Origin of the sequence: Paraclostridium bifermentans (assembly GCF_019916025.1) — a bacterium.
GTDB lineage: Bacteria > Bacillota > Clostridia > Peptostreptococcales > Peptostreptococcaceae > Paraclostridium > Paraclostridium bifermentans.
On sequence record NZ_CP079737.1, the window covers coordinates 1095755 to 1557127 of the forward strand.

A 461373-nucleotide genomic window follows, 5' to 3' on the forward strand; every position below is an offset into this window, starting at 1 on the left:
ATCATATCCCATATTTCTGTACCATTCAGTATAAACTCTATTTAAAGTAAATGAAACTATAGCTACTACATTTGCATAGATTGTTTCAGTTGGCCAAGTAGCGTATATTTCAGAACTTGCAACATTCTTAATATAATCTCTAAATGGAATCCAATAATTAGGTGCATTTTTATCACTTGGCATTCCATCGTGAACTATTATATATTCTGGAACTACGACATTAGATAAAACATATGGAACCTTTTTTAAATCATCTTCAAATATTTTAGGCTGATAATTTCCATACAATACGTTATCACCAATTTTATAAATTTTTTTACTGGAATTAGTGAAAGTAGAAATCTTAGATAGTGAAATGTTTTGAATCGCTTCTACAAGAGGAAGAATTTGAACTCCTTGTATTACAACGCTTTGATAACCATCTTTAGATATTGTTAATATATACGTACTATAAGCTCTAGGTGAATTAGGAACTTGAGAATAAATAAAATTTGGAGCATCTAATGAAACTTTTTTTACAATCCCAGACGAATTGGTAATGAGATTTTTATAAATGTATTTACTTTTGCTACTTCCTTCTTTAGGCATTGCACATATATTTATAGAAACTCCTTCAATTGGGAAGTTTGTAATTTCATCAGTTACTTTAATTGTCAACAATCCTTTATACAAAAAAATCCCCCCTAAATAATCTATTAATTTATATGTATGAATAAAATATTTAAAGTGTACCATTTGCAGTATCAAGTTAATTTTATGATGAAAATAGAATAAATTAAAAAATGTAAAAATTTTGAAAAACAGAAGGTAAAAAGGCACTCTATGTAGAATTATTATATTTGAAGTACATTTAAGTAAAGGCAGGGAGAACTTTATTAATGAAAAAAAAACGGGGAATGAAAAAATATATTTTTATATTCATATTTATTTTTATAATCTTTTTCCAAATGTTTAATTATAGGGTGGAAGCATATGAAGCATATGAAAAAGAATCAAGTGGATTTAATGTTTTGGTATTAAACTCATATAATCAAGGACATCACTGGGAAGCGGCTATAATGGATGGGCTCAAATCTTATTCTAAAAAAAATCCTGACGAAGGTATAAATTTTAAAATTGAATATCTAGATTTTAGAAATAATTATAATGATGAATATATAGAGTCATTAAAGCACATGTTAAATGAAAAGTACCCAAAGGGAAGTATAGATGCTATATATACTGTAAATGATGAGTCTTTTGAAGTGTTTAATAAAGAGGTACTAAATCCAAGTAGTAGTTTTTATAAAATTCCATTAGTATTTAGTGGAGTAGACGGAAAACTAGATGGAAGCAAAGAAGAAAAAAAATACATGGCAGGTATATATCATGGTGATGATAGCTTAAGTTTAATGAACTTGGTATATTCACTTAATCAAAAAACTGAAAATATAAATTTGATAGTTGAAAAGTCTAAGTATGGAGAGTCTGTAAAAAGCGAAATTAATAAACTGATAGACACTTATTTAAACAATCAAATAGATATAAATTATATACAAAGTAATTATACTGAAGATATAATATCTAAAATAAAAAAGTTAGATGATAAACCAGATACTATAAACATTATAGCTGGTGAATTTCAGTGCAAAAAATCAAGTGGATATGTAGAACCTAAGGATCTAATAAATGATATTAAAAAGTATAGTAGTGCACCTATATATTCAAATGACCAGACTTATTTACATGCAGGTATTCTTGGAGGACATGTAGATATAGGTCAAGAACAGGCAAAAATTATTTGTGATATGATAGTTAAAATAAAAAACGGAACTCCTATTGAAAAAATTGAGAATGAGATAGAGCCAAGTGCAAAAGCCTATGTAGATTATAAAAGTATATATGAATATGATATAGATCCTTTTGATGTAGGGACGAGCGTAAACTTAATAAATAAAGGGCAATATGAACTATTAGCTCCAAAGTGGATGAAACATTTATTACTTACTTTGCTTGTATTCTTTTTAATATCTATTGTATTTGTTGTTAAAGCATCTTCAAGATATAGAAAAGAAATTAAAAAACAACAAGAAGATGAAGAAAAGGCAAAGGAACGTGAAAAGTTAAAATCTGATTTCATAGTAAATTTAAGTCATGAATTAAGAACACCTATAAATATAATATTGGGCACGACTAAGCTTTTAGAATACAATATATCTAAGGGAAAAGCTAAAGAAGATGATATAATAGATAAGTTAGAAAATATAAATCAAAACTCATACAGATTATTAAAGATATCAAATAATATAATAGATATGACAAAAGCTGAATGTGGAATGCTAAGTTTAAACTTAGAAAACTGTAATATAGTTAGTGTAATAGAGGATGTTTTTGAATCAAGTATTGAGTTTGCTAAAATAAAAAATATAGGTATGATATTTGATACGAAATATGAAGAAATAAATACTGTTGTAGATGTTTATCAAATACAAAGAGTAGTATTGAATCTTTTATCAAATGCTATAAAATTTACAAATGAAAATGGAGTTGTAGATTTATCAATATTCAAGGATAAAGATGACATTATCATAGAAGTAAAAGATAATGGAGTAGGTATACCGGACAATAAATTAAAGTATATATTCCAAAGATTCTATCAAGTAGATAATTTATATACTAGAAAAAATGAAGGTAGTGGAATAGGACTTTGCATATCAAAAGAAATAGTAGAAATTCATGGAGGTAAGATAGAGATAGAAAGCAGATTAGGAGAAGGCTCGTTATTTAGAATGATTCTTCCTATAAAGATAGATGAAAGTTTACCAGAATATGATCCTTCAAATCATATAGATACAAATAAAATTGTGAATTTGGAGTTATCAGATATTTAAGTAACATAAAAAAAGAAGCTATTAAAATAGCTTCTTTTTTTATGTTATTCATTTATTTTCATTATAAACTTAACTTTACCATCCATATCTTTATTAAGCCCTGAGAAGTTATTATAGTCTTTAGAAAGTTTAACTATTTCATCTTTTACATCTACTAAACCTTGTATATCCGATAATTTAGTATTTCCCTCTTTGTATATTTTATCTAATCCTTCTTTCTTTAATTTATTAACTCCTTTATATAATTCATTAGATCCTTTTGCTAAGTCATTTGTTCCTTTTAAAAGTTTACTTGAATTATCATTTAAAGTTTTAGTACCACTAATTAAGCTTTTGCTACCTTGAGATAGTTGGTTAGTACCTTTGCTTAATTCACTAGTTCCTGCAGCTAACTTCTTACTACCATCTTCAAGTTTATTAGTAGCGGCTGATAATTGTTTTGAGCTACTACTTAAAGTTGAACCAGCATCTACTAAAGCCTTAAAATTAGAGTTAAAACTATTTGAACCAGATTTTAAGTTTTCTAGTCCAGCACTTAAGTTATTAGCCCCACTTACAGCATTGCCCATTCCATCTTTTAAACTATTTAGGCCACCCCTTTGACCTTCAGAAACTTGATTTAAAGAACCTGCTAATCCTCTTAATTGATTAGCAACTTCAGGATTAGATTCATCTAAAGCTCCTGCTATATTATTTAAACCTCCAGCAACTTGATCTATATTATTTGTAGAGGCTATTAAACTATCTACACCAGAAGATCCATTAGAAAGTCCTGAACTAAGTGCATTAGCACCGTCACTAGCACTATTAATTCCGTTGTTAATAGCTGAGTAAGCGTCATAAAGTTTATTAGTATTTCCTACAAAGGATTCAACTCCATTAGAAAATTTACCTTGAGAATCATTTAGCTGACTAAGACCACTACTTACACTTTTTGCACCATTATCTAAAGATGGAGCAGATTGATTTAATTTATCTATACCACTACTTAAATCCTTAGAGCCTTTATCTAAAGATTTTACACCCTGATCAAACTTAGCGAAATTAGTGTTTAGTTCATTATTTCCGTCCAATAATTTTTTAGATCCATCTAATAAATCATCTCCGCCTTTTCTTAAATCATTTAAAGATTTAGATAAATCATCTAAAGTAGAGTTTTTATCAATTCCTTTAAGCTCTGGAATTTTTGGAGTTGCCATAACCATTATATTAGGCATTTTAAATTTATTAGCATTTCCTTCAATAACTAGTGTGTCTTCTAATTCTAAATAATCTTCTATATCTTTACTTAAGTCTAAGCTTTCTTTTAAACCAGGGAAAGATGCAAATGTTACACTAGATTTTTTACCATCATCTAGAAGTTCTCCACTATTTATTTTTATGTTTTTAAAATTATCTCTTTCAAATAAAACTTCAGTAGCTGTTAAAAATGGTACATACATATCTCTATTTTTACCATTTACTTTACGGATTTTCTTTTCGTTGTTTTTAAGGTTTATAGTTATTTTAAATTTGCCTGATTTTCCATTGATATCTTTAGCACTAACTTTTTTACCGTTTAATTCGTATTGAATATCTACGTCAATAGGTAGTTTCTTTGAACTTTCGCCTTGGTAGTATAAGTCTTCTTTGTTTACATTCCACTCAACTGAGTCATTGTTTATTACAGGTTTTTCATCACCTTTTACATTTTTTATATTTTTAAGATTACTAGAATCTGTAAATTTCCCAAGTTTTTCATCGCTGTTAATCCATGTAGAAACAATAGTTTTTTCAACACTACCATTATTATTTAATATGGCATATACAGTTTCTTCTTTTTTTACATCTGCAAAGCAAATCCCAGTATTTAAAAATATCATAAGTGTAGTTAAAGTAGCTATTGAAGCCTTTGGTAAATTAATTCTTTTCATCCTTATATTTCCCCCTTATTTAAATTTTTAGGTTGTGGAGTCACAAACCCTTTACTAGTTTTTATTATAAATTTGTGGCAAACTAATAAAATTGCAGGAAGCATAAAAATGATTATAAACATACTTATGATAGCTCCTCTTGCCATAAGTGAACATAATGCACTTATCATTTCTAGTTTAGAAATAAGTCCAACACCTATTGTAGCGGAGAAGAATGATAAAGCACTTGTTACAATTGATCTTGCACTGCTTTGTATTGAAGCTGTCATAGCTTCAAACTTATTATCATTTACAGCTAATTCTTCTTTAAACCTAGAAGTTAGAAGTATTGCATAGTCAACGGTTGCACCAAGTTGGATAGTACCTATTACTATTGATGCGATAAAAGGTTCTACAGTACCTGTATAGTAAGGTATTCCAAGGTTTATAAATATAGCTGACTCAATGGCTAAAACTAATAAAATAGGTAGAGAAAGTGATTTAAATACTATTGATATAATTACAAATATAGCTATTATAGATACTAAACTTACTTTCTTAAAATCTGTGTCAGCAATTTTTATAAGGTCATCAGTTAAAGGTGCTTCTCCTCCAACTAGACCATCTCTATCGTATTTATGAACTATGTTATTTAGTTTATCTATTTGAACTCCAGCCTCATCTGTTGCAGCTCGATATTCTGAATTTACTATGAGTTGTTCGTATCCGCCAGACTTAACTGAACTTATTAAATCATTTGGAAGTATATCTTCAACTATTGCAGGGCCTATTACTTTTTCAAGTGCAACAACTGAATTTATTCCATCTAAATTCTCAATTTCTTTAATCATTTGGTCAACTTTATAAGAATCAAGTGAATCTTTAACCAAAATGATATTGGTACTATTCATTTTGTAGTCATCTTTTAATTTGTTTGTAGAAACTATAGACGGTAAATCATCAGGTAAAGATTCGTCTAGGTTGTAATAAACTTTTGCATTTGATGAACCGATTACAGATGGTATAAACATCAATAAAAATAAAACTACTAATAATTTGTAATGTTTAACAACTATTTTTGATGATTTTTTAAATGTAGGTAAAATTGGTTTGTGTTTGTATTTGTGAATTTGTTTATCAAAGACTAGTATAAGAGCAGGAAGTATAGTAACTGTACATATAACTCCCAGTAAAACTCCTTTTGCCATAACTAAGCCCATATCCATTCCAAGAGCTAAGTCCATTGCACAAAGAGCTAAAAATCCTGCAATTGTAGTTAATGAACTACCGAATACTGCTGTTGTTGTATTTGAAATAGCTACTGCCATTGCATCTATGTGGCTATCGTATTTATCTCTTTCTTCATCATACCTGTGAAGTAAGAATATGGAGTAATCCATGGTAACTCCAAGTTGCAATACAGCACTTAGTGCTTTAGTTAAATAAGAAATTTCACCAAATATTATATTACTACCAAAATTATAGATTATCGCAAATCCTATACTAAGTAAAAATATAAATGGAGTAACATATGAATCCATTGTAAAACTTAAAACTATTAATGTAAGTATTACAGCAACTACTACATATAATGGAGTTTCTTTATCTGAAATGTCTTTAGTGTCTTTTATGATACTTGCCATACCACTTAGAAATGCTTGTTTTCCTGTAACTGTTCTGATTTCCTCTACAGCATTTAATGTTTTAAGAGCTGCAGAACCTTCTTCTAATTTAATAACCATAAGAGTTGAATTTTCAGTATACAATAAATCTGTAACATCTTTTGGTAGAAGTTCTCTAGGTACTGATAAATCTACAACATCATCAACCCACAAAACATCTTTTACACCTTCAACTTTAGTTAATTTTTCTTTGAGTTTAGATACATCTTTATCTTCCATGTTTTCAACTATTAACATAGCTAAAGAACCGCAATCAAACTCATCTTTAAGTATTTTTTCGGCCTGAGTTGTCGATAAATTATCTGGTAAATAACTTAAGATATCATAGTTTATGTCTGTGTTTAAAAAGCCAATTGCCGATGGAACTAATAATAGTATAGCTATTACTAAAATCAACTTACTTCTTTTAGCTATTTGCTTTGACAATCCCCTCATCTAAAGTTTACCCCCCTCTAAAATATTTAGGCATGCCCAAATTTGTTTACAAAATAGATTGTATGAGTAGTACAACCTATATGTCAAGTATATTTATGTTTTTTATTATTTCACTAATTTCTATATTATTAGTTGCTTCTTTAGTGTGTGAAATAATTTGAATTACTTTTTCTTGGCTGATATTTAATAGCAAAAGCCTAGTTTTTATTGTACTTTCAATAATTTCATCTAGTGTTAAGTTAATATCATTTTTATAAAATCTACGCAAAAGTTCATCTTCCCCAGCTGAACCAATTACAATGCTTAGACTTATATCATTTTCTTTAAAATCAAAATTTAACTCTCTTAAATTAGCTTTTAATATTTCACCTAGAGTTTTAAGATATTCTTTTCTTACTGAGTCTATTTCAGATGCTTCTATGTAAACTCTAAATAAAGATTGGTTAGTTGCTATAGTCTTTATGTATATATATTGGGTTATAGCATAACTAAGCAGAGGATCTATAGACTCACTACTTGATCTCTTTGTGTGAAAATAAATTTTTTCGATTAAGTTTTTGTAAAGATATAAAACAATATCTTCTTTTTTCTTAAAATAGTAGTATAAATGACCTCTACCTAAATTACAGACTTGTGCTATTTGCCTTATTGTTGTTTTTGTATACCCCTGTTGAATAAAAAGCTTAGATGCCTCAGTTATTATTGTGTTTCTAATGTCATCCTTGTGTTCGAACTCCACATTGATCACCCCTTTAATTTTGTTTATAGTATCATTTTAACAACATTTTTTTAATTTGTAATCTATTTTAAAAAAATTAGCACTCTAGTATTGACAGTGCTAACAAAGATGATAAAATAATAAATGTAGGGGGATTTACTTTATCCCAATTTTATTTAATAAAGATAAATTTAAGGAGGAGATAAATATGGAAAATAAAAAAGGAAACATATCAATACATACAGAAAACATATTTCCTATAATAAAAAAGTGGTTATATTCTGATAAGGATATATTTGTAAGAGAACTTATAAGTAATGGTTGTGATGCAATAAATAAATACAAAAAATTAGTATCGCTAGGGGAAATAGAAAATAAACAAGATCAAGATTATAAAATTAATGTAACAATAGACAAAGATAATTCAACTCTTATATTTGAAGACAATGGAATCGGGATGACTGAAGAAGAGGTTGAAAAATATATAAATCAAGTTGCATTTTCAGGAGCTGAAGACTTTGTAAATAAATATAAAGATAAAATGAGCGAAGAAAATGATATTATTGGACACTTTGGATTAGGTTTTTATTCAGCATTTATGGTATCTAGCAAAGTTCAAATAGATACTTTATCGTATAAAGAAGGTGCTCAAGCTGTAAAATGGGTAAGTGAAGGTCAAACAGAATATGAACTTTCAGCAAGTGAAGATAGAAAATCAAGAGGTACTACTATAACTTTATTTTTAGCTGATGATAGCAAAGAGTTTTTAGAAGAATATACAGTAAGAAGCATAATAGACAAATATTGTTCATTCTTACCTGTAAATATTTATTTAGATGTTAAAGATAGCTCTAAAGAAAAAGATGAAAATAGTGAAAATGAAATAAAAGCATTAAATGATACTTATCCTTTATGGTTAAAATCTCCAAAAGATTGCACAGATGATGAATATAAAGAGTTTTACAGAAAAGTATTCAATACATTTGATGAACCGTTATTCTGGATACATCTAAACGTAGACTATCCATTTAATTTAAAAGGAATATTGTATTTCCCTAAATTAAAAAATGAATTTGAACTTATAGAAGGTAAAGTTAAATTATATAATAACCAAGTTTTCGTTGCAGATAACATAAAAGAAGTTATACCAGAGTTCTTATTGTTACTAAAAGGTGTAATAGATTGCCCAGATTTACCATTAAATGTATCAAGAAGTTTCTTACAAAATGATAAGGATGTAAGTAAAATATCTAAGCATATAATTAAAAAAGTTGCAGATAAATTAAAATCACTTTATAAAAATGAAAGAGAAAACTTTGAAAGATTCTGGGATGATATACAAGTATTTATTAAGTTTGGATGCTTAAAAGACGAAGGATTCTATGATAAGATAAAAGACATCTTATTATTTAAAGATATAAATTCAAATTATATTACACTTAATGATTACTTAGAAAAATGTAAGGAAAAACATGAAAATAAAGTATTCTACGTAAGTGATGAGGAACAACAATCACAATATATTAAGTTATTTAAAGATTATGATTTAGATGCAGTTATACTAGATTCTAGTATAGATAATCACTTTATATCTTTTATAGAATTTAAAAATCAAGGAGTTACATTTAATAGAATAGATGCAGATTTATCAGATGTTTTAAAAGACAAAAATGAAGAAGAAAATAAAGAAAATAAAACAGAAATAGAAAACTTATTTAAAGAATATGTTAAAGATAAAGTAAAAGGTTATTCGGTAGAAAGCTTAAAAAGTGAAGACACTACAGCTATAATACTAGTTTCAGAACAATCTAGAAGAATGGCTGAAATGAAATCTCAATTTGCAGGAATGGATCTTGGAATGAGCTTTGAAGAAGAAAAAACTTTAGTTATAAATGACAATAGTCCTATAATTAAAAAGTTAGTATCTTTAAAAGATGATGAAAGTAAAAAAGATCAAATCGAGTTAATATGTAATCAAATTGTAGATGTTGCATTACTTGCAAATAAAGAATTAGACGCTAAAGAATTAGATGAGTTTATAAGCAGAAATAATAAACTTATGAATATGTTAATAGGGTTATAGAATAAGGGAGTACTGATATGATTTGCTACACAAGCGGGAAAGATGCTTGAAATGTAGCTAAAACATATCAGTACTCCTTATTTAGTTTAGTGAAATTGAATTTAAAGTGAGTAATATCATATTTTGCCACACAAGCTAGAAAAAAGCTTGAAATGTGGCTAAAATATGATATTACTCACTTTTGTATTACAATTTTTTATTTATGAAATAAGATTCAATAAGCAGTAGTGCTATTGAAGCTATTGATGAAATTATAAAGTTTATAAAGCTAGTAGAACATATTAATACTCCAACTACCATAAAGGTAAATCCATTTATATACCCATTTATTTTAAATTTAGTATAAAAAGTAGGTAAGCCATCATATTTTTCAAGTGCAGATAATAAAAGGCCATAACCTATGAAACATATACCTATAACCAATCTCAGACCTACTAATTTGGTAAACATATTTAACACATCCTCATTATAGATAGTTTTAATGGTAGTTGATTTATTATATGCATGAAGATAAATAAATTGAATATTAAAAGTGAAAATTGGTGTGAAAATTTGGAAGATTCCGAAAATAGATTGATATATACATACAAAAATGGTATATTTGAATTGGAAAACGCAATGTTTATAAAATGACAAAAAAAGTATGGGGGACATGATTATGAAAAAATTATTATCTATATGTTTTATGCTTGTATTATCAATTATGACATTAATGGGATTTTTAAATCAAAAAAGAAAGAAAAAAATAGTTTAAGTGCAATAGTTATAAATAGGATTTGTACATTGGAGTATCTAGATGTATAAATGAAATTATTATAAAAGGGTTCGTTATTATATATTGAAATACAAGCTGAAAAGCTTTATAGTATTTTATATATAATAACGAACCCTTATTAATTGTAATTTATTAGATGGATTTTATATATTTTTATTATTTTTTTCTTCCTTTTTTATTTTGTTTTCAACGACTTTACCTACTACAAACTTTACTATAGCATATAGAACAATAGCGATAATAGCAGAAGTTATGCCTTGCTTTGGATTAGTCCATAATAATAGTACTCCTACAGATAAGCATATAAAACCATTTATAGATCCATTTATCTGGTCTTTAGAATAAAAGAAAGGAAGTCCTTTGTACTTCTCTATTCCGGAAACTATAAGTCCGTAAGCTATAAATAATAATCCTAGAATAGCTCTTATTCCAATTTCAGTACCAATCATTAAAAAACCCCCTAGAAATCATATTTACTATAATCGTAGTCACTTTATAATATAAAAGTCAAGCAACAAAATTTTATACTAATTTTTAATGATTGTTTGGTAATATAAATTTAAGGGTAATATTAATATAGTTTAAACGCGGGACATTTGAGGAGAGAAAATATTTTGAGAAACAATATGAAAAAAATATTTATATGTGTATTAGTTATAGCATTTATATCTTTGGGAGTTATAGCTATAGATGGTATATATGATAATATATACACCATTCGATTAATAAACACTGAAAATGAAAAAATGGTAGGGGATTTATCTGAACAAGATATAAATGTATATGAAGGTAAAATAAAAAATGAATTAAAAAATGAGCTTAATCAGAAGCTCCTAAAAAATAAAAAAAATATTAAAAAGAGTTATTATGCTTTGGGGAAAATAGAGTCATTGAAAAGAAATTATAAACAATCAAATTACTACCTAATAAAATCTATTGGATATATGGAAAATAAAAATAGTGAGGTAGATTTTAAAATATATAGAAATTTATCGTTTAATGCTATTCGTACAAATGATATTAATCAATTTAAAAAATACTTTAAAGAAGCTAAAAAAATTGCAATTAAATCAAATTTAAATGATGAACTATCAAATTTTTACTATTCACTATCAAGGATGAATTTAAGATATAAAGGAAACGTATGCGATAGTATTGATTTAATGAAAAAAGCTATAAAATTAGAAAGTACAGATAAAACAAAAATGGCAGAATATAATTTTTTGGCATCTTTATATAGGTCTAACGGGCAATTTAGCTTATCTTTAACTTATGTTATGCAGGGGTGGAAAATTGCATATGAGAATAAAGACTATGAAAATATGTGTAAAGCAATTATAAATTTAGGTGAAAATTATTATGTTCAAGAAAATTATAAAAAAGCCGCATATGTATACGAGTCTATTCTTAAGGATGATAAGTTTAAAATGAATGATAAAAACTTGTCAGTAATAGGGTATTTAATGGAATCTTATTTTAAGCTAAATGAAAATGAAAAAGCAGAAAAGTTAAAAGTTAAGTATGAAGAGATTACAAATAAATTAGAACCTACCGAAAAAAATAAAGAATTAATATGGCTTTACATGGTCTATTCAAATGTTAAATTAGATCAAGGTAATCTAAAAGTATCTAAAGAATACTTAGATAAAGCTAAGAAATTGTATAATGAAAATTCTTTAAATGCGTATCCTAATTCAGACTTATATTTAAAAAAGTTAGAGATTGGAAATGATTATAAAGATGATTCAAATATCACATATTCACAAACTCTAGAAAGTTATAATGAGTTGTTAAATGAAATTAAAAAAAGAGGTATAAAATCAGATATATATATAACTGTATTAAAAGATATAATTAATTTGACGGAAGAAAATAATGATTACAAGAACATTATAAAGTATAATGAAATTTTAGATGAATACGAAAATAAATCTGAAAATGCAGAATCTACAGATACAATATTTTTTGATTTACAAGCTAAAATATATAAAGAAAGCCAAAAATCTCAAAATCTTAAATTATTATTTTCTATAATTTTATTAGCATTAATTTCTATACTTGCACTTATAGTAGCTATAAAAAATAGCAAGATAAATAGGCTAAATAAAGATTTAGAAGAAATATCTATAAAAGATCCTTTAACCGATGTATATAATAAGAGACATTTTTACAATGTATTAGAAAGACTTTCAAACGATAAAAAAGAAATTACTTTTATAATGATAGATATAGATTATTTCAAAGCTTTTAATGATAATTATGGACACTTAAAAGGTGATGAAGTATTAAAAAAAGTAGCTAAAATACTTGAAAGTACATTTAGTGAAGATTATGTATTTAGGTATGGAGGCGAAGAGTTTGCTATTGTTTCAGAAGGGAATCTAAAGGAAAATTTACTATCAATAAGTATTTTAAGAGACAAGTTGTATAAAGCAAATATAAAACATGATTTTTCCGAAGCAAGTGATAGAGTTACTCTTAGTATTGGAATTAAATGTGGGAAAATAGCATCTAAAGAAGATGTAGAACAAATTATAACAGATGCGGATGAAAGATTATATAAATCCAAAACAAATGGAAGAAATAGATATACTTGCTTTTAAAATATCTTATTTCCGAGGAAATTTCGATATTGAAATTGTTGTAAATTGAAAAATATTAAATTTAAATTGGGATTTCTAAGTACTATTATAAATAAATGAAAAAGTATAAGTTAAAATAGGTCAGGCAACTTTTGTTGCCTGAATTTTTTTCACTTGATAAATCGCAATTACAAAGAATATGGATAACTTATAAAATTTAGTTATATAAAACTGGGTGTTCTTTGAGTGGAAAAAAGCTTTTTAAGCAACGGACGAAGTCGTTGGCGACATGAAGTGGTTCGCAGACGTAGTCGCTCAAGCAGAGCGAATTTTTTATGAAAAATTTAACAATAAAATTCTAATATGTTTGAAAATTGTAAACAAAAAGAAAATTTATAATTAATTTATAATTTAAGGGATTGTACAAACTTGTCGAATATGATAATATTTAGTCATCAAGATAACTACGAGGGGTTTTGTATAGAGGGCATTAAGGTATGACATCAGACATTATAATTTAATTAAAAATGAAAACGTTAACCTTAAATTGAGGTACCAGGAAAACAATAACATGCGTAATTATCTTAAGTTATCATCAATGTATTTTGAAATTATATTATACTTAAGAAAGGACGAGTGAAATTATGAGTACAACAGCAGTGAAGAAAAAAAATAAATTTCCAATGGGATTTTATATTTGTGCAACTACATTTGCATTTGAGAGAGCAGCTTACTATGCTTCAAAATATCTAATCTATATTTTCTTAATTACAGCAGTAGTTAAGGGTGGTTTAGGTATAGAAAAAGGTCAAGCAGCTATGATGCAAGCAAACCTTGTAGCATTTACTTATCTTTCACCTATAATAGGTGGATATATATCTGATAGATGGATAGGTGCTAGATATACGATACCTTTAGGTATGTTTATTATGGGGGCAGGTTATTATGTAGGATCAATAGCCACATCATCATCTATGGTAGGTTTAATGGTTATTTTAGTAGCAATTGGGACAGCGTTTTTCAAAGGAAATGTTTCAGCTGTAAATGGACAATTGTTTAAGAATCAAGAAGAGCTAGACTCAGCTTTCTCTGTTCAATATTCATTTGTTAATATAGGTTCTTTTGTAGGAACTACAGCAGTTGGAGTTTTATATGCTCAAACATTTGCTAAAAATGGAGTTTTAGGATTCTCTCAATGTTTCTTCCTTGCAGCAATCTTATGTGCTATAGGTGGATTATGGTTTATATTTGGATGGAGATTCTTAGGAGATGCAGGAAAGAGACCTTTCAAAGAAGGTGTTGTTGCTGAAAAAACTGAGGCTAAGGATAATACACCTTTAACTCGTACAGATAAAAAGAGAATATGGGCTATAGTTTTAGTTTCTGCTTTCTCTGTACTATTCTGGTTATTCTGGTATTTAACTTACCTTGCAGTTTATGATTATGGTGCAGCATTCGTTGATATGAATGTTGGAGGATTTGATGTACCTTTAGCTTGGTTTGACTCATTAAATGCATTAACTTGTATAGTGTTAGGTCCAATATTTGCAGCTTTATGGTTAAAGCTTTCAAAGAGACCTCAAGGGGATATAAGTTTATTTAAGAAAACTGGTTTAGGATTTATATTCTTAGGATTATCATTCTTTATGCTAGTTGGAGCAGAGTTTGCAAGAGGAATAGGTGCTCCTGACACAGCTAAGGCTAGTATACTTTGGATAGTTGCATTTGGAGTTTTACTAAGTATGGGAGAGATGTTCTTCTCACCACTTGGAAACTCATTTGTAAGTAAGTATGCTCCTAAGAGAGTATTAGCAGTTTTAATGGGAGTTTGGACTTTCGCAACTTTCGTTGCTGGAAAGAGTTACGGATATTTATATGACTTTACTTTAAAATTCGATATGATAACTGTATACACTGTTATACCTGTTATATTATTCGTTGCAGCTGCATTACTATTTATCTTTGATAAGAAGTTAAATAGTCTTGTTGAAGATGAAGAATCTAATGGAAAAGAAAAGTCTATAGCATAGATAAGGAGAAGGAGCAATATATGTTTTGCTACACAAGCTTGGAGAAAAGCTTGAAATGTAGCTGCAACATATAATTGCTCCTTCTTTGCGTGTGGGGCATAGAGGTATATTACATTTTGCCACACAAGCTAGAAAGATGATTGAAATGTGATTGTATAAGGCTGGTATTTGAAATAAAATAGATATAGATTAGTAAATATACAGGTATTGGAGTTATGCATATGGGAGATTATATAAATTTTATTGAAAATGCGTGGAAGAAATTTATTAATACAGGGGAAGTTGATTTAAGCATTAGAAAAGATATAAGAGATTCTTGGATAAGATGTAAGTCTTATGGAGTTGATTACAATAATGGTTGTGGAAGTGTAAAGCATGATAATATTAAATATTTAATAGAAAAAAATAGTGAGCTTATTTCTGTATCAAAACCTATTATGGAAGGTATATATAGTATGGTTTCAGGTTCAGGATTTGCAATTATGTTAGCTGATAAGGATGGATATATTATCGAAGTTATTGGGGATAAGGATATAATGGATAGGGCTAACGAGCTGAACTTTTTAAAGGGAGAGCTATGGACTGAGAGTATAGTTGGGACAAATGCAATAGGAACAGCTATATATCTTAATAAACCTATACAAACAATAGGAGCAGAGCATTATGGTAAAAATCAACATTCTTGGACTTGTTCTGCATCTCCAATTTATGATGAAGACAATAACTTAATAGGGTGTATAAATATGTCTGGAAATTATTATGATGCACATTCACATACGCTAGGAATTGTAACAGCTGCAGCTAAGTCAATTCAAAATCAATTAGCTTTAACTCTTTCATATAAATTACTAAACATTACTTTTGACTCTATATCACAAGGTATGATTGTTGTTAATCAAGATTTAAGTATAAAGAAAATAAATGGAAGAGCTTTAAAAATATTAAATATATCATTAGATAATTTAATAAAGGTAAATGTTGAAAATATATTAAAAGATATAGATTTTTATGAGATTTTAAATGAAGATAAAAGAGTAACTAATGTAGAATGCGATTTTTATATTAATTCTAATAGAATAAAGTGTGTAGTAAATATAACTACATTAAATACACATGGCAACAACACTGGTTTTGTAATAACTTTTAATGAAGCAAAAAAAGTTCATAAATTAGTAAACAAAGTAGTAGGATATAAAGCTCAATATAAGTTTGAAGATATAATAACTGAAAATGAAAAAATGAAAGCTATGATTTCTTTTGCAAAGAAGATATCAAAGACAGATTGCAACATATTGATAGAAGGGGAAAGTGGAACAGGAAAAGAATTAGTTGCTCAATCAATACATAATTTTAGTGAAAGAAAAAATGGACCTTTTGTTGCTATAAACTGTGCATCTATACCTAGAGAATTAGTTGAAAGTGAACTATTTGGATACGAAAAAGGAGCATTTACTGGAGCATCAAAGGAAGGTCATCCAGGAAAGTTTGAATTAGCTGATGGAGGGACTATATTTTTAGATGAAATAGGGGAATTACCACTAGATACACAAAGTAAATTACTTAGAGTTTTAGATAATGGAAAAGTTATTAGAGTTGGTGGGACATATGAAAAGCAACTTGATGTAAGAATTATTGGAGCAACAAATAGGATACTAAAAAATGAAATAGCTATAAAGAACTTTAGAGAAGATTTATATTATAGGTTAAGTGTAATGAATATAAACACTATTCCTTTAAGAGAAAGAATAGATGATATAGATGTGCTAGTTAATTACTTTGTAGAAAAATTAAATCATAAGAACAAAAGTAATAATGTAGAGGTTAGTTATTCATATATACAGGAATTAAAAAAATATAATTGGCCAGGAAATATAAGAGAGCTTAGAAATATAATAGAAAGAGATTATTATCTAAGTGAAAAAAACTTAATAAGCATAAGTAGATTAGATAATATAAATATGTTTAAGGATGAAGAAAACAAAGAAAAAGAAATCATACCTTTAGATTGTTTAGAGAAAAAAGCCATACAAGAAGCTATGAAAAAGTGCAATGGAAACATGGTTATGGTATCTAAATTATTAAATATAGGAAGATCCACATTATATAGAAAAATTAATAAATATAATATAATGTATCAAAATGAAACAGAAAATATATAGTGTATCAAAATGGGATAGCAAATGTATTGAAATGATACACTTGCTATTTTTATTTTAAATAAATTTATAAGCTATGAAGTATATACAAATATAAAAAAATAACATAATGCTTTGAAAATACTAGGTTTCAAAAGGGTTATAATAAATAAAATACATAACTCATATTTTGGCATAGGTGTTGCTATATAAAATGTGAATAAATTAACATTTTATATAATGAAACTTAGGGAGGATTTGGGAATGAAAGCAGCACTATGGTATGGAAAAAGAGATGTTAGGGTAGAGGATATTGAAGAGCCAAAAGCTACAAAAAATAATGTGAAAATTAAAGTTAAATGGTGTGGAATATGTGGGTCAGACTTACATGAATACTTAGGGGGACCTATATTTATTCCAGTAGGGCAACCTCATCCTGTAAGTAAAGGAGTTGCACCTGTAGTTTTAGGACATGAGTTTTCAGGGGAAGTTATAGAAATAGGTGAAGATGTAAGTAAATTTAAAGTTGGAGATAGAGTTATAGTTGAGCCTATTGTAGCATGTGGTAAATGTGAAGCTTGTTTAGAAGGTAAGTATAATTTATGTTCATCTTTAGGGTTCCATGGACTTTGTGGAAGTGGAGGGGGACTTGCTGAGTATACAGTTTTTCCAGAAGAATTTATTCATAAAATACCAGATGGAATGGATTATGAACAAGCAGCATTAGTTGAACCTATGGCTGTTGCACTACATTCAATTAGAATATCTAATTTTAAAATAGGGGATAGTGCATTAGTATTAGGATCCGGGCCAATAGGATTAGCAACAATAGAATGTTTAAAAGCAGCAGGAGCTAAGTTAGTAGTTGTTCTTCAAAGAAAGTCTATTAGACAAGAGTATGCTAAAAGAGCAGGAGCGGATTTTGTTTTAGATCCTAATGAAGTTGATATAGCAGAAGAAGTGAAAAAGCTTACTGATGGATTGGGTGTAGATGCTGTATTTGAAACTACTGGAGCACAAATAGGGTTTGATATAGGCATTAAGAGTTTAAAGTTTGAAGGTACTATGGTTATAACTAGTATTTGGGAAAATCCTATAAACTTTAATCCTAATGATTTGGTGTTTACTGAAAAGAAAATTGTAGGAACGCTAGCTTATAGACATGAGTTTCCTGCAACTATGGCTCAAATGAATGATGGAAGAATTAAAGCTGAAGGTTATATAACTAAGAAGATTCATTTAGATGATATTGTTGAAGAAGGGTTTGGTACGTTAACTGGACCTGAAAAGAAAAAACATGTTAAGATTTTAGTTACTCCGGATAAAGAGTTGCTATAAAGTTGAGGGGAGAAGGAGTCTTATATGCTTTACCACACAAGCTGAAAAGATGCTTGAAATGTGGCAGTAGCATATAAGACTCCTTCTTTATGAGTAAGAGCAAGGAAGCTTTGCCACACAAGCTGAAAAGATGCTTGAAATGTGGCTACAGTATATAAGGCTCCTTCTTATTGTATAAGAGCAAGGAAGTTTTGGCACACAAGCTGGGAAAATGATTGAAATGTGGCTGCAACATATAAGGCTCCTTGTGTATGAGTAAGAGCAAAAAAGTTTTGGCACACAAGCTGAAAAGATGCTTGAAATGGAGCTGCAACATACAAGGCTCCTTCTTTATGAGTAAGGGCAAGGAAGCTTTGGCACACAAGCAGAAAAAAGCTTGAAACGTGCCTGCAACATATAAGGCTCCTTCTTTACGTAAGAGCAAGGAAACTGAAAAGAAATTATGTTTTGCTATATAAGAGTGAAAAGCTTTAAATATGGCTAAAATATGCTATTTATCTCTATTGCTTTGTTTAATGGAATTTGACAAGAGACTAATTTAAGTGTTACTATTATATTACGACAAGAAACAACTTTATATTAAAAATAAGTTGTATGTTGAAAAGATGGGAGGGGTAGTATGCTCAAATTTGAGAATATAGTAAAAAAGTTTAATGGTAATTATGTTTTATCAGACGTTTCTTTCGAAATAGAAAAAGGGAATCTTGTTGCTATCATTGGAGAAAGTGGATGTGGAAAAACAACATTACTAAAAATGATTAATAGATTAATAAAACCAAGTAGCGGAAAAATTTATATAGATGAAAAAGATATTTCAAAGATAGACCCTATTAAACTTAGAAGAAATATAGGATATGTTATTCAGCAAACGGGATTGTTTCCTCATATGACTGTCAGAGAAAATATTGAAATCATATCTAAAATTGAAAAAGTAGATAATGCAAAGATTGAAGAGAGCACGTATAGATTAATGAACATGGTAGGACTTGATGCTGAAAAATACCTAGATAGATATCCTTCTGAACTAAGTGGAGGACAGCAACAAAGGGTAGGTGTAGCAAGAGCATTTGCGACAGATCCAGAGATAATATTAATGGATGAGCCTTTCTCAGCATTAGATCCAATTACAAGAGTAGATTTACAAGATGAGCTTGTAGAATTACAGTCAAAATTCAAAAAAACTATTATATTTGTTACGCATGACATGGATGAAGCAATAAGAATTGCAGATATGATATGCATAATGAAAGACGGAAAAGTAGTACAGTATGACACGCCTGAAAATATTTTAAAAAATCCAATAAATAATTTTGTATCAAACTTCATAGGTAAAAATCGTATATGGTCATCTCCTGAATTTATAAAAATTTCAGATATCATGATTGAAAATCCAATTATGTGTGGTTCAGAACTACCAATCTTAAAGTGTATTGAGAAAATGAGAAGAAATAAAGTCGATAGTCTTATAGTTAATGATGCTACAACTAAAGAGTTTATAGGAGTTGTAAAAGCTAAATTTATAAGAAATATAGAAAATAAGTCTCAAAGAATTGGAGATATTGTAAAGAATGAAACTCCAACACTTACACCAAATGATACTATTTTAGATGCATTAAATATCACAAACAAACATAAAATTTCAGCTATTCCAGTTATCAATGAAAATAAAATTGTTGAGGGATTAGTTACAAAAAGTAGTTTAGTTACTACATTGAGTCAGCAGTATTTAGAAGTAGAGGAGGAATAGAATGAATTTATTAAACTACTTTATTCAAAATAAAGAACAAATAATAACATTATTAATTGAACATATAAACTTAACTGTAATATCTGTATGTATTGCTATTTTAATTGCAATGCCATTGGGGATTTTAATAAGTTATAAAAAGAAATTGAGTAAGCCAATTTTAAGTGTAGCAAATGTAGTTCAGGCAATTCCTAGTATGGCATTACTTGGATTTTTAATTCCTTTTTTAGGAATAGGTAAAATACCGGCAATAGTAACGGTTATAATGTACTCTTTATTGCCTATAATTAAAAACACATATACAGGGTTAGAAAGTATAAATCCAAATACTTTAGAAGCAGCCAAAGGAATTGGATTAACAAAATTTCAAATACTAGTGAAAGTTCAAATTCCGCTAGCATTACCTGTTATTATGGCAGGGGTTAGGATATCAGCTGTAACGGCGGTAGGACTTATGACGATGGCTGCATTTATTGGAGCTGGAGGATTAGGATACCTTGTATTTTCAGGAATAAGAACTGTTAATAATAGTCAAATATTAGCAGGTGCAATTCCAGCATGTTTACTTGCTTTAGCTGTAGATTTTATTGTTGCAACTATCGAGAAATTAGTTACACCTAAAAATATGCAAAAAAATACAAATAATAAAAGTAAAAAGCACACAAAAACTATTATAGGAATAAGTGCTGCTGTTGTAATAATAGCTTTAATTGCGTCATCACTAACAGGTGGTGTAAAAAAAGATAAGTCTATAACAATTGGTGGAAAAGACTTTACAGAACAATCAATTTTAACAAACTTAGCAGCATATATGATAGAAGAAAATACTGACATATCAGTTAAAAAGAAAACTGATCTTGGAGGTACACAAGTTATCTTTTCAGCTTTAAACACAGGTGAGATTGATATGTATTTAGAGTATATGGGAACTGCATATTCTGATTTACTTAAATATCCTCCTGAAAATGACATGGATAAGGTGTATAACACTGTTAAAAGTGAATTGAAAGAAAAAAATGATTTACAAGTATTAAGTCCAATGAAATTTAATAATACTTATACACTAGCTGTAACTAAAGAAACAGCAAAAAAATATAACTTAGAAACAATAAGTGATTTTGCTAAGGTTTCAAAGGACTTTAAGTCAGGAACTACATTTGAATTTTTAAATAGAGCTGATGGGCTTTTAGGATTAAAAAAGGCGTACAACTTTGATTTAAAAGATGAAGTTGCATTAGATAGTTCGCCTAGGTATGTTGCTTTAAAAAATGGAGATGTAGATGTAATAGATGCGTTTACTACAGATGGTTTAATCAAAAAATTTGATTTGAAACTACTTAAGGATGATAAGCAATTTTTCCCTCCATATTATGTAACTCCTATAGTTAAAAGTGACGTTTTAGAGAAGTATCCTGAAATTGAACCTGTTTTAAATGATTTAGGAGCGGTTTTAACAGAGGAAATTATGATGGAACTTAATTATAAGGTAGATGAGCTACATATGGACCCAGATACTGTAGCAAAAGAGTTTTTAATAGAGCAAAAGTTAATTAAAGAGTAGAGTTAAGTTAAGAGGGAGTAATATTGTATTTTGCTACACAAGCTGAAAAGATGCTTCAAATGTAGCTAAAATACACTATTACTCCCTCTTTGTTTAGTTTGAAATAGGAGCAAAAACAATAATTATCAGAAAATTCACTAGGACGAGATATATTCCATATACATATTAGCAATAAGATTAAAGGAGGTTCGTTATGAGTAAAAATTTACAAAGGGCAAGTATTACTCCTGATAATTTAAATGATTCGGGTTTTATAGACTCGCTTAAGCTTACCAAAGATGAAAGAAAAATTGGAACCGTTAAGTTTCTTATATTTTCAGTTATTGCTATAATGATATTTTTTATACCTATAGAACAAAATGGAAAACACAATATATTATTTGGAATTATTTATAATGCTATAGTTGATTTTTTAGGAGTACCAGGATTTTGGTATGTAGCAATTTTAATTACAGGAAATGCCATCTGTAGCGTATATGGAAAGTATATAGCTAGGCCTGGCAATAAATTATATGAATATTATAAAAGTGATTCAAAAATACATCCTATTTTATATTTGATGGCAGCTATATTTATGCTTATGTACTGTTTGAAAATTACAATACCTAATATGAATTTACCACAAATAATAGTAGGAAATGATATAGGTGGAGTTGTTATTCCAGACATTGTAATAGGAGTTGCTTGGATTATACCTGTAGGAGCTTTCTTTGTTCCATTTTTACTTAACTACGGAAGTATAGATTTCTTTGGAGTATTGCTAGAGCCTTTGATGAGACCTTTATTTAAAGTTCCTGGAAAGAGTGCAGTTGATGCAACAGCTTCATTTGTAGGTTCAACATCCATGTCTATAATAATAACTAGTAGGTTGTTTAAAAATACAACTTATACAAAAAAAGAAGCAACTATAATAGCTACATCTTTTAGTGCTGTTAGTGTGGGATATGCTTTCGTCGTAATGAAAACAGCATCTATTGAACAATATTTTTTACCTGTGTATTTTACTTCATTTTTATTAGCTTTTATTGTAGCGTTTTTCGTGGTTAGGATACCGCCTATTAATAAAATGGAAAGTGTTTATATAAATGGAAGAAAACAAAGTATTGAAGATATAAAAAATGAGCCCAAGTATGGTAAAGGCATGATTAAAAAAGGTGTTGATAGAGCTACTAAAAGAGCTTATTATTCAGAGAGTTTGTTTAAGAGTATTAAGGATAGCTTGGTAGATGGATTTAAGGTTTTACCTAAGGTTGTTTCGTTACTTTGTGCTATAGGAATTTTAAGTATGATTATAGCTAAACATACACCTGTTTTTGAATGGCTTGGATATTTATTTTTACCTATTTTGAAAATTTGTCAAGTTCCTGATGCTAATGCTATTTCAGCTTGTATGCCTGTAGGTATAACAGAAATGTTTATTCCTACGTTAATAATTGCAGATCAAGCTAATGTTATAAGTGAAGCAGCTAGAGCTTTTGTTGTTATGGTTTCTACTGTTCAGGTTATATTTTTTGCTGAGTCTATTGTTGTTATGAAGTCTACTGGAATACCAGTTAATTTAAAGCAGTTGATTATATTGTTTATAGAAAGAACTATTATTGCTATACCATTTGCTGCGGTTTTTGTTAAGATACTTTTTTAATATATTATTAAGATATAAACTTTAAATAAATAATAAATGAGAGTATACATGTATACTCTCATTTATTATTTATTTATAATTTAAGATATGCAAACTTAAAAAGAGGGAGGATGTCAAAATGATAAAGAAAAAATTTCATTATGAGAAAAAATTAAATACAAAAAATGATAGAAAATTACTATTAACATTGAAAGATAAAAAAAGTCCTAACTATATTGGAAAAGGCGTGAATGTTATATATGTATATAGCTTAATAGAAACTCATATACCTTATCCTAATAAAATTGGTAAAGTCTTATATATAGGAGAAGCTTGTAAGAAGGCTAACCCAACCGGGTTAAGATTTAGCCAACATATACTCGGAAAATCAAATGAAGGGAGGTCTAGAAATGTAAATTATACTGTACATAAGTATTATTGGAATGGAGCTAAAATAGCAATTGATATATTTGATATTGGAGATGTAAGTAAAGAACATAGAAAAGATATTGAGAGAAACTTAATAAATTCACATATTAAAATATACGGGGCTCCACCTATTGCACAGGGAACCAGTGGAGTCCTAGTTGAAGAAATTAGAAATATAGATGAAAGCGAAGCTAATGAATATTTATTTTAGATAATTATAAAAACTTACTAGTATAAAGTTTAAAATTTTTACTAGTAAGTTTTGCTTAGAATTAAATTATTCTCAAAGCCACCTCTAGCATCTTTTTTCTCATTCCTTCTATCTAAAATATCCTCTTCACTATAGCCATACTTAGATCCAATAGCAAATAAAACCTCCATAACGTCAGCTATCTCATCAAGATTTTTATCCTCTAAAAGTTCGTTAACTTCCTCGTTAAGTTTCTTATAAAGATACTCTAGGGCAACCTCGTCACTAACAACTTCAATTTCACACTTATTCCCACTAGATTCAATAATTTCAGGTATTCTATCTCTAACTAATTTATTGTAAACTTTCATAATTACCTCCAAATTTAAAATTACAATTTAAATTATAGAAGTTCATATAACCTTTGTCAAAACATGATAAAATATAAAAGTAAAAATATATAATAATATATATTTATGAAAGGGGAGTATATGAACTTAAATTGTATAACAGGAAATAATGACCATTTATATAAACATATAAAACAAAGCTTTTATAAAGCTAAAAGTATAGATATTATAGTATCTTTTCTTATGGAAAGTGGAGTTAAGCTATTAAGAAAAGACTTAGAAGAAATATCAAATAAAAATATACCAATAAGAATTTTAACAGGAAATTATTTAAATATAACTCAACCATCTGCACTATACCTTATAAAAGATATACTAGGTGATAATGTAGATTTAAGATTTTATAATGATACAAAAAGGAGCTTCCACCCAAAAGCTTATATATTTGAATATGAAGATGGAGGAGAAATATTTATAGGGTCTTCAAATTTATCAAAATCAGCATTAACTGAAGGTATAGAATGGAATTATCGTATAGATAAACATAAAAATATAGATGATTATAAATATTTTAAAGATATGTTTGAAGATTTATTTTACAATGAATCAATTATAGTAAATGACCAAGAGTTAGAGACTTACTCAAAAACATGGAAAAGACCTAAGATATATTCTAATATAGGTGTAGATGAGTTTAAAAAAGATGTAAAAGAAGAAAATAATGTAGTGAGTATATTTGAGCCAAGAGGGGCGCAGATAGAAGCTTTATATGAGCTTAGAAAAACTAGAGAAGCTGGAAATGATAAGGGGTTAGTAGTAGCAGCTACAGGCATAGGAAAGACATATTTAGCGGCTTTTGATAGTAGAGAGTTTAATAGAGTATTATTTATCGCACATAGAGAAGAAATATTAAAGCAAGCTTATGAAACATTCAAAACTATAAGAATAGATAAGCGAATAGATAAAAATATAGTGGTAGTTGATAACAATATAGAAAGTTATGATTATCTACAAAACAAAAAAGAAACACCGTTAAAGGTATCTGAAAATATAGAGATTGAAGATTATAAAAGATGTGAAGAAGAGTTTAATATGGGCTTTTTTATGAATTCTCAAAGAGATACTAATAAAGATATTATTTTCGCATCTGTACAAAGTTTAGGTAAAGAAACGTATTTAAATGAAGATTATTTTGAAAGGGGCTATTTTGATTATATAGTTGTGGATGAGTTTCATCATGCAGTATCAAATAACTATCAAAATATAATTAATTATTTTGAACCTAAGTTTATGTTAGGGCTTACGGCGACTCCAGAGAGGTTAGATAATAAAGATGTTTTTAGTGTATGCGACTACAACACAGTTTATGAAGCTACTTTAAAAACTGCAATTGATAAAGGTTGGCTAGTTCCTTTTAGATATTATGGAATATATGATGAAAGTGTAAATTATGATGAAGTAGAGTATAAGAATGGAAAATACAGCATAAAGGAATTACAAGAAGCTTTGAGCATAAATAAAAGAGCTGATTTAATATTTAATCATTATAAAAAATATAAATCATCTAGGGCGTTAGGGTTCTGTACAAGTAAATCTCATGCAGAGTTTATGGCTAAATATTTCAATGAACAAGGGATACCTTCATGTGCAGTATATAGTGGAAGGGAAGGAGAATATAACGAGGATAGAAATATAGCTTTAAATAAGCTAAGAGATGAAGAATTAAAAGTTATATTTTCAGTTGATATGTTTAATGAAGGGTTAGATGTTAAAAGTATAGACATGGTTATGTTTTTAAGACCTACAGAGTCACCAACTATATTTTTACAACAATTAGGAAGAGGACTTAGAAAAGATAAAAATAAAAAGTATTTAAATGTATTAGATTTTATAGGTAACTATAAAAAGTCTAATTTAGTACCATATCTTCTAATCGGTGAAAATAAAGCAAATGCATCATCAAATAGAAATATGCCTTCGGAGGAAGATTTCCCTGAAGATTGTTTTATAGATTTTGATTTTAGGCTTGTGGATATTTTTGAAAGAATGAGAAAAGAAAATCAAAAGGTAAAAGACAAGATAACTGAAGAGTATTTTAGAATTAAGTCATATGTAGGACATAGACCATCTAGGTTAGATATATTTACTTATGCTGAAGATGAGATATACATAAATATAAAAGGGAAGAATGATATATTTAAAGACTACTTAGGGTATTTACAAGAGATAGGTGAAATAACTGATGCTGAACAAGTTTTAAAAGACTCATTTGCAGGCGAGTTTTTAAATATGGTAGCAACTACAGGGATGCAAAAGTTTTATAAAATACCTATATTATCAGCTTTCTATAATAATGGAAATGTTAAAGCTAAAGTTAGTGATAGTGATTTAAATGAATCTTTTATTAGTTTTTATAAATCAGGAACTAATAAATATTTTATTATGAAAGATAAAGATATAAAAGATGAAAAAGCTATATACACTGATAAGTTTATAAATAATGCAAAGAAAAATCCTATAGATGCCTTTTTAAAAACTAGTAGTGAATATTTTTATATGGAAGAAGATATGTTTTGTTTAGATAATCGTATGTTAGAGTTTTTAGATAATGATATCTTTATTAAGGAGTTTAAAGACTGTATAGATTATAGATTGAAAAAGTTTTACAAAGATAAATTTGAGAAGTAAAAATTATATAGAGTTTGAGCTTTGATGAAAGTAGAAAGGAGCAAAGTATGAGTTGTATATTTTGTGATATGAAAGATTATGTTTTAGAAAATGATTTGGCTTATGCTATATTTGACAAGTTTCCAGTAAATAAAGGTCATATGTTATTCATTCCTAAAAGACATGTGAAAGACTTCTTTGATATAACTAACAAGGAAAGAGAATCTATTTTTAAACTTATATATGAAGGAAAGAAGTTATTAGATGAAAAGTATTCACCAGATGGATATAATGTAGGAGTTAACTGTGGAGAAGTTTCAGGACAGACTGTAATGCATGTTCATGTACACCTAATTCCAAGATATTTTGGAGATACTGATTGTCCAAAAGGTGGAGTAAGAGGGGTTATACCTACTAAAATGAAGTATTAATAAAAGTAGCGAAGGATAAATATATAAGTTTTATCGACCTTAAAAGCATCTTTATAGCTTTGGGAGAAAAACTTATATTTTATCCGAGGCATTAAACTGATTATGTATAATACCCCTATATCGTAAAACGCGACATAGGGGTTATAATTTTAAAATTTTAGTTATTAACTATATAAACTTGAAAATTAAAAACTTCAATTTCATTAAAATCCAACATTAACTCATAATTACCATTTTTATCAACACCATTTAATAAAATAGAATTGTTTTTAGGAATTTGAGTTTTGTTATATATATATTCTCCAGTAGAATTATCCTTTAACATTATTGTGATAGGGTATTCTGTTTGGGTATTTATTTTTAAATATTGACCTTTTTTAAAATCAATATTAAATGTCTTTTTAGATCCTGAATCAAAACCACCTTGAGCTTCTTCTTGAAGAAATGATATACTATTTGCCCCTTTCTTAGACTGATCTTTTAAGTTAGCATTAACTTCTAAAATTTGAATCTCTTTGTTTATAGAAGTAGTTTTAGTTTCAGACTCTGATGAGTTTGACTTTGCATTAGAACATCCTACACTAAGTAAAAGTAATGCTCCAATTAAACTTAGTACTTTAATTAATTTCATGAAAACTCCCCTTTAATAAATTTTATACAATGTCTTTTTATATTAACAACCAAGAAAATATATGTCAACAAAGATATAAATTGAAAAATTAAAAATTAATTATGCAGTTTTCATATGAGTATTTAACTAATATTAAGAATTATATTAGTTAAATATTAGAAAATTACACAATGTCGAAAAATGGAATAAAATGTATTTTGAAAGTTCTTTTAAAATTTATTCAAATGATGTTAAAATGGTTGAGGACAAAAAATATGGAGGTTTTGCATAAATATGAAAAAAAGGTTTATAGTATTAGCATCAGCACTTATGATTATAGCTCAACCATTTGTAGCAGATGCGCATTCAGGAAGAACTGATTCATCTGGAGGACATAGGGATAATAAAAATAAGTCTGGGTTAGGATCATATCACTATCATTGTGGAGGATACCCAGCACATTTACACACAAATGGATGTCCTTATACAGGAGGATCAAGTGAAAGTTCTTCACCATCTCAAGGAGGAAGTAGCTCAAACTCTCAAAGTAATAGCAGTTCTAAAGTTCAAGTACCAAGTGGACCATCAAGACAAAGTATAATTGAAAAAGGCTCAAATGAAGGTTATAGTGATGGATATAATATGAGAGATAGTAGGGAGTACTCATATTCAGGTAGTTACGAATCAGATTATCAAGAGGCATATAGAGAAGCTTTTTATAAGGGTAAAGAAAAGTTAGAAAAAGAGGAAAGTGAAGCAAGAGAAAAGGGTTATAATGATGGTAAATCAAATAATTACGATAACATATATGTGCAAGAAACAGTTTTAAAATCATATAAAGAAAACTTTGATAAGGGAAACAAAGAATATAAAGATGAAAAGATAGCTGAGTATAAAGCACTTGGAAAAAATGATTGTGAGAATAATATAAAATATAGAAACTTTGAATCAGGGTTGGATTCTGAGTTTATAGATGCATATAAAGAGTCATATGAAGATACATATACAAATATAAAAAATGAAGAACATAAAGCTATTGGTTATAAAAACGGAATTATAAATAAGTATAATAATAAAATAGATTCAAAATATAAAGCTAGTTATGATGAAGGATTTAATTCAGGGGCAGACGAGAGGTCTAAGGTTCTAGAGGATAGTTTTAACCAAGGTTATGAAGGTGAAGCATTAAAGTTTGATGAGAAATTTAATCCAATAAAATCAGAGATAGAAAAGCAGTACAATGAAGGGGAAAAAGAAAGCAAAAAAGATTTAGCTATGGGACTTGGAGGAACAGCTGTTGTAGGGGTTGCTGGAGTTGTAGCATTTAACAAGATTAAAAAGAAGAAAAGCAGTTAATAAACATTTGAAATTATAAATTTAAAGTATGTGTATGCTAAAGTTAGAAAATGATAAATATGTAAGTTTTATAGACATTAAAAGCATATTTACAGATTTGGGAGAAAAACTTATATTTTATCCGAAGCACTAAACTGCTTATACATAATAACCTCTATGTAGGAAAACACGACATAGGGGTTAATTTTATTAGAAAATCCAATTACTATAAAAAATAATTATTTTTTCGACAAGAAAAGGCAATTTTTTTATAAATAATATGATATATTATTTGAGCACTAATATGCAATTATTAATATTTATATGTAAAAGGAGACATAAATGAAAGACAGAATTAAAGAGTTTTTAAGAAACAACAAAGCATTAGTTATAGTTGGAGTGGTGTGCTTTATATTAGGGATAGGAGTAGCACCAAAAGGTATAAGTGAAGATGAATACAACAAAGTAAAGTCTAACTATGAAACAACTAAAAGTGAATTAGATAATTCTAAAAAAACTATAACTGAGTTACAGGGCAAAGTTAAAGAAGCAGAGCCATTTTTCAAGATGGATAATGCTGAAAAAGAAGCTATGAAAATTGAATCTGAAAAAAAAGAAGCGGAACTTAAAGCAGAGCAAGAAAGATTAGCAAAGGAAAAGAAACAAGCTGAGTTAGATGCTAGAAGTGTAACATTGGGGAATGGTACATATTTAGTAGGGAAAGATATACCAGAAGGTGTATACGATTTAACTGCAGTTAAAGGTGGAGGAAATGTTCAATCTTCAGATTTTAAGGTAAACTTAATCATGGGAGTTAACGGAAGTTCAGACTTCTATCAAAGGGAGCAACAAAATGTATCATTAAGAGATGGAGCAACTATAGATTTAAAAAATGTAACTGTTAAATTTGTTCCAGATGATGAATATGTTATAAAAAAATAGTTAAAAGCAATACAAAAATTATAAATGGGGATTTATAAGCGGAAATTAATAATATAAATTAAAAAAAGGTGTATACCAAAATTAGAAAAGGATAAATATATAAGCTTTGTAAGAAAAACTTATATATTTATCCGAAACTTTGGTATACACCATTTTTACGTCTAAATAAATAATATTAAATAAACTATTGGAATTGCAACTATAAGTCCTAATACATTATAAAATGTAAAACATTTTAAATAAGTAGAGCTATCATCTTTAAACTCATTAGTATAAATCTTATACGAAATAACACTAGCTAAAGAGGCTATAAGAGTACCCATACCTCCAATATTCACACCAAGTAATAGTTCTTTAAAGTTATTTGTAAATCCAGATAAAAGCATAGTAGCTGGAACATTACTTATAACCTGACTAGATAGTATTGAAGTTATAAAAGTAGACTGAGGACTATTTAAAAGACTCATCATAAAACTTCTAATATAATCCATTGTAGAAATATTCCCTATAAATATGAAAAATCCTATAAATGTAAGAAGTAATGAATAATCAATTTGTTTTAGTAATCTTTTATTTAAGATAAGTACAGTTAATAAAGTTATAATAAATGCTAGTCTATAGTCTACTATGTGAAAAACAGATAAAAGTATAATAGCAAATAATATAGAAAATAAAATTACATATCCTTTATTTTCTATTTCTACATCTTCTAAGTACAAGTCTAACTTGATTTTTTTACTTTTTAATATGATAACACTTAAAAACAGTACAGATAAAATTACCAAAGGAGCGGTTATCTTAAAAAAGTCACTAGGATCTAAATTATAAAAAGAGTATATAAATAGATTTTGAGGATTACCCATAGGAGTAAAACTACTTCCTAAATTTGCAGCAAGTGTTTGTAAAATAACTATTTTTAACACATTAATATCTGACTTTTTAGCAACTACGATACTAAGAGGAACAAAGGTAATAAGTGCGACATCATTTGTGACTACCATTGACGCTAAAAAAGTTATAAACACAAGTGCAAATGATATTGACGTATAAGTACTACATTTTCTTAGTAACGATATAGCGATGCTATCTAAAACTTTGAGTTCCTTAAAAGCTACAACAACTACCATAAGATTAAATAGTAGTATTAAAACTTTAAAATCAATATATGATAATTTTGGACTAGATATAAAAGAAGTTATAATTGCTAAAGAAACTGAAAGTATTAGTACTATTTCTTTTTTTATAAAGTTTTTTAAATTATTCTTATTAGAGTTATGATTATCAATTATTGGAATTGATAGTTCTTGGTTGTTATTATTAAGCATTTAAAATCTCCCTATATGTTTTTTCTACCTTAAAAGATTTTACAATAGAAGCTTATTTTTATCTATAAGTAAAATTAAAAAACATCATAAAAAATTATAATTTAGGACATCATATACTTAATGAAAGATATGTCTAAAAAATGACAATAGTCTGAAAATTGACATTATGAAAATTAAATCTAAAAAGCAAGTAAAATAGCCATTAATAGAAAGATTTAATTTGATACATTAAAAAAACATGTCTGTTTATTGACTTTTTGACAAGTTTAGAATAAATTACACAAAATTTTAAGAATAAATAGATTCCAATGCAAATATATATAAAATACCAAAGATTTGAAAGATTTAAACGATTTAAAATTTTATTGTTAATAAAAGAACAAGTGGCACAATACTTGCTTTTTTAAAAGGTATTAGGCTTTTACAGGGGGTGAAAGTTAAAATGAGCCGACTCACGAATGTGATGATTAAGGGGAAAAAACAAGTATATATTAGGGGGTTCAACTATGATTAACGTAATAAGAGTTTTACTAGGCGTATTTACAGCTTTCTTTGGATTTTCATATTTTAAGGATATAGCAAAAGCAAAATCAGAAAACAACTTCGAAGATGTATCAGCAGGTAAAGCAGTAGCAACAGGTTTTGTAACAGACTTTTTTGATACACTGGGAATAGGATCTTTTGCACCAACGGTTGCAATGTTTAATGCTTTAAAGATGAATATATCAGACAGATTAATACCTGGTACATTAAATGTATGTCATACTATACCAGTTGTTTTAGAAGCATTTATATTTACAACTGTTATAAAGGTAGATCCAGTAACTTTAATATGCTTAATAGGAGCAGCTGTAGTAGGTTCATACCTTGGAGCTGGAGTTATAGCTAAGATGGATGAACGTAAGATACAAATTATAATGGGTATTGCATTAGCAATAACTGCACTTTTAATGTTATTAGCTCAATTAGAATTAATGCCTGGAGGCGGAACTGCTACAGGATTAAGTGGAGCAAAACTAGTTATAGGAATAATAGGTAATTTTATATTAGGAGCATTAATGACTGCAGGTGTTGGATTATATTCTCCATGTATGGCTATGGTTTACTTCTTAGGAATGTCACCAGATGTTGCTTTCCCTATAATGATGGGATCTTGCGCAATGTTAATGCCAGTTGCAAGTACTAAGTTTATAAAAGAAGGAGCTTACGCTAAGAAAACTTCATTCTTTATAACAATAGGTGGAGTTGTAGGTGTATTTATAGCTGCATTTATAGTTAAGAGTATGCCAATTGATATACTAAAATGGGTAGTTATAGTAGTTATAACTTACACTTCTATATCAATGTTAAGAAAAGCATTTAAATCTGAAAGAGCAGAGTAATTTAATATAATAAAAAAGAAAGTGATTATTATCACTTTCTTTTTTATTGTATTAAAATTTATAACTAGAAAAGCTTAAAATCTATTGATATTATCATTATGAATACAAGTAAACTATATAATAAATAATATAGATAAATATTAAAGGTGAAGGGGAAAAATAATGAAATATTATATGAAATCTAAATTGTTTAAAATTAAAGAAGATTTCTGGATACAAAATGAAGAAAATGAAGAAGTGTTCTTTGTAGATAATAAATTATTTGCAGTTGGTCTTCAATTTGATTTTATTAAAGATGAAAAAACATTATACTCTGTTAAGGAGACTGTAATATCACTTCTAGCTAAATACCAAGTTAAAGAAGGTAATGAGGTTGTAGCTGAGGTAAATAAAAAACCTTCGTTTATGAGAGATAGTATAAAGATAGAAAGTAAATATGGGGATTTAAATGTAACAGGAGATATAATTGATCACAATTATGAAATATATAAAGGAAGTGAGCAAATAGCTAAAATTCATAAAGAAGTTTTTACTTTTACAGATAGCTATAATGTAGAAACTGATTTTGAAGATGAAGCATTTATTTTAACTTTGGCAGTTATAGTAGATGATATAATTGATAAACAAAGAAGTAAATAATTTAAAATTGAATATTTTTTCGCATCAATATGTATATTTAGGAGACAATAAGTTTGAAAAAATAATATTTATATGTATAGGTGATATAGTATGAAAGAAAAAAAAGAGTTATTGTTAGCAGTTTTTATACTTGTAGGATTATTTTGCGTAAAAACATTCGTTGAAGAACTAGAAAAAAAGAGTTTAAGTAATGATACTCAAAATATTATTCAAACTTATAGTGATACTAAAGAAGATCCTTTAAATAGACTAAAAAAAGGAAATGAAATATATATAGATGCGAACTACAATAAAAATCAAATTGATAAAGCTACAAGAAAAAAACTTAATGAAGGCGGACAAAAACCTTATGCTGTTATTTTAACTTGTTCTGATTCAAGAGTGGTTCCTGAAAATATATTTTACACAGGGATAGGAGAACTATTTGTGATTAGAGTTGCTGGAAATGTGGTTGATGACACTGTATTAGGAAGCATTGAATACGGTATAAGTAAGTTAGATGTACCTTTAATTGTAGTTATGGGGCATGATGACTGTGGAGCTGTAAAAGGAGCATCTGAAAAATATATAAATGGAAAGCTAGAAACTATAGTTGAAGAAATTAAACCAAGTTATGAAAAAGCAAAATTACAAGGTGGCTCAAAAGAAGAAATTTATAATAATGCAGTTAAGTTTAACACTGAGAACTCTATTAATTTAATTAAAGAAAATGAAATTATTAAAAAATATATTGATGAGAAAAGAGTTAAAGTAACTGGAGCTAATTATGATATGGAAACAGGGTTAGTTAAATGGTTGGACTAATTTTATAATTCGAAAAATTTAAACTTAAAGGGAGTAATACGAAATTACTCCCTTTGTGTTTTAAAAACATAAAAGTAGTGGTATATTACTTTATAGAAAAATTTTGAGAAATATCAAAGGAGATTTTATTATGGAGAAGAAAAAAATCTTATCTACTACCATAATGTTTGTAGTTATAGTAGCAGCAATCGTAGGTTTTAAAAGTGTTTTTGGAGATGAAAACACACTGGTTGGAGTAGCAGGAATTACAGCTGCTTTATCATTACTAGGAACAGATTATACTATAAACCCACTAAGAAACACAGTGTATTTTGTAGGGTTGGAGGTTGTATTAGGTGTAGGAGCTTTTCTAGCTACAAATAATTCAATTTTAGCATTAATTATAACTTTTATATTAATATTTACTGTTTTATATAACTTTACATATAATACTAAAAAACCTACTTATGTAGCTTTTACATTAGGTTATCTATTTATGTTATATAGCCCTGTTGACATAAAAGAGTTGCCAACTAGAATAGTAGCTCTTGTATTTTGTGGATTAGCAATAATGGCAATTCAGATGATAGCTAATAAAAATAAGCTTAAAACACAATCTAAAAAAACAATAAATAGTTCTATAGAGTACATAAGTGAGGAAATAAACTGCATATTAGAAAATAAAAATTTAGATTTTGTAAATGAGTTAAACAAAAAAACATACATAGGAATAAGAGATTTAATATCTGATATGTATAAAAGAATAGATAAAGATATAAACTTACCTATTGAAATTATGCAAAGTTTATTTATAAGTAGATTTTTAGAAAGCATTAACTTAACAATAGGTAAAATTAAGGATGATAGAAATGATAATGAAGGTTATTTTAAAACATTAAATGAAGTAAAAAACTTATTAGTAGAAATTGATAATTTTACAAATGAAAATTTAAGCATAGACGAATTAATAAATAAACTAAGTCAATATGCTGGAGATACAGATAAAATAGAACCGAATTATTATTTAATATATGAACTTAAAGATGCAGCAGATTTATTAAGTTATGATTTAAAAGACTCTAGGGATAAAAAAATAGATAAAATTAAGGAAAATTATTTTGTAACAGATTTACTAGATAGAGTAAATGATTTAAAAAATAACATGAGTAAGGATTCTCTTAAGTTTACATTTGCATTAAGAGGAGCTATTGTTACAAGTATTGGTGTTTTTATAGTTAGTATTTTCGATCTTGAATATGGAAAATGGTTAGTGTTTAGTTTATCGTCTATAGTTCAACCTTATCTTGAAGCTAGTAAGATAAAAGGTAAGGATAGACTTGTAGGTACTGTGATAGGATTGGTAATTTTTGAAATTTTATTTTACTTAATAAAAGATAATTCAGCTAGAGTATTAATTATACTTGCAGTTGGGTATATAAGCAATTTCCAAACTAAATACAGAGACCAAATGATATGTACAACAATATCTGCATTAGGTGCAGCAGCTATGACTACTAGTTTGGAGATGATATCTATAAATAGACTAGTATTTGTTGTTATAGGTACTATAATTGCATTATACGCAAATAAAGTTATACTACCTTACAAAATGAGTGATATAACTAAAAAAGACATTGAAAAATCGATAATGATAAATGAAAAAGTGCTTTCAAAATTATATGAACTAGGCAGATTAGAATTAAAAATAGATGAAGATGTAAAAGAGATGCTATTTGTTAACAACTTAATAAATAAAAAAATAGATATAAACAACTTAACACTTTTATCAAATAGTATTGATGACTTCTTATACAATCAACGAATGTTTATGAACGACATTAGATTTTTAGTAAATAACTTTAGAAGATTTAGTAAAAATAATACAGGTGTAATGGATCTAGTTTATGATGTAGATAAGCTAATGCATAGAGAAAATTCTAAAGAGGATATAATTAAGTGCTTTAATAAAAGAGCGGATAAGTTTAGTCAATTAGTTTTAGTTGATGTTTTAGAATTAAAAGAAAATATAATAAATTCTAAGAAACTATCTAAACAAATTTCAAATGAATTATAATTTAAATTTGATCATGAAATGCATTTCATTACATAAAAAATGCATTTCATGAATATAAAATAACGTTTTACTCGTTAATCGACAAATTAAAACATAAAGCAATATATAATGATGTTAAGAAAAGAAATTCTTAACATCATTTTTTTTAGGGAAGGAGCGATTGATGTGATAAGTTTTTTAGGATCAATAGCGTTACTTATAATTGGGTATTATACTTATGGTAAATTTGTAGAAAGAACGTTTGGCATTGATGATAGCATCAAAACGCCAGCAACTACACTTGAAGATGGTGTAGATTACATTCCAATGAAATGGAAAAAAATATTCCTTATACAATTCTTAAACATAGCAGGACTTGGACCTATATTTGGAGCAATACAAGGTGCTTTATTTGGACCAGCAGCATTTTTATGGATAGTGTTTGGAACAATATTTGCAGGAGGAGTTCATGACTTCTTATCTGGATATTTATCAATGAAAAACAGAGGGGATTCAGCTTCTGAACTAGTTGGAAAATATTTAGGAAATTCAACTAAAAACTTAATGAGAGTATTTACAGTTATTCTTTTAATATTAGTTGGTACTGTGTTTATGACAGGGCCAGCAGCACTTTTAACAACTTTAACATCAATAGATGCTAAGATATGGGTTGTTGTAATAGTAATATACTATATAGCTGCCACTGTTTTACCAGTAGATGCAGTTATAGGAAAGATATATCCACTATTTGGAGCAGCACTTTTAATAATGGCTGTTGGAGTTGCAGGAGGGTTAATATTTAAGGGGTATGATATACCAAATATAGCACTTCACAATTTACATCCACAAGGACAACCATTATTCCCATTCTTATTTATAACAATAGCATGTGGAGCAATATCTGGGTTCCATGCAACACAATCTCCTATGATGGCAAGATGTGTTGAAAAAGAAAGTGAATCTAGAAGAGTATTTTATGGTTCAATGGTTGCTGAAGGTATAATAGCTTTAATATGGGCAGCAGCAGCTATGACATTCTTTGGAGGAGTTCCTCAATTAGATGTTATATTATCTCAAGGTGGACCAGCTACAGTTGTAAATGTTATATCAAAGACTTTAATGGGACCAGTAGGAGGACTTCTTGCAGTATTAGGAGTTGTAGTTTGTCCTATAACTAGTGGAGATACAGCATTTAGAAGTGCAAGACTTACAATAGCAGATGCAATGAAGATAGATCAAAGTAGTATAAAAAATAGATTTATGATATCTATACCACTATTTGTAATAGGTATAGCACTTACTTTCATAGATTTCAACATAATATGGAGATACTTCTCTTGGGCTAACCAAACATTAGCTATGATAATGTTATGGACAGGATCAGCATACTTAGCAAAACATAATAAAAATCACTTTATAAGTACTATACCTGCTATATTCATGACAGCTGTAACATTTGCATATATAATGCAAGCACCAGAAGGATTTAGATTACACGCTGGAGTATCTAATGCAATAGGTATTGGAATGGCTATAATATTCACTATATTATTTGCTAGAAAAGCTAAAAAATTAAGAAATGAAAATAAAGAATTAGCATAGGCATTAAGTTAGTATTTCATATATATAAAATAAAGGTAGAATCTTTAAAAGGTTCTACCTTTATTTATCATAAAATACTTGAAAGTTCAAGTATTTTATGATAAATTGAAAATAGGTGAAAGTTCAAGTATTTTAAAGGAGGAATTAAATGAGTTATTTAATTCTTAGAGAAATAGGTAAAATTGCAAGATGTCTACAAACAATAAGTGATGTAGAGTTTAGAGAAATAGGACTAGAAAAAGGACAGTACTTGTTTTTAGTAAGAATATGTGAAAATCCAGGTATTAATCAAGAAGCTTTATCTAATTTATTAAATATGGATAGGACAACAACTGCAAAAGCTATTAAAAAATTAGTTGAAAAAGATTACGTTATTAAAAGACATAATGAAAAAGATAAAAGGGCTTATGAGCTATATCCATTAGAAAAAGCTAGTCAAATACATTTAATTTTAAAAAGTGAAGAGGAATTATCTACAGAGAATTCATTAAATGGGTTTAGTGAAGAAGAAGTAAATATCCTATTTACTTTATTAGAAAGAATGAGAAAGAATATAGAAAAAGATTGGGAGTATGTAAAAAAAGGAAATAAAAGAGACTATACAAACAAATAGAGGAGGCAGTTATATGGAATGGAAATTAAAAAAATATGAGGAATTAACTGTAGACGAATTATATGAGATATTAAGTGCTAGAGTAGAGGTATTTGTGGTAGAGCAAAAGTGTCCATATCAAGATATAGATTTTAAAGATAAAAATTCATATCATTTATTTGCTAAAGAAAATGGAAAGATTGCAGCTTATGTAAGAATTTTAGAAAAAGGAATTTCGTTTGAAGAAGCTTCTATAGGTAGAGTATTAACAAGTAAAGATTATAGAGGTAAGGGTCTAGCAAAAGAAATTATGTTAAAAGCTATAGAGTATATAGAAAATGAGTTAAATGAAACTGAAATAAAAATATCAGCTCAAGCATATTTAATAGAGTTTTATAAAAGCTTAGGATTTAAAGAGGTATCGGATATATATTTAGAAGATGATATACCTCATCTTGATATGCTATATAGAAAGTAAATTATTTAAGGATATATATAAATTTAAAATCTTTTCTAGATTAAGAAATAAAATTTATATATATCCTTATTATTTTGTTATTTAATATTTTGTTCTAAGTCATTATGATTTAAAGGAGTACCCCTTTTAATATCTTTATTTACTTTTTTGCCTATCACATCATAGTAGTATTTAGGGTGCATGCCGTAACCAGGTCTTATAGATCTTAAGTTATCTTCTTTTAGAATTTCACCTTTTTTTATATCTTTAACTACAAATAAAGATCTAGAAAATTTAATATGTTTTTTTAAGTCATCTTCATTATTATATGAAATTTTACCTATGCATTTTTCAACTTTTCTTATAGATTCAACCATTTGTTTAAATTGATTTTTATCTAGAGAAAATGAAGAATCAGGACCCCCTATACTTCTATCTATTATAAAGTGTTTTTCTATTATTTTAGCACCAAGAGCAACAGCGGTTATAGGAACTTCTATATCAACACTATGGTCAGATAAACCAACTATTGTATTAAAAGTGTTTCTCATATTAGGGATGGTATCCAAATTAGAATCTTCTAACTTTGCTGGATAAGATGATGTACATTTTAATAAAGCAATATCTATGTTATCTATTTTTTTACATGCGCTTAAAGCTTCATATATATCATTTTTAGTAGCTACTCCAGTAGACAATATAATAGGCTTATTTTTAGAAGCAATGTATTCTATAAGTGGAATATCTCTAATTTCGAAAGACGCTATCTTATATGCTGGAACGTTTAAGGATTCTAAAAAGTCTACTGATGATTTATCAAATGGAGTTGAAAATAATGTGATACCTATTTTATTTGCATAATCAAATAGTTCTTCTTGCCATTCCCAAGGAGTATATGCGCTTTGATACAATTTATATAATGTAGTCCCATCCCATATGCTACCTTGATTTAATTTAAAGTAATCATTGTCACAATTAATAGTTAAGGTATCAGGAGTATAAGTTTGAATTTTAACGGCATTGGCTCCACATTCTTTTAAAGTTTTGATGCTTTGTTTTGCTATATTTATATCACCACCATGATTTGCTGATAGTTCGCCTATTATGTAGCAAGGTGAATCATTAGATATTTTAAAATTATCTATAATCATAAATACACATCCTTAAGATTTATTATTCGAATTCATAATTTGTTACAATTAGCATTGCATCTTTTAGTTTTATAAATAAATTGGAGTTATTAAAGACAACTGTTCCTATATCTAAACTTTCATACTGAGGTGAAATATTATAATCTAATCTAGCTCTCCAAATAATTATTTTCTTGTTGTTATGATATAAAAATGCTCCGGGATATGGTTTTGAAATTGCTTTTATGAAATTCATGATGTCTTTTGAAGGTTTTGAAAAGTCAATTTTACCGTCATCTTTACTTCTTTTATTTACATAAAATCCTTTTGATAAATCAGGTTTTATTAAATTTAAGTTGTTACTTTCTAAAGCTCTTATAGCGTTTAATACTATTTTCGGGTAAATATTTTTGACTTTATTTAATAAATCAGATATATAGTAATCTTCATCTATTTTTATTTTCTCTTGTAAGATTATATCTCCTGTATCTATACCTTCATCTATGAAGTGAACAGTAACTCCACTGTACTCTTCACCGTTAATCATAGCCCAGTTTAAAGGGGCACGACCTCTATACTTTGGTAGTAAAGATGCATGTGTATTTATACAGCCTATAGTTGGCAAATTTATAATGTCTTTTTTTAGTATTTGATCAAAATTTACACAAACTATTAAATCTAAGTTTAACGATTTTATTTTATTTAAAAAATTTTGGTCGTTGATGTTTTTTTCTTCGTAAAGATTTAAATTAAACTTATTTGCGACTTCATCAACTCCACGATACCAATCATTATCATTTTTAGATACAACTACACCAACTACATTTACATTATTATTAATTAAATGCTCTAGTGTTTTTGCGCCTAATTCATGGCCACCCATAAACAATATGTTCATAAAAAACTCCTTATTTAAATAATTTTTTTATTTCATTTACTACATTTTTAACTCCAGTTTTACATACTACACCCTTACAGTTATCGCTTATACTTTTCCTAAATTCATAGTTGTTGGTTAGTTTAGCAAAGATTTCATTAAATTTGTCCTCAGTAAGTTCATAAAACCAACCTCCATAAATACAAGTATTAATGTTTGATAACTCCTTACATATAAGTTCTTGATTGTCAGCTTGTATGATTAAGATTGAAGGAATTGAAAGCGATAAAAGCTCATAAGCAGTACTACCAGATGCTGATATAGCTATATCATTTTTAAGCATTATAGACTTCATATTATCTGGATTAAATATTAAGTTTATATTAGATTTGCAACTTGCCAAAGCTTTAAGTTTATTTAGATTATTAAATTTTTCATTTATAATTACATTGAAGTTTATATAGTTAAACTCATATAGATATTTTAAAATTGTATAAGTATAGTTATTTACATCAGTTCCGCCCATAGTAATTAAAACATTTGTACAAGTTTTATTTATTGATATATAGTCATTTTCTTGAAATTCTTTTCTAAATAAACAGTAGTTACATCCCAGCAAATACCTTGTTTCATCATTGAATTTATAGTTTAATTTGTGAGCATATATATTGTAGTTAATAACTATATCACTTATATAATCATATAAGTTAGTATCATCTATTGATACTAAATATTTAACTGTATTTTTCATTTCTTTAAAATAAAAATTATTGAGATTATAAGAGTCTGTTATTAATAAATCTATATTTAAATCTTTAATTATTTTTTTAGTTTCTTTTATTTCTAAATTTAAATTTTTAGATGTTAAAGACTTATATTCAAATCTATGTTTGTTTAAAAAATCTATTATATAAGTATCATCATCAATTAAGAAAAAAACTTTAAAGTTATTAAAAATTAGTTCTTGAGCTAATGATATACATCTTGCAACATGGCCTAATCCTTGATTTTTATTTCCACCAGCTCGAATAGCTACATAGTTCAAATAAATCACCTCTATAAATTAATATATTGAGAACTATTTTTTCATATGATTAATAGTATAAATGTTAAAAGAAATTTTATTTATTTGAACACTAAAAATTTTCACAGGCATATTGTAAAACATAGTTAAATTTGCTTTAAGGAGGAGTTTATGTTAGCAAATAAAAGTATTTTAGTTACTGGGGGAACAGGATCGTTTGGACAAAAATTTATAGAAAGAGTTTTAGTTAATTATGATATAAAGAAAATAATTATATATTCAAGAGATGAGTATAAACAAGATATATTTAAAAAGTATTTGTTTAATAAATATCCCCAAAAAATTTCAAAAGTAAGATTTTTCATAGGGGATGTTAGAGATAAAGATAGGATAAAAAGGGCTACAAAAGATATTGATTATATAGTTCATGCTGCAGCGATGAAACAAGTTCCATCATGTGAATACAATCCTTTTGAAGCAATAAAAACTAATATATATGGGGCTCAAAATATAATAGATGCAGCTATTGATAATGATGTATGTAAAGTTATTGCACTATCAACAGACAAAGCTGTCAATCCAATAAATTTATATGGAGGAACTAAATTAGTTTCAGATAAACTTTTTATATCTGCAAATGCATATTCAGGTCAATGTAGAACAAGATTTTCGGTTGTAAGATATGGGAATGTGGCAGGAAGTAGGGGGTCAATAATACCATTTTTTAAAAAAATAATAGAAAAACATGAAAAAGAAATTCCTATTACTGATGAAAGAATGACAAGATTTTTTATATCTTTAGATGAAGGTGTAGATTTAGTTTTAAAAGCCTTAAAAGAAAGTAAGGGTGGAGAAACATATATATCTAAAATACCTTCATTTAAAATTACAGATATTGCTAGAGCTATGCTTAATGATTGTGATTTTAAATTTATAGGTATTAGAGAAGGAGAAAAACTTCATGAAGTAATGATAACTAAGGATGATTCGAGAAATACATATGAATATGATAAACACTATATAATATATCCAAATTTTGAGTGGTGGAATTTTGAAAAACACTTTACACCAGGAGGTAAGTTAATCGAAGATGGATTTGAATATAATTCAGGAAATAATATCGATTGGTTAAATATAGATCAATTAAGAGATCGATTAAATGATTTAAATCTATATACAAAAGATGAATTTGAAAAATTTAACCATAAGGAGGAGTAATAATGAGTGCAATTAACGGGGGTAAACCTACTAGAAAAGATTATCTTCAATATGGAAGACAATATATAGATGATGAAGATATTATGAGCGTTATACAAGCTTTAAAAAGCGATTTTTTAACAACAGGGCCATTAGTTGAAGAATTTGAAAGAAAGTTTGCAGATTATGTAGGTGCAAAATATGCAGTAGCTGTATCAAATGGAACAGCAGCACTTCATATTGCTTGTTTAGCTGCAGGATTACAAAAAGGTGATGAAGGAATAACGACTCCAATTACATTTGCTGCATCATCAAATTGTATGCTTTACTGTGGGGCAAAGCCAGTTTTTTGTGATATAAATTTAGATGATTACAATATAGATGAAAATAAACTAAATTCATATATAAATGAGAATACAAAAGTTATATTACCTGTAGATTTCACAGGACAGTGTTGTAATATAGGAAAAATAATGAGAATTGCTAAAGAAAACAACTTAATTGTAATTCAAGATGCATCACATTCTTTAGGAACCAAATATCTAGATAAACAAATTGGTTCAATTGCAGATATGACAACATTTAGTTTACATCCTGTAAAGACTATAACATCAGGTGAAGGAGGAGTAGTAACTACTAACTCATTAGCTTTATATGAAAAGTTAAAGTTATATAAAACACATGGAATAACAAAAAGCAAAGGGAATTTGAGAAATAAGGAACATCCAGAGTGGTATTATGAACAAATTTATTTAGGATATAACTATAGAATTACAGATTTACAAAGTGCATTGGGAATTAGCCAATTAAGTAAAATTGAAAAATTTATAGAAAAAAGAAAAAAACTAGTAAACCTATATAATAAATTATTAAAAGATATGGATGGAATTATACTTCAAAAAGAAGAGGATTATAGTGACACAAGTAGGCATTTATACATTATAAGATTAGATTTAAACAAGTTTAAAGCAACTAGAGATGATATATACAATGCATTAATAGCTGAAAATATAGGTGTAAATATACATTATATACCTGTTTATAAACATCCCTATTATAAAGAAATAGGATATGAAGATGTAATATGCGAAAATGCTGAGACACTTTATAATTCTAGCATAACACTACCATTACATGTAAATATGGATGAAAGTGATATAAATGATGTAGTAAACGCATTAAAGGATGTATTGGACTATTATAAGAGGTGAAAAAATGAATATTGTTGCTATAGTTCAAGCTAGACTTGGATCAAGTAGATTGCCTGGGAAAGTTATGAAAAAAATATGTAAAAAAACAGTACTAGAGCATGTTTATGAAAGACTTAAATTAAGTAAGTATTTAAATGATATAGTAATAGCAACTACTGATAAAGATGAAGATAAAAAAATAATAGGTTTATGCGAAGAATTAGGGATTAATTATTTTATAGGTAGTGAGGATGATGTTTTAAGTAGGTACTATAATTGTGCTAAAAAATATAATGTAGATACAGTTGTTAGAATTACTTCAGATTGTCCTCTTATAGATAGTAAAGTTTTAGATGAAATGTTAAGTTTTTATATCAATAATAAATATGATTTGGTAACAAATGCAGGAGCTGAAATTTACAGAACTTATCCAAGAGGATTAGATATAGAGATATTTTCTTTTAATTTACTTAAGACAGCATATCTAAATGCAAATCAAAATTATGAAAAAGAGCATGTAACTCCATATATATATGAAAATGGATTTAACATACATTACTATAAAAACAATAAAGATTACTCTAAATATAGATTAACACTGGACACAAAAGAAGATTTTGAATTAATAAATAAAATTTATTGTGAGCTTTATAATGATAATCATAATTTTTTCTTGGAGGACATAATAAAAGTTTTAGAAAATAATCCTAAATTAGAACTAATCAATAAATATATTAAACAAAAAAATATAAAACAATAAAACTAAGAGATGGTGATGTTGTGAGCAAAGCATATAAAACTATAAATGTACAAATGGATGGGGAAAAATTAGCAAAGTGTAAGAATGCAAATATGAGCTTTAAATTTAAGGAAAGTGACAGGTTTTTAGTTAAAGGACATGTAGAAACATCTGAGGGAAGATGCCTTAAAAATGCAGGAGTGGAGGTAATTAGAACAAATCTTAGAAATCAAGAAAAAGATATACTAGGGGTTGTATTTACTGATGAAAATGGAAATTATAGTGTTTCATTACAAGTCTATAAATGCTATGGATATGTATTTAAGGTATACTCTCCTGTGAATTAAGCTAGGGAGTGACAATATGAAAAGAAAGTTTATAAAAAATTTAATTAAGGGATATGTAAAGTACAGTGATTGGGAGATTGTAGGTAATGCTGTAGTCATTATATATATAAGATATCAAAATGAATACAATAAATGGATAAAGGAAGAAGTTGGGTATACAGTAACAAATGAATTTGGAGAATTTTGTTTTGCTCTAAATCAGTATAACTATAAAAATTTAGAGTATATAATAGAAGTTTTTGAACCGTTAAATTAAAAGCATATTTGTATTAAAGTAGCAAATTAAAACTGCTAGTCATATATATATTAAAGAGATTCAGGTCTCTTTATAAAAGGTAAACTAAAAATATATCAGAGGAGTGCAACTATATATGGCGCAAACAACGACTTATAGACCAGGTACAAAGAAAATGACAGCAGCATCAACAGAAACAAATAATGGAAAGTCAGCTCAAATATCAACACTTACTTTAGCTAAATGGAATAGATTTATAGCATTTAATAAATTAGTAAATCCTAGTGGAACTCCATTAGTTGATGCAGGTGTAAGAATTTATCAATTAGCTTCAACAGGTGTAAGTTTATTATCTAGTAACTTAATAGCTACAGTGTTTACAGATGCACAAGGTGAATATGGTATATCTCTAGATACATTAACATCTCCAGCCGTTTATGCATTTGAAGCATTCACAGCAGGAAACTAATAAATAAAAATAAGCTAAGGCTTTTAGCCTTAGCTTTAAATTAAAATCTAGGAGGATTATATAATGGGTGAAAAAATAATAATAGATGGAAAAGAATATAACAAATTAGAGATAGTTAAAATAAAAGTTGATGATGAAGAAAAAGAAAAAAATCAAATAACAGCAGAGGATACGAATGGCAAAGAAAGTATACAAATAAAAATAGTAGTTGATGACAAAAAATAAATGGATAGTTTAAGTTCCTCTAAAGTTGTTATAGATAATAATTGCATAGTTAGCAATGAAATCATAAATTTAAATATATTCTTGAAAAAGAATAATTATAATCTTATAGAAGGAACTGTATATAGCCCAGATAAACATATTATTGAAAATGCTTGTATAGAAATAATTGAAATAGATAAACGAACACTTGAAGAAATTTTATTAGGGTATTGTTTTACTAACGAATATGGGAGATATGGATATACATTAAACATAAAAGAAAATTGTTATTATGTATTTAATGTGTATAGTCCTCTATAAGACTAATTAAAAGCGGGGGTAATTTTGAAGAGTGAACAATTAGAGTTAAAAGAAAATTTAAAAGATATAAGATTTGATGAAATCATCATAATGTTTGGATTTAATAAAGGCGAATATTTAGAATGCTTAAAAGAAAGCATTTGTGAAAAAAATAAGGTTTATATAATAGAACCAAACGATAATGAATATGAACAATATAAAGGTAAAATAAATGATAAAAGTATTAGTTTAATATCTATTAATGATGAAAACTTAGATTTTATATTAAGTGAAATAATAAATAGTAAAACTTTCTTGAATTTTAATGTTCAAATATATGAGAACTATGATGTTTTGTATGAGGAAGAATGGATTAAATTAAAAACATTGATAGATAGCTTATATAATAAATGTAGTGTTTACTTATCTACAATGGAAACATTTAAAAAAATAACTTTAGAAAATATATTATCAAATTTAAATGAAATAAATTATTCATATAAATTTGATTCATATATTAATGTAAATAAAAATGTTCCATGTATCATAGTTTCAGCAGGGCCTTCTTTAGATGAAAATTTAGAAGTGATGGTGGAAAATAAAGATAAATTAGATAAGTTTTTTATAATAGCTGGAAATAGAACATTAAAACCATTATTAGAAAATGGAATAAAACCAGATGTTGTTATATCAGTAGATCCACAGGATATAACATATGATATGTTAAAAGATGATTTTTACGCAAATGTACCTTTGATATACTGTGAAAAAAGTAATTGTAAATTAGTAAGAGATTATGAAGGCAAAACAATAGTAGTATCGCAAGGAGCATTAAATAGTATAGAAAATTTAAAAGATATGATTGTATGTATGAGTGGAGGATCTGTAGCACACACTTGTACGGATATTGCATTTTTATTAGGTTGTAATCCTATAGTTTTTGTAGGTCAAGATTTCGCATATACAAATGAAAAAAACCATGCATTAGTTGCAAGAAATAAAATAGATAGTGAATTTAATAAAGAAGAATGTATAATTATAAAAGATATAAATGGAAAGGACATATATAGTTGCGACATCCTAAATTTATATAAAGAAAATTTAGAGAACATGTTAAAATTGTATACTCAATTAAATAAAGACATAGAATTTAAAAATGCATCCTATGGAGCTAATATAGATTACGCTAAACATGAGGAATTAAGTAACATATTAAATTATAATTATAAAGAGAAGAAAGTAAATATAGATGATATTGGAGAAAATATAAGTATAAATACTGAAGAGATAATAATTTCTATAAATAAATATTTAAATGAAACAAAAAACAATATTAAAAAGTCAAAAGAAATATGCGAAAATATATTAAGACAGCCTAATCAAGATAATATAATGCAATTTGGATTAGTTTTAAAATGTATAGATGATTTTATGAAAAATGAAAATAACATATATATAGAAGGCTATATATCAAGCTTTTTAGTATATATAAAAGAGAAACTGTTTAGCATGAAATCTAGTGAATATGATAAATTGTCAAAAGACATAATATATCAATGCAAGATTTTTAGAGAATATATGAATGATTTAGATGAACTTTTAAGTGAAATATTAGAAGTTGTAGAAAAATTTTAAATAAATTAAAGATCAGTATAAGTTTGTTGTAATAAAAAATTTATACTGATTTTTGTATTTATATAAGGAAAGTAAGGACAGTGTAACAATAATTACGAAAATGATATATTTTTTAACACACCATTACAAAGCAAATTTTATATGATATATAGGAAGAAAAAACTTAAAGGGAGTGAATATCATAAAAAAATTTGTAGCTTTTATTGTGTGTGTACTCATGGTAGTTGGAAATACTGCCTATGTAGCTGCTAACAGCTATAAATCCAATGAAAAAAACACTAAGTATGTTATAGCTCAAAATACAATTAATAAGATGAAAGTAAATGCCAGTTCATTAAATATAAGAAGTGGACCAGGTACAAATTATAAGAAAATAGGAAGCTTAAAAAGAGAAGCTGTTATTGATACTATAGATAAAAGTGGAATATGGTACAAGATAAAATATAAAAATAGTTATGGGTGGTGTAGTGGAGATTTTTTAGTACAAGTAAATAATACAAATGATAATAATGGAACATTAAATAATAATAATCAAAATTTATCAAAGGGAGATTTTATAATAATAAAAACATCAAATAATACTATGGCGTATTATAAAGATGGTATTTTGGTTAAAGAATTTAATGTAGCTACGGGAAAAAAATCAACTCCTACACCAAAGGGAAAATTTAAAATAGTAAATAAAATTGTAAATAGACCTTATTATAAAGACAATATAAAAGGTGGAGATCCTAGAAATCCTTTAGGAAATAGATGGTTAGGACTTCAAGTAGGAAGCACTTATGGAACTACTTATGCTATACACGGAAATAATAGTGAAAGTAGTATCGGCAAGAGTGTATCAGCTGGATGTGTTAGAATGCATAATAGTGATATAAAATGGTTGTTTGATCAAGTTCCAAAGCAAACTACAGTTATAATAAGTGATTCAAGTCAAAGTTATAAACAAATCGGAACATCTTATAATATTAATTTACAAAAATAGACTAGAGTTAAACTCTAGTCTATTTTTGATAATTTTTGAGGTTGTTTTTTATTAGCCATATATCTATTAACGTATATGATGATTACTCCCATTATAGGAACTGATAACATCATTCCGATAAATCCTGTATAATTACCAGCAAGTGTAACTGCTAGTATTGTAAGAACAGGTGGAACTCCAACTTGTTTTCCTACAAAATGAGGCTCTAATATAGCACTTTCTAATTGTTGAACAACTACCATTACAACTAAAACCCAAAGTGCTTTGTTAAATGAGAAGAATAGGTTTATAAATACAGCAACTACAGTACCTATAATTGGGCCAAAGAATGGAATCATATTTGTGATACCAATTATTATTCCGACAAATACGGGATAATGAGATTTTAATAAAACTAAGATTATAGTACAAAATGTTCCGTATATCAAAGAGTCTATAAATTTAGCAATTATATAAGAACCTATATTTTTATCAAGTATTTTACCAAATTCTTTTGCTTTTAAATAGAATTTACCAAATAAACATTCGCATAAGTCATTAACTATTTGAATTGTTTTTTCTTTAGAAATTAAGAAGTAAATAGAAATTACAATTCCTAAGAATATATTTACTGTGTACGTTACTACTAAGCCTATAAGTTCTAGTAATGTTTGACTAAGAACTCCTGCAATTGATGTCATAGTAGGGATTATAGAATTTGTAATAAACTCTTTTATTTGTAGTGTAGACTCAGGATTATTAGTGCTTATTTTAAATGTTGAAAGTATAGAGTTTATTAAATCCTCGATTTCATTTATATTATGAGGCATAAATGAATATAGATCAGTTATATTTTTTTGTATAATTGGAACAACATATAACCATACGAATACTAAACAAGCTAGTAGTACTCCGTATATTATAGCTACACTAATACCTCTATTTAGCTTAAACTTATTTTGTAAAAAAGTCATAGGCTTATTAAGTATATAAGCGATTAAGAAACCTATTATAAAAGGAGTTAACACACCTGAGATTATTGTAATATTAGTTTTTGTAAATGTTATAATGTGATCAAAATTTTTGTAAAGTATAACTCCTATAAAAAATACTACAATAGGAATTATATACCGTACCGAATTTGAAATTTCGTCAAGTAATTTTTTCATATGTCCCCCTAAAAATAAATTTTGAAAATTAATATTCTATGTAGTATAACATTTTTTTTATTAACTTTAAACCACAAAAATATAACAAAAGTTTAAATGTATTTTTATTTATTTGAAAGCTATAGGTCAGTTATAGTAAAATTAAGAAGTAATATAAACAATTATGATAAGGGTTGATGATATTGAATAGTACTTTAAATAAAAGGCAAAGTAAAATTATTAATATATTAAAAAATAGTAAACAACCTATAAGTAGTAAGGCATTAGCGGAAGATATAGGTTGTTCTACAAAGACAATTCAAGTAGAAGTGAAAAATATAAACTCTATAATGGATAGTGTGAAAATAGAATCTGCAAGAGGCGTAGGATATAACTTAGTTGGAGATATAGGTAGTTTAAAGGATATAAAAGATGAATCTATAAAAGATGATTTTGATAGAGTTAGTTATATACTTAAAAAAATAATCCTACTATACAATGGAGATACATTAAAAATAGAAAACTTAGCGGATGAAATGTATGTTAGTCTATCAACTATAAAAAATGACTTAAAAGAAGTTAAGAAAATTCTTAAAATGTATAATCTAAAAGTAATATCAAAGCATAAATTAGGTATTGGAATTGATGGAGATAAAAATAACCTAATTAGATGTGTAATAGAAAGCAGCTTAAAGTATGAAGATATAAATATTGAAGATTTTTTTAGTGAATTTGTAAGCTTAAATATGATATCAATCCGAAATGAAATTTTAAATAAGCTTGAAAATGAAAATATTATTTTTACTGATTATGAGTTTAATAATATGTTTAATTACATACTTTTGTATTTGTCTTTAGAAAATAAGATTAATTATAAAGATTATATAGATAAATATATAATTAATTATAAAGAAAAGGTACAAAATAAAAATACTGAAAGTACAAAAAATAAGGTGTTATATTCTATAGATAAGTTTATTAAAAACTTAAAGCTTGCAACATCTATTGATTTAAGTGATGATGATCTTTTTAAAGATTATCTATGCAAACATATAATTAACTTTTGTATAAAAAATGATTTGAATATAAACAATCAAAGCATTATATCTAATGATATTAAAATTAAGTATCCATTTGCATTTGAACTAGCTAATATAGCTAAAACTACATTAGAAGAAGATCTAAATATAGATATAAATGAAAATGAAGTAGCAAACATTGCTATTCATATAGGAGGAGCACTTCAAAGAAGTTCAAGTAATGAAAATCATAAAGTTTTGAAAACTATAATAGTGTGTGCATCAGGTATAGGAACATCAATGCTTATAAAGGCTAAATTAGAATCAAAGTTTGAAAAACGACTTGAAGTTTTAAAAGTTATTCCATCATATTTAATAGATTATGTAGGTGTGATGGATGTAGATTTTATAATAGCTACAGTTCCTGTGGAAGTTAAAAATATTCCAGTGATTAAAATATCACCTTTTTTAGATGATAAAGAGGTAAAAATAATTGAAAAATTCCTAGATACGGGAAACATATATTATAATGTTAATTTATCAGATATATTTAGCGAAGACTTATTTTTTATAGATTTAGACTTTGAGAATAAGTATGATGTAATAAGTTATATATCGGATAAACTATTAGAAAACAATTATATAGATGAAGAAATGAAAAATTCTTATATAGAAAGAGAAAAAATTGCTACTACGGAAATCGGAAATATGGTAGCAATACCTCACGGAGCACATGGTAAAGTTTTTAAAAATGCTATAGCTATAGGTATTTTAAAAAGAAGTATACCTTGGGATATTGGACAAGTAAGACTTGTTGTGATGCTATCTCTTCAAAAGGAAAGTATATTAAACTATGAAGATTTATTTTCTAATATATATAAAAGAATAGATTCTATTGCCAAGGTAATAAGTATATGTGAATCTAAGAAGTATGAAAAATTTATATCTATGTTTAAATAAAAGTAAATATATCTATTTCGACAAATTTCTCTTTTGATTAAGAGAAATTTTTTGTCTTTTAGGAAAATGTATTCAAGGTTATTATAAGTATATAAGATAACACTAGCGAGGTGATAATATGATTTACACAGTAACACTTAATCCATCTATAGATTATGTAGTAAAACTAGATGATTTAAAAACTGGAGAAGTAAATAGAACAAATGAAGAATATGTATACCCAGGTGGTAAAGGAATAAATGTATCTTTAATATTAAATGAGCTTGGATATAATAACAAAGCATTAGGATTTGTAAGCGGATTTACAGGAGCATATATAAAAGATACTTTAAGACACAAAGGTTTAGAAGAAGACTTTATAAACTTAGAAAATGGATTTACAAGAATAAATGTAAAAGTAAAAAGTAGTAATGAAACTGAAATAAATGGGCAAGGTCCAATAATTAACGATATGGCTTTAAATGAATTATATACAAAGCTAGATAAGCTTGAGGAAAACGATGTATTGGTTTTAGCAGGAAGTATACCAAATACATTAGATTCTTCTCTTTATGAAAATATAATGAAGAGATTAGAAAATAAAAATATAAAAATTGTAGTAGATGCAACTAAAGATTTATTGATGAATGTCTTAAAACATAAACCATTTTTAATAAAACCAAATAACCATGAACTAGAAGAATTATTTAATGTTAAGTTAGAAAATATTAATGACATAATAGTTTATGCAAATAAGTTAAAAGAAATGGGTGCTAAAAATGTATTAGTATCTATGGGAAAAGATGGTGCACTTTTAATTAGTGAAAATGGAGAGATTTTTATAAGTAATGTTGCAAATGGAGAAGTAAAAAATTCTGTAGGAGCAGGAGATTCTATGGTAGCAGGGTTTATTGCGGGATATTTAGAATCAGACTCTTACGAAAAAGCACTACAATTAGGAGCAGCTAGTGGAGGTGCAACAGCATTTTCAAATGATTTAGCAAATAGAGATTATATATACAAATTAGTAGATGAAATAAAAGTTGAAAGGAGATAAATTTTATGAGAATAGTCGATTTAATAGACAAAAGATCTATAAGTCTTGCTTTAAAAGCAAAGGATAAAAAAGATGCAATAGATAAATTGGTAGATTTAGTAAATAACAGTGGAAATTTAAATGATAGATTAGAGTATAAGGATGCTATAATAGCTCGTGAAAATCAAAGTACAACAGGTATTGGAGAGGGAATAGCTATACCACATGCTAAAACTAAAGCAGTTAAGAATGCATGTTTAGCAGCAGCAGTTTGTAAAAATGGTATAGACTACGAATCTTTCGACGGAAGTTTGTCTCATTTATTCTTTATGATAGCAGCTCCAGAAGGTGCAAATAATACTCACTTAGAGGTATTATCTAGATTATCTACTATACTTATGGATGAAGAATTTAGATCAAAGTTAATAAATGCACAAAATGAAGATGAGTTTTTAAATTTAATAGATTATAAAGAAAAAGAAAAATTCCCAGAAGAAGAAAAAGAAGAAGTTTTAGAACAAAGAGAAGTTAAAAATTCAAAATATCCTCAAGTTTTAGCAGTTACAGCATGTCCAACAGGTATAGCTCATACTTTTATGGCAGCTGAAAGCTTAAATAAGCAAGCTGAAAAGATGGGAGTTAGTATAAAAGTAGAAACTAACGGGTCATCAGGGGCTAAGAATATTTTAACTAAAGAAGAAATTGAAAATGCAAATGCTATAATAGTTGCAGCTGATAAAAAAGTAGATATGGCAAGGTTTAATGGTAAAAAAGTTATAATAACTAAAGTTGCTAATGGAATTCATAAAGCAGAGGAATTAATAACTAAAGCTGTAAATGGAGATGCTCCTATATATAATCATGGAGGAAATGTTGAATCATCAGAAGAAAAAGAGGATGAAACTGCATTTAGAAAAGTGTATAAGCACTTAATGAATGGAGTATCTAATATGTTACCGTTTGTTGTAAGTGGTGGTATATTAATCGCACTAGCATTTTTATTAGATAACTATTCTATAGATCCAGCAAACTTTGGATCAAATACACCAATTGCTGCATTCTTTAAATCTATAGGAGACGTTGCCTTTGGATTTATGTTACCTGTACTTGCAGGTTATATAGCATATAGTATAGCTGATAGACCAGCTTTAGTTGTAGGTTTTGTTGGTGGAGCACTTGCAAATGCAGGTGGCTCAGGATTCTTAGGAGCGTTACTTGCAGGATTTTTAGCAGGATATTTAGTTCTGGGGCTTAAAAAAGTATTTAGTGTACTACCAGATTCATTAGATGGTATAAAACCTGTATTACTATATCCACTATTTGGAACACTTTTAATGGGGGTTATAATGACTTTTGTAATAATACCTCCAGTTGCAGCATTAAATGCTGGTATAACTAATTTATTAAATGGACTTGGAACAAGTTCAAAGTTAGTTCTTGGATTAGTACTAGGTGGAATGATGGCTATAGACATGGGTGGACCTATAAATAAGGCAGCTTATGTATTTGGGGTAGCATCACTTCAATCAGGTCAATATGAGATAATGGCAGCAGTTATGGCAGGAGGAATGGTACCACCATTATCAATAGCTCTTGCTACAACTTTCTTTAAAAATAGATTTACAAAAGAGCAACAAGAATCAGGAAAAGTTAACTATGTAATGGGATTATCATTTATAACAGAAGGTGCTATACCATTTGCAGCAGCAGATCCTTTAAAAGTTATACCAGCTTGTGTTTTAGGTTCAGCTACAGCCGGAGCTCTTAGTATGATGTTTAATGCAACACTTAGAGCACCTCATGGAGGAATATTCGTAGTTCCAGTTGTGGGTCATCCTATAGCTTACTTAGGAGCTATAGTGGCTGGGTCTTTAGTAGGCATGTTTGCACTAGCGGCATTAAAAAAACCTATAGAAAATTAGTATAAATTAGAATAATAATTAATAAAAATATAAGAATAGACTATGGAGAGCATTTTATCCATAGTCTATTTTGCGTTTGCCTTAAAAAAATAACTTTATATAAAATTATATTAAAAAGACTAAGTGTAACAAATTACGACAGCATGGTTTTTGTATAATATTATAAATGAATTAATACATGGAGGAAAAAATATGAAACAAAAAAGATCTATAGGAATAATTATAATTAGTTTATTATGTGTATTTATGTTAACAGGATGTACAAATAGTAATCAAAGTGTAGATAACAAAGTGAATATAAATAACAATGCAGAAAAATCACCTATAGAGGTTGATGATATAGAGTTTGTTGGGTTAGAAATATCACAGCCAGATTCAATCGGGCAGAGGTATATAAAAACAAAGATAAAAAATAATTCAAACTTAACAATAACTAGCATAAGAGTTGAACTTAAAATAGGAGATAAAGAAACTACTTATATATCATCAAATAAAACACTTAATCCAGGACAGACAAGTGATGATATAAAATGTTTTGGTCCCAAAAGTGGTGATATAAGTGATATAGAAGCTAAAAGTATAAATATCAAAGTAAATGAAGATGGTAAAATGGTATTTGTAGACTATGATACAAAATTAGGTGAGTACAATGTTTTAGAAGCTAATATAGGAAAGGAAGAAGAGTAATTACTACTTCTTCCTAATATAATAAATAACCATTAAAAATGCTCCGGTCATTGCATATATCATATCTTGCATAGTGTCTTTTAAGCCACCAGCTTGAGTTGTCATATTAAAAAACTTATCAAGTAAATATTCTACTATTTCGCAAAGTCCAGACACTCCCAATGAAAAGAAAAAAATGACTATGAAAAATAATATTTTATCTATTAAAGTTGGGGTGTTATAGTATTTTAAAATATTCCAACCTATTTTTAAACTTATAAAGCCTGACCAAAAATGAAGAAAGCTATCATAAGGTTTAAATATATCATACATTCCATAGCATGAACCTATTAAAAATGAAAAAAGTACAAATAGATTTCCTACTACATACAATGTTGTATCTATTACGTAAAAGTTTTTCATGTAAGCTTTTGTGAGTATAAATAGTATGATTAAACATAAAAAACTAATAGAACTTTTTCCATACTCTTTAGTAAATAAAAAATAACCTATAGAAAAAATGTATATAGTATAAAGTAAATATCTAAATATTTTCAAACTATTTTTATTCATAAGTATACCTTCCTATATAAAAATATTTATAACTAGTATGTGTACGTTATACAAATTTATTACTATGTAAAATTTATGAAATGTTAAAAGAATGTTAAAAAGCAAAAACATGTTACAGATCTGTTGCAAAAGTTCAAAAAAAGTATATAATAATTTATATAAATAATTTAGTACTCCTTGAAGGGGAGTAGCTTTCGTTAAAAAACGATAATCAATCGCCAATTTCGGATTTAAAGATCCCGGTTGATTAGCAAGATAAACCTTGTTAGCGAGACCTTCAAGTAAACTTTATTTTAATTAAAATAGAGTTTGCTTGGAGGTCTTTATTATTTAAATAAATTAGGTGGAGGCAAATTATGTTTTATAAAAAAAGTATCGATGAAATATTAAGTCAATTAAACTCTAGTTTAAATGGTTTAAGTTCAGACAAAGCACATGACATACTATTAGAGCATGGATACAATGAGTTAAAAGAAAAAGAAAAAACTCCTACATGGAAGTTATTTTTAGAAACTTTTAAGGATCCACTAGTTATCATATTATTAATAGCGGCATTGGTTCAAGCGTTCTTAGGAGAAGCTGTAGAGTGCGGAATAATATTTGCAGTTTTAATCTTAAACTCTATATTATCTGTAGTTCAAACGAAAAAAGCAGAAGGATCTTTAGCAAGTCTTAAAAAGTTATCAGTTCCAAATGCAAAAATCATAAGAGATGGCATAAAGGTTACAGTTCCATCAAGAAATGTAGTACCGGGGGATATAATAATTTTAGAAGCTGGGGATTATGTTCCAGCAGATGGTAGAATTTTAGAATCTCAAAACTTAAAAGTTGTAGAAGGAATGCTTACAGGAGAAGCAGAACCTGTTTTAAAACATGAAGAAGTAATAAGTGAAGATGTAGCATTAGGAGATCAAAAGAATATGGTCTTTAGTGGATCTATGGTAGTTTACGGGAGAGGGACATATTTAGTAACTCAAACTGCTATGGATACTGAAATGGGTAAAATTGCAGATTTACTAGAAAATGCAGAAAATAAACAAACACCACTTCAGATAAAACTAGATGAGTTTAGTAAAAAATTAGGTGTAGGTATAGTAATATTAGCAGCTTTAATATTTGGAATAGAAGTATTTAGAGGTGGAGCAGTAGTAGATTCATTTATGTTTGCAATAGCTATAGCGGTTGCAGCTATACCAGAGGCGTTATCTTCTATTGTGACTATAGTGTTAGCAGTTGGAACTAATAACATGGCAAAGAAACAAGCTATAGTTAGAAAATTGCCAGCAGTTGAAACATTAGGATCAACAAGTGTTATATGTACAGATAAAACAGGAACATTAACTCAAAATAAGATGACAGTTGTAGATGACTTTACTTACAACCCAGAAAAAGCACTAGTAAATGATGAGTGTTTTGAAACAGCAGCAACAAAAGAATTAACTAAACAAAAGAGTTTCCTTATATTAAGCTCAGCACTTTGTAATGATTCAGACAAAACTAATGAAGGTGCTGAAATAGGGGATCCTACAGAAATAGCACTTATGAATTACACTAACAAAAGTGGATTTGATTATAAAGAAATAAGAGAAATAAATACTAGATTAAGCGAATTACCATTTGATAGTGATAGAAAACTTATGACTACTGTTAATAAGGTTGATGGAGAAGTAGTTATGTTTACAAAAGGGGCTCCGGATGTAATCTTTAATAGATGTAAGTATGCATTAGTAGGAGACGAAGTTGTAAAGGCTAGTGATGAGATAATTGATGAATATAAGAAAATGAACGAAGAGTTTTCTAATAAAGCATTAAGAGTTTTAGCATTTGCAACAAAGAGAGTAGAAAATGAAAGTTTTGTACCAACAATTGAAGATGAAAACAACTTAACTTTAATCGGACTTACTGCAATGATAGATCCTCCTAGAGAAGAAGTTTATGAAGCAGTGGAAAATGCTAGAAAATCTGGTATAAAAACTGTCATGATAACAGGAGATCATAAAACAACTGCAAAAGCAATAGCTGTAGATATCGGAATATTTGAAGATGGAGATATGGCTCTGACAGGTAGTGAATTAGATGCATTAACTGACGAAGAGTTAGATAGAGATTTAGATCATATATCAGTATATGCAAGAGTTTCACCAGAAAATAAAATAAGAATAGTAAAAGCATGGCAAAGAAAAGGAAAAGTTTGTGCAATGACAGGAGATGGAGTAAATGATGCTCCAGCTTTAAAACAAGCAGATATAGGTATAGGAATGGGCAGTGGAACAGAAGTTGCAAAAGATGCATCGGATATGGTTTTAGTAGACGATAACTTTGCAACAATAGTAAATGCTGTAGAAGTTGGTAGAACAGTTTATACAAATATTAAAAAATCTATAATGTATTTATTCTCAGGAAACTTAGCTGGAATAATAGCTATATTATTTGCAGTATTTGCAAACTTACCAAATCCATTTACTACAATACAATTATTATTTATAAACTTAGTTACAGATTCATTACCAGCAATAGCTCTAGGTCTTGAAAAGCCAGAAAAAGGAGTTATGAAGGATGCTCCTAGAGATCCAAATGAAAGTATCTTATCAAAAGGTTCTTTAGGATTTGTTGCAACTAGAGGGATTATAATAGGTGCTGTCACAATAGCTGCACAATTTATAGGAATGAAACATTCAGCTGAATTAGGAGTATCAATGGCATTTGCAACTCTTACATTATCAAGAATAATGCAGACATTTGCATCAAGATCAAATACAGAAACAATATTTGAACTTGGAATTAAAAGTAATAAATATGTATTAGGTGCAGTTGGAGTTTGTTTAATAATGTTCTCTTTAACATTACTACCATTTATGAGAGAAATATTTACAATGCCAAGTAGTTTTAACTTCACAACTTTAATGACTTGTTTTGGTCTTTCAGTACTTGCAACTTTAGCAATGGAAGTTAGTAAAGTTATAAAAAGAAAATAAATTCATATACTTTATAAATAAAACATTTGGAGGTATATATATGTATGAGTTTATAGTAATGACAATAACGACTCTTATATTAACTTCTCCAACCATTTTTATAAAGTATATAATAAACCATATGATGAGTATAATTAAATTTTATATTTGTTTAGAACAAATAATAAAATTACAATTAGAAGTTTAATAAAAAGAGTATCGAAAATTTCGATACTCTTTTTTCAAACAACGTATTGCAAAAATAAATTAAACGTATATAATGTTTATATAAATATATATTAAAAAGAGATTATAGACCCCTAAGTGAATTTTAAAGACCATAAAATTTTGCTTGGGGTTTTTTTGTATTTTAGCAAATTTAGCTAATAATTTTATTTAAATTAATGTAGGTGGAGGAAGTATATGTTTTATAAAAAAAGTGTAGAGGAGACTTTAAGCCAGGTAAATTCTAGCTTAAAAGGATTGAGCTCATCGAAAGCAAATGAATTGCTAAAAAAGTATGGGCCGAATGAATTAAAAGAAAAATCCAAGGTTCCTATTTGGATGTTATTTCTAGAAACATTTAAAGATCCATTGGTTATTATTTTATTAATAGCGGCGCTTGTGCAAATATTTTTAGGCGAAGGTATGGAATCTTTAATTATATTTGCAGTGCTTATCTTAAATTCAATACTATCTGTAGTACAAACTAAAAAAGCAGAAAGTTCACTTCAAAGTTTAAAGAAACTATCAGTTCCAAATGCAAAAGTCATAAGAGATAATAAAAAAGTTACAGTTAATTCAAAAGATATAGTGCCAGGAGACATAATAATCTTAGAAGCTGGAGATTATGTTCCTGCTGATGGAAGAATTATAGAATCTCAAACTCTTAAGGTTGTAGAAGGAATGCTTACAGGAGAAGCAGAACCAGTTTTAAAACACAACAAACCAATATTAAAGGATGTAGCATTAGGAGATCAAAAAAATATGGTTTTTAGTGGCTCTATGGTCGTTTATGGAAGAGGGGAGTATGTAGTAACACAAACTTCTATGAATACTGAAATGGGAAAAATAGCAGATCTACTTGAAAATGCAGAGAGTAAGCAAACCCCACTTCAAATAAAATTAGACGAGTTTAGTAAAAAACTTGGTGTAGGTATAGTAATTTTAGCAGCTTTTATATTTTTAATAGATATCTTAAGAGGAGCTAAACTAATTGATTCATTCATGTTTGCAGTTGCTATAGCAGTTGCTGCAATACCTGAAGCATTATCATCTATAGTAACGATTGTTCTTGCAGTTGGGACAAACGTTATGGCTAAAAAACAATCCATAGTCAGAAAACTACCAGCAGTTGAAACACTAGGATCAACAAGTGTAATATGTACAGATAAAACAGGAACTTTAACTCAAAACAAGATGACAGTTGTAGATACATATGTATATAATCCAGAAAGATCATTAGCATATAATATTAGCTTAGAGGTTGCAGCAGCAAAAGCATTATCAAAACAAGATGAGCTTATAATAATGTGCTCAAGTTTATGTAATGATTCAGATATAACTAGTGAAGGTGTTGAAATAGGTGATCCAACAGAAATTGCTCTTATAAATTATGCAAATAAAAAAGGTTTTGATTATAAGCAAATAAGAAATGAAAATATTAGGATAAGTGAATTGCCATTTGATAGTGAAAGAAAGAGAATGTCTACTGTACATAAGTTAGATGAAGATGTAGTTATGTTTACAAAAGGAGCTCCAGATGTAATATTTAGTAGGTGTAAATATGCATTAGTAGGAGATGAAGTAGTTAAAGTAAATGATAAAATTTTACATAGATACAAACGTATGAATGAAGAATTTTCGAATAAAGCATTAAGAGTTTTAGCTTTTGCTAGCAAAAGTGTTAAAGATGAAGGTTTTATTCCGACACCAAATGATGAAGAAAATCTAACTTTAATAGGACTTACAGCAATGATAGATCCACCAAGAAAAGAAGTTTATCCAGCTGTTAAAAATGCTAAAAAATCTGGTATAAAAACTGTTATGATAACAGGGGATCATAAGACAACAGCAAAAGCTATTGCTAAAGATATAGGGCTGTTTACGAATGGAGATATGGCATTAACAGGGCATGAATTAGATGCATTAACTGATGAAGAGTTAGATAAGGATTTAGAAAAAATATCAGTATTTGCAAGGGTTTCACCAGAAAATAAAATAAGAATAGTAAAAGCATGGCAAAGAAAAGGAAAAGTTTGTGCAATGACAGGCGATGGAGTAAATGATGCTCCAGCTTTAAAGCAAGCAGATATAGGGATAGGAATGGGAAGTGGGACAGAAGTAGCAAAAGATGCATCAGATATGATTTTAGTAGATGACAACTTTGCAACTATAGTAAATGCAATAGAAGTAGGTAGAACTGTTTATACAAATATTAAAAAATCTATAGCTTATTTATTCTCAGGAAATTTAGGAGGAATAATAGCTATATTATTTGCTGTAATTGCAGGATTACCAAATCCCTTTACTACAATCCAGCTACTATTTATAAATCTTGTAACAGACTCATTGCCAGCAATAGCACTAGGACTTGAAGAGCCTGAAAAAGGTGTTATGGATAATCCGCCAAGAGATAAAGATGAAAAGATACTAACTAAAGATACAATTGGATTTGTCTTAACTAGAGGATATATAATTGGAGCAGTTACAATAATGGCTCAATTAATAGGTCTTAGATATTCTCATGAATTAGGTGTTGCAATGGCATTTTCAACACTTACACTTTCTAGAATAATGCAAACATTTGCTTCTAGATCTAATACTCAATCAATACTTGAATTAGGATTTACTAGTAATAAATATGTGTTAGGTGCAGTTTGTATTTGTTTGACAATGTTTATGTCAACACAGCTTCCTTTTATGAGAGAAATATTTAATATTCCTTATAGTTTTAACTTTAACATATTATTAATTTGTTTTGGACTTGCAGTTTTATCCACAGTTTCTATGGAGATAAGTGAGTTTTTAAAAAGAAAATAAAAAATATTTATAATAATGATAAGGCTGAATATGGAAGTTAAAATGTCTATATTCAGCCGTTTTATTTTTTTATATTAAAATAAATAGTGTGTATTATTTATAGAAATAAAAATATAAATTGATATAATTATAGTTGAGAGTAGATTTTGAAAAAGGGGGTATATGATATGAGAGATCAAATTATAAAAAGCGTTGAAAATATTAAAGATGAAATAGTTAATTCAATTATTGAAAGTGTACAAATACCAAGTGTAATTGGTGAGGAAAGCAAGCAGTATCCATTTGGAAAAGATATAGATGATGTACTAAATCATATGTTAGATTTATGTGATAAATTAGGATTTAAAACTTATAAAGATAAAGAAGGATTTTATGGATATGCGGAAATAGGAGAAGGGGAAGAACTAGTAGGAGTTTTGGGGCATTTAGATGTAGTTCCAGCAGGAGATTTAAGCGCATGGAATGTAGAGCCTTTTAAGGGAACTATAATAGATGGAAAGCTTTATGGAAGAGGCACTCAAGATGACAAAGGACCTACTATTGCGGCTATATACGCAACTAAGGCAATAGTAGATGCAGGCTTTAAATTAAATAAAAGAATTAGATTTATTTTTGGAACAGATGAAGAAACTTTATGGAGAGACATGGCTAAGTATAATGAAAACAAAGAAGAGATACCTAGTTTTGGATTTACACCAGATAGTGCATTCCCTTGTATAAATGCTGAAAAAGGGTTATTACAATGTATTTTATCTTCAAATAAAGGATCAAAAGTTAATCTAAAAGCAGGAGATGCATTTAACGCAGTTCCAAGTAAAGCTACATATAATAGTATAAATTTAGTTGAATTAGAAAGTGAATTAAAAAAATTAGGGTTTGAATATAAAAAAGAAGAAAATGCTATAACAGTTATAGGAAAAAGTGTTCATTCTCAAAAATGCAATGAAGGTATAAATTCTATATCTAGGTTGTGTATAGGACTTAAAAATATCGGAATAAACACTCCAGCTATAGATTTTATATCTGAAGTAATAAAAGAAGATGCACATGCAAATTATATATTGCCAAATTGCGAAGATGTATCAGGTAAGTTAACTCTTAATTTAGGGAAAATTGATTTAAATGAAGATGGTGAAAAAATTTATTTAGATGTTAGAATACCGGTTACAGTTGAAAAAGATGAATTTGTAAGTGCACTAAGAGAAAAAGCAAATAAGTATGGATTAGATTATATTGAATATGATTGGCTTAAATCAATATATATACCTAGTGACCATTTTTTAATAAAAACTTTGAGAAAAGTATACGAACAAGAAACAAATTGCGATTCAACACCTATGGCATCTGGAGGAGCTACTTATGCAAGAGCTATAGATAACTGTGTTGCATTTGGAGCAATATTCCCTTGGGGCAAAAAGACAGAACACCAACCAAATGAGTATGTTGAAATAAAAGATATAATAAAAGCTACTGAAATTTATGCGCTTACATTATATGAACTAACTAGATAATTTGATGTATAATAAATAAGGGACCTTTCTATAAGTGAAAGGTTCCTTGTTTGTAATAAAAATAAAAAATAATTAATAATAGTTAAAAGGAAGGGGATGATTAGATGTTAAAAAATGGAGCAGTTGTGTTTTTTTCAGGAACTGGAAACTCTAAATATATAGCTAAGATTTTCAAAGAAGAATTTCAAAAACTAAATATAAACTTGGATGTTATAAATATAGAAAAAGAAAGTGGATTAAAAAAAGAATATGATTTTTATGTATTTGGAGGTCCTATACATGCAGAGATGTTACCAAGAATACTTACTGATTGGATAAATAAAAATATACCCAATGAGCCTAAAAAGTGTATAGTATATCACACACTAGCAGGAGATAAACATAGTGAAGGTAGAGTTTATTTAGCAAAACTATTAAATAAAAAAGGGCTAGATGTAGTGATAAATACATCTATACAAATGCCTAATAATTATTATCATAAGTTTTTCAAAAGAGATACAGACGAGGAAATTAAAAAAGTTTTAGATTTAGCACCAAACAAGGTAAAAGCTATTGTTACAGATTTTTTAAATGATAAAAGAAGTAATGTAAATTATAAAAAAATAACTGCTGGAACGAAATTAGTTTATGATAGTTTTTTGGTTTACGCTAAAAAATATGCAAAGAGAAATTTTTCTGTAGATACTAGTAAATGCATAAATTGTAAGATATGTGAAAAAGAGTGTCCTACTAATAATATAGTTATGAATGAAAAAAATATAGAATTTTATAATAAGTGTATAGGATGTGAAAAATGTATACATAGATGCCCGACAAATGCTATTTTATTTAAAAATGAGCCTTTTATACCATATAAAATTGAAGATTATATATAAAAAGGAAAATGAAAGGAAAATTGCAAAATATTACAGAAATGGAACAAAAACGACAAAAATGTGGAAATATATTGTAAAAATGTGTACTATAAATATCTAAAGGGTATAAAACCCTTATAAAAGATATTAGGTGGTGCAAAAATGAACAAGAAGATAAAAATAGTTATTTGTATGATGATTATTTTAATAATAGGATTAGGTGCTAAGTTTGTATATGGAGAAGCTGAAGATCCAATGCATAAAAATTTTAAGGATCATGTAGTTTTTTATCCTCAGCATCAAGATGATGAAACTCTATGGGGATCAAGTGCAATTATAGAAGCTATAAGAGAGTGTGGAGCAGATAATGTATATGTTGTATTAGTTTCAGATGGTTCAGGTGTAAATGTATTTAATCAACTTGAACAATTTAAGGGTATAAGTAGAAAAGAAAAAGAAATTTTAAGAAACAATGAATTTAAGGCGGCGTTAAACAGCTTAGGAGTTAAAAATAGCAATATAAGGATTTTAGCAGATGAAACAGAAAAAACAGGAACACATTATGATTTAATGGAAAAAACTATATTAGATTTTGAAAATAAATTTGGTAGTGTTACTCAAGTTTCACAGCATTATCAGTATGATAATCATCCAATGCATAGAAAAAATGGAGTCATTTTAAAAAGACTTAGTGATGAAGGAAAAGTAAAAGATGCTAGATATTTTGTAAAACCAGCATATGTAAAAGATATACCAGAAGATCAAAGGGATATATATACAGCAAATAATGAAGAGGATAAAGCAAAAGTAAAAGGTGCTTTAGATGCATACAAAACAAAAAATGAAAAAGAACAACTTTATGGAATTGGATATATGTCAACTCATAAATACTTTGATCATTTATACAATGATCCTCAATATACATCAGTATTAAGTAGATACTAATAAAAAACTATCTAAAATTATTTAATTTTAGATAGTTTTTTTTATTAGTTTAATGTGGCAATTAAATAAGAAATGAATATTTATAAATAAGAGTGAAAAAATAAGTACACTTAGTAGTAAATCATAAATTTTTTAACAACGACACTAGGTGGTGGATAATATGAAAAAAACAAATATTAGAATAGGTGTTCTAATATTAATTATTTTTATAATTGGGATTGGAGTTAAGTTTCAAGGGTTTAAAAGTGAAAAACTTGAACATAAGAAACTTGGTAGTCATGTAGTTTTTTATCCTCAACATCAAGATGATGAAGTACTTTGGGGAGGTAGTGCAATACTTAAAGCTATAAATACTTGTGGAGCAGATAATGTATATATTGTATTAGTTTCAGATGGATCAGGCGTTAATGCATTTGATCAAATGCCAGAATTTAAAGGTATAAATAGAAGAGAAAAATGTTGTTTAAGAAATAATGAATTTAAATGTGCTTTAAAAAGTTTAGGAGTAAAAAGTAGTAATATAATAATTCTAGCTGATAAAACAAAAGAAGAGAAACCACATTTTGACCTTATGGAAAATACGATATTAGATTTTGAAAATAAATTTGGCAGTGTTACTCATATATCTCAACACTATAAATATGACAATCATCCAATGCACAGAAAAAACGGAGAAGTTTTAAAGAAACTTAGTGATGAAGGAAAAGTAAAAGATGCTAGATACTTCCTTAAACCTTCGTATGTTAAATATATTCCCCAAAGCCAAAGAGACGTGTACTTATCAGACACTATAGAAGATAAAGCTAAAATAAAAGGTGCCCTTAATTCATATAGAATAAGAAATGAAAAAGAACAGCTTTATGGAATCGGATATGTATCAGCTCACACGTACTTTGATCATTTATATAATGATCCTCAATATAAATCGGTGCTAAGCCTTTACTAGAAAAGATGAATATAATTAAATTTTAAAAATTTAATTATATTCATCTTTTAATTTATGCAAATTTGCAAAAGAAACAACTTTGTGATAAGATTAAGTTGTTTCAAGAAAAAACTTGTTTAGAAATTCGAGTTGTTACTTTTGACATAAAAAATATATCGGAGGTTGAGTATGAAAAAAAATAATATTGTATTTAATATATCTTTATTACTGACCAGTGTAGTTGTAATATTAGGTCTTGTATCACCTACAATGTTTAAAAATGTATCTAATAAAGGATTTAATATAGTAGTAAATAATTTTAACTGGGTATATCTAATCGTTATGTTAGCATTAGTTATATTTGCAGGTTTTTTAATTTTTAGTAAATATGGAAATATAAGATTAGGAAAAGATACGGATAGACCAGAATTTAGTAATTTATCTTGGTTTTCTATGTTATTTGGAGCAGGAATGGGAATAGGATTAGTATTTTTTGGAGCAGTAGAACCTATGAAGCATTTTGTAAATCCAATAGGTGCAGAATCAGGAAGCTTAGCTGCTAAAAACTTTGCAATGCAACAATCATTTATACACTGGGGAGTAACTCCGTGGGCTGCTTATGCAATAATGGGATTATCATTAGCATATTTTCAATTTAGAAAAGATGCACCAGGGTTAATAAGTAGTGTGTTTTTACCTATCTTAGGAGAAGAAGGTGTAAAGGGGCCTATAGGAAAAACTATAGATATTTTAGCTGTATTTACAACAGTAACAGGTATAGCGACATCTTTAGGTATGGGAACAATGCAAATCGCAGGTGGACTTGAATATATGTTTGGAATAAAAAATACTATATATTTACAAATAGTTATAATAGCAATAGCAACAGTTTTATATATTAAAAGTTCTACTAGTGGATTAGATAAAGGTATAAAATTATTATCAAATATAAACTTAGCTTTAGCGGCTTTATTATTATTTGGAGCAGCTATTATTGGACCTACTACACACATGATTTCAAACTTCTCAAATGGAATGGGATTATATGTAGAACAATTTATATCTCAAAGTTTATATATGGATCCTACAGGTGAATGGATTGCTCAGTGGAGAGTATTTTATTGGGCGATGTGGATAGCTTGGATACCTTTTGTAGGAATATTTATAGCAAGAATATCTAAAGGAAGAACTATAAGAGAATTTATAATTGGAGTAACTTTGGTACCAGCATTAGCATGTATAGTTTGGTTTTCTGTATTTGGGACATTGGGTACTAATTTAGGATTAGACTTTGCAAAAGATGCAACTATGGTAACTGAAACGGCACTTTTTAAAGTGTTTTCAAATTATCAATTTGGGAATATACTATCATTAGTAGCTATGGTACTATTATGTACATTCTTTATATCATCAGCAGATTCAGCTACTTATGTACTTGGAATGTTTACATCTAATGGAGATTTAAATCCAAGTAATAAAAAGAAAATTACTTGGGGGATAATACAAGCATTACTAGCTTTAGCATTATTAATGTCTGGAGGGCTAGAAACATTACAAACTGTGTCTATAGTTTCTGCATTTCCATTTGCTATAATAATGATAGTGAGTATAGTATCGATAACAAAAGCATTAAAAACAGAATTTAAAGTAGAAAATGAAGTGAAAAAAGAATTTGTAAGCAAAAAGGAATATAATAAGCCTGTAGTTAAAATAAAAAAAGAAGCTTATTAAATATAAAAAGGAGTATCTTAAAATGATCATATAATCAGCTTAAGATACTCCTTTTTTTTATTATTTTTCATAAAGAAACATAGGTACAGATGTGTTAACATGAGTATCTCCAATAACCATAAGTATATCATTTTCTAAAAACTCAATATAAGGGCCAGGAGATATTATAAGTTCTTCACCTCTTTTAATTGCAACAATAGTTCCACCAGTATTTTGCCAAAAGTTAGTTTGGCCTGGTGTTTGACCTATTAATTTACAATTAGATTTTATTAGAAACTCAAAAGGAACAAGCGGATTTATTGTAGATAGTCTACTAGAGTAGTCTACTATTTTATTCATAGTTTCTAAAATTTGAGATTCTAATTGACTTCTTGAGCTAAGAAGTTCTGACAATTGTGATTTATATGAAGAAACATTTGTTATATTTTGATATTTTTTCAAAAAAGATTCAGCTTTACTGCGAGATAGGACAATAATTCCTTTACCTTTTATACTTTCAACAACTTTTAAATCTTCAAGTATTTTCACTGCTCTTCTAATTGTTTCAGGAGATACATTGTATTTTCCAGCAAGTGCAGACCTTCCATGAAGAGTAGTTCCTTCAGCTATATAACCATTACATATATTATTTGCTATATCTATAGCAATTTTTTGATATATAGGCATAGTATACGATTTTTCCATGATTCCTCCAAAATTATATAAATATATTCTAACACTTAAATATTGTATACCTCATGTAAATGGATGTCTATAGCCATTTTATATATATAAAATAATAATTTTCAATTGTTGGCATTTGACAATAATAAAAATAGCTGTTAAAATTTAATTAGCAAATGCCAAAAATAAAAAGGAGTAAAATTTATGAAATTATCAGTTGCATGTGAAGGTAAATTAGTGAGTACACATTTTGGTCATTGTGAAGGATTTTATAATTGTGAAGTACAAGATGGAAAAATAGTAGAAGAAAAGTTTGTTAAAAATCCAGGGCATAAACCAGGGTATTTACCTGCATTTTTAAAAGAACTAAATGTAAATACTATAATATCTGGTGGGATGGGTGAAACAGCGCAACAATTATTTAAACAAAATAATATAGAAGTAGTAGTTGGAGCTCAAGGGAATTTTATAGATGCTATAGAAAAATATATAAATGGAAGTTTAAAATCAACAGGGTTTGTATGTACAGAGCATGAACACGAAGGATACTGCAATAAATAGAATAAAAGGGATTAATTATGGATTATAATTTAGAATATTTAAAAAGGTTAATAAGCAAAAGTGCACATAAAGTAACACCCCAAAAGATATTAATATTAGAAGTTATGATGAGTAGTAGACATCACTTAAGTGCAAGAGGTATATATGACAAGTTAAAAGAAAAAAATATAGGATTTGCTACTATTTATAGATCCTTGAATTTATTTATAGAATTAAACATAATAAAAAAGATAGATATAGACAATATAACTTATTATGAAATGAAGATTTTTAGCAAAAATCCATTTCATATACACTTTAAGTGTTCTAAATGTGATAGTATAATTGATATAAACAATAAAGATATAAATATTGATTATATTGGTATAATAAGAAAAGTTGAATTTGAAGAAAATTTCCAAATAGATGATTCTGATATTATGTTTACAGGTATATGTGATAAATGCAAGGAGGATACTAAATGGCAAGACCAACAAAATTTAGACGGGTAGAATTTTTCCCCGAAGATACATATTTTACACCATTAGATAAGAAAGGGTGCAAAGTAGATGAAATGACTTTAAAGTTAGAAGAACTAGAGGCTATGAGACTTAAAGATATAGAAGATTTAAATCAAGAAGAGTGTGCTAAAAAAATGCAAGTATCTAGACAAACTTTTCAAAATATAATAGATAGTGCTAGAAAAAAAGTTGCTATAGCATTAACTGATGGAAAAGCTATAAAAATTGATGGTGGCAACTATAGAGCAAGCTTTTGTAAGTTTAAGTGCTTTAATTGCGGAGAATTATATGAAATAAATTATGAACAAGATAAACATAAGTGTCCATCTTGTGGATCTGATGAGGTTATATGTAGCAAAAAAGCTGGAATTTGTAAAAAGTGGTGTGATAAGAATAAATAAAACTATCTCAATATATATATTGAGATAGTTTTATTTATATAAATCTAGTCGGCGGTGATTAAGAACAGGAAGTTCATTTCTGACTTTATCGACATAATCAAAATCTATATCACAAATAAAGAAGCCTTCTTTTTCATCTAATTTATTTACAATATCACCCCAAGGAGAAACAACTATAGAGTTTCCAAATGAAATATATGAATCATCATAATTTCTAGCAGGAGCGCATCCTATTGTATAAACTTGGTTATCAACAGATCTAGATTTAAATAATAATTCCCAATGACAAGGGCCTGTTTTCATATTAAAAGCAGCTGGTGTTATAATTGCTTTAGCACCTTCATTGACCATTGTTCTAAATATTTCAGGAAATCTTAAATCATAACAAATGCAAAGTCCAAATTTACCAAACTCAGTATCAAAAACAGTTACATTATTACCTGGAGTTATAGTTTTAGATTCATGAACAAATTTATCGCCTAGTTGCATATCAAATAAATGAATTTTTCTATGCTTAGCTATTCTTACACCATCTCTATTGAATACATAAGATGTATTGTAAATATTATTTTCCTTATCTAACTCCGGCATAGATCCAGCAACTAAATATATATTATTTTCTTTTGCTAAATTAGATAAATATGTAAAAGTATCTCCATTTTCATATTCTGAATATAAAGGAAACTTATGTGTTTCATAAGGGCAACAAAACATTTCAGGAAGTATAACCATATCAACAACATCTTTTGAAATTTCATTTAATATCGATTCTAGATTTTTAAGATTTGTAGATTTATTTTCATGTACACTCATTTGTACGATGGCTATTTTACATTTATTCATATTTGCTTAACCAGCCTTTCATATATTCTATATTATTATCTTAATATAATTTTATATGATATGCCATCTTAATGATATAATATTAATTATATTTAAGTGAGGAAGGAGAATAAAACTATTGAATGATTTTTTAGTTAATATAAATTCAGATATAAAAAGGTGTGAAGAAACACTAAGCGATAATAATTACTTAGAAATTGTTATAGCTATAGAAGAACTTACAGATAAATATAAAGACAGTATTGATGATATAGAACTATCAAATGGTAGGGTATGGAACTTTACAAGAAAAGATCTTGAAGTTTTAATGAGAAATCTTGAACATAAAAGAGATGAAATATTAAATAAATATGTAGATAAGTATATAAATGTAGATAAGTTAATAAGTAGTGTACAGGAAAATATAGAAAGCAATAGCAGTTTAAATAATGAAGAAAAATTTGAGGCAGTCAAAGTAATATATGAAATTAAAAAAATACATGGTGAAAATTTAAACAAATATTTGACTTGGGAAAAATTGAAAAAACATATAAAGTGGAGTTTGACGCAAGATGAAACTATAGGAATGAGCATAGTTAATTTAATTAATGTAATAATAAATAATAAAAAGGACAGCTAACTGTCCTTTTTATTTTATCTACATAGATAGGTGTTTACATCTACTGATTGTATTAATCCTAAATTTGGAGGATTACCTATTGCAAATATAGTATATATTCTGTTAGCTTTAAGGTTTACTTTACTTGAAAGTGCAATATCTCCATTTTCAGATAAAGCTACCTTTATGTCATACATACCAGCAGGTACTTTAATATAGTCAGTGCTCTCTTTAAAATCAAGATTCTCAAATAGAGTAGTGTTATTAGCAAGAATATTAACACTAGGTGCATCAGGAGATAGATGAACAACCCTAAGAGTGGCCTCCTTAGTTGAAGGTACTTCATTTATATCATCTTCTATTAATAGTAGTTCTATATTTTCTAAATTTCCAACGGCTGCTATAGTAAAAATTCTATCATCAGGAACATCTACCATTTTATTTATAACAACAGTAGATGAATCATTTGTAGGTGTTATTTGTATTGTATGCATTCCTTCTTCTAAATAAGAGTAATCAGAAAAATTAGTAAAAGACAAGTCCTCAACTACTAATTGACCATCTATATAAACATCAACTTCTGGTGCATTAGGAGATGCATGAAGAACTCTTACGATAGAACTTCCTTCTTGAGTTTTAAAACAATCCATTTATATAATTCCCCCTTTATAAAATTTACCTCACTTATATAGAGTATGAAAAAGTTTATATATTTGTTCTTACCATAAAAAATAATATAAAAATTAAAAATAGTAGTTAGTATCATTATTATATGGGTATAATAAAAATATAAGAAATTAATATAAAACGTATTAGGAGGATTTAAAATGTCAGAAAAAGTATGCTTATGCAAAGGAATAACAAAAGAAACTATAGTAGATGCAATAAAAAATGGTGCTAATAGTGTTGAAGCAGTAAAGGATGCAACTGGAGCTACAACTGGATTTTGCCATGGTGGAAGATGTAAGGCTACTATTGAAAAATTAATAGAAGAAAATAAATAAAAAATAAAAAATGAAATTAAGATATCGTTTATTCCAAAATGTTTATGGGTAGACGGTATTTTTTTACTAAATTACAATAAAAAAATATGATAGAAGTTAATTTTTTTGGGTATAAATTCTAGTAACTGTTTAATTGTCGAAATATGCAATTAAGTTAAAGTTAATTTAATATTTTACTTTATGAATCAAACAAACACTAAAGGAGATTTAATATGAAACACTTATTTACAGAAAAGGTAGTTCCAATAGAACTAGACAACCCATCTATACAAATTGACTTTGATAAATGTATAAAATGTGGATTATGCAAAAGAGTATGTGAAAATGAAATTGGAGTTAATGGATATTTTGATTTAGAAAAGACTGGTGACATAGCTATATGTATAAACTGTGGTCAGTGCGTGCAAGCTTGTCCTAAAAAAGCCATAACTCAAGTTATTGATGTAGATAGAGTTAAAGAAGCTATAAATGATCCTGAAAAAATTGTTATATTCAGTACAGCTCCAGCTGTTAGAGTTGCACTTGGAGAAGAATTTAATTTAGAAGAAGGTGCTTATGTAGAAGATAAAATGGTTGATGCCTTAAGAAAATTAGGTGGAGACTATGTATTTGACGTAACATTTGGTGCAGATATGACCATAATGGAAGAGGCTAATGAGTTAGTAAGCCGTATAAAAAATGGAAAAGGTAAAACACCACAATTTACAAGTTGCTGTCCATCATGGGTTAAATTTGCGGAAACTTTTTATCCAGAATTAATACCTAATTTATCAACAACAAAGAGTCCAATAGGGATACAAGGTGCTGTTATAAAAACTTACTTTGCACAAAAAGCTAATATAGACCCAGAAAAAATAGTAAATGTTACTATAACTCCTTGTACTGCTAAAAAATATGAAATTGATAGACCAGAGATGAATGCTTCAGCTAAGTACAATAAGTCTGAAAATATGCGAGATAATGATATAATATTAACAACTAAGGAACTTGCACAATGGTTAAGAGATGAAGAAATAGATTTTAATGCTTTAGAAGGATCTAAATTTGATAATATATTAGGTCTTGGTAGTGGAGCTGGTATAATCTTTGGTAATAGTGGAGGAGTTATGGAAGCTGCGGTCAGAACTGTATACAATATACTTACTCATGAGAATCCACACAAAGAATTATTACACTTTAATCCAGTTAGAGGGCTTGAAGATGTAAAAGAAGCAACACTTACTATAGGAGATACTACTTTAAGATTAGCTGCTGTTCAAGGTACTGCAAATGTTAGAACTTTAATAGAAAAATTAAAATCAGGTGAAGTTGAATATGACTTTATAGAAGTTATGACTTGTAAAGGCGGATGTATCGGTGGAGCTGGTCAACCTAAAATGAAAGCTAGAATATCAAATGAAATGAGATTAAAACGTATAGAGGGATTATACGACAAAGATAAGCATATAGCTGTAAAATGTAGTTATGAAAATCCAGATGTAATAAATGTATATAAGGAATTCTTTAAGCAACCTTTATCACATTTATCACATGAACTTTTACACACTACTTTTGAATCTAAACATGATATGCTAGGATTAAAAGACGATAACAATGTAAGTGATATAGGATAAGAGAGTCGTTGTAATATTACTTGTCTAAGTGTACATAAGTAATATTACAACTTTGTCTTATAAAATAGAAGAACAATAAAGTGAAAATTGTGGTATTATTTGGTTATAAGCAAAAATATAAACATATAATACCACAATATTACTAAATATCTTTAAACTATAAATAGTCTTAATATTAGAGGAATTAATGTTTAAATATAGTATTTAAGATAAAATACTCATTTTAAATATTATGTTTGGATATTGATTTTATAATAATTAAAATTGAGGTGAATTTATGGATGTTAAAGCGATTATAGAAAAACTATATAAAACTAATGATGCAACAAAAGAAGAATTATTGTACTTATTAGATAATATAGATGATGAATCAAAGAAACTGTTAATGAAAAGAGCTCATGAAACTAGGATGAAACATTATGGAAATAAAGTTTACATGAGAGGTCTTATAGAGCTAACAAGCTTCTGTCAAAAAGATTGTCTATACTGTGGATTAAGAAGACACAACAAAGAAGCACAAAGATATAGATTAAACTTAGATGAAGTACTTGAATGTGTGCGAAAAGGTGATAAATTAGGCTATAAAACTTTTGTATTACAAGGTGGAGAAGATGCATATTTTACAGATGAAAAAATTATAGAAATTATTAAGGCTATAAAAAGTGAATTCCCACATAATGCAATAACTTTATCATTAGGAGAAAGAAGCTATGAATCGTATAAAAAACTATATGATGCAGGTGCTGATAGATACCTATTAAGACATGAAAGTGCTAGTAAAGATCTATATGAAAGCATACATCCAGGAGAACCTTTTGAAAAACGTAGAAATTGTTTGAAGAATTTAAAGGAAATAGGGTATCAATCTGGGGCAGGATTTATGGTTGGAATTCCAAATCACACTAATTCAGATTTAGTTAATGATTTGAGATTTGTAAAAGAATTTGAACCAGCAATGTGTGGAATAGGACCTTTCATACCACATAAAGATACACCTCTTAAAGATTATGAACATGGAAGTTTAGAAACAACAGTTATATGCTTAAGTATAGTAAGATTATTACTACCAAATGTACTATTACCAGCAACTACTGCACTTTCTAGCATTGATAAACATGGTAGAGAAGAAGGATTAAAGGCTGGTGGAAATGTAATAATGCCAAATTTATCGCCTATGTCTGTAAGAGAAAAATACTCTTTATATGATAATAAAGCATATATATTAGATGAAGATGCAGAATATCGCGTTATGATAGAAAAAAAGATAAATGAAGCTGGATTTGAGATAGAAGTGAGTAGAGGAGATAATCCTGAATTTATTAAATAATAAAGGAGATTGTATTATGTTTATAAATCATGAAGAAATATATAATATATTAGAAGAAACTAAAAATCCATCAAATGAAGAAATTAAAGAAGTTTTAAGTAGAGCAAAAAAAAGAGAAGGATTATCATATAAAGATATAGCTATTTTATTACAAGCAGAAGATGAAAAAGATTTATCAGAAATATATTCTTTAGCAGGTGAGATAAAAAGAGATATATATGGGAAAAGAATAGTTGTATTTGCACCTCTTTATGTAAGTGATTACTGTGTAAATAACTGTGTTTACTGTGGATATAGAAGAGACAATGAGTTCTGTAGAAGAAGATTAACTATGGATGAAGTTGCAGAAGAAGTTAAAATTTTAGAACAAATGGGACATAAAAGATTAGCACTTGAATTAGGTGAAGATCCAGTAAATGCTCCTATTGATTATGTTTTGGAATGTCTAGATACTATATATAAAACTCAAAATGCAAATGGGGAAATAAGAAGAGTTAATGTAAATATAGCAGCTACAACTGTAGAAAATTATAAAGCATTACATGAAAAAGGGATAGGAACATATATATTATTCCAAGAAACATATCATAAGCCGACTTATGATAATATGCACCCGAAATCATTAAAGGGGGATTATAACTATCATTTAACTTCATTTGATAGAGCTATGGAAGCTGGAATTGATGATGTAGGAGCAGGGGTACTATTTGGACTAGCAGACCCAAGATTTGAAGTCTTAGCACTTATGATGCATAATGCTCACTTAGAAGAAAAATTTGGGGTTGGATTCCACACAATATCAGTCCCAAGACTTCAAGAAGCAACAGGGGTTACTCTTGAAAACTATCCAAACTTATTAGATGATAATATGTTTAAAAAGATTGTTGCAATACTTAGAATAGCAGTACCATTTACAGGCCTTATATTATCAACTAGAGAAACTGCAGCTATGAGAAAAGAGTTATTACGTTATGGAGTTAGTCAAATTTCAGCAGGATCATCAACTGGAGTTGGAGGATATAAGGATAGAGAAGAAGGAAAAGAGAGTAAACAATTTAAAACAAACGATGAGAGAAGTCCAATAGAAATATTAAAAGAACTTTTAAGTGATGGATACATACCAAGCTACTGTACTGCTTGTTATAGAAAGGGAAGAACTGGAGATAGATTTATGCAACTTGCTAAATCAGGAAGCATTAAATATGTCTGTGAGCCTAATGCATTAATGACATTGCTTGAATTTACATTAGATTATGGAGACAAAGAGTTATATGATAAAGCGCAAGCAATTATAAGCACGGAAGTAGAAAATATTGAAAGAGAAGATATAAAAGAAAGAACTAAAGAGAGTATGGAAAAAATGAAAAAAGGAGAAAGAGATTTCTACTTATAGGAGGTATATATGAACATTACTCCAAATGCAAATAGAAAACATATAGGAATATATGGAAACACTAATAGTGGAAAATCTTCACTTATGAATAAAATTTTAGGGCAAGAGGTATCATTAGTATCTAGCGTAGAAGGAACAACTACTGATCCAGTTCAAAAAGCTATGGAACTAATACCATTTGGACCTATACTTTTGATAGATACAGCAGGACTTGAAGATAAAAGTGAACTTGGATCAGTTAGAATTAAAAAAAGCTATGAATATTTAAAAAGATTAGATTTTGCTATATATGTAGTAGATGGAAAGCATATAGATTTTGACACTTATAAAGTTTGGAAAAAAGAAGCTAATAAATATAATGTAAAACATATAGTTGCTGTAAATAAAATAGATTTATTAACTGAAGAAGAAATAAGCAGTATTAAAAAATTGTTCAATGATGTTATTTTTACTTCTGTAAAAGATAATAAAGGAATAGAAACTTTAAAAGAAGAACTTATAAAAAACTTAGAACAAGAAGAAGAGGATAAACCTATAGTTGGAGACTTACTTCCATATGGATCTAAAGTTGTTTTAGTAGTACCTATAGATTCTGAAGCTCCAAAGGGAAGGATAATTCTTCCTCAAGTTCAAGTTATAAGGGATTGTTTAGATCATGGTATAAAAACTTATGTAGTAAGAGATACAGAACTAAATGAGGCTATTAATGAATTACATGATATAGATCTTGTTATAACAGATTCTCAAGCTTTTAAAGAAGTTGAATCCATAATTCCTAAAGAAATGAACTTAACTAGCTTTTCGATATTATTTGCAAGACAAAAAGGTGAGTTGAGTGAGTTTTTAGAAGGAACAAAAAAACTAAACACTTTAAAGCCAAACGATAAAGTTCTTATATGTGAAAGCTGTACACATAATGTATCTCATGAAGATATAGGAAGAGTAAAAATACCTAGAATGCTTAAAAAAATAGCTGGCGGAGATATTAATATAGAATATAAAGTTGGATATGATTTTGATGAAAGTATAGAAGAGTATGACCTAATAATTCATTGTGGAGCATGTATGGTAAATAGGAAGAGTGTAATAAATAAAATAAATACTTGTAAAGAAAAAAATATACCTATAACTAATTATGGTATGGTTATAGCTTATTTTACCGGGATATTAGATAGATCTGTAAGTATATTTAAATAAAAAAATGGTGAGCTTATATAAAATAATGCTCACCATTTTTTATTTAAATATATTAATCTTGTATATACTGTCTAATTACACCATAAGAAGTTATTTTATTAAAATCTGGATATGTGGATATAAATCTTACAAAAATAGGTGTATTTTTAAGTATAGGTCTATTATTTAAAAATTCAATATCTCCATTAACAATTGAACTTATTGTTAGAGGCATTTTAGCTAAAAACTGGTCATATCTTTCTTTAGAAGTTGAAAAATCATAATCACCAATAAAGGCAAATAAGTTCAGTTGATATACATCCTGAACGAACCAAAACCATTGACCATAGATTATATCAGTACTTACTGTACTAAGGTCAAGATCTTCAAATTCAGGTCCTATAATTACATCAATTACTTTAGAATTATCGTTGTGTTCTACTGTGTATCTTCTAAAGCGAACTGGTTCAGTACTTGTATAAGGTTCTCTGATTATAACATTAACATTTGCATAATTAAAATCAACCATTAAAATCACATCCTCAAATATTTATGTAATTTATTATATTTAGAAAGATAAAAAATGTGATAAAAGTATGCATATGATAGGAAAAGATAAAAATTAATATATATTAAAAAATTAACACTTATACATTAATACTTAATAATAATATACATACATATATAAGGTTAAGTAATATATTATTAGTAAATAAAAATTTTTAGCATATGGTTAGGAGGGATTAATATAGAATATGAAGTTATAGTTAAATATAACTCAGATGTAAAGCGACTAGAAAATGAATTAAATGTATTTATAGAAATTTTAAGCCCAATATACGCTATAATAACGTCAACTAGCCAAGCAGATTTAGATAGATTAATTGATTATCCTGAAATTGAATATATAGAAAAACCATTTATACTAGAAGCTCAAGATATACAAAGTTTTTCAAGTACAGGCATAACTTCATTTAAAAATAATAATAATTTAAATGGAGATGGTACTATTTTAGGCATTATAGACTCGGGTATAGACCATACTCTTCCGATATTTAAATTTGAAGATGGAAGATCAAAAATATTATATTATTGGGATCAGTCAATCGATGGGAATCCGCCTAATGGATTTAACCATGGAACTGTATATACATCTGAAAACATAAATGAAGCTCCAGTACAAACTACGAGCGTGCATGGGACTCATGTTGCAGGAATTGCAGCAAGTATTGCGAATAAAGCAAGTATAATTGCGGTTAGAGTTGGAAGGCGACAAGTAGATACATTTTCAAAAAGTACTGAATTTATGAGAGCTATAAAATTTATATTAGATAAATCTTTAGAATTGAAAATGCCTGTTGCTATTAATATTAGCTATGGAAGTAATGAAGGATCTCATAAGGGATTATCATTATTTGAAAGGTATATTGATGATATGAGTTTGTTTTGGAAAAATAATATAGTTGTAGCTGCAGGTAATAATGCATCAAAAGGAAGTCATAAAAGAATTCAATTAAAAAATGGAGAATCACAAGAAGTTGAGTTTGTTGTAGGTGAAAATGAAAAAATTTTAAATTTAAATATTTGGCCAAATTATGTAGATGAATTTTCAGTTTTATTAAGAAATCCATCAAATAGAAACTCACAGGAACTTTCTCAACAAAATCCAAACATAAATAATAGATTAGGAACAACTACTATAAATGGAGTATTCTATGAAATACCACCTTATTCATTATTAAGAAGAGTTACAATACAAATGAGTTCTGCTCTTCAAATTACTCCTGGAATATGGACTCTAGTTTTTAGACCAAAAGATATAGTAGAAGGAAACATAGATATATATTTACCTACATCTGAAGGGTTATCAAAGGATACTAGGTTTTTAGAACCCAGTGAAATTTTAACAGTAACTGTACCAGGTACAGCAAGCCAAGTTATAACAGTGGGAAGTTTCAATTCTAGAACTGATGTAAGATCATCATTTTCTGGAGAAGGAGATTTTGCAAATGGAGTATATAAACCGGATGTACTTGCTCCAGGGGAGGATATACTTTCATACCTTCCAGGAGGAAGCATAGGAGCTTTAACAGGAACTAGTATGGCTACACCTCATGTAACAGGAGTATGCTGTCTTTTGATGCAATGGGGGATAGTAGAAGGTAATGACCCATTTTTATATTCTCAAAAAACTAAATCAATGATAAATAGGAGCGCAAAAAGGAGTGATAATAGAGTGTACCCAAATTCTTCTTACGGGTATGGACTTTTGAATTTAAATAATTTAGATCTACAATATTTATCTAGAAGTTTAGATAAAAATGGAAACTATAGATTAGAAGATAACATATCAGAAGCTATATTAGTTACACATTCACCTGAATTTACTAGAGAAATAGCTAATTTTCCATATCCATATAGCTTAATTAATTTAAGTGAGGTATACACATTAATGTTCTTTGAAAGTTTAAAGAGAGAATATATAGAAGCTATATTAAGGTTAGAATCTGTATATATAATAGAAAATGTTGTACCTATAACACCATTAGGTCAGATAACTAGAGGAACTGAAAATGGAGTAACGGCTAAAGAAGATATAGGTGTTAACTTTTTTAAAACAAACCCAAATCTAACATTACTTGGAGCAGGAACTTTAATAGGAATAATAGATACTGGGATAGATTATCTACATAAAGATTTTATTTACCCAGATGGTACGAGTAAAATAAGATATTTATGGGATCAAAGTAAAGATGGAAAACCTCCAAAGGGATTTTTCATAGGAACTGAGTATACTAGAGAAGATATTAATAAGGCTATAAATGAAAATGACAGTAGCTTATCTGAAGATGAAGTAGGACACGGAACTATGATTAGTGGAATATGTGCAGGTCTTGGAAGTATAAAGAAAGAATATGAAGGTATTGCACCAGAAGCAGAGCTTGTGGTTGTTAAATTAGCGAAAGTGAATGGATTTTATACAAGTGCTATGTTAGAAACTGCAATTTCATATGTATATGAGATTGCAAAAAACACGCAAACTCCAACTATAATAAATGTATCTATGGGAAGTAATTTACTAGCTGGTTACGCAAGCAATATAAAACCTAAAAAAACATATTTTTCTAATGGAATATCGATAGTAGCAGCGGGAAATGAAGGAAATACACAAACTCATATTTCTGGTCATATTAATAGATCAGGAGAGATAGTAGATGTAGAAATAGAGATAGTAGAAGATGAAAAAAATTTAATCATGGAAATTTGGATGAGTAGACCAGACAGGATAAATCTAATAGTTATATCTCCAAGTGGAGAGGAAAGTAAAATTGTTGATTTATCAAATTATGACGAGGTTAAAGGTATATTTGATTTAGAAAATACTCAATATCTTATAAGATATTCATATCCAACTAGCTATTCAGGGCAAGAACATACTACGGTAACATTAAAAAATGCTAAAAAAGGGATTTGGAAGTTAAGGTTAGAAGGAGCTTATATATCTAGTGGGCTATATAATATATATTTACCGAATAGGGTTTTTTTAAATCCTGGAACTAAATTTAAAGAATCAAATCCAGCATATACTATAAATTATTTAGCTGTCAGAGATGATGTAATAACTATTGGAACGTATGATTCCACTAATAAAAGTATATGGCCAGCATCATCAAGAGGACCTAATATTACAGATACAATGAAGCCTGATGTAGTTGCTCCTGGAGTAAATATAATAGCTCCATACCCTAAAAATACATATGCTACTGTTACTGGAAGTTCGGCTGCTGGAGCGCATGCTTCTGGAGTGGTATCACTATTTTACCAGTATACTATAGCTGAAGATTTTTACAGAAATAAAGGTTTTATGCAAAAAGTTAGAACTTATATGCAAGGTGGTGCAACTAGGCTTAAAAGTGTTGAATATCCAAATACTACGTCTGGATATGGTATTTTGGATTTTAGAGGTATGTTTGAGCAATTAAAGTAGGAGGGATTCTGTGATTGATGAAAAGTCTTTTTTTATACTTTATACTGGCGATATAAAAAAATCATTTGAAGAAAATAATATAGATAAATATGTAATTTTAAATGATGAATTAGCAACTATATATGTTCCATTGGATTTTCAGGCAGAAATTCTTGATACTATTAGAAATATAGAATGGTGGCAAAAATCACAACCAATGGCATCGCTAATAGAATTAAATAATAATTTAAGTAATGGAGAATCGGTACTTTCAGCAGTTGGAGGTGATTATGTAGAAAGTAATCCATATTTAAATGTTTCAGGAGAAAATATTTTGGTTGCAGTAATAGATTCTGGAGTAGACTACTTACACAAAGATCTAATAGACGATAATAATAGTAGTAAAATATTATACTTATGGGATCAAGAAAATAATAGCAAAAAACCTCCAGAAGGAATGATATTTGGGAGTGAATTCAATAGAGAAGAAATAAATAAAGCTATACAAAATCAAGATAACAGTTTGAGTAAGGATAATACGGGAACAGGTACTATGGCTTGTGGTATCATAGCTGGTCAAGGTAATATAAACAGAGAGTATAGAGGAATTGCAAGAGGTGTAGATTTAATAGTTGTAAAATTAAGAGAATATAAAGATATATACTATAAAGGAAAAACAAGTTATGAAATGTCTGATTTTGTAGCGGCATTAACTTATGCTTTTAATATATCAATTAAAGAAAATAAGCCTTTAATAGTAAATTTTACAGTAGGAACAATATCATCTATAAATATAGAAGCTGCTATAATTGAAAGTTATGGAATACTAGAGAAATCCGGCATTGTTTTGGTTAGTGGAGCTGGGAATGAAGGAAATACAGATATACACTTTGCCGGAACATTAAAAGATGTAGATTCATATAGAGACGTATCAATACAAAATGGGAATAATACTAATTTAGATATAGTAATAAGAGGCAAGGGACCAGATAAGTTTTTTTTACAATTAATATCGCCATCAGGTGATATTAGCCAAATAATAAGGTATGCACCAGATGATAGAATTTATAGAGGTAGATTTTATATAGAAAAAACATCTTATATTGTTTTAAATAAATTTCCTTGGTTAGAATCAGGAGATCAAAGAATTGAAATTAACTTAATGGATATAAAGCCTGGGATTTGGACCTTAAGGTTAAGCCCTGAATTTATTATTCATGGAGATTTTGATGTATATTTACCTAATAAAGCATTAATAGATAAAACCACTAGATTTACAGATTCAAAGTCTAATGCAACTATAACTAAGTTAGGGCTTGCAAGCTCAGTTATAACTATTGGAACGTATAATGATAAAACTAATAGTTTGTGGATTGGATCATCAAAGGGAAATTTAAGTGGAAGTAGAGTTAGACCGGATATAATAGCACCAGGTGTTGATATAATATCAACATTTAACTACAATGAATATAATACAGCTACTGGAACTGGAGTAAGTAGTTCAATTGTATGTGGATCATTAGCACTTATAATGCAATATTTAGAAGAAGAGAGCAGAGTACCTAAACTATCTCTTTTTACAGAGCCTTTAAGAACTTATTTAATGATAGGCGCAACTAGACAAGAAATATACACATACCCAAATATTTCACAGGGTTATGGAATTTTTAATCTCAGAGATACTTTTAGACAAATTGCTAGGAATTTATAAAGAAAGGTGTATACGAGTAAACGTTCACCTTTCTTATTTTTATTGTAATAAAAAAATTTAGATAAACGTAAAAAAATGTGGAAAATGTTATCCTAGATGTGTTATAATCTGACAGGTCATAATAAATTTTTATAAAAAGGGAGAAAGAAGATGTTAAATGCAATTTTAGGATTACTAGCAGTTATAACAGCTGGGTTTTCAACAGTCTATGTAAAAGACTTTAAACAACATAGGGATAAAAGTAAAAATAAAATATTCAAGACAGGTATATTTATAGGATTTATAACTGACTTTTTAGATGCTATAGGGGTAGGATCTTTTGCAACAACTACAGGAATATTAAAGTTAAATAAACATATTAACATTCCAGATAAACTATTACCAGGGACTTTGAATGTTGCACATGCACTGCCTATGATAGTTCAAGCGTTTATGTCATTAAACTCAATAAGTGTGGATTTAATAACTTTAGTGAGTATGATTATAGCAGCGGTAGCAGGATCTTGGATTGGAGCTGGAATTATATCTAAATTACCAGAAAAAAAGGTACAATTAACTATGGGAGTAGCGTTAGTTGGAACTGCTATACTGATAATACTAGGACAAGTTGGATTAATGCCAGCTGGAGGAGATGCGATGAGTCTTAGTGGATCAAAATTAGTTATAGGTATAGTAGGAAACTTTATTTTAGGAGCTCTTATGACAGCAGGTATAGGATTATATGCACCATGTATGGCAATGGTTGCATTACTTGGTATGAACCCTAAGGCTGCATTTCCTATAATGATGGGAGCATGTGCATTTGTAGGACCAATAGCTAGCACAAAGTTTGTAAAAGAACAAGCGTATGAGAGAGAAATATCTATGGGTATAACTATAGGTGGAGTAGTTGGATCTATATTAGCATTGCTATTTGTTACAAACATGCCTGTATATTGGTTAAAATGGTTAGTAGTAGCTGTTGTAAGTTACACTGCTGTAACTATGTTTAAAGCAGGGCTTAGTAAAGATGAAACTTTAGAACTTGAACAAGTAAGTTAATATAAATTTAAATTTTAAAAGCATAAAACTTAAGGAACTTAAGTTTTATGCTTTTTTTAATTTAAAAAATTAAAATAGTGGGTATAAGTTATATATATTAATAATATGAGCAGAATAATTAACAACAAACTTTAAGCAAGAAAGAGGAAAAGCTATGAAAAGAGAAGACAAAGAACGTGTACCATTTGAAGGTAATTTATATGAAAATTTATTTATACCTAAAAAAACTCCATATGAAGATTTATTCACAGGTGGAGTAATCGAGGAATTATCAGATGATACTCCATATTCATTTGTACATCCAAATAGTGATGAAGTAAAAGAATTATTACAAAAAAACAGGGGCGAAAAATAGATTAGAAATTTATAAAATAGACAAAATTAAAAACAGGGAATAGATAATTTATTTAAAGAGGCAGACTGTTGTGTAATAGTCTGTCTTTTATTGTCGAAATGATAGACCACACTGTAAAAACATGTTATAGTGTGTATTGATAAAATTTAGGGGAGAGAAATATGTTAGGAATTAGTAAAAGTAAAAAATTTGAGGCTAGCAATAAATTAGCAACAATATTAACAATAGGGATATCAGCTTTTTTAGTTGTATTTTATATATTAAGTTTAATATACATATTCAAATATAATTTAATTTTAATGATAAAACCAGAAGATTTTATAAGAATTTTTAATATAGTCTTAGCTTTTTTAGCCACAGTAAGTTGTATACTATGTTACAATAGTACAAAAAAAGAAGAATTATTTATAGTTTCTCTAATGTATATGATATTTGTAATAGATATAACGTTAGGGGTGTTTGACAATTTAACTTTAAAAAATACTATTATAAGTATGAAGGGGTATATAGCTATATCTACTTCATTAATGAGAATATCTATAATTTTAATAGCAACATTACCTTTAAAAAAGGTAAGAACATTTATTATAGAAAATAAGATTTATTCTATATTAATAGTTGTTTTAAGTGCAACTATATTTGGATATTTAGAAAGTAAAAGTATTATATTTCCAATAAGGAAAGAAACAGATTTTTTTATTTTTTACAATATTATGCTAATTTTTGTTTATAGTATAACTAGTACTATTTTATTCAAAAAGAGTATAAAAGAAAGAGATTACACATACTCCGTTATTGGAGCTAGTATAATGATGTTTTTAGTTAAGGCATTTTATGCTATAGTGGGAGCAAGAATACCTATAATAGAAATTAAATTCATATCAATATCAATAACATATATGTCATTTATAATACTTATAGTAGGCTTGTTTTTAGAAACAACTATAAGTATAAAGAAAAAGAAAGAATTAGAGGAAGAGAAAAAAATATTTTATAATCTTGTAGAAGAAAATAAAGCAAGTTGCATATACATAAGTGATATGTGTGGCAAAGTGATTTATTCTAATAAAAAAACAAAAGACTATTTCTTTGGAAATGATGATTATAAAAACGCTGCACTAACCGAAAGAATTGAACTTGCTATGGCTACTATAGATAAAGATGTTATGAAAACTATAGAAGATAGTGTTAAACAAAATGGATGTTGGAATGGAAAAATTGAAATAAATGATGGTAAAAATATTATTGATTGTGGGATTCAAAAAATTATAGATTCAAGTTTAAAAGGTATTGATGAACATGGAGAAACTGCTAAATTAGTAGTTACATTTAATGATATAACAGAAGAACATAGAATGGAAAAATACATATCAGAATATGAAAAAATCAAAGATCATGAGAAGTTAAAAAATGAATTTTTTGCTAATATAAGTCATGAATTAAGAACTCCTTTAAATATATTTTATTCAACCACTCAATTGTTAGATGCAAAATCATACAATGAAGACGTTGATTTTAGACAAGTGTATTCTACATATAGACAAAGTTTAAAAACTAATTGCCAAAGAATGTTAAGACTTATAAACAATATGGTTGATATAACCAAAATTGACGTTGGATATACAAAGCCAAATATGAAAAACTGTGATATAGTAAGGTTGATTGAAGAGATAACTATGTCAGTTGTAATATATGCAAAACAAAAGGGTATAAATATAATATTTGATACAGATGAAGAAGAAAATATTATAAAATGTGATCCAGAAATGATAGAAAGAGCAATTTTGAATTTAGTATCTAATGCTATAAAATTTACAAAGCCAGATGGCAATATATTTGTAAATATACATATAAATAAGGAATGGGTTCAAATAATTGTAAAAGATGATGGTGTTGGGATACCTATACATATGCAAGATTTAATATTTGAAAGATTCGTACAAGCAGACAAATCATTGACTAGAATGAATGAAGGAAGCGGAATTGGGTTAAGTATTGTAAAAGCTATGGTTGAGTTAAACGAAGGCGAAATATACTTAGAGAGTGATGGAGAAAACGGAGCAGAATTTGAGATTTTATTACCTAATAAAAAGTTATTAGGCGATATTATTGAAGATGAGACCAAAGATTATAAAGTAGACGTTCAAAAGATTGAATTAGAACTTTCTGATATATATGAGTTATACTAAAAATTTGGCAAATATTGTTAAAATAAGGGGATTAGTATATAATATAAAATATAAATTCTATTAATAGCTTTGAAAGGAAAGTATATGGGGAAAATTAGTTTATTTAATAAATTTAATATATTTGTATTACTTAATATATTACTATTTGCATATTCAACATTAGATATATATTCAAATAGTAATAATATAACATTTAATGATTTTAATATAGATCAAGGCATAAGCCAAACAACCATAGAATCTATTTTTCAGGATAGTAAAGGATATGTATGGCTAGGTACAAATGATGGATTAAATAAATTTAATGGATATGATTTTAAAGTTTATAATTATGAAGAAGATGAAAATAGTATTAGCAATAACTTTATAACTGATATAAAGGAAGATAAAGATGAAAATATATGGATAGCGACTATAGATGGAGTAAATAAATTAGATCAAAAAAGCGGCAAGTTTACAAATTATTTAAAGGAAAATAATTTGATTTCAAGTGAGAATGCAACGGATATACTAATTACAAAAGATAATAAAATATTAGTTACAACAGATGATGGACTAAATATATACAATTCTAAAAAAGACAGATTTGATAGGATTTTATCTAAAAAAAATGATTTAGCAAGTCAGTTTATATATTGTATTGATGAAGATAAAGAAGGCAATTTATGGCTGGGAACAAAATTAGGTGTTAGCAAAGTATCTAAAGATTTTAAGCATATTAAGAATTTTACTATAGACAAGTCAGATATGAGTAAAAATGAGATTTACAATGTTTTTTGCGATGATGAAGATGGATATATATGGGTTGGAAGTGCTAACTCGGGATTATATAAGATAAATACTAAAACAAACCAAATAACTAGTTATAAATGTGATCCTTTTGACGAAAATTCAATTCCCTGCTACTCAATTGGAGCAATAAAAAAAGATAGCAAAGGTAATTTGTGGATTGGGACGTCTAAGGGTCTTGCCCTTTATAATAAGGAAAAAAATAACTTTGATATATACACGCATAAAATATATGATAAGAATAGTTTAGTTAATAATGATGTTAAAAGTTTAATGGAAGATAGCAATGGGCTTATATGGGTTGGAACATATTCGGGATTAAGTGTATTTGATGCCGAAAGTAAAATTAAGCATTATAAGGCTGGTCAAGATAAAGATTATTTATTAAGTGAAAATATAGTCCATGGCATATATGAAGATAATGATGGAGATTTATGGGTGGGTACAAATTCAAAGGGAGTAAATATAATAGATAGAAAAAAGAACAAATCTGTATATTTAAATACCAAAACAGAAAAAAGATTTATAAATGATTCGGTAAATGATATAACTGGAAAAGGAAATCAAATATATATAGCTACTGACGGAGGTCTTATAGAAGTAAATAAATCTAACAATGAGATAAGTCATTATGGAGTAGCAGATGGATTAGTTAATGATAGAGTAAAAGATATTTTACTAGATAGTAAAGGCTATTTATGGATGGGTACTGCAGATGGAGTTAGTATATTAGATACTAAGACAAAAAAGTTTATAGATATAAATAAGTACATAAATAAAGGGCAAGAGAGAAATAAGTATGTAAGATATGTATTTGAAGATAGTGAAGGTAATTACTATTTAGGATTTTTAAGAGATGAAGGATTGTGTAAAATAGATCCTAAAAATAAAACTATAAAGTTTTATAAAAACAACAAGCAAGATAAATATAGTTTAAGTAATAACTATGTAAGATATATAAATGAAGATAGTCATGGCAATATTTGGGTAGGGACTAGTTATGGGTTAAACAAACTTGATAAAGAAACTGAAAGATTTGAAAGATATACTACTAAAGATGGTATAGCCAATAATACTATTTATGGTGTTTTAGTAGATGATGAAAATGATATATGGATAAGCACTAATAAAGGATTATCAAAAATTAACAGCTTGAATAATAAAGTACAAAATTTTAGTGTTACAGACGGGCTTCAAGGAAATGAATTTAATGGGAATGCAGCTTACAAAAGTAAAAGTGGAGAACTTTTCTTTGGAGGTGTAAATGGATTGAATTCATTTTATCCAGAAAAAATTATAAAATCAGATAAAAAGCCTAAAATATTATTTGATACGTTTATTGTAAACAATAAGGAATATAACAATATAAATGAAATGAAATTTAGCGAGAGTACAGACACTATAACTATTAAGTTTTTTACTCCAGATTACTCAAATTATAAAAATACAACATATGAATATAACTTAGATGGAAGTAGTGGAAATGCAGTTAGAACAAAAGATAATTATGTAACTTATAATGATTTACCTCCAGGTAAATATAGATTTAGAGTTAAAGCTATTGATACAAGTGGAAATGTAAGTGATGAAAATTATGTAACATTTACTATAAAACCTCCAATATGGTTAAGTTGGTATGCAGTAATTATATATATATTAATAGGACTTGGACTTATAGCTAATCACAAGCGCAAGATGAAAAAATTAGATAAATTAGTTCAAAAGAAAACTTTAAGATTAAGAGAAGAAATGGAGAAAAATAATGTTTTATTAAAAAGAAACATAAAACTAGAACAAAATAAGAATAGCTATTTTGTTAACTTATCTCATGAGCTTAGAACGCCTCTTAATGTAATAAGCAGTACTAATCAATTGATTTTAGGATTACTGAAAAAAGATGGACATATAAAAGAAGAAAATTTAAGTCATCATATAGATGTGTCTCAAAGAAACTGTAAAAGACTTTTAAATTTAATCAATAATATAGTAGATAGTGCTAAGTTGCAAAATGATATGTACATAGTAACATTAGAAGAAACAGATATAGTCTACCTAGTTGAAGAAACAGCATTGACTTTAAAAGATTATGTAAGAACTAAGGGGATTGAGCTAATTATTGACCCTGAAATAGAAGAAAAACTTATAAGATGTGATAAATATGAAATTGAAAGATGTGTTGTTAACTTAGTAGGAAATGCAGCTAAGTTTACACCAGAAGGTGGAAGTATAACTATAACTATAAAAGATTTAGAAGAAAAAGTTATGATAAGTGTTTTAGATACAGGTGTAGGAATAGAGGAAAAATATCATAAGCTTATATTTGATAGATTTAACCAAGTTGTAGAGGAAAATAATAAGGTAAAGCGTGGAAGTGGATTAGGACTTACTATAACTAGTCAAATAGTTAAGTTACATAAAGGCGAAATATATGTTGAAAGTAAAATTGGTAAAGGTAGTAATTTTGTTATAATACTTCCTGTAAATCCTAATGAATACAATTATAAAAGTAAAAATATATAAATTCTTAAAATGGTGAATACAAAAAAGTATTCACCATTTTTGTTAAAAAAAGTAAAAAATATTTACAAGTTAATGAAATTATGATATATTATTTACATAAGTTAATGAAATACGGAGAGGTGTCCGAGTGGTTTAAGGAGCTGGTCTTGAAAACCAGTGACTCCGAAAGGGGCCGTGGGTTCGAATCCCACCCTCTCCGCCAGTTTTAAAAGTACCTGATATTGAAGGTGCTTTTTTTGTATTTATAAAACTATATATTTGAATATTCTTTATTATAAAACATAAAATAATTAAAATTAAGAATGTAAGAGAGGTATATAGATATGAGAAAAAAAGAGAATAATGACACTAAGAAAAATATAAAAGAAGTAACAATGTACGAAAGTATGAATTTTAATGATATAGATAGTTTAAGTGGAGATATGGACAATACTCTTACAAATTTATTTTTATCTTTAAATTCGGATAACATTAAAAAGAAAACTAAAAAACATAAATAAAAATATATAAGACCTGTAAATTCAGGTCTTATATATTTTAAAATCGAAGGTAGGTGAAAGTATGAAAGTAAGTACAATTAAGAGTATTATTTTAAATAATACAGAAAAAAATAGACATAATTCTGGAGTTGCAATTTATAAAAATAACTTAGTGAGTGAGAGCTATATAAAAAAAGAAAATGATAATATAAATTTTTATGCTGCAGTTGGGAATGAAATGTTTAATGAAAAAAATAATTCTTTAATAACTATAAGTGAAAAAACTAATAGAATAGTTTCAACTAGCTGTGATTGTAATGATTGGCTAAATAAAAGCATGGAAAGTAATACATTTGTCTGTAAGCATATAGTTGCGGCTATTTATAAGTGTATAGATGATCTTACAAATAAGAAGAATAATATAAAAAGCACTCAAAATAAACTTAATAATAATGAAGTATCGTATGCTAGGGCTAAAGTAGCATATAAGTTTGATTTAGATGAAGATAATAATTTGAGATTTTCTTTTAATATAGGAAACCTAAATAGAAAAAGATATAATGAGATATTTAGTGCATACAAAGAAAATAAACGCCTATATAGATTGAAAGAGTCTATATACTTGGATTTACATAATAAAGATATACAGGAATTATTAGAACTTATTGATACGTTAGGAATTCCAGTTGAAGCAGATGATTTTAAAGTTGAAAATAGCAAACTTTTGTATATGGACAATTATATAAAAGAAAATAATCTTAATTTTATATCGGGAAAAGAATACATAGATAAAATAATGTTTGGATTTAATAAAAAAAGAAATTGCGAGATTCCGCAAAATATTGAAAATATATTAAGAGAATATCAATTAGAAGGGGTTAACTGGTTCAATAGTATCAGTAACTATAACTTTGGAGGGATTTTAGCGGATGAAATGGGTCTTGGAAAGACACTACAAACAATTACATTTATTAATAGTCAAAAAAATTCGAAAAGTATAGTAGTAACGCCTACATCACTTATACATAACTGGAAAAATGAAATTGATAAGTTTGCTCCAAATTTGAAGGTAGGAATAGCATATGGAGATAAAAAATCAAGAGAATTAATAATTGAAAATTATAGAGATTATGATGTCGTTCTAACTACTTATTCTACAATTAGAAATGACTTTGAGAAGTATAAAGACAAAAAATTTGATTATATGTTCATAGATGAAGCTCAAAATATAAAAAATCCAGATGCTATAGTAACTAAATCCATAAAGAGCATTAGTGCTAATGCTAAGTTTGCCTTAACAGGGACTCCGTTAGAAAATAACTTATTAGAACTTTGGTCTATATTTGATTTTATAATGCCTGGGTATTTATATGATAAAAAGGAGTTTCAAAATAAATTTGTAGATGGAGATATTAAGAAATTAAAAAAATTAATAAAACCTTTTATATTAAGAAGAACAAAAAAAGAAGTTATAAAGGAATTACCAGACAAAATAGAAAAGAAATTTATTGTAGAATTAAATAAAGAACAAAAGAAAATATATAATATTTACAATAAAAATGTAATAGAAAAATTAGAAAATACTAAATATGAAAATGATAAAATAACAATATTTTCATATTTAACTAAACTAAGACAACTATGTCTTCATCCTAAGACCTTGCTAAAAGACTATACGGGTAAAAGTTCTAAAATTGATATTTGTATAGAAATTTTAAATGAAGCTATTTCAAATGGTAGAAAGGTGTTATTATTTTCTCAGTTTACAAGTGTTTTAAGATTGATAGAAGAAGAACTTAAAAATAAAAATATAAAATCTATGTATCTAGATGGAAAAACTAATGCTAAAGATCGTATAAATTTAGTTAATGAATTTAATGAAAGTGAAAATATTAATATTTTTTTAATATCTTTAAAAGCTGGAGGAACAGGATTAAATTTAACTAGTGCTGATATGGTTATACATTTTGACCCATGGTGGAATTTAGCTGTAGAAAATCAAGCAAGTGATAGAGCTCATAGGATAGGTCAAAAGAATGTAGTTGAAGTGATAAAATTAATATCAAAAGATACAATAGAGGAAAAGATTGTTTTATTACAAGAAAATAAAAAGGATATGATCGATAATATTATTGACGATAGCTTGTCTAATTCTGCGAGTTTAAAAGGATTAAGCAAAAAAGACTTAATAGAATTATTCAAATAAAAGCGATGTAACAAAAAGTCGAAAAACTACATATTATTGTATAAGTAGATAAAACTACTTACACAATAATATGGGAGATGTTAAAAAAATGGCAAAAAAGAAGGTAGAAGATAATATAAAAAAAGTAACAAAACCGGTAACAGATGTAGGTAAAGAAGTTTTAAATGGAGCTGGAAATATAGGGAAAGAAACTATAAACACAGGATTGAATGTAGGAAAAGATGTTATAAATGGAGTTGGAAACATAGCTAAAGAAACTATAAATACAGGAGTAAATGTAGGTAAAAAAGTTAAAGATAATATTAAAGGAAAATAGACACACTAAAGGGAGTTTTATACTCCCTTTTATTGTGTAAATATTGGAATTAGCAAGAAATTACAAAAAACGACATATATTATGGGGTATAATTGTAAAGGCATTAGGTTATGAAAGGAGCAAAATTTAAATGGGGAAAAAATTAGAATTATTAAAAGAGTCGTTTGAGTTATTGGTTTTATCTGAGCAAATATTAAAAGAGGAGTTTGATTACAAAACAAATATTAAAAACTACTCTATGAATGAAGATGAAGAAATTATAATAGAAGAAGATTTTATAGGGAATCAAATTCAGTATGATATATGTGATAGCTATACTGCATTAATAAAAAAAGTTAAAATTTATGATTGTGAAGAAATACAAGATATTTTTAAAAAATTAAAAAAAATAAGTTTAAAGGCTGAGAGTCTTTATTAAATAACAAAAATAACTAAGGCTATAATGAATGTTATAAAGTCTTAGTTATTTTTGTTATTTAAAATAATGAATAGAGAAGTTATAGTTAAATATGATATAATAATTAGACATGAATAGAAATAATATGATAAAAAATTTATATAAAAATAAAAAATATTGAGGGTATTTGGTATGAGTAAAGTAACTATAAAAGAAGTTGCAAAAGAGGCAGGAGTTGCAACTTCTACCGTGTCTAGAGTTTTGTCTAATAATCCTAAAATCAGTGAAGAAACTAAAGCTAAAGTCAATGAAGCAATAGAAAGGTTAAATTATAAACCTAATGCAATTGCAAGGAGTCTTGCAAATAATAAAACAAAAATATTGGGGGTAGTTTTACCAAGTGAAGCAGATGACTTACTTACAAATCCATTTTTTATAAATGCCATGAAGGGGATGAGTATTTATGCACAAAATAAAAACTATTATATTACATATGTGTTTGCAAAAGATGGTAAAAATGAGTTTGAAAGTATAAAAGAAATTACTAATACGAACTTAATTGAAGGAATTATACTTCTAAGAGTAAATGAAAATGATGAAAGCATTAAGTTTTTAAATACTATAGAATTTCCTTTTGTAGCAATTGGAAGGCCCGAAAAAACAGAAGATGTATTGTGGGTGGATAACGATAATTTTCAAGCTATGTATAATGCAGTAAATAGGCTTATTCAAAAAGGTCATAAAAAAATAGGATTTATAGGAGCTATAAAAACTTTAAATATGTCGAAAGATAGATTAAAAGGATATAAAATGGCTTTGGAAGTGAATGGATTAAATTATGATGAAGAGTTAGTTATACATAAACAACTTTTTAAAGAAAATACAGGATATGCTGGAGCTGAAGAATTGCTAAGTAAACACGAGGTTACAGCTATTGTAACTACAGATGATTTATTAGCATTCGGAGTGTCTCAGTTATTAAATGAAAAAAGATTAGAAAAAATATCATTAGTTGGATTTAACAATATCCAACTTTCAAAATATCAGACACCACCATTAGCATCTGTAGACATAAATGCAGATGAGCTAGGATACTATGCTGCAAAACTGCTTATTGAAAAATTAGAAAATGAAGACATAGTAAATACGCACTACATAGTAAATACAGAGTTTATAGAAAGAGAATCTTTTAAATAAATTATATATAGAATGTTTAAGGTTGTCTTAAACTATTCTATATATAATAACTTTGTGCAAATGGTTGCATTATTGGAATTAACGATTTGTATTAAATTTAGAAAAAAATTAAAAAATCCTTGAAAATATTTTCACAGGATGTTATAATTTGCTTATAATAAAGGTGGGAAATAAAAAAGTTGTATATTTTTTTACCATTCAATGCAATCGATTGCATTGAATGGAGATAATAGTTAAATTAAAAAGGAGATGAGTTTAAAATGAGTAGTAAAACAAAATTAATTTCATTTGACTTTTGGCAAAAGCTAGGTAAAGCTTTATTAGTGGTTATAGCGGTTATGCCAGCAGCAGGGCTTATGGTTTCTATAGGAAAACTTATAGGTATGTCATCTGATGCTCACTTAATAATGACAACGGCAAAAGTTGTGGAAGATATAGGTTGGGGAATAATTGGAAACCTACATATACTATTTGCTGTTGCAATAGGAGGATCTTGGGCAAAAGAAAGAGCAGGAGGAGCTTTTGCTGCTGTAATTGCATTTATATTAATAAATCGTATCACGGGAGTTGTACTTGGTGTAAATGCAGATATGCTTTTAGATCCACAAGCAACAGTAACTTCTTTAACAGGATCTACACTTTTAGTTAAAGATTATTTCACATCTATATTAGGGGCACCAGCACTTAACATGGGAGTGTTTGTTGGTATAATATCAGGGTTTATGGGAGCTGTACTTTATAATAAATTCTATAATTTTGATAAACTTCCTAAGGCTTTAGCATTTTTTAATGGAAAACGTTTCGTTCCGTTTGTTGTTATATTAGGTTCTGTAATAGCTGCAATTATATTATCTATAATTTGGCCATTTGCACAGGGAGCTTTAAATGCTTTTGGTATGTGGATTGCATCATCTAAAGATACTGCTCCAGTTTTAGCGCCATTTGTATATGGAACACTTGAAAGATTATTACTACCATTTGGACTTCATCATATGATAACTGTGCCTATGAACTATACAGAACTTGGAGGTATATATCATATTGCAACAGGAGCCGCTGCAGGAACTACAGTTGCAGGGCAAGATCCACTATGGCTTGCATGGATAACTGATTTAATTAACTTTAAATCTGCAGGAGACATGGCATCGTATAAAGAGTTATTAACAAGTATAACACCAGCTCGTTTTAAAGCAGGGCAGGTTATATTATCAACTGCATCACTTGCAGGTATATCTTTAGCAATGTACAAAAACGTTGATAAAGATAAAGCTAAAAATTACAAACCTATATTTATATCTGCTATGCTAGCATGTTTCTTAACTGGGGTTACAGAACCAATAGAATTTATGTTTATGTTTATATCACCAGTTTTATATATAGTTTATGCAATTCTTACAGGGCTTGCATTTGCACTTGCAGATATAATTCACTTAAGAGTTCATGCATTTGGATTTATAGAATTTTTAACTCGTACTCCAATGCTTGTTAAAGCAGGACTTACAATGGATTTAGTTAATTTCTTTATATCATGTGCTGTATTTTTCTTATTAAACTTTGGAATATTTAATTTCTTAATCAAGAAGTTTAATATTGCAACACCAGGACGTAAAGGAAACTATATAGAAGAAAGTAATGAAGAAGAGAGTAAAAAAACAGATACTAATAACATAGCTCAAGATGTATTATCAAGTAAGATAATAAACTTACTTGGAGGTGCTGATAATATAGAAGATGTAGATGCATGTATGACTAGATTAAGAGTAACTGTAAAAGATGTGAGTTTGGTTGGAAGTGAAAAAGATTGGAAGGCGCTTGGTGCACTAGGACTTATTGTCAAAGATAGAGGAGTTCAAGCAATATACGGACCAAAGGCTGACGTTTTAAAATCTAATATATTAGACATGTTAGGAGTGTAGAACGGTGAATCTTTTAACATTGAATTGCCACTCTTGGCAAGAAGATAATCAAATTGAAAAAATATCTTATATAGCTAAGGTCATAGATGAAAAAGATTATGATGTTATAGCTCTTCAAGAAGTAAGTCAATTAATATGTTCAGATATAGCTTATGATAATGTTAAAGTAAATAACTTTGCATTATTACTTCAAGATGAATTAAAAAAACTTGGAAATGAGAATTATACATTTTATTGGGATGTTGCTCATATAGGTTATGATATATATGAAGAGGGGCTTTGTCTTATGACAAAGCTTCCTGTAGTTAAAAAGGAAAGTTTTAATATATCTAAAAGTGAGGATATTAACTTTTGGAAAACTAGAAAAATAGTTAAGTTAAATGTAGTTTATAACAATTATGAAGTTAGTTTATATTCGTGTCATTTAGGGTGGTGGGGTGATTATGAAGAACCATTCAAAGAACAGTTTGATAAACTTTTTACTAAAATTAAAAATGATAAGTTTGCATTTATAATGGGGGATTTTAATAACAACGCTAATGTAGAAAATGAAGGATATGATTATATTTGTGAAAAATTATTTGATACATATAAACTATCAAAAAACAAAGACTCAGGAATAACTGTAAAAGGAAAAATTGCAGGGTGGGATAAAAATAAAGAAAATTTAAGAATAGACTTAATTCTTACAAATAAAGAAATTAAAGTAGAAAGTTCTAATGTTATTTTTAATGGAATAAATAAAAATGTGGTATCAGACCATTATGGGGTAGAGGTAGTTGTAAATATATAGTTTATAAGGTGGTTTGAAGTCAATAAATTTGCTTCCTTCACACAAAGTACAAAAAACGTACTTTAAGTGTTTCGTCAGCGAATATATTAACTTCAAACCATTATATTAGTAATGAGTGAAGAAGAAAATGGAAAGTTATGGAGGTTGATATATATGAAGAAAACTTGGTGGAAAGAAGCTGTAGCTTATCAAGTTTATCCTAGAAGTTTTAAAGATTCTAATGGAGATGGAATTGGAGATTTAAGAGGTATTATACAAAAGTTAGATTATATAAAAGATTTAGGAATAGATGTAGTATGGGTTTCGCCTTTTTATAAGTCTCCTAATGATGACAATGGGTATGATATTAGTGATTATAGAGATATTATGGATGAATTTGGGAATATGGAAGATTTTGATGAACTATTAAATGAAGTTCATAAAAGAGGAATGAAGTTAATTATAGATCTAGTGATAAATCATACTAGCGATGAACATCCTTGGTTTATGGAATCTAGATCTTCTAAAGATAGCAAAAAGCGAGATTGGTATATATGGAAAGATGGAAAGGATAGTAAAGAACCAAATAACTGGGAAAGTATATTTGGAGGGTCTGCATGGGTTAAAGATGATTTAACAAATCAATATTATTTACACCTTTTTACTAAAAAGCAGCCAGATTTAAATTGGGAAAATAAAGATATGAGATTAGCTATATATGACATGATGAATTGGTGGTTGGAAAAAGGTATAGATGGATTTAGAGTAGATGCAATTAGTCATATAAACAAAGAAAAAGGACTTTTAGATATGCCAAATCCTGATAATTTAAAATATGTTTCATGTTTTGAAAAACATATGAATGTAGAGGGAATACACAATTATTTAAAAGAGATAAAAGCAAATACTTACGGAAATTACGATGTGATGACAGTTGGAGAAGCTAATGGAGTAACTCCTGAAGATGCACATCTTTGGGTATCAGAAAAAGACGGTAAGTTTGATATGGTATTTCAGTTTGAGCATTTAGATTTATGGAATAGTAATATGGATAAGAAGCTTGACTTAGTAGAGTTTAAGAACGTATTGAGCAAATGGCAAACTAATTTACATGGATTAGGATGGAATGCTTTATTCATAGAAAATCATGATATACCTAGGATTGTATCAATGTTAGGAAATGATAAAGAGCATTGGTATGAAAGTGCTACATGTCTAGGACTTATGTATTTTATGCAAGAAGGAACTCCATTTATATATCAAGGGCAAGAAATAGGTATGACAAATGTAGAGTTTAAGGATATTGAAGATTATAATGATGTTAAAACTAAAAATAACTATTATATAGGATTAGATTCAGGTGATAGCCATGAAGAACTTATGAAACGAGCATGGAGATTATCTAGAGATAATGCAAGGACTCCTATGCAGTGGAGTAGCAGCGATTTTGGAGGATTTAGTAAGTCAATACCTTGGATAGGAATAAACCCAAATTATAAAAATATAAATGTTGAGAATCAAATGACAGATAAAAATTCTATATTAAACTTTTATAAAAGTATGATTAGAATAAGAAAAGAACATGAAGCTTTAATATATGGGCAATATAAATTAATATTAGAAAATGATACAAAAATATATGCATATGAAAGAGTTTTAGGTGATAGTAAATTTTTAATAATTACCAATATGTCTAACGAAAATGTTTTATATAATTATAGTGAAATTAAATTAAATTATAAAAACTTAATTTTATCAAATATAGAAGTAAAAGAGCATGATATAATAAGTTCGGTGAATTTAAAACCTTGGGAATGTAGACTATATAAAATATAATAAGGGGTATTTATATGACTGAAAAAGAAAAAATGTTAAAAGGTGATGCATATAGTGCATCTGATCCAGAGCTAGTAAAAGATAGGCAACAGGCTAGGATCTTAACAAGATTATATAATCAAACTATAGAGACTGATGATTATACAAAATCTGAAATTTTGAAAAAATTACTTGGATCTACAGGTGAAAATGTATATATAGAACCAAGTTTTAAATGTGATTATGGTTATAATATACATTTAGGCGAAAATTTTTATGCTAATTTTGATTGTATAATGCTAGATGTGTGTGAAATTAAAATTGGTAAAAATGCCATGTTAGCTCCAAATGTTCAAATATATACGGCATATCATCCAATAGATCCTAAATTAAGAATTTCTGGAATCGAATATGGATCTCCAGTAACAATAGGAGATAATGTGTGGATAGGTGGCGGTTCCATAATAAATCCTGGAGTAAATATAGGTGATAATGTTGTTATAGGATCTGGTAGTGTTGTTACAAAAGATATACCATCTAATTGTGTAGCGGTAGGTAATCCATGCAAGGTAATTAAACATATTTAAATAAAAAATTCGCTTCGCTTGAGCGACTACGTCTGCGAACCACTTTATGTCGCTCAAATTCCATGTCGTCAACGGCCACTCGGCAAGCTCGTGTCCCGTTACTCAAACGACTCTGTCCGTTGCTCAAAATTTCATTAAGCGTAAAAAATGGCTATCTTATGAGATGGCCATTTAATTTTTTAAAACTGAATTAGAAACAGAAATTATAAGGTTAGATGTTATACAGGCTAATTCATAAGGTGTTTCAATCATCCCATCTTCAAGCCACTTAGATATAATTCCAATATGAATAGATGTTGCTGTTTCAATTAAATATTTTATAGGAATACAAAATGCATCTGGAGTTTTTATTATAGATATTTTTTTTATCAATTCTTCAATTAAGCTTTTAAATTTCAATTGAAAATTTAAGTCTCCATTTCCGCCTAGTATAACTTTTACAAAATCAGAGTTTTTACCTATGCACTCATAAACACAGTTTAAAAAAGGAATTATAGTATGTGCATCCTGTATAGGTAAAGATTGTAGATTAAAAGTTTTAAGTGCATTATCTAACACTTCTCTTATTTCGTTTAATATATCATTTTGGATTTGCTCTAATAAATCATATTTATCCATGTAATGGAGGTAAAAAGTAGCTCTATTAATATTAGCTCTGTCAGTAATATCTTTTATAGTAATTTTATCAAATGGTTTTTCTTTCATTAAAACTGTTAGAGATTCTTTAATTACACTTCTAGTTTTTAAAATTCTTCTATCCATAATACAACTCCTTATCTAAATATAATCAACAAAATCATGAAATGTGTTTAATAATAAACATATCAGGACTTTTTAATTATTGTTATATATTATGACTTAATTATAATTATAATATAAGGATTAATCAACACTGTGTTGATTAAAAGGAGGTTAACATGAGTATTGTTAAAGTAAAAAATATTACTAAGGAAATTTCTAAAATTAAAATTCTTGATAATATAAGTTTAGAAATTGAAGAGGGAGAAATATTAGGATTAATAGGACCATCTGGGTCTGGAAAGAGTACATTTATAAAATCTATTATAGGTATGGAAAAAATTAGTCATGGAGAAGTTTTAATTTTAGGGAAGAAAATACCAAATAGAAATATACTACAAGATATTGGATATATGGCCCAATCAGATGCATTATATGAGGATTTAACTGGTAAAGAAAACTTAGAATTTTTTGCTAAAATATTTTCAATAAATAAGTATGAGGTAATCAAAAGAATTGAATATGTATCAGATTTAGTTAATATGCAAAGTGATCTAAATAAAAAGGTCAAATACTATTCAGGAGGAATGAAAAGAAGGTTATCACTAGCTATATCGTTAATACAAGATCCAAAGGTATTAATACTAGATGAACCTACTGTAGGAATTGATCCTAAGCTTAGACTTAGTATTTGGAATGAGCTAAATAAATTAAAATTAAAGGGTAAATCGATAATAATTACAACTCACGTAATGGATGAAGCTCAAAGATGTGATAAGTTAGCATTAATAAGAAAGGGAAAAATTATAGCAAAGGGAACGCCTAATAAATTAAAAGATGAATTTAAAGTAGAAACTATTGAAGATATATTTTTAAAAATAGGAGGTGAAATTTAATGAGGATAAAAGCTATTATAATAAGAATAATAAAACAAACAATTCATGATAAAAGGACGCTAGCACTTATGATGGTTGCGCCCATGATTGTTATGACTTTAGTTTATTTCTTATTTAACTCTAATGAAGAAAATTTATTAAATGTAGGTGTTTACAAAACATCATCAGAGTTTAATGAATCACTTAAAGATGCAGATCTTAATATAAAAGAATACAACAATAAAAGTGATATTAAAGATAAAATAACAAATCAAAATCTAGATGCGTTTATAGTTGAAAATAATAATGTATTAGAAATAACATATGAAAATAGCTCACCAATAAATACAAAAGAAATTGAAGCAAAAGTACAATCAACAATTTTAAAAGATGAATTTTTAAAGATTTCTTCAAAAATTGATAAAAATATTGGTCAAAATAATAAAATGTCAATAAAATCAAGTTATTTATACTTAGATAAAGACTTAACTTATTTTGATACTTTAAGCCCTATTCTTATTGGATTTTTTGTATTTTTCTTTGTATTTCTAGTTTCAGGAATATCATTATTAAAAGAAAGAACAACAGGTACATTAGATAGACTTTTATCTACTCCTATAAAAAGAAGTGAAATTGTATTAGGATACTTAGTTGGATATGGTATATTTGCTGTGGTGCAGACTTTATTAATAGTGTTATTTTCTATTTATATATTAGATATAACGATAGAAGGTAGTATATTGTTGGTAGTTATAGTAAATATACTAATTTCGCTTGTAGCATTATCACTAGGACTCCTTTTATCTACATTTGCTAATTCAGAGTCTCAAATTATGCAGTTTATACCTATAATAATAGTTCCTCAGATATTTTTTACAGGTCTAATACCTATAGAAAGTATGAGTATATGGTTACAAAATATAGCAAAAGTAATGCCATTATACTATGGTGCGAGCGCTTTGAGTGGAATATTTATAAAAGGTTTTGATTTTTACAATATAGCTAATTATTGTATTATTTTAATAATATTTATAATAGTTTTATATGCTTTTAACATACTTGGATTAAAGAGATATAGAAAAATATAGTAATAAAGTATAACTTTCCACATATAAAAACTAATAAAGAAGTTTTTATATGTGGAGGGGTTATGGAAGATTTATTACATAAAATAGATGAAATGAAATTGAACTTAAAATCTAAAGATATTAAATCTATAAAAAAAAGTAAATTAAAGACTATATCCACAAAAGAAATAAATAAAGAAAACAAACAAATTATTACTACTTATAATTATTATGTAAAACTTATTAAAAAGTTAAAAAAATATTTAAAAACAGAAGAAGATATAATATTTGAAGTTAACAATGATAAATTAAATCGAATAGTCTGTTTGATAATAAAATTAAGCAAAAATGATATGGAGATTTTTATGCCTATAGATATAAGATTATTTATAGGTGATTCTAAAGATACGTATATGGATTGTAGTTATTATAATTTAGAAGAAGGCGGAGTTCTTTATATAAAAGAATTTACATCTGGGAAACCAAATCATGGATATGGAAAGATAATATTAGAAAATTTAGATTATATAATAAATAAGATAAATACAAAATTAGACCTATATAATCATTATTTTGAAGACTACAAATTTAATTATATAAAAAAGATAGAAGGTATAGCGATACCTTCTAAAAGTATAATAACACAAGAATCTTTAAATAAACTTTATAGGAAGTATGGATTTGAAGTTGATGAAAAAAATAATATGAGCATGATAAAGATTATTGAAAGTCAAGAAATTGCATACAATCAGAATATGAATTAAGTTTTTGGTTAAATTAAATTATGAAATATACTTATCATCGAGGAGGATTTTACTATGAAAAATAATAAAAATAGACATAAAGATAGACCAAAAACAAATGCAGAAAAAAGAAAAGTTTTATTTGAACATGGGTCTGAAATTGGAATAGTAGATGGTAAAAAAATAGGGGCTAGAAACTCAGGGTCAAGTAAAACTAAAGATGAAAAATTATATGATAAATAGAAAAAAGGAACGTATTAAAAAAGTACAATGCAAATGCATTGTACTTTTTTAATTTAGAGAACTTATAAAATAGGAAAGTTAATATGTTATATTAACATATTTTTTAAAAGTATCATAATATATAAAGGATAGAATAGAAGGGGGAATAGTATGAATATTGATAGCTACTATAGAGATAAAGAAAAAAATAATAAAAAGGTAAAAATAAAATCAGTATATGCAGACGAATTTGTAGTTGTTGGAAGAGACGGTTATTTATATGCAACAGGTGAAAAGGGAAATAAAAAAGGTATATTTATTATTAATATAAATGACAATGGAAAGGCAAAAATAAAGTTAGAAGATGGACCTTATATAAGATTGGATAATAAAAATTTTCTGATTGCAGATACAGATAAAGAAGGAGCAACTAAATTTGATGTGTATAAAACTGATAGTAAAGAGTATGTTTTAAAAGCACCAAATGGATATTATGTAAGGGTTAGAGAAGATGATTATAAATTAGCGGCTAAGGCAGAAGGTACAGGGGAAAAAACAAAATTTAAATTTAAAGAAGTTGACTAGCTCTTTTTAAGGAGGAATTTTGATGAAGTATGCAAATTATAAATTTGGAAATATAGTTGATATAAGTGATATCAAGGGTCAACCATATAAGTTTATAACAATAGCTACAAATCCAAAAGATATATATACATTCACTAAGCTTATTTATAGTGATCAGACATTAATTGTTGATTGTGAATATAATGAAATAAGCATAGATGATTTAGAGATAGGTGATAAAATCGTAGCTTTTCATTCTAATGTAATGACTATGAGTATACCACCACAAACTCAAGTTTATATAATAGAAGTGAAATAATAAATAAAAGCTGTATAACATAAAAGTTATACAGCTTTTATTTATTAAAATGCTTGGTAAAGAAGTTTTATAGCCACAGCTACAGCCATAAATAAAAAAATTGGTTTTATTAGTTGAGATCCTTTATTTATAGCTACTTTAGCGCCTATATATCCACCTAATACCATAGAAATAGCATAAAAAATTGCTACTTTGTAAAGTATTTGACCACTAAACATAAATAATATAAGTGCTGTGAAATTACTTGTGAAATTTAAAATTTTAGTATTTGCAGATGCATGTAAAAAATCAAAACCATAAATTTTTATAAAAGCAAATGTTAGAAAGGTACCTGTGCCAGGTCCAAAAAAACCATCATAAAAACCTAAAGCAAAAGCCATAATAATTCCTTTTTTTATGTTTTCTTTACTAAGGTTTTCGAATTTATCTTCCTTACCTAAATCCTTCTTTAAATATGTATATAGTGCAACTATTAGTATCATAAGAAAAACTAAAATATTTAAAATATTTTCACTTATAGATAAAACACATTTAACACCTAGGAGACATCCTAAAATTGTAAATGGAATTAATTTTTTTAATAACTCGATATTAGATTTACCTGACTTTGAATACTTATATGCACTAGAAAAACAACCAAAAGCGCCTGCAAACTTATTAGTGCCAAGAGCTAAATGAGGGGGAAGACCTGCCATTAATAAAACGGGCATACTTATTAACCCACCACCACCGGCTATTGAATCAACGAAAGCAGCTAAAAAACCACCAAGACAAAGAAATAAAATTGTAAGCATAATTCCTCCAACAGTAAAATTTATTTACAATTATTATAATATAAAAGAAATACAAATGTAATTAGCATGATTAATATTAAATCACAATCATATTAATCAAATAGAGCTCATATATTTTACTAAGGTATAATATATGGTAAAGGGGAGTGATTATGATGGCTAGAGATATAGTTATAGATTTCTTAACAAAACTATCTATAGATATAGAAAATAAAGCAGATGTAGATGTAAGCTATAGCCAGCAAAGAGATTACTTTTCTAGTGGTAAAATATTAGGGCAACCCATATATTATGTATTTAAATATTTTAGGAAAGAAGAACAATTAGGATTATACATAGAGTCAAGAGATGCAGAAGGGGCCCAATTTTTAAAAGATATTTACTATGAAAAAAATGAATTCATATCAAGAAAAGTAGGATATGAACTTGGTATAAGTGAAAGAAAGCAAAATAAAGACTGGGTTAGAATGGGATTTGAAATAGATGTTGACAATTTCAATGAACTTATGGAGTATAGAAAATTATATCTTCATACATTTTTAAAGTTTAAATCAGCAATAGAAAAAATAGTAGAAAAATATGTAGATGCAATATTCAATTTTGCAGGAAATTTTGGATATACAAAAACGGAACTATTAAGGGAAGTTTTTATGGAAGAAGAAGTTTTAGATGATATAATTTTCAATTTAGATTTTAAAAAAAATATAATATTGCAAGGACCTTCAGGTGTTGGAAAAACATTTATAGCAAAGCGAATTTGTTATTTTCATCAAGGTAACAGAGATAATTCAAATATAGAAATGGTTCAGTTTCATGAAAATTATACCTATGAAGAATTTGTAAGAGGATATAAAAAGGGAAAAAGTGGAGAAGATTACATAAAAAATGGAGTATTTTATGATTTTATAAAAAGAGCTCAGTCTTATCCAGAGCATAAGCATTATTTTATAATAGATGAAATAAACCGAGTTGATGTTAATAAAGTATTTGGAGAAATAAATTCTATAATTGAAAATAATAAAAGAGGAAAGGAGAACTCTATAAAACTTATTTATAGCGAGAGCGATGAGAGTTTTTATATTCCAGACAATGTTTATATAATAGGGACACTAAATACTTCTGATAAAAATTTAAAAGATATAGACTACCCACTTAGAAGAAGGTTTGGGTTTATAGATATAGAACCTGTCTTTGAAAATATAGACTTTAGAAACTATCTTGGAGAATGCTTAGGGGTAGAGATGGCAGACCAAGTAGTTTGCAGTATGAGTAAATTGAATAAAATAATAGAGGAAGATGATAACCTAGGTAAGAATTATAAAATTGGTCAAAGTTATTTTATGATATCTAGTAAAATTGATGAATATATAGTGGACAGTTGGTATAGGCAAGTAATAAAAAGAGATATAGAACCTTTAATAAGAAGCTGTATGATAGATAAAGAAAAAAGCTATATAAATGATATAATTAAAAAATTAGTTGATGGTTAAAAAATCCCTTATATGATAAATATCAGGGATTTTTTATTTTATATAGTAAGTTATAATATATTACAGGAATATAAAAAAAGGAGAGTTTGTTATGAGTGGAAGTGAAAGAAGAGAAAAAATCATAGAAATTTTGAAAAATTCATCAAAACCAGTGAGTGGATCTTATTTATCTAAAACTTTAGATGTCAGTAGACAACTTATAGTTTCTGATGTTGCATTAATAAGAGCTACAGGTATAAATATTGTATCAACTCCCAAGGGATATATATTAAATGAAGAAGTATGTGAAAGTAGTTTGATAAAGACAATAGCATGTAAACACTCTAAAGAATTTATTGAAGATGAATTGAATATAATTGTAGATGAAGGAGCAACTGTTTTAAATGTTATAGTAGAGCATAGTGTATATGGGCAGTTGACGGGAAATCTGCATGTATCATCTAGACGAGATATACGAGAATTTATGAAAAAATTAGGCGAAGATACAACTAATCCGTTATCACAATTAACTGATGGAGTTCATCTTCATACTATCAAATGTGAAAATGAGGAAGTTCTAGATAGTGTAATAAAAGCATTAAAAGAAAAAGATTATTTGTTATAGAGTTGACAAAAAAATGATATGACTATACACTTATAATGACAGGTGTAAAGACACCTATAATTACATATGTATAGGGGGATTTTTTATGAATAGCAAAATCAACACAAAGGCTGTAGTTATGTCAGCTCTATTATGTGCTTTAGGAATTATAATACCTATGTTTTCTCCAATTAAGCTAATTTTAGAACCAGCATCATTTACATTAGCTAGTCATGTTGCTATATTTATAGCTATGTTTATTTCACCAAGCACTGCAGTATTTGTTACATTGGGCACAACAATAGGTTTTTTATTAGGAGGATTTCCAATAGTCGTAGTAGCTAGGGCATTTAGTCATTTAGTGTTTGTGAGCTTTGGATCTATGTATCTAAAGAAAAACAAAAACGTTATATCTAGCATAAAATCATCAATGGGGTTTTCATTAATTATGGGGATTTTACATGCAATAGGTGAAGTATTGGTAGTTATTCCATTTTATTTTGGGTCAAGCTTATCTCAGGGATATTACGAACAAGGTTTTTTAACATCTGTTTTATTATTAGTAGGGGTAGGAACTATAATTCATAGTATGTTAGACTTTGGGCTATCAGTTTATATATGGAATGTGATGCCTAAAGAATTAAAAAATATAGATGCAGTTAAAGCATAAAAAAATAACAAGATTGGATTTTTTATCTAATCTTGTTATTTTTTTATATAAAAATTTAATATATATGTTAAAAATATGTATAAAATAAGATATAATATAAAATATAATAGGAAATTTAAAGTAAATGTAGAAAAATATATATAATTTCACAGAAAATTCATATTGAATAGATAATATATATATAAAGCAAATTAGAAATGCATATATAATATGTTCTAATGGTTACAAAAAAAATACAAATTTAGAAAATTTGTTTTGATTTAGTTTTACAAAAAGAAGGGAGATTAAGTATGTTTGATAGAAAAATCGCAACAGCTATATCAGTAACATCTTTAGGTATAGTACTATCAGGAACTGCTGTATTTGCTGATGCTAAGACAGGAACAGTAACAGCGAGTGCATTAAATATAAGAAGTGGACCATCTACAAGTAACGAAGTAGTAGGTTATGCAAATAAAGGAGATAAATTACAAATATTAGAAACATCAAATGGATGGTACAAAGTTAAGCTTTCAACTGGAAAAACAGGTTGGGGAAGCGGAAAATATATAAATGTATCTGGAGATTCAAGTTCAGAAACTCCATCAACTGGAAAAACAGGAACAATAACAGCGGATGCATTAAATGTAAGAAGTGGACCATCTACAAGTTACGGTAAAGTGACTATGGTTTATAAAGGTCAAAGTGTAACTATATTAGAAAGTTCAAATGGGTGGCACAAGATAAAGACTCAAAATGGACAAATAGGATGGGCAAGTAGTGATTATATAAGCACATCTGGAAGCTCTGAGAATGGATCTAACAATGGAGGATCAACAGAAACTCCAGCTACAGGAAAAGGAACAATAACAGCAAGTGCATTAAATATAAGAAGTGGACCATCTACAAGTAATTCAGTAGTGGGGTATACTTATAAGGGCGATACTGTAGATATATTGAGTAGCTCAAATGGATGGTATAAAATTAAAACTCAAAATGGACAAATAGGATGGGTAAGCGGAAGTTATGTAAACACATCTGGAGGTTCAGATAACGGATCTAACAATGGAGGAGGATCAACAGAGACTCCATCAACAGGTAAAGGAACAGTAACAGCAAGTGCATTAAATATAAGAAGTGGACCATCTACAAGTAACTCAATAGTAGGAAAAGCATACAAAGGAAATACTTTAGATATATTAAGCAGTTCAAATGGATGGTACAAAGTAAAATTATCAAATGGACAAGTAGGATGGGGAAGCAGTGATTACATAAGTAAAGGCGGAGAAAGTTCAGGTGGTTCTGAAGGTTCAGGTGGTGGATCATCTGAAACTAATAAGGCTCAAGCGATAATAAATACAGCTAAAGCTCAACTTGGAAAGCCTTATGTATGGGGAGCTGAAGGACCTAATAGTTTTGACTGTTCTGGATTAGTATATTATGTATATGGACAACATGGAATAAAAATGCCAAGAACATCAAGAGAGCAAGCTAATGTAGGAACTACTGTAAGCCAATCTCAATTACAACCTGGGGATTTAATTTTCTCAAGTACTGATGGTAGTGGAGGAGTTAACCACGTAGGTATATATATAGGAAATGGACAAATGATACATGCTCCAAATTCAAATGATGTTGTAAAAACTACTAATATAAATTCATCATATTGGCAAAACACATATGTTAAAGCAAAGAGAGTTTTATAGATATTAGGTTATAGGGAGATATTTTCAAGGAAAATATCTCCCTATCGTAATTTTAAAGTGAATTTTGCGCAGAATTTTTTTATTATTTAAGGTAATACTATAGTGTAAAACTTAAATATATTTTATAATTAATTTAGATAAATTTGGAGGTGGAGAAGTGAAGAAAAAAGCAACATCTTTAGTTTTAGTGCTTATAATGCTAATTTGTATTACACCGATAAATGCATTTGCAAATAGCAATCATAAAACTATTGTTATAAATATGAATAGAAGCAATTTTGTAGATTTTCTAGAAATTCCGACGTTAAAAAAACAATTAGAAAATCGAGGATACATAGCATTGATGAATGTAAGAGGTGACCAAGGTACGGGGGATAATAGGTCATATGCAAGTATCGGAGCTGGGGGAAGAGTAAATACATATAGCACAGACTTTAGAGGTTTTAAAGATGCAGACAAAGACAATAAAACTACATATGAAAGTGCTACAGGTAAAAAGGCAAAAGGTGTTAATGATACAGATATTAATTTATCTATAAATGATAATTTAGATAAAGGAAAATATGGATCTACATTAGGTGAATTAGGTCAAACTTTAAATAACAAGGATTTAAGTGTTTCAGTACTAGGAAATGCTGATATAGGAACAAAGCCAGAAGAACTAAATAGAAATATTGCTGCTATGGCAATGGATAACTATGGAAGAATAGATAGTGGTAATGTAGACAGTATAAATAAAATAGATGATAGCATGCCATTTGGGTTAAGTACAGATTACAATAAGCTAAAAAATGAAACAAAGAACCAATATGATAAAAGCGATATAGTATTTGTAGAATTAGGAGATACGTATAGACTAGATTTATATAAACCATATTTAAATGAAAATACATATAAATCTATGGAAAAGAAGATTCATAAAAATATAGATGAATACTTAAAAGAAGTATTTAGCCTTGTAGATGAAAATGATACTGTATATGTAATGAGTGCATTTCCTAAGGATATAGATTATAAAAATAAAAGAAGATTATCGCCTGTCGTAAAGTTTGATGGAACTGGAAAAGGTCTATTAACATCAGCAACAACTAGAAGAGATGGTGTAATAGGAAATGTAGACATAGGTGCAGGGATACTTGCAGACTATAAGTTAACATCAAATAATATGGTAGGAAGAGAACTAGAGAATATAAAAAATGAAGATAATATAAACTTTATCGAAAAAGAATATAGTAAAATTGTGAATATTTCAGATGTGAGAAGTGGTATAATTCAATTTTTTATAAACTCTACATCTATAGTATTAGGATTAAGTATAATTTTACTAATATTTAGAAAAAAATTAGAAAATAAATATAATAAAAGCATTAAAAAAGCATTTAATATTTTAAAAGAGTTAAGTAAATTTGGTCTAATAATGCCAGTAGCATTTTTATTAGCACCTATGTTTAATTTTAACACTAAGATAGGTATTTACTTATCGATATTTGCACTTACTCTAGCTATATACTTTATTTCGAGATTGATATTTAAATCAGATAATAAGCAAATTGGATTTTATGTAACTTTATCAATTTTCGTTATAATAGTAGATGCACTATTAGGTTCATACTTAATGAAAAATAGTATAATGTCATATGATGCAATAGTAGGTGCTAGATACTATGGAATAGGAAATGAATATCAAGGTATAATTATAGGATCTTCAATAGCTGCAATGTCTATTTTAATTATAAACAAAAAGTTACCTAAAATAATTGTTCCAATATTATCACTAATAATTTTATTTATTAGTGCATCTCCAACTATGGGAGCAAATGTTGGGTCTGCTATTTCAGAAAGTGTAGCATTAATATTATTCACAATGCTTGTGTTTAATGTGAAAATAGATTTTAAGAAAGCTATTTTAATTTTATTTGGAGCTGGATTGGTTGTATTAGGATTTGCCGCTATAGATATGTTAAGTGGATCGGAATCTCATTTATCATTATTTATTAATCAAATTTTAGTAAATGGACCAACTGCAATTTTAGAAACATTTGGAAGAAAAATTTCTATGAACATACAACTTATGCAAAATAGTTCATGGGTATATATAATATACGTAGGTATTATAGGCTTAATAGCAACTAGCATTTTTTACAAAAAAGAGTTTAAAGCAATGATGAAAAATGAAAGTTATGGGAAAAAGGCTATAGTGTCAATTGGAGCAGGAGCTATAGTAACATTTTTAGTAAATGATTCAGGTGTAGTTTCAGCAGCAACAACTATGTTATATATAATTATACCGTTTTTAATAATTTTAATTAATAAAGTTATATTTAAAGAAAGATAAAAAATTCGCTTCGCTCATGTCGCCAACGACTTCGTCCGTTGCTCAAAATGTCATTTTTTACTTTCACCAAAATATGGGCGTTACTATATTTCATATATTATTCACAAATATTAGTTAACTATAGTTCCCTTAAGCGTAAAAAATAGCGTACTGTGTACGCTATTTTTTTGTGCTTAAAAATTTTTATAGAAATATTTACATAAAGTTAACATATTATAAAAAATTATTTAGAGAATAATATAGTTTAAAGGCAAAATATACTTTATAATTAAATTATATATTTTGGAGGTGAAAAGAGTGAATTGTAAAATAAAGAAATTATTTTCAATGATTATTATATTAGTATGTATTATTCCAACGAATATATTTGCTGATAGTAAACATAAAACTATTGTTATAGATTTGAATAGAAGTAATTTATCTGACTTTTTAGAAATACCTACTCTAAAAAAAGAATTAGAAAATCGTGGGTATATTGCTGTAATGAATATAAGAGGGGATCAAGGAACCGGTGACAATAGAGCTTATGCAAGTATTGGAGCTGGAGGTAGAGTCAATACATATGATACCGATTTTTCAGGATTTAAAAATGTGGATAAAGACAATAGTGTAATTTATGAAAGTGCCACAGGTAAAAAGTCAAAAGGTGTAAATGATGTTGATATCAATTTATCTATAAATGACAATTTAGAAAAAGGTAAATATGGATCTACACTAGGAGCATTAGGGCAAGCCCTAAGTGATAATAAACTAAGCGTATCTGTGCTAGGAAATGCTGATATAGGAACAAAACCAGAGGAATTAAATAGAAATATTGCTGCAATGGCAATGGATAACTATGGTAGAGTAGATAGTGGGAATGTCGACAATATAAATAAAAAAGATGATAAGATGCCTTTTGGGATAAGTACAGATTATGAAAAGCTAAAAAAGGAAACAAAGAAGTATTACAATGAAAGTGATACATTGTTTGTAGAATTAGGGGATACATATAGATTAGATTTATATAAAAAGTATTTGAATGAAAAAACTTATCAAGATATGGAAGGGCAAATACATAAAAATATAGATTCATATCTAAAAGAAGTTTTTAATCTTATTGGAGAAAATGATAAAGTATACATAATAAGTGCATTTCCAAAAGATATAGACTATAAAAATCAAAGAAGGTTATCACCTGTTGTTAAATTCGATGGAAGTGATAAAGGATTATTAACATCGGCAACAACTAGAAGAGATGGTATAATAGGAAATTCAGATATTGGAGCAAGTATACTTTCAGACTACAATTTGACATCAGAAAAAATGGTAGGTAGAAAATTAGATAATATAAAAAATGATAAAAATATAGATTTTATAACGAATGAATACTCAAAAATTGTAAATATGGCTAGTGTTAGAAGTGGGATAATTCAATTTTTTGTAAACTTTGTATCTATAATACTTCTTTTGAGTATTATATTATTAACTTTTAGAAAAAAAGTAAAAAATAAACTTTCAATAAAAGCAGATAGAGTATTTTATCTATTTAAAGATTTAAATAAGTTTGGAATAATAATGCCTGCAGCATTTTTATTAGGTCCTATTTTAAACTTAAATTCGAGGGTAGGTATATACACATCTATAGCTTTAATGGGAATAATCATTTATGGTATAGGAAAATTAGTATTTAAAACAGATTTTAAGCAAATAGGATTTTATGCAACATTAACTATTGTAGTTATTTTAGTTGATGCTGCATTTGGAACATATTTAATGCAAAATAGCGTAATGTCATATAATCCAATAGTAGGTGCTAGATACTATGGTATCGGAAATGAATACGAAGGTATTGTAATAGGATCTTCAATAGTAGCTATGACTGTTTTAATAATGGATAAAAAATTAAAAAAAATATTTGTTCCGATTATATCTGTTGTTATAGTGTTTATAAGCTCTACTCCAGCAATGGGAGCAAATGTGGGGTCTGCTATATCTGCAACACTAGCATTAATATTATTTACATTGCTTGTATTTGATATAAAGCTAGATATTAGAAAAATTATATTTGTGTTTATAGCAGTTGGGCTTGTAGTCTTTGGATTTGCAGCAATAGATATGCTTAGTGGATCAGAGTCGCATTTAGCACTGTTTATTAATCAAATATTAGTTGGTGGTCCAGCAGCTATAATAGAGACTTTTGGAAGAAAAATTTCTATGAACATGCAACTTATGCAAACTAGTTCATGGGTATATATAATATATATTGGAATTGCAGGATTAATAATAAGTAAAATTTCTTGTAAAAAAGAATTTAAAGCTATTATGAGTGAAGGTAGTTATATTAAAAAAGCCTTAATATCAATTGGAGCAGGTGCCGTAATAACATTTCTGGTAAATGACTCAGGTGTAGTTTCAGCAGCAACAACCATGTTATATATAATTATACCGTTTTTAATACTTTTAATTAATAAAGTGGTTTTAAAAGAAAAATAAAAAAATAGCGTATTTTATACGCTATTTTTTTTTATCAAGTAACAACTTAGACTAATAAATCATAAATTATAATAAATGAAAAGCACTAGGTAGAAAATGGGGGAGTTTTTATGAAAAAGCAGAAATTAGGAACAGTTATGTACTCAAATGAAAATAGTGCTAAAGTTAAAATTGAACCTAGCAAAAAACGCTTAAACCTTATAAATTACCAAGGAAATAAAGATAATATAATAACTGCAAATAATTATATAGGTGCTAAGCCAGGTCAGTGTGTTTGCATAGAATTTAATAACATAAGATCTTTTAAGTTAATTTATATATTGTATATACAGCCAATAATATTTGCTTTGTTAGGATTATTAATTGGATTTTATATGGCGATAGTAATAAAACAACCTAGCTTATTATATGAAGTAACATTTTCTTGTATTGTATGTACTATAGCTATAATATATAAAGATTATTACAAAGAAAAAAATAAAGACGAAATAAATATAAAACCTGATATAATAAAAATTTTATAAATGATATTAAGAAAGAGATATTTCATAAATAGTTTGGAAAAGCTATATGGAGGTCTCTTTTTTAAATTTATTAGCATTTATTAACATGACGTAGTATAATTTAATATAGAACAAGTAAGGAGATGATTTAATGAATTTAAATAGAAATGATGAGTGTTGGTGCAAAAGTGGCAAAAAATATAAAAAGTGTCACATGGAATTTGATATGAAGTTAGAAGATTTAAAAAGAGCAGGAAATGAAGTTCCAACACATGATATTATAAAAAATAAAGAGCAAATAGAAAAAATAAAAGAAAGTGCAAGAATAAATAATGAAGTATTAGACTTAGTAGGTGAAAAAATTAAAATAGGTATGACTACTGAGGATATAAATAAAATAGTACATGAATATACAGTATCTCAAGGGGCGATTCCAGCTCCACTAGATTATGGAGGTTTTCCAAAAAGTGTTTGTACATCTATAAACTCTGAAATTTGCCATGGAATACCTAGTGAAGATGTTGTATTAAAAGATGGAGATATAATAAACGTAGATGTATCAACTATATACAATGGATACTTTTCAGATGCATCAAGAATGTTTATGATTGGAAATGTAAGTGAAAAAGCTAAAAAACTAGTTGAAGTTACAAAAGAATGCTTAGAAAAGGGAATTGAGGCAGTAAAACCTTGGGGACACATTGGAGATATAGGTTTTGCCATTCAACAGCATGCTGAAAAAAATGGATATTCAGTTGTTAGAGATTTTGGAGGTCATGGTATTGGATTAAGCTTCCATGAAGATCCATTTGTGTTCCACTATGGCTCAAAAGGAGAAGGAATGGTATTAGTTCCTGGAATGATATTTACTATAGAGCCTATGATAAATGAAGGCGGATATGATTTATACATAGATGCTGATAATGAGTGGACTGCATATACGGATGATGGTTCTTTATCTGCTCAGTGGGAACATATGATTTTAGTAACAGAAGATGGAGTAGAGATAATAGCGAAGTAAAGGAAACGTAAGTAATAATTAACTAATAAAACTAATAAATCATGCATATTTATAGTATTATAAAGTTACTTTCAAAGAGGTGATTTATGACAAGAGATCAAAGTAAAGTAACCGCCAATAATACTAGTAATAATATTCAACAAAAGTCTGATTGTACTAATAAGAAAAAAGGTTTAGGATTATCTAGATATACATATGCAGATTATGTTATTTTATCGTCTACATTAGCTTATGCTATAGGAGAAGAATTAAATGATGAAGATTTAACTCTTTTTATCGTATTTTTAGGTCAAATATCAGCTGACTTATCATTAATACGAACTAAAAGAGGGTTATTACCTGTAAACCTAGCTGATAATCAAGAACAAGATATAATTGCGGCAGAGGAAACTGAGCAAACGATAGAAGATGTAACTTCTGCTGAATTAACTAGAAGTAAAAAAAGAAAAGTTAAAAAAAGAAAAATAAAAAAGAAAAAGACTTTATAATTGTATTATGTTAAGTCTTTTTCTTTTTTATTTTAATATCTTAGTTTTAGAATAATGGGATATTATAACATATAGTTGTTCAAAAAAGAGAATTTTTTATGAATTTAATAACAATTTCAAAAAAATCAGTGAATTATATTCAATAAATATATATAATTAAATAAGGGAACTTAAAAAAATTAACAGGAGTGATATTTTGCGGTCAGAGTTAAAAAAATTGGCAACTATTATGATAGGAGCTACAATATTAGCATTTGGAAGTTACAACTTTAATTACCAAAATAGTGTGACAGAAGGTGGAGTTTTAGGATTATTACTATTAATCAAAAATGTTTTTGATATATCTCCATCTTTAACTAGTTTAGTTATTGATTTATCTTTATTTGCATTAGGAACAAAGTTTTTTGGTAAGAAATTTTTACTATACTCAATACTTTCAACATTTACATTTTCAACTATGTACAATACATTTGAGAGAATTGGATTTTTAGTACCAAACCTTGAACACAATATGCTATTAGCAAGTATATTGGCAGGAATAGGAGTGGGAATAGGCGTAGGACTTGTTGTAAGAGGTGGTGGAGCCTCGGGTGGAGATGATGTAATAGCACTTATAGGCAATAAATTTACACCACTGAAAGTTAATCATATATATTTGATAAGTGATGGTATAGTTTTATTTTTGTCATTAGTTTATTTAGATTTTAAACAGATAGTATTTTCGTTAATAGCAGTTACTATAAGTGGCAAAATAATAAGTATTATATACAATGATGAAGATAGCGATAAAGAAGATGAACAAGAAGAAACTATATTAGTTTAGAAAAAATAAGCACTTATTAATAAGTGCTTATTTTTTGCTATTTAGGGTATATTTAAGTGTGGGCATAATATTAAATGCAAAATATGACAATTCAAAAGAACGGGGGAAAAATATTGAAGAAATTTAAATTAATAACTGTAAGTTTAATAATAATGTTAGGTACGATATTTATTGTGGGGTGTAGTTCAAAATCAAAAATTGAAAGTGCAATGGATGAGTATAATAAATCTTGGCAAAATCAAGATTTTGAAAAAATGTATACTATGATTTCAGAAAAATCTCAAAAAAATATAAGTAAAGAAGATTTTGTACAAACATATACAGATATATATACTCGTATAAAAGCTAAAAATATTAAAATTTCTAAATCAGATCAAGAATTAGAAGAAGGGAAAGATGCTTACTTAAATGTTAGTATGGATACGCTTGGTGGGAAGATAGACTCATCAAAGATTAAAATAGATATGATTAAGGAAGGTAAAGGATACAAAGTTAATTGGGACTATGGATTAATACTTCCGGATTTAAAAAAAGAGGACAAAGTAGGAATAGATACTGATTCTTACAAAGGAAAAAGAGGAAGTATATATGATAGAAATGGCAATTTAATTGCAGGAGAGGGACAATTAAAACAAGTACAATTAGATTTAAAGAAATTTAAAGATGGAAGTGAAAGTAACAAAATTAGTGATATGGCTAATATATTGGATATAAGTCCTGCTTATATAGAAAATAAAATAAATTCAAATACAAATCCAGATCATGCTGTAGATATAGTAAGTTTATTAGAATCAGATAATGAGAAAATAGAAAAGTTAGTTCAAATACCTGGAGTTCAAATAACAACAACTAAAAATGCTAGAGTGTACAATGGAGGAGAAGCTATAGGTAGTTTAATAGGGTACACAGGAAATATTACTCAAGAACAATTAAAAGGCAATAAGAATAAGGGATATAACGAAAATAGCAAAATAGGTATAGGTGGAATAGAAGAAGTATATGAAGATACATTAAGAGCAGAAGATGGGGGTTGCGTATACATATTAACTCCTGATGGTCAAAAGGAAGTCTTAGCTGAAAGGAAAGGAAAAAATGGAGAAGATGTAAAACTATCTATAGATCTTGATTTACAAAAAAAAGTATATGATGAAATGAAAGATGAAAAAGGAGCGAGTGTAGCTACAAATCCAAAAACTGGTGAAGTTCTAGCAATGGTAAGTTCGCCTTCATTTGATCCAAATAGCTATATGACATACATAACAAAGAGTGAAAAGGCAAAATGGGAAGCTAATAATAATGCTCAATTACAGAGAAGATTTAAAACTGCATATTCACCTGGATCAACAATGAAGTTAGTAACTGCTACTATAGGTCTTGAAGATAAAAAAATAGACCCAGATGAAGCTGTTGATATTAAAGGTAAGACTTGGGAAGAATACGATGTTACTAGAGTTACAGATCCAGGAAAGCCTGTAAATTTAAAAGATGCAACAATTTATTCTGATAATATATACTTTGCAAAAGCTGCACTTAATATAGGTGGAAAAGATTTTGTTAATGGAGCTAAAAATTTTGGAATTGGAGAAGATATCAAATTTGGATACCCTATAGAGAAATCACAAATATCTAATAGTGGAAAACTAGATAACAAATCATTATTGGCTGCAACTGGATATGGACAAGGAGAAGTTTTAACAACTCCTTTAAATATGACTATGATATATTCAAGTTTAGGAAATGATGGTAAGATAATGATGCCAAAGCTAGATATAACAAAATCATCAGAGCCTAAGGTATATAAACAAGCTATAAAAACAGAATATGTAGATAGACTTAAAGACTGTTTTTCAGCTGTAATAAATGACCCTAAAGGAACTGGACATTCAGCTAAAATTGAGGGAATAAATATAGCTGGTAAAACAGGTACAGCTGAATTAAAAAAAGATAAAGATGATACAAACGCAAATGAAAATGGATGGTTTGCAGGTGTAGATACAGACGAAGGAAAACTTTCTATATCTATGATTATAGAAAATGTTAAAGGAAGAGGTGGGAGTGAAATACCTACTGTAAAAGTTAAAAATATTATGGAGTATTATCTAAAAAAATAAAATTAAAATAAAATAATCTATTTCTAGTGTAACTAGTGTATATAAAAACATATATATAAATATACACTACTTTCATAGGGGGAATAGATTTGAGAAGAAGATATGAAAGAATGCAAATTATATGCAAAGATTTATCAGAAGAAGCTTTTAAATCTTATGCTGGTAAAAAAGACTATAAACGAGCTATTCACTGTTATACAGTATTAGCTACGAGCATGGGTGTACCAGCAGATATTGCTAGTTTTGCAAAGAATATGTTAGCTAGATTGAATAAAAAAATGGAAGAAAATATTTAAAAAAAGATTGCTTGATAAAAATCAAGCAATCTTTTTTAGTTGGTTTTTTTAGTAAAAGTGTTGACCTAAATAAAATAAAGTGTTATATATATAAGTGAGAAAAGTTAAAAAGGTTACACTAAATAAACAAATAAAACATACTATAAATTAATATAAAAAAACTGGGAGGACTTTATTATGAAGGCAAGAGTTGCAATAAATGGATTTGGAAGAATTGGAAGAATGGTTTTAAGAATAGTTGAGGAAAACGGTTTGGATGGGTTTGAAATAGTAGCTATAAATGCAAGAAGTGATGCCAAAACTTTAGCACATTTATTTACTTATGACTCTTCTTACGGAATATTTAGAGGTAAAGTAGAAACAGATGAAAAAGAAAATATAATTATAAATGGAAGAAAAATAAAAGTATTAAAAGAAAACGATCCTGAAAACTTACCATGGAAAGAATTAGGAGTAGATATAGTTATAGAGTCAACTGGAAAATTTACTAAAAAAGAGGATGCACAAAAACATATAAATGCAGGAGCTAAAAAAGTAATAATTACTGCTCCAGGAAAAAATGAAGACAAGACTATAGTAATAGGTGTAAATGAAAATGAGTATGACAATAGCATACATCATATAATATCTAATGCTTCTTGTACTACAAACTGTATAGCTCCAGTAGTGAAAGTTTTAGATGCAGAGTTTGGAATAAACAAAGGGCTAATGACTACTATTCATGCTTATACTAATGACCAACAAATATTAGATAAAACACATAAAGATCTTAGAAGAGCAAGAAGTGCAGGTGTTTCTATGATACCAACAACAACAGGAGCAGCTAAAGCTGTGGCAAAAGTATTACCAGATTTAGAAGGTAAATTAAATGGATTTGCAGTAAGGGTTCCAAGTCCTAGTGTTTCTATGGTAGATTTAGTTTGTGAATTTAGTAGAGACGTAACAGTTGAAGAAGTAAATAGAGCTTTAGAAAATGCTGCTAAGAAGGAATTAAGTGGAGTATTAGGATATTCAGACTTACCACTGGTATCTGTAGATTATAAACAAACTTCAGAATCATCAATAGTAGATGGACTATCAACTATGGTTAATGATGGAAATCTAGTTAAAGTAGTAGCATGGTATGATAATGAGTGGGGATACTCATGCAGAACTGTAGATCTAGTAGCATATGTTGCAAAAGAGCTTTTAGTAGCTAGTAAAGTTAGTGCTTAGTTAAAATGAGCTTACAGAAGTTTTCTGTAAGCTTTTTTAAATGTTTAAACAAAGTAAATTGTTACCCTTCAGAGTTTTACTTAATCTAAATTTAGGAATAAATGAAATTTATATCCTAAATAATAGCATAAAATATTTTTAAATAGTTTTAAAAATGTACATTATAGTATATAATTTTAATAAGAAATATCATATTAGAGGGCTACTTAATGAGGTAGTCCTTTAATTTAATAAGGAAGTGGATTAATGAATTTTTGGAGGGAGAAAAAAAATAAATTTTATTTTTGTAGTGTAGTTATTATAGCTATACTCATAGGCCAGTATTTTCTTTTCAAATATGGAATAGTAAGTCCACTAGTAAAAGGTGTAGAACTGCGGATAACTAAAGGTGAATATATTCAGAATATAGATGAATATGTAATAAAATTAGGCGATTCTATAAAAGTAAATAGTGGAGAATATATTGTTATACCACCATATGCATCAAAGCCTAATATTGGCTATAAAGCATCTGATTCCGATATTATATCGATAAAAGGTGATACAATAACTGGTATAAAAGAAGGATACTCGGCAATTATGATTATGAAAGATAGTAGAGCTATAAGAAAAGCTACTATAAGGGTAGTAAACCCAAAAGTAGAAAATCTAGATGTATCTATAAATCAGTTAAAATATGTAGGGGATACTTCTCCTATAGATGTAAATGTAGATGTTGACTTTAAATTTAATGATAAAGAGCAGTATACATATGAAATCTCTGATAAAAAAGTTTTGAAAATTGAAAATAACAAAGTTAAAGCTATTGGAGTTGGAAGCTCTACATTGAAAATAAAAGCTGGAAATAAAACTAAAGAGTACAAATTCAACATACAAGCTAAAGTTTCTAATTTATACAGTAACAATAATATAAATGTGCATATAAATGAAGAAAAGAGCTTAGGAGTGAAGGTAGAAACATATCCTAAAAATTTAGAACACCCTAAGGTTAATTATGAAATTGTTGGATTTAAGTTCCCAATAGCAACTGCAATTGAGGTTTCTAGCGATGGAATTGTAACTGGGCTTAGAGAAGGTAGCGAGAAGGTAAAAGTTACTTGTGGTGGAAAAAGCAAAATCATAACCGTAAATGTATTAAAAGAGAATACTGAATCTAAAAAAATTAAAAATTTAGAAGCTAGTTCTATAATAAATGGAGACAATTTAGAAATAAATCTTTCATGGGATTATTTAGATGATGTTCCAGAGTACGAGATATATCTAAAAAATAACTCTAAAGGAGAAAAAGATTTCAGCTTATTTAAATCAATAAAAGTAGAAAAATATGAATTAGATAAAGATAAAAAGGTAAAAACTTCTATTAGTATTGACTTAAAAGGTATAGAAAAACCAGATATAGACTTATATGTTGTAGGCAAATCTGATGGAGTATATACTCAGAGAAGTGATACAATAAATATTAAAAAAGAACATCCAATTGTAGAAAATATTCAAGACTACAAAGTTGAAAATCTAGAAGGAGCTATTTCTGATGATGGAAATATAAATCTTTCATGGAATAAGTTGGATAAATTTGATTGTACATATAGTGTATATGTACGAAATAATTTAACTTCACCAAATGGAGGGTTTGAGTTATATCAACATGGAGTAAGTGAAAATAAGATAACTATTCCAGCTAATTTACTAGAAGATATAAATATGGATGTATATATTGTAGCAAATTCATCTCAAGGATCTAGTAAAAGCAGTGATATATTAAATTTAGAAAAAAAGAAAATTGAGGATGAAGTTGAGAAACCAGTTTTACAAATAAAAAATCCTGAGAGTACATTTTAAAATGTATTCTCAGGATTTTTATTATCTTATTTTTTCTAAGTATCCACTTGGATGGAAGTAGTAGATACTAGATGTATTTTTATCTACAAAATATCCTAAATCAGTATCTACATTAGGTAAAAATACATATCCAGAAAGACCTTTATCCTTTAAAACAGGGAATGTATTTTCATCACCTTGATAAGCATAAACTAAATTTGGATTCATATTTAATAGTAAATTTAAAGCATCATCTTTGCTTAAAGTTTTTGCTACGTTAGTGTTTTCGTTTTTGTTAACTTCATCAGATTTATTATTTTCAACATCTTTATTAGAATCATCAGGTTTAACAACATCTTGATCTTTGTTAATATTATCATTTTTATTAACATCTTGTTTTTTGTTAGCTTCAGTAGTACTAGAAGCATTATTTTTTACAACATCATCTTTTTTATTAGTTTCATTAGATTTAGAAACTTCTTTCTTACTTGAATCTACTGCATTAGAAACTTCTTTTTTAGATTCTAAATCAGAGTTTTTGTTGTTAGTAGAAGTACTAACTTCTTTAGCTGTGATATCTTTATTAGAATCACTATTATCTATATCAGATACAGTATTAGTTTCTAATGTTTTATTATTTATATTTTCTTCGGCGACTGGCTTTTCAACCTTTGTGACTTCGTTACTAGGTTTTGAATCATTATTTGCAAATGAAGATTTTAAAATTGGATTAGTAACAAATAATACACTACAGAAAACAAATAAAACAATAACTAATTTTTTCATATCATTACCTCTTTTCAAATATATATGTTATCTTCTATACATAAATATTACCATAAATCAATTGTATTATAACAGTTACATACTTGTTACTTGAGGTTACTAAATTGTAATTAAAAAAATGTTTAAAAAGTATAATTATTTACTATAATGTAGAATTATATTTATGGTTTATAAAGTTAACTAAATAGATCTTTAAAACTCCCATTAAAGGTGCAGAAAGAATCATACCTGGGATACCAAAAAACCCACCGCCTACTGTAACAGCTAAAATTGTGAAAAATGGACTAAGACCTAGTTGTCCACCTACTATTTTAGGTTCTATAAATGCAATTTCAACTTGTTGAACAAGAATTAAGTATACTAATGAAAATAATGCAACACTAGGATTATAAAATAAATTGATTAAAACAACAGGGGTCATACCTATTACAGGACCAAAATATGGAATCATGTTCATAAAACCTATTAAAGTTCCAAATAATAGAGCGTATGGAGATCCTATAAGATAAAGTCCAACTCCAGATATAACTCCAACTATAAATGAATCTAAAATTTTACCAGCGAAGTACTTTCCTATATTTTCGTTTAAGCTGTTTCCTACTTCTAAAATAAACGATGTTCTTTTTTCGCCTATTAGCACATGCATCGTTTTTTTTGAAAATGAAATAAAGCTCTCTTTTTCTAAAATTATATAGAAACAAATTATAAAAGCTAATATAAACTGAACTATAAACTTAGAAATAGAAAAAGTTGTTGTAAATATATCACCTAAATATCCAATAAGTAGGTTGCTTATTTGAGGCATAGCTGAAAATATTTTATCCACAACTTCTTTTAAAGTTTTAGGGTCAATATTTTTTAATTGGTCTCCAATTTCTATAAAGAAAGATTGTGTTTGTTTTGCATATATCGGAAATTGGCTAATAATATCAGCTAAACTATTTACGATGATAGGAGCTGTAAAAAATACAAATGAAATTATAATAAATATTAAAATTCCATAGGTTATAAGTAAAGAATAAATTCTTTTTAGTTTTAATTTACGCTCTAAAAAATTTACAATAGGTGAAAATATGTAAGCTAAAATGAAAGCTATAATAAAAGGTGTCAGTAAAGACAATAAGAGCTTTACTACATCGAAAAAGTACTTATAGTTGTCTATAAACTTGATAAATACATATGTTATTATAAGTGTTAAAACTAAATTAACGTTGATTTTACTACCTTTCAATGTGAATCATCCTTTCAATAAATTTTAAAATGAAAAATAAAGTAATATATCTATTATACAATAAAAGTAATATGAATATATATAGTAATGGAAATAAATTCTAAAATATAGAATTGAGGTCATCTTTTTAGGTAGGAGGTGTTTTTTATAAATTACGAAGTAATTGTTAAGTATAACGGAGATATATCTGAGATAGAAAAAGATTTAGGAGTATCAGTTGAAAAATTAGGATATAACTATGCAATTATAATTGCTGATAGTGCTGAAAAAATTGATTCACTTTTAAATTATCCACAAATAGAATATTTAGAGAAACCATTTATATTAACAACACAAGATGTTCAAAGTTTTTCAAGAACTGGAATTACAAGATTTAAAAATACCAACAGATTAACAGGAAAAGGAACTATTATAGGAATTATTGATTCGGGAATAGATTACAACATAAATTTATTTAAGGATTCAAACGGGAATTCAAAAATACTTTATTACTGGGACCAATCAATTCAAGGGAAACCACCAGAAGGATTTCAATATGGAACTTTATATACCAATGAAGATATAAATAAAGCAATTAAAAGAGAAGTGAATATACCAATATCTCCAACAAGCACACATGGTACACATGTAGCAGGAATAGCGTGTCAAATAGCTGAAGAAGCTAATTTAATTGTTGTAAGAGTAGGTAGTGTAGTAACTGACGTTTTTTCTAAAAGTACTGAATTTATGAGAGCTATTAAGTTTATTTTAGATAAAGCATTAGAACTAAAGATGCCAGTAGCTATAAACATAAGCTATGGTAGTAATGAAGGCTCTCATAGAGGATTATCATTATTTGAACAATATATTGATGACATGTCAGCATTTTGGAAAAATAATATAGTCGTAGCAGCAGGGAACAATGGAGATAAGGATGGTCATAAAAGTATAAAGTTGGATAAAGAGACAACGGAAGTTGAATTTGTAGTGGGAGAAAATGAAAAAATTTTAAATATAAATATATGGCCTGAATTTATTGATGATTTTAGTGTTTATGTAGTTAATCCGTCAAATATAAAGAGTCAGGAAATATCTTTAACCTCGGGAGAAATAAAGAATGTGTTAGGGGGTACGAGGGTAAAAGGATATTTTTATCCAATAGCACCATACTCTTTATCTAGAAGAATATCAGTACAACTTACTTCACCTACATTTATAAATCCAGGTATATGGAAGTTGGTTTTTACGCCTATAAATGTAGTTATGGGAGATGTAAGTATATATTTACCTACATCAGAAGGCATTAGTAAAGATACTCGTTTTTTAGAAGCTAGTAAAAATTTGACAGTGACTGTTCCAGGAACTGCTAATAAAGTCATAACAGTAGGAAGTTTTAATTCAACAACAGATACTGTATCTATTTTCTCAGGAGAAGGAGATATTGAGCAAAATGTGTATAAACCAGATTTACTAGCACCAGGAGAAAATATTTTATCTGTGCTTCCAGGAGGCAGTATTGGAGCATTAACTGGAACCAGTATGGCAACTCCTCATGTTACTGGGGTAGTATCACTATTAATGCAGTGGGGAATTGTCGACAAAAATGATTTATTTCTTTACTCACAAAAAATAAAGGCATTTTTATTAAAAGAAGCAAAAAGGAGTTCTACTTATACATATCCAAATAACTCTATGGGATTTGGATTTTTAGATTTAACAGATGTTAGACTAGATAACATATCTAATTTTAATAAAGAATATGATTCACTTTATAGAAAAAAGAAAAAAAAAAACTCAAAACCATGAATAGGCTAGAACTTCCCCTTGATTTAGCTTTTAGATATCATGTAATACATGGACCTAACTTTGAAGAAGAGCTTAAAGCAACTGGATTAGAGTACACTTACTATGAAATAAGTGACACAGAGGGTGTGTTGACATTACCTATAAGAGATCCGAATAGATATAATAAACTATTAAAAATACAGTCCTTAAAAATATTGGACTCAAGTATTGTCATGAATCAATTAGGTACAATAAGCAGAGATACTAGCAATGGCGTGGTTGCTAAAGAAGAGATAGGAGCTAACTTTTTGCAAAATAACTCAAATATACCTATAACTGGAAAAGGTGTATTAGTTGCAGTTATAGATTCAGGAATAGATTATTTACATGAAGATTTTATATACCCTGATAAAACATCAAAAATAGAATATATATGGGATCAGACTATAGATGGAAAGCCCCCAAAAGGATATAAGATAGGAACTGAGTATTCAAGGGAAGATATAAACAAGGCTATACAAGCTAACGATAAGAATTTAACTAAAGATGAAACTGGGCATGGAACTATGGTAAGTGGAATATGCTCAAGTCTTGGAAGTTTAAATAAGCAATATTCAGGAGTTGCACCGGATTCAGAGCTTATAATCGTAAAATTAAAAAAGATTGATAAAAACTATGATAGTACTTTTTTTGAAGCTGGAATTAGGTATGCATATCAGAAATCGATAGAGTTAAATAAACCAATAGTTATTAACTTATCTCTAGGAAGTAATAGCTTAATAGGAGCAACAGAAAATGTATTAGGTGAAGAACCTACATTTACAAGAGGGGTTTGCATAGTATCTGCAGCAGGAAATGAAGGAAATACTCAAACTCATTCAATGGGCAAAGTAAGCTTTGTTGGGCAGCAAAAAGATATAGAATTGGAGATTTTTGAAGATGAAAGTCTTTTAGAAATAAATATATGGATAAGTAAGCCAGATAAAATAAGTGCAGCTGTTATAGCTCCTAGCGGAGAACAAAGTAAATTTATAAAAGTATCTAGTTACAATGAAGTTTCAGGGTTATTTGATCTTGAAGCTACATGGTATGTAATAACGTATGTATATCCAACTGAATATTCAGGGCAAGAACAAATAACAGTACTTCTTAAAAATGCAACAAAGGGAATCTGGAAGATAAGATTAAAGGGAGAGTATATAACGAATGGAACTTATAATGCTTATTTGCCAAATCGAGCAATAATAAATCCTGGAACAAAGTTTCGAGATTCTACATCAGCATATACTATTAATTATCCATCTACATATGGCGATGTAATTTCAGCAGGTGCATACAACTTAGTTGAAAATAGTATATGGCCGCCATCATCAAGAGGACCTACAATAAATGGATTATTAAGACCTGATATAGTAGCACCAGGAGTTAATATAATTTCAACATACCCTGGAAATAGTTATGCAACTCTAACAGGAACCTCTGCATCAGGAGCTTATTTAGCAGGATCAGTTGCTTTGTACTTACAATATGCATTAGTAGATAATTACTATCCATTAAAAGGTTTTACTAATATGATAAGAACCTATATACATGCCGGAGCTAGAAGAAACTCAGAAATAATCTATCCAAATGATATTTATGGATATGGTTTTTTAGATATTAGAGGAGCTTTTGACCAACTCAAATAAAAAGGAGGAAATTTTATTTTGGAAAAATCCTACCTTATAATTTATAAAGGTGACATAGCATCTGATTTAAAAAAAGCTGGAATAGAAAAATATATGATTTTAAATAATAATCTTACAGTAATATATGTGCCAAAAAATTTTAGAGAAGAAAATTTAAATAGAATTCCAAGCATTACTTGGTGGCAAAACTCAGTGCCAATGAGTTCTTTAATTGAAATAACTAATAATTTACCTGAAGGTGTAAGTGTATCAGATGCAGCTGGCACAGATTATATATATAAAAATCCATATATACAATCAACAGGTAAAAATGTTTTAATTGCGATTATAGATTCAGGTATAGATTATTTACATCCAGATTTTATAGAAAACAATAAAACAAAAATAGTATCTATATGGGATCAAGAAAGCGATAAGAAAAAGCCACCAGAGGGATTAATTTTTGGAAGTGAATTTACAAGTGAAGATATAAATAAAGCTATAGAAGGAAAAGATAACACATTAAGTGAAGATAGGATAGGAACAGGAACTACAGCAGCAGGTATAGCATCAGGAAGAGGAAATTTAAACTCTCAGTATAAAGGGGTTGCTATAGATAGTGAATTAGTTGTTGTTAAGCTTAGAGAGTATAAAGATACCTATAAAAAAGGGAAAATAAATTATCAAAAATCAGATTTTCTAGCAGCTATAAGATATGTATTAGACGTGGCAAAGAAAGAAAATAAGAATATGATAATAAACTTAACAATAGGCTTGATTTCAAAATCTATTGTCGAGTCGACTATGTTATCTACGTTTAATGAGTTATCTCAACCTGGTATTGTAGTAGTAAGTGGAGCTGGAAATGAAGGAAATACAGATATCCATTACAGAGGCAAAATCAAAAGCAATGAAAAAGTAGATGATATAATTATCCAAGTTGGAAATCAAACCAATTTAGATATAACATTAGTCGTAAATTGACCTGATAAAATTGGGGCTATGCTAATATCCCCATCGGGTGAAATGAGTTATAAAATTATGTACTCTCCGGAGTATTATGTATATAAAGGGAAATTTAATCTAGAAAATACTGATTATGAGATGAGACTTGCCTATCCTTGGTTAGAGTCAGGAAATGAGGAGCTGACAATAAGTTTATTTGATATAAAACCTGGTATATGGACTCTTAGATTGATTCCAGAATTTATAATAGAAGGAAACTATGATGTCTATTTACCAAATAAAAATATTATTTCAAATGAAACTAGATTTTCAGATCCAGCATCAGAAGCTACGATAACTATGTATGCAGCGTCAGACAACGTAATAACTATAGGAACCTATAATGATAAAACAGATAGTATTTGGATTGGATCTTCGAAAGGGCCTGTAAAATTAAGTCTTATTAAACCAGATATAGTTGCTCCTGGAGTGGATATAATATCAACCTATATAAACAGTTCATACAATACCTCTATTGGTACTGGAGTCAGCGCTTCTATAGTAAGTGGAGTATTGGCAATTATATTTGAATATATAATTTCAGAGTATGAGTTTGCCAAAGAATTATTGTCAGTTGAGCCTTTAAAAACATATTTAATGTTGGGGGCTACTAAAAAAGATATATATACATATCCAAATATCACTCAAGGATATGGAATATTAAATTTAAAAAATACTATAGTGGAAATTGCAAATAACTTCGAATAAGATGAATTTTATATATCATAATGTAAAAACTAATTACAAAATGAAAAAGAGGTGATTATTATGACAAATGAAAAAAGTAAACCACTAAATGGAGAAGGAAACAAAAGATTAAAAGCTCATAGACCTGTAAAAAATGAATATACAGCAGCATGGGCAGGAACTAAAGAGTTAAAAGAGAATAGTAATGTATCTATACCATCATTAAATAATGTTGAAGAAGCTAAGGATTGGGTAGATAACGGAAGTAAATTATAATAAAAAAAACGCTACTTAATTTAAATTAAGTAGCGTTTTTTTTATTATAATTTATTCACTAGGTACTAGTATATATTCACCTGATTTTATATTATAATCACTAGAAATAATATCTATATTTTCTTTATAAACAACCTTTCTAAAATCATCAATATCTTCTATATTGGTATTGTAAGATTTTATTATATCATCTATAGTTTCACCTGAGTTGACCAAGTGCTTTACCAAGTGACGCCCATCCATAACCTTCTTATGGGCTTTGGTATAAGAAAGTTCAGTTAAATCATTAAAAGCAGGTACATTTTCAGATAAATAATTTACAGAAGTATCTAAACAAGTTATATAATTATAGATAGCTTCTTTGAAAACTTGAGACAAAGATGTGCAATCATCAACCACAGGGCCTATAAATAGCAATATAACTATAATTAATAATACATATTTCATATAAAACACCCTCCTACATAGGAGTATTATAAAATTTGTGAAAAATATACAAATTTTATGAAAAATAAAACATTGACTAGAAAAATATAAGTTGGTATAATCTTAGTAATAATTGAAATAATATAAAAATAAAGACAGTGAAGAGAAGAGTAGATATAAAATGTAGTTACAGCGATTTGAGGATGGTGAAAGCTCAATACGAAGTTTATATTGAAGAACATCTCGGAGTCTCTAACCGAAATTTAAGAAAGTAGGCTTAGACGGAAGGTCCCGTTATAGACCATAAGCAATGCTTAGCTAAGAGGCCATTTTTATGGCAATTAGGGTGGTACCGCGATAGTAATAGTCTTTCGTCCCTTTATTTGGGATGAAGGGCTTTTTTTAATATTTAAATTTAATTTTTAGGAGGACATAAAATGCAAAGAGATTTTATAGAAATTAAAGATCTTTACAGAAACAAAGAAGAACATATCGGTAAAAGTATAAAAGTAGCTGGATGGATAAGAACATCTAGAGCGTCTAAAAATTTCGGATTTATAGAATTAAATGACGGAAGTTTCTTCAAAAACATGCAAGTAGTAATATCAGATGAGAAGTTAGAAAACTTCAAAGAAATAACTAAGCTTCCAATAAGTTCATCAATACTAGTTGAGGGTGAGCTTGTAGCAACAGAAGGGGCAAAGCAACCTGTAGAAATACATGCAACTAATATTGAACTAGAAGGGGAATCAGATAGTTCATACCCATTACAAAAGAAAAGACATACTTTAGAATATTTAAGAACTATAGCTCACTTAAGACCTAGAAGTAATACTTTTTCAGCAGTGTTCAGAGTAAGAAGTTTAGCAGCTTATGCTATACACAAGTTCTTCCAAGATAGAAACTTCGTATATGCACATTCACCAATCATAACAGGAAGTGACTGTGAAGGTGCTGGAGAAATGTTTAGAATAACAACTATGGATTTAAACAGTATACCTAAAACTGAAGAAGGTGCAATAGATTACTCTAACGACTTCTTTGGAAAAGAAGCTAACCTAACAGTTAGTGGACAATTAAATGCTGAAATAATGGCACTTGCATTTAGAAATGTTTATACATTTGGACCAACATTTAGAGCAGAAAATTCATTCACACAAAGACATGCATCAGAGTTTTGGATGATAGAGCCTGAAATAGCATTTGCTGACTTAGAAGACAATATGGAACTTGCAGAAGATATGATAAAATATGTTATAAGCTATGTTATGGAACATGCTCCAGAAGAAATGGAATTCTTCAATAGTTTCATAGATAAAGGATTAATAGAAAGATTAAACAATGTAGTAAACTCTGAATTTACTAGAATAACATATACTAAAGCTGTAGAAATGTTACAAGAATCAGGTCATGAGTTTGAATATCCAGTTCAGTGGGGAGACGATCTTCAAACAGAGCATGAAAGATATTTAACAGAACAAGTATTTAAAGCTCCTGTATTTGTTACAGATTATCCAAAAGATATAAAAGCATTCTACATGAGAATGAATGAAGATGGAAAAACTGTTAGAGCTATGGACCTTTTAGTTCCTGGCGTAGGAGAAATAGTTGGAGGATCTCAAAGAGAAGAGAGACATGATGTATTATTAGATAGAATAAAAGAAATGAATTTAAATGAAGAAGATTACTGGTGGTATTTAGAATTAAGAAAATATGGAACAGCTACTCACTCAGGATTTGGATTAGGATTTGAGAGAATAATAATGTATATGACTGGTATGGCAAACATAAGAGACGTAATACCATTCCCTAGAACTCCAAAAAATGCAGAATTCTAATTTTATGTAATATAACAAAATTTTATTATATAAACAAAAGCCCTTAGATATTATCTAAGGGCTTTTAATATTTAAATTTAAATATATGATAATATAGTAGTTTAATGGAAAATATAAATTAAATATAAGCTAAATTTCAATATGTAGACATTAAAACTTTATTAGAATATAATAGTAATAAGGTTAAAAGATAAAGGTTAATCAGGAGGTAAAGATATGTCAGACGATAGAATAATTGATTTCAATGAACTAAAAAATAAAGTAAAAGATTCTGATGTAGATAAGTTTGAACAATATATATATACTCTTTATAACTCAGTAATGAGTGGTAGTATGAGTATGGTTGAGTTTTCTAAAAAAATAATGGAATATATGAATGAAAATAACATATCTCAAGAAAAATTTATAAATATCCAAAAGAAATTTATGGAGAGATATGGAATGGATTCTTCTGAAATTGATGAACAATTAAAGAACCTTGGTATAGATCCTAAAAATATAGACTTAAGCAATATGGAGAATGTCAATTTTGAAGAAATAAAAAAAAGTATAGGGTTTTATGAAAAATATAATTATAAGATAAAACCAAAAGCTTCTGTAGAAACATATATAAAAAATGATCACAATGATATAAGAATTATATTTGATCAAGAACAAGTTACTTTAATAAGTCAAGGAAAGATAAACCTTGTTGATGCAGAGCTTAATGAACTTTTACTATCATATAAAAATTCATTAGATAAGACTATAAACATAACTATGTGTGAAAACATAACAGAATATGATTATTAAAAAAGAGATAGGAATTATCCTATCTCTTTTTTTAATGTTCAGAAAGACCACTCTCACTGAACTTTTCATTAAATTTATGATAAATTTTGTTTATAGGTTTTTTAAGTGGTAATGCAATTATAAGAGAAATTGCTATATAGAATGTTAGAATAGCTAAATCTCTATATAATACAGGAGTATAAACCCCACCAACAGATTCTCTTAACATAGAAATTGAATAAGTAAATGGTAGATATGGATTTACCATTTGGAAAAACTTAGGTGTAACTTCTATTGGGAATGTACCACCTGAACCAGCTACTTGTATAACTAAAAGTATAATTCCCATAGCTTTACCCATATTACCGAATACAGAAAGTAGAGAATAAACAATAGCTGTAAATACTATACTTGTAAATACAGAACCTAACACTAGTAGAACTGGATCTACAGGTTTTACACCAAGTACATAAATGTCTCCTAGACTTACTATTAATGCTTGGACTATTGCAATTAATACAAATGTAAGACCTCTACCAAAATAAACCTCATAAGATTTATAATTTCCATGAACCTCAGCAGATAAAAGTGAAGATAATAAAAGTAATCCAACCCATAATGATAATACTGTATAGAATGGAGTCATAGCTGATCCATAATTTTCTATTGGGTATAACTTATTTTCTTTAACCGTAACAGGTTCTTTTAAGAAGTTCTTTTTAGATACTATATCATTTTTAAGTAATTTAACTAAATCATTAAGATTTTCTTCATCATTTACCTTTTTAACTGCATCAGTAAGTTCATTAACCATACTTTCAACTTTAGGTAATTTTTCTTTAGCGTAGTTAATTCCTTCAAGACCTTTATCTGATAACTTAAGTGTAGTATTTAGTATATCTTCAGCCTGAGGAAGCTTATTTTCAGCTTCTTGAAGTGTTTTTATAACATCATCACTAACAGAATATCCTTTTTCAAATATATCATTTATAGGGCCTGAAACTTTACCATCAAAATTATTATATAATGAAGATGTAATTGACTGTATATCAGATCCTATTTTTAAGACATTACCTAAAACATCATCAGCAGGTGTCTGTCCACTTTGAATTTGACTCTTTATTGAGCTTAACGAATTCATACCTTGAGTTAATTTTGAATCTAAATCCTTTAATCTGTTTATAGTATCACTTAAAGGATGGTTTTGAGTAAGGTTATTTAATTTAGTTAAAAATTCTAAAACAGAATTATTTATAGTTGCTAAATTATGTAACTTACTTGATAGATTATCTATTAACATTATAGCATCATCAGAACCATTCTTTATTGCATTATTAAGTGCATTTGCAGTATCCATAATAGAGTTAGATATATCATTCATTAAGCCTATATCATTCTTTATTATAGGAGCAACTTTATTTATACTATCTTGAGAACTCTTTAAAAACTTTTGAACGTCAGCTGACAATCCTTGAGCTTGGTTTATAGTATTTTTTATTAAAGGTAAATCTTTTTGAATATCTTTAACTAAATCGGTAGCTTTAACAACACCATTAGATGCAAGATTTATTGTTTCGTTTAAATCTCCAAATTTACCTTGTACTTCAACTAAAGAGTTTTCAACATCATTTAGTTTTGGAATTTGACCTTCAAGTTCTATTCCTAATTCATTAGATACCTCAAATAAAACTTGGCTTACTGTTTCAACTACAGTTTGATTTATTTGTAATTGTATCGTAGATGCTCCTTTATCCGTAATTTTTGGAGCAATAGCATTTATCTTCTCATTTACAGAGTAAATTAATTCACCTTTTTTAACATCAGATGATATAAGAGAAGTTAAATCTTTTGAGAAATTTGCAGGTATCTCAATAGATGCATAATACTTACCATCTTTAACACCTTTTAAACCATTGTCTTTATTAACGAATTTCCAACCTAAATCAGAGTTATCTTTTAGGTTTTTTACAAGTTCATCACCAATATTTATTTCTTTGTCCCTTACAGTAGTACCTTTATCGTTGTTTACAATAGCTACAGATATATTACTAGTACTACCATATGGATCCCAAGATGCCTTTATATTAAACCATGCATATAAAGAAGGTAAAATACAAAGTGCGACTACAACTATAAGCATAGCATAATTTGTAAATATGTCTTTTAAATCTTTTTTGAATATATTAAGGATGTTTCTCAATATAATATTCACCTCCAAAAGTAAGAATTCTAACAAATTTAAATTATAATGTTTTTAGTCCAAATAGTCAATATTAAAATTAAAATATATTAAAAATTATACTTATATAGTAATTATAACCAAAGTAATCAAGTATATGACAAATAAAAAAAATACTTTGCTTATGTCGACATAATATTGATTACAATTGAAATTAAAAAAGATGGTCTATTTGACCATCTAAGATTTTACTATTACTTTAATATTAACTTAGCTAATATCGTTATAATTGGTAAAGCTATTAAAGTTCTTGTCAAAAATATAATAAATAAATCTTTTAAATTTAATGGGATATCTGATTTTAATATAACTGCACCTGTTTCTGTTAAGTATAGAAGTTGAGTTATAGATAGAGCTCCTATTATAAATTTCGTTAATATATCAAAGTGAGTACCTGATACCATTATAGAAGGTAAAAACATATCAGCAAATCCAACTAATACAGCTGGAGCAGCTTCTACGGCATTAGGTATTTGAAGTAACTTAAGTAAAAATACTACAGGGAATGATATCCAAGTAAATATAGGTGTAAACTCAGCTACTATAAGTGCAATTGTTCCCCAGGCCATTACAAGAGGAAGTAAAGCTAAATACATATCTACAACAGTTTTAAATCCATTTTTAATTATTAGATTTAATGAAGGTGCATTTTCAGCTCTATATAAAGCTTTAGATAAAGCAAATGAAAATACATTCTCACCTTCTGGAATAAGTTCTTCTTTTAAATGGTCTACATTGTTATAAGTTTTATCTTTAATATGAGCTAAAGGGTATATACGAGGCATTATAATAGCACAGGCTAAAGAAGCAACACAAACACAACCATAAAAAGGAACAAACAAGCTCATTAATCCTAACTGATCAGCTATGACTGTTGAGAAAGGTAAAGATACCAATGAAAAACAAACAGATATTATGCAAGCTTCTTTTGCAGTATAAAACCCTTGCTTATACTGAGTATTTGTTATCATAATACCAAGAGTACCATCACCAAGCCAAGACGATATAGCATCTACAGCAGAACGACCAGGAACTTTAAATATATTGTACATAAATTTAGAAATTAAAGTTCCTACAAAATCCATAAGACCAAAGTCTACAACTAAAGGTAATAAAAATCCAGAAACTAAGAAAATTGCTAAAAGACTAGGTAAAATTCCTAAAATTGTTTGTCCAGTAACTTCAGACTTAACGAATTCAGGACCAAATCCTAAAACCGTCATAGATACAAATATAGCTCCTAATACTCTAAAAGATAACCAAAATAAAGGAACATCTAGTATACTTTTAAGAAAATCATTTTTAATATTTACAAATTTACTTAATATAGATAAAAGTGCTGATGAAACAATTACTATAAGTGCTATATAATCTAAATAATTAGAAAATGATATTTTTATTAATTCGGCTAAAAATCCAATTCCTATGTTTATTGAAGAAATTCCTTCAATTGGTACCATATTTCCATATGGAAGAGGGATTACAAATAATATTAATCCTAATAATGATGGGATTAAAAACTTAATAAAACTATTAGATGTAGGTTTGTTATAAAAGCTAATTTTATTCTCCATAAAATAATATCTCCTTTTGAATTTTATATTAAAACGTCTTTATAAATGCATTTATTTTTAAATTAAAAAAGTCCCTTGGCAAAAGCCAAGAGACGAAAATTTTCCGCGGTACCACTCTGGTTGATAGAGATAAAAAATTATCCTATCCACTTAATCTCTTAAGGCGAGAAAACCTATAGTCATACTTAATTTCAAACTACATTCTCCAAAGCTCTCTTCACAATAAACTTCATTACTAGGCTCACACCAACCCTAGTTCGCTGAAAATCCATTTAGAGTTACTCTCTTTTTCACAGAATTTTTAATATTTATTTTATAACTATCGTAATAAAAAAAATGAATGTTGTCAATAAAAAAAATGAATTATTTAAAAATTTCCAAAATAGCAATGAAATAATGATAGAATTTTAACAAGGATAAAAGCATAATATATATTAAAATCTTAATAAGAAATAAAAAATAGTTTGGGGGGATGTTCTTGTCTAATAATTATGAAAAAGCAATAGATTTATTAGAGAATGGTGAATCTAAAGAGGCTAAAAAATATTTTTTAAAAGCCTATGAAGAAGGATTTAAAAAGTCATTGTATTACTTGAGAAAAATTAGGAAAGAAGAGCATGAATGCAAAAAATTAGTAAAAAATTTAACATATGATAAAATAAAAAGTAAACTTGGATATGTAGTAGAAATACCAATTCATTTCACAAAGTTAGACACTATAGATGACAAATGTTTTGATACTATAACTATGGAAAAAGATGAGGATTTTGATTTTTATAATATAAAAACACATGGATTTTTAATAGAAATTCCAGATGGTTGTATTGATTTAGTTTCTGTTGATTCTGTTATAAAAAACATGTCAAATATAGATGAGATTAGAAATTATAAAAATGGAAAAATAATAGTAAGTAAGTCTATTCAAGGAACTATAAACTACACATTAATTACTTCTGGAAATAAGGGAATATATGAATTTAAAATAGATGTAGATGAATTTTTAGTTGATGAATATAGGGATGTAATAGATTCTATTTTTGATAGTTTCTATATACTTGAAGATTAAAATAAATTAAAAAATGACCTTTTAAAGGTCATTTTTTAATTTATATTTTTATTACTATCTATTTCTTCAGCTAAGTTATTTAAATATTCCCATCTTTCATATTTAAACTCAAGTTCTTTTTCTAATTTTGATTTTTCATCAAGCATTTCTTGTAATTTAGTAAAATCAGTTGAATATTTATCTAAATTACCATCAATAGATTGAATTTTATTTTCAAGAGAAGATATATCACCATCTATAGTATCAAATTCTCTTTGTTCATTAAATGTGAATTTTAATTTTTTATTATTTTTAGGTTTTTCTTTTTTTACTTCGTTTTTAGGTTTTTCTTCAACAATTTCAATTTCGTCAGGTTGACTTTCTTTAAATATTAGATAATCACTATAGTTACCAGTAAAAATGCCTATTTCACCATTTCCGCTATATGCAAATATTTTATTACATATTCTATCTAGGAAATATCTATCATGAGAAACACATATAACTACGCCTGGAAACTGATCTAAATAATCTTCAAGTCTATTTAATGTTTCTATATCTAAGTCATTTGTAGGCTCATCTAAAAGAAGCACATTAGGTGCGGACATTAAGGTTCTTAAAAGATGAAGTCTACGTCTTTCTCCACCTGAAAGTTTTTTAATAAGTGTATATTGCATAGTTCCGTCAAATAAAAATCTTTCACACAATTGAGATGCAGTTATTTTTTGACCATCAGACGTTTCTATGTAATCACTAACTTCTTTAACATAATCTATAGCACGCATTTCTAAATTCATATGAGCATCATCTTGAGAGAAACAACTGATTTTTACTGTTTCACCAATTTCTATATGACCAGAGTCTGGATTTAATTTACCATTTAATATGTTTATTAAAGTTGATTTACCTATACCGTTTTTACCTATTATTCCAATTCTATCAGTTCTAGCAATTGCATACTCTAAATCGGTGATTAATTTTTTTTCTCCAAATGATTTAGATATATTATGAATTTCTATAATTTTTTTACCAAGTCTACTTGATGCAGTAGTTATTTCAAGATTTTCATTTCCAGATAATACCTCAGTATTGACAAGGTCATCAAATCGTTGAAGTCTAGCTTTTTGTTTAGTTGTACGAGCACGAGCTCCTCGTCTAACCCAAGCAAGTTCAGTTCTTATTAAACTTTGTCTTTTTTGTTCCATGCTAGACTCTAGAGCTAATCTTTCCATTTTTTTCTCAAGAAATGCAGAATAATTTCCATCATAACTAAAAAGTCTACCCTTATCAAGTTCAACTATTCTATTTGTAACTCTATCTAAAAAATATCTATCATGAGTTATCATAAGTAATGATAAGTTTTTGTTATTTAAATATTCTTCTAGCCAATCTATAGTATCATTATCTAAATGGTTTGTAGGTTCATCTAAAATTAATAGCTCACAAGGTGTTATAAGTGCTGAAGCAAGTGATATTCTTTTTCTTTGACCTCCAGATAATTCAGCAATTTTTTGATTGAAATTAATGATACCAAGCTTTGTTAAAACTGATTTTGCTTCGCTCTCAAGATCCCAAAGATTAAGCGCATCAATTTTTTCTTGTAATTTTATTAAATTATTATTTAAATCTTCATTAAAGTTTTCGCTTAAACTGTCTAATATACTTTGATAATCACGAAGAATTTTCATTTCATTAGATGTTCCCTTAAAAACTTGCTCAAGAACTGTAGCATTTTCATCATAATATGGATTTTGAGGAAGGTATTCTATTCTAACTTTATTAGGTTTAGTTACGGTACCACTATCAGGTTCTTCTGCACCTGATATTATTTTAAGTAAAGTAGATTTACCAGTACCATTAACACCTATAAGGCCTATTTTTTCTCCATCATTTATTCCTAATGATATATTGTTAACTAGTACTTTTTCAGAGTAACTCTTTGTTATATTTTCTAATGTAATTAAGTTCATTTTATCACCCTTATAGTTATTTTAATTTACTAAACTATTATAACAGTTTTTGTATTATATAGGAATTTAAAAAAAGAAAGATACAGTTTTTACTTACTAGTACCTTTCTTTTTAATAACTTTTTTCTTTTTTCTTTTTACTATGTATGACCTGTCAAATGAATCTAGAGTTTGTGTTTCAGTGTTATTGTTACTTTCAAGTCTGGCTTTACAAGTTATTCTAATTTCTGAAGCTAGAGCAAGTTCTTCTCCAAGTGCAACCAAAAAAGATCCCAATATTCCTAAGTCCTCATCATCATCAATTTCTTGACCTATTATAGATGCGAATATCGCGACTAAAAACATATATTGGTTAGCAAATGAATTACAGTTATTATAGTAATTTGTTTGTTTGGACATATAACCTCCTTAAAAAATATATAATAACAGTATATGGATATATTATAAAAATGGAACAAAAAATTTAATATAAATATATTTTTATAATATAATTGCTTATAAGTAAACATAATATTAAAATAGATATAGAACTTGTTATATACATAATTGAAAAGTGGTGATGTAGATGAAAAAAATTAAGTTTATATACAATCCAAATTCTGGTGATAAAAAAATAGTGTACAAGCTAGATAATATAATATCTAAATTTCAAGATAATGGATATACAATTGTGCCATATAGAGTATCTAAAAACAATACCATGGAAAAAGGGTTAGAAGATATTAATGATAACTATGAGTATATTTTAGTTGCCGGAGGAGATGGAAGTATAGATAGACTTGTAAACTTCATGAAAAAAAATAATATAGATTTGCCAATTGCAATACTTCCTACTGGAACTGCAAATGATTTTGCAAATGTGCTTAAGATACCATTAGACATAAATTTAGCAATAGATAAGATAATTAATTCAAAACCTACTAATATAGATTTAGGAATTATTAATGAAGATTACTTTGTAAATATTGCAAGTTCGGGTATGTTTACAGATGTTTCACAAAGAGTAGATGAAAATCTAAAAAATTCTATAGGTAGAGTATCATATATAATAAAAGGAATAGAAGATGCACTTCATTTAAGAAAATTTAGTGTACATGTTAAGTCAAAAGAGTTAGAGTACGAAGGTGATATGTACTTGATTTTAGTTTTAAATGGAAGAACTGCAGGAAATATAAACTTAGCACATTATGCTATGTTAGATGATGGATACTTAGATGTAATAATTTTTAAGGCAATGCCAATACCTAAAACTATTCCACTTCTTTTAGATATTATAAAAGGAGCACCTATAGATAAATACAATGAAATTATATATTTTAAAACAGATGATTTGTATATAGATTGTGAAGAAAATATAGTGACAGATATAGATGGAGAAAGAGGTCCTGATTTCCCTCTTCATATAAAATGTGATAAAGAAGGTATTAAGATATTAGGAATTGAATAAGGTAAATTATAAAAATCCACATTGATAGAAATGTGGATTTTAGTTTATACTTGTATATATCAAATAAAAAGGAGTACAAAATGGAAAAGTTATATTACAAAGATCAATATATAAAAGAATTTACAGCAGAAATTGTTGATATAAAAGAAAAAGATTCTAATTTTCATATTCAATTAGATAAAACTGCATTTTTCCCTGGAGGAGGAGGTCAGTTTTGTGATACTGGGAAAATTGATAATCACGAAGTAATAGATGTATATGAAGAAGATGGATTAGTATTTCATGTAACAAAAACTAAGCCTATAAAAGTACATAAAGTAAAGTGTAGTATAGATTGGGAAAAAAGAGAAGATGGTATGAATCAACATTTTGGGCAACACGTCCTATCTGGATGCTTTTTCAAGTTATTTAATGCAAACACAGTAGGTTTTCACTTAGGACAAGATATTAGCACTGTAGATATACAAGGTTTTTTAACTGACGAACAAATTAAGGAAGCTGAAAACTTTGCAAATGAAATTATAAATAGAGATATATATGCAGAGTTTTTAACTCCTGATAAAAAAGAATTAAAAAAGATGGGATTAAGAAGAGACCTGCCTAAGACTAATGAACAAATAAGAGTTGTAAAAATAGGTGATTTAGATATAAATGCATGTTGTGGTGTACATCCAAGATCAACACTATCTCTTAGAATGATAAAAATAAAAAGATTTGAAAAATGTAGAAATGCTACTAGAATAGAGTATTTAGCAGGTAAAAGAGCAATTGAGTACAGCATGGACAGAGATAATTGCTTAAATGATATATGTAGATACCTAAAGTGTGGAGATAAAGACGCTATTAATGGAATTAAGAACTTACATAAAAACCTAGAAGATACATTACAATATAATAAAAAAATAGAAAGTGAAATAGCTAGATATCAAGTTAAAGAAATGATAGATTTAGGAGAAAAAATAGGAGATATATCTTTAATTAAAAAAACATATGAAAATGAAAATGTAAAATATGCATCTAAAATTGTTTCTAAGTTAGTTGAAAATGAAAACACAATAGCTTTAGTAGCAGTTAAAAATGAAGATAAAGTTAACTTTATATTTGCTACATCAAAAGGAATAGAAAAACTTGATATGAATGAGTTATTAAAGGATTCTATAAAGTTAGTAGATGGTAAAGGTGGGGGTAGTAAAGTTTTAGCCCAAGGAGCAGGAAAAAATAATGGAAATATAGATTCAATGTTTGATTATGTATCTATGAAAATATCAAATTTATTAAAATAACAGAGTAGGATTACCTACTCTGTTATTATATTCCTAAGTTTTTCTATATCAAGAAGCTTCACATAATCATTTGTATAATCAATTAGATTATCATTTTTCATATTTATGAATTCTCTAGATAGAGATGGTCTAGGCACTCCTAAAGTTTCTGCTAGTTTTGTCTTAGTTTTAGGCATTTTTATAAAATTACTATTTTGTAAGTTATACTCATCTAATAAGAAACTCACAATTTTTTGTCTGATGCTTACAAAAGAAATAGTTTTAACTGTTTTATTAAGTTCTACAATTTTATTTGTAATATCATTTAAAAATGATATTAATATGTTTTTGTGATTAGAACAAAAGTCTATAAAGTCATATTTATCAATAAACATTACTTCAGTTTTTGAATTAGATACAACTGTAGCTGGATATATATTTATATCTGAAAAAGTTATGACCTCACCAAATAAATTTCCTTTTGAAAAAGATGACATTAAAATAATTTTATCACCAGGTAAAAATCTTTTAATATCAACACCGCCGTCTAAAATCAAACCTATAGAATTACAAGGATGACCTTCAAGGGCTATTATATCTTCCTTATTATAGTTTTTTATTGTATATTTAGAATCTTTAAATAAATCGAGTATTTCTTTTTTAGTTAAGTTTTTAAACATGATTCCACCTTATAAAAAAATTATTATTAGCCCAATTTAATTAAATTTAAGAATTTAAGATAGGCTTTAATAAATTATAACATAGAGTAGTATTCAACTGCAAAATCTCGAAATTCTTTTGCATATTTACTAATATAATTATCCGGATGCCAAGAAATATTTATGTATCTTTTACAAACAGGGTCTATAACTCTAAGCAACTTTAGAGAATCATCTGCATGTATACCCCATGAGATTTCAGGGATAAAACTTATACCGAGACCAGCAATAATCAATTGTTTAACTATTGAAGGTACATCGCTTTCAAATACTATAGTAGGATTGAAACCTGCATACTTGCAAAGTGAATAAGAAATAGTTCTAAAAGGTTTATTAGATTGAAAACTTATAAAATTTTCATTTGCGATTTCTTCTAAAAATATAGCATTTTTAGTAGCAAGAGGATGGTTAGTAGGCATACCTATAAATAATTCTTCTTCTAATAAGGTTATAGAAAATGGATCATGGACCTCATCTAATGTAGAGGATATACAAAAATCAAAATTTTTATAATCTATTTCACCGTCAACATGCTGAAGAAGTTTAAAGGTAGTGTCGGGATGAGCTTTTTTGAAGTTTAAAATTAAATTAGGCAAGGTATTAGATCCAGCTAGAACTAAAAGCTTTATCTCTGGTTTTGATTGGTTGTTAGTATCGAGAAGTTCCTTAACTCCATTTTCTAAAATTGAAAGTGATTCATTAACCGTTTTTAAAAACATCTCTCCATTTGAATTTAAAATTATCTTTTTTCCATTTCTATCAAACAAATCGACGCCGATTTCCTTTTCTAATGAGTTAATAATTCTACTTAAAGCAGGTTGAACGATATGCAATTTTTTGGCGGCATTAGTCATATGTTGAGTTTTTGCAACTGTTTGAAAATATTTAAGATGAAGGAGTTCCATTTAATAAAATCACCATCCTAGATTATATAATAAATTTGATATAAACATATAACAAACTATGTATTATACATTTATTAAATACTTATATAGAATATTCTTAAAGGCAATATATTTACTAACTTAACAATATTTTATTCAAGCAAGCAAATCAAATCATATCTAATTAACTTTCAGGAATTTATAATAAAAATTTAATAGGAGGAATGCATATGAGTTTTAATTTTGCAGATGTATTTTTAAGCCAATTTATGCTTATGTTCATAGCAATTGTCACGGGACTTATATTTGGAAAACTTAGGTTTGGAAAATTTAAGTTTGGTATATCAGGAGCATTATTCACGGGACTTATAATTGGATGGGGGGCTTTTAAATACGCAGCAAATGTACCTGAAGGTTCTCAAGCGTTTAAGTCTGCACAAGAATTACTATCAGTAGGTGTAGTATCAAGTGATTTTTTTGAAATATTTCTAATATTATTTGTTTGTGCAGTAGGATTATTAGCAGCAAAAGATATGGGTATAGTATTGAAAAAATATGGCCTGAAATTTGTAGTACTTGGTATGATGATAACATGTACAAGTGCCGTAGCAACGTATGGAGCTACATTGTTTAGTGATGACTCAAATCCATATGAAGTATCTGGGGTGTACACTGGAGCACTTACAAGTTCACCAGGGTTAGCAGCGGCAATAGAAACAGCTAGGGGGCATGCAACTCAAAGAGTAGCAGAATTTAATGATATGAACCTAGTAGAAAAAGAACAATTCCTAAAAATGGCGGGAATAAAAGATATACCAAAAGATTTAAATGAATTTAAATTAACAGACGATATAAAGCAACAGTATATAGTAAATGCAGAAGCAAGTATTGGGGCAGGGCATGCGATAGGATATCCATTTGGAGTATTGATAGTTATATTAGCTGTAAATTTCTTCCCAACAATATTTAAAATAGATGTAGAAAAAGAGAAATTGCAATATAAAAAAGAATTAGAGGATGCAAAGAAATCGAGCAATTCATCCAAAGAAATAAAAGAAAGTAAGTTTGATATTTTAGGATTTGTAATAGCATGTACATTCGGATATATAATTGGAAACATAAATATATATCTACCATTTATAGGTTATTTTAGTTTAGGTTCAACGGGTGGGGTTCTGATAGGATCATTAATACTAGGCTATATAGGTAAAGTTGGAAGTATAAGTTTTAGAATGGACTCAAAGGTTCTAGGGGTTATAAGAGATGTTGCATTAGCATTTTTCTTAGCGATTGTAGGATTAAGATATGGATACAAGGCTGTTGATGCGTTAGTAGGAGCTGGAGCATATCTAGGAATTGTTTCTGTTGTAGTTGGAACAGTAGGTATGATGGTTGGATTTTTCTTAGGTAAATATGTACTAAAGATCAATTGGCCAATGTTATCTGGAGCTATATGTGGAGGTATGACATCTACACCTGGACTAGGAGCAGCTGTTGAGGCCTTAGGGGGTGATGAACCAGCTGCAGGATATGGAGCAACGTACCCATTTGCACTTTTAGGAATGGTTATTTTCACTATAATACTTCATAAATTACCGATGTAGTTATTGGATTTAAAATAAAATATGCTAGGAGGGGAAACTTATGGATAAAAGATTAAGATGTGATGAATTAAAAAGCAAAGTAATGAGTGCTAAAGAAGCCGCTAAATTATTTGAGGATAATATGGTTGTAGGAACTAGTGGATTTACACCTGCAGGATATCCCAAAGCAGTACCACTAGCTTTAGCTGATAGAGTAAAAAATGGAGAAAATATAGGTATTACACTTATAACTGGGGCATCTGTTGGACCAGAACTAGACGGAGCTTTAAGTGAACTTGGAATTATAAAAAGAAGGTATCCCTATCAAACAAATTCAAGTTGTAGAAACTCTATAAACAATTCATCTATAAATTATTCAGATATGCATTTAAGTCATACTCCACAATGGGTTAAGTATGGATTTTTTGGGAAGATGGATATAGCATTAGTAGAAGCAGTTGCTATAACAGAAGAAGGATATATAATTCCTTCTACATCAATAGGAAATTCAAATGTATTTGTAGAGTGTGCAGATAAAGTAATAATAGAAATAAATACATCTCAACCAATGGATTTAGAGGGAATTCATGATATTTATAACTTAGAAGCTCCTCCAAATAGAAAGCCAATTCCATTAGTCAAACCTGATGATAAAATAGGAACTCCATATATTATTTGTAATAAAGATAAAATAGCAGCAATAGTATATACAGATATAAAAGATAAAACAAGATCTGTTGCACCTATTGATTCAGTATCAGAAAAAATGGCTAAAAATCTCATAAGTTTTCTAGAAAAAGAAGTAGAAGCTAAGAGACTTCCAAAAAATTTATTACCTCTTCAGTCTGGAGTTGGAAGTGTAGCAAATGCAATTCTTGGAGGTCTGGTAGAATCAAAATTTGAAGACTTAGTAGTGTATTCAGAAGTAATACAAGATAGTGTTATAGATTTAATAGGATGTGGAAAAGTAAGATTTGCATCGGGGACATCATTAACTATATCTCCAGAAAGACTAGATAATTTTTATGAGAATTTTAGTAAATATAAAGATAAATTAATTCTTAGACCTCAAGAGATAAGTAATAGTCCTGAAGTTGCTAGAAGATTAGGCGTAATAGCTATAAATACTGCAATAGAAGTAGATATATATGGAAATGTTAATTCAACTAATATAATGGGTAGCAGAATGATGAATGGAATTGGAGGATCAGGTGATTTTTCAAGAAATGGTTATTTAACTATTTTTACAACAGAATCAATAGCTAAGGATGGAAAAATATCTAGTATAGTGCCTATGGTATCACATCATGATCATACAGAACATGATGTAATGGTAATTGTAACAGAACAAGGTGTAGCAGATTTAAGAGGACTATCTCCAAAGGAAAGAGCAGAAGAAATAATAAAAAATTGTGCACATCCTGACTATAAAGATGCTTTATATGATTATTTCAATAGAGCTTGCGAAGGTAAGTATAAACATACACCACATATTTTAGAAGAATCTTTATCGTGGCATAAAAAATTTCTAGATGATGGAAGTATGATTAAATAAAAATTAAAATTTTTTATTATAATAATGAAGAAAAATAAGTAATAGTTGCATTGTAAGTAGATAAATTCAATCAAAACATATGTGAATTGATTGAATTTATCTATATTTTCAAAATTAAAGTTTGACAGTATGAAAGATTAAATTTTGAAAATTTCAAATTTTAAAGTGTAATTCAGTGATGAAATAAAACTTGCATAAAAACGATTGCAATCTTAGGTGAAGGTATGTAATAATTTTAGTGAAGGGGTATTTATTAAAAATTTATATTAAAACTTAATATATATAATCTCTAAAAAATCATAATTGCTTAGAGATAAAGAATAGGGGGAGTTCATATGACGAAAAACAAGGAACAAATTCAAGAGAGCTTTAATAAATGGGAGGAAGGAAAAGTTAATAAGTCTATAGCTAGATTCCCAGAAAGAAAAGAAAAATTCGAGTTTGACACAGGGCAAGAAATGAAAAGGTTATATACACCATTAGATGCAGAATTTGATTATGAAAATGATCTAGGATATCCAGGCCAGTATCCATATACAAGGGGTGTTCAACCTACAATGTATAGAGGAAAATTCTGGACTATGAGAATGTATGCTGGGTTTGCAACAGCAGAAGAATCAAATCAAAGATATAAATATCTAATAGATCAAGGATCTATGGGGCTTTCAGTAGCATTTGACCTTCCGACTCAAATGGGTTATGACTCAGATGATGCAATATCAGAGGGAGAAGTTGGAAAAGTTGGAGTTTGTATAGATTCATTAGCAGATATGGAAATATTATTTGATGGTATACCTTTAGACAAGGTATCAACATCAATGACTATAAATGCACCAGCATCAGTACTTTTAGCAATGTACATAGCAGTTGCTGAAAAGCAAGGAGTTTCAGCTGACAAATTAAGAGGTACGATACAAAATGATATATTAAAAGAATATGTAGCAAGGGGAACATATATATTCCCAGTAAAACCATCCATGAGATTAATAACTGATATATTTGAATATTGTTCAAAAGAAGTACCTAAATGGAACACGATAAGTATATCAGGTTATCATATAAGAGAAGCAGGATCAAATGCAGTTCAAGAAGTAGCCTTTACATTAGCTGATGGTATAGCATATGTAAACTCAGCTATAGCAGCAGGTTTAAATGTAGATGACTTTGCACCTAGATTATCATTCTTCTTCAATGCACATAACAACTTATTAGAAGAGGTTGCAAAATTTAGAGCAGCAAGAAGAATATGGGCAAAAGTTATGAAAGAAAGATTTAAAGCGACTAATCCAAAATCATGGGCACTTAAGTTCCATACTCAAACAGCTGGTTGTACACTTACAGCACAACAACCTGAAAATAACATAGTCAGAGTGGCAATTCAAACATTAGCAGCAGTACTTGGAGGTACTCAATCATTACACACAAATTCAAAAGACGAAGCCCTAGCACTTCCAACAGAAGATTCAGTAAGAGTAGCACTTAGAACACAACAAATTGTAGCACACGAAAGTGGAGTAGCGGATAGTATAGATCCACTAGCAGGTTCTTATTATATAGAAAGTCTAACTAACCAAATAGAAGAAGAAGCATTAAGATTAATAGAAAAAATAGATGAATTAGGTGGAGCACCACAAGCTATAGAAAAAGGATTTATACAACAAGAAATAATGGATAGTGCATATAGATATCAAAAAGAAATTGAAAATAACGATAGAATTATAGTTGGAGTTAATAAATTCCAAATAGAAGAACAATCTCCAAAAGGATTATTAAAAGTTGATCCAATGGTTGGAGAAAGACAAAAAGAAAAGATACAAGAACTTAAAGAAAGAAGAAATGGTGAAAAAGTTAAACAAGCTCTAGAAGCACTTAGAAAAGCTTGTAATTCTGATGAAAATGTAATGCCATATATATTAGAAGCAGTTAGAGAATATGCTACATTAGGAGAAGTTTGTGGCGTTATGAGAGAAGAGTTTGGTGAATATAAACAAACGGTTATGATATAGGGGGTATATTGATATGAGACCAATAAGAGTATTAGTTGCAAAACCAGGATTAGATGGACATGATAGAGGAGCTAAAGTAATAGCAAGAGCATTAAGAGATGCTGGTATGGAGGTTATATATACAGGGCTTAGACAAACTCCAGAACAAATTGTAGCAGCAGCTATACAAGAAGACGTTGATGTTGTTGCAATGAGTATATTATCAGGAGCTCATAACCACTTACTACCGAAAGTTGTAGAATTGTTAAATGAAGAAGAAGCTGATGATATATTAGTAATAGGTGGAGGAGTAATTCCTGAAGATGATATTCCATACTTAAAAGAAAAAGGAATTGCAGAAATATTTACTCCAGGAACTCCAACTTCAATGACTATAGACTTTATTAGAGAGAATCTTAAAAGAGCATTAGCTTAAAAAGGAGATAAATATGAAAGATATAGTGAATAGGGTACTAGAAGGCAAAAAAAGAGATTGTGCTAGACTTATCACTATTGTAGAAAATGAGCAGCCTGGATATGAAGATGCTTTAAAAGACATATATAAACACACTGGAAGGGCCTATGTTATAGGGATAACAGGTCCTCCTGGTGCTGGAAAATCTACTTTAACTGATAAGTTAGTTAAACTTATAAGAAAAGAGGGTAAAAAAGTAGGAATTATAGCAATAGATCCAACAAGTCCCTTTACAAAAGGAGCTATACTTGGGGATAGAATCAGAATGAATGACTTAAATACAGATAAAGATGTATTTATAAGATCTATGGGAACAAGAGGAAGTTTAGGTGGACTATCTAATGCAACTCAAGCTGCTATAAAAGTTTTAGATGCTTATGGATGTGAGTATATATTTATAGAAACTGTAGGGGTTGGCCAATCAGAAATAGATATAGTTAAAACTGCAGATACAACTCTTATTGTCATGGTACCAGGTTTAGGTGATGATATACAGGCAATAAAAGCTGGAGTTATGGAAATTGCGGATGTATTTGCAGTAAATAAGGCAGATAAAGATGGAGCAAAGAGAACATCATTAGAGATAGAAATGATGTTAGACTTTAAGAAAGATTGGGAATTTAGACCACCTGTAAGTTTAGCTATTGCTGAAACTGGTGATGGAATAGATAAAGTTTATGAAAATATATTGAAACATAGGAAGTTTTTAGAAGAAAGCAATAAATTAAATGAAAAAAGATTAGAAAGAAATAGAATTGAAGTTAAGGAATTAGTCCAAAAGAAAGTATCTAGCTTAGTTAAAAATTTAGAGTATACAAAAGAGGTTGATGATTTATTATTAAAAACTATAAGTAAAGAAATTGACCCATACTCTATAAGTAATATGTTATTTGAAAAAGTTACAAAATAACAAGGGGGAGTAGTTATGGATATATTAAGAGTTGATCATGTAGGAATAGCGGTTAATAACTTAGAGGAAACTTTAAGGTTCTATGAAGATGTACTGGGATTAAAATGCCAAGGAACTGAAATTGTTGAAGATCAAAAGGTAAAAGTAGCTTTTTTACCAGTTGGAGATACAGAACTTGAACTATTAGAATCTACAACAGAAGATGGACCAATAGCTAAATTTATAGCAAAAAATGGTGGACGTGGAGGAATACAACACGTTGCAGTTAGAGTTGACAATATAGAAAAAGCTATAGAAGAAGTTAAGGCTAAGGGATATAAAATGATAGATGAAAAACCAAGATATGGAGCTGGTAATGCTAAAATAGCATTTTGCCACCCAAAAGGAACAGATGGAGTTTTATTAGAACTAAGTGAAAGAAATTAAATATAACAAAAATTTGGGGGTGATTTTGTGTCACAAGAAAAGTTAAATTTACTTTATGAAAAAAGACATAAAATAGAACAAGGTGGGGGACAAAAAAGAATAGATAAACAACATTCATCAGGCAAATTAACTGCAAGAGAAAGATTAAATCAATTATTTGATGAAAATACATTCGTTGAATTAGATGCATTTGTAAAACATAGATGTACAAATTTTGGAATGGAAAGCAAGGAAATACCAGGAGAAGGTGTAGTTACAGGATATGGTAAAGTGGAAGGCAGATTAGTTTGTGCATTTGCACAAGACTTTACTGTGCTTGGCGGGTCACTAGGGGAAATGCATGCGAAAAAAATTGGAAAAGTTATGGATACTGCTTTAAAGCTAGGAGCACCTGTTGTTGGACTTAATGATTCAGGAGGAGCTAGAATTCAAGAAGCTGTTGATGCACTTGCAGGATATGGAGAAATATTTTATAAAAACACAATTGCATCAGGTGTAGTTCCTCAAATTTCTGCAATAATGGGGCCTTGTGCAGGAGGAGCTGTTTATTCTCCAGCATTAACAGACTTTGTATATATGGTAGATAAAACTAGTCAAATGTTTATAACAGGACCTCAAGTTATAAAAACTGTTACTGGAGAAGAAGTAACAGCTGAAGAATTAGGGGGAGCATCAACTCATAACACAACTTCTGGAGTTGCTCACTTTATGGCTTCAAATGATGAAGATTGTATAGCTCAAATAAGAAAATTATTATCGTTTCTACCTTCCAATAACTCTGAAAAAGCACCTATAGTAGAATGTCAAGATGATCCAAATAGAAAAAATGATGCTTTAAATAGTATAATACCAGATGGTTCAAATAAACCGTATGATATGAAAGAAATTATATATGAAATAATAGACGATGGTGATTTTTATGAAGTTCAACCATTCTTTGCTCAAAATATAATAACAGGTTTTGCAAGAGTAAATGGTGAAAGTATCGGAATAATTGCAAATCAACCAAAGATTATGGCTGGATCACTTGATATAAATGCATCAGATAAATCATCAAGATTTATAAGAACTTGTGATGCTTTTAATATACCTATACTTAGTTTAGTTGATGTACCAGGATTTTTACCAGGAACATCTCAAGAATATGGAGGTATAATCCGTCATGGTGCAAAAATGCTTTACGCATATAGTGAGGCTACAGTTCCTAAAATTACATTAATAACTAGAAAAGCTTATGGTGGTTCGTACCTTGCAATGTGTTCTAAAGATTTAGGAGCTGATATGGTATTTGCTTGGCCAACAGCAGAAGTTGCAGTTATGGGACCTAGTGGAGCTGCCAATATAATATTTAAAAATGATATTAAAAATGCTAAAGATCAAAAAGAAATGAGAGAAATAAAGATAAAAGAATATACAGATGAATTTGCAACTCCATATAAGGCGGCTGAAAGAGGATATATAGATGATGTAATAGAACCTTCATTATCTAGAATAAGAATAGCAGATGCTATTGATACATTAGCATCTAAGCGTGAAGAGAGACCTCCTAAAAAACATGGAAATATACCTTTATAGGAAGGTGGTAAATTATGAATATTAGCCAATTATTAGAAGCTTTAAAAGATCCTTCAGCTTCAATTTCAATAGGGGAAAAACTTTTAGCAGGAGTTTGTGTAGCGATTCTTTCAATGGCAGTAGTTTTTATAGTTTTAGTTATAATATCTCTTATAATAAAAATACTGCAAGTAGATAGAACTGAAAAACAAAAAACCGTAGTTAACGTAGAACCAATTCAAGAAGCTTCGATTGAAAATAAAAGTAGTAATGAAAATATAGAAGAGTTAGTTTCAGTTATAACTGCATCAATTGCAGCAGCTACAGGAAATAGTACAAATAATATAATAGTTAGAAAAATACAAAGAACTAATAATAATAAATCAAGTTGGGAAAGAATGCCTAAAAATATTACAAAGTAAAACAGGGGGAGTTTACGATGATAAAAAAATATAATATAACTGTAAATGGAAATACATACGAAGTAGAGGTGGAAGAGCTAGGCAGTCAGGCATCTGTGCAAAGACCACAAGTAGCAACTCAACAAGTGCAGCCACAAGCAGCGCCAAAAGCGCAACCTAAGCAAACTCAAAATGCACCGTCTGCTGGAGGAGGAACTATATCAGCACCTATGCCAGGAACAATAAATGATGTACGTGTAAAAGTTGGAGATAGTGTTAAAAAAGGGCAAGTATTAATAATACTAGAAGCTATGAAAATGGAAAATGAAATAATGGCAAGTTCTGATGGTACAGTTAAGTCAGTTGATGTATCAAAAGGAGCGTCTGTAAGCGCAGGGGATGCTTTAATAACTATAGGTTAAATAATTACAAATTTTTAAAAGGGGGACTTACCCGTGGGAGAAGTTATTAATAATTTTATTCAATCAATGGGTATTGTTAATATGGATTGGCGACAAATTGTAATGATATTAATCGCCTGTGTATTATTATATTTAGCAATAGCAAAAGGATTTGAACCGTTATTATTAGTGCCTATAGCTTTTGGTATGTTACTTACAAATCTTCCATTAGCAGGTGCTATGAACACACCAATTTCATCTATAAATGATGTTTCACTTACACAAGAATCAATAAATGGATCAATTGCAACCAAGACTCCGGGAGGGTTACTTTACTATCTATACCAAGGATGTAAACTGGGTATATTCCCACCGTTAATATTCTTAGGAGTTGGAGCAATGACGGACTTTGGACCAATGATATCTAATCCAAAGAGTATATTATTAGGTGCTGCAGCACAGTTTGGAATATTTTTTACATTTATAGGTGCACTAGCTTTAGGCTTTACAGGATTAGAAGCATCTTCTATAGGAATTATAGGAGGAGCAGATGGACCGACTGCAATTTATTTAACAACAAAGCTAGCACCTCACTTATTAGCACCTATAGCTGTTGCAGCGTATTCGTATATGGCTTTAGTTCCAATAATACAGCCACCTATAATGAAAGCTTTAACAACTAAGGAAGAAAGAAATATAATAATGAAACAATCAAAGCCAGTATCTAAAAAAGTTAAAATTATATTCCCTATAGTAGTTACTATAGTAGTATCTTTATTATTACCATCAGCAGCTACATTAATAGGACTACTAATGTTTGGTAATTTACTTAAAGAGTGTACAGTTACTGATAGACTTTCAGATACGGCAACTAATGCTTTAATGAATATAATTACAATATTTTTAGGGTTATCTGTTGGAGCATCAGCAGAAGCTCAAGTTTTCTTAAGTGCACAAACTATAAAAATATTTGCACTTGGAATAATTGCATTTAGTATAGGAACAGGATCGGGAGTACTTTGTGCTAAGTTTATGAATAGATTTACAAAGGATAAAGTAAATCCACTTATAGGAGCAGCTGGAGTATCAGCAGTACCTATGGCAGCAAGAGTTGCGCATAAGGTAGCTCAAGAAGAAAATCCAGGAAACTTTATACTTATGTATGCTATGGGACCTAATGTTGCAGGTGTAATAGGATCTGCTGTGGCAGCCGGAATATTACTAAGTTTATTCGGAGGATAAAATAAAAAGGATGTCTTAAAATATTTTAAGACATCCTTTTTATAATTAAGAAAATTATGTTTACTAAAAATATGGATAATCTATGAAACTAAAAAATAATATAAAACTATATTAATTATTATACAAATAGGAACTCCTATAGTAAATTTATTATGTTTTGTTTTATGTCTAAATGTATACATTCCTAGATATGTACCTAGTGCTCCTCCAATTAAAGATAAAGTCATAAGGGTTGATTCAGGGACTCTCCATTCATGTTTAATTGCTCTTTGTTTATCTATGTACATAAGTAAAAATGATATACAGGATATAATTAAAAAATATATGTTGAAAATTTTCATTATAACCTCCTCATAAATTTATTTAAACATTTAAATCATATCATAAAAACAAAAAAATCAAAATAAAAACTAGATTATAAAATATAATCTAGTTTTTGTTTTTGTGAATTAAACAATAGGTTCTTTAACTTTGTTATTATAATTTTCATTTTCTATATCTGAATCTAAAAAAATTGAATTTAAAATCTCTGGGTTTTGACAATCTAAAATTAAATCAACTTTTTTTATCAATTCACATCCAACTGTATAAATATCATTGTTTCTTTCCGCTTTGTTTGAAGTTAATAAATAAAACATAATTATCCTCCTAATCACTTGTAATAGGAGGATTGACAATTGAATTAATAATTATTCAATAAATATAAAAATTGATAAAAACGTATAAAAGTACAAAACGTAAGTACGAAATTGCAAATACTTATTAAACTTAAATCAATACAATATTAATATAAAGAATAATAAGGAGGAGTACAATTGGAAGCTATATCTAAAAAAATATTGGGGATAGACATAGAAACATTAGAATCTTGTAAGGGATTAAACACTGCAAAAGAAATATCACAGCAAGCTAGAGTATGGAGAGAGGCTGCAAGTAATTTATATGATAATAAGGATGATATAAAAGAGTTTATTGAAGATGTTACTAGTAAAAAAAATTGCAGAATTATATTAACAGGTGCTGGAACATCTGCATTTGCAGGAGAAACTTGCGAACCTTATTTAACAAAATTATTAAACAAAAAAGTGGAAGCAATAGCTACAACAGACTTAGTTTCAAGTCCTAGTAATTACCTTATAAAAGATATACCAACTATTTTAGTTTCATTTGCAAGATCAGGTAATTCACCAGAGAGTGTACACGCAGTAAAATTAGCAAATGAAATTATAGATGATTTATACCAAATCATAATAACTTGTAATGAAAATGGTAAATTGGCATTAAATACGAAAGATGATGAAAAAAGTTTATTACTTCTTATGCCATCAGAGACAAATGATTTAGGCTTTGCAATGACAAGTAGTTTTACAACTATGGTTTTAAGTTGTTTAGGAGTATTTAATATTGAAGAAATTGAAATGTTTATAGAAGATACACAAAATCTTTCAAAATCTGTAGAAAAATTTATAGAAACAAATTTAGAATCAATAGATAAACTAGCAAAAGAAAAATTCGAAAGAATAATATATTTAGGTTCTGGAACAAGTAAAGGCATAGCTAGGGAGAGTGCACTGAAAGTTTTAGAGCTAACAGCTGGTAAAGTAAATGCAAGTTATGATACGCCTTTAGGTTTTAGACATGGGCCTAAATCCGTTATAAACGATGAAAGTATAACTGTAATTTATATATCAAATGAAAATTACACTAGGCTTTATGATTTAGATTTGGCTAAAGAAATGTTAGCGCATAGAAAAAAAGATAAAGTTGTATTAATAGGTTCAAACATAAATCAAAATTTAAAAGATAAAGCTGACTATGTATTTAATATAGAAAATATTGATTACAACATAGAAAATGAAGCCTTACTTCCATTACAACAAATAATATTTGGGCAGATATTATCATTTTTAAAATCTAAAGAGTTAGGGATTACACCAGATAATCCATGTCCAACAGGAGAGGTAAACAGAGTAGTACAAGGGGTTATACTACATGATTTAAATAAATAAAAATAGGGGGCAAGGAATATGAGTTTGTTATCGACTAAAGAAATTTTGATTAAAGCTCAAAAAGAGGGATACGCAGTTCCGGCTTTTAATATACACAATTTAGAGACAATACAAGTTGTTTTAGATGCAGCTAGAAAATTAAAATCACCAGTTATTTTAGCTGCAACACCGTCAACTGTAAAGTATGCAGATGAAAATTATCTCTTAGCTATAATTGAAAAAGCAAGTGAGCTAAACAATATACCATTAACATTTCATTTAGATCATCATGAAAATGTAGAAGATATAAAAAGAATAATAAAGCTTGGGTGTAAATCAGTTATGATAGATGCATCGAAGCACGAGTTTAGAAAGAATATAGAAATTGTAAAAGATGTAGTTGAGTTTGCTCATTTATATGGAGCTACCGTAGAAGCTGAATTAGGAAAGCTTGGTGGAATAGAAGATGATTTAAATGTAGATGAAAAGGATGCATTTTTAACAGATCCAAAAGAAGCGTGTGAATTTGTAAAAAAGACAGGCGTAGATTCATTAGCAATAGCAATTGGAACAGCTCATGGTCTTTATAAAAGTGAACCAAAATTAGATTTTGATAGATTAGAAAAAATTAAAAATATGGTTGAGGTACCATTAGTTCTTCATGGTGCGTCTGGAGTTCCTTATGAATCAGTTCAAAAATCAATTGAAAAAGGTATATGTAAAGTAAATATAGCGACAGAACTTAAAATACCTTTTTCAAATGCTATAAAACAATATTTTAATGAAAATCCTAATGCATCTGATCCAAGACAATACCTAGTGCCTGCAAAGAATGCTATGTATGATGTTGTAGTTGAAAAAATAAAGATGTGTAAGAGCGAAAACAAAGCGCATGATATCAGTTATAACATTTAATCCATCTATAGATAGATTATATAAATTAGATAAATTTGAAATTGGTTCTGTCCAAAGGGCTGATTTAGTTAACCCAACTGCAGGCGGAAAAGGGTTAAATGTAGCAAAAGTTCTAAAAAATCTGGGGGAAGATGTTAATTGTATAGGATTTTTAGGTGGATTTAATGGTGAATATATAAAATCTAAATTAAAAGATATAGGAATAGAAAATAAATTTACACATATACAAGAAGAGACTAGAATTTGTTTAAATATAATGGATTCAAACAATGTAAGTACAGAGGTGTTAGAAAAAGGTCCAAATATAAGTAAAGAAGAAATTCATAGATTTGAGAAAGACTTGGAAGAAGTTTTAAAAGATACACATGTTTTAGTTGCATCAGGCAGCTTAGCAAAGGGCTTGCCAACAGATTATTATTTTAAAATTGGAGAAATATGCAATCAAAGAAATATAAAGTTTATCTTAGATAGTAGTGGGGAAAGTCTTAGATTAGGGATGAACTCAAGTCCATATCTTATAAAACCTAATATTGATGAACTAGAAAGTTTAAGTGGATTAAAAATAAAAAGTATAGAAGATATTATAAGTGTAGCAGAAAGTATGCTTTCAATTGGAGTAAAAAATATATGTGTATCAATGGGAAAAGATGGAATGGTGTTTATAAATAAAGATTATATATATAAAGTTGAAATACCTAAAATAAAGGTTATAAACCCTGTTGGAAGTGGAGATTCTAGTATAGCTGGTTTTGCTTTAGGAATATCTAAAGGTTATGATTTAGAAAATACTTTGAAATTAGCAAATGCATGTGGAATGTCAAATGCAATGAACATATCTACAGGATCTATAAATTTAGATGATATTAATAAATTTATAGATGAAATTAAAGTAAATGAATATGTTAAAAAAACTTAATCTACCAATATAGGAGGGCGTATATGTATTATATAGGGGTAGACGGTGGAGGTACAAAAACTACATTTACCATGATAAATAATATGGGGGAAAAAATTACACAATATACAACGAAAACGACTCATTATGAGCAAGTAGGATTTGATGGATTAGAAGATGTATTGAACGAAGGATTAAGTAAAGTTATAGAAAAATCAAACGTAGATATTGAAAAAATAGATAGTGTTTTTCTTGGTATTCCTGGATATGGAGAAGTTAAAAGTGTTGTAAAAAAAATAAATTGTATATGTGAACGAGTATTTAATAAAATTGACTTTAGAATTGGAAATGATGTAGAAGCTGGGTTTGAAGGTTCTCTAGCAGGTAAACCTGGAATAAATATAGTTAGTGGAACGGGCTCGATTGCACTTGGAAAAGATTTATATGGAAATACAATAAGATGTGGTGGATGGGGAGATTATGTAGGCGATGAAGGATCTGCACATTGGATAGGAAAAAAAACTATCGAAGTATTTTCAAAAGAAGCTGATAAAAGACTAAATAGAGGTTTGATTTATGAAAAAGTTAGGGAATATTTAGAGATAGATGATGATTTTGAAATAATTGACTATGTTTTAAATAAAATAAATAAAGATAGAACTCAAATTGCACAGTTTTCTAAAATATGCTTTGAAAGTGCTAAATTAAATGATGAAAATGCATTAGAGATATTTAATTTAGCTGGATATGAGCTTAGTTTATTAGTAAAGATGATAATAAATGAATTGGAATTTGAAGACGAAATAACTATATCTTATTCAGGGGGAGTATTTAAAAGTGGAAACTTAATTATTAACCCTATAAAAAATAATTTAAGCGGATATAATGTAAAGCTTATAAAACCTATATTAGAACCAGATATGGGAGCGTGTTTACTAGCTTATAAAATAAAAAATAATCATGTAAGTAATGAAGTTTTAAATAATATGATTAATAAAACTGAATATAGTTTTTCATAAAATAAGGAAGGTAATTTTACCTTCCTTTATTTATATATAGATTTGGAATATTCAGTGGGGGAGATTCCAAAATGAGATTTAAATTTACGGGAAAAATAATGAATGGAAGAAAAACCTAATAACTCAGAAATTTGACTAAATGTATAACTAGAACTTTTTATAAGTTCTTTACTTTTCTTTAGTTTTATATCGTTTATATAATTGTTAACTGTTTTATTTGTATTTTTTTTAAATAGAGAATGTAAGGTTGTACTACTTATACAAAATTCATTACATAATGTACTTATGTTTATTTTTTTATTAATATTTTTATCAATATATTTTAAAATATTATTTAACTGATCGTCTTCATAAGATTGTTGCATATGTGTAGTTGGCTTGTGCTGGCCTTGTAAGTTTTTAAATCTTAAAGTATTTATAATAAGTTGCTTTAAGTAACAAAGTGATAGGTCATCAGAATATATATCTTGATTTGATAACTCATTAATAAGGTTTTGAATAATGTGATGTGAATCGCGGTTTAATGTAAATACTTTATTGCATAGAAACTCATAATCATTAAAATCCATATTAAAATTTATGGTTAGATATGAACACGTATTTTCTTCTATTGTATACTGGTTATGAAATTGAAGTGGTGCATAAAATATCAAATCACCTTGATTTAGAGTATAAGAGTTTTTATTTATATCTGTATTTAATACTCCCTTATCCACATAAGTAAGTTCCCAATAAGGATGTGATTCTCCATGGAAAATATAACTACAACCTTTTTCTTGATAAAATTTGGTATAAATTTCTTTTATATGTAATGAAGGCGATATAGAAGAGTATACGTAATCGTGTGTTAAAGGTATTGAATTAAATTTATATGAAGGTTTTGATATATGTATTAAAGATTCATCTGATATCGATATAAAGTTGAAATAAAGGCCTTTTTTTAACCTTATAGGTCTATTTACTATAAATGAGTTTAAGCTAGAAGAATCAAATGACACTAAAATCATAACAACGCCAGATAAAACTTTTATAAAAACCTCATCATTTGTTAAAACTTTTAAATCACTAATACTCTTATTTGTAAAATTATGAAGATAAGAGTTATCAATTTCATCAAAAGTATCTATTACTTCTCCAAAAAATTTAAACTTAGGAGATGTGATTTTATCAAACATAACAACCTCCAATTATAGGATATAATATATATTATATGAATGTTAAATACTAAATACTATAAATATAGGATTAAAATATTTTGTATATCTAAATTAGATATGAATGTAAATGAGTTAAAAAAGTAGAAAGCAATACTAATTTAAATATGGTAATATTAGGGTATAAATATATTAAGGAAAAAGGTGATAAAATGAGAGCTGAAATTATAACTGTAGGAACAGAAATTTTACTAGGTGATATTGTAAATACAAATTCTCAGTTTTTAGCAAAGGAATTGGCAAATATTGGGATAGATGTATATCATCAAGGTACAGTTGGAGATAATGAAACAAGACTTATGGAATCTTTAAATGAAGGTTTAAAAAGAAGTGACATAATAATTACCACTGGAGGTCTGGGGCCAACGAAAGATGATATGACTAAAGAAGTAGCTGCTAAGTGTTTTGGTCAAGAACTGGTTTTATATACGGATATTTGGAAAGATATTAAATCTTATTTTAACAAGTTAGGGTTAGAGTTAACTGAGAATAATAAAAAGCAAGCATATTTTCCAAAAGACTGCATTATATTAAATAATCCTAATGGAACGGCTCCAGGAGCAATATTAAAAAAAGATAATAAAATGATAATACTATTACCAGGACCGCCAAAAGAAATGATACCTATGTTTAATAATGAGTTAAAGAAGCACTTATTATGTTTAACTGATTATAAACTTGTATCAAAAACATTAAGATTCTTTGGAATAGGTGAATCTTCATTAGAAGACAAGTTAATAGATATGATAAATAATCAAAAAAATCCTACTATTGCACCTTATGCTAAAGAGGGTGAAGTAACTATTAGAATAACTGCAAAAGCTGAAAATACTGAAAAAGCAAATGAACTAATAAAAAATGTAGAAGATGAAATCAATAATAGGGTAGGAAATTACATATATGGTTATGATGATACTACTTTAGAGGAAGAAGTAGCAAAATTATTGGTTGAGAAGAATATGACTATAGCTGTAAGTGAATCATGTACAGGAGGAATGGTTTCATCAAAACTAATAAACTATCCTGGAATTTCTCAAAGTTTCTTAGAAGGATGTGTTACTTATTCCAATGAAGCTAAAATGAAAAGGCTAGGGGTTAAAAAAGATACTTTAGATAAATTTGGAGCAGTAAGTGAAGAAACAGCTATTGAGATGGCTATGGGAGTTGCTAAGTCTTTAGGTGCTAATATTGGGGTATCTACAACTGGAATAGCAGGTCCAGGAGGCGGAACTGATGAAAAACCGGTTGGGTTAGTTTATATAGGACTTTATATAAATGGAGAAATTAAAGTTAAAAAATGTAATCTAGCTGGAAGTAGAGAAAAAATAAGATCTAGAGCGACAAGCGAAGCACTAAACTTAGTTAGAACAGAACTTATAAAGTAAAAGGAGTAAGCTAATGATAAAATATATATTTTGTGATTTAGATGGAACATTATATCACAATGGAATATCTAAAGAAGATGCAAATGCTATAAATAATATAGAAAAACAAGGAGTTACATTTAATATAGCTACTGGAAGAATTTTTTCTCAAGCTGTAAAGATGACTCAAGATGATATTGATATGAATGGATATTATATATGTGAAAATGGATCATATATATATGATTGCAATAAAAATTTAGTTTTTAAAGGAACAATAGATGATAATATAGTAAAAAAAGTGATTGCTTTATATGAATCAGATAACGCAACATTATACTTTAAGTATAATGGAAAGGTAGTATTACTAGAAGAAAATGACTGCTTTAAGATTTACTCAGATGAATATTTAGTAGATAAAGAATTTGCAAATAAAAATACATACAATGACCTTGTAGGTAATATAGGTATAGTATCTAAAGATGTAGATGAACTATATAGATTAGAATCTTTTTTAATTGAAGAATTCAATGATGTTTTAGACATATATTTTTCATCAGAATATACTTTAAACTTAGTTCCTAAAGGTGTTTCAAAGCATGTAGCTATAAAAAATGTATGCAAAGTTTTAGGAGTTAGTTTAGATGAAATAGCAACAATAGGAGATTCTCCAAATGATATAAGTATGCTTAAAACTGCTAAATATAGTTTTGCAATGAAAAATTCAAGAAAAGAAGTTAAAGAAAGTGCAAATTATACAGCTAATTCTGTAGAAGATGCAATTAGAAAAATAAAAGAAATTAATGAAGATTTAAATTCATAGGAGGAAGTTATGAAGAAGGTATTAGTTTTATTAGCAAATGGATTTGAAGAAATAGAGGCCTTAAGTGTAGTTAATGTATTAAGAAGAGCTCAAGTAATTTGTCATATGGGAAGTCTTGGTACTGAATATGTAAAAGGTACTCATAAAATAGAAGTTAAATCAGATGTAAATATAAACGATATAAACATAAATGAGTATGATGGAGTTGTATTACCAGGAGGACTTCCAGGAGCATATAATCTAAGAGATAGTGAAAAAGTTAGAGAAATAGTACAAAAGTTTAATAATGATGGGAAAATTATAGCTGCTATATGTGCAGCTCCAGAAGCACTAGAAAGTTTTAATATATTGAATGGAAAAAAATGCACATCATATCCAGGATTTATAAAAGATAAGAGTAACCTAAACTATATAGAAAATCAAATAGTTGTAGAGGATGGAAATATAATAACTAGTAGAGGACCAGCAACAGCTATAGAATTTTCATTAGCAATACTGAAGAAACTTGGATATAAAAAAAAATATGAAGAAATAAAAGAAGGTATGTTAGTAAACTTTTATAACGAATTCAAATAAAAATTATTAATTAAAAATCATTAAATGATAAATATATAAGCTCAGCTTATATATTTATCATTTTTTTATATTTATAAATATTTTCGTATAAGTCTACTTGCTTTAGATTGAGATATGTTTAATGCTTTAGCTAATTTATATGAACTTGGATTGTTTTTATAGTATTTACAAATTAAAAGCTTCTCATAATTTTCCATTAAATTATCTAATGAATTATTTTCTTCATATTTTACAAAGTCTACGTGGTGAAGGACTGATTTTGGTAAGTGGTGTAATTCAATGTAGTCTGAGCTTGAAGTAACTAAAATATTTTGAATTATATTTTCAAGTTCTCTCATATTTCCAGGGTAATTGTAGTTCAAAAGTACGTTTATAACTTCTGTAGACATATTTTTATCTAGATTGAAAATGTTTGAGTATTTTTTGAAAAAGTGAAAAATAAGCTCTAATAAATCTTCTTTACGATCTCGAAGAGGTGGAATTTTTAGTTCTACCACGTTTATTCTATAATATAAATCCTCTCTAAATTTTTTTTGATTTATAGAATTTATTAAATCAACATTAGTTGCAGAAATAAATCGTATGTCTACTTTTTTAGTTTTTACTCCTCCAACTGAAGTAAATGTTTTATCTTGAATAAGTTGTAAAAACTTTGATTGAAGTTCTTTGGGTATATCTCCAATTTCATCAAGAAATAAAGTACCTTCATTTGCTAGCTCAACTAGTCCTATTTTCCCCTTTGAATTAGCCCCAGTAAATGCACCACCTTCGTAACCGAATAATTCAGATTCAAGAAGATTTGGAGAAATAGTTGAACAATTTATTGTTATAAATGGTTTTCCAGCTCTTTTACTATTTAAATGTATGTGTTTAGCAAGGGTAGTTTTACCACATCCTGATTCACCAAGTAATAAAACATTTACATTTGTTTTAGCAACATTTTTTGCTATTTCTAAAATTGATTTCATACTGGAGCCTTTTATAGTAGTATCATTATAAATTAATGACTGAGATTTATTAAATGAACTTATTGTATTTTCATATAATTTTATTTTTTCTTTTATACTATTTAATTCGCTTATATCCCTAGAATTTTCTACTATAAATTCTATATCACCATTTTCATCAAAAACAGGTGTAGCGGTTATTATAAGTGTTTTTCCAGTTATAGTTTTCTGTTCCATAGAAACTTTTTTCTTGTGTTTAACAACAGCAGGAATAGGTGTTTGATTAGAGTATCCAGCTTCATTTAAGAACATTGCTGTTTTTCCTATCATATCCTCTCTATCTATACCGTAGTTAGATTCAAATGCTTTATTACAATAAATCATATACCCATCTCTATCACATACAAAAATTTCATCATGAGAAGATTCTACTATTCTTTCAAAAAAATCTTTAGTGTATTGCATTAATATATCCCCCGAAATAATAAATTATAAACTATGTATTTAAAACTCCTTAATTATAGTATATATATAAGTCAAAATCAACTTATTATAAATGAATACTTAATGGATTTTAATAATATAAGTCTATTTTGACTTATATAAAAAGCAGAAATAAGTTTAATTTGACTTATATGCAATAAGAAAATGTTTCCAAAGCAAGTGATTTCAATTAGAAAAAGCTTGGAATGATTTGGCATAGAAATTGCTAAAATAAATAATCGTAATAGTAGTATAGATAGGAGGTTTTTTTATGGAACAGAGAAGTAAAGGGTATATATTTGTTGTAACAGCAGGAGTTTTATGGGCTACTATTGGATTATTTGCAAATTCATTATTAAACCTAGGGCTAACTCCAGAACAAGTTGCATTTTTAAGATTATTTTTAGGGTTTTTGATATTATTTATTTATAGTTGTGTAAAAATGCCAAATGCACTTAAGATAAACAGAAAAGGATTAATGTATTGTATTCTTGTAGGTATAATAAGCCAGGCTGGGTTTAATATATGCTATTTTAATGCTATAGATTCTATTGGAGTTTCGGCATCTGCAGTACTTTTATACACATCTCCATTGTTTTTAGCAATGCTATCAATGGCAATTTTTAAAGAAAGACTTAATAAGTCTAAAGTTATGTCACTATGTATTTGTTTTTGTGGATCAATACTAGCAGTAACAGGAGGCAGTTTAGATTTAGGTCAACTTAGTACACAAGGCATTTTACTAGGTATAATGTCAGCTATAACATATGCATGTATGTCAATAATAAGTAAAGGTGCATTAAAAGAATGTGAAGGGATAACTTTGTTGATATATGGATTTCTAATCGGGTCTATATTAATGATACCTTTAGCCAATCCTATACAAATTATTTCATATGCAAATAATATAGGGACTGTGTTTACTATATTAGGATTAGGGATAATACCTGCAGCCGGTGCATATATATTTTATTTAAATGGAATTTCAACAGGTATTGATTTATCAATAGCTGGAATATTAGCATCTGCAGAGCTTATAGTATCTGTAATAATAGGTTGGACATTGCTTGGAGAAAACTTTTCTATAGTGAAAGCTATAGGGGTTTTATTTATGGTTGTTTCTGCGATTATATCAATTAAAAAACCTAACGATAAATTTGAAGAAGATAATGATAATATTAGCTCAGGAAATAAAATAAAACTTCATACAGCAAATTAACTGTAATAAAAAATAAGCTATCTAATTAGATAGCTTATTTTTTATTACAGTATTTAATTCCTTGATACGAATTTCTTTCTCTCATAGTATCATCTATAGCATTTAGAACTTCCCACTTTTTAAGACTCCACATAGGACCTACTATTTCATCTCTTTTACCGTCTCCAGTAAGTCTATGAACTACCATTTCAGGAGGAATAATTTCTAATTGGTCACACACTAAGTTTATATAATCATCTTTCTCCATTAAGTTAAACATACCTTTTTTTAACATGTTTTCCATAGGTGTTTCTTTTAAAACATGAAGTAAGTGTATCTTTATTCCATGAACACCAAGATCAGCAACTGCTTTAGCTGTTTCCATCATCATATTATAGTCTTCTCCAGGTAATCCATTTATGATATGAACAACTGTTTTTATATTATGTTTTTTTAACTTTTCAACACCTTCTAAAAACGTATTATAATCATGACCTCTATTTATAATTTTAGATGTTTCATCATGAATCGTTTGAAGTCCTAGTTCAACCCATAAGTTTGTTTTTTTATTAAGCTCAGATAAATATTCTAAAACATCGTCTGGTAAACAATCTGGTCTAGTAGAAATTGAAAGTCCTATTACATCATCTAAATTTAATATAGTTTCATATTTTTCTTTTAATACACTTACTGGAGCATGAGTGTTAGTAAAAGCTTGGAAATATCCAATGTATTTTGCGTTATGCCATTTTTTATGCATCATTTCTTTTATATCTTCAAACTGCTTTATTAAATTATCGTTAGGATTTCCTGCAAAATCTCCAGAACCTTGTTTACTACAGTAAGTACATCCACCATAGGCAACAGTTCCATCTATATTTGGGCAAGAAAAACCTGCATTTATAGATACCTTAAAAACTTTTTCTCCAAAATTGCTTCTAAGGTAATAATTCCATGTATGATACCTTTTATTATCAAAGGCATATTTAAAATTTGTCAAATTAATCACCTTTTCTTTGTTTGTATTAAATTTACTTATACAATATTAACATAAAAAACAATCTTATACAAACTAAGGATTAATTTAACTATAAAAAATAGTACCTTAATTTAAGGTACTATTTTTTATAGTTTTTTTAACTTATTTCCAGTTGATAAAAGTTGGAACCCGATTAAAACGAAAATTAAAGATAAAAATGTAGCTATAAATCCTGATAAGAATAAAGGTGAAAGGATTAGTATTAATCCACATATTAATAAAAAACCATTAAAACCATTAAACTTTATATAAGGATTTTTTCTGCTATTAAAAAAAGCAATAATTTGCGTTACTAAAAGATATGCACCAAGTATAGATGAAAAGAATCCCTGTATTTGTTGAGGAAAAATAAAAAATAATAGCGCAACAACTATAAGAATAATTTCTCTGTTTTTATAAGGCTTTAGAGTTTCTTTAGACTCGTATCTTTTAAGTTCGTTTATAGTTTTTAGATTTAAGTATGCTAAAAACAAACAAACTGCTCCTAAGCCAAATGATAATACTTTAATGCCTAAATTTTTAAATAAAAGGGAAAGAGTTCCAATAAGTAAAAGTAAAATCCCCATTATTATAAAATTATTTGCATTTTCTTTTTGATTAAAATTATTAAAGTTAAAATTTATATTCATTTATATCACCTCTTTAAATCATTAAAAAAATTATAACAAAAAAAAAGTAACTATAAAATACTTTCTTTTAAATTTCTATTTAAAGTAATTTTAAAAATGCTTGTATCATAAGATTTTATTATGTAAAGGAGTGAGCCAATTGATAAAATTAGTATCTATAATATTTGCAATACTAGCAGGAGGATCCACAGCTCTAGAGGCTTTTATAAATGGAGAGTTAGGAAAAAGTACATCAGCAGTTACAGCAACTTTTATAAGTTTAGTAGTAGGTTCAGTATTTTTTTTAATAAACATGATTTTAACTGGGGAAATTAAAACTTTTTTAGCAACAGAGTCTATAAGTCCTAAATTACTACTTGGGGGTATATTTGGAGGATGTATAATTTATTTTACAGTTAAGGCAATGGATGGAATAGGGCTTTCAAGCACATTAACTATAATAGTAGTTTCACAAATTTTGATAGGTTTTTTTATAGATGTGGTTGTGCTTAAAGAGCAAACTATGTATTTATATAAATATGTAGGTGCAATTTTACTATTTATAGGAACATTTTTCATAGTTAGTTAAATCTATTTAATTATTATACATATTTGGTAAATTAAATTTATGTGATAAAATTAATGTAAATAAAATACATTAGGAGAGATATAATAATGAAAAATAAATTTGTTATGTCATTTAGCGGGGGAAAAGATAGCACACTGGCATTATATCGTATGATAAAAAAAGGTTATGAGCCAGTAGCTCTTTTGACAACTGTAAAAAAAGATGCTGATAAGTCATGGACACATGGAATAAATAAAAGGTTATTAAAACAAGTAAGTGAAAGCTTAGACATACCATTATTAGAAGTTGAATGCGATGTTTGTGAGTATGAAAAAGAGTTTGAAAATAGCTTAACAAAAGCAAAGGAACTTGGCGCAAGTATTTGTGTATTTGGAGATATAGATATAGAAGAACATAAAAATTGGGATGTGGAAAGATGTAAAAATTCAGGAATCGAAGCTAGTTTTCCATTATGGCAAGAAGATAGAGAATCATTAGTTTATGAATTTATAGAAAGTGGATTTACAACTATAATAAAAACTGTAAATTTAGATTATTTAAATGAAAGTTTGCTAGGGAAAAAACTTACAAAAAATGTTGTTCTTGAAATTAAAAATGCAGGAGCAGATGCTTGTGGTGAAAATGGAGAATATCATACGTTTGTAATAGATGGACCATTATTTAAAGAAAAAGTATCTTTTGAAAATAAAGGTATTGTAATTGAAAGAAATTATGGACATTTAAATATTGTATAGAAAAAGCTATCTTAAAAAAGATGGCTTTTTTGCGCTACAAATCAAAAAATACACATATTAATGTGCATAAATTAAAAATTGAAGAGGTAAATATAGCTATGGGAATTATGTAAAATAGTAACCATTATATTAACTTAAATTAAAGCAAATAATAATAAAAATAAATACTAAACTAATTTAAGAAGGTGACACTAAATGCAATCATCTAAAGGAATTAAGTTTTTTATTTTTTTAATAATAAATATGCTAATAGTATTATTGCCAAATGATGTTTATTCAATGCAAAAAAATCAAAAAATACCTCAAGAAGTTATAATAGGGGGAGAATTATTGCATATGGAATTAAGTACTGAAAAAGTAATGATATTTGGAATAGAAAAAAATTCCTGTATTAAAAATTATGATTTAATAGACTGTATAAGTGGAGATTCAGTAAAAAGAATGTTTAATCAAAATGAAAAAAATATATTATCTAAACAAGATATAATAACTACTCTTATCTCTATGAAAGAAGATGAAAAAATAAACTTAAGTTTAATAAGAAAAAATAAAAAAATAAATGTAAGTATTGATAAAAAACAACTTAAACCAGAGTATTTAGTAGATAAAATTCCATATACAGCAACATTAACTTATATAAATCCACAAAATTTAAATTTTGGAGCAGTAGGTCATGATATTGAATTTAAAGGAAATGAAAAATTAATTACAAATAAAGGTGAAATATATAAATCAAATTTATCGCGTATAAAAAAATCATCTAAAAAGTATGTAGGAAATATAAGTGGGGATAAAAGTGGAAATTTATTAGGAACAATTTCAAATATGGGAAGCTATTGTGTTAAAGGTAATGTGAATTCTCTACAAAATAACAATGAGAACAAAATATGCAAAATTGCAAATGAAAATGAAGTTAAATTAGGTCAAGCTTTTGTAGTTATGAAACACAATGAAAATGAAGCTAAGTATTATAAAATAAACGTTACAAAAATTAATAAAATAGATAAAGAAATAGAAAGTTTTGATTTTAAAGTAGAAGATGAAGAGTTAATAAAAAAATATGGAGGAATAACACAAGGAATGAGTGGATCTCCAATTATTCAAAATGATAAGTTAATAGGATCATTATCATATGTAATGACTAAGGATACCTTAAATGGAAATGGAGTTTATATAAAAACAATGATGAAAGAATAATCTTTCATCATTGTTCTTTTTTAAATTCAATCCAAATAGGTGCTGTAACTGATATTTTATTATTATTTTGATATACTTTTACATAATAATAAGAATCTTTTAACGTAGAAAGTTTCAACTCAAGTTTAGCTAAGTTAGAACTGAAATTTTTATATGCAACTATTTTCCCGTTGTTAGAAATTACTTCGATTCTTTTAATTTTGTCCTTAAGATCATTATCGATTACGCTTATATTAAAATATAAATTGGATGTGTTTTTTATAGTAGAACCCATTACTTGATCGTTTATACTATAATCTATTTTTATATTTTTGTCTTGAGTAGCATATACTCTCATGTTTCTTAAAGAATCATAAAATGAATTTTCGTTTAAACCTGTACATAAAACAACTGTTCTGAATTCATTTGCAATTCCCCAATCAGTTCGATGATTATCTTGATTAGATGCAGGAGCTAAATGCCAACCTAAATCTAAAGCTTTTTGATATTCATCAAAAGCTATTTTGTTTTTAGTTATATCACTTTTATATCCATTACAAACTTCAATTAAAGAAATTACGCTATCTGCATCTTTATTGTATTTTAAATTATTAAATCTTCCAAATGTATCGCAGGGATGATTAAACTGAGCAATTAAATCATCATATTTTGAAATTTCCTTGTAAAAGCTTTCTAAATTAGAGTAAAGAGAATCGTTTGTAGATATAAAGCCATTAGTATTAAACACATTTATGTGGCCTATAGGATCTTTTTTATTTTTAAAAGGATAAGTCATTTCAAAACCTTTAAGAGCTAAAAATTTATCATTAGACGTATAATCATTTGATACATTAATTAAACTTGTCCATTTAGAGCTTAAACTTCCATCATCTAAAGTAACTTCTGTATCTTTATCCAACATATTTGAATGATCTGTTATTGCAAAAAAATCTAGTTTAGCTTTAAATTTAGAAGTATAGTAAGCATCTTCAAAACTACCATGGCCATCACTATTTGATGTATGAGCATGGATTAAACCATAATAATGGTTATAATTTGGAGACCCTACATTAAAATACCATTCAGCTTTAGACTTATTTTTATTTACATCACTAACATAAACTTCTATTATTTGAGTGCCTCTTTTAAATTTATTTTTAGGTTTATAAGAAATTGAATTATTTTCGATTTTGCAATCCTTAGTAACATCTTTATAATTAACCAAAAACTTAATACTTTTTAAATCTATATTATTTTCATCTTGGAAATTAGCTCTTATAGTAGGTTTAGAAATAATGTATTGTTGTGCATTAACAGGAGAAACAATATCTATTTTAGGAGCTGTAGTATCTTTTAGATTTAAAGAATGTACATTTGAAGTTGAAAAAATAAATATAAAAAATAATATTAATATATATTTAAATTGTGTCATAATAATCAGTCCTTTAAATGTTATTTTAATTATATATTTATCAAATTCTATTTTTCAATTCATGTAAAATAATGCAAAAAATATATAATTTATAAATTGTTAAAGTATATAAAATATAAAAAATTAACACAATAATAATTAGTCGCTTTATTTATATCAATTTAATTACAAAGGAGGTTTTAAATTGGATATAGCTATAAATTTGATTGGCGGATTAGGGCTATTTTTATATGGGATGAATTTAATGGGGAATGGTCTACAAAAGTCAGCCGGTGAGAAGTTAAAGAAAATTATAGGATTACTCACAAGTAATATATTTATGGGTGTTTTGGTTGGTACAGTTGTAACTGGAATTATACAAAGTAGTAGTGCAACTACGGTTATGGTAGTTGGATTTGTAAATGCAGGTATAATGAGTTTGACACAAGCAATAGGAGTAATAATGGGAGCTAATATAGGAACTACTATAACAGCTCAATTAGTATCATTTAACCTAGAAGGTTTAGCTCCAATAGCCTTAGGTATTGGTATTGTTCTATTTCTATTTACTAAAAAGGCAAAGATAAAAAATATTGCAGAAATATTAATTGGATTTGGGATATTATTTACAGGTATGGAGTTTATGAAAGATGCAGTAGGACCTTTAGCTGAGTATCAAGGATTTAGAGATGCGCTTGTATACTTTGGACAGCACCAGTTTTTAGGTATTTTAGCTGGATTTGCTATTACTGGAATAGTTCAAAGTTCAAGTGCTTCTATGGGGATGTTAATAGCACTAGCTACTCAAGGCTTAATACCTATAACATCTGCACTTCCAATATTATATGGAGATAACATTGGGACTTGTGTGACATCTTTATTATCTAGTATAGGAGCTAATACAAATGCAAAAAGAGCAGCGGTAATGCATTTAACATTTAATATTATAGGAACATTATTATTTGTATTAATTTTAAATAAGCCTATAGTTGCATTAGTAACGAGTATAAATCCTGGGGATGCAGCAAGACAAATAGCAAATGCACATACTTTATTTAATTTAATAAATGTTATAATTTTAATTCCTTTTGCTAAGTTTATAGTAAATATAGCAATTAAATTAGTGCCAGATAAAGATGAAAAAGAAAGCAAAGAAACAAAATACTTAGATGAAAGAATGTTAGAAACACCGTCTATTGCACTTGGAAATGTTGTAAAAGAAATTGTAAGTATGGGAAATCAGGCGAAAGAAAGCTTACAAAACGCAATAAATTCATTTTTAGATCAAGATAATGAAAAAGCTCTTAAGTGTTTAGAACAAGAAAAAAATATAAATAAATTGCAAAAACACATTTTAAACTATTTACTAAAATTATCCAAATGTCCACTGGATGATAACGAAAGAGAATTAGTTGATCTAATGTTTAACACTGTTAATGATATAGAAAGAATTGGAGATCATGCTGAAAATATTGCTGAATTAGCTCAATCATCTATGGACTCTAGTATAAATTTATCTAGTCAAAGTCAAACTGAAACTAAAGAAATATATGATAAAGTTTTACTTAGTATAGAGTATGCTATTAAAGCATTGCAAGAAAATGATCAAGCTTTAGCTCAAAAAGTTTTGGAAATAGAAAATGAAGTAGATGCTATGGATAAAGCATTTAGATCAAATCATATGTCAAGATTAAATCAAAGTAAGTGCAGTGTTGATTCTGGTGTTTTATATTTAGATTTGCTTAGCAATTTAGAAAGAATTGCAGACCATTCTTTAAATATTGCACAAAGAGTAATGTAAAAACAAGTAAGCCTAAATGCTTACTTGTTTTTTATTTTAAGGATATTATATTAAGCGAATTTTTTATATTTTAAATTGTACAGACATTAAACCTAAGATATGTTTAATATAATTTATAAAAGACTAATTATATCTTAGGAGGAATCAGCATGATAATAGATGCAATAGAAGTAAAAGTGAAGAAAAATGATGTGAAAAAATTTGAGAGAGATAATATACCATTAATGAGTAAAGTGGTCCAATTAAACCCTAGGATAAAAAATACAACTCTTAAGTACATAGAGCATAAAGTTATAACTTATGATATAGTTATTAAAATAAAAGGTAAAAATATATTTAAACAAGATATAAATAGGAGCAAAATTACAATGTTAGTAAATACTCATACTGGGTTTTCAAAATCTATAACTAAAGCTCCAGATACATACAAAGTAAATATATCTAAAAATAATATAAAAAAATCTGAAATGGATGAAATTCATATGCTAGAAAATATAAAAAATGAAATGATCAAAGTAATAAAAAATAATGTTATAAATAGTAAGTGTCATATACATGATATAAAAGTTTTAGACATTAAAAGTATATATAAGCCTTATTGGGTAGGTATATATAATGGAAAATCAGTATTACTAGAAGCATAAAAAAGAAAGCAGATATTAAAATATCTGCTTTTATTTATTTTCTAAAATTTTTAAATCCGTATTATTAGATGATTTTTTATTTGTAAGATGGTCTAAGCTTTTTATTGTATAACCTTCTTGTTCCCAATGAGTTAAAACATCATCTAATATGTCTGCATTTGTTTTAGAATTAGGATGAAGAAGTAATACTGCTCCAGGATGAGTTCTAGAGAATATTTTTTCTTTAGCTTCTTCGTGACTAGGTTGTTTATCTTCATACCAGTCTACATAAGCAAAGCTCCAAAATATAGTGTCATAACCTAATTGCTGAGTATATTCAAGTGATTTTTCGCTGAATTTACCCATAGGAGGTCTAAAATATTTAGGCATTTCTTTTCCTGTGATTTCTTTATACCTATTTTCTACAGTTACAATTTCTTCTTTGAACTTATTAAAATCAGTTATACTAGCCATAGAAGGATGAGACTTTGAATGATTACAAACTAAATGTCCTTCTTCAGTCATTCTTTTTACCATTTCAGGATTTGATTTTAGGTAATGGTCTACTACGAAAAAAGCAGCAGGAGCATTATGTTTTTTTAAAGTGTTTAGTATTTTTTCTGTATTTCCACTTTCATACCCTGCATCAAAACTCAAATATAATACCTTTTCATTTGGATCTCCTACATAGTAAGCATTATATTTTTTGAAAAATGAAGCTTCTTTAATAGGTGTAGGCTGTTTTCCATCGTTTCGTGGATTAAAGTACCAACTATATTCTCTGGTTGTTGGATCTGTATTTAGTATTTGAGTTTTAATTTTATCAAATAAATCAAGCTTACCACTAATCAAAAAACCTGAAATTATAAAAAATGCAATTATAAAAAAGGAGTTTCTTTTTTTTGATTTTTTCATTTTATCACCTCTATAATTTAAACGTTAATTATATTTTTTACACATTATCCAAATATAATCTATGAAAAAATAGGATAAATAAATAAAAAATTAGGAAATAATATATTAATATATGGAATTCAAAGGAGATAAATATGAAAAAGATAATAATAATATTTACTTTAATTATAATTTTTATAAATATAAATATTAGTGTATTTTGTAATGATAGCTATATAAATAATAAGTTAAATAAATTTATTGAAAATGATATAGAATCGAAGTATATAATAGCTTATGTAGATCATAACCTTGTAAATATAGATGACATAAACATAAAGGAAAGTATTATAGAAAGGGTAGTAGATTATAATGAAACTAAATTAAATTTCTATCAATTAGAATTTGATAAAATGTATAAAAAAAACGTTAGAAATATGCAAACAAAACAAAATTTAAAATCAGAACTCAATATATTAAACGATATTAATACTTATAATAATATATGTATGCATAGATTTAACTTTATAGACAATAAGCCAGATATAGTTAAAAGTTTAAAAGATATATATTTAAGTGGATATAAAATTGTATTAAAAGACAATAAGTTTAAATTAAAAGTAAATCAAGAAATTTTAGAGTTAAAATATAAAAAATAGAAATTAAACCTAAACACTTAGATTAAGTGTTTAGGTTTAATTTGTAAGCTCATTTAAAAACATTTCAAACATAACTCCATCATTTCTGTCAGTGTCAAATTTAGATGTATATGAAATTACATTACTAATAAAATTATTAGCTTTAATAACACTATTTTTCAATGAATGGCCATTTAATATCATACCAACAAGAATAGACGTGAATATATCGCCTGTTCCGCTATACGAAACATTATTAAAGTGTGAAGATGTAAAATAAGCTTCATCTAAATTTTTATCAAATGATAAATTATAAATTTCATCTTCGATTTTTATGCCTGTAATAACAACCATACTGGGGCCTAAATTAGAAACTTCTTTTGCGATACGAACTAGATTGGATTTGTCTAAGTTGGTATTATTTAAATTTTCTCCAATTAGAATAAGCGCTTCTGTTAAGTTAGGTGTAGCTATATCCGATTTTTGTACTAGGCTTTTTATTTTACTACACATTTCATTATCAAATATAGGATATAAATCTCCGTCATCGCCCATTACAGGATCTACGATTACTAATGAGTCCTTATTATCATCTATAAATTTAGAGACTATATTAACTTGGTCCTTAGATCCTAAAAAACCACTATATATACAGTCAAAATATATATTAAGGTTATTCCAAACATTTTTATATTTATTCATCTCGTTTGTCAAATCCAAAAATGAATACTCTGAAAATCCTGTTTGACTTGACAGTATGGCTGTTGGAAATGGGCAACATTGAACTTTTAAAGCTGAAAGTATTGGAATAGCTACAGTTAAAGAACATCTTCCTATACCAGATAAATCATGAATAGCGGCCACTTTTTTTAACATAAAACAAACTCCTTTAAATAAAAATATAACTATATATTACTATTAATATTAATTAATTTATATAGATACATAAAATTAATTAATTGTACTAGTACAATTAATTATCTACTAATTACTACATGTAATAAATATTAGTAGATATGGTTAATATAAATCTAAAAGAAAAAAGGAGTACAATTTTATGAAGTATGTAATACTTTTGATTGGATTTATATTACTTATAAAGTCTGCCGATTACTTTGTTGTTGGAGCATCCTCAATTGCAAAGGCATTAAATATACCCACTATAATAATAGGTCTAACCATAGTAGCCTTTGGGACAAGTGCTCCAGAAGCAGCAGTAAGTATTTCTGCAGCTATGAAAGGACAAAATGATATAGCTATAGCAAACGTAGTAGGATCCAATATATTTAATATACTATGTGTTTTAGGTATATCAGCAATTATAGCTCCTGTAAAGGTTCAAAAGACGACTATAATAAAAGAATTTCCATTTGCATTGTTAGCGTCATTGGTTTTACTTATATTGTCTCACGATATAAAATTTCAAGGATACAATGAGAATGCACTTACAAGATCTGATGGTCTTATGTTGTTTGCATTGTTTTCTATATTTATGTATTACTTATTGGAAATGGCATTATCTTCAAAGGAAGAAATGGATGTCGAACAAGGCAGTTCTAGAGATCCTATAGCAAAAAGTATACTGTTAAGCATAGGTGGCATTATAGGGATTATAATAGGTGGGAATTTAGTTGTAGATAGTGCTACAAATATAGCTATAGATTTAGGAATGAGTGAAAACTTAGTTGGACTTACTATAGTTTCTATAGGAACATCATTACCTGAACTTGTAACTAGTGTCGTAGCTGCAAGAAAAGGTGAGAGCGATATTGCCATGGGAAATATCATAGGATCCAATATATTTAATATATTGTTTGTATTAGGCTCATCATCAATAATACATACTATACATGTACAACCTATCGTATTTGTAGATATGATTATTATGTTAATTGTTACCGCTATTACTTATGTATTTGCAATAAGTAAAAAACAAGTTAATAGATTTGAGGGTGTAATTTTAACGGCAACATATATAGCATATATGATATTTATAATTATAAGACAATAGCAGTTATAGTTAAAAACTATATTTCATATAAGAAGTATAGTTTTTAACTATTTTACATAAAAATACCAAATATGATAAAATTTGATATAAATCATTAAAATTGTTGGGGGAGAAATTATATGATATCGTTACCAGAGAAGTTCGAAGAGTTTAGTGAAGCTAGAAGAAATGGATTTATAAAAGCTAAAGAACTAAAAGAGAGCGGGAAAAAATTAGTTGGAGTATTTTGTGCATTTACTCCAGTTGAGATACCAATGGCTGCAAAGGCTGTAACAGTTGGAGTTTGTGGGGTAAGTGAAGAACCAATAGCTGAAGCTGAAAAAATATTACCAAGAAATCTTTGTCCACTTATAAAATCAAGTTTTGGACATGCAATAACAGACACTTGTCCTTATTTTTATTTTTCAGATTTGTTAATAGCAGAGACTACATGTGATGGTAAAAAGAAAATGTATGAAGAACTAGCAAAAATTAAAGACTTACATTTAATGCAATTACCAAATAGTAAGCTTGGAAAACATTCATTTGACCTTTGGAAAAATGAAATAGTTGTTTTAAAGGAAGAAATAGAAAATAAGTTTGAAGTTAAAATAACTGATGACGATATAAGAGATGCTATAAAAGATAAAAATGAAGAGAGAAGATTATTAAAAGAGTTTTATGAATTAGGTAAATTAGTACCACCACCAATGAATGGATTTGATATGCATCAAGTTTTATATAACTCAGGATTTAAATTTGATAGAGATGAATTAAAACAAAGTATAAGAGATCTAACTGCATCTTTAAAAGAAAAGTATGAAAAAGGCGAAAGACCTGTAAGTGAAGATAAACCAAGAATACTTATAACAGGATGTCCAATAGGTGGAGTTAGTGAAAAAATAGTTAAAACTATAGAAGAAAGTGGTGCTGTAGTTGTTGCATATGAACTTTGTGGAGGAATTAGATCTAATGATGAGTTAGTTGATGAAAGTAATCCAGATCCAATAGATGCAATTGCTAAAAAATATATAAATATAGCTTGTTCATGCATGGTAAATAATGATGCAAGAATAGAGTTAATAGATAGACTTATGGATGAATACAAGATAGATGGAGTTATAGATGTTGTTCTTCAGGCTTGTCATACATTCAATGTAGAAAGTTATAGAATTAAACAATTTGTAAACAACGCTAAAAATAAACCGTACATGGCTATAGAAACAGATTATTCTAAATCTGATACAGAACAATTAAGAACTAGATTTGAAGCTTTTATAGAAATGATAGACTAAGTAGGTGGATTTTATGTACAGTATAGGTATAGACTCTGGATCTGTAGCAACAAAAGGTGTATTATTTGATGGAGAAAAAATAGTAAACAAAATTGTTATACCAACAGGATGGAGTCCTAAGAACGCTTCATTAGAAGTTTATGAAAAACTTGCTAATGATATAGATAAAGATAAAATAAAAAAAGTTGTAGGAACAGGATACGGAAGAGTGAGTATGGATTTTGTAGACAAAAAAGTTACAGAGATCACATGCCACGCAAAAGGAATACATTTTTTAAACAACAATATAAGAACGATATTAGATATTGGGGGCCAAGATAGTAAAGTTATAAACTTAGATAATGATGGAAATGTATCTAATTTTATAATGAATGATAAATGCGCAGCAGGAACAGGTCGCTTTTTACAAGTTACATCTAACTTATTAGGAAGTGATGTAGAAAGCATTGATAAGTTAGCTAAAGGTGCAATTCCACAAGATATATCAAGTATGTGTACTGTTTTTGCTGAATCAGAAATTATTAGTTTATTAGCAAAAAATATATCTAAAGAATCAATAGCATCAGGAATATTACAATCTATAGCAAATAGATCAAAGTCTATGTTATCTAGAATTGATATATTAGATGAGATTGCATTTACTGGAGGGGTTGCTAAAAGTAATGTCTTAGTAAATATGATAGAAGAGAATTTAGGGAAGAAAATTTTTATAGCTAATGATACTCAAATAATAGGTGCATTAGGGGCTGCAATTATTGGATATAAAAAATAAAAAGGATGGCTATTAGCCATCCTTTTATTATGCAATAGAACCTTCAAGTTCATCTTGATTTTCCTCTGATAATTTTGTAATTCCAAATCCTGTAGCAGCTAACGTCAATGACATTAAAGGACATAGAAGGTTAAAAAATGCAAATGGTAAAAATACAAATGATCCAACTCCAAGTGTAGCACTCATATATGCTCCACATGTATTCCAAGGAATAAGAGGAGATGTTATAGTTGCACTGTCTTCTAGAGATCGAGAAAGATTTTCAGGACAAAGACCTTGTTTTTTAAATGCTTCTCTGTACATACTTCCAGGCATTACTATTGCTAGATATTGATCAGCAACTGCTAAATTAGTTCCTATACATGTAAAGATAGTTGCAGCCACTAAACCAAAAGTTCCTTTTGCAAATTTTAATATAGCAGAAGCTAGAGCTTCTAACATTCCAGTTTTTTCAAGTATTCCACCTGTAGTTAAAGCACATAACATAAGAGATACTGTACCTAACATACTATTAAGTCCACCGCGAGTTAATAGTTCGTCCACAAAGGCCATTCCACTATTTGATGTATATCCAACTTGAGCAACTTCTAAAACATCTTTAAATGAAGCACCTTGGAAAGCTATAGCTACAAAACCTCCAAGTAGTGTACCTACAATAAGACCTGGAATAGCAGGAACTTTAAATATAACCATTACTATAACCATTACAGGTATTAATAATAATAACGGAGATAATGTATTATAATTTGAAGCTAAAGCTTGTTGTATTTGTAAAATTTGGCTATTATCTATAACTTGTCCTGCGTATTTAAGTCCAATTACAGCATATAGTATAAGAGCAATAACATATGCCGGAATAGTTGAATAAAGCATATGCTTTATATGTGTAAATAAATTAGTACCAGCCATAGCAGGAGCTAAGTTTGTTGTATCTGAAAGTGGAGACATTTTATCACCAAAGTATGCACCTGAGATAATAGCACCAGCTATTATCTCCTTAGGAATACCTAAAGCACTTCCTATACCTAAAAGGGCTATACCTATAGTACCAGCTGTAGTCCAAGAAGAACCTGTAGATATAGAAACTATAGAACATATAATAGTTGTGGCAACTAAGAAAATTCCAGGAGAAAGTATATTCAATCCCCAATATATCATACTTGGAACAACTCCTGAAATTATCCATGTACCAATTAACATACCAACAATTAATAAAATTATAATAGCTTGCATAGTAGAATTTATAGTTGATAATATACCTTCTTCAAGTTCTTTCCATGTAAATCCTAATTTAAATATTGCAACAAATCCACAGAAAACTCCACCTAAAACTAAGGGAATATGAGCTGAAAGCCCTAGTTTAGTTAAAGATATAGATAGTGTGAAAATTAAAAATCCTAAACATAGAAGTGAATCGCCAAGCGAAGCCTGCCTTTTTTCTCTTTTTAACATAATGTAACCTCCAAATGGTGTATTGAGAATATAACGGGAATGGAGAATGATAATAAAAAAGGTCTAAGAATATTAAGAGATATTCCTAGACCTGAAATTATAATTTGAAAAATATAATAACTTTAATCTAAAGATAGCCCTCCACATAAAGTGACAGTGTTATATATCTTATACATAACCCCAATATATAAGTTTTAAGCTTAACTTATATATTTCGGCATCATTACCTTTCCTATTAAATCTTAGGTGCTTTCCCTCAATAATAGTACTATTTAATAATGCAACCTCTACCATTAGTTATATTCTGTTTAAATTTATGTATCTAATTATAACATATTAAATTAAATTGTAAATATAAATTTAAATTTTATGAAAATAAAAAACAGTCTATCTTATTAAGATAGACTGTTTTTTAAACTAAAAAGCTAGAACCATACGTTTCTTCTATTTCACGTCTTAATTCACTAGGATTATTAATTCCATCACTCATTGCTTTAGCGAGTATATTTGCTTTATCATAAGGTGCCATCCAAGAGAAAATACCTCCAAGACAATTGTCTATTACATATTGAGTTTTTATATAAATAGATAGCATATCATCATAAGACATAGCAAACTCATTATCTTTTACTAAATATGAAGCTTGAGCTTCTTTATCAAATTTAAATGTATATCCGTTTTTATTTATAAAATCTTTTCTAAGTTGATCAAAAGATTTAGTTGTAGTAGCTCCTAGTCGACCATAAAATGGAACTCCCATTAATATTTTTTCTGAAGGCATTCCAGCTTCAATTAAATTATTAACCATAATATCTACACTGTATCCAGGTAAAGCAAGTTCTGATTCATATAAATTTGCTTGATGTTTTTTGCCTTTCTCGCCAGTTTCACCAGCAGTAAAATCGTAACTCATCAAGTTGAAATAGTTAATTAGAGGAGCTATTTTGTTTATTTCTGCACTTTTATTTAGGTATTCTCTTGTTCCAGTACCTGCTACACTTAACCATTTATCGGATCCAATTACATCCCTAATAGCAGTAAGTAAAAGTGTGAAATTTTCTCTATCTGAAGGACTAGATTTAATTCCTGCACCACTAGTTCCAGGGTATTCCCAATCTATATCTATGCCATCTAAACCATATTGCTTTATAAGAGCATTTGCTTGACGAGCAAAATTATATCTAGAAGCTGGAGTAGCTGCAGCATCAGAAAATCCTTCTTGACCCCAACCACCAATGGCTGCAATCACTTGAAGGTCTGGATTATCTTTTCTAAGTGATAGCAATTGACGTAAGTAACGAGGCGTTGGAACAAATAAAGTGCCATCTGGTTTAATCTCAACAAATGCATATATTACAAAATCAAGCAAAAATGCATCAACACTTGTAGGATCTCCTAAAACGTATGTGCCTACTAATCTATTTAAATCAGGGCAGTTAGGATTAATTGGGATATTATTTGCTGGAGAATCTATTTGAGGACGACCTTTAACATTAGCTTTATAATCTAATTTTTTGTTATTAGAAGTTTTATCATCTATAAAACATAGATACCAGTCCATGCAACTTTTATTTTTATCACAACTCTTAATTCTTTCTTTTAATTCTTTATAAGTTTTAGGAGGAGGTAAAATTACAGGCATTCCAGGAAGCCAGTCAGCAGGTGTTAAAACATTATGTTCATCTGAAGTTTGAAGAGCATCTATTATTCTAACTATTTCAGGAATATTTCTTCCTGTAGTTAAAGGATAATAAAGTATTGTTCTTAAAATTTGATTTGGATCAATTATAAAAACAGATCTTACAGTAGATGTATCGCTCATTTGCTCTGAAATCATTCCATATAATCTAGAAATTTCCATTTTCCTATCATCTATTACAGGAAATGGAATCTCAATACCTGTATGCAAAAATATATTGTATAGCCAAGCTAAATGAGAGCTGTTGCTATCAACGCTAAGACCTATAAGTTCAGTATTTCTTTTTTTAAAATTAGAATAATATTTTGCAAAACATAAAAATTCTGTTGTACATACTGGTGTAAAATCACCAGGATGAGAAAATAATACAACCCATTTACCTTTATAATCAGACAGCTTGATAGGTCCTTGAGTTGTATTTGCGCTGAAATTAGGTGCTTTAGTACCTAAGTTAGGAAGACATGGCAAATAAATCACTCCTTTGTAAAGTTATTCTTAATATTTAATTTATTAATTATAACTGGTTAATGTTACTAATAAGAATTGCTATTTTAATACAAATTTGTTATATTTATTATATTAGAACTATGTATTATTTGTTGTAATTAGGGGGCATAAACATGAAAAGTAGCCGAAAAAATAAAAAAGTGGCAAGAATTACTAGAACATTTTCAGACATTTCGAGAATTTTTGTATTATCATCTGTAATATCTGTAAGCATTATTAGTGTTTTAATTTTGGTAAATGCTTTTAATGGGATATTCATAGGATTTAGATATTATATTATGTTAACTATGGCTATGGTTTTAACACTAACACCATGCTGGGTTTTATGTGATAGCAAGAGAATATTTGGTGCTAGAACTCAAAGACGAAAGCAAGTTGTTAAACCGGCTAAAAGATCTACTAGAAGTAGAGAGTCAATTAGAAAAAGAAAAATATCTTAAAAAGTACAGGGTACACTGTACTTTTTTTTATGTTCACTAATATAATAAATAGTAAGTTAAGGGGGGGGTTGGATGAAATACGATATATTTTCAAGCAGTACGGTTGGATATAAAAATAAGCTTAAAAATAAAGGGTCACAGGATTACTTAATTTATAAAAAATTGGAAGATGGAGTGATTTGTGCAATAGGTGATGGACATGGAATAAGAAGATGTAAATATAGTTATAAAGGTTCAGAATTTGCATGTAATGCATGTATTGATATATTAACGGATTTATACAAAAATATAAAAAAATTAGATGAAGATAATTTAGAAACAGTTATTAAAGAATTAAAAGAAAATAAAAGTATAGAAAAAAGTATTCAAAAAAAATGGAGAGAATATGTTATAGATCACTTTAAAACTAAAATTCTAAATGTTTATGATATAGATTATGTACTTTACGGAACTACCCTTATAGGCGTTTTAGTAACAAATAACATTAAACTGCACTTGCAAATAGGAGATGGAAACATCGTTGAATATGGCAATGAGTTTAATTTAGTGGAATATACAAAAGAAAGTAAGGTAAAAGGGGTTTTGAATTCTATGTATTTAGATGATGCTTACAAGTATATAGATTTAAAAATAGAAAAAGTTAATAAATCGGATGTTGATTCTATAGTGTTGTTTTCAGATGGATTTACAAATAGCTTTAGAACTTATAAAGATTTAGATGATAATTTGAAGAATACTATAAACCAGTATAGAAAAAATGTATTCACTAAATATAATTTAAAAAAAACATACAAAAAATATTTAGAAACTTTATCAACTAATAATAGTAAGGATGATATAAGTATAATTTTTATATTGCAAACAACATTGAAATAATATGTTGTTTTTTTGATATAAACTAGAAAATATAGTTAATACTAGATATATATGGTATAATTAATAGTAAAACATTTATATTGCTGTTAAAGGAAGGTAAGAGATTGATTATGAAAGGTTTTTTTGAAAAAATAGTAGAATTTATAGATAGAAACAATAAAATAATAATAAAATCTGCATTGACTGTTTTAGGCATAATTTTGATAGGAATATTTATAATGTTTACTGCTGATAATTTTAGCGTAGGTAGTGAAAGTAATAAACTTGTAGGGTACATAGAAAAAAGAAACTACTCAGAGGCAATATCGTACTATGATAAAATTAAAGAAGAGTTTTCTGACACTAAAATGAATAGACTTAGTAAAAGCTTATCTAAGAAAGTAAATAAAATACTTGTAACATATGGAGATAAATATATAAAAGGCGAGATAGGTAAGGATTACTTTATTTCGCTAATAAATATAATTAACGAATTAGATACAGTTTACATAGATACCGATAGTATAATTAATCAAGCCAAAAGAGTAAATGATTTATATTTACAAGAAAAAATAAGCTACAATACAGCAATGGGATATATACAAGCAGTATCAACATTAAAGATATCAAAAAATGAAATATATGTATATGCAAAAAAAATAGATGTCATAGAAGATTCAAGGAAGGTTTATAACGAAGGTGTAGAAAATCAAAACAAAAAAATGTACAAAGAGGCTATTGAAGATTTTGATAAAGTTATAACTGATGATAAAAGATACTATGAATTGGCTCAGGATAAAAAAGAAGAATGTATAAAAGAAATGTATGATTACTATGTAGAGATGGCAAAAACAGAAAATAAAAATGGAAATTATCAAAAAGCTTTAGAATACATAGATTATCTGAAGCAATATTACTTAGATGATGATGAGTTAGATTCATTGTCTTCCGAGTTTGAGAAGAATTTAGAAATGTATAATATGACTAATGAAGAGGTAATACAGTTAATATCTAAAAAAAGTGGAATAGACGTAGCAGATTTAAAAGCTAATATATTCCAACAAATGTTAAATGGTAGTAAATACTATTATGCTGAAACGTTTGTTGGTAAAGATAAAATAGATGAATTTTTAATTGACCCTAGAAATAAAAAGGTATACTCATATCTAGATGAACAAAAATCGTATAACAATAGATATGGAGATGGACACTGGAGAGCAGCATCAAATGGAACGGTAGAGTTTACTATAAGCAAAAGTACAGCTCAAAGTATCTTAGAAAAGAAATTAAGTGAAAAAAATGAAAAGTTTAAATATGTAACTATTGAAGATAAAGAAAAATCATTAAAATATGTAGATAAACCAGAAGTTGTTAATAAATTTATTGGAAAGAAATATGATATATATTATTATGCTGTAGTAAATAGAGGATTCTTTAAATCTAAAGAAGTTTATTTAATAAATCCATACTCAAAAGAAATTTATAAAGTGGATGAAAATAGTGTAAATAAAGTTTAATAAAAGCGTGAATTCACGCTTTTATTTTTTATATTTAGATTTTGTAAAAAAATGTATACTTTTGACTAATTTGATTTAATATGGTATTTTAATAGTATGATATTTTTGAGAGAGGGTGATTATTATTTTAAGGTTAAATATAGAAAATGATATAAAAAATCTACATAAAAAAATAATTGATATATCGTTAATAAGTGAAGATAACAATGATACTACTTTTTTTAACATAGATGATGAAGAAATACATGAAACTTTAAAAACGCTTAAAAAAACGTATGTAACAAGTAATAGTAAAGATGAAACTATACTAAACTTAAAACATAAAACTAAAAAACAAAAAAAAGATACTAGAGAATTAAAATTAGAATCTTATAAAAAGTATAATGAAGCATTAAATATGATTCAAAGAAAATTTATGACTAGTGCGATTGATATAATAGAAGAAGCATTAGAATTAAATCCTAAAGATGTAGACATTTTAAATTTAAAAGGTCTATTGAAACTTTTAAAATGTAACTTTGATGAAGCATTTGAAAGTTTTTATAAAAGTTCATGTTATGATAATAATGAATTAGCGAAGAAGTATGTAAATATATTAAGCTCAGAAGAATTTAATATATTTTTAAGTAGATATAATCATGCTGTAAGATTTGTAAATAATGAATTGTACCAAGAAAGTATACAAATACTTGAAAATATAAGAACGGAAGAACCTGAACTTATAGAGCCTTATTTACTTTTACACTTAATATATGAAAAATTAGGTGATAATGAAAAAGCTAATGAGTATATGGATAAGCTAAGAGAAGTTGATAAAGATAACTTATTATTTGAAAAAGATATTGTAAAAACTTCTAAAAAAGAAGAAGAAAAGAAAGAAGCTCCAAAAAAACAGAAAAGTCACATGACATTATATACATTAATAGCTGTATTAGTATTAGCAATTGGGGCCTTATACTTAAACAATAAGAAAAAGATGAATCATCTTAATGATCAAGTAGCTGCAAAAGAAGAAAAGTTAACAGAAACAAGTGAAAAGCTAGATAAAACAAAAGATGAGTTAAAAGAAGTTAAAACGGAAACTGATAAGACAAAAGAAGAACAAGCTAAATCTGAAGTCATAGTTGGAGATGAAGAAGAACTTTTCAATAAAGCTATGGACCTTAAAAAAGAAGGAAAAAATGAAGAGGCTATAAAATATTTAGAGTTAGTAGTTAAAAATGGTAAAACAAAGAAATATATATCAGAAGCTATATACCAATTAGCTCAATTAAATGAAAAAACTAAACATAATGAAGAAGCTATAAAATATTATAAAAAATATGTAAATACGTATAAGCCATCAGATAATTATTATGATGACAGTTACTATAATATGGGGATGCTTTACTATAAGCAAGGAGATTTAGAAAAGGCTCAACAAACATTCTATAGTTTAAGAGCTGAAGATCCAGATAGTATGTATAATAACTCACAAGTAGAATCAATATTAAAAGAAAGATAAGAGTGCTATGCACTCTTTTTTTTTGTTTAAATAAATTATATTTAGTGAAAATTTAGAAAACTGACAGTCTTATTTACATAGAAAACAATTTTGATATGAAAAGTCTAAAGAAAATAATTAAGGTATTTATGTAATAAGAGCATTAAATTTTATAAATTATTTATTTATATTTGAAAATTAGTATAGGAAATTAAAAAATATAATATTAATTATTAGAGAAGTGTTAATAATTAAAAAAAAGGAGGTAATATATGTCAACTAAAAAATTGTTTCTTCCTATACTAAGAGATGGAAAGTATGGCTTTATAGATAAAAATAATAACATAGTTATAAAACCAAAATTTAAATATGTATCAGAACGATTTAGAGATGGGTATTGCATTGTAACGTATATTAAACGCATTGGGAAGTCGGTTAGGTGGGTTTTTGGATATATGGATGAAAGTGGATATAATAATATATTTTTACATTTGGATAGTGCATCGGATTTTAGTGAAGGATTATCGAGAGTTAAGATTGATGGAAAATACGGTTTTTTTGATAAAGGTTTAAACCAAGTTATAGATATAAAATTTGAAGCTGCATCAAATTTTAGTGAGGAAATGGCATCAGTGAAAATAAATAAACGATGGGGTTACATAAATAAGAAAGGAGAAGTTATAATAGAACCTACATTTAGCTATGTAAATCAATTTAAAGAAGGTATATCTTTAGTTGAGACTAAGAATAAATACGGTTATATAGACAAAACTGGAGAGTTTATTATAAAGCCTAAATTTGATATAGCTAATGATTTTTCACAAGGATTGGCAGGGGTAAGGCTAAATGACAAATGGGGTTATGTCAATAAAGATGGAGAACAAATAATAGATTTTAAATTTGATAGAGCCAAATCGTTTAGTGAAGGGCTAGCTCCTATATGTATAAATGATAAATGGGGATATGTAAATACCTCTGGTGAAATCGTTATCGAACCTATATTTGACTATGCTTGTGAATTTAATGATGGTTTAGCGAGATTTAACATAGGCTCAAATGCACTTACTAGGGGTATGAGTATACCCAAAGGAGGTCTATGGGGATTTTTAAATAAAGAAGGAAAAATAAAAATACTTCCTACCTTAAAATCAGTTTCAGATTTTGAAAATGGATATGCACAGATAATTGATGGAGATAACAATAACTATATAGATAAAAATGGGGAAATTTTGATAAAATTAGGGTAAAACATACTAAAATTAGGTTTGAAAAAATAAACATATAGTAGTAATATATATATGGAAGTTAAAGGGGGTAGGAAATATCCCTTTAATTTTACAAAAAAAAGAGGAGAAAATAAATGAAATTACTAAGACAACTGGCTCTGATACTAGCGATATGGGCCGTAGGAGAATACATTAGTTCATTTTTATCAAATATAATTATTATACCTGGAAGTATAATAGGAATGGTTATATTATTTGTACTCTTAAAATCTAAAATTATAAAAGTCGAATCTATAGAAGAACTTGGAAATTTCTTTTTAGATAATATGGCTATCTTTTTCGTGCCTGCAGGGGTGTCTCTTATCAATTCACTAGATTTAATTGGTTCAAATATTATAGTTTTAGCTGCTACAATAATAATTAGTACTACTTTAGTTATGGTTATAACTGCTATCGTTGTTGAAAAAATGATAGAAATTAAGAGCAAGAAAGGACAAGGAAATGTATAACGTATTACAGACACCTATATTTGGAATTGTAGTATCTATAGTATTTTACAGTATAGGAGTGTATATTCAGAAGAAAACAAAATTAGCGGTATTCAACCCTTTGTTACTAGCTATTTTAGGAATAATATTATTTTTAAAGTTAAGTCATATTTCATATGAAAGCTATAAAATAGGAGGAGATACTATAAACTTTTTCTTATCACCTGTAACTATAGTATTAGCAATACCTCTATATAAACAATATGATTTATTAAAGAAACATTTACATGAAATTATAATAGGAATAACAACAGGTGTTTTAGTTTCATTTGCAAGTATTGTAATAATAAGTAGGTTAACAAATTCTAATAAATTAATAATGGATTCATTATTAGGTAAATCTATAACTACACCTATGGGAATTTCTTTAACTTCTACATTAGGAGGAATTGAATCTGTAACTATTGTTGCTATAATTTTAACTGGTATAGTAGGAGCTGTGATAGCTACACCTATATTTAAATTTATAAACACTAAGCATCCGGTGTCAAAAGGTATTGCATTAGGAACAGCATCACATGCTCTAGGAACTACTAAAGCTTTAGAATTAGGAGAAATTGAAGGGGCAATGAGCGGATTAGCTATAGGGATATCAGGAACAATAACGGTAATACTAATACCTATACTAATAAACTTTTTAAAATAATATTATACATTAACTGATTTTGAAGGGAGAATTATAATGAGTCAGGTTAACAACACATTAGAAGAAAATATCGCACTTAGATACCTAGTTATAATACTTGGAATAACTATTTCCTCGATAGGAATAAATGGATTTTTAAAACCAGCACACTTACTAGGTGGAGGGGTTGCTGGATTATCAGTTGCATTAAACTTTGTAACTCATATGAATATAGGGGTATTATCATTTTTAATTAACATACCTATATTTATATTAGGATTTATTTTCTTGGAAAAAGAATTTTGTATAACAAGTTTAATCAACATGATTTTATTTTCTTTTATATTAGGTATAACTCAAAATATAGGGCACTATATACCTGTAAATGATTTATTACTACAAACTGTATACGGAGGTATACTAGGTGGAGTAGGATTAGGAATCGTATTTAAAGCTAAGTCATCATTAGGTGGAACAGATATAATAGCAGCTATTTTGAAAGTGAAGAAAAATATTGCAATGAAAGATACTGGGCTTTTCATGAACTTTTTAATAGTTTGTATTGGAGCTAGCCTATTTGGATTAGAACTAGCTATGTACACTTTAATTGCAATGTTTCTAAATGTATATTCTATGAATATAGTAAAAGATATGATGAATAATCAAAAATCAGTTATGCTAATTTCTAGTAAAAGTGAAGATATTGCTAAATGTATAATGAAAGATCTTATAAGAGGGGTTACGTTAATAGAAGCTGAGGGTGCTTACACTCATGAGAAAAAACAAATAATATACTGTATAGTTTCTTCTAATGAGATTCCTAAGATTAAAGAGATAGCATTAGAACATGATAAAAAAGCATTTATATCAGTAAATGATGTAAATGAAGTTAAAGGTAGAGGATTTAAAGAAAAATATTTATAAATTATGTATAAAAAATAAAAATAAAGATAAAATAGATTATGTGATGTATAGAATCATCACTTAACAATATCTAGATTTGTTTAATTCGGGTTGACTATAAAATATATACATAATAGTTTCTAGAGTGTAAATTTTTATTTGTGCGTAAAAAATTTAGAGCGGATTACTAGAAAAAATTAAATTAAGATCGAAAAATAAAACAAAGAGCATGCGTTTTTGCGTGCTCTTTGTTTTATTTTGTTTATTTAAAAGACTAAAATTTAGTGAAACTATAGAAAAAAAGTAGAATTTTAATATATAATAATATTAAACATGAAAAAATGTAATTTGGAAGTGGTGGGGTAGTTATATGAATGCAGAAGTAAATAACAAAGACTTAATAGAAATATACAAAAAAACTGTACATAACATAGAAAAAGAAGTTAAGCGTATAAGTTTTTTTAATAAGTTTAGATTAAAAAAATCATCGCACTGCAAACAAGAGGTACTAGCATTAGAAAATGGGCAAGGCATACATGTACCTAATACAGATAATTCTGGTGAAAAAGCTTCCGGTAGAATACATACATTCTATAATGGAGATAAATATATAGGCAAATTAATAGATGGACAAATGACAGGAAAAGGAACATATATTTTTTTACAAGATGATGGAAGTGAACTTGAATATGTAGGCGATTTTGAAGATGATATGAAAAATGGAAATGGAGTATGTGAATTACCTAATAAATGCTTGTATATAGGTCAATGGAAAGATGATGTCATGGAAGGTATAGGAAAAATGATTTATTCGAGTGATGATGAATATTTAGGTAATTGGAAAAATGGTAAAAAAGAAGGTCATGGGATATATACATGGAAAGATAGTGGCATGTATATAGGTGAGTTTAAACATGGTAAAATGGAAGGAATAGGAACTTGTTATGATTATAATGGATTTATAATATATGAAGGCGAGTTTAAGAATAATTTACCTCATGGTCAAGGTGTTTACACATGGCCAGATAATAAAAGATATGTAGGTGAATTTAAACACGGTAAAAGACATGGATTTGGAACTTTTTATATAAATGATGAAATATCTTATCAAGGAAATTGGAAGTTTGATAAGCCTAGTATTTTTAATAAAAGTTTAGATGAACTTATATCAAGTATAAAGTAGACTAGCATATTTAGATGCTAGTCTATTTTTCCGTTTAAGTAAATTATAATCAATGAAATAGCTTGCATAGTTTACAAAGTAAAAATAAATTTTACGATTACTTTGTTTGCTAAACAAGAATATAAATATAAATAAATGTATATAATTAAAAAACGTTACAAATAGTTATTATAACGAGGAAGTGATTGTTTGAAAAAATTATTATATTTAATGATATTTATATTTACGATATGTGTATTTATAGATAAAACCAACATTGATTTTGATTTGAATTTTAAACAAAATGAAGAAGTTAGAGATACAAGTCAAAATGAAGATGTAAAAGCTGTTGTATCTTTAAATGATACAAACATAAAAAGATATATGAAAATTAAAATTGGAGATACAGAAGAAAGCGTAATAAGCAAAATTGGAAATCCTAATAGAAAAGATATAAGTGAGTATGGCTTTGATTGGTATGTATATAACAATGTTAAAAACAATTTTGCTATGGTAGGAATAAAAAATCAAAAAGTAGTAGCTCTTTTTAGCAATTCTATAGACTCATCTGATATAAATGGAATAAAACTCGGAGACAGTATTGATTTTACTAGAGAAAATCATAAATCAATAGAATATAAGAAAAAAGGAAATACTAAATTTATGATTGATTCTAGAGATCAATTTGATATTTTTATAGAAGATAATAAATATATTACTGTATTTTATGATTTATATAATGAAAGTAAAGTTACATCATATCAAGTTATAGACAAGTATACTGAAGAAAGTTCAAAAGATATTTACCCTAAATATAGTGAGGAATTAAAAATAAGTTTTGAAAAACAAACTATAGACCTTATAAATAGTGTTAGAGATAGAGAAAATTTAAATAGATTAAGTTTTGACTCTAAAGCTAGTGTTAGTGCTCTAAAACATAGCGAGGATATGAGAGACAAAAACTATTTTGATCATGAAAATAAAAAAGGACAAAGTCCTTTTGATAGAATGAAAAAAGAACACATAAGATACAGCTTAGCTGGTGAAAATATAGCTGCAGGGCAAATAAATGCTATTTATGCTCATGAAGCATTAATGAACTCTATAGGGCATAGAAAAAATATTTTAGGTGACTATAAAAATATAGGAGTAGGAGTTAGTTTTGGAGGACATTATAAATTATATTACACTCAAAACTTTTTTAGTGAATAATTGACATAATGAAAGGAAGTACAAAAATGAAAAATAAAAAATTTAGACTGTACTCAATAATTTTAATAGCTGCATTTTTTATGATATCTATTACTAAATTATCATTTTGTGAAAAAAATGAAGAAGTATTTATAAAAAACGGGCCTAGAGATAAAAAATATTTAGCTATAACTTTTGATGATGGACCTCACCCAAAAGAAACTGATGAAGTTTTAGATGTATTGAAAAAACACGATGTAAAAGCTACTTTTTTTATAGCTGGAAAACATGCAAATTGGTATAGTAAACCTCTTATTAGAGCTAGCAAAGAAGGTCATGAGATAGGAAATCATACTTTTAATCATCCTGATATTTCAAACTTATCAAATGATCAATTAGAAAAAGAGATTTTAAAATGCGAGGAAATAATAGTTAAAATGACTGGTAAAAAGCCAACTTTATTTAGACCTCCATATGGAAGTTTTAAAAAAGAAGAGTTAGCTAAAATAGCAGAAAAACACGGATATAAAGTTGTATTATGGGATCACGTAGATGCAAAGGATTGGAAAAATCCAGGAGCTAATAATATAGCAAACGAAATAATAAATAATGTTGAAAATGGAGATATAATTTTACTTCATGATTATGCTACAAATAACACTGTAGAAGCTCTAGATATATTTATACCTGAAATGCAAAAAAGAGGTTATAAATTTGTAACCGTGTCAGAACTTTATGAATAAAATAAATTTAATATAAAAAATTAAAAATAGATTCACTTTTTTAGAAATTTTAATATTATATAATAAGACTATTTCTAAAAAGGATGAAGTGTATGTATAACAAAGTATTTGAAAAAAAAGAATTCATTATATTTCAAGTTAAAGAAGGTTATATAGCTTATAACACTAAGAAAACATTTGAAGAAGGACATACACATTTAAAAAACTTTAACGCAGCTAAAAAGGCTATAGACTTAGTCATAAATAAAAAGATACCAAAAAGCACAAATGCATATTATCTAACTAGTTTAATCAGGTTAACTAATGATGATAAATACGTTGACAAGATAAATGAACTTATAGAAACTAGAAGTAAAAAAGGAAAGAAAGAAAAATATTATAACGTAGGTTATAGATGGAGTAAAAGGAGCTGTTAAGCTCCTTTTTTAATTTATCTAACTTTAGAAAAGTTTAAATTGATTTCTTTATTTTCATATATTATTAAAGATGATATGCCTTGTCTGTCATAAGATTTCATAGTCTTTAAGGCTTCTTTTTTAGACATAGGTGAAGATATTGATTTTGTATCAGATCTTATTATAATATATTTATTCATTGCAAAGCCTCCTGATAATGTATAAATTAGTAAGTATATCAATACTAGTTTTTGATTAAGCAAAATAAATATACTCAACATATTACCAATAATTTCACCAAAAACGACTATATTGACATGGATTTCTTAACAAAGATATAATTAACTTGTAAGAAAAATAAAAAAAATAAAAAATAAATAAATTTTATGAAGTTTGTTGAGATGGAGGGGGTATTTTATGATATTAATGATAGATAATTATGATTCTTTTGTTTATAATTTAGTTCAGTTTTTAGGTGAGCTAGGAGAAGAAATCATAGTAAAAAGAAATGATGAAATAACTATAAAGGATATAGAAAATCTAAATCCTGAAATTATTGTTTTATCACCAGGACCTTGCTCTCCTAAAGAGGCGGGTATATGTGTTGATTTAGTAAACCACTTTAAAGGAATTAAACCAATTTTAGGAATATGCTTAGGACATCAGATAATAGGACATGCATTTGGAGGAAATATAATCAAAGCTAATGAGCCTGTACATGGAAAGGTGCATCCTATAGAACATATCAATAAAGGTGTATTTAGAAATTTGAAAAATCCGTTGAATGTGACTAGGTATCATTCTCTAATAATAGATGAAAGTTCATTGCCAGATGAGTTAGAAGTTACAGCAAAAACAAAAGATGGAGAAATTATGGGAGTTAGATCTAAAAATTACCATATAGAAGGCGTCCAGTTCCATCCAGAAGCTATTTTATCTGAGCAAGGACATGATATATTAAGAAATTTTATAAATCAATTTAGAGGGAATGAGGAGGTCAAGTAGATGTTAAAAGAAATTTATACAGATCTAAATGCATTTGAAATATATACTTTATTTAAAGATGAAAAAGACAGTTTTATATTAGATAGTGGTATGGATGAAAAAAAATTGGGAAGATACTCATTTATAAGCTCAAGACCATTTGATTGTATAAAGCTAAAAAATTGTAAGGAAAATCCTTTGGATAAATTAAAAGAAAAATTAGATAGGTATAAGGTTGAAAATAATACTGAAATCCCGTTTACAGGAGGAGCAGTAGGATACTTATCTTATGATATAGGAAATTATATAGAAAAATTGCCAAGAACAGCTATAGATGATACTAATGTATATGATTTATATTTTGGATTTTATAATTTTGTAATAGTTGTAGATCATTTACTGAATAAGACTTTTATAGCAACTCCTGATATTGATGAACAAATAGAGTCTAATATAGTAAAAGAAATAGAAGTGAAAATTTTAAACGCTAGTAAAGAAGATTTAAAATTTGATGTAAATGAAAATACAGATAAAGTTAAATTAAGTTCTAACTTCAAAAAAACTGAGTACATAAATGCAATAGAAAAAGTTAGAGATTACATAAAACAAGGGGATATATACCAAGCAAATCTAACTCAGAGATTTTCAGGCAAAACTAATTTATCTAGCTATCAATTATACAAGCGATTACGTGATGTAAGTAAAGCTCCATTTGCTGCTTTTTTAAATTTTGAAAACTATCAAGTTTTATCAAATTCACCAGAAAGATTTATTAAATGCATAGATAACACTATAGAAGCAAGACCTATAAAAGGAACTAGACCTAGGGGGAAAACAGTAGAAGAAGACACTAGACTTCAAGAAGAATTAAGAAACAGTGAAAAAGATAAGGCTGAACTACTTATGATAGTAGATTTAGAAAGAAATGACTTAGGAAAAGTATCTAAAATAGGAACAGTTAAGGTACCTGAGTTATTTGTTATAGAACCTTATGCAAATGTTAGCCATTTAGTATCTACGGTAACTGGGAAGCTTAAAGATTCTTTAAGTAGTATAGATATTATAAAAGCAACATTCCCTGGAGGGTCAATAACTGGAGCGCCTAAAATAAGGGCTATGGAAATAATAGATGAATTAGAACCTACACAGAGAAATGTATATACTGGTTCAGTTGGCTATATAGGGTTTAATGGAGATATGGATTTTAATATTGCTATAAGAACTTTAATTAAAAAAGATGAAAATATATTTTTCCAAGTTGGTGGAGGAATAACATGGGACTCTAATCCAGAAGAAGAATACCAAGAAACATTAGATAAAGCTAAATCTATAATGAAAGCAGTTAGAGGATATTATGAAGAATAATGTATCATTTAATAGTCAATTAACTAAATTTGGAATTGGAGTATTTGAAACCATAAAAATTAAAGATGGGCATCCCATGTACTTAGGTTTACATTTAGATAGGATATTTAAATCTATAAATGATTTGGATTTAGATATAAATGAAAGTAGAAGTTTTATAGAAACAAAAATAATAGAATATATAAAATGTGAAAAAATAAACAACAAAGCTCTTAGATTGACTATGTTTGATGAAGGGTACAATTTGTCAATTAGAGATATTGTTTACAATCAAGAAATATACAACAGAGGATTTAAGCTATGCATCTCGTCTATAAAAAGAGGAGATAGTATAATATATAGACATAAAACTACCAATTACTTTGAAAGTATACATACTAAAAAGTTTGCAGCTGATAATGGATATGATGATGCTATTTTTACAGATTGTTATGGTAGGATTTTAGAGTGTTCTATGAGTAATATATTTTTTATAAAAGAAGGTAAAATATATACTCCACATGAAAGACTACCTATCTTAAATGGAACGATGAAAAGAAGGATTATGGAGTTATGTGTAGAATTAAAAATTAATATAGAACAATGTGATATAAAAATAACGGATATAGAAAAATTCGAGTTTTGCTTTTTAAGCAATAGCTTAATGGGAGTTATGAAAGTAAGTCAAATAAATAAAATAAAATTCGAATGTTTTAATAATATTTTTGAAAAATTATGGAGCAAAATTAATGATTAAAAACTTTATCAAAACCTATGAACAAAAAATAAAAAATATTAAAGACGATGAAAATACAATAGCTATATTTTTAGTAGGATCAAGTAAAGATATATACAATAAAAAAAATATCGAAAATATAACAGATATAGATCTTTTTATAGTTTCTGAACAAAACGAAGATCAAATTAGAAAACAAGAACAATTTAATGGCATAGAATTTGATATTAATAAATTTTCTAAAAGATATATTGAATTTATGATAGATAATAAAGAATACTTTTTTATAAATGAAATGAGAAATGCAAAAGTTATATATGATAAAAAAAATATATCTGATAAACTGATTTACTTATCTAAAGAAAAATATAATGAAGGTCCTAAAAAATTATCTAATGAAGAAATCCTTGTAATGGAAAACACTATACTAGAGAATATATCTAGGTTAGAGAAAAAAGATGATTTTGAAAATTATGAATATGAGTTTTTGACTAATATATATCTAAAAGATATAATAAAGGGACACTTTATTATGAGTGGCAAATGGATGCCTAAGGATAAAAAAATATTTAAATATTTAAGTGAAAATGAAAAAAAATTATTTGAATTGTCAAAAAACGTGTATAAAGACTATAACTATAATAATCTTAAAAAAGTATATGAATATGTATTTAAAAAGATTATATGTGAAAAATAATTACTAATTTTAAGGGGGGCAATTATATGCATAATGTAGATAAGAAAAAAATAGAAAATGCAGTAAGAGATATTTTAGAAGCGATAGGTGAAGATCCAAATAGAGAAGGATTACTAGATACTCCAAGTAGAGTTGCAAAAATGTATGAAGAGATATTTTCAGGAATACATAAAGACCCTAGAGATCATTTGAAAATACTTTTCCAATCTGAACAACATGAAGAATTAGTTTTAGTTAAAGATATACCTTTTTATTCTTGCTGTGAACATCATTTAGTGCCATTCTTTGGTAAAGCTCATGTTGCTTACCTACCTAAAGATGGAAGGCTAACAGGACTTTCTAAATTAGCTAGAGTAATTGAAGACTTAGCTAAAAGACCTCAACTTCAAGAAAGAATAACTAAAGATACAGCAGATATTATAATGGAAGAACTAAAACCGTATGGAGTTATAGTTGTAGTTGAAGCTGAACATATGTGTATGACTATGAGAGGTGTAAAAAAACCAGGATCTAAAACTATAACTTCAGCAGTAAGAGGTATATTTGAAAAGAACATAGCTGCAAGAGCAGAAGCTATGAGTTTAATTAACATGAGATAGGAGCGATTAGATGTTTGAATATGGCAAAAAAACTTATATAATGGGAATTTTAAATGTTACTCCAGATAGTTTTTCAGATGGAGGAAGTTATACAAGTATAGAAAAAGCTTTAAATCATGCGAAAGAAATGATAGATAGTGGAGCAGATATAATAGATTTAGGTGGAGAATCAACTAGACCCGGACACCAAATAGTAGATGCTGAAGAAGAATTGAGAAGAGTTTTACCGGTTGTTAAAGAATTAAAAAAACAGCTAAATGTTAAAGTTTCTGTAGATACATATAAAGCTATTGTAGCAGAAGAAACTTTAAAGTTAGGTGCTGATATGATAAATGATGTTTGGGGGCTTAGAAAAGATCCAAATATGGCAAGTGTTATAGCAAAATATGATGCGCATGTATGTATAATGCATAATCAAGATGGAACAGATTATGATAAAGATATAATGGAATCTATTAAGAAATTTTTAATAGAAAGTATAAAAATAGCTAAAAGTGCTGGAATAGATGATAGAAAAATTGTGCTAGACCCAGGTATAGGATTTGGAAAAACATTAGAACAAAACATAGAGGTTATGGCAAGGCTAGATGAATTAAAAGATCTAGGATATCCAATTCTTCTAGGTACATCAAGAAAGTCTATGATAGGGAAAATTTTAGATTTAGAACCTAAAGATAGAGTGGAAGGAACTATAGCAACTACCGTATTAGGAATTAAATCTGGAGTAGATATTGTTAGAGTACATGATGTATTAGAAAATATAAGAGCGATAAAAGTGGCAGATGCTATATGCAGAAGGTAGGTATAAAATGGATAAAATATTATTAAGCAATATGGGGTTTTATGGCTATCATGGAGTTTTTAAAGAAGAAAGTGAATTAGGACAAAAGTTTTTTATAGATATGGAGTTATATCTAGATACAAAAGAAGCAGGCTTAACCGATCAAATGGAAAAGTCTGTAAGCTATGGCGATGTATATGAGTTAGTAAAAAAAATAGTAGAGAACAAAAGATTTAACTTACTAGAGGCCTTAGCTGAGAGCATATCTAAAGAAGTTTTAGGTGAGTTTGGATTAATTCAAGAGGTTATGGTTCGAGTGAAAAAACCAGAAGCTCCTGTTCCGGGTATTTATGATTACTTTGGAGTTGAGATAAGGAGAAGTAGAGATGAGTAAGTCTTATTTAGGGTTAGGAACTAATATAGGAGATAGAATAAGGTATATAAATGAAGCTTTAAAAATTTTAAATTCTAATCCAAACATAAATATAACTAAAAAGTCAAAGCTTTATGAAACAAAAGCTTGGGGGTATAAAGAGCAAGCAGATTTTTTGAATATGTGTATTGAAATAGAGACAAGCTTAAATCCGTATGAACTTTTAAATGCTTGTCAGGGTGTAGAAAAAGATTTAAACAGAGAAAGAAAAATCAGATGGGGGCCAAGAACAATAGATGTTGATATATTATTTTTTAATGATATAATTTTACAAGAAGAAAATTTAGAAATTCCTCATCCAAGAATAAAGGAAAGAGCATTTGTATTGATACCACTTATAGATTTAAATGATAAACTAAAAATAGATAATATAAGTATAAATGAATACCTAAAATCTTTGACGACTGAGGAAAGAGAAGAAGTAAAGGAGTTTATAGGTAATGAAAAATCTATTTAGTAATGATTTAAATATAAATATAACTGAGAATTTAGAAATACCAAATGATAAAATTATAATGGCAGGGCCTTGTGCTATAGAAAGTTATGAACAACTTTTAGAAACTGCAAAATTTATAAAATCAAATGGAGCAAACATGTTAAGAGGTGGAGCTTTTAAACCAAGAACATCTCCAAAATCTTTCCAAGGTTTAAAAGAAGAAGGACTAGAAATTTTAAAAGCTGTAAAGAAAGAAACTAACTTACCAGTTATAACTGAGCTTATGGATGCTAGAGATTTAGATAAGTTATATGAAGTAGCAGATGTAATTCAGATAGGGTCTAGAAATATGCAAAACTTTACTCTTTTAAGTGAAGTAGGTAAACAAGATAAACCGGTAATGTTAAAAAGAGGAATAAGTTCCACAATAACAGAATGGATAGGGGCAGCTGAATATATTGCAATAGGTGGAAACAATAAAATCATAATGTGTGAAAGAGGAATAAGAACATATAATGATTATACTAGAAACACATTAGATATAGCAGCAGTACCTATAATAAAAAAAGAAACAAATCTTCCTGTTATAGTAGACCCTAGCCATGCAACTGGAGTTAGATATTTAGTTAAACCAATGTCTATAGCTTCACTAGCAGCAGGAGCAGATGGTATAATGGTTGAAGTTCATCCTAATCCGAGTGAAGCTTTATCGGATGGTCCTCAATCTCTTCATTTTGAAGAGTTTAAAGATTTAATGGAAAGTATAAAAAAATTATAAAAAATTAAGAGGCTTTAAGCCTCTTTTATTTTTTGTTTTTAAAAATAAATTTGTAAAAATTAAAAAAATAGTATTGAATTTATGTTAATTATACAAAATAGTAAAGTGATATTTTTAATTTGCTAAATTGAAAAATAAAATTAGATGAAAAAGAAGGAATTGAATAAAAAAAGTCGAATTATGTATAATGAATATTTGACAAATTTCTAATATGTTGTAAAATAGTAATGTTAAAAAAATTACACCAGAAGGTGATAATATGAATGATATAAAAGATATAATAGAAGAAATTAAATCCAGATCTGATATAGTAAAGGTAATATCAGACTACATTAAAGTACAGCAATCGGGAATAAACTACAAAGGATTATGCCCATTTCATGGGGAAAAAACACCTTCATTTTACATAAATACATCAAAGCAAATATATAAATGTTTTGGATGTGGAGAAGGTGGAGATGTAATAAACTTCGTTATGAAGATAGAAAATCTTGAATTTATGGATGCGGTCAAATTGTTAGCCAAAGATTGTGGAATAGAAATAAACACAAACATGGATGAGCAATCTAAAATTAGGATGGAAAAGGTTAAGAAGATTCAAGACATAAATACAGAAGCTGCCAGATATTATTTTTCAAATTTAATTAAAGAGAAAAATTATGGGTATGAATATTTAAGAAGAAGAGGTCTTGATGACAGAATCATAAAGAAGTTTGGTTTAGGATATGCGCCTAAGGCATGGACTAATCTTATGGAATACTTAATTAGTAAAGGCTATGATAAAGAAACACTTGTTGAATGCGGTCTCGTTACATATAAAAAAGATGGAAACAAATATTATGACAGGTTCATAAACAGAGTTATATTTCCAATATTTGACTATAGAGGAAATGTTATAGGATTTGGAGGAAGGGTTCTTGATGATTCACTTCCTAAATACTTAAACTCACCAGACACACTAGCATTTAACAAAAAGTATAATTTATATGGTCTTAACTTTGCTAGAAAAAATATAACTGATAGAACTGTAATTCTAGTAGAAGGATATATGGACTTGATTTCATTGTATCAATATGGAATAAGAAATGTGTGTGCTACACTTGGAACAGCCCTTACGATAGATCAAGGGAATTTATTAAAAAGATATGTAGATACAGTTGTAATTTCTTATGACTCAGACGATGCAGGGGTTAAGGCCACGCTAAGAGCTATAGATATATTAACTAGCGTAGGTATAAATGTTAAAGTTTTAAATTTAAAAGATGTAAAAGACCCAGATGAGTTTATAAGAAAATATGGTCTTGAAGGATACCAAAAATCCATAGCAGATGCTGTTCACTATATTAGATATAAAATAGTTAAATGCAAAGAAAATTATGATTTATCTAAAGATGAACAAAGATTAAAGTTTACTAAAGAGTCTACAAAGATAATAAAAGGTTTAAAAAGTCCAGTTGATATAGATTACTATATAAACTTTTTAAGCTCAGAAAGTAAAATAGGTGTAGAATCCTTAAAAAAAGAAGTCTATGGAAAGAGTTATAAGTCTAATTATAATCCAAAGCTTAAAAATGATAGACATGTTCAAATAGATAAAAATGCATATAAAAGACCGACTATAATAAATAATGGAAATGAAATTATAGAAAAAACATTAATTAGATTGCTTTTAGAAGAAAAAGAAATAAGAAGATTATTAATTTTAAAATTAGATGAAAATGATTTTACATTAAATGAAAATAAAGAAATTTTAAAATTCATAATTAAAAATGAAGAAATGGATAAAATAACTATTGACAAATTAAAAAGTTTAAACTTATCCGAAGATTATCTTTTGAATTTGTATAGTATGAAGATAGAAAATATTAATGTTAATGACAAAAAGAGTATAGAAGAGATAGTTAAACAAATAAAAAGAAATAAGCTTCAAAATGATATAGATAATTTATTGAAGAAGCAAAAAGAATTAGAAAATGGAAAGTCTAATGATAATTCAAATGCGAAAGAGGTAGATGTACAAGTTATGGAAATTGCTATAAAGATAGTTGAACTAAGAAAAACATTACAAAATATATAAAGGAAGGGAGGCTGAAGTATGGAAACTAAAACACCAAAAAAAGAATCTAAAAGAGTAACAGCAAAATCACTTATAGAAAAGGGTAAAAAGCAAGGAAGTCTTACACTTATGGAAATAATGGAAGCTTTCTCTGAAACAGAATTAGATAAAGATCAAGTTGAAAACTTATATGAGACCCTTGGAAACTTAGGAATTGAAGTAATTCAAAAGAAAGAAGAAAAAGCTGATGCAGATATAGAATTTACTTCAGAAGATATGGATGTATCAAACATGGATATAGATGATAGTATTGATGAGGATATATCTAAAGAAGAAAATACTATGGAAATTGAACAAATAGACTTAACTCTTCCAAAAGGAATAAGTATAGATGACCCAGTTAGAATGTATTTAAAAGAAATTGGGAAAATACCTCTACTTAAGCCTCATGAAGAATCTGAACTTGCAAGAAGAATGCATGAAGGTGATGAAATAGCTAAACAAAGATTAGTTGAAGCCAACTTAAGACTTGTTGTAAGTATAGCAAAGAGATATGTAGGAAGAGGAATGTTATTTTTAGATCTAATACAAGAAGGAAATTTAGGTCTTATAAAAGCTGTTGAAAAGTTTGACTATACAAAAGGGTTTAAATTTAGTACTTATGCTACATGGTGGATAAGACAAGCTATAACTCGTGCAATAGCAGACCAAGCTAGAACTATAAGAATACCTGTTCATATGGTTGAAACTATAAATAAATTAATAAGAGTTTCTAGACAATTACTACAGGAATTAGGTAGAGATCCAAAACCTGAAGAAATTGCAAAAGAAATGGATATGACAGAAGATAAAGTTAGAGAAATTATGAAAATTGCTCAAGATCCGGTATCTTTAGAAACTCCTATAGGTGAAGAAGAAGATAGTCATTTAGGAGACTTTATACCAGATGACGATGCTCCAGCTCCAGCAGAAGCTGCAGCATATTCTTTATTAAAAGAGCAAATAGAAGAAGTTTTAGGTTCGTTAAATGAAAGAGAGCAAAAAGTTTTAAAACTAAGATTTGGATTAGAAGATGGACGTGCTAGAACTCTTGAAGAAGTAGGTAAAGAGTTTGATGTAACAAGAGAAAGAATAAGACAAATAGAAGCTAAAGCTTTAAGAAAATTAAGACATCCAAGTAGATCTAAAAAGCTTAGAGATTACTTAGATTAATAAAAAAATTCGTCTATAATAGGCGAATTTTTATGTATATAAAAGATATATGAAAGGACGACGAAAATTGAAGTTAACAGATAGATTATTAAAAATAGCAAGTCTTGTAGACGAAGGGAAAAAAATCGCAGATATTGGGACGGATCATGGATATATACCAGTATTTCTTCTAAATAATAAAAAGATAGATTTTGCTATATTGGCAGATGTGAATAAAGGGCCTTTAGAAAATGCAAAAAAAGAAGTTAGACATAATAAATTAGATGATAAAGTTGATTTAAGACTAGGGTCAGGAATAGAAGTTTTAAATGATAATGAAGTAGATGAAATTATAATAGCAGGTATGGGTGGTATACTTATAGGGGAACTACTAGAAGTGAAAAAAAGTGTTGCTCAAAATGCTGAAAAGCTTATATTACAACCAATGCAAGCACAAGCTGAACTTAGAAAATATCTTTATAATAACGGATTTGAAGTTATAGATGAAGTTTTAGTAAAAGAAGACTTTAGAATATATGAAATAATAGTAGCTAAATATACTGGAAGAAAAACAGAAGTTACAGATGAAATATATTATGAAGTTTCAAAGAAACTTATAGAAAAAAAGGATGAACTTTTAGCTGAATTTTTAAATAAAAAAATATCTGCATATGAAAATATAATAAAAAAACTAGAAGGTAAAAGTGGAGAAGCTATAGAAAATAAGAGAAATGAGACTATTAAAGTTATAGAAAAGCTTAAGGAGATGCTGTAAATGAAACTTAAAAGTTTTATAAAAAAAATAGAACAAAAATATCCTCTTAATTTAGCGTATGATTGGGATAATGTAGGCCTTATAGTAGGAGATTATGAACAGGAAGTTAAAAGAGTAATGGTTTGTTTAGAAGCTAATGAAAAAGTTGTAGATGAAGCCATAGATAAAGATATAAATATGATAATAACTCATCATCCTTTTATTTTTTCTAAAATGCAAAAAGTTACCACTTCAGATTTAAAAGGGAAATTAATACATAAATTAATAAAAAATAATATATCAATATATTCTATGCATACTAATTTTGATATAGCTTTTGACGGATTGAATGATTATTTTGTAGAAATGTTAGAACTTGAAAATGTGAAAATTTTAGATAAAACTAGCAGTGAAAATCTATACAAACTAGCAGTTTATGTACCAAAGACACATATAGATGATGTAAGAATAGCTTTAGGAAATTCTGGAGCTGGACACTTAGGAAACTATAAAGATTGCTCATTCACTACTGAAGGCGAAGGTAGATTTAAGCCTTGTGATGGAGCGAATCCTTATATTGGAGAGACTAACGCATTAGAAAGCGTTCATGAAGTTAAAATAGAAACTATAGTTCCTCAAAAAATATTAGACAAAGTTATAAGTGAAATGATTAAATCACATCCATATGAAGAAGTTGCATATGACTTATATAAGCTAGAAAATAAAGGGGAAGCTGTAGGGCTTGGAAGGTACGGAAAACTTAAATCCAAAATGACATTTAAAGATTTAGGAATGATACTTAAAGAAAAACTAGATATAAAACACTTAAGAGTAGTAGGCGAATTAGATAGCGTTGTATCTAAAGTTGCAATAGTTACAGGCTCAGGTGCTGATATGGTAAAAAAAGCATATAAATCAGGTTGTGATGTTTTAATAACTGGAGATATTAAATATCATGATGCTCAAGATACTCTTGATATGGGAATGAAAGTGATTGACTGTGGGCATTTTGATACTGAAAAAGTATTTTCAGATATAATGTTTGATTATGTAAAAACTGAATTTGACATAGATGTTATAAAAAGTGATGTAAATTTAAATCCTTTTGATATAATATAACTATGATTAATAGCCTTAAGATAGTCTTAAGGCTATTTAAAATATGGAGGAAAAGTATGAATAATGAAAATAATGACTTAACTTTTTCAAATCATAAAAATTATTGTGAAACAGATGGACATGATTTATCTAATTTGGAAATTGATTCAATTAAACTAAATTATGAAAAAGTATGTAATGAATGTGGTAAAGTTTATAATAATTCAAGTTTATATTGTGAAGAATGTGGGAATGAATTAATATTAACAAGTGAAAGTGAAAAAAATTTAACTATATATAATTTATTAGATGGAGATTTGAATAAAAAAGAAAAGTTTAAAATGTGGATAAATGATCTAGAAATTAAAAGAAGGATTTTAGCTCCATTATTTTCTATTTGTGTACTATTTGTAATATCTATATGGATAAAACTTTTTATAAATTTTGCAGGGTTAGAAGTAAATAAATTTTTAAATATATCGAGTATTATTTTAGCGTTAAATTTAGTTCCATTAAAGATTGTTTCATCATCTGTTATAGGACTTGGCAATATAGGTGTAAGTATGAGTTTGATAAGTATTTTAATAATACCATTTATAACAGTTTTAGTTTCTAGTTTGTTTTTTATAAAAAAAGAATTTTTAAAAGACAAAGATATTATTAAAGAAGCTTTTATGTTAAGTTTTATTTATGGATTAATTCTAGGGGTTATTTCTATACTAGGAAAGCAATTTATCAATTTATCTATGGGGGAATATTACACTATGTCCATAGTTGTTAAATACAGCTTTTTAAGAAGTGTTTTAAATGGGATAATAATATCTTTTCTTCCTATATATATAGCTTTGTATGCAAAGACTAAAGATAAAAAAGTAGAATTTAATGTTTTTAATAGGGCTTTAAAGACTGTAGGATTTATATATTTATTAATACTACTATTAATAGTTTTAGGAATGTTTTTCAATAAAATATTTTTAAGTGGAAGCGGACTAAGTGGTATAATAACATATCCACAACTTGCTTTATATATACTACATTTTATTAACTTAATTCCGGTGGGATTAGGAAACTCTATTATATCTATATTTAATATTGGAGATATAAATCTATATTTAAACAATAGCATGATTTTATTGATATATGCAATTATGCTTTTAAACATAGTTATATTAGTTGTATCTGGTTATGATTTAAAGGGCAGAGTAAATGATAAAAAATATATAAAATATTTTAGTATAGTATATTCTATGATAATAGCTAGTTCTATTTTTTTAAGTAAGATAGATACTAGAGGGAGTTTATCTTTATTAGAATCTCAAAACTATGATATGTATTCATATATAGGATCAAGCGCTATTATAGGGCTGATTATATCGTTTGTGTATAGTTATATATTAATAAACATTGGATATAAGTTGAATAAGGAATAGGAGAAAGATATGAATAGTATAAAATCTAATATAAATAACAAGAAATTATCGTTAGAGAGAATAAAGGAAAAAAATAAATTAAATAAAGAGATAGAAAAAGCAAAAAAAGATAAAACTAAAATTTTTATTGATGCAGGTATCAAACTTTATGAAATGGTTAGAAAAGAAAATATAATTAATGAAGAACTTATTAATTTATTTGATAATATGGTTGAACTTGATAAAATTATATATGAATCTAATTTAAAACTTGAAAAAATTCAATTTAAAAATAGCACTAAGTGTGAGTGTGGAAATATTTTAAATGATGAAAGTAAGTTTTGTAGCCAATGCGGTAAAAAAATAAAAGAAGAAGTTGAATTTGAAACTTGTGAATTTTGTTCAAGTGAAATAAGTGAAGATGCAAATTTCTGTGCATGCTGTGGAAATAAAGTTAGTAAAAACATGTAATTAATAGAGTAGAGCGGAACCTCTATTATATAGTTAAGAAAAAGGAAGAAGGAAATTTACATATGTCAAAAACTAAAAAATCAGCAGTTATTTTGATGATTATAACGCTAATATCTAAGGTTACAGGATTTTTCAGAGATATAATATTAGCTAAAAATTTTGGCGCCAGTATTATAACAGATGCTTATATAACAGCTCTTAACATACCTGTTGTATTATTCACAGGAATAAGTTCATCATTAGGAACTACTTACATACCGATGTTTTTTAAAATAAAAGAAGAACAAGGGCAAGAAGGCGTAAATAAATTTACCAGCAATGTTTTGAATATAGTTGTGATTTTGGGATTAATAACTGTATTTTTAGGAAGTATATTTACTCCATATATAGTAAAATTATTTGCTATGGGATTTAAAGGAGAGGAACTAAGAATAACAGTAGAGTATTCAAAAATATTAATGCCATCTATCGTATTTATAGCAGCAAATGGATTAGTATCTTCTTATTTATTAGCCAATGGAAGGTTTTATATATCAGGAGTGTTATCAATACCTTTTAATATAATATGTATATTAGCTATAATTATTGGAGGTATGACAAATTCATATACAATGGTGTGGATAACTTTATTTGCGTATATAGCACAGCTTCTTTTTCAAATACCATTTTTAAAAAAATGTGGATATAAACATAGTTTAATAGTTGATGTTAAAGATGAAAATGTTAAAAGTATAATTTACTTGATTTTACCTGTTTTTTTAGGATCGTATGTAGACCAAATAAATAGTGTTATAAACAGAACATTAGCATCTTGCTTAGATACAGGTAGTATAACAGCATTAAATTATGCAAATAAGTTAAATATATTTGCTGTAGGAGTATTGGTTATATCTATATCCACAATAATGTATCCTGTACTTTCTAAATTTGCAAGTCAAAAAAATATGAGAGCTTTTAAAAGTAGTTTAGGAAGATGTATAGATATTGTGATGATAGTTATGATTCCTATTATGGTAGGCATGATTATATTTTCAAAACCTATAGTTCAGTTATTATTTGAAGGTGGATCATTTACTAGTAGAGATACTCAGCTTACATCTACAGCACTACTTTGTTATTCTTTGGGTATGGTTTCATTTGGGATAAGAGATATAGTTTCTAGAGGATTTTATTCTTTGCAAGATACAAAGACACCGGTAAAAAATGCTATGGTAGCAGTTGTTATTGATATAGTTTTTTCTATATTATTGGTGAGAGTTATGGGAATAGGCGGCCTAGCTTTATCTACTTCTATTGCAACCACAGTAGGGGCTTTACTTCTTATAATATCTTTAAGACGAAAAGTTGGCAAATTAGGAATTAAAAGTAGTCTAATCACAGGATTGAAATCTATTGTAGCCTCTATAATAATGGGTATTATATGTAAAGAACTATACACATTAATTATGTTTTTAGGTGGAAACTTTACACATGAAACTAAAAAATTAGTACTTGTAGCATTAATTATAACTAGTTCTGTAGGTGCTATAGTATATTTGATATTAAGTTTGCTGTTTAATATAAAAGAAGTTAGAGATATAGTAAGTCAAGTTAAAACGAAATATGTTCAAATATTAAAAAAGTAAGATGAAATCATCTTACTTTTTTAATGAATAGATGAAATTAATAGAGTTAAGTTGAATTTTTATAACATATTGAGTATATATTATGACACAATTGAATATTTCATTAATTAAAAAAGCAAAAATTTTAGTATTATATGTTTAAATAGTACTTATGGTATAATTAGTATGTAATAAAAAAGATAGGGGGGAATAAAATGAGTTTAGAAATATCAGAAAAAGTATGCAGAGAAAATATAAGATATTTAAATCTGCTTTCTAAACAATATCCTACGATTTCTCAAGCTTCAACAGAAATAATTAATTTAGAATCGATTTTGAATTTACCTAAAGGGACTGAACACTTTTTATCAGATATTCATGGAGAAAGTGAGCCTTTTGTACATGTGTTAAGAAATGGGTCGGGAGTAGTGAAGAGAAAAATAGAAGAGCTTTTTGGAGATTCTCTTATGGAGAGTGAAAAAAAGGCATTAGCTACACTAGTATATTATCCAGAACAAAAGTTGGAGATAGTATTAAAAGAAGAAAAAAACATAAATGATTGGTATAGAGTTACACTTCATAGAATAGTTGAACTATGTAGATACGCATCAACTAAATACACTAAAGACAAGGTAAGAAAATATCTTCCTAAAGATTTTGCATATATAATAGAAGAGCTTTTAAATACAGATTGCAATATAGATCATAAGAAAAAATATTATCAACAAATTATAAATACTATAATTGATATAGATAGATCTAAAGAATTTATAATAGCAATATCTAAGTTGATCCAAAGATTAGTGGTAGATAGATTACATATAATAGGTGATATATATGATAGAGGGCCTAGACCCGATGCTATAATTGATACTTTGATGGATTACCATAGTGTGGATATTCAATGGGGAAATCATGACATCTTATGGATGGGAGCTGCGGCAGGACAAAAAGTTTGTATAGCTAATGCTCTTAGAATTTCAGCTAGATATGCTAACTTAGACATAATTGAAGATATATATGGGATAAATATATTGCCTTTAGCTACATTTGCTTTAAATGTGTATAAAGATGATCCTTGTGAATGCTTTTTACCTAAAATATCAGAAGGTGAATACAATACAAGTGAAATATCATTAATAGCTAAGATGCACAAAGCTATATCTATTATACAATTTAAGTTAGAAAACGAGGTTGTAAAGAGAAGACCAGAATTTAAAATGGAACATAGATGTTTATTAGATAAAATTAACTATGAAAATGGAACTATAAATATAAAAGGAAAAAATTATAAAATAAAAGATAATAACTTTCCTACAGTAGATCCTAAAAATCCTTATAAATTAACTAAAGAAGAAGAAGTTGTTATCGAGAAGTTAAAGTCATCTTTTGTAAATAGTGAAAAACTTCAAAAACATACGTCTTTTTTATTTTCAAAAGGAAGTATATATTTAAAATGTAATTCTAATTTACTATTCCATGGATGTATTCCTTTAAATGAAGATGGTACATTTAAAACATTTACCATAGAAGGGAATGCATATAGAGGTAAAGATTTGATGGATAAGTTTGATTCATTAGCAAGAGAAGGATATTTTTATAGAGAAGGAAATAAGCAAAAAGAGTATGGTATGGATATAATGTGGTACTTGTGGACTGGGGAGGCTTCTCCGCTGTTTGGAAAGGATGATATGGCTACATTTGAAAGATACTTTATATCAGACAAAGAGACACATAGGGAAAATAAAAATTCATACTTTAAATTGAGAGATACTGAAAATATGTGCAATATGATATTTAAAGAGTTTGATCTTGATAGTGAAGATTCTCATATTATAAATGGACATGTTCCTGTTGAGTGTAAAAAAGGAGAGAGTCCTATTAAAGCAAATGGTAAATTAATAGCTATTGATGGTGGATTTTCAAGAGCTTATCAGCAAAAAACTGGTATAGCAGGATATACATTAATATATAACTCATATAGCTTACAACTTGTATCACATCAACATTTTACTAACACAGAACAAGTTATATTTGAAGAAAGTGATATATTATCAATTACATCTATTGTGGAAAGAAATAAAAAAAGAAAATACATAAGAGATACAGATGCAGGAAAAGAAATAGTTGAGCGTATAAATGATTTGAAATTATTACTTCTAGCATATAGAAAAGGGATAGTAAAAGAAACTTAAAAAGTGGATATCAATATGATATCCACTTTTTATTATGCTGTTTCTATATCGCTATCGTTGCTGTCGTCGTTGTCTTGCCAACATTCACAACCTACTAAACCATCTATTGATGAAGATTTAAATATAGGCTCTTTTATACCAGATTTTTTTTGATTAGTATAATCTTTAAGTGCTAAGAATGCAAATTTGCTAAGTTTAGCTATTGCAAATAGATTTATAATAGCCATTAATGCCATAAATAAATCTCCTAAGTTCCAAACTATATCCACTGCAGTTAAAGAACCGAATATAACCATACCTACAACAGCTATTCTATAAGTAGATAATAAAGTTTTACTACCACTTATAAATTCTATATTAGATTGACCATAGTAGTAATTACCAACTATTGAACTAAATGCGAATAAGAATATACAAACTGCTATAAAGTAATTTCCTATAGAACCTATTTGTGATGATAATGCGTATTGAGTTAATTGTATACCTGATAAATTAGATGTTGCATAATCACCACAAGTTAATATTATAAATGCAGTACAACTACATATAACTATAGTATCTGTGAAAACACCAAGTGCTTGTATTAAACCTTGGCTAACTGGGTGAGAAGTCGTTGCAGTAGCTGCTGCATTAGGAGCACTACCCATACCAGCTTCATTAGAGAATAGACCTCTTTTTATACCCATAAGCATAGTAGCTCCTAACCCACCACCTGCTATAGCCTGTAATCCAAATGCATTTTCCATTATAAGTGTAAATATCTCAGGTAGTTTTTGTATATTTAGTAAGATAACAACCATTGCTACTAAAATATATGCAACTGCAAATATAGGAACTATAACTTCTGAGATTTTTGCAACTCTATGAACTCCTCCAAATATTACAACAGTTGTTAAAACAGCAAGTAATATACCCATTATAGCTTTATCAATACCAAAAGCTGATTGGAAAGCTTGAGCAACTGTATTTGATTGTATTGCATTAAATACAAAACCGAAACTTACTGTTATAAGTACAGAGAAAACAATACTCATAAATTTGTTGTTAAGTCCTTTTTCTATATAATATGCAGGACCACCTCTAAACCCATCACCATCTTTAACTTTATATATTTGCGCAAGCGTAGACTCAACAAAACTAGAAGCACCACCTATTAAAGCTACAAGCCACATCCAAAATACTGCACCAGGACCTCCTAAAGTAATAGCTATAGCGATACCGGCTATATTACCAGTACCAACTCTTGAAGCTGTACTTATACAAAAGGCTTGAAAAGATGATATTTGCCCTTTTTTCTTGTTAGTGCTAGAGGCACCTAAAAGTTTAATCATTTCTTTAAAGTATCTAAATTGTACAAAGTTACTTTTTAAAGTAAAATACACTCCTAGAACTAATAGTAAAGCAATTAAAACATAAGACCATAAAAAGTCATTTAATGATAAAACTATATCATTTAAAATACTCAAATAAATCCCTCCTAATATAAAAATAATTTATTGAATTCTTGAAAAAGAAATTTTCTAAATTAAATTATGCATTTTTTAAAATTATATAATGAAATTTGAAATAAATCAATAAGAAAAATACTTGAAAAATAAAGAAAAACGTTATCTAAAGTAAAAAATAAATGAATGAGAGATAAATAAAATTGCAAAAATGTATTGGATTTAATTAAAATAAAGAAGGGGTTTTAGTATTTTGCTTAACAAAATAATGAATATATATCTATATAATTGCAAAAAATAAATTGAGAAAAAGTTATCCTAATATAAATAAAATAACTTGATTCTACAAAAAAATAATTATATAATAATATATGTAATTAAATTGAATTTAATTTTATTGTTTGTGAAAACGTAATTTAATGTTAAGGAGTGTAGAAAATGGGCTTATTTGATATATTTAAAAAATCAAAAAATGAAGAACAAGTTAAAGGAATAGTATCACCTACAAATGGAGAACTATTAGATATAACTAAAGTACCAGACGAGGTTTTTTCAACTAAGATGATGGGTGATGGATTTGCAATGAAGTCATCTGATGGAATAATAGTATCCCCTGTAGATGGTAAAGTAGGTGTAGTATTTGAAACTAAGCATGCTGTAATATTAGAATCTACAGAAGGTAAAGAAGTTCTTATACACTTAGGTATAGATACTGTTAATTTAAAAGGAGAAGGCTTCGAAGTATTTGTAAATGTAGGAGATGAAGTTAAAGCTGGAGATAAATTAGTTAAAATGGATTTACCATTTATAGAAGCTAATGCTAAGTCATCAATAAGTCCAGTTATATTTACAAACTTAGACTCTAATGAATCTATTAAAGTTGTAGAAGGACCTGTTAAAGTTGGAGAAGCTAACAGAGTTGAAATAGCTAAATAATATTGAAAATAAAGAACCTATGAAAAGGTTCTTTTTTTATTTGTTAATATATAAATTAACTATTATAAAACACAAAATATGTCACACAAAACCGAAAATTATCATAATATATATTATCTAAATACTAAAAATTTAGATAATATATATTATAGAGGTGTAATTTATGGACTTTTTAAGATCAAACTCTGATAATGGTAGTAGATATTACAAAAAAGGTAACTCAAATAGCAATTCAAATAGTAACTCATATAGCTCATATAGTAACTCAAATAGTAATTCAAACAGTAACTCATATAGCTCATATAGTAACTCATACAGCAATTCAAACAGTAACTCATATAGTTCATATAGTAACTCAAATAGTAATTCATACAGCAACTCATATAGTAAATCATATAGCTATTCAAGATAATTGAAATTTATAGATGATATGGACAAGCATTATAAAAAAAATGAAGTAATTAATGGATACACGATAATAAATTTAATAGGGCAAGGGCGATATGGGATTGTTTATTTGGGTGAAAATAAAGATTTTGAAAAATGTGTAATTAAACAACTCAAAAATGAAATGATTGAAAAAAGCAGGTCAAAACTTTTCTATGAGGAAGAAATATTGAGAAAAATAAATAATCCAGCATTTCCTAAGTTTATATGTAAATTTAAGGATGAAGATAGGGAAGGATATATATTAGAGTATATACAAGGGCCTGTATTTGAGGATATTTTGGTAAGAGATAGTTGTATTTTTACTAGGGAAGATATTTACAAAGTAGGAGGACAACTTTTAGATATAATTGAAATACTTCATGAAAACAAAATAGTTCATCGAGACATTAGATTACCAAATGTTATATTAAAACAAGATGGAAACCTTGCATTAATTGATTTTGGATTAGCTAGATATATGGATTCAAAAAGATATAAAAAAGAAATAGATTATTGGTTCTTAGGCGATTTTTTAATTCACTTGTATTACACAACTTATGAGCCAGTAGATTATATAGAGAGACCATGGTACGATGAACTAGACCTTACTAAAGATGAATCTATTTTTCTTAAAAAACTTATGTCAATTAAAGAACCATATAAAAGCATTGAAGAAATAAGGAGAGACTTAGAAAATTTAAAATTAAGAAACACTAATTAATTTAAGGTGGTTTATATGTCAATTAGTTCAATAGAGATAGTAAAAATACACAATAAAAGTTTTAGGGCTAACATTTATAATATTGAACCCTTTAGAATGATTGGATTAATAGATGTAGATATACAATATAATGGTGAAACAGAAAGAGTAACATTACCTTTTTATAGATCATCAGGAACAAATAATGGTAAAATGAAAGGTTTATGGTATCCTATAGTAGGTATAAAAACTCATACTGGTCCATTTACAGAATTTACAGATTTTATTAATTCGGCTTTAACAGCATCGACAAAAAGAGGAATTGGCAAAGAAGGTTGGCTAGCTAAGTCTCTATTTTTTCAAGATGACTATGTACCAAAATCAAGAATAAGAGGATTCTCTAATGGAAAGCATTATGAAGCTTTACTTGAAACTGGGAAAATATTAAGATATTTATATGAAAAGGGTTCATATTATGAAATGTATTATTTAACTCCACAGGTTTTAAATAGTACTGTAGCTTCAAATGAAATTTACCCTGGAAATCAGCATAGCCAAAGAAGAAATTTTGATAGATTTATAGCTGATATTGTTAAGGGTGCATAATATAAATTTTGGGCTCCACTTTATTATAAGTGGAGTTTTTTTATTTAATATAAATTTTAGGAATTTTTTTTATATATGGACAATATATTTTAATATAGATTTATATTATAACAAAGGGGGAAAATTTATGAAAAGCCAATTAATAAGAGATTTACATTCTGTAAATATTAGGAGACATCCAATAAATAGAAAAAAGTTGGAGTGCTTAAAAACTTCAGAAATAGTCAATATATGGTATGAATATTTTAAAAAAGAATAATAATAAATTGTATATACATATAAGTCGCTTTTGCGGCTTTTTTTATGTTTTTGAAATAAACTTACAAATGAAATGTCAACTTAATAATATAAAATGGTTGACTAAAAATAAATTAAGAATTACAATTTAAGTAAAATTGAGTATTTCAAGGAGATTTCAAAATGATACACAAAATTTGTAAAGATATAAAAAATGGATACGAAATAAGCAAAGAAGAAGCTATAGAACTTTTGAAATATGAAACTAAAGATTTGCTTAAGTATGCAAATGAAATTAGAAATTTCTATTTAAAAAATGAATTTGATATTTGCTCTATAGTTAATGGCAAAAGCGGAAAATGCAGTGAAGATTGCAAGTTTTGTTCACAATCATCTAATCATGAAACTAATATAGAAATATATCCTTTACTAAGTAAAGATAATTTTAAAAATGATGCAATATATCACAAGAAAAAAGGAGTTAAAAGATATTCAATTGTTACATCAGGTAAAAATTTAAGTGAAAAAGAAATTGATAAAATTTGTGAAGTATATAAGTGTATAGTTGATGAGGTTGGTATTGAAACATGTGCATCACATGGGCTATTAGATCAGAATGCTTTGAGTAAACTAAAAAAATCAGGAGTAAAAAGATACCATAATAACCTAGAGACTTCGAGACGATATTTTGAAAAAATTTGTACAACTCATACATATGATGAAAAAATAAACACTATAAAGGATGCACAAAGAGTGGGGATTGAAGTATGTAGTGGAGGGATTTTTGGACTTGGAGAAAGTGAACTAGATAGGATAGAGATGGCCTTTGAATTAAGAAATTTAAATATAAAATCAATTCCATTAAATGTTTTAAATTATATTGAAGGAACAAGTATAAATATAGAAAATCCTATAACAGAAGATGAGTTTTTAAAATCATTAGCTATTTTTAGATTTATAAACCCTAAAAGCTACATAAGGTTAGCAGGAGGAAGAAATTTATTAACAGACTTTGGACGTATTGCATTTGAAGGTGGTGCAAATGCAACTATAACAGGAGATTTACTAACTACATGTGGAAATACAATTTCAAATGATATCAAAATGATTAAATCTTTAGGATTTAAATTATAAGGGGGGATTTGATGAATAGTAAAGGTATATTTATTACAGGTACAGACACAGATGTTGGAAAAACTTATATAAGCGCCATGATAATGAAAAGCTTAGTAAAAAGTAATATAAATGCTACATATTTTAAAGCCGTTTTAAGTGGTGCAGATGAAATAGAAAATAAATTAATTCCTGGAGATGCAAAGTATGTATGTGATATTTCAGGTATTGATTCGAATTATGATGAAATGGTATCCTACACTTTTAAAACAGCAGTTTCACCACACTTAGCATCAGTTATTGAAGATAAAGAAATTAAACTAGAAAAAATAAAATATGATTTTGAGAATTTATCAAATAAGTATGAGTTTATATTAGCAGAAGGAAGTGGAGGTATAGTTTGCCCCATAAAAATTGATGATAATGAATGTATATTATTAGAAGATATAATAAATTTACTAGGCTTTGAGGTATTAGTTGTTGCAAGATCATCTGTAGGTACGATAAATCATACTGTATTAACAGTTAAATACCTTGAAGAAAAAAATATAAAGATAAGAGGGATTATATTAAATGAGTATGATAAAAACAATATAGTTCATGTTGATAATGCGAAAGTTATAGAAAAACTTACTAATATCAATATAGTCGCCTTTATTCCTAAGTATCAAAATGAAAGTGATGATATTAATATTGATTTAGATAAAATATTAGAATAATATTGGGGGATTGAAATGAATTTAGTAGAGAAAGATTTAAAATACATATGGCATCCATGTTCTCAGATGAAAGACTATGAAACTTTTAAGCCAATAGTTATAGAAAAGGGTGAAGGAATATATTTATATGATATAAATGGGAACGAATATATAGACGCTATAAGCTCTTGGTGGTGTAATTTATTTGGACACTCAAATAAAAGGATAAATAATGCTATAAATAATCAAATAAATAAATTAGAACATGTAATATTTGCGAATTTTACACATAAGCCAGCGATAGAACTTTGTGAAAGAATAATAAACTTAGCACCAAATGGTCTGAATAAAGTATTTTTTACAGATAATGGATCGGCATCAGTTGAATGTGCTTTAAAAATGAGTTTTCAATACCATGCTCAAGTTGGAAAAACAAAAAAACAAAAGTTTGTAGCTATAACAGATGCATATCATGGAGAAACTATAGGGGCTCTTTCTGTTGGAGATTTAGACTTATATAGCAAAGTGTACAAGCCTATTATGTTAGATACTAAAAGAGTAGATGGACCAGATTGTTACAGATGTAAATACAATAAAGAAAGAAAAACTTGTGATGCTGAATGCTTTGAAAGTATGGAAGACTATGTAAAAGAAAGCCATGAAGAAATTGCATCAATAATAGTAGAACCTATGTTACAAGGTGCAGCAGGTATGAAAATTTATTCACCTATATACTTAAAAAAACTAAGAAAGTTATGTGATAAGTATGATATACATTTAATCGCAGATGAAATAGCTGTTGGATTTGGGCGTACAGGAAAAATGTTTGCTTGTGAACATGCAAATATAACTCCTGATTTTATGTGTTTATCAAAAGGTTTAACAGCAGGATATGTTCCTATGGCGTTAGTTCTTACTAAAGATAGTATATACAATGCGTTTTATGATGATTACAATACATATAAAGCATTTATGCATAGCCACACATATTCAGGAAATCCTATAGGATGTAGTATAGCAAATGAAGTTTTAAATATATTCGAAGATGAAAATGTATTATATGAGAATGAAGAAAAAGCAAAATATTTTACAAATCTTTTAAATGAAAATTTTAAAGAACATAAAAATGTTGGGGAAATACGTTCTATAGGGCTTATAAATGCAATTGAATTAGTTGAAGATAAAAATCTTAAACTTGGATTTGATTCAGATATTAGAGTTGGATATAAGATATATCAAAAAGCACTTGAAAAAGGTGTGCTATTAAGACCTCTAGGAAATGTAATTTACTTTAACCCTCCATATGTTATAAGTAAAGATGATATGGAAAAAATGGTAAGAGTTTGTAAAGAGACTATGGATGAAGTTTTAGAAAGTTTAAAAGTTGAAGTTTTATAACATAATTAAAAAAGCTGCTTTTGCAGCTTTTTATTTATATTTTATAGGTTCATTGTAAGTTTCACCTTTAGTATCTATTTTTATAGATTTAATAACAAATAATGTACCCTTACTTCCTAAATCTTCTATTTTATAAACTAAATCCATTCCATTTATTACTTTACCAAAACCAGCATATTTTCCATTAAGATGAGGAGCAGATTTAGTAATTATAAAAAATTGGCTACCTCCACTGTTTTTAGATTGACTTCTAGCCATAGATAAAACACCCTCTGTATGTTTTAAATCATTCCTAAAATTATTTTTATTAAATTCTCCTTCTATTGAATAACCTGGTCCACCCATACCTGATCCCTCAGGGCATCCACCTTGAATAACAAAATTTTTTACGATCCTATGAAAAGTTAAATTATCATAAAAATTATTGTTTGCCAAAGAAATAAAATTATTTACTGTGTTTGGAGCAATATGAGGATAAAGCTCAGCTTCAATCACCCCTATATTTTCTACATCAATATAGGCTATAGGAAGTTCATCTGGAGCCTCTATCATTTCATTTTTAAATTCTTTTTTGAATCCACCGAAACATCTAAATATTTTTGAGAAAAAATTACTATCAGTACTCATTAAATCACCTTCCAAATTAGTTATAGTTTAGATTATATCATACAAGCTATAATTGGTTTGCAATAAATAACAATAAATGTATAAAGAACAAATGTTTGGCTATAATTGAAATATAAATCGATTGAAGTGATAGGAGGAAAATAAAATGAATAGTGTTATATTAGTTGGAAGATTAACTAAAGATCCAGAGGTTAAATATGTAGGAGAAAAGAGTATACTTGTCACAAATTTTACATTAGCTGTTGATAGAAAATCAAAAAAAGAAAGTAAGGGACAAAAAACAGATTTTATAAGAATTGAAGCTTGGAAAGAAGCTGCAGATATATGTGCAAATAAAATTAAAAAAGGAAATTTAGTATCTGTAAAAGGAGAACTTAGAATAGATGAATATTTAGATAAAGAAGAAAATAGAAGATACAGTACTAAAATTACTACTTATAATGTTACTTTATTAGAACATAGTAAAAAACAAGTAAATGGAATTGACATATTTGAAGGTGAAAAAGTTAATATGGATGAAGCTATGCTTCCATTTTAGATAAAAAAGTACTTAATTTGTTATTGAAATTACAAAAATTTCATATAACAAATTAAGTACTTTTTTGAGAGATAAATTATTTTGTTATACTAATTGACTATTAGATTAAGGATATTTAAGATCATAAAATTTTTTATTTGAAAAATTAAAAAATATTTAATCACACAAAGTATATAAGTTATATAATTATATTAAAAATAAACTAATTTAAATAAATAAAGGGAGATGGTATAATGAAAAGGTTAGATTTTATTTATGATAGAGTTAGTATAAGAAGTTATAAGGAAGAGGAAATTCCTAAAGAAGATATTATTGAAATAATTAAAGCAGGAACTTATGCACCTTCCGGAAAAAATCTTCAAAATTGGCACTTTGTAGTAGTAACAGATAAAGAAAAAGTAAAAGCAATTGCAAACATTGTTGAAAAAAAGGGACTTGATTTATCAGCAAAAATTTGTGATGAAGAAGCTAGAGATTCATTTAGAAAGATGTTACCATATTATACAGTATTTAAAAATGCACCTATATTAATACTAGTATATGGTAGTGATTATCCAAATAGTGAATATAATGTACTAAATTTAATCGGTGCAAATAAAGAAGAAAAGAAAAAAGCTTTATTTTCAGATCCTGGAATACAAAATATAGGCGCGGCTATGGAAAATATATTATTGGCAGCTAGTGCATTAGGTTATGGAACATGTTGGATGGCTGGACCGAATTTTGCTAGAGAAGAAATAAAAAGTTGTATTGGATTTAAAAAAGAAGGATTTGAATTGGTATGCATGACTCCATTAGGGGTACCAAGTGATAAAAAACATCCAAGACCAAGTAGAAAGCCTATAGAAGAAGTACTTTCTTTTATAGATTAAAATAAATATAGACAAAAGATTAGGAGCGATAAGTATGAGCAATAGTTTAGATATATCATATTCGTTTGGATATGTATACGATAAAAGCAAATTAATAGTAATGTACCCAGTTGGAGCAAATACCATACCTAAAGATGAGTATGAAATGGAAGTTGAGGTAGCGTTTTTAGAGGATGGTATAGAAAGAGCATTTGAAGAAGCTGATATAATTGAGGCAAATGAAACTATAAAACCACTTGAAACATTTTTAATGAAGCCAAATAAAATTATTCCTTTTGTAAGTAGTATAAAAGATAGTGAAACTAAAGATGAATTAAATAATTTATTAAATGATTTTGATAAGGAATATGAAATAAAGCTAAATTATATAAAAAAAGGTTATGAGATTTGTGATATATATGATGTATTTCAAAATGTGGTAAAGTATATACCAACAGAAAACATAGAAAATTTAAATATTTTAAAAATAAATGAAAAAAACTTTGATATAGAGAATTTCATAAAAACAACAAGGGAGTCTTTAGATGAAGCTATAGATAAAGAATATATACCATCTATAATGAGAAAAAGCTCACTTACAGATAGACTTTTTGTAAAAGAGGAAAAACAAACATTAAATAAAGAGAATCTTAATAAAGAAGATATATTAAATACATTAGCAAATAATAGTCTATATGTTATATTTGGAGTAGATTCAAGTTCGTATTCTCAAGGTATATTATGTGCAAATGGAGAAACTATAACAGAATTAGATTGTGATATGGGAGATTTGGAAATTTCTCAAATTAGAGACTTTGGATATATAATAGAAAAAACTAACGGTGAGCTTTGTTTTAAGATAGCAAACTTTAACGATGAGGCAGCTAATAATCAGAAAATAGCTCAAGTAGTTGATTACAGTGGTATATTTAAAGTGATGATGATAAACTTTGTAAATAAGTTTGTAAAATAAGGCCTATTATATAGGTCTTATTTTACGCAATTGACTGCTTGGATTTTAAAAAAGTCTAATTTAAAACAAAGTAAGTGATAATAAGGAAAAATTGGTAAACTTGCGATAATATAGTATATATGATAAAATTCAGATGTTAATTTAATCTTAATAAAGACAGGTGATAAAATGCTTAATGAAACAAAAGAATTATTAAAAAACTTCTATGGTTTAGACGATGAAATATTCAACCTATCAAATGAAGTTATGGAAGATATTAAAAGTAGATTTGAAGAAATAAAAGAAACAAGAGAATATAATCAATATAAAGTTTTAAAAGCTATGCAAGAGTCTAATTTAAGTGATAATCACTTTAACTGGACGACTGGATACGGATATAACGATATAGGTCGTGAAAAAATTGAAGAAATATATTCAAAAGTTTTCAATGCAGAAGATGCTATAGTAAGACCTATTATTGTTAATGGAACTCATGCATTAACACTTTGTGTACAAGGTATAGTAAGACCAGGAGATGAAATATTATCTGTAACTGGAAAACCATACGATACACTAGAGGGTGTAATTGGTATTAGAGAAGAAAAAGGATCTTTAAAGGAATTTGGAGTTACATATAATCAAGTAGACTTTTTAGAAAATGGAGAAGTTGACCTTGAAGGAATAAAAGAAAAAATTAATGATAAAACAAAACTTGTTATGATCCAAAGATCAAAAGGATATTCATGGAGAAAATCTTTAACTATAGAAGATATAAAAGAAGTTATAGAAACTGTAAAAAGTGTTAAACCAGAAGTTATAGTAATGGTAGATAATTGCTATGGTGAATTTATAGAGACTAAAGAGCCTACAGATGTAGGTGCAGATATAATGGCAGGATCACTTATAAAAAATCCAGGTGGAGGACTTGCTTTAACTGGAGGATATATAGTTGGTAAAAAAGAATTAGTAGAACTTATATCATATAGACTTACATCTCCTGGTATAGGAAAAGAGTGTGGACTTACATTTGGTACGAGTAGAACTGTTTTACAAGGGTTCTTTATGGCTCCATATGTAGTTTCACAAGCTTTAATGGGAGCTATATTCTGTTCTAGAATGTTTGAAAAATTAGGTTATGATGTCCTACCAAAGTATGATGATCTAAGAAGTGATATTATACAATGTGTAAGATTAAATAGTGCAGATGAGGTTATAGCTTTCTGTCAAGGTGTTCAAGCAGCAGCTCCAGTTGATTCATTTGTTAAACCAGAGCCGTGGGCAATGCCAGGATATGATAGTGAAGTTATAATGGCTGCAGGAGCATTTATTCAAGGTTCATCTATAGAATTAAGTGCAGATGCACCTATAAAGCCTCCATATAACGTTTATTTCCAAGGTGGATTAACATTTGATCACTCAAAAATGGGAACTTTAAAGGCATATCAATACATGAAAAAGAATAAATAAAAAAACCCTCAGAAATGAGGGTTTATTTTTTATAGTCTATTAATTTTCCTTCATATAAATCTTTATGTGTTATATTTAGGTTAAATTCTTTTGATAAAATACGTATAGCAGCTAATTCATTGTTAGTAACTATAGAAACTGTATCACCTGTATTGTTTCCTCTACCAGTTCTACCACTTCTATGTATATATTCATTGTTACTAACAGGGAAATCTAAGTTAAAGACATGTGTTACATCTTTAATATCAAGTCCTCTAGCTGATAAATCAGAAGAAACTAATACTTTAGCTTTTCCTGTTCTGAATTTGTATAAAGCATTTTTTCTATCTTCTTTACTCATGCTACCGTATATACATACAGAATTTCTGTTATGGAAGTTTAGCTTATCGTTTATTATCTCTATGCTTTCTTCGTCATTTACAAATACTATAGATTTTTTTGGGTTAAGAGCAGCTAAAGACTTTCTAAGATATTTGAATTTATCTCTTTTATCACAAGATAAATACATATGATTTATATTTTTATTAGCACTTACTTTAGGTTCAGTTTTTATTACTTTAGGTTCTTTCATTATTTCACTTAATATTTTTATGCACTTATCATTAGCACTAGCAGAAAATGCTAATAATTGTCTATCTCTAAGCGTGCATTTTATTATATCTTTAACTGTATTTACATTTTTTGATGAAAGAAGACTATCTACTTCATCTAAAACGATTGTTTTTACATTATGAACTTTTAATTTCTTTTGTTTTACTAAATCAAGAATTCTACCTGTAGTACCAACTACTATATGAGGTTTTGTACTTTTTATGTTTTTTATCTGTTTTTGGATATTAACTTCGCCTATTAGAGGTAGTGTAGTTACTTCTATAGTTGAGTTTGTAGCAAGTAATTTGACTTGATCTACTATTTGCATAACTAATTCATGAGTTGGAGCTAAAACTATAACTTGAGTTTCTCTTTTTGAAGTATCTATCTTTTCAAATAGAGGAAGTAAATAAGCTAATGTTTTTCCACTTCCAGTTTCTGATTGAATTATTAAATCTGTATGATTTTTTATATCATCATAAACTAGTGATTGAATTTTATTTAAATTGTTTATACCTTGCATTTGTAAGGCTTTAACTAGATTAGAATCTAAATTAATATCTTGAGGTTTATTCATTTTTTACTCCTTTTTTATATATTATGTTTAAATTAGATTTATAGTATAACACTAATTTAAACATAATTCAAAAGTATTAATTAAAGGTAAATAAATTTGAATTAGTATATATAGTTGTAATATAATATAAACTATGAAAATCAAAAAGGAGCATAATATGATGAGCAACAAAGTTGAGGAAATTTTATTGAGATTAATTTTATGGAGAGAGGTTTTATATATACCTGCTTATACTTTAATGTATGATTATGCGAATAAATTTTTTTGGATAGTAGTTATAATAGATAGAATTATAAACTTATCAATAATTGCAAAAAACATAGATATAGATGAATTGTTTGATAAACTCTTAACTTCATATAAAGATAAGAAGTCTGAAAGTTTAACTAAATTAGGTATATTTACTATAATAACAACACCTATACTGTACATATTAACGCTTATAAATAATCAAAAACTATTTTTCATATTAATTATTTTAGAAATTGCTGACTTTATAGTAATCAAAATTTTAGATGATAACTGTAAAATAATCAAAAAAAATAAATAATTAAATAAGAAAAGAAGCACAATAACATTAAATATTGAAATTATAGAGGTGAAATTGTGCGTAAAATAATAAATATATTTGCTTTAGCTATAACTATTGTGTATTTATTTACAGGAAGTGCAAAAGCACTTAATTATTATGATTTGTACTTTCAAAAAACAGATGATAAAATAATAAAAGGAAGTTATGAAGAGTTAAATACAAATTTAAATTATGAGACAATTTATAATGTTAACTTAAACAAAGACGAACAAGATGCTATAAATTATGAAATAAAAACTAATATATTTAAAGGGATAAACATAAACAATAAAGATATTGAAAGTAAATATAATGAAGGTTATGTAAAGGTAAGGCCTGTATATAGAGAAATAAAAGGCGATATTATAAAAGATTATAAAACTTGGAATGATAAAAAAGAAATAGTTATAAAAATGCCTATTGATATAGAGTTTATAAAATAGGAAAGGGTATCTGTAGAAGATACCCTTATTTTTATTTTTTATTAAAAATATCTATGAAAATATCAGAATATCCATGTGCTTTCAAACTTTCAATCATCTCTTCTGCATAAACTCTATTATTAAATGAACCACAAACTACTCTATAAAAGACATTAGAATCTTCTACTGGAGGATTAGTAGGTTTTGTATTTGGAGCAGGATTTTCAGTTTTAAATTCTACACCTACATATTTACATATTCCTTTAGCAACTGCAAGTGCAAATGTATCTTGATCTTCTCTTAGGAGCTTAGCATCAAGTTCATTATCTATGAAAGCAAGTTCAATCAGACAAGATCTCATACTACTTTTTCTTAAAACATAGAAGTTTGCAGTTTTAACACCTCTATTTTTAGTGTAAGCTTTTGTCTTTAGAATTTCCGCATGTATACAATTAGCTAAATCGTTAGTTTTATCAGTATAACTGTAAGTTTCAACACCGCTAGCTGAGTTATTAAATGAATTACAATGTATTGAAACATAGCAATCGGCACTCCACTTATTAGCAGCAGAAGTTCTTCCATCTAAAGAAAGTGTAGAATCATCAGTTCTACTTAGTTTTACCTCAAGATTTTGCTTTTTTAACAATGATTCAACTTTTTTAGCTACTGATAAATTTATATTTTTTTCAAGTAAATTGTTAATACCTACAGCACCACTATCAATACCACCATGGCCTGGATCTATAAAAATTTTTTTACTCATAATTACCTCCTTGAAAGCACATTTGTACATAATGTACTAAAATATATTATGAAACACAATTAATTTTGGTTCAAATAAATATGTATATTTTATTTATTGAGAAAAATTTTATTTTTAAAAAAAATCAGAATATATGTTTAAATAAAAATTTGTTGGGGTAAATAATAAATGCTAGCAAATTAATATTAAAAAATTTGGAGGACATTAAAAATGAAAGCATTTGTAGATAAAGATATATGTATAGGGTGTGGAGCATGTACAGGTATATGCCCAGAAGTATTTGATATGGATGATGATGGACTGGCAATAGCTATAAAAGACGAATTAAAAAGTGAATTAGAAGATAGTGCGGTAGAGGCTCAAGATGGATGTCCTGTAAGTGCTATAATAATAGAATAATAATTTTTGATAAAAAGGCTATCTTATAAAAGAGATAGCTTTTTTTAGTTGTAAAACAAGTGTTGATAATTGTACGAATATGGTTATAAAAATCGAAATATAGTATAATAGTGCCTATGCGAAAAAATGGAACAGATTGAATGGAGGACTGATATGAAAAAAAATAAATTGATAAAAAAATTTACTATATTTGTTCTAATAATGATATTTTTTGGTGTTAATCTAGATTTAGCATATGCATACAATGATATGAGCTTTAAAAATATAACCATTGAGGATGGACTGTCTCAATCTTCTGTAAACACTTTATATCAAGATAAAACTGGATACATGTGGATAGGAACTAATGATGGACTCAATAGATATAATGGATATGATTTTAAAGTATACTCATATAATGACAAATACAAAAACAGCATAAGCAATAACTTTATTATAGATGTTACAGAAGATGGAAGTGGAAATATATGGGTAGGAACAGCTAATGGATTAAGTAAAATAAATTTAAAAAATGGAAATATAAGTAATTATTTAGATGGAAATGATAATGGTAATTTATCACATTATAATATCCGAAATGTTTTAGTAACTAAAGATAATAGCATTATAGTTGCAACATCAAATGGATTAAATTTATATGATAAAGAAAATGATAAATTTGAAAGAGTGCTAAGTAATAAAAATCAGTTAACGAATCAAGTTATAAATTCATTAACTGAGGATGAAAAAGGGAATATATGGATAGGAACAGATAGTGGCATAGATAAATATGATAAAAATCTGAAAAATAGAGTTAAGTTTTATGAAAATAACGGTAAAAATTCTGTAAGCGAAAGTAGTATAAATAAACTTTATTATGAAAATGAAAATATATGGATAGGGACAAGTAATTCAGGATTAATTAAAATCAATCTAAAAAATGATGAAGTTACTAGATATAAAAATAATTCAGATAATAAAAATTCATTACCAGGAAATCGTGTAAATGACATTATGAAGGACAGTAGAGGTAATCTATGGATTTGCACGAACCAAGGCCTAGCTAAATACAATTATAAAGTTAATAATTTTACCACATATACAAATAAAATATATGATAAAACTAGTCTTATAGATAATGATGCAATTAGTATAATTGAAGATAAAAGCGGATTAATATGGGTAGGAACATATGCAGGGATAAGTATGTTTGATCCAGATAATGAAATCCAGCACTATAAAACTAATCCATCCGATGAAAATTCTATAAATAACAATTTGATACAAGGTATATATGAAGATAATGAAGATCTTTTATGGGTAGGAACAAACTCAAAGGGAATTAATATAATAGATAGAGAAAAAAGTATAGTTAGAAGAATAGATAAAGAACACAATGAGTTTACTTTAAGTGACTACTCTATAAATGATATAACTGGAAAAGAAAATTATATATATATAGCAACTGACAATGGTTTAAATGTATTAAATAAAAAAACAAAAAAAGTTGAAAAATATTTTAAAGAAGATAATATTGCAAACAATAATATTAAAGAATTATTTTTAGATAAACGTGGGTATTTATGGATAGGAACCATTGATGGGATCAGCGTATTGAATACGAATGATAATACCATTAAAGATTATACTTACGTACTGAAAAAAATTAATAAAAATGATACATATGTATCTTCCATATATGAAGATGAAAATGGGTACATTTATATAGGACTTTTTTTACAAGGAGGACTTATAAGATTAAATTTAGATACACATGAACATGAAGTTTATAAAGTAGATAATAGTAAAGGTGGCAATATAAGTAGTAATAGTATAAAAGATATAAAAGAAGATTTGCATGGTAATATATGGATAGGAACTAGATATGGGTTAAATAAATTCAATCCTAAAGATAAAACTTTTAAAGTTTACACAACTAAAGAGGGGTTACCCAATAATACTGTGTATGGAATTTTGTTTGATAAAAAAAATAATCCGTGGGTTAGCACTAACTTAGGAATAGCTAAATTAGATATAAAAAGTGACAAATTCCAGACATTAGGAGTTGCTGATGGATTGCAAAGTAATGAGTTTAACAGCAATGCATCTTATGAAAATAAAAAGGGAGAGTTTTTCTTTGGTGGAATAAATGGATTAAATGTCTTTTATCCTGAAGATATAAAAAAATCAAACTTTGTTGGGAATGTTGAATTTGATGAATTTAATATAAATGGGAAAAATTACAAAGATATAAGTGGGAAAAAATTTGCTAGTTATGAGAATAATATAAGTATAAGCTTTTTTTTAACTTCGTATAAAGATGTAAAAAAGACTCAATATTATTACAAACTAGAACATAAAAATAATCCATTAAACCTATATTCTAGAAAAAATAGTGAGTGGAATATAACTTATGATAACACTATTGTATTTAGCGATTTAGACCCTGGAAATTATAAATTAAAAGTAGTTGCTAGGAATGACAATGGAAATTTTAGTGAACAAAGTAGTATTAACTTTATAATAAGAAAACCTTGTTGGATAAGTAATATAGCTTTAGCTATATATGCGGTAATAATAATAATAGTAATTTATATGAGTATAAATAGAATGAAAAAATTAGATAGACTTGTAGAAAAAAGAACTTATCAACTAAAAAATGAAATGGAAAAAAATAATAATCTTTTGAATAAAGTTATTATATTAGAAAAAAATAAAAATAATTATTTTGTAAATTTATCTCATGAATTAAGAACTCCTTTAAATGTAATAAATAGTACAAGGCAACTTATAAGTGAGCTTAATAAAAAGCAACAAGGAATAAGTAAGGAAAAAATAAGTCATTACATGGATGTTATAGATAAAAATTCAAAACGACTTTTAAATCTTATTAACAATATAATAGATAGCACTAAATTACAAAATGGGCAGTATATAGTTCAATTACAAAACAATGATATAGTTTATATTGTTGAAGAAACAGTTTTAGGACTAAGAGATTTCATAGAAAATAAAGGTATTGAGTTTATAATAGACCCTGAAATTGAAGAGAAAATAATAGAATGTGATAAGTATGAAATTGAAAGATGTATAGTTAATTTAATTGGAAATGCAGTTAAATTTACACCAAGAGGTGGAAAGATAGAAATAAAAATAAAAGATTTAAACGATAAAGTAATGATAAGTGTAAAGGATAGTGGAATTGGCATTGAAAAAAAATTCCATGAATCGATATTTAATAGATTTAACCAAGTTGTGGATGCTAATTCAGAGGTCAAAGGAGGAAGTGGTTTAGGATTAACAATTACTAAACAAATTATAGATCTACATAGTGGGACTATATATGTTAAAAGTGAAGTTGGAAAGGGTAGCGAATTTGTTATAATTTTACCTGAAAAAGTTAAATAAAAAAGAACTCCCCAGAGTTCTTTTTTATTTAATCTAATCTAGCTTGACTATTATATTAGTAAGCTGAGAAACTAAATCTTGCATTTGGATTAAATCATCATTTGAAAGCGTTGACAATTTAGTGAAAAGAGACTCCTTTAGTCTTCTTTTATGTTCAGCTGATATGTCTAAAGCTTTTTGTGTTAACGCTATTCTGACAATTCTTCTGTCATTAGGATCTTCAGTTCTTTGAACTAGGTCGTCTCTTAAAAGTTTATCTATAATAGGCGTCATATTTGGCTTAGATATTTCTAAGTTAGAAGCTATATCTGATATAGATGAAGATCCGTTATTAAGTAAATAAAATATAACCTTAACATGTGATGGAGGAAGAGGTGAACATTTAACCATTTTATCTTGATTAAACACTTTATTATTCAGTTGAATTAACAAGCTAAATAATGCATCAGATGTTTTAGTTAAATCTTTTTTATCCATATAAAATCTCCTTTAACCTGTAATTATATTACTATTATAAACTAAAATAAAATTTTATACAATTTAAAAAAGTTATTGACTTATAATAATTATAAAAATATAATAATTATTAAAACATAACTATTAAAATCTAAAAGGGAGAAGTAGCAAAATGATTAAGTTAATTAAACATTTAAGAAACTCAGTCGGTTCTGTAGTACTTATAGTTGGACTGTTAACGATTCAAGCTATATGTGATTTATCATTACCTGATTACACATCTAATATAGTAAATATTGGTATCCAACAAAATGGTATTGAAAATGCAGTTCCAGAAGTTATAAGAGAGAGCGAACTAAATAATCTTACTATCTTTATGAGTGACAAAGACAAAAGTGAAGTAATGAAACATTATGACTTACTTGATAAGGGTGAGTTTAAAGATATTAAGATTAATGAAAAAGTATATAAGCTTAATACAAATGATAAAGAAGTAATAGATAAGTTAAACCCTATAATGTCAAAATCTATTATGATAGTATCTGGTATAGAAAAAAACAAGACTCAAATTGTAAAACAAATGACACCACCGGGAGTTCCTGTTAATCCTAATATGGATATAATGGCTACTTTTAAGTCTATGCCTAAAGATTCTTTAAAGCAAATAGAATCTAAGTTTGATGAAAAAGTTGATAAAATGCCAGAAAGTATGGTAACTCAAGGTGCTATAGGATATGTAAAAGGTGAATACAAAGCAATGGGAATAAATGTAGATAAACTTCAAACTAACTACATATTCAAAACTGGTGCGATAATGTTAGGAGTAGCCTTAATAAGTATGCTAGCTACAGTTGCAGTTGGATACTTAGGTGCTAGAGTTGCAGCAAAGCTTGGTAGAAACTTAAGAAAAGATGTATTCCATAAAGTAATTTCATTCTCTAATAAAGAAATGGATGAATTCTCGACTGCATCTTTAATAACTCGTAGTACAAATGATATACAACAAGTACAAATGCTAATGGTAATGTTACTTAGAATTGTATTTTATGCACCTATACTTGCTTTAGGTGGAGTTATAAAAGTATTAGGAACTGATACTTCTATGGCTTGGATAATAGGTGTTGCAGTTCTTGCAATAATATCTGTAGTATTAGTTTTATTTGCATTAGTTATGCCTAAGTTTAAATCTGTTCAAAAGCTTGTTGATAAGGTAAACTTAGTAACTCGTGAAATGCTTACAGGAATGTTAGTAATAAGAGCATTTGGTACTGAAAAGCATGAAGAAAAAAGATTTGATAATGCAAACACTGATTTAATGAAAACTAATTTATTTGTCAATAGAACTATGTCTATGATGATGCCAACTATGACTCTAATAATGAACTTAATTACTATATTAATAGTATGGAATGGTGCTCATCGTGTTGATTCAGGAAATATGCAAGTTGGAGATATGATGGCATTTATACAATATACTATGCAAATCATAATGGCATTCTTAATGATATCAATGGTATCTATGATATTACCACGTGCTATAGTTTCTATGGATCGTATAGATGAAGTTATAAGCAAAGATGTAAATATAAAAGATAAGAAAAATACTAAAGAATTTGATGAAAATAAAAAAGGTATAGTTGAATTTAAGAATGTAAGTTTCAGATATCCTAATGCAGAAGAAGATGTTTTAAGAAATATAACATTTACTGCAAAACCAGGGCAAACTACGGCGTTTATAGGAAGTACAGGATCAGGAAAATCAACTCTTATAAACTTAATACCTCGTTTCTATGATGTAACAGAAGGTGAAATATTAGTAGATGGTATAGATGTAAAAGATGCTAGTCAACATAATTTAAGAGATAGAATTGGATATGTACCTCAAAAAGGAGTTTTATTCTCAGGCGACATAGACTCTAACTTAAGATATGGTAACCAAAGTGCTACGGATGAAGAAGTTAGAAAAGCAGCGGAGATAGCACAAGCTTTAGAGTTTATAGAAACTAAACCTGATAAGTTTGAAAGTGAAATTTCACAAGGTGGTACAAATGTTTCAGGAGGTCAGAAACAAAGACTTTCAATAGCTAGAGCAATAGCTAAAAATCCAGAAATATATATTTTTGATGATAGTTTCTCTGCTCTAGACTTAAAAACAGATGCAGCACTTAGAAAATCACTAAAAGAAGAAACTGGAGATTCTACAGTACTTATAGTGGCTCAAAGAATAAGTACGATATTAAATGCTGACCAAATAATAGTACTTGACCAAGGTAGTATTGTAGGAATTGGAAAACATGAAGAACTTCTTAAAAATTGTGAAGTGTACAAAGAAATTGCCCAATCACAACTTTCAAAGGAGGAACTTGACAATGAGTAATAAAAAGCAATCTACTCCTAAAATGGGCGGACCTATGGGAGGAATGAGAGGAACAGAAAAAGCAAAAGATTTTAAAGGAACAATGAAAAATCTTTTTAATTATTTAAAGCCTTATAGAATATCTATATTTATAGTGGTTATATTTGCAATAGGAAGTTCAGCATTTTCTATAGTAGGACCTAAGGTATTAGGTAAAGCTACTACTGAGATATTTGAAGGACTTATTAGAAAAGTTAGCAATCAAGGCAATGCAGGCATAGATTTTACTTATATAAGTAAAGTGCTTTTGATTTTATTAGGACTATATGTAATAAGTGCGTTATTCTCATTTGTTCAATCATTTATAGTTTCTGGAATATCTCAAAAGGTTTCATATAAATTGAGAAAAGAAATTTCAGAAAAAATAAACCGTATGCCACTTAAGTATTTTGATAAAAGAACACATGGTGAAGTACTATCAAGAGTTACAAATGATATAGATACGTTAAGTCAAAACTTAAATCAAATTATGACTCAAATTATTACTGCTGTTACAACAGTAATAGGGGTTCTTATAATGATGTTATCTATAAGTTGGCAAATGACTATAGCTTCACTATTAATATTACCTATATCTATGATAATAATAGGTTTTATTGTTAAGAACTCACAAAGCCACTTTAAATCTCAACAAAAATATTTAGGGCATGTTAATGGTCAAGTTGAAGAAACTTATGGTGGACACAATATAGTTAAAGCATTCAATAGAGAAGATGCAGCTATAGCAGAGTTTAATGAGTTAAATGATAAGTTATATGAATCTGCATGGAAATCTCAATTCCTATCTGGAATGATGATGCCGATGATGACGTTTATAGGTAACTTAGGTTATGTTTTAGTATCTATATTAGGTGGATACTTTACTATAAAGAAAACTATTCAAGTTGGGGATATACTTTCATTTATACAATATGTAAGAAGTTTTAACCAACCAATAGCTCAAACTGCACAAGTTGCAAATATAATGCAATCTATGGCAGCAGCAGCAGAAAGAGCATTTGAATTTTTAGAAGAAGAAGAAGAAATCCAAGTAAGTGATCATCCAGTTAGCGTTGAAAATATCAAAGGGGATGTTTCTTTTGATCATGTTAACTTTGGATATTCTGAAGATAAAATAATAATAAATGACTTTACAACAAATATAAAAGCAGGACAAAAAGTAGCTATAGTTGGGCCTACTGGTGCTGGTAAAACTACAGTTGTAAAATTATTAATGCGTTTTTATGATGTAAATAAAGGTGCTATACTGATAGATGGTAAAAATATAAATGATTTTAACAGAGCCGACTTACGTAGCTTATTTGGAATGGTTTTACAAGACACATGGCTATTTAATGGTAGCATAATGGAAAACATAAGATACTCTAAGCTTAATGCTACTGATGAAGAGGTTATAGCGGCATCTAAAGCAGCTCATGTGCATCACTTTGTAAAAACTCTTCCAGCAGGATATAGCATGGAATTAAATGAAGAAGCTAGTAACGTATCTCAAGGTCAAAAGCAACTTTTAACTATAGCTCGTGCGATTTTAGCAGATCCTAAAATACTTATATTAGATGAAGCTACTAGTTCAGTTGATACTCGTACAGAAGTTTTAATACAAAAAGCTATGGAAAATCTTATGGAAGGTAGAACAAGCTTTATAATAGCTCATAGATTATCAACTATAAAAGATGCAGATTTAATACTAGTTATGAAAGATGGAGATATAATTGAACAAGGAAGCCATGAAGAATTATTAAAAGATGATGGATTCTATGCATCTTTATATAATAGTCAATTTGAAGACTGTGAATAAGTTTTCCAAGTTGATAATAAACATATTGTAAAGTAATTACAATTATGTTAAAATTAAGGTAACATTAGTAAATGTTAAATTTTTTTACAAGGTTTTAGGAGGATTCCAAAATGATGAATGGAACAGTTAAATGGTTTAATAATGAAAAAGGATTTGGATTTATATCTGTAGAAGGTGGAGATGACGTATTCGTACATTTCTCAGCTATACAAAGAGATGGATTCAAATCATTAGAAGAAGGTCAAGCAGTTAACTTTGAGATAGTTGAAGGAGCAAGAGGACCTCAAGCTGCTAACGTAACAATAGCAGAATAATTGAGTTTATAATATATAAAACACAATTAAGAAATTAAAACTAGAGAGTTTTCTCTAGTTTTTTTTATTGTTAATGAGGTTCATGTAACGGTTTTGTTACATATGCGTAATCAATTTGTTACAGGGGTATGATAAAATATGTAAAATAGGCAGGAAAAAGTAGGAATAATTTGTATTTATGACAGAAGGAGAAATTTTATGTGTGGACACGTTTTTTTATATAGTAAAAAAGGAAATGTTGATGAGGCTTTATTAAGCGAATTAACTGAAAAAATTAATCATAGAGGACCTGATGATACAGGATTATTTGTAAAAGATAATGTAGGGTTTGGATTTAAAAGACTTAGTATAATTGATTTATCTCATGGACATCAACCATTTAGTAAAAAAGAGAGTACGATAATATTTAACGGGGAAATCTATAACCATGAAGAGTTAAGAGATGAACTTATAGCTAAAGGTCATGAGTTTAAAACAGGATCAGATACAGAAGTATTACTTACTTCTTATTTAGAATATGGAAAATCAGCTGTTAAAGATTTTAGAGGAATGTTTGCATTTGTAATTTATGATGAGAACACAGATACTATATTTGGAGCTAGAGATCATTTTGGTATAAAGCCATTATACTACACTGAAAATGATGAATATATAGCATTTTCATCAGAATATAAAGCTTTAATGCCAATAGTAAATGACAAAAATGTAGATGATAAAAGCTTACAAAATTATTTATCATTCCAATATGTTCCAAGATATAATACTATGATGGAAGGAATCAAAAAAGTACCTAACGGAACTTGTTTTACAATTGAAAATAATCAAATAAGATTTGAAAAATATTTTGAACCTAGATTTACAAATGAAAAAGAAGTTACAAAAGAAGATATATACAATATATTAGACGATTCTGTAAAGCATCATATGATATCTAATGTTGAAGTTGGAACATTTTTATCAGGTGGAATAGACTCAACTATAATTGCTGCATTAGCATCAAAAATAAATCCTAAAATAAAATCTTTCTCTGTAGGATTTGAAGTAGACGGATACAATGAATTAAGTGTTGCAAAGAAAAGTGCAGATGCATTAGGAATTGAAAACATACAAATAAGAGTAACTCAAGAAGATTATATAAAAGCACTTCCTAAAGTAATCTATAGTTTAGATGATCCATTAGCAGATCCATCATGTGTTGGAATATACTTCTTATCAAAAGAGGCTAGAAAACATGTAACTGTAGTATTATCTGGAGAAGGAGCTGATGAGTTCTTTGCAGGTTACAATATATACAAAGAATATGAAGCTGTTAAGCCATTTTTAGGATTATCTAAAGGGTTAAAGCAAACTTTAAATAAAATATTTACAAAAATGCCAGAACTAAGAGGTAAAAACTACTTAGTTAGAGCAACTACACCTTTAGAAAAAAGATATATAGGAAATGCTAAAATATTTGAAAATAATGAAGTAAAGAGTATAATAAATAAGTATGATGATAATAACACATATAGTAAAGTAGTTAGAGATTTATATAGAGATTGCAAAAGAAAAAGTTATGACTATGTAACAACTATGCAAGATATAGATATAAATACATGGTTAGAAGGCGATATTTTACTAAAAGGTGATAAAATGTCAATGGCATCATCTATAGAACTTAGAGTACCATTTTTAGATAAAGAAGTATTTGAAGTTGCTAGACATTTAAGATTAGATCAAAAAATAAGCAATAAGAATACAAAAGTTTTACTAAGAGAAGCATTTAAAGATGTAGTACCTCAACATATGGTAGAAAAGAAAAAATTAGGATTCCCAACACCTATAAGAGTTTGGTTAAAAGATGATTTAGGTAAATATGTAAGAAGTATAATAACTGAATCAAAAACGGATGATCTTATAAATAAAGAGTATGCTATAGGTTTATTAGATGAACATATAAAAGGAAATAAAGATAACTCAAGAAAAGTTTGGACAATATTTGTATTCTGTTTATGGCACCAAATATTTATAGAAGGAAAAAATATAGATTCTTTATAAACGAAAGAAGGATGTAGATATGAAGAAGATATTAATAGTTGAAGATGAAGAAAATATATCGGATATACTATCTTATTCTCTAAGAAAAGAAGGTTATGAAACTAAAATAGCAGATACTGGAAAGTATGCTATTGAACTTGTATCAAGTTTCAGGCCAAACTTAATTATATTAGATTTAATGCTCCCAGATATGAATGGTCTTGATATCTGTAGGAATGTAACAACTAATTTCTCTATACCTATAATAATGTTGACTGCAAAGTCAGATACTATAGACAAAGTTTTAGGCTTAGAATTAGGCGCGGATGATTATATAACTAAGCCATTTAATATAAGAGAAGTAGTTGCAAGAGTTAAGTCTATATTTAGAAGAATAAGCTTATTAGAAGACAATATTAAATCAGATATAGAAGTTGTTAAATTAGCAAATGGCTTAGAAATAAACAAAAAAGAAATGAAAGTTAGATTAGATAATGAAATTATTCATTTAACAAGTAAAGAATACGAACTTCTTTTATATTTTGTGGAGAACATAAACACAGTACTAAACAGGGCTCAATTACTAGATAATATATGGGGTATAGACTTTGAGTGTGAAAGCAGAACTGTAGATACCCATATACAAAGACTTAGAAAAAAACTAGGTGATTACAATTGTATAGAAACTGTAATTGGAGCGGGGTATAAGTTATCTGGACAAAAAATATAAATATGAAAAACTCCATAACCAACAAAATAATGTTATTTTTCTTAGTTATAATATTTTTTGTTATATTTTCTATAGTTATTTATAGCAACTCAGTACTTAATAATGTAGTAGAGTATTTAATTGATAATGAAATTAAAGATACAACTAAAAGTATTAATTTATATTTACATCAGTATTTTAGATTTAATAAAATGGAATTTAATAAAATTTCATTTGCGTCAAAAAGTAGTGCAATTTCAAGGGATTTGACTTATAGATTAGATAAAACAGTTTATATTTATAATGATATGGGAGGACTACTATATCCAAGAACAGAAAAATATAAACAGCTAAAAAGAACAAAAGATATGGAAAATGCATTAAATGGAGAACTATCTTATACAATCGAGTATAAAGATGATAAAGCTTTGGTGTATGTATCATATCCTATTTTTAGAGAAGATAAACTCATAGGTATGATAAGATTTGCAAATGATTACACACCTTTATTTAATAAAACTAAATTATTTATAAATAAAACATTGATTTTTTCTGTTATGATTTTTGCGGTAAGTATGATTATTGCATATATTATATCAAAGCAAATAACATCTCCAATAAAAAACTTAGCAAATAAAACTAAAGAAGTTACAGATGGAAATTTTGATGTAAAAATAGACATAAGTTCTAGTGATGAGTTAGGAATGCTTGCATCTGATTTTAACAATATGATTGAGACAATAAATACTCAGATAAAAACTATAGAAAATGATAGAGATAATTTAAGGGAGTTATCAGAAAAACAAAAGAAATTTTTTGATAATGTAACTCATGAGCTTAAAACTCCTATGACAACTATAATTGGATATAGTGAGATTATAAAAGACAATCAATTTACAGATGAAGAGTTTTTTAATAAGGGAATAAATAGAATCATATCTGAGGCTAATAGATTAAATAGAATGATTGTACAATTACTTGATATATCTAAAAATAGTAATAAAAACTTTGATTATGAATTAAAAAAGATAGATTTATCTAAAATAATAGTAAGTATGTGCGAAGACATGACTCATAAGGCTAAAAAGTATAATATGAGTATAAAAGTAAATGTTGGAAAAAACATAAAAATAATTGCAAATGAAGATAAAATTAAAGAAATTATAATAAATTTACTTGATAATGCTATTAAATATGGAAAAGTTAATTCAGACATATTTGTAAACGCGCATATAGAAGGTAAATTTGCAAATATATCAGTCATAGATTCAGGAGAAGGTATTGAAGAAAAAGAACTTGAAAATATATTATCTCCTTTTTATAGAGTATCTAAAAGTGAAACTAGAGAATTAGGTAGTACTGGATTAGGACTTGCTATTGTCAAGTCGATAGTTGATAGTTATAATGGGAAAATCGACATTAAAAGCGAGGTTAATAAAGGAACTGAGGTTTCTATAAAACTTCCTACAATAAGTTAAGGAGAACTATATAATGCTAAAGAATATAAAGCAAGATATAAAGAATATAATACTTTTACTTTTTATTGTAGGGATACTTTCGCTTATTGTATATGTAAGTGTATATGAGAATAAAGAATATAGCAAAAATGTAAAATTAGATGGAAAAACTTATGATTACAATGAAAGTAACTATAAAAATAAAGATGAAAGTATAAAATTAGACTCTGTTATACCTATAGATGACTATATTCTAGATTTAGAATTCAATGAGGATAACTTGCTAGCTATCAGTAATTATACAGATAACAACAAATCTGGAATAAACATATATGAAATAAATCCTGATGATGAAAGTATTTTAAATGTAAAAACCTTAAATGATGGTGTTTTTACTATGTATAATTTGGAGAGTATGTCTCCATCAAAGGAAATACTAGCATATAATACAGCTGAACATGAAAAAAATGATAAATATAAAGACTTAAAGAGTGTGCTATATAATTTAAAAGACGACAGTTATATTACATTACCTTACTATTTTGATTTATTAGGCTGGGTACCAGATAGCAGTGGTTTTTATGGTTATAAAAATGGCGAATTATTTTCATATGACATAAATGAAGAAAAAATTGTTAAAACTTATGAACTTAAAAAAAGTGATTATGTAAATAAAATTTTATTTTCCCAAGATGGAACAAAACTTTATATGTTAAATGTAAATAAAAATAAAATTGATATATATGATTTGAAAAACAATTCAGTATCTAAAATTGATGATATAAAATTTATATCTGACTTTGATGTTATAGACGATACACATTTATTAATTGAAGGAACTAATGCAGATAAGAAAAATGTATATATATATGATACGGAGCATAAGTCTAAAAAAATAATAAATGGAGTACATTTAGATGAAATGTATTTAAGTAAAGATAAAAGCAAACTAGTAACTGTATATTATACTGGTAATAATGAAAGTACTATAGATGTATATGAACTAGGTATGTATAGTGAGAATGTAGATGTATATAAACTAGGAAGCATACCTATGATAAAAGGAATACCGTATATAGCAATAAGTGATAACAACAAGTTAGCATATTCTATAGAAGGTAATAAATTCGGTGAAAGCGAAATATATACATATAGTATATCGAGTAAAAAATGACAACTCATAAGAGTTGTCATTTTTGTTATATTTACATTACAATTAAGTAATAAATATTGATATAAAAAAATAATAGGAGTAAAATAGTATTAAATTAAAGGCAGACAACAAATAGAATTTGCTTATAGATTTAAGGAGAATAGAGTATGGAACATATAGAGACATTATTTACATTAGCTAGAGATAACTTTATTTTAGTTTTTATAATAGGGACATTTGCAAGTTTTTTAGAAAGTTTTATTCCTGCATTGCCACTAATGGGGATAGTAGTTGCAAATAGTGTTATGATGGGATGGGTATTTGGTCTTTTAGGATCTGTAGTGGGATCTTGTACAGGCACATATTTATTATTTTTATTGTCAAATAAATTTAGTCATATAAAAATATTTGAAAGAATAGAAAATAACAAAGTTGATCGAGCTATAAACTGGGTAAAACATCAGGGATTTGCCACATTATTTATTGCGTATTCTTGTCCATTTATACCTGGATGCTTGGTTACTATAGCTTGCGGGGTTTCAAATAAGAGTAGCGAAAGTTTTGTACCAGCTATGATAAGTGGTAGGATATTAATGTTTTTAATTGCAAGTTATATAGGTAATGATTTAGTAGGATTTATACATAGTCCTATGAGAATTATATTTGTAACAGCAGTAACTATTATATCATTCTTAGTTGGAAGAAAAATAAATACAAGAATTGAAGCTAAACATCATAATTAACATAAATTAAAAAATTCTCTAATAGTATATTATTAGAGAATTTTTACTTTTCTAAAATATTATTTAAAATATAGGGGGAATTTTATGTTAAAAACAAATAAAGATAAAGTTGTAAAATGGTCAGTTCAGGGGAAAATACATCATCCTCTAGCTTTAAGCTATAGAGTAACCCATGAAGGAAAACCTGTTATATTACCTTCGACAGGAGGAATTTCATACAATGTAAAGATAGGGGATTGTGTTTATGGTTTAGCAGGAGATCATGTTGAACCAGGAGTATCTATTAGAAATGAAGATGTAAGAGAAAGCAATGCACTTATGACGTTTGCATGTATAGGAAATGAGGCTAAGGTTGTAAGTGGAGAAGCTAAAGGTGCAAAAGGATATGTTACAGGGATGCATGGTGGAATAGAACATGTACTTGTACACTTTGATGAAGAAACTTTGGAAAACTTAGCTATAGATGATAAAATCATGGTAAAAGCATATGGTCAAGGTTTAAAATTAGAAGGATTTGATGATATACATATAATGAGTATAGATCCAAACTTATTTGAAAAGCTAGGAATAATAGAAAAAGATGGAAAAATACAAGTTCCAGTTGTTGCAAAAGTACCACCATACTTAATGGGATCAGGAATAGGCTCAAGTAGTGCTTATACTGGAGATTATGACATAATGACTGCTGACTTTGATGAAATAAAAAGACTTGGACTTGATAAATTGAAATTTGGAGATTTAGTTTTACTAGAAGACTGTGATAATACATATGGAAGGGGATATCTAAAAGGCGCAGTTAGCATAGGTGTAATTGTCCATAGTGATTGTGTAACTCTTGGTCATGGGCCTGGAGTTACTACTATAATGGTTAGTAAAACGCCTATAATTGAAGGAATTATAGACGAAAATGCAAATATATCTAAACATATATAAATAAAAAATTAACTATAAGCATTATTGTTTAATAACAATTTGAGCGGGTATAAAAGAGTATAAGAAATTATGCTCTTTTATTTTGCATAATATTTGAATTAAAGACAAAAATAAAATTGAAAGATAATTAGGAGGATATATATATGAAAGTTACATTTAGTGGAGCACCATTAACATTAGAAGGGAATCAAGTTAAAGTAGGAGATGTAGCACCTGATTTTACAGTAGTAGGGAATGATTTAAGTCCTATAAAGTTTAGTGAAACAAAGGGAAAAAGAATATTAGTAGCAGTTCCATCAATAGATACTGCAGTATGTGATATAGAGGTTAGAAAGTTTAATCAAGAAGCTGCAAAGTTAAATGATGTTAAAGTATTTACTATATCAATGGATTTACCATTTGCACAAGCTAGATGGTGCGGAAATGCAGGAATTGAAAATGTTGTTACTGCATCAGATTATAAAGATAGAGAATTCTCTAAAGCTTACGGTTTATATATAAAAGAATTAGGTCTTGTATCAAGAGCTGTTATAGTTGTAGATGAAGACAATAAAGTAGTATATACAGAGTACTTAGAAGAAATAACAAATGAACCTAACTATGAAAAAGCAATAGAAGCTGTTAAGTAATAATAAAAAGATGTCTCAAAAAAAAGTTTTTGAGACATCTTTTTTTAATATTAAGAAGGAAAAAGAGTGTACTTTATCAAAGTATATATAATCTTTGTTTTTAATTGAAATATTAGGGGGGATATATTTGGTGGAAGAATTTGATATAAATGGAGCTTTGATAAAATTTCCTGAAGAAAAAGTAAGATATAATTCTATTAGAAAAGAGTTTTTAAATCAAGCAACTGAGTATAAATGCAAACTGAAAAAAGAATTGTCTAAAAATTACACATCAAAAAATATAAATGAAGTTGGACTAAAACTATATGAAGAGTATATAGATAATTGCATAAAAAAAGGTGTAGAAATAGTTGTTAACTATGAAATTATAACTATTGACACTAACCTTTTCAAAAAGAACTATTGCCTAAAATATCTAACATACTCTAAAAAATCTAAAAACTTATCAAAAGATTATTTAATACAAAATAAAAATAAAAAAATAAGCTTGGCACAAAAATCAATGGAAGATAAAAAGTTAATAAATATATTATCAGATAATTTATTTGAAGATTGCTTTAAAGTCCATTATGCAGTAATTGATGCCCTTTTAGATAATGGGGTAGACATAGTATCTAGTTATATAGAAGAAGAGAATATAATAAAAGCAAATGCACTATTTAATAATTATAGAGATGGATTCATAGATAAAACTAATGAAAGTTATGTTATAAAACAAATAATTGCCCTAAATCCATATAGAAAAGATATATATGAGTTTTTTATAAAAGAAGATGGTGATTTTAATAGTGAAATAGAAAGATTAACTAAGTTTTTAGGCTATGATGTAAAAAAATATAAAGAATATTTAATGAACAAATATGTAGAAAATATAGAAGAAAATCATGGGTGCGATATTGAAATTGAAAAAGAAAAAATTGAAAAATATGCAAAATATATAGGATATGATAAGAAGGAAATTTATTGTGCTAGAGTAGAAGCGTTGTATATTTATAAAAACGCATAATAAAAAGAGGCCTTTGAAAGATAGTATGATAATACAAAATAATTCATATTATCTTTTTAAGGAGCCTCTTTTTTGTGTATAGTTAGTTAAATTGACTTAGTTAAGATAAATTTTATTTAAAGTGTAACTTTTTTAAAAAAGAATAATATACTAACTTAATAACTATATTTATATAAAGGGGGAATGGCATGAGGCGAGTAAGAGATAATAAATCTATATGTGATAATAATGGATTTTTAAATGAGTATGCTATTGGATGGAATGATATACCATTTAAAGATTGTTCTATAAATCAAAGCTTTCTAAAGAAAAAGAAATGGAATCAATATGTTTGGATAGGGAAAGATTTTATATTTAACTTTGTAATATCAGATTTAGGACATTGTTCAATTATACATGCAGACTTTTATAATTTAAAAAATGATATAAAAATAAGTAAAATATATAGACATCCTATAATTAAATATATTGTGATTGATGATAAAATAAACTCATATGCACATTACAAAGGGAAACGCAAATTTATAAATATATTAAGAAGCTCAGGTTACTTAAACCTGGATTTAAAAATAGATAATTTTGATATTACCTCAACTATATACTTAGATTATGAATCTTTAAATGTACTTATTCCATGGGATGTGGAACATTTTCATTACACATCAAAGCATATGAACTTAATAACTAAAGGTATATTAAGAATAGGAAATCAGCAGTATGATTTAAGTGATTCAAGATGTTTTATAGATTACGGTAGAGGGGTTTTAAAACGACAGTGTGATAGAGAATGGCTAACTAGCTATTTTACAAATGAAAATCATGAACATATATCTATAAACTTAGGAACAAAGTACACTGATTATACAGGTGTAAATGAAAATGCATTAAAGATTGATGACAAGATATATAAATTTGATAGCGATGTTGATTTCAATTACAACAACGATGGAAGTATAGATATAAAATCAACTAGAGATGATGAAATAAATTTAAAATTTAAGCCTATAATTAGTGATATAAAGCCTGATAATATAAAAGTATTTAAATATAAGTTAAAACAAATGGTAGGATACTTAAGTGGATATGTAATGTATAAAGATGAGAAAATTAACTTCAATAATGAAATAGGGTGGTGTGAAAATCATTTTGCTAAGTGGTGAAGATATTAAAGAATTCAATTATATAGCCGTCTAATAATATGTTAAAATATTATTTAGACGGCTTATATTACCTCATCCAACCAGGATTACCAGGTACGAATGGTCTTTTACCAAATTTTTTCGTATATTCTTGAAGAACTTCTTTTATAGCAGGTAAGTTATCTTTAAATGTATCTATATTTTTTATACTTTCTAATTGCTGAGAAAATGGGCAAACAGCAATGCATATGCCACAGTCAGTTCCTAGATATCTCCACTTTATATAACATGACTCAGCGTCTATTTTCCAATTATAGACCCCATCAATCTCTTTAGATGATTCATTAGACAAAGAAGTAGAAGGACAGTTATAAGAACATTTTTTGCACACACTACAAAAATCATCTAAACCAAAATCTATAGGTGAATCTTCATCTAAATCTAAATCTGTAGTTACAACTCCAAGTCTTACACAAGATCCATATTCTTTAGTAGTAAGAACTGTATTTCTTCCAATACAACCAAGACCTGCATCTTTAGCTATTAAAACTGGCATTAAAAGGTAGTTTGAATCCATATGATTTCTAGCATCATATCCTAAATTTCTTATATAGTAACTAAGAACCATACCTATAACTGATACATCTACATAAGCTTTGCTTGTTTCAATTACCTCAGCTAGCATAGGACCTCTATTTATCATATCTTTTTCCATTGGAACTGCAAAAACTATAGCATATTTATGATTAAGATTTACTTTTTCTCCATAAACTTCTTCGTGTCTGCCTCTATGAGTATAGAAATGATAATCTTTAAGTTTTGTAATTCCAACCAATTTAGCTCCATAATGTGAAGCAAAACCTTTAATACGCTTAGTTATAATTTTTTTATTAACTTCGATTTTTGTATCGCTAACTTGTCCTTCACAGAGATGTTTAATATCTGATAAAAATTCAAATGCAGAAGACGCCATAGGAGAATTAACTTCATTGTATGTCATAGTACCTTCTCCACAAAGCTCTGGTCTAGATCTAATACTATCATCTATAGCTTTTTTATCTGGATTTTTTTCATAATAATCATTATAAGCAGGTGAGTTCTTTTCATAGCTAGCCCTTGAAAATATAAGATCTCTTTCATCAACTCTATTCATAATATTCCCCCTATCCCTATAATAAAATTATATACTATCTTAATTAAAAAAGGGAAAAGATTATCTTTAAAAAGACAAGCTTTTCCCTTAAAAGGTATTCGCCTATAATAAATAGGAGTAGAATTATTATAGTAAGGTCGAATCCAATATATACTAATATTAGTATATATTAAAGTATATTAAATTATTACTATTTATGTTACTAAATTATTTTATATTTTTTATGCTTTCATTAGCAAAACTTGTATCAACAATTTTTTCATAAGGAGCTTTTTTATCAAGCTCATTAGCTTCTTCCATTACATTCATTAAAAGATTTAAACTATCTTCTTTTAATACAGGGTCAGAAGACCATGCATCTATAGATTTATATCTTTCAACTACAGATACTAAATCTTTTTTCTCGAAATCTGTAAAGAAAGGCTCTATAGCTGTAGCAACTTCTTCAGCAGTATGATTTTTAACCCATACTTGACCTTTATAAACTGCGTTTGTAAATCTTTGGATTACTTCTTTATTATCTTTTATATAATCTTTAGGTGCAGAATAAGCAGTGTAAGGAATAAGTCCAGACTCTTCACCAATAGAAGCTACTACATAGCCCTTGCCTTGCTTTTCTATTTCAGAAGCAGCAGGTTCGAATAATGCAACATAATCACCTTCACCACCGGCAAATGAACCTGATAAAACATTGAATTGAACATCTGTACGGACATTTACCTCATCATTTTTAGTATTTGTTCCTAAAGTTAGATTATTTTTCTTTAAAACATATTCTAACGTCATTTCAGGAACTCCACCTTTTCTACCACCTAAAACTTCTTTACCTTTTAGCTGATCAAAAGAGAAATTATCGTTTTTCTCACGAGATACTAAAAAACTACCGTCCTTTTGAGTTAATTGTGCAAAGTTTACTGCGTAGTTGTCATTGCCTTTATTATATACATAAATAGAAGCTTCAGGACCCATAAGGCCTATGTCAACCTCTCCTGAAAGTAAGGCTGCCATAGTTTTATCAGCACCTTGTGTATTTATAAGATCTATTTCTATACCTTCCTCATCAAAAAATCCTTGAGTGATTGCTGCATACTGAGGGGCATAAAATATAGAATGAGTTACTTCTCCTACTGTTAACTTAGTCATATCTTTATCAGTAGCATCTGAAGAAGCACCTTTTGTACAACCAGTAACACCCAATGCAAGGCTTGTTGCCACTGCCAATAAAGTTGAGATTTTTTTGAACATAAATAACCCCCTTTAAAAAATTTATACCATTTATTTTATTAAAAATTTATAATACATGTTACATATAGTTAATACTATATGGCATAAAAATTATCTTTTAGATCTATAAATTTTCTCAGCTATATTTAAAACTTGATACATTACTAAAGCGCATACTGCTAATACTATTACACCCATCATAACCAAATCTAATTTAAATACTTGACCTCCATAAACTATTAGATATCCAAGTCCGTATCTAGAAACTAAGAACTCTCCAACTATAACTCCAACCCATGCCATACCTATATTTATCTTTGTTAAGTTAATTAAGTTTCCTATATTTGAAGGGAATATTAACTTAGTTAAAATTTGAAACTTAGTAGCTCCGAAACTCTTAAGCATTTTTATTTTTTCTTCATCTACTGATATAAAATAGTTATAGGCTGAAAGGATAGTAACAACTACAGAAATTGTAATAGCTATAACTATAATACCTTTCATACCAGCACCAGCCCAAACTATTAAAATAGGAGCAAGAGCAGTTTTAGGAAGTGCATTTAAAACTACCAAAAACGGGTCTAGAATTTTTGATATACGTTCAGACCACCAAAGAAAAATAGCTATTAATATACCTAAAACGGTACCAATTACTAAACCGACAACTGTTTCATAACTAGATATAAAAACGTGTTTTAATAGCTCACCAGTTTGAAGATATTTAACAAATAAAGTATAGATATCACTTGGCTTACTGAATAAAAATACATCTATAATGTTTAATCGAGCTAGTATTTCCCACAATGCTAGAAATCCGATTAATAAAAGCCATTGGGAAAAAAATACTATTCTCTTTTCTTTTTTTATTGATTTTAAATACTCCATATGACCTGTGGAAAGATTATTTTGTTTCACTTGAATCGATCTCCTTCCATAAGATGTTAAAATAATCTTTAAAGTTTTCGGCACTACGTGATATAATAGGGGTTCTTTCTCCAGATATTTTTAAGTCTATAGTATAGATATTTTTAATCGTTGCAGGACGCTTTGAAAGGACTGCTATTTTATCTGACATGGATATAGCTTCAGATATATCATGGGTTACTAATATTGCGGATTTACCTTCATTTCTAATAATTTTGTAAACATCGTCACTAACCAATATTCTAGTTTGATAATCAAGAGCTGAAAATGGCTCGTCAAGCAAAAGAATATCGGGATTTACAGCAAGTGTACGAATTAAAGCAACTCTTTGTCTCATACCACCGGATAGTTCTTTTGGATACATATTTCTAAAGTCCCATAAACCATAGGTTTTTAATAATCTTTCAATTCTAGAAATAGCTTCAGGAGTTTTCTTTTTTTGAATTTCAAGGCCTATTAAAATATTATCCATTATAGTTCGCCACTCTAAAAGATGATCCTTTTGAAACATATAACCTATATTGCCAGTTATATTAACTTTACCGGATGTTGGTTTTAGAAGCTCTGTTAAAATATTTAAAATAGTAGATTTACCACTTCCAGAAGGGCCAAGTAGGGTTAGAATTTCTCCCTCATTTAAAGAAAAGTTAATATCATTTAAAACTTGGATTTCACCATCTTTATTATAAAAGTTTTTGGTAAGATTTTTTACATCTACTATTGATGTCATAAGATGTCACCTCCATAGATTTTGCTAGTATACTTTATAGTATTAAAATCTATTTGGTTTTGTACCATTTAAATAGATACAACAAGAGATATTTAAGATTAAATGCAACATATATGTAATAAAAATTTGAATATATTTGAATATTAATGAAATATTATAAAATTTATTATACAATTAGGATATTATAAAATTAAAATTTTATTGACTTATAGATATAGGAAGTTATTAAAAAATATAAAAAGTTTTGATTTATACACAAATGAAATAAATTAAGTTTACAGGGGGATTTTAAAAATGTTAAAAATTATTAATTTATCTACATATAGTTACGATATGGACAGGTATAATAACAACTGTGAGAATATAAATAAATTTTTAAAAAATCATAATATAGATGCAATAGAATTATTTGCACCATCAGGATATAGTGAAGAATTAATACCTGAAAATAGAATAAAAGGAATACATTTAAAACACTTCCCTATTTGGCTAGATTTTTGGAATGGAAATAAGAAAGGTATGTTAGAAGACTTTGATAGTGTAGAAGGTATAATAAACAATTATGGTGGAAGTGATAAAAAGGCAATAATAAATCAATATAAAGAAGAAATAAAATTAGCAGAAAGGCTAAATGCCGAATATGTAGTATTTCATGTATCTAATACAAAACTAAAACATTGTTACAACTACAACTTTACATATACAGATAAAGATGTAATAGATGCGTCTATTGAGTTAGTAAATGAAATATTTAAAGATTTAGATACAGGGGTAACAATACTTTTTGAAAACTTATGGTGGCCAGGGCTTAGAATGGTAGATAAAAAATTAGTAAAATATTTTATTGAAAGCATAGAATATGAAAATAAAGGATTTATGCTAGATACAGGCCATTTACTTAATACAAATTTAAACATAGATACAGAAGAAGAGGGAATCGATTATTTATTAGAGATTATAGATGAGTTAGGAGATTTAAAAAGTTACATAAAAGGAATTCATTTAAGTAAATCTATCTCTTCAAAATATGTTAAAAATCAAATTTCAAAATATGAAAATTTAGAAATTAATTATAGTGAAATGATTAAGGATATAATTTTTCATATATTAAAAATAGACGAGCATAAGCCATTTACAAATAAAAAAATAAAAAAACTAATAGATATAATAAATCCAAAATATTTAGTATATGAATTTATAACCACATCTTTGGATGAATTAAGTGATTTTATAAATATACAAGATAAAACTTTAGGATTATATTAAACTGTGATTATATGATGAAAAAATGGTTACAATAATTGAATTTATAACTTTGAAAAATAAATTGAAAATTCAGATATATTTAATGGTAAGTTTATAAATGTACTAAACAAGTAGAGTTTCAATATAAAAGCATTGAAATAAGTCTTAAAAAATGGTATCCTATCAAAAGAAAATCTAAAAAGAATGTCGTTATTATATATAAAATCAATTTAAAAATTGGGATTTAATATATATATTTAAGAGCTTATTTATTTAAGCTCTTTTTAAATGATAAAGAGAGGTAATAAATATGATAAAAATTGACAACTTGTCCTACTCATTTCCAAACAAAGATCTATACAATAATATTTCATTTACATTAGAAGAGGGTCAACACTGTGCTTTCATAGGAGCTAGTGGTAGTGGAAAAAGTACACTTATAGATATAATTATGGATCCAGAAAGATACGTGTATGATGGTACATTAGAAATAGATCCAAACTTCAAAATTGGATATGTAAGTCAGTTCTTACAAGAAAATAAAAGCAAAGAAACTACAGTTTTTGAATATATAGCAGAAGAATTTATAAAATTACAAGAAAAAATTTCATCTATATGTACTGAAATGGAAACATCTTCGGATATTGATACGCTTTTAGAAAAGTACCAAGAAGCTTTAGATGCATTTGATGCAATTGATGGTGATGATTATGAAAGTAATATTAATAGAAAACTAAATCTTGCAAACTTAGGTAATCATAAAGATAAAAAGTTATCTGAAATTAGTGGAGGAGAATTTAAACTTATCCAAATAATTAAGGAAATGCTTAATAATCCTGACTTGATGATTATGGATGAACCAGATGTATTTTTAGACTTTGAGAATCTTAATGCGCTAAAGAGTTTAATTAATTCTCACAAGAAAACAATACTAGTTATTACACACAATAGATATCTACTTAATCATTGTTTTAATAAAATTATACATCTTGAAAATGCACAACTTCAAGAATTTGATGGAAGATATATTGATTATAATTTCTCATTACTTCAAACTAAAATTGAATTACAAGAATTATCTATTGCTGATGATGAAGAAATTGAGAGAAATGAAGCTTTAATCCAAAAATTAAGAGAAAGAGCAACTTATAATGCTGAAGCTTCTAACGGAAGAGCTTTAAAAGCTAGAGTTAAAATACAAGAAAGATTAGAAGCTCGTAGAATTAAAGCTCCGTTTGTAGATATTAAACAACCAAATATTAAATTAGATACTGATAATGAAATAGAAGAAACTATTGCTTTAAAAGTTAATGATTATAGAATGGCTTTTGATAAAGTTCTTTTAGAAGATGTTAATTTTGAAATTAAATCTAATGATAAAGTAGCACTTGTTGGTACAAATGGGGTTGGTAAAACCACTATACTTAGAGAAATATTCAAAAATAATAATAAATCAATTGAAATAAATGATGATATTAAGATAGCTTATTTATCTCAGGCACAATCAGAAATTTTAGACGAGTCTAACACAATATTTAAAGAATTTTCTGAGCTAGGATTTGAAAATCGTAGAGATGTTAGAAGATATATTTCAAATTATGGTTTTGGGCAAGATGCTATTGAACAAAAGATAAAAGATTTATCTGGTGGAGAAAAAAATATTCTTCAATTAGCTAAGGTATCATATATTAAGGCAAATATGCTACTTTTAGACGAACCAACAAGCCATCTAGATACTTATTCTCAAATAGCACTTGAAAAAGCTATAAAAGATTATAATGGTGCAATTTTAATGGTTTCTCATGATTACCAATTTATAAATAATTGCATGGACTATGTTTTAATGATTGAAGATAAGAAAATTAGAAAAGTTAGTATGAAAAAGTTTAGAAAAATGATTTATGCTAACCATTTTGATAGAGACTACTTAGAAATTGAAGAAAAGAAAAAATTAGTTGAAACAAAAATATCAAAAGCTTTAAGCGATATGGATTTTGAACTTGCAAAAGTGTTATGTCAAGATTTAGAAGAACTAATTAAATTGCTTTAAGTATTATATCGTCTAAAGTGACAAGTTAATATATAAATGGAAAATAAATAGGATTAGAGTAGGCCATATGTGCTTTATAAACTCTAATCCTAATTTTTATAGAATATAAGGAGTTGGGGAGTATGTTTCATATAGAAATAGGAAATGTTGAAGGAAGCGGATATAAGGAATTTATAGATTTGGCAACAAGTTTATCTGATAAGTTTTTACTAGTTGAAAGAAATGATATGAACTCAAGTGGCAATCTAATAAATGTTCTAAAAAAATTAGAAAGTTCACTAATAGAGATGAAAGAACAATCTGAATGGCCAAGTGCTATGTTGACTGAGTCAACAGCTAAAGTTTATTATTATAAAATAGATGATAACTCTAAAAATGTATTAAAAGAAGAAGTTGATTCATTATTTTCTTGGGAGCAGCCTGAATTACCTGAAGATTTATGCTTTATAAATGGTGATGAAAGTTGGATAAGTACATCATCTCATGAAGGGTATTGTGATATAATCTCAGAAGATGAGGATATTATTGATTCTATTTTAAAAATAGAGGGAGTCAAATAAGTATAAATAATAATTAAAATAAGGGGTAGAAAATGAAAATTAAAAAGGGGATATATGAGCAAGTAATCTCTAATAAAATACATGAAGAACTTAAAATTAGGGAAGATGAAATAAATATATTTAAAGAAGAAATAGAAAAAGAAGAAGCTAAAGTAATTCTTTCTAAATATTTACAAGAAGTAACTAAAAAAAGCTTAAATCTAATTAAAAACAAAGATATAAATAAACAAATTGAGGTATGTAATCAAATAATAGATTATTTATCTGAGCAAGTAGAAGATAAAGAAATAAAAGAAAATAATATACATAAAGATGGAGAAATATTATTAAGTGTAGAAGAAAAAATAAATAAATCTAAAATAAAAAACAATAATATAAGGCCACTAACCCCTATATCACAAAGCTATTTATTTACAAATTCTAACAATGAACCAGATTTAATAAGTGAATTAAAAAGAGAAATATTAAGTAGTGATAATATAGATATATTAGTATCTTTTATAAGATGGAGTGGACTAAGGCTTATTAAAGATGAACTTATAGAACATACACAAACTAAAAAACTTAGAATAATAACTACTTCATATATGGGAGCAAGTGAATTTAAAGCCATAAAGTTTTTATCAGAACTTCCAAATACAGAAGTAAAAATATCTTATGATACACAAAGAACAAGGCTACATGCTAAAAGTTATATGTTTCATAGGAACACAGGATTTACGACAGCATACATTGGGTCATCGAATATATCAAAAGATGCAATGACAACAGGTCTTGAATGGAATATGAAAGTTAGCGAAAAAGATTCTAAAAACATAGTGGATAAATTTAAAGCTACATTTGAAAGTTATTTTAATGATGAAGAATTTAAAACTTTTACAGAAGAAGATGAAGAAAAATTAAAAATGGAACTAAAAAAAGCTAGAGTAAGTGATTTGAAAAATGAAAATAACGATATAGCTAATATTGATGTTAGGCCTTATCATTATCAGCAAGAAATACTAGATACTCTAAGTGTTGAAAGAGATGTACTAGGGCACAATAAAAATTTGGTTGTAGCAGCAACTGGAGTTGGAAAAACTGTTATATCTGCATTTGATTATAAAAATTTTAAAAGTCAAAATAAAGGTAAAGTAAATAGATTACTATTTATTGCACACAGGGAAGATATATTATCACAAAGTCTTAAAACTTTTAGAACAATACTAAGAGATAGAAATTTTGGGGGATTATATAGTGGTAATTTTACACCTAATAATATAGATCATGTATTTATGACTATACAAACATTTAATTCTAAGAAGTTTGATGAATGTTTAGATAAAGAGTTTTATGATTTTATAATAATCGATGAATTTCATCATGCAAGTGCACCTAGTTATCAAAAGATATTAGAACACTTTGAACCTAAGGTATTATTAGGTCTTACTGCAACACCTGAAAGAATGGATGGAAAAGATGTTTTAGAATATTTTGATGGTAGAATAAGTAGTGAAATGAGATTGGGTGAGGCTATAGATAAAAAGTTATTATCTACATTTCAATATTTTTGTGTAAGTGATGAACTTGACTTAAGCAAACTTAAATGGTCAAAAGGTGGATATGACAATAAAGAACTTACAGAATTACTTACAATAGATAAGTTAAATTCTAAGAAAAGAGCAGACTTAGTCATTAGAAGCTTACATGATTATATATCAGATATTGATGAAGTAGTCGGACTTGGATTTTGCGTAAGTATAGAACATGCAAATTTCATGGCTAATTATTTCAATGATAAAAAAATACCTTCAGTTGCTATAAGCTCAAAAACTACTAAAGATGAAAGAGATAAAGCAAAATCAGGCCTTATAAACGGAAAGTACAAATTTGCATTTGTAGTTGATTTATATAATGAAGGTGTAGATATCCCAGAAGTTAATACAATACTATTTTTAAGACCTACTGAAAGCTTAACAGTATTTTTACAACAGCTAGGAAGAGGTCTTAGACTTAGTGATAATAAAGAATGATTAACAGTACTTGACTATGTAGGACAAGCACATAAAAATTATAACTTTTATGAAAAGTTCTCATCAATAGCAAGAAAAAAAGGAAAAGCTTTAAAAGAAGAAATTGAAAGTGGCTTTATAACACTACCTAAGGGTTGTCATCTTCATATGGAGAAGCAAGCTAAGGAATATATATTAAGAAATATTAATTCATTTATAAATAATAAAACAACTATAACCAATAAAATTAAAACTTTTGAAATTGAAAGTGGTAAAAAGTTAAATTTAGAAAACTTTATAGAATTTTATAACATAACGTTAAAAGAAATTTACAAAACTAAAAATAGTTTTTATAGACTTTGTGTAAATGCAAAAGTTAAAGAAGATTTTTGTGATATAGATGAAAAATGTTTAAGTAGTGGAATACTTAGACTTACAAATACTGATTCTGTAAAACTTCTTAAATTTTGGATAGAAATATTGCAAAGCTATAAAAATGAAAATAAAATTGCAAATTTAACTGATAGTGAAGAAAAAATGTTACTTATGTTGCATTACACTTTGTATACTAAGAGTCCTAAAGAATTAGGGGTAAATAATATAATTGAGTTTTTAAAAAGGTTGTATTCGAATAGATTAATGTATGAAGAAATTTTAGAGGTACTTAAATACAACTTAAATCATATAAAGGTAAAAACATTAAGTGATGAACTCGAGTTTGAAAGTAATTTAGAAGTTCATTCAACTTATACTAAAGAGCAAATATTAGCAGCATTTGGGAAAAATACAATAGATAAACAATATCCTCTTAGAGAAGGTGTTTTATATATTGAAGAAATAAAAACAGATATATTTTTAATAACTTTAAATAAAGTCGAAAAACATTTTTCTCCATCTACTATGTATGAAGATTATGCTATAAATGATAAATTATTTAATTGGCAAAGTCAGAGTAGGACAAGTATAGATTCGCCTACGGGACAAAGGTATGTAAATCACATGAACACAAATAACAATATATTGCTATTTGTTAGAGAAAATAAAAGAGAAGATGGAATTACTTCTCCATATATTTATTTAGGGCCAGCAGATATAGTAAGTTATAGTGGTAGCAAACCTATAAATATTGTGTGGAAGCTTAAAAATACATTGCCTGCAAGCATTGCTGTAAAAGTAGAAAAAGCTTTGTAAAAAATATATTTTCAAAAACACAGAGAATTTATGAATAATATAAAATTAATCCCCCTATGTAAAAAAGCAGACATAGGGGGATTGATATTTATAAAGAAGTTTCTCTTAAAACTAAACCTTCGTTTCTTTCAAGAAGATGTCTAATAGACCATTCATTTTGGAATAACAATACTGGATTTCTATTTTTATCTTCAACTAGTATTGTATCCATTGTCATCGAAAGCTTATCTGAATTGAAAGTCTCGGGTTCAATCCAACGTATATAACGGTAAGATAGTGTATTCATCATCATCTCAACACCATACTCTTGCTTTAGACGATATTCTAAAACTTCAAACTGTAAAACCCCAACAACTCCTACTATAAGTTCTTCCATACCAAAGTTAGGTTGTTTGAATACTTGTATAGCACCTTCTTCTGCTAATTGTGTAATACCTTTTACAAATTGCTTTCTTTTAAGAGCATTCTTTGTAGAAACTCTTGCAAAATGTTCAGGAGCAAATTGTGGTATACCAGTGTACTCAAGCTTTGATTGTTTTTCACTTAAAGTATCACCAATATTAAATATACCTGGGTCGTGTATACCTATAATATCTCCTGGATAAGCTGTATCTATTATAACACGGTCTTGTGCCACAAACTGTTGTGGTTGAGAAAGTTTTATCTTCTTATTTCTTTGAACATGATTTACTGACATGCCTTTTTCAAATTTACCAGAGCAAATTCTAAGGAATGCGATTCTATCTCTATGAGCTTTATCCATATTAGCTTGGATTTTAAATATAAATCCTGAGAAATTATCAGAATTAGGATCTATATCACCTAAGTTACTGCTACGAGGCATAGGTGGTGGTGTTATCTCTAAAAATGATTCTAAAAATGGTTCAACACCAAAGTTAGTAAGGGCACTTCCGAAGAATACAGGAGATAATTCACCATTTAATATTTTATCTAAATCAAAATTATCACCAGCTATATCTAAAAGTTCTATATCTTCTAGTAATTTTCCATGAAGAGCATCACCTAATAAAGTATTGAATTTTTCATCAGTTACCTCTCCAGTTATAGAATTAGCAATAGATTGTCCGTGGTTACCATCATCAAATAATTCTATTTGATTTTTATGACGGTTAAATACACCTCTAAATTCTTTACCAGAACCAATTGGCCAGTTTACTGGGCAAGAACGAATTCCTAATACATTTTCAATATCTTCAAGTAGTTCAAATGGGTCTTTTCCTTGACGGTCCATTTTATTTATGAATGTGAAAATTGGAATTCCTCTCATTTTGCAAACGTGGAATAATTTCTTTGTTTGCTCCTCAACCCCTTTAGCAGAGTCAATAACCATTACTGCACAGTCTGCTGCCATAAGAGTTCTATAAGTATCCTCACTGAAATCTTGATGTCCTGGAGTATCAAGAATGTTTATGCAAAAGTTGTTATATTCAAATTGAAGAACACTTGACGCAACAGATATACCTCTTTGTTTTTCAATTTCCATCCAGTCAGACACTGCATGTTTTTGAGATCTTCTTGATTTAACAGATCCTGCTTCACGAATTGCTCCACCATATAATAGAAACTTTTCAGTTAACGTAGTTTTTCCTGCATCGGGATGGGAAATGATTGCGAAAGTTCTTCTTCTTTTAACTTCATCAATCAAGCTTAAATTTTGTTCTGTCATTTTTTATCATCCTTTATTTTAATTTTATGATTATTCAAATATAAAAAACTATAACCCTATTGATATTATAATTTTATTGCAAAACTGTCAATATAGAAACAGACTAAATTATAGCAATAAGGAGATTTATTTTAAGTTTTAAAATTAAATTAAAAGAATGATATTTTCTTTTGAATAAATAGAAAAAATATTAAGTTGTAAGTAAATTTTTAGTATAATAATACTTATTAAGTATTTTAAAGAAAGCTAAAAAAGAAAGAGGAAAAAGTAAATGAGATCTATAAATATACTAGAAGAAATTTCAGATGGAAAATTATATGATATTGAAGATATAGTAAAAGCAGATACATGTGGTTGTGATGGATGTAATGATTGCTGTTGTGATGTCGGAGAATTAGTAATTCTTACGCCTTTTGATCTATATGAAATGGTTACATATTTAGGAGTTGAATTTGATGAACTAGTAGGACAAAATATTGAATTACGTCAAAATAATAAAATTTTATTGCCATATTTAAAAATGAATGATGATAACAAAAACTGTAGCTTTTTAAATAAAGAAGGAAGATGCATTATTCACTCTAAACGCCCAAATATTTGTCGCTTATTTCCGCTTGGAAGAGTATATAAAGATGATGATTTTAAGTATTTCTTACAGATAGGAAACTGTCCAAAAGAAGATTTAAAGGATATAAAAATAAGTCAATGGGTAGGAATTGATAATTACGACGAGAATAAGAAATTTATATTAGAGTGGTATAAGTTTATTAAAGCACTAACTTTCCGCTTAAAATTTGTTAGAGATGAAAAAGAAATTGAGGAAATTAATAAAACCTTATTAGATAATTGCTATCGTGTTGAAATAGAAGAAGGTAAAGATTTTTATTCCACATTTATGAAAAATTTACCTGAGATAAAAAATAAACTAGGAATTATTTAGTTCAATTATATTAAGGCTGTAAATAGATTTATGAAAATATAAACTATTTACAGCCTTTTTTATAATAGAAATGTAACATATATGTAATATAAAAATGATAAATTTATGTTTATTAAAAGGCAATAAAAAGGAGATAGAATTTGAAATTACTAAACAAAATATTTAAACTAATAATTTTAACAATTATTATATGTTTGCTTATGTTTTCATATGCAAGATATATAGAGCCTTCTATGTTAAGGGTTAAAAATATAGACTTGAAAGCTAAAGATATAAAAGATTGTAAAGTTGTATTTTTTACGGATACACATTTTGGGAAACTATACTCTCAAAGTAATATAGATAAGATAGTTAAAAAGATAAATAATCAAAATCCAGATATTGTTATATTTGGAGGAGATCTTTTAGATAATTATGCAAGGGATTACTCTTTATTAGATTCTAATAGTCTTCAGAATAGTTTAAGTAAAATTGAAGCAAAATATGGTAAATATGCAGTGTTTGGGAATCCTGATTATGGAGGAGGAGCTTCTAGAGTATATGAAAAATTTATGAATGGAGGTGGATTTAAAGTTCTAAAAAACGAAAGTTCATATATAAATGATTTAAACTTAAACATAATCGGATATGATGATTATTTGCTTGGAAATACTAAAAAATCTGATTACAAAATTGAAAAAAATAAATTCAATTTAGTAGTCACTCATGAACCAGATGTTGTAGAATTAATGATATCTTCAAGCGAGAATTTTATTCTAAGTGGGCATTCACATGGAGGTCAAGTAACTATCCCATTTCTAACAGATAAAATACTTCCAGTAGGAGCACATAAATATGTTAAAGGACTATACTCAGAAAAGAATGTAGGAATAAATGATAGTACAAAAATGTATGTTAGTAGCGGGATTGGTATGACAAGCATTCCGTTAAGGTTTTTAAATCCTCCAGAAATTGTAGTATTTAATATTTCAGCAAATTAGAATTCAGTTGTATTACATGGTAGTAAAATTTTATAGTAACTAAAAAAATCATATAACATAAAATAATATAATTGAAAAATCTAATTGGAGGATAACTATGAACAATTCAACTGAAAAAGTTATGGTAGATTTTGCAAATGGGAATGTAACTGGGGATCATTCAAAAGATGATGTGATTTTAATAGGTATTTCACCTTATAAAGAGAGTTCTTATGTAGATGAAATAGAGATTGTTTTAAATCAAGAAAATGGAAACTCTATATCCATTAAATTTCCATATAGTGGATATGATATGCAACTTTTTTTAGGGGATTTTACTGGGAATAATAGATCAGACATAATGGTAAGAGGAGGATTTGGAGGATCTGGAGGTTTTGAAATAGGGGTTATTTATAAATATGAAAATGGAAAATTAGTAGAGATTTTCAATCAAAATACATTTTATGATAACAATAAGTGTCAAGCATCATATAAAGAAAATTATAAGCTAAATATTAACTGTGGAGAAAATAAATACTCATTAAATTTAGCTGCAAGACCTAAAGACTATTTAAATTTAATATATACTCCTGATGGTAAAGTTAAGCCTACATATGAACCATATGTAGATGCTCCAAGTGCTATATTACCTACAAAGCAGATATATAATAATTTTTATGAACTTATTATTTTGCAAAGGGTAGTAGGAGTGGCAAATTCAGATACTTTAGCATCAATACAAACGTTATTGAGTTTAGAAGACAGTAAAAATAATATAATATACAAAGGATTATTATTTTTACCTGGGGAAGAGACTGAAAACTAAAATATTAATAATAAAAAAGCCTGAAAATAGATTGGTATTTTCAGGCTTTTTTATGTTAGGTAAATTTTCATATTACAGATTAGATTTGAAATTTTCAAAACCTACCCGATCTATAAAATCTCTAAGTTTTTCTTTTGAATTAGCAGTTGACTGATAATAGTTAATAACATTTTTTAAAAGTTTATATGTGCTTTTTTCATCTAAGTCAGATGCTAGTACATATCCAGATTTAGGATTGGTTCCAGCACAACCTCCAACAGTTATAAACAGTTTACCATTTGAATCAGCTAAAATACCTATATCTTTAACATATGCACTTACACATGAGTTTTTACAGCTAGATATTGCTATTTTAGTTTTTGAAGGTAATTCTATACCGTAAAATTTATTTACTATTTTCATATAGATGCCTATTGTAGGGTATTTACACATTCTACAAAAATTAGAAGTACAAACTGTTATATTCGTTAGCAAGTTTTTGCCTTTAGGAACACAATCAAAATTTAAATCGTCTACAACTCTTTGTAAATTTACTTCATCGATATTTATTATTGAAATTTTTTGGTTAGTTCCAATTTTAAGTACACCATTATATTTTTTTGCAACTTCACCTATATGGATTATATTTTCAGGTGATATGAATGGAGTTTTAAAATTTGGGGTTATAGTAAATTTATCTTTGGGGCTTAAAGTTTTTTGTTTTTTTATAAATTTCTCCATATGTAAAAATCCTTTAATTTGTTTTAATAATTTTTTATATACTTTATATAATACATAAATAAATGTATTATATAAAGTATATAAAAGAAGCAATATATTTGTAAAGATGGAGGTAATTATAATGAGCGATTCATTTGAGATATTAATGTTAATAAAAGAGATATACTCAAGATCTATGAGCAAGATAGAGGCAGGATTATCTGAGAGTGGTTTAACTCATCAACAAATAATGGTATTAAAGTTAGTTGCGCACAATAAGGAAATAAATATAAGTCAAATTTGTAATGAAATGTATTTATCAAAAGGAACTGTATCTGGTATTGTTAATAGACTGGAGCAAGCCGATTATATAAAAAAGGTAAAATATGATAATGATAAAAGGAATACTTATATACAATTTTCTACTAAAGGACTAGAGTTTGCAAAATATTTTAGAAGAAAATCAGAAGAAACTTTTGGAAACTTATTTGATAATTTAAATGAAGATGAAAGAACTGAAATCATTAAGTCACTAAATTTATTAAAAAATAAATTAAAATAATTGTTTGACAAAATATAATACCGGGTATAAAATTACTATAACAAAATAGTTTGCATGCAAACTAATAAGGAGGAACAATTATGAGTTTTAAATTAATAGCGGCTATAACAGCTATAACATTAGCTTTAGTATTTTATACAATAGGTGTATTTAGTGAAAGAAAAGCTAAGGTTTTAAAGAAAAATCATGTAATAATTTTTTATTTAGGTTTAATTTGTGATACAACAGGTACTTTTTTAATGAGTCAAATTGCTAAAACAGGAGTTAGTGGAATTTCACCAACTGCAGAAATGATACATGGTATCACAGGGACTATAGCAATATTATTAATGCTATTCCATGCAGTTTGGGCTACTTGGGTACTTTATAAAAATGACAAAGAAAAACAAAGAGTGTTCCATAAATTTAGTATATTTGTTTGGTGTATATGGTTAATACCTTATGTAATAGGAGCAATAATAGGAATGTCACATTAATTTTTAGGAATTTTTATAGGCCCTCCTAAATATAATTATAAAAATAATTATATTTAGGAGGGTTTTATGGTTCATAGAAAAAGGTTATTAGCATTGTTAACTATATCAACGATAGGTGTGTCTAGTTTAGTTGGGTGTACATCAAATCAAGGCTCGACAGGTTCAAATAATTCAGGAAAGGAAGCTGATCCATACAATGTACTTGCAAATAAAAATGCAAGAATAGCTATAAATATGGCTATAGATAAACAGGGATTATGTGATGTTATATTAAATAATGGATCTGTTCCAGCTGATTACTTTGTTCCTAATGAGTTAGCTATAAATCAAGATGGAAAAGATTATAGGGATGTTGCTGGAAAAATGGGATACTCTTATAGTAGTGAAGAAGCTAAAAAGTATTGGGATAAGGCAAAAGAAGAAGTTGGATTTGGTACTGTAACTTTAGAGCTAGTAACTTTTGATAGTGATACAAGTAAGCGACAAGCAGAGTTTATGCAATCTGAGCTTCAAGAAAATTTACCTGGACTAACAATAAAAATTAAAACTCAACCATTTAAGCAAAAAATAGAATTAGAGCAAAAAGGTAAATTCCAATTAGCTTACGCAGGATGGGGAGCAGATTACCCAGACCCTCTAACATTTTTAGATACTATGATGAAGGGTGTAAGTTATGCATCTAACACAGGTTATAAAAGTGATGAATATAATAAATTAGTAAATGAAGCAAAAGCAATGCCAGAACAAAGTGAAAGTTGGAATAAATTTGCAGAAGCTGAAAAACTTATGCTAGAAGATGCATATATAGCTCCACTAATTCAATCAGGTATAGCTTATATGCAAAAGGAATATGTAAGTGATATGTTTAAATTCCCTACAGTTCCATGGTCATATAAGTGGGCAGATGTTGATAAAGAGAAAAAACAATTAAATTTAGTAAGTACTTCTGATATTCCAACTATAGACCCTAGTAAAGCTACAGATACTGTTTCATTTGAAGTAATGACTAATACTATGGAAGGATTAGTTAGAATAGACAAAGAAAATAAAGCTATACCAGGTATTGCAGAAAGTTGGGAAACATCTCAAGATGGATTAACATGGACATTTAAATTAAGAAAAGATGCTAAATGGTCAAATGGAGATGGAGTTACTGCAAAAGACTTTGAATATTCATGGAAGAGAACTTTAAATCCAGAAACAGCATCGCAATATGGATTTATAATGCATGATATAGCTGGAGCAAAAGAATATAATTTAGGTGAAAATAAAGATCCTGATTCTGTAGGAGTAAAAGCTATAGATGATTATACTTTAGAAGTTAAGTTAGTAAGACCTGTAACTTATTTTGATAAACTAATGGCATTTGGAGTTTATTTACCTCAAAATCAAAAATTTGTTGAATCTCAAGGAGACATATTTGGAACAACAGCTGAGTCAACTTTATATAATGGACCATTTACATTAAGTGAATGGAAAATAGAAGATCACTACTCAATGACAAAAAACCCTACTTATTGGGATAATTCCGCTGTCAAACTAGATGAGATAAATACAAAGATAGTTAAAGATGCGAATTCAGCACTTAATCTATATGAAACAGATGCAATAGATAGAGTAGCTGTTTCATCTGAAAATGTTGATAAATACAAAGACTCTAAGGAATTTAAAACTATGAAAGATTCATCAACTTATTTCTTACAAATTAATGCAGGTAATCCTCAAAAATAAATAAAAATAGGTCTCACATTAATTAATGTGAGACTTATTAAGTATTATCTTAATTTTAAAGTTAATTTATCTTTAGACACATCGCCTACTTCATATAATTTAAGTTTTTTTTCTATATCTTTTTCTATTTTTTTATCTGAACTTACAAATACATCTTTAAGTGCGGTTATTGCATAAATTAAAATACTTGTATCTAATGAATAACCCATCAATTCATATTCTGTAGATTGACTTTTTACTAAATCATATATTTCTTGGCAGTACACCCCTTTAATGATAATAGTTTCATATTTTTCTTTTAATCCAACTAATAAATCAGTTGAGTTTAAAGCTTCAAATGTTATATTCTGCATAAATTCACCCCTAAGATTTTATTTAATATATAGCTAGTACCAATTTGTAACTAGAAAATCAGCTATATTTTCAAATGGTAAGTTTTCAGTTTTTAATAAACCTTGAAGAACTAATCCATCAACTATAGAAACTAGTAAGAATGAAAGAGCTTCAGCATCTTTTGAACTTATTTTAACAATTTCTGATTTTAATGTGTTACGCCATTCTATATATTTTAATTTTATTTGTTCTTTTAAAGGATCATTCCCTGTAATAGCTTCACAAAGAATGTACATGTGTATTCTACCTCTATCTTCTATATCGGAGATTTTCTCCATTATTAAGTTTATCATTTGCTCTTTTGGATTATTTGGATCCATACCTTGAATACATTGGAGTATAGATTCGCTGATTGCATTTAAGTGAGTATTGGCAATTTCAGAGATTAATGCATCTTTTGATGAGTAGTGATAATATAAGGTACCTTTGCTTATATTTACGGCTTTTGCTATATCAGATAAACTAGTATTTTTAACTCCGTTTTTGGTTATCAATTCTGTTGCAGATAATAAAATATTTTCTTTCATATTAGTATTATTTGATTTCATAAAGTCAACCTTTCTACAATTAACTGCTATTTTAATAAAATAATTATAAGCTTATAAATTTTTATTGTCAACAAAGTAACATATAGCAAAAATACGTTTAAAATAAGGTTTTTTGAGCAACGAGCAAAGTCTTTGGAGATATGAAAAGTTAGAAGACGTAATCGCTCGAGCGAAGAATACTTTTTATGATTGACTTTAATATAAATCAAATGTACAATTAAATAAAAGATATATCGGCCGACCGGCCGACTGAAAAATAAGGAGATATATGAATGAAAAAAATCAAGATAATAACAGATAGTTCTTGTGATTTAAATAAAGAGTTAGTACAAAAATATAATATAGAAATAGTAAAGTTAAATGTTTCATTTGGGGAAGATACTTACGCTGATGGAGATATGGATAGTGATACATTTTACAATAGAATGGCAAGTTCAAAGGAACTTCCTAAAACATCGTGTCCATCACCTGAAAAGTTTGTAAATGTATATGATTGTGAAGAAGAAGAAATTTTAGTTTTAACTTTATCTTCAAAGCTATCAGCTACATATTCAACAGCGGTACTTGCAAAAAACATGTTTGAGGAAGACAACACGGATAAAAGAATAGAAGTGATTGATACTGCTAATGGATCAGTTGGTCAAGGGCTTTTAGTTATTAAAGCTGCTCAGTTAGCAGATGAAGGGAAAAATTTAGATGAGATAGTAGAAACTCTAGAAAATCTAAAAGAAAAAGTTACTTTCTATGGTTCTCTTGAAACTCTAGAAAATGCAATTAAAGGTGGTAGAGTAAATCCTTTAGCTGGAAAACTTATAAATGCATTGAATTTTAAAGTTATAATTCAGGTTATAGATGGTATTGTAAAACCTGTTGATAAAGCAAGAGGTGATAGTAATTCAATTAAAAAAGTTATAGAAAACATATATAAAAATATTAGTAGTGAAAAGAAATATAGTTTAGCGATAGGTCATTCTAATTGTAAAGAAAAAGCATTAAAGGTTAAAGAAATTATGTCAAAAGAGTATGATTTTAAAGATATAACGATAAGTTCGGTTGGATCTGTTATGGGAACATACACATCAAAAGGTGCAATATTAATAGGTATATTAGAAACTGTCTAATTAATTAGACAGTTTTTTGTTTTTTATATATTTTAAATGGTATAATTAAGGTTATTCTAAATGGAGGAGGTATTATATGAAAAGCATATTAAATGATGTTGTATATCTAAATATAGTAACTAGTGGATTAAATCCTAATACCTCTGAAATAATAGAAATTGCAGCTATTAAAGTTATAAATAATGAAGTTTTTAAGTTTAATACTTTGATTAAACCTTATGAGGAAGTTCCTGTAAGTGTATTTGGAACTTGTAAAAACCTTAAGCAAAATGATTTAGATAAGGCACCTACTATATATCAAAGAAGAAATAAATTTATAGATTTTATAAAAGACTATCCTATAATTTGTCATGATTTAAAATCAAAAAAGTGCTTCTTAGATAAATATATTTTTGAAAATAAAAGATTAAAAAATGAACTTTTAGATTCTATGCAGCTAGCTATTATTTTAGAGCCGTTTCATATAAATTATGAACTTAACTATCTTATAAATAAAGTTACAGATATTAATAAACAGGTAAATAATAGAGCATTAAACGATGTTTTACTAAATATACAATTAGTAAATGCTCTTTTGATTAGACTTTGGAAGAGTGAGGAGACTAGATTAGATAAACTTTATTTTAATTTAGAACAATATTTTAAAAGCTCCAATATAAAGTCTTGGGAATGGATTAAATATTTAAAAGAAATAGATGAAAAAAATGAATTTGAACAAAGCGTGTTGTTTGAAATAAATGAAAAAGATTCCCAAGGAAATAGACATAATGTAAATTTATCAAAATATAAAAACTCATATGAGGATTTGTTAAAATTAAATGAACTTTGGACAAACTCTAAAAATTTTAGTTATATATTTAGACCAAAGCAGCATGAATTTACCAAGTTTATAAAAGATGTGTTTAACAGCAAAGAGGATGCACCTAAAATAGGGTGTATAGAAGCTCCTACAGGAATCGGGAAAAGTGTTGGATATCTAATTCCAGCAATTATGGAGTCTTTTTATAATGGAAAGAAAATTGTTATATCTACAGATACAAAAAATTTACAGATGCAACTTATAAACAAAGATATACCTACAGTTTTAAAATCCTTAAACTTACAAAGCAAAATAAATTATGGATGTATGAAGGGTAAAAATAATTACCTATGTAATAGAAGATTGGAAGAATACAAAAAAAGCGTAGTATTTAAAAGTCAAAGTGAATTACTAGAGTTTTTATATATTCAAAGGCTAATTGAAAATGGAGAATATGGAGATATAGAGGAAATTCATAACAATGTTAAATCTATTTTCTCTGAAATAGAAGGGTTAATTTTAAGTTTGAGATGTGAATCAGATATATGTTACCCAGAAAAGTGTATTGAAAGATGTTTTTATAAAAATAGAATAAAAGAACTGAAAAAAGAACATATAACTGTGATTAACCATTCTTTACTTGCAAAATGGCCGTATAAAGAACAAAAGCAATTGGATTATTTAATAATAGATGAAGGTCATAATTTAATGGAAAAAAGTTATGATTTCTTTACCTCAGAATGTAATAGTATTTTATTAGATAAATTATTAGATGAATTATACCCTCATAGTGAGATAAATCATAAAAATGTAAGCACTATGGATAAATTTTATATTAGTGTTGCGGGAAAACTTCAACTAGATAGTAATATAAAAGCAAAATTGCAAGAAAAAATAACATTAGCTAAGCAAAGTGTAAATAACATACTAAACGGATGTGGAAAAACTTTAAAAAGTGGTTTATATGACCATTCTTGGGAAATAAATAGGCAACAAGCTCCACTTAGTAATGTATCTTTTAAAAATAAAGTTGATATAAGCGGATATATGCGAAGTGAATTTGAAAACATTGTTGTATATTTAAAAGAAATATTAAGATCTTTAAACTATATAATAGATCAATGTGAAAAAGAAGGAGAAGATGATAGTTATATATTTAATACAATAAGCGCAAAGACAATGGATATAGATTTCAATATATTAACCATTGAAAGCTTTATAGAAAAAAAGTTAGACAACTATTGTAGGATCATTGATATAAATAATGAATATAAGTACTTTAATATAAGAGTTATTCCTATTGATGTAGCTGAAATGTTTGAAAGTATGTTTTTAAGTACTGTAAATACAGTTGTTTTTTTATCAGCAACATTAAATATAAATAATAATATGAGTACGTTTAAAAGAACATTGGGATTAGATAAGCATAAGACTATAGAAAAAACAATTGAGTCTATATATGATTATAAAGGAAAAACTAAAATTCTAGCAATGGAAAAGTTTCCAAAATACAATGCTTTAAATGATGAATTTATAGATCACACTGTGAAGTTGATTGAAAATATATGTGTAAATAGTAATGGACATGTACTAGCTTTATTTACAAGTAAGAATAGATTAGAAAAAGTTTATAAAAAGCTTGTTCATAGATTAAATATTCATAATATAGAACTGTATAAGGATAAATCAGCAGTTAATAACTTAAGAGATTTGAGCAAAAAATGTGTTGTATTAGCTTCTAAGAGCTGTTTTGAAGGGGTTGATATACAAGGAGAAGGCTTAACTTGCGTAATTCTTGATAAACTCCCAAATAAAAGTTTGGATGATCCGTTGTACTCATCAATAAGAAGTTTCAAAAGGACTACATATGACGATGTTAACTATCCTCAATTAAGTATAAAAGCTAAACAAGCTTATGGAAGGCTTATAAGAAGTAAATATGATTATGGATACTTTATAATCTTAGATATAGGTCACAATAACACTACTATAAATAAGCTAAAAAGAGATTTGCATGATTGTGATATAAAAAGAGTTAATACTGATTATGTTATTGATAGCATAAGTAAAGACTTTAAACGTTGGAAGCTAGAAACATTTAGAGAAATTTTAAAAGACATTAAATGTGATATATATAGTCCTATGAAAATAATATATAAAAATAATAACGAAATGAATAGAATTGACTATATAAATGAAGAAGTATCAAAAAGAAATATAGCTTTATATATAAAGGATATAGACATAAAAAATAAAAAGTTAAAAATATCATATAAATAAGATGAAAATAATAAATGAGTCGGGTTTAACGTAAAGTAATTTAAGTTAAAAACAGCTCATTTATTATTTTGAATTAATATAAAAATTTAGATTGTAAATTTTTTATATCATCTTTAGTTAAATTAAATTCTTTAAATAAATAATTTTCTGTTGAGTCAAAATCAGTATCTATCCTTTTGAAAACTTCATTTATGTAGATTTCATTAACTCCAAATATATATTTTAATTTATCTTTTGGAACATTTTTTAATTCAGGTTGAACTGATAAAATTTCATTTATAGAATCTTTGGCAGATTGATTACTTTTAAGATAATCTTCAACTATAGAACTTCGATTAACTCCTAAAATCATTAGTATTATCGCAGATCCAACACCTGTCCTATCTTTTCCTGCTGTACAGTGCATAAGAATTGGAAGGTTTGAATCATTCTGCATAAGCTTTACTAGTTCTTTATATGCAGGGTTATTAACTGGTAAATTATAATAAGCCTCTTTTAACAGTTCAAATGCATTGTTTTTATCAAGCATGTTTTTCATCATTTCTTTTATTGAACCTAATTGGGCTATATTTGACTTAAATTGAGGCATAGCAGGAATTCTTATATAATTTATATTTTCTACTATGTCAGAAGGGCTGCTTAATATTTCACTTTCATCTCTAAAATCAAATATAGTTTTTATGTTTAAATCTTTTAACATTTGTAAGTCGTTTTTAGATAAATTAACCAAATTAGCAGATCTAAAAAAGAAACTAACTCTTGATTACTACAAAGAGATATTATCTAATCAACAATTTACAACTTCGTTAGTTTTAAGTTTAAAAACATCTATAATATCATCGTTAATAGCAACTATAATAGGTGTTTTACTAGCATATTTAATGACAAAAAGTAAATTTTCTAAGTTAAGATATTTTTTATTAAACTTGCCTATTATAGTTCCACATATAATAGTTGTAATGCTTGCATTTGCTATTTTTTCTAAAACAGGTATAATATCCAGAATATTATATAATCTAAATTTAATAAGTGATTCTAGAGAATTTGTAAGCCTAGTAAATGATAAAGCTGGGGTAGGGATAATGATTGTATATATATATAAAGGAATGCCCTTCATAGCAATTACAGTATATAATATATTAAGGAGCTTAGATGCTAAATTAGAAGATGTAGCACTAAATTTAGGAGCTAATAAATTTCAAATACTTAAACTGATAATAATGCCACAGATAATGCCTACAATACTTTCATCATTCATTGTAATATTTGCCTTTTCATTTGGATCATTTGAAGTTCCATATTTAATTGGGGCTACAAATCCAAAGGCGCTTCCTGTTAATGCATATATAAACTATATAAATACAGATTTGGCTCAAAGACCCTTATCAATGGCCATGAATAGTATATTAACGGGGATAAGTTTTATATTATTAATATTATACAATTTAATCTTTACTAAACTAAAGAAAAAAAATTATAGGTGATCGTATGAGGAAACAATTAAAAAATCTAATTATAAATACAATATTAATCTCGTTATTAATGCCTCTGATAATACTTTTTATTTGGTCGATATCTTCATCATGGGTATTTCCTAAAATTATACCAAATGAGTTTTCACTTAGAGCTTTTGAATACATCTTGAGTGATGAAAATATAAGGGTGTTAATAAACAGTATACTTATATCTATATCAGTTGTAACTTTGACTATGATTATATCCATACCAGCATCTAAGGCTATAGCACTTTATAACTTTAAGGGTAAAAAATTATTTGAGTTATTAGTTTTATCTCCTATAATAATACCTGTCATATCTGTAGCTATGGGGATACAATTAACTTTTATTAAGATGGGATTAGCAAATACTACACTAGGTGTTATTATAATAAATGTAATTCCATGTATACCATATGGTATTAAAATGATAACAGATGTGTACAAATTAATAGGTGATAAATATGAACTACAAGCGAGTATGCTAGGAGCTAAAAAATTAGATATTTTAAGATATGTTACTATCCCACTTATACTTCCCGGAGTTATAGGTGCATCTAGTATGTGTTTTATAATATCTTTTAGTCAGTATTTTTTAACATTATTAATAGGTGGAGGAAGTGTAATTACGTATCCTTTAATAATGTTTCCTTATATACAAAGCGGAGATAGAATGATATCTTCTATATACAGCATAGTGTTTATAGTGATAAGTTTAATTGTATTAGCTTTAATGGAAGCTAGTATACGCAAGTACTATATAAATGATAAGGAGACAAAAAATGTCATCAGTTAAAATTGTTAACTTAACAAAACAATTTAACAATGTAAATATACTAAAAAATATAAATTTAGAAATAAAACAAGGAGAGTTAATAACTCTTCTTGGAAAATCTGGTTGTGGGAAAAGCACGACACTTAAACTAATAGCTGGACTTATGAATCCAGAAAGTGGAGATATTTTATTTGATGGGAAGTCAGTTTTAAACTTAAAAACACAGGATAGAAATGCAGTAATAGTATTTCAAGACTATTCATTATTTCCACATATGAATGTATTTGAAAATATAGAGTTTGGACTAAAAGTCAATAAAATAGATAAAAATTTACGTAAAAATAAAATTTTAGAACTTATAAATTTAGTGAAATTAAATGGGTTAGAAAATAAATATCCTAACGAACTATCTGGAGGGCAACAACAAAGGGTTGCTATTGCAAGGTGTATTGCTATAAATCCTAAAATATTATTGCTCGATGAGCCATTTTCAAGCTTAGATATAAATCTGAGAGGAGAAATGAGAGAGTTTATATTAAAAATACAAAAAGACTTAGGAATAACTACTGTACTAGTTACTCATGACAAGGAAGAGGCATTAATGATGAGCGATAAGATAGCAGTTATGATAGATGGATGCATAGCTCAATTTGATACACCTAAAAATCTATATGAGAAACCGAACTCAAAAGAAGTTGCAAACTCTTTTGGAGAAAGGAATTACATCATTGGAGATATATACAATGGACAATTTAAATCTAGTGTATTAAATATAGATTTGAATATTAAAGAAAGTATAGATAATGTGGAACTAATGATTTCAAAAGAGGATGTAAATATATTTAATTTTGAGCATGAAAGAGGAATTGAAGGTACAATTGAAAGTAAGATATATGCGGGAGATACAACTTATTATAATGTGAAAATTCAAGATATATCATTAAAAGTGAGTTCCAATAATAGTTCATACGAAATGGGAGAACATGTAAAATTAGAAGTGAATCTTAAGAATGTAGTATACTTTAAATAGATAATATTTAAGTAATATTGCTAATGGAGGTGCTCTATGGGAGACAATAGAATAAAGGAATTAAAACCACTTGCTGAAACTAAGTTTTTAAGTATTTATGATGCAACATATACTAATAAATTAGGAAATGAAAATCACTGGATGATAGCATCTAGAAAAGGATATAAAAATTTATCAGAAAAGTATTTCAAAGGTAAAAAAGATGATGTAGATGCTGTTGTGATAGCCGCATTTCATAAAGAAATTAAAAAATTAGTAGTTGTTAAACAATTTAGAATACCATTAAATGACTATGTATATGAACTTCCGGCTGGTCTGGTAGAAAATAATGAATATATTGAGGTTGCAGTAAAAAGAGAGTTAAAAGAAGAGACAGGACTTAATCTTTTAGAAATAAATAAAACCTTAGGACATAATCAACTATACTTATCTCCTGGGATGACTGAAGAAAGCGCGAGTTTAATTTATTGCTTATGTGATGGTGAATTAAGTACTGAATATTTAGAAGAAGAAGAAGATATAGAGCCTATGTTAGTTAGCAGGGAAGAGGCTAAGAAGCTTTTACAGGAAAATGTAAAAATGGATATAAAAGCTTTTATGACATTACAAAGTTTTGTTTTATTTGGAGATGATTTTTTTAAATTTTAAATATAGTGACAAAGTCACAGAAAAAATTTAAAAAAAGTTATAAAATGAGTTTAATAACTTTAATAGGGTAAAGGAGTACTTTATGGGATTTTTATCAAACTTATTTAAAAATGATAAATACAAAAACATAACTGGAAATGAATTAATTGATTTATTTAAAAATAATAAAAAATGTATAGTAATAGATGTAAGAACTATTGAAGAATTTAAAAATGGACATATAGAAAAAGCTAAAAATATACCTGTAAGTGAATTAAGATCGAAAATTAATTCAATAATAAAATACAAAGATGATGATGTAGTTCTTTATTGTGCTTCTGGAGCTAGAAGTAAATCTGCAGCTAATTTTTTATACAAAGAAGGATTTGAAAATATATACAACTTAAAAGGTGGAATGGGTTCATATTTAAATGCAAAAAAGAAATAAAGAAGATGATTTAATAAAATCATCTTCTTTATTTTATATTACAAAAAACTATTAAATAAAAAATGTAAATAAAGTAGTAAATCTTACTATATTGACTAAGTTTGACTAATGGTATATAATACCACCTGTAGAGGGTTAATGAAAACGTACCCCAACAAATATAGTGAATATTTGGAGGCTAGCTATGGATATAAAAGGGACTAAAACTGAAAGAAATTTAGCTACAGCTTTCGCAGGAGAATCTGAAGCTAGAAATAAATACAGTTTTTATGCATCACAAGCAAAAAAAGAAGGCTATAATAAAATAGCAGATTTTTTTGAAGAAACTGCAAAAAATGAAATGGCACATGCAAAAATGTGGTTTAAATTACTTCATGAAGGAATTAAATCAACAGAAGATAACTTAAAAGATGCGGCAGCTGGAGAACATTATGAATGGGTAAGTATGTACGAAAAGTTTGCACAAGAAGCAGAAGAAGAAGGCTTCGACCAAATAGCATTCTTATTAAGATCAGTAGGTGCTATAGAAAAAGAACATGAAAAAAGATATAATGAACTACTTAAGGCTTTAGAAGATGATAAAATTTTCAAAAAAGATGAAGTTGTAGAGTGGAGATGCCAAAATTGTGGACATTTACATAAAGGTGCAGAAGCTCCAGAAGTTTGTCCTGTATGTCAACATCCAAAAGCGTTTTTTGAAATAAAAGCTGATAAGTTTTAATATTGTTAATTTTAAATTTTAGGTTTATATACATATTATGTAAGAAGAAAATATAGATATAAAAATATGGGTGTTTCTAATAGAAACACCCATATTTAAGTTTATTATTATAGTTTAGATGTTAATTCATCAATAACTTCAGATACATTTTTTAATCGATCAACCTTATAAGCGTTGCTACCGCAAAACAGTAGGCCGTTTTCAATATCTCCACGAACTGCATCTATAAGTGCTTTAGAAATACAGTAAGGGGTATTGCTTGGATTACAAGGGATTAGGCAATTATAACATTTTTTTATTTTTCTACCCTCAGAACTAACTGAGTTAATAAAACTATTTCCAATTGCACGCCCAGGCATTCCAACAGGACTTTTAACTATTTTTATATCGTCTTGACTAGCATTTACGTAAGTCATTTTATATTCATGAGCAGCATCACATTCATGAGTAGCCACAAACTTAGTGCCCACCTGAACTCCGCTTGCACCCATATCTATGTATTTTTTTACGTCATCACCCGTAAATATACCACCAGCAGCTACAACCGGAATATTTTTATTAAATTTATCTCCATAGTTTTTAGCTATGTCTAAGATTTTAATAAATTCACCATCATAATCTATGTTATCTATATTATCTAGATCATCATTATGATAACCTAAGTGTCCACCGGCTTTAGGACCTTCAACTACTATTAAGTCTGCAGTAGTATTTTCCTTTCTATCCCACATTTTTAAAATAACTCCTAATGCCTTAGATGTGGAAACTATAGGTGCTATTTTAACAGAACTACCCTTAACAAGTTTTGGTAAGGCAGTAGGAAGTCCTGCTCCAGAAATTATTAAATCTACGCCAGATTCTATACAAGTTTTAACATGATCTTCATAATAATTCATAGCGACCATAAGATTTACACCTATTATACCACCTTTAGAAATTTCCTTTGCTTTTAATATATGTTTTTTTAATGCTCTTAAATTAGCTTTAAGAGGATTTATTTCAAAATCATCTTCGTCATAACCTACCTGTGCACCAGATATAACTCCAATACCACCACAACTAGCTACTGCACCGGCAAGAGATGATCTAGAGACACCAACTCCCATTCCGCCTTGTACTACAGGCACTTTAGCAATTAAATCTCCTATTATTAATGGTTTCATTAATTTCCTCCAAAAAAATAATTTTACTAGATTATTATATTAAGTATTAGTACCTAGTAATAATTAAATTATACTATAAAATTAAAAATAATCAATCAGTATTTTAAAGTACAAATAAAAAAGCAAAATACTCTTTAAAAGAGCATTTTGCTTTTTAATCAGATTTTGTTGATGCAAACTCAGGGTTAAACTTTTTGTTAGATGAGAGTTCGCTTTCCTTGAAGTTAATAACGGATTTGTTTTTCCAATATCCTTTTTTATAATATATTCCGGTAACAATTAATCCTACACACCAACCAATAGGAATTCCCATCCATATTCCATTGACACCAAATATTGATGATAATAAATATGATGCAGGAATCCTGGCTATCCATAACGATATCATAGAACTTATCATTGCGAACATTGAGTCACCAGCGCCACGGATTGCACTAGTTAACATAAATGATGTTCCTATAAATATGAAAAATGGACCTATAGTAAGTAAATACCTAGAGCCTATAGAAACCACCTCAGGATCAGTATTAAACAATTTTATTAAATTTTCTTTGAATAATAAAAATACTATTAATACAAATATAGATATACATAAAGCCATAGTAATAGAAGATTTTACACCTTTTTTTACTCTGTCAACTTTTCCAGCTCCTATATTTTGGGCAACAAAAGTAGATACAGCACTGCCTAAATTCATAATAGGAAGTGATATGAAAGTTTCAACTTTAGATCCAGCTCCAAAGGCAGCCATGGCAGATGTGCCATAACCATTAACTAAAGATTGTAAGGTTATATTACCAATAGAGAATAGTGTTTGCTGAACTGCAGATGGCAAACCAAGTTTTAATCCAGTTTTAAATATTATAGAGTCGTACTTCAAATTTCTAATTCTAATTTTTAAGATTTCATGACGTTTATTAAGATATATTACACTAAATATAAATGCTACAGCTTGAGCGATTATAGTGGCAAGAGCTACACCATTTACACCCATATTAAAATAAATTATAAAGACAATATCTAGAATTATATTTAAAATAGTAGCTATTATCAAAAAATATAATGGATTAGTAGAATCACCAAGACCTCTTAATATAGCACATACGGAATTATATCCTGTTGAAAAAACTGTACCAGCAAAAATTATAACTAGATATCCCTTAGAAAGTTCAAAAATTTCACTTGGAGTGTTCATAATATGAAGTATATTTCCACTAAAAAAAACTCCTATTAAAGTTATAAAAAATGACGCTATAAAAATGAATACATATGTGGTATCTATTGCTGCTTTAACTTTAATCATATTTTTAGAACCATAATATTGAGATATAAGAATTGAGAAGCCTAAGGTTATGCCCATTAAAAAAGAAGTAAGTAAAAACATAATTGGATTTGCGCCAGATACTGCTGCCATAGCATTTTTACCAACAAACCGTCCAACAATAATGCTATCAGCTGTATTGTATAATTGTTGAAATAAACTTCCTATTAGCATTGGGAGGGCAAAGTTAAATATACATTTACTTTCATTTCCGACTGTTAAATCTTTTATAAATATCACCTCGATTTATTAAAAATAAGTTATTAATAATATAGTAACAAATATTTAGAATATTCTCTATATAAAGTTGGTTTTAAAATTAAATACTTGAATTAACATATAGTAGGTAGTATATAATAATTACAAAGATTTAAATTATTAGTCTATAAGATATTTGTTATTAATGACATAAAAGTTTTATATTTTGACTATTTAAAGAGGTGATGATATGGTTGAAATAACGTTATTAGGTTGTGGTGGAAGCATGCCAGTGCCAAATCGATTTCTTTCGTCCTTGCTTATAAATTATAGAGGAAGAAAAATTCTTATAGATTGTGGTGAAGGAACTCAGGTTTCTATGAAAATTGCAAACTGTGGATTTAAAACTATAGATTATATTTGTATAACCCACTTACATGGAGATCATATAATTGGACTTCCTGGCATACTATCTACAATTGGAAATTGTGGTAGAACAGAAATGCTAACAATAATTGGTCCTAAGGGAATAAAAGAAGTTATAGATGCTTTTAGATTAATAGTAAGAGAACTTCCTTATGATGTTAATATAATAGAAAATCCTAAAGAAGACATATTAGTAAGCAATAATTATATTAATAAAGACATTATTATATCAACATTAGAGGTAGATCATTCAACTTCGTGTATTGCATATAGTTTTTATATAAAACGTAAAGCTAAGTTTGACATTGAAAAAGCAATGAAAAATAATGTACCAAAAGTGCTTTGGAGTAAACTTCAAAATGGAAGAGAGATAAAATTAGACGGAAATATATATACCAAAGATATGGTTTTAGGGCAACCTAGAAAAGGAATTAAATTAAGTTTTGTTACAGATACAAGACCAATAAAAGCAATTGTGGATTTTGTAGATAATAGTGACTTATTAGTATGTGAAGGTATGTATGGAGATGACGGTGACTTAGAGCGAGCTATAAAAAACAAACATATGACCTTTAGAGAAAGTGCAACAATCGCAAAACAATCAAATGTAGAAGCTATGGCTTTAACACACTTTAGCCCAATAATAAAAGATCCTAATATGTATATTGAAAATGCAATGGAAGTGTTTGAAAACACAATAATAGGAACTGATAGATTAAAGTTGGATTTGCTTTTTAAGGAATGACAATTCTAGTATTGAAGTTTTAATAATTTTTACATGGGTATATAATAAAATATTAAAACATACATCATGGAGGACATTATGAATTTTACAGATATAGATAATGATAAGTTAAAAGAATTAGCCAAAGATAAAAATACATTGTTAATTGATATAAGAACGAAAGAAGAATTTGAGGAAAGTCATATAAAGAATGCTATCAACATACCTTTACATGACTTAATGTATAATATAGATGAAATTGAAGATTTTAAAGAAAAGAATATAATTGTTTACTGTAGGAGTGGACATAGAAGTATTACAGCATGTAATTTATTAGAATTAGAAGGATTTAATAATATTTATAATTTAAAATATGGGATTTTAAGTTATAAATAGTTAATTTAAAACGAGTGGAGAACAATAATCTGCTCGTTTTGGATTTTTTAGTGTAGATAAAAAATATTAAATATATATAAATTTTTTATAAAAATCATTGAAAACGATGTCATGAGATGGTAAAATTTATTTTAATAACAAATGAAAATTGGAAAATTATAATTTTTCAAATAAAGTTTAAGAAATATTTAACAAAAAATATTATGAATTTACATAAAATAATTTAGGTTTTAACAAAGAGATTTTAATCTCTTTATAAACATATATAAATATAACTTAGGGGGCTTTAATATGATAAAAGAAAGATTATCTATGCTTAGAAATTATATGAAACAAAATGGTATGGATGCATATATAATACCATCTTCAGATAATCATCAAAGTGAGTATGTTGGAGATTACTTCAAAAGTAGAGAATTTATATCTGGATTTACAGGTTCAGCAGGTACTGTAGTCGTAACTATGGATGAAGCAGGACTTTGGACAGATGGAAGATATTTTATACAAGCTGAAAATGAATTAAAAGGAAGCAGTATAAAATTATTTAAAATGGGAGAAGAAGGAGTTCCGACTACTGAAGAATACATATTTAATACTATAAAAGAAGGCGGAGTATTAGGCTTTGATGGTAGAGTTATATGTGCTAGAGAAGGACAAAATTTAGAAAAAAAATTATCTGAAAAAGATATTAAAATATCATATGAGTATGATTTAATAGATAAAATTTGGGAGAATAGACCAGCTTTATCTAATGAAAAAGCATTTTTATTAGATGTTAAATATGCAGGTGAATCATTTAGTTCAAAGTTAAATAGAGTTAGAGAAGTTATGAAAGAAAAAGGGGCAACAACTCATGTAATAACAACTCTTGACGATATAGCTTGGTTATTCAATATAAGAGGTGGGGATGTTAAATTCAACCCTGTGGTATTATCTTATACTTTAATAACTTTAGATAAAGTTTACTTATTTGTAGATGAGTCTAAGCTAAATGAAGAAATATTAAGTGAATTAAACAAAGAAAATGTAGTTATAAAACCATATAATGATATATATGAATTTATAAAAGCATTAAATAAAGATGAAACAATATTATTAGATTCAACAAAAATAAACTATGCTATATTAAATAATATACCTGATGACGTTAGAATAATAGATGAGTTTAATCCAACTATGTTCATGAAAGCTCAAAAGAATAAAGTTGAGTTAGAAAACATAAGAAACAGTCATATAAAAGATGGTGTAGCATTTACTAAGTTCATGTATTGGTTAAAAAATAATGTAGGAAAGACAGAGATATCTGAATTAAGCGCGTCACAAAAACTAGAAGATTTAAGACGTGCTCAAGATGGATTTATAGAGCCAAGCTTTGGTACAATAGCTGGATATAGAGAACATGCAGCTATGATGCACTACAGTGCAACTCCTGAAAGTGACTATAAATTAGAGCCAAGAGATTTATTTTTAATAGATTCAGGTGGTCAATATTTTGATGGAACAACAGATATAACAAGAACTATTGCATTAGGTGAAGTGAGTGATGAACTTAAAACACACTTTACAGCAGTTGCAAGAGGTATGATAAACTTATCAATGGCTAAGTTTTTACATGGAGTAAGAGGATACAATTTAGATATACTAGCAAGAAGACCAATGTGGAATATGGGAATAGATTATAAGTGTGGAACAGGTCATGGAATAGGTTTCTTATTAAATGTACATGAAGCTCCAAATGGATTTAGATGGAGAATAGTGCCAGATAGATTTGACAGTGCTGAACTTGAAGAAGGTATGGTAACAACTAATGAGCCTGGAATATATGTTGAAGGATCTCATGGAATAAGAATAGAAAATGAATTAGTTGTTCAAAAAGCAGAAAAAAATGAATATGGACAATTTATGGAATTTGAAGTTGTAACATTAGTACCAATTGATTTAGATGCAATAGTTGTAGATGATATGAATAGAGAAGAAAGAGAATATTTAAACTGGTATCATAAATTAGTTTATGATAAAGTATCTCCTTTCTTAACTAACGAAGAACAAGAGTGGTTAAAAGAATATACTAAAGAAATATAAATATGTGTTTTGTATAAAAAGGATATGGATAAAAGCCATATCCTTTTGTTTTTATGTTAATAAAAAAATATTAATATAGATAAAAAAATAACATTTAAAAATTTGTATTTTTTACAATTTTGAAAAAATTTAATTAATTCTTAAAATTTTAAAAATAAGAAAAAGAATGTAAATATATTGAAAACGATGTCATAAGATGATACTATGTAAGTGGGCGATAGATGATGCATAAAATTTTATATGTAGGATAAGGGGGATTCTTATGATAAGTGGTAGATTAGAGAGTTTAAGAAAATATATGGGGGAATATAAGATAGATGCATATATAATACCATCTTCAGACAATCATCAAAGTGAATACGTAGGTGATTATTTTAAATCAAGAGCTTACATATCTGGATTTACAGGTTCAGCAGGAACTTTAGTAGTAACTATGGATGAAGCAGGGCTTTGGACAGATGGAAGATATTTTATACAGGCTGAAAATCAATTAAAAAATACGGGGATTAAATTATTTAAAATGGGAGAAGAAGGTGTTCCTACTACTCAAGAATTTATATGTGATAAGTTATCTAAAGGATCTACATTAGGATTTGATGGTAGGTTAATATCTGCAAATGAGGTTAAGAGTTTAGAAGAAAAGTTAAAAGAAAAAAATGTAAGCATAAAATATGAGTATGATTTAGTTGATAAAGTATGGAACGATAGACCTTCTTTATCAAAGGAGAAAGCGTTTTTATTAAAGGTTAATTATGCAGGGGAGACATTTAGTTCGAAATTAGAAAGACTTAGAGAAACTATGAAAGAAAAAAACGTAACATCTCATATTATAACAACTCTTGATGATATAGCCTGGCTATTTAACATAAGAGGTAGAGATGTTAAGTATACTCCAGTTGTTCTTTCATACGCAATAATAACATTAGATGAAGTTTACTTATTCATAGATGAAAGCAAATTAAATGAAGAAATAATAAATGAATTAAAAACAGAAAATGTAATAATAAAAAAATACGATGATATATATGAATTTGTTAAAACTATGGATAAAACAGAAAAAGTGTTATTAGATGATGGAAAAGTTAGCTACTCAATATATAATAATTTACCAAACGAAGTTCAAAAAATAAAAGAGCCTAATCCTACAATGAACTTTAAAGCTGTAAAAAATAATACTGAATTAGAAAACGTTAGAAATAGTCACTTAAAAGATGGAGTAGCATTTACTAAATTTATGTATTGGCTAAAGAATAATATAGGAAAGATAGAAATATCTGAAATAAGTGCATCAGAAAAATTAGAAGAGTTAAGACGTGCCCAAGAAGGATTTATAGAGCCAAGTTTTGCAACTATAGCTGGATATAGAGAACATGCAGCTATGATGCACTATAGCGCTACACCTGAAAGTGATTATAAATTAGAAGCTAGTGATTTATTTTTAATAGATTCAGGTGGTCAATATTTTGATGGAACAACAGATATAACAAGAACTATTGCTTTAGGGGAAGTAAATAGTGAGCTAAAGACGCATTTTACTGCAGTTCTTAGGGGAATGATAAATTTATCTATGGCTAAGTTCTTATACGGAGCAAAAGGATATAACCTAGATATATTAGCAAGAAGACCAATGTGGAATGTAGGTTTAGATTACAAATGTGGAACAGGTCATGGTGTAGGTTTCTTAGGAACTATACATGAATCTCCAAATGGATTTAGATGGAAAATAGCTCCTAACAGATTAGAAACAGCTACGTTAGAAGAAGGTATGGTAACAACTAATGAGCCTGGAATATATATTGAAGGTTCTCATGGAATAAGAATCGAAAATGAACTTATAACTAAAAAAGCAGAAAAAAATGAATATGGTCAATTTATGGAATTTGAAGTGGTAACATTTGCACCTATAGATTTAGATGCAATAAATGTTGATGATTTAAATAAAGAAGAAAGAGATTATTTAAATAATTACCACAGATTAGTTTATGAAAAAATATCTCCATATTTAAGTGAAGAAGAAAATATATGGTTAAAAAAATATACTAGGGGAGTATAGAGTAAAAGTATAATAAGGTAGCTTTTTAAATGCAAAGCTACCTTAAATATAAAATTAAACATTTAAGGGGGACTTAAGATGGCAAATACAACATCTGCACCTGCAAAACATCCTAAGGGGTTATATGTTTGTGGGTTAACATTCACGTTTGAAAGATTCGCATACTATGGGTCTAAAACGTTATTATTACTATTCTTATCATATTCGATAGCTCAGGGTGGACTAGGAATAGACAATGCTGATGCAGCAGCTATAGCAGCAAACTTAGCAGCATTCACTTATTTAGCACCGATATTTGGGGGAATGATATGTGATAGATGGATAGGAGCTAGATATTGTGTAATTATAGGATCGATTATAATGGCGGCAGGATATGCATTAGGTTATTTTGCAACAAGTGTAATTTGGGTTCATGCAATGATAATTTTAATATCAATAGGAACTGGTTTCTTTAAAGGTAATTTAAATGCACTAGTTGGGGAGTTATATGATGATAATACTAGAAAAGATGCAGCCTTTTCTTTATTATATACATTTGTTAACTTAGGATCATTTATAGGATCATTAACTATAGGTATATTATACACTAAAACTTTTGCAGTTATAGAAAATGGACATGTTGTTGAATATGGATTTAGACAATGTTTCATGATAGCTGCAATAGCTACTTTACTTGGTGGATTATTATTTACATGTACTATGAAGTTTTTAGGGGAAGCTGGTAAATATCCTCAAAAAATGCTTGATAAACATGCTGGGGACACTAAAGGAGAAAAATCACCAGATAGACCTTTAACTAAGAAAGAAAAGGATAGAGTAAAAGTAATATTTATATTATCATTTTTCTCAATTTTCTTCTGGGTATTTTATAACCAAGCAGGTTCTTCATTAACTTTATATATGAAAGATTATGTAGATATGTATGTAGGAAGCTTTGAGATACCTGTAATGTGGATAGAAACTTCATTAAATGGATTTTTATGTGTAGTTTTAGGACCAATAATGGCAGCTATATGGACTATGTTATCTAAGAGAGAAAAAGGTGACTTAAGTATGGCTCAAAAAATAGCATTAGGATATGTATTTTTAGCAGTAGCATTTGGATTCGTAATAGCTGCTGAACTTTCAAGAGGAGTAGGATCAGCTGCTACTGTAAAAACTAGTGTTATTTGGTTAATGTTATTCGTTTTATTCCAAACTATAGGAGAAATGTGTTTCTCACCATTAGGTAACTCACTAGTAAGTAAAATAGCACCAGCTAAATATTTATCTTTACTTATGGGTGTTTGGGCATGTGCGACTTTCTTTGCAAACAAAGCAGCAGGATATGTTCAAATGATAATAGAAAAAATGGGTCTTATGCAAACATTCATTTCTATACCTGTAATTTTAGTAGTTGGTACATTCATATTACTTGCATTTAATAAAAAATTAACTGCAATGATAGGTACTGATGATGATGAAAAAATAACTGCTTAATAAATAAAGACTAGGATAATATCCTAGTCTTTAATAGTTTTTGTTTACTGATTTTAAATATTCGCTTGGAGAAAAACCATAAACTTTTTTAAATTTATTGGAAAAGTAGTGAATAGAATTAAATCCTAAAATTTCAGAAATCTCACTGATAGTATAATTAGTTTCTTTTATAAGTTCTTTGCTTTTTTTTAACTTTAAATTGTTTATATAAAGTTTAACCGTAGTGTCTAAATTAGATCTGAATAATAAATGCAATTTAGAACTGCTTATTGAAAACTTATCACATATAGTTTGAATATCCAAACAATCATATATGCTTTCATTTATAAATTTCAATATTGAATTTAAAAGTTCGTCGTCATAAAACTGTTGAATTTTAGTAGCTGGTTTTACAATAGAAGTTTCAAAATCAATGCTTAGAGTTTTCAAAACTAATTCTTTTAAATAACAAATAGAAAGCTCATCACAATATAAATGTGTAGAATTAAGTTCTTTCATAAGCTTAGTTATTATAGTGTATAAGTCCTTTGTAGATGTAAATACCTTATTTGAAAGAAGTGATGTATCATTAAAATCCATTTCAAAACTTACTGTTAAGTATGAACAAGATTTTTTATTATCAGTATATTGTGAGTGATATTCATTTGGAGCATAGAAAAATAAATCCCCTTGATTTAACTTAAATTCTTTTCCATTTACTTCAGTATATAAAACTCCTCTATCTACATATGTAAGTTCCCAAAAGTTATGTTTTTCACCTTTGAATAAATAATTAATTGGTTTTTCTTGATAAAATTTAGTATAAATTTTACTTATTAAAATTTTAGGCACTATTTCTTTATAAGTATAAGCCTGAACAATGTTTATTGAATTAAAAAAAAGACTATTTCCATATAAATCTACATTACAATTATCTGATATTGGTATAAAATTATAAAAAACTCCTTTATTTAGTTTTATTTTACTATTTAAAATAAACGATTCTATACTATTAAAATTAGAATCATTAGAAACAACAATTAGAACGACTCCACTTTGCAACTTTATATGAATGTCAAATTCTGCATAAAAAAGTTTAGTGATAGATTTTTCTAAAAGTGTAATAGATGTTTTTTTCTCACAAATTATAATATCATCAGGTAAAGATGATAAAGCCTCGCCATATTTTTTAAAAGATAAACAAGTAGTTTGTTTAAACAATTTAATATCCCCCTAAAACCATGAAATCTTTTTCCTAATAATATTTTACAAAAAATAACATGAAAAATCAAATTTAGTGATAGTTTAAAGTTTAATAGAATACATAAAAATGTAAAACATTTATACAAAAGTGCAAATACATATACGAAATAAAGTATTAGAATATACTTAATAAGTAAATAAAAAACTTCGAAATTAATGGGGGAATGATTAATGAAGAAAATTACAGTAGCGGTAGTAGGTGCGGGGGCAAGAGGGATGCATGCATATGCACCATACTTTAAACATCATGAAGAACTAGGTAAAGTTATTGCAGTTGCAGAACCACATGATATGAGAAGGGAGATATGTGTAAAAGAACATAATATAGAATCTGAAAATGTGTTTAAAACATGGGAAGATTTACTAGAAAAAGAAAGATTGGCTGATGCGATTATAATAGCTAATAATGATGAGTCACATTATGAACCAACTAAGATAGCTCTTGAAAAAGGATACCATGTATTGCTTGAAAAACCAATGTCAAATAAATTAGAAGATATAGTAAAATTAGGAGAGTTAGCTAAAAAGTATCCAAATCAAGTTTTTATGATTTGTCATGTACTTAGATACACTACATTTTTCTCAAAATTAAAAGAAATAGTAGATAGTAAAGAGCTAGGAGAGCTAGTTAGCATACAACACAATGAAAATATAGGATATTGGCATTTTGCACATTCATTTACTAGAGGAAACTGGAGAAATAGCGATGAAACAAGTCCTCTTATATTAGCTAAAAGCTGTCATGATATGGACATATTATTATGGTTAACAGGGAAGAAATGCAATAATATATCTGCATTTGGACATTTGACTCATATGAGAGATAAAAACTTTAAAGAAGGAATGGCCGATAGATGTTTAGACTGTGAAGTAGAAGAAAGATGTCCATATTCAGCCAAAAAATTATATTTGTCGGATAAACCTATATTTGCAAAAGTAGTACATCCAGTGCCTAGTAAAGAAAATTTAGAAGAAGCATTAAGAACGGGTCCATATGGAAGATGTGTATATAAATGTGATAATAATGTTGTAGATCATATGGTAACTATTCTTGAATTTGAAGATGATATAACAGCCACATTTAACTTATCTGCATTTACTGAAGAATGCAACAGAACTATTAAACTGATGTTTACTCATGGTGAAGTAGGAGGAAATCACGTTAAAAATATTATAGAAGTTAAAAAGTTTGAGAAATTTGGGGAAAATACTATAGAAACTATTATTCCAGAAGAGGTCGAAGGAGGCCATGGAGGCGGTGATTATGGAATAATGGAAGACTTTGTTAAGCTAGTTTCAGAAAACGGTGGAGAAGGAAGAACTAGTGCTAAAAAATCTGTTGAAAGTCATATCATGGCATTTGCAGCTGAGTATTCTAGATTAAACAAAGAAGTTGTTAATATTGAAAAGTTTTGGGATGAAGCAATAGAAAAGATAAAGGCTGAAGCATAATATATTATTACACAAAATTATAAAAAAAGTGTATAAATTTACAAATACAATAAGTTCACATATATATATCATATAATTAAAGGGAATTATCGAAATATTCAGGAAAAAAATATATTTAATTAGTTTAATTTGTGGGAAGGGGATTTGATATGTTTTTAAAAAGGGGAATTATAACAGGAGCAGTTTTATCTCTAGTACTAGGGCTAACGGGATGTAGTTCTACTGGAGGAAATAGTGCTGATGGGAAAGTTGAACTAAGATATGCTATATGGGATAAAACTCATATGGAAGCTGTAGAAACTTTGATAGATGGGTATGAAAAAGAAAATCCAAATGTAGACATTAAGGTAGAACAATATTCATTTGCAGACTATTGGACTAAAATGGAAACAGCAGCAGCTGGCGGGTCAGCTCCTGATATATATTGGATGAATGCTGTTAATTTTAATAAGTATGCTGACAATGGAATGTTAGTTAATATGAAAGACTATATAAAAGATAAAAATGTTGATATGAGCCAATACTTAGAAAGTTTAAGTAGTTTATACAGTTATAAAGGAGATCAGTATGGAATTCCTACATTCTGGGATAACAATATTTTAATGGTCAATACAAAACTTATGAAAGAATATGGGATACCGGAGCCTAAGGAAAATTGGACTTGGGATGAGATGATAGCTTGGTTAACAGATGCTAAATCTAAATTGCCAAAAGATATATACCCTTTTACTTCTTATGCTACAGAGGAAAGTCAAGCTGGTGTATTCAATGAGATTGCTTCAGCAGGAGGTAAGGTAATAAGTGATGATAAGACTAAAGCTATGCTAACAACACCTGAAACTAAAGAAGGTTTTAAAAGGTATTTTGACTTAGTAAAAAGTGACTTACATAGTCCACATGATATAACTGTAGAAGTTACAGCTGGAACATTATTTAAATCTGAAAAAGCTTTAGTTTTACAAATGGGGTCATACGGATTATTACCATACTCAGATAAAGAACAAGCACAAGTTGCAGGAAACTTTAAATTATATGAAATACCTACTATAAAAGAAGGAAATAAATCTAAAACTGTAATACATGGTCTAGGTAATGTAATATCTTCAAATTCTAAACACCCTGAAGAAGCTTTTGACTTTATCAACTACATGTCAAGTGAAGAGTCAATGAAAAAATATACTGAGTTAGCTTTAGTTCCTCAAGCTCATAAAAATGTTCAAGATTTATTCGGGCAAGTAATGAAAGAAAAAACAGGGGTAGATACTTCTGTTATATCTAAAGTAGCAGAAAATGCTATGCCACTTCCGACTAGTTTTGAGACTTCAAAATGGGATAAATCTATAATGGATAATATAAATAAGTTTATGCAAGGAAAAGTGAGTCTAGATGAAGCACTTGAAAATGCACAAAAAGAAATGCAAGCTATATTAGATAAGGAGAAAAAATAGGGATTTTTCAGAGGATGTCTAGGGTTTAGACATCCTCTTAGAATAGATAAAAGGGGGATTTAAATTGCAAGCAGAGGTATATAACGAAAAGCCCAGTAATTTAAATAAATTAAAAGATAAAAAAAAGAAAAACCTAAAGCGTAATTTAACTGGATATATGTTTATAATGCCACTTTTAATAGGGGTTTTAGTATTTAATTTTATACCATTTATACTGAATTTATTTTATAGCTTAACAGATTTAAGTGCATTTGGAGGATGGAACTTTGTAGGATCTGAAAACTTCTTAAGACTGTTTAAAGATCCGTTGTTTTACAAAGCTGTAGGGAACACTTTTTTATATGTATTAGTAACTGTACCTCCTATGGTAATTATATCTATTTGCATAGCAAATCTACTTAATAAAAATATAAAAGGAAAAGGAATTTATAGAACTATATATTTCTTACCTGTTGTGACTATGGCATCTGCATCAACATTAGTATTTCAATGGATGTTTAACTCAAGATTTGGACTTGTGAACCAATTTTTAGAAGCTATAGGATTAGAGGGAAAATTATGGTTTACAGATCCAAACTTAGCTAGAGTAGTAATAATAGTATTCATTATATGGAGCGGTTTAGGATACAAGATAATGATTTTCTTAGGTGGACTTCAATCAATACCTGAATCTTATTATGAAGCAGCATCTATAGATGGAGCTTCATCATTTAAACAGTTTACTCATATAACTATCCCACTTTTAACTCCAAGTATATTTTTTATTGTTATATGGTCTTTAATTGGATCTTTCCAATTATTTGATGTTGTGTTCATGCTTATAAAACAAGGAAGTCCAGCTTATGAATCCACAATAACTATGACAAGATATTTCTATGATTTAGGATTTACATTAGGTGATAAGGGGTATGCATCTGCTGTAGCTGTAATTTTATTCTTAATCATAATGGCAGTGACATTAATACAATTTAAGTTGCAAAAAAAATGGGTTCATTATTCAGATGAATAAGATTAGGGGGGAAAAGTATGGAAACGAAAAGAAGTGCTAAGATTTTAACTCACATAGGGCTTATACTTATGGCAGGATTTATTGCATTACCTTTTATATGGATGATTTTAACATCTATTAAAACATTGGCAGAAGCAGAAGCTATTCCGCCTAAAATATTCCCTGAATCTGTAAGAATTGAGAACTATACTCAAATATTTAAAGAATTTCCTTTTGCTCAGTATTATTTTAATACAATAATAGTAACAATAGCATCTGTAGTATTACAGTTAATTATAGTAACACCAGCAGCATACGCATTTGCAAGATTAGATTTTAAATTTAAAGAAGCTATATTTTTAATTCTTATGGCAGCTATGATGGTACCTGGTCAGATGTATTTGATTCCACAATATCAAATAATACAAGATATGGGACTTTTAAATACATTAACAGCAATAGTATTACCTGGAATATTTAGTATATATTATACGTTTTTATTACGACAACACTTTAAGTCTATACCTAGAGACATGGAGGAGGCTGCAATAATAGATGGAGCATCTCAATTTACAATATTTTTCAAATTAATGGTTCCAATTGTTAGACCAGCTTTAGGAACTGTGGCTATACTTGGAGGATTAGGAGCTTGGAATAGTTTCTTATGGCCACTAATTGTAAACTCAACTCCAGAAAAACTGACATTAGCAGCAGGGCTTAGAGTTTTTGTAGGACAATATGGTACACATTATCCTAGAATGATGGCAGGAGCAGTACTTTCTATAATTCCTATGGTTGTTGTATTTAGTTTATTCCAAAAGAAATTTATATCAAGTATAGCGGTTTCTGCAGGGAAAGAGTAATTTAAGGTTATTTTAAAGCTGTATATTCTTACATAAATTGTGACAAAAATAAGCAAAATTTTATATCAATTAAAAAAAGTAAAAACAGGCTAATTGTTTGGAATTAGGCTGTTTTTTATTATTCTGAAAATAAATGAAATACTAAACAATTCGAAAAAGTTGAAATATATAGATATATATAGTATAATTTATATAAATCAATATATTTTTATTTGTTTTAATTGTTAAAATTAAAACGAAAATAAAATTAAATTTTAATATTTTTTAAAATGGTATCCACAAAATACTAAGGAGGGAATACAATGGAGATTACGAATTTAGAAGAAAACGTTGTCGCCAAGGAGGTTTCTGGTGGAAAAAAGAAGGTAAAGGCAGTAAGTTTAGAAACTTTTGTATTTATCGGGGTCTTATTAGCAGGATTTGGGTTTGTAGGGAGTAAAATGGGTGCAGGGTTGATGTTTAAAACTATTATGAACACAGCTCACGATTTGTTATTAAACACTGTATTTTTAATAATGGCGCTAGCTGTGCTTGCAGGTGCATTAAGTGCACTACTTTCAGAATTTGGAGTAATATCACTTTTAAATAAAGTTTTTGCAATGTTTATGAAACCACTATATAATTTACCGGGAGCAAGTATAGCAGGAGCAGCAACAACTTATCTATCAGATAACCCAGCTATAATAGCATTTGCTAATGATAAGAGTTTTACGAAATATTTTAAGCAGTATCAAATACCTGCTTTATGCAACTTAGGGACATCTTTTGGTATGGGACTTATAGTTACAACTTTTATGATGACTCAAGGGTCTGAGTTTGTATCAGCAGCATTAATAGGAAATATAGGTGCAATAATAGGAAGTATAATAAGTGTTAGAATAATGCTTACATTTACTAAGAAATATTATAACTACGATCCAAAGAGTGAAGTTAAATCAGATGGAAAAGTAGAAGCAATGGAATATAGAGAAATAAGAAGTGGAAGTTTATTCCAAAGATTACTTGACTCTATGTTAGAAGGTGGAAAAAATGGTGTTGAGTTAGGGATGGCTATAATCCCAGGGGTATTAGTTGTATGTACTTTAGTTATGCTATTAACATTTGGACCGACAATAGATCCTAAAACAGGAGCTGAAGTTTATACAGGTGCTGCTTATGAAGGTATAGCACTACTACCAGCATTAGGTGATAAGTTAATGTTTATATTAGGACCTTTATTTGGATTTACAGATCCTCAGGCTATGGCATTCCCAATCACTTCATTAGGAGCTGTTGGAGCTGCGATGAGTTTAGTTCCAAAATTTATAAGTGACGGGGTTGTAACACCTAACGATATAGCCGTATTTACAGCTATGGGTATGTGCTGGAGTGGGTATTTAAGTACACATGTAGGTATGATGGATGCATTAAATGCAAGAGAGCTTACTAGCAAAGCAATAATTTCACATACTATAGGTGGACTCTGTGCAGGTATATCTGCTCACTTTATATACATGCTTTTAATTTAAATAACGAATATAAAAGAGTATCTTAAACATTTAAGATACTCTTTTTTTACGCACAAAAATAATATTATTAAAATATTCTAAATATATGTTTAAAGTAATTAATAAAAGGTATAAAAGGAATAAGAGTTAAATAATAAACAAACATATAGTGGAGGAATATATATGGAATTAAAATCGCTTGAATTAAAGAAAGATTTATACTGGGTAGGTTCATTAGATCCTGATTTAAGAGTATTTGACATAATAATGTATACACCATATGGAACAACTTATAATTCATATGTTTTAAAAGCTGGAAAGAAAACGATTTTATTTGAAACTGTAAAGGCTAAACATTTTGATAGTTATTTGGCTAGACTAGAAGATTTAAATGTAGATTTACAAAATATAGATTACATTGTAGTTAGTCATACAGAACCAGATCACGCAGGTAGCGTAGAGAAAATATTGAAACTTTCTCCTAAAGCTAAAATCATAGCATCTCAAAATGCTGTTAATTATTTAAAAGAAATTGTAAATGACGAATTTGAATATATAGTTGTAAATGATAATGATGAAATTAAAATAGAAAATAAAACTTTAAAATTTTACTCAGTTCCACTTCTGCATTGGCCAGATACTATATATACGTACATTAAAGAGGAAAATGTATTAGTAACTTGTGACTCATTTGGAAGTCACTATAGTTGCGAAGGTGTTGTTAACACTAAAATAGATAATGAAGAACACTATATGGAAGCTCTAAGATACTATTATGACTGTATAATGGGGCCTTTTAAACCATATATATTAAAAGCTATAGAAAAAATAAAAGACTTAAAGTTAGATATTATATGTCCAGGACATGGACCGGTATTAGTTGATAATCCAAGAAAAATAGTTGATATATATGAAAAATGGAGTAGAGATGAGATTATAGTTACTAATAAAGAGATAACTATATGTTATGTAAGTGCTTATGGATATACAGGTGAAATAGCTGAAAATATTAAAAAAGGAATTGAAGAACATAGCGATTATAATGTTAAAATGTATGATGTTATAAATCATAATATAGATGAAATAATAAATTCCATAACTTACTCACAAGGGGTTTTATTTGGAACTCCAACAATAAATGGGGATGCATTAAAACCTATTTGGGATATTCTTGTTAGTTTAAACCCTATCGTTCATGGAAATAAAGTTGCATCATGCTTTGGTTCATTTGGATGGAGTGGTGAAGGAATACCAAATGTTATGGATAGATTAAAACAACTTAGAATGAAAACTATAGATCCATTAGTTGTTAATTTTAAACCTAGTGAGGTAGATTTATATGAAGCTCAATTATTAGGTAAGAAATTTATTGAAAAAACTATAGATGCAAATACTAAAAAAGAAGGAACTAAAAAATGGAAATGTGTAATATGTAATGAAGTCTTTGATGGAGAAGAAGCACCAGATGTGTGCCCAGTATGTGGGGCAAAACATGATCAATTTATAGAAGTTATAGAAGAAAATATAAATTATCAAAACGATACAGAGGATAAATTTGTTATTGTAGGTAATGGGGCAGCAGGTTTTTATGCAGCAGACTCTATTAGAAAAAGAAATAAAACAGCTAAAATAGTTCTTTTAAGTAATGAAGAAGAGTTAAGTTATTATAGACCAGCTCTTTCAGATTTTATAAATGAAGAAATTAAAAAAGAGGATTTTTATATTGAAGGCAAGGATTGGTACGAAAAAAATAATATAGAAGTTTTACTAGGAGCAAATGTAGAAACTATAGATGAAGAAAATAAAAAAATTATTTTAGATAATAACTCAAGTATAAGTTATGATAAGTTAATACTTGCAAATGGTAGTTCTAACTTTGTACCACCGATAAATGGGCATAATTTAGATGGAGTTTATACTTTAAGAAATAAAAATGATTTAGATAAAATAAAGGTGAATTTAGAAAAAGCAAAAAACATTTTAGTGATAGGTGGAGGACTGTTAGGTCTTGAAGCTGCATATGAAATGAAGCTAGCACAAAAAGAAGTTACAGTAGTTGAAGCTATGCCAAATTTATTAACTAAACAACTAGATAAAGATGGAAGTGTAGTTCTAGAAAATATATTAAAAGAAAATGGATTAAACCTAATGTTAGGTAAATTCATTGATTCTCTAGAAGGCTATAAAAAAGTATCTAAAGCTATGTTTAAAGATGGAAGTTCTATTGATGTAGATATGGTGGTATTTTCTATAGGAGTTAGACCTAATGTTAAAATTGCTAATAACACTAATATAGAAGTTAATAAAGGAATAGTTGTAGATAAGTATATGCAAACTGCATCAAAAGAAATATATGCATGTGGAGATGTAGCTGAAATTGATTCGATGATATGGGCTATATGGCCAGCAGCTATAGATATGGGAAAAGTTGCAGGGGCAAATGCATGTGGAGATAAAATTGAATTTAAAGCAGAAAATTACCCAGTAGGATTAGACGTATTTGAAACAAAAGTGTTTAGTATAGGAAATATAAATAATATAGATAGCTTTATAACATTAAATAAAAAAGATGTTTATAAAAAATTATTTTTTAAAGATGATGTGTTAGTAGGAGCTATATGCATAAATGATTTAAGTAAAAATGTAAACATTATAAGATTAATAGAAGAAAAAGCTAATTTAAATAAAGTTTTAAGTGAAAACTTATTATAGTTAATTAAAAAGATTCATTTCCTAACAATCTATAATACTTATTTATAAAAGTATATAGTAAATGGAGATGAATCTTTTTTCTTTTTTATTACAAAAAAGTAAGAAATAATTCATACCATAAAAACTAAATGTATTGTATAATAGGTAGTGTCAAATTAAAGGGGATGGAGGTTTCCTATGAAAAAGAAAAAGACATTAAATAAAAATATATTACAATATGGCTTTTTGGTATTTATATTAGGAATGACAAGTTACTTAGTTTATAGAACTTTAGACATAGATATGCTTAACGAAGTTGTAGATATGGTAGATAAAAAGTTTATATTTTTTGGAATGTGTGCAGTGATTACACACATGTTATTAGAGGGCGTAGTTTTAAAAATAGTTATAGATAGTATTCATAAAGTTAAGACAAGATTTATCGGTTTTAAATTAGCAACTATGGGATTTTATTATAATTTAATAACACCATTTGCATCAGGAAGTCAGCCGATGCAAATATATGTATTAAACAAATGTAAAATGCCAGCCAGTAAGGCAACCGCTGTTATAATGAACAAATCTATAATATATCAAGTTGTAGTTACAGTATATTGTTCTGTTTTAGTGCTTTTTAATACGGCTATATTAAAGGAATTAAGGGGTGTAATGCCTTTGATATTAATAGGGATTGCAATAAATGCATTTACACTAGTAGTATCTATGATGGTTATATACAATCCTGAGTTAATTAAGAAAGTATCTAAACGGGTTATAAACTTTTTGGTTAAATTTAAATTATTTAAGTTTTTAGAAGGTAAAGTAGAGAAAGTAGAGAGCTTTGCAGATGAATATAGTAAGTCTGTTAATTTATTTATAAAAAATAAAAAAGCACTTATTTTGACACTTCTGGTAACGGTAGTTCAGCTAAGTGTATACTTCAGTATATCATTTTGGATATACAAAGCATTTAATTTAAGTGGGTATACATATATATACATGCTTACATTACAAGCATTTTTATATATGGCGATATCACCTATTCCAACTCCAGGCAACGCAGGCGCTAGTGAACTAGCATTCTTTGCAATATTTAAGAGTGTGTTTCCACAACCTCTTATGGGGTATGCAATTTTCTTATATGGAGGATTTGTATACTATGCAGTGTTAATAGGAAGTGGCATATTTACGATGATAACTCATCACAATATGGATAGAAAAAGTAAGAAAATTAAAAGAAAAAATAAAGAATATGCAGCTTAATATGATTACAAAAGGTATACCGTAGAAACGGCATACCTTTTATTTTACAGAAATTTCTCAAAAATATTACTTTTTACAAGTAACTTGACTTTTTGTGTCTAAATGTATACTATTTTAGTCAAAGGGGAAAATGTTTTTATCATAAAAATTATTCATAAGGGGAGGAATTATTTTGACAAAAGCAAAGAAAAAAATAGGACTGGTACCGAAATTAATAATAGCAATAATACTTGGTATCGTTATAGGTAGTTATGCTCCAAAGGGAGTAATCGAGATTTTAGTCACTATAAGTGGTTTATTTGCTTCATTTTTACAGTTTGTAATACCATTTATAATTTTAGGTTTTGTTACAGCTGGTATAGCTGACTTAACATCAGGAGCAGGAAAGTTATTAGGAATAACAACTGGTATAGCATATTGTTCTACAATAGTAGCTGGACTGCTTGCGTATACCGTTGCAATAACTATTTTCCCTTCTTTTATAAACGCTAGTGCAGCTGGGGCTATAAATGATCCAAATGCAGGTATGCTTTCACCAATATTTACTATACCACTAGAGCCAATGTTAGATGTAACAGCTGCGATAGTTTTCGCATTCATGATGGGACTTGGAATTTCAGCGCTTAGAGGTCGTGGAAGAGGAGAAGGATTATTCAACATTGCTATGGATTTCCAAGAAATAATAAAATCTACTTTAGCGAAAATAATAATACCGTTACTACCTCTTTATATAGCAGGAACTTTTGCTAATATAACTTTTGCAGGACAAGTATGGGATATACTAAAAATATTTGGTAAGGTATATTTAATCGTAATACCACTTCATATCATATACATATGCTTCCAATTTACGCTTGCTGGAACATATACTAAAAAGAATCCAATACAATTACTTAAAAATCAAATACCAGGATATCTAACAGCAGTTGGAACTCAGTCATCAGCAGCTACTATACCAGTAAACGTAGAGTGTGCTGAAAAAAATGGAGTATCTAAACAAATAAGAGAGTTTGTTGTACCTCTTTGTGCAACTATTCACTTAGCTGGAAGTATAATTTCTGTAACATCATTCACAGTAGCTGTTTTAATGATGAATCAAATGAATTATAGTTTAGCAGTAATATTACCATACTTACTTATGTTAGGAGTTGCCATGGTTGCAGCACCAGGAGCACCAGGTGGGGCTATAATGAGTGCACTTCCATTTTTACCTATGGTGGGAATACCATCAGATGGAGGTCTTGCAAGTTTAATGATAGCACTTTACATAACTCAAGATAGTTTTGGTACTGCGGCTAACGTATCAGGAGATAATGCAATAGCTGTAGTAATAGATGAGATAAATGAAAAATCAATTAAACGAGAAAAGAAAAAAGAATATAAAGAAGTTAATGCTTAATAAAAAAGAGTTATCTCGACTTAGAGATAACTCTTTTTATAATAAATTATTATATTAATCAAGTACATTATATATAATTGTATTTGCAATAGATAATAATATAGAAGCACCTATAGCACTAATAAATCCGTATAAGTGTACTCCAGGAACTATACTAAAAGCTAGTTTTAAAACAACCGCATTTATCACTAATGAGAATAAACCTAATGTTAAAAATGTTATAGGTAGTGAGAATAACTGAAGTAAAGGCTTAATTGTTAAGTTTAAAACACCAAAAATGACTGTTAGTATAAGTAAAGAGCTAAAAGATGTTATAGAAACACTGCTCATTAATAATGATACTATATATAAAGATATAGCATTAACTACTATAAATAAAGATACTTTTTTCATAGTAAAAAACTCCTTTTCAATAAAATTTACTAATTTATTAAAGCTTAATATATAATAATATATTCCCATAAAAAAATAAATTACACATTTTATGTAAAATTTAGACCTAAAATTATATTACCATGGTTTAGCCCATGGAGCTTCATAATATTCTTCTTTCCACAATAAATCTGTAGAAACTCTAAATATATCACTAGATAAAGCGGATTTATAAAAAATATTAATTACATTTATTTTATCACACAAATCACTGTTTATAAGAATTTTAAAATCATCACATTCAAAGATTTTATCATTTTCTGTAGGCTCATCCAGAGCTACGCTAAAAACAGGCCCATATCATGCGCTTACTTCTTTTATATACACTCTTAGATACTTAATATCTAAATTATAAGATTTAAAAATATTATTTAGTTCTTTTTTAGCTGGATTACTAATATTTATAATCATAAAAACACATCCTTTATATTTTAATATTTATTAATATACCCTAATTTAAACAAAAATAAATGACAATATTGTTAAGGAATAATTAAGGAATTATTGATATAATAAAAGCTAAGGGAATATTTGGAGATGATAAAAACTATACAGTAAATATTTTTCAGATACACTCATATTATAATAAAGCTATGTATTTAGCATTGTTGTACTTTATAATAGATGGAGTATATTCTCTTATAGAAAGTTTTATAAATTTATCAAAAATAACTGAGGAAGGAATTATCTTTATAGATGGAACTTATGTGAAATATAAAGAAATAAATGTTTAGAAGAATTATCCAAAAGGGTATATATATAATTAAATTTATTGTAATATAGTACAATAAACAGGTATAATATTATATGTATTACTAATATAATGTAAATGGAGTAAATAAATGTAACATAACGTTAAAATGTTATAAACTTAATTATAGATAGAAGGGAAATATGGATATGTTTTTTTTCGATTTTTTTAAAACCAACAAAAAGAAGGTACAAGAACAAATAAGTGAACTTAAAAGTGAAAGAGAGTGTTTAGAGAAAGAATTTAATAAACATCATAATAAATATGAAGAATTATGGAGGAAATATCATAGTAATGAAATGAACTACACTTCAGCTATGAAGGTAGATAATAAGTGTTATGAATTAAAAGCTAGGATTAAAGAACTTGATAAGAAGATAAAGGAATTAGAGGAAGAATTATAAAATTGAAAGCTTATAAATTTTGTTATTAAACAAAATTTATAAGCTTTTTTATTTAATAAAATAAAATTTAAATGCTAAGAGATCAAAATAAGAAAATTTTTTATATCACATCTTAAATTGAATATAAAAATAAAATAAAATTCAAAATTTATTGAAATAGATAAAATAAAAATGAATTTTTTATCATTAAAATATAAATAATTGTAGATTAAATGGGAAAGTAAGAAATTAAACTAAATTATCGAAAAATTTAAAAAAATGTAAAAATTGATTGACAATAAATCTCATTTTAAATATAATTTGAAATAACATTATAAAGTTAAGGAGTAAAGAAAGGAAGTAAAGCATGATAAAATTAATAGGTATTTTAGTTGTCATATTAGGATTTGTATTTAAAGTGGAAACTTTATTTACAGTATTAGTTGCGGGGATTGCGACTGGGTTAGTGGCAGGAATGGATATTATGGATATTCTAAACACGTTGGGGCAATCGTTTGTAGATAATAGAGCGGTATCATTATTTATAATGACTCTACCAGTAATAGGAATACTAGAAAGATACGGACTAAAGCAAAGGGCTGTCTATTTAATACAAAAACTTGGAAAGTTAACTACAGGCGGAGTATTTTCTATATACATGATAATAAGACAAATAGCTGGGGCGCTTTCAATAAGAATAAGTGGACATCCTCAATTTGTTAGACCATTAGTTGAACCTATGGCACAAGCAGCAGCAAAGAGTAAGTACAAAAATGTAGATGTAAAAGATGAAGAAGCTATAAAAGCTTTATCAGCAGCTAGTGAAAACTATGGAAACTTTTATGGTCAAAATTTATTCTCTGGAAGTTCAGGAGTATTATTGATAGCATCGACTTTAACTGGATTTGGATATGCAGTAAGTGAGCTAGATATAGCTAAGGCAAGTATAATAATGGCTGTAATAGCATTTTTAATTTCTGCAGTACAGAACTATTTATTTGATAAAAAATTAAATAGAAAATACAACAAATAGGGGAGGACTCATAAGTGCAAAACTTTATAAATATAGGACTAGAATCGTTTTATGTTTTAATGGGAATTTTAATGCTAGTCATTGGTGTTAAATCACTTAAAACAATTGATAATAATAAAAAATATGGAACATTTGCTTTTTGGGTATTACTTAGTTTACCGTTTATATTTGGAAAAGTACTACCAGCAACATTTATTGGAGGAATTTTAGTATTATTAAGTTTATTAACTCTTACTAAGCAAGTTGTGTTTGCGAAATACGAAGTTGCAACTGAAGAGTTTAGTCAAGCTAAATCAGAAAAAATAAAGAGTAAAATATTTTTACCTTCACTTATCTTAGCATTTGCAGCAGTTGCGGTAGCTATGTCACTTTCTTCATATGCTAGTTCATCACAATTTGCAATAGGAGCTGGAGCAATAGTAGCACTTATAAGTGCATTTATAATCACAAGAGCAAAACCTAAAGAAGCAGTTGAAGATGGAGCAAGATTACTTCAACAAATGGGTCCTACTAGTATGCTACCTCAATTACTTGTTGCACTTGGAGTTTTATTTACAAATGCAGGAGTTGGAGATGTAATATCTAATATGATATCAGGAGTGGTTCCAGCAGATAGTAGATTCTTTGGAGTAGTAGCTTATGTTTTAGGAATGGCAATTTTCACTATGATAATGGGTAATGCATTTGCAGCATTTTCAGTTATAACAGCCGGTATAGGGATACCTTTTGTATTATCTCAAGGTGCAGATCCAGCCATAGTTGGAGCTTTAGCATTAACAGCAGGTTATTGTGGAACTTTACTTACGCCTATGGCTGCAAACTTTAATATAGTACCAGCAGCATTACTAGAAGCTAAAGATCAATACAGTGTAATTAAATATCAGGCGCCAGTTGCTATTATATTATTAGCTATACACATATTTGTAATGTATACATTTGCATTTTAATTATTTAGTAAAATTTTAAAGGAGGAAAGTGGAATGAAAATATTAATAACAGGATTTGATCCATTTGGAGGAGAGCCTATAAATCCAGCTGAAGAAGCTGTTAAAAGAATAAAAGATGAAATAAATGGAGCTGAGGTTGTAAAACTGACTATACCTACAGTTAGAACAAAATCAGTTGAAGCTATAGAACAGGCAATAGATAAGCATAATCCAGATATAGTAATATCAGTTGGGCAAGCAGGAGGCAGATTTGATATAACTCCAGAAAGAGTAGCTATAAACCTAGATGATTTTAGAATAAAAGATAATGACGGTAATCAAGTTGTTGATGAAACTATACAAATTGATGGACAGCCGGCATACTTCTCCAATCTACCAATAAAAGGTATGGTAAAACATATGAATGAAAATGGGATACCAGCATCGGTTTCAAACACTGCAGGAACTTTTGTTTGCAATCATGTAATGTATGGGATACTATATTTGATAGATAAAAAATATCCGAATATAAAAGGTGGATTTATTCATATACCATATATGACAGGACAAGTTATAGATAAGAAAAACATGCCTTATATGAGTTTAGATGAAATTGTTACTGGACTTGAATTAGCAATAGAAGCATGTACTATATATAATGAAGATATAAAAGCAATAGGTGGAGAAATATGTTAGTAAAAAAGATATTTGTATATGGTAGTTTAAGAAGCGATATGTTTAATTACAATATATATTTAAATGGAAAAGTAAAAAGTTCTAAAAAAGGATATATAAAGGGGCATTTATCTCATTTAGATAATAAAGGCTATCCAGCAGTTATAAAAGGGAATGAAAAGATTTTAGGTGAATTAATGGAACTTAATGATTTTGAAGCAACGTTAAAAGAACTAGATGATATGGAGAATTATCAGTTAGATGGATTTAACAATGAATATAATAGGCGTGAAGTAGATGTTACTCTTCTGGATGGAAGTATAGAAAAGGCCTATTTTTATGAGTATAATAAAGATGCTGAAATTAATAAAGATGATGTATTAATTTCTATAAAATGTGGTGACTGGAAAGAATATATGTCAAATAAATAAAGAATAAAAGCTATCTTAATAAAATTTTGTAATTTATTAGGATAGCTTTTTTATATTAAAATAAAGGGAATTTTTCACGTGATTATTCACCTATATATAAATCAGTACATAAAATTATATAAGTTATATAATAAGGATGTGTGTACTATTGAATATAGATAAGAATTTTATAAAAATAAATATGCTTCCAGAACATAAGTATACGCTTAAAAACTCAAACTTAAGAAAAGAAGCATCCACTTCTTCTGATATTATTACTGTGATTTCTAAAGGTTCTAAGGTTGAACTTATTGAAGCCTATGATGAATGGAGTAAAGTAAGATATGAATCAAATATAGGATATATACACAATGATTTATTATCAATTACTAAATATACATGGGGTAACTTAAACCTTAGAAAAGAACCGAATACTCAATCAAATGTAATAACTACAATACCAAAAGAATCTAGAGTAGAAGTTATAGAAAATATAGGAGATTGGAGCAATATAATATATAATGACATAGAAGGTTATGTATTTAATTACTTTTTATCCGATGATGGAAATAAACATGATGTACTAGATTATAAATATTTTTATAGTGATATGAGCAAATTTGTAAATCAAAATAATATAAAAAGTCCTACAAATAATTTATTAGTAACTGATTTAAAAAATAAATATACTTATGTTTTTAAAAAGAACAATAATAATTGGGTTCAGATATATAAATGGAAATGTACCGTTGGAAAACCCAGTACTCCAACTATAACAGGAATTTTTTATATAGATGGAAGAAAACTATATTTTGGAACGGATGAGTATAGGGTTAAATATGCAACTCGTATAAAGGATGGATATTACTATCATTCGATACTTTATGATTCAACAGGAAGCTATATAATAGATGGAAGGTTAGGGCAAGCTTTAAGTCATGGTTGTATAAGACTAGATACAGAAAATGCTAAATGGATATATGACAACATATTGGATACTACTACAGTGGTAATACATTAAATATATAAGGGAGTTTGATAAATGTGAATGTTAAACTCCCTTATATATTTAACATATATTAGGAAACTATGTTATTATATACTAAAGCATTAATGAAAGGAAAAAGATATAATGGGAAAAACACTAGTACTAGCAGAAAAACCTTCTGTAGGAAGAGATTTAGCTAGAGTATTAAATTGTAAAAATGAAAAAAATGGATATATAGAAGGTAGTAATTATGTAGTAACATGGGCTCTTGGCCATTTAGTAACACTTGCTGAAACTGAAAGTTATTCAAATAAATATAAAAATTGGGACATAAATGATTTACCTATATTACCTAAAAATTTAAAGACCGTAGTTATAAAAAAGACATCTAAACAATTCAACACAGTAAAAGCTCAACTAAATAGAAATGATATTGAATCGATTGTAATAGCTACAGATGCGGGTAGAGAAGGAGAGCTTGTAGCAAGATGGATAATAGAAAAAGCACAAGTTAAAAAGCCTATAAAGCGTTTATGGATATCATCTAGTACAGATAAAGCTATAAAAGAAGGATTTTCAAAACTTAAGGATGGGAAAGAATACGAGAACTTATATCGCTCAGCAGTTGCTAGAGCAGAAGCTGATTGGTTAGTTGGAATAAATGCAACAAGAGCACTTACAACGAAGCATAATGCACAACTTTCTTGTGGTAGAGTTCAAACTCCTACTGTAAATATGGTTTACAAAAGAGAAGAGGAAATTCAAAAATTTAAACCAAAAGAATTCTATGGTATTAAATTACAAGCACCTATGTTTAGTTTAAACTGGGTTGATTCTAAAACTAATAGCCAAAATAGCTTTAATAAAGAAAAAGTAGAAAATATATTAACTAAGATAGAAAATAAAAATGCTGAGATATTAGAAGTTAATAAAACTTATAAAAAGAAATATTCACCAGGACTATATGATTTAACAGAATTACAAAGAGATGCAAATAAAATATTTAATTTCTCTGCAAAAGAGACTTTATCTATAATGCAAAAATTATATGAACACCATAAAGTTCTTACATATCCTAGAACAGATTCCAAATACATTAGTACTGATATAGTAGACACTTTAAAGGATAGAGTTAGAGCTGTGAGTGTAAGTGACTATGCAAAAGTTTGTACTAAAATATTAAAAGACAAAATAAAAACTAATAAATCATTTGTAGATAATTCTAAAGTAACAGATCACCATGCGATAATACCTACTGAGGAGAGAGTATTCTTAAGCGATTTAAGTGATAGAGAAAGAAAAATTTACGATTTAGTAGTAAAAAGATTTTTAAGTGTTTTAAGTGATCCTTTTGAATATGAACAAACAACTATAAAGGCTAACATAGAAGGGGAAACTTTTGTAGCTAAAGGTAAAAAAATTATTAAATTAGGATGGAAAGAAAACTATACTAATATAGATGAAGATGATGACAATGATCAAAATCTTCCAAACTTAAATAAAGATGATATTATAAAGGTAGCTAAATGTAGTTTAACTAGTGGCAAAACACAACCTCCAAAACCATTAAATGAGGCTAGTTTATTAGCTCAAATGGAAAAAGAAGGTCTTGGAACAGTTGCAACTCGTGCAGATATAATAGAAAAGATTTTCAATTCCTTCTTGGTTGAAAAAAGAGGAAAAGACATTTTTATAACATCTAAAGGAAAGCAATTGTTAGAGTTAGTTCCTAGCGAGTTAAAATCGGCAGAGCTTACATCTTCTTGGGAGCAGAAGCTTAATCAAATATCATGTGGTAATTTAAAGAAAGATGTATTTGTAAATGAAATGAAAGACTACACTAAAGATATTGTAAAAGATATAAAAAGTAGTGATGCTAAATTTAAACATGATAACTTAACTAAAAATAAGTGTCCTGAATGCGGAAAGTATATGCTTGAAGTTAATGGAAAAAGAGGAAAGATGCTAGTTTGCCAAGATAGAGATTGCAACACTAGAAAGATGGTTTCTACAACTACCAATGCGAGATGTCCTGTTTGCCATAAAAAACTTGAACTTAGAGGCGAAGGGGAAGGGAAGACTTTTGTTTGTAGCTGTGGACATCGTGAAAAACTAAGTACTTTTAATAAGAGAAAGAAAGAAGAAAATAACAAAGCATCTAAAAGAGATGTTAATAAGTATTTAAAGAGCCAAAACAAACAAGAAGAAAGTTTTAATAATCCTTTTGCAGAGGCATTAGCTAAACTTAAAAAATAGTTATTCTAATTAACACGAAGGGGGTTATATGTATGATGCTACATCATACATATAACCCCTTTTTATATAGACTTTGATTAAATTATAGCACTTACTAAAAATATGAACTATATTTAATTAAAAAAATAGGTGTAACAGTTTTATGAATTAATATATGAGTTAAGATTGTAGATAAAGATAGTTTACATAATTAAATTTAAGTAACTTATAAGATTTATTTTTAAGCTGTGAAAAAGTAATCCCAATAAGTATATATACTTAAAATAAATGCAACTAATGTGTAAGCAAGAGAGACAAAAAAAGGAGTGCTTTTAAAGAACTTAAGACCATAATTACGAGTTGTTTCTTTATCAATTGATATTGCGGTCCAATAGTCTAAAAACCTATTATAGATGTTATCCTCTGTTGAAAAAAATCCTATAATTGTTGTGAATAAAACTCCTATTATTAAAGACATGTCAAGAAAAGATACTTGTAAAGAATTGCTTATTAGGTGGTTCACTAAAACTATTATAAATAGAGTTAGAATACCGATGAAAAGTTTTTTCAAATATATACCTCCTTAATTTGTTTAATATAATTGTATAGATTTAAATAGATTTAATCAATAGAAAAAAGGGTAATCTAGTTACTATATATAATTATTAAAAATAAGTTGTTAATGTGATAACAAATTAAAAAGAAAAAGGTGGTGTAATGATGAAAGATATTAAGTTAGTAAAACTTATTGGAGATATAAATAAAAGCAATATAGATGAAATCAACAAATTAGGAATTGGAGTAGAGATTCAGAGTTTTCCTCAAAATATTTTAGATGAAGATTATAGTACAATAATAAATGATTGTAGTAAAAAATTAAAAAATTTTAGCAATGTAATATCATTACATGGATCCTCATTTGATTTAAACCCAGGTAGTACAGATAAAAAGGTTATTGAGTTAACAAAATATAGATACATGCAGTCAGTTGAAATTGCCAAGGAAATAGGTGCTAAATATGTGATTTTTCATAGCCAACTAAACCCTTTATTAAGTGTAGAGAAAATAAGAAAACTTAAGTTAGACAATCAAATAAAATTTTGGCAAGATTTTATGAACGAAATTAATGATATAGATGTGACTATTTTATTAGAAAATGAGTATGATGAAAGTCCTGAAGAGATTTTATATATTGTTGAATCAGTAAACTCTCCTAAACTTAGAATATGTTTAGATACAGGTCATATTTTAGCATACTCTAAAAAATCTTTAGAAGAATGGATAGTGTCGGTAAAAGATTTTATAACGTATATACATTTACATTTTAATGATGGCAAAAATGATTCTCACAGCAGACCAAGCTATGAACAGCTAATTTATTTCAAAAACATAATAGAAGAAGCTAAAATAAATCCTATATTATCACTAGAATATAGCTTTGAAAATATAGTAGAAGAAGTAAATAGAGTAAGGAATATTTTGAGTAAAAAATAAATAAAAAAGTGTAGTCAAAATAATATAAAAAGACTACACTTTTTTATTTGTTTTAGTAAATCTCCGCTGTCAGTATTCAAATTAGTATACAACATAGAAACCACTTAATAATATTGTTAATTTTATAAATTTGAAACTGTGAGATATGTTTGAATATGTAAAAAGATGGTATATATATTAATGTTGAAAATTTAATAATTATTTAGGAGGGATAGATATGAAAATTAACAAAGCAATTATTATAGCATTAGGATTAGTTGTTATATGTGGGGTTGGAGTAAGTTATTCGTTAGTAAAAGATGACAAAGCAGAATACCTAACAAAAGACCAAGCAAAAAATATTATTTTAGAAAAAGTACCAGATGGTAAGATATTAGAGTTTTCTTATGATAATGAAAATAATTCACCAAAGTATGAATCAGAAATAGTTAAAGATACTATGAAATACCAAGTTGATGTAGATGCTGAAACTGGTAAAATAATAAACTTTGAACAAGAGGTACTTAAAGATCAAAATAATGTAAAAACTTCAGATAAGCTAATAAGTGAAGATAAAGCTATGGATATAATGATTAACAAAGTTCCAAAAGCTACAGTTCAAAAATTTAACTTAGACAAAGATGGGAAAAATGATGAGTATGAAGGTGTACTTACAAAAGCAGATACAAAATATGAAATAACAGTAGATGCAAAAACTGGAGATATAAAAGAGTTTAGTCATGAACAAATAAAAGTAAAAGACACAAAAGCAGCTAAAGATAATCAATATGGAGATATAGAGATCAATGACTAAAATAAGAAAAGTGTAGTTATCTAACGATTAAGAATTAGATGGTTACACTTTTTTTATTTAAATATAAATAAAATGGTATAGGCGAAAACTATTAATCTAACAATAAATATAGAATTAAGCTATATTTATTGAAAGCAAATAACAAATTTAGTAAAATTAGAAAAACTAATTTAAAAATTGAATTCTGTATGTATAAAAATTTATAAACATTTATAGGTACTTATACATATAATTAAAAAAATAGGAGGGGTAATATATGTTATATAATAATGTTTTAGATCTTATAGGAAAAACTCCAATAGTTAAGCTAAACAATATTCAAAGTGAAAATAATATATTTTTAAAGCTAGAAAAATACAATATAGGTGGAAGTATAAAAGATAGAGCTGTTCTTGGGATGATTGAAGACCTTATGGAAAGCGGAGATATAAAAAAAGGAGATACTATAGTAGAGGCAACAAGTGGAAATACGGGAATTGCTTTATCTATGATTGGAAAGCTAAAGGGGCTTAAGATTATTATAGTTATGCCTAGCTCTATGAGTAAAGAGCGTAGAGATTTGATGAAAGCCTATGGAGCAGATATAATACTCACAGGTGAAGGTGGAATGCAAGCCTCTATGGATAAAGCAAGTGAATTAATAAGTTCAAATGGAAATTATAAATCTTTGAAGCAATTTGAAAATAAAAGTAATCCTAAGAAACACTACGCTACAACTGCAATAGAAATATATGAAGATATTAAAGATATAGATATATTTGTGTGTGGTATAGGAACAGGTGGAACAATAAGTGGAGTTGGAAAATATTTAAAAGAATTAAACAAAGACATAAAAGTTATTGGAGTTGAGCCAGAAAGTTCTCCTTTAATATCTAAAGGACATAGTGGACCTCATAAGATACAAGGAATAGGAGCAAATTTTATACCTAAAAATTTAGATATGAGTATTGTAGATGAAATAGTAACTGTAAAGGATGAAGACGCTATAAGCACTATCAAGTTACTGGGAGAAAAGGAAGGAATACTAGTAGGGATTTCATCTGGAGCAAATGTATATGCAAGTATGGAGATAGCTAAGAAGTTTAAAGGAAAAAACATTGTAACAATATCTCCTGATGGAATAGAGAAGTATCTATCTATGGATATAATTGGAGGATAGAATGCTAAAAAAAATAAATGCTGACATAGAGTATATAATTGAAAATGACCCAGCTGCAAGATCTAAGATAGAAGTTTTTTTACTTTATCCATCAGTTCATGCTTTGATTGGTCATAGAATTGCACATTGTTTTTATAAATACAAAATGTTTTTTATAGCAAGATTTATATCACAAGTAAATAGATTCATAACTGGAATAGAGATACATCCAGGTGCAACTATAGGAAGTGGAATTTTAATTGACCATGGTATGGGAGTTGTAATAGGAGAAACTGCAGAGGTTGGCAATAGAGTTACTATATATCATGGAACCACATTAGGAGGAACAGGAAAAGACAGCGGTAAAAGACATCCAACTGTAGGGGATAATGTAGTAATAGGAGCAGGAGCTAAAGTTTTAGGACCGATAACTATAGGTGAAAATTCTAAAGTAGGCGCAAATTCAGTCGTATTAAAGGATGTACCACCAAACAGTACAGTGGTTGGAATACCTGGGAGAATAATAAAAAAGGAATAACTAAATAGTTATTCCTTTTTTTATTTCAGTGTAAAGTTTAAAATAATGTACGTCGAATAGGGGGAAACTAAATTTTACTTATCAAACTTCACGTAATCTAATTCATTAGATATACTTATATTTAAAACATATGAAAGCGAAATTTCGTTTAAGAATTTAGCTTTCTCTTCATCACTTAAATTTATTAAATCGAGTTTTTGATGATATTCCATCACAAAAGCTTTTAAGTCTTTTATATGGTCGAACATATAATAATTAAGACCTTCATTTTCGATAGAGTAGTTTTCTTTTATTATTTTAAAGATAGTTCTACCACCAAATAAATCTGCTAAATATCTTGTATAAGCATGTGCAACTAGCAATTTAGGATTTGTTTGAGATATTTCATCTAATCTATCAACGAAAACCCTTGTTGAATCGCAAATTTCGATTGAATCAATCTTGTATCCTAATAAGAACTTAGAGTCATCAAGTAAAGCATTAGCTCTAAATACTTCAGGAGTTATAAATTCTTTTAAGACTTCATCGTCTTTATGCTTTTCAAGATTCTCCTCTATTGCTTTGTAAATAAAATAAAGATTATAGATATACTCTCCGTATGTTTCAACATTAGCATCTCCATCAATTAATCTTTTTATGAACCCTGTATTTTCAGCCATATCGTGTAATCTTTTTGTGCTACTTTGAATGACTTTTAAAAAGTTCATATCCATAAAATCATCTTCTTTCTTTTGTATTGTGATTACTAATAAAATAAATACCCTAGGAAATTAAAACTAAAACATCAATTTTAATAGTTATTACAATTTTGATATATTAGGACAATAAGGTTTAATGTATAATAAAATATACTATAATTACTAAGAGGAAACTTTTAATTAAGATAATTAAAGATAGGTGATAAAATGCAAGACTATAACAATATACAGATAAGAGAACTAGAAAATTGGAAAGAAAAAATGAAAAAGAAGCCATCAATAATAAATAAAGCATCTAAAGAAGCTCAAAATAAACTAAATTCAGTACTTCCTGAAAATTATCATAATATACTCACTACAGCTATAAAGAATATGACAAAAGTTGTTTTATTTGGTTCAAAATATACTACAAAAGCTCCAATTGAAAATATTTCATTACAAGAGCGAGACGAATTAGCTTATGAAAAGATTAGATTATACAAAAAAACTGCTATGTTAGAAGGAGCAGGTACTGGAGCTGGAGGAATTATTGTTGGGCTTGCTGACTTTCCTTTACTTTTAAGTATAAAAATAAAACTTCTATATGAGATTGCAAGTATTTATGGATTTGATACTAAAGATTATAAAGAAAGAATATATTTATTAAATATATTTCAATTAGCCTTTTCAAGTCAAAATCATGTTAATAGTATATTTAAAGATATGGAGCATTTTAATGAATCAAAAGATAGACTATCAGATGATATAAATGAATTTGAATGGAGAAAATTTCAGCAGGAATATAGAGATTATATAGATTTAGCTAAGTTACTTCAGCTAGTGCCTGGGATAGGAGCTTTTGTTGGTGCATACGTAAACAATAAATTAGTAGATAAGTTGGGAGAGTATGCAATATATTCTTATCATATGAGGTTGTTAGATACTAGCGGATATATAAAAGAAAATGAGAGTTTTTTATCTAAAAGTTATAAAAAAATCATATCAAGAGTCAAATAATTAAAAAATTTACAAAATAAGTGTATGTTAATATTATGATATCAACATACACTTACTTAAATTAAAAGCGTTTAGTCCTATAAAATCTATACAAAAAGTCTTTTTCTAACGTTTTACTAAGAGTTGCACTTTCTTGGAAATTAATAAACTTTATTTCTAAAGCAGATTTACTAGTAGGAATAACCTTATGTATCAACTTAAGGTTTACTATATAACCTTTATGAGATTTAAAAAAGTTTGGTGGAACTCTAGCATCTAAATCATCGAAATTCTCATAAAATTTTATAATATCATGATCTTTAGTATATAGGTTTACAGCTCTGGAGTTTTTCTCAAACATAACTATATCATCGAAATTAATCATATGTATCTGTTTTCTAATTTTATAAACAAATAAAGTGTCATCTATAAAATTATTTGTAGCTAGTTTATGCGAATTAATGTGATCAATAGCAATATTTACAGAATCTAAAATTTTGTTTTCAGTAAACGGTTTAACTATAAAATCAACTGGATGAACTTTAAAACTTTCCAAGCTATAATCAGAAAATCCAGTTACAAAAATTATATGAACATCTTTATCTATCGAAGATATTTCTTTGGCACAATCTATACCATTTTTATGAGGCATATCAATATCTATTATAAGTAAATCTATTTTCTCACATTTAATAAAATCTATTGCTTCTATACCATTTTTAACTTTTTTTACATAGTCAACATATCCAGATTTTTTCAGTATATTTTCAATATCATCTCGAACAGCTTTATCATCATCACATATCAAAACTTTTATCATAAATATTTTCTCCCTATAAACTTTTATTAACAATATTTAGGTATTAAAATCGTAAACTCAGTTATAAATTCGTCGCTACTTGCAAATATATGATACCCATATTTAGCTAAAATGTTTTTAACTAGATAAAGACCGTACCCCCTATGTTCACCGTCTTTAGTAGAAAAACCTTCATCAAATATACTTTCCGTATTATGTATTTTAGGTCCGTTGTTTTTTATAGATATAACATATTGAAATTCATCTTCATAAACAAATAACTTTATATATTTATTATTTTTATTAAGTGCAGATAGTGAATCAATAGCATTATCTATTATATTTAGTAAAACAGAACTCATTTCATTAGGTTCAATAACTAGATTATCTATGAAATCTTGTATATAAACATCAAAAGAAATATTTTTTAGAAGACACTCTTCATATTTTAAAGATGCAATTGCATCCAAATAAGAAACCTTTCCGTATCTTGAAGTTTTACTTCTAAAACTATTAGATATATTTGTTATATACTCCTTAGCATCGTTACTAAGTCCATTATTTAATAAAGAGTACACAACTTGAAGATGTTTTAGATAATCATGTTTTTGACTCCGAAGTTTACCTATAATGTTATCTTTATGCTCAATTTTAATATTTAGATTTTTAAGTTCTGTTTTATTACAATTATCATTATCTATTAATTTAATAATTTTATAGGCTATATAAAAACTAATATATATAATTAAAAAAGATAAAAATATTTTAAACAACCCACTAAATAATAAATTGCAATTAAGTTTAATTAGAATAAGAACTAAAAATTTTTTTATAAGAACTGATATTACGATAGATATAAATATTGTTATTAGACCTTTTTTTGAAAGTGACAGTTTTTTAAAAAACAAAAACTTATCAAGGTAAAAATTAAGTCCTATAAATAAAATTAAAATATATATAGGAAATACAATAATATTGTCCATAACTCACCCCTAAATGATTTTATATACAGATTATAACATTTATAAAAAAATATGTAAAAACTGGGAATTTACAAAGAAGCTATAAAAAAGTGAAAAATAAGTTATAAATTTATGTAAACAACCTTTAAAAACTTGAAAATTTGCAATTTGATACATTTTTTAAATGAATATATAATTAAGTTATCAAATAGGGAGGAATATATAAATATGGGGAATGATTTGAGTATAGTATTAAAATACATAAAAAGTTATAAAACAAGGTCATTAGCTATAATACTAAGTATAGTGCTTGGAACAGCTCTTATAGTAGGGGTAGGTACATTAGCTAGAAGTGCGCAACAAGCAGATGTAGATAGAATGAAGAGAGAATTAGGAACTCATCATGTAATATTTAAAGATATAAATAAAGATCAATTAGAGATTGTAAAACAAGGAAATGATATAAAAGAGATTGGTGTTACATCATATTATGCATCTACAGAACTTGGTGAGAAATTACCAATAAATATACAATATGCAAGTGAAAATTATTTAAATAATGACTCAGAGCTTAAAAAAGGAAGATTTCCAAAAGGAAATAATGAAGTTGTAGTTGAAGAATGGGTTTTAAATAGTATGGGGTTAGAACCTAATTTAAATCAAGAATTAACTTTTAAACTATATCAAAAAGAAAAGCCTGAAACATTTAAAGTTGTTGGAATACTAGAAGATAGATATAAAGAAAAACAAATTGGAGTATGTGAAATGTTTTTGGCACTAGATGAAAACAATATAAATAAGTTTAGTACTTATGTAGAGTTTTATGAAAATAGTGATATAAATAAAAATATAAACAATATATCAAAAAAGGCTAAATTAAATAAAGAAAAACAAGTAAATACAAATAAAATGCTTGTAGAATCTATACAAAAAAATGGGTCAGTAGATGAGGCAAGCAAAAATATGACAATTGTATTAAGTTTATTTGCAGGTCTTGTAATATACAGTATTTATTCAGTATCTGTATATCAAAGAATAAGAGAATATGGAGTATTAAGAGCGCTTGGATCTACTAGTATAAAAATATTTAAGCTAATGTTTAGTGAACTTTTAATATTAAGTGTAATAGCTATTCCTATTGGTATATTTATAGGTATGGGTGGAGCACAGATATTTAATAAGTTAGTAGGAAATATTCAATTTGAAGGTAAAATAAGCCAAACGCCATTTGTTGTACCTAGTTCTATAATTTTATTATCAATAGTATGCACCTTATTAGTAACATTATTAATAAGTGTATTAACTTATATTAAAATAAAAAAAATAGCACCTATAGAAGCTATAAGAAAGAAATTTGGATTAGAAGGAAAAGCAAAAAGTAATAATTCAATATTGTCAAAACTAAGCAAAAACATATCAGTTACTAAGGCAATATCTTTTAGAAATATATTTAGAGATAAAAAATCATTTATAATTATTATTTTATCTATGAGCTTAGGTGGAATTATGATTATAAAAACTAATTATGCATTTTCAAGAAGTAAACAAATGAATGCATCAATAAACAAGGAAACATTTATGAATGGTGATTTTATACTAAATGTTAGTGGTGCAATGGATGAACAAAATGGTTTGGTTGATAAACAAATAAATGAAATAAAAAATATAGATGGCATCAGAGAAGTTAAAACTGCTAAAATTTTAAACACTAGAATGCAAATAGATAAAGATAAAATTTTGGATAAACAATTTTTTGATTGTCTAAAAAAAGGTGGTTATTATGGTGAGGTTTTAAATGGTTTACTTATAGATGATAAAAGTACAGGAGATTATTTAATAAAGCAAAAGTTAAAGGGTTACAATGATGAAATGCTAAAATCATTAAATAAATACAAAACAAGTGGAGAGATAGATATAGATAAAATAAAAACAGAAAATTTAGCAGTAGTATATATACCACATACATATGAAGTATTTGAAGGATATAGAGATATTGGAAATCATACTTATGGGAAACCAATAGTTGATATAAAAGTAGGAGATACTGTAAAAGTTAAATACCCAAAAGGAAAAATAGATACTGATGAATATTGGAAGGGTAGAGGTAACTATGAATATGAAGAATATGAGTTTAAAGTAGGAGCCATAGTGGATTATCCTTTTGCTGATGACAATGTATATTCAGCTGATAGTGGAGTAGATGTAATTATAAGTGATTCAAACTTTAAGGAAATAACAAATATTAATAATTACGATTTAGTGTATACAAATATAGAAAATAGTGCAAATCATAATGTTATAAATAAACAATTAGGGAAGATAGGTAGCCAAGTACCAGGAACCACTACTACAGATTTAGTAAAAGAAAAGCAGGATAATGAAAAAATGACACAAAAAGAATTGATTTATGAGTATGGGAAAATAAGTATAATATTTATGATAAGTATATTTAATATAATAAATAATGTGAGTTACAACTTAACATCTAGAACTAGTGAATTTGGTATGCTGAGAGCTGTAGGCATAAGTGAAGATAAATTTAAGCTTATGATAGTTTTTGAAGGTTTATTATATGGGATATTTTCAAGTGTAGTAGTTATAGTTGGAGGAATTTTATTACAACTTAGAATGTATAAAACATATGGATTTGAAACATATGGAATAGAATTTGCTATAGCCTACAAAGATTACATATTAATAGCTGTAACAAACATACTAATAGGATTGTTTGCAACATATATACCAGCAAGAAAAATAAAAGAAAGCAATATAGTGGAATCTATAAATATAGTGGAATAGGGTGAATATTATGGTAATACTTGAAACAATAAATTTAGGTAAAATATACGGGAAAAAAGAAACAACTGTACATGCGTTAGATGATGCTAATTTAAAAATAAATAAAGGCGAATTCGTTGCAATAGTAGGACCTAGTGGAAGTGGGAAAAGTACATTTCTACATTTAGTAGGGGGCTTAGAACGACCAAGTAGTGGGACTATAAAAGTAGATGGTAAAGATATATGTTGTTTAAGCGATAAAGAGCTTGCAAAATATAGAAGACAAAAAGTTGGATTTGTATTTCAACAATATAATTTAATACCTGTACTTAATGTAGCTGAAAATATAGAGTTGCCAGTTAAGTTAGACAATAGAAAAGTTGATAAGGATTATATAAATGAACTGATGGAATTATTAGGTATTAGCGATAGAAAAAACCATCTCCCTAGCCAATTATCAGGAGGACAACAACAAAGGGTAGCAATAGCTCGTGCATTGTCAGCTAAGCCGAGTATAATACTTGCAGATGAACCTACAGGAAATTTAGACACAAAAACTACAGAAGAAGTTATAAATCTTCTTAAATCATCTATTAAAAAATATAATCAAACTCTAATAATGATAACACATAATGAAAATATAGCTAAAAAAGCAGATAGAATAATCTCTATTGTAGATGGAAAACTAAACGAAAGTTATTCCACAAACAGCTAAAAAAATAGTTAAAATAAAAATTTGTAAAATTTATAAAAAACTTAAGTAAAAAGCCTTGGGGTAGGTAAGAAATCTATTCCAGGGATTTTTTTATTTGAAAACTTACTAAAATAACATATAAAGGGTTTTTATATCATAAATCTAATTGTATATATACATTGAAAATTTATATTTCACAACGTATATACTTTGAAGCAATTCAAAAGGGAGTTGAAAAACGAAGTGTTAGAATCTATACAAGATAAAAATATTATTACAGATAGACTAATACTAAGGAAATTCAATATAAGTGATGCTAGAGATATGTTTGAAAACTGGGCATCTGACAGTGAAGTAACTAAGTTTTTACAATGGGAACCTCACATAAGTGAGGAATATACAAAATCAGTAATTGAGACATGGATTAGAGATTATAAAACTGAAATGTCATATCACTGGGCAGTTGAACTAAAAGAAACAAAAGAAGTTATTGGAGAAATATATATATTTAATATAAAGCAGAAAAGAAGGTGTTGTGAAATAGGAATATGTATAAGTAAGAGGTTTTGGAATAAAGGAATTTCTACAGAAGCATTAGTTTCAACTATAAATTTTATATTTAAAGAAACTGAGCTATGGAGAATCATTGCTATGCATGATGTTGAAAACATAGCATCTAAAAAGGTAATACTAAAAAGTAAAATGAAATACGAAGGAGAATTTAAATGTAAAACAAATTTAGCTGTCTATTCTATATCAAAGAAAAATAAAAAGAATTATTTGTAAGATTTAAAAAGGAATTATAGTATTATATTTATAAAGCCATTATAAAAGTTGATATTAGGAGGGCACATGAAAAAATATTATCTAGCATATGATGAAAGATATAAAAAAGCACATTCTGAGGGGATTTTATGGTTTTCTAATAATCCAACATCGGATTTGTTAAAATGGATAGAACATTATGATATCTCAAAGCAAGATAAAATATGCGAAGTTGGATGTGGAGAAGGAAGAGATGCTTTGTACCTAGGAATTAAAGGATATAAAGTAAAAGGAATTGATGCATCAGAATCTGCAATAAATAAGTGTAAAGAGTTAGATAATAAAAACTTAGAAAATGTTGAATTTGAAGTTGAAGAAATAATAAATTTAGATAATAGTGAAATTACAAAATATAAATGGATATATGCAGTAGGCGTTTTACACATGCTTGTAGATGATAACGATAGAAATTTATTTTTAAAATCAATTTATAATATGCTAGATAGGGGAGGCCATGTACTCTTAGTAAACATGGGAGATGGAGAAGTTGAGATGAAAACTGATACATCTAAAGCATTTGAAATACAAGAAAGAAATAATAATAGCAAAGGCAAAAAAGTTCTGGTTGCATCTACTTCATATAGATCTATAAATTGGAAAAATCATATAAAGGAATTAGAAGATGCTGGTTTTTTAATTGAAAAAACTATAAATACACAAAACGATGAGTATGGAAATTGCATGGTTGTATATTTAAAAAAATCTTAAAATAATAAAGATAAAAGAGGGAGTTTAAACTCCCTCTTTTTTTTAAAAGTACAAACAATATTTCAATTGTTAGTTAATAGCAAATTGATTTTTTAAGAATTTTAGTTAATAAATTTACATTTATTAAAGGATTTTAAGTATATATATCTAAAATATATCAAAGTAAGAGAATAAATAGAATAATAAAAAAATAAGATTATTTTAAGTGTAAAAATTTTAAAATAAATAAATTAGGGGGATATAAATGATAATTTGTAAAAATTTATTCATAAGAACATTGGAATTAGGAGATGAAGAATTTTTATACAAATGGTGGAATGATGGAGAAATTATGGAACATTCTACTCATGCATTTGGAATTTTAAATAGTAAGGAAGCTATAAAGCGCAAACTATTCAAAGAGTTTGAAAATGAAACAATGTTTCCAACAGATAAAAGATTTATAATTTGCAAAAAAGATGACTCAACGCCAATAGGTGAAATTAATTATTGTAATTGGGATAGTAGAAGCCAAAAAGCAGAGTTAGGAATAAAAATTTGCAATTTAGATGAACAAGGAAAAGGACATGGATTAGATGCTTTATATCATTTTATAGATTTTATGTTTAAGTTTTTAAATTTAAATAAAATAGAGTTAACAACGATGGCTGACAATAAAAGAGCACAACAATTGTATAAAAAACTTGGGTTTAAAAATATAGGAATAATTAGAGATGGATACTTCGATAGTAGGTTTGGTGAATTTTCAGATGTAGTTTATATGGACTTAATAAAAAAAGAATGGGAAATTTATAAATATGAATTCGAAAAGGAATTTTTAATGACATATAGATAAGTTATATTTTATACAAATATAACTTATGATTTAAAATTGAATTATATATTAAAGGAATATTTAGTATATACAACTTTAATATATAATTCAATGAATTTAAAAATTAATCAGTATAACCAGTGAGTTCTTTATGATTTCGTAGAGCTCCAATAGAAGAAATTATAGTTAAAATTAAATAAACAAATCCAAAGCTACTGTTACATGAAATATTCCATATAGTAGCTAGAAATAATATTAATCCTAAACAAAACCAAATATTTCATCTTAACTTCAAATCTCGGTTCATAAAAATACCACCTTTTAGTATATAGTTTTTAAAACAAGTCTATTCATATTTATAATTACCATAAACATCAAAAATAAACACGAGTACAACATGTACATGAGTTATTTTTATAAATAAAATTCGACTTTAAGTAGCATAATCCTTTAAACTTATAGTATATATGATAAAAAATAATTACTGGATGTATTTTGGAGGGCGAAATGAGCAATATCAATATAAAAAGAGTAGTTGAATATATAGAAATACCATATGAATTATTATACTTAGCAGATCCATCTAAAGAATCAATAAATGATTACATAAGTAGAGGTGATTTATATGTTGCATATATTGAAAATGAAGTTGTAGGTGCATATGTAATATTAAAGACTAGGTCATTAACTGCAGAGATTATGAATATATCGGTAAAGGAAGCGTACCAGCAAAAAGGTATTGGCAAAGTTTTAATAGAACATGCTATAAGTACAAGTAAAAATTTAAATATTAAAACATTAGAAGTTGGAACAGGAAACTCAAGTATATATCAATTAGCTTTCTATCAAAAATGTGGATTTAGAATAGTAGGAGTGGATAAAGATTTTTTCAAAAAACACTATAATGAAAAGATAGTAGAAAACGGAATAGAATGTATAGATATGATTAGGATGAGTATGGATTTATAATTATACGACAGATTATAAATCATTTAATTAAAATACTATACACTTTACTTGAAATGCGAATTGAAATATGATAATGTTACATAAAATAAATTATTTTGGAGGAGATTTTTTAATGGCTTTTTTTAATAAGTTAGCAGGATATGGATCAATAGATAGTTCAGCAGGAAATAAAATTAAAGATTATTTAATAGATGGAGAAGAGATAATACAGGCTTTTACATTTATAAGAGACTCTATAATATTAACAAATTATGGTATATACTTAGTAGATGTTCAAGGTGTTAGTGGAAAAAAAGTAGAAGTTAAATTTTTCCCTTCTAAAAACGTAAAAAGTATATCTTTTGAATCTGCATCTACATTTGATTTAGATGTTGATATAAAAATAGGAGTTGATGGAAATACGGTTATAAGTCAAAGTGGGATACCTCATAGTGCACCTATTTCATTTAAAGTCCCTAAAGCTCAAGCTGAAGAAGCTAGAGAAATTGTTAAACTTGTAAAGGTAAACTACTTAGTTAGATAAGTAAATATAAATTACAATAAAAGTACACTTAGTAATTTACTAAGTGTATTTTTATTGTAATTCTTTAAGTAAGTTATCACAGTACTTAACCCATAAAATTTCATGTTCAAAATTAGATATTATCCTGTCATTTAAATTTTCTATAGATTCGAGACCCATTTCTTTAGATTTATTATGAATAGTTAAATAAAGCTTTGTAGGTCCGGGAACCTCTTCTATTGGATGAATTTGTGAAGAGATAAATTCTTTACCGTTTTCAAAGGCAGCCATAGCCCTTGAGTGGCCATCTATAAGTGCGTATTCTCCATCAATTATCCCAACTAGTACTGGAGGAAATACAGGATTTTTATCTTCGTTGTATATTTTTCTTATTTTTTCTAATTTATCTTTATTTATATAAAAATTATTTGGCCTCAATTCCTTTATTGGAAGTTCTTTTAATATCATTTTAGCCCCCCTTTTTCAAAATTATCAACTAGATTTAATATATTAGATATACGAGTAAAATGTCCTTTAATTTAATGTTTTTTTATTAAAATAAAGAATAAAGGAGGTAAGGCGTATAAATCGTAGAATAGTTAAATAAAAGTAGAATTAAGACACTATATAGACTAAATAAGTAAAATAGTAAGAAATTTAAACAATTATAGTTTAGTTCTAGCATAAATAGGAGGCATGTGTATGTTAAAAAACATAGGGACTGAAATTGTAGAAACAAAAAGGTTGATATTAAGAAGATATACTATAAATGATACAGATGATATGTTTAATAATTGGACATCAGATGAAGAGGTTTCTAAATTTTTAGCATGGAAACCACATAAAAGCGTAGATGAAACAAAGTCGATACTTGAATCTTGGATTTCAGAATATGAAAATATGGATAGGTACCATTGGGGAATAGAAATAAAGTCTAATAATCAAGTTATAGGAGATATAGCAGTTTTTAACTTAAAAGAAAATCATTGTTCATGTGAAATTGGATATTGCTTATCAAGGCAATTTTGGAATAGGGGAATAATGACAGAGGCTTTGAATGGAGTTATTGATTTTCTATTTAAGAAGGTCGGGTTAAATAGAATTGTAGCAATGCATAATGTAGATAATATTCAGTCTGGGAAAGTAATGATAAAAAGCAATATGAAATATGAAGGAACACTAAGGGAAGCGAACAGGTTAAGGGACGAAGATGGATTTTATAATTTAGCTGTGTATTCTATTTTAAAATCTGAATGGGAAAATATATATGATTAAACAAAAGGAGTGTCAGAAATTATGAAGTTAAAAATAATTGGAAGTGGAGGATGCGTTGCACTTCCTAAGCCACTGTGCAAATGTAGGATTTGTAAAGAAGCTAGGCTAAAAGGACATCCTTATTCTAGATATGGATGTAGCTTATTTATAAAAGATTTGGGGATGTTAATAGACACTCCTGAAGATATAGCTCAAGCAATCAATTTTTCAGAGATTGATGAAATAAATTATGTTTTATATAGTCATGTTGATCCGGACCATACTCTTGGAATGAGGGTATTTGAACATATAAGATTAAACTGGTTAGAAATTTCTAAAGGAAAAGAATGTATTAATCCAGTAAATGTGTTAGCTATGGAGCATGTAATGGAAGATATAAATTCTATAAAATTTAAACTTGGGTCATATTTAGATTATTATGAAAATGTTAGAAAGTTAATAATAAGAAAAGTTATAGAAAGTTCTATAATAATAGATGGAATAAAAATAAGTTTTTTTAAGGCTAATCATGCAACTGTATTTGTATTTGAAAAAGATAATAAAAAAGTTATATACGCTCCTTGTGATGTAAAACCATTTCCAAATGATATTATATTTGAAGGCGCAGATTTACTTATAATAGGAAATACGGTTGTTGGAGACGAACTTAAAGATGGATTTATTCTAGAGGCAGATAATCCTCTTAGAAAAGAGCTATTTACATTAGATGAAATACAAAATTTAAAAAATAATTATAGCATAAAAAATGTTATTATAACGCACTTAGAAGAAGATTGGGGTAAGTCTTATGATGATTATATTAAACTAGAAAAACAATATAAAAATATAAAATTTGCATATGATGGAATGAAAATTGAAATTTAAATATATTATATGCACGTAACAAAAGAGTTATTTTTGTAAAAATATTATAAGCTTAATAAAAATTTATAAATTTATAAATATTAAAAAATATCTTGATAAATTTAATTTTAGTCCTTATTTTAACGATTTCAATCCAGTTTTATTTTAAATCATAAATTTAAGGCGTATAATAGTTTTAAAGATTCAAGCTTGTTAAATTACAAATTAAGGGGGATAAAATGATAGAAGTAAACAACTTGTGCAAAGCTTTTACTAGAGTTGTAAAAGACGACAATTCTAAAAAAAAGAAAAGTTTAACTAAATTTAAAACAAAAAAAGAAGAATTTTTAGCAGTAAATAATATTTCATTTAATGCAAAAGAAGGAGAAATCTTAGGAATATTAGGTCCGAATGGAGCAGGAAAAACAACTTTACTTAGAATGCTTGGAGGAATATTAACGCCTACATCTGGACACATAGAAGTTTGCGGATATGATTATTCAATAGATAAAAATGCAGCTAAAAAAGAAATTGGATATCTATCTGGAAATACAAAACTCTATAATAGACTTTCTCCAAGAGAATTATTAACAACTTTTGCAAACTTATATGAAATGCCAAAAGATGAAATTGAAAAATCTATAAATGAAGTTATAAATATAATGGATATGGAAAGTTTTATAGATAATAGAATTGAAAACTTATCAACAGGTCAAACTCAAAGAACATCAATAGCAAGATGTCTAGTTCACTCACCTAAAATATACATATTCGATGAGCCAACATTAGGGTTAGACGTAATTAGTAGCAAGTCTATAATAGATTTTATGAAAAATGAAAAGCAAAGAGGAAAAACTGTACTATACTCAACTCACTATATGGAAGAAGCTGAAACTTTGTGTGACAAAATAATTATGATACATCAAGGAGAAATTATTGCAATGGGAACCCCTGAAGAATTAAAGAAAAATACACAAACTAACAATTTAAGAGATGCATTTATAACTCTTGCGAGTGAAAGGGGGAATTTATTTGAGGAATAAAATAGTAAAACAAATATTTAAAAAAGAAATTTTAGATATATTAAGAGATAAAAAAACTATATTTATGATGATTATACTACCAATAATTTTATACCCAATACTTATGGTAGGTATGACTCAAGTTATGTCTATGTCTATGAATAGTATGGAGAAAGAAAATATAAATATAGCTTTTAATAAAAGTCCAAATAAAGCTTTAATTTCAGTAATAGATGAAACTAATAAAGAAAGAAAAAAAGATAATAGTGAAGTAGGGCAGATAGAGTTAAAAACTACTGATGATTATAAAAAAGATTTAAAAGATGGAAATATAGATGCTTATATAAACATAAATGATAAAAATGGATACCTAAATTTTAATGTCTATATAGACTCATCCGAAAATTCATCAAGTATTGCACAAGCAGAAGTAGAAAAAATATTAAATACATATAAGGAAGAATTAGTAGAAAATAAAATAAAAGAAAGTGGATTAGATACAAAGTCGACGCTTGAACCATTAAGTTATAAAACTTTAGATGTTGCAAAAAATGAAGAAGTAGCAGGTCATTTTATAGGTCAGATATTACCATTTGTATTAATTATGGGCCTTTTAATGGGAGCTATATATCCTGCGATAGATGTTATGGCAGGAGAAAAAGAAAGAGGTACTTTAGAAACTTTATTTACATTACCTATAACAAATTTAGAATTGGTTATGGGAAAATACTTAGCTGTATCACTTTGTGCAGTAGTTTCTGCAATTTTAAATATTTTATCTATATTTATAACAATGGCATTTTTACTTGCAACTCAAGGTATGGTAAGTGAAATGGGAATGGTAAGCATTGATTATTCACAAATGATACTTCCAGGAATAATTACACTTATATGTGTATGTTTATTTGCTATGGTAGTATCAGCTGTAAGTATGTGCGTATGTTCTTTAGCTAAAAGTTTTAAAGATGCTCAAAACTATATAACACCAGTTACACTATTTGTTATGATACCATCTTATATTTCTATGGTTCCTACGATTGAGCTAGATAGTTTTACAGCTACAATACCAGTAGTTAATATATCTTTACTTATTAAAAGCGTACTAACATTTAATAGTAATATAAGCCTAATAGCTTTAGTTTTATTATCAAATCTTGTATTTGTTATAATAGCTGTTTTATTATTATCGAAGATGTTTAACTCGGAAGAAATTTTATTTGGAAGTAGTAAAAACTTTGCGTTACTAGAGAAACGAAGTAATATAAAAAAAGGAACTATGCCTTCTGTTGCAGATGGAGTTACTTTATACGCAGTTGGAGTAGTATTATTAATCTATGTAGGAAGTTTAATTCAATTAAAATTTGGAACTGCTGGAATAGCGGCTACTCAAGTTATGATTATTGGTATGCCACTAATGTTTGCATGGTACATTAAATCTGATTTTAAAAACACATTTAATCTAAAGATACCTAAAATACAACATGTATTAGGAGGTATAATCCTTTGGGGCGGTGTATTTGTAGTTATTAACTTAATAAGTCAAATTTTACTTTATTTATTCCCTCAAAATATGCAGGTTGTAGAAGGATTAAACGATGCATTAAAAATAGATGACAGTGTATTGTTAAATTTAATAGTTATAGCAGTTATGCCAGCGATATGCGAAGAAATATTTTTTAGAGGTTTTGTATTTACTTCATTCACTCAAAGTAAAGAGAAGAAAGCTCAATTATGGGGTGTAATTTTTAGTGGTATATTATTTGGATTTATGCACATTGATTTTATAAGAGTTATTCCAACTAGTATTTTAGGAATAGCACTAGGGTATGCTGTTTATAAAAGCAAATCAATATTTATACCTATGACAATGCACTTTTTAAATAATTCAATTTCTGTATTTGCAATGCACGCAACAAAGTCTGATGGATTAATAGGAAAATTAAATGAAATTTTAACTATAGACTTTAGAAATTTTGAGGCGATTAAACTGATGATACTTATAATTATAAGTTCAATATTAGTATTTATAGGAATTAAACTGCTTAGTATAAATAAAAAAAATAAAATAGAATCAAACGATGAAAAAGAGTTAATTTAATTAACTCTTTTTTTGTTTAAGCCGATTTTCTTTACTTAAAAATAATTATAAATTGTATCATATTATTATTAAAAAAAATAATGATTATTATTAAAATTATAAATTTTACTTATAGTGAAAATAGGTATATACTATATTTGAAATTAGAAAAGCTAAAATTTGACAAAAAATGATATGAAGCTCTTTATGAAGGAGGAATCAGTATGAAAGATATTACTGTAATAGGAGCAGGTGTAGTAGGATGTGCCATAGCTAGAGAGTTATCTAGATATGACTTAAATATATTAGTAATAGATAAAAACGAAGATGTTGCTGAAGGAATATCAAAAGCAAATAGTGGAATCGTACATGGTGGATATAATGAAAAAAAAGGAACTCTAAAAGCAAAATTAAATTTAGAAGGAAATGAAATGATTGAAGATTTATCTAAAAAGCTTCAATTTCCTTTTAAAAGAAATGGAGCTTTAGTATTAGCTTTTAATGAAGAAGAATTAGAAAGAGTAAAAGAATTAAAGGCTAATGGAGATGAAATAGGCGTTAAGGGATTAGAAATTTTAAATAAAGACCAAGTTTTAAATTTAGAGAAGAATATAAATAAAAATGTAGTTGGGGCTTTATATGTAAAAAGCTCTGGAATCGTAAGTCCTTATGAAATGACATTGGCATTAGGTGAAAATGCAGTTGAAAATGGAGTTGAGTTCAAGTTAGGACATGCTGTAGTAGATATAAAAAAAGATTTAGATTCTTATAAAATAGAACTTGATAATAAACAAGTTGTTGAAAGTAAGATAGTTATAAATGCAGCAGGATTAGGTGCAGATTACTTAACTTATTTAGTTAGTAATGAAAAATATGAAATTGATCCGGTAAAAGGTGAATATTGCTTATTTGATAAGGTTGCAGGGACATTATGTGAAAAAACTTTATTCCAAGTACCTAGTAAATTAAGCAAAGGGGTTTTAGTTACTCCAACGGTAGATGGAAATTTATTAATAGGACCTAATGCAAAACATAGCGATACTATAGAAACTTCAAGAGAAGGTATAGATGAAATATTAGAAAAGAGTCAAAAGACTATAAAAGACATTCCTGTAGCAAGAGTTTTAAATACATTTAGTGGGTTAAGACCTAAGGTTTGTGGAGGAGATTTTATAATAGAAGAATCCAGAGATTGTAAAAATTTCATAAATGTAATAGGAATAGACTCACCAGGATTAACAGCAGCACCAGCTATAGCTAAGTATGTAGTAGATCTAGTTTCTAAAAATGTGCAATTAAAAGAAAAAGAAAACTTTAAAGAGACTAGAACTAAAATGGTTAGAATGAGTGAATTAAACATTGAAGAAAAAAATAAATTAATAGCTCAAAATCCTTCTTACGGAAAAATGGTATGTAAGTGTGAATTCGTAACAGAAGGTGAAATAATTGATGCAATAAGAAGACCACTAGGGGCTACTACATTAGATGGGATAAAGAGAAGAACTCGTGCAATGATGGGTGGATGTCAAGGCAGTGGATGTATGATTCCAATAAGTATGATATTAAGTAAAGAATTAGGAATAGATATAAGTAAAGTAAATAAAAACTGCAAATCTTCTACAGTTATTGGATATAAGGAGGTTTAATCATGAAAGTATATGACTTAATTATAGTTGGCGGTGGAGCAGCAGGCATATTATGTGCTATAGATGCTAACGAAAAAGGAATAGAAAATATATTATTAATTGAAAAAGATCCTATATTAGGTGGAGCTTTAAATTTAGGTGATTATAATATAAGTAAAGAAAAAACAATATTAGGAAAAGACTATAAAACAAATTTATTAGATAAACTAGATAAATGTAACATAGATATAAAATTAAATACTATGGTTTTAAAAATAGAGGAAGATAACGAAGTTCTTTGCACTAGTCCTGAAAATGGTATAGAAAAAATAAAGGGTACAAATATTATACTTGCGAATGGGGCTAAAGAAGGTTCAAGAAAAGCTGTAAATATGGTAGGTGATAGATGTTCAGGAATTCTTACCGTAGGAATGGCTAAAAAAATATTCAACATGCCCCATATGATTCCAGGTAAAGATATACTTATAGCAGGAGATGCTACGTTATATATGATAGAGAAGGAATTAAGAGATAAGAATATAAACGTAGTTGGAATTATAACTAGCAATGAAGATGTTAATACTTATGGATTAACTGACACTATATATAATAATTATTCAATAGAATCTATATATGGACAAGGAAGAATAAATAGAGTTAAGTTATCTAAAGGAGATCAAGAGGTATTTGTAGATTGTGATACCTTAATATTTGCAAATCCAATGCTTTCAGATGGGTTAGTAGCTATGAGAAGCGATATTAAGTTAAACCAGGTAACTACAGGTCCGCAAGTTGATAAAACATTTATGACATCAAGAAAAAACATATATGCATGCGGAAATGGGATTTTTATACACAATTATATAGAAGATATAGAAAATGAATGTAAAGAAGTAATTAACAATATTGTTTGTAAGTAAGTATTGATTTATAAAGTAAAAAAATAATTATAGCCTATAGAGTTGTTCTATAGGCTATAATTATTTTGAGGTGATATTATGAGACTTTCAACAGGACAAGTAAGTAAGTTATTCGGAATAAGCAAAGATACGTTAAGGTACTATGACAATTTTGGAATTTTAAAGCCAGATATAAACAAACAAAATAGTTATAGATGTTATTCTCAAAAACATTTAGATCAATTGAACCTAATTCTTTTAACCAAAGATTTAGATATATCTTTATCTGATATAAAGGAAACTATAGAGAGTGAAGAACTTTGTGAATATAGAGATTTAATTACAAAACAAGAGAGTATGATAGAAGAAAAGATTGAAGAATTAAAGAGAAAGCATGCGCAATTAAAAAATCTGAATGAAATAATAAAATCTATAGAAAATTATGAAAATGAGTATGATTTTAATAAAATAAGTATATATGATAGTAGATATAAATTTTATGGCGTTGAGATAAAAAAGATGTTAGAAAAGGGTAATAGTGAAAAGTATGTAGAGTACCTAGATGAGAATTGGGAATGTATGAATGAAGAATACTACTACACTTTATATAATGTTATTAATAATAAAAAAATAATAGAAAATGAAAGTGTGTTATTTCTAAAGCAAGAAGAAAAAAACAAGTATATAGCAAAGAAATATAAAGATAAAAACTTAGATTTATTAGAAAAAGTAGTAGTTGGAAACTTTGTATCTACTAATTTTTATGGTGATTTAGATGAATTAGAAAACTACTTGATATTGATGGATAGACATTTTAATAGTAATAATAAAGTAGAAACAGAAATATTTATAAAATATGATTTTTATATTCCTAAAAAAAATGATAATGATAAATACTTTGCTAAAATTATAATGAAGATTAATTAACTAAGCTAAAAACTAATTTTAATTTAGTTTTTTAATTTGTTATAAAAAAATAGATATGTTATTATAAATATCAAAGATATTTTTAAAGGAGAAACATAATGAAAGTAAGAGGATTTGAAAAAGTAAGTAAAGTAGAATTTGAGAAAGCAAATGCAGATATAGCATATGAAGAATTAACATTACCTAAGAGAGCAACAAAATTTGCTGCAGGGTATGATATAAAAAGTACATTAAATTTCACACTAGAACCAGGAGAAGAGATAGTAATCCCAACTGGTTTTAAAGCATATATGCAAGTTGGAGAAATGCTAGCGTTATTCCCAAGAAGTGGAATGGGGTTTAAATACCAAATACAATTAGCAAATACTGTAGGTATAGGCGATGGTGACTACTATAACTGTGAATCTAATGAAGGTCATTATTTTATAAAATTAGTTAATAGAGGAAAAAAATATTGGGAAGTTAAAGTAGGTGATGGTATAGGACAAGCTATATTCATGCCAATACTTTTAGCAGATGGAGACGATTTTGAAACTGGTGAAGTAAGAACTGGTGGATTTGGAAGTACAGGTAAATAATAAATATTCAAAAGACCCCTATGTCGTAAATTATGATATAGGGGTCCTTTATTGTCAATTTAATGTTACAAAATAAAATAGGAAAATATGGTATTATATATAAAGATATATACAAAAAGGAGTTGATTAACAATGTTAGACTTTACTTTTCACAATCCAACTAAAATAGTATTTGGAAAAGATAAAATAGAAGAATTAAATTCACTTATACCAGAGAATTCAAGAGTTTTAATCCTTTACGGAGGAGGAAGCATTAAAAAATTTGGAACTTTAGATAAGGTAAAAGACGCTTTAAAAGGGCGTGAGATATTTGAATTTTCAGGTATAGAACCCAACCCTAAATATGAAACACTAGTAAAAGCGGCAGAACTAGTTACAAAAGAAAATATAGATTTTTTATTAGCTGTCGGGGGAGGTTCAGTAATGGACGGAACTAAGTTTGTTAACTTAGCAGCAAACTATGAAGGTGAAGACAAAACAGATTTATTAAATTATGGATTTAATCCTGTACCAGTTTCTAAGGGGTTACCTATAGGAACAGTAGTTACACTTCCGGCAACTGGATCAGAAATGAATGGAGGAGCAGTTATTTCTTACAATGGGGGTAAATTCTCTGTTAGAAGCCCTTTATCATTTCCGACATTTTCAATCTTAGATCCAACACTTACATTTACTTTACCTAAAACACAAGTAGCAAATGGAGTAGTAGACACATATATACATGTATTAGAACAATATGCTACATATCCTGTTGATGCAAGATTCCAAGATAGAACAGCAGAAGGTATATTAAAAACATTAATAGAAATAGGAAGAGATACTATAGACAATCCAACAGACTATGATTTAAGATCAAATTTAGTTTGGTGTGCAACTATGGGACTTAATGGTCTTATAGCTGCAGGAGTTCCCCAAGATTGGACAACACATAAAATAGGACATGAATTAACTGCTATATATGGAATAGATCATGCTAAAACATTAGCAGCTGTACTTCCAGCACTTTGGGAAGTAAGAAGAAATGAGAAAGGTCCTAAACTAGTTCAATATGCTGAGCGTGTATGGGATATAAAAGAAGGTAGCGATGATGAAAAAATAGATCTAGCAATAAGAAAAACTCGTGAGTTCTTTGAAAGCTTAGATATGCCAACTCATTTATCGAATTATGGACTTAAAAAAGAAGATGTAAATACTGTTGTAAGTTCTCTTGAACGTCATGGAATGACTAATTTATCAGAACGAAGAGACTTAGGATTAGATATAAGTCGCAAAATAATAGAAAAAGCACTTTAATTATATTAATTTAAATTAAAATAAAAGCTATAGTTTTATAAATTATAAAACTATAGCTTTTTATGTATAAATGGAAAAATTTAGCATGATAGATTAGTTTACCAAAAAATTTAAAATACAAAAAATGAGTTATTTAAGTATAAAATGAGAATAATAAAACTACTAAAACTAAAAGGAGACTAATTATGCTAAAGACAAAAATTACAATTTTAATTTTAGTGGCTTTAATGGGAAGCACAATAGTGTCAAATGCAAATGAAGTTAACACACAAGACCTGATTTTAGGCGGATGTAAGTTAAAACAGTGTGAAGTAAAAAGTGATAAAAGAACAAAAAATTATGATGAAGAAAATATTATAGAGAGATTTTTCAGACCATCTAAACTTCCAGTTTTAAATGATAAAGACGAAAGTTCACTTTATAATATGTATGGTAGTAAAGATATAAATTTAAAGATACCAAACAACCTTTTAAAAACTCCAGAAGATACTATAATAAATTATTTTAGTGTTTTAAGAGAAGCTGCAAATCCAACTGAAGATAACCATACAGGATGTGGATCATTAGGAGATACAAGAGGGCCTTACCCTGTTGCATATAACTTTTTATCGAATTCATATAAGCAAGGTCATAGCTATGAAGAGTATTTAAAATCATTTGAAAATAAGCTTCATATAAATTTAATTAAACTTAATAAGTTGCCTAGTGATGAAAATAATAAAACAGATTTAAAATATTTTGTTGAATTAGAAATAATAGAAGGAACTAATGAAAAGAAAGGTGTTTTTGCTTACTATTATGGATATATTTATCTTAACAAAGAAAATGGAGTTTACAAGATAAAAGATATGCAGTATGCACCTGAAAATTATTTATGTGCACCATATCATGGTTGGAACTATGATGCTAAACTAGTAGTAGAGATTAAATATAGAGATTGGTGTTCTTTAGTATCAGGAGACGTAAAGGTAAAACAAGATGGTTATGAGAAAAAAGTATATTTTAAAGACAAAGATGGAAATCAGTATTATGTGCTTTTCTATCAACTAACTAATGGATATGATATAAAAATAGCTGACTACAAGAAAAATAAGAATGGTAAGTGGGAAGTTATATATATAAATCCTGAGAGCTGTTTAGAAAAGAAAAATTCTTAGAAGAAAAAATCCGAGTATAATAAATTAACTCGGATTTTTTCTTCTAAATAAATTAATTCAAAATGTATTTTACAACACAATATAAAATTTAACTATCAACATGTAAGTATAGTTATTATAATCAATATCAATTAAATAGAGTAAATAATAAGTTTAATATATATTTATAATATTATTAATTAATGCTAAAATAGAGTAAGGAGGGCATTATGAAGAAAATTTTAGATTATATAAACAACTTAAGTGAATGTAAATTCATAGCCTTATCTATACTAGTAGCATTAGTCTGTACGGTACCTTTTGATTTTTTCAAAATTTATTCTAACACATACATGGGGTTAGAATTTTCAGGAACTATGTCATTTGGATGGGACTTTTTAGTAGCTGTTATTATAGGACCAATAGTTGAGTCTATATTAATAGTTATAGTTAGTAAACTTATAGAGCAGGCAACAGACAATAAATTTATGATAACATTTATAACTGCAATATTACTTTCAGGAATTCAAAACTATAGTTTACCTTATGCAATTATAATTTTTATACCATCTTTTATTTTTGTTTCGGCATACACATTATATAAAAATAATAAAAAATTTAATTCATTTTCAATAATGGTAATTATAAATATGCTATATAGTGTTATACAAATTGGATTTACGATTTTAGCAAAAAAAATTATTTAAATAAAAAACTATGGTCTAAAATAGTCCATAGTTTTTTATTTGCTTGAATAAATGAAATTGATAATATTAATTAAAAATACGAATATATTAATAATAATAATTTACTTTGATTTTTATAAATTTTTAAAAGTATTATTAAGGTGTAAAAGATTAGTTACAGTGTGGTAACAAATATTAAAATTAGTTACCGAATTATGTATAATCATTAGTACTTAGAGCGAATTTAGGGAGGGGTGCAAGTGAAGTATACACGTTTAAAATTGAGAGCATTATTAGTTATAATATTGATTGGCGTATTCAGTATAATTGGGTGTAGTCAAGATAATAAAGAACAAAGTGAAATAACACTAGGAGAAAAAGTTGAAAAACTATTAAAATATAAAGGTTCTAATATAGGAGATAATAGTGCGGTTGGAAATATTTCTAACTATTTACTTGCAAGTGATAATCTACAAGGGTTTGAATTAAAAACTGGAGAAGAACCTTATGAAATTACATTAAAGTATAAAGGATTTGAAGAGTCTCAAATTATTATAAGCACAAATGAAACAATTACTCTTCCGTTTTCAGATGTAATGATAAAAAATTCAATGGTTTTATTTTCTCTTATAAAAAATGTAGATATTATAAATTTAGAATTAGATGATGGATCAACTATTACATATAAAAAATCTGAATTAGTTGATGCCTATGGAGATAAATACGGAAAAAAATTAGAAAAAATAATAGAAAATAAAACGAGTCTAGAAAGTTTTTTAACAGGAGAGGTATAAAATAAATAATATAATAGTTAAGAATCTAAGCATACAAAATTAAGATTTGCTTAGATTCTTTTTTACTAAATTGGAAAGTTTAATTATAGTTATTTTTTACATTGAACTAATATATGTTATATGAAATAATATATATTAAAGAAAATATAGAAGGAGAGTAAATTATGAAAAATAATAATTATAAAGAGCTGGGAGTTGTACTTCTTAACAAATAAGGAGTTACAAATAGATGGACTCCTTATTTGTTAAGTTTGCAGAATGTACAACTTAAAAATAAAGGAGATTATAAAATTGAAATATAAAAATGCAAAAAATATATTACCTCAAGATTTATTACAACAAATACAACAATACATTCAAGGTGATGTAATTTATATACCTATAGACAATAATGAAAAAATACCATGGGGACGAAAAAATGGAGCTAGAGAAGCTATATATACTAGAAATAAAAGCATATTTAAGTTATATGAACAAGGGTATTCAATTGATGAAATAGTAAACATATATAATTTATCTGAATCTAGTATAAGAAAAATAATATCAAAAATAAAAAAAGAAACTGATAAAGATAATGGCGATTTAAACCTAGGAGGTATTACAAATGAATAAGATGACTTTAGAAAAGTTACAGCTAAACGAGTTTAAAGAAATGGTAAAAGTTCATTGTGTTAGTTCTCTAGGCAAAGATCTCATAGATAAATTAAGTCCAAGCAAGAATTTAAGTGTCGTAAAAAGAAGATTAAATGAAAATAAGGAAGCTAAAAATGTACTTTTAAATAGTAATCATATACCTTTAGAAGGTTTATTTAATATATACTCAACTATTGAAAAAGTTGAAAAAGGTATGGTTTTAGATCCACTGGAACTTATAAAAGTGGAGGACTTTTTAAGAGGGTGCAAAAAAATCAAACAGTTTATGAACGAAAAAGAATTTTATGCACCTACATTAAGTTCATATTCACTCAATATAGCTGAGTGCGACTTTATAGAAAATGAGATAAACTATAGTATAAAAGGAAATAAAGTTGATTCTAATGCTTCTAAAGAATTGAAAAAAATAAGAAGAAATATTGAAGTATGTGAAGATAAGATAAAAGAAAGGTTAAATAAGTTTTTAACATCTAGTAGCAATAAAAAGTATATTCAAGAATTTATAATTTCAAAGAGAAATGATAGATATGTTATACCTATAAAATCTTCATATAAAAATGAAGTTGATGGTACAATTTTAGATTCATCATCAAAAGGGACTACTGTTTTTATAGAACCTAATAATGTATCTAAATTTAGTTTAGAACTAATTAGTTTAAAATCAGATGAAAGCATAGAAGAATATAAAATATTATCATATTTAACTGAGTTGATATTTGAAAAATTAAATGAAATTAAACTGAATGTTGAAATCATAGGAGAGTATGATATGGTTTTTGCAAAAGCTAAATACAGTTTAAATAATAAATGTATAACACCATTGGTAAATGATAAAGGGTATATAAAAATAATAAAAGGAAAACATCCTCTTTTAACAGGAAAGGTTATTCCTCTTGATTTTGAAATAGGGAAAGAATATAGAAGTTTAATAATAACAGGCCCAAATGCAGGAGGCAAAACATTATCACTAAAAACAGTAGGATTACTTACATTAATAGCTCAGTGTGGATTTGACATAAGTGCAGAAGGTGATACTGAAATTAGTGTATTTGAAAATATATTTGTTGATATAGGAGATAATCAAAGTATAGAAAATGCCCTTAGTACATTTTCATCACATATAAAAAACATCGCAGAAATTATGAACTCTAGTAATAAGTCTACATTGGTACTATTTGATGAAATAGGAAGCGGAACAGAACCTAATGAAGGAGCTTCTCTAGCGATAGCAATATTAGAAGAGTTTTATCATATGGGATGCATATTGATTGCATCTACTCATTATGGCGAGATTAAAAATTTTGCTGATATGCACCCAGAATTTGAAAATGCAGGAATGCTGTTTGATAAAGAAACGTTAGAACCTTTATACAAATTAGTCATAGGTAAATCTGAAGATAGTAATGCACTATTCATTTCAAAAAAAATGGGAATAAGAGATAAAGTTTTAAGTAGAGCTGAGTTATATATTAATGAAAAACAATATAATTTAGAATTAGTTAAGAGAAGCAAAATAGAACAAAAGGATGAAGTAGAAGAAACGTATATAATAAAAAATGATTATAGCATAGGTGATAAGGTCTTTCTATTAGAACGAGATGATTATGCAATTATTTATAAGGAAGCCGATAAGTTTAACAACGTAGAAGTTTTATACAAAGATGAATTTGTTAAAATGAATACAAAGAAAATAAGGCTATATTTAAAAGCATCACAGTTATATCCAGATGATTATGATATCAATAGCTTATTTATTTCATATGAAAACAGAAAATTAGAAAAAGATATTAAAAGAGGTTCTAAAAAAGCTTTAAAAAGCATTCAAAAAGAAATAAAAAACAATAAACTAAGATAAAAAATATCCATAGCTTAAAATTTGCTATGGATATTTTTGTTTTAATAATTTTCATAAAAATAAGTAAATTTGCATAAATGTAAATGTTAAAATAAATAAAAACAAACGAAATTATGCAAAATAACAGAAAATATTCGAAAAATATTGTATAATAGACTTAGTGCTTAAAAAATAAGAGGATTATTGTTGATATATATATGAAAATACAGACATAATGTTTTGAAAACATAAATGTGCATATGGGGTGGGTATATGGAAAATGTTTTTTTAAAAACGGATAGATTATTATTTAGAAAAATTTTAAAAGGAGATTATAAAGAGGTCGCAAGTATACTTCAAGACATTGAGGTAATGTATGCATGGGAAAAATCTTTTTCAGACGAAGAGGTTGAGAATTGGATAGATGAAAATACAAAAAGATATAAAAATGAGGGATATAGTTATTTTTTAGTAACTGAAAAAATGTCGGGAAAAATGATTGGTCTCGCTGGGCCTTTAATTGAAAACATAAATGGAGAAAAATTTATAGGTGTTGCATATATTCTAAAAAAGGAATTTTGGAATAAAGGATATGCAACAGAATCAGCAAAAGCGTGTATAAGATATGCTTTTAATGAATTAAATGCAAATGAAGTTATAGCGCAAATAAAAACTAATAATATAAGTTCTAGAAATGTAGCTAAAAGATTAAATATGAAGCAAGTAGATAAATATATAAAAATATATGATAAAAAGGAAATGGAGCATTTAATTTATTCTATAAAGCGTGAAGACTATTTTGAATTATTTGAAGGAAAATAAGTACTTTGCAATATTAACGATAATGTATACTCTTAAGAAATCTAAATCTATAGATTAAATTTGAATTACGACCTCTTTAAAGATATATAGCGAACATTTTTAAAATGTTAAGTTAAATAAAATTTTACTAAATTATTTTTGCAATTTAGATAAAAATAAGGACAGTGTGCTATAATTAACCTTAATATAACATATTTGTAAAATTAAAATAACTTTACTTTATCTAAAGATTTAGAACGATTCAACGTAAGTAATATTATATATAATTATAATATATTTTGAAAAATGAGGAGATAGAGTTAAATGATTGGTATAATTGGATCAACTAGTATCGAAATACAATCTATAAAGGATAATATGTTCATAGAAAGAAAAGAGAAGTATGCAGGGTTTGATTTTTATATATGCAAGTATAAAGAGTTAGATATTATAGTTACAAGTTGTAGCGTTGGAAAAGTAAACGCTTCAAGCTGTACTCAAATACTAATAGATAAATTTAATGTAGAAAAAATAATTAATACAGGAATCGCAGGGAGTTTAAATGAAAATGTAAAGCTTGGGGATATCGTTATTTCAGATGATATTACATATCATGATGTTAGACCGATTCAAATGAAAAACTGTTTTCCATTTAAGCAATATTTTAATTCAGATGAAAAACTTAAAAACATAGCACTTAAAGCATATGAAAATAGCGATTTAAATTGCCACAATTGTCATATTGGAAGAATGATAACAGGAGATACATTTATAGCGGATACAGACTTAAAATATAGATTGATAAACGAATATAGTGCATATTGTGTAGAGATGGAAGGCGCAGCAATAGCACATATATCTGATATAAACAATGTTCCATTTTTAATAGTAAGAAGTATTTCTGACAATGCAGATGATAATGCAGCAATTGCATATAAAGAATTTGAAATAATAGCTTCAAGTAACTCTGCAAAATTAGTTATAAATATGCTAGATCTTATGTAAAATAAAACAATTCAATTAAGCTGTATCAAATTTATTAATACTAAAATGTATATACCAAACTTCTATATGCATCTATTATATTAATATTTTGATACAGTATTTTTTATATTATTTTGATATGAATTTTAGAAAAGGAGAATGACATGACTGAAAAAGAAAAATTATTAAATGGAGATTATTATAATACTAGGGATAGTGAACTTATAATTATGTATAAAAAGGCAAGAGAATTAATCAACAAGTTTAATGCTGAAATGATAGAAAATTCAAATGAAATTCTTAAAGATTTACTTGGAAATATAGAAGAAGGGGTTTGGATAGAGAAGTCTTTTTTCTGTGACTATGGAAAACATATTTCAGTAGGTCAAAATACATTTATAAATTATAATTGTACATTTTTAGACTGTAATAAGATAACTATAGGAAAAAATGTATTAATAGGGCCAGGAACTGGAATTTATACAGCTACGCATCCTATAGATCACAAAGAAAGGTTAAATTTAAATAAAGAAGGAGAAGCACCATACAAAACTTATGCACTTCCTGTAAAGATAGGAGATAATGTTTGGATAGGCGGAAATGTAAGCATAATGCCTGGAGTGACTATAGGCGACAATAGTGTTATAGGAGCTGGAAGTGTTGTTACAAAGTCAGTACCTAACAATGTAGTTGTAGCTGGAAATCCATGTAGAATTATAAAAAATATAGAATAATAATTTAAATCTGAATATATATTGGAATTAAATTCTAAATATTAGTCTATATTTAAAGATATAAAGTTAAAAAAAGAGAGGTAATTAAATGGAAATATCAAAGGTTTATTATTGCAGTTTATATTCAGATTCGCAAAGTAGAAACTTACCAAACAATGTAAAAAAATTGTTTGAAAGGGCTGGGTTTAGAGAATTTATAAGCGAAGGTGAGCAAGTAGCTATTAAATTGCATTTTGGGGAAAAAGGAAATACTACATATATGAGTCCTATTGCTGTTAGGCAGGTAGTTGATAAAGTAAAAGAACATAAAGGAAAACCATTTTTAACAGATACTAATACTCTTTATTCGGGTAGTAGAACAAATTCAGTTGACCATATAACAACAGCTATTGAAAATGGGTTTGCTTATGCAGTTGTAAATGCTCCAATAATTATAGCTGATGGACTGTATAGTAGAAATTCAGTAGATGTAGAAATTAATCAAAAGCATTTTGATAAAGTTAAAATTGGTGGAGAAATATATAATTCTTCGTCAATGATTGTGATGAGTCATTTTAAGGGTCATGAGATGGCTGGATTTGGAGGTGCTCTTAAAAATTTAGCAATGGGATGTGCAAGCGCACCAGGGAAACAAATGCAACATTCAGATGCAAAACCGGGTGTAGATAATGAAAAATGTATTGGATGTAGTAAATGTGCTAAATCTTGTCCAGTAGGAGCTATAAATATAGAAGAAAAGAAAGCCAAAATAAATCATGAGATTTGCTATGGATGCGGAGAATGTCCAACGGTATGTCCAACTAGAGCTGTAACTATACAATGGGAAACTGACTCTGATATTTTTGTAGAAAAAATGGCTGAGTATGCATATGGAGCTATTAGTAATAAAAAAGATAAAGTAGGATTTATAACATTTGTTATGAATGTAACGCCACTTTGTGATTGCGTACCGTGGTCAGGAAGACCTATATCTCATGACATAGGAATACTTGCATCTAAAGACCCAGTTGCACTTGATAAAGCTTGCTATGATTTAGTATGTGCTGAGATGAAGCATGATGTATTTAAACATGCGCATCCAGGAGTTAATGGGATGAGAGTTATAGAATATGCTCATGAAATGGGAATGGGTAATAAAGAGTATGAATTGATTAAAATTTAGCATATTAAAGCTTTGAAAAATATATAAAAAAAGTGTAAAGTGTATTTAAGCCGTCTATAATAGTTTATAGGCGGCTTTTTAATATAAAAATTATTTCCAAACTCTTTTTGCTCCAAATAATTCTTGAATATACCCATATAAAGAAACTGGGGACATGATAAGTTGATAGCATAAAATAAATAGAATAAATCCGATTAAATTTTTTCGAACTTTTAAGTTTAAATTTTTAAAAACTACATTAGATTGGTAATAGTATAGTATCCCGAAACTTATAAAAGTAAGAGGTAATACTAATATCATCATAGGGCCGACTACAGCATAGTTGCCCCAAAATAGAGCTAAAATTAATCCGGGAATCCAGAAAAATGTATAACTAAAGTCCATATATGGAATTATTAGATCTATTCCAGTTAAAAATTTAGAAAACATTGATGGCTGTTTCCATGGTTTAACTTCCCTAAGGCCTTCAATCATACCTCTAGCCCATCTTGAACGTTGTTTTGTAAAGTGGGAGAACTTAGTTGGAACATCTGTGAAGGCTATAGCCATAGGCTCAAAATAGACTTTCTTATTTTTAGAAAGCATCTTCCATGTAAGAACTATATCCTCTCCTATAGCATCTGACCATCCCCCTAGTTCAGAAACAACTTCAGTTTTATATAATGAGAATGCTCCTTGTGCAACTAATGTTCCTTGATATAATCCTTGCATTCTTTTAATAGATGATATACTTAAGAAGTAATCCCATTCCTGGATTTTAGACAACCAATTGTCTCTACTATTTCGAACAAGCATTGAACCAGCAACAGCACAAACCTCGTCTGGTGAAGATTTTATTCTTCCAACAAGATTTCTTATAGCATTCTTATGAATTAATGTATCAGCATCTAATGTTATTACCAACTCTGTATTCACATGTTGCAATCCATAGTTAAGTGCGTTGAACTTTCCAGGATTAGGTTCAGATAATAACAATATATCCATATTTAGTTCTGACATAGCTCTTTTTACTTCTAAGCTAGTGTTATCATGTGAGTTATTATCAATTACTATTGTGTGTATATTTCCATTATAATTTTGATTTTTTACGTATTTTAAAGTATTAAATATACCAATCTCTTCATTAAAAGCTGAAATCAAAAGTGTAACATCATCATCTGGATTATAATTATTCAATTTAGGTTGTTTGTCCAATAATAAACTTATTATTAAAAATATATTCATGAAGCCAGGTACGAGAGCAATTCCACTTATTATAAATACAGCTAAAAAGTGATTAAGCATAATGGATAAATCATCGATCCAAGGCTGAGATAAACTAATTGCTATTAATGTCCATAGCACAGAAATTATTAAACTTATAAAAAATTTAGTTTTTACACTTATATAAACTTTAGAACTGTTATTAGTATTTTTATTTAAGATATTTGGATTATAGATAGGGGTATTTTTAAATTCTTTTTTTGTTTTATTAGCTATCTTTTCCACGTTAAACACCACCTTAATCTTTTATAGACTTAGACAATGGTACATAAAAAAAAGAAGTAATACTAGTGTAAAATTAAGGTAAATTAATCTGGGTTGTAGATAAAGCTTTAAATACAAGTAGATTGGAACTAACTAAGAAATAAAGGATAATTTGTTAAAAACTTGAATATATATATATTCATATAAAGGGAGGAGGGGCTCGATGATCCAAGCATATTATCCAAATGATATATATCATTTAGGGATAGTAATGATTAGTATTGGGATAACTATTAGATATTTATCGGGGGAGTATCCCAATGGATTTGGATATAAGTCTATCATTTCTCAAAAAAATAGTTATTACTGGAAAGAAGGTAATGAGTATTCAGGTAAGGTGTGTATAATATCAGGGATTTTATATACTATATGTTTTTTTATCATAGATGTATTTAGTATTAATATTGGTAATGAAATTTTAATATCAATAATGACATTTATTGTTTTGCTGTTTATTATAGTTTCACTTACTGAATATCATTTGTATAAAATATGTAAAAATTTAGGATAAACTTTTAAAAGGCATTTTGTTGAGATAAAATGCTTTTTTTATATGCTTATTGAAAAAACTCACTTTTATACTATGATACAATTTTATTATAAATTGCATCATAGATTATAATAAAATTGTATCAAATATTTAAGTAAGTAAAATAATAAATAAAAAATAAAGTGAGGTCAAAACAATGAGTAGAAAAATAATTTTAAATTTAGCTATAAGTATTGATGGATATATAGCATCTGAAGATGGCGGATTTGGCTGGATAGTTGGAGATGGAGATAAAAGTTTAGATACAGAGAAAAAATGGGATTTTAGTGAATTTTTAGATACTATAGATATAGTAGTAATGGGTAAAAATTGTTATGATCAAAACTTTCATAAAGATTTTAAAAATAAAAAGGTATATGTTGCAACATCTAAAAACTTAAAAGATTATGAAAATATACATTTTATAAAAGGTGATATAGTAAGAATGATTGAGAAAGAAAGACAAACAATTGAGAAAAATATATTTTTATTTGGAGGGGGGAAAGTTATTGATCCATTTATAAAAGCCAATATTATAGATGAATATGTAATAGGAATTATACCTACGATATTAGGCAAAGGAAGAAAATTATTTTTAGAGAATAATCCTAAAATAGACTTACACTTAGATGAATATATTACTGATGAGGGCGTTGTAATTCTTAGATATTCAAAAAGATAAAAAGCTACGACATTGTATACTTATTTTATGTTTAAGTAAAATGAATATGATTTTGATTAAATATAATAATAATTACATATAGTTAAGTTTGTATTTTAGAAAGGAACAGTATATGAAAATATATATTTTAAAAGTTGATTTAAGGGCATCATGGGTACATTCTTTAAAAGAAAAAAGAATGGTAGTAAAGAGTATAACAAGTAAACTTAAAAATAAATTTAATATTTCTGTAGCTGAAATTGAAAATCAAGATGTACATCAGCTTGTTACAATAGGTATAATTGGAATATCTTTAGATCAAAGTGCTTGTTATAGTAATAAAGAAAATATAATAAATTTTATAGAAAGCAATACAGATGCAGAAATTATCAATATTGATGAAGATGTGTTAAATATATAGAAACATTAAAAATAATATTTAAGAAAGAATATATTTTATATTTATGAGAAATCTAATTGTAGTATATATTAAAAAGGAGTTTTTATCACAATGAAAAAAACATTTATATTAACGTTGATTCTGACTTTCTTATGTACTACAATTACTTTTGGACAGCCTAGTGAGCATGTAATATTGTCTGTTAAAGATTTAATAAGAGTGGAAAATGATTTAGATATAATTATCAAAAAGATTATTTCTTGCGAATACGATAAAACATCTATGGAGAAAACTCTTAAATTTGATAGGGAAGTTTTAAGTAGCATATTTAATAAATGTCATGCTAATTACAATAAGGAAGATTCAAATTTGATTAGAAGAGAAACCGATACCATTTTTTACATTGCTTCAGTATATAGGTTGTCTATTAACGGTATTTTACTGTACTTAGAAGATAAAAATAATTATGAAGCATATTTTTTAGATTCGATAACTCAATTCAAAGTAGGAAAGCTTGCTTTGGATCAATTTAGGCAAACTCTAGAAAAAGCATACAAAGTTAAAATATAAAAAAGCTAATTTAATTAAATTAGCTTTTTTATATTTTAACTTATTTTATTATAGGTAATTGTATATTGGGTGGATTTTTCGCCCAATCTTCAAATCTATATTCAAAGTTCCAATAAATATCTGTTAAAACTCTAAAACCACTTTTACTAATACCTTTTTCAAAGAAAATTTCAATAGAATTAATTTTGTTAGCTAATTATTTGTTTATGACTATATTATAATTATCGTGTTTAAAAATCATATCTAATTCAGTAGCATCATCCAGAGCTATATCAAACACAGGACCTAGTCAGTTGCTTACTCTACGTATGTAAACTCTAAAAGATTTATGTTTACAATCTTGAAGCATTTTATCAATAGCTAACTTTCCGCTTTCTTTAATATTAAAAAACAAAAAATCACATCCTTTAAAAAATTTACACTAGTTAATAGCTATAATCTATAAGATACCCACTATATATAGGAAATATCAATTGTACAAAAAATAAATTTAAAATTATAATAAATGTGTAAATTATAAAAATAATGTATAATGGAGGAGAAATTTGTGAATAAAGAGCAAAGAGTGTCAGAAATAAGAAAAATAGCAGAAGGATATTTTGAAAGAGGTGAATTTTTCTGTTCAGAGGCAGTTGTAAAAACTATAAATGATGAATTAGGAAAACCATTTAGTGATGAAGTTACAAAGTTAGCTTCAGGATTTCCGATCGGGGTTGGAAAATCAGGATGTCTTTGTGGTGCTGTAAGTGGTGGTGTTATGGCATTAGGAATGGTATATGGAAGATGTCATGGAGAAGCAATGAATGAAGACATGTTTAAACATGCGGCTGATTTACATGATAGAATAAAAGAATTATATAAAAGTACTTGCTGTAGAGTAATGACTAGAAACTTTGAGTTCCAATCACCAGAAAGAAAAGCACACTGTATTAAAATAACAGGAGAAGTTGCAGCTTATATAGCTGAAAAGTTAATAGATGATGGAAAATTAAAATAAGTAGGTGTACATATGGAAGCTAAAAATAGAGAGGTTAAGTCAAATTTTGAAGACATGCCTGTTGCAATAGCTGGTATTGCACTTGGTTTTATGAGCATATCTACAGCATTACTTGAGTTTAATATAACTTGGGTACGTCATCTAGCTGTATTATTTTCAATACTATGCATAGGTTTTTTATTAATAAAGTTAATATTACACCCAAATAAAGTAGTTAATGAGATAAAGCATCCAATGGCTGGAAGCATTTATCCAACTATATTTATGACACTTATGTTAGTAGCAGTTTATTTAGTTGAAATAAATCCCAAAGTAGCTAGTGGATTGTGGTTAGGAGCAACAGTACTACACTTTTTAACATTTATAATGTTTGCAGTATATATGATTAAAGATTTTAAAATGGAAAACATGATTCCAAGTTGGTTTATACCAACAGTTGGAATTGGATTAGCAGCTGTTACAAGTAAACCTATGAATATGCCTGTAATCTCTAAGGCATTATTTTATTATTCACTTATAGCATTTATAGTACTATTCCCTATTATGATATATAGACTTTTATCTATGGAAAAACTAACTGGACCAAAAGTTCCAACTTTAATGATAATGGTAGCTCCAGCCAATATATGTTTAGCAGCTTATTTTGCAATTGCAGATAAGCCAAATGCTATGTTTGTAAGTATTTTAGCAGCTGTTTCATACGTATCACTTTTATATGGATATACAATACTTCCAAAACTTATAAAATTACCTTATTCTCCGGGTCTTGCTCCACTTACTTTCCCACTTGGGATAAGTGTTGTTGCATCTCAGAGATATGCAAAATACCTAGGTAAGGTAGGATCTCCACTAGAGAGTACAGTTAGAGCATTTTTATATGTTCAAGTTATAATAGCTATATTGGTTATTGGATATATAGTAATAAAGACAATTGAATTTTTATATAAAAAATTTAATACAAATAAATCTAAAAATGTAAATTCTATGTAGCAGTATAATTAACTATATATTAAATATGATAAAAATTAAAAAATTTAAATTATGCGTATATAATTTAATGAAATGGCTAATATATAATCAGACAGTTAATTAAGGTTGATTGTCAAACCATTACTTACTATTCAAAAGCTAGATAAATTCTAATCTTTTGATAGTGACTTTGGGAGTAATGGTGGCTAGGTACTTGAAAAAGTATCATATTAGATATAATGAATCTACTAGATAATCTCGGTCTACTAGAGTGCAGTTAGTTTTAGTTTAAAGTCCAAAGATTAGACTTCAAGCTAAATTGCAAACTATATTTAATAAAAGTCAAAAGAGAACAGGATGTAATTAATATTACTCCTAAAAAAGCACTGATTTTGAAAGCAAATGCTGTCAAATCAGTGCTTTTTTTTTATATGAAGCTTAAAATAATATATTTTAAACTTATTGAAATAAAATTATATTGATATTATTATAACAATTTGATAGGATAATAGTGAAATTTAAATGAAATGTTTTTATAAAGGGGAGAAATTATGAGTTATAAAAAGGGAGTAAAAAGACTAGCAGCAATAGCTATATCAGCAGGAGTTATAGCACCAATTATGCAACCAACAGTTGCAGAAGCTGCAAAAAAGGAAAATTCAACTGTTGATTTTCGAATAATGGCTACAACTGATTTACATGCTAATATAATGGATCATGATTATTTTACAGATAAACAAGATCCTAATATGGGATTATCAAGATTATCAACTATAATCGAAAAGTCAAAAAAAGAAGTAGATAAAGATACAAAAAACAAAAATATAGACAACTCAATATTAGTAGATAATGGAGATGTAATACAAGGGAACCCATTATCAACAGTATATGCAATGAATGAAGAAACAAAAGTTAAACCAGGAGAGAAATACCCTGTATATGAAGCTTTAGATATATTAGGTTATGATGCAACTACATTAGGGAATCATGAATTTAATTATGGACTTGATTTCTTAAAACAAATAACAAAGAAAAATGTAATGAGAACAAAGCTTGTTAATGCAAACGTTTTAGATAACAATGGAAAGAATATATTCAACCCATATAACATAATAAATGAAACAGTAATAGATTCAAATGGTAAAAAACAAAAAGTTAAAATAGGCATAACTGGAGTTGTGCCACCTCAAATATTAAATTGGGACAAGAAAAACTTACAAGGTAAAGTTAAAGTTGAAGATATGAAAACTTCAGTTGAGAAAATAACCAAAGAATTGAAAGAAAAACATAAGGTTGACATAGTAATAGCTTTAGCACACACTGGAACAGGTGAGAGTGATGAGCATATAATGAACTCTGAAAATGCTGCATATCAATTAACAAAAGTAAAAGGTTTAGATGTTGTTGTAGCAGGTCACTCGCATTCAACAACACAAACAGAAATGAATGGAGTTCAAATTATACAGCCTGCTAACTGGGGGAAAGAGTTAGGAATAGTTGATTTAAAATTGGAACAAAAGGGAAAAACTTGGGGTGTTAATGATAAAGAAAGTAAAGTATCAAGGAAAAATGTAAAAGAATTAAAGCCAGAAAATAATCCTATTATAACTGAAAATAAAGATTTGAAAAAAGCACATGAAGCTACAATAGAATTTATAAATAAGCCTGTAGGAGAAACCACTAAAGAGTTAAATAGTTTCTTTTCACTAGTATCAGATAATGAATCAGTTGAATTAGTAGCACAAGCTCAAAAGTGGTATGCTAAAAACAAAATAGAACAAGGACAAGATGAACTTAAACAATATAAAGATTTACCTATATTATCTGCAGCAGCTCCATTTAAAGCAGGAGGACGAGAATTCAATGATGCAACTAACTATGTAGATATAAAATCGGGAGAACTTAAAATAAAAGACTTATCAAACTTATATGTATATGATAATACTATAAGTATATTAAAGATAAATGGAGCACAAATAAAAGAATGGTTAGAAATGACAAGTGGTATGTATAACACAATAAATCCTACCTCAAACGAAGATCAGCAATTGTTTAACCCTGCATATAGATCATATAACTTTGATTCTATAGAAGGTCTTACATATGAAATAGATGTAACTAAAAAAGCTAAATATGACAGCAATGGAAATACTATAAATCAAGATTCTCAAAGAATATCAAACTTAAAATACAATGGTAAAAACTTAGATCCAAATCAAGAATTTTTAGTAGTTACCAATAACTACAGAGCAAGTGGAACTTTCCCTGGAATTAAAGATGCACAAGTAGTTTACTCATCTCCTGATGAAAATAGACAAGCAGTAATGGATTACATAAAAGAAGCAGGAAAAATAACTCCTTCGAAAGATAATAACTGGAAAATCAAGCCAGTAAAAACAAATGCTAAAGTTTTATTTAATTCTCATAAAAATGGAGAAAGTTATTTAAATGATATACCGAGTGTGAAAAAAGTAAAAGATTTGGACAATGAAATGGCTACTTATGCTTATGATTTAAGTAAAGGAGAAGGTGATAAAAATACGGTAGATGTTCAATTGTTATTGTTTAATGATTTACATGGGCAATTTGATGTAGATTCTAAATTGGGTGGAGGTATAGATAATTTATCAGCGTATTTAAAAAAATTACAAAGTGAAAATAAAAATACACTTACACTTTCAGCTGGAGATGCAGTAGGAGGAAGTCCTGCTGTTACAGCATTAAAACAAGACCAACCAACTTTAGAAATAATGAAAGAAATGAATGTAGATGTAGTGACTACGGGAAATCATGAATATGATGAAGGTACAAGTGAATTAGCTAGGATAATACAAGGAGGAACTCACTCATCGGGACTTAACTGGGAAGGGTCTCAAAGTTTTAATTGGGTAACGGCTAACGTTGTAGCAAATAAAGATATGAAGTTTGGAAATAAGGAAGTAAAAAAAGGAGAGCCAATACTAAGTCCATATACTATAAAAGAATTTGATGGGGTAAAAGTAGGTGTAATAGGTATAGTAACAACAGATACTGCAAGAAAAGTTGTACCTGCAGGTATAAAAGATGTGGACTTTATAGATGAGGTTAGTGCTATAGATAAATATACTAAAGAGCTTCAACAACAAGGTGTGAAAACTATAATCGTATTATCTCATGTGCCAGCACTAACAGATAAAGACACAGGAAAGCTTGTAGATTTAGAGGGTAGTATCGATATATATGATATATCTCAAAAGGTAAATGATGAGGTTGATGTAATAATGGCAGCTGATAATCATCAGTTTGCAAACTCAGTTGTAAAAAGAGAAGGAAAAGATGATATAGTAGTAACTCAAGCGTATTCTAAATCTACTAATATAAGTGATATAGATTTGGTTATAGATAAAGAGAGTGGAGACGTAGTATCTTCAAAATCAGAAATATTACCAATAGACCCTAAAAATATATCAGCAGATAAAGCTGTCACACTTATGGTTCAAAAAGCAAGGGAAGATGTTAAACCTTTACTTGAAAGAAAAGTCGGTTTCGCAGAAGAATTTATTTCAAGAAATATAGAAGGTGCAAATGGAGAATCAGAACTTGGAAGAATGATAGCAGATGCTCAACTATGGGCAGCTAAAGAAAAAGGTGAAGATGTTCAGATATCAATGATGAATATAGGTGGAGTAAGAGCTGATTTACAACAAGGTGATGTAACATATGAAGATGTTTACACAATACAACCATTTGGAAATGATTTAACGAAGCTTACATTAAGTGGGGCACAATTAAAAACAATTTTAGAAACTCAGAATATACATGATTGGGTAATTGGTATGCGACAAGGAAAATATAATAGACCAAGAATGTTACAAGTAGAAGGATTTACATATAAATGGCACCCAGAACTTGTTAATGGTAACTGGGTTGTAAAAGTAGATAGCATAAATTTAAAAGATGAAAATAAAACACAAGTAACTGATGATATGAAGATAAATACTGTAGCTAATATATTTTTAGCACAAGGCGGAGACGGATTTACTACGTTCAAAGAAACAAACTATGAAGTTATTATGAGTGATTTAGAAGCTTTTGAAAAATATGCTGAAGCATTTTCAAAATTAGATAGTGATAATGATGGAACGATTGGATTAAACAAACCAGATATAAACAAAAATCCTAATTTAGTAAACTTAGATCAGAACTTTGATGGCAAAATTGATTAATTAAAAATAAAAAATTTAAATTAAATACATATTATTTATGATAATGGTTAATATATAATCAGACAGTTAATTAAGGTTGATTGTCAAACCAACGCTTACTACGCAAAAGCTAGATTATATCTAACCTTTTGGTAGTGTCTTTGGGAGTGATGGTGGCTAGGTACTTAAAAAAGTATCGTATTAAATATAATGAATCTACTAGAAATCCTCGGTCTACTAGAGTGCAGTTAGTTTTAGTCTAAAGTCCAAAGGTTAGAGTTCAAGCTAAATTGCAAACTATATTTAATAAAAGTCAAAAGAGGAATAGGATGTAATTAATATTACTCCTAAAAAAAGCACTGATTTTGAAAGTGAATACTATCAAATCAGTGCTTTTGTATTGTATAAATATAATAATAATGACTAGACAATAATTTTAACTTATAAAAAAGATAAATGATTAAAAAGTTTTTAAAAAGATACATATTACTAGATAAAATGGTTAATATATAATCAGACAGTTAATTAAGTTTAATTGTCAAACCAAAACTTACTACGCAAAAGCTAGATTATATCTAACCTTTTGGTAGTCTCTTTGGAAGTTATGGTGACTAGGTACTTGAAAAAGTATCATATTAAGTATAATGAATCTACTAGAAGCCCTCGGTCTACTAGAGTGCAGTTAGTTTTAGTCTAAAGTCCAAAGGTTAGAGTTCAAGCTAAATTGCAAACTATATTTAATAAAAGTCAAAAGAGGAATAGGATGTAATTAATATTACTCCTAAAAAAGCACTGATTTTGAAAGTGAATACTATCAAATCAGTGCTTTTTATATTGAATAAAAGTAAAAAATTTAATTTTAAGAATTTTGTTTATAATCTATTAATAATGGATATATCTATATATAACATAACAATTTATTTATATTAAAGAAAATAATTAAAGATTAGGAGATATAGATATGGCATTAGAAATGGAAAAATATTTAAAAGTAAGAAAAGCTCAAGGACAAGGTGCTAGAACTGTTGAGGAACTTAAAGAAATATCAGATATAGTTATTGAAAGTGAAGAAGAACTTAAAGAAGTAGAAACTCTTATAAAAAATGCATGTAAATGTAAGAATGTATTAATTGAAACAATAGTAGAAGCAGTAAAAAACGGAGCTGATACAGTTGAAAAGGTTGGAGAAGTAACTAAAGCAGGTACGGGATGTGGAAGATGTAAAGGAATTATATCAAACATCATAGAAAATAAAAGATAATTAATTATGATTTTTACTATGGATTCAAGAAGGGATATGTATTAATACATATCCCTTTTTAGTTTGAAAATTTAGGAAAATAAATTTTAAGAATTATTTAAGATTAAGGAAAGATTAGTTTAAGAATTAAATATTAAAATGTATTTATAAACTAACTAAGGAGATGATTAAATGAATATTAAGATATATAAAAAATTAGCTATAGTATTAACTTTATCAATTGTTATTTTCAGTGCCACAGGATGTGAAGCATTAGGAAACTTTAATCTTTTTGAAAAATCAGATTCTGAAAAACACTATTCTATCTCAAGCATATTAGAAGATGCAGCTTCAGCATTTGAAAATATTACTTCTGATGTAATTGGATATACAAAAGACTTTATAGGTGATAAAGATTTCAGAGAAGGTGAGATAGAAAAAATTAAAGAAATACCAAATGAAATTAAAGATAATATTGACATATTTGAAAAAAATTCGAATGGTTTTGGATTAAATGAAAATAATATGATTGTTAAATGGGCTTCTGATGTATACCAAACAATTAAAGATTCAATAGGAAATTTAGTAGATGGAATAAAAATTTAAAATAGAATAAATGATAAATTTAAAGCTACACCTTAATTCATTAAGGAGTAGCTTTGTTTTGTATAAGAACATAAAAATAAAAAAATATATTGACAAAGCTAAATCATAAATATATTATATTAATAACAAGTTATTAGCACTCGATGTTAAAGAGTGATAACAAAATGATTTTAGAAATTATTACTTATAAGTAATTAACATATATTATAGATAACGGAGGTATTGTGTATATGAATATAGAAAAAATGACAGTAAGAGTACAAAAAGGTTTAAATGAAGCTTTTAATATAGCGGTAAAAAATCACAATCAACAAGTGGATGCAATACATCTATTAAGTGCACTTGTAAATCAAGAAGATGGTCTTATTCCAAATATACTAGAAAAGATGAACGTGTCTGTTGATGCATTTAATAACAGCATAAATTCAGAACTTAATAAATTACCACAAATACATGGTGAAGGGATAAATTCACAAGGAGTAACAGCTACAAGAAAGATAAATGAAATTTTAATTAAAGCAGAAGAAATATCTAAAGAATTTAAAGATGTATATATAAGTGTAGAACATGTTATGATTGCAATAATGGAAGTTGAATCAAAAACAAATATAGGTAAGATATTAAAGCAATATAATATAAATAAAAATGACTTTTTAAATGTATTATCAAAGGTGAGAGGAAATCAAAGGGTAGAAACTCAAGATCCAGAAGGAACTTATGAAGCATTAGCTAGATATGCTACAAACTTAGTAGAATTAGCTAAGAAAAACAAGTTAGACCCTGTAATAGGAAGAGATGAAGAAATAAGAAGAGTCATAAGAATATTATCAAGAAGAACTAAAAACAATCCTGTATTAATAGGAGAACCAGGAGTTGGTAAAACAGCTATAGTGGAAGGGTTAGCTGAAAGAATAGTTAGAGGAGATGTTCCTGAAGGATTAAAGGATAAAGTAATATTCTCTTTAGATATGGGTTCTTTAATTGCAGGAGCTAAATACAGAGGTGAATTTGAAGAAAGATTAAAAGCAGTTCTTAAAGAAGTTCAAGGTGCAGAAGGCAAGATAATTTTATTTATAGATGAGATACACACAATAGTTGGAGCTGGAAAAACTGATGGAGCAATGGATGCTGGAAACTTAATAAAACCTATGTTAGCTCGTGGAGAATTAAACTGTATAGGAGCAACTACTTTTGATGAATATAGACAATATATTGAAAAAGATAAGGCTCTTGAAAGACGTTTCCAACCAGTTATGGCGGAAGAACCTAGTGTTAATGATACGATTTCAATACTTCGTGGACTTAAAGAAAGATTTGAAATTCATCATGGAATAAGAATACATGATAATGCTATAGTTGCAGCTGCAAAATTGTCTGATAGATATATACAAGATAGATTTTTACCAGATAAAGCTATAGATTTAATAGACGAAGCTGGAGCTATGATTAGAAGTGAGATAGATTCTCTTCCAACAGAGCTGGATACAGTTAGAAGAAAATTATTAACATTAGAAACAGAAAGAGAAGCATTGCTAAAAGAAAATGATGAGAAAAGTAAAGAAAGACTTGAAAAATTAGGAAAAGAATTAGCTGAATTAAAATCTAAAAACGACGAAATGACTGCTAAGTATGAAAAAGAGAAAAGTCAAATATTAGAAATAAGAAATTTAAAAGCACAGCTTGATGAAGCTAAAGGAAATGTTGAAAAGTATGAGAGAGAATATGACTTTAACAAAGCAGCAGAATTAAAATATGGAGTAATACCTAAATTAGAAGAACAAATAAAGGCACATGAAGAAAAAATGCAAGAAAGCTATGAAAATGCTTTATTAAAAGAAGAAGTAACAGAAAATGAAATTTCTCAAATAGTTGCTAAGTGGACAGGTATACCAGTTACTAAACTTGTAGAGGGAGAAAGAGAAAAACTATTAAAGTTAGAAGATGAACTACACAAAAGAGTAATTGGACAAGATGAAGCTGTAACTGCTGTAAGTAATGCGGTAATACGTGCTCGTGCAGGACTTAAAGATGAGAATAAGCCAATAGGTTCATTTATATTCTTAGGACCTACAGGAGTAGGTAAAACAGAGCTTGCTAAAACGCTAGCTAATAACCTATTTGATAGTGAAGATAATATTATAAGAATTGATATGTCTGAATATATGGAAAAACATGCAGTATCAAGACTTATAGGACCTCCTCCAGGATATGTAGGATATGAAGAAGGTGGGCAGTTAACAGAAGCTGTAAGAAGAAATCCATATTCTGTATTATTATTTGATGAAATAGAGAAAGCACATGAAGATGTATTCAACTTATTCCTTCAAATATTAGATGATGGAAGACTTACTGACAATAAAGGTAAAACGGTAGACTTTAAAAATACTATCATAATAATGACTTCAAATATAGGTAGTTCATATTTATTAGAATCTGGTGAAAATGTTAATGATGAAGCTAAAGAGTTGGTTATGAACGAAATGAAGAGAAGATTTAAGCCAGAATTCTTAAATAGAGTTGATGATATTATAATGTTTAAACCATTAGATAAAGAAGGAATAAAACAAATTATAGACATCTTTATGAAATCTTTAAGAAATAGATTACAAGATAAGAGCATAGAAATTGAAATTACAGAAAGAGCAAAAGACATAATGGTTAACGAAGGGTATGATCCAATTTACGGAGCTAGACCATTAAAAAGATATATAAGCAATGTACTAGAAACTATGATAGCTAAAAAGTTAATAGCAGGAGAAATATATAACGGATGCACTATAGTAGTTGATGAAGAAAATGAAAATATAAATATATCTGTAAAATAGTTTAATGAAATAAAGTTAAAAAGATACTACCTAAATTTAGGTAGTATTTTTTGTGTAATTTTAAATTTTGAGTGACAAAATTGTAACGCCATATAACTTTAAATATAAACGTACCAAATTTTTTTATGCTAAAATAAAAAAAGAATGTAATTTAAATGACTAAAAGAGGGGATTATTATGAAATTTGTATCAATAAGGAAATGTGATGATTATAACTATGAAAATATAAAAAAATCAATAGAGAAAAACTTAGAAGATATTGGCGGAATAGAAAAATATATAAATCCAAATAGCAAAGTATTAATAAAACCAAATTTACTTATGAAAAAGATACCAGAAGAAGCTACAACAACACATCCAATAGTGGTTAAAGTTGTATGTGAAATGCTTCTTAAATTAAATTGTGATATAGTAATTGCTGATAGTCCAGGTGGACCATATACTACATCAGCTTTAAAAGGTATATACAAATCAACTGGAATGAAAGATATAGCGGATGAATTAGGTGTAACTCTAAACTATGATGTGAGTGAAGTAAAAGTAGAAAATGAAAGCTCTAAAGCATTAAGATTTATGGATATAATAACTCCAATAAAAGACGTTGATCATATAATTAATATATGTAAACTAAAGACTCATGGTATGGCTACATTTACTGGAGGAGTTAAAAATCTATATGGATCTATTGCGGGATTAAAAAAAGCAGAAATACATTATAGATTTCCAAGTGAAGAAATATTTTGTGAAGATGTATTATTAGATATATGTTCATATGTAAATCCAACACTAACTATTATGGATGGAATTGTTGGCATGGAAGGAGAAGGACCTTCTGCAGGAAGTCCGAGACATATTGGAACAACTTTAGTATCAACAAGTCCATATGCGTTAGATTCAATAGCCTGCAAACTTATAAATTTAGATATAAACAAGGTTCCAACTGTAAGAGGAAGTATAAAAAGAGGATACATAAAGAATGATTTAAGCGATGTTAAAGCAATAGGTGATGATATAAGCCAATTTGTTGTAAAGGATTTTAAAATACCAAAAACAAGCAAAGATTTTAGATTACTATCATCGACTTTACCTAAGTTTATACATGAACCTCTTACGAAATTATTAACTCCAAAACCAGTTGTTTCTTACAATAAGTGCGTGAAATGTAAAAAGTGTATAGAGGCATGTCCAGCAAAGGTTATAAGTTTAGATTCAAAAATAGAAATAGATTTAAGTAAATGTATAAGATGTTTTTGCTGCCACGAATTATGTCCTAAAAAAGCTATAGACATAAAGCGAAGTATAGTCTTTAAGTTAATAAAATAAAAATAATAATTGGAGAGTAAATATGAAAAGATTTGAATATCAAGTATTAACAATATACCAACGTGGAAGACAGTATTTAAAGAGAGAGATAAATATATAAGTATAAAAAGCTAGTTAAAATAAATTTGTTTATTTTAACTAGCTTTTTAAAATAGTGTTTAACAAAACTATAATGAAATACATATAATAAAAAGTGTCAGTGTAATTTAAAAGTACAAAATTTATTTTAGGGGGAGTGTTTCATGAGGGTAGACTGCAAACTATATGAGTTTAGGGGTGTATGGGTGGCAACAGTATATGATATAGATTGGCCCAAGACAAAAAATGATGCTGAAGCACAAAAGAAAGAATTCATACAGTTATTAGATAAATTGCAAAGTCTAAATTTTAATGTAGTTATGGTTCAAATCAGACCTACATCAGATACTTTTTACAAATCAAAAATCAATCCATGGTCATCGTATCTTACAGGAACACAAGGAAAAGATCCAGGGTATGATCCACTTCAATTTATGTTAGATGAAACACATAAAAGAAATATGCAATTTTATGGATGGTTAAATCCATATAGAATAACTACTAAAGGGACTGATTTAAGTGTGTTAGCAGATAATAATCCAGCAAAATTAAATCCTGATTGGGTTTTGGAATTTAATGATGCACTTTCATATAATCCTGAAGATAGAGAGGTAATAAACTATTTAGCAACTACAGTTTTTGAAATAGTTTCTAATTATAATGTAGACGGAATAATATTTGATGAATATTTCTATCCAGAAGGTTATCCTATGCCAAAATGTGAGTGTAAATGGATTTGTAAATGTGGTTGTTGGGAATGTGTGAATGTTGGAGATTACAGAAGATCAGCCATAAATTATTTAATAAAAACTATATATAGAGTTATAAAAGCTACAAATCCAAAAGTTCAGTTTGGAATAAGTCCTTTCCCAGTATGGAAGAATAAGAGTAGTGATATAAATGGATCTAACACAAATGCACAAGAAGGTTATTATGCTTTATACTCAGACCCTCTAACTTGGATACAAGAAGGAACTGTAGATTTTATAGCGCCACAAATATATTGGGCAACCAACGACAAAAAAAATCCATATGAAACACTAGTGAGATGGTGGTCTAATGTAGTGGAAGGTACAAATGTAAAATTATATATTGCACAAAGTATAAATAAGGCAGAAACAGCTAAAGAGTTAGACAAACAAATTGCTATAAATAGAGAGTATCCAGAGGTTAAAGGAAATATATTATTTAGTTATAGAGATATAGCTAGTAATAATGGAGGTATAGTACAACAATTAGAAAAGGCATATTCAGAAAAGGCATGTATCTTATAAAAAATAGCCCTTATAATAAGATTTATTTAAACAATAGAAATATATGTTTAAAAAAACTATTATAAGGGTTTTTTTATGCTAAATATTTAATTAAATTAAAAATATACATTACAATTAAAATATTTGTAAGTAAACTCAAAAAAGAGTTAAGCGAAATTTCAGCATTAGAACCAACCTTTATTACCGGAGCTAAAGGTAACCTATATTTTTTACAAGATGGATAAAAAAGACAAACTCCACTAGAGTTGAACATATCCAAAAGTATATGAGATATGCAACCTAATATAAAACCATAAAATATTATAAATATATATACATCTAAAAATACAAAGATGTAAGGGTAGAATAATTTAAATCCAATATCTATTAATAATGATAAAAAAATTAAAAAATATATAAATAAGGCACTGTGAGTAAATCCTCTGTGGTGAAGTTTATTATTAATTATTTTAGATGAAATATGAAACTTTTTTCCTAAGTAGGATTGTGGACAGTCTATGTCAGGGAAAATAGAACCTAACTTTAAGAAGTAAATATACAATAAAAAGAAAATAGAAATTTCTATTAAATTGAAATTGGAAATTATGTAATTATAAAATGGACCTAAAAATAACATGCCTAAAAATATACCGCCATTGACATGAGTGTCATATTTAATTTAAAACACCTCCCATAGATTATATTCAAAATATAGAAATATTTTCATCAAATTATTCTGAAAAATTACGGAAAAGTTACGTTGAAAGTGTATATGTAGAAAAATGCATTATATGGTGCTAATATTTAGGTATTAATAAGTGGTAAAATATGGGAGGATGAGATGAAAAAGTGGATTAAAAACAACTTATGGATATGGGGGTTACTTGTTGTAATAATTGTACTAGTAATAGTAAATGGAACTAAAAGAAACTCAGATAAGGAATTTGACAGTGGAAGCAATATAAAAATTGAAAAATTAAACACAAATCAGATTGATAATTTAAAAAAATTATGTAAAGTATGGGGTGTTGTAAAGTACTATAATCCTGAGGTTGTAGCTGGGAATGTAAACTTTGATTATGAACTATTTAGAGTTATGCCAGATACGTTAAATGCAAAAAATTCACAAGATGCTAATAGAGTAATATATCAGTGGGTTAAAAATTTAGGAGATATAGAAGTAAATAACACGGATAAAAATAATGAACACAAAAAAATAGCTCTTGAAAGAGATTTAAGTTGGATAAAAGATGCCAATTATCTAGATAAAGATTTAAGTCAATTATTAGTTAAGATTTCAAACTCTAACATTTCAAAAAGAAACAAAGCTTATGCTAAGTTTGATAAAGAGGTAGGACTTTCTAACTTTGAAAATGAAAACCTATATGAAGAAATGGACTATGATGACGATGGTTATAAATTGCTTGCTTTGTTTAGATATTGGAATATAATAGAATACTATTATCCATATACAGATATAATAGAAGAAAATTGGGATGAAGTATTAACTACATTTATACCTAAGTTTATAAATACTAAAAGTGAGTTAGATTATAAATTGGCAATTTCAGAGCTTACAACAAAAATACATGATCCACACGCCGCTATATATGATATAAATGAAACTTTAACTAAACACTGGGGAAATAAATATGCTCCTGTAGAATTTGCTTTAGTTGAAGATAATATTGTAATAAAAAAAATACTTCCTAAATACAAGAATAAATGCGAGTTGAAGCCAGGAGATATAGTATTAGAAATAAATGATAAAGGTATATCTGAAGTTATAAAAGAAAAATCTAAATATATATCTCTTTCAAGAAAAGAAGCTATTGTAAATTGCTTACAAGGATATTTATTTAGAACTTCAAATGATAGTATTAAGATAACTGTAAAAAGAGACGGGAAAGACATAATTAAAAATGTTAAGTGTTATAATGATCAATCAATGTTTGATATAAAAGAGCCATCGCATAAGCTTATAGATGAAAATATAGGATATATTAACCCAGCACAATTATCGAAAAATGAAATAGATAAAATAATGGACAAATTTATGAATACAGAAGGTATTATAGTAGATTTAAGAGAATATCCATCTGAATTTATTGTTTATGATTTAGGTAAAATGATTATTTCAAAACCAACAATTTTTTCAAAAATATCTGTACCTAGTCAATCAGTTCCAGGGGAATTTATATTTGAAAAAGATCAAATTGTTAACCCAGATGATAAAAAGCATTATAAAGGAAAAGTAATGATATTAATGAATGAAAGAAGTCAAAGTCAATCGGAGTTTACTGTAATGGCACTAAAAAAAGGAACTAATGCTAAAGTAATAGGAAGTAACTCTATTGGTACCGATGGAAATGTAACAGAGGTTTATTTGCCAGGAGGTGTAACAACTTTAATAACTGGACTAGGAGTTTATAATCCAGATGGTTTACAAACTCAAAGAATAGGTCTTAAACCAGATATTTATATAAAGCCAACTATAGATGGAATCAAAGAGGGAAGAGATGAACTTTCAGAAAAAGCTATAGAAATTATAAAAACTAAATAAAAAACAAATATAATATAAGGCTAGAAAATTTTCTAGCCTTATATTTATTTAAATATGTGCACATAATTATTAGTATATAGAATGCAATAATAAATAATTATTAAATCAAGGAAAGACAAATATATGAAAATGAAATGGGAAGAAAAATTTATCGAACTATATACTAAAGGAAAAGTGCAAGAAGCTAAAGATTTAAAAAATATACATGTTCCAAGTAAGTTATACAAATACCAAAAAATAGATGAAAATAGACTAAAAAATTTAGAATATGGAAAGCTATATTTTTCAAATAGGGAGCACTTAAATGATCCATTTGATTTACTACCAGTACATTATAATGAAGAGGAGATAATCCGCTTCTTAAAAGGAGAAGATTGTCCGGCAAATAACTTATCAAAATCAGAAATAATAATTAAGATAGATAAAGTTTTAAATAGCTTTAGCGACCATATAAAAATACTATCTCTAAGTACTAGCATATATAACATACCTCTATGGACTCATTATGGAGATAACCATAGAGGTATGTGTATTGAATATGATATAGATAATTTAGATAGAAATAGTGATTTTTATGATTGCTTGCTAAAAGTAAGCTATATAGATAAAAAAGTAGAAATAACTGAAGTCTTAAAAAATACTTTATCGAATCTAATAAATAATGATGAGTTAAAATTAGATTCTATGTTTTTGTTATATTTCACATTGACAATGAAACACAAAAGCTGGCAATATGAAAATGAATGGAGAATTATATTAAAAAGTAATAGTGGGGAATGTGGGATAGAAAAAAGCCTAATGAAAGTAAGAGCTATTTACTTAGGAAAAGATTGTAGCAAAGAAAATATAGAAAGAGTTATAGAAATTTCTAAAAAATTAAATTGTAAAGTTTATAAAATGGAATATTCTAAAGGTATTGATTTTAGATTGATACCACAGAAGATATATTAAATTAAATAAATTTAAATTTGATTAGTTAATAAAATTTGTTGACAACTAATAAATTAAGATACTACAATTTAGATATAAAAATTAAATAAACCAGGTGATGTTAGCGAGAGATACTTTTTAAATAAAGAGCCGACGGAGAAATTTGAATAACTTCCAATTTTCAAAGAAACTTTCAGGCAAAGGAATCGTTAACTGATGGATCTCTGGAAAGCCCTTAATTGTAAGGCGCCGAAGAAGAAATGATACTATAAGTATTAAAACTTTCAGGTACAAGAAACAGAGGATATAGGAATATTATTTATTTCTATATCCTCTTTTTAATTTTCTAAAAATATATTAAGGAGAAGTTTGATATGGAAAATTTAAAAAAAAACGTATCTACTGAGTGCACACGAAGCTTTAGGCGCAAAGATGATAGACTTTGCGGGATGGTATATGCCACTAGAATATGAAGGCTTAATAAAAGAACATGAATCTGTAAGAAATTATGCTGGATTGTTTGATGTATCTCATATGGGGGAAATTATTGTAAAAGGTGCACAAGCAAAGTCTTACCTACAAAACTTACTTACAAATGACATAGAAAGATTAGAAGATAATCAAGCTATATATACGTTTATGTGCTACCCTAATGGAGGTGTAGTTGATGATTTATTAGTTTATAGATTTGATGAAAATTATTTTTATTTAGTAATAAATGCTAGCAATATAGAAAAAGATTTTAAGTGGATGAATGAAAACAAACAAGACTATGATATACAAATAGAAAACATCTCTAGTAAAATTTCAGAACTTGCAATTCAAGGACCTTTATCTCAAAGAATACTTCAAGAAATATGCGATGAAAATTTAGATGAAATTAAATCATTTTACTTCAATAAAAATATAAAAGTTAATCAGATATCAGCTTTAGTTTCTAGAACTGGATATACCGGGGAAGATGGATTTGAAATATATTGTAAAAATGAAGATGTAGAAAAAATATGGAACAAACTATTTGAGGTAGGCGAAAAATATAAACTTAAACCTTGTGGATTGGGTTGTAGGGATACGTTAAGATTTGAGGCTGGATTACCCCTTTATGGAAATGAATTAAGTGAAGCTATAACACCATTAGAAGCAGGTTTTTCATTCTTTGTAAAGTTAGATAAATATAATTTTATAGGAAAGAATGAATTAAAAATGCAAAAAGAAAAAGGATTAAATAGAAAGATTATTGGATTTGAACTTACGGGTAAAGGTATAGCAAGACAAGGGTATGAGGTTATGGTTGATGAGAATGTAATAGGATATGTAACAACTGGATATAAATCCCCAACTTTGAATAAAAGTATAGGATTTGCCCTTATAGATTCTAGTTATTCAGAAATTGGAAAAGACGTAGATATATGTATTAGAAAGAAAAAAGTAAAAGCAAAAATTATTAACAAAAGATTTTACAAAAAACCAACAGCGATTCATGCTTAAAAATAGATATTAAAAAGTGAATATAAAACTATTATGGAGGTTGGGTTATGTTTAAATATATACCGATTACAGATGCGGATAAAGACAAAATGCTAAGTGAAATAGGAGTAGAATCAGTAGATGAGTTATTTAGTGATATTCCCAATGAATTAAAGCTTAATAGAGATTTAAATTTAGAAACTTCAAAAAGTGAAATAGAAGTATTAAAAAAAATAAAATCTATAGCTAAAGAAAATAATAGCATAGATAACTTGACTTGTTTTTTAGGAGCAGGAGCATATGATCACTATATACCATCTGTAATCAAACATATTACATCAAGGTCAGAATTTTATACAGCATACACACCATATCAAGGAGAAATAAGTCAAGGAACACTACAAACCATATTTGAATTTCAATCAATGATTTCTGAACTTACAGGAATGGATATAGCTAATGCATCTATGTATGATGGAGCTACTGCAAGTGTAGAAGCTTGTGTAATGGCACTAAATAGTGGAAAAAATAAAAATAAAATACTAGTAGCGAAATCTATAAATCCTGAGATTATGGAAGTCATAAAAACATATATGAAATTTAAAGATATTGAAGTTATAGAAATTGATTATGATAGAAAAACAGGAAGAGTTGATTTAGATAGTTTAAAATCAAATATAGATAAAGAAAGTGCTTGTATGTTAGTTCAAAGCCCTAACTTTTTTGGAATTATTGAAGAAATGGAAGAAATAGAGTCTATTACTCACCAAAATAAAGCAATGCTTATTATGAATGTTAATCCAATATCTTTAGGTGTTTTAAAATCACCAGGAGAGTTAGGAGCAGACATAGCTGTAGGAGAGGCTCAACCATTAGGGAACTCTTTGAATTTTGGAGGTCCATTTGTAGGATTTATGAGTACAAAAGCTAAAAATATAAGAAAACTTCCAGGAAGAATAGTAGGAGAAACTATTGACTCAAGAGGACAAAGGGCATATGTCCTAACACTTCAGGCAAGAGAACAGCACATAAGAAGAGAAAAAGCTACGTCTAATATTTGCTCAAATCAAGCTTTAAATGCCCTTTCAGCTACGATATATATGGCTACAATGGGATATAAGGGATTAAAAGAGGTAGCAAATCAGTGTATTCAAAAATCACATTATGCTTATAATGAATTAATCAAAACTGGAGAGTATGAAACTGTATTTACAGGAGAATTTTTTAATGAATTTACAATTAAATCTAAAAACCATAATGTAGATATTGTTAACGAAAATTTATTAAACGAAAACATAATTGGTGGATTTAATTTAGAGAATAAATTTAAAGAACTTAATAATTGTTCATTATATTGTGTTACAGAAAAAAGAAGTAAGGACGAAATTGATAATTTGGTTAATGTTATATCCAACATGGGCTTTAAAGATAGTAAAGAAAAAATTATTGATACTATGGGGGCTATATAAATGAAAGATTATAATAAATTATTGATAGAAATTTCAAAAGAAGGAAGGTTTGCGTATTCACTTCCGCCTTTAGATATATATGAAGATGAAAATTTAATTCCTGATAATTTTAAAAGAACTATAAATCCTAAATTGCCTATGGTAAGTGAAGTAGACGTCGTTAGACATTTTACACTTTTATCAAATAAAAATTTTGGGGTTGATACAGGATTCTATCCATTAGGGTCTTGTACTATGAAATACAATCCAAAGCTAAATGAAGACATAGCATCTATAGAAGAATTTACTAATATACATCCTTATCAAAATGAAAAGACAGTTCAAGGCTCACTTCATGTAATGTATGATTTTTCAAATATGTTAAAAGAAATAACAGGAATGGATGAAATAACATTACAACCATCGGCAGGATCTCATGGAGAATTGACAGGCTTGATGCTTATAAAAGCATATCATGAAAATAGCGGTGATTTTAAAAGAAATAAAATAATAGTTCCAGATTCAGCGCATGGGACAAATCCAGCAAGTGCAAATCTATGTGGATGTAATATAGTGCAAATAAAATCAGATGAATATGGATGTGTGGATATTGAAGCTTTAAAAGAAGTACTAGATGATACTGTTTGTGCTTTGATGCTTACAAATCCAAGTACATTAGGCATATTTGAAAAAAATATAACTGAAATTGCAGATTTAGTACATGAAGCAGGTGGATTATTGTATTATGATGGTGCAAATATGAATGCTATTATGGGAATTAGTAGACCTTCGGATATGGGATTTGATGTTGTTCATCTAAATCTTCATAAAACTTTTTCAACTCCACATGGAGGAGGAGGACCAGGTAGCGGTCCGGTTGGAGTTAAAAAGGAATTAATCCCATTTTTACCAGTTCCAATAATTGAAAAGAATGAAAATGGATATTCATTGAATTATAATAAAGAGCATTCTATAGGGAAAATAAAAAATTTCTATGGGAATTTTGGAGTGATACTAAAGGCATACTCATATATTTTGACTATGGGTTCAGATGGGTTGAAATTAGCAAGTGAAATGGCTGTACTAAATGCAAACTACTTAAAAGAAAAACTTAAAAAGTACTATACATTACCTTTTGACACTGTATGCAAGCACGAATTTGTATTAAGCGGAAAAAAACTTGGAGAAGTAACTACTATGGATGTTGCAAAAAGACTTTTAGATTATGGATATCATCCTCCAACAGTATATTTTCCACTAATAGTAGATAGTGCAATAATGATAGAGCCAACTGAAACAGAAGGTTTAGAAACTTTGGATAGTTTTATAGATGCAATGATAAAAATATCAGAAGAAATAAAAGATAATCCAGAAATATTGATAAGCGCGCCTCATAATACACAAGTAGGTAGATTAGACGAAACTAGAGCAGCTAAAAAACAAATTTTAAAATGGTAGATAAAAATGAGATGCTTATTTATAGGCATCTCATTTTTATTTACTATTTTAAAATATCTAAATAAGGTATATAGATTTAGTTAATTGAATAGTAATTTATTAATGTTATATAAATTAGGGGGGATTTCATGGAATTTGAAATTACAAAGGGAATTTTTACTGTGAATTTGGACATGATAGCAACTCTAGCACTAGCTACATTACTTTTGCTTTTAGGCAATTACTTAAGAAAAAAGGTTAATTTTTTAGACAAATTTTGTATACCAGGACCAGTTATAGGAGGGCTTTTATTTGCAATTATAATATTTATTTCAAAGACTATAAATTTATTTAACTTAGATATGGATACAACTTTACAATCACCATTTATGATAGCTTTCTTTACTACTATAGGATTAGGAGCTAGCTTTTCTCTTATAAAAAAGGGTGGAAAGTTATTAATAATTTATTGGATATTGTGTGGAGGACTTGCTATATTTCAAAATGTAATAGGTGTTATAGGGGCAAAGCTAACAAATATAAATCCTCTTATAGGTATTATGTGTGGAGCTGTTTCTATGGAAGGTGGTCATGCAAATGCAGCTTCCTTTGGGGCAACGATAGAAGGGTTAGGTGTAAATGGCGCGGTTACAATAGGAATGGCGGCAGCGACATTTGGTGTGATTTTTGGAGGAATTATAGGAGGTCCAGTTTCTCGATACTTAATAGATAAGTATAATTTAAAACCATCAGTAGAAGAACATGATAAAAATATATCTGTAGAAGAAACGGCAGGAATAAAATTAAGTGACTCATTCAATTCAAGTACTATGATAACTCAAATTGCAGTTATAGCATCTTGCATGACTATTGGAAATTTATTTGGGTCATGGTTTTCAAATACTACAGGTGTAGTACTTCCAGGATATGTAGGTGCAATGTTTGTTGCAGTTTTATTTAGAAATTTAAATGACAAGATAAATATTGTGAAAATAGATCTATATTCAGTTGATATAATAAGCAATGTTTGTTTAGGAATATTTTTGACAATGGCACTTATGAGTATAAAATTATGGGAATTAGCAGGACTTGCAGGACCGATGATAGTAATAGTTCTTGCACAAGTTATATTTATAGCATTATATGGAATATTTATTGGATTTAGATTATTAGGAAAAGATTTTGATGCGGCAGTTATGGTCTCAGGTATGTTAGGTCATGGACTTGGAGCAACTCCAAATGCATTAGCTAATATAAATTCTGTAACTTCTAAGTATGGGGATTCAACAAAGGCTTTTTTAATAGTACCTTTAGTTGGAGCATTTTTAGTAGATTTAGTGGGAATACCTACAATTGTAACATTTATAAATTTTTTCAGTTAGATATCTAAAATGAAAATTTATAACTTAGGAATAAACAATTTGTTATATATTCACAAATTATAGTATAAGTGCTACAATTTATTAAACTGTATAAAAGGAGAATTATAGAGATGTTTAAGCAAATGAGAAGACAGGAAAGAAAAATTGAAATTGGAGAAGCTGAAGAAATCTTAAAAAATGGAGAATATGGTGTTTTATCTACAAATGGAGAAAATGGATATTCGTATGGTACACCGGTAAGCTATGTATATTTTAATAATTCGGTATATTTTCATTGTGCACTAGAAGGACAAAAGCTAGAAAACATTAATTTTAATAATAAAGTTTCATTTTGTGTGGTAGGTAAAACTTGTGTTGTTCCTGAAAAGTTTAGCACAAAATATGAAAGTACTATTGTGTTTGGAGAAGCTATTGAAGTTTTTGAAGAAGAAAAAAATGAAGCCTTACTTGAAATATTGAAAAAATACTCACCTAATTTCATAGATAAAGGTAAATTGTACATAAAAAATGCTGGAGATAAAACTAAAGTAATAAAGATAAGTATTGATAAAATTTCAGGTAAATCTATTAGATAAGGGAAGTTATTTTTAATAACTTCTTTTTTTATTTAAATTTACTATAAGATGTTTAATACTGAATATTTTGTGGTAAATATTACAAGGAAAAATAATTATTCTTAAATTTCAATTCTAAAATACAAAAACAATCAAAATACAATTAGAATAATGAGGTGATGTGTATGATGGAAACTTTTCATATAGGAATTGACGTTGGATCAACTACTGTAAAATTAGTTGTATTAGATAAGGACAATAACATTGTATTTAAAAAGTACAGACGACATTTATCTGATATAAAAAATGCGGTAATAAGAATCCTAGATGACACTTATAAAAGTATAGGAGATAATTGTGTTACCGTAGTTATAACTGGATCAGGGGGAATGAACTTAGCAACAAACTTAGGGGTAGACTTTGTACAAGAAGTAATAGCAAGTACTAAGGCTGTTGAAGTTTATAATCCAGATACTGATGTAGTTATAGAACTAGGTGGAGAAGATGCAAAAATAATTTACTTAACAAATGGAATAGAACAAAGAATGAATGGAATTTGCGCAGGAGGAACTGGATCTTTTATAGATCAAATGGCATCTTTATTAAAGACTGACGCAAGTGGTCTAAATGAACTAGCAAAAAATTATAAAAACATATACAGTATAGCAGCTAGATGTGGAGTATTTGCAAAAACAGATATTCAGCCATTGATAAATGAGGGTGCAAGAAAAGAAGATATAGCAATGAGTATTTTCCATGCAGTAGCAGTACAAACTATAAGCGTTTTAGCTTGTGGTAGAAAAATACAGGGGAAAGTTGCTTTTCTAGGAGGACCATTATACTTTTTATCTCAATTAAGACAAGCATTTATAGATATGCTAAATTTAAACGAACAAGATATTATATTTCCTAAAGATGCTCAGCTATATATAGCAATAGGGGCAGCTCTTTCATATACAAATAATAAAACATTTATGTTAAGCAATCTATTATTAACTTTAAAAAATTCAAAAGAATATCAAAATACAAACCAAAGTAAATTAAAACCTTTATTTAAAAATGAAAAAGAATATGAAGAATTTAAGAAACGACATAGTATGAATGTAGTTAATACAAATGAGTTATCACACTACTCTGGGGATTGCTTTTTAGGGATTGATGCAGGATCAACAACAACAAAAGTTGCTTTAATTGATAAAAACGGGAATTTATTATATTCAGCATACAAAAGTAATGAAGGAAGCCCATTAAACTCTGCAATAGAGATTTTAGATGATATATATATACACTTACCAAACACGGCTAAAATAGTAAATTCAGCAGTTACAGGATATGGAGAAGCTTTGTTAAAACAAGCTTTAAAAATAGACATAGGAGAAATAGAAACGGTAGCTCATTATAAGGGCGCTAAGTTTTTCTCACCAAATGTAGACTTTATACTTGATATAGGCGGACAAGATATGAAATGTCTAAAAATCAATAATGGAGTTATAGAAACTATAATATTAAATGAAGCCTGTTCTTCGGGGTGTGGGTCGTTTTTAGAAACTTTTGCAAAATCATTAGAACTTGATATAAAAGATTTTTCTAAGAAAGCTCTATATTCTGAAAATCCAGTTGATTTAGGATCTAGATGTACAGTATTTATGAACTCAAGAGTAAAACAAGCTCAAAAAGAGGGTCATTCAGTCAGTGATATTAGTGCAGGTTTATCATATTCGGTTATAAAAAATGCGTTGTATAAAGTTATAAAAGTAAAGTCTAAAGAAGATATTGGAAAATATCCTGTTGTTCAAGGTGGAACTTTCTACAATGATGCTGTATTAAGAGTATTTGAAATATTAACAGAACGAGAAGTTGTAAGACCTAATATTGCAGGAATAATGGGTGCATTTGGAGCTAGTATAATAGCAAAAGAAAAATATAAAAAAGGATACACTACATTATTATTAGATAGAAATAATATTAATAATATAAAACTAAGAACAATTACTGCAAGATGTGGTAAATGTTCTAATAATTGTTTACTTACTATAAATAATTTTGGAAATGGAGAAAAATTTATTTCAGGGAATAGATGTGAAAAAGGTATAGGGTTAGAAGTTAATGAAAATAAAAATATAAATCTTTTTGAATATAAATATAAAAAAATATTCGACTATAAAAGCTTACAACCTAAAGATGCAAAGCGAAAAGTTATTGGTATACCTAGGGTGTTAAATATGTATGAAGATTACCCTCTATGGCACACTATATTTACAAATTTAGGATTTAGTGTAGTTTTATCAGGAGAATCATCTAAACAAATTTATGAAAAAGGCATGGATTCAATTGTTTCGGAGTCTGTGTGCTATCCAGCCAAAATAGTTCATGGACATATAAATGATTTAATTGAAAAAGGAGTTAAAACAATTTTTTATCCATGTATAAGACATGAACACAAAGAGTTTAAAAATATAGATAATCATTTTAACTGTCCTGTGGTAATGTCATACTCAGAAGTTATAAAAAATAACATTAGTGAAATCCGAGATAAAAATATTAATTTTATTAATTCTTTTTTACCGATGAATGATAAAAAGGCTTTAAAGAAAAGGCTTATTGAAGAATTAAATAAAATTAAAATGTATGATAAGGATTTTATACAAATAAGTAAAGAAGAAATAGATAAAAGCGTTGAATTAGGTTTTAAAGAGTATGAAAAATTTAAAAAAGATATTCAGGATATGGGTGAAAAAACTTTAAAATTAATTAAGAAAAATAATATAAAAGGAATTGTTCTAGCAGGAAGGCCATACCATATCGATCCAGAAATAAACCATGGTATACCAGAACTTATAAATTCTTTAGACATGGCAGTCTTAACAGAGGACAGCGTATGTCATCTAGGAAAAGTAGAGGAACCTTTAAGAGTAGTTGATCAATGGGCGTACCATTCAAGGTTATATAGAGCCGCAAAGTTTGTTAGCCATGAAAAGAATTTAGAACTTGTACAGCTAAACTCTTTTGGGTGTGGACTTGACTCAGTTACAACTGATCAAGTTCAAGAAATTTTAAATAGTGAAGGCCGAATATATACTTGTATAAAGATTGATGAAGGAAATAATTTAGGAGCTGCTAAAATAAGATTAAGATCGCTAAAAGCAGCTATAGAAGAAAGAGAAAAAAGTAATATTGATACTGTGAAGGTTGAAAAAAAATACACAAAAGGAAGTTTAGTTAAGGCAATAAAAGAAAATTACAATATTTTAGTTCCTCAAATGTCACCTATGCATTTTGATTTGGTAGAACATGGAGTAAAATCATGTGGATACAATATGGTATTACTTAAAGATTATGAAGGAGCTGTAGAAGAAGGCCTTAAATATGTTAATAACGATGCATGTTATCCAGCAATTATTGTAGTAGGTCAGATTATTAAGGCGTTAAAGAGTGATAAGTATGATTTAAGTAAGACGGCTGTAGCAATAACTCAAACTGGAGGGGTTTGCAGAGCTACCAACTACATTGGATTTTTAAGAAAAGCTTTAAGTGATGCAGGATATGAAGATGTACCTGTATTATCTTTATCTATAAATGGAGAAGAAAAGAATAATTTATATAGTGTATTTTCATTAAGTCTGGTAAATAAAGTTTTAATGGGTGCTATATATGGAGATTTACTTATGAAGGTCTTATATAGAGTTAGGCCATATGAAAAAATAAAAGGAAGTGCTAACAAATTATATGAAAACTATAAAAATATTTGTAAGCAAAGTTTAGAAAATGGAAGTTTTGGTGAATTTAAAGAAAATATTTATAATATAGTAAGAGATTTTGATAATTTACCTATAGTAAAAACAGAAAAACCTAAAGTGGGGTTAGTAGGAGAAATTTTAGTCAAATTTCATCCATTGGCAAATAATAATGTTGTAGATGTATTAGAAGCTGAAGGGGCCGAAGTAGTAGTTCCTGAGCTTATGAATTTCTTTCTAAGTTGTTGCTTTAATACATATTATAAAGCTGATAATAATTTAGATAAAAAATATAAAAAGTTGGGTGGAAAGTTTGCCATAGGTATGATTGAAAAATATCAAAAACATTATATGAATGCGTTAGAAAGTAGCAAGAGATTTAGCAAGACAAAAGATATTAAATCATTAGGCAATTTAGCCTCTAATGTAATTTCTTTAGGGAATCAAGCTGGAGAAGGATGGCTTTTAACAGCTGAAATGATGGAACTCATGGAAAGTGGTGTGAAAAATATTATATGCATGCAACCTTTTGCTTGCTTACCTAATCATATAACTGGAAAAGGTGTGATTAAGGAGTTAAAACGAATTTACAATGATGCTAATATAGTTCCGATAGACTATGACCCAGGGGCTAGTGAAGTTAACCAATTGAATAGGATAAAACTTATGCTTTCAACATCACTTAACAATTTGGGATCAAACAATATTAATTTAGAAACTGGAAACTCTGAAAGTATAGAATCTGATAACACAGAAAAAGAAGCATTAGCTTAATAAAAATAAGTAGTTATGGTATTAAATTAAATTTATACTATTAACTACTTATTTTTATACTATAGAGGTTAGTTTAATTGTTTAAACTTATAAGCAATTGATGATATTAAATATCCTAAAAATAGACCATTTATAAAAGTTACTACCAACCTACCTATACCAAAATTTTTAAATATAAGATAACTCAACAGAATTGTTAAAATTTGTATTGAAATAGCTGTTAAATGATATCTAAATTTATTTGAATTTATGTGCTTATTACTATACATTCTTATACTATATAAATAGGCTAAAATTATAAGGAATCCTAATAATGTACTACCGTGTTGGAGTACTTTAAAAAACGGAACTTGATAATCAAATAGATTTATAGAATTTTTTAATAAGTTGAAATTAACAACAAAATAGCCTGTTTTATGAGTAAATGCATCCCATAGTACATGTGTTAACATTCCGGTAATACATGAATATGTAAATACAAAAATATTTTTAATACTTTTAAAGTTGAAACTATAATTTATAAGGTACGTATAGTAATTACACATTTTACCTGGGAGATTTATAATAAATGGATTTTTTATAAAATTTAAAATTAAGTAGTTCAGTAAAAAACATATTGGAAGATTTAAAAAAATAAATCCTGATAGCGTATGTCCTAAATTGCTACTTGGATTAAATAATAAAAAATATATAAAATCAGGTGCCATAGAACCAAGAATCAATCCTAATAAATTAAAGTTTTTGTTTTTAGAAAAAATCACTGCAGCTGGATGTGCTAATGTAAATGGCATAGAAAACTCTCCTTAAACTTTTATTTCATTTTAATATAATAATATAAATAAATAAAATATACCATATATTTTGAATTTTAATGCATATTGTTATTTTTTACCCAAAATTTACCAAATGAAAAAATATATGATTTAAAGTAATATATAAGTGATATGATATGTAAAAGGAAGTAGGAAAAAATATGAAAGAAAATTTAATGGATTTAATATTTAACACGCTGCCTATACCTATATGGATAAAATCAAAAGAAGGAGCATTTCTAGACATAAACCAAAAACTTAAAGATACATATATAAGTAAAGAAATAAAGAAAGAAGATATCATAGGCAAATTCAATAAAGATATATACCCTGTAGAAATAGCTAAAATGTATGATATGAACTATAAAAAAGTACTAGAAAGCAAACAACCTATGACATTTGAAAATAAGCATAAAAATAAAATAACCAAAGCTTATTTAACACCTATACTTGACAAAGATAAAGAAATAATTGCAGTAACTGGTATAATACACGATATATCAGAGTTTAAGCAATATGAAGAAGATAATATTTATCAAAAGAACTTAATGGAAACTATAATAAATAGTATACCAGACATAGTATTTTATAAAGATATAGAAGGTAAATATGTAGGAGGAAATAATGCTTTTTTTGAAAGATTTTACGAAAGAGATAAAGAGGATGTTATAGGAAAAACAGATTTAGAACTAAGTGAAGATAAAAACTTATCAGAATATCTTATAAAAAAAGATAAAGAAGCTATAGAAAGTAAAAAAAATATATATTCTAAATTAAAAGTAAAAAATAGCAAAAATGAAGTTACATATTTTGAAAGTATAAAAACACCTGTAATAAATGAAAGAAATGAAGTAGTAGGCGTAGTAGGCGTATCAAGAGACATAACAAAAAGAAAAGAATTAGAAAATATGTTAAGACAAATGAGTTATACAGATAAATTAACGGGACTTTTTAATCGAGCATATTTTGAAGAACAAATAAAGATTTTAAACAATGAAAAATTTTATCCTCTAAGTATGATAATTGGAGATGCAAATGGCTTAAAAAAATTAAATGACACAAGAGGCCATTTAGAAGGGGATAAATTGATTATAAAAATTTCAGAAATTTTAAAAAATAGTTGCAATGAAAATCATCTTATTTTTAGGTGGGGTGGAGATGAATTTGTAATTCTTATGCCAAACACAAATTCTATTTGTGCCCAAAATACATATAATACTATTTTAGAAAATTGTAAAAAAGCTAGTAACTATGAAATGAAAATAAGTATAGCATTAGGAATTTCAACAAAAGTTGATAATAAATTAAGCATAGAAGATTTGATAAAAGAAGCAGAAGATACAATGTATCAAGAAAAGCTACTTTCAAAAGAAAGTAGGAAAAATTACATAATGAAATCTCTACAGAAAACACTAGAAGAAAAGAGTTTAGAAACAAGAGACCATACTAGTAGGACTGTAGAATATGCATACAAAATAGGTAAAAAATTAAACTTAAATAATAAACAAATTAGAGAATTAAAATTATTAGCATATCTACATGATATAGGAAAAATTGGAGTATGTGAAAGTATAATAGAAAAGCCTGGACCTCTTACTCAAGAAGAATACAGTTTAATAAAAAATCATAGTGAAAAAGGATTTAGAATAGCTAATTGTACACCCGACTTATCTGATGTAGCTTATGGAATTTTAACTCATCATGAACGATATGATGGAAATGGATATCCATTAGGATTAAAAGGCGAAGAAATTCCTTTATTATCCAGAATAATATCTGTTGTAGATTCATTTGATGCAATGACAAGTGATAGGGCTTATAGAAAAGCAATGACAACTAATCAGGCAATAGCGGAATTAAGAAAAAACTCAGGAACTCAATTTGATTCAAATATTGTAGATGCTTTTATTGACGAAATAGAAAGTAATAGATAAAAAAGAAGCCTTCATTTAAAAGAAGGCTTTTTATGATATAATCAATTATATAAAAACTTAAGGAGGAAATTTATGAAAATTATTCATACAAGTGATTGGCATATTGGAAAAATTGTAAATGAATTTTCAATGATTGAAGATCAAAAATACATTTTAAATAGATTAATAGATTTAATAGAAAAAGAAAAGCCAGAAGTACTTATACTAGCAGGAGATGTATATGATCGATCAATTCCACCTGTGGAAGCTGTAGAATTATTAAATGAAACTTTAAGTAATTTAATAATTGATAAAAAAGTAAAAGTATTGGCTATATCAGGAAATCATGATGGAGGAGAAAGACTAAGCTTTGGAAGTCAAATTTTAGAAAAGCATGGATTATATATAGCGGGTAGAGACGATGAACTATACAAGCATGTAGTTGTAAAAGATGGAGAAAAAAATGTAAACTTTTATTTAATTCCATATAAGGATCCTGCATTAACAAGAAAAATTTTAGATGAAAAAGAAATTAAAAGCCATAATGATGCAATGAAATTCGTAGTAGAAAAAATTAAGAAAGATATGAATGAAAAAGAAATAAACATCCTAGTAGGACATGGATATATTACTATGAAAAGAGAAGATGCAATAGAGTGTATTGAAAATAAATATGAAGTAGCAAATCTTGAAACATCAGAATCTGAAAGACCTCTATCAATAGGGGGAACAGATTTAATAGATGGTAAAATATTTGATGACTTTGATTATGTAGCTTTAGGTCATCTTCATGGAAGGCAAAAAATTGGGAGAGAAGAAATGAAGTACTCAGGATCAATATTAAAGTATTCTTTCTCAGAGGTTAAACAAAAAAAAGGAGTATACATATTAGATATAAATGATAAAGATGCAATAAATATAGATTTTAAATGTTTAAAGCCAGTAAGAGATTTAAGAGTTATAAAAGGGAATATAGAAGACTTAATAGAGGAAGCTAGAGAGTTAGAAAAAGGAAAAGAAGATTATATACAAGCTATATTAACAGATGATGGAGAACTTATAAATCCAATGGAAAAATTAAGAGCAGTTTATCCAAATACTATGTTAATAACAAGAGAGAGAAAAAGGGAAATTAGTGAAGATAAAACTTCAGCAAAAGGTGAATATAAGAAAAAAAGTAAGCTAGAGCTATTTAAAGAGTTTTATGAAGACTTAGGTAGTGGAGATTATACAGAAGAAAAAGAAGTAGTTTTAATGAATACTATAAATGAAGTTTTAAAAAGTGAGGTGAAATAATGAGACCTATAAAATTGACAATAAGCGCATTTGGACCCTATGCAGACAAACAAGTTATAGATTTTGAGGAATTAAATGGCAGAAATATATTTGTAATATCAGGTAAAACAGGAGCTGGTAAAACTACTATATTTGATGCTATAAGTTATGCCTTATACGGAGAAGCTAGTGGAGAATCCAGAGAGACAGATTCTTTGAGAAGTCACTTTGCAGATGATGATGTAGAAACTTTTGTGGAATTAGAGTTTAAATTAAAAGGTGAACGATATACAGTAAATAGAGTTCCAAAACAAAAGAAGAAAAAGTCAAGAGGTGAAGGATTCACAGAAAAAAGTGCAGATGCAACACTTACACTACCAGATGGAAAGGTTATAACTAAAGTTACTAATGTAACTAATAAGTTAATTGAAATATTAGGGATAACTAGAGATCAGTTTAAACAAATTGTTATGCTACCACAAGGAGAGTTTAAAAAATTATTATTAGCAGATTCATTAGAAAGAGAAGGTATTTTTAGAAAAATATTTAACACTTATGATTTTGAAAAAATACAGATAGATCTTAAAGAAAAAGCTATAAGTTTAAGTAAAAACAGAAATAAAAGTAAGGATGAAATGCAAACTAACTTAAAAAATATAAAAGGTGAGCATGATATAGTTATTGGAGAATATGTAGATTTTCCTTTTGTTATAGAAAAATTAAAAGATTTTATATCAAAGGATAGTGAAGCTTATAAAAACTTAAATGAAGATGATAAAGCTTTGTATAATGAACTAGAACTTATAAATAAGGAAAAAGTAAAAATAGAAAACAATAACAATTTATTGAAAGAAAAAGAAAAAATAGAGAAAAGTTTACTAGATCTTATAAATAAAGAAAAAGAATTTGAAATAAAAAAAGAAACTATAAATAAATGTAAGAGTGCCAAAGAAGTTAAATACATAGAAGATAAATTAATAGAAAATGAAAATATATTAGAGCAAAGAAAAAAATCATATGAAGAAACTTTATTAAATATTGAAAGACTAAATAAAGAAACTGATACAGCAAAACTGAATTTAAAAATAGAAGAAGCTAAAGAACCTGAAAGGGATGCTCTTAAATTAGAGATAAATAAGTTAGAGAGTATAAAACCTAAAATAGCGGAATTTGATGAGTTAAAAAATAGCTTAATTATTAAAACTGAGAGTATTGAGTCAATTAAATGTAAAATAGAAGATAATAAAAAAGTTAATGAAAATTTAAAAAAACAAAAATTAGAAAATGAAAATAAATTAAAAGAAATAGCTACAGCAGAGACCAAAAAAGTAGAGATAGCAAATGAAATCTCTAATAAGGAAAAAATAATACAAGAGACTAGAGAGTTGTTTAAAATAATAGCAAGTTATGAAAAATCAAAACTTAGTCATAATAACTTAAAAATAGAATATGATTCATTTGAAAAAGTATATAAAAGTATAAAGAAAAACTATAATGATATGGATGAACTTTATAAAAAAGAACAAGCTGGTATACTTGCATGTTCTTTAAAAGAAAACACACCTTGTCCTGTATGTGGATCTGAAAATCATCCAAATCCAGCAGTTATAAGTAAAAACTTAATAGTTCCGACTAAAGAGGAATTAAAAATAGCTAAAGAAAAATTAGAAGAAGCTGAAAAGGAAAATAATTTAAAGATAAATGAATTAACTAAATTAAATACTGACTGTAAAAATTATTTTGATATTTTAAGCAATAGTTTATTGAAGTTTTCAAAAACTTTAAATATAGATGAAAACTATTCAGCTAAAACAGCTGAGATAGTTAAGGTAAAAGGAATTGAATTAAAGGTTAATATTGATGATTTAAATAAAGAACTTATAAAAATAAATGAAAAATTATCTATGAAAAAGAATATAGATGAACAAAATGTAACTATAGAAAATAGTTTAGTAGAAGTTGAAAAAGAACTAAGTACATTAGAAAAAACTGAAAAGATACTATTACCTGAAATAGCTCAAATAAATACTAGAATAGAAGAGTATAAAAAAGAAATTCCTAAAGAAATTTTAGATATAAAAACTCTTGAAATTTTACTAAATGATAAAACAAAAGAGTTAGAAATAAGCTTAAATAACTTAAATAAGTTAAGAGTGTATAATGAAAATATATCAAAACAATTAGAAGGTAAAATTTCTAAATCTAATGAAATTAAGAGTTCTATAGAAGAATTAAAGTCTAACATAGAAAAAATAAAGGTGGAATTTAATACTTTATTAAAAAACTTAGGATTTAATGATTTTAATAACTATGAGGAGTTTAAATCAAAGATTCATTTAATTAAAGATTTAGAGAAAGAAGTAGAAGATTATTATTTAAATCTAAATTTACTTAAATCTAAAAAAGAAGATATAGTTATTAAAACTAAAGATTTGACTTTTATTGATATAGATAGCATCGATGAAAAAGTAAAGAAACTTCAAGAAGAAAAGAAAGGTTTAGAGTTTAGACTTAGAGAACTTTACTCAGTATTAGAAAATAATAAATCTATACTTAAAAATGTAGAAAGTTTAAATGCTAAGTTTAAAGCTATAGAAGAAGAGTATAAGGTTGTAGGGGAATTAGCTGATTTGGCAAATGGTAAAAAATCTCCATATATATCTTTTGAAAGATATATATTAGCTTCATACTTTGAAGATATAATAGAAGCTGCAAATATAAGACTTGAAAAAATGACAGGGGATAGATTCTCATTAATAAGAAAGAAAAGTAAGAGCAAAGGAGCAGGTCAAAAAGGTTTAGAACTAGAAATTTACGATAATTATACAGACAGCTCTAGAGATGTTAGCTCACTATCAGGAGGAGAAAGTTTCAAAGCGTCTTTATCTCTCGCACTAGGACTTTCAGATGTAGTTCAATCAAATGCAGGAGGAGTATCCCTTGATACTATGTTTGTTGACGAAGGATTTGGAACATTAGATCCACAATCGTTAGATAATGCAATTGATAGCCTTCTTGAACTTCAAAGAGGAGGAAGGTTAGTAGGTATAATTTCACATGTTGAAGAATTAAAAGAAAGAATAGATGCTAAGTTAGAAGTAACGTCTACAGCAAAAGGAAGTAAAGCTGAATTTGATATATTATAAAAGATTAAATAATAAAAAATCCAACTCTTTTTAGAGTTGGATTTTTTATTTTGAAGAAATTTATACTTTTAACTGTAACATAAATGTCACTTAATGATGATAAATTAACGCTAAGGTTAAGTAATTTAATATTATAAAAACTAATGGAGGTGGATTATGGTATTTTCAAATACGTTATTTCTTTACTTATTTCTTCCTATTAATCTTATTCTGTATTATGCAGTTAAGAGCAGAAAATGGAAAAATTTTATTTTGATTATTTTTTCTTTAGCATTTTATGCTTGGGGAGAACCGGTATGGATATTTCTTTTAATATTTAGTTCTTTGGTAGATTACGGACATGGACTATTTATTGAAAAGCATAGAGGAACTAAGTTAGCTAAAATAGGTTTATTATCATCTATATGTATTAATTTAGGATTATTAATTACTTTTAAATATAGTGCATTTTTATATGAAAATTTAAATACTATATTTAATTTATCGTTAGAAATACCTAAATTTTCATTGCCTATAGGAATTTCTTTTTACACATTTCAAACTTTATCATACACAGTAGATGTGTATAAGGGAGAAGTTAAAGCACAGAAAAACTTTTCAAAGTTTTTAATGTATGTATCTCTGTACCACCAATTAGTTGCAGGACCAATAGTTAGATACTCAGATGTAGAAGAAGAAATTGAAAGTAGAGTTACTACTATAGAAAATTTTAGTAGTGGAATAAGTAGATTTACTATAGGACTTGCAAAGAAAGTATTAATTGCAAATGTAGCGGGGCAGTTTGTAACTCAATATATGAATTCAGATTTAACTAGTATAACTGTTCTTGAAGCTTGGTTTGGAATTGCAATGTTTACTATACAAATATATTTTGACTTCTCTGGATACTCAGATATGGCGATAGGGCTTGGGAAGATGTTTGGATTTACATACATGGAGAATTTCAACTATCCGTATATATCAAAATCTGCAACTGAATTTTGGAGAAGATGGCATATATCATTAGGGAGTTTTTTTAGAGACTATGTATATATACCATTAGGTGGAAATAGAAAAAACATGATATTTAATTTATTCGTTGTATGGTTTTTAACTGGTATATGGCATGGAGCGAGTTGGAACTTTATACTTTGGGGTCTTTATTTTGGGATATTAGTATATTTAGAAAAAAAGATTTTATTTAGAGTTTTAAACAAAATACCAAAAATATTTTCACATATATATCTGATTGTTGCACTTTTAGTTGGATGGACTTTATTTTACTTTACAGATGTAAATAGAGCTTTTGAATATATAAAGATATTATTTGGATTTACAAATAATGAGTTTACAAATAATGAACTAAAGTTAGTTTTTATAAACAATATATATTGGATTTTAATAGCTATAGTTGCTAGTACTCCTATATATCCATATCTGAAACAATATATAGGACAAAGTAGAATAAAACCATTTGGACAAGTTGTAGAAGTTTTATTAAATGTAGCTATAATGATTTGTTGCACTTCAATGTTAATAGCAAGCAGCTACAATCCATTTTTATATTTTAGGTTTTAGGAGGACTTATGAGCCGTAAATTAAAAAGACAAGAGAAACGAAAAAATGAATTAAGCAAAATATTAAGTAAAATAAATATATTTATATTTGTGGCAACCTTGATAATATTTTCTGCTTTATCAGTAATTATGCCAAAAAAAACAGTATCAGAGATAGAAAAGAGAGAATTAGCAAAATTTCCTAAGTATACAAAAGAATCACTATTCTCTGGAGAGTACTTTAAAGGAATTGAAAACTTTTATAATGATACATTTCCATTTAGAGATAAATTTTTACAGATATCTTCTCACATAAATGAATCAAAGGGAATAAGACAAGGTGACGATGAAATAAAATTATATAAATAGAGAGGTAATAAAATGAATAAAAAAATAAAACCATCAACAAGAAAAATATTAGCAATGTGTTTAGTTCTTATTATTGGGAGTCAAGTTGTAGCTTGTTCAAATAAAGATGCAATAAGCTCTAAAGGCTCAGATACTAATTCTGAGCAAAAAGTAGATACATCCCAAAATAATAAAACTGACAATAATGCAACTGCTGAAAAATCAGGATCAGTTATTACTATAGGAGATAAGGCCTTTGAAATTTTTAATGAAAACAAAGCTGGAGAAAAAGAATATTCTGAAATTATATCTGAACATAAAAAAGCACTAGGAAAAGATGTACAAGTTTATAATATGGTAGTTCCAACACATGTTGAATTTGGACTTCCTGAAAAATATAAAGATATGTCAAAATCAGAGAAAGATTCTATAGATACTATATATAAAAATATGGACAAAGATGTAAAAACTGTAGATGCTTATAATAATTTGAAAAAACATAAAGATGAATATATATATTTTAACACTGATCATCATTGGACTTCATTAGGTGCATATTATGCATATCAATCATTTGCAAAAGAAGCAGGATTTAAACCTGTAGATATATCAACGTATGATAAATATACTAAAGAAGGATTTTTAGGAACGCTATATGCACAAACACAAGATAGTAAGATTAAAAACAATCCAGATAAAGTGGATTATTATAAAATTCCTTGTGATTATAGTGTTTATAGATATGAAAAAGAAAATCCTAAAAAGCCACTTAAAACGACTTTATATGCAGATTATGCCAAAGGGTCTAATGCTTATTCAGTTTTCTTGCATGGAGATTTCCCAAGAATAGATATAAAAAATAAAGATGCTAAAAATAATAAAAAATTGGTTGTAGTAAAAGAATCTTATGGAAATGCTTTTATTCCGTTTTTAATACCTCACTATAAAGAGGTAATAGTTATAGACTCAAGACACTATAAGGACAGTTTAGAAAAATTAGTAAAAGAAAATAATGCAAATGAAGTTTTATTTATAAATAATGCCTTTGCGGCAAACACACAAAAAATAGTTAATACTATAAAAGATTTAAATAAATAATAAAAAAGGAATGCATTAATGCATTCCTTTTTTATTATTTATTATATACTAACGCATATAAATTATTAGTATAGTATTTATTGAAAAAGTAGGAGGGATGTTGTGATAAATAAAAATTTAGAAGAATGTGCGAAAGTAAGAAAATCTATTATGATACCTATGACGCTAATATTCTTTTTTGTTATTACAATAGGGGTTATTAAACCAAATATTTTGTATAACATTGAAAATAATATAGTAACATGGGCTACAAAAAGCTTTGGATGGTTATTTCAATTATCTGCTGTATTTTTTTTGATTATATGTTTGTGGATAATGTTTTCAAAATATGGATCTATAAAATTAGGGGGAAAGGATGCACAACCAACTATGAGTTATTGGAATTGGTTTTGCATATCATTAACGGCTGGTATAGGAACCGGTATATTATTTTGGGGAATAGCAGAGCCCATAACCCATTTTATGAATCCTCCAGAATCTATGGGTATACTTCCAGGAAGTGAGTCTGCAGCTATGTTTGCAATGAACACATCTTTTACACACTGGACGTTTTACCCGTATTCAATGTATGCAATATCAGGAGTATGTATAGCTTTTGCAATATATAATATGAAATTACCATGTAGAGTAAGTTCTGTACTATACCCATTATTCAACAAAAAGGTAAATTATAAATTAGAGTCTTTAATTGATAATATATGTTTGTTTGCTATGGCAGGTGGAGTAGCTGCTATATTGGGAGTTGGAACTATGCAAATTAGTAAAGGATTAAATATAATACTTGGAGTTCCTAATAATAAATTTACGTGGATTATTATTGTGACGATAATAGTTATAACATATATAATATCTAGCATAACTGGAATAGATAAAGGAATCAAATGGATATCAGATAAAAATACAAAGTTATTTATAGGACTTATGGTTTTTATATTTGTATTAGGACCGACATCATTTATATTATCTCTAGGGACACAAGCTTTAGGCAATTTTGCAAGTAATTTCTTGCAAATATCAACTTACTTAAGTCCTATTGATGGATCTGATTGGCCTAGATGGTGGCCTATATATTACTGGGCTATATGGTTAGCATACGCACCTTTAAATGGAATGTTTTTTGCAATGATAAGTAAAGGAAGAACTATACGAGAATTTATGGTAATGAATTTAATAATACCAGCATTATTTGGTATGATATGGTTTATTATATTTGGAGGAGCGGCTATACACCAAGAGCTTTCATATGGAGATTTATGGTCATCCATACAAAGTTCAGGAATGGAAGTATCACTATTCGCTTTCTTAACAAAATATCCTTTTGTAAAGATATTATCTATATTTTTTATATTGGCTATATTTATTTCTATAGTTACAATGTGCGATTCTGTTACAACAACTATAACAAAACTATCAATAAAATCAGATAAGAATGAAAAAACTAAGACTTCCTACAAAATAAATATATTTTGGGGAGTATTAATGGCTTCTATGGCTATTGTAAACCTAATTTGTGCAGGAGGTAAAATTAGTGGTATAGATGCAACTAAACAAATCGCAACTGTTGCAGGTTTTCCAATATTATTTTTTATGATAGCACTAGCATTTTGCCTAGTAAAAATGTTAGTTAATCATAAGTTATATGATAAGACTGATGAATATGAGCCTGAATCTTATGTTTTAAAAACTACCAAGTATGAAGGTGAAGATATAAATAAAACAGAAGTAGATGCAATGTCGTGTGGACTTTCACGTAATCATTCGATTAGAGATAATAATAAAAGTGAGTAGTGTAAATAGTAAAAATGCGGTATGAAAAATTATACCGCATTTTTAAATATGATTATTTATTTTCTTTACGTAGTTTTGAAAATTCAGCTACAGCTGTAAATAAAACATCAGTAGATGAATTTATAGCTGTTTCACAGGAATCTTGAATTACGCCAACTATAAATCCAACTCCTACGACTTGCATTGCGATATCATTTGGGATACCAAATAAACTACATGCAAGAGGTACAAGTAAAAGTGATCCACCAGCTACCCCAGAAGCCCCACAAGCACTTATCGCAGATAATAAGCTAAGTAATAGAGCCATAATAATATTTACTTCTATTCCAAGAGTATGAACGGCTGCAAGTGTTAGTATAGAAATTGTAATTGCAGCACCACCCATATTAATAGTAGCTCCAAGAGGTATAGAAACTGAATAAGTATCTTTATCTAAATTTAAATCTTTACATAATTGCATATTAACAGGTATATTCGCAGCTGAGCTACGAGTGAAAAACGCTGTAAGTCCACTGTTTTTTAAACATTTAAAAACAAGTGGATAAGGGTTTTTACGAATTCCAATAAAAGCTATAAGTGGATTTACTACAAGTGCTATAAAAAGCATACAACCTACTAATAACATAATTAACTGTCCATAGCTAAGCAAGGACTCTATTCCTTGAGTAGATATACTATCAAACACTAGCCCCATAATTCCAAGAGGAGCAAAATTAATTATCCATTTTACTACTTGAGATAGTGCATCAGAGACATTTGAAATCATTGTTTTAGTAGATGAAGAAGCGTTTTTAAGTGCAATCCCTATAATTAAAGCCCAGGATAAAATACCTATATAATTAGCATTGTAAAGTGCCATTACAGGATTATCAACAACGTTCATAAGGAGTGCTTTTAAAACCTCTACAACTCCACCGGGAGGAGCCATCTTACTAACGCCAGAACTAAGAGTTAATGTTATAGGGAATAAAAAACTTGCGATAACAGCAACCAACCCTGCTAAAAATGTACCTAAAAGATAAAGAAATATTATTGATTTCATATTAGTTTGCTGACCTTGCTTGTGTTGACAAATAGCGGATATGACTAAAAAAAATACAAGAATCGGAGCGACTGATTTTAGAGCTCCAACGAATAATGATCCGAAAATAACTATTGGCTTAGCTACATTAGGTATAGTTAATGCTAGTAATATACCTATAATCAAACCAACTAAAATCCTTTTAACCAAACTAATTTTGTTCCACTTATTAAGAAAATTTACCATCGTACCTCCTATTTTAAAAATTTATTTTGATGATTAATAATAATTAAGTTAGTTCTAATTAATATTATTAAAAAAATATGGAGCATATGTTTGAATTTTAAGAAAATTAAAAAAACAATAAACAAGTGTGTGTATTATGATAAACTATATACATATAAAATAGAATAATGGTTTATAGGGGAGAGGGATGAAGTTATGCTAGAAATTACGATAAACAATAAAGTAGATTTATTAATACAAAATAATGAAAAAATAAAAGAAGTAAAAGGTTCTTGGCAAATGGGGATGATGCAACAAAGTTGTATATTATCATCTACAATAAAAAATGAGTATATAGTGCCGTCTAAAGTTGAAGAGAGTATAGAAGTAATTAAAAATAACACAGGGATATTTTCAAATTTTAGAGGTCATAGTTTATTTTATCTATCAAACTTATTATCAAATAAAGAAAATAAAGAAGAGTCATTTAATTCAATATTAAATACTTATAATAAGTTAAAAGAAAATAAATTTTTCAATGACACATATCTACCATTTACAGCTATTATAATAGATCAAAATAAAAATAAGGTAGATATAGATACAGCTATTTATAGAACTAAATACGTATATGACTTTATGAAAAATAATCATCCATTTTTGACATCAAGTGACGATTATTGTAGGGCAGCACTTATAGCTATAAACTCAAAAAACTTAGATAGTGATTTAGAATATATGGAAAATTGCTATAAAGTTCTTAACTCAAAAGGATTCTACAAATCCAATAATCTTCAATCACTTTCACATGTAATGGTTTTTGATAAAAATAAAAACGAAGAAAGTTTAAATAAAGTATTAAGAATAAAAAAACTTTTAGAAAATAATAATTGCAAAATAGATGGATATGGATATCCACTAATAGGAGCTATATCATTATTAGAATGTGACGAAGAAGTTTTAGCTAAACAGATAAAAGAGGTATCAGATAAGTTAAAAGATGTGAAAGGTTTTGGAAATTGGTCACTAGGTAAGAACAATAGGAATATAATAAGTGCTGCTATTGTCGCTTCTGCATATGCTGATTGTTTCAAAGAAGAAGGTAATTTAGACACAATAACAAATAATATATTTTTAGAAATAATTATAGCTATTGAAATTGCTATTATGGTAGCTATGATAGCTGCAGTGAGTGCAGCTTCATCTGCAAACTAAAATTAATTTAGGGGGAAATATGAAGTTAAATTTATTGGGAATAGATGATCAAATGCAAAAAGAAGTTTTTCAAATTAAACGAGTTTTAGATATAGATTTTGATATAAGTGGAGAAACAGTATATGTATATAAGCTCAATGAAGAAGATGAATTAGATATCGAAGTGGAAAGAGGTATTATAAAATATAAAAATAAACATCATTTATTTAGGGCAATAAGTTTGTATGCACAAAATGAAGGGGATGAAAAATTAAGAATAAAAGAAAAGCAAAAAATTAAATACATAGGACCTATGATAGATGTATCAAGAAACTGCGTTTATAAAGTTGATAAATTAAAAGATATAATAGTATCCTTATCAATACTAGGTTTTAACCAAATGATGTTATACACAGAAGATACATATGAAATAGAAAACTTACCGTATTTTGGATATTTGAGAGGAAAGTATTCTTCTTATGAGTTAAAAGAAATAGATGATTTTGCAGATAGTTTAGGTATTGAAGTTATACCATGCATACAGACACTAGCTCATTTAAAACAAACTTTAAAATGGGAATATGCAAAAGATATAAAGGACACAGCGGATGTATTACTTGTAGGGAATAAAAATACATATGATTTTATAGAAACTATGATAAAATCTTTAAGAAAATGCTTTAAAAGCAATAAAATACATATAGGAATGGACGAAGCATTTGATTTAGGTAGAGGTAGATACTTAGATAAAAATGGATATACTCACCACTATAAGATTATGACAGAACATTTGGAAGAAGTTTGTAGAATATGTGGTTTTTATGAATTTAAACCTATGATGTGGGATGACATGTTTTTCAGAACTGGATCACCAAATGGATTTTATTATGATCAAGATGCTGTTATAAGTGAAGAAGTAGTTAATTCTATACCTGAAAACTTGTCATTGGTATACTGGGACTACTATCACAAAGAATCTGATATATACAGAAAATTTTTTGAAATAAGAAAAGTATTTGATAAAAGGGTAATTTTTGCAGGTGGTATATGGAAATGGTCAGGAATAGTACCATGCTATGATCAAACTTTTAAATCTATGAATGAAGCGATGATAGTTTGTAAAGAAAAAGGAATAGATGAAGTAATCATAACCGCATGGGGAGATGATGGAGATGAAACTCCTATTGATACGATTTTACCAGGATTAATATTATTTTCTCAACATACGTATTCAGACAAAGTAAATATGAAGTGTATAAGTGAAAGATGTAAGTTTATTACTAAATTAAATCTAGAAAATTTCTTTGAGCTTCAGAATCTTGATAAGATAGAAGACGGAGATAGTGAAAATTTAAGATTTGTTAATCCTTCGAAATATTTATTATACCAGGATATTTTATTGGGGGCATTTGATAAACATATAGAGAAACTAGTAAAGGATAAAGGTACAAAATTTTTAGAACTCCATTATAGCAATTTGTCCGAAAAGCTATTAGAAATAGCTGATAAAAATGAAGTATATTATGATATGTACAAATTGTATTCAGACTTAGCTAAAGTTTTATCTATAAAGTCTACGATTGGATTAAAAATAAGAACTTTTTATAAAAATAAAGATAGATATAATTTAAAACAAATTTGTGAACTAGAGTTGAAAAATTTACTAATTAAAATTGATAATCTTCAAAATTCTTTTAGAAAACTTTGGTATAAAGAGTGCAAAGGGCAAGGATTTGAAGTAATAGATATAAGACTTGGAGGAGTAAAATCTAGGGTTGTATCAACATTATATAGGTTAGAAAGTTACATAAGAGAAGATATAGATATAATTGAAGAATTAGAAGAGGATCTACTTATGTATAATTGCGTTAACGCTGAAAAATCAAATCAGATAAATTTAAATAGATATAAAGATATAGCAACACAAAATATTATTAGCTGGTAGAATGTAAAAGGTGATACTTTTTTAGTAAAATAAGTATCACCTTTAATTAAGTTTAGTTAAAACCATATTTTGAGATATAAGTTTCTAAGTATCTATTAACTACGAATACTTGAGAGGCCTTATATCCAGACTTATAGAGTTCTTCCATAGTCTCTTTTGGAAGATTAAAGTCTGTTGCAGAAACATTTAATGTAGGAATATTTATTATTCTCAAGGAGTCTTTTTCTTTAAAATAGACATCTTCATTTGTATATAGTGAAGTTTTTACAATGTCTAGTAAGTAATGAATTGGATTTTTAGACTCATGAATTTCTTGATTTGTATCTTCAGATAAGTTAAGACCAATTGTTGGATACTTAGAATTACAGTTTGTATCGAATATCCATATAGGAAAATTACTAAGCAATCCTCCATCTACTACAAAGCATGATTTATTATCATACTTTAATTCAACTGGATAAAAGTAAAGGGGTATGCTTACGCTCATTCTAACGGCTTTAGATATTTCAAACTCCATAGGATCTAAACCGTAGTCAACTAAATCATCAGGTAAAACTAGTAACTTTTTTCTAGTTACATCTGAAGCAATCATTTTAAGTTTACTTTCTCCGTTAACAGAAACATCTTTAAATTTGGTCTTTCCTTTTTGTTTAAATTTTTCATGTAAAAAATCTTCTAAGTATTTTCCTGAATAAATCCCTTTATGAAAGGTAACACTTAATAAATCTCCTGCAAAGGGAATAAATTGAAAAATATTTTTGTCTTTAAACTTGGGATAATCTATATCATATAAAATTTCTTCGATTTCAGATGATGTATATCCAACAGACAATAATGAAGCAACTAAAGCTCCAGCTGAAGTACCAGCTAATCTATCCCACTCATAACCGCTATCTTCTAGACATGCTATAGCACCAACTAATGCTATACCTTTCATTCCTCCACCTTTACATACTAAATTTGCTTTCATATATAAACACACCACCGCAATTAAAATTTAATACTTTATATAATATGAAAAGTAATAAAAAAAGTTAAAAGCAGATAAAATAGTTCTTATGTTGTTGCAGGATTGTATTTAATGTGATATTATTATATTAGATAAATTAAATATCGCGGGATGGAGCAGTTGGCAGCTCGTTGGGCTCATAACCCAAAGGTCGCAGGTTCGAGTCCTGCTCCCGCAACCAATTATAAGTAATTTCAAACTCTTATATCACTAGGTATAAGAGTTTTTTTAATATACAAAAAAGAATGCGGAGGACAAGATGGTAAGAAAACAGAATATGGAGCAAGGTTTAAAATACAATAAGATACAAAAACTGAATAAAAATTTTATGTATCAAGATTTAAAGAGAAGTAATTGTTACAATAGTGATTTTTCAGGGTCTAATTTTGATTTTACAAGTTTAAGAGGAGCTCATTTCAAATCTTGTAATTTTTATGGATGCACATTTAAAAATGCAGAGTTAATTGGGAGTAACCTAAAAAAGAGTAAGTTAAAAAAAGCTAAATTTGAAAATACTGTGTTTGATTCAGTAAATTTAGAAGGTGTAGACTTTTCAGGAGCTCAATTTAAAAATACTATATTTTTATCTACAGATTTAAGCAAAGCTGTAAATATCAAATTTAACTCATCAGATGTTAAGATATTTGATGAAATGCCTAAATTAGATGTAAGTGAGAAACTTGAAGACTCAATAAAATTAGCTATGCAAAATGAGTTCGTAAAAAAATCTAGAACATTAGATACAAAAGATGGTGAAATAAATAGTATAAGCATAATGATTCTTTTAGAAAACTTTAAAGAAAAACAATTAATTGATGGGCTATTACTAATATCAGAAAAAATGGACAAGGAATTTTGGACATTAAGCTATATAATAAAAACTTTGCAAACATATAAAGATCAAGGTCTTTTATAATAAATAAAATTGTATTAAATTACACTAAGGAGAATACATGATAAAAAGAGAATTTGAAATAAATGATATTGCTTGTATAGCAAAAAATAGAAGACTTAAAGCTCATATTGATGGAAGTGAAACAAACACTAAAACTATATCTTTAAAGTCGGGGGATAAAGTTAAGATACTGGACTATTATGAGGTTGAAAAATATGGATATTCATATGAAGCGGAATTTAAGAAAGATGGAACTGTGTATATTATAAGAAAGCATTTAAGCCAATCTGACTTAAAACCTAAAAGTCAATTATAAAAAAACATAAGTTTTTATTAAATAATTTGCCAGAATAAAAGAGGTTACCTGATAAAGGGAATCTCTTTTTTCTTTATATTAAAAATTTAACATTTACTCTAAGTTTTTAATATATATAGCCGTATATATATAATAGAGGAGGGCGGTATATTATGATAAGGCACAAGAATATAAAAAACATAGTTGCATGTTTTACTATCGTTATAGGTATTGGTTTTAATACACTTACAAGTTTTGCACAAAGTTCAAATAGTGAGGATATAGATAACGGTATAGCAAATTTAAGTTATAATAAAAATGAAGTATTAGCTAGTAATGGGGACAGTATTGAAAATGTAACTCCAAGAGAAGGATTTAAGACCAATAATAAATTTATTGTAGTTGAAAGAAATAAAAAAACATTAACAACATCTCCAGTAGATATATCTATTATAGATTCTGTAACAGATCGTACATATCCAGGAGCTCTGCAACTTGCAGATGATTCTTTTGTAGAAAATAGACCTAATATTTTAATGTGTAAGAGAAAGCCTATTGATATAAGCATTGATTTACCTGGAATGAAAAAAGAAAATACTACTACTGTTCAAAATCCAACATATTCAAATGTATCAGGGGCCGTTGATGAATTAGTATCTAATTGGAGTGATAAAAACTCTCAGACACATACATTACCTGCTAGAACACAATATACAGAATCTATGGTATATAGCAAATCTCAAATTTCTAATGCACTTAATATTAACGCAAAGTTGCTTGATAATTCACTTGGAATAGATTTCAATGCGATATCAAATGGAGAAAAGAAGGTTATGATTGCAGCATATAAACAAATATTTTACACTGTAAGTGCACAGCTTCCAAACAATCCTTCTGAATTATTTGACGATAATGTAACTTTTAAAGAATTAGTTAGAAAAGGTGTAAGTAATGAAACTCCACCACTTATGGTGTCTAATGTAGCTTATGGTAGAACTATATATGTAAAACTAGAAACTACATCTAAAAGTAAAGATGTTCAATCTGCTTTTAAAGCATTGATAAAAAATAATAATGTGAGCAACAGTTCTCAATATCAAGATATATATGATAATAGTTCATTTACAGCTGTTGTTTTAGGTGGAGATGCACAAGAACATAATAAAATAATAAGTAAAGATTTTGATGAAATAAGAAATGTTATAAAAAATAATGCTACTTTTAGCTTGAAAAATCCTGCATATCCAATTTCATATACAAGTACTTTCTTAAAAGATAACTCAATTGCTGCAGTACACAATAAGACAGATTATATAGAAACTACAAGCACTGAATACTCTAAAGGAAAAATTAATTTAGATCACAGTGGAGCATATGTTGCTCAATTTGATGTATCTTGGGATGAAGTATCTTACGATGAAAATGGGAATGAAGTTTTAACTCATAAAATATGGAATGGAAGCAACAATGATAGAACTGCTCATTTTTCAACAGTAATACCATTAGAAGCTAATTCTAAAAATATAAACATTTTAGCTAGAGAATGTACTGGACTAGCTTGGGAATGGTGGAGAACTGTTATAGATGAACATAATGTTCCTCTATCTAAGAATATAAATGTATCTATTTGGGGAACTACGCTTAGTCCAAGAACTAGTATTGAATTTAATTAAAATATGAACAAAAGCCATTATAGTTGATAAAACTAAATGGCTTTTTATATTATTTTAAATAATAAACATCGCAACTATAGTGGTTACAGCTAAACCTGTCACAACTGGAATTAAATTTCTTTTTGCAAGTTCTAAAGGGCTTACACCACATATAGCAGCAGCAGAAACTACTGCCCAAGGCACTAAACATCCTCCTCCAGTCCAGATAGCTCCAATTTGGCCAAGTGCTGCTAAGGTGCTTACATTAGCATTTATAGCTGTACCAAACACAGAGGCTGTTGAGCCAGCTAAAGCCATACCTGAAAAACCAGATCCATCAAGCCCTGTTATAAATCCTACAATAGTTTCCATAGAACATACAATATATTTATTTAGAGGAACTATTTGAGATAAATATATGCCTGTATCAGAAAGCAATCCTTGAGACCCTACTGGCAAAACATCACCTAATAACTGAGTTAATGGAGATACTTCTCCCATGTAAAAAAATGCTCCTATAGGAATAATAACTGCAAATATTTTTATACCAAACAAAAATCCATCGGTAATGTTATCACATATTTGCTCAAGACTTTTTTTACCATAGTTAATTATATTAATTATAATTAATAAAAATATAGCAGTTCCTCCGAGTAATGCAGTTGCATCTCCTCCTTTTAAATCACAGGCGAACATAGCTACAACATCTAATAAAAATAAAATTAAAACCAGAAATGTTGCAATCTTAGCTTTTATATTAAACTGTTTTATCGAAACCTCTTTAACGTTGTTTAACTCATCTTTAAACAATCCATTTTTTATATCTCTTTTTAACATATAAAATGCCACACCAATCGTAACTATAGCCATAACCCAAAATAAAACCATACCATTATTGATGACATCAGAAACTTCTACACCTGCCGCTCCTGAGGTTATACTAGGTGCGCCTTGAATTATAAAATCTGTTGAAAGTGCCAAACCGTGTCCAAATAAATTTAATGATACAGCTACACCAATAGCTGGAAGACCGGACCTTATAGCTATTGGAAGAAATATTGCTCCAACTAGAGCTACTGCAGGACTAGGCCAAAAAAACCAAGATAAAAGTAACATCGTAAATCCTATAATAAAAAAAGCTGTAGTTTCATTTTTGATTACTTTTGAAAAAGGTTTAATCATATATTCTATAGCATAATTACTTTCTAATGATTTTGATAGTGCTACCATAATAGAAATAATCATTATTACAGGTCCTAATTCTACTAGTGATATAATCAATCCATTAAATACTGCACCTATAGATGATGCTATATTATTTGTGTAAAATAATGCTAAGAAAAAAACTCCTAGTATACAAGGTACTATTGTATCCTTTTTCATCATCATAGCAATTAGTATTATTACGATGAAAAAAATATAAATATAGTGGGCTCCACTTAATACCATAGGACTATCCCCCTTCTATGTGATAGTCCATTATATGAAGAGTTTTTTATCTTAGTTACTCTTGAATTTTAAAAATACTTTTTATTTGTTTTTATTATCTACCCAGTCTACAGTTTGGCTTCCTAAAAGTTTATCATAAAAGAAATTAGCTGAAGCATCATATATATCTGAGTCTTTATAATTATCTAAAATAAAATTTAGTTCTTCTAAAGCTAAATAATAATAGTTTGCAGCTATTATTAGTGATGTTGCACTTCTTGTTTCTAAATTATCGTTTTTAATACCTTTAGAGTATGTTAAAAGACTATTTCTAATAGTTTTCAATTTTTCCATAGTAAAGTTAATGTCTTTTTGTATGTTAGATTCCATGTCTTTATTTTCAGACAAGTTTGTAAAAATAGCTTTACCTAGAATATAAATATCATTATCTAAAGTTCTTAAATTTTTTATATACTCAGATAAAGTTGTGCTTATAGTGTTATAACTAACATTTGTAGTATTTGTATTTGCACTTGATACAGAAAAACAATTTATCGAAGTATACATTATTAAGGTTAACATAATTGCAACTGTATATTTTTTTTTCAATATGAATTCCTCCTATTATAAAAAGTTTATTATTATAATTCCTAAATAAATATTTAATATACCATTTAGAATTAAATATAAAAAACAGCATATAAAATTAAATATATATACAAATATACAAAAAAATAGGTAAAATATTGAAATTTAATAGAAGATTATATAAAATTAAATTATAAAAAGTAAATCGGGGGATAAAATGTCAAATTATATATATAGAAAGATGATAGAAGATAGCCCTATAGCATACTTACATATAGAAATTATAAGAGATGAAAATAAAAAATATATAGGGATGAAAATAAAAGATACGAATAAAGCTTATGAGCGATTTTTTGGTAGTGCAAGTGACAAAAAAAGCACTGATTATGTAAAAAATACAATGTCAAAAAAAGAAAGAGAAGAGTGGGAATATATTTTCGATAAATCAAAGAAAAATGAAAAATATATAAAAGAGATTTATGTAAAAAGAATTAACTCATATTTTAATGTAGATGTATATGGGACGGAAAGTGATGAATACCACATTAGATTCACTAAAATTAGTAAACAACATATGAATTTATCATCAACTTTAAAAAATTCACCTTTTGTAGCATGGATAAAAAATAGAAATGGTGTATATGTGGATGTAAACAAGAAATTTTTACAGTTCTTTAATAAAACTTACGATGAAGTTATAGGACATACTGATTATGAATTATTTCCAAAAGATAGTGCAGACGAATTTGTAAGAAAAGATAATATGATTATTAAATACAATAAATTAGAGGTTTTTGAAGAGTTTATAAATACAGGTAATAATAAGAATATGTACCTTCAAACTGCTAAATGGCCTTATACTGAAGAAAATAACAGTTTACTATTAGGAACAATAGGTATATCAATTGAGATAACAAATAAAATAGAATTATTAAAGAATATAGAAAAAAACGAGAAAACTTTTTTTGAAATAGCGAATAATATTGAAGAAGTAATTGTAATTGCTGATGAAAAAAAGGCTTATTATATAAGTCCGTCTTTTGAGCGTGTGTTTGGAACTAAATCTGAAAAGCTATATGATGATATAAATGTTTGGAAAGAAAACTGGGAGAGTTTTGAATCACAAGGAGATGAAAAGTATGATTATAACTATAAAAATCCAATGTTAATGACTTTTAGAGGAATTAACAAAAACAAAGAGGAAAAATGGTTTTGGGTTAGAATTGTATCTTTATTAGATGAGAACGGAAATGTAATGAAAAAAATATGTGTAATAAGTGATATAACTCAAGCTAAAAAAGGGGAGTTAGAAGTTGAAAAATTGAGAATGGACTTTTTAGCTAACATATCACATGAACTTAGGACACCTATAAACTTAATTTTGAGTTCTTTACAAGTTTTAAATTTAAAAATGAACTTACTAGATGAAGATTTATTTGAGTATTTTAGAAGATATCTGAATATAGTAGACCAAAATGGTAAGAGATTACTAAAATTGGTAAACAATTTAATTGATACTACTAGGTTAGAGTCGGGATGTTTTAGCTATAATCCTAAAAATAAAGACATTATTAGTTATGTGGAAAACATATGTTTATCTGTATCTGAATTTGTAAAAAGTAATAATTTATCTATAATATTTGATACAGATGTAGAAGAAAAAATTATTGCATTTGACCCTGATAATATGGAAAGGATAATTTTGAATTTAATTTCTAATGCTATAAAATTCAATAAACCTGGTGGGATAATTGAAGTTTTTATAAGTTGTAAAGATAATATAGAAATTAGTGTGAAAGATTCAGGCATAGGGATTCCAGAAGATAAGATAGATAAGATATTTGAAAGATTTGAACAGGTTAAAAACAATTCAAAAATACAAGGTAGTGGTATAGGTCTCAATCTAGTTAAATCTTTAGTGGAAATGAATAATGGTAGTATAAAGGTAAAAAGTGACTTAGAAAAAGGTAGTAGATTTTCTATAGTATTGCCAAATACATTAGTAAAAGATTGTTCAAAACATAGTTACGAAAATAGTGATTGTATTAACAACGAAAGTCAAATATCTGTAGAGTTTTCGGATATATGTATATGATGAAATGATGAAATAGTCTGTATATTTAATATATAGACTATTTTTTTATTTGTTATAATAAAACGTTAATTTACTTGTTAAATAATGGTATAATATACTCGTTGATGTTAAGATTTCTAACAAAGCTAAAATGAATGGAGGAGAATATGAGAGATTCAATAAAGATTTTTAAAAGAGATATGAAAAATCTAATTAAAAATCCAATAGCACTTATAATAGTTATAGGATTGTGCATCATACCATCTTTATATGCTTGGATAAATATTAAAGCATGTTGGAATCCTTATGAAAATACTAGCAATGTGCCAATTGCTATAGTTAATAATGATAAGGGAGCAACTTTAGATGGTAAACATCTAAATGTGGGAAATGATGTAATAACTGAGTTAAGAAAAAATAAAAGTATAGGATGGAAATTTGTAAATGAAAAAAAAGCTAATGCAGGAGTACTTGATGGAACTTATTATGCAATGATAGAGCTACCAAGTGACTTTACAAAAGATTTAACTAGTGTTACAAGTGGAAATCCAACTAAGCCAACTATAATATATAAAGTAGATACAAAATCTAACCCAGTTGCTGGTAAAATTACAGAAGTAGCTGAAGAAACACTTGTTAATCAAATTAATTCAAATTTCATTGCTACAGTAAATAAAACAGTATTTTCAGCTTTAAATATATATGGTAAAGATATTAATGAAAACAAGGACAAAATATTAAAATTAAAAAAAGCTATAATAGAGCTTGATGAGCATATGGATGCTGTTAATTTTGCACTTGAGAGTGTAAATGGAAATTCAGAAAATTTAGCTACATATTTAAAAGATATTCAAAGCACTTTACCACAAGTTACAACAGGTATTGATGCAGTTTCTGATTCTAATATGAATGCAAGTAAAAACTTAAGTAATATAAAAAATAATTTAAATGATTCATTAAATGGGGTTAAATCTACTTTAAATCAAATTAATAATCAAAATAATCAAATAAAAGACATAGTAAATAGATTGAACAATTCAAGTTCTGATTCTAAAGAAATAGTAAGTTCATCTATATCACAATTAGAAAGTCAGCTAAATAATAGTAAATCTCAAATTGATTCTGTTATTAATCTTTTAAATAAATTTAACGATGTAAGACCAAATGATAAGATAACAGCATTAATTGGGGATTTAAATAAAATAAAAGACTTACTTAATAAACAACAATCAAAATTAGATAATCTTAAAGGTCAATTAAATGGATCAGCGGATTCTATGAAAGATGCAATTGATTCAATAAATGAAACAGCTGGTGAATTATCAAATAGAACTAACAACTCTATAAATTCGTATGATTCACAAGTTAGACCTATTCTAAATAAAACTGCAGATAGCTTAATAACATCAACAAAAGATGCAGCCAATTTAGTTGATAGTTCTAAAGGGTTAGTTAAAGCAACTAATGAAATATTAGGATATGCATCAAAAGGAAGCGATTTAACAGCAGAGATGACAAAAGATTTACAGACGAAGTTAAATCAATTTAAAGATACTATACACTTATTAAGTACTGAACTTAAAAAAGTAAATGATAATGATCTAGATTCAATAATAGCTATACTACAAAGTAAGCCTCAAGTTATGGGAGATTATTTGTCAAATCCATTTAACTTAAAATCAGAGCCAATATATCCAATTGAAAATTATGGTTCAGGAATGGCTCCTATATATACAACATTAGCTTTATGGGTTGGAGGATTAGTACTAGCATCATTACTTACAACAGAAGCTGATGAGTTTGTTGGGTTAAGTATAAAGAAAAGATATATTGGTAAGATGATTACTTTTGTATTTTTTGCAATGATACAAGGATTTATAGTAGGGCTTGGAGACAAACTTGTATTAGGAGTTCAAACTGATAGTTTAGGGTTGCTTATATTTACTACAGTGTTATCTTCAGCTGTGTTTACAATAATACTATATACCCTAGTATCATTATTTGGAAATATAGGAAAAGCGATAGGGATAATATTAATGGTTATTCAAATAGCAGGTTCTGGGGGAACATATCCTATCCAGGTAGACCCTTTAATATTTAGAATTCTTCAACCATTTTTCCCATTTACATATACATTAAGCAATTTAAGAGAGGCTATAGCTGGTCCACTTTTAAGTACTATTATGTTTAATACATTCGTACTTATATTTATGGCAGGTATTACTATAATGATAGGGTATTTCTTAAAAGAAAGACTCAATGAATCTGTTAGAAAGTTTGAAAAAGGATTCAAAGAATCTGGATTATCAGAGTAATTTTATAGAGGTGAGGAAATGAAAAAAGTTTTTAAAATATATTTAAGAGATTTAAAGCACATAACAAGTATTCCAGCAGCCTTTATAATAATAGCCGGGCTTTGTTTAATACCTTCACTATATGCATGGGTAAATATACAAGCATGCTGGAATCCATATATAAATACAGGGAATATACCTGTAGCCGTAGTCAATAAAGATGAAGGTGCATCAGTTAATGGAAAGATTATAAATGTTGGAGATGAAATTGTTGAAAACCTTAAAAAAGACCATAACATAGGTTGGGAGTTTACAGAAGAGTGGCAAGGAAATTATCAGTTAAATGAGGGTAAATATTATGCTTTAATTGAAATACCGAGCGACTTTTCAAAAGATTTAGCATCTCTTTCAACTAAAAACCCACAAAAGCCAAATATAATATATAAGGCTAATGAAAAAGTAAATGCAATAGCTACAAAAATTACAGATGTTGCTAAAGATAAGTTGGTGGAAGAGGTTAAATCTAACTTTGTAGATACTGTAAATAAAGAAGCATTTAGTTTCCTTACATCACTTGGTGTTAAGTTAGAAGACAATAAACCTCAAATAATTGAGTTAAAAGAAACATTAGATAGTACAGCAAGTAATTTGAAAAAAATTGATAGTTATGTAAAAGAAGCTAGTACACATGCTAATAATTTAAAAAAATATTTAAAAGATACTAAAGGGAATCTTCCTTTAATTACAAAAGAAGTAAATGATTTAAAATCAGTTATAAATAATGGTAAAGATTTGGTTTTAGTTACTCAAAATAATAACAATAATGCTTCTCAAAATTTAAGTAGTAGCATGAGCGCGATAAATAGTATGAATAGCAACTTACAAAATCAAATTAATAATTTAAAAGATTTAAATAATGATGGATCTACTGAAGATTTGGAAAAAGCTATAGAATCAATACTAAATACAATATCATCTATGCAAGGAAATCTTGATAGTCTTATATCAAGCCTTGAAAAAATAGGTAATGATAAAGTTGATAATGTAATAAGTTCTCTTAAAAAGTTAAGTAGTATGCTTGATTCAGAAAGTGAAAAACTTGAAAGTATAAAATCATTAATTAGCAACAACGAAGGAAAAGAAAAAATAAATGAACAACTAGATTCTTTATTAGATTTATCTAATGCATTTAATAGCAAGCTAAATTTAATAAGTGGAACATTTAATTCAGATATATCAGGTGTTTTAAATAGTGTAGGGAACTCTATGATTTCTAGTTCAAGTGATATGAATAATGTACTAGACAGTATAAATGTTTTAGTACCTCAGTTAAATGCACTATCTAACTTTGGAATATCAAGTAGCAACTTAGCTATAAAACAATCTGAAAACATAGCTAAACAATTAGATAAATTTGAAAAAGATTTAGATGTATTAATTGAAAAAACTAATATATTAACAGATGAAAATTTAGATAAGTTAATTTCAACACTTGATAAAAATTCGAAAGAAATAGCTTCATTTATAGCATCTCCAGTTAATGTTAAAACAGAAGAACTTTACAAGGCTGGAATATTTGGAGTTGCATTAATGCCTTTTTATTCAGTTCTTGCAATATGGGTAGGAGCACTTTTAGCTACATCGTTGCTTACTACAGAATGTGAAGAATTAGAAGGAGAACGCACAAACCTAGTTCAAAAGCATTTTGGAAAGATGCTTACATTTATGACTGTATCGCTTATACAATCATTGATAATAGCAATAGGGGATATATTTATATTCCAAGCGCCTGTAAGTGTACCTTTATTATTTTTATTTACAATAGTATCGTCAATTTTATTTACAACAATGATATTTACTCTAGTATCATTATTTGGTAATATTGGTAAGGCTATTGCAATAGTAATAATGGTATTTCAAATTGCAGGGTCTGGTGGTATATACCCAATACAAACAAATCCTAAAATATTTGAAGTATTACAGCCGTTTTGGCCATTTACTTACGCTATAGATGGATTTAGAGAAGCTATAGCAGGTCCTAGTATGGATGCGGTTTATCATGACTTAATAATGTTAGCTTTATTCTTTATAATATTCTTAGCACTAGTTGTATTTAAGAAGACATTCCACAATGCTACAGAATTTGTAAATGAGAAATTTAAAGAATCAGGATTATAAAACAAAGAGGCACCTATTTTAGGTGCCTTTTTTAATTAAAATAGTTCGGGTTACTTTAAAGTTACTTATTACAAACTAATTATTAAATTGATATAATTATTAAAGATATAAATTATGGTAAATTAAGAAAAAATAGGAGGTACAATGGATAAATTTAATTTAATAGTGGTTTTTATAGAAGGCATGATATCGTTTTTTTCTCCGTGTATATTGCCAATACTACCTATTTATTTAAGTATGTTATCAAATAGTAGTATAGATAGCTTAAAAAACGATAAAAAAACATTTATACATAGTTCACTTTTTAAAAATACTATATTTTTTACGCTTGGAATATCTGTAACATTCTTTATATTAGGGTCATCGGTAAATGTACTTAAATCATTTTTTAATACAAATAAAGAGTTCATAATGATTCTCGGAGGCATTATAATAATTGCTATGGGTCTATTTTATATAGGCATTATTAAGTCATCTATATTAAATAGAGAAAAAAGATTTAATATAAAACCTAAAGATATGAATCCAATTTCAGCTTTTTTATTAGGATTTACATTTAGTTTTGGATGGACCCCTTGTATAGGTCCAATATTAGCATCTGTACTTGTTATGGCATCAAATTCAAAAGACATAGCTACATCAAACTTATTAATTTTAATTTATACAATAGGTTTTATATTACCATTTATAATAGTTTCTATGTTTTATAATAAATTGTTTAAATCAATTGACAATATGAGAAATCATATGGGATTAATAAGAAAAGTAGGTGGTATAATACTTATAGTTTCTGGCTTAGTTATGGCTATAAATGGAGGTTTAGAAATTTATAACTCTAGTAGTAATAAAAGTGAAATAAATCAAAATAATCAAAGCTCTGAAAATAAAGATAATGATAAAATAATGTCTATAGATTTTACTTTACAGGATCAATATGGAAAAGAACATAAGCTAAGTGAATATAGAGGAAAAACTGTATTTTTAAATTTCTGGGCAACGTGGTGTCCTCCTTGTAGAGGTGAAATGCCCCATATAGAAGATTTATATAAAGAATACAATAAGAATAAGGATGAAGTTGTAATTTTAGGAGTTGCCTCTCCTAATCTAGGGAATGAGGGAACCGAAGAGGATATTAAAGATTTTTTAAATCAAAATAAATATAATTTCCCTGTTGTTATGGATAAAGATGGGGTTTTAGCTTATCAATATGGGATTAGCGCATTTCCTACAACTTTTATAATAGATAAAGATGGATATGTTACACAATATGTACCTGGAGCTATGGATAAAGAAACTATGAAATCTCTTATAGAGGGAGAAAAGTAAATAGATCTATTAAAAAATGACTCAATCGATTTTAGATTGAGCCATTTTTAGTGTCAATGTTTTTAATCTTACAGAATTGTAATTTTTATGTAATGTAAATGAATACTAAAAATATTAAAAGTAAGATAACATATTCACATGATTAAAACGAAAGGTTGTGTGTATATATGGAAATTTTAAAAATTAATAATGTATCTAAAACTTATGAAGGGAAGGTATCTTATCAAGCCTTAAAAAATATAAACTTGTCTATAGAAGAAGGTGAATTTGTTGCTGTAATGGGGCCAAGTGGTAGTGGAAAGTCAACTTTATTAAATGTTATATCTACAATAGATAGACCAACTTCAGGTGAAGTAATATTAAACTCTAAAAACCCGCATGAATTAAAAGGCCAGGATTTAGCAAATTTCAGAAGAAATGAACTTGGGTTTGTATTTCAAAACTTTAACTTGTTAGATACTTTAACAATTGGTGAAAATATAGTACTTCCTTTAACATTAGATGGAGCTTCAGTAAAAGATATGAATAATAGATTAAATGAAATATCTAAAAAGCTAGGTATAGAACAGATAATAAACAAAAGAACGTTTGAAGTATCAGGAGGACAAACTCAAAGGGCTGCAATAGCTAGAGGAATAATAAATAAACCATCAATTTTATTAGCCGATGAACCTACAGGAAATCTAGATTCAAAATCTACAGATGATGTTATGGATTTATTTACAAAAATAAATACTGAAAATAAAATGACTACGCTTATGGTAACGCATGAGCCTTATACTGCAAGTTTTTGTAACAGAATCATTTTTATAAAAGACGGAGAAATTTACAAAGAACTTAATAAAAAAGGTAATAGAGAAGACTTCTATGAAGAAATACTATTAGTGCTATCTCAAATAGGAGGTGCTAGATAGTGGATTTTAAGAAGTTTGCATATAATAGCGTAATTAGAAATTTCAAATCGTATTTAGGGTATTATTTAAGCTCAACTATATCTATAATGATATTTTTTGCATTTGCTACAAGTTTATTTCATCCAAATGTTGCAAACCTTCAAATAGAAAATGGGTCAACTTTATATTTTTCGCTTTTAACAACTGAAATTGTTATTAGTATAGTTTCATTATTATTTATACTTTATTCTTTAGGTACTTTCATAAAAGGTAGATTTAAAGAATTTGGTACTTTAAAAATAATAGGAATATCGGATAAGCAGTTTAGAAAATTAATATTTTTAGAGGGAACAATAATCGGATTATTAGCTATATTATCAGGAATAGTGTTAGGACTAATATTTTCTAAGCCATTTTTAGCATTAACAAGTAGTATTTTTAGTATAAAAGCAACACAAATGTACATTCCAGTAAAGGCAATGTTAATAACTATAGTTTTATTTACGATATTATTTAGTATATCAAGTCCTATGACTATGTTTTTAGTAAAAAATAAAACAATTATAGAGCTTTTAAATGGAAGTAAAAAACCAAAAGTAGAACCTAAAAATTCTAAGTTTTTAGCTATATTAAGTATAATCATATTATCTGTGGGATACATAGGAACTAGATTTGAAGGAATGGAATATGTTGTTATTGCATGTGTAATAATAGGAACATACCTATTCTTTTCACAATTTACTGTATTTGCCTTAAATATACTTAAAAAGAATAAGAAGTATTATATGAATAAGACGAATGTATTATGGATAAGTAATTTAGTTTATAAAGTTAAAGATAACTCTAGACTATTATTTTTAAATACGATGTTGTTATCAGGAACATTAGTTGCAATAAGTGCATTATCAACAGTAGTAGCAACTCAATTAGATGATGCAAAATCTATGTATCCATATATATTAAATCTTACATCATCTGAGCATAATAAGGTTGAAAGCCAACAAATTAAAATTATAGAAGATACATTACATGAAGCTGGATATAATTTTAATAAAACATCTTTTAAAATATTAAACATAGGAGATAGTAGAAAATATGTAGTAAGAAACTCCGAATTTAATAGAGTAGGTAAAAAGTTAGGAATAAATAATGTAGAATTAAAAGAAAATGAAACATTAATAATACCAAGATTTGATACCACTAAATATAGAGATGGATTAAAGGAAGTAACTAATCTTAAAGTAGGACCTAATGACTTAAAGGTAAAAGGCATTGCTTCAAATAGAATAACTGATGTAGGGATGATGGATTCTCTTTTAGTAGTAAATGATAATATTTACTCAAAATTAGAAAAAGATAAGAGTAATGTTACTTTTAATATATTTGGTTATGATTATAATAATTGGGAAAATAGTCATAAAACATCTGATAAAATTCAAGATGCAATTAAAAAGATTTCTAATAATAATTATGATACACGTGAATATTATGATTACTTTACTAATTTACCAGGTCATTACAATCAAGAAGTTCAATTAAACAAAGCATTGTTATTCATAGGAACATTTATAGGAATCATATTCTTTATATGTTCTTGTAGTTTCCTATATTTTAGATTCTATACAGATTTAATAACAGACAAAGAAAAATATAAAAATCTATCTAAAATAGGATTGTCTTATAAAGAAATGAAAAAAACGTTGAATGTGGAAATAGGATCGATGTTCTTTATTCCTTATATTGTAGGTTTTTTAAATGCAATATTTAGTGTAATAATGTTAAGTTCAGCAAAAGGAATGAATGTTGGAGTTAAAGGTTTAGCTGTGTCATTTATATTCTTTGCTATATATTTCGTATATTTTATAGTTTTAAAATCAAAATATATAAAAGGAATAGCAAAAGAAATACCAGGATATTTAGATTAAATATAATGAATATAAAGCCGATTAATATAAAGAAAATTTATATTAATCGGCTTTTTTATGTTTTATAAAATTAAATATTAAATAAAATGAATTTTTATTGATATAATCATATAGGAAAATTTTTACAAACTATAAAACTTTTTATAAATCAAATTCGTTATATAAGTGAACTATAATTTATATAGAGTTGTGTTGAGAATATACTTAATGTTGCTACTAATAAGAATATTTTAATATAGGTATTTTTACATATTACAGAAGTAAAAAATACTTAGGGTTATAAATATAAAGTTAACAATTACTAATGCGATAGGTGAAATTAAAGTAAATTGAAAGTAATGATAGAAATCCTTAATTTTAGTTGCTTTGACAAACATATATCATTTGTGACAGATGGAAGTAAAATAAGAAATAAAGAATTAAAAAGGTATTTTGACGTATATGCAACTATATAGATGGAGTGTGGAAATACAAAAAATAAATATAGCTATCAAAAAAAGCAATGATATAGTTTGTTTTAAAATATATTATTGCTTTTTAATTTATGTGAAAATTTATAGCTTAAAATTTCATCAAAATTAATTCAATATAAGATCTTAAAAGTGTCATATGAACTCAAAATATGAAAAAATTAGAAAAATATAGTATAATATTTATATTCTTTAAAAGTAGGTGAAATTATATTATGAGTAAGGCTGTAAATGATGCAACTTTAAAAAAGGCAGGGGATTTATTTCAATATTATATTGCACTAAGAAATTGTTTTAATATGAAAAGTGGAGATAAATTACAAATAGAAGTTAATGGAGATGTAAGCTTAATTTCAAGTATATCTGGATTCTCTTTTCAAATAGAGGTCAAACATCATTTTGGAGAGCATTTTCTTTCGGATAGAAATATAGACTTTTGGAAAACTTTATCTAATTGGTATGTAGAATATGATAGGATTTCAATATTTTCTAGCTTAGTACTATATACTACCTCAACAATTGGATTAGAATCACCATTTTATGATTGGAATAATAAAAAACAAGATGAAAAACTATCCTTACTATTGAATATTGGAAATGTTGAAAAAAAAGATGAGAATACTTTTAGAAAGTATTATAATAAAATATTTGATAAAGAGGTATATGATAAGGATAAGTTAGAAGATATATTATCTAGATTTACTATAGAGTATAAGCAAAATAAAATTTTGGATATATCAAAAGAATTTGATTGTTATGTTGGTCATATTCCTAAAGATAATAGAGACAATTATATTGGAGCATTACTTGGAAGAATACTTTCAGTTGTAAAAGAACCACCACATATATGGGAATTAAGCAGAGAGGAATTTGATGAGATTTTACAACAAGAATCTGTAGCTTATTCTAACAGTGGTGAAAAACCATTACCAACTATATTTAATGATGAAGATATATCAGAATATGAAAAAGAAACTTTGGTTAATAAAAATTTTGTTGAAGAAATAAAAAAAATAGAGTACGATGATGAGATTCAACTAGCCATATTAGATTATTGGAAAACGAGCATGACTATTATTAACTTTTTCAATGAAGATTTTTTATATAATCAAAGTCTAGAGAAATATAGAGATGATTTATCATATAAATTAAAACATCAGAAAAAAATTAGTGTAATTAAGAGTAGAAGAAAAAGCAGAGAAGAGCAAATTGAAAATTCACAAATATTGTATAGTGAAGTTATGTCATGGGATGTGAGAGATTTTGAATCAATAATTAAAAACCAGTATTATTTTCAAAGGGGGATCATTCATACAATTGTAGATGTTAAAGAATTTAGTTGGGATGTAGGTGAAAATAATTGAGTATAAAAAATATAAAAATACTATCTATGAATTCGCATTTTTATGCCCTATTATTTAGAGGATTTTTATCAGGATATAATAAACCATGTGAAATAAGAACGCTATTTATGGCACTTCCTATTTTGTTATATTCAGATTCAAGGGAAAAGCTTATTTCTGCAAATAAGACAAGTAGAATGGAAAGTTTATTTAATAAGCCTAAAGAGCTGGAGAATAATAAAAAAATTTCAGGGAAATCTGATTTGGCAGGGTATATAAAGCATTTTGAGGATGTTAAGGGATTATCTAAAAAGGCTATAATAATTCTATATTCACAAGATAATATACGTTTAGAAGGAAATAGAATATTTTTAACTTCAGAGTCTATAAATCACTTAAACTATAAAGGAGAAATTAGAAATTGGATTAGAGCTGCGTATTACTTAGGTATTATTTTTGCAAAAACAAATGAGGATCATATAAATTATTTTTTAGGGGTTGATATAAGATGAGAAGTTATATGAGGGCAATTATGATTTTTAATAAATTAGGAGAAGTTAGAAGCGTTAATATGGAACCAGGAGTAAATATTATTACTGGGGAATCAAAAACAGGTAAGAGTGCTCTTGTTGAAATAATGGATTACTGTTTATGCAGCTCAAGATGTACTATCCCAAAAGGGAAAATTACAGAATTTGCATATATTTATGTTATACCAATGGTAATAAATAAAAATACATATATAATTACTAGATATAATTGGGAAAGTGGAGGGAAAATGCATATATCAAAAGAAGGTATAGATTTTCCAATAGATAAAATTGATTTGAATTATTTTAAAAATATGCCGATATTATCGATTAAGGATGCTCAGTATGAAATTGAATCTGCATTAGGGTTACATGTAAGCAATCTTGTTTTCGAAGAAGATGAAAAAGGTAAGAAAGCATCTTTAAGAAATATGACATCCTATCTTTTTCAACATCAAAACTTAATTGCAAGTAAATTTGCATTGTTCTATAGATTTTCAGAATCATACAAGAGAAAGGATATAATTGAGCAGTTTCCTATTTTTGCAGGGATGATAGGACAAGAATACTATAGTAGCTTAATAGAGCTAAATGATTTAAAGAATCAACTGAATCGTAAGTTAAAGAGTCAAAAATCAAATCAGAAAAGCAGTGAATATTTAAAAAGTATATTAAAACCATTAATAGAAGATTATTTTTCATTACTAAATACTAATGTTGACTTAAATATAAATTTAAATAAGATGAAAAAAATTGCATCTAATTTACCTGAATTTGATGAAGCTCAACTTTTTGAAGAAGATGGAATAATTGAAAGGTATAATTTTTTAAAAAAAGAATTGGAAGAACTAGCAATAGAAGAAAGAAGTGTTTTAATGAAAATAAATAATTTAGATGATGCAAGTAACAGAGGACAAGGTTTTGCTGAATCATTAAAAGAATTAAAAGAAAAAACAAAGATTTTTGACATTGGTAAAAATAAATATTCTTGTCCACTATGCGGAAATAATTGTGAAATTATTTCAGAAGAAGATAGATTATTAGTAGAAGCAGGCGAATGGCTAGATAAGGAGTTAGAAATTACTAGTAAATATACACATAATTTTTCAGAAGATATAAGGAAGCTGAATGGAGTTGCATCAGATATATCAGAAAAGATGAAAAGCAGATCAAATCAGATTAAAGAAATTGAGAAAAAATATATAAAATCAGATGCTTTAAATTCTAAAAGAGAAAAAGTAAATTATGCTAAAGTTAAAATAGAATTATATTCTAATATGATTGATGGAGGATTATTTGAAGATATTGATGAAGAGATAGAAAGACTAAAGGAATCAATAACAACTTTAGAAAATAAGATTAAAGGATATGATTTAGATGTAAAGAAGGCAAAGGCTCAGACATTTTTATCAGAAAATATGAATCGTCTAGCTCTTACACTAGACTTTGAAGATGAATATAGACCTATAAATCTTAATTTTGGATTAGTAGACGGAACATTTGATTTATACCAATATCAAAATAAATATGAAAAAATATTTTTAAATGAAATGGGAAGCGGAGCAAACTGGGTATCATGTCATATATCATTATTTCTTAGTTTTCTTAGATATTTTACTAAACAAGAAAATTCTCCGATGCCGTTAATTATGTTTTTTGATCAACCAAGTCAAGTCTATTTTCCAGAAGGGGATATAGGTAAAAATGAATTTTCACAGTCAGATTTAAAAGCGGTAAGTCAAATGTATAAGACTATATTTGATGAAGTTAACGCAATTGGAGATGAGACTGGTACACTTCCTCAAATTTTAATAGTTGATCATGTTGATGGAAAAAATTTAGAAATTAAGGATGAATTTATATCCTATACAAGATGTAATTGGAGAAATGGGAAAGCATTAATATAATAGCTATATTCAACAAAATAATGTAAATAAGTAGACATTGAAATTTATAAATTCAATGTCTATTTTTATTGAAATAATTTATAGAGAAGAAGGCGTTAGATTAAGAGAAGAGCTTCGACCATAAACAATAAAAATAAGATATCAATTAAAAAATTTGATTCAACAATTATATATGTATTGAGTAGAATGCAATTAATATTTAAAACATTAGACTTATAAAAATTTACTGCTATCTATCTTATTGTAAAGGTTGGAAAAATGAAGTTTTATAAATATAGAAGAAATAGGATAAAAGGCAGTGATAAATCACTGGTTTTTCGTTTTTCAGTAAGTATATTTTAGATCCTAAAAATACTGACCTAAAAGCAGTTATGCTAAATGTTTATTATAAAAAAATATAATATGATATTTGTTCATTTTTATTAAAAATGGTATAATGTGCCTATAAAAGCATACAGGAGAGAATTTATATGATTAAAAAAAACGAACATACAGAATCTCAAGCATTAATTACATTTGAAGGACAATTCAAGCATAAAATGAAGTTATGTTTTATATTTTTTATTATCTTAATAGGAGCCTCTATTGCAGGAGTTATTTTTATTGATAATAGCTTATCAACTTTTATATCATCTTGTGCCATTGGATTATCTTGTAGTTATATTACTGGATGGTATATATCATATTTAGCAGATAAGCAAACTGCTTGTTTACTAGAAATTGATTATAAAATAAGTAAGATAGATGAATTTATTAATGAGTGTAAATTTGAAACTAATATATATAGTTATAGTTCAATAGAACATCCAAAACAAATAAATATATATAATTTAAGTAGTGATTGCTCTAAAGAGTACTTTGCATGTTTAGTTCGTATGAGCGATGTATTTAGTTCTATTTTAGAATGTGATATTTGGGATTTTAGTAATATACAGGTTAATTTTTATACAGATGATTCTAATTATGAAAAATTAACATTAAGTGAATTTAAATATCGTTTAAATAATTATTTCCAAGAACAATATGAAAAATATAATAATGTTAATTTGTCAGTAATTCAATGTAATAATATGTTTATGAATGCAATGACAGTAATTAGAGAGTTAAATAAAATAAAAAAAGAATTGATAGAAGAAAAGGAAAACATAATTTTTAAGAAGAAAATTAAAGGTAAATAATATATTTTAGGCAGTAATTATATTATAATTTGCTGCATTTATGATGGGTGAGAAGCATTTATTGATAAAGTTTAAAAAGTTATAATATGGAAAAATAATTTTTGCATTATTAAATTTTAGTATAATTAAAATAAAAAGGAGGTAAATATGTCCAGTAAACAAAAGAGTTTTGAAGAATTTTATTATAGTCCTAAAAATAACGTTTTTGACATTGATATAATTGAGGAATATGTTAATTCTCATGATGGATCATATGAGCCTTTCAGAGATAGAATATTTTGCCCAGAGTGCCAAATTGCTAAGTTAACTTTTATTCACAAAACATCAAGAAATCGTGCTCATTTAAAAAAGATACCAAGTTCTTATCATGAAGAAGGCTGTTCATATAACTATGATTATGCTTCAAAAAGAACAGTAAAAAAATATATTGATTCACTAAAAGAAAATGAAATACAGGATAAATTAAATACTATGATGAATCAACTTTTCAGATTAAATAAAAAGAAAATTGATTTTGGAGAAAATATAAATGAATCTGGACTTATGAATAAAAGTCATATGACCATTACTGAATCTAAAAATAATGAAATAGTTTTAAGAGCTCTTAGAAGAAAGCGTTTAAATACATGGATTGATGAATCGGATGGCACAGATATATATGTATTTTATGGTAAAGTAAGATTAAAAGTTGTTGAAAAAGAAAAAGAAGACTATAAGTATTATTTGCTTCAGATTTCCACTCTAAACAAAAATAAAGAGTGGAAGTTTAGAACTAACTTATATCGTGGGAGTATAAAAGATATAGTTGATGAAAATACAACTTATTATATTGTTATTATAGGTAATTTAGAGTTTAATTATAAACCATGGACTATTAATTTATCAAATAAAAATGCAATCAAATATAGAAAATATATTTAAATAATCAGTAAATTTATTAAAATAAATAATGTTAGTTTAAAGTAATTAAAAAATATAATAGATATTTGAAACAGTAGATTCATGAAAATTTACTTTTTTTTATTTAGAAAGATTAATACTACATTATATATTTAAATGTAATAGACTAGGATTCAATGATAAAACATTATTCAATAATTATATTATTAGATGAATTACATTATGGAGATAAAATGTAAGCATATAAGATTATTTCAGAGAACTAGTTATTATTACTGTTATGATAGATTAAAACATTTTGTTTATCATCAAAAATTAGAAATGCTACTAATATTAAAAAACAAGATAGCAATTCAAGAAAAAACAGATTTTACTTGTATTTTTAAGAATAATATAATGATTATATAAAAGTAAATAACTTATATATAATAGGAGGATGTATTGTGAATGGAATAAAAATTAAGGCAGGTATTTTTCCAGTAGTAATGAGTTTTGCAATTGGGGAACAAGGAAAAGAAGAGGTTCAAGCGATAGATTTACCAATAGGTGCAAATATTCTATATTTACAAAGTATAAGAGATCTAACTGAAGTTGAGATTTTAAAGAAATTTGTTTGTAAAGAAGAATTTTATGATGAAGATTATGAAAAGCTTTTTAAGCTTTTTCTTAATAATACGAAAAGATTAAGTCCGAATATTAATAACGCAGAAGACATTCTTCATCAGTTTGGAGTTTATGAGGAAAAAATAGGTGATAAGTATCATTTTAAGCTTATCCAAGAATATATTCCATATATTAAAGCAGATACTTGGGATTATATTACAGTAGATTTATTAAAAGATTCTTATACCGATATTATTAATTGCTTCGATTTTGGCGACATAAATATTTATTTAGGAGCATGGAGAAGTGAGTTTGACAGTCAAAAACAATCATTGTTAACTGCATTTAGAAGTGCATTTATATTTACATTGATTGGATTTCTTTATGGGGATGATAGAAATTTATACTCTAACTTTAATAGTTTTTTTGAAAGTGAGTTCTATAAAAGAATTTCATTAATTTATGGAATTTGGAAACATCGTAAAGCAAATGAGGGTATTAAATATATTCCCATTTTTGATAGCTTTTATAATTTAGAAGGTAATTCTCCTGAGAATTTGATACAAATAATTCACGCTATTTTATCGGATGATAACATAGTAAAAGATGAAAGAATGATGATAAAAAATAGGCTTATTGAAGGTGCTAATAGTTTTCATAGTAATATAGATTCTCAGAGCTTAGAGTTAGAGCAATCTATAATAAAACCTGTAGTTAATTATCTTATTGAAATACAATCAGCTAATGAAAATATTTCTGCTGCGGAAGCAATGTATAAGGAAACGTTATTTGAAGCTGCCATTAATAGAAGTTATTATTCAATGATGCATGCACTTAAGGCACTTTTAGAAAATAAAAAACAATTATCCGATTGGGAGCCTGGTAAATTGAATGTAAGTGAAAATCATAAAGCTTTGGAACGAAAGCTTATAAATTTATATTCACAAGGAATTATAAAAAATAGTTTTGTTTCAGATTTTAAATATGTCAAACAGAAACGTTGGATTGCGGATTATAATATTTCAACATTTAGTAAAGAAGAATGTCTTGAATGTATAACTAAAGCTAAAGTCTTTATTAATGAGGTAAAAAAAATATCACTATAATGTATATTAGTGACATCAATAATTTCAAAAAGTATATGGAAATTTTCTATTAGCAGATTTAATAGTTACATATTTATAGAAAAAGCTTATTTATTCCATTAATTTTAATATATGTTAGTTTTTCTTGTTAGAAATATTATTGATGTTTGTAGGTTTTGCCTCTGGAGAAGAACTAGGGACTATGTTATTAAGGACATTGGGAGCAGATGTATGGGAAGTATTTGAAGGAATGATATATGTTTGCACATTTGTACCAATATTTTCAGGAATATATTCATTAATAATTTTTTTGAAGTTTACATTTAATATAATATATGGAAAATTAAAACAATGAAATTAATATTCAAAGAATACAAAAAACTAATTAATATATAGTAAGAAATCTCTTTAAATTGTAGTAGTAGAATATAGTCTGAGAAATGTTTCTGAAAATTGGCGAAAAATAAAAATCATAATAGATAGTAAAAGTAAATATTTTAATATATGATTCATATATAGAGTCATAATAAAGGCTCCTAATTTATTAGGAGTTTTTATTTTTTATATTAAATTATAGCACCATAAAAGTGTAGTTTAGGGTTATTTATATATAAATATATTTATTTTGATATGATTTATATATAAAGATTAGATAAAAATAATAATAATAATAATATATCAAAAATATAAGGTAGAGTATAAATTTATTTAAAGGTGGTGCTATTATGAAAATGATAAATATATCTACTGGTAATATAGTTTCTATTGGATATGATGAATCAAGGAAAGTACTTAGAGTTAAGTTAAAAAATAGTACATATGAATATAATCGTGTTCCTAAAAATATACTTCGTGATTTTCTAAATGATTTAAATAAGACTAAATTTTATAATTCAATAATTAGACATTTTTATAGTGTTCATAAAGTTAGATAATATAAATAATAGGTATTGGGGAAGAGCTCTTTTACAGGGTTCTTTATTTATGAACTTAAGTAAATGTATGGAAATAAACTTATTTATAAAAAATAAATTTATTTCCATACAATAACTACCATAAAGATTAATTTTGATGTTAAAATAATTATATATTTGAAAATAAAGGGGAATATAATATGTTTTTGTCACAATTAAAAATATGGAATTTTAGGAAATATGGTACAAAAGAAAATGGAGATACAGGAATTACAGTATCTTTTAATGATAGATTAAATCTAATTGTTGGTGAAAATGATAGTGGGAAAACAGCTATTATAGATGCAATAAAGTTAGTTCTAGGTACTCAGAGTTATGACAATATTAGAATAGAAGAAAATGATTTTTATAGAAGTAAAGATGGAACTAGAACGGATTCATTAAAGATTGAATGCACATTTGAAGATCTATCTGATTTAGAAGCAGGTAGATTTTTAGAATGGATTTACATAGATGATGAAGGTAAAGCTAAATTAGAAGTTAGACTAGTAGCAAGAATCAAGGATAACAAGGTAACTATAAGAAAAACTGGAGGTAAAGAAGGGGTAGATATTAACTTTGAAGCATCAGAAAATCTAAGAGTTACATATTTAAAGCCGTTAAGAGATGCAGAACATGAATTAAATCCAGGATATAGATCAAGGTTTGCACAAGTACTAAAGAGTCATCCTATATTTAAAAATAATGGGAACACTCACAAGATAGAAGAAATTATGCAAGATGCAAATAAAAATATTGAAGAATATTTTAAAGTAAGTATATCTCAAGATAATAGTGAAAGTTCAGGTAGTGATTCTGCAGAAGAAAATAATGAGGAACTTAATTATAAAGACGATCCATCAAGTATTATAAGTTCAATTTCAGATACATTAAGTAACTTTTTAGGAAATAATAAAGATCAATATGATGTGAATATTAATATATCTGAAATGGAATTAAACAAGATATTATCTAGGCTTATGTTAAAAATAGATGAAGATAAGGTTGGATTAGGGACTCTAAATCAATTATATATGGCGATGGAATTACTATTATTAGATATAAAAGAAAAGAATAATGAATTTGGATTAGCTTTAATTGAAGAAATTGAAGCACATATACATCCACAAGCACAGTTAAGAGTAATAAAGCATTTAGAGGAAAATATTAAATCACAAACGATACTTACAACTCACAGTATAACATTAGCATCAATAGCTAATTTAAATAGTTTAATTCTTTGTAGGAATAACAATGCATATTCTTTAAACAGTAAATATACACGTTTATCTTCAGGTGATTATGAGTTCTTAGAAAGATTTTTAGACTCTACAAAAGCAAATTTATTTTTTGCAAAAGGTGTAATTATGGTTGAAGGGGATGCTGAGAATATATTAATACCGACTATTGCTAAGATTATAGGAAGACCATTATATATGCATGGAGTATCAATTGTTAATGTTGGAAATGTAGCATTTTTAAGATATTCGAATATATTTATTTCAAAAGATGGAGAGCAAACTATAGGAATACCTACTTCAATTGTTACAGATTTAGATGTAAGGCCTATTCAGTATTATCAAGATGATGATAATGATTGTGATAGTGATTTTAAATATACTGTATATGAGATAAAAGATACTAAAGAATGCTTTATAAATAAAATTAATTCGAAGAAAAGATTGAAAGAAATTTTGGGAAGAGCATCTAGGCAGATACTTAGGAATAATGAGTATTTAGATAAAGTTAATATTATAGAAGATAATTACAGTAAATATAAAGATGTTGTAAAGAAAGATAAAGAAGAAAAATATAATTTACAGGATATAAAAGTATTTACAAATAACTGGACTATGGAATTTGATTTAGCATTAAGCTGTATAAGAGAATATGTATATGCAGCAGTTTTAATAGCAAAATATATAAAATCTGATGAAGGTGGTATTGATGATATTGATATAGATGAATTTATTAACGATGCTAAAGAAGAAATAGATGAATTTATTGAAGAGGGTAAAGTTGATATGGATATAGCATATCAAATATATAAGCCACTATTAAAAGGAAATGCATCTAAAGCTGTGTGCGCACAATATTTATCTAAAATTTTATTAAATAAGTCAAATGAAAGTGAGGAATTAGTTAATAAAATTAATGAAGATGAGAATATAAAGTATATATTAGATGCTATACATCATGTGACTAAGACTAGAAGTGAGGTTACAGAATAATGAATATGATATTTAATGATATTGAAATAACAGAAGATGATATTAGGTATGCAGAGGAGATACTTTTCGATAAAGTTAATATTTTTGATGAGCAAGAGAGAATTCCAATAATACAAGACTTCAATAATTCATTTGATGTAAATGCATGTCCAGGAAGCGGAAAAACTACAGTTTTATTAGCTAAATTAATTATATTATCTAGAAAGATGCCACTAAATAATGGACAAGGCATATGTGTTTTAACTCATACCAATGTTGCAATAGATGAAATAAAAAGTAAGTTAGGTGACAAGAGTGATATATTGTTTAAATATCCTAACTATTTTGGAACTATTCAAAATTTTGTAGATAAATATTTAGCTATACCTTATTTTAAAAGACAAAAGAATGAGAATATTAAAAGTATAGATGACGATATATATTACGATAATATAAAAAAATTATCAAAAGAAGTGTATCCTAACATAGATAGTATAATACAGTTTTGTATCGAAAAGGGATATGGTAATTATACTTGCGATTCTCACGAAAGAAACTTTATGACCTTTATAGCGAATAAACATTTTAATATTGATAATAATGACATAAGAGATAATTACAATAAAGTACTAACAGATAAGTTTTATTATAGTGAGTTGAAAGATATTATGTTAAATAAGACATTAGATAACGGAATATTAAGATATGAAGATGCATATTTTTTAGCTGGATTATATATTAAAAAATTTCCAGATATAAAGAAATATTTTTCAAATAGATTTAAATATGTTTTTATAGATGAAATGCAGGATGTAAGTAAAATACAAATGAAAATTATAGGGAATATTTTTAATGATGATAAAGTTATTATTCAAAGATTTGGAGACATAAACCAAAGCATAAGTAAATTCGACTCAAATAATAACAATTGGATATTTAATGAAGAGCTTAAAACAATTAATTCAAGTAAAAGATATGGAGATGGAGTGGTTAAATTTTTAGAGCCATTGAGAGTTGAAAAGTTTGGAGAGTTTAAGGGAAATGAAGACATTGATACTTTAAATCCTCATATAATAATATTTGATGATCCTGAAATAGAAAGTGTTATACCAAAATATTTAGAGTTATTAGATAAGTATAATATTAAGGAAGAAAAAAATAAGAGGATAAAAGTAATTGGGAAATTGGCACTTTCAGTTAGTAATCCATATAAATCAATATCATCTTATGTAAGAGGATATAATTCAAAAGGAAATAGAGATATACCTTTACATAAAAAAGTTATTAATAAATTAAATAGAGTAAAGACTACTAAGGAATTTTATGATTATTTAATATCTGTAATTTTACTAGCTATAGATATTGATGGGAGAAAAGTTAGTAATGAAGAATTTACTAGGTTGATGGAGGATAAATATATTAATGAATTTACGATATATCGTTCTAATATATTAAAATGGACTAAAAATTTTAGAGAGAATACTAGTTTAGTATTGGAAGATATATTAGACAAAACTCAATCTCTATTTAGTGAAGTAGAAGAAGTAAATTGTAATAATGATATACTAAAAAACAAAATAAATAGTAATACTGGAGAAGTGGAAGAAAGCCAGGAATATCTAGAAGCGATAGAGCTAGTTATAAGTATGGATAATATTGATACTATAATGAGTACTAAAGGAGAAACTCATAAGGCAACATTATATTTAGAGAGTAAACTAGTGTATAGCAATGGCGATGATAGAAGCGATATCAGTAGAATCTTAGATTATATGGTAAATAAAAAAGAGGAAGTAGACGATGGTGATAAAGAAGCATTAATGAATGCATATGTTGCTATGAGTAGAGCTGAAAAATTAACTTGTATTGCTATTCAATATGAGACAATAAAGGGAAGAATAAAAGAGTTTAAAGAGTATGGATATGAAGTAATTGGATGTAATACTGAGATCGATGTACTAATATCGAATGAACTTCAAGAATTATAAATTTATTAAATGAGAATGTAGTTATTAAAAATTGTATTTAAGCTAAATTAGTTTTTAGTTTAAATACAATTTTTTTTACAATAATTAGATATTCAGTTAAAAAAAGTCTTGTTTAAGAAAAAATTATGGTAAAATATGTAAAATAAAACACAATACGATTATGTTAAATTGTATTGTTTTGTGAAATTAAATGATTAAACACTTTGGGGGGATATGTATTTAGAAAATGAAAATATTGAAGAGGTAGTCTTATTAAGTCAAGTATTAGATAGAATTATAGTATCTATGCAAGTAAATATAAATAATAACATAAAGGAAATTAATATTACTTAAATCGTATATAAAATTTAATAGTATGTTAAGTTAATAAATTTTTAAGGATAGAAGCTCATTAATTAAATTAGTAGAGCTTTATTTTTTTTGTAAATTTCTATCAAAAACTGTCCTGAAATGGTATCTATGATTGTAGTAGTAGATGAAAGGAGGGATGACTACTTTTTATCTATAAAAATGTATGAAAGGGTAGAATTTTATGAGTAGAGAGTCAAATGAAAAATATAAGCAACATGCATTTGATAGCTATTGTAAAAAAATCATAAAGAATGAAGCTCGCAACATTTATAAAGAGATTAAGCGTAAAAATGAAAGAGAAATATCTATAGAACAACTTACGATGAAATATATGGAGAAAATATCTATATTTCCAGAGTATTGTTTTGATGAATCTTGCATTAGATGTAATCAAGAAATTATCCAAATAAATGATGAAAATTATTATGAATTTGCCTGAGAAACAACGAAGCATAATCATATTTTCATATTGGATTAATATGTCTGATAGAGAAATAGCAGAAGAGATTAACTTAGCTAGAAGAACTGTTTCAAGACATAGAAATCCACTGTGGATGGCTATTTTGATAATTGTATCCATATGTACTATATTTAGTAATGAATATCAAAGCAATACTGCATCAATAGTATTTAGTTCAAAAAACGGACAAGGTAAACTAACACTAGCAAAAGTTATATCAGGATTATTATTCTCTACAATCATGTTTCTGATTATAAATGGTATACAAGTTGCTATAATGGCTATGCATGGCTTTGATGGATGGAATTTACCATTAGGATTTTTACCTAGTTATGCAAGGACCCCATATATTATGAACATAGGAACATTTTATATGATTGGATTATTGGTTAGCTATATAGGGGTTGTATTATTTACATTATTAGTTATGTTAGTATCATTAATTAGCAAAAATGATATGATATCTTTTGCAATAAATGTAGTGATATTACTAGGACCTGGATTTTTAGCTAAAATTATGCCTACATATATGTTGACTAAGATATTTATGGAATTAAACATAGAACGTTTAATAGGACCAATAATGATGTTTGGAAATATAAGCACGTACAATATATTTGGAAATCCTACACTATACTTAAATGTCATAGTTTCAATTGCTATTTTAAGTATACCTATAGTATTGTATTTAATATATAAATTAGGTAAAAGACAAGTTGTATAAACTTTAATTATAATTAATAATTACAATTTTAAATATTACATAAGGTAATTATATTTGATATACTTTATGTAATATTTTTTTACGCTTAAGGAGGAAATAGAGTGGGTATAAATATTAGAAAAGAACAGTTGAAAGATAGAGAAGAAATATATAATTTAATAAAGGAATCATTTAAAAGTGCAGAACACTCTGATGGAAGTGAACAAGATTTAGTAAATAGACTTAGAAACTCAGATAGTTATATAAAAGAGTTATCACTTGTGGCAACTTGTGATAAAACTATAGTTGGTCATATTATGTTTACTAAAATATCAATAGAAAACAAGGACTTAAAGACAGAATCACTTGCATTAGCTCCACTTTCGGTATTACCTAAATATCAAAGACAAGGAATAGGTAGTAGGTTAATAAGTGAAGGTTTAAGTATTGCTAAAAACTTAGGATATAAGTCGGTTGTAGTTCTTGGAAGTGAAAAGTACTATCCAAGATTTGGATTTAAAGAAGCTAAAGAATTTAGAATAAATCCACCATTTGATGTACCAAGTGAAAACTTTATGGTTATAGATCTTGAACCAGCTTCATTAAAATATGTAAATGGAGTAGTTAAGTATGCAAAAGAGTTTTTTGAATCTTAAGAACTAAATAATTGCAACCAGAATTCTATCTTACAAAAGTGTAACTTAAATGTAATTTATATAGATACTAAAAACTTTATAATTAGTATATTATTATTACATAAAGATAAAGAAAGGTTGCAGATAGTCATGAAAATATTAAAATTTCAAGAATTTAAATATTTTTACAAGCAAAAAGAGAATTTAAGACTAGTATATTTAACGATGGCTATACTTTTAGCAGCCATAGTATGTACAAGTACTATACTTTTAGTTGTTAGTAATAGAATGGAAGTAAAAAAATCAGATTATCCATTTATATTAAATTATATGTCTTCAAGTTACAATTATATGAATGATGAGCAATTATCATCTATTGAAGGTACATTGAATGAGTCAGGATATAAATACAAAAAAACAGATTATAAGTTATTAAATATAAATAATGAAGGTAAATATGTAATAAAGAATTCAGAATTTAATAAACTAGCAAAAAAACTTAATATAGATCCAGTTAATTTAGGAGTAAATGATACTTTAATTGTACCAAGATTTGATAATGAAAAATACAAAAACAAAATAAGTAAATTTAAAGATTTTGACATAGGACTTTATAATTTAAATGTAAAAGGTATTGCTACAGGAAAAATACTTCCAAAGGGAGTTGGAATATGGGTTGTAGTAGTAAATGATAAAATATATTCACAACTAGAAAAAGACTTTGGAAATACTACAGTTAATGTAACAGGATATGATTATAAAAACTGGGAACAAAGCTCTAAAGCAGATGAAATAATACAAAATAAACTAAAAGATGCTTCAATAAATAATTATGAAAAAAGACAAAACTATGACTCGTTTTTTAGTTTACCAAAACTTTTTGAAAACAACTCAAGTATAGATAATAAAGCATTTATTATAGATGCTTTTATATCTATAATATGTATGTTAATAAGTATTAGCTTTTTATACTATAATTTCTATAAAAACATGAAATTAGAACAAATAAAAGATGATAAAAATGTTGAAATTCCTAAATTATCATTTAATGTATAATAAAAAAGGTTTAAGTATTAAATTAATACTTAAACCTTTTTTACGCTTAACAAAATTATGATTACTAAAAATCTTTGTATAATCTATAAAACTTAGATTTACTAACATTATATGTTTTGAGCGTAAAAAAGTTTTTTGAGCAACGGACGAAGTCGTTGGCGATATGAGCTAAGCGAATTTTGTATAAAGCACACTTAATGCAATTAAAGCTTGAGCTGTGTAGTACACTAATAAATTTAACGCTCCAAGAATTTTAGGTGGATTTTTATAAAAATAATCAAAAGCTAATATTAAATCAGATAGTACAAATAACAATGCACCTATTGTAACTATCAAAATATCGAAGCTAGAGTTATTTGATAAATACAAATTTAATGATTGAGCAAACATAAAACTAATAACTACAGCGTAAAAAGCTACATAATTAAACATTCCTTTAAAATCTAATCCTTTTATTGACTTTAAAAATAATAAAGAAATAGACGATAAAATTATTGTGAAAATTATAGTGTATATGCTAAACTCACTAATACATATAAAGCCTACAGAAAAAAATATATGTGCAAAGCTAAAACTTAAAAGGCCATATATAAAGTTTTTACTCATAGTAGATTCACTTTCTTTTGCATATATAAGAAAGACATCTCCAAATAATGAAAATATAAGACCTAATAATATAAATATGAAATATGCAAAGTTAGTATTATTTTCAATGTATCCACTTATAGCAACAAATACAAATAATATACTAGTTATTGTTTTAGATAGTCCACGATAATTTTTATAAGGTTTATATGTAAAATATAATAAGAATGTTAAAGAAATAAATAAAAAAAGTAACAATAAGTAAGTCATAAAATCCCTCCATGATTAAATTTTCCTTTATATAAAACTATAGTATCATACTATGCATTAAACATTAAATAAAAAACAATATAATTAAAATATATAATTTATAATATAAAAATTATATATGTGGTTAAATATGCTTCTTGAAAATAACTTGTTTTTAATGTAATGTATTACTATGTGAAATTTTAACAATAAAATTTAAGGAGATTTAAAAGTGACTTATATAAATGCAAAAAGTAAATATTTAATAAATGTAAAAAATATTAAGGTAAAGCATAAATTTGATACATTAGTAACAAAATCGGTTAATATAACAGAAGATCAAATTGAAGAATGTAAAAAATATGCTGAAAAATATATAGAAGAATCTAACGAGTATAAAGTATTAGTACCAGCATCTGTTAAAGATGAAAAAATACAAAAAGAAATTGCAAAACAAATAGTATTTGCAGACAAGATAGGAGAATGTGCAGTTTTAAATTATTTTAAATATAGGGGTGTTAAGCCAGATATCTTAAAAAGTAATAAAATAGGTATAAAAACTTATATAGATAAAGATATTCATAATAGACTTATAATAGATAAAAAAGATATTGAATCAAAAAATAAAAACCAATATTATATTGGAGCACATCTAAATCTAGAAGTTGAAGATAAAAAACATCCAATTAAAAAATATTTAGTTAAAAATATTTATGATATAAAAAGAGTTCAATTATATGGATATTTAGAAACTAAATTTATAGAGAGTTTAAGATATGAAGTTGTAAATAAAAAGGATGGAAAGAAAGAATATAAGTTCTATACTAAAAAAGCTTCTAATTATGAAAAGAAAGATAAGTATGCTAATTTTGGATTTGATTGTAAATGGTATTACTTAGATAGAGTGATGGATATAGAAGGATTAGTAATGAAAATAAAGAAATAGTTTATAAATTTTGACTATAAAAGATTAACTTTAATTAATAAAAGTTAATCTTTTTTTGTAAGTTGAATTATTATTTGATATATGATATTTTAGGAAAAGATTAACAAATTTTCATGGGGGTAAATATGGATAAAAAACTTAGTAATAAAGCTATTAAATCTTGGATTATAGGAAGAACAATTGGATTAATAATCTTTATATCTATTTACTTAGTGTTAAGATTGGTTCTACCTATACTTGAGATAAATACAATTAACTATATTCTTGACAACTATATATCATGGATAAATATGATTATATTGCTTATTGTTGTTTTAATTGCAATATCCGCATACATAGAACCATTCTTTGAATATAAGCAATGGAGTTATAGGATAAATGAAGAAGAAATATCTTTTACTGAAGGAATATTTTTAAAAAGAAGTGTTACGATTCCAATTGTACGAATTCAAAATATAAACTTATCAGAAGGACCTATAAATAGAAAATTTAATTTAGCTGATGTTAAGATTGGAACTGCAGGTGGAAGCTATAAAATTCCTAATCTTGATAAAGAAGAAGTCGAGAAAATTAGAGAGTTTTTAAAGATTAAAATCAATGAAAATGTTAGAGAGGAGCTTGATGCATAATTATGAATGAAGAACTTAATGACAATAAAACTAATTATGAAAATAAAAGCTTCACAAATGAAAACATAAAAATAAGAAATAATTGGAAGAGTTTAATTTATAAGCTTATAAAAGGTACGATCAGCAATTTTGGACTAGGTGTACTTTTTATAGTATTTCTAAAACAATGGTTTTGGATAGCTATAGTGTTGTTTGTAGTTTTAGACATTATATTTTCAATAATAGGATGGAAGTATGAGTATATAAGCATAGAAGATAATGAGGTACATTATTATAAGGGGATATTTTCAAAGGAAACATTAATAATACCAAAGAAAAGTTTTAAGTCTATGGATATATCACAGAACTTAATAGAAAGATTATTAGCATATAAAATTGTGAAAATAGAAAGTCCTTCAAAAGATTTTGGTATAGATGATATAAAAATAAGTTTAAATAACGAACAAATTGATATCCTTAAATCTTTTGCTCTTGATGATTTGAATAATGAATGTACAGTTGATGTAAATGAACTTAATAGTATAAAAGACAATGAAGAGTCTAACGAAATAAAACAAAAAAAGATAGAAACTAAAAAGTTAGTTATATATGGGTTTACAAGCTTTAACTTATTTGTTGCATTGATTTTTATTTTTAATATTTTAGGAAAGATAGATGATTTCATCAGTTCAGATTATTTATCAAATATTATAGATGGAGCTTTTAAAAATAATTCGCAAAGTATGACTATTATATTGATTTCTATTGGACTTTTAATTTTCTTAATTATACTAAAACTTATTGCAACTGTATATTATGTTATTAAGTATTATAATTTTACTTTATTAAAAGAGAACAATAATATAAAAATAACGTATGGTCTATTTAGCACAAAAGAGTTTTCTTTCAAAGACAATAATATAAAACTTATTAAAATTAAATCAAATCCAATAAGGCAATTTTTAAATATATATGAATTAAATTTAATTATTAAAGGTTATACAGGAGAAGGAAATGAGAAAATTATAATGTATCCAATAGGATCCCTAAACGAAATTAATGATGTTATAAAAGAATTTATTCCTGATTGGAGCTTTAAAGAAACTGGAGATGGGATAGAAAAGGGAAGAATTTCTATTTTAATAAAACCTATTTTACTAATTTTTACTATTTCTATAGTATGTTATTTAATATTAAAAACACAATGGGTTTGGTTTATTAATTTAACTATTATATTAACTTTGATAAACTCTGCACTGAAAATAAGAAATTTAAACATTAGCGTGGATAATAAAAAAGTGAGAGCTGTAAATGGGGGATTATTTAGGACTATACATATATTAAGAGGAAGAGATATACAAGCTGTTGAATTTAAAACGAATCCTATTCAATCTAAAAACAATGTAGGTAAGATTACTATTGATTATTACAGTGAATCATCAGAAGAAATCAAATTAATATATATGAATAAAAATTATGTTGAGAAGTTAATTGAAGCTTCTAAATGATAATAAAAAAAGGTTGTGAGAAAATCTCACAACCTTTTTTATGGGCTAGCGTATACTTATGTCTGAGCATAAGTTCCCACTGATATTTATTATAATATAAAGTATTGTTAATGTAAAGATAAAATTTTATTTTAAAAAATTTTTAAAACTGAAAACCTTGGAAAATCTATAGGATATTAATATAAAAAAATTAAAGTAAATAATATCAGATTAAGATAAATAAAAATGGTGTATATACAATATGTAGTACAATGAAAATAGTTTTATTACTATATATTGTATTTAAAATATTTATCTATTTTGCAAAGGTGGGAAAAAATGAAGTATATTAAACTCAACAATGAAGTAATAATCAAAGATAAAAATGGAAAATATCAACTAGAAAAAGATATAGAGGCATTAAATAGTTATTTAGATGAACACATTTATCCAAGAATGAAAAAATTTAATACATTTGAGGAAAGATTAACTTTCTTATTAGAAAATAGCTATTATTCAAAAGACATAATAGATAAATACTCTATAAAATTTATAAAAGAGACTTATAAGGCGATAGAAAATGAAAATTTCACGTTTAAATCATATATGAGTGCAAATAAATTTTATCAAAATTATGCACTTAAAAGTAATGATGGAAAAGAAATATTAGAAAACTACAATGACAAAGTTTTAATAGTTGCATTAGCATTAGGAGATGGAAATGAAGACTTAGCTTTAAATTTAGCTATAAAGCTTATAAGACAAGAATTCCAACCAGCTACACCAACATTTTTAAATGCAGGTAGACAAAGAGCTGGAGAAATGGTTTCTTGTTTTTTAATATCAGTAGAAGATAGTACAGAAGGAATATCTTATGCAGTATCTTCATCTAATCACTTATCAAAAATAGGTGGAGGAGTTGCACTAAATTTATCTAGACTTAGAGCTAGCAAGGAACCTATAAAAGATATAGATGGAGCTGCTGGAGGTGTGGTTGGAGTTGCAAAAATGTTAGAACAATCATTTACATACTTTAATCAAATGGGAGCAAGACAAGGAGCAGGTGCAGCTTATTTAACAGTTTTTCATCCGGATTTTGAAATGTTAATGGATACTAAAAAAATAAATGCAGATGAAAAAATAAGATTAGCATCATTATCTCTAGGTGCAATTATACCTGATAAATTCATGGAGTTAGCAGAAAAAAATGAAATAGCATATGCTTTTTACCCTCATTCTGTTTACAAAAAATATGGAGTACATCTAGATGAAATATATATGAATGAATGGTATGACAAGTTAGCTAAAGATAAAGACATAATAAAGAAAGAAATAAACCCAAGACAAATGTTAACTAAAATTGCACAGATGCAGCAAGAAAGTGGATATCCATATGTAGTATTTATAGATACAGCAAATAAAGAACATGTACTAAAAGATGTAGGTATGATAAAAATGTCAAACTTATGCTGTGAGATATTTCAGTATCAAACACCTTCAGATATAAAAGGATATGGAGGAAATAACGTATGGGGACAAGATATAAGTTGTAATTTAGGATCTTTAAATATAGCAAATGTTATGGATAATAAAGAGATTGAATCAACAGTCAATACAGGGATAAAAGCTTTATCTTTTGTATCAGACAATACAAATATTAATGAAGTTCCGACTATAAAAAATGGGAATAAAGCATCACATGCAATAGGGCTAGGGGCAATGAATTTACATGGCTATTTAGTTAGAGAAAATATACTATACACTTCAAAAGAAGCTATAGATTTTTCAAATGTATTCTTTGCCATGATAAGATATTATGCTATAAAAGCTTCTATGGAACTTGCTATAGAAAAGAAAACTACATTTGATGGATTTGAAAATTCGGAGTATGCTAAAGGTATTGAAAGTGAAGTTCTTTCAAAGTACTATACAGAGTCTTATTTACCTAAAACAGATAAAGTAAAGTCACTATTTAAAGGTATATACATACCAACAACTAAGGATTGGGCTAATCTTTTGGATAGGGTAAAGGAAAATGGATTATACAATGCATATTTAACAGCTATAGCTCCAACACAAAGTATAAGCTATGTTCAAAATGCAACTTCAAGTATAATGCCAATTATGGAACCTGTAGAAGTTAGAACTTATGGAGATTCTACAACTATTTATCCTATGCCATTTTTAACTAATGAAAATATGCTTTATTATCAATCGGCATATAGAATGGATATGAAGCATGTAATAGATGTTGTATCTACAGTTCAACAGCATGTTGATCAAGGAATATCTACTACACTATTTGTAACAGATGATAAAACAACTAGGGATATAGCTAGATATTATATATATGCATATAAAAAAGGATTGAAAAGTTTATATTACACAAGAACAAAAATGACAAGAGACACAAATGAGTGTTTAATGTGTTCAGTATAGGGGGATTTTATATGACATTTAATTCAAAATCAATACACAAAGCTGTAAACTGGAATGTTGAAGATGATGGTTTTACACAAGCTTTTTGGGATCAAAATGTAAAACAATTTTGGCTACCAGAAGAAATATCAGTTTCTAAGGATTTAAAAACTTGGGCAGATCTAAGTGAAAGTGAAAAAGAATTGTACAAGAAAGTTTTAGCCGGACTTACGTTATTAGATACAAAACAAGGAAATAATGGAGTCCCATCTATGATGAGTTTAACTGATAACCTTCAAAGAAAAGCTGTTTTATCTTTTATGGGAACAATGGAAGAAATACATGCCAAAAGTTACTCATCTATATTTATGACACTTTTAACTACTCCTCAAATAGAGGAATTGTTTAACTGGATAGAAACAGAACCGACATTACAAAAAAAAGCTGAATTGATATTAGATCAATATGAAAATACTAATGACCAAAGAAGTTTATATTTATCAATGGTGACTAGTGTATTTTTAGAAAGTTTCTTGTTCTATTCAGGATTCTTTTATCCACTATACCTAGCTGGTCAAGGCAAAATGGTTGCAAGTGGAGAAATAATATCATTAATACTTAGAGATGAATCTTTACATGGTAAATATATAGGACTTTTAGCTCAAGAAATATATGATAGTTTTAAGGAAGAAGATAAATTAGTGCTAAAGGAGAAAATATATAAGATATTTAAAGATTTAATGGATAATGAAATAGAGTATACAAAAAAGATTTATAATGGAAGTGGACTTGTTGAAGAAGTTATAACATTCTTACAGTATAATGCTAATAGAGCTTTAGAAAACTTAGGTTTTGATAAGTATTATGAAGTAGGAGAAATAAATCCTATAGTTTTAAATGGATTAAGCACTGAAACTAAATCACACGATTTCTTTTCAACTAAAGGTAATGGATATCAAAAAGGAATTTATGAAGAGCTAGAGGATGAAGATTTCATTATATAACACAGTAAAAGATAGGTCTAATAAGATCTATCTTTTTGTTGTTGCGGAACAATTTTCTATCTGTTATAGTATAAATATAACAGATAGAACTTAAAAAGGAGGTTGAATTTATGAAAAAAGTAAAAACGTTTTTAGTTATAACATTTATACTAACTTGGGTTATAGCTGTTGGTCTTATGATACAAGATGGATATAAAAATCCATATGCTATTGTAATTATAATGGGATGCATGTTTATGCCAGCTATAGGTGTTATGTTAACAACAATAATAACAAAAGGTAGTATTAAGGATGTGTGGGCTAAACCAAATTTAAAGGGGAATATAAAATATTATTTAATTGCATGGCTTTTACCATTTTTACTTATAATTTTGGGAATTGTAGTGTATTACTTAGTGTTCCCTGGAAACTTTGATGGAAGTATGAGTACAATGATAAATGCAACAAAAGAACAATTATCTTCAGCTGGACAGTCAATACCAACTGATAATCAATTAAAAACAATGTTATTAACTCAAATTGTTACATCTATTTTCGTAGCACCTATAATAAACTTTATACCATGTTTAGGAGAAGAACTTGGTTGGAGAGGATATTTACTTCCAAACTTACTAGAAAAATTCACACCGCTAAAAGCAACTATTATAAGTGGAGTGATATGGGGAATATGGCATGCTCCTATGATTGCTATGGGACATAACTATGGACTTGGGTATCCTACCGCACCTTGGGGTGGAATATTTGCGATGACAATATTTTGTATATTTTTAGGCTCAATTCTTTCTTATGTAACATTAAAAACTAAAAGTTGTATACCAGCGGTTATATCGCATGCTATGATAAATGGATTTGCTGGAACAGGAGTTTTATTTATGAAAGGTAATATATCAAATCCATTTATAGGACCTATGCCAATGGGAATTTTAGGAGGAATAGGAATTATATTAGGTGGGTTAGTATGTTATAAGATAATATCAAAAATGGATTCTAAAAACAAATTATATAATTATTAGATAAATGGTTTTAAAAGTAGTATATCAAATATTTGATATACTACTTTTTATTTTACAAATAAACACCTATATTCAAGAGGTGTTAAATTAAGATTTCTTTTAAATGTTTTTGAAAAGTGTGACTGAGAAGAAAAACCAACTAAGTTGCTAATTTCACATACAGAGTAACTACTTTTTCTTAGTAAATCACATGCTTTTTTTAACTTATACTCAATTAGGTATTGTTGTGGAGTAGTCATCATATGCAATTTAAACATTTTATAAAAATGACTTCTATCAATATTTAAAAAATCAGATATGTCTGAAACAGAAATATTTTTATCAAAGTTATTATCAATAAATTCTAGGGACTTAGATATATAAGACTGAGATATAGATTTTTTTTGTAAAGATAAATTTGAATGTTCACTCATAAGTAATGATAGTATTTGATATAAGTATCCTAATGCATTAAATAAACTGTTTGAATTACAGTTTAGGTACACTTTTTCAAATAATTTATCCAAACTATTATCTTTATCATATCTAAATATATAATTTTCATCTGAAAAACCACATAAACTAAAAAGTTCTTTTGCTTTAGAACCATTTACACCGATCCAACGATAAACCCAAGGATTTTCATCAGTAGGGTAGTAATTGTTGTCTGTATTAGGGGGTATAAAAAATCCATCTCCAGCCTTTAAATGATGAACTTTATCTTTTATAAAAAATAAACCTTCACCTTCAATTATGTAATGTATTAAATAGTAATCTATATGTTCATATTGATAGGGATCTCTAGGCTCGCAATGCTCAAATCCACATTCGAATATGTATAATTCTGAGCTTGGTTTTAAATCTGTTGAAAAAATTCCTATTTTATTCATAAATGGTCCTTTCTTAAAAATGTTTTCCTAATATGAATTTAAATTAAATTTATACAAGTGTCAATTTAAAATGCAACAATAATACAAATTATAGCAACATTATAACATTGAGACAAAATTCAAAAGTGTATATTATAAGATTAAACAGGAAAATGATTTCTTAAAGCGTAACTACGGGGATAAGTAAATGAGTGAAAAAGAGAGGGGGAGGTTATATGAAACTTTGGGAAAATATAAATATAGATGGTATAAATAGATTAAATTCAAGAGCTCACTTTTTAAGTTTTTCATCTGAAAAATTAGCGTTAATAGGAGAGAAAAAGTATACTCATAACCACAAATGCTTAAATGGAAGTTGGAAATTTTTATTTTTAGATGCTCCTGAATATTCGCCAGAAGGATTTTATAAAGAAGAATTTAACACAGATAGCTGGAATAATATAATAGTTCCTGGAAATTGGCAATTACAAGGATATGGTAAAATGCATTATTCTGATTTATGGTATAACTTCCCTATAAATCCTCCATATGTTCCTACAGAAAATCCAACTGGCATATACAAGAGAAACTTCTTTATAGATGAGTCTTGGATAAGTGAAAAAGTAATATTAAAGTTTAATGGAGTTGACTCGGCATATAATGTATGGATAAATGGACAAGAGATAGGATATAGCAAAGGGGCTAGGATTCAATCAGAATTTGATATAACAGAGTATATAAGATGTGGAAATAATGAATGTTGTGTAAGAGTATATCAATGGAGTGATGGAACTTACTTAGAGGATCAAGATATGTGGTGGCTAAGTGGAATTTTTAGGGATGTAGAACTATACACGGAACCTTTGTTAGGAGTAGAGGATATAACTGTAGTTACAGATTTAGATGAAGATTATAATGATGGTACTTTAAATATTGATTTGAAATTTAGAAAATATGAAAACCAAAAGATTAAATTTGAGTTACTAGATATAAATAAGAAAGTTGTTTTTGAAGAATTAGTAGATATTGATTCAAATTTTAAGTTTTCAAAAAATGTAAAAAGTCCTTTAAAATGGAGTGCAGAAGAACCTAATTTATATACATTGTTAATTAGTGTGTATAAAGACGAAGATATTGTTCAAGTTATACCTCAGAAGATTGGATTTAGAAAAATTGAAATAAAAGGCGAGACATTTACAGTAAATGGGGTTGCTATAAAGTTTAAAGGTGTAAACAGACATGATTATAATCCTAAAAACGGAAGAGTAGTTGCTAAAGAAGAAATAGAAAAAGATATACTTTTAATGAAACAACATAATATAAATGCAGTTAGAACAGCTCATTATCCTAATTCACATTATTTATATGATTTATGTGATGAGTATGGATTATATGTAATAGACGAAACAGATTTAGAATGTCATGGTTTTGAATTAACAGGAGACTATTCATGGATAAGTGATGACCCTAATTGGGAGTTAGCTCATGTAAGTAGGATAGAACGAATGATGAATAGAGATAAAAACCACCCATCTATATTAATGTGGTCTTTAGGAAATGAATCTTCATTTGGGTGTAACTTTAAAGCTATGGCTAAAAAATGTAAGGACTTAGATCCAACAAGAATTTTACATTATGAAGGAGACTTTAATGTATCAGAAGTATATAGTACAATGTACACTTGGCTAGAAAGAGATAGTAACTTTACAATGGATACTATAATAAACGATATAAAGAAACCTCATATATTATGTGAATATTGCCATGCTATGGGAAATGGGCCAGGAAATTTAAAAGATTATCAAGATTTATTTTACAAATATGACAAGTTACAAGGTGGATTTATATGGGAGTGGTTTGACCATGGAATACATACAGTAAGTGAAAACGGAGAGGTTTACTATAGATATGGTGGAGATTTTGGAGATGATCCAAGTAATATTAACTTCTGTATAGATGGACTTATAATGCCAGATAGAACAGTTTCACCAGGACTTTTAGAATATAAGAAAGTTATAGAGCCTACACAGACACTTCCTGTTGATTTAGAAAAAGGGTTAATAAAAGTTATAAATAGATATGATTTTAAGAACTTAAATTCATTAGATCTTATTTACAATATAAAGGAAGATGATAAAGTAATCCAAAGTGGAAGAGTAGCTATGCCATCTATAGAAGGAAGGAATACTTGCGAAGTTAAAGTTCCTTATAATTTGGATTTTAAAAAGGTTGATGGAGCTAGCTATTATTTAAATATATCCTATGTATTAAATAAAGATTGTAATTGGGCAAACTCAGGTCATGAACTAGCTACGGCACAATTTGAACTACCAATAAAAACTGATAAAGTTAAAGTGGAAGTAAAAGGTGAGCTAGAAGTTATAAAAGAGCACTTCAAATTAATAGTTAAGGGAGAAAGCTTTAAGGTAGATTTCGATTTGGTAAAGGGGAATATATTAAGTATAACTAAAGATGAATATAAGATATTAGAAGCTGGACCTAAACTAAACTTTTGGAGAGCTCCGATAGATAATGATATGTACATTGTAGAAGATTATAAGAAAAAGTATTTCATGCATTTAATGCATGAGGTTGTTAGAAATGTTGAGTATAGTTTAGATAATAATGTACTTACATTTAAGGTCGAAACTATTAATGGTACTACAAATTCTGCTTGGCACTATAAGTCAACTTATGAATACAAGGTATTTGGAAGTGGCGATATTTTAATTAATGTAAGTGGAACACCATCCGGAAAAATTGAAACTGCGCCAGACATGCTACCTAGAATAGGCCTTAAGATGAAATTAAATAAGGATTTAGAACATGTTAAGTATAAAGGTAGAGGACCAGGGGAGTCATATTCAGATACAAAAGAAGCTAATTTATTTGGTGTTTATGAAAATACAATTGAAGGTTTATTTACAAATTATGTAAAACCTCAAGAAAATGGAAATAGAAGTGACTGTTCTTGGGTTAGCTTGAAAAATGACAGGGGTATGAGCTTAATGGCAATAGCTAAAGATAAGTTTGACTTCAGTGCTTCTTATTATGAAGATACAGATTTAGAATATGCTAAACATACTATAGACTTACAAAAAAGAGATTTTATAGTACTTAATATAGACTACAAACAAAATGCTGTGGGGACTAACTCATGTGGGCAATGGCAGCTAGATAAGTATAGATGCAAATTTGAAGAATTTAATTTAGAATTTAGACTAACTATATTTAATAACAAAGAGATTAATGAAGTTAATTTAGGAAGAGAAGTCTTGATATAAGTTTAATATAAAATATAGTTAATCACTAAGTATATAGAATATATATATAATAGAAACTTAGTGATTTAACTATATTTTTTTATAATTAACCAAAGTATATAGTACATGATTTTACTGACGCCCGAAGTAAGTGGGGACTACATTTAAAATAGGGGAGGTTTAAAATGAAGGAAAAAATAGTGGATTTATTTAAAAATATTTTTGGATATAGAGAAAATATAAGAGTGTTTTTTTCTCCAGGAAGAGTAAATTTAATAGGAGAGCATACTGATTATAACGGGGGAAATGTTTTTCCTTGTGCATTGAGCTTTGGAACTTATGGAGCAATATCTTTAAGAAATGATAAAGTTATAAATATGTATTCTAAGAATTTCGATAAATTAGGTGTGATAAAGTTTGATATAGATGAATTAAAAAATGAAGACAAAGATGATTGGGCAAACTATCCTAAAGGAGTTTTATACACATTAAAAAAATATGGGTATGAAATAAATTATGGTTTTGACATGGTAGTATACGGAAATATTCCAAATGGAGCCGGGTTATCATCATCAGCATCTATAGAATTATTGATGGGGGTAATGATTAATGATGTACTAGATTTAGGAATAGCTAGAATTGACCTAGTTAAATTTTGTCAACAAGCTGAAAATAAGTTTATAGGAGTAAACTGTGGAATAATGGATCAGTTTGCTATAGGTATGGGAAAATCCGATAATGCAATTTTATTAGATTGCAATAGCTTAGATTATAAATATTCAAAGTTAGAATTAAATGATAAGGTAATCGTAATAGGAAACACAAACAAAAGAAGAGGACTTGCAGATTCAAAATATAATAAACGAAGAAATGAATGTGAACAAGCATTGAAAGAATTAAAAACAAAGCTTAATATAAATTACTTAGGAGATCTTAGTGAAGAAGAATTCGAAGATAATAAACACTTAATAAGTAGTGATGTTAATAGAAGGAGAGCAAAGCACGCAGTTTATGAAAATCAAAGGACATTAAAGGCTGTAGAAGCATTAAAAAATGATGATATACACACATTTGGAAAACTTATGGTAGAATCACACAATTCACTTAAAAATGATTATGAAGTAACAGGAAAAGAATTAGATACTTTAGTTGAACTTGCATTAGAACATGAAGCAACTATAGGATCAAGGATGACAGGTGCAGGGTTTGGGGGATGCACTGTATCCATTGTAAAAAAAGAACTGAAAGATTGTTTTATAAGTGAAGTTTCAAGACAATACAAAGAAATAATAGGATATGAAGCTGATTTTTATGAAGCAGAAATAGGAAATGGGACTAAAGAACTGTTATAGGGAGGCATTATGAGTATATACATTGAATTTGAAAGACTTATAAATTATGGATTGAAAAACAATCTTTTTGAAAAAGAAGATATGTGCTATATAAGAAACTCTCTTATAGAATTATTTGAACTAGATGAGTATGTTTTAGTAGATGATATAACTGATACAAATAATTTAGAAGATATAATTAATAACTTATTAAATTATGCTTATGAGATAGGGCTATTAGAATCTAATACATCAGTATATAGAGATTTATTAGATACAAAAATAATGAGTTTACTTATACCAAGACCATCTGAAGTTATACGAGAATTTAATAGTAGGTATATAGAGGATAAGGTAAGTGCTACAAATTATTTATACAATTTAAGTAAAGCTTGTGACTATGTTAGGACTAATAGGGTTAAAGAAAATATAACTTGGAAAACAAACACTGAGTATGGAGATATCGATATAACTATAAATTTATCTAAACCTGAAAAAGATCCTAAAGCAATCGCTCAAGCTAAGTTATTGAAGGAATCTTCTTATCCAATGTGCATGTTATGTAAAGAAAATGTAGGATATAAAGGCAGATTAAATCACCCTGCAAGACAAAACTTAAGGATTGTACCTATAAATCTATGCAATAAAAAATATTATTTACAGTACTCACCGTACTCATATTACAATGAACACTGCATAATTTTTTCAGACAAACATGAAGCTATGAAAATAAATAAAAGTACTTTTGACAAAAATTTAGATTTTGTAGACCAATTTCCTCATTATTTTATAGGTTCTAATGCAGATTTACCGATTGTAGGAGGATCGATATTAAGTCATGATCATTATCAAGGAGGACAACACAACTTTGCTATGGACAATGCTAAAGTTATGAGTGAGTTTTTTATAGATGGATATGAGAGTGTTAAAGTATCGATTATAAAATGGCCGTTATCTGTACTTAGACTTTGCTCTGATGATAAATATAAAATAAGTGAACTGGCAAACTACATACTAAATCATTGGAAAACTTATTCTGATGAATATGTTGATATATATTCTCACACAGGCATGACTTGTCACAATACAATAACGCCTATTACTAGAAAAAAAGATGATTCATACGAAATAGATTTAGTTTTAAGAAATAATAAAACAAGTGAGCGTTATCCAGATGGTATATTTCATCCCCATAAAGAATTACATAACATAAAAAAAGAAAATATAGGTCTTATAGAAGTTTTAGGATTAGCTGTGCTCCCAGCTAGATTAAAAGAGGAGCTAAAAATAATAAAAGACTGTTTGTTAAATGAAAAAGATGAAAAGTTTATTATTGAAAAGGTTCCTATTCATCTAAATTGGATTAAGTATTTAAAATCTAAATACTCTATATTTAAAGAAAGCAATATAGACCAACTTTTAAAGGATGAAGTAGGGATAGTTTTTAAACGAGTATTAGAAGATTGTGGAGTATTTAAATATAATAAAGCAGGAGAAGAAGCTAGAGGGAGATATATAGAAAGTTTAAAAAAATATATAGGAGTAAAAAATGAAATATAGTAAAAAAGTTGTAGGTAAAATAAATGATAAAGATATAATAGCTCATAATGTTTTATATGAAAATGGGTTTGAGTTTGAAATATTAAATTTAGGAGGAATAATAACTAAGATTATAACTCCTGATAAAGATAACAATTTCGAAAATATTGTAGTTGGATATAACAGTATAGATAGTTATAAGCTAAACCCTTCATATATGGGGGCTATAATAGGTAGGACTTCAGGGCGAATAAGTGAAGCAATAATTAAAGTTGAAAACAAAAAGTATAACCTATTTAAAAACTATGGTGAAAACCAAGGGCATGGAGGAAAGTGTGGGTTTGATAAAAAAATTTATGAAGTAGACAGTATAAAAGAGGGAAATAGTATAACTTTAAACTTAAAAGCTTTTAGTAAAGATATGGAGGAGAACTATCCAGGAAACTTAGATATTAAGGTTAGTTTCAATATACGTGAAAATTTTAATATAAAACAAACCTATAAAGCAGATACAGATAAGACAACTTTAGTTAACATGACAAATCACACTTATTTTAATCTAAGTGGTAATTTAAAAGAACCTATAACTAAACAATATATGGAAGTAGATAGTACTTACATACTAGAACTAGATAAAAATTGTACTCCAACAGGTAAGTATATAAATGTAGATAAAACTCCTTTTGATTTTAGAGTTTTAAAGTGTATAGGTGAAGATATTGATGATAAAAAGGATGTACAGATAAAAATAGGTTGTGGTTATGACCATATATTTATGTTAAATAAAGGGAATATACACTTAGAAGATAAAAAGTCTAAAAGAGCTATGGATATAATTACAAACCAAGAGTGCGTGGTTATATATAGTATGAACTTTACTGATGAATTAGCCTTATATAATAATAAGATAATGCAAAGAAGATATGGAATATGCTTTGAAACGCAGTCTCCTCCAATAGGACATAATATGTGCTTTTTAGAAAATTCAATTTTAAGTAAAGGAAGCGCATACAATCAAGTTACAGAGTATAAATTCTACACTATTGATGATTAAACAGTGTATCATAAAAAAATATAAAAAATATAAAATGATTAAATGTCTATTATAAGTGCTGAAAATGCTACAGTAATAGACAGTTTTTTTGCTTATTTAATTCGTGAAAACATTTTCAAAATGATATACAAATAAAAATATGTTGCATTAATTGAATATAGTATGGTATATTAATAAAAAAGGATAACCGGTAACCCTAAAAATAGTACACTATACTAAAGTTTTGGGAGGGGATTTATATGGTAACAATTAAGGATATAGCAGAGTTAGCAGGGGTATCAAAAACTACAGTATCAAAAGTATTAAATAATAAAGATGAAAAAATAAGTGATACTACAAGAAGAAAAATTTTAGATATAGTAAAAGAAAAAAACTATAGACCAAATAAAATGGCTCAAAGTTTAGTAACAAAAAAAACTAAAACTATAGGAATTATTATTCCAGATATAAGAAACCCATTTTTTACAGATATAGTTAGGGGTGCAGAAGATAAGGCTGTTAAAGAAGGATATAATATTATACTTTGTAATACAGATGAAAATATAGATAAAGAAATAAAAGCATTTAATACATTAGCAGATAAAATGGTAGACGGAATTATATTTGCGCCATCTTCTAAGATAGACTTAAACTCAAATGAATATAACTTATCAACAAAACCAATTGTTTTAGTAGATAAAAAATTAGATATTAAAAACTTAAAGGGTATAGTGAGTTTAGACAATGAAGAAGGAACTTATTTAGAAATAAATCACCTAGTAGAAAAAAATCATAAAAAAATACTTTATTTAAGTGGACCTTTAAAAAACGAAATAGCAAGAGATAGATTAAAAGGTTATAAAAAAGCTTTAAAAGAAGCTAACATTGAATATGATGAAAAATTAGTATTACAAGGTGAATATTCTTTAGATTGGGGATATGAAATAATCCAAAGTTTAAAAGATATAAACTTTACCGCTATATGTGCAGCTAATGATTTAATAGCAATAGGAGCTATCAAAGCTTTAAAAGAAAGAAATATACATATACCAAAAGACATAAGCGTGGTTGGATTTGATGATATTCAAACTTCAAGTATAATTGAACCGCAACTTACAACTATAAATCAGAATTCATACGATATGGGATATGAATCAGCTAATATATTAATAAAAAATTTAGAAAAAAAAGAAATTAATGATATAGAAAAAATGATTTTTAAGCCAGAACTTATAATAAGAAGTTCTACATCTCAAAAACTTTAGAGGAGGACGATTATGAAAAAAATATGTGTAATAGGTAGCTTAAACATGGACTTAGTAGTGAATGTTGATAACATGCCTAAAAAAGGACAAACATTAATAGGAAGCGACTTTAAGGAAGTGCCAGGTGGAAAAGGTGCAAATCAAGCTGTAGCAATGGCAAGACTTGGTGGAGATGTAACTATGATTGGTAAAGTTGGGACAGATAGCTTTGGACAAACTTTAATAGATGCATTAAAAAATGATAATGTAAATACAACTTACGTACATAAAGAAGATGGTCCTACTGGAGTTGCGATGATAACTGTTGATAAAAACGCAGAAAATTCAATAGTAGTAGCACCAGGAGCAAACTTTAAAGTAAAAGAAAATGATATAGATAAGAATATTGATGCAATAAAAAATAGTGATATAGTAGTAGTTCAACTTGAAACACCACTTGAAACTATAAAATATGCACTAAAATCAGCTAAAAAGTTAGGAAAATATACAATTCTAAATCCAGCGCCTGCTGTTAAATTAGAAGACTCAATAATCGAGAATGTAGATTTACTTACACCTAATGAAACAGAGTTAGAGATATTAAGTGGAGTAAGCATAAATTGTGAAGATGATATATTAAAAGCAGCTCAAACTATGATTGAAAAAGGTGTTAAAGAATTAATCGTAACATTAGGATCTAAAGGAAGTTTATATATAAATAAAGAAACATCTATGTTTAAAAAATCATATAAAGTAGATGCAGTAGATACTACAGCAGCGGGAGATAGTTATACTGGAGCTTTATCTGTAGCTTTCTCAAAAGGAGAAAATATAGAGGTTGCTATGGATTTTGCATCAAGAGTGGGAGCTTTATGTGTTACTAAAGAAGGTGCACAAAGTTCATTACCAACTCTAGAAGAAGTTGAAAGATTTAGGGGGTAAGGTCATGAAAAAAGGTAAATTATTAAATAGTGAGATTTCATCTGTGATATCTCAAATGGGACATACAGACAGTTTAACTATAGGAGATTGTGGTCTTCCTATACCAAAAGATATAAAAAGAATAGACTTAGCTCTTAAATATGGAGTTCCAAGTTTTTTAGATACATTAGACACAGTACTTGAAGAATTATGTGTAGAAGAAATAATAATAGCTGAAGAAATAAAAGAAGTAGCAGAACAAATGTATAAAGAAATATTAAATAGATTTGAAAATGTAAAAGTTACAATGGTAAAACATGAAGAGTTTAAAGTTATGACAAAGGATTCTCATGCTGTAATAAGAACTGGAGAATGTACTCCATACTCAAATATAATATTAAAATCAGGCGTTGTATTTTAGAAAAATTTTGTAAATCGAAAGGAGCACCTATATGAACAATCCAATTTTGCAGATGAAAAATATAGTTAAAGAGTTCCCTGGAGTTAAAGCACTAGATGGAGTTAACTTAGAACTTTATCCAGGTAAAGTAATGGCTTTAATGGGGGAAAATGGTGCAGGTAAATCAACACTTATGAAGGTCTTAAGTGGTGTTTACAAAAAAGATGGTGGACAAATATTCTACAATGGAAACTTAGAGGATATAAAAGGACCAAAAGATGCACAAGAAAAAGGTATAGCAATAATACATCAAGAGTTAAATTTAATACAAGATTTAACTATAGGTGAAAATATATTTTTAGGAAGAGAACCTAAAAAAGGATTTAAAATAGACTTTAAAAAGCTGTATGCAGAATCAGATAAATATTTAAATAAACTAAATATAAAAACTAGTTCAAAAGAATTAGTTGGTAATTTAAGTTTAGGACAACAACAAATGGTAGAAATAGCTAAAGCTTTATCTTTAGATGCAAAAATAATTATAATGGATGAACCAACAGATGCTCTTACGGATAAAGAAACAGAAAGCCTGTTTAAAGTAATAGAAGATTTAAAGAACGAAGGAAAAGCAATAGTATATATATCTCATAGATTGAAAGAAATATTTGAAATATGTGATTACATAACAGTTCTAAGAGACGGTAAATATGTAGGTAGTGAAGAAATCTGCAATTTAGACGAAGACAAAATGATAGAAATGATGGTTGGAAGAAAACTTACAGATCAATTTCCAAGACATGAAATTGAAAAAGGAAATATTGTATTAGATGTGAAAAATCTTTCAAATAGATATGTAGACAATGTATCTTTTAATGTTAGAAGTGGAGAGATTATAGGGATTGCAGGTCTTATGGGAGCGGGAAGAACAGAACTTGCAAAAACTATATATGGACACATAAGAAAAGAAAGCGGACAAGTTATTGTAAATGGTAAAGAGGTAACTAATAAGTCGGCAAAAGATGGATTAAAAAATAAAATAGCATATGTATCTGAGGATAGAAAAGGAGATGGTTTAATTCTATCGCTATCTGTTAGAGAAAATATGACAATATCATCATTAAATAGTTTATCTAGCATGTTTAGATTAAATAAAACTAAAGAAAATGAACAAGTAAAAGACTATATAAAAAAAATGAATATAAAAACTCCAACTGAAGAACAAATAATTAAAAACTTAAGTGGAGGAAATCAACAAAAGGTTGCAATAGCTAAGGCTCTAATGACAGACCCTGATGTACTTATACTTGATGAACCAACTCGTGGAGTTGACGTTGGTGCAAAAAAAGAAATATATGATCTTATAAATAAATTTAAAAGTCAAGGGAAAGCAGTAATAATGATATCTTCTGAAATGCCAGAAATACTTGGGCTAAGTGATAGAATATTAGTTTTAAGTCAAGGTAGATTAACTGGAGAGCTAGATATTAAAGATGCAACTCAAGAAAGTATATTAAAATATGCAGTTACAGTGAAGGAGGCTTAATTATGCAAGCTAAAGTGAGTCAAGAAAATAAACAAATGGATTTAAAAAGTATATTAATAAAGTACAAATCATTAGTTGGATTATTATTATTAATAGTTGTAGTTTCAATACTAAGTCCATCATTTTTAAGTAGTAGAAACATATTAAATATACTTAGACAAACATCTGTAAATGCTATAATTGCAGCAGGTATGACGTTTGTAATTTTAACAGGAGGAATTGACCTTTCTGTAGGGTCTGTTCTTGCTTTAAGTGGGGCTTTTGCAGCATCTCTTTTAGCATCAGGACAAAGTATAGTAGTTGCAGTTATAGCAGCTATAGTATGTGGAGCAGCAGTAGGATTTTTAAATGGATTTGTAATATCTAAAGGAAAATTACAACCATTTATAGCAACACTTGCAACAATGACAATACTTAGAGGTGTAACATTAGTATTTACAGATGGAAAACCGATAACTCTAGGAAGTAATGGTTTAGCAATGGCATTTGGAAAAATCGGTGGAGGAACAGTATTTGGAATACCATCACCAGTTATCATAACTATATTAGTATTTGTAGCATGTTATTATATATTAAACCACACTAAAATGGGTAGATATACATATGCATTAGGTGGAAATGAAGAAGCAACTAAGTTATCAGGACTTAACACAGATAAAATAAAAATATGGGTATACACTATAAGTGGTATATTATCAGCAATAGCAGGTATTATAATAACTTCAAGATTATACTCAGCTCAACCTACAGCAGGTACAGGGTATGAACTAGATGCAATAGCAGCAGTTGTACTTGGAGGAACAAAGCTTACTGGAGGAAAGGGTAAAATAAGTGGAACGATAATAGGTGCACTTATAATAGGTGTTTTAAGTAATGCTCTTAACATATTAGATGTATCATCCTATTATCAAATGATGGTTAAAGGTATAGTTATATTAATAGCTGTACTATTAGATAGAAAAAGTAACTAAGAAAGGAAGATAGGAATGAAAAAATTTCTTTCAATAATGATGACTATAGTTTTATCAAGTTTTATGTTGGTAGGATGTAGCCAAAAAGAAGACGGAACTAAAAAAATAGGACTTATAGTATCAACACTAAATAATCCTTTCTTTGTAGATTTAAAAAAAGGTGTTGAAAAAGAAGCAAAAAAACTTGGATATGAAGTTGTAGTATTAGATTCTCAAAATGATCCGGCAAAAGAAGTATCTAATATGGAAGATATAACTGTTAAAAATGTAGATTTAGTATTACTAAATCCTGTTGATTCAGATTCAGCAGTAGCATCAGTTATGATTGCCAATAATGCAGATTTACCAGTTATGACTGTAGATAGAATTGCAAATGGTGGTAAAGTGGCATCTCATATTGCATCAGATAACATAGCTGGTGGAGATATGGCTGCTAAGTTTTTAATTGATAAATTAGGTAATAAAGGAAACATTGTTGAACTTGAAGGTATAGCTGGATCATCAGCAACAAGAGATAGAGGTAAAGGATTTGAAGATGGAATAAAAGGAAGTAACTTAAAAATTGTATCAAAACAATCGGCAGATTTTGATAGAACAAAGGGACTTACTGTTATGGAAAACATCATTCAATCTCAAGGGAAAATAGATGCAGTATTTGCACAAAATGATGAAATGGCTTTAGGAGCATCAAAAGCACTTGCAGATGCAAATATGAAAGATGTTTTAGTTGTAGGTTTTGATGCAACAGATGATGCTGTAGATGCAGTTAAAAAAGGTGATATGGCAGCGACAGTAGCTCAACAACCAATACTTATAGGTGAAACAGCAGTAAAAGAGGCTAATAAATATTTACAAGGTGAAAAGGTAAAAGATTTCGTACCTGTTAAATTACAGTTAGTAACAAAATAAAAAAATACTAAGATGATTTTATCATCTTAGTATTTTTTTTATTCCTTCTTACATTGAGATTTTTGTTATGCTATAATACTAAATGAATTAGTAACTTATAAAATTGGAGGTAAGACTATGAAACATAAAATTATAAAAAAACAAAATATAAGTAGTAATTGCGTAGTTTGTGGAGTTGATAATGATTTAAGTCTTAAAGCTAATTTTTATGAGCTAGATAATAATGAATTATTAGCAATATGTGATACGAAAGAATGGCATCAAAGTTATCCTGGAAGAATGCATGGTGGTATGTCTGCTGCAATATTAGATGAAACTATAGGTAGAGCTATAACTATGTTAGATGGAGAAGTTTGGGGAGTTACTGTTTCTCTAGAATTAAAGTATAAAAAGCCTGTGCCAACAGATTGCACTATAAAAGTAGTTGGAAGAATAACTAGAGACACTAGAAAGTTATTTGAAGGAACTGGAGAAATAATATTACCGAATGGTGAGGTAGCTGTAACTGCAAAAGGAAAATATATGAAGTTGCCGGTAAGTAGAATTATAGAAGACGAAGATGATTTAGCAAGAGAATGGTTAGAGGCAGAAAATGAGGAAGATATGGAATACATAGAATTATAAAAATTATACTTAAATTTATTTGTTAAATAGAGTATTAAAAAATAAGTAGCTAAGGATTAGATTATAAGTTTTATTAATTTTATAATCTAAATAAAAATTATAGTCTAATCCTATGAGACTTGTTATTTTAATGCTCTTTTTTATTATCTATTTCCAAGATATAATTGCTTCTTTTCTAGGTACAGTTCTTTGATATTTTACACTAGGATAACCAATTATCATACAATTCACTATATGTTGGTTTTCAGAAAGACCTAAAAACTTCATGATTTCTTTATTTTCTTGAGCCGCTTTTATAAAGAATCCACTAAAGAATGTTCCAAGACCTAATGCATTAGTCATAAGTTCCATATTAGAAGATGCTAAAGAGGCATTAACAGGTGAATCAGAAACTACTAGAATTACTGCTGGAGCATTAAAGAATAAACCATCTCTTCCAGTAGGATTTTCTTTATAAGCATTGTACATATTAACCCACATCTTTGCATACCTTTCAAAGGGTTTTGTCTCATCATTTAAATTTTCTAATAAAGTTGTTCCTAAATTGTATAAGCTATCAAAGGCCATTTCTTTTAATTTCTCTATATTATCTTTTACAACTACATAAGAAACATTTTGAGAGTTGGTAGAAGTTTGAGTGAATCGTCCTGCTTCTATAATTTTATTTATTTTTTCGACTTCAACGTCTTGTTTCTTGAAATGTCTAACACTTCTTCTAAATTTTATAAAATTAAGTAAATTATCTTCATTTATAGTAAAACTATCTTTATCATAATTTAAAACTTCGTCCATATTATAATCATCTGTTGATACTGCATTTTTAGGACAGATTGCTATGCAATGTCCACATTTAAAGCAACTAACATTTTTAATTTGAGCTTTGCCATCAACAAGCTCTATATCATTAACAATACAATCTTTTACGCAAAGGCTACACCCTATACATAAATCCTTATCTACTTTCATCATAATTAATACCTCCTAAAAAATAAAAGTTTTGACTAATCAATAAATAAAATTTATAATTCTATATGACTATCAAGTATGTTTGAATTTGATTTATACTGATTATACCATCATAAAAATATTTATGTCTAATTCAAATTTTTCATATAACTATAACTTTTGGTTATAAAAAGGAGTGTATTATGAATTTACAACAATTAGAGTATTTTAAGGTTATAGCTGAAACAGAAAATTTCACAAAGGCTTCAAAAGAACTTTCAGTAACTCAACCAGCACTAAGCAAGGCTATTTCCAAATTAGAAGAAGAGTTGAAAGTTTCGCTTTTTGAGAAAAAGGGTAGAAATATAAAGCTTACAGAATATGGAGAAGTATTTTTAACATACTCTAATAAAGCTTTGATTGAGATAGAAAATGGAATTAAAACTATAGGTAACATGCTTACTGAAAAAAATGAAACTATATTTATATCATCTACACCAAGGATAGGTGGATATTTTATGCATCTTATAATAAGTGATTTTTTAAATGAATATCCAAATGTAAAGTTTCAATTTAACCAGCAGTCAGCCCAAGAAGTTATAAATGATTTAAGTATAGGAAACATTGATATAGGATTTTATGATAGTAAAGATATAGATGAAAACAAATCTGAGATTGAATCTATACCTGTCAAAAAACAAGATTATGTTTTAATAGTACCCAAAAAACATAAATTTGCAAGTAGAAACGAAATATCTTTAAAAGAATTAAAAGATGAATCTTTTATAGCATTTTGTGAGAATAGTAAAGAAAAACTTATGTCATATACTGAAATATTAGGATATGCGCCTAAAATTTCAATTCAGCCAGATGGTGCAAATATTGGAAGTGCAGTAGAGGGTCTAGTATCTATGGGAGCTGGAATTTCTATAGTGCCAAACACACCTATGATTAATAGTAATACTTTATCAATTATAAATATAAAGGAAGAGATAAAAGAGAGAACTATATATATGGGGATTTCAAAAAAATCTAAAATTAGCAAAGTAGCTACGAAGTTTAAAGAATATGTGATTAGTTCAGCTAATATTAAATAAATTTAAAGAATTAAATAATGGGGAGATGAGCATTTTGAATTTAAATAAAAAATGCGTAAGTATTATAATTATAGTATTTGTATGTACGTTTTTTATACTAGGATATATGGCTGTGGATTTCTTTAAAGTAGAGCATTATAGCAAGATAAATAATATAGTAGATGATAACTTAGGATTATTAAAATATAAAGTAAGTAAAGAAGAAAGAGGTGAAGTTGAAAAGTTAATATCTATAGGTAATTATTTAACTTGTAAAAGAATTGAAAAAAATAAAATTCAACCTGGTTTTTTAGAAAGTTCAATATACAGTTTGGTAGATAACAAATTAAATGAATATACAATAAAGTATTTATTAAATGGTTACGAATATGAAAACCATGAATCTGATAGATCAGAAGGGATTCAAAACGATAAAACTTTAAATAAATTAAAGGGAATTTTAAGTGAAAGTGACTATAAAACTTTAAGATTATTAATAGAAGACTACAACCAAGGTGATTATGAATCTCTAGATAAAATGCAGGATATTTTATCTAGATACAATAAAAAGAATGTAGATGTAATTGTTATGTATTTAACTGAAAATAGTTCTTTAGATTTGAAAGCATCTTTTGACATAACTAAAAACTTAAATTTAGAGTATCAATATATAAAAGGATTAACTCCAAAATATCTAAATGATAAAGAAAATAAAGAATATAACAATATATGGGAGAAAATAAAATTCATTTTACCTAATAAAGGATTGGAAAATTTTGATGAGCTTTATCTTACAACTGATGGAAAATTTAACGAGTTAGCCTCAGTTAAAGTAAATAATAATAGCGGAAGCAGATGGATAATGAATATAGACCCAGAGGATGTTGTATTTAAAAATAAATTATTTTATGAAACAATATTACATGAATATTTTCACTATATGACTTTAAATGATAAACAAGTAAACTATACAGAGGATTATAATATGAAAAATTATTGTGAAGAGGGATTAGTATCTAATAAAAATTCTTACATAAATGATTTTTACAGTGAGTTTTGGAAAGATATATTAGAAGATAGAAATATAAATAAAGAAAATTTATACTTTTATGATAGACATAAAAGCAGTTTTGTTGATGAATATGCATCAACAGATCCGAGTGAAGATATAGCTGAAACATTTAGTTATTTTGTACTTAATGATAAGCCTGAAGGAAATAGTATTAAGGATCAGAAAATAAACTTTTTCTATAAATATAAAGATTTAGTAGAATTAAGATACCAATTAAGAAGCAAAATAAATACAATTTGATATCATAAAAATTAAATTAAAATAAAATTTATGGTTTATATTTTTTATTTAAAGAAATCATATTAATGTGTATTAATAACATGATTAGCATAGGAGGAAAATAAATGAAAAACAAAGTTGTAATCATTGGAACTGGAATGGTAGGCATGAGCTATGCTTATTCAATGGTAAATCAAGGAACTTGTGAGGAATTAGTTCTAATTGATATAGATAAAGATAGAGCTCAAGGTGAGGCTATGGATTTAAATCATGGGCTTAACTTTGGAGATAGAATAATGAAAATATATGCAGGTGATTACAAAGATTGCTCTGATGCATATATAATATGCATTACGGCTGGATCAATACAAAATGAAGGAGAAACAAGATTAGATTTATTAAATAAAAACACTAAGATAATGAAAAATATCATAGGGAATATAAAAAAATCTGGATTTAATGGTATATTATTGATTGCAACAAATCCAGTTGATATAATGACATATGTTGCATGGAAATTATCAGGATATGATAAAGGGAAAGTTATTGGATCAGGAACTACACTAGACTCATCGAGACTTAGATATATGCTAAGTGAAAAATTAGATGTTAACTCTAAAAATATACATGCTTATGTAATGGGAGAACATGGAGACTCTCAATTTGTTGCGTGGAGCTATGCATTACAAGGAGTTCAGCCTATATACCAAATAGCATCAAAGCATAATAATCTAAGTTTTGACGATCTGGATAAAATAGAAGATGAAGTCAAAAATGTTGCTTATGAGATAATAAAAAGAAAGAAATCAACGTACTATGGAATTGGAATGGCATTAACAGCTATAACAAAAGCTATATTAGAAAATGAAAATAGTATTTTAACAGTATCATCGTATTTAAATGGAGAATATGGTCATAATGATGTATACATAGCTGTACCTAGTGTGGTAAACAAAAATGGAGTTGAAAGAGTTATAGAATTAGCATTAGAAAAAGAGGAAAAATCAAAACTTGATAAATCTATATGTATAATGAAGGAAAATATTGATAAAATAGATTTCAGATAATTAGATTACTTATTAAATAGAAAAAAGAAATTAAAGGAGTATGACATTGCATACTCCTTTTTAAATTTAAATAAGAAAAGAATAAAAAAAAATTAAAAAAAGGTAGAATTCTAACTATCTTCTGCATATATTAAAGTATAATGAAATACAAAAATAATAACTTGCAAATAAAAAGGAGAATAAAAAATGTTAGAATTCAGTGAAATGGTGTATTTTGGATATGAAGAAGAATTAAATTATGATTATTCACCAGACTATAAAACAGAGTAAAGTGAAATAAAAAATAAGTTAGTTTTAAAAAAATAAGAAATATGATTTAGAATTTTAAAAAAATTCAAAAAATATATTGCCAACCAAATATTGGATATGATAGAATTAAATTAATAAGTTGCAAAAACAAAAAAATAAGGAGGTGAATTATATGGAAAATATAGTTGTCTTAGATCACTTTGGGTATGAAATGGAAATTGATTATGATTATTCACCAGATTATGAAGTTGAGTAATAAAAAGTTTAAAAAATTCTAGGAGGACAAAAGAGGTGCATACCAAGAGTTTGAATACGTAAAAAGAGCTATCGATAATTTTTAGATGGCTCTTTTTTATTTAATATATATTTGTAAATTTAATTTTAAAAGCAAATTTACTTATGAAAGTTAAGACTTTACTATAATTCATAATTTTAGTAATATAGTACTAGAAAGTTATAGAAAGTTAATAATAAAGTTATTACTACTAATAAATTATTAATTAAATTAAGGAGCAACAATATTATGAATTTTAACAATAAGTATGCAAAAATAATAGGTGTAAGTGAAGATGGAATAAAAAATCTTGAATACATAGTGAATTATAAAAATAATAAAGAAATATTAGATACAGAAAAAATATCTATAAATCAAGATATAGATAAAGATTATGCAGCTAAAATTTTAGATGAAATTGAAATAGTTTTTATTACGTATAATTCAAAAGAACAAAGAACATGTGATATAGTAAAAGCTATAAATTATATGGCGAAAGAAAGAAGAATTGTATCCATTGGAATTGATGTTAATCAAGATGAAAAGAAAGTTGAATTTGATTTCAATGCAGAGTTTGTAATGAGAGATAATAACTCCACTTTAATATGTGAGTTAATTGATATGATGGTAGAATCTGTTTCAGAAGAATGTACTATAAATATAGATTTAACAGATTTAAAAGAAATTTTATCAAAAGAAAAAGGATTAGCTCATGGATTTGTAGAAAGTGATAATTCAACAAGTAAAGAAGAATTAGTAGACATGCTATTTGATACTATAATAAAAACTAATGATGAATTAACAAAGAAAAAAGGAATAGTATTTATAAGTCTTGGAAATGAGTATTGTAAAATTGAAGAAGTTTTATTTATATTAAATGAAATGTTAGAAAATATTCAAGGTAAAATTGATGGAAAATGTGACTTAATATTTACACTTGCTTTAAATGAAAATTTAAATGATAAGATAAGAATGGGAATATTATATAACTAATAAATAAAAAATATAAGTTTTAGCAACCTAAATTTAATTTTAAATTTAGGAAGTAAAACTTATATTTTTTTATTTGTAATAAAGTCAGTAGCATCTTTAATAATATTATCTAAAATCAGCTATATTATTATCTATAGTGATAAAATGAAGTATGCTATGTAAAGGAAGTTTTTTACTTTCTATTCCCATTCCAAGTTGTTCAAAAGAATGCATAGCAGACATACTATATGTTTTTAAAATGCCTTCTTCTAATTCATCTAAATGTTTATATATATATTTTTTTATATCATCTATAGATTTTAAAGCTTCTATTTCATCACCACGTAAAACATGCTTGAATATTTCAAAGCCTTCGCCTTTAGCACCCCATAAGAAAATTCTAAAAGTAACTAAAGATCTTTCTAAATATAAACCACAGCTAATTGAATTCATATGATTTATATCTTCATATAAATGTTGATTAAAATCTATAAAACCACTAGGCATTATTTCAAAAACTTTATCATCGCTATAATCTAAATCACTTTTAGATAATTTATCATGTAAATCTACATATCCATTACTTGATATTAATATATCAGCAAATTTGCTTTCTTGTAAAAATACTTTCTCGCTAGTTAAAAATTCTTTTTTCATGACTTTCTCCTTTGTTGTTATAATTTACTATGATATTTTAACATATTAGAAAAATATTTCAAAATTAGATTCTAAAACATTGATTCAACATCATTTTCATCATAGCTAATCCAATCACTCATACTGCCTATATAAGTTTTCACATTATAAGACAGTTCATCTAGTAAAGCGTAATTTACACAAGCTTCTATACAAGAGCCACAATAAGTAATAACTTCTTTGTTTTTTAGAGTAGAAAAATTTTTGTCGATAATATTTAAATCTTTAATAAATCCATTCTTATCTATATTATTATGCCAAGGTATATTTATTGCACTAGGTATATGACCGTGTTTTTTATAAAGAGGTTCAATTTCTCCTGTATATCTACTATTATCCCTAGAATCAACTAGAACTATGTCGTTGTCTTTAATTGATTTTTTTACATAGTTTATATCACATATTATATTATCAGTAGAAGATAAGTTAAGTTTATGGGCAGAAGAGAATGAAGGTATTTTGTTTGTAACAGGAAGATTATTATCTTTCCATGCTTTAAAACCTCCATTTAATATGTATACATTTTTATACCCCATATATTTCAATTGAACAAAAGCGCGTGGTGAACTATATATTTTTTCATCATACACTACTATTGTAGAATTTACATCAATTCCAATTGAAGATAATTTACTTTGTAAAGTATTTTTATCTGGTAGAGGTCTAGCTCCGCCATGAATTTGAGGAGAACCACAAATATCTTTGTTTATATCAAGAAAAAATGCATTGGGAATATGAGATTCTTTGTATGAGTTATAACCTAAGGACTCATTGAATAAATCGAATCTACAATCTATCAGAAATAGAGAAGTAGGGTCTTTAAAATCAGTTATAAACGAACAATCAACGAAATTTTTCATAAACACACCTCCGAGATTTTTATAATTTAATAATAACATTGAATTGGTAAAAAATGTAGTTATTAAATATAATATGAATATAATTACCTAGTAGGAATAAATAAAAAAATAAAAAAAATAAACAAAACAATTAGTATTTATATAAAAATGAATGCTAGTTTATAAAAATATTTCAAATGGTACTATGATAGGGCACTCTATTAATCAAGAGTATGTTGACTTAAATTCTTTTTTATATAAAGAAAAGATTATTTTATCTGAAATTGCAAAAACTTTAAATTATAATAAAGATAGTGAAAAGTATTTAAAAGAAGTTAAATATATAAGGGACTATATAAATAAGAATATGTATGATATTGAAACTGGATATTATTATGATTTGCAAATCAAACAAGATAAAGATAAAATATTAGTGGATAGAGGTAAAGGAACGGAAGGATTCATGCCTTTATGGGCAAATGTAGCAACTATTCAACAAGCTAAATCAGTAAGAGATGATGTAATGGATGAAAAAAATTTAATATATAAAGAAGTATTATAAACATTAAAAGGAGATCTATATGAAGCTAAAAGATAAAGTACAATCGTTACCTGAAACACCAGGAGTATATTTTATGAAAGATAAAGATAAAAATATAATGTATGTAGGAAAATCTAAATCTTTAAAAAATAGGGTATCTCAATATTTTTTACCATCATATAATCCATCAAAAAAGATTACAAGAATGATTAAATTTATAGATGATATAGAAATAATAAAAACCGATACAGAATTAGACGCACTGGTGTTAGAATGTGAACTTATAAAAAAGCTGCAACCTATGTATAATACACTTTTAAAAAACGATAAAAAATATGCCTATTTAAAAATAAGCACCAACGAAGATTACCCATGTTTGGAATGTGTTTCAGATAATGATTGTGATGAATTATATTTTGGACCATATACATCAATTCAAAAACTAGAAAACATAGTGCAGGTTTTGAACAAATACTTTAAACTAAGATCATGTAAAGGCATCAATAAACTAAAAGGGTGTATAAATAATGACTTAGGATTTTGTATGGCACCATGTAAAAACAAAAACGAAAAAGAATATAGCTACTCCATAAACAAGCTGATAGATACACTTAATGGTTCAGATAAGGATCTAGTAAATGATTTTAATAAAGAAATAGTAGAATCAATAAATACTTTGAATTTTGAGAAAGCCTCACAATTTAAAGAAAACTTAGATTGTATAGAACTTATTTTAAGTAGAAGTGAAGTTATAAATTATATGAAATCAGAAAAGATAATAATAACTTCTATAGATATTGATGATATTAAAAAAAAAGCGTATATAATTAAAGGCAAAGACATTATATACTCAGAGGTAGTTAAAAAAGATTTTAACGAAGAAAATCTGAAAGATTATTTCAAACAAAATTTCGAACAAAATTATCATGTTGAAAAAAATAAAAATTATATAGAAAAAGCAGATTTAGATATGGCTAGCACGATATATAATTATTTAAAAAGTAAATCAAAACTAGATTTTATTTAGACACTTTGGTATAATAAAATAGTTTCAGTATGTATTTTGAAAAATAGATTACGGAAACTATTTTATGGGTATAAATTAAATATTTAAAATATAATAAAAAATACTATATATAGCCCTCTTTAAAAATAAGTATAAATTAACTAATTTTAAAGAGGGTATTTTAGATAATACTATCTTAATGAAGGAGACGTTATGCAAAGAATAGAATTATTAGCACCAGCAGGTGATTTAGAAAGATTAAAAACAGCATTTATATATGGAGCTGACGCTGTTTATATAGGTGGTGAAATATTTGGAATGAGATCTGCTGCTAAAAACTTCAATAAAGAAGATATGGCAGAAGGTGTTAGATTTGCGCATGAAAGAGGTAAACAAGTATTTGTTACTGTAAATATAATACCTAGAAATGAAGAATTTGAACAGTTAGAAGCTTACTTAAAAGAACTTGAAGAAATAGGAGTAGATGCAGTAATAGTAAGTGATCCAGGAGTTTTTAGTGTAGTTAAAAAAGTTGTACCAAATATGGAAATACATATAAGTACTCAAGCTAGTACAACTAATGCAGCATCAGCTACATTCTGGTATAACCAAGGAGCGAAAAGAGTAGTTATGGCAAGAGAGTTATCTTTTGAAGAAATAAAAGAGATAAGAGACAATTCTCCAGAAGGTATGGATATAGAAGCATTTATACATGGTGCTATGTGCATGTCTTACTCAGGAAAATGTGTAATAAGTAACTATACAACAGGTAGAGATGCCAATAGAGGAGCTTGCGCACAATCTTGTAGATGGAAATACACATTAGTTGAGGAACAAGAAAATGGAGACTACGAAAAAGTTTTAGATGATGTAGATGCAGAATTTTTCTTTAATACAAAAGATATGTGTATGATAAACTATATACCACAAATTATAGAAAGTGGAATAAATAGTTTTAAAATAGAAGGAAGAATGAAAACTGCATATTATGTAGCAACTACTGTTAGGGCCTACAGAATGGCTATAGATGAATATATAAAAGACCCTGAAAATTGGGAGTTTAATCCTATGTGGTTAGAAGAGCTTAAAAAAGGAAGTCATAGGCATTTCAGTGAAGGGTTCTATTTAGGGAAAACATCTACTAGAGATCAAAACTATGAATCTGCTTCGTATGTAAGAAATTATGATTTTATAGGTGTAGTTAGAGGACATGAAGAAGAAAGTGGACTAGTTATAGTTGAGCAAAGAAATAGAATGTTTGTAGGAGACGAAATAGAAATAATAGGACCATATAAAGAAACTATGTATGGTAAAATTTTAGAAATGTACAATGAAGAAAATGAACCTATCGAATCTGCTCCACATGCAAAACAAATAGTAAAAATGAAATTAGATATACCAGTGGAAGAACATTATATGTTAAGAAAACCAATAACAACTATAAATGTATTATAATAATAAAACCAGAAGTTATATTTAGCTTCTGGTTTTTATTATTATAATATGTAAACGTATTGAAAAATAAAAAAATTAATAATAATATAGATATATACAAACCTAAGGGGGCAATAAATTATGAGCATAGCAATTATGAAAAATAATCAATCAGTAACTTTAAGAGAATCCACAAAGGAAGATGCACAAAGTATTATAAAATTTTATAATACTGTAGGAGCTGAAACTACATATTTATCATTTGGAGGAGATGAATACAATGTAAGTTTAGAACAGCAAGAGGCTATGATTGAATCGACTAATTCATCTAATAATAACTTTATGATACTTGCTTTAGTAGATGATGAAATAATAGGAATAGGGACAATATCATCAAATCAAAAGAAAAAAGGTAAGCATGTAGGTATATTAGGTATAGTAATAACTGAGAAATATTGTGATTTAGGACTTGGAAAAATAATGATGGATTGTTTAATAAACTGGTGTAGAGATAATAAAATAACTACAAAGATATCACTTTCAGTAAGAGAAGATAATCCAAGAGCTATAGCTCTATATAAAAAATGTGGCTTTGAAGTAGAAGGTATATTAAAAAATGAAACTTATATAGATGGAGAATTCTTTAATATAGTTTGTATGGGTATGATTTTATAATATTAATTAAATAAATTAAGTAATATAAATAGTCTCCCTCCTATATATTAGTACTATAGTGCTAATGTATAGGAGGGGGTTAAAATTACTAAAAACATAAAAGAGATAGTTCTATTATCTGGGGCATTTTTATCGGTATGTATAGGATCAGGTTTTGCCACAGGTCAAGAAATACTACAGTTTTTTTCATCTCAAGGTAGTAAGAGCATATTATCAGGAATTGTATGCATGATTATTATGATGTATTGTGGATCGAAGTTGTTTATAATAGGAAAATCAAAAAATTTAAAATATAGTAATGATATATTTTTATATTTATTTGGCGAGAAATTAGGTCGTGTATTTAAAATAATAATACCAGTCTTTTCACTTTGTAGCTTTATAGTTATGGTTGCAGGAGCGGGAGCTGCTATGAATCAATACTATGGAATAGACAAAAATCTAGGCGGATTATTACTTGCAATTATAACTATGATATCTGTTATATTAGGTATGAACAAAGTAATAGATATATTAGGGAGTATAGGTCCAATAATTGCAATTGTTGCAATAGCTGTAAGTTTAAAAACCATAAATATGAACTATGAAAATTTATATAACATAGATTATATAGTGAATAACTTAGAAATGACAAAAGCTATTGATAGTTGGCCCATAGCAGCTTTTGTATATAGTGGGCTGAACATAATCTTTGCAACACCATTTCTAGTAGGGGCAGGAAAAACTGTACATAATATAAAAAACTGTAAATATGCAGGTATTATAGGTGGATCAATACTTATATTATCTGCTATGTTTATAAATATAGCTCTTTTATCAGATATTCAAAATACATATAATCAAGAAATTCCAACTTTATATATGGCAAAACAGATATCTCCATTAGTTGGAAGTGTTTTTTCTGTAATACTTATAGCGGGTATATACACTACAGCAGCTCCACTTCTTTGGAATGTATGTAGCAGTTGTTATTTAGAAAAATCGAAAGGTTTTAATATAATGGCTGTACTTTGTACTATATTAGGTATAATGGGAGGAATGCTGCCTTTTTCATACCTTGTAAGTTTTATGTACCCTATATCAGGTACTATAGGAGTTTTAATAATTATATCTTTGATTTTTAGAAAGTGTTAACACTTTCTTTTTTGTTTTTAATAAAAAATTAGCAAAATATAAATAAATATAGAATGTTTAGTTTAAATATGGAAGAGTTTGAAAATATATGTTAATATTTAAACTAAAGGGGGTGGATGAGATAGATATTGTCGACTTGATTTTCATGGGGATACCAGAGGGACTAGTGATTTTTACATCTTTGAGTTTAATAGTAGAAAAAAAGATGAAAAAAATACAAATATTTTATATGTCATTTATATATTCTATTTTATGCTATTTTACAAAAAATAATTTACCAAGTGGTATAAGTTCAATTATTTTGATTGGAATAATAATTACAATTATACAGATTTTCTCAAAAGTAAGATTTATAAGATGCGTAGTAGCTACTATAATCACCACATCAACGTTGTTTTGTTTGGAGATGATATCAGTAGCATTTATAAACATTATAGGTGTTAATTTAGATTATGTTTTAAATAATCAGATTTTAAAAATTTTAATATACTACATACCTATATCTATTATGTTCATGCTTGTAAATATGTTTAAGTATCAAAAATTTATTAAGGAAATTGACAGCACAGGTAAAGTGTATAAAAGTAAAAAAATAGAAGGACTAATATTTTATATAAGTACTTGTATAATTACAGTTGTTGGAATCGTTGTATTCATTGTATATGAAAATAAGAATTTAAAATATGAGATTTCACAATTTTTAATGTTGTTTTTAATGTCAGGATTTGTTTTAATCCTTTCAGGAATGTTATTAGTACTTATCAATTATAATAAAAGAAAAGCTTTAAATGAGATTCAACAAAACCTTATGCAAAATAACTTAAAGCAAATGGAAGATACAGTTGATGCATTAAGAATGCAAAGACATGATTATATGAATCACTTACAAGTTATATTAATGCAAGTTTCCAGTGGGAAAAACGAAGATGCTAGAAAGTATATTCTTGGATTGTCAGAAGATGCAAGTAATGGTTTAAGTTGTTTTTGTACAGGAAGTTCATATATGGATGCAATTTTAAACACTAAAAAAAGAAGAGCTTTAAAATATGATATACAATTAACTGCATGTATAGATAGTTTATTAGAAGATATAGAATTATCAGATTCAGAACTTAGCTCGATAATTTTAAATATAATAGATAATGCTATAGATGAATTAAAAAAATACGATAAAGAGTATAAATACATACATGTTGATATATATAGTGATATAGACTATCATAATATTTCTATAAAAAATAATGGTAATAAGATTAAAGATGTAAAAAAAATATTTGAACTTGGATACTCATCAAAAGGCAAAAATAGAGGTTTTGGATTGTACTCAATTAAAAAATTATTAGAATCTCATAAATGTAATATTGAGGTCTATAGTGATGATATGGAAACTGAATTTAGTATTCAAATACCTATAATGCAAAGAGCGTAAAACGCTCTTTTTTTGTTATTAATTAAAACTTAGATTTTATTTTAAACAAATTTATAAATTCAACATACTCTAGTATAGACGCTATTATGTGGGAGGGTTTATATGGATAATAACATTGAATGTAAAATTAATAATTCTTGTGTAGGGGAATACCTACTAAAAAAAGAAACAGAGTTTTTAAAATATGAAATTACTTATCCTAAGATTTTAATTTATCCTAAATATATTTATCATAATGATTATAATAAGGAGATAATCCAAAGTATAAATACAATAATTTATAATGATATAATTAAATTTAAAGATAATTTAGAAAAAGAATCACTGAACTATAAGAAAATTTATAAAAATGGAGATGTTAAATTTAAATATGAAGGCTATTCAAATTTTGATGTAACTTATGATAAAAATAATTTGATAAGCATACCCGTTGAGTTTTACGAGTTTACTGGCGGAGCACATGGTATGACTTACTTAGAATCTTATAATTATGATTTAGATACAGGTGAGCAAGTTTTATTAAATGATTTATTTAATAAAGGTGTAGATTACAAAAAAATTATCAATGCTTATATACAAAGTTATATTGAAAAAAACAAGGACATATTCTTTGAAGAAAATGATGGGTTTAAAGGTATAAAAGATAATCAAGAATTCTATATGACTGATGATAACTTAGTAGTATATTTTGAAATTTATGAGATAGCTCCATATTATGTTTCAATTCCTAAATTTAATATTCCTTTAAAAGAAATTAAACAATATTTAAACCTTAAATATATATGCATACAATAAAATAAAAAAAGTAACACTAATCATAATTATATAAAAAGGAGTAGTTTTATGTTTAGTGTTGCACCAATTGAATATGTAGGATATTTAGCTTCTATATTTATAGTAATCTCACTAATGATGACATCTATAGTACAACTTAGAGTGATAAACTCTATAGGATGTATTTTATTTGTCATATATGGTATAAGTGTAAATGCATATCCAGTGGCTATATCAAATTTTCTTATTGTGCTTATTAATTTTTATAATTTATATAAGTTATCTAGGAAAAACAATTGATAAAATAAAATGACTTATAATTTGAAATTATAGGTCATTTTATTTTGAAATTATAAAATCCAAATAGAAACAAAAATACAGACATTTCATATATTAGAAATAGAACTTATTAATAAAAATTATATAGGGGGTTTTATAATGAAGGATAATAATATACATTTGATGTATTTTAAGTATTTATATAAACAAGGAATTATAAGTAAAACTACGTATGAAAAAGCAAAAAGGGATTTAAATGATAAAAGAAATAAATTAGTAACTATAAAATCAACCTTCAATGAAAATTATGTATCTGTAAATGGAGAAGATGATAGGTTGATAGCTAATAAGGAAGATAGTCAATTATCAGATAGATTTATTTTACAAGATATAGATAATGGTAATGTTTTAATTCAAACTCAAGAAGGATATTATATTAAAATAGATTCTAAAAATGATTTTTTATTTGCATCGGTTCAAGAAAAGGAAAATGCAACAATATTTACTTTAATGCCTATAAATGATAAAGAGGTAGCATTAAAATCAGATGGTGGATACTATGTAAAAGTAGAAACTAATGGATATTTAGTAGCTAACGATTTAATTCAAAACGAAAGAACATCTTTTAAAATCAAAGAAGTAACTAAAATAGAGTACACTGATATAGTAATGATTTCTGTATCAGAAGAGAGGTTTGTTACAGCAATAGATGGAGGGGGTTCATATTTATCTGCAACCGAGTTTAATCAAACTGATAATGAGGAATTTAATATTTTGCAGTTTTTAGATGGTAATGCTATTATACAAACTCAAAAAGGATATTATGTAAGGGTAGGAGAAGGTGGCGTATTAATAGCTGATACGAAAAAAATGGAAGAAGCTTCAATATTTAGAGGAGAAAACATAGGAGATCTTTCGAAAGTTTTGAAAACTATAGATGGAAACATTGTGAGAGTTAGGGATACGGATAAATATTTAGTTGCAGATTCAAAAGAAATAACAGAAAGTAGCAAATTCAATATTTATAAATCTGTTAGACCTGGCAATTAAATAAATTTTATAATTATTCATATTAAGTTCATACTAAATTCATAAAAGTACATTATTATTTAAATATAGGATATACCTCCCAAATAAGTAATAATACAACCCTAAAAACAAAAAACATTAACCCTAAAAAAAATAGATGCATGATGCATCTATTTTTTTATGTCTAATATTGTATGGGTACAAATTAGAAAAACTTTAAAATTTTGTAAAAATTGTATCGTTATTGTTTTTTATAATATACAATCAAAACATAGATTTAAATCAAAAGGGGGATATTTTCACTATGAATAATAAAATAGTATATACACCAGGACCTACTAATGTAAGCGAAAATGTAAGACAAGCTAGATCTATAAAAACTACAAATCCAGATATTGATTTAGACTTTGTAGAATTTTATAAAGAAACTTGCGATACTATAGGAAGTGTTATAAAAACAAAAAATGATGTGTATTTGTTAGGTGGAGAAGGCATACTTGGACTTGAGGCAGCCTGTGCTTCTTTAATTGAAAAAGGAGATAGAGTTTTAGTTATAGATAATGGGATATTTGGTAATGGATTTAAAGATTTTGTAAGTATGTATGGTGGAGAGGCAGTTATTTTTAGTCAAAGTTATAAAAATAGCATAAATATAGATGAGCTTAAAAAATTCTTAGAAGAAGATAATAATTTTAAATTTGCAACAATAGTGCATTGTGATACTCCAACCGGGGTTTTAAATGATTTGGGAGTAATATGTCCACTTCTTAAAAAATATAATATCCTTACTGTTGTAGATTCAGTTGCAGCTATGTTTGGAGAAAAGCTTTTAGTTGATGAATGGAAAATTGATATTGCTCTTGGTGGATCACAAAAAGCTTTATCAGCTCAACCTGGATTAACAATAGTAAGTTTAAGTAAAGAAGCTAAAAGCTTAATTAAAAATAGAAAGACCAATATAATTGGATTTTATTGCAATTTAAGTATATGGGATAATTATTATAAAGATAAACACTTTCCATATACAATGCCTATAAGTGATATATTAAGTTTAAGAAAAGCTGTGGATAATATAATGGAAGAGAATATTGAAAATGTTATAAATAGACATGCAAAAATAGCTGAAGCAACTAGGAAAGCATTATTAGAATATGGATTAGAATTATTTCTCGAATCAGGTTTTTCTAACACTGTAACAGCTGTGAAAATACCAAAAGAAATAGGTGCACTAAATCTAGTAAATTATATTCTAAATAAATATAACGTAGTTATAGGTACTTCATTAGGAGGATATAAAAATTCTTTATTAAGGTTAGGACATATGGGTGAAAATGCAAGATTAGAAAAAATAATATATGTTTTAAATATTTTAGATAAAAGTTTAAGTAATTTAGGCTTTAAAGGAAACGGATGTTTAGTAAATTTATTTAATAAGTA

Annotated in this window: 410 protein-coding genes, 2 tRNA genes, 1 pseudogene, 2 riboswitches and 2 other annotated features (2 of these 417 only partly in view); of the genes and pseudogenes, 336 read left to right on the forward strand and 77 right to left on the reverse strand. The window is 27.4% G+C overall.

What is annotated here, in order from left to right:
• Positions 1-672: the 5' portion of a peptidoglycan-binding protein gene (locus KXZ80_RS05285; RefSeq protein WP_021432410.1), read on the reverse strand. It extends 570 nt beyond the left edge of the window; 672 of the gene's 1242 nt are visible here — the first part of the coding sequence; the start codon lies at positions 670-672; its stop codon lies beyond the left edge, outside the window.
• Between the two features lie 224 nt (positions 673-896).
• Here KXZ80_RS05285 and KXZ80_RS05290 point away from each other — a divergent pair, with 224 nt between their 5' ends.
• The gene (locus KXZ80_RS05290) at positions 897-2870 is read left to right on the forward strand and encodes a sensor histidine kinase (protein WP_223132726.1); all 1974 of its coding nucleotides are present in this window, start codon (positions 897-899) and stop codon (positions 2868-2870) included.
• 44 nt (positions 2871-2914) lie between these two features.
• Here the strand turns inward: KXZ80_RS05290 and KXZ80_RS05295 are convergent, their stop codons facing one another.
• The 3 genes from KXZ80_RS05295 to KXZ80_RS05305 form a co-directional block, all read right to left on the reverse strand.
• Positions 2915-4783 carry a methyl-accepting chemotaxis protein gene (locus KXZ80_RS05295; protein ID WP_021432412.1) on the reverse strand — a complete coding sequence of 623 codons (1869 nt, stop codon included), beginning with the start codon at positions 4781-4783 and terminating at the stop codon, positions 2915-2917.
• Positions 4784-4785: 2 nt separating this feature from the next.
• Entirely contained in the window at positions 4786-6879 is a 2094-nt protein-coding gene (locus KXZ80_RS05300; RefSeq protein ID WP_021432413.1) for an efflux RND transporter permease subunit, read from the reverse strand.
• A 76-nt stretch (positions 6880-6955) separates the two neighbouring features.
• Positions 6956-7618, reverse strand: coding sequence for a TetR/AcrR family transcriptional regulator (locus KXZ80_RS05305; RefSeq protein WP_021432414.1), 663 nt, complete (start codon positions 7616-7618; stop codon positions 6956-6958).
• Between the two features lie 187 nt (positions 7619-7805).
• Between KXZ80_RS05305 and htpG the strand changes: the two genes are divergently transcribed.
• Positions 7806-9680 carry a molecular chaperone HtpG gene (gene htpG, locus KXZ80_RS05310; RefSeq protein ID WP_021432415.1) on the forward strand — a complete coding sequence of 625 codons (1875 nt, stop codon included), beginning with the start codon at positions 7806-7808 and terminating at the stop codon, positions 9678-9680.
• A gap of 186 nt (positions 9681-9866) precedes the next feature.
• Here htpG and KXZ80_RS05315 read toward each other — a convergent pair whose 3' ends face one another.
• Together KXZ80_RS05315 and KXZ80_RS05320 are read right to left on the reverse strand one after the other, a co-directional pair.
• Positions 9867-10130 carry a hypothetical protein gene (locus KXZ80_RS05315; RefSeq protein WP_038285104.1) on the reverse strand — a complete coding sequence of 88 codons (264 nt, stop codon included), beginning with the start codon at positions 10128-10130 and terminating at the stop codon, positions 9867-9869.
• A 468-nt stretch (positions 10131-10598) separates the two neighbouring features.
• Positions 10599-10904 carry a hypothetical protein gene (locus tag KXZ80_RS05320; RefSeq protein WP_021432418.1) on the reverse strand — a complete coding sequence of 102 codons (306 nt, stop codon included), beginning with the start codon at positions 10902-10904 and terminating at the stop codon, positions 10599-10601.
• A gap of 177 nt (positions 10905-11081) precedes the next feature.
• Here KXZ80_RS05320 and KXZ80_RS05325 point away from each other — a divergent pair, with 177 nt between their 5' ends.
• From KXZ80_RS05325 to KXZ80_RS05360, 8 genes are all read left to right on the forward strand, one after another.
• The gene (locus KXZ80_RS05325; protein WP_156344332.1) at positions 11082-13058 is read left to right on the forward strand and encodes a GGDEF domain-containing protein; all 1977 of its coding nucleotides are present in this window, start codon (positions 11082-11084) and stop codon (positions 13056-13058) included.
• A 623-nt stretch (positions 13059-13681) separates the two neighbouring features.
• Positions 13682-15067: a peptide MFS transporter gene (locus KXZ80_RS05330; protein WP_021432420.1), complete on the forward strand. Its 1386-nt coding sequence runs from the start codon at positions 13682-13684 to the stop codon at positions 15065-15067.
• A 221-nt stretch (positions 15068-15288) separates the two neighbouring features.
• The gene (locus KXZ80_RS05335; RefSeq protein ID WP_021432421.1) at positions 15289-17226 is read left to right on the forward strand and encodes a sigma-54-dependent Fis family transcriptional regulator; all 1938 of its coding nucleotides are present in this window, start codon (positions 15289-15291) and stop codon (positions 17224-17226) included.
• A 240-nt stretch (positions 17227-17466) separates the two neighbouring features.
• Entirely contained in the window at positions 17467-18540 is a 1074-nt protein-coding gene (locus KXZ80_RS05340; protein WP_021432422.1) for a 2,3-butanediol dehydrogenase, read from the forward strand.
• 619 nt (positions 18541-19159) lie between these two features.
• A complete protein-coding gene (locus tag KXZ80_RS05345; protein ID WP_021432423.1) occupies positions 19160-20287 on the forward strand; it encodes an ABC transporter ATP-binding protein in 1128 nt (375 codons plus the stop codon).
• A 1-nt stretch (position 20288) separates the two neighbouring features.
• A complete protein-coding gene (locus KXZ80_RS05350) occupies positions 20289-21848 on the forward strand; it encodes an ABC transporter permease/substrate-binding protein (RefSeq protein WP_021432424.1) in 1560 nt (519 codons plus the stop codon).
• Positions 21849-22041: 193 nt separating this feature from the next.
• Complete coding sequence (locus KXZ80_RS05355) at positions 22042-23490, forward strand: YjiH family protein (protein ID WP_021432425.1); 1449 nt, start codon at positions 22042-22044, stop codon at positions 23488-23490.
• A gap of 118 nt (positions 23491-23608) precedes the next feature.
• Positions 23609-24109 (forward strand): hypothetical protein, encoded by a 501-nt coding sequence (locus tag KXZ80_RS05360; protein ID WP_021432426.1) that lies wholly within the window; start codon positions 23609-23611, stop codon positions 24107-24109.
• 41 nt (positions 24110-24150) lie between these two features.
• Here KXZ80_RS05360 and KXZ80_RS05365 read toward each other — a convergent pair whose 3' ends face one another.
• Complete coding sequence (locus KXZ80_RS05365; protein ID WP_021432427.1) at positions 24151-24459, reverse strand: nucleoside triphosphate pyrophosphohydrolase; 309 nt, start codon at positions 24457-24459, stop codon at positions 24151-24153.
• 120 nt (positions 24460-24579) lie between these two features.
• Between KXZ80_RS05365 and KXZ80_RS05370 the strand changes: the two genes are divergently transcribed.
• Entirely contained in the window at positions 24580-27126 is a 2547-nt protein-coding gene (locus KXZ80_RS05370; protein WP_021432428.1) for a DEAD/DEAH box helicase family protein, read from the forward strand.
• A gap of 47 nt (positions 27127-27173) precedes the next feature.
• Complete coding sequence (locus tag KXZ80_RS05375; RefSeq protein WP_021432429.1) at positions 27174-27536, forward strand: HIT family protein; 363 nt, start codon at positions 27174-27176, stop codon at positions 27534-27536.
• A 157-nt stretch (positions 27537-27693) separates the two neighbouring features.
• Here KXZ80_RS05375 and KXZ80_RS05380 read toward each other — a convergent pair whose 3' ends face one another.
• The gene (locus KXZ80_RS05380; protein ID WP_021432430.1) at positions 27694-28167 is read right to left on the reverse strand and encodes a hypothetical protein; all 474 of its coding nucleotides are present in this window, start codon (positions 28165-28167) and stop codon (positions 27694-27696) included.
• A gap of 273 nt (positions 28168-28440) precedes the next feature.
• Between KXZ80_RS05380 and KXZ80_RS17850 the strand changes: the two genes are divergently transcribed.
• Complete coding sequence (locus tag KXZ80_RS17850) at positions 28441-29502, forward strand: YHYH domain-containing protein (protein WP_021432431.1); 1062 nt, start codon at positions 28441-28443, stop codon at positions 29500-29502.
• Positions 29503-29823: 321 nt separating this feature from the next.
• Positions 29824-30423: a hypothetical protein gene (locus KXZ80_RS05390; protein ID WP_021432432.1), complete on the forward strand. Its 600-nt coding sequence runs from the start codon at positions 29824-29826 to the stop codon at positions 30421-30423.
• Positions 30424-30584: 161 nt separating this feature from the next.
• Here the strand turns inward: KXZ80_RS05390 and KXZ80_RS05395 are convergent, their stop codons facing one another.
• Positions 30585-31748: an SLC13 family permease gene (locus KXZ80_RS05395; protein WP_021432433.1), complete on the reverse strand. Its 1164-nt coding sequence runs from the start codon at positions 31746-31748 to the stop codon at positions 30585-30587.
• A gap of 506 nt (positions 31749-32254) precedes the next feature.
• Here KXZ80_RS05395 and KXZ80_RS05400 point away from each other — a divergent pair.
• From KXZ80_RS05400 to KXZ80_RS05430, 7 genes are all read left to right on the forward strand, one after another.
• Positions 32255-33130, forward strand: coding sequence for a sulfite exporter TauE/SafE family protein (locus tag KXZ80_RS05400; RefSeq protein WP_021432434.1), 876 nt, complete (start codon positions 32255-32257; stop codon positions 33128-33130).
• A 162-nt stretch (positions 33131-33292) separates the two neighbouring features.
• A complete protein-coding gene (locus KXZ80_RS05405; protein WP_021432435.1) occupies positions 33293-33769 on the forward strand; it encodes an LURP-one-related/scramblase family protein in 477 nt (158 codons plus the stop codon).
• A gap of 90 nt (positions 33770-33859) precedes the next feature.
• Positions 33860-34573, forward strand: a complete 714-nt coding sequence (locus KXZ80_RS05410) for a carbonic anhydrase (protein WP_021432437.1) — start codon at positions 33860-33862, stop codon at positions 34571-34573.
• A 130-nt stretch (positions 34574-34703) separates the two neighbouring features.
• Positions 34704-36626 (forward strand): FUSC family protein, encoded by a 1923-nt coding sequence (locus KXZ80_RS05415; RefSeq protein WP_021432438.1) that lies wholly within the window; start codon positions 34704-34706, stop codon positions 36624-36626.
• Positions 36627-36791: 165 nt separating this feature from the next.
• Positions 36792-38207 (forward strand): carbon starvation CstA family protein, encoded by a 1416-nt coding sequence (locus tag KXZ80_RS05420; RefSeq protein WP_021432439.1) that lies wholly within the window; start codon positions 36792-36794, stop codon positions 38205-38207.
• Positions 38208-38355: 148 nt separating this feature from the next.
• The gene (locus KXZ80_RS05425) at positions 38356-38820 is read left to right on the forward strand and encodes a MarR family winged helix-turn-helix transcriptional regulator (protein WP_021432440.1); all 465 of its coding nucleotides are present in this window, start codon (positions 38356-38358) and stop codon (positions 38818-38820) included.
• 13 nt (positions 38821-38833) lie between these two features.
• The gene (locus KXZ80_RS05430) at positions 38834-39277 is read left to right on the forward strand and encodes a GNAT family N-acetyltransferase (protein WP_021432441.1); all 444 of its coding nucleotides are present in this window, start codon (positions 38834-38836) and stop codon (positions 39275-39277) included.
• A 77-nt stretch (positions 39278-39354) separates the two neighbouring features.
• Here the strand turns inward: KXZ80_RS05430 and pseI are convergent, their stop codons facing one another.
• From pseI to pseG, 3 genes are read right to left on the reverse strand one after another with little or no spacing between them, the layout of a single operon-like run.
• Positions 39355-40407: a pseudaminic acid synthase gene (gene pseI / locus KXZ80_RS05435; protein ID WP_021432442.1), complete on the reverse strand. Its 1053-nt coding sequence runs from the start codon at positions 40405-40407 to the stop codon at positions 39355-39357.
• 22 nt (positions 40408-40429) lie between these two features.
• Positions 40430-41284: a methionyl-tRNA formyltransferase gene (locus KXZ80_RS05440; RefSeq protein ID WP_021432443.1), complete on the reverse strand. Its 855-nt coding sequence runs from the start codon at positions 41282-41284 to the stop codon at positions 40430-40432.
• Between the two features lie 10 nt (positions 41285-41294).
• On the reverse strand, positions 41295-42308 hold the full coding sequence (pseG, locus tag KXZ80_RS05445) for a UDP-2,4-diacetamido-2,4,6-trideoxy-beta-L-altropyranose hydrolase (RefSeq protein WP_021432444.1): 1014 nt from the start codon (positions 42306-42308) through the stop codon (positions 41295-41297).
• Positions 42309-42458: 150 nt separating this feature from the next.
• Between pseG and pseB the strand changes: the two genes are divergently transcribed.
• The 10 genes from pseB (at position 42459) to KXZ80_RS17805 (ending at position 49588) form a co-directional block, all read left to right on the forward strand.
• On the forward strand, positions 42459-43505 hold the full coding sequence (pseB, locus tag KXZ80_RS05450; protein ID WP_021432445.1) for a UDP-N-acetylglucosamine 4,6-dehydratase (inverting): 1047 nt from the start codon (positions 42459-42461) through the stop codon (positions 43503-43505).
• 2 nt (positions 43506-43507) lie between these two features.
• Positions 43508-44695, forward strand: coding sequence for a UDP-4-amino-4,6-dideoxy-N-acetyl-beta-L-altrosamine transaminase (gene pseC / locus KXZ80_RS05455; protein WP_021432446.1), 1188 nt, complete (start codon positions 43508-43510; stop codon positions 44693-44695).
• Positions 44696-44699: 4 nt separating this feature from the next.
• On the forward strand, positions 44700-45434 hold the full coding sequence (locus KXZ80_RS05460; RefSeq protein ID WP_021432447.1) for a cytidylyltransferase domain-containing protein: 735 nt from the start codon (positions 44700-44702) through the stop codon (positions 45432-45434).
• A gap of 20 nt (positions 45435-45454) precedes the next feature.
• On the forward strand, positions 45455-45760 hold the full coding sequence (locus KXZ80_RS05465; RefSeq protein WP_021432448.1) for a hypothetical protein: 306 nt from the start codon (positions 45455-45457) through the stop codon (positions 45758-45760).
• Between the two features lie 16 nt (positions 45761-45776).
• Positions 45777-46016 carry a hypothetical protein gene (locus KXZ80_RS05470; protein ID WP_021432449.1) on the forward strand — a complete coding sequence of 80 codons (240 nt, stop codon included), beginning with the start codon at positions 45777-45779 and terminating at the stop codon, positions 46014-46016.
• Positions 46017-46131: 115 nt separating this feature from the next.
• Positions 46132-46464 (forward strand): peptidase associated/transthyretin-like domain-containing protein, encoded by a 333-nt coding sequence (locus KXZ80_RS05475; RefSeq protein WP_021432450.1) that lies wholly within the window; start codon positions 46132-46134, stop codon positions 46462-46464.
• 63 nt (positions 46465-46527) lie between these two features.
• Positions 46528-46689, forward strand: coding sequence for a hypothetical protein (locus tag KXZ80_RS05480; RefSeq protein ID WP_021432451.1), 162 nt, complete (start codon positions 46528-46530; stop codon positions 46687-46689).
• Positions 46690-46989 (forward strand): hypothetical protein, encoded by a 300-nt coding sequence (locus tag KXZ80_RS05485; protein WP_021432452.1) that lies wholly within the window; start codon positions 46690-46692, stop codon positions 46987-46989.
• Between the two features lie 24 nt (positions 46990-47013).
• Positions 47014-48603, forward strand: a complete 1590-nt coding sequence (locus KXZ80_RS05490; protein ID WP_021432453.1) for a motility associated factor glycosyltransferase family protein — start codon at positions 47014-47016, stop codon at positions 48601-48603.
• 205 nt (positions 48604-48808) lie between these two features.
• On the forward strand, positions 48809-49588 hold the full coding sequence (locus KXZ80_RS17805) for a L,D-transpeptidase family protein (RefSeq protein ID WP_156344333.1): 780 nt from the start codon (positions 48809-48811) through the stop codon (positions 49586-49588).
• A gap of 14 nt (positions 49589-49602) precedes the next feature.
• On the opposite strand, the gene KXZ80_RS05500 is transcribed toward KXZ80_RS17805, so the two are convergent.
• A complete protein-coding gene (locus KXZ80_RS05500) occupies positions 49603-50736 on the reverse strand; it encodes an AI-2E family transporter (protein WP_021432455.1) in 1134 nt (377 codons plus the stop codon).
• Positions 50737-50912: 176 nt separating this feature from the next.
• Here KXZ80_RS05500 and KXZ80_RS05505 point away from each other — a divergent pair, with 176 nt between their 5' ends.
• From KXZ80_RS05505 to KXZ80_RS05520, 4 genes are all read left to right on the forward strand, one after another.
• Positions 50913-52694: a BglG family transcription antiterminator gene (locus KXZ80_RS05505; RefSeq protein WP_038285114.1), complete on the forward strand. Its 1782-nt coding sequence runs from the start codon at positions 50913-50915 to the stop codon at positions 52692-52694.
• A 118-nt stretch (positions 52695-52812) separates the two neighbouring features.
• Positions 52813-53730, forward strand: coding sequence for a 1-phosphofructokinase (gene pfkB / locus KXZ80_RS05510; protein ID WP_021432457.1), 918 nt, complete (start codon positions 52813-52815; stop codon positions 53728-53730).
• Between the two features lie 5 nt (positions 53731-53735).
• Positions 53736-55631, forward strand: coding sequence for a PTS fructose transporter subunit IIABC (locus KXZ80_RS05515; protein WP_021432458.1), 1896 nt, complete (start codon positions 53736-53738; stop codon positions 55629-55631).
• 192 nt (positions 55632-55823) lie between these two features.
• Positions 55824-56318 carry a hypothetical protein gene (locus KXZ80_RS05520; RefSeq protein ID WP_021432459.1) on the forward strand — a complete coding sequence of 165 codons (495 nt, stop codon included), beginning with the start codon at positions 55824-55826 and terminating at the stop codon, positions 56316-56318.
• 3 nt (positions 56319-56321) lie between these two features.
• Here the strand turns inward: KXZ80_RS05520 and KXZ80_RS05525 are convergent, their stop codons facing one another.
• A complete protein-coding gene (locus KXZ80_RS05525) occupies positions 56322-56870 on the reverse strand; it encodes a hypothetical protein (RefSeq protein ID WP_021432460.1) in 549 nt (182 codons plus the stop codon).
• A gap of 356 nt (positions 56871-57226) precedes the next feature.
• On the opposite strand from KXZ80_RS05525, the gene KXZ80_RS05530 reads away from it, so the two are divergent.
• The 8 genes from KXZ80_RS05530 to KXZ80_RS05565 all read left to right on the forward strand — a co-directional run bounded on the left by KXZ80_RS05530 (position 57227) and on the right by KXZ80_RS05565 (position 68832).
• The gene (locus tag KXZ80_RS05530) at positions 57227-59845 is read left to right on the forward strand and encodes a cation-translocating P-type ATPase (RefSeq protein ID WP_021432461.1); all 2619 of its coding nucleotides are present in this window, start codon (positions 57227-57229) and stop codon (positions 59843-59845) included.
• Positions 59846-59885: 40 nt separating this feature from the next.
• On the forward strand, positions 59886-60032 hold the full coding sequence (locus KXZ80_RS05535) for a hypothetical protein (protein ID WP_021429219.1): 147 nt from the start codon (positions 59886-59888) through the stop codon (positions 60030-60032).
• 215 nt (positions 60033-60247) lie between these two features.
• Positions 60248-62866 carry a cation-translocating P-type ATPase gene (locus tag KXZ80_RS05540; protein ID WP_021432462.1) on the forward strand — a complete coding sequence of 873 codons (2619 nt, stop codon included), beginning with the start codon at positions 60248-60250 and terminating at the stop codon, positions 62864-62866.
• 167 nt (positions 62867-63033) lie between these two features.
• Positions 63034-64377 (forward strand): M20 family metallopeptidase, encoded by a 1344-nt coding sequence (locus KXZ80_RS05545; protein ID WP_021432463.1) that lies wholly within the window; start codon positions 63034-63036, stop codon positions 64375-64377.
• A gap of 104 nt (positions 64378-64481) precedes the next feature.
• Complete coding sequence (locus tag KXZ80_RS05550) at positions 64482-65252, forward strand: EFR1 family ferrodoxin (RefSeq protein WP_021432464.1); 771 nt, start codon at positions 64482-64484, stop codon at positions 65250-65252.
• 141 nt (positions 65253-65393) lie between these two features.
• On the forward strand, positions 65394-66176 hold the full coding sequence (locus KXZ80_RS05555; RefSeq protein ID WP_021432465.1) for a PIG-L family deacetylase: 783 nt from the start codon (positions 65394-65396) through the stop codon (positions 66174-66176).
• 160 nt (positions 66177-66336) lie between these two features.
• Complete coding sequence (locus tag KXZ80_RS05560) at positions 66337-67122, forward strand: PIG-L family deacetylase (RefSeq protein ID WP_021432466.1); 786 nt, start codon at positions 66337-66339, stop codon at positions 67120-67122.
• A 168-nt stretch (positions 67123-67290) separates the two neighbouring features.
• On the forward strand, positions 67291-68832 hold the full coding sequence (locus KXZ80_RS05565; RefSeq protein ID WP_021432467.1) for a BCCT family transporter: 1542 nt from the start codon (positions 67291-67293) through the stop codon (positions 68830-68832).
• Between the two features lie 60 nt (positions 68833-68892).
• Here the strand turns inward: KXZ80_RS05565 and KXZ80_RS05570 are convergent, their stop codons facing one another.
• Positions 68893-69516, reverse strand: a complete 624-nt coding sequence (locus tag KXZ80_RS05570; protein ID WP_021432468.1) for a TrkA C-terminal domain-containing protein — start codon at positions 69514-69516, stop codon at positions 68893-68895.
• A 183-nt stretch (positions 69517-69699) separates the two neighbouring features.
• On the opposite strand from KXZ80_RS05570, the gene KXZ80_RS05575 reads away from it, so the two are divergent.
• The 3 genes from KXZ80_RS05575 to KXZ80_RS05585 are packed head-to-tail and all read left to right on the forward strand — an operon-like array spanning position 69700 to position 70957.
• Positions 69700-70056 (forward strand): NifB/NifX family molybdenum-iron cluster-binding protein, encoded by a 357-nt coding sequence (locus KXZ80_RS05575; protein ID WP_021432469.1) that lies wholly within the window; start codon positions 69700-69702, stop codon positions 70054-70056.
• A gap of 17 nt (positions 70057-70073) precedes the next feature.
• Entirely contained in the window at positions 70074-70547 is a 474-nt protein-coding gene (locus KXZ80_RS05580; RefSeq protein WP_021432470.1) for a Fur family transcriptional regulator, read from the forward strand.
• On the forward strand, positions 70517-70957 hold the full coding sequence (locus tag KXZ80_RS05585; RefSeq protein WP_021432471.1) for a DUF134 domain-containing protein: 441 nt from the start codon (positions 70517-70519) through the stop codon (positions 70955-70957). Before KXZ80_RS05580 ends, KXZ80_RS05585 begins: the two co-directional genes overlap by 31 nt.
• A gap of 30 nt (positions 70958-70987) precedes the next feature.
• Here KXZ80_RS05585 and KXZ80_RS05590 read toward each other — a convergent pair whose 3' ends face one another.
• Positions 70988-71800 carry a carbon-nitrogen hydrolase family protein gene (locus KXZ80_RS05590; protein WP_021432472.1) on the reverse strand — a complete coding sequence of 271 codons (813 nt, stop codon included), beginning with the start codon at positions 71798-71800 and terminating at the stop codon, positions 70988-70990.
• A gap of 118 nt (positions 71801-71918) precedes the next feature.
• On the opposite strand from KXZ80_RS05590, the gene KXZ80_RS05595 reads away from it, so the two are divergent.
• Positions 71919-72419 (forward strand): hypothetical protein, encoded by a 501-nt coding sequence (locus tag KXZ80_RS05595; protein WP_021432473.1) that lies wholly within the window; start codon positions 71919-71921, stop codon positions 72417-72419.
• 14 nt (positions 72420-72433) lie between these two features.
• Here the strand turns inward: KXZ80_RS05595 and KXZ80_RS05600 are convergent, their stop codons facing one another.
• Complete coding sequence (locus tag KXZ80_RS05600) at positions 72434-73048, reverse strand: DUF4397 domain-containing protein (protein WP_021432474.1); 615 nt, start codon at positions 73046-73048, stop codon at positions 72434-72436.
• Between the two features lie 177 nt (positions 73049-73225).
• On the opposite strand from KXZ80_RS05600, the gene KXZ80_RS05605 reads away from it, so the two are divergent.
• The 5 genes from KXZ80_RS05605 to hydF all read left to right on the forward strand — a co-directional run bounded on the left by KXZ80_RS05605 (position 73226) and on the right by hydF (position 78932).
• On the forward strand, positions 73226-73402 hold the full coding sequence (locus KXZ80_RS05605) for a (2Fe-2S)-binding protein (RefSeq protein ID WP_021432476.1): 177 nt from the start codon (positions 73226-73228) through the stop codon (positions 73400-73402).
• Between the two features lie 212 nt (positions 73403-73614).
• Positions 73615-75015 (forward strand): [FeFe] hydrogenase, group A, encoded by a 1401-nt coding sequence (locus tag KXZ80_RS05610; RefSeq protein WP_021432477.1) that lies wholly within the window; start codon positions 73615-73617, stop codon positions 75013-75015.
• Positions 75016-75292: 277 nt separating this feature from the next.
• The gene (gene hydE, locus KXZ80_RS05615) at positions 75293-76342 is read left to right on the forward strand and encodes a [FeFe] hydrogenase H-cluster radical SAM maturase HydE (protein WP_021432478.1); all 1050 of its coding nucleotides are present in this window, start codon (positions 75293-75295) and stop codon (positions 76340-76342) included.
• 16 nt (positions 76343-76358) lie between these two features.
• Positions 76359-77735, forward strand: a complete 1377-nt coding sequence (gene hydG / locus KXZ80_RS05620; protein ID WP_021432479.1) for a [FeFe] hydrogenase H-cluster radical SAM maturase HydG — start codon at positions 76359-76361, stop codon at positions 77733-77735.
• Positions 77736-77744: 9 nt separating this feature from the next.
• Entirely contained in the window at positions 77745-78932 is a 1188-nt protein-coding gene (hydF, locus tag KXZ80_RS05625; RefSeq protein WP_021432480.1) for a [FeFe] hydrogenase H-cluster maturation GTPase HydF, read from the forward strand.
• 52 nt (positions 78933-78984) lie between these two features.
• On the opposite strand, the gene KXZ80_RS05630 is transcribed toward hydF, so the two are convergent.
• Positions 78985-79440 (reverse strand): staygreen family protein, encoded by a 456-nt coding sequence (locus KXZ80_RS05630; protein ID WP_021432481.1) that lies wholly within the window; start codon positions 79438-79440, stop codon positions 78985-78987.
• Positions 79441-79659: 219 nt separating this feature from the next.
• Here KXZ80_RS05630 and cspBA point away from each other — a divergent pair, with 219 nt between their 5' ends.
• From cspBA to KXZ80_RS17880, 16 genes are all read left to right on the forward strand, one after another.
• Positions 79660-82899, forward strand: a complete 3240-nt coding sequence (gene cspBA / locus KXZ80_RS05635) for a bifunctional germination protease/germinant receptor pseudoprotease CspBA (protein WP_264317414.1) — start codon at positions 79660-79662, stop codon at positions 82897-82899.
• A 10-nt stretch (positions 82900-82909) separates the two neighbouring features.
• A complete protein-coding gene (cspC, locus tag KXZ80_RS05640) occupies positions 82910-84589 on the forward strand; it encodes a bile acid germinant receptor pseudoprotease CspC (protein WP_021432483.1) in 1680 nt (559 codons plus the stop codon).
• Between the two features lie 150 nt (positions 84590-84739).
• Complete coding sequence (locus tag KXZ80_RS05645) at positions 84740-85630, forward strand: sulfite exporter TauE/SafE family protein (RefSeq protein WP_021432484.1); 891 nt, start codon at positions 84740-84742, stop codon at positions 85628-85630.
• 154 nt (positions 85631-85784) lie between these two features.
• A complete protein-coding gene (locus tag KXZ80_RS05650) occupies positions 85785-85985 on the forward strand; it encodes a hypothetical protein (protein WP_021432485.1) in 201 nt (66 codons plus the stop codon).
• 161 nt (positions 85986-86146) lie between these two features.
• A complete protein-coding gene (locus tag KXZ80_RS05655) occupies positions 86147-88174 on the forward strand; it encodes a sensor histidine kinase (protein ID WP_021432486.1) in 2028 nt (675 codons plus the stop codon).
• Between the two features lie 84 nt (positions 88175-88258).
• Entirely contained in the window at positions 88259-91483 is a 3225-nt protein-coding gene (locus tag KXZ80_RS05660; protein ID WP_021432487.1) for a ligand-binding sensor domain-containing protein, read from the forward strand.
• A 113-nt stretch (positions 91484-91596) separates the two neighbouring features.
• Positions 91597-91685, forward strand: a tRNA-Ser gene (locus tag KXZ80_RS05665).
• A 121-nt stretch (positions 91686-91806) separates the two neighbouring features.
• Positions 91807-91983, forward strand: coding sequence for a hypothetical protein (locus KXZ80_RS05670; protein ID WP_021432488.1), 177 nt, complete (start codon positions 91807-91809; stop codon positions 91981-91983).
• Positions 91984-92044: 61 nt separating this feature from the next.
• Positions 92045-94168, forward strand: coding sequence for a DEAD/DEAH box helicase (locus KXZ80_RS05675; RefSeq protein WP_021432489.1), 2124 nt, complete (start codon positions 92045-92047; stop codon positions 94166-94168).
• An 88-nt stretch (positions 94169-94256) separates the two neighbouring features.
• The gene (locus tag KXZ80_RS05680) at positions 94257-94484 is read left to right on the forward strand and encodes a hypothetical protein (RefSeq protein WP_021429178.1); all 228 of its coding nucleotides are present in this window, start codon (positions 94257-94259) and stop codon (positions 94482-94484) included.
• 130 nt (positions 94485-94614) lie between these two features.
• Positions 94615-94902, forward strand: a complete 288-nt coding sequence (locus tag KXZ80_RS05685; RefSeq protein ID WP_021432490.1) for a hypothetical protein — start codon at positions 94615-94617, stop codon at positions 94900-94902.
• Positions 94903-95073: 171 nt separating this feature from the next.
• Positions 95074-96078 (forward strand): LacI family DNA-binding transcriptional regulator, encoded by a 1005-nt coding sequence (locus KXZ80_RS05690; protein ID WP_021432491.1) that lies wholly within the window; start codon positions 95074-95076, stop codon positions 96076-96078.
• Positions 96079-96338: 260 nt separating this feature from the next.
• Positions 96339-97994 (forward strand): PTS transporter subunit IIBC, encoded by a 1656-nt coding sequence (locus tag KXZ80_RS05695; RefSeq protein WP_021432492.1) that lies wholly within the window; start codon positions 96339-96341, stop codon positions 97992-97994.
• A gap of 4 nt (positions 97995-97998) precedes the next feature.
• Complete coding sequence (locus KXZ80_RS05700) at positions 97999-98787, forward strand: endonuclease/exonuclease/phosphatase family protein (RefSeq protein ID WP_021432493.1); 789 nt, start codon at positions 97999-98001, stop codon at positions 98785-98787.
• A 111-nt stretch (positions 98788-98898) separates the two neighbouring features.
• Positions 98899-100602 (forward strand): glycoside hydrolase family 13 protein, encoded by a 1704-nt coding sequence (locus tag KXZ80_RS05705; RefSeq protein ID WP_332840949.1) that lies wholly within the window; start codon positions 98899-98901, stop codon positions 100600-100602.
• Positions 100603-100616: 14 nt separating this feature from the next.
• Positions 100617-101168, forward strand: a complete 552-nt coding sequence (locus KXZ80_RS17880) for a sugar O-acetyltransferase (RefSeq protein ID WP_021432495.1) — start codon at positions 100617-100619, stop codon at positions 101166-101168.
• A 171-nt stretch (positions 101169-101339) separates the two neighbouring features.
• On the opposite strand, the gene KXZ80_RS05715 is transcribed toward KXZ80_RS17880, so the two are convergent.
• Positions 101340-101930 (reverse strand): TetR/AcrR family transcriptional regulator, encoded by a 591-nt coding sequence (locus KXZ80_RS05715; RefSeq protein ID WP_021432496.1) that lies wholly within the window; start codon positions 101928-101930, stop codon positions 101340-101342.
• Positions 101931-102085: 155 nt separating this feature from the next.
• Between KXZ80_RS05715 and KXZ80_RS05720 the strand changes: the two genes are divergently transcribed.
• The 6 genes from KXZ80_RS05720 (at position 102086) to KXZ80_RS05745 (ending at position 105696) form a co-directional block, all read left to right on the forward strand.
• A complete protein-coding gene (locus KXZ80_RS05720) occupies positions 102086-102802 on the forward strand; it encodes an ABC transporter ATP-binding protein (protein WP_021432497.1) in 717 nt (238 codons plus the stop codon).
• The gene (locus KXZ80_RS05725) at positions 102802-103869 is read left to right on the forward strand and encodes an ABC transporter permease (RefSeq protein WP_021432498.1); all 1068 of its coding nucleotides are present in this window, start codon (positions 102802-102804) and stop codon (positions 103867-103869) included. The genes KXZ80_RS05720 and KXZ80_RS05725 overlap by 1 nt, the downstream gene beginning before the upstream one ends.
• A 62-nt stretch (positions 103870-103931) precedes the next feature.
• Entirely contained in the window at positions 103932-104612 is a 681-nt protein-coding gene (locus KXZ80_RS05730) for a hypothetical protein (protein WP_021432499.1), read from the forward strand.
• Between the two features lie 54 nt (positions 104613-104666).
• Positions 104667-104834, forward strand: coding sequence for a hypothetical protein (locus KXZ80_RS05735; RefSeq protein ID WP_021432500.1), 168 nt, complete (start codon positions 104667-104669; stop codon positions 104832-104834).
• A 150-nt stretch (positions 104835-104984) separates the two neighbouring features.
• The gene (locus KXZ80_RS05740; protein ID WP_021432501.1) at positions 104985-105398 is read left to right on the forward strand and encodes a fascin domain-containing protein; all 414 of its coding nucleotides are present in this window, start codon (positions 104985-104987) and stop codon (positions 105396-105398) included.
• Between the two features lie 22 nt (positions 105399-105420).
• On the forward strand, positions 105421-105696 hold the full coding sequence (locus KXZ80_RS05745; protein WP_021432502.1) for a hypothetical protein: 276 nt from the start codon (positions 105421-105423) through the stop codon (positions 105694-105696).
• A gap of 44 nt (positions 105697-105740) precedes the next feature.
• On the opposite strand, the gene KXZ80_RS05750 is transcribed toward KXZ80_RS05745, so the two are convergent.
• Positions 105741-106490, reverse strand: a complete 750-nt coding sequence (locus KXZ80_RS05750; protein WP_021432503.1) for a sulfite exporter TauE/SafE family protein — start codon at positions 106488-106490, stop codon at positions 105741-105743.
• 152 nt (positions 106491-106642) lie between these two features.
• On the opposite strand from KXZ80_RS05750, the gene KXZ80_RS05755 reads away from it, so the two are divergent.
• The 14 genes from KXZ80_RS05755 (at position 106643) to KXZ80_RS05820 (ending at position 124024) form a co-directional block, all read left to right on the forward strand.
• Positions 106643-107980: an AAA family ATPase gene (locus KXZ80_RS05755; protein ID WP_021432504.1), complete on the forward strand. Its 1338-nt coding sequence runs from the start codon at positions 106643-106645 to the stop codon at positions 107978-107980.
• A gap of 91 nt (positions 107981-108071) precedes the next feature.
• Positions 108072-108584, forward strand: a complete 513-nt coding sequence (locus tag KXZ80_RS05760; protein WP_021432505.1) for a transcription repressor NadR — start codon at positions 108072-108074, stop codon at positions 108582-108584.
• Between the two features lie 85 nt (positions 108585-108669).
• Positions 108670-109233 (forward strand): hypothetical protein, encoded by a 564-nt coding sequence (locus KXZ80_RS05765; protein WP_021432506.1) that lies wholly within the window; start codon positions 108670-108672, stop codon positions 109231-109233.
• Positions 109234-109523: 290 nt separating this feature from the next.
• Positions 109524-110918 (forward strand): C40 family peptidase, encoded by a 1395-nt coding sequence (locus KXZ80_RS05770; RefSeq protein WP_021432507.1) that lies wholly within the window; start codon positions 109524-109526, stop codon positions 110916-110918.
• A gap of 157 nt (positions 110919-111075) precedes the next feature.
• Complete coding sequence (locus tag KXZ80_RS05775) at positions 111076-113253, forward strand: hypothetical protein (protein ID WP_021432508.1); 2178 nt, start codon at positions 111076-111078, stop codon at positions 113251-113253.
• 297 nt (positions 113254-113550) lie between these two features.
• Positions 113551-115728 (forward strand): hypothetical protein, encoded by a 2178-nt coding sequence (locus KXZ80_RS05780; RefSeq protein ID WP_021432509.1) that lies wholly within the window; start codon positions 113551-113553, stop codon positions 115726-115728.
• 110 nt (positions 115729-115838) lie between these two features.
• Positions 115839-116252 (forward strand): SoxR reducing system RseC family protein, encoded by a 414-nt coding sequence (locus KXZ80_RS05785; RefSeq protein WP_021432510.1) that lies wholly within the window; start codon positions 115839-115841, stop codon positions 116250-116252.
• Between the two features lie 130 nt (positions 116253-116382).
• Positions 116383-117252: a methionyl aminopeptidase gene (locus tag KXZ80_RS05790; RefSeq protein WP_021432511.1), complete on the forward strand. Its 870-nt coding sequence runs from the start codon at positions 116383-116385 to the stop codon at positions 117250-117252.
• 86 nt (positions 117253-117338) lie between these two features.
• Positions 117339-117740 (forward strand): hypothetical protein, encoded by a 402-nt coding sequence (locus tag KXZ80_RS05795; protein WP_021432512.1) that lies wholly within the window; start codon positions 117339-117341, stop codon positions 117738-117740.
• A 196-nt stretch (positions 117741-117936) separates the two neighbouring features.
• The gene (locus KXZ80_RS05800; protein ID WP_021432513.1) at positions 117937-118563 is read left to right on the forward strand and encodes a YitT family protein; all 627 of its coding nucleotides are present in this window, start codon (positions 117937-117939) and stop codon (positions 118561-118563) included.
• A 113-nt stretch (positions 118564-118676) separates the two neighbouring features.
• On the forward strand, positions 118677-120674 hold the full coding sequence (locus KXZ80_RS05805; protein WP_021432514.1) for a penicillin-binding transpeptidase domain-containing protein: 1998 nt from the start codon (positions 118677-118679) through the stop codon (positions 120672-120674).
• Between the two features lie 89 nt (positions 120675-120763).
• Positions 120764-120970: a hypothetical protein gene (locus KXZ80_RS05810; protein ID WP_021432515.1), complete on the forward strand. Its 207-nt coding sequence runs from the start codon at positions 120764-120766 to the stop codon at positions 120968-120970.
• A 177-nt stretch (positions 120971-121147) separates the two neighbouring features.
• Positions 121148-122185 (forward strand): type I glyceraldehyde-3-phosphate dehydrogenase, encoded by a 1038-nt coding sequence (gap, locus tag KXZ80_RS05815; RefSeq protein ID WP_021432516.1) that lies wholly within the window; start codon positions 121148-121150, stop codon positions 122183-122185.
• A gap of 246 nt (positions 122186-122431) precedes the next feature.
• The gene (locus KXZ80_RS05820; protein ID WP_021432517.1) at positions 122432-124024 is read left to right on the forward strand and encodes a hypothetical protein; all 1593 of its coding nucleotides are present in this window, start codon (positions 122432-122434) and stop codon (positions 124022-124024) included.
• A gap of 21 nt (positions 124025-124045) precedes the next feature.
• Here the strand turns inward: KXZ80_RS05820 and KXZ80_RS05825 are convergent, their stop codons facing one another.
• Positions 124046-124789, reverse strand: coding sequence for a hypothetical protein (locus KXZ80_RS05825; RefSeq protein WP_021432518.1), 744 nt, complete (start codon positions 124787-124789; stop codon positions 124046-124048).
• A gap of 142 nt (positions 124790-124931) precedes the next feature.
• A complete protein-coding gene (locus KXZ80_RS05830) occupies positions 124932-126020 on the reverse strand; it encodes an AI-2E family transporter (protein WP_021432519.1) in 1089 nt (362 codons plus the stop codon).
• Between the two features lie 138 nt (positions 126021-126158).
• Between KXZ80_RS05830 and KXZ80_RS17810 the strand changes: the two genes are divergently transcribed.
• Genes KXZ80_RS17810 through KXZ80_RS05850 form a run of 5 tightly spaced genes read left to right on the forward strand, consistent with a single transcriptional unit; the run spans position 126159 to position 131419 of the window.
• Positions 126159-127805 carry a S8 family peptidase gene (locus KXZ80_RS17810; RefSeq protein WP_021432520.1) on the forward strand — a complete coding sequence of 549 codons (1647 nt, stop codon included), beginning with the start codon at positions 126159-126161 and terminating at the stop codon, positions 127803-127805.
• Entirely contained in the window at positions 127802-129472 is a 1671-nt protein-coding gene (locus tag KXZ80_RS05840; protein ID WP_021432521.1) for a S8 family peptidase, read from the forward strand. The genes KXZ80_RS17810 and KXZ80_RS05840 overlap by 4 nt, the downstream gene beginning before the upstream one ends.
• 18 nt (positions 129473-129490) lie before the next feature.
• Entirely contained in the window at positions 129491-130435 is a 945-nt protein-coding gene (locus KXZ80_RS17650; RefSeq protein ID WP_021432522.1) for a S8 family serine peptidase, read from the forward strand.
• Positions 130436-130477: 42 nt separating this feature from the next.
• Positions 130478-131164 (forward strand): S8 family serine peptidase, encoded by a 687-nt coding sequence (locus KXZ80_RS17655; protein ID WP_226883762.1) that lies wholly within the window; start codon positions 130478-130480, stop codon positions 131162-131164.
• A 60-nt stretch (positions 131165-131224) separates the two neighbouring features.
• Positions 131225-131419, forward strand: coding sequence for a CDIF630_02480 family spore surface protein (locus KXZ80_RS05850; protein ID WP_021432524.1), 195 nt, complete (start codon positions 131225-131227; stop codon positions 131417-131419).
• Between the two features lie 51 nt (positions 131420-131470).
• Here KXZ80_RS05850 and KXZ80_RS05855 read toward each other — a convergent pair whose 3' ends face one another.
• Positions 131471-131866: a hypothetical protein gene (locus KXZ80_RS05855; protein ID WP_021432525.1), complete on the reverse strand. Its 396-nt coding sequence runs from the start codon at positions 131864-131866 to the stop codon at positions 131471-131473.
• A gap of 128 nt (positions 131867-131994) precedes the next feature.
• Positions 131995-132227: a binding site (T-box leader), on the forward strand.
• 55 nt (positions 132228-132282) lie between these two features.
• Here KXZ80_RS05855 and asnS point away from each other — a divergent pair.
• On the forward strand, positions 132283-133683 hold the full coding sequence (gene asnS, locus KXZ80_RS05860; RefSeq protein ID WP_021432526.1) for an asparagine--tRNA ligase: 1401 nt from the start codon (positions 132283-132285) through the stop codon (positions 133681-133683).
• Positions 133684-133899: 216 nt separating this feature from the next.
• Positions 133900-134475: a DUF3867 domain-containing protein gene (locus tag KXZ80_RS05865; protein ID WP_021432527.1), complete on the forward strand. Its 576-nt coding sequence runs from the start codon at positions 133900-133902 to the stop codon at positions 134473-134475.
• 31 nt (positions 134476-134506) lie between these two features.
• Here the strand turns inward: KXZ80_RS05865 and KXZ80_RS05870 are convergent, their stop codons facing one another.
• Both KXZ80_RS05870 and KXZ80_RS05875 read right to left on the reverse strand, forming a co-directional pair.
• Positions 134507-136654 (reverse strand): YhgE/Pip domain-containing protein, encoded by a 2148-nt coding sequence (locus tag KXZ80_RS05870; RefSeq protein WP_021432528.1) that lies wholly within the window; start codon positions 136652-136654, stop codon positions 134507-134509.
• Positions 136655-136887: 233 nt separating this feature from the next.
• Positions 136888-138267, reverse strand: coding sequence for a YjiH family protein (locus KXZ80_RS05875; protein ID WP_021432529.1), 1380 nt, complete (start codon positions 138265-138267; stop codon positions 136888-136890).
• Between the two features lie 85 nt (positions 138268-138352).
• Positions 138353-138570: a binding site (T-box leader), on the reverse strand.
• A 175-nt stretch (positions 138571-138745) separates the two neighbouring features.
• On the opposite strand from KXZ80_RS05875, the gene KXZ80_RS05880 reads away from it, so the two are divergent.
• A complete protein-coding gene (locus KXZ80_RS05880; protein ID WP_021432530.1) occupies positions 138746-139333 on the forward strand; it encodes a hypothetical protein in 588 nt (195 codons plus the stop codon).
• 35 nt (positions 139334-139368) lie between these two features.
• Here KXZ80_RS05880 and KXZ80_RS05885 read toward each other — a convergent pair whose 3' ends face one another.
• Both KXZ80_RS05885 and KXZ80_RS05890 read right to left on the reverse strand, forming a co-directional pair.
• On the reverse strand, positions 139369-141282 hold the full coding sequence (locus tag KXZ80_RS05885) for an ABC-F family ATP-binding cassette domain-containing protein (protein WP_021432531.1): 1914 nt from the start codon (positions 141280-141282) through the stop codon (positions 139369-139371).
• 89 nt (positions 141283-141371) lie between these two features.
• Complete coding sequence (locus tag KXZ80_RS05890) at positions 141372-141680, reverse strand: hypothetical protein (RefSeq protein WP_021429060.1); 309 nt, start codon at positions 141678-141680, stop codon at positions 141372-141374.
• Positions 141681-141846: 166 nt separating this feature from the next.
• Between KXZ80_RS05890 and KXZ80_RS05895 the strand changes: the two genes are divergently transcribed.
• Positions 141847-142728 (forward strand): YegS/Rv2252/BmrU family lipid kinase, encoded by an 882-nt coding sequence (locus tag KXZ80_RS05895; protein WP_021428957.1) that lies wholly within the window; start codon positions 141847-141849, stop codon positions 142726-142728.
• An 80-nt stretch (positions 142729-142808) separates the two neighbouring features.
• Positions 142809-144011: an alanyl-tRNA editing protein gene (locus tag KXZ80_RS05900; RefSeq protein ID WP_021432532.1), complete on the forward strand. Its 1203-nt coding sequence runs from the start codon at positions 142809-142811 to the stop codon at positions 144009-144011.
• 14 nt (positions 144012-144025) lie between these two features.
• On the opposite strand, the gene KXZ80_RS05905 is transcribed toward KXZ80_RS05900, so the two are convergent.
• Both KXZ80_RS05905 and KXZ80_RS05910 read right to left on the reverse strand, forming a co-directional pair.
• The gene (locus tag KXZ80_RS05905; protein ID WP_021432533.1) at positions 144026-144670 is read right to left on the reverse strand and encodes a Crp/Fnr family transcriptional regulator; all 645 of its coding nucleotides are present in this window, start codon (positions 144668-144670) and stop codon (positions 144026-144028) included.
• Between the two features lie 74 nt (positions 144671-144744).
• Positions 144745-145614 carry a LysR family transcriptional regulator gene (locus KXZ80_RS05910; protein WP_038285132.1) on the reverse strand — a complete coding sequence of 290 codons (870 nt, stop codon included), beginning with the start codon at positions 145612-145614 and terminating at the stop codon, positions 144745-144747.
• Between the two features lie 209 nt (positions 145615-145823).
• Here KXZ80_RS05910 and KXZ80_RS05915 point away from each other — a divergent pair, with 209 nt between their 5' ends.
• The 10 genes from KXZ80_RS05915 (at position 145824) to KXZ80_RS05960 (ending at position 156125) form a co-directional block, all read left to right on the forward strand.
• A complete protein-coding gene (locus KXZ80_RS05915; protein WP_021432535.1) occupies positions 145824-147197 on the forward strand; it encodes an aspartate-alanine antiporter-like transporter in 1374 nt (457 codons plus the stop codon).
• Between the two features lie 40 nt (positions 147198-147237).
• Positions 147238-148731 (forward strand): acetyl-CoA hydrolase/transferase family protein, encoded by a 1494-nt coding sequence (locus KXZ80_RS05920; protein WP_021432536.1) that lies wholly within the window; start codon positions 147238-147240, stop codon positions 148729-148731.
• Between the two features lie 335 nt (positions 148732-149066).
• Complete coding sequence (locus KXZ80_RS05925; RefSeq protein WP_021432537.1) at positions 149067-150737, forward strand: acyl-CoA mutase large subunit family protein; 1671 nt, start codon at positions 149067-149069, stop codon at positions 150735-150737.
• A 13-nt stretch (positions 150738-150750) separates the two neighbouring features.
• Positions 150751-151152: a cobalamin B12-binding domain-containing protein gene (locus KXZ80_RS05930; RefSeq protein WP_021429170.1), complete on the forward strand. Its 402-nt coding sequence runs from the start codon at positions 150751-150753 to the stop codon at positions 151150-151152.
• 13 nt (positions 151153-151165) lie between these two features.
• A complete protein-coding gene (meaB, locus tag KXZ80_RS05935; protein WP_021432538.1) occupies positions 151166-152101 on the forward strand; it encodes a methylmalonyl Co-A mutase-associated GTPase MeaB in 936 nt (311 codons plus the stop codon).
• 15 nt (positions 152102-152116) lie between these two features.
• The gene (gene mce / locus KXZ80_RS05940) at positions 152117-152527 is read left to right on the forward strand and encodes a methylmalonyl-CoA epimerase (protein ID WP_021432539.1); all 411 of its coding nucleotides are present in this window, start codon (positions 152117-152119) and stop codon (positions 152525-152527) included.
• A gap of 27 nt (positions 152528-152554) precedes the next feature.
• On the forward strand, positions 152555-154102 hold the full coding sequence (mmdA, locus tag KXZ80_RS05945) for a methylmalonyl-CoA decarboxylase subunit alpha (RefSeq protein ID WP_021432540.1): 1548 nt from the start codon (positions 152555-152557) through the stop codon (positions 154100-154102).
• A gap of 14 nt (positions 154103-154116) precedes the next feature.
• A complete protein-coding gene (locus KXZ80_RS05950) occupies positions 154117-154503 on the forward strand; it encodes an OadG family transporter subunit (protein ID WP_021432541.1) in 387 nt (128 codons plus the stop codon).
• A gap of 17 nt (positions 154504-154520) precedes the next feature.
• On the forward strand, positions 154521-154904 hold the full coding sequence (locus KXZ80_RS05955) for a biotin/lipoyl-containing protein (RefSeq protein WP_021432542.1): 384 nt from the start codon (positions 154521-154523) through the stop codon (positions 154902-154904).
• Positions 154905-154970: 66 nt separating this feature from the next.
• Positions 154971-156125, forward strand: a complete 1155-nt coding sequence (locus tag KXZ80_RS05960) for a sodium ion-translocating decarboxylase subunit beta (RefSeq protein WP_035780102.1) — start codon at positions 154971-154973, stop codon at positions 156123-156125.
• Between the two features lie 80 nt (positions 156126-156205).
• Here KXZ80_RS05960 and KXZ80_RS05965 read toward each other — a convergent pair whose 3' ends face one another.
• A complete protein-coding gene (locus KXZ80_RS05965) occupies positions 156206-156466 on the reverse strand; it encodes a DUF1294 domain-containing protein (protein ID WP_021432543.1) in 261 nt (86 codons plus the stop codon).
• A 108-nt stretch (positions 156467-156574) separates the two neighbouring features.
• Positions 156575-156763, reverse strand: coding sequence for a hypothetical protein (locus KXZ80_RS05970; RefSeq protein WP_021432544.1), 189 nt, complete (start codon positions 156761-156763; stop codon positions 156575-156577).
• 177 nt (positions 156764-156940) lie between these two features.
• Here KXZ80_RS05970 and KXZ80_RS05975 point away from each other — a divergent pair, with 177 nt between their 5' ends.
• The 4 genes from KXZ80_RS05975 to KXZ80_RS05990 are packed head-to-tail and all read left to right on the forward strand — an operon-like array spanning position 156941 to position 160942.
• On the forward strand, positions 156941-158134 hold the full coding sequence (locus KXZ80_RS05975) for an SIS domain-containing protein (protein ID WP_021432545.1): 1194 nt from the start codon (positions 156941-156943) through the stop codon (positions 158132-158134).
• Between the two features lie 18 nt (positions 158135-158152).
• Positions 158153-159028 (forward strand): tagatose-bisphosphate aldolase subunit GatY, encoded by an 876-nt coding sequence (locus KXZ80_RS05980; RefSeq protein ID WP_038285137.1) that lies wholly within the window; start codon positions 158153-158155, stop codon positions 159026-159028.
• A complete protein-coding gene (pfkB, locus tag KXZ80_RS05985) occupies positions 159006-159944 on the forward strand; it encodes a 1-phosphofructokinase (RefSeq protein WP_021432547.1) in 939 nt (312 codons plus the stop codon). The genes KXZ80_RS05980 and pfkB (KXZ80_RS05985) overlap by 23 nt, the downstream gene beginning before the upstream one ends.
• A 23-nt stretch (positions 159945-159967) precedes the next feature.
• Entirely contained in the window at positions 159968-160942 is a 975-nt protein-coding gene (locus KXZ80_RS05990; RefSeq protein WP_021432548.1) for an N-acetylglucosamine kinase, read from the forward strand.
• A 26-nt stretch (positions 160943-160968) separates the two neighbouring features.
• Here KXZ80_RS05990 and KXZ80_RS05995 read toward each other — a convergent pair whose 3' ends face one another.
• Entirely contained in the window at positions 160969-162117 is a 1149-nt protein-coding gene (locus KXZ80_RS05995) for an AraC family transcriptional regulator (protein ID WP_021432549.1), read from the reverse strand.
• 191 nt (positions 162118-162308) lie between these two features.
• On the opposite strand from KXZ80_RS05995, the gene KXZ80_RS06000 reads away from it, so the two are divergent.
• Genes KXZ80_RS06000 through KXZ80_RS06010 form a run of 3 tightly spaced genes read left to right on the forward strand, consistent with a single transcriptional unit; the run spans position 162309 to position 164919 of the window.
• Complete coding sequence (locus tag KXZ80_RS06000) at positions 162309-163541, forward strand: competence/damage-inducible protein A (RefSeq protein ID WP_021432550.1); 1233 nt, start codon at positions 162309-162311, stop codon at positions 163539-163541.
• 13 nt (positions 163542-163554) lie between these two features.
• Positions 163555-164343, forward strand: coding sequence for an HAD family hydrolase (locus KXZ80_RS06005; protein WP_021432551.1), 789 nt, complete (start codon positions 163555-163557; stop codon positions 164341-164343).
• A 9-nt stretch (positions 164344-164352) separates the two neighbouring features.
• Positions 164353-164919: a DJ-1 family glyoxalase III gene (locus KXZ80_RS06010; RefSeq protein WP_021432552.1), complete on the forward strand. Its 567-nt coding sequence runs from the start codon at positions 164353-164355 to the stop codon at positions 164917-164919.
• 71 nt (positions 164920-164990) lie between these two features.
• Here the strand turns inward: KXZ80_RS06010 and KXZ80_RS06015 are convergent, their stop codons facing one another.
• Entirely contained in the window at positions 164991-166331 is a 1341-nt protein-coding gene (locus KXZ80_RS06015; protein WP_021432553.1) for a sigma-54 interaction domain-containing protein, read from the reverse strand.
• Between the two features lie 289 nt (positions 166332-166620).
• Between KXZ80_RS06015 and KXZ80_RS06020 the strand changes: the two genes are divergently transcribed.
• Entirely contained in the window at positions 166621-167568 is a 948-nt protein-coding gene (locus KXZ80_RS06020) for a DMT family transporter (protein ID WP_021432554.1), read from the forward strand.
• 34 nt (positions 167569-167602) lie between these two features.
• On the opposite strand, the gene KXZ80_RS06025 is transcribed toward KXZ80_RS06020, so the two are convergent.
• Together KXZ80_RS06025 and KXZ80_RS06030 are read right to left on the reverse strand one after the other, a co-directional pair.
• On the reverse strand, positions 167603-168547 hold the full coding sequence (locus KXZ80_RS06025) for a TIGR01212 family radical SAM protein (RefSeq protein ID WP_021432555.1): 945 nt from the start codon (positions 168545-168547) through the stop codon (positions 167603-167605).
• Positions 168548-168672: 125 nt separating this feature from the next.
• The gene (locus tag KXZ80_RS06030; RefSeq protein ID WP_021432556.1) at positions 168673-169215 is read right to left on the reverse strand and encodes a DUF308 domain-containing protein; all 543 of its coding nucleotides are present in this window, start codon (positions 169213-169215) and stop codon (positions 168673-168675) included.
• Between the two features lie 130 nt (positions 169216-169345).
• Between KXZ80_RS06030 and KXZ80_RS06035 the strand changes: the two genes are divergently transcribed.
• The 3 genes from KXZ80_RS06035 (at position 169346) to KXZ80_RS06045 (ending at position 171714) form a co-directional block, all read left to right on the forward strand.
• Positions 169346-169783, forward strand: a complete 438-nt coding sequence (locus KXZ80_RS06035) for a DMT family transporter (RefSeq protein WP_226883764.1) — start codon at positions 169346-169348, stop codon at positions 169781-169783.
• An 86-nt stretch (positions 169784-169869) separates the two neighbouring features.
• Positions 169870-170517 carry a Dph6-related ATP pyrophosphatase gene (locus KXZ80_RS06040; RefSeq protein WP_021432558.1) on the forward strand — a complete coding sequence of 216 codons (648 nt, stop codon included), beginning with the start codon at positions 169870-169872 and terminating at the stop codon, positions 170515-170517.
• A 243-nt stretch (positions 170518-170760) separates the two neighbouring features.
• Positions 170761-171714 carry a SpoIVB peptidase S55 domain-containing protein gene (locus tag KXZ80_RS06045; RefSeq protein ID WP_167699366.1) on the forward strand — a complete coding sequence of 318 codons (954 nt, stop codon included), beginning with the start codon at positions 170761-170763 and terminating at the stop codon, positions 171712-171714.
• A gap of 7 nt (positions 171715-171721) precedes the next feature.
• On the opposite strand, the gene KXZ80_RS06050 is transcribed toward KXZ80_RS06045, so the two are convergent.
• Complete coding sequence (locus tag KXZ80_RS06050) at positions 171722-173125, reverse strand: CehA/McbA family metallohydrolase (RefSeq protein ID WP_021432560.1); 1404 nt, start codon at positions 173123-173125, stop codon at positions 171722-171724.
• 184 nt (positions 173126-173309) lie between these two features.
• Between KXZ80_RS06050 and KXZ80_RS06055 the strand changes: the two genes are divergently transcribed.
• Both KXZ80_RS06055 and KXZ80_RS06060 read left to right on the forward strand, forming a co-directional pair.
• Positions 173310-174905 (forward strand): Na/Pi cotransporter family protein, encoded by a 1596-nt coding sequence (locus KXZ80_RS06055; protein ID WP_021432561.1) that lies wholly within the window; start codon positions 173310-173312, stop codon positions 174903-174905.
• A gap of 149 nt (positions 174906-175054) precedes the next feature.
• Positions 175055-175549, forward strand: a complete 495-nt coding sequence (locus tag KXZ80_RS06060) for a hypothetical protein (RefSeq protein WP_021428911.1) — start codon at positions 175055-175057, stop codon at positions 175547-175549.
• A 30-nt stretch (positions 175550-175579) separates the two neighbouring features.
• On the opposite strand, the gene pdaA is transcribed toward KXZ80_RS06060, so the two are convergent.
• The gene (pdaA, locus tag KXZ80_RS06065) at positions 175580-176443 is read right to left on the reverse strand and encodes a delta-lactam-biosynthetic de-N-acetylase (RefSeq protein WP_021432562.1); all 864 of its coding nucleotides are present in this window, start codon (positions 176441-176443) and stop codon (positions 175580-175582) included.
• Positions 176444-176577: 134 nt separating this feature from the next.
• On the opposite strand from pdaA, the gene KXZ80_RS06070 reads away from it, so the two are divergent.
• Entirely contained in the window at positions 176578-177081 is a 504-nt protein-coding gene (locus KXZ80_RS06070) for a hypothetical protein (RefSeq protein WP_021432563.1), read from the forward strand.
• Between the two features lie 36 nt (positions 177082-177117).
• Here the strand turns inward: KXZ80_RS06070 and KXZ80_RS06075 are convergent, their stop codons facing one another.
• A complete protein-coding gene (locus KXZ80_RS06075; RefSeq protein ID WP_021432564.1) occupies positions 177118-177936 on the reverse strand; it encodes a pyridoxamine kinase in 819 nt (272 codons plus the stop codon).
• Between the two features lie 181 nt (positions 177937-178117).
• Here KXZ80_RS06075 and KXZ80_RS06080 point away from each other — a divergent pair, with 181 nt between their 5' ends.
• From KXZ80_RS06080 to KXZ80_RS06090, 3 genes are all read left to right on the forward strand, one after another.
• Positions 178118-179071, forward strand: a complete 954-nt coding sequence (locus KXZ80_RS06080; protein WP_021432565.1) for a calcium/sodium antiporter — start codon at positions 178118-178120, stop codon at positions 179069-179071.
• A gap of 119 nt (positions 179072-179190) precedes the next feature.
• Positions 179191-180345, forward strand: a complete 1155-nt coding sequence (locus tag KXZ80_RS06085; RefSeq protein WP_021432566.1) for a double-cubane-cluster-containing anaerobic reductase — start codon at positions 179191-179193, stop codon at positions 180343-180345.
• Between the two features lie 13 nt (positions 180346-180358).
• Positions 180359-181117 carry an acyl-CoA dehydratase activase gene (locus tag KXZ80_RS06090; protein ID WP_021432567.1) on the forward strand — a complete coding sequence of 253 codons (759 nt, stop codon included), beginning with the start codon at positions 180359-180361 and terminating at the stop codon, positions 181115-181117.
• Positions 181118-181144: 27 nt separating this feature from the next.
• Here KXZ80_RS06090 and nhaC read toward each other — a convergent pair whose 3' ends face one another.
• Together nhaC and KXZ80_RS06100 are read right to left on the reverse strand one after the other, a co-directional pair.
• The gene (gene nhaC, locus KXZ80_RS06095) at positions 181145-182569 is read right to left on the reverse strand and encodes a Na+/H+ antiporter NhaC (protein WP_021432568.1); all 1425 of its coding nucleotides are present in this window, start codon (positions 182567-182569) and stop codon (positions 181145-181147) included.
• Positions 182570-182695: 126 nt separating this feature from the next.
• A riboswitch (Lysine riboswitch) is annotated at positions 182696-182867 on the reverse strand.
• A gap of 114 nt (positions 182868-182981) precedes the next feature.
• Entirely contained in the window at positions 182982-184745 is a 1764-nt protein-coding gene (locus KXZ80_RS06100; RefSeq protein ID WP_119472404.1) for a peroxiredoxin, read from the reverse strand.
• Positions 184746-184888: 143 nt separating this feature from the next.
• Here KXZ80_RS06100 and KXZ80_RS06105 point away from each other — a divergent pair, with 143 nt between their 5' ends.
• The 12 genes from KXZ80_RS06105 to KXZ80_RS06160 all read left to right on the forward strand — a co-directional run bounded on the left by KXZ80_RS06105 (position 184889) and on the right by KXZ80_RS06160 (position 195884).
• Complete coding sequence (locus KXZ80_RS06105; RefSeq protein WP_021432570.1) at positions 184889-185215, forward strand: hypothetical protein; 327 nt, start codon at positions 184889-184891, stop codon at positions 185213-185215.
• 72 nt (positions 185216-185287) lie between these two features.
• Positions 185288-186091: a protein phosphatase 2C domain-containing protein gene (locus tag KXZ80_RS06110; protein ID WP_021432571.1), complete on the forward strand. Its 804-nt coding sequence runs from the start codon at positions 185288-185290 to the stop codon at positions 186089-186091.
• Positions 186092-186201: 110 nt separating this feature from the next.
• Entirely contained in the window at positions 186202-187587 is a 1386-nt protein-coding gene (locus KXZ80_RS06115; protein ID WP_038285144.1) for a hypothetical protein, read from the forward strand.
• Between the two features lie 115 nt (positions 187588-187702).
• Positions 187703-189091, forward strand: a complete 1389-nt coding sequence (locus tag KXZ80_RS06120) for a tetratricopeptide repeat protein (protein WP_021432573.1) — start codon at positions 187703-187705, stop codon at positions 189089-189091.
• 251 nt (positions 189092-189342) lie between these two features.
• Positions 189343-190317: a WG repeat-containing protein gene (locus KXZ80_RS06125; RefSeq protein WP_021432574.1), complete on the forward strand. Its 975-nt coding sequence runs from the start codon at positions 189343-189345 to the stop codon at positions 190315-190317.
• 113 nt (positions 190318-190430) lie between these two features.
• A complete protein-coding gene (locus KXZ80_RS06130; protein WP_021432575.1) occupies positions 190431-190805 on the forward strand; it encodes a CidA/LrgA family protein in 375 nt (124 codons plus the stop codon).
• Positions 190798-191490, forward strand: coding sequence for an LrgB family protein (locus KXZ80_RS06135; protein ID WP_021432576.1), 693 nt, complete (start codon positions 190798-190800; stop codon positions 191488-191490). The genes KXZ80_RS06130 and KXZ80_RS06135 overlap by 8 nt, the downstream gene beginning before the upstream one ends.
• Before the next feature lie 36 nt (positions 191491-191526).
• Positions 191527-192393 (forward strand): YitT family protein, encoded by an 867-nt coding sequence (locus tag KXZ80_RS06140; RefSeq protein ID WP_021432577.1) that lies wholly within the window; start codon positions 191527-191529, stop codon positions 192391-192393.
• A gap of 349 nt (positions 192394-192742) precedes the next feature.
• Positions 192743-193555: an MORN repeat-containing protein gene (locus tag KXZ80_RS06145; RefSeq protein WP_021432578.1), complete on the forward strand. Its 813-nt coding sequence runs from the start codon at positions 192743-192745 to the stop codon at positions 193553-193555.
• Positions 193556-193744: 189 nt separating this feature from the next.
• Positions 193745-194746: a CAP domain-containing protein gene (locus KXZ80_RS06150; RefSeq protein WP_021432579.1), complete on the forward strand. Its 1002-nt coding sequence runs from the start codon at positions 193745-193747 to the stop codon at positions 194744-194746.
• 26 nt (positions 194747-194772) lie between these two features.
• Positions 194773-195468 (forward strand): polysaccharide deacetylase family protein, encoded by a 696-nt coding sequence (locus KXZ80_RS06155; RefSeq protein ID WP_021432580.1) that lies wholly within the window; start codon positions 194773-194775, stop codon positions 195466-195468.
• A gap of 92 nt (positions 195469-195560) precedes the next feature.
• Positions 195561-195884 (forward strand): hypothetical protein, encoded by a 324-nt coding sequence (locus tag KXZ80_RS06160; RefSeq protein ID WP_021429202.1) that lies wholly within the window; start codon positions 195561-195563, stop codon positions 195882-195884.
• A 14-nt stretch (positions 195885-195898) separates the two neighbouring features.
• On the opposite strand, the gene KXZ80_RS06165 is transcribed toward KXZ80_RS06160, so the two are convergent.
• The gene (locus KXZ80_RS06165) at positions 195899-196063 is read right to left on the reverse strand and encodes a hypothetical protein (RefSeq protein WP_021429032.1); all 165 of its coding nucleotides are present in this window, start codon (positions 196061-196063) and stop codon (positions 195899-195901) included.
• Positions 196064-196280: 217 nt separating this feature from the next.
• On the opposite strand from KXZ80_RS06165, the gene KXZ80_RS06170 reads away from it, so the two are divergent.
• The 17 genes from KXZ80_RS06170 (at position 196281) to KXZ80_RS06250 (ending at position 213429) form a co-directional block, all read left to right on the forward strand.
• Entirely contained in the window at positions 196281-196868 is a 588-nt protein-coding gene (locus KXZ80_RS06170) for an anthranilate synthase component II (protein WP_021432581.1), read from the forward strand.
• Positions 196869-198212, forward strand: coding sequence for an aminodeoxychorismate synthase component I (gene pabB, locus KXZ80_RS06175; protein ID WP_021432582.1), 1344 nt, complete (start codon positions 196869-196871; stop codon positions 198210-198212).
• Positions 198202-198948 (forward strand): aminotransferase class IV, encoded by a 747-nt coding sequence (locus KXZ80_RS06180; protein WP_021432583.1) that lies wholly within the window; start codon positions 198202-198204, stop codon positions 198946-198948. Before pabB ends, KXZ80_RS06180 begins: the two co-directional genes overlap by 11 nt.
• Complete coding sequence (locus KXZ80_RS06185; protein ID WP_021432584.1) at positions 198941-199624, forward strand: hypothetical protein; 684 nt, start codon at positions 198941-198943, stop codon at positions 199622-199624. Before KXZ80_RS06180 ends, KXZ80_RS06185 begins: the two co-directional genes overlap by 8 nt.
• Before the next feature lie 26 nt (positions 199625-199650).
• Positions 199651-200223: a GTP cyclohydrolase I FolE gene (gene folE / locus KXZ80_RS06190; RefSeq protein WP_021432585.1), complete on the forward strand. Its 573-nt coding sequence runs from the start codon at positions 199651-199653 to the stop codon at positions 200221-200223.
• A 10-nt stretch (positions 200224-200233) separates the two neighbouring features.
• A complete protein-coding gene (gene folP / locus KXZ80_RS06195; RefSeq protein ID WP_021432586.1) occupies positions 200234-201025 on the forward strand; it encodes a dihydropteroate synthase in 792 nt (263 codons plus the stop codon).
• 7 nt (positions 201026-201032) lie between these two features.
• Positions 201033-201398 (forward strand): dihydroneopterin aldolase, encoded by a 366-nt coding sequence (gene folB / locus KXZ80_RS06200; RefSeq protein ID WP_021432587.1) that lies wholly within the window; start codon positions 201033-201035, stop codon positions 201396-201398.
• A complete protein-coding gene (folK, locus tag KXZ80_RS06205; protein WP_021432588.1) occupies positions 201391-201894 on the forward strand; it encodes a 2-amino-4-hydroxy-6-hydroxymethyldihydropteridine diphosphokinase in 504 nt (167 codons plus the stop codon). Before folB ends, folK begins: the two co-directional genes overlap by 8 nt.
• A complete protein-coding gene (aroF, locus tag KXZ80_RS06210; protein WP_021432589.1) occupies positions 201878-202651 on the forward strand; it encodes a 3-deoxy-7-phosphoheptulonate synthase in 774 nt (257 codons plus the stop codon). Before folK ends, aroF begins: the two co-directional genes overlap by 17 nt.
• A 259-nt stretch (positions 202652-202910) precedes the next feature.
• Complete coding sequence (gene dnaG / locus KXZ80_RS06215) at positions 202911-204728, forward strand: DNA primase (RefSeq protein ID WP_021432590.1); 1818 nt, start codon at positions 202911-202913, stop codon at positions 204726-204728.
• A gap of 18 nt (positions 204729-204746) precedes the next feature.
• The gene (gene rpoD, locus KXZ80_RS06220; RefSeq protein ID WP_021432591.1) at positions 204747-205919 is read left to right on the forward strand and encodes an RNA polymerase sigma factor RpoD; all 1173 of its coding nucleotides are present in this window, start codon (positions 204747-204749) and stop codon (positions 205917-205919) included.
• A gap of 67 nt (positions 205920-205986) precedes the next feature.
• Positions 205987-206673 (forward strand): tRNA (adenine(22)-N(1))-methyltransferase, encoded by a 687-nt coding sequence (locus KXZ80_RS06225; RefSeq protein WP_021432592.1) that lies wholly within the window; start codon positions 205987-205989, stop codon positions 206671-206673.
• On the forward strand, positions 206674-207771 hold the full coding sequence (locus KXZ80_RS06230) for a Nif3-like dinuclear metal center hexameric protein (RefSeq protein ID WP_021432593.1): 1098 nt from the start codon (positions 206674-206676) through the stop codon (positions 207769-207771).
• A 56-nt stretch (positions 207772-207827) separates the two neighbouring features.
• Positions 207828-209180 (forward strand): hypothetical protein, encoded by a 1353-nt coding sequence (locus KXZ80_RS06235; RefSeq protein WP_021432594.1) that lies wholly within the window; start codon positions 207828-207830, stop codon positions 209178-209180.
• Between the two features lie 9 nt (positions 209181-209189).
• Positions 209190-209630: a zinc ribbon domain-containing protein gene (locus KXZ80_RS06240; RefSeq protein WP_021432595.1), complete on the forward strand. Its 441-nt coding sequence runs from the start codon at positions 209190-209192 to the stop codon at positions 209628-209630.
• 62 nt (positions 209631-209692) lie between these two features.
• The gene (gene murJ / locus KXZ80_RS06245) at positions 209693-211255 is read left to right on the forward strand and encodes a murein biosynthesis integral membrane protein MurJ (protein WP_021432596.1); all 1563 of its coding nucleotides are present in this window, start codon (positions 209693-209695) and stop codon (positions 211253-211255) included.
• Positions 211256-211449: 194 nt separating this feature from the next.
• Positions 211450-213429, forward strand: coding sequence for a fructose-bisphosphatase class III (locus KXZ80_RS06250; RefSeq protein WP_021432597.1), 1980 nt, complete (start codon positions 211450-211452; stop codon positions 213427-213429).
• Between the two features lie 32 nt (positions 213430-213461).
• Here KXZ80_RS06250 and KXZ80_RS06255 read toward each other — a convergent pair whose 3' ends face one another.
• Positions 213462-214919: an alanine/glycine:cation symporter family protein gene (locus KXZ80_RS06255; protein WP_408636700.1), complete on the reverse strand. Its 1458-nt coding sequence runs from the start codon at positions 214917-214919 to the stop codon at positions 213462-213464.
• Between the two features lie 393 nt (positions 214920-215312).
• Between KXZ80_RS06255 and KXZ80_RS06260 the strand changes: the two genes are divergently transcribed.
• The 8 genes from KXZ80_RS06260 (at position 215313) to bioA (ending at position 220991) form a co-directional block, all read left to right on the forward strand.
• The gene (locus KXZ80_RS06260; protein ID WP_021428944.1) at positions 215313-215810 is read left to right on the forward strand and encodes a PTS sugar transporter subunit IIA; all 498 of its coding nucleotides are present in this window, start codon (positions 215313-215315) and stop codon (positions 215808-215810) included.
• 191 nt (positions 215811-216001) lie between these two features.
• A complete protein-coding gene (locus KXZ80_RS06265) occupies positions 216002-216226 on the forward strand; it encodes a hypothetical protein (RefSeq protein WP_021432599.1) in 225 nt (74 codons plus the stop codon).
• Positions 216223-216960, forward strand: coding sequence for a protein kinase domain-containing protein (locus KXZ80_RS06270; RefSeq protein WP_226883766.1), 738 nt, complete (start codon positions 216223-216225; stop codon positions 216958-216960). The genes KXZ80_RS06265 and KXZ80_RS06270 overlap by 4 nt, the downstream gene beginning before the upstream one ends.
• A gap of 15 nt (positions 216961-216975) precedes the next feature.
• Positions 216976-217545, forward strand: a complete 570-nt coding sequence (locus KXZ80_RS06275; protein WP_021432601.1) for a hypothetical protein — start codon at positions 216976-216978, stop codon at positions 217543-217545.
• A 127-nt stretch (positions 217546-217672) separates the two neighbouring features.
• The gene (locus KXZ80_RS17735; RefSeq protein WP_021429037.1) at positions 217673-217804 is read left to right on the forward strand and encodes a hypothetical protein; all 132 of its coding nucleotides are present in this window, start codon (positions 217673-217675) and stop codon (positions 217802-217804) included.
• Between the two features lie 161 nt (positions 217805-217965).
• On the forward strand, positions 217966-218916 hold the full coding sequence (gene bioB, locus KXZ80_RS06280) for a biotin synthase BioB (protein WP_021432602.1): 951 nt from the start codon (positions 217966-217968) through the stop codon (positions 218914-218916).
• A gap of 11 nt (positions 218917-218927) precedes the next feature.
• Positions 218928-219614: a dethiobiotin synthase gene (gene bioD, locus KXZ80_RS06285; protein WP_021432603.1), complete on the forward strand. Its 687-nt coding sequence runs from the start codon at positions 218928-218930 to the stop codon at positions 219612-219614.
• 15 nt (positions 219615-219629) lie between these two features.
• Positions 219630-220991: an adenosylmethionine--8-amino-7-oxononanoate transaminase gene (gene bioA, locus KXZ80_RS06290; RefSeq protein WP_021432604.1), complete on the forward strand. Its 1362-nt coding sequence runs from the start codon at positions 219630-219632 to the stop codon at positions 220989-220991.
• Between the two features lie 30 nt (positions 220992-221021).
• On the opposite strand, the gene KXZ80_RS06295 is transcribed toward bioA, so the two are convergent.
• The gene (locus tag KXZ80_RS06295) at positions 221022-221543 is read right to left on the reverse strand and encodes a peptidylprolyl isomerase (RefSeq protein WP_052011354.1); all 522 of its coding nucleotides are present in this window, start codon (positions 221541-221543) and stop codon (positions 221022-221024) included.
• 220 nt (positions 221544-221763) lie between these two features.
• Between KXZ80_RS06295 and KXZ80_RS06300 the strand changes: the two genes are divergently transcribed.
• The 4 genes from KXZ80_RS06300 (at position 221764) to KXZ80_RS06315 (ending at position 225426) form a co-directional block, all read left to right on the forward strand.
• On the forward strand, positions 221764-222156 hold the full coding sequence (locus tag KXZ80_RS06300; protein ID WP_021432606.1) for a single-stranded DNA-binding protein: 393 nt from the start codon (positions 221764-221766) through the stop codon (positions 222154-222156).
• Between the two features lie 233 nt (positions 222157-222389).
• On the forward strand, positions 222390-223028 hold the full coding sequence (locus KXZ80_RS06305; protein ID WP_021432607.1) for a nitroreductase family protein: 639 nt from the start codon (positions 222390-222392) through the stop codon (positions 223026-223028).
• 34 nt (positions 223029-223062) lie between these two features.
• On the forward strand, positions 223063-223980 hold the full coding sequence (locus tag KXZ80_RS06310; RefSeq protein ID WP_021432608.1) for a hypothetical protein: 918 nt from the start codon (positions 223063-223065) through the stop codon (positions 223978-223980).
• A gap of 168 nt (positions 223981-224148) precedes the next feature.
• On the forward strand, positions 224149-225426 hold the full coding sequence (locus KXZ80_RS06315) for a methionine gamma-lyase family protein (RefSeq protein ID WP_021432609.1): 1278 nt from the start codon (positions 224149-224151) through the stop codon (positions 225424-225426).
• Positions 225427-225448: 22 nt separating this feature from the next.
• Here the strand turns inward: KXZ80_RS06315 and KXZ80_RS06320 are convergent, their stop codons facing one another.
• Positions 225449-226594, reverse strand: a complete 1146-nt coding sequence (locus tag KXZ80_RS06320; RefSeq protein WP_021432610.1) for a DEAD/DEAH box helicase — start codon at positions 226592-226594, stop codon at positions 225449-225451.
• A 133-nt stretch (positions 226595-226727) separates the two neighbouring features.
• Here KXZ80_RS06320 and KXZ80_RS06325 point away from each other — a divergent pair, with 133 nt between their 5' ends.
• Both KXZ80_RS06325 and KXZ80_RS06330 read left to right on the forward strand, forming a co-directional pair.
• Entirely contained in the window at positions 226728-227144 is a 417-nt protein-coding gene (locus KXZ80_RS06325) for a hypothetical protein (RefSeq protein ID WP_223132727.1), read from the forward strand.
• 56 nt (positions 227145-227200) lie between these two features.
• Positions 227201-227608, forward strand: coding sequence for a hypothetical protein (locus KXZ80_RS06330; RefSeq protein WP_021432612.1), 408 nt, complete (start codon positions 227201-227203; stop codon positions 227606-227608).
• A gap of 31 nt (positions 227609-227639) precedes the next feature.
• Here KXZ80_RS06330 and KXZ80_RS06335 read toward each other — a convergent pair whose 3' ends face one another.
• A complete protein-coding gene (locus KXZ80_RS06335; RefSeq protein ID WP_021432613.1) occupies positions 227640-228350 on the reverse strand; it encodes an N-acetylmuramoyl-L-alanine amidase in 711 nt (236 codons plus the stop codon).
• Positions 228351-228560: 210 nt separating this feature from the next.
• Between KXZ80_RS06335 and KXZ80_RS06340 the strand changes: the two genes are divergently transcribed.
• Together KXZ80_RS06340 and KXZ80_RS06345 are read left to right on the forward strand one after the other, a co-directional pair.
• A complete protein-coding gene (locus KXZ80_RS06340) occupies positions 228561-228749 on the forward strand; it encodes a ferredoxin (RefSeq protein WP_021432614.1) in 189 nt (62 codons plus the stop codon).
• Positions 228750-228902: 153 nt separating this feature from the next.
• Positions 228903-232136, forward strand: coding sequence for a ligand-binding sensor domain-containing protein (locus KXZ80_RS06345; protein WP_021432615.1), 3234 nt, complete (start codon positions 228903-228905; stop codon positions 232134-232136).
• 33 nt (positions 232137-232169) lie between these two features.
• Here KXZ80_RS06345 and KXZ80_RS06350 read toward each other — a convergent pair whose 3' ends face one another.
• On the reverse strand, positions 232170-232613 hold the full coding sequence (locus KXZ80_RS06350) for a MarR family winged helix-turn-helix transcriptional regulator (RefSeq protein ID WP_021432616.1): 444 nt from the start codon (positions 232611-232613) through the stop codon (positions 232170-232172).
• A 151-nt stretch (positions 232614-232764) separates the two neighbouring features.
• Here KXZ80_RS06350 and KXZ80_RS06355 point away from each other — a divergent pair, with 151 nt between their 5' ends.
• The 12 genes from KXZ80_RS06355 (at position 232765) to KXZ80_RS06410 (ending at position 246926) form a co-directional block, all read left to right on the forward strand.
• Positions 232765-234969, forward strand: a complete 2205-nt coding sequence (locus tag KXZ80_RS06355) for an ABC transporter ATP-binding protein (protein WP_021432617.1) — start codon at positions 232765-232767, stop codon at positions 234967-234969.
• On the forward strand, positions 234962-236806 hold the full coding sequence (locus KXZ80_RS06360) for an ABC transporter ATP-binding protein (RefSeq protein ID WP_021432618.1): 1845 nt from the start codon (positions 234962-234964) through the stop codon (positions 236804-236806). The genes KXZ80_RS06355 and KXZ80_RS06360 overlap by 8 nt, the downstream gene beginning before the upstream one ends.
• A 110-nt stretch (positions 236807-236916) precedes the next feature.
• On the forward strand, positions 236917-237120 hold the full coding sequence (gene cspD, locus KXZ80_RS06365; RefSeq protein ID WP_021429181.1) for a cold-shock protein CspD: 204 nt from the start codon (positions 236917-236919) through the stop codon (positions 237118-237120).
• Positions 237121-237318: 198 nt separating this feature from the next.
• Entirely contained in the window at positions 237319-239157 is a 1839-nt protein-coding gene (asnB, locus tag KXZ80_RS06370; protein WP_021432619.1) for an asparagine synthase (glutamine-hydrolyzing), read from the forward strand.
• A gap of 19 nt (positions 239158-239176) precedes the next feature.
• On the forward strand, positions 239177-239866 hold the full coding sequence (locus KXZ80_RS06375; protein WP_021432620.1) for a response regulator transcription factor: 690 nt from the start codon (positions 239177-239179) through the stop codon (positions 239864-239866).
• Positions 239867-239868: 2 nt separating this feature from the next.
• Positions 239869-241323 (forward strand): HAMP domain-containing sensor histidine kinase, encoded by a 1455-nt coding sequence (locus KXZ80_RS06380; RefSeq protein WP_038285155.1) that lies wholly within the window; start codon positions 239869-239871, stop codon positions 241321-241323.
• A gap of 13 nt (positions 241324-241336) precedes the next feature.
• A complete protein-coding gene (locus KXZ80_RS06385) occupies positions 241337-242476 on the forward strand; it encodes a YncE family protein (RefSeq protein ID WP_021432622.1) in 1140 nt (379 codons plus the stop codon).
• Between the two features lie 146 nt (positions 242477-242622).
• Positions 242623-243198, forward strand: coding sequence for a TVP38/TMEM64 family protein (locus tag KXZ80_RS06390; protein WP_021432623.1), 576 nt, complete (start codon positions 242623-242625; stop codon positions 243196-243198).
• Between the two features lie 84 nt (positions 243199-243282).
• The gene (locus tag KXZ80_RS06395) at positions 243283-244131 is read left to right on the forward strand and encodes a DUF4438 domain-containing protein (RefSeq protein ID WP_021432624.1); all 849 of its coding nucleotides are present in this window, start codon (positions 243283-243285) and stop codon (positions 244129-244131) included.
• 143 nt (positions 244132-244274) lie between these two features.
• The gene (tpx, locus tag KXZ80_RS06400) at positions 244275-244760 is read left to right on the forward strand and encodes a thiol peroxidase (RefSeq protein ID WP_021432625.1); all 486 of its coding nucleotides are present in this window, start codon (positions 244275-244277) and stop codon (positions 244758-244760) included.
• 130 nt (positions 244761-244890) lie between these two features.
• Positions 244891-245766, forward strand: coding sequence for a hypothetical protein (locus KXZ80_RS06405; protein ID WP_021432626.1), 876 nt, complete (start codon positions 244891-244893; stop codon positions 245764-245766).
• Between the two features lie 188 nt (positions 245767-245954).
• Positions 245955-246926, forward strand: a complete 972-nt coding sequence (locus KXZ80_RS06410) for a DUF2804 family protein (protein ID WP_021432627.1) — start codon at positions 245955-245957, stop codon at positions 246924-246926.
• A gap of 67 nt (positions 246927-246993) precedes the next feature.
• On the opposite strand, the gene KXZ80_RS06415 is transcribed toward KXZ80_RS06410, so the two are convergent.
• From KXZ80_RS06415 to KXZ80_RS06430, 4 genes are all read right to left on the reverse strand, one after another.
• Positions 246994-248058, reverse strand: a complete 1065-nt coding sequence (locus KXZ80_RS06415; RefSeq protein WP_021432628.1) for a 4Fe-4S dicluster domain-containing protein — start codon at positions 248056-248058, stop codon at positions 246994-246996.
• Positions 248059-248265: 207 nt separating this feature from the next.
• Complete coding sequence (locus KXZ80_RS06420; protein ID WP_021432629.1) at positions 248266-249303, reverse strand: ABC transporter substrate-binding protein; 1038 nt, start codon at positions 249301-249303, stop codon at positions 248266-248268.
• Between the two features lie 90 nt (positions 249304-249393).
• Complete coding sequence (locus KXZ80_RS06425; RefSeq protein WP_038285158.1) at positions 249394-250197, reverse strand: ABC transporter permease; 804 nt, start codon at positions 250195-250197, stop codon at positions 249394-249396.
• Complete coding sequence (locus KXZ80_RS06430) at positions 250184-250936, reverse strand: ABC transporter ATP-binding protein (protein ID WP_021432631.1); 753 nt, start codon at positions 250934-250936, stop codon at positions 250184-250186. The genes KXZ80_RS06425 and KXZ80_RS06430 overlap by 14 nt, the downstream gene beginning before the upstream one ends.
• A gap of 294 nt (positions 250937-251230) precedes the next feature.
• Here KXZ80_RS06430 and KXZ80_RS06435 point away from each other — a divergent pair, with 294 nt between their 5' ends.
• The 5 genes from KXZ80_RS06435 (at position 251231) to KXZ80_RS17870 (ending at position 257973) form a co-directional block, all read left to right on the forward strand.
• On the forward strand, positions 251231-252202 hold the full coding sequence (locus KXZ80_RS06435) for a TIM barrel protein (RefSeq protein WP_021432632.1): 972 nt from the start codon (positions 251231-251233) through the stop codon (positions 252200-252202).
• Between the two features lie 289 nt (positions 252203-252491).
• Entirely contained in the window at positions 252492-254231 is a 1740-nt protein-coding gene (locus KXZ80_RS06440; RefSeq protein WP_021432633.1) for an ABC-F family ATP-binding cassette domain-containing protein, read from the forward strand.
• A gap of 122 nt (positions 254232-254353) precedes the next feature.
• Positions 254354-254791 carry a hypothetical protein gene (locus tag KXZ80_RS06445; protein ID WP_021432634.1) on the forward strand — a complete coding sequence of 146 codons (438 nt, stop codon included), beginning with the start codon at positions 254354-254356 and terminating at the stop codon, positions 254789-254791.
• A 32-nt stretch (positions 254792-254823) separates the two neighbouring features.
• Complete coding sequence (locus KXZ80_RS17865) at positions 254824-256803, forward strand: DEAD/DEAH box helicase family protein (RefSeq protein WP_021432635.1); 1980 nt, start codon at positions 254824-254826, stop codon at positions 256801-256803.
• 147 nt (positions 256804-256950) lie between these two features.
• A complete protein-coding gene (locus KXZ80_RS17870) occupies positions 256951-257973 on the forward strand; it encodes a DUF3427 domain-containing protein (protein ID WP_021432636.1) in 1023 nt (340 codons plus the stop codon).
• 88 nt (positions 257974-258061) lie between these two features.
• Here the strand turns inward: KXZ80_RS17870 and KXZ80_RS06455 are convergent, their stop codons facing one another.
• Positions 258062-259660 carry a peptide chain release factor 3 gene (locus tag KXZ80_RS06455; protein WP_021432637.1) on the reverse strand — a complete coding sequence of 533 codons (1599 nt, stop codon included), beginning with the start codon at positions 259658-259660 and terminating at the stop codon, positions 258062-258064.
• A gap of 271 nt (positions 259661-259931) precedes the next feature.
• Here KXZ80_RS06455 and KXZ80_RS06460 point away from each other — a divergent pair, with 271 nt between their 5' ends.
• From KXZ80_RS06460 to KXZ80_RS06470, 3 genes are all read left to right on the forward strand, one after another.
• On the forward strand, positions 259932-260600 hold the full coding sequence (locus KXZ80_RS06460; RefSeq protein ID WP_021432638.1) for a YkgJ family cysteine cluster protein: 669 nt from the start codon (positions 259932-259934) through the stop codon (positions 260598-260600).
• Between the two features lie 140 nt (positions 260601-260740).
• A complete protein-coding gene (locus tag KXZ80_RS06465; RefSeq protein WP_021432639.1) occupies positions 260741-261580 on the forward strand; it encodes a metallophosphoesterase in 840 nt (279 codons plus the stop codon).
• Between the two features lie 97 nt (positions 261581-261677).
• Complete coding sequence (locus tag KXZ80_RS06470; RefSeq protein ID WP_021432640.1) at positions 261678-262385, forward strand: hypothetical protein; 708 nt, start codon at positions 261678-261680, stop codon at positions 262383-262385.
• A gap of 72 nt (positions 262386-262457) precedes the next feature.
• Here the strand turns inward: KXZ80_RS06470 and KXZ80_RS06475 are convergent, their stop codons facing one another.
• Positions 262458-263105 (reverse strand): nitrite/sulfite reductase domain-containing protein, encoded by a 648-nt coding sequence (locus KXZ80_RS06475; RefSeq protein ID WP_021432641.1) that lies wholly within the window; start codon positions 263103-263105, stop codon positions 262458-262460.
• 121 nt (positions 263106-263226) lie between these two features.
• Here KXZ80_RS06475 and KXZ80_RS06480 point away from each other — a divergent pair, with 121 nt between their 5' ends.
• From KXZ80_RS06480 to KXZ80_RS06490, 3 genes are all read left to right on the forward strand, one after another.
• Positions 263227-263646: a MarR family winged helix-turn-helix transcriptional regulator gene (locus KXZ80_RS06480; RefSeq protein ID WP_021429094.1), complete on the forward strand. Its 420-nt coding sequence runs from the start codon at positions 263227-263229 to the stop codon at positions 263644-263646.
• A gap of 80 nt (positions 263647-263726) precedes the next feature.
• Positions 263727-264122, forward strand: coding sequence for an HsmA family protein (locus KXZ80_RS06485; RefSeq protein ID WP_021432642.1), 396 nt, complete (start codon positions 263727-263729; stop codon positions 264120-264122).
• A gap of 66 nt (positions 264123-264188) precedes the next feature.
• Entirely contained in the window at positions 264189-265853 is a 1665-nt protein-coding gene (locus KXZ80_RS06490) for an ABC transporter substrate-binding protein (protein ID WP_021432643.1), read from the forward strand.
• A gap of 44 nt (positions 265854-265897) precedes the next feature.
• Here the strand turns inward: KXZ80_RS06490 and KXZ80_RS06495 are convergent, their stop codons facing one another.
• Positions 265898-266206 (reverse strand): hypothetical protein, encoded by a 309-nt coding sequence (locus tag KXZ80_RS06495; protein ID WP_021432644.1) that lies wholly within the window; start codon positions 266204-266206, stop codon positions 265898-265900.
• Between the two features lie 33 nt (positions 266207-266239).
• Entirely contained in the window at positions 266240-266794 is a 555-nt protein-coding gene (locus KXZ80_RS06500) for a TetR/AcrR family transcriptional regulator (protein WP_021432645.1), read from the reverse strand.
• A 272-nt stretch (positions 266795-267066) separates the two neighbouring features.
• On the opposite strand from KXZ80_RS06500, the gene KXZ80_RS06505 reads away from it, so the two are divergent.
• Both KXZ80_RS06505 and KXZ80_RS06510 read left to right on the forward strand, forming a co-directional pair.
• Positions 267067-267915, forward strand: coding sequence for a DegV family protein (locus KXZ80_RS06505; protein ID WP_021432646.1), 849 nt, complete (start codon positions 267067-267069; stop codon positions 267913-267915).
• Between the two features lie 76 nt (positions 267916-267991).
• Complete coding sequence (locus tag KXZ80_RS06510; protein ID WP_021432647.1) at positions 267992-270994, forward strand: helicase C-terminal domain-containing protein; 3003 nt, start codon at positions 267992-267994, stop codon at positions 270992-270994.
• 73 nt (positions 270995-271067) lie between these two features.
• Here the strand turns inward: KXZ80_RS06510 and KXZ80_RS06515 are convergent, their stop codons facing one another.
• Positions 271068-271694: a tyrosine-protein phosphatase gene (locus KXZ80_RS06515; protein ID WP_264319329.1), complete on the reverse strand. Its 627-nt coding sequence runs from the start codon at positions 271692-271694 to the stop codon at positions 271068-271070.
• Between KXZ80_RS06515 and KXZ80_RS06520 the strand changes: the two genes are divergently transcribed.
• From KXZ80_RS06520 to rbr, 6 genes are all read left to right on the forward strand, one after another.
• Complete coding sequence (locus KXZ80_RS06520) at positions 271675-272478, forward strand: ABC transporter permease (protein WP_223132729.1); 804 nt, start codon at positions 271675-271677, stop codon at positions 272476-272478. The genes KXZ80_RS06515 and KXZ80_RS06520 overlap by 20 nt on opposite strands.
• 4 nt (positions 272479-272482) lie before the next feature.
• On the forward strand, positions 272483-273286 hold the full coding sequence (locus KXZ80_RS06525; protein ID WP_021432670.1) for an ABC transporter permease: 804 nt from the start codon (positions 272483-272485) through the stop codon (positions 273284-273286).
• Positions 273273-274295 (forward strand): ABC transporter ATP-binding protein, encoded by a 1023-nt coding sequence (locus KXZ80_RS06530; RefSeq protein WP_021432671.1) that lies wholly within the window; start codon positions 273273-273275, stop codon positions 274293-274295. The genes KXZ80_RS06525 and KXZ80_RS06530 overlap by 14 nt, the downstream gene beginning before the upstream one ends.
• Positions 274296-274331: 36 nt before the next feature.
• A complete protein-coding gene (locus KXZ80_RS06535; protein WP_021432672.1) occupies positions 274332-274943 on the forward strand; it encodes an NUDIX domain-containing protein in 612 nt (203 codons plus the stop codon).
• Positions 274944-275025: 82 nt separating this feature from the next.
• Positions 275026-275370 carry a rhodanese-like domain-containing protein gene (locus KXZ80_RS06540; protein ID WP_021432673.1) on the forward strand — a complete coding sequence of 115 codons (345 nt, stop codon included), beginning with the start codon at positions 275026-275028 and terminating at the stop codon, positions 275368-275370.
• Positions 275371-275554: 184 nt separating this feature from the next.
• Positions 275555-276091 (forward strand): rubrerythrin, encoded by a 537-nt coding sequence (gene rbr, locus KXZ80_RS06545; protein WP_021432674.1) that lies wholly within the window; start codon positions 275555-275557, stop codon positions 276089-276091.
• A gap of 107 nt (positions 276092-276198) precedes the next feature.
• Here the strand turns inward: rbr and KXZ80_RS06550 are convergent, their stop codons facing one another.
• Both KXZ80_RS06550 and KXZ80_RS06555 read right to left on the reverse strand, forming a co-directional pair.
• Positions 276199-277254, reverse strand: a complete 1056-nt coding sequence (locus KXZ80_RS06550; RefSeq protein WP_021432675.1) for an NAD(P)H-dependent flavin oxidoreductase — start codon at positions 277252-277254, stop codon at positions 276199-276201.
• A 154-nt stretch (positions 277255-277408) separates the two neighbouring features.
• Positions 277409-278815, reverse strand: coding sequence for an MATE family efflux transporter (locus tag KXZ80_RS06555; RefSeq protein ID WP_226883769.1), 1407 nt, complete (start codon positions 278813-278815; stop codon positions 277409-277411).
• 208 nt (positions 278816-279023) lie between these two features.
• On the opposite strand from KXZ80_RS06555, the gene KXZ80_RS06560 reads away from it, so the two are divergent.
• The 5 genes from KXZ80_RS06560 to KXZ80_RS06580 all read left to right on the forward strand — a co-directional run bounded on the left by KXZ80_RS06560 (position 279024) and on the right by KXZ80_RS06580 (position 285933).
• Positions 279024-279944 carry a ribonuclease Z gene (locus KXZ80_RS06560; protein ID WP_021432677.1) on the forward strand — a complete coding sequence of 307 codons (921 nt, stop codon included), beginning with the start codon at positions 279024-279026 and terminating at the stop codon, positions 279942-279944.
• A 78-nt stretch (positions 279945-280022) separates the two neighbouring features.
• On the forward strand, positions 280023-280319 hold the full coding sequence (locus KXZ80_RS06565; RefSeq protein WP_021432678.1) for a rhodanese-like domain-containing protein: 297 nt from the start codon (positions 280023-280025) through the stop codon (positions 280317-280319).
• Positions 280320-280610: 291 nt separating this feature from the next.
• Positions 280611-282401 (forward strand): aminopeptidase P family protein, encoded by a 1791-nt coding sequence (locus tag KXZ80_RS06570; protein WP_021432679.1) that lies wholly within the window; start codon positions 280611-280613, stop codon positions 282399-282401.
• Between the two features lie 262 nt (positions 282402-282663).
• A complete protein-coding gene (locus KXZ80_RS06575) occupies positions 282664-284454 on the forward strand; it encodes an aminopeptidase P family protein (RefSeq protein WP_021432680.1) in 1791 nt (596 codons plus the stop codon).
• Between the two features lie 78 nt (positions 284455-284532).
• A complete protein-coding gene (locus KXZ80_RS06580; RefSeq protein ID WP_021432681.1) occupies positions 284533-285933 on the forward strand; it encodes a peptide MFS transporter in 1401 nt (466 codons plus the stop codon).
• A gap of 30 nt (positions 285934-285963) precedes the next feature.
• On the opposite strand, the gene KXZ80_RS06585 is transcribed toward KXZ80_RS06580, so the two are convergent.
• Positions 285964-287133, reverse strand: coding sequence for an AraC family transcriptional regulator (locus KXZ80_RS06585; RefSeq protein ID WP_021432682.1), 1170 nt, complete (start codon positions 287131-287133; stop codon positions 285964-285966).
• Between the two features lie 213 nt (positions 287134-287346).
• Between KXZ80_RS06585 and KXZ80_RS06590 the strand changes: the two genes are divergently transcribed.
• The 8 genes from KXZ80_RS06590 to KXZ80_RS06625 all read left to right on the forward strand — a co-directional run bounded on the left by KXZ80_RS06590 (position 287347) and on the right by KXZ80_RS06625 (position 298766).
• Complete coding sequence (locus tag KXZ80_RS06590) at positions 287347-288627, forward strand: Gfo/Idh/MocA family protein (RefSeq protein WP_021432683.1); 1281 nt, start codon at positions 287347-287349, stop codon at positions 288625-288627.
• A 149-nt stretch (positions 288628-288776) separates the two neighbouring features.
• Entirely contained in the window at positions 288777-290075 is a 1299-nt protein-coding gene (locus KXZ80_RS06595) for an ABC transporter substrate-binding protein (protein WP_021432684.1), read from the forward strand.
• A 64-nt stretch (positions 290076-290139) separates the two neighbouring features.
• Positions 290140-291084, forward strand: coding sequence for a carbohydrate ABC transporter permease (locus KXZ80_RS06600; protein WP_021432685.1), 945 nt, complete (start codon positions 290140-290142; stop codon positions 291082-291084).
• Between the two features lie 17 nt (positions 291085-291101).
• Positions 291102-291926 (forward strand): carbohydrate ABC transporter permease, encoded by an 825-nt coding sequence (locus KXZ80_RS06605; protein ID WP_021429112.1) that lies wholly within the window; start codon positions 291102-291104, stop codon positions 291924-291926.
• A 302-nt stretch (positions 291927-292228) separates the two neighbouring features.
• Entirely contained in the window at positions 292229-293434 is a 1206-nt protein-coding gene (locus KXZ80_RS06610) for a CD0519/CD1768 family membrane protein (RefSeq protein ID WP_021432686.1), read from the forward strand.
• 162 nt (positions 293435-293596) lie between these two features.
• Positions 293597-296125 (forward strand): FAD-dependent oxidoreductase, encoded by a 2529-nt coding sequence (locus tag KXZ80_RS06615; RefSeq protein WP_021432687.1) that lies wholly within the window; start codon positions 293597-293599, stop codon positions 296123-296125.
• A 177-nt stretch (positions 296126-296302) separates the two neighbouring features.
• The gene (locus tag KXZ80_RS06620) at positions 296303-297367 is read left to right on the forward strand and encodes a lysylphosphatidylglycerol synthase transmembrane domain-containing protein (RefSeq protein WP_021432688.1); all 1065 of its coding nucleotides are present in this window, start codon (positions 296303-296305) and stop codon (positions 297365-297367) included.
• 172 nt (positions 297368-297539) lie between these two features.
• A complete protein-coding gene (locus KXZ80_RS06625; RefSeq protein WP_021432689.1) occupies positions 297540-298766 on the forward strand; it encodes a dicarboxylate/amino acid:cation symporter in 1227 nt (408 codons plus the stop codon).
• Positions 298767-298820: 54 nt separating this feature from the next.
• Here KXZ80_RS06625 and KXZ80_RS06630 read toward each other — a convergent pair whose 3' ends face one another.
• Positions 298821-299159 carry a phage holin family protein gene (locus tag KXZ80_RS06630; protein WP_021432690.1) on the reverse strand — a complete coding sequence of 113 codons (339 nt, stop codon included), beginning with the start codon at positions 299157-299159 and terminating at the stop codon, positions 298821-298823.
• Between the two features lie 117 nt (positions 299160-299276).
• Positions 299277-299405, reverse strand: coding sequence for a hypothetical protein (locus tag KXZ80_RS17740; protein WP_021432691.1), 129 nt, complete (start codon positions 299403-299405; stop codon positions 299277-299279).
• A gap of 386 nt (positions 299406-299791) precedes the next feature.
• Here KXZ80_RS17740 and KXZ80_RS06635 point away from each other — a divergent pair, with 386 nt between their 5' ends.
• The 8 genes from KXZ80_RS06635 (at position 299792) to KXZ80_RS06670 (ending at position 306620) form a co-directional block, all read left to right on the forward strand.
• Complete coding sequence (locus KXZ80_RS06635) at positions 299792-299932, forward strand: hypothetical protein (RefSeq protein ID WP_021432692.1); 141 nt, start codon at positions 299792-299794, stop codon at positions 299930-299932.
• Positions 299933-300092: 160 nt separating this feature from the next.
• On the forward strand, positions 300093-300353 hold the full coding sequence (locus KXZ80_RS06640; RefSeq protein ID WP_021428990.1) for a hypothetical protein: 261 nt from the start codon (positions 300093-300095) through the stop codon (positions 300351-300353).
• Between the two features lie 346 nt (positions 300354-300699).
• Positions 300700-301365 (forward strand): DUF969 domain-containing protein, encoded by a 666-nt coding sequence (locus KXZ80_RS06645; RefSeq protein WP_021432693.1) that lies wholly within the window; start codon positions 300700-300702, stop codon positions 301363-301365.
• A 14-nt stretch (positions 301366-301379) separates the two neighbouring features.
• Positions 301380-302312, forward strand: coding sequence for a DUF979 domain-containing protein (locus KXZ80_RS06650; RefSeq protein WP_021432694.1), 933 nt, complete (start codon positions 301380-301382; stop codon positions 302310-302312).
• Positions 302313-302345: 33 nt separating this feature from the next.
• Positions 302346-302987, forward strand: a complete 642-nt coding sequence (pcp, locus tag KXZ80_RS06655) for a pyroglutamyl-peptidase I (protein ID WP_021432695.1) — start codon at positions 302346-302348, stop codon at positions 302985-302987.
• Complete coding sequence (locus KXZ80_RS06660; protein WP_021432696.1) at positions 302981-303397, forward strand: gamma-glutamylcyclotransferase family protein; 417 nt, start codon at positions 302981-302983, stop codon at positions 303395-303397. Before pcp ends, KXZ80_RS06660 begins: the two co-directional genes overlap by 7 nt.
• Positions 303398-303545: 148 nt before the next feature.
• The gene (locus KXZ80_RS06665; RefSeq protein ID WP_021432697.1) at positions 303546-304397 is read left to right on the forward strand and encodes a L,D-transpeptidase family protein; all 852 of its coding nucleotides are present in this window, start codon (positions 303546-303548) and stop codon (positions 304395-304397) included.
• A 111-nt stretch (positions 304398-304508) separates the two neighbouring features.
• Positions 304509-306620: a DNA topoisomerase III gene (locus tag KXZ80_RS06670; RefSeq protein ID WP_021432698.1), complete on the forward strand. Its 2112-nt coding sequence runs from the start codon at positions 304509-304511 to the stop codon at positions 306618-306620.
• Positions 306621-306840: 220 nt separating this feature from the next.
• Here the strand turns inward: KXZ80_RS06670 and KXZ80_RS06675 are convergent, their stop codons facing one another.
• Positions 306841-307170: a hypothetical protein gene (locus KXZ80_RS06675; protein ID WP_038285174.1), complete on the reverse strand. Its 330-nt coding sequence runs from the start codon at positions 307168-307170 to the stop codon at positions 306841-306843.
• A gap of 149 nt (positions 307171-307319) precedes the next feature.
• Here KXZ80_RS06675 and KXZ80_RS06680 point away from each other — a divergent pair, with 149 nt between their 5' ends.
• From KXZ80_RS06680 to epsC, 4 genes are all read left to right on the forward strand, one after another.
• Complete coding sequence (locus KXZ80_RS06680; RefSeq protein WP_038285176.1) at positions 307320-308093, forward strand: sugar phosphate isomerase/epimerase family protein; 774 nt, start codon at positions 307320-307322, stop codon at positions 308091-308093.
• 217 nt (positions 308094-308310) lie between these two features.
• A complete protein-coding gene (locus tag KXZ80_RS06685; protein ID WP_021432700.1) occupies positions 308311-308886 on the forward strand; it encodes a PepSY domain-containing protein in 576 nt (191 codons plus the stop codon).
• A 256-nt stretch (positions 308887-309142) separates the two neighbouring features.
• The gene (gene cysK / locus KXZ80_RS06690) at positions 309143-310045 is read left to right on the forward strand and encodes a cysteine synthase A (protein ID WP_021432701.1); all 903 of its coding nucleotides are present in this window, start codon (positions 309143-309145) and stop codon (positions 310043-310045) included.
• A 1-nt stretch (position 310046) separates the two neighbouring features.
• Entirely contained in the window at positions 310047-310562 is a 516-nt protein-coding gene (epsC, locus tag KXZ80_RS06695; RefSeq protein ID WP_021432702.1) for a serine O-acetyltransferase EpsC, read from the forward strand.
• 74 nt (positions 310563-310636) lie between these two features.
• Here epsC and KXZ80_RS06700 read toward each other — a convergent pair whose 3' ends face one another.
• Positions 310637-311275 carry a biliverdin-producing heme oxygenase gene (locus KXZ80_RS06700; protein WP_021432703.1) on the reverse strand — a complete coding sequence of 213 codons (639 nt, stop codon included), beginning with the start codon at positions 311273-311275 and terminating at the stop codon, positions 310637-310639.
• A 192-nt stretch (positions 311276-311467) separates the two neighbouring features.
• On the opposite strand from KXZ80_RS06700, the gene KXZ80_RS06705 reads away from it, so the two are divergent.
• Positions 311468-312256: an EcsC family protein gene (locus KXZ80_RS06705; protein WP_021432704.1), complete on the forward strand. Its 789-nt coding sequence runs from the start codon at positions 311468-311470 to the stop codon at positions 312254-312256.
• Positions 312257-312317: 61 nt separating this feature from the next.
• Here the strand turns inward: KXZ80_RS06705 and KXZ80_RS06710 are convergent, their stop codons facing one another.
• A complete protein-coding gene (locus KXZ80_RS06710) occupies positions 312318-313055 on the reverse strand; it encodes a LytR/AlgR family response regulator transcription factor (protein WP_021432705.1) in 738 nt (245 codons plus the stop codon).
• 26 nt (positions 313056-313081) lie between these two features.
• Positions 313082-314017 carry a sensor histidine kinase gene (locus tag KXZ80_RS06715; RefSeq protein ID WP_021432706.1) on the reverse strand — a complete coding sequence of 312 codons (936 nt, stop codon included), beginning with the start codon at positions 314015-314017 and terminating at the stop codon, positions 313082-313084.
• A 207-nt stretch (positions 314018-314224) separates the two neighbouring features.
• Here KXZ80_RS06715 and KXZ80_RS06720 point away from each other — a divergent pair, with 207 nt between their 5' ends.
• The 7 genes from KXZ80_RS06720 (at position 314225) to KXZ80_RS06750 (ending at position 321307) form a co-directional block, all read left to right on the forward strand.
• Positions 314225-316795, forward strand: a complete 2571-nt coding sequence (locus tag KXZ80_RS06720) for an ABC transporter permease (RefSeq protein ID WP_021432707.1) — start codon at positions 314225-314227, stop codon at positions 316793-316795.
• A 10-nt stretch (positions 316796-316805) separates the two neighbouring features.
• Complete coding sequence (locus KXZ80_RS06725; protein ID WP_021432708.1) at positions 316806-317489, forward strand: ABC transporter ATP-binding protein; 684 nt, start codon at positions 316806-316808, stop codon at positions 317487-317489.
• 210 nt (positions 317490-317699) lie between these two features.
• Entirely contained in the window at positions 317700-318254 is a 555-nt protein-coding gene (locus KXZ80_RS06730) for a GNAT family N-acetyltransferase (protein ID WP_147422470.1), read from the forward strand.
• A gap of 66 nt (positions 318255-318320) precedes the next feature.
• Positions 318321-319001: a class I SAM-dependent methyltransferase gene (locus KXZ80_RS06735; RefSeq protein WP_021432710.1), complete on the forward strand. Its 681-nt coding sequence runs from the start codon at positions 318321-318323 to the stop codon at positions 318999-319001.
• 244 nt (positions 319002-319245) lie between these two features.
• Entirely contained in the window at positions 319246-319836 is a 591-nt protein-coding gene (locus KXZ80_RS06740) for a GNAT family N-acetyltransferase (protein ID WP_021432711.1), read from the forward strand.
• A 486-nt stretch (positions 319837-320322) separates the two neighbouring features.
• Positions 320323-320784, forward strand: coding sequence for a GNAT family N-acetyltransferase (locus KXZ80_RS06745; protein WP_021432712.1), 462 nt, complete (start codon positions 320323-320325; stop codon positions 320782-320784).
• A gap of 112 nt (positions 320785-320896) precedes the next feature.
• Positions 320897-321307 (forward strand): PH domain-containing protein, encoded by a 411-nt coding sequence (locus KXZ80_RS06750; protein WP_021432713.1) that lies wholly within the window; start codon positions 320897-320899, stop codon positions 321305-321307.
• A gap of 51 nt (positions 321308-321358) precedes the next feature.
• On the opposite strand, the gene KXZ80_RS06755 is transcribed toward KXZ80_RS06750, so the two are convergent.
• Complete coding sequence (locus KXZ80_RS06755) at positions 321359-321754, reverse strand: ParB N-terminal domain-containing protein (protein ID WP_021432714.1); 396 nt, start codon at positions 321752-321754, stop codon at positions 321359-321361.
• A gap of 234 nt (positions 321755-321988) precedes the next feature.
• Between KXZ80_RS06755 and KXZ80_RS06760 the strand changes: the two genes are divergently transcribed.
• The 18 genes from KXZ80_RS06760 to KXZ80_RS06845 all read left to right on the forward strand — a co-directional run bounded on the left by KXZ80_RS06760 (position 321989) and on the right by KXZ80_RS06845 (position 340610).
• Positions 321989-322561 (forward strand): GNAT family N-acetyltransferase, encoded by a 573-nt coding sequence (locus KXZ80_RS06760; RefSeq protein WP_021432715.1) that lies wholly within the window; start codon positions 321989-321991, stop codon positions 322559-322561.
• Positions 322562-322582: 21 nt separating this feature from the next.
• Positions 322583-323425, forward strand: coding sequence for an MBL fold metallo-hydrolase (locus KXZ80_RS06765; RefSeq protein WP_021432716.1), 843 nt, complete (start codon positions 322583-322585; stop codon positions 323423-323425).
• A 218-nt stretch (positions 323426-323643) separates the two neighbouring features.
• Positions 323644-324447, forward strand: a complete 804-nt coding sequence (locus KXZ80_RS06770) for an ABC transporter ATP-binding protein (RefSeq protein WP_021432717.1) — start codon at positions 323644-323646, stop codon at positions 324445-324447.
• On the forward strand, positions 324437-326524 hold the full coding sequence (locus KXZ80_RS06775) for an ABC transporter permease subunit/CPBP intramembrane protease (protein ID WP_021432718.1): 2088 nt from the start codon (positions 324437-324439) through the stop codon (positions 326522-326524). Before KXZ80_RS06770 ends, KXZ80_RS06775 begins: the two co-directional genes overlap by 11 nt.
• A gap of 203 nt (positions 326525-326727) precedes the next feature.
• On the forward strand, positions 326728-328149 hold the full coding sequence (locus KXZ80_RS06780) for an NAD(P)/FAD-dependent oxidoreductase (RefSeq protein ID WP_021432719.1): 1422 nt from the start codon (positions 326728-326730) through the stop codon (positions 328147-328149).
• A 2-nt stretch (positions 328150-328151) separates the two neighbouring features.
• On the forward strand, positions 328152-329048 hold the full coding sequence (locus tag KXZ80_RS06785; RefSeq protein ID WP_021432720.1) for an NAD(P)/FAD-dependent oxidoreductase: 897 nt from the start codon (positions 328152-328154) through the stop codon (positions 329046-329048).
• A gap of 78 nt (positions 329049-329126) precedes the next feature.
• Entirely contained in the window at positions 329127-329954 is an 828-nt protein-coding gene (locus KXZ80_RS06790) for a MerR family transcriptional regulator (protein WP_021432721.1), read from the forward strand.
• Between the two features lie 98 nt (positions 329955-330052).
• Positions 330053-330532 carry a dCTP deaminase/dUTPase family protein gene (locus KXZ80_RS06795; RefSeq protein ID WP_021432722.1) on the forward strand — a complete coding sequence of 160 codons (480 nt, stop codon included), beginning with the start codon at positions 330053-330055 and terminating at the stop codon, positions 330530-330532.
• Positions 330533-330664: 132 nt separating this feature from the next.
• Positions 330665-331825, forward strand: a complete 1161-nt coding sequence (locus KXZ80_RS06800; protein WP_021432723.1) for an iron-containing alcohol dehydrogenase — start codon at positions 330665-330667, stop codon at positions 331823-331825.
• 185 nt (positions 331826-332010) lie between these two features.
• Positions 332011-332982, forward strand: coding sequence for a hypothetical protein (locus tag KXZ80_RS06805; RefSeq protein ID WP_021432724.1), 972 nt, complete (start codon positions 332011-332013; stop codon positions 332980-332982).
• Positions 332983-333191: 209 nt separating this feature from the next.
• A complete protein-coding gene (locus KXZ80_RS06810; RefSeq protein ID WP_021432725.1) occupies positions 333192-333668 on the forward strand; it encodes a hypothetical protein in 477 nt (158 codons plus the stop codon).
• 239 nt (positions 333669-333907) lie between these two features.
• Positions 333908-334441: a DUF4825 domain-containing protein gene (locus KXZ80_RS06815; protein WP_021432726.1), complete on the forward strand. Its 534-nt coding sequence runs from the start codon at positions 333908-333910 to the stop codon at positions 334439-334441.
• A gap of 291 nt (positions 334442-334732) precedes the next feature.
• Positions 334733-335053: a CD3324 family protein gene (locus KXZ80_RS06820; protein WP_021432727.1), complete on the forward strand. Its 321-nt coding sequence runs from the start codon at positions 334733-334735 to the stop codon at positions 335051-335053.
• Entirely contained in the window at positions 335046-336950 is a 1905-nt protein-coding gene (locus KXZ80_RS06825; RefSeq protein WP_021432728.1) for an endonuclease MutS2, read from the forward strand. Before KXZ80_RS06820 ends, KXZ80_RS06825 begins: the two co-directional genes overlap by 8 nt.
• Before the next feature lie 252 nt (positions 336951-337202).
• On the forward strand, positions 337203-337751 hold the full coding sequence (locus KXZ80_RS06830; protein ID WP_021432729.1) for a GNAT family N-acetyltransferase: 549 nt from the start codon (positions 337203-337205) through the stop codon (positions 337749-337751).
• Positions 337752-338054: 303 nt separating this feature from the next.
• Positions 338055-338735, forward strand: coding sequence for a 5'-methylthioadenosine/adenosylhomocysteine nucleosidase (locus KXZ80_RS06835; RefSeq protein WP_021432730.1), 681 nt, complete (start codon positions 338055-338057; stop codon positions 338733-338735).
• Positions 338736-338878: 143 nt separating this feature from the next.
• Positions 338879-339448 (forward strand): sugar O-acetyltransferase, encoded by a 570-nt coding sequence (locus tag KXZ80_RS06840; RefSeq protein ID WP_021432731.1) that lies wholly within the window; start codon positions 338879-338881, stop codon positions 339446-339448.
• An 88-nt stretch (positions 339449-339536) separates the two neighbouring features.
• Positions 339537-340610 carry a DUF362 domain-containing protein gene (locus tag KXZ80_RS06845; RefSeq protein WP_021432732.1) on the forward strand — a complete coding sequence of 358 codons (1074 nt, stop codon included), beginning with the start codon at positions 339537-339539 and terminating at the stop codon, positions 340608-340610.
• Between the two features lie 90 nt (positions 340611-340700).
• On the opposite strand, the gene KXZ80_RS06850 is transcribed toward KXZ80_RS06845, so the two are convergent.
• Positions 340701-342098, reverse strand: coding sequence for a glycosyltransferase family 2 protein (locus tag KXZ80_RS06850; RefSeq protein ID WP_021432733.1), 1398 nt, complete (start codon positions 342096-342098; stop codon positions 340701-340703).
• Between the two features lie 202 nt (positions 342099-342300).
• Between KXZ80_RS06850 and KXZ80_RS06855 the strand changes: the two genes are divergently transcribed.
• The 12 genes from KXZ80_RS06855 to KXZ80_RS06910 all read left to right on the forward strand — a co-directional run bounded on the left by KXZ80_RS06855 (position 342301) and on the right by KXZ80_RS06910 (position 357793).
• Positions 342301-342648, forward strand: coding sequence for an SdpI family protein (locus tag KXZ80_RS06855; protein WP_021432734.1), 348 nt, complete (start codon positions 342301-342303; stop codon positions 342646-342648).
• Between the two features lie 175 nt (positions 342649-342823).
• Positions 342824-343348, forward strand: coding sequence for a dihydrofolate reductase family protein (locus tag KXZ80_RS06860; RefSeq protein ID WP_021432735.1), 525 nt, complete (start codon positions 342824-342826; stop codon positions 343346-343348).
• Between the two features lie 112 nt (positions 343349-343460).
• A complete protein-coding gene (locus KXZ80_RS06865; protein WP_021432736.1) occupies positions 343461-343748 on the forward strand; it encodes a DUF503 domain-containing protein in 288 nt (95 codons plus the stop codon).
• 90 nt (positions 343749-343838) lie between these two features.
• Positions 343839-344297, forward strand: a complete 459-nt coding sequence (locus tag KXZ80_RS06870; protein ID WP_021432737.1) for a hypothetical protein — start codon at positions 343839-343841, stop codon at positions 344295-344297.
• Positions 344298-344844: 547 nt separating this feature from the next.
• Positions 344845-345294 (forward strand): C-GCAxxG-C-C family protein, encoded by a 450-nt coding sequence (locus KXZ80_RS06875; RefSeq protein WP_021432738.1) that lies wholly within the window; start codon positions 344845-344847, stop codon positions 345292-345294.
• A gap of 12 nt (positions 345295-345306) precedes the next feature.
• Positions 345307-346284, forward strand: a complete 978-nt coding sequence (locus tag KXZ80_RS06880) for a TDT family transporter (protein WP_021432739.1) — start codon at positions 345307-345309, stop codon at positions 346282-346284.
• A gap of 530 nt (positions 346285-346814) precedes the next feature.
• Positions 346815-350468 carry a bifunctional 2',3'-cyclic-nucleotide 2'-phosphodiesterase/3'-nucleotidase gene (locus KXZ80_RS06885; RefSeq protein ID WP_021432740.1) on the forward strand — a complete coding sequence of 1218 codons (3654 nt, stop codon included), beginning with the start codon at positions 346815-346817 and terminating at the stop codon, positions 350466-350468.
• A gap of 940 nt (positions 350469-351408) precedes the next feature.
• Positions 351409-351708 carry a (2Fe-2S)-binding protein gene (locus KXZ80_RS06890; RefSeq protein WP_021432741.1) on the forward strand — a complete coding sequence of 100 codons (300 nt, stop codon included), beginning with the start codon at positions 351409-351411 and terminating at the stop codon, positions 351706-351708.
• A 171-nt stretch (positions 351709-351879) separates the two neighbouring features.
• Positions 351880-352293 carry a hypothetical protein gene (locus KXZ80_RS06895; protein ID WP_021432742.1) on the forward strand — a complete coding sequence of 138 codons (414 nt, stop codon included), beginning with the start codon at positions 351880-351882 and terminating at the stop codon, positions 352291-352293.
• A 230-nt stretch (positions 352294-352523) separates the two neighbouring features.
• Positions 352524-355118: an ATP-dependent chaperone ClpB gene (clpB, locus tag KXZ80_RS06900; protein ID WP_021432743.1), complete on the forward strand. Its 2595-nt coding sequence runs from the start codon at positions 352524-352526 to the stop codon at positions 355116-355118.
• A gap of 177 nt (positions 355119-355295) precedes the next feature.
• A complete protein-coding gene (locus KXZ80_RS06905) occupies positions 355296-356441 on the forward strand; it encodes a DUF362 domain-containing protein (RefSeq protein WP_021432744.1) in 1146 nt (381 codons plus the stop codon).
• A gap of 242 nt (positions 356442-356683) precedes the next feature.
• The gene (locus KXZ80_RS06910) at positions 356684-357793 is read left to right on the forward strand and encodes a glycoside hydrolase family 10 protein (RefSeq protein WP_021432745.1); all 1110 of its coding nucleotides are present in this window, start codon (positions 356684-356686) and stop codon (positions 357791-357793) included.
• 73 nt (positions 357794-357866) lie between these two features.
• Here KXZ80_RS06910 and KXZ80_RS17900 read toward each other — a convergent pair whose 3' ends face one another.
• Positions 357867-358409 carry a metal-dependent hydrolase gene (locus tag KXZ80_RS17900; protein ID WP_021432746.1) on the reverse strand — a complete coding sequence of 181 codons (543 nt, stop codon included), beginning with the start codon at positions 358407-358409 and terminating at the stop codon, positions 357867-357869.
• A 204-nt stretch (positions 358410-358613) separates the two neighbouring features.
• On the opposite strand from KXZ80_RS17900, the gene KXZ80_RS06920 reads away from it, so the two are divergent.
• The 8 genes from KXZ80_RS06920 (at position 358614) to KXZ80_RS06955 (ending at position 372061) form a co-directional block, all read left to right on the forward strand.
• Complete coding sequence (locus KXZ80_RS06920; protein WP_021432747.1) at positions 358614-360335, forward strand: S41 family peptidase; 1722 nt, start codon at positions 358614-358616, stop codon at positions 360333-360335.
• Positions 360336-360458: 123 nt separating this feature from the next.
• On the forward strand, positions 360459-361286 hold the full coding sequence (locus tag KXZ80_RS06925; RefSeq protein WP_021432748.1) for a DUF2971 domain-containing protein: 828 nt from the start codon (positions 360459-360461) through the stop codon (positions 361284-361286).
• A gap of 94 nt (positions 361287-361380) precedes the next feature.
• A riboswitch (glycine riboswitch) is annotated at positions 361381-361484 on the forward strand.
• Positions 361485-361697: 213 nt separating this feature from the next.
• On the forward strand, positions 361698-362753 hold the full coding sequence (gcvT, locus tag KXZ80_RS06930; protein WP_021432749.1) for a glycine cleavage system aminomethyltransferase GcvT: 1056 nt from the start codon (positions 361698-361700) through the stop codon (positions 362751-362753).
• A 47-nt stretch (positions 362754-362800) separates the two neighbouring features.
• Positions 362801-364201 carry an aminomethyl-transferring glycine dehydrogenase subunit GcvPA gene (gene gcvPA, locus KXZ80_RS06935; RefSeq protein WP_021432750.1) on the forward strand — a complete coding sequence of 467 codons (1401 nt, stop codon included), beginning with the start codon at positions 362801-362803 and terminating at the stop codon, positions 364199-364201.
• Positions 364202-365638 carry an aminomethyl-transferring glycine dehydrogenase subunit GcvPB gene (gcvPB, locus tag KXZ80_RS06940; RefSeq protein ID WP_021432751.1) on the forward strand — a complete coding sequence of 479 codons (1437 nt, stop codon included), beginning with the start codon at positions 364202-364204 and terminating at the stop codon, positions 365636-365638. It abuts the gene before it with no gap.
• A gap of 128 nt (positions 365639-365766) precedes the next feature.
• A complete protein-coding gene (gltS, locus tag KXZ80_RS06945) occupies positions 365767-366999 on the forward strand; it encodes a sodium/glutamate symporter (protein ID WP_021432752.1) in 1233 nt (410 codons plus the stop codon).
• A gap of 110 nt (positions 367000-367109) precedes the next feature.
• Complete coding sequence (locus tag KXZ80_RS06950) at positions 367110-367574, forward strand: pyridoxamine 5'-phosphate oxidase family protein (protein WP_021432753.1); 465 nt, start codon at positions 367110-367112, stop codon at positions 367572-367574.
• Between the two features lie 164 nt (positions 367575-367738).
• A complete protein-coding gene (locus KXZ80_RS06955; protein WP_021432754.1) occupies positions 367739-372061 on the forward strand; it encodes a 2-hydroxyacyl-CoA dehydratase in 4323 nt (1440 codons plus the stop codon).
• A 68-nt stretch (positions 372062-372129) separates the two neighbouring features.
• Here the strand turns inward: KXZ80_RS06955 and KXZ80_RS06960 are convergent, their stop codons facing one another.
• Entirely contained in the window at positions 372130-372852 is a 723-nt protein-coding gene (locus KXZ80_RS06960) for a DUF4184 family protein (protein WP_021432755.1), read from the reverse strand.
• Between the two features lie 182 nt (positions 372853-373034).
• Between KXZ80_RS06960 and KXZ80_RS06965 the strand changes: the two genes are divergently transcribed.
• From KXZ80_RS06965 to KXZ80_RS06995, 6 genes and pseudogenes are all read left to right on the forward strand, one after another.
• The gene (locus KXZ80_RS06965; protein WP_021432756.1) at positions 373035-374807 is read left to right on the forward strand and encodes a sensor domain-containing diguanylate cyclase/phosphohydrolase; all 1773 of its coding nucleotides are present in this window, start codon (positions 373035-373037) and stop codon (positions 374805-374807) included.
• Between the two features lie 72 nt (positions 374808-374879).
• Entirely contained in the window at positions 374880-376082 is a 1203-nt protein-coding gene (locus KXZ80_RS06970; RefSeq protein ID WP_021432757.1) for an exonuclease SbcCD subunit D, read from the forward strand.
• On the forward strand, positions 376082-379207 hold the full coding sequence (locus KXZ80_RS06975; protein WP_021432758.1) for an AAA family ATPase: 3126 nt from the start codon (positions 376082-376084) through the stop codon (positions 379205-379207). Before KXZ80_RS06970 ends, KXZ80_RS06975 begins: the two co-directional genes overlap by 1 nt.
• Positions 379208-379459: 252 nt before the next feature.
• Positions 379460-380764: an MBOAT family O-acyltransferase gene (locus tag KXZ80_RS06980; RefSeq protein WP_319025380.1), complete on the forward strand. Its 1305-nt coding sequence runs from the start codon at positions 379460-379462 to the stop codon at positions 380762-380764.
• 128 nt (positions 380765-380892) lie between these two features.
• Positions 380893-382188, forward strand: a pseudogene (locus tag KXZ80_RS06990) (DHHW family protein).
• 102 nt (positions 382189-382290) lie between these two features.
• Positions 382291-383976, forward strand: coding sequence for a BCCT family transporter (locus tag KXZ80_RS06995; protein ID WP_021432762.1), 1686 nt, complete (start codon positions 382291-382293; stop codon positions 383974-383976).
• Between the two features lie 52 nt (positions 383977-384028).
• Here KXZ80_RS06995 and sstT read toward each other — a convergent pair whose 3' ends face one another.
• Entirely contained in the window at positions 384029-385243 is a 1215-nt protein-coding gene (gene sstT / locus KXZ80_RS07000) for a serine/threonine transporter SstT (RefSeq protein ID WP_021432763.1), read from the reverse strand.
• A gap of 195 nt (positions 385244-385438) precedes the next feature.
• Between sstT and KXZ80_RS07005 the strand changes: the two genes are divergently transcribed.
• Both KXZ80_RS07005 and KXZ80_RS07010 read left to right on the forward strand, forming a co-directional pair.
• Positions 385439-386437 carry a DUF4003 family protein gene (locus KXZ80_RS07005; RefSeq protein ID WP_021432764.1) on the forward strand — a complete coding sequence of 333 codons (999 nt, stop codon included), beginning with the start codon at positions 385439-385441 and terminating at the stop codon, positions 386435-386437.
• 19 nt (positions 386438-386456) lie between these two features.
• On the forward strand, positions 386457-388361 hold the full coding sequence (locus KXZ80_RS07010; protein ID WP_021432765.1) for a beta-N-acetylhexosaminidase: 1905 nt from the start codon (positions 386457-386459) through the stop codon (positions 388359-388361).
• A 52-nt stretch (positions 388362-388413) separates the two neighbouring features.
• On the opposite strand, the gene KXZ80_RS07015 is transcribed toward KXZ80_RS07010, so the two are convergent.
• Positions 388414-389331: a patatin-like phospholipase family protein gene (locus KXZ80_RS07015; RefSeq protein ID WP_021432766.1), complete on the reverse strand. Its 918-nt coding sequence runs from the start codon at positions 389329-389331 to the stop codon at positions 388414-388416.
• A gap of 144 nt (positions 389332-389475) precedes the next feature.
• On the opposite strand from KXZ80_RS07015, the gene KXZ80_RS07020 reads away from it, so the two are divergent.
• The 4 genes from KXZ80_RS07020 (at position 389476) to KXZ80_RS07035 (ending at position 392233) form a co-directional block, all read left to right on the forward strand.
• Positions 389476-389551, forward strand: a tRNA-Met gene (locus KXZ80_RS07020).
• Between the two features lie 78 nt (positions 389552-389629).
• The gene (locus tag KXZ80_RS07025) at positions 389630-390286 is read left to right on the forward strand and encodes a pentapeptide repeat-containing protein (RefSeq protein ID WP_021429378.1); all 657 of its coding nucleotides are present in this window, start codon (positions 389630-389632) and stop codon (positions 390284-390286) included.
• A 37-nt stretch (positions 390287-390323) separates the two neighbouring features.
• Positions 390324-390581, forward strand: a complete 258-nt coding sequence (locus KXZ80_RS07030) for a hypothetical protein (protein ID WP_021429386.1) — start codon at positions 390324-390326, stop codon at positions 390579-390581.
• Positions 390582-390733: 152 nt separating this feature from the next.
• Positions 390734-392233, forward strand: a complete 1500-nt coding sequence (locus KXZ80_RS07035; protein ID WP_021432767.1) for a thiol-activated cytolysin family protein — start codon at positions 390734-390736, stop codon at positions 392231-392233.
• A gap of 54 nt (positions 392234-392287) precedes the next feature.
• Here KXZ80_RS07035 and KXZ80_RS07040 read toward each other — a convergent pair whose 3' ends face one another.
• On the reverse strand, positions 392288-393661 hold the full coding sequence (locus KXZ80_RS07040; RefSeq protein ID WP_021432768.1) for a transporter permease: 1374 nt from the start codon (positions 393659-393661) through the stop codon (positions 392288-392290).
• An 81-nt stretch (positions 393662-393742) separates the two neighbouring features.
• Positions 393743-394249, reverse strand: a complete 507-nt coding sequence (locus tag KXZ80_RS07045) for a hypothetical protein (RefSeq protein WP_021432769.1) — start codon at positions 394247-394249, stop codon at positions 393743-393745.
• Positions 394250-394445: 196 nt separating this feature from the next.
• Between KXZ80_RS07045 and KXZ80_RS07050 the strand changes: the two genes are divergently transcribed.
• The 21 genes from KXZ80_RS07050 (at position 394446) to KXZ80_RS07150 (ending at position 421290) form a co-directional block, all read left to right on the forward strand.
• A complete protein-coding gene (locus KXZ80_RS07050; RefSeq protein WP_021432770.1) occupies positions 394446-396323 on the forward strand; it encodes a sensor histidine kinase in 1878 nt (625 codons plus the stop codon).
• Positions 396324-396469: 146 nt separating this feature from the next.
• Positions 396470-398617, forward strand: coding sequence for a YhgE/Pip domain-containing protein (locus tag KXZ80_RS07055; protein WP_021432771.1), 2148 nt, complete (start codon positions 396470-396472; stop codon positions 398615-398617).
• Between the two features lie 18 nt (positions 398618-398635).
• The gene (locus KXZ80_RS07060) at positions 398636-400774 is read left to right on the forward strand and encodes a YhgE/Pip domain-containing protein (protein ID WP_021432772.1); all 2139 of its coding nucleotides are present in this window, start codon (positions 398636-398638) and stop codon (positions 400772-400774) included.
• A 144-nt stretch (positions 400775-400918) separates the two neighbouring features.
• Positions 400919-402100, forward strand: a complete 1182-nt coding sequence (locus KXZ80_RS07065; protein ID WP_021432773.1) for a cytochrome c biogenesis protein/redoxin — start codon at positions 400919-400921, stop codon at positions 402098-402100.
• Positions 402101-402267: 167 nt separating this feature from the next.
• On the forward strand, positions 402268-403014 hold the full coding sequence (locus tag KXZ80_RS07070; RefSeq protein ID WP_021432774.1) for an ABC transporter ATP-binding protein: 747 nt from the start codon (positions 402268-402270) through the stop codon (positions 403012-403014).
• Entirely contained in the window at positions 403014-404918 is a 1905-nt protein-coding gene (locus tag KXZ80_RS07075) for an FtsX-like permease family protein (protein ID WP_021432775.1), read from the forward strand. Before KXZ80_RS07070 ends, KXZ80_RS07075 begins: the two co-directional genes overlap by 1 nt.
• A 685-nt stretch (positions 404919-405603) precedes the next feature.
• Positions 405604-406752 carry a hypothetical protein gene (locus KXZ80_RS07080; RefSeq protein ID WP_021432777.1) on the forward strand — a complete coding sequence of 383 codons (1149 nt, stop codon included), beginning with the start codon at positions 405604-405606 and terminating at the stop codon, positions 406750-406752.
• Complete coding sequence (locus KXZ80_RS07085) at positions 406749-407243, forward strand: three component ABC system middle component (RefSeq protein ID WP_021432778.1); 495 nt, start codon at positions 406749-406751, stop codon at positions 407241-407243. The genes KXZ80_RS07080 and KXZ80_RS07085 overlap by 4 nt, the downstream gene beginning before the upstream one ends.
• A 20-nt stretch (positions 407244-407263) precedes the next feature.
• Positions 407264-409168: a DUF3732 domain-containing protein gene (locus tag KXZ80_RS07090; protein WP_226898123.1), complete on the forward strand. Its 1905-nt coding sequence runs from the start codon at positions 407264-407266 to the stop codon at positions 409166-409168.
• A 470-nt stretch (positions 409169-409638) separates the two neighbouring features.
• Positions 409639-410346 carry a hypothetical protein gene (locus KXZ80_RS07095; RefSeq protein WP_021432780.1) on the forward strand — a complete coding sequence of 236 codons (708 nt, stop codon included), beginning with the start codon at positions 409639-409641 and terminating at the stop codon, positions 410344-410346.
• 147 nt (positions 410347-410493) lie between these two features.
• Positions 410494-411267 (forward strand): hypothetical protein, encoded by a 774-nt coding sequence (locus tag KXZ80_RS07100; protein ID WP_021432781.1) that lies wholly within the window; start codon positions 410494-410496, stop codon positions 411265-411267.
• 201 nt (positions 411268-411468) lie between these two features.
• Positions 411469-411654 (forward strand): hypothetical protein, encoded by a 186-nt coding sequence (locus KXZ80_RS07105; protein WP_223132730.1) that lies wholly within the window; start codon positions 411469-411471, stop codon positions 411652-411654.
• Positions 411655-411689: 35 nt separating this feature from the next.
• On the forward strand, positions 411690-412955 hold the full coding sequence (locus KXZ80_RS07110) for a HEPN domain-containing protein (RefSeq protein ID WP_021432782.1): 1266 nt from the start codon (positions 411690-411692) through the stop codon (positions 412953-412955).
• A 124-nt stretch (positions 412956-413079) separates the two neighbouring features.
• Positions 413080-413289: a hypothetical protein gene (locus KXZ80_RS07115; protein WP_156344336.1), complete on the forward strand. Its 210-nt coding sequence runs from the start codon at positions 413080-413082 to the stop codon at positions 413287-413289.
• A gap of 370 nt (positions 413290-413659) precedes the next feature.
• Entirely contained in the window at positions 413660-413869 is a 210-nt protein-coding gene (locus KXZ80_RS07120; protein ID WP_021432784.1) for a KTSC domain-containing protein, read from the forward strand.
• 179 nt (positions 413870-414048) lie between these two features.
• Positions 414049-416118, forward strand: a complete 2070-nt coding sequence (locus KXZ80_RS07125) for an ATP-dependent nuclease (protein ID WP_021432786.1) — start codon at positions 414049-414051, stop codon at positions 416116-416118.
• Positions 416118-418085 (forward strand): UvrD-helicase domain-containing protein, encoded by a 1968-nt coding sequence (locus KXZ80_RS07130; RefSeq protein ID WP_021432787.1) that lies wholly within the window; start codon positions 416118-416120, stop codon positions 418083-418085. Before KXZ80_RS07125 ends, KXZ80_RS07130 begins: the two co-directional genes overlap by 1 nt.
• Before the next feature lie 532 nt (positions 418086-418617).
• Entirely contained in the window at positions 418618-418875 is a 258-nt protein-coding gene (locus tag KXZ80_RS07135) for a hypothetical protein (protein WP_021432789.1), read from the forward strand.
• Complete coding sequence (locus KXZ80_RS07140; protein ID WP_082435293.1) at positions 418847-419620, forward strand: sigma factor-like helix-turn-helix DNA-binding protein; 774 nt, start codon at positions 418847-418849, stop codon at positions 419618-419620. The genes KXZ80_RS07135 and KXZ80_RS07140 overlap by 29 nt, the downstream gene beginning before the upstream one ends.
• 101 nt (positions 419621-419721) lie before the next feature.
• Positions 419722-420255: a GNAT family N-acetyltransferase gene (locus KXZ80_RS07145; RefSeq protein ID WP_021432791.1), complete on the forward strand. Its 534-nt coding sequence runs from the start codon at positions 419722-419724 to the stop codon at positions 420253-420255.
• Positions 420256-420384: 129 nt separating this feature from the next.
• Entirely contained in the window at positions 420385-421290 is a 906-nt protein-coding gene (locus KXZ80_RS07150; protein ID WP_021432792.1) for a hypothetical protein, read from the forward strand.
• A gap of 168 nt (positions 421291-421458) precedes the next feature.
• Here KXZ80_RS07150 and KXZ80_RS07155 read toward each other — a convergent pair whose 3' ends face one another.
• A complete protein-coding gene (locus KXZ80_RS07155; protein WP_021432793.1) occupies positions 421459-422145 on the reverse strand; it encodes a lysoplasmalogenase in 687 nt (228 codons plus the stop codon).
• 211 nt (positions 422146-422356) lie between these two features.
• On the opposite strand from KXZ80_RS07155, the gene KXZ80_RS07160 reads away from it, so the two are divergent.
• From KXZ80_RS07160 to KXZ80_RS07185, 6 genes are all read left to right on the forward strand, one after another.
• Positions 422357-423070 carry a hypothetical protein gene (locus tag KXZ80_RS07160; RefSeq protein WP_021432794.1) on the forward strand — a complete coding sequence of 238 codons (714 nt, stop codon included), beginning with the start codon at positions 422357-422359 and terminating at the stop codon, positions 423068-423070.
• Between the two features lie 125 nt (positions 423071-423195).
• The gene (locus tag KXZ80_RS07165) at positions 423196-423699 is read left to right on the forward strand and encodes a PH domain-containing protein (RefSeq protein WP_021432795.1); all 504 of its coding nucleotides are present in this window, start codon (positions 423196-423198) and stop codon (positions 423697-423699) included.
• Positions 423700-423701: 2 nt separating this feature from the next.
• Positions 423702-425186: a PH domain-containing protein gene (locus KXZ80_RS07170; RefSeq protein ID WP_021432796.1), complete on the forward strand. Its 1485-nt coding sequence runs from the start codon at positions 423702-423704 to the stop codon at positions 425184-425186.
• Positions 425187-425504: 318 nt separating this feature from the next.
• Positions 425505-427604 carry a class 1b ribonucleoside-diphosphate reductase subunit alpha gene (gene nrdE / locus KXZ80_RS07175; protein ID WP_021432797.1) on the forward strand — a complete coding sequence of 700 codons (2100 nt, stop codon included), beginning with the start codon at positions 425505-425507 and terminating at the stop codon, positions 427602-427604.
• A gap of 11 nt (positions 427605-427615) precedes the next feature.
• Positions 427616-428587 (forward strand): class 1b ribonucleoside-diphosphate reductase subunit beta, encoded by a 972-nt coding sequence (gene nrdF / locus KXZ80_RS07180; RefSeq protein ID WP_021432798.1) that lies wholly within the window; start codon positions 427616-427618, stop codon positions 428585-428587.
• Between the two features lie 110 nt (positions 428588-428697).
• A complete protein-coding gene (locus tag KXZ80_RS07185; RefSeq protein WP_021432799.1) occupies positions 428698-429600 on the forward strand; it encodes a CPBP family intramembrane glutamic endopeptidase in 903 nt (300 codons plus the stop codon).
• A 47-nt stretch (positions 429601-429647) separates the two neighbouring features.
• Here the strand turns inward: KXZ80_RS07185 and KXZ80_RS07190 are convergent, their stop codons facing one another.
• Complete coding sequence (locus KXZ80_RS07190) at positions 429648-430469, reverse strand: AraC family transcriptional regulator (RefSeq protein WP_021432800.1); 822 nt, start codon at positions 430467-430469, stop codon at positions 429648-429650.
• A gap of 215 nt (positions 430470-430684) precedes the next feature.
• Here KXZ80_RS07190 and ebgA point away from each other — a divergent pair, with 215 nt between their 5' ends.
• The 11 genes from ebgA to KXZ80_RS07245 all read left to right on the forward strand — a co-directional run bounded on the left by ebgA (position 430685) and on the right by KXZ80_RS07245 (position 444226).
• Positions 430685-433732, forward strand: a complete 3048-nt coding sequence (ebgA, locus tag KXZ80_RS07195; protein ID WP_021432801.1) for a beta-galactosidase subunit alpha — start codon at positions 430685-430687, stop codon at positions 433730-433732.
• A gap of 164 nt (positions 433733-433896) precedes the next feature.
• Complete coding sequence (locus tag KXZ80_RS07200) at positions 433897-435063, forward strand: galactokinase (protein WP_021432802.1); 1167 nt, start codon at positions 433897-433899, stop codon at positions 435061-435063.
• A 9-nt stretch (positions 435064-435072) separates the two neighbouring features.
• Positions 435073-436602 carry a UDP-glucose--hexose-1-phosphate uridylyltransferase gene (locus tag KXZ80_RS07205; protein WP_021432803.1) on the forward strand — a complete coding sequence of 510 codons (1530 nt, stop codon included), beginning with the start codon at positions 435073-435075 and terminating at the stop codon, positions 436600-436602.
• Positions 436592-437635: an aldose epimerase family protein gene (locus tag KXZ80_RS07210; RefSeq protein ID WP_021432804.1), complete on the forward strand. Its 1044-nt coding sequence runs from the start codon at positions 436592-436594 to the stop codon at positions 437633-437635. Before KXZ80_RS07205 ends, KXZ80_RS07210 begins: the two co-directional genes overlap by 11 nt.
• A gap of 239 nt (positions 437636-437874) precedes the next feature.
• Positions 437875-438879, forward strand: a complete 1005-nt coding sequence (locus tag KXZ80_RS07215; protein ID WP_021432805.1) for a LacI family DNA-binding transcriptional regulator — start codon at positions 437875-437877, stop codon at positions 438877-438879.
• A 12-nt stretch (positions 438880-438891) separates the two neighbouring features.
• A complete protein-coding gene (rbsK, locus tag KXZ80_RS07220; RefSeq protein ID WP_021432806.1) occupies positions 438892-439800 on the forward strand; it encodes a ribokinase in 909 nt (302 codons plus the stop codon).
• Positions 439801-439804: 4 nt separating this feature from the next.
• The gene (gene rbsD, locus KXZ80_RS07225) at positions 439805-440200 is read left to right on the forward strand and encodes a D-ribose pyranase (protein WP_021432807.1); all 396 of its coding nucleotides are present in this window, start codon (positions 439805-439807) and stop codon (positions 440198-440200) included.
• Positions 440201-440231: 31 nt separating this feature from the next.
• On the forward strand, positions 440232-441722 hold the full coding sequence (rbsA, locus tag KXZ80_RS07230; RefSeq protein ID WP_021430550.1) for a ribose ABC transporter ATP-binding protein RbsA: 1491 nt from the start codon (positions 440232-440234) through the stop codon (positions 441720-441722).
• 2 nt (positions 441723-441724) lie between these two features.
• Positions 441725-442693 (forward strand): ribose ABC transporter permease, encoded by a 969-nt coding sequence (gene rbsC / locus KXZ80_RS07235; RefSeq protein WP_021430551.1) that lies wholly within the window; start codon positions 441725-441727, stop codon positions 442691-442693.
• 15 nt (positions 442694-442708) lie between these two features.
• Entirely contained in the window at positions 442709-443602 is an 894-nt protein-coding gene (rbsB, locus tag KXZ80_RS07240; RefSeq protein ID WP_021432808.1) for a ribose ABC transporter substrate-binding protein RbsB, read from the forward strand.
• A 117-nt stretch (positions 443603-443719) separates the two neighbouring features.
• Complete coding sequence (locus KXZ80_RS07245; protein ID WP_021432809.1) at positions 443720-444226, forward strand: PaaI family thioesterase; 507 nt, start codon at positions 443720-443722, stop codon at positions 444224-444226.
• A gap of 147 nt (positions 444227-444373) precedes the next feature.
• Here the strand turns inward: KXZ80_RS07245 and KXZ80_RS07250 are convergent, their stop codons facing one another.
• Positions 444374-445195 carry a nitroreductase family protein gene (locus tag KXZ80_RS07250; RefSeq protein WP_021432810.1) on the reverse strand — a complete coding sequence of 274 codons (822 nt, stop codon included), beginning with the start codon at positions 445193-445195 and terminating at the stop codon, positions 444374-444376.
• Between the two features lie 179 nt (positions 445196-445374).
• Between KXZ80_RS07250 and KXZ80_RS07255 the strand changes: the two genes are divergently transcribed.
• From KXZ80_RS07255 to KXZ80_RS07270, 4 genes are all read left to right on the forward strand, one after another.
• Positions 445375-446268, forward strand: coding sequence for a LysR family transcriptional regulator (locus KXZ80_RS07255; RefSeq protein ID WP_021432811.1), 894 nt, complete (start codon positions 445375-445377; stop codon positions 446266-446268).
• Positions 446269-446302: 34 nt separating this feature from the next.
• Complete coding sequence (locus tag KXZ80_RS07260; RefSeq protein ID WP_021432812.1) at positions 446303-447559, forward strand: zinc-binding metallopeptidase; 1257 nt, start codon at positions 446303-446305, stop codon at positions 447557-447559.
• A 104-nt stretch (positions 447560-447663) separates the two neighbouring features.
• Entirely contained in the window at positions 447664-448605 is a 942-nt protein-coding gene (locus KXZ80_RS07265; protein WP_021432813.1) for an L-lactate dehydrogenase, read from the forward strand.
• Positions 448606-449377: 772 nt separating this feature from the next.
• A complete protein-coding gene (locus KXZ80_RS07270) occupies positions 449378-450121 on the forward strand; it encodes an FtsZ/tubulin family protein (RefSeq protein ID WP_021432815.1) in 744 nt (247 codons plus the stop codon).
• Positions 450122-450226: 105 nt separating this feature from the next.
• Here KXZ80_RS07270 and KXZ80_RS07275 read toward each other — a convergent pair whose 3' ends face one another.
• Both KXZ80_RS07275 and KXZ80_RS07280 read right to left on the reverse strand, forming a co-directional pair.
• A complete protein-coding gene (locus KXZ80_RS07275) occupies positions 450227-450757 on the reverse strand; it encodes a hypothetical protein (RefSeq protein ID WP_021432816.1) in 531 nt (176 codons plus the stop codon).
• A gap of 71 nt (positions 450758-450828) precedes the next feature.
• A complete protein-coding gene (locus tag KXZ80_RS07280; RefSeq protein WP_021432817.1) occupies positions 450829-451656 on the reverse strand; it encodes a sulfurtransferase in 828 nt (275 codons plus the stop codon).
• Positions 451657-451807: 151 nt separating this feature from the next.
• On the opposite strand from KXZ80_RS07280, the gene KXZ80_RS07285 reads away from it, so the two are divergent.
• The 10 genes from KXZ80_RS07285 to KXZ80_RS07330 form a co-directional block, all read left to right on the forward strand.
• Positions 451808-452197, forward strand: coding sequence for a trehalase family glycosidase (locus tag KXZ80_RS07285; RefSeq protein ID WP_021432818.1), 390 nt, complete (start codon positions 451808-451810; stop codon positions 452195-452197).
• Positions 452198-452216: 19 nt separating this feature from the next.
• Positions 452217-453203 carry a GIY-YIG nuclease family protein gene (locus tag KXZ80_RS07290; RefSeq protein ID WP_021432819.1) on the forward strand — a complete coding sequence of 329 codons (987 nt, stop codon included), beginning with the start codon at positions 452217-452219 and terminating at the stop codon, positions 453201-453203.
• 192 nt (positions 453204-453395) lie between these two features.
• Positions 453396-454637, forward strand: coding sequence for a peptidase U32 family protein (locus KXZ80_RS07295; RefSeq protein WP_021432820.1), 1242 nt, complete (start codon positions 453396-453398; stop codon positions 454635-454637).
• A gap of 120 nt (positions 454638-454757) precedes the next feature.
• Positions 454758-455291 (forward strand): GNAT family N-acetyltransferase, encoded by a 534-nt coding sequence (locus KXZ80_RS07300; protein WP_021432821.1) that lies wholly within the window; start codon positions 454758-454760, stop codon positions 455289-455291.
• A gap of 228 nt (positions 455292-455519) precedes the next feature.
• Positions 455520-456425: a YkvI family membrane protein gene (locus KXZ80_RS07305; protein ID WP_021432822.1), complete on the forward strand. Its 906-nt coding sequence runs from the start codon at positions 455520-455522 to the stop codon at positions 456423-456425.
• A 145-nt stretch (positions 456426-456570) separates the two neighbouring features.
• Positions 456571-457854, forward strand: coding sequence for a sensor histidine kinase (locus KXZ80_RS07310; protein ID WP_038285201.1), 1284 nt, complete (start codon positions 456571-456573; stop codon positions 457852-457854).
• 102 nt (positions 457855-457956) lie between these two features.
• Complete coding sequence (locus KXZ80_RS07315; protein ID WP_021432824.1) at positions 457957-458649, forward strand: DUF3298 and DUF4163 domain-containing protein; 693 nt, start codon at positions 457957-457959, stop codon at positions 458647-458649.
• Between the two features lie 48 nt (positions 458650-458697).
• Positions 458698-458928 (forward strand): YgjV family protein, encoded by a 231-nt coding sequence (locus tag KXZ80_RS07320; protein ID WP_021432825.1) that lies wholly within the window; start codon positions 458698-458700, stop codon positions 458926-458928.
• A gap of 138 nt (positions 458929-459066) precedes the next feature.
• On the forward strand, positions 459067-459957 hold the full coding sequence (locus KXZ80_RS07325) for a fascin domain-containing protein (protein WP_021432826.1): 891 nt from the start codon (positions 459067-459069) through the stop codon (positions 459955-459957).
• A 283-nt stretch (positions 459958-460240) separates the two neighbouring features.
• Positions 460241-461373, forward strand: the 5' portion of a protein-coding gene (locus KXZ80_RS07330) for a pyridoxal-phosphate-dependent aminotransferase family protein (protein WP_021432827.1). Its footprint extends 10 nt past the window's final position; 1133 of the gene's 1143 nt are visible here — the first part of the coding sequence; its start codon is at positions 460241-460243; its stop codon lies off the right edge, out of view.

What these genes read in the sequence shown, in the direction of transcription:
- KXZ80_RS05290 (WP_223132726.1), top strand. Translation starts at nt 897, where the DNA reads ATGAAAAAATATATTTTTATATTCATATTTATTTTTATAATCTTTTTC.
- KXZ80_RS05295 (WP_021432412.1), bottom strand. Translation starts at nt 4,783, where the DNA reads ATGAAAAGAATTAATTTACCAAAGGCTTCAATAGCTACTTTAACTACA.
- KXZ80_RS05300 (WP_021432413.1), bottom strand. Translation starts at nt 6,879, where the DNA reads ATGAGGGGATTGTCAAAGCAAATAGCTAAAAGAAGTAAGTTGATTTTA.
- htpG (WP_021432415.1), top strand. Translation starts at nt 7,806, where the DNA reads ATGGAAAATAAAAAAGGAAACATATCAATACATACAGAAAACATATTT.
- KXZ80_RS05315 (WP_038285104.1), bottom strand. Translation starts at nt 10,130, where the DNA reads ATGTTTACCAAATTAGTAGGTCTGAGATTGGTTATAGGTATATGTTTC.
- KXZ80_RS05320 (WP_021432418.1), bottom strand. Translation starts at nt 10,904, where the DNA reads ATGATTGGTACTGAAATTGGAATAAGAGCTATTCTAGGATTATTATTT.
- KXZ80_RS05325 (WP_156344332.1), top strand. Translation starts at nt 11,082, where the DNA reads ATGAAAAAAATATTTATATGTGTATTAGTTATAGCATTTATATCTTTG.
- KXZ80_RS05330 (WP_021432420.1), top strand. Translation starts at nt 13,682, where the DNA reads ATGAGTACAACAGCAGTGAAGAAAAAAAATAAATTTCCAATGGGATTT.
- KXZ80_RS05335 (WP_021432421.1), top strand. Translation starts at nt 15,289, where the DNA reads ATGGGAGATTATATAAATTTTATTGAAAATGCGTGGAAGAAATTTATT.
- KXZ80_RS05340 (WP_021432422.1), top strand. Translation starts at nt 17,467, where the DNA reads ATGAAAGCAGCACTATGGTATGGAAAAAGAGATGTTAGGGTAGAGGAT.
- KXZ80_RS05345 (WP_021432423.1), top strand. Translation starts at nt 19,160, where the DNA reads ATGCTCAAATTTGAGAATATAGTAAAAAAGTTTAATGGTAATTATGTT.
- KXZ80_RS05350 (WP_021432424.1), top strand. Translation starts at nt 20,289, where the DNA reads ATGAATTTATTAAACTACTTTATTCAAAATAAAGAACAAATAATAACA.
- KXZ80_RS05355 (WP_021432425.1), top strand. Translation starts at nt 22,042, where the DNA reads ATGAGTAAAAATTTACAAAGGGCAAGTATTACTCCTGATAATTTAAAT.
- KXZ80_RS05360 (WP_021432426.1), top strand. Translation starts at nt 23,609, where the DNA reads ATGATAAAGAAAAAATTTCATTATGAGAAAAAATTAAATACAAAAAAT.
- KXZ80_RS05365 (WP_021432427.1), bottom strand. Translation starts at nt 24,459, where the DNA reads ATGAAAGTTTACAATAAATTAGTTAGAGATAGAATACCTGAAATTATT.
- KXZ80_RS05370 (WP_021432428.1), top strand. Translation starts at nt 24,580, where the DNA reads ATGAACTTAAATTGTATAACAGGAAATAATGACCATTTATATAAACAT.
- KXZ80_RS05375 (WP_021432429.1), top strand. Translation starts at nt 27,174, where the DNA reads ATGAGTTGTATATTTTGTGATATGAAAGATTATGTTTTAGAAAATGAT.
- KXZ80_RS05380 (WP_021432430.1), bottom strand. Translation starts at nt 28,167, where the DNA reads ATGAAATTAATTAAAGTACTAAGTTTAATTGGAGCATTACTTTTACTT.
- KXZ80_RS17850 (WP_021432431.1), top strand. Translation starts at nt 28,441, where the DNA reads ATGAAAAAAAGGTTTATAGTATTAGCATCAGCACTTATGATTATAGCT.
- KXZ80_RS05390 (WP_021432432.1), top strand. Translation starts at nt 29,824, where the DNA reads ATGAAAGACAGAATTAAAGAGTTTTTAAGAAACAACAAAGCATTAGTT.
- KXZ80_RS05395 (WP_021432433.1), bottom strand. Translation starts at nt 31,748, where the DNA reads ATGCTTAATAATAACAACCAAGAACTATCAATTCCAATAATTGATAAT.
- KXZ80_RS05400 (WP_021432434.1), top strand. Translation starts at nt 32,255, where the DNA reads ATGATTAACGTAATAAGAGTTTTACTAGGCGTATTTACAGCTTTCTTT.
- KXZ80_RS05405 (WP_021432435.1), top strand. Translation starts at nt 33,293, where the DNA reads ATGAAATATTATATGAAATCTAAATTGTTTAAAATTAAAGAAGATTTC.
- KXZ80_RS05410 (WP_021432437.1), top strand. Translation starts at nt 33,860, where the DNA reads ATGAAAGAAAAAAAAGAGTTATTGTTAGCAGTTTTTATACTTGTAGGA.
- KXZ80_RS05415 (WP_021432438.1), top strand. Translation starts at nt 34,704, where the DNA reads ATGGAGAAGAAAAAAATCTTATCTACTACCATAATGTTTGTAGTTATA.
- KXZ80_RS05425 (WP_021432440.1), top strand. Translation starts at nt 38,356, where the DNA reads ATGAGTTATTTAATTCTTAGAGAAATAGGTAAAATTGCAAGATGTCTA.
- KXZ80_RS05430 (WP_021432441.1), top strand. Translation starts at nt 38,834, where the DNA reads ATGGAATGGAAATTAAAAAAATATGAGGAATTAACTGTAGACGAATTA.
- pseI (WP_021432442.1), bottom strand. Translation starts at nt 40,407, where the DNA reads ATGATTATAGATAATTTTAAAATATCTAATGATTCACCTTGCTACATA.
- KXZ80_RS05440 (WP_021432443.1), bottom strand. Translation starts at nt 41,284, where the DNA reads ATGAACATATTGTTTATGGGTGGCCATGAATTAGGCGCAAAAACACTA.
- pseB (WP_021432445.1), top strand. Translation starts at nt 42,459, where the DNA reads ATGTTAGCAAATAAAAGTATTTTAGTTACTGGGGGAACAGGATCGTTT.
- pseC (WP_021432446.1), top strand. Translation starts at nt 43,508, where the DNA reads ATGAGTGCAATTAACGGGGGTAAACCTACTAGAAAAGATTATCTTCAA.
- KXZ80_RS05460 (WP_021432447.1), top strand. Translation starts at nt 44,700, where the DNA reads ATGAATATTGTTGCTATAGTTCAAGCTAGACTTGGATCAAGTAGATTG.
- KXZ80_RS05470 (WP_021432449.1), top strand. Translation starts at nt 45,777, where the DNA reads ATGAAAAGAAAGTTTATAAAAAATTTAATTAAGGGATATGTAAAGTAC.
- KXZ80_RS05475 (WP_021432450.1), top strand. Translation starts at nt 46,132, where the DNA reads ATGGCGCAAACAACGACTTATAGACCAGGTACAAAGAAAATGACAGCA.
- KXZ80_RS05480 (WP_021432451.1), top strand. Translation starts at nt 46,528, where the DNA reads ATGGGTGAAAAAATAATAATAGATGGAAAAGAATATAACAAATTAGAG.
- KXZ80_RS05485 (WP_021432452.1), top strand. Translation starts at nt 46,690, where the DNA reads ATGGATAGTTTAAGTTCCTCTAAAGTTGTTATAGATAATAATTGCATA.
- KXZ80_RS05500 (WP_021432455.1), bottom strand. Translation starts at nt 50,736, where the DNA reads ATGAAAAAATTACTTGACGAAATTTCAAATTCGGTACGGTATATAATT.
- KXZ80_RS05505 (WP_038285114.1), top strand. Translation starts at nt 50,913, where the DNA reads ATGATATTGAATAGTACTTTAAATAAAAGGCAAAGTAAAATTATTAAT.
- pfkB (WP_021432457.1), top strand. Translation starts at nt 52,813, where the DNA reads ATGATTTACACAGTAACACTTAATCCATCTATAGATTATGTAGTAAAA.
- KXZ80_RS05515 (WP_021432458.1), top strand. Translation starts at nt 53,736, where the DNA reads ATGAGAATAGTCGATTTAATAGACAAAAGATCTATAAGTCTTGCTTTA.
- KXZ80_RS05520 (WP_021432459.1), top strand. Translation starts at nt 55,824, where the DNA reads ATGAAACAAAAAAGATCTATAGGAATAATTATAATTAGTTTATTATGT.
- KXZ80_RS05525 (WP_021432460.1), bottom strand. Translation starts at nt 56,870, where the DNA reads ATGAATAAAAATAGTTTGAAAATATTTAGATATTTACTTTATACTATA.
- KXZ80_RS05530 (WP_021432461.1), top strand. Translation starts at nt 57,227, where the DNA reads ATGTTTTATAAAAAAAGTATCGATGAAATATTAAGTCAATTAAACTCT.
- KXZ80_RS05535 (WP_021429219.1), top strand. Translation starts at nt 59,886, where the DNA reads ATGTATGAGTTTATAGTAATGACAATAACGACTCTTATATTAACTTCT.
- KXZ80_RS05540 (WP_021432462.1), top strand. Translation starts at nt 60,248, where the DNA reads ATGTTTTATAAAAAAAGTGTAGAGGAGACTTTAAGCCAGGTAAATTCT.
- KXZ80_RS05545 (WP_021432463.1), top strand. Translation starts at nt 63,034, where the DNA reads ATGAGAGATCAAATTATAAAAAGCGTTGAAAATATTAAAGATGAAATA.
- KXZ80_RS05550 (WP_021432464.1), top strand. Translation starts at nt 64,482, where the DNA reads ATGTTAAAAAATGGAGCAGTTGTGTTTTTTTCAGGAACTGGAAACTCT.
- KXZ80_RS05555 (WP_021432465.1), top strand. Translation starts at nt 65,394, where the DNA reads ATGAACAAGAAGATAAAAATAGTTATTTGTATGATGATTATTTTAATA.
- KXZ80_RS05560 (WP_021432466.1), top strand. Translation starts at nt 66,337, where the DNA reads ATGAAAAAAACAAATATTAGAATAGGTGTTCTAATATTAATTATTTTT.
- KXZ80_RS05565 (WP_021432467.1), top strand. Translation starts at nt 67,291, where the DNA reads ATGAAAAAAAATAATATTGTATTTAATATATCTTTATTACTGACCAGT.
- KXZ80_RS05570 (WP_021432468.1), bottom strand. Translation starts at nt 69,516, where the DNA reads ATGGAAAAATCGTATACTATGCCTATATATCAAAAAATTGCTATAGAT.
- KXZ80_RS05575 (WP_021432469.1), top strand. Translation starts at nt 69,700, where the DNA reads ATGAAATTATCAGTTGCATGTGAAGGTAAATTAGTGAGTACACATTTT.
- KXZ80_RS05580 (WP_021432470.1), top strand. Translation starts at nt 70,074, where the DNA reads ATGGATTATAATTTAGAATATTTAAAAAGGTTAATAAGCAAAAGTGCA.
- KXZ80_RS05585 (WP_021432471.1), top strand. Translation starts at nt 70,517, where the DNA reads ATGGCAAGACCAACAAAATTTAGACGGGTAGAATTTTTCCCCGAAGAT.
- KXZ80_RS05590 (WP_021432472.1), bottom strand. Translation starts at nt 71,800, where the DNA reads ATGAATAAATGTAAAATAGCCATCGTACAAATGAGTGTACATGAAAAT.
- KXZ80_RS05600 (WP_021432474.1), bottom strand. Translation starts at nt 73,048, where the DNA reads ATGGATTGTTTTAAAACTCAAGAAGGAAGTTCTATCGTAAGAGTTCTT.
- KXZ80_RS05605 (WP_021432476.1), top strand. Translation starts at nt 73,226, where the DNA reads ATGTCAGAAAAAGTATGCTTATGCAAAGGAATAACAAAAGAAACTATA.
- KXZ80_RS05610 (WP_021432477.1), top strand. Translation starts at nt 73,615, where the DNA reads ATGAAACACTTATTTACAGAAAAGGTAGTTCCAATAGAACTAGACAAC.
- hydE (WP_021432478.1), top strand. Translation starts at nt 75,293, where the DNA reads ATGGATGTTAAAGCGATTATAGAAAAACTATATAAAACTAATGATGCA.
- hydG (WP_021432479.1), top strand. Translation starts at nt 76,359, where the DNA reads ATGTTTATAAATCATGAAGAAATATATAATATATTAGAAGAAACTAAA.
- hydF (WP_021432480.1), top strand. Translation starts at nt 77,745, where the DNA reads ATGAACATTACTCCAAATGCAAATAGAAAACATATAGGAATATATGGA.
- KXZ80_RS05630 (WP_021432481.1), bottom strand. Translation starts at nt 79,440, where the DNA reads ATGGTTGATTTTAATTATGCAAATGTTAATGTTATAATCAGAGAACCT.
- KXZ80_RS05645 (WP_021432484.1), top strand. Translation starts at nt 84,740, where the DNA reads ATGTTAAATGCAATTTTAGGATTACTAGCAGTTATAACAGCTGGGTTT.
- KXZ80_RS05650 (WP_021432485.1), top strand. Translation starts at nt 85,785, where the DNA reads ATGAAAAGAGAAGACAAAGAACGTGTACCATTTGAAGGTAATTTATAT.
- KXZ80_RS05655 (WP_021432486.1), top strand. Translation starts at nt 86,147, where the DNA reads ATGTTAGGAATTAGTAAAAGTAAAAAATTTGAGGCTAGCAATAAATTA.
- KXZ80_RS05660 (WP_021432487.1), top strand. Translation starts at nt 88,259, where the DNA reads ATGGGGAAAATTAGTTTATTTAATAAATTTAATATATTTGTATTACTT.
- KXZ80_RS05670 (WP_021432488.1), top strand. Translation starts at nt 91,807, where the DNA reads ATGAGAAAAAAAGAGAATAATGACACTAAGAAAAATATAAAAGAAGTA.
- KXZ80_RS05675 (WP_021432489.1), top strand. Translation starts at nt 92,045, where the DNA reads ATGAAAGTAAGTACAATTAAGAGTATTATTTTAAATAATACAGAAAAA.
- KXZ80_RS05680 (WP_021429178.1), top strand. Translation starts at nt 94,257, where the DNA reads ATGGCAAAAAAGAAGGTAGAAGATAATATAAAAAAAGTAACAAAACCG.
- KXZ80_RS05685 (WP_021432490.1), top strand. Translation starts at nt 94,615, where the DNA reads ATGGGGAAAAAATTAGAATTATTAAAAGAGTCGTTTGAGTTATTGGTT.
- KXZ80_RS05690 (WP_021432491.1), top strand. Translation starts at nt 95,074, where the DNA reads ATGAGTAAAGTAACTATAAAAGAAGTTGCAAAAGAGGCAGGAGTTGCA.
- KXZ80_RS05695 (WP_021432492.1), top strand. Translation starts at nt 96,339, where the DNA reads ATGAGTAGTAAAACAAAATTAATTTCATTTGACTTTTGGCAAAAGCTA.
- KXZ80_RS05705 (WP_332840949.1), top strand. Translation starts at nt 98,899, where the DNA reads ATGAGTGAAGAAGAAAATGGAAAGTTATGGAGGTTGATATATATGAAG.
- KXZ80_RS17880 (WP_021432495.1), top strand. Translation starts at nt 100,617, where the DNA reads ATGACTGAAAAAGAAAAAATGTTAAAAGGTGATGCATATAGTGCATCT.
- KXZ80_RS05715 (WP_021432496.1), bottom strand. Translation starts at nt 101,930, where the DNA reads ATGGATAGAAGAATTTTAAAAACTAGAAGTGTAATTAAAGAATCTCTA.
- KXZ80_RS05720 (WP_021432497.1), top strand. Translation starts at nt 102,086, where the DNA reads ATGAGTATTGTTAAAGTAAAAAATATTACTAAGGAAATTTCTAAAATT.
- KXZ80_RS05725 (WP_021432498.1), top strand. Translation starts at nt 102,802, where the DNA reads ATGAGGATAAAAGCTATTATAATAAGAATAATAAAACAAACAATTCAT.
- KXZ80_RS05730 (WP_021432499.1), top strand. Translation starts at nt 103,932, where the DNA reads ATGGAAGATTTATTACATAAAATAGATGAAATGAAATTGAACTTAAAA.
- KXZ80_RS05735 (WP_021432500.1), top strand. Translation starts at nt 104,667, where the DNA reads ATGAAAAATAATAAAAATAGACATAAAGATAGACCAAAAACAAATGCA.
- KXZ80_RS05740 (WP_021432501.1), top strand. Translation starts at nt 104,985, where the DNA reads ATGAATATTGATAGCTACTATAGAGATAAAGAAAAAAATAATAAAAAG.
- KXZ80_RS05745 (WP_021432502.1), top strand. Translation starts at nt 105,421, where the DNA reads ATGAAGTATGCAAATTATAAATTTGGAAATATAGTTGATATAAGTGAT.
- KXZ80_RS05750 (WP_021432503.1), bottom strand. Translation starts at nt 106,490, where the DNA reads ATGCTTACAATTTTATTTCTTTGTCTTGGTGGTTTTTTAGCTGCTTTC.
- KXZ80_RS05755 (WP_021432504.1), top strand. Translation starts at nt 106,643, where the DNA reads ATGATGGCTAGAGATATAGTTATAGATTTCTTAACAAAACTATCTATA.
- KXZ80_RS05760 (WP_021432505.1), top strand. Translation starts at nt 108,072, where the DNA reads ATGAGTGGAAGTGAAAGAAGAGAAAAAATCATAGAAATTTTGAAAAAT.
- KXZ80_RS05765 (WP_021432506.1), top strand. Translation starts at nt 108,670, where the DNA reads ATGAATAGCAAAATCAACACAAAGGCTGTAGTTATGTCAGCTCTATTA.
- KXZ80_RS05770 (WP_021432507.1), top strand. Translation starts at nt 109,524, where the DNA reads ATGTTTGATAGAAAAATCGCAACAGCTATATCAGTAACATCTTTAGGT.
- KXZ80_RS05785 (WP_021432510.1), top strand. Translation starts at nt 115,839, where the DNA reads ATGAAAAAGCAGAAATTAGGAACAGTTATGTACTCAAATGAAAATAGT.
- KXZ80_RS05790 (WP_021432511.1), top strand. Translation starts at nt 116,383, where the DNA reads ATGAATTTAAATAGAAATGATGAGTGTTGGTGCAAAAGTGGCAAAAAA.
- KXZ80_RS05795 (WP_021432512.1), top strand. Translation starts at nt 117,339, where the DNA reads ATGACAAGAGATCAAAGTAAAGTAACCGCCAATAATACTAGTAATAAT.
- gap (WP_021432516.1), top strand. Translation starts at nt 121,148, where the DNA reads ATGAAGGCAAGAGTTGCAATAAATGGATTTGGAAGAATTGGAAGAATG.
- KXZ80_RS05820 (WP_021432517.1), top strand. Translation starts at nt 122,432, where the DNA reads ATGAATTTTTGGAGGGAGAAAAAAAATAAATTTTATTTTTGTAGTGTA.
- KXZ80_RS05825 (WP_021432518.1), bottom strand. Translation starts at nt 124,789, where the DNA reads ATGAAAAAATTAGTTATTGTTTTATTTGTTTTCTGTAGTGTATTATTT.
- KXZ80_RS05840 (WP_021432521.1), top strand. Translation starts at nt 127,802, where the DNA reads ATGAATAGGCTAGAACTTCCCCTTGATTTAGCTTTTAGATATCATGTA.
- KXZ80_RS17655 (WP_226883762.1), top strand. Translation starts at nt 130,478, where the DNA reads ATGAGTTATAAAATTATGTACTCTCCGGAGTATTATGTATATAAAGGG.
- KXZ80_RS05850 (WP_021432524.1), top strand. Translation starts at nt 131,225, where the DNA reads ATGACAAATGAAAAAAGTAAACCACTAAATGGAGAAGGAAACAAAAGA.
- KXZ80_RS05855 (WP_021432525.1), bottom strand. Translation starts at nt 131,866, where the DNA reads ATGAAATATGTATTATTAATTATAGTTATATTGCTATTTATAGGCCCT.
- asnS (WP_021432526.1), top strand. Translation starts at nt 132,283, where the DNA reads ATGCAAAGAGATTTTATAGAAATTAAAGATCTTTACAGAAACAAAGAA.
- KXZ80_RS05865 (WP_021432527.1), top strand. Translation starts at nt 133,900, where the DNA reads ATGTCAGACGATAGAATAATTGATTTCAATGAACTAAAAAATAAAGTA.
- KXZ80_RS05875 (WP_021432529.1), bottom strand. Translation starts at nt 138,267, where the DNA reads ATGGAGAATAAAATTAGCTTTTATAACAAACCTACATCTAATAGTTTT.
- KXZ80_RS05885 (WP_021432531.1), bottom strand. Translation starts at nt 141,282, where the DNA reads ATGAACTTAATTACATTAGAAAATATAACAAAGAGTTACTCTGAAAAA.
- KXZ80_RS05890 (WP_021429060.1), bottom strand. Translation starts at nt 141,680, where the DNA reads ATGTCCAAACAAACAAATTACTATAATAACTGTAATTCATTTGCTAAC.
- KXZ80_RS05895 (WP_021428957.1), top strand. Translation starts at nt 141,847, where the DNA reads ATGAAAAAAATTAAGTTTATATACAATCCAAATTCTGGTGATAAAAAA.
- KXZ80_RS05900 (WP_021432532.1), top strand. Translation starts at nt 142,809, where the DNA reads ATGGAAAAGTTATATTACAAAGATCAATATATAAAAGAATTTACAGCA.
- KXZ80_RS05905 (WP_021432533.1), bottom strand. Translation starts at nt 144,670, where the DNA reads ATGTTTAAAAACTTAACTAAAAAAGAAATACTCGATTTATTTAAAGAT.
- KXZ80_RS05910 (WP_038285132.1), bottom strand. Translation starts at nt 145,614, where the DNA reads ATGGAACTCCTTCATCTTAAATATTTTCAAACAGTTGCAAAAACTCAA.
- KXZ80_RS05915 (WP_021432535.1), top strand. Translation starts at nt 145,824, where the DNA reads ATGAGTTTTAATTTTGCAGATGTATTTTTAAGCCAATTTATGCTTATG.
- KXZ80_RS05920 (WP_021432536.1), top strand. Translation starts at nt 147,238, where the DNA reads ATGGATAAAAGATTAAGATGTGATGAATTAAAAAGCAAAGTAATGAGT.
- KXZ80_RS05925 (WP_021432537.1), top strand. Translation starts at nt 149,067, where the DNA reads ATGACGAAAAACAAGGAACAAATTCAAGAGAGCTTTAATAAATGGGAG.
- KXZ80_RS05930 (WP_021429170.1), top strand. Translation starts at nt 150,751, where the DNA reads ATGAGACCAATAAGAGTATTAGTTGCAAAACCAGGATTAGATGGACAT.
- meaB (WP_021432538.1), top strand. Translation starts at nt 151,166, where the DNA reads ATGAAAGATATAGTGAATAGGGTACTAGAAGGCAAAAAAAGAGATTGT.
- mce (WP_021432539.1), top strand. Translation starts at nt 152,117, where the DNA reads ATGGATATATTAAGAGTTGATCATGTAGGAATAGCGGTTAATAACTTA.
- KXZ80_RS05950 (WP_021432541.1), top strand. Translation starts at nt 154,117, where the DNA reads ATGAATATTAGCCAATTATTAGAAGCTTTAAAAGATCCTTCAGCTTCA.
- KXZ80_RS05955 (WP_021432542.1), top strand. Translation starts at nt 154,521, where the DNA reads ATGATAAAAAAATATAATATAACTGTAAATGGAAATACATACGAAGTA.
- KXZ80_RS05960 (WP_035780102.1), top strand. Translation starts at nt 154,971, where the DNA reads ATGGGTATTGTTAATATGGATTGGCGACAAATTGTAATGATATTAATC.
- KXZ80_RS05965 (WP_021432543.1), bottom strand. Translation starts at nt 156,466, where the DNA reads ATGAAAATTTTCAACATATATTTTTTAATTATATCCTGTATATCATTT.
- KXZ80_RS05970 (WP_021432544.1), bottom strand. Translation starts at nt 156,763, where the DNA reads ATGTTTTATTTATTAACTTCAAACAAAGCGGAAAGAAACAATGATATT.
- KXZ80_RS05980 (WP_038285137.1), top strand. Translation starts at nt 158,153, where the DNA reads ATGAGTTTGTTATCGACTAAAGAAATTTTGATTAAAGCTCAAAAAGAG.
- pfkB (WP_021432547.1), top strand. Translation starts at nt 159,006, where the DNA reads ATGATATCAGTTATAACATTTAATCCATCTATAGATAGATTATATAAA.
- KXZ80_RS05990 (WP_021432548.1), top strand. Translation starts at nt 159,968, where the DNA reads ATGTATTATATAGGGGTAGACGGTGGAGGTACAAAAACTACATTTACC.
- KXZ80_RS05995 (WP_021432549.1), bottom strand. Translation starts at nt 162,117, where the DNA reads ATGTTTGATAAAATCACATCTCCTAAGTTTAAATTTTTTGGAGAAGTA.
- KXZ80_RS06000 (WP_021432550.1), top strand. Translation starts at nt 162,309, where the DNA reads ATGAGAGCTGAAATTATAACTGTAGGAACAGAAATTTTACTAGGTGAT.
- KXZ80_RS06005 (WP_021432551.1), top strand. Translation starts at nt 163,555, where the DNA reads ATGATAAAATATATATTTTGTGATTTAGATGGAACATTATATCACAAT.
- KXZ80_RS06010 (WP_021432552.1), top strand. Translation starts at nt 164,353, where the DNA reads ATGAAGAAGGTATTAGTTTTATTAGCAAATGGATTTGAAGAAATAGAG.
- KXZ80_RS06015 (WP_021432553.1), bottom strand. Translation starts at nt 166,331, where the DNA reads ATGCAATACACTAAAGATTTTTTTGAAAGAATAGTAGAATCTTCTCAT.
- KXZ80_RS06020 (WP_021432554.1), top strand. Translation starts at nt 166,621, where the DNA reads ATGGAACAGAGAAGTAAAGGGTATATATTTGTTGTAACAGCAGGAGTT.
- KXZ80_RS06030 (WP_021432556.1), bottom strand. Translation starts at nt 169,215, where the DNA reads ATGAATATAAATTTTAACTTTAATAATTTTAATCAAAAAGAAAATGCA.
- KXZ80_RS06040 (WP_021432558.1), top strand. Translation starts at nt 169,870, where the DNA reads ATGAAAAATAAATTTGTTATGTCATTTAGCGGGGGAAAAGATAGCACA.
- KXZ80_RS06045 (WP_167699366.1), top strand. Translation starts at nt 170,761, where the DNA reads ATGCTAATAGTATTATTGCCAAATGATGTTTATTCAATGCAAAAAAAT.
- KXZ80_RS06050 (WP_021432560.1), bottom strand. Translation starts at nt 173,125, where the DNA reads ATGACACAATTTAAATATATATTAATATTATTTTTTATATTTATTTTT.
- KXZ80_RS06060 (WP_021428911.1), top strand. Translation starts at nt 175,055, where the DNA reads ATGATAATAGATGCAATAGAAGTAAAAGTGAAGAAAAATGATGTGAAA.
- pdaA (WP_021432562.1), bottom strand. Translation starts at nt 176,443, where the DNA reads ATGAAAAAATCAAAAAAAAGAAACTCCTTTTTTATAATTGCATTTTTT.
- KXZ80_RS06070 (WP_021432563.1), top strand. Translation starts at nt 176,578, where the DNA reads ATGAAAAAGATAATAATAATATTTACTTTAATTATAATTTTTATAAAT.
- KXZ80_RS06075 (WP_021432564.1), bottom strand. Translation starts at nt 177,936, where the DNA reads ATGTTAAAAAAAGTGGCCGCTATTCATGATTTATCTGGTATAGGAAGA.
- KXZ80_RS06080 (WP_021432565.1), top strand. Translation starts at nt 178,118, where the DNA reads ATGAAGTATGTAATACTTTTGATTGGATTTATATTACTTATAAAGTCT.
- KXZ80_RS06085 (WP_021432566.1), top strand. Translation starts at nt 179,191, where the DNA reads ATGATATCGTTACCAGAGAAGTTCGAAGAGTTTAGTGAAGCTAGAAGA.
- KXZ80_RS06090 (WP_021432567.1), top strand. Translation starts at nt 180,359, where the DNA reads ATGTACAGTATAGGTATAGACTCTGGATCTGTAGCAACAAAAGGTGTA.
- nhaC (WP_021432568.1), bottom strand. Translation starts at nt 182,569, where the DNA reads ATGTTAAAAAGAGAAAAAAGGCAGGCTTCGCTTGGCGATTCACTTCTA.
- KXZ80_RS06105 (WP_021432570.1), top strand. Translation starts at nt 184,889, where the DNA reads ATGAAAAGTAGCCGAAAAAATAAAAAAGTGGCAAGAATTACTAGAACA.
- KXZ80_RS06110 (WP_021432571.1), top strand. Translation starts at nt 185,288, where the DNA reads ATGAAATACGATATATTTTCAAGCAGTACGGTTGGATATAAAAATAAG.
- KXZ80_RS06115 (WP_038285144.1), top strand. Translation starts at nt 186,202, where the DNA reads ATGAAAGGTTTTTTTGAAAAAATAGTAGAATTTATAGATAGAAACAAT.
- KXZ80_RS06125 (WP_021432574.1), top strand. Translation starts at nt 189,343, where the DNA reads ATGTCAACTAAAAAATTGTTTCTTCCTATACTAAGAGATGGAAAGTAT.
- KXZ80_RS06130 (WP_021432575.1), top strand. Translation starts at nt 190,431, where the DNA reads ATGAAATTACTAAGACAACTGGCTCTGATACTAGCGATATGGGCCGTA.
- KXZ80_RS06135 (WP_021432576.1), top strand. Translation starts at nt 190,798, where the DNA reads ATGTATAACGTATTACAGACACCTATATTTGGAATTGTAGTATCTATA.
- KXZ80_RS06140 (WP_021432577.1), top strand. Translation starts at nt 191,527, where the DNA reads ATGAGTCAGGTTAACAACACATTAGAAGAAAATATCGCACTTAGATAC.
- KXZ80_RS06145 (WP_021432578.1), top strand. Translation starts at nt 192,743, where the DNA reads ATGAATGCAGAAGTAAATAACAAAGACTTAATAGAAATATACAAAAAA.
- KXZ80_RS06155 (WP_021432580.1), top strand. Translation starts at nt 194,773, where the DNA reads ATGAAAAATAAAAAATTTAGACTGTACTCAATAATTTTAATAGCTGCA.
- KXZ80_RS06160 (WP_021429202.1), top strand. Translation starts at nt 195,561, where the DNA reads ATGTATAACAAAGTATTTGAAAAAAAAGAATTCATTATATTTCAAGTT.
- KXZ80_RS06165 (WP_021429032.1), bottom strand. Translation starts at nt 196,063, where the DNA reads ATGAATAAATATATTATAATAAGATCTGATACAAAATCAATATCTTCA.
- KXZ80_RS06170 (WP_021432581.1), top strand. Translation starts at nt 196,281, where the DNA reads ATGATATTAATGATAGATAATTATGATTCTTTTGTTTATAATTTAGTT.
- pabB (WP_021432582.1), top strand. Translation starts at nt 196,869, where the DNA reads ATGTTAAAAGAAATTTATACAGATCTAAATGCATTTGAAATATATACT.
- KXZ80_RS06180 (WP_021432583.1), top strand. Translation starts at nt 198,202, where the DNA reads ATGAAGAATAATGTATCATTTAATAGTCAATTAACTAAATTTGGAATT.
- KXZ80_RS06185 (WP_021432584.1), top strand. Translation starts at nt 198,941, where the DNA reads ATGATTAAAAACTTTATCAAAACCTATGAACAAAAAATAAAAAATATT.
- folE (WP_021432585.1), top strand. Translation starts at nt 199,651, where the DNA reads ATGCATAATGTAGATAAGAAAAAAATAGAAAATGCAGTAAGAGATATT.
- folP (WP_021432586.1), top strand. Translation starts at nt 200,234, where the DNA reads ATGTTTGAATATGGCAAAAAAACTTATATAATGGGAATTTTAAATGTT.
- folB (WP_021432587.1), top strand. Translation starts at nt 201,033, where the DNA reads ATGGATAAAATATTATTAAGCAATATGGGGTTTTATGGCTATCATGGA.
- folK (WP_021432588.1), top strand. Translation starts at nt 201,391, where the DNA reads ATGAGTAAGTCTTATTTAGGGTTAGGAACTAATATAGGAGATAGAATA.
- aroF (WP_021432589.1), top strand. Translation starts at nt 201,878, where the DNA reads ATGAAAAATCTATTTAGTAATGATTTAAATATAAATATAACTGAGAAT.
- dnaG (WP_021432590.1), top strand. Translation starts at nt 202,911, where the DNA reads ATGAATGATATAAAAGATATAATAGAAGAAATTAAATCCAGATCTGAT.
- rpoD (WP_021432591.1), top strand. Translation starts at nt 204,747, where the DNA reads ATGGAAACTAAAACACCAAAAAAAGAATCTAAAAGAGTAACAGCAAAA.
- KXZ80_RS06230 (WP_021432593.1), top strand. Translation starts at nt 206,674, where the DNA reads ATGAAACTTAAAAGTTTTATAAAAAAAATAGAACAAAAATATCCTCTT.
- KXZ80_RS06235 (WP_021432594.1), top strand. Translation starts at nt 207,828, where the DNA reads ATGAATAATGAAAATAATGACTTAACTTTTTCAAATCATAAAAATTAT.
- KXZ80_RS06240 (WP_021432595.1), top strand. Translation starts at nt 209,190, where the DNA reads ATGAATAGTATAAAATCTAATATAAATAACAAGAAATTATCGTTAGAG.
- murJ (WP_021432596.1), top strand. Translation starts at nt 209,693, where the DNA reads ATGTCAAAAACTAAAAAATCAGCAGTTATTTTGATGATTATAACGCTA.
- KXZ80_RS06250 (WP_021432597.1), top strand. Translation starts at nt 211,450, where the DNA reads ATGAGTTTAGAAATATCAGAAAAAGTATGCAGAGAAAATATAAGATAT.
- KXZ80_RS06260 (WP_021428944.1), top strand. Translation starts at nt 215,313, where the DNA reads ATGGGCTTATTTGATATATTTAAAAAATCAAAAAATGAAGAACAAGTT.
- KXZ80_RS06265 (WP_021432599.1), top strand. Translation starts at nt 216,002, where the DNA reads ATGGTAGTAGATATTACAAAAAAGGTAACTCAAATAGCAATTCAAATA.
- KXZ80_RS06275 (WP_021432601.1), top strand. Translation starts at nt 216,976, where the DNA reads ATGTCAATTAGTTCAATAGAGATAGTAAAAATACACAATAAAAGTTTT.
- KXZ80_RS17735 (WP_021429037.1), top strand. Translation starts at nt 217,673, where the DNA reads ATGAAAAGCCAATTAATAAGAGATTTACATTCTGTAAATATTAGGAGA.
- bioB (WP_021432602.1), top strand. Translation starts at nt 217,966, where the DNA reads ATGATACACAAAATTTGTAAAGATATAAAAAATGGATACGAAATAAGC.
- bioD (WP_021432603.1), top strand. Translation starts at nt 218,928, where the DNA reads ATGAATAGTAAAGGTATATTTATTACAGGTACAGACACAGATGTTGGA.
- bioA (WP_021432604.1), top strand. Translation starts at nt 219,630, where the DNA reads ATGAATTTAGTAGAGAAAGATTTAAAATACATATGGCATCCATGTTCT.
- KXZ80_RS06295 (WP_052011354.1), bottom strand. Translation starts at nt 221,543, where the DNA reads ATGATAGAGGCTCCAGATGAACTTCCTATAGCCTATATTGATGTAGAA.
- KXZ80_RS06300 (WP_021432606.1), top strand. Translation starts at nt 221,764, where the DNA reads ATGAATAGTGTTATATTAGTTGGAAGATTAACTAAAGATCCAGAGGTT.
- KXZ80_RS06305 (WP_021432607.1), top strand. Translation starts at nt 222,390, where the DNA reads ATGAAAAGGTTAGATTTTATTTATGATAGAGTTAGTATAAGAAGTTAT.
- KXZ80_RS06310 (WP_021432608.1), top strand. Translation starts at nt 223,063, where the DNA reads ATGAGCAATAGTTTAGATATATCATATTCGTTTGGATATGTATACGAT.
- KXZ80_RS06315 (WP_021432609.1), top strand. Translation starts at nt 224,149, where the DNA reads ATGCTTAATGAAACAAAAGAATTATTAAAAAACTTCTATGGTTTAGAC.
- KXZ80_RS06320 (WP_021432610.1), bottom strand. Translation starts at nt 226,594, where the DNA reads ATGAATAAACCTCAAGATATTAATTTAGATTCTAATCTAGTTAAAGCC.
- KXZ80_RS06325 (WP_223132727.1), top strand. Translation starts at nt 226,728, where the DNA reads ATGAAAATCAAAAAGGAGCATAATATGATGAGCAACAAAGTTGAGGAA.
- KXZ80_RS06335 (WP_021432613.1), bottom strand. Translation starts at nt 228,350, where the DNA reads ATGAGTAAAAAAATTTTTATAGATCCAGGCCATGGTGGTATTGATAGT.
- KXZ80_RS06340 (WP_021432614.1), top strand. Translation starts at nt 228,561, where the DNA reads ATGAAAGCATTTGTAGATAAAGATATATGTATAGGGTGTGGAGCATGT.
- KXZ80_RS06345 (WP_021432615.1), top strand. Translation starts at nt 228,903, where the DNA reads ATGAAAAAAAATAAATTGATAAAAAAATTTACTATATTTGTTCTAATA.
- KXZ80_RS06350 (WP_021432616.1), bottom strand. Translation starts at nt 232,613, where the DNA reads ATGGATAAAAAAGATTTAACTAAAACATCTGATGCATTATTTAGCTTG.
- KXZ80_RS06355 (WP_021432617.1), top strand. Translation starts at nt 232,765, where the DNA reads ATGATTAAGTTAATTAAACATTTAAGAAACTCAGTCGGTTCTGTAGTA.
- KXZ80_RS06360 (WP_021432618.1), top strand. Translation starts at nt 234,962, where the DNA reads ATGAGTAATAAAAAGCAATCTACTCCTAAAATGGGCGGACCTATGGGA.
- cspD (WP_021429181.1), top strand. Translation starts at nt 236,917, where the DNA reads ATGATGAATGGAACAGTTAAATGGTTTAATAATGAAAAAGGATTTGGA.
- asnB (WP_021432619.1), top strand. Translation starts at nt 237,319, where the DNA reads ATGTGTGGACACGTTTTTTTATATAGTAAAAAAGGAAATGTTGATGAG.
- KXZ80_RS06375 (WP_021432620.1), top strand. Translation starts at nt 239,177, where the DNA reads ATGAAGAAGATATTAATAGTTGAAGATGAAGAAAATATATCGGATATA.
- KXZ80_RS06380 (WP_038285155.1), top strand. Translation starts at nt 239,869, where the DNA reads ATGAAAAACTCCATAACCAACAAAATAATGTTATTTTTCTTAGTTATA.
- KXZ80_RS06385 (WP_021432622.1), top strand. Translation starts at nt 241,337, where the DNA reads ATGCTAAAGAATATAAAGCAAGATATAAAGAATATAATACTTTTACTT.
- KXZ80_RS06390 (WP_021432623.1), top strand. Translation starts at nt 242,623, where the DNA reads ATGGAACATATAGAGACATTATTTACATTAGCTAGAGATAACTTTATT.
- KXZ80_RS06395 (WP_021432624.1), top strand. Translation starts at nt 243,283, where the DNA reads ATGTTAAAAACAAATAAAGATAAAGTTGTAAAATGGTCAGTTCAGGGG.
- tpx (WP_021432625.1), top strand. Translation starts at nt 244,275, where the DNA reads ATGAAAGTTACATTTAGTGGAGCACCATTAACATTAGAAGGGAATCAA.
- KXZ80_RS06410 (WP_021432627.1), top strand. Translation starts at nt 245,955, where the DNA reads ATGAGGCGAGTAAGAGATAATAAATCTATATGTGATAATAATGGATTT.
- KXZ80_RS06415 (WP_021432628.1), bottom strand. Translation starts at nt 248,058, where the DNA reads ATGAATAGAGTTGATGAAAGAGATCTTATATTTTCAAGGGCTAGCTAT.
- KXZ80_RS06420 (WP_021432629.1), bottom strand. Translation starts at nt 249,303, where the DNA reads ATGTTCAAAAAAATCTCAACTTTATTGGCAGTGGCAACAAGCCTTGCA.
- KXZ80_RS06430 (WP_021432631.1), bottom strand. Translation starts at nt 250,936, where the DNA reads ATGACATCAATAGTAGATGTAAAAAATCTTACCAAAAACTTTTATAAT.
- KXZ80_RS06435 (WP_021432632.1), top strand. Translation starts at nt 251,231, where the DNA reads ATGTTAAAAATTATTAATTTATCTACATATAGTTACGATATGGACAGG.
- KXZ80_RS06440 (WP_021432633.1), top strand. Translation starts at nt 252,492, where the DNA reads ATGATAAAAATTGACAACTTGTCCTACTCATTTCCAAACAAAGATCTA.
- KXZ80_RS06445 (WP_021432634.1), top strand. Translation starts at nt 254,354, where the DNA reads ATGTTTCATATAGAAATAGGAAATGTTGAAGGAAGCGGATATAAGGAA.
- KXZ80_RS17865 (WP_021432635.1), top strand. Translation starts at nt 254,824, where the DNA reads ATGAAAATTAAAAAGGGGATATATGAGCAAGTAATCTCTAATAAAATA.
- KXZ80_RS17870 (WP_021432636.1), top strand. Translation starts at nt 256,951, where the DNA reads ATGGAGAAGCAAGCTAAGGAATATATATTAAGAAATATTAATTCATTT.
- KXZ80_RS06455 (WP_021432637.1), bottom strand. Translation starts at nt 259,660, where the DNA reads ATGACAGAACAAAATTTAAGCTTGATTGATGAAGTTAAAAGAAGAAGA.
- KXZ80_RS06460 (WP_021432638.1), top strand. Translation starts at nt 259,932, where the DNA reads ATGAGATCTATAAATATACTAGAAGAAATTTCAGATGGAAAATTATAT.
- KXZ80_RS06470 (WP_021432640.1), top strand. Translation starts at nt 261,678, where the DNA reads ATGAACAATTCAACTGAAAAAGTTATGGTAGATTTTGCAAATGGGAAT.
- KXZ80_RS06475 (WP_021432641.1), bottom strand. Translation starts at nt 263,105, where the DNA reads ATGGAGAAATTTATAAAAAAACAAAAAACTTTAAGCCCCAAAGATAAA.
- KXZ80_RS06480 (WP_021429094.1), top strand. Translation starts at nt 263,227, where the DNA reads ATGAGCGATTCATTTGAGATATTAATGTTAATAAAAGAGATATACTCA.
- KXZ80_RS06485 (WP_021432642.1), top strand. Translation starts at nt 263,727, where the DNA reads ATGAGTTTTAAATTAATAGCGGCTATAACAGCTATAACATTAGCTTTA.
- KXZ80_RS06490 (WP_021432643.1), top strand. Translation starts at nt 264,189, where the DNA reads ATGGTTCATAGAAAAAGGTTATTAGCATTGTTAACTATATCAACGATA.
- KXZ80_RS06495 (WP_021432644.1), bottom strand. Translation starts at nt 266,206, where the DNA reads ATGCAGAATATAACATTTGAAGCTTTAAACTCAACTGATTTATTAGTT.
- KXZ80_RS06500 (WP_021432645.1), bottom strand. Translation starts at nt 266,794, where the DNA reads ATGAAATCAAATAATACTAATATGAAAGAAAATATTTTATTATCTGCA.
- KXZ80_RS06505 (WP_021432646.1), top strand. Translation starts at nt 267,067, where the DNA reads ATGAAAAAAATCAAGATAATAACAGATAGTTCTTGTGATTTAAATAAA.
- KXZ80_RS06510 (WP_021432647.1), top strand. Translation starts at nt 267,992, where the DNA reads ATGAAAAGCATATTAAATGATGTTGTATATCTAAATATAGTAACTAGT.
- KXZ80_RS06520 (WP_223132729.1), top strand. Translation starts at nt 271,675, where the DNA reads ATGTTTAAATCTTTTAACATTTGTAAGTCGTTTTTAGATAAATTAACC.
- KXZ80_RS06515 (WP_264319329.1), bottom strand. Translation starts at nt 271,694, where the DNA reads ATGTTAAAAGATTTAAACATAAAAACTATATTTGATTTTAGAGATGAA.
- KXZ80_RS06525 (WP_021432670.1), top strand. Translation starts at nt 272,483, where the DNA reads ATGAGGAAACAATTAAAAAATCTAATTATAAATACAATATTAATCTCG.
- KXZ80_RS06530 (WP_021432671.1), top strand. Translation starts at nt 273,273, where the DNA reads ATGTCATCAGTTAAAATTGTTAACTTAACAAAACAATTTAACAATGTA.
- KXZ80_RS06535 (WP_021432672.1), top strand. Translation starts at nt 274,332, where the DNA reads ATGGGAGACAATAGAATAAAGGAATTAAAACCACTTGCTGAAACTAAG.
- KXZ80_RS06540 (WP_021432673.1), top strand. Translation starts at nt 275,026, where the DNA reads ATGGGATTTTTATCAAACTTATTTAAAAATGATAAATACAAAAACATA.
- rbr (WP_021432674.1), top strand. Translation starts at nt 275,555, where the DNA reads ATGGATATAAAAGGGACTAAAACTGAAAGAAATTTAGCTACAGCTTTC.
- KXZ80_RS06550 (WP_021432675.1), bottom strand. Translation starts at nt 277,254, where the DNA reads ATGAAACCATTAATAATAGGAGATTTAATTGCTAAAGTGCCTGTAGTA.
- KXZ80_RS06560 (WP_021432677.1), top strand. Translation starts at nt 279,024, where the DNA reads ATGGTTGAAATAACGTTATTAGGTTGTGGTGGAAGCATGCCAGTGCCA.
- KXZ80_RS06565 (WP_021432678.1), top strand. Translation starts at nt 280,023, where the DNA reads ATGAATTTTACAGATATAGATAATGATAAGTTAAAAGAATTAGCCAAA.
- KXZ80_RS06570 (WP_021432679.1), top strand. Translation starts at nt 280,611, where the DNA reads ATGATAAAAGAAAGATTATCTATGCTTAGAAATTATATGAAACAAAAT.
- KXZ80_RS06575 (WP_021432680.1), top strand. Translation starts at nt 282,664, where the DNA reads ATGATAAGTGGTAGATTAGAGAGTTTAAGAAAATATATGGGGGAATAT.
- KXZ80_RS06580 (WP_021432681.1), top strand. Translation starts at nt 284,533, where the DNA reads ATGGCAAATACAACATCTGCACCTGCAAAACATCCTAAGGGGTTATAT.
- KXZ80_RS06590 (WP_021432683.1), top strand. Translation starts at nt 287,347, where the DNA reads ATGAAGAAAATTACAGTAGCGGTAGTAGGTGCGGGGGCAAGAGGGATG.
- KXZ80_RS06595 (WP_021432684.1), top strand. Translation starts at nt 288,777, where the DNA reads ATGTTTTTAAAAAGGGGAATTATAACAGGAGCAGTTTTATCTCTAGTA.
- KXZ80_RS06605 (WP_021429112.1), top strand. Translation starts at nt 291,102, where the DNA reads ATGGAAACGAAAAGAAGTGCTAAGATTTTAACTCACATAGGGCTTATA.
- KXZ80_RS06610 (WP_021432686.1), top strand. Translation starts at nt 292,229, where the DNA reads ATGGAGATTACGAATTTAGAAGAAAACGTTGTCGCCAAGGAGGTTTCT.
- KXZ80_RS06615 (WP_021432687.1), top strand. Translation starts at nt 293,597, where the DNA reads ATGGAATTAAAATCGCTTGAATTAAAGAAAGATTTATACTGGGTAGGT.
- KXZ80_RS06620 (WP_021432688.1), top strand. Translation starts at nt 296,303, where the DNA reads ATGAAAAAGAAAAAGACATTAAATAAAAATATATTACAATATGGCTTT.
- KXZ80_RS06630 (WP_021432690.1), bottom strand. Translation starts at nt 299,159, where the DNA reads ATGAAAAAAGTATCTTTATTTATAGTAGTTAATGCTATATCTTTATAT.
- KXZ80_RS06635 (WP_021432692.1), top strand. Translation starts at nt 299,792, where the DNA reads ATGTATTTAGCATTGTTGTACTTTATAATAGATGGAGTATATTCTCTT.
- KXZ80_RS06640 (WP_021428990.1), top strand. Translation starts at nt 300,093, where the DNA reads ATGGATATGTTTTTTTTCGATTTTTTTAAAACCAACAAAAAGAAGGTA.
- KXZ80_RS06645 (WP_021432693.1), top strand. Translation starts at nt 300,700, where the DNA reads ATGATAAAATTAATAGGTATTTTAGTTGTCATATTAGGATTTGTATTT.
- pcp (WP_021432695.1), top strand. Translation starts at nt 302,346, where the DNA reads ATGAAAATATTAATAACAGGATTTGATCCATTTGGAGGAGAGCCTATA.
- KXZ80_RS06660 (WP_021432696.1), top strand. Translation starts at nt 302,981, where the DNA reads ATGTTAGTAAAAAAGATATTTGTATATGGTAGTTTAAGAAGCGATATG.
- KXZ80_RS06670 (WP_021432698.1), top strand. Translation starts at nt 304,509, where the DNA reads ATGGGAAAAACACTAGTACTAGCAGAAAAACCTTCTGTAGGAAGAGAT.
- KXZ80_RS06680 (WP_038285176.1), top strand. Translation starts at nt 307,320, where the DNA reads ATGAAAGATATTAAGTTAGTAAAACTTATTGGAGATATAAATAAAAGC.
- KXZ80_RS06685 (WP_021432700.1), top strand. Translation starts at nt 308,311, where the DNA reads ATGAAAATTAACAAAGCAATTATTATAGCATTAGGATTAGTTGTTATA.
- cysK (WP_021432701.1), top strand. Translation starts at nt 309,143, where the DNA reads ATGTTATATAATAATGTTTTAGATCTTATAGGAAAAACTCCAATAGTT.
- epsC (WP_021432702.1), top strand. Translation starts at nt 310,047, where the DNA reads ATGCTAAAAAAAATAAATGCTGACATAGAGTATATAATTGAAAATGAC.
- KXZ80_RS06700 (WP_021432703.1), bottom strand. Translation starts at nt 311,275, where the DNA reads ATGGATATGAACTTTTTAAAAGTCATTCAAAGTAGCACAAAAAGATTA.
- KXZ80_RS06705 (WP_021432704.1), top strand. Translation starts at nt 311,468, where the DNA reads ATGCAAGACTATAACAATATACAGATAAGAGAACTAGAAAATTGGAAA.
- KXZ80_RS06710 (WP_021432705.1), bottom strand. Translation starts at nt 313,055, where the DNA reads ATGATAAAAGTTTTGATATGTGATGATGATAAAGCTGTTCGAGATGAT.
- KXZ80_RS06715 (WP_021432706.1), bottom strand. Translation starts at nt 314,017, where the DNA reads ATGGACAATATTATTGTATTTCCTATATATATTTTAATTTTATTTATA.
- KXZ80_RS06720 (WP_021432707.1), top strand. Translation starts at nt 314,225, where the DNA reads ATGGGGAATGATTTGAGTATAGTATTAAAATACATAAAAAGTTATAAA.
- KXZ80_RS06725 (WP_021432708.1), top strand. Translation starts at nt 316,806, where the DNA reads ATGGTAATACTTGAAACAATAAATTTAGGTAAAATATACGGGAAAAAA.
- KXZ80_RS06735 (WP_021432710.1), top strand. Translation starts at nt 318,321, where the DNA reads ATGAAAAAATATTATCTAGCATATGATGAAAGATATAAAAAAGCACAT.
- KXZ80_RS06740 (WP_021432711.1), top strand. Translation starts at nt 319,246, where the DNA reads ATGATAATTTGTAAAAATTTATTCATAAGAACATTGGAATTAGGAGAT.
- KXZ80_RS06745 (WP_021432712.1), top strand. Translation starts at nt 320,323, where the DNA reads ATGAGCAATATCAATATAAAAAGAGTAGTTGAATATATAGAAATACCA.
- KXZ80_RS06750 (WP_021432713.1), top strand. Translation starts at nt 320,897, where the DNA reads ATGGCTTTTTTTAATAAGTTAGCAGGATATGGATCAATAGATAGTTCA.
- KXZ80_RS06755 (WP_021432714.1), bottom strand. Translation starts at nt 321,754, where the DNA reads ATGATATTAAAAGAACTTCCAATAAAGGAATTGAGGCCAAATAATTTT.
- KXZ80_RS06760 (WP_021432715.1), top strand. Translation starts at nt 321,989, where the DNA reads ATGTTAAAAAACATAGGGACTGAAATTGTAGAAACAAAAAGGTTGATA.
- KXZ80_RS06765 (WP_021432716.1), top strand. Translation starts at nt 322,583, where the DNA reads ATGAAGTTAAAAATAATTGGAAGTGGAGGATGCGTTGCACTTCCTAAG.
- KXZ80_RS06770 (WP_021432717.1), top strand. Translation starts at nt 323,644, where the DNA reads ATGATAGAAGTAAACAACTTGTGCAAAGCTTTTACTAGAGTTGTAAAA.
- KXZ80_RS06780 (WP_021432719.1), top strand. Translation starts at nt 326,728, where the DNA reads ATGAAAGATATTACTGTAATAGGAGCAGGTGTAGTAGGATGTGCCATA.
- KXZ80_RS06785 (WP_021432720.1), top strand. Translation starts at nt 328,152, where the DNA reads ATGAAAGTATATGACTTAATTATAGTTGGCGGTGGAGCAGCAGGCATA.
- KXZ80_RS06790 (WP_021432721.1), top strand. Translation starts at nt 329,127, where the DNA reads ATGAGACTTTCAACAGGACAAGTAAGTAAGTTATTCGGAATAAGCAAA.
- KXZ80_RS06795 (WP_021432722.1), top strand. Translation starts at nt 330,053, where the DNA reads ATGAAAGTAAGAGGATTTGAAAAAGTAAGTAAAGTAGAATTTGAGAAA.
- KXZ80_RS06800 (WP_021432723.1), top strand. Translation starts at nt 330,665, where the DNA reads ATGTTAGACTTTACTTTTCACAATCCAACTAAAATAGTATTTGGAAAA.
- KXZ80_RS06805 (WP_021432724.1), top strand. Translation starts at nt 332,011, where the DNA reads ATGCTAAAGACAAAAATTACAATTTTAATTTTAGTGGCTTTAATGGGA.
- KXZ80_RS06810 (WP_021432725.1), top strand. Translation starts at nt 333,192, where the DNA reads ATGAAGAAAATTTTAGATTATATAAACAACTTAAGTGAATGTAAATTC.
- KXZ80_RS06825 (WP_021432728.1), top strand. Translation starts at nt 335,046, where the DNA reads ATGAATAAGATGACTTTAGAAAAGTTACAGCTAAACGAGTTTAAAGAA.
- KXZ80_RS06830 (WP_021432729.1), top strand. Translation starts at nt 337,203, where the DNA reads ATGGAAAATGTTTTTTTAAAAACGGATAGATTATTATTTAGAAAAATT.
- KXZ80_RS06835 (WP_021432730.1), top strand. Translation starts at nt 338,055, where the DNA reads ATGATTGGTATAATTGGATCAACTAGTATCGAAATACAATCTATAAAG.
- KXZ80_RS06840 (WP_021432731.1), top strand. Translation starts at nt 338,879, where the DNA reads ATGACTGAAAAAGAAAAATTATTAAATGGAGATTATTATAATACTAGG.
- KXZ80_RS06845 (WP_021432732.1), top strand. Translation starts at nt 339,537, where the DNA reads ATGGAAATATCAAAGGTTTATTATTGCAGTTTATATTCAGATTCGCAA.
- KXZ80_RS06855 (WP_021432734.1), top strand. Translation starts at nt 342,301, where the DNA reads ATGATCCAAGCATATTATCCAAATGATATATATCATTTAGGGATAGTA.
- KXZ80_RS06860 (WP_021432735.1), top strand. Translation starts at nt 342,824, where the DNA reads ATGAGTAGAAAAATAATTTTAAATTTAGCTATAAGTATTGATGGATAT.
- KXZ80_RS06865 (WP_021432736.1), top strand. Translation starts at nt 343,461, where the DNA reads ATGAAAATATATATTTTAAAAGTTGATTTAAGGGCATCATGGGTACAT.
- KXZ80_RS06870 (WP_021432737.1), top strand. Translation starts at nt 343,839, where the DNA reads ATGAAAAAAACATTTATATTAACGTTGATTCTGACTTTCTTATGTACT.
- KXZ80_RS06880 (WP_021432739.1), top strand. Translation starts at nt 345,307, where the DNA reads ATGGAAGCTAAAAATAGAGAGGTTAAGTCAAATTTTGAAGACATGCCT.
- KXZ80_RS06885 (WP_021432740.1), top strand. Translation starts at nt 346,815, where the DNA reads ATGAGTTATAAAAAGGGAGTAAAAAGACTAGCAGCAATAGCTATATCA.
- KXZ80_RS06890 (WP_021432741.1), top strand. Translation starts at nt 351,409, where the DNA reads ATGGCATTAGAAATGGAAAAATATTTAAAAGTAAGAAAAGCTCAAGGA.
- KXZ80_RS06895 (WP_021432742.1), top strand. Translation starts at nt 351,880, where the DNA reads ATGAATATTAAGATATATAAAAAATTAGCTATAGTATTAACTTTATCA.
- clpB (WP_021432743.1), top strand. Translation starts at nt 352,524, where the DNA reads ATGAATATAGAAAAAATGACAGTAAGAGTACAAAAAGGTTTAAATGAA.
- KXZ80_RS06905 (WP_021432744.1), top strand. Translation starts at nt 355,296, where the DNA reads ATGAAATTTGTATCAATAAGGAAATGTGATGATTATAACTATGAAAAT.
- KXZ80_RS06910 (WP_021432745.1), top strand. Translation starts at nt 356,684, where the DNA reads ATGAGGGTAGACTGCAAACTATATGAGTTTAGGGGTGTATGGGTGGCA.
- KXZ80_RS17900 (WP_021432746.1), bottom strand. Translation starts at nt 358,409, where the DNA reads ATGTTATTTTTAGGTCCATTTTATAATTACATAATTTCCAATTTCAAT.
- KXZ80_RS06920 (WP_021432747.1), top strand. Translation starts at nt 358,614, where the DNA reads ATGAAAAAGTGGATTAAAAACAACTTATGGATATGGGGGTTACTTGTT.
- KXZ80_RS06925 (WP_021432748.1), top strand. Translation starts at nt 360,459, where the DNA reads ATGAAAATGAAATGGGAAGAAAAATTTATCGAACTATATACTAAAGGA.
- gcvT (WP_021432749.1), top strand. Translation starts at nt 361,698, where the DNA reads ATGATAGACTTTGCGGGATGGTATATGCCACTAGAATATGAAGGCTTA.
- gcvPA (WP_021432750.1), top strand. Translation starts at nt 362,801, where the DNA reads ATGTTTAAATATATACCGATTACAGATGCGGATAAAGACAAAATGCTA.
- gcvPB (WP_021432751.1), top strand. Translation starts at nt 364,202, where the DNA reads ATGAAAGATTATAATAAATTATTGATAGAAATTTCAAAAGAAGGAAGG.
- gltS (WP_021432752.1), top strand. Translation starts at nt 365,767, where the DNA reads ATGGAATTTGAAATTACAAAGGGAATTTTTACTGTGAATTTGGACATG.
- KXZ80_RS06950 (WP_021432753.1), top strand. Translation starts at nt 367,110, where the DNA reads ATGTTTAAGCAAATGAGAAGACAGGAAAGAAAAATTGAAATTGGAGAA.
- KXZ80_RS06955 (WP_021432754.1), top strand. Translation starts at nt 367,739, where the DNA reads ATGATGGAAACTTTTCATATAGGAATTGACGTTGGATCAACTACTGTA.
- KXZ80_RS06960 (WP_021432755.1), bottom strand. Translation starts at nt 372,852, where the DNA reads ATGCCATTTACATTAGCACATCCAGCTGCAGTGATTTTTTCTAAAAAC.
- KXZ80_RS06965 (WP_021432756.1), top strand. Translation starts at nt 373,035, where the DNA reads ATGAAAGAAAATTTAATGGATTTAATATTTAACACGCTGCCTATACCT.
- KXZ80_RS06970 (WP_021432757.1), top strand. Translation starts at nt 374,880, where the DNA reads ATGAAAATTATTCATACAAGTGATTGGCATATTGGAAAAATTGTAAAT.
- KXZ80_RS06975 (WP_021432758.1), top strand. Translation starts at nt 376,082, where the DNA reads ATGAGACCTATAAAATTGACAATAAGCGCATTTGGACCCTATGCAGAC.
- sstT (WP_021432763.1), bottom strand. Translation starts at nt 385,243, where the DNA reads ATGGTAAATTTTCTTAATAAGTGGAACAAAATTAGTTTGGTTAAAAGG.
- KXZ80_RS07005 (WP_021432764.1), top strand. Translation starts at nt 385,439, where the DNA reads ATGCTAGAAATTACGATAAACAATAAAGTAGATTTATTAATACAAAAT.
- KXZ80_RS07010 (WP_021432765.1), top strand. Translation starts at nt 386,457, where the DNA reads ATGAAGTTAAATTTATTGGGAATAGATGATCAAATGCAAAAAGAAGTT.
- KXZ80_RS07015 (WP_021432766.1), bottom strand. Translation starts at nt 389,331, where the DNA reads ATGAAAGCAAATTTAGTATGTAAAGGTGGAGGAATGAAAGGTATAGCA.
- KXZ80_RS07025 (WP_021429378.1), top strand. Translation starts at nt 389,630, where the DNA reads ATGGTAAGAAAACAGAATATGGAGCAAGGTTTAAAATACAATAAGATA.
- KXZ80_RS07030 (WP_021429386.1), top strand. Translation starts at nt 390,324, where the DNA reads ATGATAAAAAGAGAATTTGAAATAAATGATATTGCTTGTATAGCAAAA.
- KXZ80_RS07035 (WP_021432767.1), top strand. Translation starts at nt 390,734, where the DNA reads ATGATAAGGCACAAGAATATAAAAAACATAGTTGCATGTTTTACTATC.
- KXZ80_RS07040 (WP_021432768.1), bottom strand. Translation starts at nt 393,661, where the DNA reads ATGGTATTAAGTGGAGCCCACTATATTTATATTTTTTTCATCGTAATA.
- KXZ80_RS07050 (WP_021432770.1), top strand. Translation starts at nt 394,446, where the DNA reads ATGTCAAATTATATATATAGAAAGATGATAGAAGATAGCCCTATAGCA.
- KXZ80_RS07055 (WP_021432771.1), top strand. Translation starts at nt 396,470, where the DNA reads ATGAGAGATTCAATAAAGATTTTTAAAAGAGATATGAAAAATCTAATT.
- KXZ80_RS07060 (WP_021432772.1), top strand. Translation starts at nt 398,636, where the DNA reads ATGAAAAAAGTTTTTAAAATATATTTAAGAGATTTAAAGCACATAACA.
- KXZ80_RS07065 (WP_021432773.1), top strand. Translation starts at nt 400,919, where the DNA reads ATGGATAAATTTAATTTAATAGTGGTTTTTATAGAAGGCATGATATCG.
- KXZ80_RS07070 (WP_021432774.1), top strand. Translation starts at nt 402,268, where the DNA reads ATGGAAATTTTAAAAATTAATAATGTATCTAAAACTTATGAAGGGAAG.
- KXZ80_RS07080 (WP_021432777.1), top strand. Translation starts at nt 405,604, where the DNA reads ATGAGTAAGGCTGTAAATGATGCAACTTTAAAAAAGGCAGGGGATTTA.
- KXZ80_RS07090 (WP_226898123.1), top strand. Translation starts at nt 407,264, where the DNA reads ATGATTTTTAATAAATTAGGAGAAGTTAGAAGCGTTAATATGGAACCA.
- KXZ80_RS07095 (WP_021432780.1), top strand. Translation starts at nt 409,639, where the DNA reads ATGATTAAAAAAAACGAACATACAGAATCTCAAGCATTAATTACATTT.
- KXZ80_RS07100 (WP_021432781.1), top strand. Translation starts at nt 410,494, where the DNA reads ATGTCCAGTAAACAAAAGAGTTTTGAAGAATTTTATTATAGTCCTAAA.
- KXZ80_RS07105 (WP_223132730.1), top strand. Translation starts at nt 411,469, where the DNA reads ATGGAGATAAAATGTAAGCATATAAGATTATTTCAGAGAACTAGTTAT.
- KXZ80_RS07120 (WP_021432784.1), top strand. Translation starts at nt 413,660, where the DNA reads ATGAAAATGATAAATATATCTACTGGTAATATAGTTTCTATTGGATAT.
- KXZ80_RS07125 (WP_021432786.1), top strand. Translation starts at nt 414,049, where the DNA reads ATGTTTTTGTCACAATTAAAAATATGGAATTTTAGGAAATATGGTACA.
- KXZ80_RS07130 (WP_021432787.1), top strand. Translation starts at nt 416,118, where the DNA reads ATGAATATGATATTTAATGATATTGAAATAACAGAAGATGATATTAGG.
- KXZ80_RS07135 (WP_021432789.1), top strand. Translation starts at nt 418,618, where the DNA reads ATGAGTAGAGAGTCAAATGAAAAATATAAGCAACATGCATTTGATAGC.
- KXZ80_RS07140 (WP_082435293.1), top strand. Translation starts at nt 418,847, where the DNA reads ATGATGAAAATTATTATGAATTTGCCTGAGAAACAACGAAGCATAATC.
- KXZ80_RS07150 (WP_021432792.1), top strand. Translation starts at nt 420,385, where the DNA reads ATGAAAATATTAAAATTTCAAGAATTTAAATATTTTTACAAGCAAAAA.
- KXZ80_RS07155 (WP_021432793.1), bottom strand. Translation starts at nt 422,145, where the DNA reads ATGACTTACTTATTGTTACTTTTTTTATTTATTTCTTTAACATTCTTA.
- KXZ80_RS07165 (WP_021432795.1), top strand. Translation starts at nt 423,196, where the DNA reads ATGGATAAAAAACTTAGTAATAAAGCTATTAAATCTTGGATTATAGGA.
- KXZ80_RS07170 (WP_021432796.1), top strand. Translation starts at nt 423,702, where the DNA reads ATGAATGAAGAACTTAATGACAATAAAACTAATTATGAAAATAAAAGC.
- nrdE (WP_021432797.1), top strand. Translation starts at nt 425,505, where the DNA reads ATGAAGTATATTAAACTCAACAATGAAGTAATAATCAAAGATAAAAAT.
- nrdF (WP_021432798.1), top strand. Translation starts at nt 427,616, where the DNA reads ATGACATTTAATTCAAAATCAATACACAAAGCTGTAAACTGGAATGTT.
- KXZ80_RS07185 (WP_021432799.1), top strand. Translation starts at nt 428,698, where the DNA reads ATGAAAAAAGTAAAAACGTTTTTAGTTATAACATTTATACTAACTTGG.
- KXZ80_RS07190 (WP_021432800.1), bottom strand. Translation starts at nt 430,469, where the DNA reads ATGAATAAAATAGGAATTTTTTCAACAGATTTAAAACCAAGCTCAGAA.
- ebgA (WP_021432801.1), top strand. Translation starts at nt 430,685, where the DNA reads ATGAAACTTTGGGAAAATATAAATATAGATGGTATAAATAGATTAAAT.
- KXZ80_RS07200 (WP_021432802.1), top strand. Translation starts at nt 433,897, where the DNA reads ATGAAGGAAAAAATAGTGGATTTATTTAAAAATATTTTTGGATATAGA.
- KXZ80_RS07205 (WP_021432803.1), top strand. Translation starts at nt 435,073, where the DNA reads ATGAGTATATACATTGAATTTGAAAGACTTATAAATTATGGATTGAAA.
- KXZ80_RS07210 (WP_021432804.1), top strand. Translation starts at nt 436,592, where the DNA reads ATGAAATATAGTAAAAAAGTTGTAGGTAAAATAAATGATAAAGATATA.
- KXZ80_RS07215 (WP_021432805.1), top strand. Translation starts at nt 437,875, where the DNA reads ATGGTAACAATTAAGGATATAGCAGAGTTAGCAGGGGTATCAAAAACT.
- rbsK (WP_021432806.1), top strand. Translation starts at nt 438,892, where the DNA reads ATGAAAAAAATATGTGTAATAGGTAGCTTAAACATGGACTTAGTAGTG.
- rbsD (WP_021432807.1), top strand. Translation starts at nt 439,805, where the DNA reads ATGAAAAAAGGTAAATTATTAAATAGTGAGATTTCATCTGTGATATCT.
- rbsA (WP_021430550.1), top strand. Translation starts at nt 440,232, where the DNA reads ATGAACAATCCAATTTTGCAGATGAAAAATATAGTTAAAGAGTTCCCT.
- rbsC (WP_021430551.1), top strand. Translation starts at nt 441,725, where the DNA reads ATGCAAGCTAAAGTGAGTCAAGAAAATAAACAAATGGATTTAAAAAGT.
- rbsB (WP_021432808.1), top strand. Translation starts at nt 442,709, where the DNA reads ATGAAAAAATTTCTTTCAATAATGATGACTATAGTTTTATCAAGTTTT.
- KXZ80_RS07245 (WP_021432809.1), top strand. Translation starts at nt 443,720, where the DNA reads ATGAAACATAAAATTATAAAAAAACAAAATATAAGTAGTAATTGCGTA.
- KXZ80_RS07250 (WP_021432810.1), bottom strand. Translation starts at nt 445,195, where the DNA reads ATGATGAAAGTAGATAAGGATTTATGTATAGGGTGTAGCCTTTGCGTA.
- KXZ80_RS07255 (WP_021432811.1), top strand. Translation starts at nt 445,375, where the DNA reads ATGAATTTACAACAATTAGAGTATTTTAAGGTTATAGCTGAAACAGAA.
- KXZ80_RS07265 (WP_021432813.1), top strand. Translation starts at nt 447,664, where the DNA reads ATGAAAAACAAAGTTGTAATCATTGGAACTGGAATGGTAGGCATGAGC.
- KXZ80_RS07270 (WP_021432815.1), top strand. Translation starts at nt 449,378, where the DNA reads ATGAATTTTAACAATAAGTATGCAAAAATAATAGGTGTAAGTGAAGAT.
- KXZ80_RS07275 (WP_021432816.1), bottom strand. Translation starts at nt 450,757, where the DNA reads ATGAAAAAAGAATTTTTAACTAGCGAGAAAGTATTTTTACAAGAAAGC.
- KXZ80_RS07280 (WP_021432817.1), bottom strand. Translation starts at nt 451,656, where the DNA reads ATGAAAAATTTCGTTGATTGTTCGTTTATAACTGATTTTAAAGACCCT.
- KXZ80_RS07285 (WP_021432818.1), top strand. Translation starts at nt 451,808, where the DNA reads ATGCTAGTTTATAAAAATATTTCAAATGGTACTATGATAGGGCACTCT.
- KXZ80_RS07290 (WP_021432819.1), top strand. Translation starts at nt 452,217, where the DNA reads ATGAAGCTAAAAGATAAAGTACAATCGTTACCTGAAACACCAGGAGTA.
- KXZ80_RS07295 (WP_021432820.1), top strand. Translation starts at nt 453,396, where the DNA reads ATGCAAAGAATAGAATTATTAGCACCAGCAGGTGATTTAGAAAGATTA.
- KXZ80_RS07300 (WP_021432821.1), top strand. Translation starts at nt 454,758, where the DNA reads ATGAGCATAGCAATTATGAAAAATAATCAATCAGTAACTTTAAGAGAA.
- KXZ80_RS07305 (WP_021432822.1), top strand. Translation starts at nt 455,520, where the DNA reads ATGATTATTATGATGTATTGTGGATCGAAGTTGTTTATAATAGGAAAA.
- KXZ80_RS07310 (WP_038285201.1), top strand. Translation starts at nt 456,571, where the DNA reads ATGGGGATACCAGAGGGACTAGTGATTTTTACATCTTTGAGTTTAATA.
- KXZ80_RS07315 (WP_021432824.1), top strand. Translation starts at nt 457,957, where the DNA reads ATGGATAATAACATTGAATGTAAAATTAATAATTCTTGTGTAGGGGAA.
- KXZ80_RS07320 (WP_021432825.1), top strand. Translation starts at nt 458,698, where the DNA reads ATGTTTAGTGTTGCACCAATTGAATATGTAGGATATTTAGCTTCTATA.
- KXZ80_RS07325 (WP_021432826.1), top strand. Translation starts at nt 459,067, where the DNA reads ATGAAGGATAATAATATACATTTGATGTATTTTAAGTATTTATATAAA.